The sequence below is a fragment of the Boseongicola aestuarii genome, from assembly GCF_900184815.1.
Lineage (GTDB): Bacteria > Pseudomonadota > Alphaproteobacteria > Rhodobacterales > Rhodobacteraceae > Boseongicola > Boseongicola aestuarii.
The window spans coordinates 1-456,605 of sequence record NZ_FXXQ01000001.1 but is presented as its reverse complement, the minus strand read 5'-3'; the positions used below and the strand labels follow the sequence as shown (position 1 = coordinate 456,605).

At 58.6% G+C, this 456,605-nt stretch carries 437 protein-coding genes, 5 tRNA genes and 3 pseudogenes (1 of these 445 running past the window's edge); 204 read left to right on the top strand and 241 right to left on the bottom strand.

The window, feature by feature from the left end; translation table 11 throughout:
• Window positions 1-911, bottom strand: partial view of a M20/M25/M40 family metallo-hydrolase gene (locus BOA8489_RS02220; protein ID WP_093972325.1) — the 5' portion only. It extends 466 nt beyond the left edge of the window; 911 of the gene's 1,377 nt are visible here — the first part of the coding sequence; the start codon lies at window positions 909-911; its stop codon lies off the left edge, out of view.
• 117 nt (window positions 912-1,028) lie between these two features.
• Here BOA8489_RS02220 and BOA8489_RS02215 point away from each other — a divergent pair, with 117 nt between their 5' ends.
• The 4 genes from BOA8489_RS02215 (at window position 1,029) to ispG (ending at window position 5,530) form a co-directional block, all read left to right on the top strand.
• Window positions 1,029-1,619, top strand: a complete 591-nt coding sequence (locus tag BOA8489_RS02215) for a hypothetical protein (RefSeq protein ID WP_093972324.1) — start codon at window positions 1,029-1,031, stop codon at window positions 1,617-1,619.
• An 81-nt stretch (window positions 1,620-1,700) separates the two neighbouring features.
• Entirely contained in the window at window positions 1,701-2,924 is a 1,224-nt protein-coding gene (gene hemA / locus BOA8489_RS02210) for a 5-aminolevulinate synthase (RefSeq protein WP_093972323.1), read from the top strand.
• A 117-nt stretch (window positions 2,925-3,041) separates the two neighbouring features.
• Complete coding sequence (locus BOA8489_RS02205) at window positions 3,042-4,331, top strand: helix-turn-helix domain-containing protein (RefSeq protein ID WP_093972322.1); 1,290 nt, start codon at window positions 3,042-3,044, stop codon at window positions 4,329-4,331.
• Window positions 4,332-4,402: 71 nt separating this feature from the next.
• On the top strand, window positions 4,403-5,530 hold the full coding sequence (ispG, locus tag BOA8489_RS02200; RefSeq protein WP_093972321.1) for a flavodoxin-dependent (E)-4-hydroxy-3-methylbut-2-enyl-diphosphate synthase: 1,128 nt from the start codon (window positions 4,403-4,405) through the stop codon (window positions 5,528-5,530).
• Window positions 5,531-5,578: 48 nt separating this feature from the next.
• On the opposite strand, the gene BOA8489_RS02195 is transcribed toward ispG, so the two are convergent.
• Window positions 5,579-6,334, bottom strand: a complete 756-nt coding sequence (locus BOA8489_RS02195) for a DsbA family protein (protein ID WP_093972320.1) — start codon at window positions 6,332-6,334, stop codon at window positions 5,579-5,581.
• Window positions 6,335-6,486: 152 nt separating this feature from the next.
• On the opposite strand from BOA8489_RS02195, the gene BOA8489_RS02190 reads away from it, so the two are divergent.
• Entirely contained in the window at window positions 6,487-7,638 is a 1,152-nt protein-coding gene (locus BOA8489_RS02190; protein ID WP_093972319.1) for a pyridoxal phosphate-dependent aminotransferase, read from the top strand.
• Window positions 7,639-7,759: 121 nt separating this feature from the next.
• Window positions 7,760-8,920 (top strand): N-acetylmuramoyl-L-alanine amidase, encoded by a 1,161-nt coding sequence (locus BOA8489_RS02185; RefSeq protein WP_176440177.1) that lies wholly within the window; start codon window positions 7,760-7,762, stop codon window positions 8,918-8,920.
• Here the strand turns inward: BOA8489_RS02185 and BOA8489_RS02180 are convergent.
• A complete protein-coding gene (locus BOA8489_RS02180) occupies window positions 8,910-9,512 on the bottom strand; it encodes a class I SAM-dependent methyltransferase (protein WP_306345741.1) in 603 nt (200 codons plus the stop codon). The genes BOA8489_RS02185 and BOA8489_RS02180 overlap by 11 nt on opposite strands.
• 145 nt (window positions 9,513-9,657) lie before the next feature.
• Between BOA8489_RS02180 and BOA8489_RS02175 the strand changes: the two genes are divergently transcribed.
• From BOA8489_RS02175 to BOA8489_RS02150, 6 genes are all read left to right on the top strand, one after another.
• Window positions 9,658-12,192, top strand: a complete 2,535-nt coding sequence (locus tag BOA8489_RS02175) for a penicillin-binding protein 1A (RefSeq protein ID WP_093972317.1) — start codon at window positions 9,658-9,660, stop codon at window positions 12,190-12,192.
• A 64-nt stretch (window positions 12,193-12,256) separates the two neighbouring features.
• Entirely contained in the window at window positions 12,257-12,676 is a 420-nt protein-coding gene (locus BOA8489_RS02170; protein ID WP_141138212.1) for a thiol-disulfide oxidoreductase DCC family protein, read from the top strand.
• Between the two features lie 59 nt (window positions 12,677-12,735).
• Window positions 12,736-13,863: a peptide chain release factor 2 gene (gene prfB / locus BOA8489_RS02165; RefSeq protein ID WP_093972315.1), complete on the top strand. Its 1,128-nt coding sequence runs from the start codon at window positions 12,736-12,738 to the stop codon at window positions 13,861-13,863.
• A 236-nt stretch (window positions 13,864-14,099) separates the two neighbouring features.
• A complete protein-coding gene (locus BOA8489_RS02160) occupies window positions 14,100-14,906 on the top strand; it encodes a GNAT family N-acetyltransferase (protein ID WP_093972314.1) in 807 nt (268 codons plus the stop codon).
• 42 nt (window positions 14,907-14,948) lie between these two features.
• On the top strand, window positions 14,949-15,734 hold the full coding sequence (locus tag BOA8489_RS02155) for a DUF2189 domain-containing protein (RefSeq protein ID WP_093972313.1): 786 nt from the start codon (window positions 14,949-14,951) through the stop codon (window positions 15,732-15,734).
• A gap of 139 nt (window positions 15,735-15,873) precedes the next feature.
• On the top strand, window positions 15,874-16,752 hold the full coding sequence (locus tag BOA8489_RS02150) for an NAD(P)-dependent oxidoreductase (RefSeq protein ID WP_093972312.1): 879 nt from the start codon (window positions 15,874-15,876) through the stop codon (window positions 16,750-16,752).
• A gap of 126 nt (window positions 16,753-16,878) precedes the next feature.
• On the opposite strand, the gene BOA8489_RS02145 is transcribed toward BOA8489_RS02150, so the two are convergent.
• The 4 genes from BOA8489_RS02145 to BOA8489_RS02130 form a co-directional block, all read right to left on the bottom strand.
• Window positions 16,879-17,397 carry a bactofilin family protein gene (locus BOA8489_RS02145; protein ID WP_093972311.1) on the bottom strand — a complete coding sequence of 173 codons (519 nt, stop codon included), beginning with the start codon at window positions 17,395-17,397 and terminating at the stop codon, window positions 16,879-16,881.
• Window positions 17,387-18,709, bottom strand: coding sequence for a M23 family metallopeptidase (locus tag BOA8489_RS02140; protein WP_245813626.1), 1,323 nt, complete (start codon window positions 18,707-18,709; stop codon window positions 17,387-17,389). The genes BOA8489_RS02145 and BOA8489_RS02140 overlap by 11 nt, the downstream gene beginning before the upstream one ends.
• 163 nt (window positions 18,710-18,872) lie before the next feature.
• Window positions 18,873-19,664, bottom strand: a complete 792-nt coding sequence (locus BOA8489_RS02135; RefSeq protein ID WP_093972497.1) for a ferritin-like domain-containing protein — start codon at window positions 19,662-19,664, stop codon at window positions 18,873-18,875.
• Between the two features lie 32 nt (window positions 19,665-19,696).
• The gene (locus tag BOA8489_RS02130; RefSeq protein ID WP_093972309.1) at window positions 19,697-20,158 is read right to left on the bottom strand and encodes a peroxiredoxin; all 462 of its coding nucleotides are present in this window, start codon (window positions 20,156-20,158) and stop codon (window positions 19,697-19,699) included.
• A gap of 115 nt (window positions 20,159-20,273) precedes the next feature.
• On the opposite strand from BOA8489_RS02130, the gene BOA8489_RS02125 reads away from it, so the two are divergent.
• The 8 genes from BOA8489_RS02125 to uvrA all read left to right on the top strand — a co-directional run bounded on the left by BOA8489_RS02125 (window position 20,274) and on the right by uvrA (window position 32,638).
• Window positions 20,274-23,621 (top strand): YhdP family protein, encoded by a 3,348-nt coding sequence (locus BOA8489_RS02125; RefSeq protein ID WP_093972308.1) that lies wholly within the window; start codon window positions 20,274-20,276, stop codon window positions 23,619-23,621.
• Between the two features lie 6 nt (window positions 23,622-23,627).
• Window positions 23,628-24,683, top strand: a complete 1,056-nt coding sequence (queA, locus tag BOA8489_RS02120) for a tRNA preQ1(34) S-adenosylmethionine ribosyltransferase-isomerase QueA (protein ID WP_093972307.1) — start codon at window positions 23,628-23,630, stop codon at window positions 24,681-24,683.
• An 85-nt stretch (window positions 24,684-24,768) separates the two neighbouring features.
• Window positions 24,769-26,070: an MFS transporter gene (locus tag BOA8489_RS02115; RefSeq protein WP_093972306.1), complete on the top strand. Its 1,302-nt coding sequence runs from the start codon at window positions 24,769-24,771 to the stop codon at window positions 26,068-26,070.
• Window positions 26,071-26,129: 59 nt separating this feature from the next.
• The gene (locus tag BOA8489_RS02110) at window positions 26,130-26,714 is read left to right on the top strand and encodes a DUF924 family protein (RefSeq protein ID WP_093972496.1); all 585 of its coding nucleotides are present in this window, start codon (window positions 26,130-26,132) and stop codon (window positions 26,712-26,714) included.
• Window positions 26,715-26,842: 128 nt separating this feature from the next.
• Window positions 26,843-28,240: a dihydrolipoyl dehydrogenase gene (gene lpdA, locus BOA8489_RS02105; protein WP_093972305.1), complete on the top strand. Its 1,398-nt coding sequence runs from the start codon at window positions 26,843-26,845 to the stop codon at window positions 28,238-28,240.
• 40 nt (window positions 28,241-28,280) lie between these two features.
• The gene (locus BOA8489_RS02100) at window positions 28,281-28,538 is read left to right on the top strand and encodes a hypothetical protein (RefSeq protein WP_093972304.1); all 258 of its coding nucleotides are present in this window, start codon (window positions 28,281-28,283) and stop codon (window positions 28,536-28,538) included.
• A 30-nt stretch (window positions 28,539-28,568) separates the two neighbouring features.
• Window positions 28,569-29,687 carry an MFS transporter gene (locus BOA8489_RS02095; RefSeq protein WP_093972303.1) on the top strand — a complete coding sequence of 373 codons (1,119 nt, stop codon included), beginning with the start codon at window positions 28,569-28,571 and terminating at the stop codon, window positions 29,685-29,687.
• 89 nt (window positions 29,688-29,776) lie between these two features.
• Window positions 29,777-32,638, top strand: a complete 2,862-nt coding sequence (gene uvrA / locus BOA8489_RS02090; RefSeq protein WP_093972302.1) for an excinuclease ABC subunit UvrA — start codon at window positions 29,777-29,779, stop codon at window positions 32,636-32,638.
• A gap of 72 nt (window positions 32,639-32,710) precedes the next feature.
• Here the strand turns inward: uvrA and BOA8489_RS02085 are convergent, their stop codons facing one another.
• From BOA8489_RS02085 to BOA8489_RS02075, 3 genes are all read right to left on the bottom strand, one after another.
• The gene (locus tag BOA8489_RS02085; protein ID WP_245813625.1) at window positions 32,711-33,139 is read right to left on the bottom strand and encodes a hypothetical protein; all 429 of its coding nucleotides are present in this window, start codon (window positions 33,137-33,139) and stop codon (window positions 32,711-32,713) included.
• A gap of 61 nt (window positions 33,140-33,200) precedes the next feature.
• On the bottom strand, window positions 33,201-33,983 hold the full coding sequence (gene xth / locus BOA8489_RS02080; RefSeq protein WP_093972301.1) for an exodeoxyribonuclease III: 783 nt from the start codon (window positions 33,981-33,983) through the stop codon (window positions 33,201-33,203).
• 338 nt (window positions 33,984-34,321) lie between these two features.
• On the bottom strand, window positions 34,322-35,137 hold the full coding sequence (locus BOA8489_RS02075) for a DUF2189 domain-containing protein (RefSeq protein WP_093972300.1): 816 nt from the start codon (window positions 35,135-35,137) through the stop codon (window positions 34,322-34,324).
• A gap of 264 nt (window positions 35,138-35,401) precedes the next feature.
• Between BOA8489_RS02075 and BOA8489_RS02070 the strand changes: the two genes are divergently transcribed.
• Window positions 35,402-36,031 carry a GNAT family N-acetyltransferase gene (locus tag BOA8489_RS02070; RefSeq protein WP_093972299.1) on the top strand — a complete coding sequence of 210 codons (630 nt, stop codon included), beginning with the start codon at window positions 35,402-35,404 and terminating at the stop codon, window positions 36,029-36,031.
• Window positions 36,032-36,137: 106 nt separating this feature from the next.
• On the opposite strand, the gene BOA8489_RS02065 is transcribed toward BOA8489_RS02070, so the two are convergent.
• A complete protein-coding gene (locus BOA8489_RS02065; protein ID WP_093972298.1) occupies window positions 36,138-36,509 on the bottom strand; it encodes a SpoIIAA family protein in 372 nt (123 codons plus the stop codon).
• 42 nt (window positions 36,510-36,551) lie between these two features.
• Window positions 36,552-36,878 (bottom strand): HesB/IscA family protein, encoded by a 327-nt coding sequence (locus BOA8489_RS02060; protein ID WP_093972495.1) that lies wholly within the window; start codon window positions 36,876-36,878, stop codon window positions 36,552-36,554.
• 78 nt (window positions 36,879-36,956) lie between these two features.
• Here BOA8489_RS02060 and BOA8489_RS02055 point away from each other — a divergent pair, with 78 nt between their 5' ends.
• Window positions 36,957-38,096, top strand: coding sequence for a deoxyguanosinetriphosphate triphosphohydrolase (locus BOA8489_RS02055; protein WP_093972297.1), 1,140 nt, complete (start codon window positions 36,957-36,959; stop codon window positions 38,094-38,096).
• Window positions 38,097-38,107: 11 nt separating this feature from the next.
• On the opposite strand, the gene BOA8489_RS02050 is transcribed toward BOA8489_RS02055, so the two are convergent.
• Window positions 38,108-38,611, bottom strand: coding sequence for a GNAT family N-acetyltransferase (locus BOA8489_RS02050; RefSeq protein WP_141138211.1), 504 nt, complete (start codon window positions 38,609-38,611; stop codon window positions 38,108-38,110).
• A 103-nt stretch (window positions 38,612-38,714) separates the two neighbouring features.
• Between BOA8489_RS02050 and argS the strand changes: the two genes are divergently transcribed.
• The 6 genes from argS (at window position 38,715) to BOA8489_RS20320 (ending at window position 44,038) form a co-directional block, all read left to right on the top strand.
• Window positions 38,715-40,439 carry an arginine--tRNA ligase gene (gene argS / locus BOA8489_RS02045; RefSeq protein ID WP_093972295.1) on the top strand — a complete coding sequence of 575 codons (1,725 nt, stop codon included), beginning with the start codon at window positions 38,715-38,717 and terminating at the stop codon, window positions 40,437-40,439.
• Between the two features lie 81 nt (window positions 40,440-40,520).
• Window positions 40,521-41,432, top strand: coding sequence for an SPOR domain-containing protein (locus tag BOA8489_RS02040; RefSeq protein ID WP_093972294.1), 912 nt, complete (start codon window positions 40,521-40,523; stop codon window positions 41,430-41,432).
• A 1-nt stretch (window position 41,433) separates the two neighbouring features.
• Window positions 41,434-42,438 (top strand): beta-N-acetylhexosaminidase, encoded by a 1,005-nt coding sequence (nagZ, locus tag BOA8489_RS02035; protein WP_093972293.1) that lies wholly within the window; start codon window positions 41,434-41,436, stop codon window positions 42,436-42,438.
• 1 nt (window position 42,439) lies between these two features.
• Window positions 42,440-43,222 (top strand): segregation and condensation protein A, encoded by a 783-nt coding sequence (locus BOA8489_RS02030; RefSeq protein ID WP_093972292.1) that lies wholly within the window; start codon window positions 42,440-42,442, stop codon window positions 43,220-43,222.
• The gene (gene scpB / locus BOA8489_RS02025; protein ID WP_245813624.1) at window positions 43,215-43,868 is read left to right on the top strand and encodes an SMC-Scp complex subunit ScpB; all 654 of its coding nucleotides are present in this window, start codon (window positions 43,215-43,217) and stop codon (window positions 43,866-43,868) included. The genes BOA8489_RS02030 and scpB overlap by 8 nt, the downstream gene beginning before the upstream one ends.
• Before the next feature lie 5 nt (window positions 43,869-43,873).
• A complete protein-coding gene (locus BOA8489_RS20320; protein ID WP_176440176.1) occupies window positions 43,874-44,038 on the top strand; it encodes a hypothetical protein in 165 nt (54 codons plus the stop codon).
• A gap of 409 nt (window positions 44,039-44,447) precedes the next feature.
• On the opposite strand, the gene BOA8489_RS02015 is transcribed toward BOA8489_RS20320, so the two are convergent.
• The 8 genes from BOA8489_RS02015 to BOA8489_RS01980 form a co-directional block, all read right to left on the bottom strand.
• The gene (locus BOA8489_RS02015; protein ID WP_093972290.1) at window positions 44,448-45,524 is read right to left on the bottom strand and encodes a 2'-deoxycytidine 5'-triphosphate deaminase; all 1,077 of its coding nucleotides are present in this window, start codon (window positions 45,522-45,524) and stop codon (window positions 44,448-44,450) included.
• A gap of 49 nt (window positions 45,525-45,573) precedes the next feature.
• Window positions 45,574-45,650 (bottom strand) — tRNA-Pro (locus tag BOA8489_RS02010).
• A gap of 78 nt (window positions 45,651-45,728) precedes the next feature.
• Window positions 45,729-46,490: a MerR family transcriptional regulator gene (locus BOA8489_RS02005; protein ID WP_093972289.1), complete on the bottom strand. Its 762-nt coding sequence runs from the start codon at window positions 46,488-46,490 to the stop codon at window positions 45,729-45,731.
• A gap of 9 nt (window positions 46,491-46,499) precedes the next feature.
• Window positions 46,500-46,802, bottom strand: coding sequence for an integration host factor subunit alpha (gene ihfA, locus BOA8489_RS02000; protein ID WP_093972288.1), 303 nt, complete (start codon window positions 46,800-46,802; stop codon window positions 46,500-46,502).
• A gap of 90 nt (window positions 46,803-46,892) precedes the next feature.
• Window positions 46,893-47,864, bottom strand: coding sequence for a beta-ketoacyl-ACP synthase III (locus BOA8489_RS01995; protein ID WP_093972287.1), 972 nt, complete (start codon window positions 47,862-47,864; stop codon window positions 46,893-46,895).
• The gene (gene plsX, locus BOA8489_RS01990) at window positions 47,861-48,967 is read right to left on the bottom strand and encodes a phosphate acyltransferase PlsX (RefSeq protein WP_093972286.1); all 1,107 of its coding nucleotides are present in this window, start codon (window positions 48,965-48,967) and stop codon (window positions 47,861-47,863) included. Before plsX ends, BOA8489_RS01995 begins: the two co-directional genes overlap by 4 nt.
• A 27-nt stretch (window positions 48,968-48,994) precedes the next feature.
• Window positions 48,995-49,201: a 50S ribosomal protein L32 gene (gene rpmF, locus BOA8489_RS01985; RefSeq protein ID WP_093972285.1), complete on the bottom strand. Its 207-nt coding sequence runs from the start codon at window positions 49,199-49,201 to the stop codon at window positions 48,995-48,997.
• Window positions 49,202-49,346: 145 nt separating this feature from the next.
• Window positions 49,347-49,889 (bottom strand): YceD family protein, encoded by a 543-nt coding sequence (locus BOA8489_RS01980; protein ID WP_093972284.1) that lies wholly within the window; start codon window positions 49,887-49,889, stop codon window positions 49,347-49,349.
• A 78-nt stretch (window positions 49,890-49,967) separates the two neighbouring features.
• Here BOA8489_RS01980 and BOA8489_RS01975 point away from each other — a divergent pair, with 78 nt between their 5' ends.
• Window positions 49,968-50,423 (top strand): outer membrane protein assembly factor BamE, encoded by a 456-nt coding sequence (locus BOA8489_RS01975; RefSeq protein ID WP_093972283.1) that lies wholly within the window; start codon window positions 49,968-49,970, stop codon window positions 50,421-50,423.
• On the opposite strand, the gene msrB is transcribed toward BOA8489_RS01975, so the two are convergent.
• Window positions 50,420-50,824 (bottom strand): peptide-methionine (R)-S-oxide reductase MsrB, encoded by a 405-nt coding sequence (msrB, locus tag BOA8489_RS01970; RefSeq protein ID WP_093972282.1) that lies wholly within the window; start codon window positions 50,822-50,824, stop codon window positions 50,420-50,422. The two genes, BOA8489_RS01975 and msrB, sit on opposite strands and share 4 nt — an antisense overlap.
• Before the next feature lie 81 nt (window positions 50,825-50,905).
• On the opposite strand from msrB, the gene BOA8489_RS01965 reads away from it, so the two are divergent.
• The 5 genes from BOA8489_RS01965 to BOA8489_RS01945 all read left to right on the top strand — a co-directional run bounded on the left by BOA8489_RS01965 (window position 50,906) and on the right by BOA8489_RS01945 (window position 56,972).
• Window positions 50,906-51,682 (top strand): GNAT family N-acetyltransferase, encoded by a 777-nt coding sequence (locus tag BOA8489_RS01965; RefSeq protein ID WP_245813623.1) that lies wholly within the window; start codon window positions 50,906-50,908, stop codon window positions 51,680-51,682.
• Between the two features lie 134 nt (window positions 51,683-51,816).
• On the top strand, window positions 51,817-53,622 hold the full coding sequence (locus BOA8489_RS01960) for an ABC-F family ATP-binding cassette domain-containing protein (protein ID WP_093972281.1): 1,806 nt from the start codon (window positions 51,817-51,819) through the stop codon (window positions 53,620-53,622).
• Window positions 53,623-53,965: 343 nt separating this feature from the next.
• Window positions 53,966-54,424: a 50S ribosomal protein L13 gene (gene rplM, locus BOA8489_RS01955; protein ID WP_093972280.1), complete on the top strand. Its 459-nt coding sequence runs from the start codon at window positions 53,966-53,968 to the stop codon at window positions 54,422-54,424.
• 4 nt (window positions 54,425-54,428) lie between these two features.
• Entirely contained in the window at window positions 54,429-54,932 is a 504-nt protein-coding gene (rpsI, locus tag BOA8489_RS01950) for a 30S ribosomal protein S9 (protein ID WP_093972279.1), read from the top strand.
• A gap of 192 nt (window positions 54,933-55,124) precedes the next feature.
• Window positions 55,125-56,972, top strand: a complete 1,848-nt coding sequence (locus BOA8489_RS01945) for a PhoX family protein (RefSeq protein WP_093972278.1) — start codon at window positions 55,125-55,127, stop codon at window positions 56,970-56,972.
• Window positions 56,973-57,370: 398 nt separating this feature from the next.
• On the opposite strand, the gene BOA8489_RS01935 is transcribed toward BOA8489_RS01945, so the two are convergent.
• The 10 genes from BOA8489_RS01935 to guaA all read right to left on the bottom strand — a co-directional run bounded on the left by BOA8489_RS01935 (window position 57,371) and on the right by guaA (window position 67,804).
• Window positions 57,371-57,988 carry a TetR/AcrR family transcriptional regulator gene (locus BOA8489_RS01935; RefSeq protein WP_093972276.1) on the bottom strand — a complete coding sequence of 206 codons (618 nt, stop codon included), beginning with the start codon at window positions 57,986-57,988 and terminating at the stop codon, window positions 57,371-57,373.
• Window positions 57,981-58,844 (bottom strand): polyphosphate kinase 2, encoded by an 864-nt coding sequence (gene ppk2, locus BOA8489_RS01930; RefSeq protein WP_093972275.1) that lies wholly within the window; start codon window positions 58,842-58,844, stop codon window positions 57,981-57,983. The genes BOA8489_RS01935 and ppk2 overlap by 8 nt, the downstream gene beginning before the upstream one ends.
• A gap of 44 nt (window positions 58,845-58,888) precedes the next feature.
• Window positions 58,889-59,854: an alpha/beta fold hydrolase gene (locus tag BOA8489_RS01925; protein WP_176440175.1), complete on the bottom strand. Its 966-nt coding sequence runs from the start codon at window positions 59,852-59,854 to the stop codon at window positions 58,889-58,891.
• A gap of 79 nt (window positions 59,855-59,933) precedes the next feature.
• The gene (gene metA, locus BOA8489_RS01920; RefSeq protein WP_093972273.1) at window positions 59,934-60,872 is read right to left on the bottom strand and encodes a homoserine O-acetyltransferase MetA; all 939 of its coding nucleotides are present in this window, start codon (window positions 60,870-60,872) and stop codon (window positions 59,934-59,936) included.
• A gap of 123 nt (window positions 60,873-60,995) precedes the next feature.
• Window positions 60,996-61,850: a DEAD/DEAH box helicase family protein gene (locus tag BOA8489_RS01915; RefSeq protein WP_093972272.1), complete on the bottom strand. Its 855-nt coding sequence runs from the start codon at window positions 61,848-61,850 to the stop codon at window positions 60,996-60,998.
• Window positions 61,851-61,909: 59 nt separating this feature from the next.
• Window positions 61,910-62,875 carry a DMT family transporter gene (locus BOA8489_RS01910; protein ID WP_306345740.1) on the bottom strand — a complete coding sequence of 322 codons (966 nt, stop codon included), beginning with the start codon at window positions 62,873-62,875 and terminating at the stop codon, window positions 61,910-61,912.
• A 58-nt stretch (window positions 62,876-62,933) separates the two neighbouring features.
• Complete coding sequence (locus tag BOA8489_RS01905) at window positions 62,934-64,010, bottom strand: OmpP1/FadL family transporter (protein WP_093972271.1); 1,077 nt, start codon at window positions 64,008-64,010, stop codon at window positions 62,934-62,936.
• Window positions 64,011-64,128: 118 nt separating this feature from the next.
• Complete coding sequence (locus BOA8489_RS01900) at window positions 64,129-65,007, bottom strand: DMT family transporter (RefSeq protein ID WP_093972270.1); 879 nt, start codon at window positions 65,005-65,007, stop codon at window positions 64,129-64,131.
• Window positions 65,004-65,639 (bottom strand): YdcF family protein, encoded by a 636-nt coding sequence (locus BOA8489_RS01895; protein WP_093972269.1) that lies wholly within the window; start codon window positions 65,637-65,639, stop codon window positions 65,004-65,006. The genes BOA8489_RS01900 and BOA8489_RS01895 overlap by 4 nt, the downstream gene beginning before the upstream one ends.
• Before the next feature lie 590 nt (window positions 65,640-66,229).
• On the bottom strand, window positions 66,230-67,804 hold the full coding sequence (gene guaA / locus BOA8489_RS01890; protein WP_093972268.1) for a glutamine-hydrolyzing GMP synthase: 1,575 nt from the start codon (window positions 67,802-67,804) through the stop codon (window positions 66,230-66,232).
• A gap of 230 nt (window positions 67,805-68,034) precedes the next feature.
• Between guaA and BOA8489_RS01885 the strand changes: the two genes are divergently transcribed.
• Window positions 68,035-69,579, top strand: coding sequence for a trimethylamine methyltransferase family protein (locus tag BOA8489_RS01885; protein ID WP_093972267.1), 1,545 nt, complete (start codon window positions 68,035-68,037; stop codon window positions 69,577-69,579).
• A 6-nt stretch (window positions 69,580-69,585) separates the two neighbouring features.
• On the opposite strand, the gene BOA8489_RS01880 is transcribed toward BOA8489_RS01885, so the two are convergent.
• Entirely contained in the window at window positions 69,586-69,885 is a 300-nt protein-coding gene (locus tag BOA8489_RS01880) for a DUF6477 family protein (protein ID WP_093972266.1), read from the bottom strand.
• Window positions 69,886-70,185: 300 nt separating this feature from the next.
• On the opposite strand from BOA8489_RS01880, the gene BOA8489_RS01875 reads away from it, so the two are divergent.
• The gene (locus BOA8489_RS01875; protein WP_306345739.1) at window positions 70,186-71,259 is read left to right on the top strand and encodes a DUF6456 domain-containing protein; all 1,074 of its coding nucleotides are present in this window, start codon (window positions 70,186-70,188) and stop codon (window positions 71,257-71,259) included.
• A 101-nt stretch (window positions 71,260-71,360) separates the two neighbouring features.
• Entirely contained in the window at window positions 71,361-72,320 is a 960-nt protein-coding gene (gene lipA, locus BOA8489_RS01870; RefSeq protein WP_093972264.1) for a lipoyl synthase, read from the top strand.
• A gap of 4 nt (window positions 72,321-72,324) precedes the next feature.
• On the opposite strand, the gene BOA8489_RS01865 is transcribed toward lipA, so the two are convergent.
• From BOA8489_RS01865 to hpt, 4 genes are all read right to left on the bottom strand, one after another.
• A complete protein-coding gene (locus tag BOA8489_RS01865; protein ID WP_093972263.1) occupies window positions 72,325-73,197 on the bottom strand; it encodes a c-type cytochrome in 873 nt (290 codons plus the stop codon).
• Between the two features lie 62 nt (window positions 73,198-73,259).
• Window positions 73,260-73,727, bottom strand: coding sequence for a c-type cytochrome (locus BOA8489_RS01860; protein ID WP_093972262.1), 468 nt, complete (start codon window positions 73,725-73,727; stop codon window positions 73,260-73,262).
• Window positions 73,728-73,874: 147 nt separating this feature from the next.
• A complete protein-coding gene (locus BOA8489_RS01855; protein WP_141138210.1) occupies window positions 73,875-74,732 on the bottom strand; it encodes a hypothetical protein in 858 nt (285 codons plus the stop codon).
• Window positions 74,733-74,873: 141 nt separating this feature from the next.
• Window positions 74,874-75,380: a hypoxanthine phosphoribosyltransferase gene (hpt, locus tag BOA8489_RS01850; protein WP_093972492.1), complete on the bottom strand. Its 507-nt coding sequence runs from the start codon at window positions 75,378-75,380 to the stop codon at window positions 74,874-74,876.
• Between the two features lie 127 nt (window positions 75,381-75,507).
• Here hpt and BOA8489_RS01845 point away from each other — a divergent pair, with 127 nt between their 5' ends.
• Window positions 75,508-75,951, top strand: a complete 444-nt coding sequence (locus BOA8489_RS01845; protein WP_093972260.1) for a type II toxin-antitoxin system RatA family toxin — start codon at window positions 75,508-75,510, stop codon at window positions 75,949-75,951.
• A 231-nt stretch (window positions 75,952-76,182) separates the two neighbouring features.
• Here BOA8489_RS01845 and BOA8489_RS01840 read toward each other — a convergent pair whose 3' ends face one another.
• From BOA8489_RS01840 to BOA8489_RS01825, 4 genes are all read right to left on the bottom strand, one after another.
• Entirely contained in the window at window positions 76,183-77,364 is a 1,182-nt protein-coding gene (locus BOA8489_RS01840) for an ammonium transporter (protein ID WP_093972259.1), read from the bottom strand.
• A gap of 154 nt (window positions 77,365-77,518) precedes the next feature.
• Window positions 77,519-77,986 carry a CinA family protein gene (locus tag BOA8489_RS01835; protein WP_093972258.1) on the bottom strand — a complete coding sequence of 156 codons (468 nt, stop codon included), beginning with the start codon at window positions 77,984-77,986 and terminating at the stop codon, window positions 77,519-77,521.
• Window positions 77,983-78,492 carry a phosphatidylglycerophosphatase A family protein gene (locus BOA8489_RS01830; protein ID WP_093972257.1) on the bottom strand — a complete coding sequence of 170 codons (510 nt, stop codon included), beginning with the start codon at window positions 78,490-78,492 and terminating at the stop codon, window positions 77,983-77,985. Before BOA8489_RS01830 ends, BOA8489_RS01835 begins: the two co-directional genes overlap by 4 nt.
• Window positions 78,489-79,649, bottom strand: a complete 1,161-nt coding sequence (locus BOA8489_RS01825; RefSeq protein ID WP_093972256.1) for a bifunctional 2-C-methyl-D-erythritol 4-phosphate cytidylyltransferase/2-C-methyl-D-erythritol 2,4-cyclodiphosphate synthase — start codon at window positions 79,647-79,649, stop codon at window positions 78,489-78,491. Before BOA8489_RS01825 ends, BOA8489_RS01830 begins: the two co-directional genes overlap by 4 nt.
• A gap of 164 nt (window positions 79,650-79,813) precedes the next feature.
• Between BOA8489_RS01825 and dusB the strand changes: the two genes are divergently transcribed.
• The 9 genes from dusB to hflX all read left to right on the top strand — a co-directional run bounded on the left by dusB (window position 79,814) and on the right by hflX (window position 91,690).
• Window positions 79,814-80,788: a tRNA dihydrouridine synthase DusB gene (dusB, locus tag BOA8489_RS01820; protein ID WP_093972255.1), complete on the top strand. Its 975-nt coding sequence runs from the start codon at window positions 79,814-79,816 to the stop codon at window positions 80,786-80,788.
• On the top strand, window positions 80,785-81,849 hold the full coding sequence (locus tag BOA8489_RS01815) for a two-component system sensor histidine kinase NtrB (protein WP_245813622.1): 1,065 nt from the start codon (window positions 80,785-80,787) through the stop codon (window positions 81,847-81,849). The genes dusB and BOA8489_RS01815 overlap by 4 nt, the downstream gene beginning before the upstream one ends.
• A 37-nt stretch (window positions 81,850-81,886) precedes the next feature.
• On the top strand, window positions 81,887-83,257 hold the full coding sequence (locus BOA8489_RS01810; protein WP_093972254.1) for a response regulator: 1,371 nt from the start codon (window positions 81,887-81,889) through the stop codon (window positions 83,255-83,257).
• A 98-nt stretch (window positions 83,258-83,355) separates the two neighbouring features.
• A complete protein-coding gene (locus BOA8489_RS01805) occupies window positions 83,356-85,614 on the top strand; it encodes a sensor histidine kinase NtrY-like (RefSeq protein WP_093972253.1) in 2,259 nt (752 codons plus the stop codon).
• A gap of 19 nt (window positions 85,615-85,633) precedes the next feature.
• Window positions 85,634-87,052 carry a nitrogen assimilation response regulator NtrX gene (ntrX, locus tag BOA8489_RS01800; RefSeq protein WP_093972490.1) on the top strand — a complete coding sequence of 473 codons (1,419 nt, stop codon included), beginning with the start codon at window positions 85,634-85,636 and terminating at the stop codon, window positions 87,050-87,052.
• Between the two features lie 99 nt (window positions 87,053-87,151).
• The gene (gene trkA, locus BOA8489_RS01795) at window positions 87,152-88,528 is read left to right on the top strand and encodes a Trk system potassium transporter TrkA (RefSeq protein ID WP_093972252.1); all 1,377 of its coding nucleotides are present in this window, start codon (window positions 87,152-87,154) and stop codon (window positions 88,526-88,528) included.
• Window positions 88,528-90,045, top strand: a complete 1,518-nt coding sequence (locus tag BOA8489_RS01790; protein ID WP_093972251.1) for a TrkH family potassium uptake protein — start codon at window positions 88,528-88,530, stop codon at window positions 90,043-90,045. Before trkA ends, BOA8489_RS01790 begins: the two co-directional genes overlap by 1 nt.
• Window positions 90,046-90,179: 134 nt before the next feature.
• Window positions 90,180-90,413 carry an RNA chaperone Hfq gene (hfq, locus tag BOA8489_RS01785; RefSeq protein ID WP_093972250.1) on the top strand — a complete coding sequence of 78 codons (234 nt, stop codon included), beginning with the start codon at window positions 90,180-90,182 and terminating at the stop codon, window positions 90,411-90,413.
• Between the two features lie 2 nt (window positions 90,414-90,415).
• A complete protein-coding gene (gene hflX / locus BOA8489_RS01780; protein WP_093972249.1) occupies window positions 90,416-91,690 on the top strand; it encodes a GTPase HflX in 1,275 nt (424 codons plus the stop codon).
• On the opposite strand, the gene BOA8489_RS01775 is transcribed toward hflX, so the two are convergent.
• Together BOA8489_RS01775 and BOA8489_RS01770 are read right to left on the bottom strand one after the other, a co-directional pair.
• Window positions 91,663-92,733 (bottom strand): Hint domain-containing protein, encoded by a 1,071-nt coding sequence (locus BOA8489_RS01775; protein ID WP_093972248.1) that lies wholly within the window; start codon window positions 92,731-92,733, stop codon window positions 91,663-91,665. The genes hflX and BOA8489_RS01775 overlap by 28 nt on opposite strands.
• A gap of 66 nt (window positions 92,734-92,799) precedes the next feature.
• On the bottom strand, window positions 92,800-95,265 hold the full coding sequence (locus BOA8489_RS01770; RefSeq protein WP_093972247.1) for a penicillin acylase family protein: 2,466 nt from the start codon (window positions 95,263-95,265) through the stop codon (window positions 92,800-92,802).
• 56 nt (window positions 95,266-95,321) lie between these two features.
• Here BOA8489_RS01770 and BOA8489_RS01765 point away from each other — a divergent pair, with 56 nt between their 5' ends.
• Window positions 95,322-96,209, top strand: a complete 888-nt coding sequence (locus tag BOA8489_RS01765; protein WP_281256159.1) for an NAD(P)-dependent oxidoreductase — start codon at window positions 95,322-95,324, stop codon at window positions 96,207-96,209.
• Window positions 96,210-96,266: 57 nt separating this feature from the next.
• On the opposite strand, the gene BOA8489_RS01760 is transcribed toward BOA8489_RS01765, so the two are convergent.
• Together BOA8489_RS01760 and hemB are read right to left on the bottom strand one after the other, a co-directional pair.
• The gene (locus BOA8489_RS01760; protein WP_093972245.1) at window positions 96,267-96,827 is read right to left on the bottom strand and encodes a lipid-binding SYLF domain-containing protein; all 561 of its coding nucleotides are present in this window, start codon (window positions 96,825-96,827) and stop codon (window positions 96,267-96,269) included.
• A gap of 146 nt (window positions 96,828-96,973) precedes the next feature.
• Complete coding sequence (gene hemB / locus BOA8489_RS01755) at window positions 96,974-97,966, bottom strand: porphobilinogen synthase (RefSeq protein WP_093972244.1); 993 nt, start codon at window positions 97,964-97,966, stop codon at window positions 96,974-96,976.
• A gap of 116 nt (window positions 97,967-98,082) precedes the next feature.
• Between hemB and BOA8489_RS01750 the strand changes: the two genes are divergently transcribed.
• Window positions 98,083-98,613: a component of SufBCD complex gene (locus BOA8489_RS01750; RefSeq protein WP_093972243.1), complete on the top strand. Its 531-nt coding sequence runs from the start codon at window positions 98,083-98,085 to the stop codon at window positions 98,611-98,613.
• Window positions 98,614-98,660: 47 nt separating this feature from the next.
• Window positions 98,661-102,119 (top strand): transcription-repair coupling factor, encoded by a 3,459-nt coding sequence (gene mfd, locus BOA8489_RS01745; RefSeq protein ID WP_093972242.1) that lies wholly within the window; start codon window positions 98,661-98,663, stop codon window positions 102,117-102,119.
• A gap of 9 nt (window positions 102,120-102,128) precedes the next feature.
• On the opposite strand, the gene BOA8489_RS01740 is transcribed toward mfd, so the two are convergent.
• Together BOA8489_RS01740 and BOA8489_RS01735 are read right to left on the bottom strand one after the other, a co-directional pair.
• Window positions 102,129-103,346 (bottom strand): multidrug effflux MFS transporter, encoded by a 1,218-nt coding sequence (locus BOA8489_RS01740; RefSeq protein WP_093972241.1) that lies wholly within the window; start codon window positions 103,344-103,346, stop codon window positions 102,129-102,131.
• On the bottom strand, window positions 103,347-103,994 hold the full coding sequence (locus tag BOA8489_RS01735) for a DsbA family oxidoreductase (protein ID WP_093972240.1): 648 nt from the start codon (window positions 103,992-103,994) through the stop codon (window positions 103,347-103,349). It abuts the gene before it with no gap.
• A 97-nt stretch (window positions 103,995-104,091) separates the two neighbouring features.
• Between BOA8489_RS01735 and BOA8489_RS01730 the strand changes: the two genes are divergently transcribed.
• The gene (locus BOA8489_RS01730) at window positions 104,092-104,730 is read left to right on the top strand and encodes a helix-turn-helix domain-containing protein (RefSeq protein WP_093972239.1); all 639 of its coding nucleotides are present in this window, start codon (window positions 104,092-104,094) and stop codon (window positions 104,728-104,730) included.
• Here BOA8489_RS01730 and BOA8489_RS01725 read toward each other — a convergent pair.
• The 8 genes from BOA8489_RS01725 to miaA all read right to left on the bottom strand — a co-directional run bounded on the left by BOA8489_RS01725 (window position 104,727) and on the right by miaA (window position 111,787).
• Window positions 104,727-104,957: a hypothetical protein gene (locus BOA8489_RS01725; protein WP_093972238.1), complete on the bottom strand. Its 231-nt coding sequence runs from the start codon at window positions 104,955-104,957 to the stop codon at window positions 104,727-104,729. The two genes, BOA8489_RS01730 and BOA8489_RS01725, sit on opposite strands and share 4 nt — an antisense overlap.
• Window positions 104,958-105,026: 69 nt before the next feature.
• Window positions 105,027-106,277 (bottom strand): organoarsenical effux MFS transporter ArsJ, encoded by a 1,251-nt coding sequence (gene arsJ, locus BOA8489_RS01720; protein ID WP_141138209.1) that lies wholly within the window; start codon window positions 106,275-106,277, stop codon window positions 105,027-105,029.
• Entirely contained in the window at window positions 106,274-107,284 is a 1,011-nt protein-coding gene (locus BOA8489_RS01715) for an ArsJ-associated glyceraldehyde-3-phosphate dehydrogenase (protein ID WP_093972237.1), read from the bottom strand. Before BOA8489_RS01715 ends, arsJ begins: the two co-directional genes overlap by 4 nt.
• A gap of 142 nt (window positions 107,285-107,426) precedes the next feature.
• Entirely contained in the window at window positions 107,427-107,543 is a 117-nt protein-coding gene (locus BOA8489_RS01710) for an entericidin A/B family lipoprotein (protein ID WP_141138208.1), read from the bottom strand.
• 7 nt (window positions 107,544-107,550) lie between these two features.
• On the bottom strand, window positions 107,551-109,347 hold the full coding sequence (locus BOA8489_RS01705) for an extracellular solute-binding protein (protein WP_245813641.1): 1,797 nt from the start codon (window positions 109,345-109,347) through the stop codon (window positions 107,551-107,553).
• 287 nt (window positions 109,348-109,634) lie between these two features.
• Complete coding sequence (gene gap, locus BOA8489_RS01700) at window positions 109,635-110,636, bottom strand: type I glyceraldehyde-3-phosphate dehydrogenase (protein WP_093972236.1); 1,002 nt, start codon at window positions 110,634-110,636, stop codon at window positions 109,635-109,637.
• A 30-nt stretch (window positions 110,637-110,666) separates the two neighbouring features.
• Entirely contained in the window at window positions 110,667-110,807 is a 141-nt protein-coding gene (locus BOA8489_RS20315) for a hypothetical protein (RefSeq protein ID WP_176440173.1), read from the bottom strand.
• A gap of 89 nt (window positions 110,808-110,896) precedes the next feature.
• Complete coding sequence (gene miaA / locus BOA8489_RS01695) at window positions 110,897-111,787, bottom strand: tRNA (adenosine(37)-N6)-dimethylallyltransferase MiaA (protein WP_093972235.1); 891 nt, start codon at window positions 111,785-111,787, stop codon at window positions 110,897-110,899.
• Between the two features lie 99 nt (window positions 111,788-111,886).
• Between miaA and pyrH the strand changes: the two genes are divergently transcribed.
• From pyrH to lpxB, 13 genes are all read left to right on the top strand, one after another.
• Window positions 111,887-112,618, top strand: a complete 732-nt coding sequence (pyrH, locus tag BOA8489_RS01690; RefSeq protein WP_093972486.1) for a UMP kinase — start codon at window positions 111,887-111,889, stop codon at window positions 112,616-112,618.
• 143 nt (window positions 112,619-112,761) lie between these two features.
• A complete protein-coding gene (gene frr, locus BOA8489_RS01685; protein WP_093972234.1) occupies window positions 112,762-113,325 on the top strand; it encodes a ribosome recycling factor in 564 nt (187 codons plus the stop codon).
• Window positions 113,326-113,364: 39 nt separating this feature from the next.
• Window positions 113,365-114,084 carry a polyprenyl diphosphate synthase gene (uppS, locus tag BOA8489_RS01680; protein WP_093972233.1) on the top strand — a complete coding sequence of 240 codons (720 nt, stop codon included), beginning with the start codon at window positions 113,365-113,367 and terminating at the stop codon, window positions 114,082-114,084.
• Window positions 114,081-114,878, top strand: a complete 798-nt coding sequence (locus tag BOA8489_RS01675; RefSeq protein WP_093972232.1) for a phosphatidate cytidylyltransferase — start codon at window positions 114,081-114,083, stop codon at window positions 114,876-114,878. The genes uppS and BOA8489_RS01675 overlap by 4 nt, the downstream gene beginning before the upstream one ends.
• Window positions 114,878-116,047, top strand: a complete 1,170-nt coding sequence (gene dxr, locus BOA8489_RS01670) for a 1-deoxy-D-xylulose-5-phosphate reductoisomerase (protein WP_093972485.1) — start codon at window positions 114,878-114,880, stop codon at window positions 116,045-116,047. Before BOA8489_RS01675 ends, dxr begins: the two co-directional genes overlap by 1 nt.
• 7 nt (window positions 116,048-116,054) lie before the next feature.
• Complete coding sequence (gene rseP / locus BOA8489_RS01665) at window positions 116,055-117,392, top strand: RIP metalloprotease RseP (protein ID WP_093972231.1); 1,338 nt, start codon at window positions 116,055-116,057, stop codon at window positions 117,390-117,392.
• A gap of 87 nt (window positions 117,393-117,479) precedes the next feature.
• On the top strand, window positions 117,480-117,608 hold the full coding sequence (locus BOA8489_RS20900; protein WP_281256158.1) for a hypothetical protein: 129 nt from the start codon (window positions 117,480-117,482) through the stop codon (window positions 117,606-117,608).
• A gap of 119 nt (window positions 117,609-117,727) precedes the next feature.
• Window positions 117,728-120,025, top strand: a complete 2,298-nt coding sequence (gene bamA, locus BOA8489_RS01660) for an outer membrane protein assembly factor BamA (protein ID WP_093972230.1) — start codon at window positions 117,728-117,730, stop codon at window positions 120,023-120,025.
• A gap of 3 nt (window positions 120,026-120,028) precedes the next feature.
• Window positions 120,029-120,565, top strand: coding sequence for an OmpH/Skp family outer membrane protein (locus BOA8489_RS01655; protein WP_093972229.1), 537 nt, complete (start codon window positions 120,029-120,031; stop codon window positions 120,563-120,565).
• 62 nt (window positions 120,566-120,627) lie between these two features.
• Window positions 120,628-121,083 carry a 3-hydroxyacyl-ACP dehydratase FabZ gene (fabZ, locus tag BOA8489_RS01650; RefSeq protein WP_093972228.1) on the top strand — a complete coding sequence of 152 codons (456 nt, stop codon included), beginning with the start codon at window positions 120,628-120,630 and terminating at the stop codon, window positions 121,081-121,083.
• The gene (gene lpxA, locus BOA8489_RS01645) at window positions 121,080-121,880 is read left to right on the top strand and encodes an acyl-ACP--UDP-N-acetylglucosamine O-acyltransferase (RefSeq protein ID WP_093972227.1); all 801 of its coding nucleotides are present in this window, start codon (window positions 121,080-121,082) and stop codon (window positions 121,878-121,880) included. Before fabZ ends, lpxA begins: the two co-directional genes overlap by 4 nt.
• A 4-nt stretch (window positions 121,881-121,884) precedes the next feature.
• A complete protein-coding gene (locus BOA8489_RS01640; protein ID WP_093972226.1) occupies window positions 121,885-122,673 on the top strand; it encodes an LpxI family protein in 789 nt (262 codons plus the stop codon).
• Window positions 122,674-122,710: 37 nt separating this feature from the next.
• Window positions 122,711-123,883, top strand: coding sequence for a lipid-A-disaccharide synthase (lpxB, locus tag BOA8489_RS01635; RefSeq protein ID WP_093972484.1), 1,173 nt, complete (start codon window positions 122,711-122,713; stop codon window positions 123,881-123,883).
• Here lpxB and mnmA read toward each other — a convergent pair.
• Complete coding sequence (gene mnmA / locus BOA8489_RS01630) at window positions 123,877-125,022, bottom strand: tRNA 2-thiouridine(34) synthase MnmA (protein WP_093972225.1); 1,146 nt, start codon at window positions 125,020-125,022, stop codon at window positions 123,877-123,879. The genes lpxB and mnmA overlap by 7 nt on opposite strands.
• 130 nt (window positions 125,023-125,152) lie before the next feature.
• On the opposite strand from mnmA, the gene sciP reads away from it, so the two are divergent.
• The 4 genes from sciP (at window position 125,153) to recG (ending at window position 130,526) form a co-directional block, all read left to right on the top strand.
• Entirely contained in the window at window positions 125,153-125,431 is a 279-nt protein-coding gene (gene sciP / locus BOA8489_RS01625) for a CtrA inhibitor SciP (protein WP_093972224.1), read from the top strand.
• Window positions 125,432-125,522: 91 nt separating this feature from the next.
• Complete coding sequence (ctrA, locus tag BOA8489_RS01620; protein ID WP_093972223.1) at window positions 125,523-126,239, top strand: response regulator transcription factor CtrA; 717 nt, start codon at window positions 125,523-125,525, stop codon at window positions 126,237-126,239.
• Window positions 126,240-126,312: 73 nt separating this feature from the next.
• Window positions 126,313-128,439: an NAD-dependent DNA ligase LigA gene (gene ligA / locus BOA8489_RS01615; protein WP_093972222.1), complete on the top strand. Its 2,127-nt coding sequence runs from the start codon at window positions 126,313-126,315 to the stop codon at window positions 128,437-128,439.
• A complete protein-coding gene (recG, locus tag BOA8489_RS01610; RefSeq protein ID WP_093972221.1) occupies window positions 128,436-130,526 on the top strand; it encodes an ATP-dependent DNA helicase RecG in 2,091 nt (696 codons plus the stop codon). Before ligA ends, recG begins: the two co-directional genes overlap by 4 nt.
• A gap of 441 nt (window positions 130,527-130,967) precedes the next feature.
• Here the strand turns inward: recG and BOA8489_RS01605 are convergent, their stop codons facing one another.
• Window positions 130,968-131,417: an iron-sulfur cluster assembly scaffold protein gene (locus tag BOA8489_RS01605; RefSeq protein ID WP_093972220.1), complete on the bottom strand. Its 450-nt coding sequence runs from the start codon at window positions 131,415-131,417 to the stop codon at window positions 130,968-130,970.
• 66 nt (window positions 131,418-131,483) lie between these two features.
• On the opposite strand from BOA8489_RS01605, the gene hisI reads away from it, so the two are divergent.
• Window positions 131,484-131,846 carry a phosphoribosyl-AMP cyclohydrolase gene (hisI, locus tag BOA8489_RS01600; RefSeq protein ID WP_093972219.1) on the top strand — a complete coding sequence of 121 codons (363 nt, stop codon included), beginning with the start codon at window positions 131,484-131,486 and terminating at the stop codon, window positions 131,844-131,846.
• Here the strand turns inward: hisI and gluQRS are convergent.
• The 6 genes from gluQRS to gyrA form a co-directional block, all read right to left on the bottom strand.
• Window positions 131,843-132,715 carry a tRNA glutamyl-Q(34) synthetase GluQRS gene (gene gluQRS / locus BOA8489_RS01595; RefSeq protein ID WP_093972218.1) on the bottom strand — a complete coding sequence of 291 codons (873 nt, stop codon included), beginning with the start codon at window positions 132,713-132,715 and terminating at the stop codon, window positions 131,843-131,845. The two genes, hisI and gluQRS, sit on opposite strands and share 4 nt — an antisense overlap.
• A gap of 3 nt (window positions 132,716-132,718) precedes the next feature.
• Window positions 132,719-133,336: a class I SAM-dependent DNA methyltransferase gene (locus BOA8489_RS01590; protein ID WP_093972217.1), complete on the bottom strand. Its 618-nt coding sequence runs from the start codon at window positions 133,334-133,336 to the stop codon at window positions 132,719-132,721.
• 74 nt (window positions 133,337-133,410) lie between these two features.
• Complete coding sequence (gene trmFO, locus BOA8489_RS01585; RefSeq protein ID WP_093972216.1) at window positions 133,411-134,772, bottom strand: methylenetetrahydrofolate--tRNA-(uracil(54)-C(5))-methyltransferase (FADH(2)-oxidizing) TrmFO; 1,362 nt, start codon at window positions 134,770-134,772, stop codon at window positions 133,411-133,413.
• 40 nt (window positions 134,773-134,812) lie between these two features.
• A complete protein-coding gene (locus BOA8489_RS01580; RefSeq protein WP_141138207.1) occupies window positions 134,813-135,400 on the bottom strand; it encodes a hypothetical protein in 588 nt (195 codons plus the stop codon).
• Between the two features lie 115 nt (window positions 135,401-135,515).
• Window positions 135,516-136,268, bottom strand: a complete 753-nt coding sequence (locus tag BOA8489_RS01575; protein WP_093972214.1) for a hypothetical protein — start codon at window positions 136,266-136,268, stop codon at window positions 135,516-135,518.
• A 195-nt stretch (window positions 136,269-136,463) separates the two neighbouring features.
• Window positions 136,464-139,229 carry a DNA gyrase subunit A gene (gyrA, locus tag BOA8489_RS01570; RefSeq protein WP_093972213.1) on the bottom strand — a complete coding sequence of 922 codons (2,766 nt, stop codon included), beginning with the start codon at window positions 139,227-139,229 and terminating at the stop codon, window positions 136,464-136,466.
• A gap of 192 nt (window positions 139,230-139,421) precedes the next feature.
• On the opposite strand from gyrA, the gene BOA8489_RS01565 reads away from it, so the two are divergent.
• The gene (locus tag BOA8489_RS01565; protein ID WP_093972212.1) at window positions 139,422-139,691 is read left to right on the top strand and encodes an usg protein; all 270 of its coding nucleotides are present in this window, start codon (window positions 139,422-139,424) and stop codon (window positions 139,689-139,691) included.
• A gap of 419 nt (window positions 139,692-140,110) precedes the next feature.
• Here BOA8489_RS01565 and BOA8489_RS01560 read toward each other — a convergent pair whose 3' ends face one another.
• The 3 genes from BOA8489_RS01560 to BOA8489_RS01550 form a co-directional block, all read right to left on the bottom strand.
• Entirely contained in the window at window positions 140,111-141,355 is a 1,245-nt protein-coding gene (locus tag BOA8489_RS01560) for a serine/threonine-protein kinase (RefSeq protein WP_093972211.1), read from the bottom strand.
• A gap of 183 nt (window positions 141,356-141,538) precedes the next feature.
• On the bottom strand, window positions 141,539-142,006 hold the full coding sequence (locus BOA8489_RS01555; protein WP_093972210.1) for a disulfide bond formation protein B: 468 nt from the start codon (window positions 142,004-142,006) through the stop codon (window positions 141,539-141,541).
• Window positions 142,003-142,617: an exopolysaccharide biosynthesis protein gene (locus BOA8489_RS01550; protein WP_093972209.1), complete on the bottom strand. Its 615-nt coding sequence runs from the start codon at window positions 142,615-142,617 to the stop codon at window positions 142,003-142,005. Before BOA8489_RS01550 ends, BOA8489_RS01555 begins: the two co-directional genes overlap by 4 nt.
• A gap of 180 nt (window positions 142,618-142,797) precedes the next feature.
• Here BOA8489_RS01550 and ypfJ point away from each other — a divergent pair, with 180 nt between their 5' ends.
• From ypfJ to BOA8489_RS01520, 6 genes are all read left to right on the top strand, one after another.
• Window positions 142,798-143,646, top strand: coding sequence for a KPN_02809 family neutral zinc metallopeptidase (gene ypfJ, locus BOA8489_RS01545; protein WP_093972208.1), 849 nt, complete (start codon window positions 142,798-142,800; stop codon window positions 143,644-143,646).
• A gap of 43 nt (window positions 143,647-143,689) precedes the next feature.
• Window positions 143,690-143,774, top strand: a tRNA-Leu gene (locus BOA8489_RS01540).
• A gap of 361 nt (window positions 143,775-144,135) precedes the next feature.
• The gene (modA, locus tag BOA8489_RS01535; protein WP_093972207.1) at window positions 144,136-144,858 is read left to right on the top strand and encodes a molybdate ABC transporter substrate-binding protein; all 723 of its coding nucleotides are present in this window, start codon (window positions 144,136-144,138) and stop codon (window positions 144,856-144,858) included.
• Window positions 144,855-145,526: a molybdate ABC transporter permease subunit gene (gene modB, locus BOA8489_RS01530; protein WP_093972206.1), complete on the top strand. Its 672-nt coding sequence runs from the start codon at window positions 144,855-144,857 to the stop codon at window positions 145,524-145,526. The genes modA and modB overlap by 4 nt, the downstream gene beginning before the upstream one ends.
• Window positions 145,519-146,544, top strand: coding sequence for an ATP-binding cassette domain-containing protein (locus BOA8489_RS01525; RefSeq protein WP_176440172.1), 1,026 nt, complete (start codon window positions 145,519-145,521; stop codon window positions 146,542-146,544). The genes modB and BOA8489_RS01525 overlap by 8 nt, the downstream gene beginning before the upstream one ends.
• A 592-nt stretch (window positions 146,545-147,136) precedes the next feature.
• A complete protein-coding gene (locus tag BOA8489_RS01520) occupies window positions 147,137-147,721 on the top strand; it encodes a Hint domain-containing protein (RefSeq protein ID WP_093972204.1) in 585 nt (194 codons plus the stop codon).
• Window positions 147,722-147,830: 109 nt separating this feature from the next.
• Here the strand turns inward: BOA8489_RS01520 and BOA8489_RS01515 are convergent, their stop codons facing one another.
• From BOA8489_RS01515 to BOA8489_RS01485, 7 genes are all read right to left on the bottom strand, one after another.
• Window positions 147,831-149,135, bottom strand: a complete 1,305-nt coding sequence (locus tag BOA8489_RS01515) for a branched-chain amino acid ABC transporter permease (RefSeq protein ID WP_093972203.1) — start codon at window positions 149,133-149,135, stop codon at window positions 147,831-147,833.
• Window positions 149,132-150,142, bottom strand: coding sequence for a branched-chain amino acid ABC transporter permease (locus BOA8489_RS01510; RefSeq protein ID WP_093972483.1), 1,011 nt, complete (start codon window positions 150,140-150,142; stop codon window positions 149,132-149,134). Before BOA8489_RS01510 ends, BOA8489_RS01515 begins: the two co-directional genes overlap by 4 nt.
• 58 nt (window positions 150,143-150,200) lie before the next feature.
• Window positions 150,201-150,611, bottom strand: a complete 411-nt coding sequence (locus tag BOA8489_RS01505) for a hypothetical protein (protein WP_093972202.1) — start codon at window positions 150,609-150,611, stop codon at window positions 150,201-150,203.
• A 160-nt stretch (window positions 150,612-150,771) separates the two neighbouring features.
• Window positions 150,772-151,605 (bottom strand): ABC transporter ATP-binding protein, encoded by an 834-nt coding sequence (locus tag BOA8489_RS01500; protein ID WP_093972201.1) that lies wholly within the window; start codon window positions 151,603-151,605, stop codon window positions 150,772-150,774.
• Window positions 151,602-152,183: a hypothetical protein gene (locus BOA8489_RS01495; RefSeq protein WP_093972200.1), complete on the bottom strand. Its 582-nt coding sequence runs from the start codon at window positions 152,181-152,183 to the stop codon at window positions 151,602-151,604. Before BOA8489_RS01495 ends, BOA8489_RS01500 begins: the two co-directional genes overlap by 4 nt.
• The gene (locus BOA8489_RS01490; protein WP_093972199.1) at window positions 152,180-152,968 is read right to left on the bottom strand and encodes an ABC transporter ATP-binding protein; all 789 of its coding nucleotides are present in this window, start codon (window positions 152,966-152,968) and stop codon (window positions 152,180-152,182) included. The genes BOA8489_RS01495 and BOA8489_RS01490 overlap by 4 nt, the downstream gene beginning before the upstream one ends.
• 81 nt (window positions 152,969-153,049) lie before the next feature.
• Complete coding sequence (locus BOA8489_RS01485; protein WP_093972198.1) at window positions 153,050-154,243, bottom strand: ABC transporter substrate-binding protein; 1,194 nt, start codon at window positions 154,241-154,243, stop codon at window positions 153,050-153,052.
• 167 nt (window positions 154,244-154,410) lie between these two features.
• Between BOA8489_RS01485 and BOA8489_RS01480 the strand changes: the two genes are divergently transcribed.
• Window positions 154,411-155,496, top strand: a complete 1,086-nt coding sequence (locus BOA8489_RS01480) for a PQQ-dependent sugar dehydrogenase (protein WP_093972197.1) — start codon at window positions 154,411-154,413, stop codon at window positions 155,494-155,496.
• Between the two features lie 79 nt (window positions 155,497-155,575).
• Here the strand turns inward: BOA8489_RS01480 and BOA8489_RS01475 are convergent, their stop codons facing one another.
• Entirely contained in the window at window positions 155,576-156,583 is a 1,008-nt protein-coding gene (locus BOA8489_RS01475; protein WP_093972196.1) for a GlxA family transcriptional regulator, read from the bottom strand.
• A gap of 196 nt (window positions 156,584-156,779) precedes the next feature.
• Here BOA8489_RS01475 and BOA8489_RS01470 point away from each other — a divergent pair, with 196 nt between their 5' ends.
• Window positions 156,780-158,150 (top strand): class II 3-deoxy-7-phosphoheptulonate synthase, encoded by a 1,371-nt coding sequence (locus BOA8489_RS01470; RefSeq protein ID WP_093972195.1) that lies wholly within the window; start codon window positions 156,780-156,782, stop codon window positions 158,148-158,150.
• Window positions 158,151-158,219: 69 nt separating this feature from the next.
• On the opposite strand, the gene BOA8489_RS01465 is transcribed toward BOA8489_RS01470, so the two are convergent.
• Entirely contained in the window at window positions 158,220-158,954 is a 735-nt protein-coding gene (locus BOA8489_RS01465; RefSeq protein ID WP_176440171.1) for a PAS domain-containing protein, read from the bottom strand.
• A gap of 117 nt (window positions 158,955-159,071) precedes the next feature.
• Between BOA8489_RS01465 and BOA8489_RS01460 the strand changes: the two genes are divergently transcribed.
• Genes BOA8489_RS01460 through BOA8489_RS01445 form a run of 4 tightly spaced genes read left to right on the top strand, consistent with a single transcriptional unit; the run spans window position 159,072 to window position 162,401 of the window.
• The gene (locus tag BOA8489_RS01460; RefSeq protein ID WP_245813621.1) at window positions 159,072-159,998 is read left to right on the top strand and encodes a YicC/YloC family endoribonuclease; all 927 of its coding nucleotides are present in this window, start codon (window positions 159,072-159,074) and stop codon (window positions 159,996-159,998) included.
• A gap of 28 nt (window positions 159,999-160,026) precedes the next feature.
• Window positions 160,027-160,668 (top strand): guanylate kinase, encoded by a 642-nt coding sequence (gmk, locus tag BOA8489_RS01455; RefSeq protein WP_093972481.1) that lies wholly within the window; start codon window positions 160,027-160,029, stop codon window positions 160,666-160,668.
• Entirely contained in the window at window positions 160,665-161,195 is a 531-nt protein-coding gene (locus tag BOA8489_RS01450) for a gamma carbonic anhydrase family protein (RefSeq protein ID WP_093972193.1), read from the top strand. Before gmk ends, BOA8489_RS01450 begins: the two co-directional genes overlap by 4 nt.
• 24 nt (window positions 161,196-161,219) lie before the next feature.
• The gene (locus BOA8489_RS01445; protein ID WP_093972192.1) at window positions 161,220-162,401 is read left to right on the top strand and encodes a trans-sulfuration enzyme family protein; all 1,182 of its coding nucleotides are present in this window, start codon (window positions 161,220-161,222) and stop codon (window positions 162,399-162,401) included.
• 4 nt (window positions 162,402-162,405) lie between these two features.
• Here BOA8489_RS01445 and BOA8489_RS01440 read toward each other — a convergent pair whose 3' ends face one another.
• Window positions 162,406-162,792, bottom strand: a complete 387-nt coding sequence (locus BOA8489_RS01440; RefSeq protein ID WP_093972191.1) for a hypothetical protein — start codon at window positions 162,790-162,792, stop codon at window positions 162,406-162,408.
• Between the two features lie 251 nt (window positions 162,793-163,043).
• Here BOA8489_RS01440 and BOA8489_RS01435 point away from each other — a divergent pair, with 251 nt between their 5' ends.
• The 9 genes from BOA8489_RS01435 (at window position 163,044) to BOA8489_RS01390 (ending at window position 172,139) form a co-directional block, all read left to right on the top strand.
• Window positions 163,044-164,072 carry an ATP-binding protein gene (locus BOA8489_RS01435; RefSeq protein ID WP_306345737.1) on the top strand — a complete coding sequence of 343 codons (1,029 nt, stop codon included), beginning with the start codon at window positions 163,044-163,046 and terminating at the stop codon, window positions 164,070-164,072.
• Between the two features lie 154 nt (window positions 164,073-164,226).
• Window positions 164,227-165,267 (top strand): substrate-binding domain-containing protein, encoded by a 1,041-nt coding sequence (locus BOA8489_RS01430; protein WP_093972189.1) that lies wholly within the window; start codon window positions 164,227-164,229, stop codon window positions 165,265-165,267.
• Between the two features lie 79 nt (window positions 165,268-165,346).
• Complete coding sequence (gene pstC, locus BOA8489_RS01425) at window positions 165,347-166,822, top strand: phosphate ABC transporter permease subunit PstC (RefSeq protein ID WP_093972188.1); 1,476 nt, start codon at window positions 165,347-165,349, stop codon at window positions 166,820-166,822.
• Complete coding sequence (gene pstA, locus BOA8489_RS01420; RefSeq protein ID WP_093972187.1) at window positions 166,819-168,165, top strand: phosphate ABC transporter permease PstA; 1,347 nt, start codon at window positions 166,819-166,821, stop codon at window positions 168,163-168,165. The genes pstC and pstA overlap by 4 nt, the downstream gene beginning before the upstream one ends.
• A 48-nt stretch (window positions 168,166-168,213) precedes the next feature.
• The gene (gene pstB, locus BOA8489_RS01415; RefSeq protein WP_245813620.1) at window positions 168,214-168,975 is read left to right on the top strand and encodes a phosphate ABC transporter ATP-binding protein PstB; all 762 of its coding nucleotides are present in this window, start codon (window positions 168,214-168,216) and stop codon (window positions 168,973-168,975) included.
• A gap of 15 nt (window positions 168,976-168,990) precedes the next feature.
• On the top strand, window positions 168,991-169,701 hold the full coding sequence (gene phoU / locus BOA8489_RS01410; RefSeq protein ID WP_093972185.1) for a phosphate signaling complex protein PhoU: 711 nt from the start codon (window positions 168,991-168,993) through the stop codon (window positions 169,699-169,701).
• Between the two features lie 3 nt (window positions 169,702-169,704).
• The gene (gene phoB, locus BOA8489_RS01405; protein ID WP_093972184.1) at window positions 169,705-170,394 is read left to right on the top strand and encodes a phosphate regulon transcriptional regulator PhoB; all 690 of its coding nucleotides are present in this window, start codon (window positions 169,705-169,707) and stop codon (window positions 170,392-170,394) included.
• 558 nt (window positions 170,395-170,952) lie between these two features.
• A complete protein-coding gene (gene aroQ / locus BOA8489_RS01395) occupies window positions 170,953-171,393 on the top strand; it encodes a type II 3-dehydroquinate dehydratase (protein ID WP_093972182.1) in 441 nt (146 codons plus the stop codon).
• A gap of 14 nt (window positions 171,394-171,407) precedes the next feature.
• A complete protein-coding gene (locus BOA8489_RS01390) occupies window positions 171,408-172,139 on the top strand; it encodes a LuxR family transcriptional regulator (RefSeq protein ID WP_245813619.1) in 732 nt (243 codons plus the stop codon).
• A gap of 345 nt (window positions 172,140-172,484) precedes the next feature.
• On the opposite strand, the gene tsf is transcribed toward BOA8489_RS01390, so the two are convergent.
• Together tsf and rpsB are read right to left on the bottom strand one after the other, a co-directional pair.
• Window positions 172,485-173,366 carry a translation elongation factor Ts gene (gene tsf, locus BOA8489_RS01385; protein ID WP_093972181.1) on the bottom strand — a complete coding sequence of 294 codons (882 nt, stop codon included), beginning with the start codon at window positions 173,364-173,366 and terminating at the stop codon, window positions 172,485-172,487.
• Between the two features lie 78 nt (window positions 173,367-173,444).
• The gene (gene rpsB / locus BOA8489_RS01380) at window positions 173,445-174,257 is read right to left on the bottom strand and encodes a 30S ribosomal protein S2 (protein WP_093972180.1); all 813 of its coding nucleotides are present in this window, start codon (window positions 174,255-174,257) and stop codon (window positions 173,445-173,447) included.
• A 294-nt stretch (window positions 174,258-174,551) separates the two neighbouring features.
• Here rpsB and metG point away from each other — a divergent pair, with 294 nt between their 5' ends.
• The 7 genes from metG (at window position 174,552) to BOA8489_RS01345 (ending at window position 182,419) form a co-directional block, all read left to right on the top strand.
• The gene (metG, locus tag BOA8489_RS01375; protein WP_093972179.1) at window positions 174,552-176,270 is read left to right on the top strand and encodes a methionine--tRNA ligase; all 1,719 of its coding nucleotides are present in this window, start codon (window positions 174,552-174,554) and stop codon (window positions 176,268-176,270) included.
• A gap of 111 nt (window positions 176,271-176,381) precedes the next feature.
• Window positions 176,382-178,808 carry a GcvT family protein gene (locus tag BOA8489_RS01370; protein ID WP_093972178.1) on the top strand — a complete coding sequence of 809 codons (2,427 nt, stop codon included), beginning with the start codon at window positions 176,382-176,384 and terminating at the stop codon, window positions 178,806-178,808.
• Between the two features lie 44 nt (window positions 178,809-178,852).
• Complete coding sequence (locus BOA8489_RS01365; RefSeq protein ID WP_093972177.1) at window positions 178,853-179,737, top strand: PfkB family carbohydrate kinase; 885 nt, start codon at window positions 178,853-178,855, stop codon at window positions 179,735-179,737.
• Complete coding sequence (locus BOA8489_RS01360) at window positions 179,734-180,669, top strand: pseudouridine-5'-phosphate glycosidase (protein ID WP_093972176.1); 936 nt, start codon at window positions 179,734-179,736, stop codon at window positions 180,667-180,669. Before BOA8489_RS01365 ends, BOA8489_RS01360 begins: the two co-directional genes overlap by 4 nt.
• A 71-nt stretch (window positions 180,670-180,740) precedes the next feature.
• A complete protein-coding gene (locus tag BOA8489_RS01355; RefSeq protein ID WP_093972175.1) occupies window positions 180,741-181,460 on the top strand; it encodes a DUF502 domain-containing protein in 720 nt (239 codons plus the stop codon).
• A gap of 56 nt (window positions 181,461-181,516) precedes the next feature.
• Window positions 181,517-182,155, top strand: a complete 639-nt coding sequence (locus BOA8489_RS01350; protein ID WP_093972174.1) for a 2OG-Fe(II) oxygenase — start codon at window positions 181,517-181,519, stop codon at window positions 182,153-182,155.
• 42 nt (window positions 182,156-182,197) lie between these two features.
• Entirely contained in the window at window positions 182,198-182,419 is a 222-nt protein-coding gene (locus tag BOA8489_RS01345) for a hypothetical protein (protein ID WP_093972173.1), read from the top strand.
• Between the two features lie 11 nt (window positions 182,420-182,430).
• Here BOA8489_RS01345 and BOA8489_RS01340 read toward each other — a convergent pair whose 3' ends face one another.
• The 4 genes from BOA8489_RS01340 to BOA8489_RS01325 all read right to left on the bottom strand — a co-directional run bounded on the left by BOA8489_RS01340 (window position 182,431) and on the right by BOA8489_RS01325 (window position 186,968).
• Window positions 182,431-183,447: a patatin-like phospholipase family protein gene (locus BOA8489_RS01340; protein ID WP_093972172.1), complete on the bottom strand. Its 1,017-nt coding sequence runs from the start codon at window positions 183,445-183,447 to the stop codon at window positions 182,431-182,433.
• 9 nt (window positions 183,448-183,456) lie between these two features.
• The gene (locus tag BOA8489_RS01335; RefSeq protein ID WP_093972171.1) at window positions 183,457-184,230 is read right to left on the bottom strand and encodes a 3-hydroxybutyrate dehydrogenase; all 774 of its coding nucleotides are present in this window, start codon (window positions 184,228-184,230) and stop codon (window positions 183,457-183,459) included.
• Window positions 184,231-184,306: 76 nt separating this feature from the next.
• On the bottom strand, window positions 184,307-185,728 hold the full coding sequence (locus BOA8489_RS01330) for a cryptochrome/photolyase family protein (protein WP_093972170.1): 1,422 nt from the start codon (window positions 185,726-185,728) through the stop codon (window positions 184,307-184,309).
• 16 nt (window positions 185,729-185,744) lie between these two features.
• A complete protein-coding gene (locus BOA8489_RS01325) occupies window positions 185,745-186,968 on the bottom strand; it encodes an aminotransferase class V-fold PLP-dependent enzyme (RefSeq protein ID WP_093972169.1) in 1,224 nt (407 codons plus the stop codon).
• A gap of 278 nt (window positions 186,969-187,246) precedes the next feature.
• On the opposite strand from BOA8489_RS01325, the gene BOA8489_RS01320 reads away from it, so the two are divergent.
• Entirely contained in the window at window positions 187,247-189,106 is a 1,860-nt protein-coding gene (locus tag BOA8489_RS01320) for a BCCT family transporter (protein ID WP_217897923.1), read from the top strand.
• A 98-nt stretch (window positions 189,107-189,204) separates the two neighbouring features.
• Here BOA8489_RS01320 and BOA8489_RS01315 read toward each other — a convergent pair whose 3' ends face one another.
• Window positions 189,205-189,828 carry a hypothetical protein gene (locus BOA8489_RS01315; protein WP_093972168.1) on the bottom strand — a complete coding sequence of 208 codons (624 nt, stop codon included), beginning with the start codon at window positions 189,826-189,828 and terminating at the stop codon, window positions 189,205-189,207.
• Window positions 189,829-190,035: 207 nt separating this feature from the next.
• Between BOA8489_RS01315 and rpsF the strand changes: the two genes are divergently transcribed.
• Genes rpsF through rplI form a run of 3 tightly spaced genes read left to right on the top strand, consistent with a single transcriptional unit; the run spans window position 190,036 to window position 191,293 of the window.
• Window positions 190,036-190,389 carry a 30S ribosomal protein S6 gene (gene rpsF, locus BOA8489_RS01310; protein WP_093972167.1) on the top strand — a complete coding sequence of 118 codons (354 nt, stop codon included), beginning with the start codon at window positions 190,036-190,038 and terminating at the stop codon, window positions 190,387-190,389.
• Window positions 190,390-190,407: 18 nt separating this feature from the next.
• Window positions 190,408-190,635 (top strand): 30S ribosomal protein S18, encoded by a 228-nt coding sequence (gene rpsR, locus BOA8489_RS01305; protein WP_093972166.1) that lies wholly within the window; start codon window positions 190,408-190,410, stop codon window positions 190,633-190,635.
• Between the two features lie 13 nt (window positions 190,636-190,648).
• Window positions 190,649-191,293, top strand: coding sequence for a 50S ribosomal protein L9 (gene rplI, locus BOA8489_RS01300; RefSeq protein WP_093972165.1), 645 nt, complete (start codon window positions 190,649-190,651; stop codon window positions 191,291-191,293).
• A gap of 81 nt (window positions 191,294-191,374) precedes the next feature.
• Here the strand turns inward: rplI and grxD are convergent, their stop codons facing one another.
• From grxD to BOA8489_RS01265, 7 genes are all read right to left on the bottom strand, one after another.
• Window positions 191,375-191,734, bottom strand: coding sequence for a Grx4 family monothiol glutaredoxin (gene grxD, locus BOA8489_RS01295; protein ID WP_093972164.1), 360 nt, complete (start codon window positions 191,732-191,734; stop codon window positions 191,375-191,377).
• Window positions 191,735-191,761: 27 nt separating this feature from the next.
• Window positions 191,762-191,998, bottom strand: coding sequence for a BolA/IbaG family iron-sulfur metabolism protein (locus BOA8489_RS01290; protein ID WP_093972163.1), 237 nt, complete (start codon window positions 191,996-191,998; stop codon window positions 191,762-191,764).
• A 166-nt stretch (window positions 191,999-192,164) separates the two neighbouring features.
• Window positions 192,165-194,324 carry a phosphoribosylformylglycinamidine synthase subunit PurL gene (gene purL / locus BOA8489_RS01285; RefSeq protein WP_093972162.1) on the bottom strand — a complete coding sequence of 720 codons (2,160 nt, stop codon included), beginning with the start codon at window positions 194,322-194,324 and terminating at the stop codon, window positions 192,165-192,167.
• 108 nt (window positions 194,325-194,432) lie between these two features.
• Window positions 194,433-194,864, bottom strand: a complete 432-nt coding sequence (locus tag BOA8489_RS01280; protein WP_093972161.1) for an ACT domain-containing protein — start codon at window positions 194,862-194,864, stop codon at window positions 194,433-194,435.
• Window positions 194,865-194,967: 103 nt separating this feature from the next.
• Window positions 194,968-197,766 carry a DNA polymerase I gene (gene polA / locus BOA8489_RS01275; protein WP_093972160.1) on the bottom strand — a complete coding sequence of 933 codons (2,799 nt, stop codon included), beginning with the start codon at window positions 197,764-197,766 and terminating at the stop codon, window positions 194,968-194,970.
• A 102-nt stretch (window positions 197,767-197,868) separates the two neighbouring features.
• On the bottom strand, window positions 197,869-198,462 hold the full coding sequence (locus BOA8489_RS01270) for a hypothetical protein (protein WP_093972478.1): 594 nt from the start codon (window positions 198,460-198,462) through the stop codon (window positions 197,869-197,871).
• A 61-nt stretch (window positions 198,463-198,523) separates the two neighbouring features.
• Entirely contained in the window at window positions 198,524-200,050 is a 1,527-nt protein-coding gene (locus tag BOA8489_RS01265) for a helicase HerA-like domain-containing protein (RefSeq protein WP_370807046.1), read from the bottom strand.
• Window positions 200,051-200,529: 479 nt separating this feature from the next.
• Between BOA8489_RS01265 and BOA8489_RS01260 the strand changes: the two genes are divergently transcribed.
• Window positions 200,530-201,126 (top strand): invasion associated locus B family protein, encoded by a 597-nt coding sequence (locus BOA8489_RS01260; RefSeq protein WP_176440170.1) that lies wholly within the window; start codon window positions 200,530-200,532, stop codon window positions 201,124-201,126.
• A gap of 24 nt (window positions 201,127-201,150) precedes the next feature.
• Here BOA8489_RS01260 and pgi read toward each other — a convergent pair whose 3' ends face one another.
• The 3 genes from pgi to zwf are packed head-to-tail and all read right to left on the bottom strand — an operon-like array spanning window position 201,151 to window position 204,931.
• Window positions 201,151-202,758, bottom strand: coding sequence for a glucose-6-phosphate isomerase (gene pgi, locus BOA8489_RS01255; RefSeq protein ID WP_093972157.1), 1,608 nt, complete (start codon window positions 202,756-202,758; stop codon window positions 201,151-201,153).
• 19 nt (window positions 202,759-202,777) lie between these two features.
• The gene (pgl, locus tag BOA8489_RS01250; RefSeq protein ID WP_093972156.1) at window positions 202,778-203,443 is read right to left on the bottom strand and encodes a 6-phosphogluconolactonase; all 666 of its coding nucleotides are present in this window, start codon (window positions 203,441-203,443) and stop codon (window positions 202,778-202,780) included.
• Window positions 203,444-203,470: 27 nt separating this feature from the next.
• On the bottom strand, window positions 203,471-204,931 hold the full coding sequence (gene zwf, locus BOA8489_RS01245) for a glucose-6-phosphate dehydrogenase (protein WP_093972155.1): 1,461 nt from the start codon (window positions 204,929-204,931) through the stop codon (window positions 203,471-203,473).
• 190 nt (window positions 204,932-205,121) lie between these two features.
• On the opposite strand from zwf, the gene BOA8489_RS01240 reads away from it, so the two are divergent.
• Complete coding sequence (locus BOA8489_RS01240; protein WP_093972477.1) at window positions 205,122-206,075, top strand: radical SAM protein; 954 nt, start codon at window positions 205,122-205,124, stop codon at window positions 206,073-206,075.
• 7 nt (window positions 206,076-206,082) lie between these two features.
• Here the strand turns inward: BOA8489_RS01240 and BOA8489_RS01235 are convergent, their stop codons facing one another.
• From BOA8489_RS01235 to cobK, 5 genes are all read right to left on the bottom strand, one after another.
• Window positions 206,083-206,667: an HNH endonuclease gene (locus BOA8489_RS01235; protein WP_093972154.1), complete on the bottom strand. Its 585-nt coding sequence runs from the start codon at window positions 206,665-206,667 to the stop codon at window positions 206,083-206,085.
• 187 nt (window positions 206,668-206,854) lie between these two features.
• Window positions 206,855-207,583 (bottom strand): GGDEF domain-containing protein, encoded by a 729-nt coding sequence (locus BOA8489_RS01230; RefSeq protein ID WP_176440169.1) that lies wholly within the window; start codon window positions 207,581-207,583, stop codon window positions 206,855-206,857.
• 131 nt (window positions 207,584-207,714) lie between these two features.
• Window positions 207,715-208,380: an alpha/beta hydrolase gene (locus tag BOA8489_RS01225; protein WP_093972152.1), complete on the bottom strand. Its 666-nt coding sequence runs from the start codon at window positions 208,378-208,380 to the stop codon at window positions 207,715-207,717.
• The gene (locus BOA8489_RS01220) at window positions 208,377-209,018 is read right to left on the bottom strand and encodes a DNA-3-methyladenine glycosylase family protein (protein ID WP_093972476.1); all 642 of its coding nucleotides are present in this window, start codon (window positions 209,016-209,018) and stop codon (window positions 208,377-208,379) included. Before BOA8489_RS01220 ends, BOA8489_RS01225 begins: the two co-directional genes overlap by 4 nt.
• Window positions 209,015-209,824: a precorrin-6A reductase gene (gene cobK / locus BOA8489_RS01215; RefSeq protein ID WP_141138206.1), complete on the bottom strand. Its 810-nt coding sequence runs from the start codon at window positions 209,822-209,824 to the stop codon at window positions 209,015-209,017. The genes BOA8489_RS01220 and cobK overlap by 4 nt, the downstream gene beginning before the upstream one ends.
• Window positions 209,825-209,980: 156 nt before the next feature.
• On the opposite strand from cobK, the gene BOA8489_RS01210 reads away from it, so the two are divergent.
• Window positions 209,981-211,195 carry an MFS transporter gene (locus BOA8489_RS01210; protein ID WP_093972150.1) on the top strand — a complete coding sequence of 405 codons (1,215 nt, stop codon included), beginning with the start codon at window positions 209,981-209,983 and terminating at the stop codon, window positions 211,193-211,195.
• A gap of 71 nt (window positions 211,196-211,266) precedes the next feature.
• Here the strand turns inward: BOA8489_RS01210 and BOA8489_RS01205 are convergent, their stop codons facing one another.
• From BOA8489_RS01205 to cysS, 3 genes are read right to left on the bottom strand one after another with little or no spacing between them, the layout of a single operon-like run.
• Window positions 211,267-212,025, bottom strand: coding sequence for a squalene/phytoene synthase family protein (locus BOA8489_RS01205; RefSeq protein ID WP_093972149.1), 759 nt, complete (start codon window positions 212,023-212,025; stop codon window positions 211,267-211,269).
• 49 nt (window positions 212,026-212,074) lie between these two features.
• Entirely contained in the window at window positions 212,075-213,700 is a 1,626-nt protein-coding gene (cimA, locus tag BOA8489_RS01200) for a citramalate synthase (RefSeq protein WP_093972148.1), read from the bottom strand.
• Window positions 213,697-215,052 carry a cysteine--tRNA ligase gene (gene cysS / locus BOA8489_RS01195; protein WP_093972147.1) on the bottom strand — a complete coding sequence of 452 codons (1,356 nt, stop codon included), beginning with the start codon at window positions 215,050-215,052 and terminating at the stop codon, window positions 213,697-213,699. Before cysS ends, cimA begins: the two co-directional genes overlap by 4 nt.
• A gap of 338 nt (window positions 215,053-215,390) precedes the next feature.
• Between cysS and BOA8489_RS01190 the strand changes: the two genes are divergently transcribed.
• The 6 genes from BOA8489_RS01190 to BOA8489_RS01165 all read left to right on the top strand — a co-directional run bounded on the left by BOA8489_RS01190 (window position 215,391) and on the right by BOA8489_RS01165 (window position 222,741).
• Window positions 215,391-216,569, top strand: coding sequence for a pyridoxal phosphate-dependent aminotransferase (locus tag BOA8489_RS01190; RefSeq protein ID WP_093972475.1), 1,179 nt, complete (start codon window positions 215,391-215,393; stop codon window positions 216,567-216,569).
• 33 nt (window positions 216,570-216,602) lie between these two features.
• Entirely contained in the window at window positions 216,603-217,229 is a 627-nt protein-coding gene (locus tag BOA8489_RS01185; protein WP_245813618.1) for a YitT family protein, read from the top strand.
• A gap of 69 nt (window positions 217,230-217,298) precedes the next feature.
• Entirely contained in the window at window positions 217,299-219,122 is a 1,824-nt protein-coding gene (gene typA / locus BOA8489_RS01180; RefSeq protein ID WP_093972146.1) for a translational GTPase TypA, read from the top strand.
• 185 nt (window positions 219,123-219,307) lie between these two features.
• Window positions 219,308-221,974, top strand: a complete 2,667-nt coding sequence (alaS, locus tag BOA8489_RS01175) for an alanine--tRNA ligase (protein ID WP_093972145.1) — start codon at window positions 219,308-219,310, stop codon at window positions 221,972-221,974.
• Complete coding sequence (locus BOA8489_RS01170; RefSeq protein ID WP_093972144.1) at window positions 221,975-222,262, top strand: DUF1330 domain-containing protein; 288 nt, start codon at window positions 221,975-221,977, stop codon at window positions 222,260-222,262.
• A complete protein-coding gene (locus BOA8489_RS01165) occupies window positions 222,259-222,741 on the top strand; it encodes an MOSC domain-containing protein (protein WP_306345736.1) in 483 nt (160 codons plus the stop codon). Before BOA8489_RS01170 ends, BOA8489_RS01165 begins: the two co-directional genes overlap by 4 nt.
• A 259-nt stretch (window positions 222,742-223,000) precedes the next feature.
• Here BOA8489_RS01165 and recA read toward each other — a convergent pair whose 3' ends face one another.
• The 12 genes and pseudogenes from recA to BOA8489_RS01105 form a co-directional block, all read right to left on the bottom strand.
• On the bottom strand, window positions 223,001-224,104 hold the full coding sequence (gene recA, locus BOA8489_RS01160) for a recombinase RecA (RefSeq protein ID WP_093972143.1): 1,104 nt from the start codon (window positions 224,102-224,104) through the stop codon (window positions 223,001-223,003).
• 173 nt (window positions 224,105-224,277) lie between these two features.
• Window positions 224,278-225,750, bottom strand: a pseudogene (locus tag BOA8489_RS01155) (ATP-binding protein); the annotation flags it as partial.
• A gap of 751 nt (window positions 225,751-226,501) precedes the next feature.
• Entirely contained in the window at window positions 226,502-227,665 is a 1,164-nt protein-coding gene (locus BOA8489_RS01150) for an RsmB/NOP family class I SAM-dependent RNA methyltransferase (RefSeq protein ID WP_093972142.1), read from the bottom strand.
• 66 nt (window positions 227,666-227,731) lie between these two features.
• Entirely contained in the window at window positions 227,732-228,886 is a 1,155-nt protein-coding gene (locus BOA8489_RS01145) for a hypothetical protein (RefSeq protein ID WP_093972141.1), read from the bottom strand.
• Window positions 228,887-228,959: 73 nt separating this feature from the next.
• Entirely contained in the window at window positions 228,960-230,411 is a 1,452-nt protein-coding gene (guaB, locus tag BOA8489_RS01140; protein WP_093972140.1) for an IMP dehydrogenase, read from the bottom strand.
• 109 nt (window positions 230,412-230,520) lie between these two features.
• The gene (locus BOA8489_RS01135) at window positions 230,521-231,300 is read right to left on the bottom strand and encodes an HpcH/HpaI aldolase family protein (RefSeq protein ID WP_093972139.1); all 780 of its coding nucleotides are present in this window, start codon (window positions 231,298-231,300) and stop codon (window positions 230,521-230,523) included.
• Between the two features lie 72 nt (window positions 231,301-231,372).
• Window positions 231,373-232,047 carry a hypothetical protein gene (locus tag BOA8489_RS01130; RefSeq protein WP_093972138.1) on the bottom strand — a complete coding sequence of 225 codons (675 nt, stop codon included), beginning with the start codon at window positions 232,045-232,047 and terminating at the stop codon, window positions 231,373-231,375.
• 150 nt (window positions 232,048-232,197) lie between these two features.
• A complete protein-coding gene (locus BOA8489_RS01125; protein ID WP_093972137.1) occupies window positions 232,198-233,325 on the bottom strand; it encodes an ABC transporter ATP-binding protein in 1,128 nt (375 codons plus the stop codon).
• Window positions 233,326-233,347: 22 nt separating this feature from the next.
• The gene (locus BOA8489_RS01120; protein WP_093972136.1) at window positions 233,348-235,006 is read right to left on the bottom strand and encodes an alpha-amylase family glycosyl hydrolase; all 1,659 of its coding nucleotides are present in this window, start codon (window positions 235,004-235,006) and stop codon (window positions 233,348-233,350) included.
• 11 nt (window positions 235,007-235,017) lie between these two features.
• Window positions 235,018-236,178, bottom strand: coding sequence for a carbohydrate ABC transporter permease (locus BOA8489_RS01115; RefSeq protein ID WP_093972135.1), 1,161 nt, complete (start codon window positions 236,176-236,178; stop codon window positions 235,018-235,020).
• A 15-nt stretch (window positions 236,179-236,193) separates the two neighbouring features.
• Complete coding sequence (locus BOA8489_RS01110; RefSeq protein ID WP_093972134.1) at window positions 236,194-237,429, bottom strand: carbohydrate ABC transporter permease; 1,236 nt, start codon at window positions 237,427-237,429, stop codon at window positions 236,194-236,196.
• A 108-nt stretch (window positions 237,430-237,537) separates the two neighbouring features.
• A complete protein-coding gene (locus BOA8489_RS01105) occupies window positions 237,538-238,896 on the bottom strand; it encodes an ABC transporter substrate-binding protein (RefSeq protein WP_093972133.1) in 1,359 nt (452 codons plus the stop codon).
• 252 nt (window positions 238,897-239,148) lie between these two features.
• On the opposite strand from BOA8489_RS01105, the gene BOA8489_RS01100 reads away from it, so the two are divergent.
• The 4 genes from BOA8489_RS01100 to BOA8489_RS01085 all read left to right on the top strand — a co-directional run bounded on the left by BOA8489_RS01100 (window position 239,149) and on the right by BOA8489_RS01085 (window position 241,924).
• Window positions 239,149-240,210: a LacI family DNA-binding transcriptional regulator gene (locus BOA8489_RS01100; protein ID WP_093972132.1), complete on the top strand. Its 1,062-nt coding sequence runs from the start codon at window positions 239,149-239,151 to the stop codon at window positions 240,208-240,210.
• Window positions 240,211-240,282: 72 nt separating this feature from the next.
• Window positions 240,283-241,248, top strand: coding sequence for a glucokinase (locus BOA8489_RS01095; protein ID WP_093972131.1), 966 nt, complete (start codon window positions 240,283-240,285; stop codon window positions 241,246-241,248).
• A gap of 83 nt (window positions 241,249-241,331) precedes the next feature.
• A complete protein-coding gene (locus BOA8489_RS01090) occupies window positions 241,332-241,643 on the top strand; it encodes an STAS domain-containing protein (protein ID WP_093972130.1) in 312 nt (103 codons plus the stop codon).
• Window positions 241,640-241,924 carry a response regulator gene (locus BOA8489_RS01085; RefSeq protein ID WP_093972129.1) on the top strand — a complete coding sequence of 95 codons (285 nt, stop codon included), beginning with the start codon at window positions 241,640-241,642 and terminating at the stop codon, window positions 241,922-241,924. Before BOA8489_RS01090 ends, BOA8489_RS01085 begins: the two co-directional genes overlap by 4 nt.
• A 111-nt stretch (window positions 241,925-242,035) precedes the next feature.
• On the opposite strand, the gene BOA8489_RS01080 is transcribed toward BOA8489_RS01085, so the two are convergent.
• On the bottom strand, window positions 242,036-242,638 hold the full coding sequence (locus BOA8489_RS01080) for a Hint domain-containing protein (protein ID WP_093972128.1): 603 nt from the start codon (window positions 242,636-242,638) through the stop codon (window positions 242,036-242,038).
• 849 nt (window positions 242,639-243,487) lie between these two features.
• Window positions 243,488-243,817: a hypothetical protein gene (locus tag BOA8489_RS01075; protein ID WP_093972127.1), complete on the bottom strand. Its 330-nt coding sequence runs from the start codon at window positions 243,815-243,817 to the stop codon at window positions 243,488-243,490.
• A gap of 107 nt (window positions 243,818-243,924) precedes the next feature.
• Between BOA8489_RS01075 and BOA8489_RS01070 the strand changes: the two genes are divergently transcribed.
• Entirely contained in the window at window positions 243,925-245,532 is a 1,608-nt protein-coding gene (locus tag BOA8489_RS01070; RefSeq protein WP_093972126.1) for an ABC transporter substrate-binding protein, read from the top strand.
• A gap of 84 nt (window positions 245,533-245,616) precedes the next feature.
• On the opposite strand, the gene BOA8489_RS01065 is transcribed toward BOA8489_RS01070, so the two are convergent.
• Together BOA8489_RS01065 and BOA8489_RS01060 are read right to left on the bottom strand one after the other, a co-directional pair.
• Window positions 245,617-247,650, bottom strand: a complete 2,034-nt coding sequence (locus BOA8489_RS01065; protein WP_176440168.1) for a molybdopterin-containing oxidoreductase family protein — start codon at window positions 247,648-247,650, stop codon at window positions 245,617-245,619.
• A 191-nt stretch (window positions 247,651-247,841) separates the two neighbouring features.
• Complete coding sequence (locus tag BOA8489_RS01060) at window positions 247,842-249,272, bottom strand: uracil-xanthine permease family protein (RefSeq protein ID WP_093972472.1); 1,431 nt, start codon at window positions 249,270-249,272, stop codon at window positions 247,842-247,844.
• Window positions 249,273-249,727: 455 nt separating this feature from the next.
• On the opposite strand from BOA8489_RS01060, the gene BOA8489_RS01055 reads away from it, so the two are divergent.
• On the top strand, window positions 249,728-250,762 hold the full coding sequence (locus BOA8489_RS01055) for a fatty acid desaturase (protein WP_093972124.1): 1,035 nt from the start codon (window positions 249,728-249,730) through the stop codon (window positions 250,760-250,762).
• Between the two features lie 122 nt (window positions 250,763-250,884).
• Here BOA8489_RS01055 and BOA8489_RS01050 read toward each other — a convergent pair whose 3' ends face one another.
• From BOA8489_RS01050 to BOA8489_RS01040, 3 genes are all read right to left on the bottom strand, one after another.
• Window positions 250,885-251,343 (bottom strand): GFA family protein, encoded by a 459-nt coding sequence (locus BOA8489_RS01050; RefSeq protein ID WP_093972123.1) that lies wholly within the window; start codon window positions 251,341-251,343, stop codon window positions 250,885-250,887.
• Window positions 251,344-251,383: 40 nt separating this feature from the next.
• Window positions 251,384-251,677, bottom strand: a complete 294-nt coding sequence (locus BOA8489_RS01045) for an antibiotic biosynthesis monooxygenase family protein (RefSeq protein WP_093972122.1) — start codon at window positions 251,675-251,677, stop codon at window positions 251,384-251,386.
• A 185-nt stretch (window positions 251,678-251,862) separates the two neighbouring features.
• Window positions 251,863-253,410 carry a divergent polysaccharide deacetylase family protein gene (locus BOA8489_RS01040; protein ID WP_176440167.1) on the bottom strand — a complete coding sequence of 516 codons (1,548 nt, stop codon included), beginning with the start codon at window positions 253,408-253,410 and terminating at the stop codon, window positions 251,863-251,865.
• A gap of 130 nt (window positions 253,411-253,540) precedes the next feature.
• Here BOA8489_RS01040 and BOA8489_RS01035 point away from each other — a divergent pair, with 130 nt between their 5' ends.
• The 8 genes and pseudogenes from BOA8489_RS01035 to lexA all read left to right on the top strand — a co-directional run bounded on the left by BOA8489_RS01035 (window position 253,541) and on the right by lexA (window position 260,470).
• Window positions 253,541-254,134 (top strand): anthranilate synthase component II, encoded by a 594-nt coding sequence (locus BOA8489_RS01035; protein WP_093972120.1) that lies wholly within the window; start codon window positions 253,541-253,543, stop codon window positions 254,132-254,134.
• Window positions 254,131-255,147, top strand: a complete 1,017-nt coding sequence (trpD, locus tag BOA8489_RS01030; protein ID WP_093972119.1) for an anthranilate phosphoribosyltransferase — start codon at window positions 254,131-254,133, stop codon at window positions 255,145-255,147. The genes BOA8489_RS01035 and trpD overlap by 4 nt, the downstream gene beginning before the upstream one ends.
• A 229-nt stretch (window positions 255,148-255,376) precedes the next feature.
• A pseudogene (locus tag BOA8489_RS20695) lies at window positions 255,377-256,306 on the top strand (PLP-dependent cysteine synthase family protein).
• A gap of 159 nt (window positions 256,307-256,465) precedes the next feature.
• Window positions 256,466-257,122, top strand: a complete 657-nt coding sequence (locus BOA8489_RS01015) for a uracil-DNA glycosylase (RefSeq protein ID WP_093972116.1) — start codon at window positions 256,466-256,468, stop codon at window positions 257,120-257,122.
• 106 nt (window positions 257,123-257,228) lie between these two features.
• Window positions 257,229-258,044 carry an indole-3-glycerol phosphate synthase TrpC gene (trpC, locus tag BOA8489_RS01010; protein WP_093972115.1) on the top strand — a complete coding sequence of 272 codons (816 nt, stop codon included), beginning with the start codon at window positions 257,229-257,231 and terminating at the stop codon, window positions 258,042-258,044.
• Window positions 258,044-258,523 carry a cyclic pyranopterin monophosphate synthase MoaC gene (gene moaC / locus BOA8489_RS01005; RefSeq protein WP_093972114.1) on the top strand — a complete coding sequence of 160 codons (480 nt, stop codon included), beginning with the start codon at window positions 258,044-258,046 and terminating at the stop codon, window positions 258,521-258,523. The genes trpC and moaC overlap by 1 nt, the downstream gene beginning before the upstream one ends.
• Complete coding sequence (locus BOA8489_RS01000) at window positions 258,520-259,692, top strand: molybdopterin molybdotransferase MoeA (protein ID WP_093972113.1); 1,173 nt, start codon at window positions 258,520-258,522, stop codon at window positions 259,690-259,692. Before moaC ends, BOA8489_RS01000 begins: the two co-directional genes overlap by 4 nt.
• A gap of 85 nt (window positions 259,693-259,777) precedes the next feature.
• Entirely contained in the window at window positions 259,778-260,470 is a 693-nt protein-coding gene (gene lexA / locus BOA8489_RS00995) for a transcriptional repressor LexA (RefSeq protein WP_093972112.1), read from the top strand.
• Here lexA and BOA8489_RS00990 read toward each other — a convergent pair.
• Window positions 260,464-262,506, bottom strand: coding sequence for a ComEC/Rec2 family competence protein (locus BOA8489_RS00990; protein ID WP_093972111.1), 2,043 nt, complete (start codon window positions 262,504-262,506; stop codon window positions 260,464-260,466). The two genes, lexA and BOA8489_RS00990, sit on opposite strands and share 7 nt — an antisense overlap.
• Window positions 262,507-262,603: 97 nt before the next feature.
• On the opposite strand from BOA8489_RS00990, the gene gltX reads away from it, so the two are divergent.
• The 3 genes from gltX (at window position 262,604) to BOA8489_RS00975 (ending at window position 266,166) form a co-directional block, all read left to right on the top strand.
• Window positions 262,604-264,007 carry a glutamate--tRNA ligase gene (gene gltX, locus BOA8489_RS00985; protein ID WP_093972110.1) on the top strand — a complete coding sequence of 468 codons (1,404 nt, stop codon included), beginning with the start codon at window positions 262,604-262,606 and terminating at the stop codon, window positions 264,005-264,007.
• A 109-nt stretch (window positions 264,008-264,116) separates the two neighbouring features.
• A complete protein-coding gene (gene gltA / locus BOA8489_RS00980) occupies window positions 264,117-265,412 on the top strand; it encodes a citrate synthase (RefSeq protein WP_093972109.1) in 1,296 nt (431 codons plus the stop codon).
• Between the two features lie 106 nt (window positions 265,413-265,518).
• Window positions 265,519-266,166 (top strand): alternative oxidase, encoded by a 648-nt coding sequence (locus BOA8489_RS00975; protein WP_217897922.1) that lies wholly within the window; start codon window positions 265,519-265,521, stop codon window positions 266,164-266,166.
• A gap of 233 nt (window positions 266,167-266,399) precedes the next feature.
• On the opposite strand, the gene BOA8489_RS00970 is transcribed toward BOA8489_RS00975, so the two are convergent.
• From BOA8489_RS00970 to BOA8489_RS00915, 13 genes are all read right to left on the bottom strand, one after another.
• Entirely contained in the window at window positions 266,400-267,176 is a 777-nt protein-coding gene (locus BOA8489_RS00970; RefSeq protein WP_093972107.1) for an enoyl-CoA hydratase-related protein, read from the bottom strand.
• Window positions 267,177-267,247: 71 nt separating this feature from the next.
• Window positions 267,248-267,697: a cytochrome c-type biogenesis protein gene (locus BOA8489_RS00965; protein WP_370807044.1), complete on the bottom strand. Its 450-nt coding sequence runs from the start codon at window positions 267,695-267,697 to the stop codon at window positions 267,248-267,250.
• A complete protein-coding gene (locus BOA8489_RS00960; protein ID WP_093972105.1) occupies window positions 267,697-269,676 on the bottom strand; it encodes a heme lyase CcmF/NrfE family subunit in 1,980 nt (659 codons plus the stop codon). Before BOA8489_RS00960 ends, BOA8489_RS00965 begins: the two co-directional genes overlap by 1 nt.
• Before the next feature lie 99 nt (window positions 269,677-269,775).
• Window positions 269,776-270,120 carry a hypothetical protein gene (locus BOA8489_RS00955; RefSeq protein WP_093972104.1) on the bottom strand — a complete coding sequence of 115 codons (345 nt, stop codon included), beginning with the start codon at window positions 270,118-270,120 and terminating at the stop codon, window positions 269,776-269,778.
• Window positions 270,117-270,254, bottom strand: coding sequence for a hypothetical protein (locus BOA8489_RS20310; RefSeq protein WP_176440166.1), 138 nt, complete (start codon window positions 270,252-270,254; stop codon window positions 270,117-270,119). Before BOA8489_RS20310 ends, BOA8489_RS00955 begins: the two co-directional genes overlap by 4 nt.
• On the bottom strand, window positions 270,251-270,430 hold the full coding sequence (locus BOA8489_RS00950) for a hypothetical protein (RefSeq protein ID WP_093972103.1): 180 nt from the start codon (window positions 270,428-270,430) through the stop codon (window positions 270,251-270,253). Before BOA8489_RS00950 ends, BOA8489_RS20310 begins: the two co-directional genes overlap by 4 nt.
• Window positions 270,420-270,953, bottom strand: a complete 534-nt coding sequence (locus tag BOA8489_RS00945) for a holin family protein (RefSeq protein ID WP_093972102.1) — start codon at window positions 270,951-270,953, stop codon at window positions 270,420-270,422. Before BOA8489_RS00945 ends, BOA8489_RS00950 begins: the two co-directional genes overlap by 11 nt.
• Complete coding sequence (locus BOA8489_RS00940; RefSeq protein ID WP_093972101.1) at window positions 270,944-271,555, bottom strand: holin-associated N-acetylmuramidase; 612 nt, start codon at window positions 271,553-271,555, stop codon at window positions 270,944-270,946. The genes BOA8489_RS00945 and BOA8489_RS00940 overlap by 10 nt, the downstream gene beginning before the upstream one ends.
• A 68-nt stretch (window positions 271,556-271,623) precedes the next feature.
• A complete protein-coding gene (ccmE, locus tag BOA8489_RS00935) occupies window positions 271,624-272,067 on the bottom strand; it encodes a cytochrome c maturation protein CcmE (RefSeq protein WP_093972100.1) in 444 nt (147 codons plus the stop codon).
• Window positions 272,068-272,138: 71 nt separating this feature from the next.
• Window positions 272,139-273,167, bottom strand: a complete 1,029-nt coding sequence (gene argC, locus BOA8489_RS00930; protein ID WP_093972099.1) for an N-acetyl-gamma-glutamyl-phosphate reductase — start codon at window positions 273,165-273,167, stop codon at window positions 272,139-272,141.
• A gap of 58 nt (window positions 273,168-273,225) precedes the next feature.
• Window positions 273,226-274,038 carry a glutamate racemase gene (locus BOA8489_RS00925; protein WP_093972098.1) on the bottom strand — a complete coding sequence of 271 codons (813 nt, stop codon included), beginning with the start codon at window positions 274,036-274,038 and terminating at the stop codon, window positions 273,226-273,228.
• Window positions 274,019-274,930 (bottom strand): lysophospholipid acyltransferase family protein, encoded by a 912-nt coding sequence (locus BOA8489_RS00920; protein WP_093972097.1) that lies wholly within the window; start codon window positions 274,928-274,930, stop codon window positions 274,019-274,021. The genes BOA8489_RS00925 and BOA8489_RS00920 overlap by 20 nt, the downstream gene beginning before the upstream one ends.
• A gap of 54 nt (window positions 274,931-274,984) precedes the next feature.
• A complete protein-coding gene (locus tag BOA8489_RS00915; protein WP_281256157.1) occupies window positions 274,985-278,437 on the bottom strand; it encodes an indolepyruvate ferredoxin oxidoreductase family protein in 3,453 nt (1,150 codons plus the stop codon).
• 108 nt (window positions 278,438-278,545) lie between these two features.
• Between BOA8489_RS00915 and BOA8489_RS00910 the strand changes: the two genes are divergently transcribed.
• The 6 genes from BOA8489_RS00910 to BOA8489_RS00885 all read left to right on the top strand — a co-directional run bounded on the left by BOA8489_RS00910 (window position 278,546) and on the right by BOA8489_RS00885 (window position 283,844).
• The gene (locus BOA8489_RS00910) at window positions 278,546-279,457 is read left to right on the top strand and encodes a LysR family transcriptional regulator (protein ID WP_093972471.1); all 912 of its coding nucleotides are present in this window, start codon (window positions 278,546-278,548) and stop codon (window positions 279,455-279,457) included.
• Window positions 279,458-279,684: 227 nt separating this feature from the next.
• Window positions 279,685-280,614, top strand: coding sequence for an AEC family transporter (locus tag BOA8489_RS00905; protein ID WP_093972095.1), 930 nt, complete (start codon window positions 279,685-279,687; stop codon window positions 280,612-280,614).
• 15 nt (window positions 280,615-280,629) lie between these two features.
• Window positions 280,630-281,460 carry an S-formylglutathione hydrolase gene (gene fghA / locus BOA8489_RS00900; protein WP_093972470.1) on the top strand — a complete coding sequence of 277 codons (831 nt, stop codon included), beginning with the start codon at window positions 280,630-280,632 and terminating at the stop codon, window positions 281,458-281,460.
• Window positions 281,451-281,888 (top strand): YaiI/YqxD family protein, encoded by a 438-nt coding sequence (locus BOA8489_RS00895; protein ID WP_093972094.1) that lies wholly within the window; start codon window positions 281,451-281,453, stop codon window positions 281,886-281,888. The genes fghA and BOA8489_RS00895 overlap by 10 nt, the downstream gene beginning before the upstream one ends.
• A 31-nt stretch (window positions 281,889-281,919) precedes the next feature.
• A complete protein-coding gene (locus BOA8489_RS00890) occupies window positions 281,920-282,885 on the top strand; it encodes a DMT family transporter (protein ID WP_093972093.1) in 966 nt (321 codons plus the stop codon).
• A complete protein-coding gene (locus BOA8489_RS00885; protein ID WP_093972092.1) occupies window positions 282,882-283,844 on the top strand; it encodes an alpha/beta fold hydrolase in 963 nt (320 codons plus the stop codon). The genes BOA8489_RS00890 and BOA8489_RS00885 overlap by 4 nt, the downstream gene beginning before the upstream one ends.
• Here BOA8489_RS00885 and BOA8489_RS00880 read toward each other — a convergent pair.
• Window positions 283,825-284,469, bottom strand: a complete 645-nt coding sequence (locus BOA8489_RS00880; RefSeq protein WP_093972091.1) for a GntR family transcriptional regulator — start codon at window positions 284,467-284,469, stop codon at window positions 283,825-283,827. The two genes, BOA8489_RS00885 and BOA8489_RS00880, sit on opposite strands and share 20 nt — an antisense overlap.
• Window positions 284,470-284,516: 47 nt before the next feature.
• Entirely contained in the window at window positions 284,517-285,191 is a 675-nt protein-coding gene (locus BOA8489_RS00875) for a M48 family metallopeptidase (RefSeq protein WP_093972090.1), read from the bottom strand.
• Window positions 285,192-285,351: 160 nt separating this feature from the next.
• Here BOA8489_RS00875 and BOA8489_RS00870 point away from each other — a divergent pair, with 160 nt between their 5' ends.
• From BOA8489_RS00870 to bmt, 3 genes are all read left to right on the top strand, one after another.
• The gene (locus BOA8489_RS00870; RefSeq protein ID WP_093972469.1) at window positions 285,352-285,675 is read left to right on the top strand and encodes a TIGR02300 family protein; all 324 of its coding nucleotides are present in this window, start codon (window positions 285,352-285,354) and stop codon (window positions 285,673-285,675) included.
• Window positions 285,676-285,751: 76 nt separating this feature from the next.
• Window positions 285,752-285,827: transfer RNA gene (locus BOA8489_RS00865), tRNA-Ala, on the top strand.
• 232 nt (window positions 285,828-286,059) lie between these two features.
• Window positions 286,060-287,079: a betaine--homocysteine S-methyltransferase gene (gene bmt, locus BOA8489_RS00860; RefSeq protein WP_093972468.1), complete on the top strand. Its 1,020-nt coding sequence runs from the start codon at window positions 286,060-286,062 to the stop codon at window positions 287,077-287,079.
• On the opposite strand, the gene recN is transcribed toward bmt, so the two are convergent.
• The 8 genes from recN to murB all read right to left on the bottom strand — a co-directional run bounded on the left by recN (window position 287,076) and on the right by murB (window position 297,010).
• The gene (recN, locus tag BOA8489_RS00855) at window positions 287,076-288,725 is read right to left on the bottom strand and encodes a DNA repair protein RecN (protein ID WP_093972089.1); all 1,650 of its coding nucleotides are present in this window, start codon (window positions 288,723-288,725) and stop codon (window positions 287,076-287,078) included. The genes bmt and recN overlap by 4 nt on opposite strands.
• 4 nt (window positions 288,726-288,729) lie before the next feature.
• Window positions 288,730-289,548, bottom strand: coding sequence for an outer membrane protein assembly factor BamD (locus BOA8489_RS00850; protein WP_281256156.1), 819 nt, complete (start codon window positions 289,546-289,548; stop codon window positions 288,730-288,732).
• A 118-nt stretch (window positions 289,549-289,666) separates the two neighbouring features.
• Entirely contained in the window at window positions 289,667-290,590 is a 924-nt protein-coding gene (gene lpxC / locus BOA8489_RS00845) for a UDP-3-O-acyl-N-acetylglucosamine deacetylase (protein WP_093972088.1), read from the bottom strand.
• A gap of 237 nt (window positions 290,591-290,827) precedes the next feature.
• Complete coding sequence (gene ftsZ, locus BOA8489_RS00840; RefSeq protein WP_093972087.1) at window positions 290,828-292,405, bottom strand: cell division protein FtsZ; 1,578 nt, start codon at window positions 292,403-292,405, stop codon at window positions 290,828-290,830.
• 498 nt (window positions 292,406-292,903) lie between these two features.
• Window positions 292,904-294,238, bottom strand: a complete 1,335-nt coding sequence (gene ftsA / locus BOA8489_RS00835; RefSeq protein ID WP_093972086.1) for a cell division protein FtsA — start codon at window positions 294,236-294,238, stop codon at window positions 292,904-292,906.
• Window positions 294,235-295,101, bottom strand: coding sequence for a cell division protein FtsQ/DivIB (locus tag BOA8489_RS00830; RefSeq protein WP_093972085.1), 867 nt, complete (start codon window positions 295,099-295,101; stop codon window positions 294,235-294,237). Before BOA8489_RS00830 ends, ftsA begins: the two co-directional genes overlap by 4 nt.
• Window positions 295,089-296,003, bottom strand: coding sequence for a D-alanine--D-alanine ligase (locus BOA8489_RS00825; protein WP_093972084.1), 915 nt, complete (start codon window positions 296,001-296,003; stop codon window positions 295,089-295,091). Before BOA8489_RS00825 ends, BOA8489_RS00830 begins: the two co-directional genes overlap by 13 nt.
• Window positions 296,004-296,047: 44 nt before the next feature.
• Window positions 296,048-297,010: a UDP-N-acetylmuramate dehydrogenase gene (gene murB / locus BOA8489_RS00820; RefSeq protein WP_093972083.1), complete on the bottom strand. Its 963-nt coding sequence runs from the start codon at window positions 297,008-297,010 to the stop codon at window positions 296,048-296,050.
• Window positions 297,011-297,424: 414 nt separating this feature from the next.
• Here murB and acs point away from each other — a divergent pair, with 414 nt between their 5' ends.
• From acs to BOA8489_RS00785, 7 genes are all read left to right on the top strand, one after another.
• Entirely contained in the window at window positions 297,425-299,377 is a 1,953-nt protein-coding gene (acs, locus tag BOA8489_RS00815; protein ID WP_093972466.1) for an acetate--CoA ligase, read from the top strand.
• Window positions 299,377-300,063, top strand: coding sequence for an adenylate kinase (locus BOA8489_RS00810; RefSeq protein ID WP_176440165.1), 687 nt, complete (start codon window positions 299,377-299,379; stop codon window positions 300,061-300,063). Before acs ends, BOA8489_RS00810 begins: the two co-directional genes overlap by 1 nt.
• A 58-nt stretch (window positions 300,064-300,121) precedes the next feature.
• Window positions 300,122-300,382 (top strand): DUF4212 domain-containing protein, encoded by a 261-nt coding sequence (locus tag BOA8489_RS00805; protein ID WP_093972082.1) that lies wholly within the window; start codon window positions 300,122-300,124, stop codon window positions 300,380-300,382.
• 4 nt (window positions 300,383-300,386) lie between these two features.
• Window positions 300,387-302,174 carry a sodium:solute symporter family protein gene (locus tag BOA8489_RS00800; protein ID WP_093972081.1) on the top strand — a complete coding sequence of 596 codons (1,788 nt, stop codon included), beginning with the start codon at window positions 300,387-300,389 and terminating at the stop codon, window positions 302,172-302,174.
• A gap of 106 nt (window positions 302,175-302,280) precedes the next feature.
• Window positions 302,281-304,101: a DUF294 nucleotidyltransferase-like domain-containing protein gene (locus BOA8489_RS00795; protein WP_093972080.1), complete on the top strand. Its 1,821-nt coding sequence runs from the start codon at window positions 302,281-302,283 to the stop codon at window positions 304,099-304,101.
• 4 nt (window positions 304,102-304,105) lie between these two features.
• Complete coding sequence (locus BOA8489_RS00790; protein WP_093972079.1) at window positions 304,106-304,624, top strand: hypothetical protein; 519 nt, start codon at window positions 304,106-304,108, stop codon at window positions 304,622-304,624.
• Window positions 304,625-304,627: 3 nt separating this feature from the next.
• Window positions 304,628-306,040, top strand: a complete 1,413-nt coding sequence (locus tag BOA8489_RS00785) for a 3'-5' exonuclease (protein ID WP_093972078.1) — start codon at window positions 304,628-304,630, stop codon at window positions 306,038-306,040.
• A 1-nt stretch (window position 306,041) separates the two neighbouring features.
• Here the strand turns inward: BOA8489_RS00785 and BOA8489_RS00780 are convergent, their stop codons facing one another.
• The 3 genes from BOA8489_RS00780 to BOA8489_RS00770 all read right to left on the bottom strand — a co-directional run bounded on the left by BOA8489_RS00780 (window position 306,042) and on the right by BOA8489_RS00770 (window position 307,829).
• Window positions 306,042-306,302: a DUF2484 family protein gene (locus BOA8489_RS00780; protein WP_093972077.1), complete on the bottom strand. Its 261-nt coding sequence runs from the start codon at window positions 306,300-306,302 to the stop codon at window positions 306,042-306,044.
• Window positions 306,299-306,550 carry a DUF2484 family protein gene (locus tag BOA8489_RS00775; protein ID WP_093972076.1) on the bottom strand — a complete coding sequence of 84 codons (252 nt, stop codon included), beginning with the start codon at window positions 306,548-306,550 and terminating at the stop codon, window positions 306,299-306,301. Before BOA8489_RS00775 ends, BOA8489_RS00780 begins: the two co-directional genes overlap by 4 nt.
• A gap of 196 nt (window positions 306,551-306,746) precedes the next feature.
• On the bottom strand, window positions 306,747-307,829 hold the full coding sequence (locus BOA8489_RS00770; RefSeq protein ID WP_093972464.1) for a PA0069 family radical SAM protein: 1,083 nt from the start codon (window positions 307,827-307,829) through the stop codon (window positions 306,747-306,749).
• 125 nt (window positions 307,830-307,954) lie between these two features.
• Here BOA8489_RS00770 and BOA8489_RS20690 point away from each other — a divergent pair.
• The 3 genes and pseudogenes from BOA8489_RS20690 (at window position 307,955) to BOA8489_RS00750 (ending at window position 310,431) form a co-directional block, all read left to right on the top strand.
• Window positions 307,955-308,962: pseudogene (locus BOA8489_RS20690) on the top strand (SGNH/GDSL hydrolase family protein).
• A 77-nt stretch (window positions 308,963-309,039) separates the two neighbouring features.
• Complete coding sequence (locus tag BOA8489_RS00755; RefSeq protein ID WP_093972073.1) at window positions 309,040-309,744, top strand: cobalamin B12-binding domain-containing protein; 705 nt, start codon at window positions 309,040-309,042, stop codon at window positions 309,742-309,744.
• A gap of 36 nt (window positions 309,745-309,780) precedes the next feature.
• A complete protein-coding gene (locus tag BOA8489_RS00750) occupies window positions 309,781-310,431 on the top strand; it encodes a DUF1638 domain-containing protein (protein WP_093972072.1) in 651 nt (216 codons plus the stop codon).
• Between the two features lie 143 nt (window positions 310,432-310,574).
• Here BOA8489_RS00750 and BOA8489_RS20895 read toward each other — a convergent pair whose 3' ends face one another.
• Together BOA8489_RS20895 and BOA8489_RS00745 are read right to left on the bottom strand one after the other, a co-directional pair.
• Complete coding sequence (locus BOA8489_RS20895) at window positions 310,575-310,709, bottom strand: hypothetical protein (protein ID WP_281256155.1); 135 nt, start codon at window positions 310,707-310,709, stop codon at window positions 310,575-310,577.
• 59 nt (window positions 310,710-310,768) lie between these two features.
• On the bottom strand, window positions 310,769-311,200 hold the full coding sequence (locus BOA8489_RS00745; RefSeq protein ID WP_093972071.1) for a SufE family protein: 432 nt from the start codon (window positions 311,198-311,200) through the stop codon (window positions 310,769-310,771).
• A gap of 124 nt (window positions 311,201-311,324) precedes the next feature.
• Here BOA8489_RS00745 and BOA8489_RS00740 point away from each other — a divergent pair, with 124 nt between their 5' ends.
• Window positions 311,325-311,792, top strand: a complete 468-nt coding sequence (locus BOA8489_RS00740; protein ID WP_093972070.1) for a hypothetical protein — start codon at window positions 311,325-311,327, stop codon at window positions 311,790-311,792.
• A 71-nt stretch (window positions 311,793-311,863) separates the two neighbouring features.
• Window positions 311,864-312,844 carry an AbrB family transcriptional regulator gene (locus BOA8489_RS00735; RefSeq protein WP_245813616.1) on the top strand — a complete coding sequence of 327 codons (981 nt, stop codon included), beginning with the start codon at window positions 311,864-311,866 and terminating at the stop codon, window positions 312,842-312,844.
• On the opposite strand, the gene rnd is transcribed toward BOA8489_RS00735, so the two are convergent.
• From rnd to purM, 3 genes are read right to left on the bottom strand one after another with little or no spacing between them, the layout of a single operon-like run.
• Window positions 312,841-313,998, bottom strand: a complete 1,158-nt coding sequence (gene rnd, locus BOA8489_RS00730; RefSeq protein WP_093972069.1) for a ribonuclease D — start codon at window positions 313,996-313,998, stop codon at window positions 312,841-312,843. The genes BOA8489_RS00735 and rnd overlap by 4 nt on opposite strands.
• A 32-nt stretch (window positions 313,999-314,030) precedes the next feature.
• Complete coding sequence (purN, locus tag BOA8489_RS00725) at window positions 314,031-314,645, bottom strand: phosphoribosylglycinamide formyltransferase (RefSeq protein ID WP_093972068.1); 615 nt, start codon at window positions 314,643-314,645, stop codon at window positions 314,031-314,033.
• Complete coding sequence (purM, locus tag BOA8489_RS00720) at window positions 314,642-315,691, bottom strand: phosphoribosylformylglycinamidine cyclo-ligase (protein WP_093972462.1); 1,050 nt, start codon at window positions 315,689-315,691, stop codon at window positions 314,642-314,644. The genes purN and purM overlap by 4 nt, the downstream gene beginning before the upstream one ends.
• 107 nt (window positions 315,692-315,798) lie before the next feature.
• Here purM and BOA8489_RS00715 point away from each other — a divergent pair.
• Window positions 315,799-315,875, top strand: a tRNA-Ile gene (locus BOA8489_RS00715).
• 55 nt (window positions 315,876-315,930) lie between these two features.
• Here the strand turns inward: BOA8489_RS00715 and BOA8489_RS00710 are convergent.
• Window positions 315,931-317,244: an ATP-binding protein gene (locus BOA8489_RS00710; protein WP_093972067.1), complete on the bottom strand. Its 1,314-nt coding sequence runs from the start codon at window positions 317,242-317,244 to the stop codon at window positions 315,931-315,933.
• Window positions 317,245-317,259: 15 nt separating this feature from the next.
• On the opposite strand from BOA8489_RS00710, the gene BOA8489_RS00705 reads away from it, so the two are divergent.
• The 3 genes from BOA8489_RS00705 (at window position 317,260) to BOA8489_RS00695 (ending at window position 320,026) form a co-directional block, all read left to right on the top strand.
• Window positions 317,260-318,180 (top strand): MBL fold metallo-hydrolase, encoded by a 921-nt coding sequence (locus tag BOA8489_RS00705; RefSeq protein WP_093972066.1) that lies wholly within the window; start codon window positions 317,260-317,262, stop codon window positions 318,178-318,180.
• A gap of 78 nt (window positions 318,181-318,258) precedes the next feature.
• Window positions 318,259-318,333: transfer RNA gene (locus BOA8489_RS00700), tRNA-Asn, on the top strand.
• Between the two features lie 79 nt (window positions 318,334-318,412).
• Window positions 318,413-320,026, top strand: coding sequence for a hypothetical protein (locus BOA8489_RS00695; protein ID WP_093972065.1), 1,614 nt, complete (start codon window positions 318,413-318,415; stop codon window positions 320,024-320,026).
• A gap of 247 nt (window positions 320,027-320,273) precedes the next feature.
• Here the strand turns inward: BOA8489_RS00695 and BOA8489_RS21020 are convergent, their stop codons facing one another.
• Entirely contained in the window at window positions 320,274-320,651 is a 378-nt protein-coding gene (locus BOA8489_RS21020) for a hypothetical protein (protein WP_093972064.1), read from the bottom strand.
• A gap of 61 nt (window positions 320,652-320,712) precedes the next feature.
• Window positions 320,713-321,771 (bottom strand): sterol desaturase family protein, encoded by a 1,059-nt coding sequence (locus BOA8489_RS00685; RefSeq protein WP_093972063.1) that lies wholly within the window; start codon window positions 321,769-321,771, stop codon window positions 320,713-320,715.
• A gap of 328 nt (window positions 321,772-322,099) precedes the next feature.
• Here BOA8489_RS00685 and BOA8489_RS00680 point away from each other — a divergent pair, with 328 nt between their 5' ends.
• Together BOA8489_RS00680 and BOA8489_RS00675 are read left to right on the top strand one after the other, a co-directional pair.
• Window positions 322,100-323,629: a hypothetical protein gene (locus BOA8489_RS00680; RefSeq protein WP_141138204.1), complete on the top strand. Its 1,530-nt coding sequence runs from the start codon at window positions 322,100-322,102 to the stop codon at window positions 323,627-323,629.
• 46 nt (window positions 323,630-323,675) lie between these two features.
• The gene (locus BOA8489_RS00675) at window positions 323,676-324,611 is read left to right on the top strand and encodes a phosphatase PAP2 family protein (protein WP_176440162.1); all 936 of its coding nucleotides are present in this window, start codon (window positions 323,676-323,678) and stop codon (window positions 324,609-324,611) included.
• A 38-nt stretch (window positions 324,612-324,649) separates the two neighbouring features.
• Here BOA8489_RS00675 and BOA8489_RS00670 read toward each other — a convergent pair whose 3' ends face one another.
• The 13 genes from BOA8489_RS00670 to BOA8489_RS00620 all read right to left on the bottom strand — a co-directional run bounded on the left by BOA8489_RS00670 (window position 324,650) and on the right by BOA8489_RS00620 (window position 335,585).
• On the bottom strand, window positions 324,650-325,273 hold the full coding sequence (locus BOA8489_RS00670) for a helix-turn-helix transcriptional regulator (protein WP_176440161.1): 624 nt from the start codon (window positions 325,271-325,273) through the stop codon (window positions 324,650-324,652).
• A gap of 510 nt (window positions 325,274-325,783) precedes the next feature.
• On the bottom strand, window positions 325,784-326,779 hold the full coding sequence (locus BOA8489_RS00665) for a type II secretion system F family protein (protein WP_093972059.1): 996 nt from the start codon (window positions 326,777-326,779) through the stop codon (window positions 325,784-325,786).
• 11 nt (window positions 326,780-326,790) lie between these two features.
• On the bottom strand, window positions 326,791-327,771 hold the full coding sequence (locus tag BOA8489_RS00660; RefSeq protein WP_093972058.1) for a type II secretion system F family protein: 981 nt from the start codon (window positions 327,769-327,771) through the stop codon (window positions 326,791-326,793).
• 3 nt (window positions 327,772-327,774) lie between these two features.
• Window positions 327,775-329,172, bottom strand: a complete 1,398-nt coding sequence (locus tag BOA8489_RS00655; RefSeq protein WP_176440160.1) for a TadA family conjugal transfer-associated ATPase — start codon at window positions 329,170-329,172, stop codon at window positions 327,775-327,777.
• A gap of 12 nt (window positions 329,173-329,184) precedes the next feature.
• Window positions 329,185-330,393, bottom strand: a complete 1,209-nt coding sequence (locus BOA8489_RS00650; protein WP_093972056.1) for a CpaE/TadZ family protein — start codon at window positions 330,391-330,393, stop codon at window positions 329,185-329,187.
• Between the two features lie 34 nt (window positions 330,394-330,427).
• On the bottom strand, window positions 330,428-331,051 hold the full coding sequence (locus BOA8489_RS00645) for a TadE family protein (protein WP_176440159.1): 624 nt from the start codon (window positions 331,049-331,051) through the stop codon (window positions 330,428-330,430).
• Window positions 331,052-331,119: 68 nt separating this feature from the next.
• Window positions 331,120-331,674, bottom strand: coding sequence for a TadE/TadG family type IV pilus assembly protein (locus BOA8489_RS00640; protein ID WP_093972054.1), 555 nt, complete (start codon window positions 331,672-331,674; stop codon window positions 331,120-331,122).
• Between the two features lie 5 nt (window positions 331,675-331,679).
• Window positions 331,680-333,596 (bottom strand): pilus assembly protein TadG-related protein, encoded by a 1,917-nt coding sequence (locus BOA8489_RS00635; protein WP_176440158.1) that lies wholly within the window; start codon window positions 333,594-333,596, stop codon window positions 331,680-331,682.
• A 113-nt stretch (window positions 333,597-333,709) separates the two neighbouring features.
• On the bottom strand, window positions 333,710-334,543 hold the full coding sequence (gene cpaB, locus BOA8489_RS00630; protein WP_093972052.1) for a Flp pilus assembly protein CpaB: 834 nt from the start codon (window positions 334,541-334,543) through the stop codon (window positions 333,710-333,712).
• Between the two features lie 59 nt (window positions 334,544-334,602).
• Window positions 334,603-334,782, bottom strand: coding sequence for a Flp family type IVb pilin (locus BOA8489_RS00625; RefSeq protein WP_217897921.1), 180 nt, complete (start codon window positions 334,780-334,782; stop codon window positions 334,603-334,605).
• 24 nt (window positions 334,783-334,806) lie between these two features.
• Window positions 334,807-334,992 (bottom strand): Flp family type IVb pilin, encoded by a 186-nt coding sequence (locus BOA8489_RS20095; protein WP_141138203.1) that lies wholly within the window; start codon window positions 334,990-334,992, stop codon window positions 334,807-334,809.
• A gap of 167 nt (window positions 334,993-335,159) precedes the next feature.
• Window positions 335,160-335,330, bottom strand: coding sequence for a Flp family type IVb pilin (locus BOA8489_RS20090; RefSeq protein ID WP_141138202.1), 171 nt, complete (start codon window positions 335,328-335,330; stop codon window positions 335,160-335,162).
• Window positions 335,331-335,378: 48 nt separating this feature from the next.
• Window positions 335,379-335,585 (bottom strand): Flp family type IVb pilin, encoded by a 207-nt coding sequence (locus BOA8489_RS00620; RefSeq protein WP_093972050.1) that lies wholly within the window; start codon window positions 335,583-335,585, stop codon window positions 335,379-335,381.
• Window positions 335,586-336,226: 641 nt separating this feature from the next.
• Here BOA8489_RS00620 and BOA8489_RS20305 point away from each other — a divergent pair.
• Both BOA8489_RS20305 and BOA8489_RS00615 read left to right on the top strand, forming a co-directional pair.
• Entirely contained in the window at window positions 336,227-336,376 is a 150-nt protein-coding gene (locus tag BOA8489_RS20305) for a hypothetical protein (RefSeq protein WP_176440157.1), read from the top strand.
• A gap of 39 nt (window positions 336,377-336,415) precedes the next feature.
• On the top strand, window positions 336,416-336,754 hold the full coding sequence (locus BOA8489_RS00615) for a TfoX/Sxy family protein (protein ID WP_093972049.1): 339 nt from the start codon (window positions 336,416-336,418) through the stop codon (window positions 336,752-336,754).
• A gap of 60 nt (window positions 336,755-336,814) precedes the next feature.
• Here the strand turns inward: BOA8489_RS00615 and ndk are convergent, their stop codons facing one another.
• The gene (gene ndk, locus BOA8489_RS00610; RefSeq protein ID WP_093972048.1) at window positions 336,815-337,237 is read right to left on the bottom strand and encodes a nucleoside-diphosphate kinase; all 423 of its coding nucleotides are present in this window, start codon (window positions 337,235-337,237) and stop codon (window positions 336,815-336,817) included.
• 187 nt (window positions 337,238-337,424) lie between these two features.
• Here ndk and BOA8489_RS00605 point away from each other — a divergent pair, with 187 nt between their 5' ends.
• The 3 genes from BOA8489_RS00605 to BOA8489_RS00595 all read left to right on the top strand — a co-directional run bounded on the left by BOA8489_RS00605 (window position 337,425) and on the right by BOA8489_RS00595 (window position 340,815).
• Window positions 337,425-339,278, top strand: coding sequence for an ABC-F family ATP-binding cassette domain-containing protein (locus tag BOA8489_RS00605; protein ID WP_093972461.1), 1,854 nt, complete (start codon window positions 337,425-337,427; stop codon window positions 339,276-339,278).
• Window positions 339,279-339,571: 293 nt separating this feature from the next.
• Window positions 339,572-340,195, top strand: a complete 624-nt coding sequence (locus BOA8489_RS00600; RefSeq protein WP_093972047.1) for a MarC family protein — start codon at window positions 339,572-339,574, stop codon at window positions 340,193-340,195.
• Between the two features lie 38 nt (window positions 340,196-340,233).
• Window positions 340,234-340,815 carry a retropepsin-like aspartic protease family protein gene (locus BOA8489_RS00595; protein ID WP_093972046.1) on the top strand — a complete coding sequence of 194 codons (582 nt, stop codon included), beginning with the start codon at window positions 340,234-340,236 and terminating at the stop codon, window positions 340,813-340,815.
• On the opposite strand, the gene BOA8489_RS00590 is transcribed toward BOA8489_RS00595, so the two are convergent.
• A complete protein-coding gene (locus BOA8489_RS00590; RefSeq protein WP_093972045.1) occupies window positions 340,812-341,264 on the bottom strand; it encodes a DNA polymerase III subunit chi in 453 nt (150 codons plus the stop codon). The two genes, BOA8489_RS00595 and BOA8489_RS00590, sit on opposite strands and share 4 nt — an antisense overlap.
• 4 nt (window positions 341,265-341,268) lie before the next feature.
• Window positions 341,269-342,741, bottom strand: a complete 1,473-nt coding sequence (locus BOA8489_RS00585; protein ID WP_093972044.1) for a leucyl aminopeptidase — start codon at window positions 342,739-342,741, stop codon at window positions 341,269-341,271.
• Window positions 342,742-342,887: 146 nt separating this feature from the next.
• On the opposite strand from BOA8489_RS00585, the gene lptF reads away from it, so the two are divergent.
• From lptF to rsmA, 6 genes are read left to right on the top strand one after another with little or no spacing between them, the layout of a single operon-like run.
• Window positions 342,888-344,033 carry an LPS export ABC transporter permease LptF gene (lptF, locus tag BOA8489_RS00580; RefSeq protein ID WP_306345735.1) on the top strand — a complete coding sequence of 382 codons (1,146 nt, stop codon included), beginning with the start codon at window positions 342,888-342,890 and terminating at the stop codon, window positions 344,031-344,033.
• Window positions 344,030-345,130 (top strand): LPS export ABC transporter permease LptG, encoded by a 1,101-nt coding sequence (gene lptG, locus BOA8489_RS00575; RefSeq protein WP_093972043.1) that lies wholly within the window; start codon window positions 344,030-344,032, stop codon window positions 345,128-345,130. The genes lptF and lptG overlap by 4 nt, the downstream gene beginning before the upstream one ends.
• Window positions 345,127-347,241, top strand: a complete 2,115-nt coding sequence (locus BOA8489_RS00570) for an LPS-assembly protein LptD (RefSeq protein ID WP_093972042.1) — start codon at window positions 345,127-345,129, stop codon at window positions 347,239-347,241. The genes lptG and BOA8489_RS00570 overlap by 4 nt, the downstream gene beginning before the upstream one ends.
• Window positions 347,242-347,299: 58 nt before the next feature.
• Entirely contained in the window at window positions 347,300-348,460 is a 1,161-nt protein-coding gene (locus BOA8489_RS00565; RefSeq protein ID WP_176440156.1) for a peptidylprolyl isomerase, read from the top strand.
• Window positions 348,460-349,452, top strand: coding sequence for a 4-hydroxythreonine-4-phosphate dehydrogenase PdxA (pdxA, locus tag BOA8489_RS00560; RefSeq protein ID WP_093972040.1), 993 nt, complete (start codon window positions 348,460-348,462; stop codon window positions 349,450-349,452). Before BOA8489_RS00565 ends, pdxA begins: the two co-directional genes overlap by 1 nt.
• Entirely contained in the window at window positions 349,449-350,291 is an 843-nt protein-coding gene (gene rsmA / locus BOA8489_RS00555) for a 16S rRNA (adenine(1518)-N(6)/adenine(1519)-N(6))-dimethyltransferase RsmA (protein WP_093972039.1), read from the top strand. Before pdxA ends, rsmA begins: the two co-directional genes overlap by 4 nt.
• Before the next feature lies 1 nt (window position 350,292).
• On the opposite strand, the gene BOA8489_RS00550 is transcribed toward rsmA, so the two are convergent.
• From BOA8489_RS00550 to speB, 5 genes are all read right to left on the bottom strand, one after another.
• Window positions 350,293-350,889 (bottom strand): DUF4167 domain-containing protein, encoded by a 597-nt coding sequence (locus BOA8489_RS00550; RefSeq protein WP_093972038.1) that lies wholly within the window; start codon window positions 350,887-350,889, stop codon window positions 350,293-350,295.
• A 194-nt stretch (window positions 350,890-351,083) separates the two neighbouring features.
• On the bottom strand, window positions 351,084-351,953 hold the full coding sequence (gene prmC / locus BOA8489_RS00545) for a peptide chain release factor N(5)-glutamine methyltransferase (protein ID WP_245813614.1): 870 nt from the start codon (window positions 351,951-351,953) through the stop codon (window positions 351,084-351,086).
• Window positions 351,950-353,005, bottom strand: a complete 1,056-nt coding sequence (gene prfA, locus BOA8489_RS00540; RefSeq protein WP_093972037.1) for a peptide chain release factor 1 — start codon at window positions 353,003-353,005, stop codon at window positions 351,950-351,952. The genes prmC and prfA overlap by 4 nt, the downstream gene beginning before the upstream one ends.
• A gap of 308 nt (window positions 353,006-353,313) precedes the next feature.
• Entirely contained in the window at window positions 353,314-353,766 is a 453-nt protein-coding gene (locus tag BOA8489_RS00530) for a DUF1499 domain-containing protein (protein WP_093972035.1), read from the bottom strand.
• A 52-nt stretch (window positions 353,767-353,818) separates the two neighbouring features.
• Window positions 353,819-354,790 carry an agmatinase gene (speB, locus tag BOA8489_RS00525; protein ID WP_093972034.1) on the bottom strand — a complete coding sequence of 324 codons (972 nt, stop codon included), beginning with the start codon at window positions 354,788-354,790 and terminating at the stop codon, window positions 353,819-353,821.
• Between the two features lie 155 nt (window positions 354,791-354,945).
• On the opposite strand from speB, the gene mazG reads away from it, so the two are divergent.
• The 7 genes from mazG to BOA8489_RS00490 all read left to right on the top strand — a co-directional run bounded on the left by mazG (window position 354,946) and on the right by BOA8489_RS00490 (window position 360,835).
• Window positions 354,946-355,767: a nucleoside triphosphate pyrophosphohydrolase gene (gene mazG / locus BOA8489_RS00520; RefSeq protein WP_093972033.1), complete on the top strand. Its 822-nt coding sequence runs from the start codon at window positions 354,946-354,948 to the stop codon at window positions 355,765-355,767.
• A 103-nt stretch (window positions 355,768-355,870) separates the two neighbouring features.
• Window positions 355,871-356,893, top strand: a complete 1,023-nt coding sequence (locus BOA8489_RS00515; protein WP_093972032.1) for a Fe(3+) ABC transporter substrate-binding protein — start codon at window positions 355,871-355,873, stop codon at window positions 356,891-356,893.
• A gap of 81 nt (window positions 356,894-356,974) precedes the next feature.
• Window positions 356,975-357,919 carry a nucleoside hydrolase gene (locus tag BOA8489_RS00510; protein ID WP_093972458.1) on the top strand — a complete coding sequence of 315 codons (945 nt, stop codon included), beginning with the start codon at window positions 356,975-356,977 and terminating at the stop codon, window positions 357,917-357,919.
• A complete protein-coding gene (locus BOA8489_RS00505) occupies window positions 357,916-358,437 on the top strand; it encodes a GrpB family protein (protein ID WP_093972031.1) in 522 nt (173 codons plus the stop codon). Before BOA8489_RS00510 ends, BOA8489_RS00505 begins: the two co-directional genes overlap by 4 nt.
• Entirely contained in the window at window positions 358,434-358,880 is a 447-nt protein-coding gene (locus BOA8489_RS00500) for a GNAT family N-acetyltransferase (RefSeq protein WP_093972030.1), read from the top strand. The genes BOA8489_RS00505 and BOA8489_RS00500 overlap by 4 nt, the downstream gene beginning before the upstream one ends.
• Window positions 358,881-358,897: 17 nt before the next feature.
• Window positions 358,898-360,322, top strand: coding sequence for a protein adenylyltransferase SelO (locus tag BOA8489_RS00495; protein ID WP_093972029.1), 1,425 nt, complete (start codon window positions 358,898-358,900; stop codon window positions 360,320-360,322).
• Between the two features lie 99 nt (window positions 360,323-360,421).
• Window positions 360,422-360,835 carry a Fur family transcriptional regulator gene (locus tag BOA8489_RS00490; RefSeq protein WP_093972457.1) on the top strand — a complete coding sequence of 138 codons (414 nt, stop codon included), beginning with the start codon at window positions 360,422-360,424 and terminating at the stop codon, window positions 360,833-360,835.
• On the opposite strand, the gene BOA8489_RS00485 is transcribed toward BOA8489_RS00490, so the two are convergent.
• From BOA8489_RS00485 to BOA8489_RS00460, 6 genes are all read right to left on the bottom strand, one after another.
• Window positions 360,832-362,076 (bottom strand): RNA polymerase sigma factor, encoded by a 1,245-nt coding sequence (locus BOA8489_RS00485; protein WP_217897920.1) that lies wholly within the window; start codon window positions 362,074-362,076, stop codon window positions 360,832-360,834. The genes BOA8489_RS00490 and BOA8489_RS00485 overlap by 4 nt on opposite strands.
• A complete protein-coding gene (locus BOA8489_RS00480) occupies window positions 362,069-362,422 on the bottom strand; it encodes a YciI family protein (RefSeq protein ID WP_093972027.1) in 354 nt (117 codons plus the stop codon). Before BOA8489_RS00480 ends, BOA8489_RS00485 begins: the two co-directional genes overlap by 8 nt.
• A 197-nt stretch (window positions 362,423-362,619) precedes the next feature.
• The gene (locus BOA8489_RS00475; protein WP_093972026.1) at window positions 362,620-363,828 is read right to left on the bottom strand and encodes a beta-ketoacyl-[acyl-carrier-protein] synthase family protein; all 1,209 of its coding nucleotides are present in this window, start codon (window positions 363,826-363,828) and stop codon (window positions 362,620-362,622) included.
• On the bottom strand, window positions 363,829-364,095 hold the full coding sequence (locus BOA8489_RS00470) for an acyl carrier protein (RefSeq protein ID WP_093972025.1): 267 nt from the start codon (window positions 364,093-364,095) through the stop codon (window positions 363,829-363,831).
• Between the two features lie 32 nt (window positions 364,096-364,127).
• Entirely contained in the window at window positions 364,128-365,219 is a 1,092-nt protein-coding gene (gene lpxD / locus BOA8489_RS00465; protein WP_093972024.1) for a UDP-3-O-(3-hydroxymyristoyl)glucosamine N-acyltransferase, read from the bottom strand.
• Between the two features lie 25 nt (window positions 365,220-365,244).
• Window positions 365,245-366,846: a L,D-transpeptidase family protein gene (locus BOA8489_RS00460; protein ID WP_093972023.1), complete on the bottom strand. Its 1,602-nt coding sequence runs from the start codon at window positions 366,844-366,846 to the stop codon at window positions 365,245-365,247.
• A 309-nt stretch (window positions 366,847-367,155) separates the two neighbouring features.
• Between BOA8489_RS00460 and mepK the strand changes: the two genes are divergently transcribed.
• Window positions 367,156-367,725 carry a peptidoglycan L,D-endopeptidase MepK gene (gene mepK, locus BOA8489_RS00455; protein WP_093972022.1) on the top strand — a complete coding sequence of 190 codons (570 nt, stop codon included), beginning with the start codon at window positions 367,156-367,158 and terminating at the stop codon, window positions 367,723-367,725.
• A gap of 150 nt (window positions 367,726-367,875) precedes the next feature.
• Window positions 367,876-369,117, top strand: a complete 1,242-nt coding sequence (locus BOA8489_RS00450; protein WP_281256154.1) for an NAD(P)/FAD-dependent oxidoreductase — start codon at window positions 367,876-367,878, stop codon at window positions 369,115-369,117.
• A gap of 32 nt (window positions 369,118-369,149) precedes the next feature.
• On the opposite strand, the gene BOA8489_RS00445 is transcribed toward BOA8489_RS00450, so the two are convergent.
• Entirely contained in the window at window positions 369,150-369,890 is a 741-nt protein-coding gene (locus BOA8489_RS00445; protein ID WP_093972020.1) for a sulfite exporter TauE/SafE family protein, read from the bottom strand.
• A 127-nt stretch (window positions 369,891-370,017) separates the two neighbouring features.
• On the opposite strand from BOA8489_RS00445, the gene BOA8489_RS00440 reads away from it, so the two are divergent.
• Both BOA8489_RS00440 and BOA8489_RS00435 read left to right on the top strand, forming a co-directional pair.
• Window positions 370,018-372,111, top strand: coding sequence for a hydantoinase/oxoprolinase family protein (locus tag BOA8489_RS00440; RefSeq protein WP_093972019.1), 2,094 nt, complete (start codon window positions 370,018-370,020; stop codon window positions 372,109-372,111).
• A complete protein-coding gene (locus BOA8489_RS00435) occupies window positions 372,065-373,810 on the top strand; it encodes a hydantoinase B/oxoprolinase family protein (RefSeq protein ID WP_093972018.1) in 1,746 nt (581 codons plus the stop codon). Before BOA8489_RS00440 ends, BOA8489_RS00435 begins: the two co-directional genes overlap by 47 nt.
• Before the next feature lie 645 nt (window positions 373,811-374,455).
• Here the strand turns inward: BOA8489_RS00435 and BOA8489_RS00425 are convergent.
• The 5 genes from BOA8489_RS00425 to BOA8489_RS00405 all read right to left on the bottom strand — a co-directional run bounded on the left by BOA8489_RS00425 (window position 374,456) and on the right by BOA8489_RS00405 (window position 379,146).
• Window positions 374,456-376,078, bottom strand: coding sequence for an AMP-binding protein (locus tag BOA8489_RS00425; RefSeq protein WP_093972017.1), 1,623 nt, complete (start codon window positions 376,076-376,078; stop codon window positions 374,456-374,458).
• Complete coding sequence (locus BOA8489_RS00420) at window positions 376,075-376,881, bottom strand: enoyl-CoA hydratase (protein ID WP_093972456.1); 807 nt, start codon at window positions 376,879-376,881, stop codon at window positions 376,075-376,077. The genes BOA8489_RS00425 and BOA8489_RS00420 overlap by 4 nt, the downstream gene beginning before the upstream one ends.
• Before the next feature lie 74 nt (window positions 376,882-376,955).
• Window positions 376,956-377,420 carry a CoA-binding protein gene (locus BOA8489_RS00415; protein ID WP_093972016.1) on the bottom strand — a complete coding sequence of 155 codons (465 nt, stop codon included), beginning with the start codon at window positions 377,418-377,420 and terminating at the stop codon, window positions 376,956-376,958.
• A 2-nt stretch (window positions 377,421-377,422) separates the two neighbouring features.
• Window positions 377,423-377,791: a 2Fe-2S iron-sulfur cluster-binding protein gene (locus BOA8489_RS00410; protein ID WP_093972015.1), complete on the bottom strand. Its 369-nt coding sequence runs from the start codon at window positions 377,789-377,791 to the stop codon at window positions 377,423-377,425.
• Window positions 377,788-379,146: a selenium-binding family protein gene (locus BOA8489_RS00405; RefSeq protein ID WP_093972014.1), complete on the bottom strand. Its 1,359-nt coding sequence runs from the start codon at window positions 379,144-379,146 to the stop codon at window positions 377,788-377,790. The genes BOA8489_RS00410 and BOA8489_RS00405 overlap by 4 nt, the downstream gene beginning before the upstream one ends.
• Before the next feature lie 69 nt (window positions 379,147-379,215).
• Here BOA8489_RS00405 and BOA8489_RS00400 point away from each other — a divergent pair, with 69 nt between their 5' ends.
• On the top strand, window positions 379,216-379,983 hold the full coding sequence (locus BOA8489_RS00400) for an IclR family transcriptional regulator (RefSeq protein ID WP_093972013.1): 768 nt from the start codon (window positions 379,216-379,218) through the stop codon (window positions 379,981-379,983).
• A gap of 164 nt (window positions 379,984-380,147) precedes the next feature.
• Here the strand turns inward: BOA8489_RS00400 and BOA8489_RS00395 are convergent, their stop codons facing one another.
• The 10 genes from BOA8489_RS00395 to BOA8489_RS00350 form a co-directional block, all read right to left on the bottom strand.
• Window positions 380,148-380,396 (bottom strand): hypothetical protein, encoded by a 249-nt coding sequence (locus tag BOA8489_RS00395; protein WP_093972012.1) that lies wholly within the window; start codon window positions 380,394-380,396, stop codon window positions 380,148-380,150.
• 44 nt (window positions 380,397-380,440) lie between these two features.
• Window positions 380,441-382,291, bottom strand: coding sequence for a Na/Pi cotransporter family protein (locus BOA8489_RS00390; protein WP_093972455.1), 1,851 nt, complete (start codon window positions 382,289-382,291; stop codon window positions 380,441-380,443).
• Window positions 382,292-382,580: 289 nt separating this feature from the next.
• Window positions 382,581-382,979 (bottom strand): CBS domain-containing protein, encoded by a 399-nt coding sequence (locus BOA8489_RS00385; RefSeq protein ID WP_093972011.1) that lies wholly within the window; start codon window positions 382,977-382,979, stop codon window positions 382,581-382,583.
• A 176-nt stretch (window positions 382,980-383,155) separates the two neighbouring features.
• The gene (locus BOA8489_RS00380; protein WP_093972010.1) at window positions 383,156-384,118 is read right to left on the bottom strand and encodes an FAD:protein FMN transferase; all 963 of its coding nucleotides are present in this window, start codon (window positions 384,116-384,118) and stop codon (window positions 383,156-383,158) included.
• 3 nt (window positions 384,119-384,121) lie between these two features.
• Complete coding sequence (nqrF, locus tag BOA8489_RS00375; protein WP_093972009.1) at window positions 384,122-385,342, bottom strand: NADH:ubiquinone reductase (Na(+)-transporting) subunit F; 1,221 nt, start codon at window positions 385,340-385,342, stop codon at window positions 384,122-384,124.
• The gene (nqrE, locus tag BOA8489_RS00370) at window positions 385,339-385,938 is read right to left on the bottom strand and encodes an NADH:ubiquinone reductase (Na(+)-transporting) subunit E (RefSeq protein WP_093972008.1); all 600 of its coding nucleotides are present in this window, start codon (window positions 385,936-385,938) and stop codon (window positions 385,339-385,341) included. The genes nqrF and nqrE overlap by 4 nt, the downstream gene beginning before the upstream one ends.
• Window positions 385,935-386,588, bottom strand: coding sequence for an NADH:ubiquinone reductase (Na(+)-transporting) subunit D (locus BOA8489_RS00365; RefSeq protein WP_093972007.1), 654 nt, complete (start codon window positions 386,586-386,588; stop codon window positions 385,935-385,937). The genes nqrE and BOA8489_RS00365 overlap by 4 nt, the downstream gene beginning before the upstream one ends.
• Window positions 386,589-387,389 carry an NADH:ubiquinone reductase (Na(+)-transporting) subunit C gene (gene nqrC, locus BOA8489_RS00360; protein WP_093972454.1) on the bottom strand — a complete coding sequence of 267 codons (801 nt, stop codon included), beginning with the start codon at window positions 387,387-387,389 and terminating at the stop codon, window positions 386,589-386,591.
• Window positions 387,382-388,173 carry an RnfABCDGE type electron transport complex subunit D gene (locus BOA8489_RS00355; protein WP_093972006.1) on the bottom strand — a complete coding sequence of 264 codons (792 nt, stop codon included), beginning with the start codon at window positions 388,171-388,173 and terminating at the stop codon, window positions 387,382-387,384. Before BOA8489_RS00355 ends, nqrC begins: the two co-directional genes overlap by 8 nt.
• Entirely contained in the window at window positions 388,170-389,408 is a 1,239-nt protein-coding gene (locus tag BOA8489_RS00350; protein ID WP_281256153.1) for a hypothetical protein, read from the bottom strand. The genes BOA8489_RS00355 and BOA8489_RS00350 overlap by 4 nt, the downstream gene beginning before the upstream one ends.
• 211 nt (window positions 389,409-389,619) lie before the next feature.
• Between BOA8489_RS00350 and BOA8489_RS00345 the strand changes: the two genes are divergently transcribed.
• A complete protein-coding gene (locus BOA8489_RS00345) occupies window positions 389,620-390,696 on the top strand; it encodes a polyheme membrane-associated cytochrome C (RefSeq protein WP_245813613.1) in 1,077 nt (358 codons plus the stop codon).
• A gap of 20 nt (window positions 390,697-390,716) precedes the next feature.
• Here the strand turns inward: BOA8489_RS00345 and BOA8489_RS00340 are convergent, their stop codons facing one another.
• The 7 genes from BOA8489_RS00340 to BOA8489_RS00310 all read right to left on the bottom strand — a co-directional run bounded on the left by BOA8489_RS00340 (window position 390,717) and on the right by BOA8489_RS00310 (window position 395,680).
• Entirely contained in the window at window positions 390,717-391,151 is a 435-nt protein-coding gene (locus BOA8489_RS00340) for a thioredoxin domain-containing protein (RefSeq protein ID WP_093972004.1), read from the bottom strand.
• 57 nt (window positions 391,152-391,208) lie between these two features.
• Window positions 391,209-392,420, bottom strand: a complete 1,212-nt coding sequence (locus BOA8489_RS00335) for an ABC transporter permease (protein ID WP_093972003.1) — start codon at window positions 392,418-392,420, stop codon at window positions 391,209-391,211.
• A 1-nt stretch (window position 392,421) separates the two neighbouring features.
• Complete coding sequence (locus BOA8489_RS00330; RefSeq protein ID WP_093972002.1) at window positions 392,422-393,138, bottom strand: ABC transporter ATP-binding protein; 717 nt, start codon at window positions 393,136-393,138, stop codon at window positions 392,422-392,424.
• Entirely contained in the window at window positions 393,131-394,378 is a 1,248-nt protein-coding gene (locus tag BOA8489_RS00325; protein WP_093972001.1) for an efflux RND transporter periplasmic adaptor subunit, read from the bottom strand. The genes BOA8489_RS00330 and BOA8489_RS00325 overlap by 8 nt, the downstream gene beginning before the upstream one ends.
• Before the next feature lie 127 nt (window positions 394,379-394,505).
• On the bottom strand, window positions 394,506-394,754 hold the full coding sequence (locus BOA8489_RS00320; RefSeq protein WP_141138201.1) for a hypothetical protein: 249 nt from the start codon (window positions 394,752-394,754) through the stop codon (window positions 394,506-394,508).
• Window positions 394,751-395,311 (bottom strand): DUF2953 domain-containing protein, encoded by a 561-nt coding sequence (locus BOA8489_RS00315; RefSeq protein WP_093971999.1) that lies wholly within the window; start codon window positions 395,309-395,311, stop codon window positions 394,751-394,753. The genes BOA8489_RS00320 and BOA8489_RS00315 overlap by 4 nt, the downstream gene beginning before the upstream one ends.
• Before the next feature lie 9 nt (window positions 395,312-395,320).
• Window positions 395,321-395,680: a GerW family sporulation protein gene (locus BOA8489_RS00310; RefSeq protein WP_093971998.1), complete on the bottom strand. Its 360-nt coding sequence runs from the start codon at window positions 395,678-395,680 to the stop codon at window positions 395,321-395,323.
• 173 nt (window positions 395,681-395,853) lie between these two features.
• On the opposite strand from BOA8489_RS00310, the gene ppsA reads away from it, so the two are divergent.
• On the top strand, window positions 395,854-398,232 hold the full coding sequence (ppsA, locus tag BOA8489_RS00305; protein ID WP_093971997.1) for a phosphoenolpyruvate synthase: 2,379 nt from the start codon (window positions 395,854-395,856) through the stop codon (window positions 398,230-398,232).
• A 22-nt stretch (window positions 398,233-398,254) separates the two neighbouring features.
• Here ppsA and BOA8489_RS00300 read toward each other — a convergent pair whose 3' ends face one another.
• From BOA8489_RS00300 to BOA8489_RS00275, 6 genes are all read right to left on the bottom strand, one after another.
• Window positions 398,255-399,496 (bottom strand): ABC transporter permease, encoded by a 1,242-nt coding sequence (locus tag BOA8489_RS00300; protein ID WP_093971996.1) that lies wholly within the window; start codon window positions 399,494-399,496, stop codon window positions 398,255-398,257.
• Window positions 399,493-400,617, bottom strand: coding sequence for an ABC transporter permease (locus BOA8489_RS00295; protein ID WP_093971995.1), 1,125 nt, complete (start codon window positions 400,615-400,617; stop codon window positions 399,493-399,495). The genes BOA8489_RS00300 and BOA8489_RS00295 overlap by 4 nt, the downstream gene beginning before the upstream one ends.
• Complete coding sequence (locus BOA8489_RS00290; RefSeq protein ID WP_093971994.1) at window positions 400,614-402,125, bottom strand: ABC transporter ATP-binding protein; 1,512 nt, start codon at window positions 402,123-402,125, stop codon at window positions 400,614-400,616. The genes BOA8489_RS00295 and BOA8489_RS00290 overlap by 4 nt, the downstream gene beginning before the upstream one ends.
• Before the next feature lie 10 nt (window positions 402,126-402,135).
• On the bottom strand, window positions 402,136-403,164 hold the full coding sequence (locus tag BOA8489_RS00285) for a BMP family lipoprotein (protein WP_093971993.1): 1,029 nt from the start codon (window positions 403,162-403,164) through the stop codon (window positions 402,136-402,138).
• A gap of 89 nt (window positions 403,165-403,253) precedes the next feature.
• Window positions 403,254-403,619 carry a hypothetical protein gene (locus tag BOA8489_RS00280; protein ID WP_093971992.1) on the bottom strand — a complete coding sequence of 122 codons (366 nt, stop codon included), beginning with the start codon at window positions 403,617-403,619 and terminating at the stop codon, window positions 403,254-403,256.
• A gap of 33 nt (window positions 403,620-403,652) precedes the next feature.
• A complete protein-coding gene (locus tag BOA8489_RS00275; protein ID WP_093972452.1) occupies window positions 403,653-404,159 on the bottom strand; it encodes a hydrolase in 507 nt (168 codons plus the stop codon).
• 169 nt (window positions 404,160-404,328) lie between these two features.
• Here BOA8489_RS00275 and BOA8489_RS00270 point away from each other — a divergent pair, with 169 nt between their 5' ends.
• Entirely contained in the window at window positions 404,329-405,477 is a 1,149-nt protein-coding gene (locus tag BOA8489_RS00270) for a cation:proton antiporter (protein WP_093971991.1), read from the top strand.
• Between the two features lie 128 nt (window positions 405,478-405,605).
• Here the strand turns inward: BOA8489_RS00270 and BOA8489_RS00265 are convergent, their stop codons facing one another.
• Window positions 405,606-405,941 (bottom strand): phasin family protein, encoded by a 336-nt coding sequence (locus BOA8489_RS00265; RefSeq protein ID WP_176440154.1) that lies wholly within the window; start codon window positions 405,939-405,941, stop codon window positions 405,606-405,608.
• A gap of 133 nt (window positions 405,942-406,074) precedes the next feature.
• On the opposite strand from BOA8489_RS00265, the gene BOA8489_RS00260 reads away from it, so the two are divergent.
• Window positions 406,075-408,651, top strand: coding sequence for a cation-translocating P-type ATPase (locus BOA8489_RS00260; protein WP_093971989.1), 2,577 nt, complete (start codon window positions 406,075-406,077; stop codon window positions 408,649-408,651).
• Here BOA8489_RS00260 and BOA8489_RS00255 read toward each other — a convergent pair.
• On the bottom strand, window positions 408,636-409,673 hold the full coding sequence (locus BOA8489_RS00255) for a sodium:calcium antiporter (RefSeq protein ID WP_176440153.1): 1,038 nt from the start codon (window positions 409,671-409,673) through the stop codon (window positions 408,636-408,638). The genes BOA8489_RS00260 and BOA8489_RS00255 overlap by 16 nt on opposite strands.
• Here BOA8489_RS00255 and BOA8489_RS00250 point away from each other — a divergent pair.
• On the top strand, window positions 409,672-410,469 hold the full coding sequence (locus tag BOA8489_RS00250; RefSeq protein WP_306345734.1) for a VIT1/CCC1 transporter family protein: 798 nt from the start codon (window positions 409,672-409,674) through the stop codon (window positions 410,467-410,469). The two genes, BOA8489_RS00255 and BOA8489_RS00250, sit on opposite strands and share 2 nt — an antisense overlap.
• A gap of 307 nt (window positions 410,470-410,776) precedes the next feature.
• Window positions 410,777-412,324 carry a PAS domain S-box protein gene (locus BOA8489_RS00245; protein WP_093971986.1) on the top strand — a complete coding sequence of 516 codons (1,548 nt, stop codon included), beginning with the start codon at window positions 410,777-410,779 and terminating at the stop codon, window positions 412,322-412,324.
• On the opposite strand, the gene BOA8489_RS00240 is transcribed toward BOA8489_RS00245, so the two are convergent.
• Entirely contained in the window at window positions 412,270-413,070 is an 801-nt protein-coding gene (locus tag BOA8489_RS00240) for a response regulator (RefSeq protein ID WP_093971985.1), read from the bottom strand. The two genes, BOA8489_RS00245 and BOA8489_RS00240, sit on opposite strands and share 55 nt — an antisense overlap.
• 171 nt (window positions 413,071-413,241) lie before the next feature.
• Between BOA8489_RS00240 and BOA8489_RS00235 the strand changes: the two genes are divergently transcribed.
• Window positions 413,242-413,916, top strand: a complete 675-nt coding sequence (locus tag BOA8489_RS00235; protein WP_093971984.1) for a helix-turn-helix domain-containing protein — start codon at window positions 413,242-413,244, stop codon at window positions 413,914-413,916.
• A 62-nt stretch (window positions 413,917-413,978) separates the two neighbouring features.
• On the opposite strand, the gene BOA8489_RS00230 is transcribed toward BOA8489_RS00235, so the two are convergent.
• Together BOA8489_RS00230 and BOA8489_RS00225 are read right to left on the bottom strand one after the other, a co-directional pair.
• Window positions 413,979-414,410: a DUF2267 domain-containing protein gene (locus tag BOA8489_RS00230; RefSeq protein WP_093971983.1), complete on the bottom strand. Its 432-nt coding sequence runs from the start codon at window positions 414,408-414,410 to the stop codon at window positions 413,979-413,981.
• Between the two features lie 24 nt (window positions 414,411-414,434).
• Window positions 414,435-415,619 carry a DUF8173 domain-containing protein gene (locus BOA8489_RS00225; RefSeq protein WP_093971982.1) on the bottom strand — a complete coding sequence of 395 codons (1,185 nt, stop codon included), beginning with the start codon at window positions 415,617-415,619 and terminating at the stop codon, window positions 414,435-414,437.
• A gap of 140 nt (window positions 415,620-415,759) precedes the next feature.
• Between BOA8489_RS00225 and BOA8489_RS00220 the strand changes: the two genes are divergently transcribed.
• From BOA8489_RS00220 to BOA8489_RS00205, 4 genes are all read left to right on the top strand, one after another.
• Window positions 415,760-416,242 carry an Hsp20/alpha crystallin family protein gene (locus tag BOA8489_RS00220; protein WP_093971981.1) on the top strand — a complete coding sequence of 161 codons (483 nt, stop codon included), beginning with the start codon at window positions 415,760-415,762 and terminating at the stop codon, window positions 416,240-416,242.
• A 44-nt stretch (window positions 416,243-416,286) separates the two neighbouring features.
• A complete protein-coding gene (locus BOA8489_RS00215) occupies window positions 416,287-417,126 on the top strand; it encodes a universal stress protein (RefSeq protein WP_093971980.1) in 840 nt (279 codons plus the stop codon).
• Window positions 417,127-417,269: 143 nt separating this feature from the next.
• Window positions 417,270-418,175, top strand: a complete 906-nt coding sequence (locus BOA8489_RS00210; protein WP_245813612.1) for an MBL fold metallo-hydrolase — start codon at window positions 417,270-417,272, stop codon at window positions 418,173-418,175.
• Entirely contained in the window at window positions 418,172-419,122 is a 951-nt protein-coding gene (locus BOA8489_RS00205; RefSeq protein WP_093971979.1) for an MBL fold metallo-hydrolase, read from the top strand. Before BOA8489_RS00210 ends, BOA8489_RS00205 begins: the two co-directional genes overlap by 4 nt.
• 13 nt (window positions 419,123-419,135) lie before the next feature.
• Here the strand turns inward: BOA8489_RS00205 and BOA8489_RS20300 are convergent, their stop codons facing one another.
• From BOA8489_RS20300 to BOA8489_RS00135, 15 genes are all read right to left on the bottom strand, one after another.
• Window positions 419,136-419,300, bottom strand: coding sequence for a hypothetical protein (locus tag BOA8489_RS20300; RefSeq protein ID WP_176440152.1), 165 nt, complete (start codon window positions 419,298-419,300; stop codon window positions 419,136-419,138).
• Window positions 419,293-419,736, bottom strand: a complete 444-nt coding sequence (locus BOA8489_RS00200) for a YeeE/YedE thiosulfate transporter family protein (RefSeq protein ID WP_176440151.1) — start codon at window positions 419,734-419,736, stop codon at window positions 419,293-419,295. Before BOA8489_RS00200 ends, BOA8489_RS20300 begins: the two co-directional genes overlap by 8 nt.
• A 246-nt stretch (window positions 419,737-419,982) precedes the next feature.
• The gene (gene hemA, locus BOA8489_RS00195; RefSeq protein ID WP_093971977.1) at window positions 419,983-421,200 is read right to left on the bottom strand and encodes a 5-aminolevulinate synthase; all 1,218 of its coding nucleotides are present in this window, start codon (window positions 421,198-421,200) and stop codon (window positions 419,983-419,985) included.
• Window positions 421,201-421,206: 6 nt separating this feature from the next.
• Window positions 421,207-421,638, bottom strand: a complete 432-nt coding sequence (locus tag BOA8489_RS00190; RefSeq protein ID WP_093971976.1) for a DUF302 domain-containing protein — start codon at window positions 421,636-421,638, stop codon at window positions 421,207-421,209.
• Window positions 421,639-421,728: 90 nt separating this feature from the next.
• On the bottom strand, window positions 421,729-422,988 hold the full coding sequence (locus tag BOA8489_RS00185; RefSeq protein WP_093971975.1) for an NAD(P)/FAD-dependent oxidoreductase: 1,260 nt from the start codon (window positions 422,986-422,988) through the stop codon (window positions 421,729-421,731).
• A gap of 25 nt (window positions 422,989-423,013) precedes the next feature.
• A complete protein-coding gene (locus tag BOA8489_RS00180; protein ID WP_093971974.1) occupies window positions 423,014-423,724 on the bottom strand; it encodes a c-type cytochrome in 711 nt (236 codons plus the stop codon).
• Window positions 423,721-425,202 (bottom strand): c-type cytochrome, encoded by a 1,482-nt coding sequence (locus BOA8489_RS00175; protein WP_093971973.1) that lies wholly within the window; start codon window positions 425,200-425,202, stop codon window positions 423,721-423,723. The genes BOA8489_RS00180 and BOA8489_RS00175 overlap by 4 nt, the downstream gene beginning before the upstream one ends.
• Window positions 425,186-426,457 (bottom strand): sulfite dehydrogenase, encoded by a 1,272-nt coding sequence (soxC, locus tag BOA8489_RS00170; protein WP_093971972.1) that lies wholly within the window; start codon window positions 426,455-426,457, stop codon window positions 425,186-425,188. The genes BOA8489_RS00175 and soxC overlap by 17 nt, the downstream gene beginning before the upstream one ends.
• A gap of 12 nt (window positions 426,458-426,469) precedes the next feature.
• Complete coding sequence (gene soxB, locus BOA8489_RS00165) at window positions 426,470-428,164, bottom strand: thiosulfohydrolase SoxB (RefSeq protein ID WP_093971971.1); 1,695 nt, start codon at window positions 428,162-428,164, stop codon at window positions 426,470-426,472.
• A gap of 88 nt (window positions 428,165-428,252) precedes the next feature.
• A complete protein-coding gene (soxA, locus tag BOA8489_RS00160) occupies window positions 428,253-429,104 on the bottom strand; it encodes a sulfur oxidation c-type cytochrome SoxA (RefSeq protein WP_093971970.1) in 852 nt (283 codons plus the stop codon).
• A 23-nt stretch (window positions 429,105-429,127) separates the two neighbouring features.
• A complete protein-coding gene (gene soxZ / locus BOA8489_RS00155) occupies window positions 429,128-429,457 on the bottom strand; it encodes a thiosulfate oxidation carrier complex protein SoxZ (protein ID WP_093971969.1) in 330 nt (109 codons plus the stop codon).
• Between the two features lie 24 nt (window positions 429,458-429,481).
• Entirely contained in the window at window positions 429,482-429,898 is a 417-nt protein-coding gene (gene soxY, locus BOA8489_RS00150) for a thiosulfate oxidation carrier protein SoxY (RefSeq protein WP_093971968.1), read from the bottom strand.
• Between the two features lie 34 nt (window positions 429,899-429,932).
• Window positions 429,933-430,403 (bottom strand): sulfur oxidation c-type cytochrome SoxX, encoded by a 471-nt coding sequence (gene soxX, locus BOA8489_RS00145; RefSeq protein WP_093971967.1) that lies wholly within the window; start codon window positions 430,401-430,403, stop codon window positions 429,933-429,935.
• A gap of 88 nt (window positions 430,404-430,491) precedes the next feature.
• Window positions 430,492-431,070, bottom strand: coding sequence for a thioredoxin family protein (locus tag BOA8489_RS00140; protein WP_093971966.1), 579 nt, complete (start codon window positions 431,068-431,070; stop codon window positions 430,492-430,494).
• Window positions 431,071-431,085: 15 nt separating this feature from the next.
• Complete coding sequence (locus BOA8489_RS00135; protein WP_093971965.1) at window positions 431,086-431,826, bottom strand: cytochrome c biogenesis CcdA family protein; 741 nt, start codon at window positions 431,824-431,826, stop codon at window positions 431,086-431,088.
• Window positions 431,827-431,910: 84 nt separating this feature from the next.
• On the opposite strand from BOA8489_RS00135, the gene BOA8489_RS00130 reads away from it, so the two are divergent.
• The 3 genes from BOA8489_RS00130 to BOA8489_RS00120 are packed head-to-tail and all read left to right on the top strand — an operon-like array spanning window position 431,911 to window position 433,747.
• Window positions 431,911-432,276: a hypothetical protein gene (locus BOA8489_RS00130; RefSeq protein ID WP_176440150.1), complete on the top strand. Its 366-nt coding sequence runs from the start codon at window positions 431,911-431,913 to the stop codon at window positions 432,274-432,276.
• A gap of 5 nt (window positions 432,277-432,281) precedes the next feature.
• Entirely contained in the window at window positions 432,282-432,656 is a 375-nt protein-coding gene (locus BOA8489_RS00125) for an ArsR/SmtB family transcription factor (protein ID WP_093971963.1), read from the top strand.
• A gap of 35 nt (window positions 432,657-432,691) precedes the next feature.
• Window positions 432,692-433,747 (top strand): YeeE/YedE family protein, encoded by a 1,056-nt coding sequence (locus tag BOA8489_RS00120; RefSeq protein ID WP_093971962.1) that lies wholly within the window; start codon window positions 432,692-432,694, stop codon window positions 433,745-433,747.
• Between the two features lie 20 nt (window positions 433,748-433,767).
• Here the strand turns inward: BOA8489_RS00120 and BOA8489_RS00115 are convergent, their stop codons facing one another.
• Entirely contained in the window at window positions 433,768-434,067 is a 300-nt protein-coding gene (locus tag BOA8489_RS00115) for a chaperone modulator CbpM (protein ID WP_093971961.1), read from the bottom strand.
• Entirely contained in the window at window positions 434,064-435,059 is a 996-nt protein-coding gene (locus tag BOA8489_RS00110; RefSeq protein WP_245813611.1) for a DnaJ C-terminal domain-containing protein, read from the bottom strand. The genes BOA8489_RS00115 and BOA8489_RS00110 overlap by 4 nt, the downstream gene beginning before the upstream one ends.
• Before the next feature lie 81 nt (window positions 435,060-435,140).
• On the opposite strand from BOA8489_RS00110, the gene BOA8489_RS00105 reads away from it, so the two are divergent.
• The 5 genes from BOA8489_RS00105 to BOA8489_RS00085 all read left to right on the top strand — a co-directional run bounded on the left by BOA8489_RS00105 (window position 435,141) and on the right by BOA8489_RS00085 (window position 441,289).
• The gene (locus BOA8489_RS00105) at window positions 435,141-435,989 is read left to right on the top strand and encodes a universal stress protein (protein ID WP_093971960.1); all 849 of its coding nucleotides are present in this window, start codon (window positions 435,141-435,143) and stop codon (window positions 435,987-435,989) included.
• 113 nt (window positions 435,990-436,102) lie between these two features.
• Complete coding sequence (acsA, locus tag BOA8489_RS00100) at window positions 436,103-437,848, top strand: acetate--CoA ligase (protein WP_093971959.1); 1,746 nt, start codon at window positions 436,103-436,105, stop codon at window positions 437,846-437,848.
• Window positions 437,849-437,850: 2 nt separating this feature from the next.
• A complete protein-coding gene (gene pdhA / locus BOA8489_RS00095; RefSeq protein ID WP_093972449.1) occupies window positions 437,851-439,848 on the top strand; it encodes a pyruvate dehydrogenase (acetyl-transferring) E1 component subunit alpha in 1,998 nt (665 codons plus the stop codon).
• On the top strand, window positions 439,845-441,044 hold the full coding sequence (locus BOA8489_RS00090) for a dihydrolipoamide acetyltransferase family protein (protein WP_093971958.1): 1,200 nt from the start codon (window positions 439,845-439,847) through the stop codon (window positions 441,042-441,044). Before pdhA ends, BOA8489_RS00090 begins: the two co-directional genes overlap by 4 nt.
• Window positions 441,041-441,289 carry an acyl carrier protein gene (locus tag BOA8489_RS00085; RefSeq protein WP_093971957.1) on the top strand — a complete coding sequence of 83 codons (249 nt, stop codon included), beginning with the start codon at window positions 441,041-441,043 and terminating at the stop codon, window positions 441,287-441,289. The genes BOA8489_RS00090 and BOA8489_RS00085 overlap by 4 nt, the downstream gene beginning before the upstream one ends.
• Window positions 441,290-441,326: 37 nt before the next feature.
• Here the strand turns inward: BOA8489_RS00085 and BOA8489_RS00080 are convergent, their stop codons facing one another.
• From BOA8489_RS00080 to BOA8489_RS00070, 3 genes are read right to left on the bottom strand one after another with little or no spacing between them, the layout of a single operon-like run.
• Window positions 441,327-443,072: a SulP family inorganic anion transporter gene (locus BOA8489_RS00080; protein ID WP_093971956.1), complete on the bottom strand. Its 1,746-nt coding sequence runs from the start codon at window positions 443,070-443,072 to the stop codon at window positions 441,327-441,329.
• Between the two features lie 11 nt (window positions 443,073-443,083).
• A complete protein-coding gene (locus BOA8489_RS00075) occupies window positions 443,084-443,635 on the bottom strand; it encodes a rhodanese-like domain-containing protein (RefSeq protein ID WP_217897919.1) in 552 nt (183 codons plus the stop codon).
• Window positions 443,616-443,939, bottom strand: a complete 324-nt coding sequence (locus BOA8489_RS00070) for an ArsR/SmtB family transcription factor (protein ID WP_217897918.1) — start codon at window positions 443,937-443,939, stop codon at window positions 443,616-443,618. Before BOA8489_RS00070 ends, BOA8489_RS00075 begins: the two co-directional genes overlap by 20 nt.
• 167 nt (window positions 443,940-444,106) lie before the next feature.
• Between BOA8489_RS00070 and BOA8489_RS00065 the strand changes: the two genes are divergently transcribed.
• Together BOA8489_RS00065 and BOA8489_RS00060 are read left to right on the top strand one after the other, a co-directional pair.
• Window positions 444,107-444,970 carry an MBL fold metallo-hydrolase gene (locus tag BOA8489_RS00065; RefSeq protein WP_093971953.1) on the top strand — a complete coding sequence of 288 codons (864 nt, stop codon included), beginning with the start codon at window positions 444,107-444,109 and terminating at the stop codon, window positions 444,968-444,970.
• Window positions 444,971-445,024: 54 nt separating this feature from the next.
• Window positions 445,025-445,492, top strand: coding sequence for a carbonic anhydrase (locus BOA8489_RS00060; RefSeq protein ID WP_141138200.1), 468 nt, complete (start codon window positions 445,025-445,027; stop codon window positions 445,490-445,492).
• Between the two features lie 78 nt (window positions 445,493-445,570).
• Here BOA8489_RS00060 and BOA8489_RS00055 read toward each other — a convergent pair whose 3' ends face one another.
• From BOA8489_RS00055 to BOA8489_RS00030, 5 genes are all read right to left on the bottom strand, one after another.
• Window positions 445,571-446,491: a cation diffusion facilitator family transporter gene (locus BOA8489_RS00055; RefSeq protein ID WP_093971951.1), complete on the bottom strand. Its 921-nt coding sequence runs from the start codon at window positions 446,489-446,491 to the stop codon at window positions 445,571-445,573.
• A gap of 288 nt (window positions 446,492-446,779) precedes the next feature.
• Entirely contained in the window at window positions 446,780-447,394 is a 615-nt protein-coding gene (locus BOA8489_RS00050; protein ID WP_176440148.1) for an exopolysaccharide biosynthesis protein, read from the bottom strand.
• An 11-nt stretch (window positions 447,395-447,405) separates the two neighbouring features.
• Window positions 447,406-447,612, bottom strand: a complete 207-nt coding sequence (locus tag BOA8489_RS00045; protein ID WP_442319933.1) for a pentapeptide repeat-containing protein — start codon at window positions 447,610-447,612, stop codon at window positions 447,406-447,408.
• Window positions 447,613-447,891: 279 nt separating this feature from the next.
• A complete protein-coding gene (locus BOA8489_RS00035; RefSeq protein WP_093972448.1) occupies window positions 447,892-448,836 on the bottom strand; it encodes a calcium/sodium antiporter in 945 nt (314 codons plus the stop codon).
• A 183-nt stretch (window positions 448,837-449,019) separates the two neighbouring features.
• On the bottom strand, window positions 449,020-450,321 hold the full coding sequence (locus BOA8489_RS00030; protein WP_093972447.1) for an MFS transporter: 1,302 nt from the start codon (window positions 450,319-450,321) through the stop codon (window positions 449,020-449,022).
• A gap of 493 nt (window positions 450,322-450,814) precedes the next feature.
• Here BOA8489_RS00030 and BOA8489_RS00025 point away from each other — a divergent pair, with 493 nt between their 5' ends.
• From BOA8489_RS00025 to BOA8489_RS00005, 5 genes are all read left to right on the top strand, one after another.
• A complete protein-coding gene (locus BOA8489_RS00025; RefSeq protein WP_093971947.1) occupies window positions 450,815-451,258 on the top strand; it encodes a PepSY domain-containing protein in 444 nt (147 codons plus the stop codon).
• Between the two features lie 90 nt (window positions 451,259-451,348).
• The gene (locus BOA8489_RS00020; protein ID WP_093971946.1) at window positions 451,349-452,092 is read left to right on the top strand and encodes an ABC transporter ATP-binding protein; all 744 of its coding nucleotides are present in this window, start codon (window positions 451,349-451,351) and stop codon (window positions 452,090-452,092) included.
• A gap of 4 nt (window positions 452,093-452,096) precedes the next feature.
• A complete protein-coding gene (locus BOA8489_RS00015; protein ID WP_093971945.1) occupies window positions 452,097-454,457 on the top strand; it encodes an ABC transporter permease in 2,361 nt (786 codons plus the stop codon).
• A 5-nt stretch (window positions 454,458-454,462) separates the two neighbouring features.
• Window positions 454,463-455,668, top strand: coding sequence for an efflux RND transporter periplasmic adaptor subunit (locus BOA8489_RS00010; RefSeq protein WP_093971944.1), 1,206 nt, complete (start codon window positions 454,463-454,465; stop codon window positions 455,666-455,668).
• A gap of 147 nt (window positions 455,669-455,815) precedes the next feature.
• Window positions 455,816-456,481, top strand: a complete 666-nt coding sequence (locus BOA8489_RS00005; RefSeq protein WP_141138199.1) for an efflux RND transporter periplasmic adaptor subunit — start codon at window positions 455,816-455,818, stop codon at window positions 456,479-456,481.
• The last annotated feature ends 124 nt before the right edge of the window (window positions 456,482-456,605 follow it).

The window sequence follows — 456,605 nt, the reverse complement described above, 5'->3', positions numbered from 1 at the left end:
TCGCAGGTCGGGCGGGACCAGATCATTTCAAGCACACTTCGGCCTTTTTCGCCTGCCGGAACCGAAAGACCGACATCGCCAAGGAAGCCTTCGGCGTCAAAGCCGAGCGCCTCCCATTGCGCCATGATATTCGGTTTGATCTCGGGGACGCCGTCGTAAAAGCCGGGAACGGTGACGCGGCCAGTGTCGTCGTGCAGGCTTGCGATGGTTTTCGCCAGAACGCGCGCCGGGTTCATCGCGGCACCGCCGTAGGCACCGGAATGGAGATCGCGGTCGGGGCCAGTGATGATCAGTTCCTCCCCGAGAAGACCACGCAGCATGGTGGTGATGCCAGGTGTTTCGCGGTCGAAAAGGCTGGTGTCGCTGATCAGCGCGATATCGGGTTTTGACAGTTCGTCGGCGTTTTCTTTCAGAAACGGCACAAGCGAAGGCGAGCCACATTCTTCTTCGCCTTCGAAGAAAAAGGTGACCTTGCAAGGCCAGGTGCCGGTGACGGCTTTCCAGGCGCGGCAGGCCTCGACGAAGGTCATGAACTGGCCTTTGTCATCGTTCGCACCGCGACCGCGGATTACTTTACCGTTTGGCGTGTCTTCGATCGCCGGATCAAAGGGATCGCGCTTCCAAAGGTTCAGCGGATCCACGGGCTGCACGTCGTAGTGGCCGTAAAACAAGAGGTGCGGCGCGCCTTCACCGACATGGCCGACAACCATCGGGTGACCTGTGGTCGGGCGGACTTCGGCGTCGACACCGATCGAAGCAAGGTCAGCCACCACCCATTCAGCAGCGCTGAGGCAGTCTTTCTTGTAGGCCGGGTCGGTCGAGATCGACGGGATGCGCAGCAACGTCATCAGACGTTCCAGCGCTTCTGGCAGGTCGTCATCGATACGGGCGAGAATGGTGTCGAGGCTCATGGGGCGGTCTCCGGTCTTTTGGGCTTGGCAGACGTTAGCAGGCCAGCGCTTGGCGTCCAGTCTGGTCTGACGCGGCCGCGGGCTATATGGTCGCAGGGAGTGCAAAAGGAGTGAGTGATGCGCGCGATCCTTTCGGTATTGGTGGTTTTGGGTTTGGCGAGTGGAGCAAGTGTGGCCGAGCCGATAGGCGGGCAGAGGGCGAGTCTTGAATTGTTCGACACGTCGGGAATTGGTTTGCAGCTATCGCAAAGCCTGTCTGAAAAAGAGCGCGCGACGATCACGACATTGATCCCGCTGATCGAGCAACAAACCGGGATGAAGGCCAAGTTTTACGGCGCATTGGCCTATGCGCCTGACGAAGGCCTGGTGAGCGAAGCCCTGCAGGGCGCGTTCAACTTCCACACTATCGAGGCCGCGGACCAAGCGGCGATTGCGGCCTGCATGACCGCAAAGCGCGCCACATCGGGCGAATGCCGTCTTGCGGCACGGATATTGCCGCCGGGATACCAAAAGCGTGCGGTCAGCCTGTCTCATGATGCAACACGGGTCTTTTTTGACCGCTATATCTTTCTGCGGGGGGCGAAGTTTTTTGCGGTTTCTCGTGCAACGGGCGCATGGGCCATGGCGCCGACTGAAAGTGCGGCGCTGGCGGCTTGCGCTCAGGACGCCAAGGGAGCGAACGATTGTGCTGTAATCGTCGAGGATTGATCTATGTCATCGCGGCAATTTGGACCTTGCCCTCAGACTGGCGGGTAACTTAGACCTGTTCCAAGTACGGAGACTGAAGACGTGGATTACAACAACCAGCTGGATGCGGCCCTGAACAAGCTGCACGAAGAAGGTCGCTATCGGACTTTCATCGACATCGAACGCACGCGCGGACAGTTTCCGCACGCCGTTCGGGTGCGCAAAGATGGAAGCAAGCAGCCCGTAACTGTCTGGTGTGGCAACGATTATCTTGGAATGGGTCAACACCCCGAAGTTCTGGCCGCAATGCACGAAGCGCTGGATGCGACCGGCGCGGGTTCTGGAGGCACACGCAATATTTCCGGTACGACAGTGTATCACAAGGCTCTGGAGGCCGAGCTTTCCGACCTTCACGGCAAGGAATCAGCTTTGCTGTTTACCTCGGCCTACATTGCCAATGACGCAACGTTATCCACACTGCCGAAACTGTTCCCCGGGCTGATAATTTACTCGGATGCCCTGAACCATGCCTCAATGATCGAAGGCATCCGCCGCAACGGTGGCGAGAAACGGATTTTCCGGCACAACGACCTCGCGCATCTGCGCCAGTTGCTTGAGGCGGATGATCCGGCGGCCCCCAAGCTGATCGCGTTCGAGTCGATCTATTCGATGGATGGCGATTTCGGCCCGATCAGGGAACTGTGCGATCTTGCCGATGAGTTCAACGCACTGACCTATCTCGATGAGGTTCATGCAGTCGGCATGTATGGTCCGCGCGGTGCCGGTGTTGCCGAGCGCGACGGGCTGATGCACCGCATCGACATCATCAACGGCACCCTCGGCAAAGCCTATGGCGTGCATGGTGGCTATATAGCGGCAAGTGAGAAAATGTGTGATGCTGTAAGGTCTTACGCGCCGGGCTTCATCTTCACGACCTCGTTGCCGCCTGCTGTGGCAGCAGGCGCAGCGGCCAGTATCCGGATCTTGAAGACGGATAAGAAGCGGCGCGAAGACCACCAGAGACAAGCCAGCATTCTGAAGCTGAGACTGAAGGGTTTGGGTCTGCCGATCATCGATCACGGCAGCCACATTGTGCCTGTCATCGTCGGAGATCCAGTGCATACGAAAATCCTCAGCGACATGCTTTTGGACAAGTTCGGCATTTACGTGCAGCCGATCAATTTTCCGACGGTTCCGCGCGGAACCGAGCGTTTGAGGTTCACGCCGTCACCGGTTCACGGGCCGCGTGAAATGGATGCAGTCGTCAATGCCATGGACGAACTTTGGTCGCATTGTGCGCTCAATCGCGCCGAACTCTCTGCGTAAGACTTATCCACAAGTGACCAGGTGCGAGGGGTGTGTTAACATTTTCGCATTATTCTCGTGACCGATTCTGCGGGTTACGGGGTGTGGACAGCGGTGAGATCAAATGGGGCAGGAAACATGAGCAGGCGTCCCGAGACGTCACAGGACGAAGAGCCGGCGAAACTGAGGGGTTTCGACGACTTTGACCTGTTGCTCGGCGATATCATGCGGGGCGAGCGCGCCACGCTTGGTAAGTCCCTGCTGGATGTTCAGCGCGAGTTGAAGATCAAGGCAAACTATATTTCGGCGATTGAAAACACAGACGCTTCGGCGTTCGAGACTCCCGGCTTCATTGCCGGATATGTGCGCTCTTACGCGCGCTACCTCGGCCTTGACCCTGAATGGGCGTTCAAGACCTTCTGCGAAGAAGGCAATTTCTCGGTTGCTCATGGCATGTCCGCGGACGCTTCGGTGCGGCGCAAGTCAAAGCCAGTCGCGAAAATCGGAGCTGCCAAGGGTGAAAAGAAGCCCGCGCATTTGCGTGATCCCTTTATTGAACCCAGCGTCAGTTACATGCCCAAGGGCGAGGCCGTATTTGCGGGTGTCGAACCGCGGGCCGTCGGTTCGGTCATGGTATTGATGGTGCTGATCGCAGGTATCGGTTTCGGTGGCTGGTCGGTCTTGCAGGAAGTGCAGAAAGTGCGGTTTACGCCGGTTGAGCAGACGCCCGAGGTCCTCGCCGAACTTGATCCGATGTCGCAGGTCGTGGCTTCTGCGGACACCGAGGGCGCGAGCCCTGATGTGACGGCCGGGCTTGTCACGGGAGCCGATAGCATTGACCGCTTGTCACGTCCTGAAGCGCTTGATGTGCCAGTGATGGTTGCGCGCGATGGTCCGATTGCGGCGATTGACCCGAACTCCTTCGGTGTGTTCGCACCGACACTTGATGCGCGTTTGGCAGCGAACGAGCCACCGCGTCCTGACAATCTGCCGTTTGCCGTTCCCGGCGATACCAACGCCCTGGCCGCGAACCTGGCCGCCGGTCTTGAGACAGATGATTTGCTGCCATCGGTGCAGGTCGTCCAGATCGCTTCGCCGACACTGTCCCTGTTCGCTGTGCGCCCGTCCTGGGTGCGGGTGACAGGCGCCGACGGCACGGTGATTTTCGAGAAGATCCTCGACGCGGGCGAACAGTTTGAATTGCCGACAACAGAAGAACCCGCAACCTTGCGTGCCGGCAACGCGGGGTCGCTCTATTTCGCGGTGAACGGCGCGACCTATGGTCCCGCAGGGTCCGGGCCTCAGGTCGTCAAGAACGTTTCTCTTGCGCGGGATGCAATCCTTTCGACGTATCAAGTGGCTGATATTGAGGGCGATTCCGACTTGGCGCGTTTCGTTTCCGTCGCCGCAGCGGCGGCGTCGAACTGACACCGGAATGATTGCCAGCGCCGCGCGCTTTGCCTATCTATAGTGGAACCTACCCATCAAGAGGCAGCCTCATGTCGCTGAACCACGTGCGCCCATGGCGTAACATCTATCGCCGCAAGTCCCGCCAGATTCATGTGGGCAACGTGCCTGTGGGTGGTGATGCGCCGATCACGGTGCAAACCATGACGAACACGGCGACGACCGATATCAAGGCCACAATCGAACAAATTCAGCGCGCAGTTGATGTGGGTGTCGATATTGTGCGCGTGTCGACGCCCGACGCTGCCTCGACGGCGGCGTTGAAGGAGATCGTGCGCGAAAGCCCCGTACCGATCGTGGCGGATATTCATTTTCATTACAAACGTGCGATCGAAGCGGCAGAGGCAGGGGCGGCGTGTTTGCGGATCAATCCGGGCAACATCGGCGACGAAAGCCGTGTGAAGGAAGTGATCAAGGCGGCGAAGGATCATGGCTGTTCCATCCGGATCGGTGTGAATGCCGGATCGCTTGAAAAGCATCTTCTGGATAAATATGCCGAGCCGTGTCCCGAAGCCATGGTGGAAAGCGGTCTGGATCACATCAAGATCCTGGAAGACAACGATTTTCACGAATTCAAAATCAGTTGCAAGGCGTCGGATGTGTTCCTGGCGGCGGCGGCGTATCAGGCCTTGGCGGATGCCACGGATGCCCCGATCCATCTTGGGATTACCGAGGCGGGCGGTCTGATGTCGGGGACGATCAAATCCGCGATCGGCCTGGGCAATCTCTTGTGGATGGGAATCGGGGACACGATCCGGGTGAGCCTTTCGGCGGATCCGGTCGAGGAAGTGAAGGTCGGTTATGAAATCCTGAAGTCACTGGGTTTGCGGCATCGCGGTGTGAATATCATTTCATGCCCGTCCTGCGCGCGGCAGGGGTTCGATGTGATCAAGACCGTAGAGACTTTGGAGAAACGACTGGAGCACATCAAGACCCCGATGAGCCTGTCGATCATAGGGTGCGTGGTGAACGGACCGGGCGAAGCCTTGATGACGGATGTCGGGTTTACCGGCGGTGGGGCCGGCTCGGGGATGGTGTATCTGGCCGGCAAGCAAAGCCACAAGCTTTCCAACGAAGCGATGGTCGATCACATCGTCGAGCAGGTTGAAAAGAAGGCAGCTGAAATCGAGGCGTCACAAGCCGTTGAGGCCGCCGAGTAACACCGCCCGTGTCTACGGGTATTTGAAAAAGGGTGAAGGCCGCGGCGGTCAGCCCTGATTTTGCCGTTCGCTTGCGATGACCTGGCGCATCTGGTTCAGTTCAAGAAAGCCGCGCACGAAGGTAACGCCCATGATGAAGCTAGGCGTTCCCTGGATTTGGAGGCGTGCCGCCAGATCGCGGTTTGCGTCGATGATCCGGGTGATGTCTTCGTTGTCCATTTCGGCGCGGATGTCATCGTGGTCGAAGTTCTGATCCTCCGAAAGACGCACCAGCGTCTGCGGCGTCAGGCCACCGCGCAGGAGCATCAGTTCGTCGTGGATGATCTTGTAAGCGTCGTCGCCGTAGAGGTTCTTTACGGCAATGGCATAGCGGGAGCCAAGCACCGATGCGTCGCCCAGGATGGGGAATTCCTTTACAATGAAGCGGATATTGCCGTCGCCGGCGATGAGCTCCTCGACGGCGGGGAAGGCGCGTTTGCAGAAGCTGCATTGATAATCGAGGAATTCAACAACAGTGATATCGCCGTCCGGATTGCCTCCGACATAGCTGAAACCGTCGTTAAAAATCTCTTCTCCGTAGTTTTCGAGCAAAGCAACGTCGGCTTGTGCGGCGTCCTGCGCGCGGCGTTCTTCCAAGACGGCGATGGCTTCCATCAGCACTTCTGGATTGTCGAGGAGGTAGGCCCGGACTTCGGCGCGAAACGCGTCGCGCTCGCCGTCGGTCATTGCGTCGATGTCCGTGGCAGACGCGGGCAGGGCGGTGGCAAGGCAAAGGGCGCTTGTCATCAGGAAAGTGCGAAACATGAGATCTCCTCGGAAAAATGTTGCGGCACAAGACCATGCAGCACCCGGCAATGGCAAGGTGTTCACTAAGATTTGTACCAGCTTCGGGCATTGACGCCACGTTGCGGAGGCGGCAGTCACGAGGTTCAGCAGATCTGAAAGGAACGGGTACGATGCGCTTGTCACGTCGCTCGAATGTGGACCCTTTTATTGTGATGGATGTGATGGAGGCCGCTTCGCAAGCCGAGGCTTCCGGGCGTCATATCATTCACATGGAAGTCGGTCAGCCCGGCACTGCGGCCCCGGCGGGGGCGCGGGCGGCCCTGGCCAAAGCGATGGAAGAGGGTCCACTTGGGTATACCGTGGCGCTTGGGCTGCCCGCTTTGCGCGCGAGGATCGCGCATCTCTACGCAGAGCGTCACGGGGTTAAGCTTGATCCGGCGCGGGTCATTGTGACGTCCGGGTCATCGGCGGGGTTCTTGCTGGCCTTTACGGCCTTGTTCGACGCGGGCGAACGCGTGGCTCTTGGGGCGCCGGGGTATCCGTCGTATCGCCAGATTTTGCGCGCCTTGAGTCTTGAGCCGGTCGATATCCAGACACGCGTCGAGGACCGCTATCAGCCGGTGGCGGCCGATTTGCCCGGTGATATTGCCGGATTGATCGTAGCGTCTCCGGCAAATCCATCCGGCACCATGCTGGATCGCGCGGCGATGACGGCGCTGATTGAGGCCTGTACTGCGCGGGGGGCTGCGTTCGTTTCGGACGAGATTTACCACGGGATCGAGTATGAGCGGCAGGCGGTGTCCGCACTTGAGATCACGGATGAGGCTTATGTGATAAACTCGTTTTCGAAATACTATTCGATGACCGGGTGGCGTGTTGGCTGGATGGTCGTTCCTGAAGCGCATGTGCGCACAGTCGAGCGGTTGGCTCAGAACATGTTTATTTGTCCGCCCCATGCATCGCAGATCGCGGCGTTGGCGGCGATGGAATGCGGGGACGAGTTGGAGGCCAATCTGAACGTCTATGCGAGGAACCGCGCGATGATGCTTGAGCGGTTGCCGCGGGCAGGCTTTGATCGGATCGCGCCGCCGGATGGGGCGTTTTACGTTTATGCCGACGTGAGCGCGATCACGGATGACGCGCTTGGGCTGGCACGCGATATTCTGGACAAGGCGGGGGTGTCGGTTACGCCGGGTCTGGATTTCGACAAGGTGCGGGGCGCGCAGACACTTCGGTTTTCCTATGCGCGCTCGACGTCGGACATTGACGAAGGGCTGTCGCGGCTGGAGGCCTATATGCGCGCGGCGGGCCACGTGAGTTGAAAAGCCTTTGGCGGTTCGCGGCTGTTGGGCTAGAGTCGATCCAATCATAAAGAAACTCGAAAAGATCGAGGCGATGAGCAGGCAGAACTTTTTTAGACGCGCGTTAAGTGCGTCCATTTTCATGTGTTTGGCACATGTCACCTGGGCCGAAACGCCGGGCGCGGGCTTGGCGCGGCTGGCGGGGGAAGGCGCTGTGATTTCGGACACGGGCGGCCGGGTCGAGATGCGAGTAGAGATGTCGCAACCAGTGCCATGGCGGGTTCATACGCTTGATGCTCCGCCGCGTCTGATCGTGGATTTCTCCGAATTGATCTGGGACGCCGATCCCGTGATTCAGACCGGCAGCGTGGTGCAGGTCAACAGCGGGGCTTATCGTCCCGGATGGTCGCGTGCGGTTGTGGTGTTGCGCGAACCACTCGCGGTGGACGCTGCCGAGATGCAGGTGATGGCGGATGGCTCGGCGGTCATGTCCTTGCAATTGCTTCCTACCACGGCGGAGGCTTTTCGCGAGGCGGCTGGCATTGATCCGGTCGAGATAAGCCGTGTGATCGTTGCGCCTCCACCGCCTTCGGGCGTCTTGCGGGTGGTGCTTGATCCGGGGCACGGCGGAATCGATCCGGGGGCGGAAGACGGTGATCTTCACGAGGCCGATCTGATGCTGGCCTTTGCACGCGAGTTGAAAGAAGTGCTCTTGCGGACCGGTCGGTTCGAGGTCGCATTGACGCGGGACGATGATGTGTTCGTCCCGCTCGCCGAGCGGATGACGTTGGCGCGGGCGGCGGGGGCGGATGTTTTCCTGTCGCTTCATGCTGATTCGCTGGCTGAAGATGATGGCGTCGCTTCCGGCATGACGGTGTACACGCTTGCCGAGACGGTCACGGATGCAGCGGCTTTGCGTCTGGCCGAGCGTCACGCGCAGAACGATATTCTTGCGGGCGTTGATCTGGCAGGGGTCGAGGATGAGATTTCGGTGGTTCTGATGGATTTGGCCCGTCGCGAAACGATGCCGAGGTCGGATGCGCTGGCGGCCCGGATCGTGGCGGGGTTTCGCAGTCATGAACTGGTCGTGAACTCCAATCCGCACCGTTCGGGAGGCTTCACCGTTCTGAAAGCCGCGGAAGTACCTTCGGTATTGATCGAGCTTGGGTTCTTGTCGAGCAAGCGGGACCGCGCTTTGCTGATGTCAGACGCATGGAGCAATAGTGCAGCCGAGGCCGTTCGAGATGCGCTGATGCAATGGGCGGACGAGGATTATCTGATGCGGCAGGGCCTTAGGCGGTGAACTCTGCAAGCCATATCGTGTGACCGGCACATTCGGGGTCTTCAGGACGGAAGTGTTTAACCCGAAAGCCGTTTGCGTTGAGCAGGCTTTCGTATTCCGACGGATCAAGCGACGCGTGGTAGACGCTTTGGCCAGCGACCTGTCCGATTCTTTCGCTTTTTCGCGGCCCGGAGGTGAACATCAGGGCCGCGCTGGGGTTTGCGTGGCGGGCGAAAACGGCAAACATCGCGCCCTGCTCGTCTGCGGACAGATGGAAGAATGAATTCCATGCCAGCAGCGCGTCGAAGGTCTCACCCAGATCGACACCGCGCATGTCGGCGAGAATAACGCGCGCATCGGGCAGGTTGGACTGGAACAGGTTGAGCATTGCGGGCGCACCATCAAGACCGGTGACAGTCGCGCCTTTTTCCAGAAGATAGCGCGCAATAGGGCGACCGGCGCCACAACCGATGTCCAGAACTGATTTTCCGGGAGCCAAATTCAACATGCGATCCAGCCACTTACGCTCGAAAAGGGCTTGTGATCTCTGAGTGTCCCACTCGACTGCGAGAGCGTTGTAGGTTGGTAGAATGTCTTCGGGTCTCATGCGCATGAGATTGCCGTTTCACGCGCGCTGCACAAGGGCTCACGAAACGTTTATGCTTTTAGGGCGTTTACTGGCCTATGTGACGTTCCGGCCCTTTTGACGCTGGCGGGGCGGAGCGGTATAGAAAAGTCCTGTCTATGAGGTTGGCTGAGTGATCCGGTTCGTTTTTTCCTTTTTTGGCGCGATATTCAGCATGGTCACCCTTGGCCTTGTCATGGGTGCGCTTACCGTGGGCGCCGTATTCTGGGTCTATGGCCGCGATTTGCCGGACCATGAAAGCCTTGCCAATTACCTGCCGCCGACAATTAGCCGGATTTATTCGACCGAGGGGCGCATTATCGACGAATTCGCCGAGGAACGGCGGATTTACGCGGCGGCCGACGAGATTCCTGACCTCGTGAAACACGCGTTCATTTCGGCGGAAGACAAGAATTTCTATCTGCACGCAGGATTCGATCTGCGCAGTATCGCGGCGGCGGCCTATGAAGCGGTGGAGAGCCGTGGTCAGTCTGTACGCGGGGCGTCGACCATTCCGCAGCAGGTTGCCAAAATTTCCTTTCTAAGCGGTGAACGCACCGTTGATCGCAAATTGAAGGAGATCATTCTGGCCAACCGGATGGTGAATTCGCTGGATCGCGACAAGATCCTCGAAATTTACCTTAACGAGATCGATCTTGGTTTCCGCTCGTTCGGGGTGGCGGCAGCGGCGCAGACGTATTTCAACAAGACGCTGGCCGATCTGACCCCTCAGGACGCAGCCTATTTGGCGGCCTTGCCGAAGGCGCCTTACGACTATCACCCGGTCTTGCAGGTCCAACGCGCCACCGAGCGACGGAATTTCGTGCTGCGCGAGATGTTTCAGAACGGCTATCTGACGTCGGTTGAGTTCGAGGCCGCGCGCGCTGCACCGCTGGCGACAGTGCAGAATGGCGACTATGAGGGTTTTCGCAAGCAACTGCCGCCGCGCGATTATTTCACCGACGAAATTCGGCGTCAGCTTAGTCGTGATTTCGGCGATCAGGGTTTCAAGTCCGCCGGTCTGACTGTGCGGGCGACGGTTGATCCCGAGATGCAGGACGTGGCGGCTTTGGCGCTGCGCGAGGCACTAGAGAAATACGACCGTTCTCGGGGCGAATGGCGTGGACCGGCGGCGGTGATCGAGCCGGACGCGCTAAGTGGTGTTGGCGAAGACGGAACCGCGGCTTGGCGGCAGGCCCTCGCGGGCACGGCGGTGGCGCGGGACATTCCGGGCTGGTATCCGGCGGTTGTTCTTGAACTGCGTGACACGGTTGCCAGAATCGGGATCGAAGGCTGGGATAATGGCGTTGACGGGCACTTTATCAAACCGGCGGATTTGAACTGGATCCGTGGGGCCTCTAACCCACGCGATATTCTGAACGTCGGCGATGTGATCCATGTGCGACACGAGGGCGGAACCGAGGACGATCCGGTCTTTTCGCTGCGCCAGATTCCGGGCGTTCAAGGCGGTTTCATGGCGATGGACGTCAACAACGGACGGGTGATCGCGATGCAGGGCGGGTTCTCGTATCAGCATTCGGTGTTCAACCGTGCGACGCAAGCGACGCGGCAACCCGGTTCTTCATTCAAGCCGTTTGTCTATGCGGCTGCTTTGGACAGTGGTTTCACTCCCGCGACCATTTTGATTGATGCGCCCATCGAGGTGGACGTGGGCGGAGGTCAGGTGTGGCGACCCAAGAACGCCTCGAACGAATTTTACGGCCCGACGCCGCTGCGCACCGGCATTGAACGCTCGCGCAACCTGATGACGGTGCGGCTAGCCGAAGAGGTGGGGATGCGCACGGTCGCCGCCTATGCCGAACGGTTTGGCGTTTATGATGCGATGGACCCGTTTCTGGCCAATGCTCTGGGAAGTCAGGAAACGACGCTGTTCAAGATGGTTTCGGCTTATGCAATGTTCGCCAACGGTGGCGAGCGGGTTGAGCCGACGCTTGTCGACCGGGTGCAAGATCGCTGGGGGACAACGATCTATCGCCATGATGACCGGGTCTGCGAAGAATGTTCAGTCTATGATTTGCCGACGGGAGAGCTGCCAAGGATCAAGACCGATCGCTGGCAGGTGATCGATCCGGTGACGGCGTATCAGTTGACCTCGATGATGCGGGGCGTGGTTGAGCGCGGCACGGCATCGGGGACGGTCAATCTCGGGGTGCCGACGGCGGGCAAGACCGGCACGACGAACGACGCGCGTGATGTGTGGTTTGTGGGCTTTACCTCGAATATCGCGGCAGGGTGCTACATTGGGTATGACTTGCCGGAGCCTTTGGGGTCGGGCGCATCGGGTGGCGGCATGTGCGGTCCGGTGTTTCAGTCGTTCATGATGAAGGCGCTGGAAAAATACGGTGCCGGGCGCTTTGAGGTGCCGCCGGGTGGCCGGTTCATCAAGATCGACCGCTTCACGGGTGCGCGTCTGCCGGATACTGCGACGGGCGACAGTGTGGTTGCCGAGTATTTCCGTGAAGGTGAAGAGCCGGTTTTCGGGATCACTTTCGACGGTGGATTCGCGATGGGGGCCAATTTGCCCTTGGTCACGGGCGGGTCCGTGGCGCAGGTCGGGCAGGGGCAATCCGGGACAGACGAAAACACGAGCCCCGTGGCGCCCGGGCAGACCTCGACGGGTGAGATATCGTCCGGCGGTCTGTACTGACGACCAACGCCCGGGGCGCTGCCCCGGACCCCGTGGAATTTTCAAAAGGGTGAAGAAGGGCGGATTGTCGCGTTTCGCTTGGCGCGGTCGACGGGTGACTTATGTTCGGATCATGAATGAGGAATGCACAGTCATCTACAATGGGAGTTGCCCGATTTGCTCGCGCGAGATCCATATGTATCGCGAGCGCGTCGTGGCGTCTGGCGGCGCGCTGGGGTTTGCGGACCTCAATGAGGTCGATCTTGGGGCCTATGGTTTGACGCCCGAAATGGCGGCGCGGCGTCTCTATGTTCTGCGCGGCGGAGAATTGATTTCGGGTGTCGATGCTTTCCTGCATTTGTGGAGAGAAACGCCTGGGTTTGGCGGGCTTGCGCGGGTCGTGGGTTTGCCGGGGATCAGGCAGGTTGCGGGCGTGGTGTATGAGGGGGTTTTGGCCCCTGTGCTTTTCGCCCTGCACAAACGGCGGCAGGCGCGCGGCGCTTGAAGGCTGCTTGCGGCGTTGATAGAGGTGCGTCAACTCGGACCCCTCGGAGAGATACCCTCATGCGCGCTGACGCCGAAAACACGGTTGCTGCGATCGAAAAATCGCTGAAGCTTCTGGCTCAGCGTCTGGACTGGGAGACTGCGGGGCACCGTCTTGAAGAGTTCAATGCGATGACCGAGGATCCGAAGCTTTGGGACGATCCGGATCGCGCGCAAAAACTGATGCGCGAGCGGCAGATGCTGGTCGACGCGATGGACCGTTATTCGAAGATGAAGCAGGAGTTGTCCGACAATATCGAGCTTATCGAGATGGGCGAGATGGAGAACGATCAGGACATCGTGTCGGAAGCGGAAGCCGCTTTGAAATCCTTGAAGGAACGCGCGGCACAGGCCGAGATCGAGGCCTTGCTGGATGGCGAAGCGGATGGCAACGATACCTTCCTAGAGATCAACTCGGGTGCCGGTGGCACCGAGAGTTGCGACTGGGCGTCGATGCTGGCGCGGATGTATGTCCGCTGGGCCGAAGCACATGGGTATAAGGTCGAGTTGCAATCGGAAACTCCGGGGGAAGAAGCCGGCATCAAATCAGTGGCTTACAAGATTTCGGGACCGAACGCCTATGGTTGGCTGAAATCTGAATCGGGCGTGCATCGGTTGGTGCGAATTTCGCCCTATGACAGTGCGGCGCGGCGGCATACGTCGTTCTCGTCCGTCTGGGTCTATCCGGTTGTCGACGACAATATCGAGATCGAGGTCAATCCGGCGGATATTCGCATTGATACCTACCGGTCGTCCGGGGCCGGTGGGCAGCACGTGAACACGACGGACTCGGCGGTGCGGATCACCCATATTCCGACGAATATTGTCGTGACCAGTTCGGAAAAATCCCAGCACCAGAACCGCGATATCGCAATGAAGGCCTTGAAATCACGGCTTTATCAAATGGAGCTGGAGCGGCGGACAGCTTCTATTCAAGAAGCCCATGACAACAAGGGCGATGCGGGCTGGGGCAACCAGATCCGGTCATACGTCTTGCAGCCCTATCAGATGGTAAAAGACCTGCGCACCGGATATGAGACCAGTGATTCCTCGGGGGTTCTGGACGGGGATCTGGATGGTTTGATGGCCGCCACACTTGCAATGGGTGTGTCGGGGATGGGCCGCGCAGAAGCGCAGGGCGACGACTAGTCTTTTCTGAAGGTTGCGTGCGCCGGGTGGGGCATCTTCCTCAGCGCCGCGACTTAGTGTCTCGCGTTAACCTTTCTGAAGATCAATGACTTACGAGGCGTTCTTAAGCGTCCGTATTGCGTCGGTGCGACCGTTCGGTGGAAACCCGCGGCGCGCAACCGTTAACAGGGCTCGCGGGCGCGCAGCTTGATTTCGGGCCGGATTGCTGTGCAGCCTGAACATCGGGAGGGGGCCGGATGCAGGGTAAATTCTATGGACCGCCCGACGTGCAACGGATGACACGCCGCGCGATGGCGCTTTTTCGCGTCGTGCAGGATGATCCGGATTTCGCGTGGTACGGCCGATTTGTTGCGCTTGCAGATTTCGAGACGGGAGGGGTTCAGAGGTTTCTCGATCTGATTGAAGTACAGGGCGCGAGCCCGGCCTATTGGATTGCGAACGCTGCGGCGGATACGGTGAAGGCGTCTGTGTTGCGCGCGGGATATCGGGCGGATCGCTTTGAGTATGTCGTGTCCGAGGGTGACTCGGTTTCACGCGCGCGGGGCAATCTGTCTAAATACGCGATTGGTGACGATGTGTTGGTGTCGCGCCTCGGGCCGGACAGCCCCGAGGCGGATTTGGATGATTTTGCCGAGGTCGCAGGCGCGGGGGGTGTTCTGCCTCCGCCGGAGGCAGTGTTGCGCGGCGCTGCGCGGAAAGGCGTCTTTCTTCTGGCGCGGGAGAGGGCAACCGGGCGTGCGATATCCTGTGCGGCCTCTATCGAGACCTTTCATGTCGGCTCGCGGCGCGCCGACAGCGCGTTCTGGGGGATGCTGTCAACCTTGCCTGATTGGCAGGGTCGCAAACTCGCCTTGGCCCTGGGCGCGCGCGCGATGGTTGCGATGCACGAGGATAACGGATTCTCGAAGTTCATCACGGGCGTTCGTGCCGAGAATGAGGGGTCTATGGCGCTTTGTGCGAAGCTGGATATGGTGCCGGGGAAGTGGTGTAGTTACTATGGAATGGATCCGGCGCAGTTTTCGAGTGCGCGCGTGACCAAGTAGGATGACTTTTGGCGTCCTTCCGAGCGTGAAGGGGAGGTGCGGATGACGGACACGAATATGGAGCGTTTGGAGGCCTCACCGGTCCCGGAGATCGGGCGCGTGACTTTTGTCGAGCTTTGGGTGTCGCTGAAGGCGGGGCTTTACGATTTTCGTGCCGCGCCGGGGTTCGGGCTGGCCTTTAGTGCGTTTTATGTGGCCACGGGGTTGGGGCTGTTCTGGCTTGGGGCTGGGACGTTCATCTGGACGCTTGCTTTTGCGCTTGGCTTTCCGCTGGTCGCGCCTTTTGCGGCTGTTGGGCTTTACGAGGTCAGCCGCCGGATCGAGGCGGGTGAGCCTTTGGATCGGCACGAGATCTTGACCGTGGTCTGGCGCGAGCGCACCCGGCAGCTGCCGTGGATCGGGGTGATTTTGACACTGATCTTTCTGTTCTGGAGCTTTTTCGCCCATATGACGTTTGCTATGTTCTTTGGCATGTCGGCTTTGACGAACGTCAGCACGTCGTACGAGATCTATTTCACGGCGAACGGGTTGGCGATGATTGCTATGCAAACGGTCGTCGGGGCTGCGGTGGCGTTTCTGGTCTATGGGGTTTCGGTGATGTCTTTGCCGCTTTTGGTGGACAAGGAGATCGATTTCGTCACGGCGATGCTGGTGAGCCTCAGGACGGTTTCAAGGAACAAGGCCGTGCTGGGGGCCTGGGCATTTGTGATTGCGGGACTGTTATTTGTGGCAATGCTGCCGTTGTTTTTGGGGTTGTTCGTGGTGCTGCCGGTGCTGGGGCACGCGACCTGGCACCTGTATCGGCGGGCGTTGTATCATCCTGTCTGAGCGGCTGGGTGGCTGCTTTGCGGACGAAATTGCCGTTCGAAGTTCGATGAAGAATGGATCGAGAGCTCATTTTCAACTTCGATAGGCGATTGTCTTGATTTGCGGCAGGCCAGTAAGCTGCCTTTCGAGGAGAACGAAAATGGTAGTAGGCAATGTCTCGGTTCTTGGGCTTGGTCTGATGGGCTCGGCGCTCGCAAGGGCGACGGTGTCCGCAGGGTTGGACACAACTGTTTGGAACAGAAATCCCTCAAGAGCGCAGGCTTTCAACGACAGCCCCGCGAAAGTGGCGTCGTCCGTTGAGGACGCAGTGGACGCCAGCGACGTGATCGTCGTCTGCCTCAACGATTACGCAGCCATGAATGAGGTGCTGAAAACGACAACGATCGAGAAACGGATTGCCGGAAAAACCCTCGTGCAACTTTCGACGGGGACGCCGACGCAGGCACGAGACGCGTCCAGCTGGGCGTCGGGTGTCGGTGCGCGCTACCTTGATGGCGCTATCATGGGGTTTCCCAAGGATATCGGCACGGATGGTCTGCTCGTCCTGTTCGGTGGGGACGAAGCGACGTTTGAGCGCTGCGATCCGATTGCGAAGGCCATTGGAGGGTCTGCCATTCGGGTGGGTGATGACCCCGGAACTGCCGCCGCCCTGAATACTGCGCTTATCTCGCTTTATTTCAGCTTCCTTTTCGGTGTTCTGAACGGCGCGGCGATATGCGATGCGGAAGGAATCCCTCTCGAAAAATTTAGCGCCATTGGCACATCTTTGATGCCGGTTTTGAGCGGTGTCATGGAGCGATCCGTGAAGATGATTGCGAGCGGTTCCTACGAGACCGAGCTCAATACGCTTGAGACGAGCGCGGGATCGATGAAACAGCTTGCCGCGGTGATGCGGGATGCGGAAATTGACGCACGCTTTGTAGAAATCATGGGCACGTACGCCACCGAGGCTATCGAGGCCGGCAAGGGCGGGCTCAGCAATGCTGTCTTGTTCGAACGTCTCCGAGGGCGGGCCTGAGATTTTCGCAGATATCTTTGGCGGTGGTTGCTTGGCGAGCGGAGATCATTCCGCCTTGAGCATTTGTTCCAACAAAAAAGCCCGCCGCGATTTGCGACGGGCTTTTGGGCCGAAGTCTATTCGGGCTTAGCTTTTGCTGTCAGACGACGACGGAGCCGCTGCTGGCTTGGGGGCGGACATGCCACCCTTGGCGCCGCTCAGGGGGTCTTCCTGACGCTGGACGGAGCCTTCGAAGTGGGCACCGCTTTCGATCGCGATTGTCTTGTGAATGATGTCGCCTTCGACGCGGGCGGTCGATGTGAGGCGGACTTTCAGGCCACGGACCTTACCGATGACACGGCCATTGACCACGACGTCATCGGCAATGCACTCGCCATTGACGGTGGCGCCTTCGCCAACGGTCAGAAGGTGCGCGCGGATGTCTCCTTCGACTTTGCCTTCGATCTGGATGTCGCCGGTGGTCTTGATGTCACCGGTGATGTTCAGATCAGCCGAAAGCACGGATGCAGGGGGCTTCGCCTTGGGGGTCGACGAGGTGAAGTCTGTACCGGGTTTTGGTTGATTCATGTCGGGGGCCTTTTTTTCAGTGTCTGCCGGAGTGTCCGCTTTGGGGCCCGGCTCGTTTATCTTGCTTTTAGAAAACATCTCTTGCTGCCTTGATGTATTTCAATGGGTTGGTGGCTGTGCCGCCGACGCGCACCTCGTAGTGAAGGTGTGTGCCCGTCGACCGTCCGGTATTGCCCATATCACCGATGCGCTCTCCGCGCGAGACCCTTTGGCCAACTTCGACGCGGATTTTCGACAAATGGGCGTATCGCGTCTCGAATCCGAAGTCGTGCCTGATCTTGATCAGGTTGCCGTAGGCGCCCTGACGACCTGCGTGGGTCACCGTGCCATCGGCTGTAGCGTGGATCGGCGTACCGCGCGAGCCGGCCCAGTCGTGACCCTCGTGCATCCGTCCCCAACGCGGCCCGAAGCCGCTGGTGCTGCGGTAGGAGCCGCGCACGGGAAAGCCGAAAGGCAGTTTCTCGGCTGCGATGCGGTAGAGGTTGAGTTCGTCGAGGCGTGCGAGGACGTCGTTGGCGCGCTCGGTCGTGGAATCGACTTCAGTGTCGCCGGACGTGGTGAAGCGGATCGGCGTCAGGGGGCCGCCCTGACCGGAGTAGCTGCGGCGCACCTGATCGAGAATGCTGTCGGTCGGCAGGCCGACGGACGAGAACATGGTGTCGATGGGCTTGAGCGAGGTTTCGACGGCCTCTTCGATCTGGCTGAAGATACGTTCGTTGCGCTCGTCGGCGAGGCGGATATCCATCGCCACACGGTCCAGCGCGGTTTCGGCTTCGGCGACATACATCTGCATTTCGTCACGTTCGACCGCGATATCGCCAAGGGCTGCGCTGAGGAAATCGAGCGTGGTTTCGAGATCGCTCATGCGGGTGACTTCGGGGCTGGCGGCTTCGGTTTCGGCGATGCGTTCGACCAGAGCTTCGTTCTTGGCGCGTTCGGCGTCGCGTTCCTGCATGATCGTGCGCAGGGTGGTCTGAATGACGTCGATGCCGGTGGCCAGTTCCTTGGCGCGGTCTTCGGTGCGCAAGAGCCGTGACTGCATGGCCGAGACTTCAGACAGGGCAACCGCAAAGCGCGCCTGCGCCTCGGAGGCTTCGGTGGCGCGGGCGTCGCGTTCGGCGGCCAGTGTGTTCAGCCGGCCTTCGTAGATCGCCTGTTCGCGCAGCGCCTGTTCGCGCAGATCACCGGCGCCGAGGCTTTGCATCAACAAGATGGCCGACGAAATGATTGTCCAGCCCACCAGAAGCGCAGAGCCGGTCAGGCCGACAAATTGCGTAAAAGGAGAGAGGCGTATGAAGCGGGTTTCGGTATCTGAGCGCAAGAACAGTCGTTGTTCGGGAATTGCACGCTCGAGCAAAAGGTGCATTTTGTGTGCAAAGCTGTTGATCACTCTGGCCGTCCTGTCGTCGTTGCCCCGTCCCGGCGTCGTTTTCGCCAAAACGCTGGCCAGTGGGACGGTGTTAACGGCTGTGGAAAACTCTGGCAAGCGCGCAGGCGAGTGACCCGGCGGCGCGCCGGGATCGGGGTCACGTTCGGCAGGATACCGCCGAGAATCACGAAGATTCCGTTAAGGGCCAGTAAAAATCCGGCGGGATCCCGGCTTCGGCGCGTTTCTCTTCGTTGAACGGCGGCTTCAGGGTGGCATGGAAATAGCGCCTGACCAGTCCGTGAAAGGTCGGTTTCGGATCGAGGCCGTCGCGGCCACACAGGAAATGGAACCATTTGGAACCATAGGCGACATGGGCGACTTCCTCGCCGTAGATGGTCTGAAGGGCGGCCACGGCATCGTCGGCCTTTGCCTTGCGAAACACCTCGATCATGCCCGGCGTCACATCGAGGCCGCGGGCTTCCAGCACCATGGGCACGACGGCGAGACGGCCCATGATGTCATCACGAGTGTCGGTCGCGGCGCGCCACATCCCGGCATGGGCGGATAGCGCGCCGTAATGGCTGCCCATCGCTTCAAGGCTGTCCGATACGAGGTTGAAATGTTTTGATTCTTCGTCCGCTGCCTTGACCCAGTCGTCATAAAAGCCGGGCGGCATCGGCACATGGGTAAACCGCGCGATCAGATCCCAGTGCAGGTCGACGGCGTTGAGTTCGATATGCGCGACCGCATGCAAAAGGGCGATCCGCCCCTCGGGGGTGCCGGGTTTGCGGCGTGGCACGTCGCGAGGCGACAGTAGTTCGGGCTTGTCGGGGCGCGCGGGCATGTCAGGCGGAGTGGCCTGACCGACGGCGATATCCTTGCCATCGGCGCGCGCCTGCGCCCAGCGCGCTGCGTGGGCGCGGCTGATCGCGGTCTTGGCGCGGCCGTCGGCGGTGTTCAGAACCTCGACGGCCATGTTGGCCAGTGTGGTGGCTTCCGACACCGGCCTTACGTGTCCTGCACCGCGGCGAGGACCTCATCGACGTGGCCGGGGACTTTGACCTTGCGCCATTCACGGATCACTTTGCCCTGGCCATCAATGAGGAATGTCGCGCGTTCGATACCGAAGTACTTTTTGCCGTACATCTGTTTTTCGACCCATGTCCCGTAGGTTTCGCAGACGTCGCTTTCGGCGTCGGACACGAGGATCACGTCGAGCTCGTGCTTGGCGATGAACTTGTCGTGCTTGGTGGCGGTGTCTTTCGAGATACCGACCACGACTGCGCCTGCGGCCTCAAACGCGGCTTTAACTTCGGTGAAGCCAAGCGCTTCTTTGGTGCATCCGCCGGTGTCGTCCTTGGGGTAGAAGTAGAGCACGACCTTGGAGGGGCGCAGCGAGGAGAGGGTAAGCTCACCGCCGCCGTCGCGCGGAAGGGTGAAGTCGGGGGCGGTTTTTCCTTCAATCGACATGGGGCTGTTCCTTTTTCGATATTTTGACCGGATTTCTGCACGAATGCCTGTTGGGTTTTAGCGCGGTTCGGCAGAGAATACAGAGGATCAGGTACGAAAAGACCGAAAACCTCGAATGAGCACCGACACCGAGCCGGAAACTTTGCCCGAAAGCGGGGACGCGGCGTCCAATGCGGATCGCCGAGCGCGACGCACGCGCGCCGAACGCCGCATTGCGCGGTCCCATCGGCATGGCCGTCCGGGCAAGGGGCTGGTGTCGACGGTGATCCTTGCCAGCATCGTGCTGTTTCTGCTGGGGCTTGTCCTGTCGGATCGCGCGGTACCGGTTCCCAAGACATTGCGCGAGGAAATCGCGGCCTCGTTGTCGGAGCGACTGCCCAATGCGTCGGTCAGGATCGGGGACGTGGCCGTGACACTTGGGCGCGATCTTGCACCGAGGGTGCAAATGACGAACGTGTCGGTCGGGGACACGGGCGGTGGTGGCGTGGCGGTGCTGAACCGAGTCTCGGCCAGTTTGTCGATGGGTGCGTTGTTGCGGGGGCGGCTTGCAGCCGAGGAGCTTGATCTGGTCGGTGCGCAAGTGACGGTGCGTCGCGCGACGGACGGCACCTTTGCGTTTCGCGCCGCGGGAGGTGCCAGTGGCGAGACATTGAGCCTGCCCGATATCGTGTCAGCGCTTGATGCGACCCTGAACGCAGGGCCGTTGGGGTTGATCCAGAGCGTGTCGGCCGAGCGCGTGGTGCTTACGCTGGAAGATGCGCGCAGTGGGCGGATCTGGCAGGCCACGAATGCTTCATTGCGGTTGCGCCGTCTTGAGAGCGGTCTGACGCTTTCGGTGTCCTCGGACGTCTTTAATGGCACCGACGATGTGGCGGGCGTGCAATTGTCGTTCTCGTTCGACGATCCCAGCCGGGATATCGGGGTCGGGATGCGCCTTGTTGATGTTCCGGCCGCAGACATTGCCGATCAGTCGCCGATCCTGTCCTGGCTCGGGATTCTGGATGCGCCGATTTCGGGGGCCGTGCGGGCGGAATATGACGGGACCGATGGTTTGGCGCGGTTGTCGGGGGCCTTGGAGATTGCCGGTGGATCGCTCAGTCCCGAGGGGGGCACCGAGCCGATCGGCTTTGAGACGGCGCGCGCGTATTTCGACTTTGACCCGACCCGCCAGCGGATCGAATTCAACGAGATCGCGGTCTCGTCCGAGACATTGGCTGCGAAGGCGACGGGGCACGCCTATCTGACCGAGATCGCCGGGGGCTGGCCCGAGGCTTTTGTCGGGCAGTTTCTTGTCTCGGACGTAGCAATGAACCGCCCGGATGTCTTTGAGGCGCCAGTTTCGCTTCCGGATGCGAAGGTGGATTTGCGGCTTCGGCTGGAGCCGTTCGCTGTTGACCTTGCGCAGATCGCATTGGCGGGCGACGCGGCAACGATCCGGGCGCGCGGTTTCGTTGCGGCGGGTGAGGCGGGGTGGTCGGTTTCGCTTGATGCCAGAACCGAAAGCATCGCGACGGCGACGGTGCTGGAGTTCTGGCCTGTCATCGAGGCGCCTGTCACGCGCAGCTGGCTGAAGTCCAATGTCAAAGCCGGGCTTTTGAACGATGTCACGGCGGCGGTGCGAAAGGCACCCGGCGAGAAACTGGAACTGGGGCTGACCTTTGACTTCACTGGAGGCGAAGTTCAGTTCTTGCGCGATATGCCCCGGATCGAAAACGCGTCCGGGCGGGGCGTGCTTCAGGGCAAGGTATTCGATCTTTTGATGACCGGCGGTGGAGTGACGGCGCGCACGGGTGATTTCGTCGACATCGCGGGGTCGGCGTTCCGGGTGCCCGATATCGAGCAACGCCCGGCGATGGGTGAGATCGAAATCCGTGCGCGCGGTCGGGTTCCGGCGCTTTTGTCGGTGACCAACAACCGCCCTTTGCGGCTGATGGAGCGCGCGGGGCGCGGCATCGATCTGGCCGACGGGTTTGGCGATGTGACGGCGCGGGTGACGCTGCCGCTGAAGGACGGAATTGACGCCGACGAGGTGGCTTACGGTGTAACTGGGCAGTTCAGCGACGTGGCATCCGACGTGATCGTGCCGGGGCGCAGATTGACATCGCGCGCGCTGGCGCTGTTGGCCTCGGAAGATGAGGTTCGCCTGACGGGGCCTGTCGCGCTTGACGGCGTCGGGCTTACGGCGGATTGGCGCCAGCCTTTGGGCGAAGGCGCGCGCGCGGCGGGCAGTCGTATCACCGGGCGTGTCGCACTTGGACCGGAGACGGCGGAGGCGTTCGGTCTGGCATTGCCCGACGGGCTATTGCGCGGGCAGACGCGCGCCGATTATGTGCTTGAGGTCAAGCCCGATGCACCGCTGGTCCTGTCGCTGACCTCGGATTTGCAGGGGTTGGGGATGCGCATTGATGCACTGAACTGGGAAAAGGCGCCAGGTGCGCCGGGTGGGTTTGAAATGCTGGCCCGGCTTGGCGACACACCGGAGGTCGAAAGTCTTGCTCTATCAGCGCCGGGACTGGCCATGGACGGACGGTTGTCGCTTGCGGCGGATGGACGTCTGACGGCGGCGATTTTCGATCAGGTCCGGGTCGGCGGATGGCTGGACGCGCGGGCTCGGCTTACGCCGCGAGGGCCGGGGCAGGCTCCGGCGATTTCGATCGAGGGTGGAACGCTGGATTTCCGTGCCTTCCCGCGTGGTGCGATCTCGGATGGAGGTGGAGAGCGTGCGCCGATGTCGGTCGCGCTTGACAGTTTTGTGCTGTCGGACACGGTCTCATTCGCCCCCATGGAAGGCCAGATCGATTCAGGGCGGGCCGGTCTTTCGGGGCAATTCGAGGCGCGCGTGAATGGCCGCACGCCGGTGCGCGGCACGCTTGCGCCCGCAAACGGCGGTACCGCGATACGTCTTCAGGCGAGCGATGCGGGCGGGGTCATCAGCGCGATGGGGCTGACGGACAACGCGGCGGGCGGCACGCTTGATATTGTCCTGACGCCGGATGTGACCGCCGCTGCGGGGTCTTATCGCGGCGAATTTCTGATCGAGGATATCCGTATTCAGAACGCGCCCGTGATGGCGGCTTTGCTGGACACGATCAGCGGTGTCGGGTTGATCGATCAGCTTTCGGGGAAGGGCATCCGGTTTGCGACGGTGGATGGTCGTTTCAGGCTGACGCCGAATGCTTTGGTTTTGGAGGAATCGGCGGCCGTCGGTGGCTCGCTTGGGATCTCGGCGGCGGGGCTTTATGACTTTGGTGCAAAGGAGATCGACATGCAGGGCGTTGTGTCTCCTTTCTTTTTTCTGAATTCCGTGGGCGCGATCGTCAGTCGGCGGGGTGAGGGGTTGTTTGGCTTCAATTATCGTGTCACGGGGCCCGCCAATGGGCCGACGGTGGGCGTCAATCCCCTGTCCATTCTGACGCCCGGACTGTTCCGCGAGATTTTCCGCCGCCCGCCGCCGACGAATTGAGTGACCATGAAACTTTCCGATTTCGATTTCGACCTGCCCGAGGGGCTGATTGCAACGCGACCCGCGCGCCCGAGGTCCGCGTCGCGCCTTCTGGTGGCGCGCGCAGATGCAATCGACGAGGCCCATGCGATTGACCTGCCGTCGTTTCTGAACCCCGGTGATCGTCTGGTTCTGAATGACACCAAAGTCATTCCGGCGCGGCTGTCGGGTGTGCGGACGCGCAGCGGCGAGGCCGGTGTGACCGAGGCGCGGATCGAGGCGACCTTGTTGGACCCTTTGCCGGACGGAAACTGGATGGCGTTGCTGAAACCGTTGCGCAAGGTGCGCGACGGCGAGGTCATCCGGTTTTCGGATGCGTTGTCGGCGGAAGTCGTGGGCCGCGCGGAAGGGACCGCCGCGCTGAAGTTCAATCTAACCGGAGACGACTTCGACGCGGCGCTGAATGCCAGCGGGGCCATGCCTTTGCCGCCCTATATCGAGGCGCTGCGCAAATCGGACGATCAGGACAGGGTGGACTATCAGACGATCTGGGCGAAAAGGACCGGCGCGGTGGCGGCTCCGACGGCGTCTTTGCATTTCGACGCGGCGCTGATGGAGGCGCTGGCATCGCGCGGCATTGAGGTCAGTTATGTGACGTTGCATGTGGGCGCAGGCACGTTCCTGCCAGTGAAGGTGGACGATATCGCCGATCACAAGATGCATTCCGAGCGCGGTTCGATCAATGCAAAGGCTGCCAGCGAAATCAACGCAACGCGCGCGCATGGCGGGCGGATCGTGCCTGTCGGCACAACGGCGATGCGTCTGATCGAAACGGCGGCGGGCGAAGACGGAACATTGTCGGCGTGGGAGGGGGCCACGGATATCTTCATCACGCCGGGGTATCGCTTCAAGATCGCGGATGGGTTGATGACCAATTTTCACCTGCCCAAGTCCACGCTGATGATGCTGGTTTCGGCGTTCATGGGATCCGACCGCATTCGCAGCATTTACGCCTATGCGATTTCGCGTGAATTTCGGTTCTTTTCCTATGGCGACGCGTCGCTTTTGCTGCCAAAGGGGTGAAATTGACCCGTAAGAGGTCGCAGGGAAGCGCGTATGGGCGTCGTATCGGGCGCATTTGAGCACTACGCGCGTTTGGAGTCTCGTAATGCTTAAAGTTCTCGGCAGCACCTGGGCCCTGCTTTTGGGTATCCTTCTGTTGATGGTCGGCAACGGTCTTCAGGGATCGCTGATCGGTATACGCGGCGCAATCGAGAACTTTTCGACGACCGAGTTGTCGGTCATCACCTCGGCCTATTTCGCGGGCTTCCTGATCGGATCGCGCATGGCGCCTGAAATGATACGACGCGTCGGTCATGTTCGGGTCTTTGCGGCGCTGGGTTCGTTCATTTCGGCGGTGTTGATCCTTTATCCGACGATCACCGACCCTTGGGCATGGATCGTGCTTCGGGTGATCTTCGGGTTTTCGTTTTCGGGCGTTTACGTGACGGCGGAAAGCTGGCTCAACAACGCCTCGACGAACGAGACACGCGGGCAGTCGTTGTCGCTTTATGTGATGGCGCAGATGGTCGGGATTGTTTCGAGCCAGGCGCTTTTGAACGTTGCAGATCCGGCCGGATTCATCCTTTTCGTCATTCCGTCGGTTCTGGTTTCGCTGTCGTTCGCGCCGATCCTTTTGTCGGCAGCGGAATCGCCGAAATTCGACACGACGAAGCCCATGACGCTGAAGCAGATTTATACAATTTCGCCTCTGGGCTGCGTCGGCATGTTCCTGATGGGGGCTGTCTTTGCTGCGCAGTTCGGCATGGCTTCGATCTATGGCACGCGCGCGGGCTTCAGCGTGGCCGAGATCTCGATTTTCGTGTCTGCGATCTTTATCGGCGGGATGTTATTTCAATACCCGTTTGGCTGGGTTTCCGACCGGATGGACCGGCGTCTGGTCATTCTGGCAGCGGCTGTCGTCGGCGGGATTGCAGGGTTGTTGGGTCTGGCCTTCGGAGGATCGTTCGAGGTGGCGGTGTTTGCGGCCTTCATCATGGGCGGCATGTCCAACCCGCTTTATGCGCTGCTGATCGCCTATACGAACGACTATCTTCAGGTCGAGGACATGGCGGCGGCCTCGGGAGGGCTGCTGTTCATCAACGGGCTTGGAGCTGTTTTGGGCCCGGTTATCACCGGCTGGATGCTGACGGCGATGGGGCCGGAAGGCTTTTGGGCTTATCTGGCGTTCTTCATGTTCATTCTGGCGGCCTTCGTCGGATGGCGGATGACCCAGCGACCTTCGGTCTACAGCGAGGAAGCGGAAGACTATGATGCGGTGAGCTATGCACCGATGATGCCGACCGGAACCATCGTGGCGGTGGAAGCGGCGCAGGGTTACTATGCCGAAAATGTCGAAAGTATTGACGAAGGCAAGGCAAATGAACCTGCCCCCCTTGATTCGAAATGATCTTTCGGTAACGGTTTCATGACGGGGGACTTTTTTTGGGTGGAACGAGGCGTGTGATGATGACCAATCCTGAAGACATTCTTGCCTTTTGGCTGGACGAAAAAGGCCCCGAAGGCTGGTATATGGGCGGCGACGCTCTTGATCAGGAAATCCGGGACGAGTTCGAAGACCTTTACAATCGTGCCTGCGAGGGCGCTTTGTCGCTTTGGCTTACATATCCGACCGGGACTTTGGCCTATATCATCCTGCTGGATCAGTTCTCGCGGAATATGTTCCGCGATACGCCAAAGGCGTTTGCGACCGATGGTCTGGCGCGCGCGGCTGCGAAGGCGGCGATTTCGCGTGGTTGGGACCTGAAGATCGACGAACCTGCGCGGCAGTTCTTTTACATGCCACTGGTTCATTCCGAGTGTCTGAGCGATCAGGACCGTGCCGTGCGTTTGATCATGACCCGCATGCCCCAAACCGGCGATGGCACCTTGCTACATGCCAAGGCCCACCGCGAAGTCGTGCGCAAGTTCGGGCGTTTTCCAAACCGCAATGCCGCGTTGGCGCGTGAAACGCCCGCGGCCGAAGCGGTGTTTCTTGAGGAAGGCGGTTACGGCGCGACGGTCGAGGCCATGAAGGCCGCCGAGGCCGCCTAAAACGCAGCATGAGCATTGCACGGACTGGGTAGCGGGACTTCCGCTGCGGCATCGCCTCGCGGGTGACAACGCCTTCGGTTTGTGGCAGATAGTTTAACGTAGAACAATCTCGCCGCAGGAGGAAACCAATGGCTGCTAAGACTTTTGACGTGGTGGTGATCGGGGCCGGTCCCGGTGGGTATGTCGCTGCGATTCGCGCCAGCCAATTGGGCCTGAAGGTCGCGATCGTGGAACGCGAGCATATGGGCGGCATTTGCCTGAACTGGGGCTGTATTCCGACCAAGGCGATGCTGCGCTCGTCCGAGGTTTTCCATCTGATGCACCGCGCAAAGGAGTTTGGTCTAAAGGCGGATGGGATCGGCTATGATCTCGATGCCGTCGTCAAACGCTCGCGCGCTGTCGCCAAGCAGCTGAACGGTGGCGTCGGGCATCTGATGAAGAAGAACAAGGTCGAGGTCTTCATGGGCGCGGCGACCTTGCCTGCCAAGGGCAAGGTGTCGGTCAAGACCGACAAGGGCACTGAGGAGCTTGAGGCCAAGAACATCATTCTGGCGACGGGCGCGCGGGCGCGCGAATTGCCGGGCCTAGAGGCCGACGGCGATCTGGTTTGGACGTACAAACACGCGTTGCAGCCGCCGCGGATGCCGAAGAAATTGCTGGTCATCGGCTCGGGTGCGATCGGCATCGAATTCGCGAGTTTCTACAACACGCTTGGGGCCGATACGACCGTGGTCGAGGTGATGGACCGTGTCTTGCCGGTGGAAGACGCAGAGATTTCCGCTTTCGCCAAGAAGTCCTTCACTAAGCAAGGTATGAAAATCATGGAGAAATCCATGGTCAAGCAACTTGATCGCGGCAAGGGCAAGGTCGTGGCGCACATCGAAGCGGGCGGCAAGGTCGAGAAGATGGAGTTCGATACCGTGATCTCGGCTGTGGGGATTGTCGGTAATGTCGAAGGGCTTGGGCTGGAAGAGCTGGGTGTGAAGATCGACCGAACACATGTTGTGACGGATGAGTATTGCCGCACAGGTGTCGACGGGCTTTACGCCATTGGTGACATCGCGGGAGCGCCCTGGCTGGCGCACAAGGCAAGCCACGAAGGCACGATGGTTGCCGAGCTGATTGCGGGCAAGAACAAGGTCCATCCGGTCAAGCCCGAAGCGATTGCCGGCTGTACATATTGTCATCCGCAGGTTGCGAGCGTGGGTTATACCGAAGCCAAGGCGAAAGAGCTTGGCTACAAGATCAAAGTGGGTCGTTTCCCGTTCATCGGCAACGGCAAGGCGATCGCCTTGGGAGAGGCCGAGGGCATGGTGAAAACCGTGTTCGACGAGAAAACCGGCGAGCTTTTGGGCGCCCATATGATTGGCGCGGAAGTAACCGAGTTGATCCAGGGCTATGTGGTGGGGCGCCAGTTGGAGACGACGGAAGAAGACCTGATGCATACGGTCTTCCCGCATCCGACCTTGTCGGAAATGATGCACGAGAGTGTGCTGGATGCTTATGACCGTGTGATCCACATCTAAGTGGTGCGTCATTTCAGCAGTTGGATACGCCGGTTCCTTTTTGGGATCGGCGTTTTTCATTTATCTGGCCGCTTTGGTTTTTGCTCATGCCGGTGCGGAGGATCTTTTCGGTATGAACCCCGAGCCCTTTGCGGCATTGCCATTGATCTTCGTCGACTTGCCATTGAGCTTCCGAGCCGTGGGAGCCGCCCTTCTGAACTTGCCGGTTTGGGTCGGGCAGATTGTTGTCGCTCTGCGTCCTTTGACGAACTTCTTTTCTCTGTCGCACCCGTGTTTCGGACTGCGCGATAAGGCTTGACCCGGTTTTGTGGTCTGCGACAAGCGGCCCATGCGCACAGACTGGCGATTGATCGGACTACTTTTTTTGGCGGGGCTTTTTGCCGCTGCGCAGTTTGCGAAAATCGCGCTGACCTTGCAGGATTTGGGCGCGATCTATGACGGCGCGGCTTTGCCGTTTGCCGTGTCGGCCGTGTCGGTGGCCGGGATCGTTTTTGGTGTGACGGCAGGGATGATCGTCGCGCAGTTCGGGCCGCGAAATGTGCTTTTGAGTGCGCTTCTGGTGGCGTCGATCCTGTCGATATCGCAGGCATTTTTACCTTCGTTTCAGCTGTTTATGGCATTGCGACTGGTCGAAGGGTTCAGTCACCTGGCCATCGTCGTGGCCGCGCCGACGCTGATGGCGGCCCTTTCCAGCCCACGAGACGTGTCGGTTTCGATGGGGCTGTGGGGCACGTTTTTCGGCGTGGGTTTTGCCGGGTCGGCTGCGGTGATCCCGCTTCTTGACGGGCCTTCGCAGGTCTATGTCGCACACGGAGCCTTTGGCTTGGCATTGTTTGCAGCCCTTTGGTCGTTGCTGCCGCGTGGTGCAGTGCGAGGCCATTGGCAGGGAGATATCATCGCACGACATGTGGCGATCTACACCAATTCACGTCTGCTTGCGCCGGCCCTCGGGTTCTTGTGGCATACGATCATATTTCTGGGATTGCTCACTTTTCTGCCGGGCGTCTTGGGGGAATGGACAGGGCCGCTGTTGCCACTCTTGGCTTTGGCCGGCACGTTCGGCGCGGGCTGGCTGGCACGGTGGATTGCGCCGAAAACCGTGCTGCTTGTTGGGTATACCCTGACGGTCGCCGGGTTGGCCATTGCGCTGATCGCTTCGGCGTCCTTTCAGGTTTGGGTGGTGATGGCGGTGTTTGTCGCCATTGGTCTGGTGCCGGGCGCGTCCTTTGCCAATGTGCCTGCGTTGAACGCGGACCCGGCGGATCAGGCGCGGGCGAACGGGGCGATCGCGCAACTTGGCAACATCGGAACCGCAGCATCGACACCGTTGTTCGCTGCCGCAGTCGTCTTTGGATTTAAGGGACTGGCAGCGGTCGCAATCGCGGTTTCGTTGATCGGTTTCGCGTTCGTTTGGTTTATCCACAGAAAGATTGCGAAATCCGCGTGACGCATTGTTAATGTTCCTGTAATGTTCCGATTGCGCCATTGAGGTTTGCGGGTGGACCGCTATCTGTCGTTGTGGCGAGAGGTGAGCGAATGGCCGAATTGAAGAATATCGAAGTGCGGGGCGCGCGCGAACACAATCTGAAGAATATCGACGTGGATATTCCGCGCGACAAGCTGGTGGTGATCACCGGACTGTCGGGGTCGGGCAAGTCGTCCTTGGCCTTTGACACGATTTATGCCGAAGGACAGCGGCGGTACGTTGAAAGCCTTTCGGCTTATGCGCGGCAATTCCTTGATATGATGGAAAAACCGGACGTTGATCATATCTCGGGGCTTTCACCGGCTATTTCGATCGAGCAGAAAACCACGTCGAAGAATCCACGATCGACCGTTGGAACGGTGACCGAGATATACGATTACATGCGCCTTTTATTTGCGCGGGCGGGCACTCCTTATTCTCCGGCCACGGGTCTGCCGATTGAAGCGCAGCAGGTCCAGGACATGGTGGATCGCGTGATGGCGATGGAGGAGGGAACCCGCGCGTTTCTTCTGGCCCCCATCGTGCGCGACCGTAAAGGGGAGTATCGCAAGGAGTTCTTAGAACTTCGTAAACAAGGCTTTCAGCGGGTAAAGGCAGACGGACAATTCTATGAATTGGACGAGCCGCCGACCTTGGACAAGAAGTTTCGCCACGACATCGATGTGGTTGTGGATCGCATCGTGGTGCGCGAAGGGCTTGAGACACGGCTGGCGGATTCGTTCCGCACGGCGCTGGACCTTGCGGATGGGATTGCGATCCTTGAGACGGCAGTGAAAGAGGATGAAGAGGCCGAGCGTTTCACGTTTTCGGAGAAATTTGCCTGTCCTGTCAGTGGGTTCACCATCCCCGAGATCGAGCCGCGCCTGTTTTCGTTCAATGCGCCATTTGGGGCCTGTCCGTCATGTGATGGGCTTGGGGTCGAGCTGTTTTTTGACGAACGCCTTGTGGTGCCGGACCAGAATTTGAAGATCTATGATGGGGCCCTTGCGCCGTGGCGGAAAGGCAAGTCCCCGTATTTCCTGCAAACAATTGAATCAATTTCGAAGCATTATGATTTCGACAAAAACACCAAATGGAAAGATTTGCCTGAGAAAGTGCAACAGGTGTTCTTGTACGGATCGGGCGAGGAGGAGATCAAGTTCCGTTATGATGAAGGCGGGCGGGTATATCAGGTGTCGCGCCCGTTTGAAGGTGTCATTCCGAATATGGAACGGCGCTATCGCGAGACGGATTCGAACTGGATCAGAGAGGAGTTTGAACGGTTTCAGAACAATCGCTCTTGCGGGACATGTGGCGGTTTCCGTCTGAGGCCGGAGGCGTTGGCGGTTAAGATCGGTGGGCTGCATGTGGGCGAGGTCGTGCAGATGTCGATTCGCGAGGCGCTGACGTGGATCGAAGCCGCACCCGAGGTGCTGAGCAAGCAGAAGAACGAGATCGCTCGCGCGATCTTGAAGGAGATTCGCGAACGGCTTGGGTTCCTCAACAACGTCGGTCTGGAGTATCTGACGCTGGCGCGCAATGCCGGGACTTTGTCTGGCGGAGAAAGCCAGCGCATCCGGCTGGCCAGTCAGATTGGATCCGGGCTGACGGGGGTGCTCTACGTGCTGGACGAACCATCGATCGGTCTGCACCAGCGGGACAATGATCGGCTGCTGCTGACGCTGAAAAACCTGCGTGATCAGGGCAATACGGTGATTGTGGTCGAGCATGACGAAGAGGCCATACGCGAGGCCGACTACGTGTTCGACATTGGACCAGGTGCGGGTGTCCACGGCGGCGAAGTCGTCGCACATGGCACGCCTGCGAAGATCATCACGAACAAGAAAAGCGTGACGGGTGACTATCTTGCGGGGCGTCGAAAAATCGCGGTTCCGACCGAGCGGCGCGCGGGGAACAAGAAATCGGTAACGGTTGTGAAGGCGACGGGGAACAACCTCAAGGACGTGACGGCAGAGTTTCCACTGGCCAAGTTCGTTTGCGTGACTGGCGTGTCCGGCGGCGGCAAGTCGACGCTGACAATTGAAACGCTGTTCAAGACGGCTTCGATGCGCTTGAACGGTGCGCGCCAGACGCCGGCGCCTTGTGAGACGATCAAGGGCTTGGAATTCCTCGATAAAGTCATCGATATCGATCAACGACCCATTGGCCGCACGCCGCGGTCGAACCCCGCGACCTATACGGGCGCATTCACGCCGATTCGGGACTGGTTCGCAGGCCTGCCAGAGTCCAAAGCGCGAGGGTACAAGCCCGGGCGGTTCTCGTTCAACGTGAAGGGTGGGCGCTGCGAGGCGTGTCAGGGGGATGGTGTCATCAAGATCGAGATGCACTTTTTGCCGGATGTTTACGTGACCTGCGAGACCTGCAAGGGCGCGCGATACAACCGCGAGACGCTGGAAATCCGGTTCAAGGGCAAGTCCATCGCAGACGTTCTGGATATGACGGTCGAGGATGCTCAGACGTTTTTCAAAGCGGTACCCTCGATCCGCGAAAAGATGGATGCGCTGATGCGCGTGGGGCTTGGCTATATCAAGGTCGGGCAGCAGGCGACGACGCTTTCGGGCGGTGAGGCGCAGCGGGTGAAGCTGTCAAAGGAGCTGGCGAAGCGCTCGACTGGTCGGACTCTGTACATTCTGGATGAGCCGACGACGGGTCTGCATTTTGAAGATGTGCGCAAGCTATTGGAAGTGCTGCATGAGTTGGTGGAACAGGGGAATTCGGTGGTGGTCATCGAGCATAATCTGGATGTGATCAAGACCGCCGACTGGATCATCGATATCGGGCCTGAAGGCGGCGATGGCGGCGGTGAGATCGTGGCGGTCGGAACGCCCGAAGAGGTGGCCTTGGTCAAGGCTTCGCACACCGGGCATTATCTTGCGCAGATGCTGGGTGTGGCGCGGGTGGCGGCCGAGTGACGTGATATTCCGGCCGGATGGGGACGCGTTTCCCAAACCACTTCGGATATTTATGCCGGAAATAACAGTAAGTTAGCCGAGGATCAGGTCGGCGAGGCGGATGAGGTCGATGATCTCTTTCGTCTCGCGGTTGACCTTGATGAAGTTGTCGCCGATGCGGACATAGTCCGAGCGAGCATCGCGTGGAAGCCGATAGATATCATCGCCGCGCCGCAGGATGGTGTCGTTTGATGTGCTGACGACAATGTATTCGCGCCCGTCGAAAATGACGCGGTCGCCGGTTTGCAGGATGATGTAGTCAGGATCAACGATCCGGTCGCCGATCTCGTAGCCACGATCCTCGGCGGTGACGCCTTTTTTGGCGAGGCCGGGCGGAACGCAGGCCGGGGTTTTCTTGGCGAGGCCGGGCGGGCAGTTTTTGTCGTTTTTTCCGGCAGCGAGTGCTTGTGTCGGGGCAGCGAGAAGCGCGAGAGCGTTAAGGGCGGTGATGATGCGTTTCATTTTGCGTCTCCGAGGTTTTCAAATGGTTATCATTGGGTCCGGGCGAAAATGTGGCAGGGCATCAAGCGTCGAGTTCGAGCCAGACGGGGACGTGGTCGGAGGGTTTCTCCCGGCCCCGGACGGCGCTTTCGATCCAGCAATTTTCAAGCAGATCAGCGGCTTGGGGGGTGAGGAGGTGGTGGTCGATGCGGATGCCGTCGTTGCGGTTCCAGGCCCCTGCCTGGTAGTCCCAGAATGAGTAGTGATCGGGGCCTTGGGTGCGAGCGCGGAAGGCTTCGGTAAAGCCAAGATTGAGGATTTCGCGGTAGGCGGCGCGGGTTTCGGGGCGGGCGAGGGCATCTTCGCGCCAGGCGTCGGGGCGGGCGGCGTCTTCGTCTTGGGGGATGACGTTGTAGTCGCCGCACATGATGCCGGGTTCTTCTGTGTTAAGAAGGGCTTGGGCGCGGATCTTCATGCGGCTCATCCAGGCGAGCTTGTAATCGTATTTCGGGCCAGGTGCGGGGTTGCCGTTCGGCAGGTAGAGGCCGCAGATGCGCACGGGTTTCTTTTCGCCGATCACCGTGGCTTCAATCCAGCGGGCCTGATCGTCGGTGTCGTCTCCCGGCAGGCCCCGGGTGATATCTTCCAGCGGCAGGCGCGAGAGGATGGCGACGCCGTTGAAAGATTTTTGTCCATGCGTTTCAACGGTATAGCCGAGATCTTCGAAATGCTCGCGGGGAAAATTTTCATCGATGGATTTGATTTCCTGCAAGAAGGCGACATCGGGTTTTTGCTCGTTCAGCCAGTCTGTAAGCGCGCCGATGCGGGCCTTGATGCCGTTGATGTTGAAGGTCGCGATGCGCATGGAATTCCCCCGGGTTCCTTTGGTTTTGAGGGAGTTTTCAGAGCGGTTCAAGGGCGTATCGGTATGACGTCGGTATTACGTCGGTATTGCGTCGGTGCGACCGTGCGCAGGGTTAGGACGATGTTGGGAGGGAGGTTGGCGCGCCAGACTCTTTGAGGGAAGGAAAAGAGACCGGCGCGCACCGAGGGAAATCGGTTATCTTGTCTATCTTATCGGGCGGTGGTTCAGGCCGTTGGTCCCGATTGAGAAACAGTATGGCTTATTCTATGCCATTGAACATGGCGGGAATGGGGCAGGGGTGGGATTATTTCGTGCCGGTCTGCCGCGGCGTGGCGCGATCAGGCTGGCTCTGGGGGCACGGCGCGTTGGTAGAGGTGCCATGTGGTGTGACCGAGGATGGGCAGGGTGAATATCAGGCCAAGAAAGGCGGGGACCAGCGATAAAAGCATGGTGACCGAGATGATGGCGGCCCAGATCAGCATGACGCGCGGGTTTTCTGTGACGACTCGCACGGAGGTGACCATGGCGGTGACGAAGTTTGTCTCGCGTTCAAGCAGCATGGGCATGGCGACGACCGTGAGGGAGAACAGGATGGCAGATAGGACAGCGCCGGCGATTGTGCCGATGGCGAGGAAGGTCCAGCCTTCGGGGGTGAAGAAGACGATGGAGAGAAAGCCACCGAAGTCCGAGAAAGACGTATCTTGCAGGATGATCGCGAGCCAGAGCCGGACCTGATAGCTCCAGACCCAGAAGACGAAGAGGGTGACAAAGGCCATCCAGCCCATTTCGCGCTTTCGTTGGTTGGCCATGACCGTGAGGATGTCGGACCATGTGAAAGCCTCGTCTTTTTGCAGGCGGCGCGACATTTCGTAGAGCCCGGCGGCGGCAAAGGGGGCGACGAGGGGAAAGCCGACGATGGCGGGGATGATCATCCAAAGCTGGCCGAGCGAGACGAGGATCCAGACGAAAAGGATCCCGAACCCTGCGTAAAAGAGGCCGAAAAACCCGCTCAAGACGGGGCGTGCGAGGAAGTCGGCGAAGCCCGCCTTGAGGGCGGCTTTGATATCCTCGGCGGTGACGGTGTTGATCTTGACCGCGGGTTCTGGCGGCGTCGGGATATTTGGGGGTGGGGAGCCGGTGGTGTTGGATGTCATGACACGATCCTTCAAGGTGCATGGGGTTTGCGCCGATGGCAGGATTTGTGCGGTGCGGCGAAGGGACGGATGTCCTGCATGCGGGTTCGAATTTGGCGCAAGCGGGCGTTTGGGGCAAGGGGGGTGTGTCGTGATGCGTGGGGTTTGGGTGACGCGGTGCTTTGTCGAGCGTTGCCGGGCAAGGTGCGGCGAATGGCTGGTTTGAGCCCATTTGTGCGTTTGGATCGCAGAACAATCGCTTGAGTATTCAGGGCAACAAGTATCATGATCGTATATCGTTCTTTGGAGGTCACTTTGGAAGAAACGACGATCAGACAAGGGGGATGGGAGGATGAGGAACTTCTCGGCGCATTGCTGTCAGTCTCATTCTCAGCCGACCCGTTCGTTCGTTGGTTGATGCCAAAGTCAGTGGACTTCCTGCAGGACAGCCCAAAGCATCCAAGGCGCGCGTATTCCCAGGCTTTTAATGCGGGCACGATCTATGTAATTGGTGATTTTGCGGGGGCTGCGGTTTGGCTTCCGCCCGGCACAAAAAAGACCGACCGTTCTGAAGAGATTGCGCTGGCAGCACCTCCGTCCGAAGGTTCCGGTCACAGTTTTCCTGCCGAATTCCCAGCCCTGATCTCTCAAAGCGCAGCCTATTGTCCAAGCGAGCCGCACTGGTACCTTGGACTGATAGCAGTGGACCCCGCATATCGGGGACGCGGGCTTGGAGCAAAGCTCATGGAGCACTGTCTGACTTTCGTCGATCGTGATGGGATGCCAGCCTACTTGGAATCGACGAATTCTGCGAACATGTCTCTTTATGAACGTTTCGGTTTCAAACTGTTGGCAGAGGTTCGGGTTGGCTCCGCACCGCCCCGGTTCCCGATGTTACGCCCGGCGCAAAAGTAAGCGGCACTTGAGATCGCCACGCGGTCCGAATTAAGAATGGTGAGTTCGTTTGAACGGCTGCTTCGTCCGGCAGGCCAGCCATCTGTGTTTAGAATCGGCGGCCGCCTCAGGCGGTCCCGGTAAGCCACGCTTTCGCGTCATCTTCGGCGTCGGGTGGAAAGGTCTCGATGGTGAGGCCGGGGATCAGCATGCCTTCGATATCGGCGGCTTTGCGCAGCCACACCTGATCGGCGACGACGGCGACTTTGCCGATTTTGGGCAGGCTTGCGAAAAGGCGGGGGAGGTAGCCGAATTCGACTGCGATGGCTTGCAGGGCGGGAAATTCGAAATCCTTGATGGTGTAGAGGAAGTCCGTCTTGTCGGCGGCTTGGACGATTTTAAGGAATTCCTCGAGGCCAGCTTTCATTTCGGCTTCGTCGATTTTGCCGCCAATGTTGAGGCGCACGAAGCCGCCTGCGTCGCAGTCGAGGGTAAACATGGGCTTTCCTTTCGCTTCGGGAGAGGTGCGCCGGGTCGTGTTTTACATCGAGAAGCTGATCCCGCAGCCGCAAGAGCTGGAAGCATTGGGGTTTTCGATGGTGAAGCGCGCACCGATGAGTTCTTCGGAGAAATCTATCACCGCGTTGGCGAGGAAGGGCAGCGAGACCTCGTCGACGACGACCTTTTGGCCGTTGGCTTCGAGAATGGTGTCGCCTTCGGCCGGTGTGTCGAGGTCGATGTTGTATTGAAAACCGGAGCATCCGCCGCCTTCGACGGCGATGCGCAGGGCTTTGGGGGCCTCGGCGTTCGCGTTGATCTCGGCGAGGCGTTCAAAGGCGCGGGGTGTCACGCGGGGTGGGATGTTCAGATCCATGTGCCGGTTTCTTTCTGTGCTTCAACATGAATATAAGGGGGACAACAGAGGCGGACAAGACGCAGGCAGAATATGCGAGCGCCCTATGCATCAAACCCCGAGGACAGTCGGGGGCGGCTTTTCGTGGAAGAGGAAAGCGCATTCCGGTCGTGTTTTCAGCGCGACCGGGACCGGATCATCCATGCCAGCGCGTTTCGGCGGCTGAAGCACAAGACCCAGGTGTTCATTGAGCATGAGGGGGATTATTTCCGCACGCGGCTGACGCATTCGATCGAGGTGGCGCAGGTGGCGCGCACAATCGCGGGGGCTTTGGGGCTGAACGCGGAGCTGACCGAGGCTGTGGCTTTGGCGCATGATCTGGGGCACACGCCTTTCGGGCATACGGGCGAGGATGCGTTGGGGGCCTTGATGGCGCCTTATGGCGGGTTTGATCACAATGCGCAGGCCATTCGGATCATCACGCATCTGGAGCGGCATTATGCGGATTTCGATGGGCTGAACCTGACGTGGGAGACGCTTGAGGGGATTGCCAAGCACAACGGGCCGGTCGAGGGGGACATACCCTGGGCTTTGGCGGCCTGTCAGGCGAATTGGGATTTGGAGTTGGGCACTTATGCCAGTGCCGAGGCGCAGGTGGCGGCGATTTCGGACGATGTGGCCTATAACCATCATGATTTGCATGACGGTTTGCGCGCGGAGTTGTTTTCGACGGATGAGTTGGCGGAGTTGCCGATTTTGGACCGGTGTTTTGCCGTGGTGGATGCGGCCTATCCGGGGTTGAATTATTACAGGCGGCGGCATGAGGCCCTGCGGCGGTTTTTCGGGATTTTGGTGGAAGATGTGATCGCGGTGGCGCGGCAATCTTTGTTGGAGATCGGGCCGAAGTCGGCGGAAGATATCCGGCGGGCGGGGTTTCAGATTATTCGGTTTTCGCCGGAGATTTTCGAGGATCTAAAGGTAATCAGGGCGTTTCTGTTTGAGCGGATGTATCGCGCGCCGTCTGTGGTGGCGATGCGGGTGGAGGTGACGAAGGTCGTGGAGGAGTTGTTTCCGTTTTTCATGGCGCACCCTGACAAGTTGCCGAAGCAGTGGCGCAAGGACGTCGAGGAGGCACGGGGCGAGGTGGAGTTGGCGCGGCTGGTTTCAGACTACATCGCCGGCATGACGGACCGTTTCGCGATCCAGTGCCATGAGCGGTTTGTCGGGAAATAGGGTCGGGCGTCTTAAAGCGCGCAGCGCAGGAAAACGAGGTGCGGCGCAAACTCGGGTGGGTTGGCGTTTTCGGGGTAGCGGTCGATGTAGTCGAAACCTGCCTTTTCATAGAGATTGATCATGGGCCGGTTGCCTTTGACCGTGTCCGCGTAGAGCCATTTGAGGCCCATGCGGCGGGCTTCGGCGATGCGTTCTTCGAATATGGCGCGGCCAAGGCCGGTGCCGCGTGCGGACGCTGCTACGAACATGCGCTTCATTTCGCCCGCGTCCGGGCGGATGCGCCTTAGGCTGCCGCAGCCGACCAGTGTGTCGGTGTCGTCGTAGGCGACGAGCAGGCGGTTTGCGGGTGGCAGGAGATAGGACGGGTTCGCGAGAGTTTCGTCCGCCATCTTGACCGCGTCGATTTTGATACCGCTTACGGCTTCGAATGTAGGCAGAATCGCGGTCAGATAGGCGATCAGAATGTCGCGGTAACCGTCGGGGATGGCTTCGACAAATTCGAGGCGGTGTGTCATGGTGAGATCGTGGCGATTGCGCCGGGCCAAGTCAAACAATTGCGCAGCGTTGACGCGCCTTTTCTAGGTGGTAAACCGCAAAGCGTATTCCAAAGGCAAGCACATGAACATTTTCGCTGAAATCCGCACGTCTGTGATCGAAACACTGGATGCCATGGTGGCTGACGGAGACCTTCCGTCGGGCTTGTCATGGGGGAACGTGGCAGTGGAGCCTCCGCGCGATGCTTCGCACGGAGATATGGCGACGAATGCGGCGATGGTTCTGGCCAAAGGAGCGGGGAAGCCGCCGCGCGCGATTGCCGAAATCCTGGCTGAGCGGCTGACGACGGATGGGCGGATTGCGGTAGCCGAAGTGGCGGGGCCGGGGTTTCTGAACCTGCGGCTGCACCCGGATGTCTGGCATGACGTTGTGGCCGAAGCGATCGATTCCGGAAAGGTGTTCGGTCATTCGGGCATGGGCGCGGGTGTGAAGGTGAACGTCGAATACGTGAGCGCCAACCCAACGGGGCCTTTGCATGTGGGTCATACGCGGGGGGCGGTGTTTGGGGATGCTTTGGCGTCTCTGCTGGATTTCGCGGGCTATGATGTGACGCGCGAGTATTACATCAACGATGGTGGTGCGCAGGTCGATGTCTTGGCGCGCTCGGCTTATGAGCGGTATCGCGAGGCGCATGGGCTGAGCCCCGAGATCGCCGAGGGTTTATATCCGGGCGACTATCTGGTGCCGGTGGGCGAAGCGTTGAAGGCCGAGTTTGGGGATCAGTTTCTGGACAAGCCGGAAGAGGTCTGGCTGGAGAAAGTGCGCGATTTCGCGACCGATGCGATGATGGATTTGATCCGCACGGATTTGGCGTCATTGGGCGTCAAGATGGACCATTTCTTCAGTGAAAAGTCGCTTTACGGTTCGGGGCTGATTGAAAAGGCGATCAACGATCTGAAAAGCAAGGGTCTGATTTACAGGGGCGTGCTGGAGCCGCCGAAGGGCAAGATGCCCGAGGATTGGGAGCCGCGCGAGCAGACGTTGTTCCGTTCGACCGCGCATGGGGATGATGTGGATCGCCCGATCATGAAGTCGGATGGCGCGTGGACGTATTTTGCGCCGGACATTGCGTATCACTGGGACAAGATACACCGCGGGTTCGATGAGCTTATAGACATTTTCGGCGCGGATCATGGTGGTTACGTGAAGCGGATGAACGCAGCGGTTTCGGCTTTGTCGGACGGTCGGGTGCCTTTGGACGTGAAGCTGACGCAGTTGGTGAAGCTGTATAAAGATGGCGAGCCGTTCAAGATGTCCAAGCGCGCGGGTACGTTCGTGACGTTGCGCGATGTGGTCGAGCAGGTCGGCCCGGATGTGGCGCGGTTCGTGATGCTGACGCGCAAGAATGACGCGCCTCTGGATTTCGATTTCGCCAAGGCCGTTGAGCAGTCGAAAGAGAACCCGGTGTTTTATGTGCAGTACGCACATGCGCGGATCCGGTCGGTGATGCGTAAAGCGGAAGAAATGGGTTTGGAGTACTCCGACAACGCCAAGTTGGAGGACGAGGCCGAGTTCCGCGTGGCGATGAAGATCGCCGAATGGCCGCGTCTGGTGGAAATTGCGGCGCGCAATCACGAACCACACAGGGTGGCGTTTTACCTTTATGAACTGGCGCAGGATTTCCATGCGCTTTGGAACCTGGGCAATGATAAACCCCAGCTTCGCTTCCTTCACGAGGGCGACAGTGCGGCCACGGCGGCGAAAATCGCCCTACCACGTGCCGTAGCCGTTGTTATTTCAACAGGATTGGGTATTCTGGGTGTAACTCCTGTCGAAGAGATGCGCTGATAAAGGCGCGCCGCGGCTGCGAGTTTCGAGAGCAGTTTGAAGCACGTCGGACCAACCGGCGGCTACAGTGAGGCATAGAGAATGGCGGCTATCAATTTCAATGAGATAAGCGACCGCGATGGCGGCTCGCTTACAGCGATCATCAATTGGGCGGGCGCTTTCCTGTCGATTTTGCTGATTGTGGGGCTTGCAACCTGGGGCTGGAAGCTTTGGCAGCGCGACGTGACGGGGATACCTGTGGTGCGCGCACTGGAAGGGCCGATGCGGATCACACCGGCCGAGCCGGGCGGATTGGCGAATGATTTCCAAGGCTTGGCAGTCAATCGGATTGCAGAGGAGCGCGTGTCGGAGGTGACCGACCGTGTGGTTCTGGCACCTGCGCCGGCGACGTTTGACGAAGATGAAGACCTGGCGATGGCGGAGTTGGCTCCGGCGGTCGAGGAGGTCTTATCGGTGGTCGAGGTTGCGCCTGCGGCGGATTTCGATGACGGAGTGCAGGCCGAAACTCTGGCCGAGACGGTACCCGTTATGAACGAACCCTCGGCGACGGACATGGCCGTTGCCGCGGCTTTGGCGGATGCCGGGGCGTTGTTTGAGGCGCAACCGGTCAGTCTTGTGGGCGCGGGATCGGGGGCTCCGGCTGCGACGCCGCGACCATTGGAGCGGCCGGAAGGGCGTCGGGTGGCATCGCTGAACGTGATGAACGACGTGACGGGTGCAATCGATCCGGCGACAATTCCGCCGGGGACGCGGCTGGTGCAGCTTGGTGCCTATGGCAGTGAGGACGTGGCAAAGGCCGAATGGGCCAATGCGTTGGCGAATTTCGGCGACTACATGGTCGGCAAAGAGCGCGTCGTGCAGCAGGCGGAAACAGGTGGACGGATCTTCTGGCGCCTGCGTGCGCTGGGGTTCGAAGACCTGTCGGACGCGCGTAGGTTCTGTGCCGTGCTGGTGTCTGACGGGGCGAATTGCATCCCTGTCGTACAGGAATGACGTGAGCCGGGGCGCGTTTACTTTCGCGCCCCTCGGGCCTTTTCTGACCCCGGACGAGGCGACCTTTTTTCGTGAGGGCGACCCCTGGGGGTTCATCCTTTTTCAACGCAATTGTGAGACACCGGAGCAACTTCGTCGTCTGACGGGGGACTTGCGGGAGGCCGTGGGCTGGCACGCGCCGATCCTGATCGATCAGGAAGGCGGGCGTGTGCAGCGGATGCGCGGGCCTCATTGGCGGGAATGGATGCCGCCTTTGGATCAGGTCGAGGCGTTTGAGGATCCGGGCCGGGGCGTGCGTGCGATGTATTTGCGCGGAGCGTTGATAGGCGCCGAGTTGGTGGCGCATGGGGTCGATGTGAATTGTGCGCCGTCCGGGGATATTGCGTATCCGCAGACGCACGCCTTTTTGCGGAACCGCTGCTACGGGCGGGATGCGCAGACGGTGATCGTGATGGCGCGGGCGTGTGCGGAGGGGCTGATGGACGCCGGCTGTTTGACCGTGTTGAAGCACGCGCCAGGGCATGGGCGGGCGCAGGTGGACAGTCACAAGGATTTGCCGACGATCGAGGTGCCGTTGGCGGAACTGAAGGCGACGGATTTCGCGCCCTTCCGCGCTTTGGCGGACACGGGCATGGCGATGACAGCGCATATCGTGGTACCTGAGATTGACGGGACCGCGCCGATTACGCAGTCGGCGGCGGGGATTTCGTATTTGCGGCAGCAACTTGGGATGACAGGGCTGTTGATGAGCGATGACGTGTCGATGAACGCTCTTGCCGGGGACGTGGTGACGCGTGGGCAGGCGGCTTTGGCGGCGGGCTGCGATCTGGTGCTGCATTGCAATGGTGAAGCCGGTGAGATGGAGGCGATTGCCGCGGGCTTGGGGCGGATGGGGCCGGAGGCGGCAAAACGCGCAGATATAGCGTTGGCGGCGCGTCGAACCACAAGGGATATTGACATTCCGGCCCTTGAGGCTGAGTTTGAGGCCCTGATGCAAGGAGCCTGATATGCCGGACGGCGACACCGATTTTGACGACGTCGAAGCCCGCCTTGCGGCAGAGGCTTTGATCGTCGACGTCGATGGCTATGAAGGCCCGCTGGACCTTTTGTTGATGCTGAGTCGCACGCAAAAGGTTGATCTGCGTAAAATTTCGGTTCTGGCATTGGCCGAGCAATATCTGGCGTTTATCGATCAGGCGAAGTCGCTGCGGATTGAACTGGCGGCAGATTATCTGGTGATGGCGGCCTGGCTGGCGTTTTTGAAGTCGCGCCTGTTGTTGCCACCTGACCCTGCCGATGAGGGACCTTCGGGCGAGGAACTGGCCGCGCATCTGGCGTTTCAGCTGGAGCGTTTGTCGGCGATGCGCGAGGCGGCGGCCAAGCTGATGGCGCGGGATCAGAAGGGGCGCGATTTCTTTGTGCGCGGCGTGCCGGAGGATGTGACACGGGTTCGCAAGGTGCGTTATACGGCGACGCTGTTGGACCTGATGCAGGGCTATGCGCGAATCCGCACGAAGGATGAGTTTCGCCCCTACGCGATGGACCGTGCCAACGTGATGACGCTGGAACAGGCGCTGGATCGCATGCGCGGGCTAATCGGGTTTGCGGGCGAGTGGACGGATTTGCTGTCGTGGTTGCCTGAAGGATGGGAGACGGATCCGGTGCGGCGGCGCTCGGCGACGGCATCGCATTTTGCGGCATCGCTGGAACTGGCGAAAGCGGGGGCCATTCAGATCCGGCAGTCGGAGACATTTGCCCCTATTCAGATCAAGGCGATGGCGCGTGTCTGACGAGATCGAAGTTGACGCGGGCGAGAGCCTGTTTGAAGCGCCGCCATTGGCCGAGCAGGAGCGGATGGTCGAAGCGATCTTGTTTGCAACGGCCGAGCCTGTGACGATCTCGGAAATGAACGCGCGAATGCCGCATGGGGCGGACGGGGCGCAAGCCGTTGAAATGCTGAAGAAACGCTATGAGGGGCGCGGGGTTCAGGTGGTAAAGGTGGGTGATGCCTTTGCGATGCGCACGGCGCCGGACCTTGGGTTCCTGATGCGCAAGGAGACGGTCGAGACGCGCAAACTGAGCCGTGCTGCTATCGAGACTTTGGCGATCATCGCCTATCACCAGCCTGTCACGCGGGCCGAGATCGAGGAAATCCGCGGTGTTTCGGTGTCTCGGGGGACGGTGGATCAGTTGTTGGAGTTGGAGTGGATCCGGTTCGGACGTCGGCGGATGACGCCGGGGCGTCCGGTGACTTATGTGGTGACGCAGGATTTTCTGGATCATTTCGGGCTGGAAAGTGCGCGCGATCTGCCGGGTGTGAAGGAACTCAGAGCCGCCGGATTGTTGGAGAGCCGACCGCCGCCGGGTGAGCCTTTGCCGGGCGAGGATGAAGAGCACGATGAGAATCAGGCCGAGATGTTTGAGGACGAGGATTGAAGCCGATGAATATTGAAAGACTTATTCGAATGGTGCTGCAGCGGTTTGTGATGCAGGGCGCGCGCAAGGCTATGAAAGACAAGGGTATGGCGCCGACACCGGGGGCGAAGAAAGCGGGGCAAACGATGAAGCTTGCCCGGCGATTTGGTCGGATGGCGGGCCGGTTCTGAGGCGCTCCGGGCGTGGCGTTTATTCCAGATACTTGGCTGGCTGATCGAGAATGTCGCTGCCAGCGATGATGTCTGCGACATAGCCCCTAGGGGCGTCGCGACAGGAAAGATGTGCCCGGACCCTTTGCGCAAAAAGCTCCGATACCAGAGACGGGGGGAAACGGTTCAAACCTTCGGCCGGGATGTCTGTAACCATGTCGGATGCGCGTCCGAACGGGAGGCGCGATGCCCCGCTGAGGGACATGATTTACATGGCGCAGGCGACGTATTCGGCTCCGACTTTGCACGGATCGAAGAGGCAGGCCGTGATCGACGGAAGTGGCTGTTGCTGGAGGTCAATTGTCAGGGGAGCGCGTTTTGGGGACTCTGCTGCCGCTGGCGCTCTCCGGGGATTTTTTGGACCCAAAAATCAGCTTTTGAAGTGTTTTGAGAGTTTGAGGCCCTGGCCCTGGTAGTTGGATTTGATCTCGCGGCCGTAAAGCGTCTTGGGGGCTTCGGTCATTTTTTCGTAGACGAGACGACCGACGATTTGGCCGTGTTCAAGGACGAAAGGCGCTTCGTGGCAGCGGACCTCAAGCACGCCGCGCGAGCCGGTGCCGCCTGCTTCCGCCCATCCGAAGCCGGGGTCGAAGAAGCCCGCGTAGTGGACGCGGAATTCACCGACCATGGCAATGTAGGGGGCCATTTCGGCAGCGTGGTCGGGGGGGATGACAATGGCTTCGCGGCTGACGAGGATATAAAAGGCGCCGGGGTCGAGAATGATCCAGCCGGTGTCGGTACGCACTTCTTCCCAGTAGTCGGACGCATCATAGTGGTTGAGTTTTTCGAGGTCGATAACGCCTGCGTGGGGTTTGGCGCGGTATCCGACAAGGGTGCCGTTTTCGGGTTTGAGGTCGACAGAGAAGCCGAGGCCCCCTGAGATCACCGCATCACCCGAGACAATGGGGGATTTGGCGTGGAGGTCGCTCAAGTCCTTGTCACTTATGACGGTTTGTCCGCGACGGAAGATGATCTGGTTCAGCATCTGGCCGGTCTTGGCGATGACCGAGAAGCTTTGGGGGCAAATTTCGACGTAGAGCGGACCGGTGTAGCCGTCGGGGACGCGGTCGAATTCATGGCCGTGGTCGGTGATGATGCGGGTGAGGAGATCGAGGCGGCCAATGGAGGATTTGGCGGAGGCCGCACCGGATGTGCCGTCTGGCAGCGCGAGGCTTTCGAGGAGGGGCACGACGTAGACGCAACCCTTTTCCAGCACGGCGCCTGACGAAAGGTCGATCTTGTGCATTGTGAAATCGGAGAGCCGGTCGGCGACGGTGCGGTCTTTGCCGGTGAGGAAAGACGCGCGGACGCGATAGGCTCGCGCGCCGAGGCGCAGATCGAGCGAGGCTGGCTGGATTTGTCCGGGCTGGAAGGGGCGGTCGGCGGCGATATTACCGCTTTCGATCATTCCGGCGATTTCGGTGTCGGTGAGAACGCCCTGTTTCATCGTGCCTCGGGTCGTTTTGTGCCGCCGGAGGGGGCGAGCTGTGGTGTGTTGGTCGGGCTAGCAGGACTTGAACCTGCGACCTTCCGTCCCCCAGACGGACGCGCTACCAGGCTGCGCCATAGCCCGACTGGGGGGGGTTTGACCGAAAAGGCGGGCGTCTGCAAGGGTGGTTTTGGTTTCCGGGTCAGGGTGTGCGGTGGGACGTCAGGAGCCGGCGTCGCGCAGTGCGCGCAGTCGGTCTCGGGCGGCTTTCAGGGTGTCTTTTTGTGCGGCGAGTTGTGCGGTGGGCAGGGTTGCCAGGCGCGCCGCGATGCCGGGGTTGGCCGGGAATGACGGATCGTCATCGGCGGGGTCGGTGTCGGAGACATCCGGAGTGGCCGGGATCCGCGGCTTGGCGGGCTCGGGTGGTGCCGCGGCTGCGGGTGCGTCTGGTTCGGGCTTCGGTTCGGGGGTGGGCGCGGACCGCGTGCGCGACGGCACGAAGCTGGGCATGGGGACAGGGTCGTCGTGGTCGTCCGCGGACGGGAACATGTCGGGTTGGATCTGGTCGTTTTCTTCCTCGTCCGCCTCTTCCGGCACTGGGTCCGGGGCGGGTTCGGCGGCGTAGGTTTCGCGCGCGGCGGGTGCCGGCTGAGACGACGTCGGGGCGTGGTCGATGATCGTCTCATCCACGGTGTCTTCAAGTTCTGTATCGAGCGACTGCGAAAATGAAGAAACGTGCTTAACGCCATGTTCCCGAAGAATTTTTTGCACACCACGGATGGTCATGCCCCGATCGTGCAGCAGCGTTTTCACGCCGCCGATCAGGCGCATGTCCGAGGGGCGATAGTAGCGACGGCCACCCGCGCGTTTGACCGGTTTGATTTGCGCAAACCGGCTTTCCCAAAAGCGCAAGACGTGGGTCGGGATATCGAGCCACTCGGCCACTTCCGAGATGGTGCGGAAGGCGTCAGGCGATTTTTCCATGGAGCTGGGTTAGCTCTTGTTGCCGGCTGCGACGCGATCTTTCATCAGGTGCGACGGACGGAATGTCAGGACGCGGCGCGGATGGATCGGGACTTCCTGGCCGGTTTTGGGGTTACGACCGACGCGGGCTGCTTTGTCGCGGACCGAGAAGGTGCCAAAAGAGGAGATTTTCACCTGATCGCCAGCGGCAAGTGCGTCAGACATATGGGCGAGAACGCCTTCTACCAATTGGGCAGATTCGTTACGGCTGAGACCAACTTCGCGGAACACCGCTTCGCTGAGATCCATGCGTGTCACAGTCTTTTCGCTCATACTTTTCCCCTCGTTTCGTTCCGCACGAGAATGGTCCGGGGGAATTTCCGAGTCAATATCAAGGCCTTGAGAAAAGGCGTTAAAGAGCGATTACCAGCGCAGAACCACTGCTCCCCACGCCAATCCGCCGCCGATGGCCTCGGTGACGATGAGATTGCCGGGTTTAATCTGACCGCGCTCGACGCTGACGGAGAGCGCAAGGGGAATCGATGCCGCCGAGGTGTTGCCGTGGTCCTGCACGGTCAGAACGACGCGATCAAGCTCCACGCCCATCTTTTGCGCTGTGGATTTGATGATGCGCAGGTTGGCCTGGTGCGGGACGATCCAGTCGATGTCATCGCTGCCAAGCCCGACCTTTTCTAGTGCGGTATGGGCGGTGGAGGCGAGCTTTTCGACGGCGTGGCGGAAGACCTCTTTGCCCTGCATGCGCAAATGGCCGGTGGATTGCGTGGACACGCCGCCGTCGACATAGAGGATGTCCTTGTGGCGTCCGTCGGAGTTCAGGTCCGTGGACAGGATGCCGCGATCTTTGGTCGTGCCGTCGCCGGTGGCGGCTTCGAGGATCAGTGCGCCTGCGCCGTCGCCGAAGAGAACGCTTGTGGTGCGGTCGGACCAGTCCATGATGCGGCTGAAGGTTTCGGCCCCGATGACGATGACGCGCTTTGCCTGACCCGAGATGATCAGTGCGTTGGCGTTGGCCATTGCGAAGACGAAGCCTGCGCAGACGGCTTGCACGTCGAAGGCGAAGCCCTTGGTCATGCCGAGTTTGGCCTGAACCATGGTGGCGACGGACGGGAATGTAAGGTCGGGCGTCGAAGTTGCGACGATGATCGCGTCGATGTCGTCCGCTGTCAGACCAGCCATGTCGAGCGCGCGCGTGGCAGCGGCGGTGGCCATGTCGGAGGTGGTTTCGTCGTCGGCAGCGAAGTGGCGGCGTTCGATACCCGAGCGCGAGCGAATCCACTCATCCGAAGTATCGACGGTCGTTTCGAATTCGCTATTTGGCACCACCCGTTTGGGCAGATAGTGCCCGACGCCGCGGACCTGGGCGCGTATTGTCATGCGTTCTGCTCGTTTTTATTTGTTACGCTTGCGTCATCCTGAACCGCAATCCCGGAGGATGCAACCCGCGCGGCAAGCCGTTCGGTGAAGCCGCTTTCGGCGAGGCGGAACGCGAGTTTGATCGCGGAGGAGACGCCGGTGGCGTCGGCAGAGCCGTGGGATTTGACGACGGTGCCGTTCAGGCCGAGGAACACGCCGCCGTTGACGCGGCGCGGATCAATGCGTTTGGTCAGGCGTTTGAGGCTGCCAAGCGCGAGAAGGGCGGCGAATTTCGACAGCGGCGTGGCGTTGAAGGCTTCGCGCAGGAGTTCACGGATGAGGCTTGCGGTGCCTTCGCCGGTTTTCAGCGCGACATTGCCGGTGAAGCCGTCGGTGACGATGACGTCGACGCGGTTCGACGGGATGTCGCCGCCTTCGACGAAGCCGACGAAGTCTAGTTCGGCAGCAGGGGCGGCCTGTGCGATGAGGTCGTGCGCTGCCTTGATTTCGGCGCGACCTTTGTGTTCTTCCGTGCCGACGTTCAAAAGGCCGATGCGCGGGCGTTTGATATCGAGGCCGTTGCGCGCGTAAGAACCGCCCATGAGTGCGTATTGCAGCAAGTCTTTTTCGTCAGCGCGGATGTCTGCGCCGACGTCCAGCATGATGTTGAAGCCGCCCTTGTTGCGCGACGGCCAGAGGCAAGCGATAGCGGGGCGGTCGACGCCGGGGATTTTGCGCAGGCGCAGCATCGATACCGCCATGAGCGCGCCGGTATTGCCGCAGGAGACGACCGCTCCGGCTTCGCCGTTCTTTACGGCGTCTACGGCCGACCACATCGACGTGTTCTTGCCATTGCGCATGACGATCGAGGGCTTGGCATCCATCGTCACGACTTCGGGCATGTCGCGGATTTCGCAACGCCCGGCGAGGCCCGCTTTTTGGATCAGGGGTTCGATTTCGGAGGCGCGGCCATGCACGATGAACCCGATATCGGGGTTCTTTTCGGCACTCTTGGCGATGCCGGAAACGACAGCGGGCGGCCCTTGGTCGCCGCCCATTGCATCCACAGAGATGATTGTGCGCTTACGCGCGCCGGAATTGCTTTGATCGGAACCAGCCGTCATCGCGAAGGGCGCGCGCGCACGGGGCGCTTACGCCGCGTCGTCGTCCAGGTCGATTTCGTCGGCCTGAGCAACAACTTCGCGGTCGGCATAGTGGCCACATGCACCACAGACGTGGTGAGGGCGCTTCAGCTCTCCGCAGTTTGGACACTCGGCAGGGTTGCCGGGTACGAGTGAGTCGTGTGCACGGCGCATGTTCCGGCGCGACTTGGTGATCTTATTCTGAGGGACAGCCATGTCACATCCTCAAGTTAGCAGGGCGCAAGGCCCACGGGTTTCAACGGTTTGGGTGGTCATACGCAACTGCGTCTGCCCTGTCCAACGTAAATCTACGAGCGAGGCCGGGAACATACTGTGATTCCGTTGGAACGCAAGGGAGTTTTCATGCGCTGTCCGGGTCGTCGTTATTGAGCTTTTGCTGCAACGATTTGAGGGCCGCGAAGGGTTTGGCATCGTCGTCGGTCATCGGGGTCTGACCGGGTTCTGTGACAGCGATTTCCACGGGTTCAATACCGGGTGCGCGCGGCCATGCGGGCAGCGCAAGAGCAAGCGCTTCTTCCATGACCGCCGCAAGATCGAGAGTTTCGGGCAGGGCTTCGGCGGTGTCGTCTTCGGGCATTTCGAATTCGGCGGCATCGGGGGCTTCGGGCATGTCGGCGAGGTAGCGGCGGCTGGTGTCTTCGTCGATGCGGGTGGTCACGGGGTCAAGCGTGACGACGCAGGGCTGCACCACGGTCGCCCCGAGACGCGCGTGAAGTTCCCAGTCCGATTTGCCCAAGGGCGACAAGCTGCCTGTGAAGGTCAGTTTCTTCACCCCGGTGATTCCCAGCCGTTTGGCGATTGCATCACGTTCGGTGGCATTTGGTTTGAGGTCGAACTCGGTTTTGCGTTTCAAATCGCCGAGGCGTAGGGTTTGAGCCGTCATCGGGTCGCTCCTTGATCCGGTGTCGATAGGTGGTTATGCCGATTAGGCGGCGCGAGGCCGGTTGACAAGAGGTGGGACGTGGGTCGGTTTATTGCAAAAGCAGTCATTCTTGGTGCGTTGGTTCTGACGACGACGGCCTGCGCGCGGCTTGAAAGCGGGCATGGTTATGTGCCGGAGCCGTCGGCGCTGGAAGGTGTCGTGGTCGGGCGCGACACCAAGGACATCATCGGTTTGACTTTGGGCCAGCCCGGAACGCGCGGGATCGTTGATGATCTGGGCTGGTATTATGTGCGCTCGGATTACGAACGGTTTCTGTGGCGCGCGCCGGTTGAGGTCGACCGTCAGGTTGTGGCGATCACATTCGACGAGGCGGGTGTGGTGCGCAACATCGAGCGGTTCGGTCTGGAAGAGGGCCGGGTCGTGGCCCTCAACCGTCGTGTGACCGACGCCAATACGCAAGGGATCAGTTTCCTGCGGCAGTTGTTCGGTAACCTTGGGAATTTCGATCCGGCGACATTGATCAACGAAAACTAGGTATCGGACGCCTCGTCCGGCTGAAAGTCGAGCGACACTCCATTGATGCAGTAGCGCAAGCCAGTCGGTGCCGGGCCATCGGGGAAGACGTGGCCGAGGTGGCCGTCGCAGCGGTTGCAGTGGACTTCGGTGCGGCGCATGAAAAATCCGTTGTCTTCGCTTTCACCGACCATTTCGTCATCCATGGGCTGATAAAACGAAGGCCAGCCCGTGCCGCTGTCAAACTTGTGGGCCTGATCGAAAAGCGGCGCGCCACAGCCCTTGCAGGTGTAGGTGCCGGGGTCTTTGGGGAAGTCGTCGTTGGAGAACGCCCGTTCGGTGCCGTGCTTCCTGAGGACCTTGAATTCGAGATCGTCGAGTTGGTTCCGCCATTCTGCGTCCGATTTGATGACTTTTTCCATGTCTTTTGCCCTTCGTGTCGTTTCACCGTCACGCATTCTGTGCCAGTGTTGTCTGGATCATTATCTAGGGGCGATGGGCGGTTGAACCAACTGGTGGCACATGAGAGCGTCTCGCCTTTGCGCACACAAGCGCGTTACCCGACGCGCTACAAGGTTCGATTTGTCGACAGCGAGGACGATTTCGAGGCGGCCTTGGCGCTTCGGGGGCGGGTGTTTCGCGGCGGCGGGTCGGACCGGGACGCCTTTGACGTGCTTTGCCGGCATATGGTGATCGTGCGCCTTGCGGACGGAGAAGTCGTTGCGACTTTTCGACTTTTGTCGCTGGGTTCGGGGGCCGAGATCGCGCGGAGTTATGCCGCGCAGTCCTATGACCTTGCGGCATTGCAGGCCTATCCTTTTGCGATGATGGAGTTGGGGCGGTTCTGCATTTCGCCGGATGTGAGTGATCCGGACATTTTGCGCGCGGCGTGGGGCGGGATGGCGCGTCTGGTCGATGAGGATGACGTGCAGATGTTGTTCGGGTGCGCGTCGTTTTCGGGGACAGAGCCTGCGCAGTATTTCGATGCTCTGGCGTTGCTGCGGGCGCAGTTTCTGGCGCCGGTCGACTGGGCGCCGGGCAGGCGGGCGCCGGATATCGTCCGGTTCGACAGGGATGTGCCGGATGGGCTGGATCGGGTGCGGGCCCTGAAGGTCATGCCGCCGTTGTTGCGGTCGTATCTGACGATGGGCGGCTGGGTCAGCGATCATGCGGTAGTGGACCCCGATCTGGGCACGATGCATGTGTTTACCGGGCTGGAGATCGCGGCGATACCGGAAGCACGGGCGCGGGCGATCAGGGCGGCGGCCGGCGCGGTTTGAGGCGGTGGTTCGCGTTCCTGTGCGGGGGCGGCTGGCGTATTTGGGGCTCTGCCCCTCGCTGCGCTCACCCCGTGGTATTTGGGAAAGGGTGAAGGGGCGTTGACGGCGCTTACGATCGTGGATAGCGGAGGCGCATGGCGCGCGCACCTCTTTTACAGCTTTCCGAGATTTCGCTGACCTTCGGCGGCGATCCGGTTTTCGACGACATGTCCCTGACGGTTCATGCTGGCGATCGTCTGGCTTTGGTGGGTCGGAATGGCTCGGGCAAGTCGACCTTGATGAAGGTCATGGCCGGGTTGGTTGAGCCGGACAGCGGCACGCGAGTCGTGGCTCCGGGCAATTCGGTTGGCTATATGGCGCAGGAGCCCGAGATGCGGGGCTGTGCGACGCTTGGGGATTATGCGTTGCGCGATATGGATCCGTCGGATTTGTGGCGTGTGGAAGCGGTGGCCGAGAAGTTGAAGTTCGATCCCGACACGAAAGTCGAGGCGGCTTCGGGCGGCGAGCGGCGGCGGGCGGCTTTGGCGAAGTTGATCGCGGAAGCGCCGGACCTGATGTGTCTGGACGAGCCGACGAACCATCTCGATATCGAGGCGATTTCCTGGTTGGAGAGCCATTTGGCGTCGACCAAGTCCGCCTTCATTGTCATTTCGCACGACCGGGCGTTTTTGCGCGCGTTGACGCGGGCGACCTTGTGGATCGATCGCGGCGAGGTGCGTCGGCAGGAGCAGGGGTTCGATGCCTTTGAAGCCTGGCGTGACAAGACCTGGGAAGAAGAAGACATTGCGCGCCACAAGCTGAACCGCAAGATCAAGGCGGAAGCGCGATGGGCGGTTGAGGGGATTTCAGCGCGCAGGAAGCGTAATCAGGGACGCGTGCGCGCATTGCAGGAATTGCGCGAGGAGCGGGCGTCTCAGATCCGGCGGCAGGGCACGGCGGCGATGGAGATTGAGGCCGGGGCGAAGTCGGGAAAGCGGGTCATCGAGGCGAAGGGCGTGTCGCTGGAGTTGGGCGGTAAGACCATCGTGAAAGACTTCTCGCTGCGGGTGGCGCGGGGGGATCGGGTAGCATTTGTGGGACCGAACGGGGTCGGCAAGACCTCGTTGATCAATGTGCTGACCGGGCAGGCCCAGCCGGATGTGGGGACCGTGACCCTGGGAACGAATATCGAGATGGCGGTGTTCGATCAGCGCCGCGAGGCCTTGGACCCGGATGCGACGCTTTGGGAGAGTCTTATCGGTGATCGCGAGATGCGGGTTTCGGGGCGCGCCGATCAGGTGATGGTGCGCGGCACGCCGAAGCATGTGGTGGGATATCTGAAGGAATTCCTGTTCGATGAGGCGCAGGCGCGGGCACCCGTGCGGTCTTTGTCGGGTGGCGAGAAGGCGCGGTTGTTGCTGGCGCGGATCATGGCGAAGCCGTCAAATGTTCTGGTTCTGGACGAGCCGACAAATGATCTGGATATCGAGACGCTGGATTTGCTTCAGGAAATTCTGGGCGACTATGACGGCACGGTTTTGCTGGTCAGCCACGACCGGGATTTTCTGGATCGGGTCGCGACGACGACTGTCGCGATGGAAGGCAACGGGCGTGTCGTCGTGCATGCGGGGGGCTGGTCAGATTATGCGCCCAAGCGGGAACTGGCCGAGGTGTCGGTGACGGCGGGGCCTGTAAAGGCGGGCAAGACGGGCGCGCGCTCGAAGGGGTCGTCGGGGGGGTTGAGCTTCACCGAGCGGCACCGTCTGGACGAACTGCCGGGTGTCATCGAACGGCTTCAGGCAGAGATTGCCAAGCTGGAAGGGCTTTTGTCGGACGCGGATTTGTTCACGCGCGAGCCTGCGAAATTCGCCAAGGCCAGCGATGCCCTGGTCGAGCGGCATGAGAAGTTATCGCAAGCCGAGGACGAATGGCTGATGCTGGAAGAAAAGGCGGGCGGGTAGGCCTGCCGGGGTGCTCAGGTCAGCGCATAGGCTCCGAGACACATTCCGAGGGCGACGGTGAAGAGAAAGATGTACTGGGTCATCGGGTACTCCGGATACTTATCAAACAAACAATTCCTTTAAAATGCGTGTCGAAAGTGGCCAAAGCAAGGAAGCGGGGATCAGTTTGTGGGAACGGAGCGTTTCCGATATGGAAACTTGGCGGCTCAAATCATGGGGTATTATTATACCTAATTTGTAAGCAACTGTTTTTGATTGATTTATTAGAATATATCGGTGTTGACTGTGGGTGGAAAACCTTTAGATACCGCTCATCCAATTCAACCCCCGAAGGGTAGACACGATGAAGACATTCACAGCAACACCGGCTGATATCGAGAAAAGCTGGATCCTGATCGACGCCGAGGGCGTTGTTCTGGGCCGTCTTGCCTCGATTATCGCCATGCGCCTGCGTGGTAAACACAAGGCGACGTTCACACCGCACATGGATATGGGCGACAACGTGATCGTGATCAATGCCGACAAGATTCAGCTGACGGGCAACAAGCGCGACAAGCCGAACTATTGGCACACTGGTTTTCCGGGCGGCATCAAGTCCCGCACCACCGGTCAAATCCTCGAAGGCGCGCATCCTGAGCGTGTTGTCATGCAGGCCGTCAAGCGGATGCTGCCCGGCAACAAGCTGAGCCGCAGCGTCATGACCAACCTTCGCGTTTATGCAGGTGCCGAGCATCCGCATGAAGCACAGTCACCTGAAGTTCTGGATGTGAAGTCCATGAACAGCAAGAACACCCGGAGCTAAGTCCATGGCAGAAGATATCAAAACGCTGGACGACCTGAAGGACGTCGTGGCTGAAGGCGCTGCAGAGGCTCCCAAGGCTGTCACCGAAACGCAGATCACATACGAGCCAGTTCGCGACGAACTTGGCCGGTCCTATGCAACAGGCAAGCGCAAGGACGCGGTCGCACGCGTCTGGATCAAGCCGGGTTCGGGCAAGGTCGTGGTCAATGGACGTGAAATGGCCGTGTATTTCGCACGCCCCGTTTTGCAGATGATCCTGCGCCAGCCGTTCACGATTGCTGGCGTCGAGGGCCAGTTCGACGTGATGGCGACGGTCAAGGGCGGTGGTCTTTCCGGTCAGGCCGGTGCGGTGAAGCACGGGATTTCGAAGGCACTTCAGCTTTATGATCCATCGCTTCGCGGGGCCTTGAAAGCTGCTGGCTTCCTGACACGCGACAGCCGTGTGGTTGAGCGTAAGAAGTACGGTAAAGCGAAAGCGCGTAAGAGCTTCCAGTTCTCGAAGCGCTAAGTTTTTCGACACGAAAGTTTGGAAAGGGCCGCTCCGGTTGGGGCGGCCTTTTTCGTTGCGGGCCTCGCGTGTCACGAAAGGTCTACACAACCGTCACACCGATTTAATACTGCCAAATTAGCGTCTCCTTCATGTGATGCGCGCCCCTGACTGCCGGGGCGATGCATTGGGTTCAACATCAGGGATACGAACATGGTTGATAAGACATTAAGCGATTTGTCCTGGGACGATTTCGATGAGGCGCGTGATCCGCGTTCGCCGGCGAATGATTTTGACGCCGTTGTGGATGCTGCGATCTCTCGGCGCGGGTTTTTGGGGGGCGTTCTGGCGTTCGGCTCGGGGGCGACGGTTTTTGGTTCGGGACTTTTTGGCTCGGCGGGGACGGCTTCGGCTGCCGCACACGCGTTTCCATTCACGCCGATCGGGATTGCCACGGATTTCGAGGTGCATGTGCCAGAGGGATATTCATGGAAGCCACTGGTGCGCTGGGGGGATCCGTTGTTTTCCGAAGCCAAAGGCGCGTACTCGGCGGAAAACGGTGTCTCGGTTGAAATGTCGGACAAGGTGTTCGGAGAGAATACCGACGGCATGGAGTTGTTCAACATCGACGGGCGCGAGATTCTGGCGATCAACTCGGAATATGTGAACCCGAAGATAAACCTGCCAGCGGCGTCGGACGGTGTGCCGCAATCAGCGGACGAGGTCACCTTGCTGAAGAACCTTCAGGGTGTGACGGTGCTGGAAGTGGCGGATCAGGGCAATGGGTACGAGGTTGTCGTCGACAGCCCGTATAACCGGCGGATCACCCATGAAACGCAGATGACGATGGACGGTCCGGCGGGCATGTCGCCCCTGGGCACGATGAACAACTGCGGGTCGGGGACCACGCTTTGGGGCACGTATCTGACCTGCGAGGAAAATTTCAACGGCTATTTCGGGGCCACGGGTGCGACCGAAGCATCGCTTGAGGCAGGATATACGCGGTATGGGATCGGCGGCGAGGGGCGGTATGCCTATGAGAAGTTCGATCCGCGGTATGACATTTCTGCCGAACCGAACGAGCCGCATCGTCATGGTTGGGTGACCGAGATTGACCCGTCCGACCCGACGTCTGCGCCGGTGAAGCACACCGCTTTGGGGCGATTCAAACATGAAAACGCCGAGATGGTTCAGGCCGCGGACGGTCGGATCGTGGTCTATATGGGCGACGACGAGCGCGGCGAGTTCATCTACAAGTACGTTTCGGATGCAAGCTGGTCAGAGGGGCAACGGACCAATGGGTTGCTCTCGAACGGCACGCTGTATGTCGCCAAGTTCTATGAGAACATGACCGGCGAGTGGTTGGCTTTGACGCCGCAAACCACGGGTATGTCGATCGAGGACATCCTGATCTTCTCGCGGATGGCGGGTAGCCGGGTCTGGGCGACGACGATGGACCGGCCAGAGTGGATTGCCTGCAATCCTCTGAAGGCCGAGGGCTATTGCGCGCTGACCAACAACCGCAACCGAGGGGTGAAGCCCAATGCGGGCGGCGATGATACCTCTGTAAACGGGCCGAACCCGCGCGAGACGAACCATTATGGTCAGATTGTTCGCTGGACGCCTGCCGGCGGCGATCATGGCGCGACGGATTTCCAGTGGGATCTTTATGTCATGGCTGGCAACCCCGAGGTCTACACCAACGAATACGGTGGTTCGGCAAACATCAACGCAGGCAACATGTTCAATTCGCCCGACGGGATGGCGTTCGACAGCAAGGGCATGCTTTGGATCCAGACCGACGGTGATGACGACAATGCCGAATACTTTGCCGGTATGGGCAACAACCAGATGCTTGTCGGCAATGCCGAAACGGGCGAGATCGTCCGGTTCATGACGGCGCCGAATGGTTCGGAAGTGACAGGTCTGACATGGTCGTCAGATCGCAAAGTGGCCTTTGTCGGTGTGCAGCATCCGGGCGGAAGCTGGCCGGACGGCGCGGGCAAGCCGCGTTCGGCTGTGATTTCGGTCTGGAGGGATGACGGTCAGACTGTCGGGTGAGAAGCTTGTGAGTAGGGGGTTATTGGGGCGTGATCGGGTCACCGGTTGCGCCCCCTGTTTCGTGCTCGGTCGGGCAAAGGGAGGGCGCGGCGGAGACAACGCCATAAAATCGCCACATTTATACCTCATAAGCGCCTTCTAGTTTGTTGTGTAGACGAGGAATGCGACTTGGATATCTCATTTTTCCGCCAGAAATTGTCTGGCTCCTTCAAGAAAAACAACGGTTCGAACGCGATTTTCGGGGATTCCGGAGCGTCGCGGGTTTTTGATCCGGCTGATTTGGAAATGCTGAAGGAGCGGCAGCCTCGTGACAAGAAGAGCACCACCAAGAGCGAGTTCGTGAATTTGTTTCGCTCACAGTTGCATCAGGTTCACAGACAGAACTGAGAGCCTGATCTCTAGGAATCCGGTGGGATAAGGCCAAGCCCGCGCAGATAGATGCCGATGCCGCTTTCGAGGAGGTCTTCGGGCGGGAAGGGCGATTTGGTGCCGGGCGAGCCGCGGGCGAACAGTTCGACGACGCCGTGGCTCATGGCCCATATGTGGGCCGATACCATCTGTTTTGGCGGGCGTTTGTCTTCGGGGATGTGTTCGGCGAGTTTGTCGGCCGCTTTTTCGAGGACCGCGAATGCGCGGCGCGCGACATGGGCCAGTTCCGGCGTGCGGTTGATGGAAATGCCGCTTTCGAACATCGAAACGTAGTGGCCCGGATGACGACGGGCGAAGGCGAGATAGGCGCGACCCGTCGCCTCGAACGAGGCGAGGTCCGAGGGCTGGCCGGTGTCGTAGGCGTATTCCATGAGATCGGCGAAAATTTCGTAGCCCTGCTGGGCGCATTCGGCGATGAGGTCTTCGCGCCCTTCGAAGTGGCGGTAGACGGCGGCGGGGGTGACGCCGGCCTGTTTGGCGGCTTCGGACAGGGTGAAGCCGGTCGGGCCTTTTTCCTCGATCAGTTCGAGGGCGGCATCGACAAGGGCCTGGCGCAGATTGCCGTGGTGGTAGCCGCGTTTAGGCATCCCAGACGTCCGGTCCGCCGCAGATTTTAGCATCCGGCGCGGCGATCAGGCCTTTGCCGGTATAGTCGAGGTCGTGCAGGACGGCGCGGATGGCGGCGAGGCGGGCGCGCTTCTTGTCGTCCGAGCGCACGATGGTCCAGGGGGCGTGGTCGGTGTGCGAGCGGTCGAAGGTTTCCTGTATGGCGTTCGTGTAGGCATCCCAGCGTTTCAGTCCTTCGACGTCGATCCAGCTGAGTTTCCACTGTTTCAGAGGGTCTTTTTCGCGCTTGAGGAAGCGGCGGAGTTGTTCGGCGCGACCGACGTTGAGCCAGAGTTTGCGTAAGGTGATACCCTCGTCGACCAGCATTTTCTCGAAGTCGGTGACCTGGGCGAAGAATTTTTCGCGCTGCGCGGGGGTGCAGAATTCAAAGACATGCTCGACGACGGCGCGGTTATACCATGAGCGGTCAAAAAGCACGATTTCGCCTGCAGTGGGCAGGTGGTCGATGTAGCGTTGGAAATACCACTCGCCGGCTTCGCGGTCAGACGGTTTGGAGAGCGCCACGGTTCGCGCGACACGGGGATTGAGGTTTTCGCGGAAGCGTTTGATCGTGCCGCCTTTTCCGGCGGCGTCGCGGCCTTCGAAAACGACGACGACGCGTTTGCCGGTTGCCTTGACGTCGTTCTGGAAGCGGACGAGTTCAAGCTGCAGGGCTTCGATTTCAGCCTCGTAGGCGTCCTTGTCCATGGCTTTTTCGTAAGGGTAGCTTTCCGAGAGCACGTCTTTCTTGCCACCGTTTTCGATGGCCTTCTGGATGGCACCCGGGGCTTGGCTTTCAAAGAACGCGCTGATCGCGCCGTCGAAGGGAAGTGACATGTTATCCGCCTTTACTTTGATCTGAACGTAAGCAGGCGAAGCGCTTAGCGCAATCCGGCACGTGCGGCGGCGCGATCTATTGCGGCGGTGACGCCATCAGGCACCACGTAGTGCGGCATGTGGCCGAGGCCGGGAAGGGGCGTGAAATGGACGTTGTCCATCCTTGCGGCAAGGGGTTCGGCGTGAATCGAGGCGAAGACGGTGGTGTCGTTGGTGCCGTGCACGATCTCAATGGGTGTGGTGATGGTGTCGTAGCGCTTGGATTGTTCGACGATATAGGGCCGCAGGGTGTTCACCTGCTGATTGTTCGCGCGCAGCGAGGCGGTGCGGATGGCCAGTGGGATGCCGGCGGTTTCGTAATAGGTTTCGGGTGCGGATTGGGGAGTGAATGTGCCATTGGCGGCGGATCGGACGTAGTCTTTTGTGATGAAAGCCGTTGCGACGGGCGCGATAATGGCGCTGCCGACGGAGGAGCCGAGCAGTCTGTAGGTGACATTCACTTCCCCCGGCCAGGGCAGAGTCACGCCGGAGATGATGACGGTCGCCGCATGGGGGTGGTCGAGCGCCCAGGCCATGGCCACCGCGCCGCCGAAGGAGTGGCCCGCGACGATGGGGTTTGTGGCGCCGAGTTGCTTAACCGCAGCGGCAAGCAGCGCGGCCTGGTCGGCGGGGCTTTCGGCCTGCGTGTTGAAAGCGCCTTTCAGAGCGGGTTCGCGGTCGGTCCAGCCGTGGCCGGGGCGGTCGGGGATGAAGAGGCGATATCGGTCTTCGAGGCAGTCCGCGAGGGCAAGGGCCATGTCGCGGGCGTTGGAACCGGCCCCGTGGATTAGCACGAGGTCGGGGCCGGCGCCGCGCACGATAACGTGGACCATGCGGCCATCGACCTTGACCATCTGGCCGGTCGGCGGGTAACGGGCCTCGATCTCGGCCTCGCGCAGGTCGGCGCGCCGGTCGGTGCAAATGGCGAAAGCGATAATGATCGCCGACGCTATGAGAAAGCCGGTCAGCACGGGGCGTGGCATTGGCGGGTCTGTGCGGCATGCTTCATAGGTGCTAACCTAGAAGTTACGTCGCCTTCGACCAGTGGCGTCATTTGCGCAAGTCCGTGATTGATCGCCCGATCTGTTCCATATCGTAGGGCGTGGTCAGGTACATTTCGCTGATCCAGTTGCCATAGAGCAGGTGCGCGTGGCTGCGCCAGCGGTTTTGCGGCTGTTTTGCGGGATCGTCGCCGGGGTAGTAGTTCATCGGGACATTGATCGGCGTTCCGGCCTCGACGTCGCGGTCATATTCCTCTTTGAGGGTGCCGCTGTCATACTCGAAATGGTTGAAGATATAGAGCGCGCGGTGGTCGGGATCTTCGACCAGGCAAGGGCCGGCCTCGGTCGAGCCGAGGAGGGTCTTGAGCCCCGGTGCGGCGTCGATTTCGGCTTGTTTCATCTCGGTCCAGCGGCTGACGGGGATCACGAATTCGTCGGAAAACCCTCTGAGATATGGGCTTTGCGGGGCGAGGTTCATGTGCCGAAAGCAGCCGAAGGCCTTGGCGTCGAGAATGTGTTTGTTCACGCCGTGGAAGTGATTGATCATCGCCATGCCGCCCCAGCAGACGCCGAAGGTCATGTGGACGTTGGTTTGTGTCCAGTCCATGACTTCTTTCAGTTCGTCCCAATAGGTGACGTCCTCGAAGGGCATGTGTTCGATGGGTGCGCCGGTGATGATGAGGCCGTCGAACTTCTGGTCCTTCACCTCCTGAAAGGGCAGATAGAATTCTTCCATGTGTTCGGCGGCGGTGTTTCTGGTCTGGTGTTCGGACATGCGGATCAATTGCAGTTCGATCTGCAGCGGTGTCGCGCCGATCAGGCGGGCGAACTGGTTTTCGGTCTGAATTTTTTTCGGCATCAGGTTCAACAGACCGATTTTCATCGGGCGGATGTCCTGCTTTTCGGCCGCATCGGCTGGCATGACCATCACACCCTCGCGTGTCAGCACGTCATAGGCGGGGAGGTTGGATGGCAGTTTGATCGGCATTTTTTCGGTCGTTTCTGTGGTCTGTGGACGTTGGGCAGATAGTCGTTTGGGTTTTTGAGAACAAGGGGGCTCTGCCCCCGGCCTTGCGGCCTCCCCCGTGGTATTTGAGAAAGGGTGAAGGGGTCAGGGGAGTGCCTTTGCGACGAGGTCGGTGAAGTCGGTTTCGGTTTTGACGCGGGCGATGTCGTCAGCCTTGAGGGTGATGCCCCAGTTTTCGGCCATGGCGCGGTAGCGCGGTTGGCGGTGGGCGAGTGCGCGTGCGTAGGTCCAGCGCACGAAGGCGTCGGGGTCGACCTTGTCTTCGGGAAGGTCGGTTTCTAAGAGGTAGCTGGCCCATGCGTCTGTGAGGAAGCCAGCGTTGTAACACATGGGTTTCGGGGCGCGGTCGAAGCGGCGGACGAGTTCGCTTGTGTGGGCGTCGGAGCCTTCGATCCAGATCATCAGCACGTTTTCGGCGAGGGACGACAGGACCGGGTCGGTTTTATCGGATGGGTCGACGATTTCGCAGATCGAACCGGAGGTATCGCAGACGAAGTTGTCATAGCCGTACAAGGACTGGGCGCGGTCGATGAAATGCGCGGTGTCGAGCATGGCGGCGGCTTCGGCGGCGCGGTGGAGCTCCTGGCGGTGCAGGTATTCGCCAAAGGGCAGGCCGCCTTTGGCGGGGTCACCCGGCTTGCCGAGGTAGGTCGACAGCGGGGCGAGGTTGTCGAAGGTGATGTTCGACGCGATATAGACGCTGTCAGAGCGCAGGAGTTCGGCCAGGAGCGGGACTTTCATCGCTTCGCGTTTGAAGTTGTCGGCGATGTGTTCGCCCATGTAGCGGGTGCCGATGCGGTAGTCGACCGAGTAGTGGAACCAGCCGCCGCCTTCGCGCAGGAGATTGGAGACATAGGTTTTGCCCAAGCCCGACATGCCGAAAAGCATGATCCTCTTTTCGGGGGCATCTCGCCAGTCGGTGGCGCTTTTGTAGAGCATTGTCGGCCTCGTTTCAGGTCTTTGAAACCGTCGATAGGCGCGGGGCGGTGTGCGGTCAATCAGCGCATGAGGCTTTTTGCGAACGCGTGGCCTGCGCGCCCGTCAAGGATGATGAGGCCGAGGGCGAGAAGGGCGAAGCCGGCGTAGGCGGACGGGCCGAGCGCTTCACCCCGGATTGTGGCTCCGAGGGCGATGGCGACGGGTGCCACAAGGAGCGTGACGAGGAGGAGGTTGCCGGCCCCGGCGCGTGCGAGAATGCGGTAGTAGAGAAGGTAGGCCAGCGCCGTGGACAGGAGCGAGACATAGGCGATGGCGGCCCAGGTGCGCGGTTCGAGGTCGAGCGGGATGGCGCCGTCGATTGCGTATGTCAGCGGGAGCATGATGAGGGTCGAGCCTGTGAGCATTCCGGCCGAGGAGACGAGCGGGCTGACTCCGTTTAAAGTTGCGCGCGCCCAGCTGCCGGCGCAACCGTAGCTGACGGTTGCGGCGATAATGGCGAGTTGCGCTATGGAGCGTGGATCGAAGGTGAGGACGGAGGTCAGGCCGATGGCCGTGGCGACCCCGAAAAAGCCGATGGTGACGCCTGCGATGCGTCGGGGTGTGTGCCGCTCGTCTTTGAACACGAGAGCGGCGATCAGCACACCCCAGATGGCTGTTGCGGCATTCAGGATACCTGTGAGGCCGGTTTCGACGGTGAGTTGGCCAAAGCTGAGCAGGGAGAAGGGAATGACATTGTTGAGGAGGCCCATGACGAGGAGCGCGGCCAGGTTTTTGGGTCGCGGGGCAAGTTTGGACGGCGAATGGCGATGACGATCCAGAGCGCCGCGGCACCCCAGAAGACGCGGTGAACGACGGTTTGAAAGACGGTGATTTCGTCCAGCATGATGCGCATACCAAGGAAGGAAGCGCCCCAGATGGTGCCGAGGGTGATGAGCAGGCCCCAGGTGGAGGCGGACATGGTGGTGGTGTTCATGCGGCTGGTTTAGGAGGGTCGTGCGGCACTGGCGACCCGAAAGTTGCGACAAAAGAAAAGCCCCGCGCTTGGGCGGGGCTTTTCAAACCGTGAGTGGTTCATTGGTTTTTTTAGAAGGACCAGCCAACGCGGACGCCCGCCGCAATTGCCGAGTTGTCTTGGAAATCTGCGCCTGAGAAAGACATAGCGTCGCCGATATCCACGTAACGCAGACCGCCCGTGATCTTCATATTGTCTTTTGTGTAGACTGCGCCGAGCGAGACCGACGTGAAGCCGTCGGTAGGACCGAGGTTTCCTGTGGCGCTGCCTGTCGTTTCTTCGTGGCTGAGCGAGCCAAGGATCGACCATGTCTCGTTTAGGCGACGGCCAACGCCAAGCGTGTAGGTGATCCGGTCGTCTGTGAAAAACACGATTGGCGGGAAGCCAGGAAAACGCGTGTTGTAAAGACTTGGATCGATTTCGGTTTCAGACCATTCAGCCCATCTAACTGAACCAAAAACCAGTGTGTCTTCTGCCACGCCGCTTTGGAATTCGAGGTTAAGCGCCTGTGGCAGGTTGACCGGTTCCGAGTTCGTCTGTGTTGCGTCGAGGTTGGAGGCTTCGGTCAAGCTGAGATCGTGGCTTGTCTCGGAATGATAGGTCAGGGCGACACGCAATGCGATTTCCGGACGCTCATAAGCGGCACCGACAAGATATCCGAGTTCATAATCTGTGTCGCTGTTGATCGTGTAGTTGAGCGTTGCAGGCAGAAGGACGGCTTCGGCCTGCAGGGATTGTGCGCGCAAACCGCCATAGACACTGGCTCCGTTGCCCATATTGTACTGCAGGACGCCCGAGAGTGCATTGCTTCTCACTCTTGCGGTCGATCCCGCGAAGGGGTTTCCCGTGCCGGTTGGGTATGCCGTGTCGGCTCCGTATGGCTGATCGAAAATGATCGCATAGGAAAGAGTGTCATTCAGGTCGGCTTTGTAGGCGAGGCCAAGGTTTGAGAAGCTTGCAAGCATGTCGCCGGAATCAGCGCCGAGCGTTCCGCTGACGTCGGGCGAGACATAGCCAAAGCTCAACTCGAAAGTGCGACCTTCCTCGAAAAGGATCGCCATCGATTGTGGTGTGCGCTCAAGTCCGCCTGCATTGACGGCTGTTGCGCCCACTCCAAGTGCGGCTGCCGCCATAATTGTTCTTCTCATGACCCAGAATCCCCCCGGTCGTTTTTTCATCTGACGCGCCGTTTAGAAACTGCCTGCTTTTTGGTCAATTAGGACGCCACGTCACATTGTCGCGCATGGTCCCTGCGTCACAAAAGCATCACACAAAGCGGGATCGTTTCGATTCGTACCAGATGTTGAGGTAGTTGCCGGCGAAAATCAGGGCGGCTCCGAGAAAGACGAGGGGATCGAGTGCCTCGCCATAAAAAACCATGCCGACGACGGCGATGGCGGGCAGGCGGATGAAATCCATCGGCGTGACCACCGTGGCGGGCGCGACGGAGAGCGCGTTGGTCAGGCAGGTGTGCGCCAGAAGGCCCGCGATGGCGATCATTCCGACCCAGGGCCAGGTTTCGGCGGAGGGCCACACGACGTCTCCATCATAGCCTGCGGCGATAATGCCGAACACGGCCTGCATGGCAGTGAGCCAGAACAGGATGCCGAGGATGGTTTCTGTGCGCGTGAGCATCTTGGTGCAAACGATCGAGCCCGCAAAGCCGACCGCGGCAAGAGCGGCGATCATGAGGCCCGTGGGGTCTCCGCCTGCGCCCGGGCGCGCGACGATCAGCGCGCCGGCAAAGCCAAACGCCAGCGCGAAGAGGCGGGGTCGGGTGAGGCGTTCGCCCAAAAGGAAGGTGGCCAGGATCATAATCCAGATCGGCGAAGTGAATTCGAGCGCAAAGACCTGTGCCAGAGAGATCACTCCAAGCGCGTAGAACCATAGGTTCTGGCCAGCAAAATGCGACAGGTTGCGTATCAGGTGGAGGCCGAGGCGGTCGGTGCGGACTTCGCGGATCTTGCCGGTGGAAAACCCGATTGCAAGCACGATGGCGAGGCCGATGAACGACCGGTACATCATCATCTCGAAGGTATCGAGTTCGTGGTTTATGGCCCGGCCTGCGACGGCCATGGACGAAAAGCTGAAGATGGCCCCTGTCATCCAGGCCGCGGCCAGCAAAGGCCGCGACCCTTCGGTCATTCGAGGTACTTGATGTAGTCTTCGCGTGGCACGTTACCGGCCTGAGCGGCACTTGCGGCGGCGGCGCGCAGGATGTTCAGCGGCCATTTCACACTTTCCCAGAGCAAGCTCGGCGTGATTTGCAGGCCGGCGTCGGGGTCGGCTGCGACGTTGGTGATATCGCTGAAGCCTGCCCACCGGAACGAGGCGTTGGCGCGGGGAAGGTGGTATCGATGGGTTACCAGAAGGATCGGTGCGGCTTTGTTGATGTCTTCGATGTCTGCGATGAAGAGCGCGTTTTGCAGTGTGGAAAGCGCATTGCTTTCGACGGTGATCGCGCTTTCGGGAACACCTGCCGCGATGGCGGCGGCTTTCATGGTTTCGGCCACGGCTTCGCCCGTCGACGAGCCGCCGGACACGACGAGGCGTGGCGCGAGCCCCGCATCATAGAGCGCCACAGCGCGGTCCATCCGTAACTGCGTTTCGCCCAACAGGCTGCCATCCTGCCCTGCGTTGCCGGAGATGACGACGATCGCTTCGGCTTCGGGGAGATCCTCTTTTGCTTCGTACATGGCGACGTAAAGACCTGTTCCGATCAATGCGCACCAGATCGACAAAACGGCGATCGCAAATATCCAGCGAATGAGTGTCATGATTATACCTGTTTGTTTTCACCCGAATAATGGCCGTTCCTGTGCCATTTGGGAAGTGTTAACTGATGCACGCTTATTGCCCAAGCTCGCGGCCAAATTCGGGTTAAAGCGGACCGATACTGTGGCGAAAAGGCGGGTAATGTGGCGCAAGTTGCTAAATTGTTTCGCTTAACGGAAAATTTGCTGCGTTTTATTTTCCGCCAAATCGAAGCAAGGACGTCGCCATATTTGATTTTGGGCAATATTTTTTGCGCTCTTTACGCTTGCCTTATTTATTCGGCCCTTTGGCCAAAAAGTCCTCTTGGTCCGCATTGGAATGATCTGAATGGGCTGCGACGACTTCAATACGCCCCATTTTTCGTCACTGATTGTCGTTTGAGCAAGTGCTGAGCTTGTCCAAGATCTTCTCATCAGACACTGCGATCGCTCCTGACTCCGCCCATTCACGTCGTGTCTGGAATGTCGCTGCGGCCCAACGCATCTCTCTGACGATCTGAACCAATCGCAGTGTGCAACAGCAAGACGGGTTCAGAGGCTTCGTCGCGATCTGGAAATATTTATCTAAGCTTCAGAAAGTCAGAACGCGCAGATTATTCCATTTCAATCGTGCCCGGAGGCTTGGAAGTGACGTCGTAAAAGACGCGGTTGATGCCCGGGACTTCATTGATGATGCGGGTAACGGTTTCGCCTATGAAGTCATGATCGAAGGGGTAATAATCCGCCGTCATACCATCGACGGAGGTCACTGCGCGCAGGGCGCAGGCGTAATCGTAGGTGCGCCCGTCGCCCATCACGCCGACGGTGCGCACCGGTAGAATGGCGGCGAAGGCTTGCCAGATTTCATCGTAAAGACCGTGTTTGCGGATCTGGTCGATGTAGACGGCATCGGCGCGGCGCAGGATTTCGAGTTTTTCGCGGGTGATCTCGCCGGGGCAGCGGATGGCGAGGCCTGGCCCCGGAAAGGGGTGACGGCCGATGAAGCTGGCGGGCAGGCCCAGTTCGCGGCCCAGCGCCCGCACTTCGTCTTTGAAAAGTTCGCGCAGTGGTTCGACGAGTTTCAGGCCCATCTTCTCGGGCAGACCGCCGACGTTATGGTGGCTTTTGATCGTCACGGAAGGTCCGCCAGAGAAGCTGACGCTTTCGATGACATCCGGGTAGAGCGTGCCCTGGGCGAGGAATTCGGCGCCTTCGATCTGGTTGGCGTATTTCTGGAAGACGTCAATGAACAGGCGGCCGATGATCTTGCGTTTGGTTTCGGGGTCGGACTGACCGTCGAGTTCTCCGAGGAACAGCTCGCTTTCGTCTGCGTGGATCAGCGGGATGTTGTAGTTGTCGCGGAACATCTTGACGACTTCGTCGGCCTCGTTGAGGCGCAGCAGACCGTGGTCAACGAAAACGCAAGTGAGTTGGTCTCCGATGGCCTCGTGGATGAGGACGGCAGCTACGGAGGAATCGACGCCGCCCGAGAGGCCGCAGATGACCTTTTTGTCGCCCACGGTTTCGCGGATTTTGCGGATCGCTTCTTCGCGGTAGGCGCCCATCGTCCAGTCACCCGTGAAGCCCGCAAGACGGACGAAATTCTCGTAGAGTTTCGCACCTTTGGGTGTGTGGTGGACTTCGGGGTGGAATTGCACGGCGAAGAAGTTGCGACTTGGGTCGGCGGTAATGGCGAAGGGTGCGTTCGGCGAGGTGCCGTAGACTTCGAAGCCGGGTGCGAGTTCGGCGACGTGGTCGCCGTGGCTCATCCAGACCTGTTCGCGGCCTGTGTCGAACCAGCCGTCAAGAAGCGGGGTCTGGCTTGTCGGCATGACATAGGCGCGGCCGAATTCTGCTGTGCCGCCGCCGCCGGAGATTTTGCCCCCTTCGACGCGGCCGCCGAGCATCTGCATCATGACTTGCTGGCCATAGCAGATGCCAAGGACCGGCACACCGCGCGTGAAGACGCTGGCGGGTGGGCGGGGCGAGCCGTCATGGACAACGCTGGCCGGGCCGCCGGAGAGGATCACGGCTTTGGGCGCGAAGTCGTCGAGAAAGGCGTCCGTCACGGTCTGGAACGGATGGATTTCGCAATAGACGTTCAACTCGCGCAGGCGGCGCGCGATGAGCTGGGTCACCTGGCTGCCGAAGTCGATGATGAGGAGGCGGTCGTGGGCTTGATCTGTCATGGGCGTTGATTAGGCGGGAGGGGCGTTTTGTGCAAGGTGGTTTCGGGATCCGCGCGGCTTTGGGGGTGCGATCATGCCGGGCGCGCGGGTGGGGCGTCACGGGTCGGATTGTGGATATTTTTGAACAGAAGAAGGCGGTATGTCGTTTTCGCAATCGAGAGGGCGCAAACTGGCGCTGAGGGGCGCGGGGCTGGTGTATCAGAAGCTAACCTGAAGTTTGGAGCTTGAACATGTCAGAAGATGGTGGCCGGCGCAGAGCGCGTGGTGGTGGCGGAGCAGCCCGACGGGCGGAACGCACGGCGGTTCGGATCGAAGTTGCCAGATTTATCGAGCGCAACATTCCGAATTTCGAGGTTCTGAACGAGGAGGCTTTGCAGATCATCGAGGCCAATGCCGAGACGGTGCTGGAGGAGATTGGCGTCGCGTTTGTGGACAATCCGGCGGCATTGAAGCTTTGGAAGGACGCGGGCGCGGATGTGCAGGGCGAGCGGGTGCGTTTGCCCAAGGGACTGGCGCGCAAGCTGTGCGCCACCGCGCCGTCGTCTTATGTGCAGCACGCGAGGAACCCGGCACGCAATGTCGAGATCGGTGGGCGGACTCTGGTATTGGCGCCGGTCTATGGCCCGCCGTTCGTGCGCGATGCCGCGGGCGGACGGCGCTATGCGACGATCGCGGATTTCCAGAAGTTCGTGAAGCTGACGTATATGTCGAAGTGGTTGCATCATTCGGGTGGCACGGTGTGCGAGCCGACCGATGTGGCGGTAAACAAGCGGCATCTGGATATGCTGTTGGCCCACATGACGCTGTCGGACAAACCCTTCATGGGGTCGGTGACGGAGCCGCGCCGGGCGCAGGATTCGGTGGACATGTGCAAGATCCTGTTCGGAGCGGAGTTCGTCGCCGAGAACACGGTGATGACCTCGCTGATCAACATCAACTCTCCGCTGACGTTTGATTCGACGATGATGGGCGCGCTGGAAGTCTTTGCGGCCAACAATCAGGCGTCGATTATTTCGCCCTTTATCGTCGGGGGGGCGATGGCACCGGTCAGTGTCGCAGGCACCTTGACGCAGGTGACAGCCGAGATTCTGGCGGGCGTGGCCTATTCGCAGTTGGTGCGCCCTGGTGCTCCGGTGATTGCGGGGGCGTTCGTGACGTCGATCGACATGAATTCGGGCGCGCCGACGTTCGGCACGCCGGAGGCGGCGCATATCACTTATGGCATGGGGCAAATCGTGCGTCGGCTGGGTTTGCCGTATCGCTCGGCGGGGTCGTTTTGTGGCTCGAAGCTGCCGGATGCGCAAGCCGCGTATGAGACATCGAATTCGCTGAATGTCGGGTTGTTGTCTGGTGTGAATTTCATGCTTCATGCCGCGGGCTGGCTGGAGGGCGGGCTTGTGGCGAGTTTCGAGAAGTTCGTAATGGATGCCGATCAGCTTGGGACGTTGCATCATATTGCGCGTGGGGTCGATGTGACGGTAGGCGCGCAGGCAATGGATGCTTTGCGCGAGGTCGGACCGGGCGGTCATTTCCTTGGGTGCGCCCATACACAGGCGAATTTCAAAGAGGCCTTCTGGCGGACGGATTTGTTTGATTACAAGCCGTTCGAGACATGGGCCGAAGAAGGCGAGCGCGACACCGTCGCCCTGGCCGGCGCACGTGTCGAGAAGCTGTTGCGGGACTATCAGGCGCCGCCGATGGAGCCGGCGACGCGCGAGGCCCTGATGGCGTATGTAGACAACAAGAAAGCGTCGGAGCCCGACGCGTTCGGTTAAGGCGCGTCAGATGCCTTCTGGCGTGCGGTTGCGCTGAAGCATCAGCGCGGCTTCGCCCATCAGGGCTATGAGCACTTCGATATGGCGTGCGACCGAGTAGGCGATGTCACCGTTGGTGCGGGTTGCTTCGATCCGGGCTTCAGTCTGCATGAGGTCGTTCAAAACATCATCGGCGGAGGTCTGTGGCTGTGTCAGAACGCGGGCGAGGGTGCGCTCGCGGCTGTAGTTTGCCTGCCCGTGGCGGGCGGCTCGGATCAAAAGGCGCGGGCGGCGCAGTGTTGCGATGTGGGTCATTGGATCGGCCATAATGTGATTCCTTTGCTTCATCTGAAATCGGCATAATACAACCTACGCGTGTGTTGCCGTATTGACGGAAATACCGTTCGGCTGAGTTTACAGTTGTTTAGAATCGGCTGTTCAGGCGGTCCATATCGGTTTTGTTAACGATCTGGAAGCAATTGCAACTAAGGGTTGTTTCTTGTTAAGGTGGTCGGGCGTCTTGTTCCGGACGCTTCGTTTTCGAGAATCCGATGATTTGGAGGCTGTCATGCAACGTCTGAACGAGAGAGAAACACGGTCTGTGTCCCCGCATGGGTGCCACAGGAGGTGAGGCATTATCTCGCGCATACCGAGCAGGGTCAGTCGATCCGGTCACTGGCGCGGGAAGCGGGGTGTCATGCTTCGACCATCCTGCGGCAGGTGCGCCGGTATGAAACCCGCCGCGATGATTTTCTTGTAGACCGTGCGCTGACCCGATTGGGCGCGGCGCAGTCGACGGATCTTGCGGCCTTTTGTGATGTCGAGGACGAAGATACGATGACCTTATCTGTAGAGATCAATGAAGTTGTGATGCCCGATGAGGCTGAAATCCGCACTGAGGCGCCGCGCGTGCTGCGCCGTCTCAATGAGCCGGGGGCGTGTCTGGCAATTGCCGAGGACATGGAAAAGGCGGTGATCGTGCGCGAGGACGCCAGCGGTCAAACGTTGCGGACCGCGGTGATCGAACGGCCTTTGGCCGAGGCTTTGGCGTTGAAAGACTGGGTGGCGCTGCACAGCGACGGGCGGATCAAGCGATACCGCATTACGACGGCGGGCCGCCATGCGCTGAAGCGGTTTCTGGCAGAAGGCGAGGCTGCGCGCGCGGGGCTGACTGACGAGACGAACCCGTTCTCCGCGCAGCACGGCGAGCACGGCATGCGCATGGACCGCGACGCGCGCGGCAAGCGGCGTCGGGTGCGTTATAATGCGACCGAAGGCCCGCTTTTGTCGCTGGCCCGGCGTCGCGACAAGTCCGGCGAGCCGTTCCTGGCACCCGAACTGGTGGCGGCGGGCGAGCGGCTACGGGAGGATTTCGAACTGGCGCAGCTAGGGCCTCGGGTGGCGCAAAACTGGGACCGGTTCCTGACCGCCAGCGGCAAGCCCGATTTTGCGACGTCCGGCGGTGCGGCTGGAGGTTCGGAGGCTGCGCGTAAGCGTGTAGCGAATGCTTTGAGCGATCTGGGGCCGGGACTTGGCGATGTCGTCTTGCGTTGTTGCTGCTTTCTGGAGGGGATTGAGGCGACGGAACAGCGAATGGGATGGTCCGCGCGCTCGGGTAAGATCGTTTTGCGTATCGCATTGGTCCGGCTGAAGAAGCACTATAGCGAGGCGTCGGGGAACTGGTCGCCGCTGATTGGTTAAAGGGGACTTTGTTGCATGTGGCGCATAGCCGCCATGTGCGACCTTTCGAGAGTTGGACTTGGGCGTGCAGGGGCGTTACATCGGTGACAAGAGGAGCCGAGATGACCCAAAAAGATCTGAAAATTCCCGCGCTGCGCCATCCTGAGAAACAGCGCCGTCCCGATAGCGCTCAGCCCAAGAAGCCTGACTGGATCCGTGTGAAGGCTCCGGTCAGCGAAGGCTACAAACAGACGCGCGATATCATGCGCGAGCACAAGCTGGTGACGGTGTGTGAAGAGGCCGGGTGTCCGAACGTCGGTGAATGCTGGAGCCAGGGTCACGCGACCATGATGATCATGGGCGAGGTTTGCACGCGGGCCTGCACGTTCTGCAATATCGCGACCGGAAAGCCGCCCGAGGATCTTGATGTGTTCGAGCCGGGCCGGGTTGCGGATGCGGTGAAGAAGCTGGGGTTGAACCATGTGGTTGTGACCTCGGTGGACCGTGACGATGTCGAGGACGGCGGTGCTGAGCATTTCGCGCAGACGATCCGCGCGATTCGTCGTCAGAGCCCGTCGACCACGATCGAAATCCTGACGCCGGATTTCATCCGCTGCGATCCCGCGGTTCTTGAAGTGGTTGTTGCTGCGAAGCCGGACGTTTTTAACCACAACCTTGAAACGGTTCCTGGCCTTTACCCGGAAGTGCGGCCCGGTGCGCGATACTTCCATTCGCTGCGGCTTTTGCAGCGGGTGAAAGAGCTTGATCCGACGATGTTCACCAAGTCGGGCATCATGGTGGGTCTGGGTGAGGATAAGCAGGCGGTTCATGCGGTGATGGACGACATGCGCGCGGCCAACATCGATTTCCTGACGATCGGTCAGTATCTCCAGCCGACGCCCAAGCACCATGCGGTTGACCGTTTTGTGACGCCCGAGGAATTCGCAGCCTATGAAAAGGCGGCCTATGGCAAAGGATTCCTGATGGTATCGGCGACGCCTTTGACGCGGTCGTCCTATCACGCGGGCGATGATTTCGCGCGTCTGCGCGAGGCGCGGCTGAAAAAGCTCGGCGCTGTATAAAGGCTTATTGGGCTGGAGGCAGGGCTTTGACGTAGGCGGCGATTGCGGCGCGGTCTTCGGGTGCCAACAGTGACGTTCCTTCGATCACGGCGACCATCCCGCCGCCCGCGCTGTCGAAGTCTGGTGTGAAGCCGGTTTCGAGGTAATAGGCGATATCCGCTTCTGACCAATCAAGTTGTGCCGGGGTTATGCCCGGCACTTTGCCTTTGCCGCTGGGGTCCGGTGCGCCTGCCATCCATCGGTTATTTTGCAGACCGCCCAGCACTGTGCGGGGCGTGTGGCATTCGCCGCAGTGGCCGATGGCTTCGACAAGGTAACGGCCGCGTTCGGTGTCTCCGCCGGGTCCGACGAAAGCCGTGCGCAGATAAAGCGCCTTCCAGACGCCGACGGTGGCGCGCAGGTTGAAGGGGAAGGTCAGTCGGTGCGGTTCAGAGGGTCTGTCCGAGGCGGGCAGGGTGGCCATATAGGCCCAGAGGTTCGCGATGTCGGTGTCGCTCATGCGGGCGTAGGAGGCGTAGGGGAAGGCCGGGAAATAGTGCGTGCCGTTTAGCGAAGTGCCTTGGCGCAAGGCGTTGAAGAAGTCGGCTTGCGACCATGTGCCGATGCCGTGGTCTCTGCTGGATGAAATGTTGGGAGCCACGAAGGTGCCGAACCCAGTGGTGAATTCGCGACCGCCTGCCAGAACGGTTTTGTCGCCGCCGGGGGTGGCGTGGCAGGACGCGCAGGCCCCGAGGTGAAAAACCCATTCGCCGTCTTCGGCGCTGCCCGAGAGACTGGCGACCTGTGCGACGTCCACGCTGAGGGGGCGGGTGATCCAAAGGCCCGCCGCAAGGGCTGCGATGGTTCCAAAGGCGAAGATGATCAAAAGTCGTTTCATGCTCGCCACCCTAGCAGGGACCAAGACGCACTGTCATGCGCGCCTTGGGTCGAAAGGTCGGATTAGTTGTTTGAAACGCGATAGGCGCGGTGGCAGGCCGTGCAGGACGCGCCGACCGGACCGAGGGCCGAACCAACGGCTTCGGAGCCAGTGCCCGCAACCGCTGCAAGTGCCGCGACGGCTTCTACAAGTTCCCCGCCGATCTGACGGGCTTTTGAGTCGGCCTCGAACACAGCCGGAAGCAGGCGGGTTTCATCACCAAGTTCGGCGTTGGTTGTGCCCGGAACCCAGTAGCCGGCCTGGCTCAGGGTTGTCAGCGCGACCAGGTTGTCGGCAGCGGCCTGAGCTGCGGCCGCGTCATAGTCGACGTTGCCACGTGCCATGTTGCCGAGAATGTTAAGGTTGTGCTGATAGAGATTCATGTGCGCCTGACGGGCCTTGACGGCCGGATTACCTTCGTGACCACCTGCCACAACGGATGTGGCCGTTGCGACGATGGCTGAGAGAGTGAGAACGAGAAACAGCTTCATTGAAATCTCCGTACGGTAAGGGTGCGACAAAATGGTAGCGCGCTGCGACAAAATGGCAAAGCCGGTAAAAGTGCGGAAGGCTTGCGCATTGGCGCACAGTGAGTTCGCTGGATGCCTTGTTCAGAGGTAGTTGACCGGGGCGCGGGGCTAGAATTCGAAACCGACCGACAAACCGAAGGCCGGATCATCGCTTGTGAAGCCATCGACGCCGCCGCGAATGAAGGCCCCGCCGACAGTTGCAATCGACGCCCCGAGGCCGAAGCGGGTGTCGGTGGTATCTGAGGCGTCAAGCGTGTCGCGAAGGCCCGACACCCCAAGCGAGACGCTGGATGTGAGGGCAAGCCCGAGGTATACTTGGCTGAGGGTGCGACCTTGGTCTTCGTTGCTGCGCAGGACATCGACGCCGGCGGTGGTAATGCCGCGGGTCATTTCGGTTCCAAGCCGGAATCGTTGTTCATCCCCGTCCGATTCCGCACCGCCATAGACCGCGATCTTGTCGATCACCGGAACCCTGTCCACGTCATACCGCCCCGCAAACCCAAGCACCGAGATGTTAGATTGTTCAATACTGTGCAACGAAGTACCGAAACTGACCGGGCCGGATTTCGCGGAAACCCGCAGTCCGGCTCCGAGCCTTTCGTCAAGCGCGGCTTCGGCGGCAAGCGGGCGCAGCGTTTGCGGAACGCCGGGCGCACCATCGGGCAGGGGGCCATTGTCGAGGATCGAGCGCGGCCTGCCGATGCCCACCTCGCCGAAGCTGGCGTCAAACCCGGCACTTGCATAGGTCGCCCGGCGATCATCGTTGGCACTGAGGCCAAGCTTGACGCGCGGCTCGACCGCAGCGCCGCCGAAGCGAAAGCTGGTTTCGGGCGCATCCGTTGCAAGACGGCTGACGGACGCGAAATCGAGGCTGATGGATGCATCATCGATCACGAGGGATTGCTCTTCAGCGTGGCCAGAGCCAGCAACGCAAATCAAAATGAAGGCAGCAAGAGGGTATCGCACTTAAGCGTCCTTGATCGATAGCGCGCCCCCGAGGACAGACCTTAAGGTGAGTCGCTTTGCGAGGTCAGACCTATCGCCGGAGATTCCGCGAACGTCGTTAATATTGTGTCAAATGCGCCGCAAAAAGGGGCGACTTCTTGCCTAATTGAAGCGAACTTTGCCGATATACGGCAGGTTCCGGTTTCGCTGCGCGTAGTCGATACCGTAGCCGACGACGAATTCGTCCGGGATTTCGAAACCCGTCCAGGTTGCGCGAATGTTGGTTTCGCGGCGCGAGGGCTTGTCGAGCAACGCGATGGTTTCGAGCCGTTTGGGTTCGCGCGATGACAAAAGCTGGATGACGTGGCTGAGCGTGAAGCCTGTGTCGACGATGTCTTCCACCACCAGAACGTCGCGGCCACCGATTTCGCCGCGCAGGTCCTTGAGGATACGCACTTCGCGGCTGCTTTCCATGGCGTCGCCGTAGGACGAGGCTTCGAGAAAATCGACTTCGACGTTGAGGTCCAGTTCGCGCACGAGGTCGGCGATAAAGACGAACGAGCCGCGCAGCAGTCCGACGACGACGAGCTTGTCGGTGTCGGCGAAAGTGGTTGAGATCTCGGCGGCAAGGGCTTCGATCCGTGCTGCGATTGACTTGGCAGAGATCATTTCATCGATCACATAGGCTTGCGTCACCTTGGCATCCCCTCTTGACTGTCGCTACCGTCTCTACACTTAAGGGGCGGGCGTAAGCCAGCCCGAAGCCCGATGACGACAAGAATAAAAGAATAACGCTATGCCAACTCACGACGAAACCCGCCGCCTGCCGTATTCGGCGCAACAGATGTACGACCTGGTGGCGGATGTCGCGCGCTATCCCGAGTTTCTGCCCTGGACGGCGGCGGCCCGGATCCGGTCGGTGGAGGATCAGGGCGACAAGCGCGTGATGCTGGCGGACCTGGTGATTTCATTCAAGGTCTTCCGCGAGCGGTTTGGCAGTCGGGTGGTGCTTTGGCCGGAGGCGCGCGAAATTGAGACCGAGTATCTAGACGGGCCGTTTGAATACATGATCTCGAATTGGTCGTTCAGCGATGCAGAAGGCGGATGCGACGTGCATTTCCACGTGGATTTTGCATTTCGCAGCAAGATTCTGCAGTCCACGGCGACGTTCTTTTTCAACGATGCGATGCAGCGGATCGTGCGGGCGTTCGAGCGGCGTGCTCAGGAGCTTTACGGCTAGACTTGGGGCTTATGTGCCCATTCAGCTCCGATGCTCGGCCGACGTCTGGTGATAATCCGTTTGTCGCAGGTTTTTCGGGTTCGACCTTTTGCGAGGTCGCCCATGCAGCATTTGATGCAATGACGTTTGAGATGAAATCCAGATTTGCCCCGAGGCGGACAAGGTTCTGAGGTTTGAACGAAAAAAAGGGCGGCTTGCAGAGCCGCCCTTTTGGTTCTTGATGGATTTGCCTTACGAGGACATGTCGTAGGCGCGTTCGCCGTGCTGGGCGAGGTCGAGGCCGGTGGTTTCGGTTTCTTCATCGACGCGCAGGGCGAAGATGGATTTGACCACGAAGACGAGGGCGACTGTCACGACGACAGTGAAGACACCGACGATGGCGATGCTGCCGAGTTGGGCCGCAAAGGTGCCTTGGCCGAAGACGGCGATCATGATCGTGCCGAAGATACCGCCGACGCCGTGGACGGCGAAGACATCAAGCGTGTCGTCGATCTTCAAGAGGTTGCGGATGACCTTGACGGCTTCCTGGCAGAGGATGCCGGCGACTGCGCCGATCAGGAGGGCTTCGACCGGGCCGACAAAGCCGCTGGCCGGTGTGATCGAAGCGAGGCCCGCGATGGTGCCGGTGACGAGGCCCACGAGCGAGGATTTACCATATTTGATCCGTTCCCAGAGCGCCCAGGAGAGGGAGGCCGTGGCGGCCGAGATGTGAGTAACGGTCAGAGCCATCGCGGCGCCACCGTCGGCGGCGAGTTGGGAGCCGCCGTTGAATCCGAACCAGCCTACCCAGAGCATAGCCGCGCCAATCATCACGTAGCCGGGGTTATGGGGTGGTGTCTTCTGGTTGCGGCGTGCGCCAAGCATGACGGCGATGACGAGGGCTGCGAGGCCAGCGGTTTCGTGGACAACGATGCCGCCTGCGAAATCACGCGCGCCGGTTTCACCGAAGATGCCGCCATCCGCGAGGATCCCGCCACCCCAGATCCAGTGGACGACAGGCGCGTAGCACAAGAGCATCCAAAGGGTCGAGAAGGTCAGCACGAAAGCAAAGTTCGCGCGTTCGACGTAGGCTCCGACAATGAGGGCCGGGGTGATGATGGCGAAGGTCATCTGGAAGGCGAAGAACAGCACTTCGGGGAGTGTTCCGGACAGGCTGTCGGCGGTGACGCCAGAGAGGAACATCTTGTCGAGGCCACCCCAGAGGCCGCTGCCGCCTGAGCCGAAGGCGATCGAATAGCCGAACGCGAGCCATGCGACGGACATCGCGCAGGCTATGGCATAGCAGTGCATGAAGACGCTGAGAACGTTTCTGGCCCGTACAAGGCCGCCGTAAAACAGGGCAAGGCCCGGCAGTGTCATGAACAGCACAAGTGCTGTGGCGACGATGATCCAGGCGGTGTCTGCGCCATTCATGGTGTGTCCCTCCGATTTGGTTTTCGTCAGGAACCGTGTGGTGGATGCGAGGAAAAGCGGCAACTGGCATTTGGGCGGCTTATTTCTTGTGCGAAACGCAAATCGGCGCGAAGTTGTGCGTATTTCGGAGCGGTGTGATTAAAAAGTAGGCGCGTTATGAAAGCGCGTTGGCGATCAATGAAAGCGCGTGTGCCACGGTGGCGCGACGGACGTCCGCGCGGCCTATAGCGCCGAATTCCAGGGTTTGCGTGAGGGTGTCGTGACCGTTCTGCGCCAGTCCGAAACAGACACGACCTTCGGGTTTATGTTCGGAAGCGCCGGGGCCGGCGATGCCGGTGACGGACACGGCAATGCTGGCCGCGGATCGCTTGAGGGCACCGTTTGCCATGGCGCGGGCGACCTCTTCGCTGACGGCTCCGAAGGTTTCGATAGTGGAGGGGGCGACGCCGAGCATGTCGGATTTGGCTGCGTTGGAATAGGTGACGAAGCCCCGGTCGAAGACGTCCGAAGATCCGGGAATGTCGGTAATCGCGCCCGCGATCAGGCCGCCGGTGCAGCTTTCGGCGGTGGCGATCATCGCACCTTTTTTGCGGGCGAGGTCGATAAGCTCGGCGGGGGTCATTGCTGGTCCGGTATTTCGCCGATGATACCGCTGTGGGCGAGGGCGGCCAGAGCGATGACGACCATTGCGGAGAAGACCCCTGCAAGGACGTCATCAAGCATCACGCCGGTGGCGTCTCCGCGCGCATCAACTTTGCCGATGATCCAGGGTTTCCAAATATCGAAGAGGCGGAAAAAGGCGAAGGCGGCGATGATGCCGGGCCAGAGCAGCAGCGGGTTGACGCCGGCGCTGTAAGCACCGAAGGCAATAGGAAGAAGCGCGATCCACTGGCCGACGACTTCGTCGATGACCACCCACGAGGGGTCGTGGTCGTCGGTATCTTTGAGTTCGACATTGAGGGCATAGATACCCAAGGCATAGAGGATCGCCGCTCCGATCAGGATCGCGAAGGGGCCTGCAGCCACATAGACCACCCAAGCAGCGGGCAGGGCAGCGAGTGATCCCCATGTGCCGGGAGCGGGGCGGATGTAGCCTGACCCGAGAAAGCTGAGAATAAGGCGGTTCATTGGGCAATCAGGGTGACGGTGGCCATGCAGGCGATCCCTTCTCCGCGTCCGGTGAAGCCGAGTTTCTCGGACGTTGTGGCTTTGACGCTGACGCGGGCTGCGTCGGTTCTGGTGATGCGGGCGACCTCTGATTGCATGGCGACGGCGTGGGGGCCGATCTTTGGGAATTCGCAGATCAGCGTGCAGTCGATGTTGGATATCCTGAAGCCGCGGGAGGCGGAGAGGTCGGCGGCATGGGCGAGAAAGATCTCGGAGGCCGCGCCCTTCCATTTCGGGTCGCTTGGCGGGAAGTGGCGGCCGATGTCGCCTTCGCTGAGCGCGCCATAGATCGCGTCGGTGATGGTGTGCAGGCCGACATCCGCGTCCGAATGGCCTTGCAGGCCGCGGGTGTGGGGGATTTGAACTCCGCAGAGGACCACGTGATCTCCGGGGCCGAAGCGGTGGACGTCAAATCCGTTGCCGACGCGAATATCCGTCAACTGACGCTCCTTCAGAATGCGTTCCGCCCGGATGAAGTCCTCGGGCGTGGTGATCTTGATGTTGTCGGGGTGGCCGGGACCGATCCTGACGGCCATTCCTGCGGCGCGTGCGACTTCTACATCATCGAGTGCTGCCCCCTCGTATGCGCGGTGCGCGTTCAGAATGGCGAAAAAGCGAAACGCTTGAGGAGTTTGTGCGCGGTACAGATTTGCGCGATCGACCGTGGCGTTTACCTGGCGAAACCCATGGCCTTCGGAAGACCAGAGGGCGTCGCTGATTGCCAGACCGGGCGCGACGGCGTCGAATTGTTCGACCATCCGCGTCATGTCCGTGATGATGCGATCCGGCACGCAAGCGCGCGCGCCGTCGTGGATCAAGACGACATCAGGTGCTTTGTCGACCAGCGCCTCAAGCCCAGCACGCACCGATGCGGAGCGGCTGTCGCCGCCTGCCACGACCGTCACATCGTCGTATCCGAGCCTGTCGCATTCGTCGGGGTGCAGCACGACCACGATGTCCCCAATATGGGGAGAGGCGCGGAACGCGGCGAGCGTCCAGTCGATGACGCGTCGACCGGCAAGTGGTTGCCATTGCTTGGCAATATCGCCGCCAGCGCGGGTGCCGCGCCCTGCTGCAACAATTACGGCCGCCGCCAGATTTTCGTGCGCATCGCTCATGTGCCACGTCTAGGCAATGCCGATGTAAGTGACAATGCTCACATTTATCGAGATTTCTGATTAAAATTTAGGCATATGCTGTATGTAGAGGCTTTTATTGCGCAGTAAGTTTGAGGTTACGCCTCAAAGAGCCTAAGTACGCTGGCAACGCCCAAGGATTAAGCATGACGATTGCTGTTGGTTCCCTTTTGCTCGACCCACCTGTTTTTCTGGCTCCTATGGCCGGAATCACGGACTTGCCGTTTCGCCGTCTGGTCGCGTCCTTTGGGGCGGGGCTGGTCGTGAGCGAGATGGTGGCCAGCCAGGAGATGGTGCAGGCAAAGCCGGGTGTTCGCGAAAAGGCGGAGCTTGGATTTGGGGAGCAGGCGACGTCGGTGCAGCTTGCCGGACGCGATGCCTATTGGATCGCCGAGGCGGCGCGACTGGTCGAGGGCAATGGTGCGAAGATCATCGATATCAATATGGGATGTCCGGCCAAGAAGGTGACGGGCGGATTGTCGGGGTCGGCCTTGATGAAGACGCCCGATCACGCTTTGTCGCTGATCGAGGCTGTCGTGGGGGCCGTGTCAGTGCCGGTGACACTGAAGATGCGGCTTGGCTGGGACGAGGACTGTTTGAATGCGCCTGATATTGCGCGGCGGGCCGAGGCGGCGGGTGTTCAGATGCTGACCATTCACGGGCGCACGCGGTGCCAGTTCTACAAAGGGCGCGCGAATTGGGCAGCGATCCGCGAGGTGAAGGACGCAGTTACGATCCCGGTGATTGCGAACGGAGATATCATTGATGTGGCATCGGCGAGGATAGCGCTTTCGCAGTCCGGGGCGGATGGTATGATGGTCGGGCGCGGGTCGCAGGGTGCGCCGTGGCGCTTGGCCGAGATTGCCCATGCGCTTGGGTGGGGGACTGCGCCGGTAGTTCCTCGAGGGCGGGCCTTTGTCGATATGGTGCGGGCGCATTTCGAGGAAACGATTGCCTTCTACGGCGTTGAGCTTGGCGGGCGTGTCGTGCGCAAGCATCTGGGATGGTACATGGATCACGCTGGTACTGAAGCGCGATTGCGCAAGGCGGTTTTGACGTCTGACGTGGATAAGGTGCGCCGTTTGCTGCCTGAAGCGATGGGCGCCGAGGTGGTCGCATGAATACGTTCCATGACATGCTTTGGCTTTCGCTGCCGATCCCTGCGTTTCTGATCGATCCGGGTGATGTCGTGGCCGAAGTGAACCCGGCCGCCGAGAGTTTTCTCAATGCAAGCGTGCGCTCGGTGCGTGGGGTGCCGGTGTTCGACATGCTGGCGATCGACTCTCCGATTGACGATGCGTTTCGCCGGGTGCGCGTGGATCAGTCCTCGTTGTTCATGAACAACGTGGATGTGGGGTCGGGCAACAGTGCGCCTGTGCGCGCGAACGTGCAGATTGCGCCCATGACCGGTATGCCGGGGTTTGTGCTGGTGCTGATGGAGCCGCGCGGCTTGGCGGACCGGTTAGGGCGGTCATTGTCGGTGAAATCGGCGGCGAAGTCGGCGATCGGCATGGCCGAGATGCTGGCCCACGAGATCAAGAACCCGCTGGCAGGTATCACGGGCGCGGCGCAGCTTTTGAGCATGGGGCTTTCGGGGGATGATCTTGAACTGACCGACCTGATTGTCAGCGAGAGCCGCCGGATCGTGAAACTTCTTGAACAGGTCGAGCAGTTCGGCAACCTGCGACCGCCGGAACGCAAGGCAGTGAATGTGCATGACCTTCTGGATCGCGCACGCAAATCGGCGATGATCGGTTTTGCCGCGCATATGTCGATCCTTGAGGAATACGATCCGTCCTTGCCGTCGACATTTGTTGATGGCGATCAGATGCTTCAGGTGTTCCTGAACCTGTTGAAGAACGCGGCCGAGGCCGCTGGCGATACCAAGGGCACCATTCGCATCCGGACGTTTTACGACATGTCGCTGCGCCTGCGCCGCAAGGACGGAACGGGGTCATTGCCGCTTCAGGTCGAGATCATTGATGACGGCCCCGGACTGCCCCCTGAGATTGCTCAGGACGTATTTGATCCCTTCATTTCGGGGCGCGAGAACGGCACCGGGCTTGGACTGGCCTTGGTCAGCAAGATCGTTTCGGACCACGACGGCTGGATCAGCGTCGACAGTGTTCCGGGGCGAACTGTTTTTAGAATTTCTTTGCCTGTTGCGCCGAAAGACGACTGACGCGTAGCCGGGAAACATAACGAGGAGGCATTATTTCATGGACGGCACCATTCTTGTCGCGGACGACGACAGAACCATCCGAACCGTTCTGACGCAGGCACTGACGCGCGCAGGCTGCAAGGTTCATGCGACATCGTCCTTGGTGACGCTGATGCGTTGGGTCGAAGAGGGCAAGGGTGACCTTGTGATCTCGGATGTGATGATGCCGGACGGCAATGGCTTGGACCAATTGCCTTTAATCGCCGAGCAGCGGCCTGGTTTGCCGGTGATCGTGATTTCGGCGCAAAACACGATCATGACTGCCATTCAGGCGACCGAAGCGGACGCCTATGACTATTTGCCGAAGCCGTTTGATTTGCCGGACCTGATGAAACGTGCGGCGCGTGCGCTGGAAGTGAAGCGTCGCGCGCCTGCGCCGCGAACCGAAGCTGCGGACAGCGATACAGGAGAGGATTTGCCTCTGGTCGGGCGTACGGCCGGAATGCAAGCGATTTACCGGCTGGTTGCGCGGGTGATGAACGCGGATTTGCCGGTTCTGATCACCGGAGAGAGCGGCACAGGAAAGTCGCTGATTGCGCGCGCCATTCACGATCTGTCGGATCGCCGGACTTTACCTTTTGTTGTCGCGACGGGAAGCGATCTTGCGCAGATGGAGGGGCCTTCAGCGCTTATTTCGCGTGTGCGCAACGGAACGCTGTTGTTTGACGAGGTCGGCGATCTGGACGAGGACGCGCAGGCACGCATTGTTCGGATGCTGGACAGTTTCACCGATAACGCGCCGCGCATCATGGCGACCAGTCAGGCCGATCTGGCGCTGAAGCTGGATCAGGGCAAATTCCGGTCGGATCTTTACTATCGGCTTGGCGGGGTGACGCTGGCGGTGCCGTCGTTGCGGGAACGCGTCGAGGACATTCCGCTGCTTGCCACGCATTTCTTCGCGCGCTCGGAGCGTGACGGTCTGCCGATGCGTCGGTTTGCTCAGCAGGCTCTTGAGCTTGTGCGGGCTTATTCCTGGCCGGGCAACGTGCGTCAGTTGGAAAACACGATCCGTCGGTTGTCGATCACCGGCGGAGAAGAAGAGATCAGCCGGGCTGAAGTCGAGTTGGTGCTGGGCAACCAGCCAGCGATCGAGCCTTTGACCGGGGGCAGCGACCGCGAGAAATTGTCGACCTCGATCGAAAAGCACCTGCGCCGGTATTTCGACCTGCATGGTGGCCAGCTTCCGCCGCCGGGGCTGTATCAGCGTATCTTGCGCGAGGTTGAGCTGCCGTTGATCGAGATCGCACTGGATGCGACGGGCGGAAATCAGGCGAAATGCGCCGATTTGCTTGGGATAAACCGCAATACGCTCAGAAAGAAGATCACCGATCTCGATATCCGCGTGACACGGAGGCGTAAATTGATGTAAAACCGCAACAGAGAGTGGCCAATCCGTAACTGTGGATAAAGTGTCGCCAATATAGAGCGGTCGCCACCTCTTGGTGGCACATCATATGGAGGGTCCGGGTGGCGGGGCGCGCGCGGGCATTAACTTGGCAAAAACTGAACCGTCTGAGGCGGGTACGCCGTGTACAGAACGCGGCAACGCTGGGTGTGGTGCTGCTGGGGCCGGTTCTGGCACTGGCGACTTTCCTAGCGCTGGGGCCATTGGACCGGACGTCTTCCGCGCTTTCCCTGCGACTCGTTTTGCTGGCGGATCTTGTCTATGTGCTGGTCGTCGCAGCCTTGGTATTTGCGCGCATCGCCTCGATGATCGCCGCGCGGCGCGCGAAATCGGCAGGTTCCCGCCTGCACCTCAGATTGACCGGGGTCTTTGCGGTCATCGCGCTTATTCCGACGGTCACGGTGGCGATCTTTGCGGGTCTGACGATCAATATCGGCCTTGAGGGCTGGTTTTCGGAGCGGGTGCGCGGGGTTGTCGGTGCGTCCTTGTCGGCCGCCGAAGCCTATCAGGAAGACCAGCGCCGTGATCTCAGCGAAGACGCGAATACGCTGGCGCGTTTCCTGAACACGGCGCGCACGCGGTCGGTCTTTGTGTCCGATGCCGAGTTGCGCCAGCTTTTGGGACAGGGTCAGGGTCAAATTCAGCGCGGTCTGCGCGAAGCCTTCGTGATCGACGGGACCGGAGACATCCGCACGCGCGGCGAGCGATCATATCTTTTTGATTTCGAAGAACCCGCCGAGGCCGATATTGCCGCGGCGCTGGAGGGTCAGACGGTTATCATCGAAGACCTCACCACCAACGAGTTTCGCGCGCTCTTGCGCCTGACCGCGTTTCCGGACCGGTTCTTGTACGTCAGCCGGGTCGTGGACGGTCGGATTCTGGGATTGCTGGACGAGGCTGAAGAGACGGCGCAGCTCTACACGCAGCTTGAGGCGGAGCGAGGGCGGGTCGTGTTCGAGTTTGGTCTTTTGTATCTGGGTTTTGCGGTCATTCTGATCCTGGCGGCAATCTGGCTGGGCCTGTGGTTTGCCGAGCGATTGTCGCAGCCGGTCGGGCGATTGGCGGGGGCCGCGCAGCGCGTCGGTGCAGGGGATCTCGATGTTCAGATCCCCGAGGAAAAGGGTGAAGACGAGATCGCCATGGTGGGACGTTTGTTCAATCAGATGACCCGGCAACTGAAAGGCCAGCGCGATGCGTTGCTAAGCACCAACCAGCAGATCGAGGAACGGCGACGGCTGTTTGACTCGGTGCTGTCGTCGGTGACGGCGGGTGTGATCGGGCTGGATGGTGAGGGGCGTGTCAGTTTCATCAACCGTTCGGCCGAGCGCATCTTGCGGGCAGAAGGACCGACTGACATCGGCGCGCCGTTGCAGGTGGTCGTGCCCGAATTCGTGGCGTTGCTTGAGATGCTCAAAGAGAGCGGCGGCGAGACGGCTCAGGACGAGGTGCGGCTGTCGCGCAAGGGAGTGGCGGAGACATTGCTGGTGCGCATCGCGGAACGCAGCGGTGAGGTTGGTGAGAAGGGGTATGTGATTGCCTTCGACGATGTAACGGACCTTGTGACCGCGCAACGCATGGCGGCTTGGGGCGATGTGGCGCGGCGGATTGCGCATGAGATCAAGAACCCGCTGACGCCGATTCAGTTGTCCGCCGAGCGTATCCGTCGGAAATTCGTACCCAGCGTTGGCGAAGACGGGCCGTTGTTGGAGAGCCTCACCGATGTGATCGTGCGTCAGACCAACGATCTGCGTCGGATCGTGAATGAATTTTCCAAGTTCGCCCGTATGCCCGAGCCAGAAACGGCGATGAATGATCTGGCGAAACTGGTGGCGGATGCGGTCTTGTTGCAGGAAGGCGCGATGCAGGGTGTGTCGCTGACGTCCGACCTGCCTGAAGAGGCCGTCCTGGCGGACGTGGATTCGACGATGATCGGGCAGGCGCTGACGAATTTGATCAAGAACGCCAAGGAAGCCATTGATTCGCTGGAAGAAAAGAAAGGCTTTCCCGAGGGTTTCGAGGGGCGGGTGCATGTCGCGATGGAGGTTCTGAACAGCCAAGTGCACATCACCATCAGTGACAACGGTATCGGATTGCCGGAGGACCGCTCGCGGCTGTTTGAGCCATATGTGACCACGCGCGAGTCCGGCACCGGACTCGGGTTGCCGATCGTCAAGAAGATTATCGAAGAGCACGGAGGCACGTTGGCGTTGGTCGATGCGGCTCCTTTGGATCAGTCGGGCCAAATCGGCGCGGCTGCAGTGATCGTGTTGCCGCTTTCGGCGACGCAAAGGAAATCCGGTGATCTGGCGGTCGCCGAATGACAAAAACATGGAGGCATTGATGGGTGATATTCTCATAGTGGACGACGAGCGTGATATTCGTGAGTTGATTTCCGATATTTTGAAGGACGAAGGCTTTACGACGCGCCTTGCGGGCACATCCGACGAGGCGATGGCGCAGATGAACAAGGAGGCGCCGTCACTGATGGTGCTCGATATCTGGCTGAAAGACAGCGATATGGACGGGATCGACATTCTGAAGGCGGTCCGGCGCGACAACCCGGATGTGCCGGTGATCATTATCTCGGGGCACGGCAACATCGAGATCGCGGTGGCAGCGATCAAGCAGGGTGCTTATGACTTCATCGAAAAGCCCTTCAATATCGATCAGTTGATGGTGGTGATCACGCGCGCAATGGAAACATCGCGGTTGCGTCGCGAGAACTCGGATTTGCGGCGCAAGGATGTAACCACGACAGATATGGTTGGATCGAGCCAAGCGTATCGCACCTTGCGCGCACAGCTCGACAAGGTGACCAAGTCGAATGGTCGCGTGATGCTGACCGGGCCGGCTGGGTCGGGCAAGGAAATTGCCGCGCGGTTCGTTCATGCGCATTCAAACCGTGCCGAGGGGCCTTTCGTGACAGTGAATTCGGCTTCGATCGAGCCCGATCGGATGGAAGAGGTCCTGTTTGGCCGCGAAGGCACTGGGCGCGGCATCGAGCCGGGGCTTCTGGAGCAGGCGCATGGCGGGATCATTTTCTTTGACGAGATCGCTGACATGCCGCTTGGGACGCAGTCTAAGATCCTGCGCGTCTTGACCGAGCAGCAGTTTCAGCGTGTCGGCGGTGGTGACATGGTGCGGGTTGACCTGCGGGTGATTTCGTCGACCACGCGCAATCTTGAAGAGGAAGTGAAGAATGGCACCTTCCGGCAAGAGTTGTTTCATCGTCTGAACGTCGTACCGATCGACGTGCCGTCGCTGAGCGAACGGCGCGAAGACATTCCGGAACTGGCGGAGTTCTTCATTTCGAGCTTCAACAAGTCGCAAGGCATGCCGCTTCGCGCCTTGTCGGATGATGCCATTGCGATGTTGCAAACGATGTCTTGGCCCGGAAACGTGCGTCAGTTGAAGAATGTGATCGAGCGTGTGCTGATCCTCGGGGCCGACAAGGGCGATATTTCGGCGTCTGAAATTCCCGGTACATCGAATGAAGTTGAGGAAACCGATGATAACCGCGTGGTGCTTTCGGGCAGTTTGGCGACCTTGCCTCTGCGCGAGGCGCGCGAGATGTTCGAGCGTGAATATCTTCTGACGCAGATCAATCGGTTTGGCGGAAACATCAGCCGGACGGCGGGATTTGTGGGGATGGAACGCTCGGCGCTGCACCGCAAGCTGAAGTCGCTGAACGTTGTGACCTCGAACCGTGCGGGTGCTAGGTTTGCCGCAGTTGTTGAAGAGGCGGAAGAAGACGCGTGAGGCGGGTGCCATGCGTCATGATCTGACGTTGCGGCGTCTCTTGATTGCCGGGCGGAGCCGTGTCACGAAGAACGCCGTAGCGTCGGCCGAGGGGCAGATATGAAGGTTATCATCTGCGGAGCGGGTCAGGTTGGCTGGCAAATTGCGCGTCACCTGTCGGGTGAACGCAACGACGTGACCGTTGTGGACTATAACGCCGATCTGGTGCGCCGTGTGACAGACGCGCTGGATGTGCAGGGTATCGCGGGCCATGCGAGCTATCCGGATGTGCTGGAGCGGGCCGGTGCGCGAGATGCGGACATGATCATCGCCGCGACCCATTCGGACGAGGTCAATATGGTGACCTGTCAGGTCGCGCATTCGGTTTTCAACGTTCCGCGCAAAATCGCGCGACTTCGGGCGCAAAGCTATCTGACGGCGATTTATTCCGACCTGTACCGGCGCGATCACCTGCCGATTGACGTCGTGATCAGCCCCGAGCGAGAGGTGGCCGAAGCGGCTTTGCGGCGTCTGTCCGCGCCGGCGGCGTTCGATACGGAAATGTTCCTTGACGACAAGGTGCAACTGCTCGGGATCGCGCTGGACGACGATTGCCCTGTTCTCGATACGCCATTGCGGCAGTTAACGGATTTGTTCTCGACGTTGCGGGCCATCGTGGTGGGGGTTCGTCGAAACGGACGTTTGTTTGCACCCGAACCGGGTGACCAGTTGTTTGCTCACGACCAGATCTACGTGATGAGCCATGTCGATGACGTCACCCGGACATTCGAGATTTTCGGCAAGGTCGTGCGGCGCCAGGAACGCGTCGTGATTATCGGTGGCGGAAATGTGGGCCTTGCCGTGGCCAAGGCTCTTGAGGGGCGCACCGAGCGCCTGCGTGCCAAGATCATCGAGCGTGACCGTTCCTGCGCGGAACGCGCGGCAGATGCGCTGGAACGCACGATTGTTCTGAACGGCGATGGTCTGAATTCGGAACTGCTGGAAGAGGCCGGTGTCGGGCGCGCGGACGCGGTGCTGGCGGTGACGGACGACGACAAGACAAACCTTTTGGTGTCGGTTCGTGCGAAACAGGCGGGCTGTCCCTTGACGATTGCCTTGGTCAACGATCCCACGCTTTTGCCGTTGATGGATCCGTTGCATATCGACGCCTACATCAACCCGCGCGGCACGACGGTTTCCTCGATCTTGCGTCACATCCGACACGGGCGGGTCCGGGGCGTTTACTCGATCGGAGACGCGGAAGCCGAGATCATCGAAGCGCAAATCCTTTCCACTTCGCCTTTGTCCGGCAAGCTCATACGTGAGATCGAATTTCCCGAGGGCGTTCTGGTTGGGGCCGTGATGAAGGGTGAGAAAGTCATCAAGCCGACAGGTACGACGAGGATCGAGGAAGGCGATGTCATCGTGGTCTTCACGATGGCGTCGGATGTGCCGGAGGTCGAGCGGCTGTTTCAGGTCTCGATCGACTTCTTTTGATGCTTTGGGCCACACGACTGCCGCTTATCGTCCTGCTTGTCGGGCTGGGCGCGCTGGCGATGCTGGTGCCTGCGATCCATGCCTATGCCACCCGCGATCTCGAAACGGCTCGGGCCTTTCTGTATTCCAGTGTCATGTTTCTGTTCCTGTTCGCGATGATTTCCGTTGCGACGTCTAACTACAGGATCCGGCGGCAGGGGCGCAGTCATCTGATTTCGCTGTTCGCGCTGTTTGCGATCCTGCCTGCGATGCTGGCGCTTCCATTTGCCGAGATCGTGACGGACACAAGTTTTGGCAATGCCTACCTTGAAATGGTGTCCAGCCTGACGACAACCGGTCTGACCCTGTTCGAGGCCGAGCGTTTGCCGCCAAGCGTCCATCTTTGGCGCGCGCTTGTCGGGTGGCTTGGCGGCTTTTTCATGTGGGTTGCGGCCATCGCGATTTTTGCGCCGTTGAACCTGGGTGGTTTCGAGGTTGTGGCGGCCACCGAGTCAGCTCGCGACCAAAGGGGCGGTGTCGCGCGGCTGGATCATATCGGCGAGCCTTCTGAAAGGCTAACGCGCTTTGCGTTCCGGCTGGCGCCGATCTATGGCGGGCTTACGCTTTTGCTTTGGATCGTTTTGATGATGGCGGGAGACAGGCCTTTGGTCGCGATTTGCCATGCGATGGCAACGCTTTCGACCTCGGGTATTTCGCTAATTGATGGCGGCGTTGCGGGGGCGTCTTCCGGGTATGGCGGCGAGGTCTTGATCCTGATTTTTCTGCTGTTCGCATTGTCGCGCCTGACGTTCACCTCGGACGGTCGTCAATATGGCTGGATTGCGTTGCTGCGCGACCCCGAGCTCCGTCTTGGTTTGTCGCTGATTGCGGTTCTGCCGATGCTCCTGTTCCTGCGGCACTGGATTGCGACCATCGATGAAGGCGCAGAAGTCAGTTTGTTCGAAGGCATCATCGGTCTTTGGGGCGCGATTTTCACCGTGGCCTCGTTTCTGACGACCACCGGTTTCGAAAGCGCGGCGTGGGGAGAGGCGCAGGTCTGGTCTGGATTGGATGCGGCCGGGCTGGTTCTGATGGGGCTGGCCGTCTTCGGAGGTGGCGTTGCGACGACGGCTGGCGGCGTGAAGTTGTTGCGGGTCTATGCACTGGTGAAACACGGCCAGCGCGAGATGGAAAAGCTGGTCTCGCCTTCGTCGGTTGGGGGGTCGGGGCAGGTTGCGCGGCGCTTTCGCCGACAGGGGGCGTACGTGGCCTGGGTGTTCTTCATGCTGTTCGCGCTGTCTATTGCGACGGTCTCGACGACGCTGGCCTTCTTCGGCCTTTCTTTCGAGGAGTCGCTTGTGCTGACGATCGCGAGCCTGTCCACGACGGGCCCGCTCGTAAGTGTCGCAGCCGAGACTCCGATTGATCTGCTTGCTTTGGCGCCTGGGGCGAAGGCCATACTGGCTGCGGCTATGGTATTGGGAAGATTAGAGACTTTGGCAATTATCGCTTTGCTGAATCCGGAATTCTGGCGCTAAGTATGCTCAAAATTTAGGCTGTTTGAAATTTTATTTTGGGGTGGCAAGTCTTTTAGATGCGCTTCATAGTGTTCTCATAAGAAAAGCGTCGCGATGGCGTTCGTACGCTTGCAAGAAAAAAGGCAATAATACTCATGGCTTCGGATAGACAGAATTTGCAGGATGCATTTCTGAACCATGTCAGAAAGACCAAGGTTCCGGTGACCATCTTTCTCATCAATGGCGTCAAGCTTCAGGGCGTGATTACATGGTTTGACAACTTTTGCGTTTTATTGCGCAGGGATGGCCAGTCTCAACTCGTTTACAAACATGCGATTTCCACGATCATGCCCGCGCAGCCGATCAATCTTTATGACGGCGAAGAATAAGCGTGGGTGACACAGATACGGGGGCGACGCGTGCTCTCGTTCTGCACCCGGACGTAACAAGCGACGGCGCGCGGCGTGATGCGTCATACGCGCTGGATGAAGCGGTGTCGCTTGCGGTTGCATTACCCGGACTTCAAGTTGTGGGCGCGAACACTGTGCGGCTTCCGAAGCGGACGCCGGCGACGCTGTTTGGGTCAGGCAAAGTGGAAGAACTGGGACAGCGGATCAAGGCCGAAGAGATCGGGTTGGTTCTGATCGACGGGTCAGTGACTCCGGTGCAGCAGCGCAATCTCGAGCGGGCCTGGAAAACCAAACTACTTGATCGCACGGGCCTGATCCTTGAAATATTCTCGGACCGCGCGGCGACGCGTGAAGGTGTATTGCAGGTCGAAATGGCGGCGCTGACCTATCAGCGCACGCGGCTTGTGCGGGCCTGGACGCACCTTGAACGCCAGCGCGGCGGACTTGGTTTTGTGGGCGGTCCCGGTGAAACGCAGATCGAAGCCGACCGGCGCGCGATCGATGAACAACTGACGCGCCTGCGGCGGCAGCTGGAAAAGGTTGTAAAGACACGCACTCTTCACCGCGCCGCGCGCGCCAAGGTGCCGTTCCCGGTTGTCGCTCTCGTGGGCTATACGAACGCCGGCAAGTCGACGCTGTTCAACCGATTGACCGGCGCGGATGTGGTGGCCAAGGACATGCTTTTTGCCACACTCGATCCGACGATGCGGGCGATCAAGTTGTCAACCGGGCGTGAGGTTATTCTCTCGGACACGGTGGGGTTCATCTCGGACTTGCCGACCCAGCTTGTCGCCGCGTTCCGCGCGACGCTGGAAGAAGTGTTGGAGGCGGATCTGATCTTGCATGTGCGCGATATCTCGCATCCCGAAACCGAAGCGCAGTCTGCCAATGTGCTGGGCATTCTCGGCGATCTTGGCGTCAAGGAAAGCACGCCTCAGATTGAGATCTGGAACAAGATCGATGCTTTGGGCAACGAAGCACGCGCCGCGCGCGAGGCCGAAGCCGCGCGAAAGGAGAATATTCAAGCGATCTCGGCTCTGACGGGCGATGGCGTCGAGGCGCTTGTGCAAAGCGTGACGGAAATGCTGGATAGCGACCGCCAGCTTGCGACGCTGAAGATCGACCATTCGGACGGAAAAAAGCGCGCCTGGGTTTACGATCAGGGGATCGTCATTTCTGAAAAGAGGACCGAGGATGGCATCGAGCTGACGGTGAACTGGACGCCAATTCAGGCGGAGCGTTTCTCGCGGCTGTAAATGGCTTCGCGTAGCACGGCGGCTTCCCGCGAAGTGAGGCAGGGATAGGCCGTTTTCTGGGCTATCCCTAACCCGAGTATCGCACGGATATCGCCGGCGTCTTCGGGTGATAAGGAGGCAAGTGCAGTGTCTCCGGGGTATAGGCTTTCGCTGGCGCAGCCATTGGCTTCGATCACGCTGTGGGTCCGACAGAGGATATGGACATAGGTCGTGTCCTCGATGGGCCCGGGACGCGCGAACGGCGTGTCGCGCGCGGCGACGAATGCCGCGTCGACGCCAAAGAGCGTTTGAAGTTCCGGCGCACGTAGAAGAATTCGGTGCTGCGGCGAGACGAGAAGATCTGCGCTGGGTTCGCCGGGGGCAATCGCGCCTTCCGGGATCATTATCGGGCGCAGCTTGTCGAAGGCGCGAATTGAAGGGGCTTGGAAGGACAGGCTGCCGATGAAAAGGACCGGGACGGGCAGATTTCCCTCGGCGACGATCTGATCGCCAGCTTTCAGGGTTTCGATGGCAACCGGGCCGGTTGGTGTCTTGATCCGGGTGCCGGCCACATAGCAGACGAACAGGTCCTGCAGGTTGTGCGCACCGTTCGGGAAATCGTTCATGATATCGAATGTATCTTGGGAATCTGTAATAGCGTTCGGGCCATCCGGATCGAACAGAAAGCTGCGCAGGAAGAACAGTCTCTTGCCAGTATCGAGCGTCAGAATGACGACTTCTTCGCCGCGCAGATCGGTATTGTTGGGGCCCACGCCATTGAGCTTGTTGGTAAACGGCAGTGTGCCGCCAAACTCCATCATGAAAGATATGGGGCCTGAATCAAGTGTACCGTCGCCGTTGGTGTCGAGGTAAATGACCGTGTTCGGATCGACCGATCCATCAAGCGTGAAATTGAGCTTGAGATCCCCGTCATCAATTCCGTCGTTGTTGGTATCGGCACTGAAGGTAAGCAAAGTGGCTGGCTGTTTTTTGACATTGGAGGCGTTCAGCGATGCGTTCGCCGCAGTGCTGCTGTCGCCTCGGACCCAGACTGAAAGCGGCATCTTTGCTCTCCTAATTCTTGCACCACTTTAGCCGGTTCCGCGCGTCACAAGAAGCGCAAAGGGAGTCTAATTGGCGGGGGTCAGCGTAGTGATGCCAACCGCCCCGGCGCGTGCGAGATCCGGGTTAAGGGTCATGGGGATATACTCGCCGCGCCGCCAAAGCTCGCCGAGGTCGTCGTAGTGACGGCTGAGCGGGTGTCCCGATTGCCCGGTTGAAATGATGAAGACCGAGCTGTCAGGGTCCGCGAAATCGTAGACGCCGCGGTACCCTGCTCCGTGCACGTTCTGGAACGGATCAGGGCCGTTGCCGCGGGTCATTGCCCGTTGCAGGGTCTGGTCTCCACCGCTGGTGGATTGGCGGATGTTCACAAGCCAGGAAATCCAGCCGACATCGCCGAGTACGGTGTGGTCATGGGTTGCTTCGTGGGCGTCGCCCCAGCGCAGGCTTTCAAGCGCAGGACCATAGCGTTCCTCGATCCAGAGAATGGCATCGTCAAGCGCAAGGCGCGAGAGGTCGGAGCAGGTCTCGACCGGGGCGCTTTGAATGACGTCGCACCAGGCGGAGGCCCCGTCAATATCGCGAAATACGCGTTCGAGGAAAACCGGTTCGGGGCGTTGGAAATCTGCGCTGAAGGGGCCGATTTCGTCGCGGATCAGGCGATCCTGCAAGGCGCGCATCCAGGCCGCGTAGATCAGGGGCTCGGGAAGATGCTCGTTCATCTCGCCGTTCCATTCCGCCAGCAGATCAAGCGCGCGGCGGCGTTGGCGTTCGATCGTGCCTTCGGCGGCGGCTTCTCCGGTGAACCAGAGGTCGCGTGCGACGAGGGGCAAGAGCGTGCGCGCGGTCACCGATACGGTGTCCAGTTGCGCTTCGATGAAGCTTTCGCGCGTGTGGACTTCGCGGGTTTGCATCAGCCGTTGCCAACGTTGCACGCGCTGGGTGTCGCCCCATTCGAAGCTGACGTGCAGCGGGAAGGGACGGTCGATGATCTTGTTGTTCGTGTTGCCGACGATGCCTCCGTCGGTCGGCCGAATTTCGGGGTTCGCGGCGTAGGACATCATGCCTTGCCAGTGGTTTTCAGGCAGCCAGCCCGGCGAAGGCATCCGGCCTTGGGTCTGGTGGCGTGCCGCGCGGCGCGGCAGGGCGCCGATAACCTTCATGGCTACGTTTTCGCGGTCGACGACGGTCAGGTTTTGCGACGTGGCCACGAAATCCTCGCCGGCCACGAGGGCCTCGTCGATGTTTTGGGCACGCATGATCTTCAGAAGCGATTGCAGCGAAGTATCGGTGTCACTGAGGGCCGTCCATGCAACGGACGCGACATGGCCGGCGGGTGTGATCGCGGAAAGTCCGAACTGCTTGCCTTCTAGGATGGGTCCGTTGTCGGACCAACGCAGAGTGAGGCGGATCGGGTCTGCATCGTTAATGTTTATGATGGATTGCCGTGATCGCAGGGTTTTCCAGCCGTCGGGTGCCAGAACCTGCTCGGAATTGTCGGGGTTCACTTTTTCGATATAGACGTCCTGATCGTCTGCGTAGGAGTTGGTAAGGCCCCAGCCCAAGGCATCTGATCGGCCCACGAGCACAACGGGGGCTCCGGGGAAAGTGCCGCCGATAACGCCGCCGGTTTCAAGTTCGAGCCGTGCAAGATACCAGATCGAAGGCGCGGTGAGTTCAAGGTGCGGATCATTTGCCAGCAGCGTGCTGCCAGCAGCGGAACGCGCGGGCGTGGCAGCCCAGGCGTTGGAGGCCCCTGCAAGTCCTCTTGCCTTGACGGGAGAAAGGGGATCGTGGGGCGCGGGTTCCAGATTGGCGAAAGCCGGAAGTGGCGCGTCAAAGAGCGAGGCATATTCCGGCAGGGCTGCCACGGCGGCACCGGGGGTGTCAGGCAGGATATCGGCGAGACGCGCGTCTGGCAGGATGCGGGACATGTTGGCGCGCAGCACCTCGCGCTGGATGTTTTCGGTCAGGTTGAGCGCCATCAGCTTGCCGATTGCCAGGCTGTCGGCGGGTTGCCAAAGAGCGATATTCGGCTCGAACAACCAGAATTCGGGTGCACCGCGACCGCGAGCGCCTTCGTTCACTTCTCGCAGCCAGGCGTTGACACCGGCGGCGTAGGATCGAAGCGCGGACATGGTGTAGTCGTCCTGTGCGGCGACGGATCTGACCGCAAGCGGGTAGAGATCGAGGCGACGCAAGAGCCGGTCTGTGCTGACGGTGCGTTGGCCGAAAAGCTCGCTCAGGCGGCCCTGTGCGGTGCGGCGCAAGAGCAGGATCTGCCATAAGCGATCCTGCGCGTGCGCAAGGCCAAGTCCGTAATAGACGTCACTGTCGGTTTCTCCGAAGATATGCGGAACATTGGCATTGTCGCGCACGATCTGGACCGGTGCAGAGAGGCCTGTAACGCGCAAATCCTCGTTGTAATCGGGAACCGATCTGGAAAAGAACCAATACAGCAGAAATGTTGCCGCAATCGCGAGCATCACCAATCCGGTCGTTATTCTTGTGAGCCAGCGAAAGAGACGGAGCATGAATGCCTTGTTGACTGCGTTTGCCTGTCCTTTAGGTAAAGCCCGCAAGGCAATGGATGACAAGGGAGGAAGCTATGGCGAAATGTGCATTTTTGGGGCTTGGCGTAATGGGGTATCCCATGGCCGGGCATCTGGCAGCTGCGGGCCACGATGTGACGGTGTTTAATCGCACGTTCTCAAAGGCCGAGGCATGGGAGAAGGAACACGGCGGTGCCGCCGCGGCGACGCCTTCCAAAGCCGCTGAAGGGGCTGATTTCGTTATGGCTTGTGTGGGCAACGACGATGATTTGCGGTCGGTTTGTCTTGGCGAGAACGGTGCTTTCGCGTCGATGAAGGCGGGTTCTGTCTTTGTCGATCACACGACGGTGTCGGCTGCCGTAACGCGCGAGTTATATGCAGCGGCGGACAGTGTGAATGTCTCTTTCGTGGACGCTCCGATTTCGGGCGGGCAGGCGGGGGCCGAAAACGGCCAGCTTTCGATCATGTGCGGTGGTGATCAGGGTGCTTTTGATCGTGCCGAACCAATCATGCAGTCCTATTCCAAGATTTGCCGTCGGATTGGTGAGAGCGGTGCGGGGCAGATGACCAAGATGTGCAATCAGATCGCGATTGCCGGACTTGTGCAGGGGCTGAGCGAGGCGTTGCACTTTGCGAACAAGGCGGGTCTCGATGGGCGCGCGGTTGTCGAGGTTATCTCGCAGGGGGCGGCCGGGTCGTGGCAAATGGCGAACCGGTATGAGACCATGCTGGACGACAAGTTCGAGCACGGATTCGCCGTGGATTGGATGCGCAAGGATCTGGGGATTTGTCTGGCGTCGGCGGATGAGATCGCGGCAAGCCTGCCGGTGACCGCGCTGGTTGATCAGTTCTACAAGGACGTCCAGAAAATGGGTGGTGGACGCTGGGACACGTCCAGCCTGTTCAAGCGCCTTCAGTCGATTTGAACTGAGGAATACAGATGGTTGAGGAATGTCCCTCAACCATCTGATATCTATCCATATTTACGGAATAATCCGCGAGTATTTCGTGCCTTCGACTGATGCGCCAGCAAGCAGTCCAGCCTGACCGAACACAACCGCGATGACCGGCGAAAGCGCGGTCGTGGTTTCCGCCGACAGGTTCGCGCCGCGGTCGTTCACGGCATATTCGACGTCTGCGCCAGCAGCCCAGCCCGAGGATGCCCGGAATTCGGCAAGTGCCTCTTCCGTCATGAAATACAGGACGTGGGCGTATTGCTGTGCGCCAACCTGAAGGCCAAAGCTGGCCTGTGCTGCGGAATAATAGTCAACGGTAATGCCATTCACGCGCAAAGCGCCGCGACCATAAGATCCGCCAAATCCAAAGCCCGCTTCGGTGATCAGCGGCATGACCAGCATACCTACCGATTTTTGCTGCAGATCACGCGTACCAGGGAAATTGACGTCAAGATAGTTCAGCGCTGCATCAACGCGCGCGTCGAGTTTTGCAGCACCCTCGCTGCCAACGCCATTCCCACAGGCGGCCAGCGCCAGGGTTGTGGCCGCAACTCCGCCCAAAAGGGCGCGACGGGACATAGGTTTCATTGGGAAGACCCTCTCATGCTCAATAGTAGCCTCGTTAAGCGACGGCCTTATTTGGCCGCTCGACGCAAATTATAGGGGAGGCCAGCCGGAGAGTCACCCTCTATAGTGGTGGCCACCCCGTGAGGCCGTTGTTTGCTGCTGAGGCCTCAGGCCTTGAGGGCGCGGGCCACGTCCATCGCGAAATAAGTCAGAATCCCATCGCATCCGGCGCGCTTGAAGGCGAGAAGGCTTTCGAACATGGTGCGTTCTTCGTCGAGCCAGCCGTTTTGGGCCGCCGCCTTGATCATCGCGTATTCGCCGGACACCTGGTAGGCGAACGTCGGTGCGCCGAAAGCGTCTTTGACCTGCCGACAGATATCGAGATAGGGCATGCCGGGTTTGACCATCACCATGTCGGCGCCTTCGGAGAGGTCGCGTTCGACAAGGCGCAAGGCCTCGTCGGAATTGCCGGGATCCATCTGGTAGGTTTTCTTGTCGCCGACAAGGAGTCCCGTTGCGCCGACCGCGTCGCGGAACGGGCCATAAAAGGCCGAGGCATATTTGGCGGCATAGCTGAGGATTGCCGTGTCGGTGTGTCCGACGACTTCCAGAGCGTTGCGCATCGCACCGATGCGGCCGTCCATCATGTCGGAGGGACCCAGAATATCCGCACCGGCGTCGGCTTGCGCCACAGCCATTTTCACAAGGGCTTCGACGCTTTCGTCGTTGAGGATGATGCCGTCGCGGACGATGCCGTCGTGGCCGTTGATATTGTAGGGGTCAAGCGCGACATCCGTCATGACCGCAATGTCGGGCACGGCGGCCTTGATGGCGCGTGTGGCGCGGTTCGAAAGGTTGTCGGGGTTCCAGGCTTCGTCGCAGGTTTCGTTCTTGAATTCGGTTTCGATGAAGGGAAAGAGGCAGATGGCGGGAATACCGAGGCGGGCCGCTTCTTCGGCAGATTTGACCACGCGGTCGATGGTCTGGCGCGCAACGCCCGGCATGGACGGCACCGGCGTTTCGGCGTTTTCGCCTTCGCGCACGAAGACCGGCCAGATCAGATCGTCTACACTAAGCGTGTTCTGACGCACAAGGCGACGACGTGCATCCGAAGACTTGGTTCGACGGAACCGCGTTGCGGGATACGGGGCAATGGTCATGACTGCGGTCTTTCGTGCACGGTTTTTGTTCCTTTTGCGGTAGCGAGACGTTGAAGACTGGTCAACCCTCACCGCATTACCTAGTGTCCGGAAAAACATGAAGATCGAGGCGTTTTGTGAACTGGTACGACACTGTTTTTGAAGTCATCGACATGCGGTCTTTTTCCAATCTCTGGTATTGGATTGCGCTGGCTGTCTTATGGTCGTCGGTTAGTCACTGGGTGCTTGGTGTGCCATTTGATATGATCCTGCGCGCACGCCGCGAAAAGGAAGGCGAAGCGATGGACGATCTGCAGGATCTTGTGCGGATCAACGTCAACCGGATTCTCTATATCGCTGAGGTTTCGGGGAGCTGGGCGTTCTTGTTCGGATCAGCGGCGGTGACTGCGCTTGGGCTTATGGCGGTGGTCTATGATGTGGAAATCGCGCAGGCCGTGCTTTTGCTTCTCGGACCCTTGGGCATTCTCGGGCTTTTGTCCTACCGCACGTCGCGGATCATTCGCTCCAGCGGCGTGGAGGGGGCTGAGTTGATCCGAAGACTGATGCGCCATCGGTTCGCAACCCAGATGATCGGCGTTTTGGCGATCTTTGTGACGGCGATGTTCGGCATGTATCAGAACCTATATGTCGGAACCGTCGGTTTTTAAGCCTTCATCTGTTGACACGGGAGCGCTAAAGGGTACCTCCCACCAAGATGTCGAAGCCCCATCATATAACCGTAAGCGGCGCGCCCGAGGGCTTTGATGCGACGCTGGTCCTTGCCGAACTTGAAAAGGCGGATGGCGGGGTCGTGTGTCATGTGGCGCGGGACGACAAGCGCATGGTTGCGATGCGCGAAGCGCTGGCCTTTTTCGCGCCTGATGTTGCTGTCGTGACCTTTCCCGGCTGGGACTGCCTGCCGTATGATCGCGTGTCGCCAAACGCCGATATATCGGCGGCCCGGATGGCGACATTGGCAGCATTGGTTCATGATATGCCAAAGCGGTTCGTTCTGCTGACGACGCTGAATGCGGCGACGCAGCGGGTGCCGGCGCGGTCGCTTTTGAAGGAAGCGGCGTTTACCGCAAGCGTTGGTTCACGCGTCGATGAAGAGGCGCTGCGCAATTTTCTGGTGCGCATGGGCTTCGTTCAGGCGCCGACAGTGACCGAGCCCGGGGACTATGCCATTCGGGGCGGCATAATTGACATTTATCCACCGGGGGATGGCGGTCCGGTCCGGCTCGATTTCTTCGGCGATACTCTGGATGGCGCGCGTCGGTTCGATCCGGCCACGCAGCGCACCACGGAAAAGCTGGACTTCATCGAGCTGGCACCGGTCAGCGAGATCATTCTGGACGAGGCGGCGATCACACGGTTTCGGCAGAATTATCGGTTGGAATTCGGCGCGGCGGGCACGGATGATCCGCTTTATGAGGCGGTCAGTGCCGGACGCAAGCACGCCGGTGTCGAGCATTGGCTATCGTTCTTTCACGAACGTCTTGAGACACTCTTCGACTATCTGCCACATGCCACCATCGCTTTGGACGACCAGTCAACGGCGATGCGTCTGTCGCGTTGGGAAGCGATCGAGGATCAGTATGACACGCGCCGCGAAGCGTTGACGGCGAAAGGGCGGATTGACAGCGTTTACAAGCCCACGCCCCCGTCCGGTTTGTACCTTGACGAAGCGGCATGGGATGCAGCGGTCGGCGGCCACCGGGTTCTGCAGTTTTCAGCCTTGCCGCAGCCAAACGGCCCCGGCGTGATCGATGCGTCAGGACGCATCGGGCGCGATTTCGCCCCCGAGCGGCAACAGGAATCCATAAGTCTTTTCGGTGCTTTGGCGGCACATGTGCAGGAGCGCCGCAAGACGGCCCAGGTTGTGATTGCCTCCTATTCGGAGGGCGCGCGCGAGCGTCTTCAGGGGTTGATGGAAGATCAGGATATCACTGGGGCGACGCTGATTAACGACTGGCGCGATGTGCCGGACGGTAAGGGTGGCGTCTTTCTGGCGGTCTGGGCTTTGGATCACGGGTTTGACCAGCGGGACAGGCTTTGTGTGATCTCGGAGCAGGATGTTCTGGGCGACCGGTTAGTGCGTGCGCCGAAGAAAAAACGCCGGGCCGAGAACTTTCTGACCGAGCATCAGACGCTTAGTCCGAACGATCTGATCGTCCACGTTGATCACGGCGTGGGCCGCTATATGGGTCTGGAAGTGGTCACCGCCCTTGGAGCGCCGCACGAGTGTATTCATCTTGAATACGCAGGGGGCGACCGGCTGTACCTTCCGGTCGAGAACATCGAACTTTTAAGCCGCTATGGACACGAGGAAGGACTGCTCGACAAGCTGGGCGGCGGCGCTTGGCAGGCCAAGAAGGCCAAGCTGAAAGAGCGTATCCGCGAGGTTGCCGACAAGCTGATCCGCGTCGCCGCCGAGCGCCTGCTGCGCACGGCACCGGTTCTGGTGCCGCCCGACGGGATGTGGGACGCGTTTTCGGCGCGCTTTCCATATCAGGAGACTGACGATCAACTGAAGGCGATCAACGAGACGCTGGACGATCTTGCCAGCGGAAGGCCGATGGATCGTCTTGTTTGCGGTGATGTTGGGTTTGGTAAGACCGAAGTGGCGATGCGCGCGGCGTTTGCGGCGGCCATGTCGGGTGTGCAGGTCGCAATCATTGCGCCGACCACGCTTTTGGCACGACAGCACGCCAAGGGGTTCAAGGAGCGGTTCCGGGGTTTTCCGATCGAGGTGCGGCAGTTGTCGCGGTTCGTTTCGACCAAGCGCGCCAACGAAACGCGCGACGGTCTGGCGTGCGGCACCGTTGATATCGTCATCGGCACACATGCCTTGCTTGCCAAGGGTGTACGTTTTCAGAACCTTGGCCTTTTGATCATCGACGAAGAGCAGCACTTTGGCGTGAGCCATAAAGAGCGGCTGAAACAGATGCGAACCGATATTCACGTGCTGACGCTGACGGCGACGCCGATCCCGCGCACATTACAGCTTTCCCTGACCGGGGTGCGGGACTTGTCGATTATCGGCACTCCGCCGGTCGACCGCCTTGCTATCCGCACCTATGTCAGCGAATTCGACACGATTACGCTGCGCGAGGCGCTGTTGCGCGAACACTACCGTGGGGGGCAGTCGTTCTTTGTTGTGCCTCGCATTTCGGATCTTCCAGAGATGGAGGACTGGCTGAAAACCCAGGTTCCCGAAGTGTCTTACGTCATCGCGCACGGGCAGATGGCCGCGGGCGAACTGGATGACCGGATGAACGCCTTTTATGACGGCAAGTATGACGTCTTGCTGGCGACGACGATTGTGGAATCGGGGTTGGACATTCCGACCGCGAACACGATGGTCGTGCACCGCGCGGATATGTTCGGGCTGGCGCAGCTTTACCAAATTCGCGGCCGCGTGGGGCGTTCAAAGACGCGTGCCTATGCGTATCTGACCACGAAACCCCGTCAGCGCCTGACGCTTCAGGCCGAGAAACGACTGCGTGTTCTGGGCTCGCTCGACAGTCTTGGTGCGGGATTTACACTGGCCAGTCAGGATCTCGATATTCGGGGCGCCGGCAATCTGTTGGGCGAGGAGCAATCCGGGCATGTGCGCGAGGTGGGCTACGAGCTTTATCAGTCGATGCTTGAAGAGGCGATCGCCAAGATCAAGGCAGGCGAACTGGAAGGTCTGAGCGAGGCCGACGATCAATGGGCGCCACAGATCAACCTTGGTGTGCCGGTACTAATCCCCGAAGATTATGTGCCGGATCTGGATGTGCGGCTTGGTCTTTACCGCAGACTTTCGGGGCTTCAGTCGAAGGTCGAGCTTGAGGGCTTTGCGGCTGAGTTGATTGACCGTTTCGGCAAGTTGCCAAAAGAAGTGAATACGCTGCTTTTGGTGGTTCGCATCAAGGCCGAGTGCAAGAAGGCAGGGATTGCGCGTCTGGATACGGGTCCAAAAGGTGCGACGATCCAGTTTCACCGCGACAAGTTCGCGGACCCTGCCGGGCTGGTTGATTTCATCAAAGACCAGCGCGGGCTGGCGAAGGTCAAGGACAACAAGATCGTGGTGCGACGCGATTGGGCAAAGTCGAGTGACAAGATCAAAGGCGCTTTTGCCATCGCACGCGATCTTGCGTCAAAGGTGCAGGCTTCCAAGGCGAAGTGACCCGCTGGATCAGGCCGCGATTTCGGCGTTGCTAATGCGGATTACGATTATCCACGAGACAATCGCAGCCCCCAGCACGCCAATGGCGATAGGCAGGGGCGTGCCGTCAAACGACAGGCTGATTGGCGCGGCGATCAGAACGGAGGCGATCGTTGCCGTGGCCGAGATGATCGAGGCGGCAAGCCCGGCCATATGCCCCATAGGATCCATCGCAACCGCGTTCAGATTTCCGATCCCAAGCCCTGCCATGTAAAAGACCGACACGAGCCAGAAGAAGAAACAGGCGAAGGCAACGTCCCAAGGTAGCGTCACTAGGGTCAGCGAACCGATAAACGCTACAGAGATCAGAATTTGAACGGCGAGCGACCACGCGACGACCCTTTGCATGCCGATGCGCAGGACGATTGTCGCGTTCAAAAGGCTGGCGGATGCGGAAATGGCGGCGCAGAGCCCGAACCAGAGCGGATAACTTGCCCCGAGGTCGAAACTTTGATTGAAAATTTGCTGCGACGACATGAGCGCGGTGAAGAGCATCGCGTAGATGAGGGTCTGTGAAAAGATGGCCAGACGAACCTGGCGGTTGGCAAACACTTCCTTGATACCATTCCAGATTTCCTTGGCGCGAAAGGGTCGACGGGCGTCTGGCGGCAGGGTCTCGGGTTGCCTCAGGACCAGCCAGCACACCGAGATGAGAGCGAAGACTGCGAACGAGTAGTAAATCGTGCGCCATCCGAAGGCCCATGCTATGGCCGCGCCCATGGTGGGGGCGATGACGGGAACCAGCGTGAAGACGATCATCACAAAGCTGACGATCCGGGCCATTTGCCTGCCGGAAAAGAGATCGCGGGTTATAGCGACAGCCACAACGCGGGGGCCTGCGGCTCCGACGCCTTGGAGTGTGCGCGCCACCAGCATCGTCTCGAGGTTGGGCGCCAGCGCGCCCAAAAGTGCCCCGATGATGTAGAGGAACGCACCCCAGATCGCGATTTTGTGGCGTCCGTAGGTGTCACTCAGAGGGCCGGCGAAAAGGGTTCCCAATCCCATTCCGACAATGAAAGCCGCAATGACAAGTTGCACCTGATTGGGGTCCTCGGGTGCCAGTGCTTCGGCAAGGTCCGGCAAGACCGGCAGCATCGCGTCGATCGAAAACGCGACTGTCGCTGTCAGCATCGCCAACAGCGCAACCAACTCGGCGCGGGAAATCGGCGTTGCCGGGGACGTGGGCATTTACTCTTTCGGCGCGTTCAGAATCTCGGTCATTTCGTCGATGACCTGCATCCATAGTTCGGGTGGTTGCGCGCCGGGAACAACGTGCTGATTGGCAATCACGAAGGTCGGAACACCTGTAACGCCGCGTTCGCGGGCGTGGGCGTCGCGGGTACGAATGTCGTCGAAGTCGGCATCCGAGTCCAGAAGGCGCTGGGTCACGGCGCGGTCCATTTCGATGCCTTCGGCGATATCGAGGAGAACGTCGTGGTTTCCGATATCGCGGCCTTCTTCGAAATAGGCCTTGAACAGGCGTGTGACAGCAGCGGTCTGGCGCCCTTCAAGTCCAGCCCAATGGATCAGCCGGTGCCCGTTGATCGTGTTCGGGGTGCGGTCGATTCCGGCGAAGTCGATCTTCAGACCCGCAGCCAGTGCGGCTTCCTCGATCCTTGCGTATACACTTACGGCCTGTGCGCGACCGCCGAATTTTGTCTCGAGGTATTCCCGTCGGTCCATGCCAGCCTCGGGCATGTCCGGGTTGAGCTGAAACGGATGCCACTCGATCGCAAAACGATGGTCGGGGCGCGCTTCGAGGGCCCGGTCAAGGTGCGCTTTGCCGATGTAGCACCACGGGCAAATCGGGTCGGAAAGAATGTCGAGTTTTATCATAATGCGTCGTCTGTCGCAGTCCGGGCGGCGGGGTGCAAGGTTTTTTGACCCGGTCCACGAGATTGCAAGATGATCGGGGCAAAGCTATATCGCGCGGATGGCAGCGAAAGTGACTCCAAGCGTATTGAAACTGGCCCGGGGTGCGCAAAACGACCCGAGTGTCGAGGCCACGCCGTTGGATTTGGGGCAGCGTGTCCGCGATCTGCGCAAGTCCCGTGGCTGGACGCTTGAGCAGGCGGCGTCGCAGGCGGGGCTTGCGCGATCGACGCTGTCGAAGATCGAGAACGGTCAGATGTCGCCAACTTATGCCGCTTTGAAAAAGCTGGCCGTTGGTCTTGAAATTTCGGTGCCGCAACTTTTCACGCCGCCGGAAACCAATCAGGTCATGGGGCGGATGGCGGTGACAAAGGTCGGCGAAGGGCAGGCGCATCCGACAGTCACATACGAGCATGAGATGTTGGCGGGTGCGCTGAGCACGAAGTCGATGCTGCCGTACCGGGCGCGCATCAGGGCGCGTTCCATGGAGGAGTTCGATGGGTGGGTGCGCCATGACGGCGAGGAATTCCTGTTGGTTCTGACAGGAACGATCCGGCTTTATACCGAGTTTTACGAGCCGACCGACATGCGGCGCGGTGACAGTGCCTATTATGACGCCGCGATGGGCCACAACGTCATTTCGACCAGTCAGGAAGATGCAACGATCCTGTGGGTCACGGCTTTGGGGCGGTCTGCTTAGGCGACTTCGGCTTGTGGCGTTTGCGGTGCATGAATACCGAAGAAAGCTTCGACCGTTTCCGTTGTTTCCGCGATTGTCAGGTCATGGATTTGTGCAAGATAGCGCATGAGCGCCTTTGCATGGCCGGATAGGGCGGCGACCACTTGCGGGTCGGCATGTGCGAAGATGCCCGCCAACAGGTCCGGGTCGGTGTTTGTTGGTTTGAAAGCGATTGAGCCGATCATCATAGGTCCTTCCTTTGGTCGCGCCTTCAAACTTAGAAGGCGAGATCCTAAGGAAAAGCTAAACCTCGAATTTTATGAATTCTGCGCGGGCGCAAGGCCGCGGGTTACAATCCATCCCAGGATAGCAAGCAGGGCCGCGGATCCGAGACATGCGGCCAGCCCTCCGGCCTGATAGCTTAGGCCAGACAAAAGCGTTCCGATCAAACGCCCGGCGGCATTCGCCATGTAGTAGAACCCGATATCCATCGTGACGCGTTCGGTATTCGTGAAGGCAAGGATGAGATAGGAATGCACCGCCGAGTTCAGCGCGAAGACCAGCCCGAATGCAAGCAAACCAACTACCACAATCGGGACAAGGCCTGGTAATTCGACCCAGGCGGCAAGTGCCAGAACTGCGGGAATGATAGACAGCACTCCGACCAGAAGGGTCGCGGCCCGGATGGTCGCGTCGACGGTTCCTGTGCGGTTCTTCAGAAGTCTTGGTGCCGATGCTTGGATTGCACCGTAGCCGATGATCCAGAGCGCCATGAAGCTTCCGATCATGAAAAAGGCTTGTCGGTTGCCCGCTTCGGTTCCGTCGGACAGGACCGAGTAAAAGAAGATCGGGATGCCGACGACGAACCAGGTATCGCGTGTGCCGAAAAGGAACATGCGGGCCAGCGACAGCTGGTTGATCGCGCGGTTCTTTGAGAGAACGGCGCTGAACCTGATGCCCTTGATACCGCCCGGAAGACCCGGAGGCATGAGGAGAAACGTGGAAAGGAGCGTGGCGCTGAGAACAAGCGCCATCGTCCAGAGCGAAGTTTGGAAGCCGAAGAGAGCAAGAAGGCTTGCGCCCAAGAGAAATCCAAGACCCTTTACCGCGTTTTTCGAGCCAGTGAGGATCGCCACCCAGCGGAACAGTGCGCCGTCTTCGTCGGGCGCAAGCAGCTTCACCGCGCTTTTGGACGACATTTTCGAAAGATCCTTGGCTATACCGGACAACCCTTGCACGATCATCACGAAGGCAACCGAAGCGGTGATGCTCCAGCTTGGGGAAAGCTGCGTCAGGGCGACAAGGGCGAGGATCTGGAGGGCGAGGCCCGCATAGAGCGTGGACTTCAGGCCAAATCGCGCAGCCAGCCAACCGGCCGAGAGGTTGGTGACGATCCCCATGATTTCGTAAAGCACAAACAGATAGGCCAGTTGCACCGGCGAGAATCCAAGCGTGTGAAAGTGCAGCAGCACCAGCATCCGAAGCGCGCCGTCCGTCAGCATGAACGCCCAATAGGCGGCCGTGACAGCGATGTAGGCTTTCAGCCCGTTGTTCGGCGTCTGGCTCACATGGACCCCGTAACCATGCGGACAATATCGGCCAGCCGGCAGGCATAGCCCCACTCGTTGTCATACCAGGCATAGATCTTCACTTGCGTGCCATTGATGACCATTGTGGATTGCGCATCGACGATGCTGGACCTTGGGTCGTTGACATAATCCGCAGAGACAAGCGGGCGGTCTTCGTATCCGAGGATGCCCTTCAGCGGGCCATCGGCCCATTTCTTGAAGAACGCGTTCACTTCTTCGGCGGAGGTGGAGCGTTCGACCTCGAACACGCAGTCGGTAAGGGAGGCATTCAGAAGCGGTACGCGCACCGCAAGGCCGTTCAGGCGGCCCTTCAACTCCGGATAGATCAGCGTGATCGCCGTGGCGGATCCAGTGGATGTTGGGATCAGCGAATTCAGAGCAGATCGCGCGCGTCTGGGATCTTTGTGTGGTTTGTCGACGATGGTCTGGGTGTTGGTCACATCATGGATTGTGGTGATCGAACCGTGGCGGATGCCAAGCTCGGTGTGGACGACCTTAACCACGGGGGCGAGGCAGTTCGTCGTGCAGGAGGCGGCTGTGACAAGGTGGTGATTGTCGGGATCGTAGAGGTTGTGGTTCACGCCATAGACGAGGTTCAGCGCGTTGCCGTCCTTGACGGGGGCGGAAACGATGACTTTTTGAACTCCGGCAGCGTAGTAGGGTGCCAGTGCCGCCTCCGTTTTGAAAACCCCGGTGCAGTCGATGACGACGTCGATCCCCATCTCTTTCAGGGGGAGGTTTTCCAGCGACTTTTCGCGAGTCAGCCTGATATCGCGCCCGTTGATCGTGAGGGTGTCCGTGTTGGCAGAGATATCTGCGTCCCAGCGACCGTGCACGCTGTCGAACTCAAGAAGCAGGGCGTGCTGGTCGGCGTCGCCTGCGAGGTCGTTCAAAAGCACGATCTCGCCGCCGGCACCACTGTCGCAGAGATCGCGCAACGCAAGTTTGCCGATCCGGCCCAGTCCGTTCAGAGCAATACGTTTCATCTTGTGTATCCCGTTCTCGTCAACTGCGGTTTAAGCGTTGGAGTGCGACGGGCAAGTGAAGGTTTTATGACAGTGGCGACGAGGCTGTCCGCAGCCGGGCAAAATGTCAGGCGAAGGGCCTGACATTTACCTTTGATCGCTATCAGATCGCGCGGTCTACCGCGCGCGCACCGGCGGAAACGTCCTGTCCAAGACCTTCAATCGTGTTGCAAGCGGCGAGGCCCAGCAGGACCGCAGTCATCAAAACAAGCTTCTTCATCTTTTCCTCACTCTTCATACCACCAGACATCCGGCTGGAACCCGATCCAGTCTCCATACATCGGCAGGACCGACGGATAGCGAAGCTCTTTGGCGTGAGCAAGTCGCGCGATGGGCTGATGCCAGATCGGCACCACGTAGCGCCCCGAGATCAAGGCCCGATCCAGCGCCTTGACTGCGGCGATATAGTCGTCGGTCGTCTCGGACACGAGCAACTGATTGATGATCGCATCGACGGCCGGGCTGCGGATGCCCGCCCAGTTGCGGCTGCCTTCCACGTCGGCGGCTTCGCTCCCCCAATAGAGCGTTTGCTCGTTCCCCGGAGAGAGCGACGGCACGCCGCGTTGATACCAGGTCATGTCGAAATCGAAGGCGTTCGAGCGCTCGGTGTATTCCGCGCTGTCGATGGTCGTGACGGTGGGGTTGATGCCGATGCGCTGCAGGGCCGATACATAAAGATCGACGATCTGCTGCGGCTCGGTCGCGCCAGAGCGCAAAAGAATATCGAAGGTGAACGCGTCGCCCGCGTCGTTTACCAGTGTGCCGTCCCGAAGTGTCCATCCCGCTTCTTCCATGATGGAAAGCGCCTTGCGGATGTTGGCGCGGTTGCGTTCGGTGCCGTCACCAACGGGCAGCGTATAACCTTCCATTGCGCCGGGCAGGAGCGAGGCCGCGTAGGGTTCGAGAAGTTCGCGGACTTTGCCCGTGGCGGGTCCCGGGTCCATCGCAAACACCGAGTTGCCAAAGGGCGAGGTGATGCGCGGTTGTGCTTCGCCGTTGATCGTCACGTTGATGAATTCGAAGTTGAAGGCCGTGATGAGAGCTTCGCGCACGCGCCAGTCCTGAAACTGCGGGCGCCGGGTGTTGAAGGCCAGACCCTGAATGCCGGTCGGGCGCTGGTGCGGAATGATGGACTTGACGATGTCACCGGATTGGACAGCAGGGAAGTCGTACTGGGTGTCCCACTTCTGCACGTTGGTTTCGCGCATCGTGTTGAGGATGCCGCCCTTGAAGGCCTCGAACATTGCGGTGCCATCCGCGAAGAACTCCATTCGGATCTGGTCGAGGTTGTCGGTACCGCGCCGGAATGGCAGGTCTGCCCCCCAATAGTCCGGGTTGCGTTCCAGAAGAACGAAACGTCCGGCTTCGAAATCGGTGATGACGTAGGGGGCGCTGGAGATCGGGATGTCGTCGAGCCCGCTTTCGGCGAAGTCCTTGCCCTCCCATTGCGCTTTTTTCAGGATCGGGCGCAGACCCATAATGAGCGGCAATTCATCGTCACGTGTGTTGAAGGTGAAACGGACTGTGCGCTCACCCACGACTTCGGCACTTTCGACCTTTTCCCATGTGCTTGCGTAGCGCGGGTGGCCGATGGTGCCGAGGGTCTCAAACGACCAGAGCACGTCTTCGACGGTCACCGGCGAACCATCCGAGAATCGGGCGGCCGGATTTAGAGTGAATTCAACCCAGGAGCGGTCCTCGGGGGTCTCAATCGATTCGGCCAGAAGTCCGTAAAGCGAGAATGGTTCGGCGTAACTGCGACCCATAAGGCTCTCATATGCCAAAAAACGCAATTGCCAGGGTGTGCGGCCTTTACGGATGTGGGGATTGAGCGAATCAAAGCCGCCGACTTCGCCCTGAATGATCGCTCCGCCTTTGGGCGCATCCGGGTTCACATGGGGCTGAGACACAAAATCAGGTGGAAGGGCCGGGTCACCATACATAGCTATGCCATGTTTTGGTTCTGCCTGTGCGGCGCTTGAGAAAACCAACGCGGCGATGCCGGCAAGCGCGAAATAGTTCATACCCATTTTGGCAACAATCCTTCTAATGCCCAATACCCCTTACTTTTGGACAGTAAGCGCCTCGCAAAACCTTTACAAACTTTTAGCTTGGCCACCGGCAAATCGTTGCGTATAAAGGACTTACTGCTCGATAGGTTTCTTGCCTGTATGAAACCTGCCTCAATAACTTAGCGCCCGCCTTGTGCGGGCGTTTTTTTCGCCCGGATTTCGTGCGCAATTGAATCCGGTCCGAAAACGAAAAAGCCCCGCTTGCGCAGGGCCCTTCCAGTCTCAGATCAGTTGTCGCTTCAGATCAGCTTGGCCATCGCGACAGCTGTATCGCTCATCCGGTTCGAGAAGCCCCACTCGTTATCGTACCATGTCAGGATGCGCACCATGGTGCCGTCCATGACCTTGGTCTGATCCATGTGGAAGATCGACGAATGCGGATTGTGGTTGATGTCGATCGAAACCAGAGGCTCATCCGTGTAGCCAAGGATGCCCTTGAGCGGCCCGTCGGCAGCGGCGCGAATGGCGTTGTTCACTTCTTCGACACTTGTCGTGCGGCTGGCCTCGAAGGTCAGGTCGACGACCGAAACGTTTGGTGTCGGCACACGGATCGCAACGCCGTCCAGTTTGCCGTTCAACTCCGGCAGGACAAGGCCAACCGCCTTTGCGGCACCGGTGGACGTCGGGATCATCGACAACGCCGCCGCTCGGGCTCGGTAGAGGTCCTTGTGCATCGTATCCAGAGTCGGCTGATCGCCGGTGTAGCTGTGGATCGTTGTCATGAAGCCCTTGTTGATGCCGATGGCGTCGTTGAGAACTTTTGCGACAGGTGCGAGGCAGTTTGTCGTGCAAGAGGCATTCGACACAACGATATCGTCAGATGTCAGCGCTTCGTGGTTCACACCGTAAACGATGGTCTTGTCCGCATCCGAGCCAGGCGCCGAGATCAGCACACGGCTAGAACCGTTTTCGAGGTGAGCCTGACATTTTTCCTTGGATGTGAAAATGCCGGTGCATTCCATGACGATATCCACGTCCGCCCAAGGCAGATCGGCCGGGTTGCGGATCGCCGTTACCTGCATCGGGCCGCGTCCGATGTCGATTGTTGTATCCGTGGTCGTGACAGTGGCAGGGAAGCGGCCATGCACGCTGTCATAGCGCAGCAGGTGGGCGTTCGTTTCCACCGGGCCGAGATCGTTGATGGCAACGACTTCGATATCGGTGCGACCACTTTCGATGATTGCACGCAGGACGTTTCGTCCGATCCGTCCAAATCCGTTGATTGCGACTTTGACTGCCAAGGGTCTTCTCCTGTTTCGGGCGGATTGCTCTTAGCGCCAGAAGGCGATCAATCTGATCAGATCCATGAACTTGCGACCCATGTAAATGTGCCAATCAAGGCCGAGGGCGAAGCTCAGCGCGAAAAACGCGCAAATGAACAGACCAATTCCAAGAGCGATCCTGTTTGTCATCGCGCGACTTATGGCAAACGTAAGGGAAAGGTTAAAGCTGAAAAGAAGTCTGAGGCGCTTTCCAGTACAAAAATGTCAGCGCTAACAATTCAGAGGTCGGCGGCGTCAATCCAGCGCCAGGCCGACATTCGTGCGCGGAACCAGCTGCGTTGGCGTTTGGCGTATTGGCGTGTTTGGATCACGACCGCTTCCTTTGCGGCAGCGAAGTCGCTTTCGCCCTTCATGTGAGCGATGACTTCGGCGGCTCCGATTGCTTTTGCTGAGGGAAGGGCGGTGTGGAACGCATCGGCATTCGTGCGGGCTTCGTCCAGAAGGCCGGCTTTCATCATCATATCAAAACGTTGAGCGATCCGAGGGGTCAGCCAGGGCTTGGGCGCGGACAACACTAGTGCCTGAGCGTCGCTAAGCGGAAGCAAGGGCGCGCCGGTTTCGTCCTGCCATGCGGCCAGTCCTTTCCCGGTGGTCTGCAAGACCTCCCATGCCCGCTGGACACGTCGCTTGTTCGAAACGTCGATACGCGCGCGGGTTTCGCTGTCGATGGCCACCAACAGGGCGTTCAGTCCATGCTCGGCCAAGAGGGCATCCCCTTGCGCGCGGATTTCATCAGGCGTGGACGGGATATCGGCGAGGCCTTCGGTCAGGGCCGAGAAATACAACCCCGTGCCACCCACTATGACCGGGGGTGGTCCTGCAAGGAGCGGGGTCAGCTCTCGAAGCCAGTCACCCACGGAATAGACCTGCGTGCCGGGGATATGCCCATAGAGCCGGTGGTCGACAAAAGCCTCGTCCTCGGTCGAGGGGCGCGCCGTCAGGATTCGCCAGTCCGCGTAAACCTGAAGGGCGTCGGCATTGACGACGGGTGCGCCAAAGTGCGCTGCGATTTCCATAGCCAGACGGGATTTGCCACTGGCTGTCGGGCCCGCAATAAGGACCGAACGTTCGCCACTGAGCGAGGCGATCAGGTTCTTGATCGAATTCATTTCGCCTGTCGCTCCTTCCTGCGTTGAACCTTGCGCCGTTTTCGGACATTTTCACGCCGGGCGCAAAGACGCGATGACATGATGCGAGGGACCGGGCTTATGACAGACAATTCAGGCAAATCATCTTACAATCGGGTCCTTTTGAAGATTTCAGGCGAGGCGTTGATGGGGGATCAGGGGTACGGACTGCATCCTCCGACAGTGGCGCGAATCGCCTCCGAAGTGCAATCCGTGCATGAATTGGGCGTCGAAGTCTGCATGGTCATCGGCGGCGGCAACATCTTTCGCGGGCTGCAAGGGTCGGCGCAGGGCATGGAGCGCACGACGGCGGACTATATGGGCATGTTGGCGACCGTGATGAACGCGCTGGCCATGCAATCCGCTTTGGAAGCCTTGAAAATCCATACGCGGGTGATCACGGCCATTCGCATGGACGAGGTCGCGGAGCCCTATATCCGGCGCCGCGCGGTGCGCCACCTTGAGAAAAAACGTGTTATCATCTTCGCAGCAGGGACAGGAAACCCCTATTTCACCACCGATACGGCCGCGACGCTGCGGGCCAGCGAAATGTCCTGCGAGGCGATCTTCAAGGGCACTAAGGTGGATGGTGTCTACGACATGGATCCTGCAAAACATCCCGAGGCCAAGCGTTATGACAAGGTCACATATGACGAGGTGCTCGCCAAGCATCTTGGCGTGATGGATGCCTCTGCGATCGCTCTGGCACGTGACAACGGCTTGCCGATCATCGTGTTCTCGCTGGATGAGCCGGGAGGTTTCAGAGGCATCCTTGCAGGCGAAGGCACCTATACAATCGTACAGGAAAAGTAAGCGAAGGCAGTATTGGCGCGCGCCAAGATGCACAAACCCTGCACGCTCGTTTGGGCGCGAAAGGCTATACAAAGCTGTCGAAAGCCGGGTATAGGAAAATAAATCCGGCAATAAGCCCGCGATATTGGATAAGTGACACAGGCATGGCAGACGACATCGACATCGATCTTGACGACATTGAGCGCCGTATGGATGGAGCTTTAACGGCTCTACGGCAGGAATTTCTTACGCTTCGCACGGGACGTGCGTCTGCTTCGATGCTTGAGCCGGTGATGGTCGATGCTTACGGTGCGCTGACGCCGATCAATCAGGTCGGCACCGTGAACGTCCCCGAGCCGCGGATGATCACGATCAACGTCTGGGACAAGGCGCTGACCAGCAAGGTCGAAAAAGCGATCCGCGAAAGCGGGCTGGGCATCAACCCTGTTGTCGATGGCACGATCATCCGGCTGCCGATCCCCGAACTGAACGAAGAGCGTCGCCGCGAGTTGACGAAAGTGGCTGGGACTTATGCCGAAAACGCGCGGATTGCCGTGCGAAACGTGCGCAAGGACGGCATGGATCAGATCAAGAAGGCGAAGGCCGGCGGCATGAGCGAAGACGACCAGAAGTTTTGGGAAGCTGCCGTACAGGAGCTGACCGATAAGGGGATCGCAAAAATCGATGCCTCGCTGGAAAGTAAGCAAGAAGAAATAATGCAGGTGTAAAAGCACCGCGGGGTGGGGCTACAATCGAGGAGACCCCTTTTGGGAAAATCTGAAAAGACCACACCTGAGCATGTGGCGATCATTATGGACGGAAATGGTCGTTGGGCTCAGGCCCGCGGCAAGCCGCGTCTGTTCGGGCATCATGCCGGAGCCTTGCGGGTTCGCGAGATCGTCGAAGCCTGTCCCGACCTTGGGGTCCGGTATCTGACAATTTTTGCCTTCTCGACCGAAAACTGGAAGCGGACCCAGACCGAGGTTTCGGGTTTGATGAAGCTCTTCAAGCGCTATTTGATCAGCGAAACCAAACAGTTGATCGAGGCAGGCGTGCGCGTGCGTTTCATTGGCGATCGCATGAAGCTCGACGACACGCTTGTTGCCTTGATGGACGAGTTGGAGCTTTTGACCAGCGACAATGATCTGGTGCATTTGACCGTTGCGCTGAATTATGGTGGCCGCGATGAAGTGGCGCGGGCAACGAAACGCCTGTGTCGCGAAGTGGCCGAAGGCAAGCTTGATCCGGAGTCCGTGGACGCGGAAACTCTGGCGAGGCGCCTCGATACCTACGTCCTTCCCGATCCCGATCTGGTGATTCGCACAAGTGGCGAAGCCCGGATTTCAAACTTCCTTTTGTGGCAGTCAGCGTATTCGGAGTACGAATTCATCGATACACTTTGGCCGGATTTCACGCGCGACGAATTCGCGCGCGTTCTGTCGGGCTATAACAGCCGCGAACGCCGATATGGAGCCGTGCCCGGATGAGCAAAGCTGATGGGGGGCAGTGGAGCGATCTGGGCCAGCGCCTTCTGTCGGGGGGTATCGCGGCCGGTGTCGGCTTGTGGGTCATGTGGGTTGGTGGGTTTTCGTTCCATCTTCTGATCGCGCTCGTTTGCGGCATCATGATGTGGGAACTCTTGCGGATGATCGGCGCGGGCACGCGTGCTGTTCCGATGGCGGCCATTACCGCAATCGTCTTGTTGGCTGCGATGGAGTTGCCCGCCGGTTTCGCTTTGCCGTTGCTTTTGTTGCCGGCGATGATCGGCGTTAGCCAGATCGAGCAGCATCGCTTTACCTTCGCAATCTATTGCGCGGTCATCCTCGTGGCGGGCTATGGTCTGACGGCGCTTCGGGATGACTTCGGGTTCTGGTGGATGGCGTGGCTGGCGCTTGTCGTCATTGTCACCGACATCCTTGGATACTTTGCCGGCAGGTTCATCGGGGGGCCGAAATTCTGGCCCAAGATCAGTCCGAAAAAGACGTGGTCCGGCACGATTGCCGGATGGATCGGTGCGGCCCTGGTGGGCGTGTTTTACGTTTATCAAGACTTGGCCGGACTTGAGTTGATCGGAATTTCCATTGCAATTTCAATGGCCTCCCAGATGGGTGACGTGTCGGAAAGTGCGTTGAAACGCCGTATGGGTATCAAGGACAGTTCCAACATCATGCCAGGTCATGGCGGTATGTTCGATCGCTTTGACGGAATGCTTGGTGCGTCCATTTTCTTGTTGGTCATCGAGGCTCTGGTCGAATTCCCTCCGGTGACGGTGGTCCAGTGATCCGCAAGGTCTCGATTTTCGGGTCCACCGGGTCGATTGGGTGCAACACAGTCGATCTGGTCAAGCGGAAACCCGAGGCGTATCGCGTCGTCGCTATGACCGGTGGCCGGAATGTTGCGAAACTTGCAAGTCAGGCGAAAGCCTTGAAGGCCGAAGTCGCGGTGACGGCCTATGAGGACTGCCTGGAGCCATTGCGCGAGGCCCTGTCGGGAAGTGGCATCGAAGTTGCTGCTGGCGAAGCGGCACTTTGCGAGGCTGCCGAGCGTCCCGCCGACTGGATTATGTCAGCTATCGTTGGCGCTGCGGGCCTTCCGCCGGGATTGAAAGCACTTGAGCAGGGCACAACGCTGGCGCTTGCCAACAAGGAAAGTCTAGTCACTGCGGGGGCGTTGCTGAAGTCCACGGCCGCCGCGAGCGGCGCGCGGATTTTGCCGGTCGACAGCGAGCATTCCGCGGTTTTTCAGGGTCTCGTGGGTGAAAACATCGCGGACGTCGAGCGAGTGATCATCACGGCGTCCGGTGGGGCGTTCCGCGATTGGCCGCTTGAGAAACTGGCGGCTGCGACACCGGCGGAGGCGTCATCGCATCCGAACTGGGACATGGGCCAGCGCATCACCATCGACAGCGCGACTATGTTTAACAAGGCTCTTGAACTTATTGAAACACATGAGTTTTTTGATATTTCGCCTGACAGGATCGAGGCCATTGTCCACCCTGAAAGCCTTGTTCACGCGCTGGTGGGATTTCGCGATGGAGCCCTTATGGCGCATGTCGGACCACCCGATATGCGCCATGCAATCGGGTATGCGCTGAACTGGCCCTTGCGGGATCATCTGCCGGTTGAGCGACTGAATCTTGCCGAGATCGGGCAGTTGACCTTTCGCGAACCCGACGCTGCGCGCTATCCTGCCTTGGCACAGGCGCGATGGGTCATGGAAGAAGGCGGTTTGGCCGGCGCTGTGTTCAACGCTGCAAAGGAACGCGCACTTGACGGCTTCATCGAAGGTCGCATCGGATTCCTCGATATGGCCAGCGTTGTTGCAGATGTGATCGAAATAATGTCAGGCGAGGGTCTAGGTTTGGCCGCGATTACATTAGATAGCGTTCAACAAGCGGACCAGGAGGCGCGCATGCGCGCCGACGCGGTCATCGCAGTACGACAGAGATAGGGTTTTCATGGATTTGGCTGGGCTGCTTCCGAGTTTCGGGAATTTTGCATTCACCATCATCGCTTTCGTCATTGCGCTTTCGGTGATCGTGGCGATTCACGAATACGGGCATTACATCGTCGGACGCTGGACGGGTATCAAGGCGGATGTCTTTTCGGTTGGATTTGGGCCGGTGATTTACAGCCGCACCGACCGGCACGGGACGGCCTGGCAGATCGCAGCCTTGCCCTTTGGTGGATTCGTGAAGTTCCGTGGAGACGAAAACGCAGCTTCGGGCAAAGATGCCGACGCAATGGTCGGTCTGAGCGCGGAAGAGCGGCGCGCCACCATGCATGGTGCGCCGTTGTGGGCCAGAACTCTTACCGTTCTTGCCGGCCCTGTTTTCAATTTTATTTTATCATTTCTGATATTTGCAGCTCTCTTGATGGCGCGCGGCGTGGCAAGCGACCCGATCACAATCGAGGAATTGCGGACCTTGCCAGGGACTACGCAGGGGCTTGAGCCTGGCGATGTAGTGCTAAAAATCAATGGGACCCCAGTGCCGCCGACGGAAGAATTCACTGAATTGCGCGAAAGCCTCGTGCCGGTTGAAAACTCGACCTTTACGGTGCTGCGAGATGGGAATGAAGCGGTCGTGGACGGCCCCTGGCTGTTTCCGGCACTCGTTGGGGGCGTCACACCAGGATCAGCTGCGGAAGAGGCCCTGCTTGAAGATGGAGACGTGATAACAGCCGTCGATGGCGACCCGATTTACGACTTCGAACAACTGCGCGACAAGGTCGTGGCATCGGAAGGCGATTCCATTGCATTGACGGTATGGCGGGATGGAGACGTCAGCGATTTCGTCATGACGCCCCGACGGATGGATTTGCCTTTGGCGGACGGCTCGTTCGAAACCCGCTACATTATCGGTGTGTCTCCGGGCATGTCGTTCGAGCCTGCTTCGGAGACTCCGTCGTTGGGCGAGGCGATGAGCTATGGCGTCAATCAGATCATATTTATCACGAAATCAAGCCTGTCGGGCCTTTATCACATGATCGCGGGTAAGATCTCGACCTGCAATATCTCTGGTCCGATCGGTATCGCCGAAACCTCTGGTCAGGCGGCGAGCCAAGGGTGGATTTCCTTCATCTGGTTCATCGCGGTGCTGTCGACTGCCGTCGGTATGCTCAATCTGTTTCCCATTCCCGTCCTGGATGGCGGACACTTGGTTTTCTATTTCTGGGAAGCGGTGACGGGACGACCACCAAGTGATCAGGCCTTGAAATACCTGATGGCCGGCGGGCTGACGGTGATGCTTGGGTTGATGGTCTTTGCGGTCACAAATGACCTGTTTTGCCCTTGAAGAACGCCAATTAACCGACACTTCGAAGCCAAATTTCAGCCACATTCCGCCGATATTTCTGAACCATAGATATTCGGGAATGGCATCATGCAGGCAATTCAGCGCGGTTTCAAAGGACTTGAACTTTTGGTGGAGCTTAACCTCGACCGAATGATTTCTCTTTTGGCGCTTGGCGGCGCACTTTTTCTGGCCGCATATATCGGGGCTCAGTTTTAGGTCAGCAACAGAACCTGACGTCAAGAAAAGGCCGTCCTTTCGGGGCGGCCTTGGTTTTTGACAGCCCCTCAGAATCTGTTTAATCACACGCTATAAATATCAAAAGGGCGGGTGATTTCATGAGGCGGGCGAAATGGGCTTTCAAGCTTTCACACTGTTTGTTTGCGGGTGTCCTTGCGATAGGATTTGGCATTGGTGACGCGGCAGCGCAGACGCGCGTTTCGTCGATCATCGTGGAAGGGACGCAGCGCATACCCGACGCAACCGTCATCGACCTTGCCGCGATTACGCCCGGCTCGGTTCTCAGCGACGGCGAAATCAACGACGTTCTTCAGCGGATCAACGCATCGGGATTGTTTCAATCGGTCGTGATAGTGCCCGTGGGCAGCGGCCTGCGTATTGAAGTCGTCGAACGACCAACGATCAATCGGATAAATATCGAAGGCAACGACCGCCTTTCGGATGAAACTCTCTTGGGGGTTGTGACGTCCGAGCCGCGCCGGGTCTATTCACCGACGCAGGCAGAAAGCGATGCACGCTCCATCGTAGAGGCTTATGTCGAGTCCGGTCGACTGGCCGCGCGGGTCGAGCCGCGGATCATCCGGCGCACGGACAACCGGGTCGATCTGGTGTTCGAAGTGAGCGAGGGGCGCGTCGTCGAAAACGAGCGCATCAGTTTCGTGGGAAACCGTGCTTTTTCAGATCGCAGGCTGCGGCGCGTGATCGGCACGAAACAGGCGGGCTTTTTGCGCAGCATTATCCGGGCGGATTCGTTTGTTCCCGAACGTATCGCGTTTGATCGTCAGGCTTTGAGCGACTTTTATCAGTCCCGCGGCTATGTCGATTTTCGCGTGCTCGATGTCACGTCCGAATTCTCGCGCGAGCGCGATTCAAGTTTCGTGACTTTCACCGTCCGCGAAGGGCAGCAGTTCTCGGTAGGGGCCGTGTCGGTCACGTCTGAGTTCCCGGATGCAAATATCGATTCCTATCGAGATGCGCTGCGGGTGCGCAGTGGTGAAACGTGGAATCCATCGCGTATCGACGAGCAGATCGAGCGACTTGAACGACTTGCCTTGCAGCAGGGCTTTGATTTCCTGCGGGTCGAGCCGCGCGTGACCCGGAATGCGCGCGACCTGACGCTGGACGTGGAATTCGCGCTGGTGCGGGGCCAGCGTGTCTTTATCGAGCGGATCGATGTCGAAGGAAACACGACCACGCTTGACCGCGTTATTCGCCGCCAGTTCGATCCGGTTGAGGGCGATCCCTTCAATCCGCGCGAAATCCGCAATTCCGCTGAACGCATTCGTGCGTTGGGGTATTTTGCGGACGTCGACGTACAGACGCGGCAAGGCTCGGCGGCGGATCAGATTATCGTGGATGTCGACGTCGAAGAGCAGGCGACCGGCAGTCTGACCTTTGGCGGCACCTTTTCGACGGATACAGGATTCGGATTGGTTGTTGAGTTTTCCGAAAGAAACTTTCTTGGCCGGGGGCAGTTCGTCGGAGTGCAGATCCAGACCGGCGCGGAGGATAGGGACATCAGTCTCAATTTCCGGGAACCAGCTTTGTTTGACCGCGATTTGTCGTTCGGGTTGTCGATCACCGATCGGACGACCGATTTCAGCAACGCGGCCTATGAAACTCAAATCACCTCGATATCGCCGTCGCTTGGTTTTCCGATCAGCGAAAACGGGCGTCTTTCGTTGAAGTATACCTTGGCAAACGAAGATATCTTCAACGTGACGGGTGACGCATCTCAAATCATCGCAGCGGAAGCCGGCGATCTAATCCGCAGTTCGTTTGGTTACGACTATACGCTCGATCTTCTGCGCGGCGGTCTCAATCCGAACCGCGGCGTGCTGTTCAGCTTCGGGCAGGAGGTCGCGGGCCTTGGCGGGGATACGGAATACCTGAAGTCAACCGCCCGCATCGTAGCGCAGCGCGACATTTGGAACGAAGAAGTGACGCTGCGTGCGATTCTGGAAGGTGGTGTGGTCGCAGCCCCATCCGGTGGAACGACGCGCATAACCGATCGCTTCTTCTTGTCCTCGCGTCAGGTCAGAGGCTTTTCGTCTCGCGGGATCGGGCCGCGCGACGTCGGATCGATGGAATCGGATGTTCTTGGCGGCAACAAGTACGTGGCTGCCCGATTTGAAGCGGATTTCCCACTGGGGCTGCCCGAGGAATTCGGGATAACGGGCGGCGTGTTCTTCGACATGGGCTCGCTCTGGGGCCTCGACAACACGGATGGGGACTTGACGGTCGACGATGATTTCGAGCTTCGCTCTGCGATCGGATTTTCGCTACTTTGGGACACGCCGGTCGGTCCATTGCGCATGAATTTCTCGAACCCCATCAAATCCAATCCGCTGGACGACGAACGCAGCTTTGATTTCACGATTTCGACGGCGTTCTGACCCATGTGGCGGGGTATATGCCTTTGGCTGGCGATTGGTTTCTGCCTGACGCCGCCCGCCCTGAACGCGCAGGAAATAGGACTTAATCTACCTCCACCAATCCTGACGATAGATCAGGATCGCCTATTTCAGGAGACCCGCCTTGGGGCAAGGTCTGCCGGGGCGATCGAGTCCGAAGTCGAGGCCCTCGCTGCCGAGAATGCTCGGATCGAAGGCGAGCTTATCGCGCGCGAGCAAGAGCTGACCGAACGCCGAGCGACGTTGCTCCCTGACGAATTCCGCGCGTTGGCGGATGCGTTTGATGCGGACGTTCAGAGAATTCGCAAGGCGCAGGATGAAAAGGCGCGCGAGGTGAACAGGCTTCGGGACGCGGCGCGACAGGACTTTTTCAACGATGTGGCGGGGATCATTTCGGATATCGTGCGCGAACGTGGCGCGCTGGTCGTTTTGGACCGACGCGATGTCTTTTTGTCGGCGGATCGGATCGATATAACGGACGAAGCGATTACTCGCGTCAATGCGGCTGCCGCGATCGAGTGACCTGCTTGCGGCAACGCGGCGCGCTTGATACCACCTAAAAAAACGGGGAGAGGACGCTCCAAATGACCGAGACGCTCGCACGCGCTGATATCGACCTGATCCAACGCATCCTTCCGCACAGATACCCCTTTTTGCTGGTCGACAGGGTGATTGACATCGACGGCACGAAGTCCGGTGTCGGCATCAAGAACGTGACCATGAACGAGCCTCAGTTTACCGGTCATTTTCCGGGTATGCCCGTGTTCCCGGGTGTCTTGATGGTCGAGGCCTTGGCGCAAACGGCGGCCGTGATTGCGGGTGTCGGTTTGGATTTGGCCGGCAAGAATTTCGGTGTTTATTTCATGGCGATGGAAAGCGTGAAATTCCGCCGCAAAGTCATTCCCGGCGACACGCTTCGCATGGAGGTCGAAACGCTTCGAGGCGGTGGCAAGGTCTGGAAGTTCAAGGGCCGCGCGACTGTTGAGGGGGAAGTCGCTTGTGAGTGTGAATTCACCGCGATGATGGATTTGCCAAAGTGAGCGTTGATCCAGCCGCCCAGGTGCATCCCTCTGCGGTGATCGAGCAGGGTGCGACCATCAAGGCCGGTGCCAGGGTTGGTCCGTTTTCGCTCATTGGTGCGGATGTGGTCCTTGATGAGGGCGTTGAGGTAAAGTCCCATGCGGTGGTGACCGGCATTACAAAGGTTGGTGCGCAGACGGTAATTTTCCCCGGCGCCGTTATCGGCGAGATACCTCAGGACCTGAAATTCAAGGGCGAGGCGACCCGGTTGATCGTCGGCAAGCGGAACCGAATTCGCGAAGGTGTGACGATGAATACCGGCACCGAAGGCGGCGGTGGCGAAACGCGGGTCGGGGATGACTGCCTGTTCATGACAGGGTCCCATGTGGCGCACGACGCGATTGTCGGCGACCGTGTGATTGTCGCCAATCAGGGCGCGATTGCCGGTCACTGTGTCATCGGGGACGATGTGATCATCGGCGGGCTTTCCGGTGTGCATCAGTGGGTGCGGATTGGCAAGGGTGCCATCATTGGAGCCGTCACGATGGTGACCAATGATGTCATTCCATATGGTCTTGTGCAGGGGCCGCGTGGATCGCTTGACGGGCTGAACCTTGTCGGGCTGAAGCGTCGCGGCGTGGACCGGGCCGAGATCTCGGCACTTCGGGCGGCGTTTCAGGCGCTGGCTAGCGGAGAGGGTGCGTTTCTCGAACGGGCGCGGGCGCTTAAGGAAACGGAAGACAGTGCCTATGTGAATGAGATCCTTGAGTTCATTCTCGGGTCTTCAGATCGTTCGTTTCTGACGCCGGAGCACTAGGGCGATGCTGGCCTTGATTGCCGGGCAGGGGCGGTTGCCGCGTATTCTGGTCGATTGGTTGTCGACGCCGCCGCATATAGCCTCGCTGGAGGGATTTGATCCCGAAGGTCTGACGCCGGATCGACGATTTCGCCTGGAGACGCTGGGCACATTGATCAGCGATCTGAAAGCCGCAGGCATCACTGAGGTGTGTTTTGCCGGTGCAATCGCGCGACCCGAGGTCGATCCATCCGCGCTTGATGCGGCCACCATGCCGCTGGTGCCACGCATTCTGGCGGCACTGCAAATGGGCGATGACGCGGCGCTGCGTGTTGTCCTGTCGATTTTCGAAGAGGCCGGACTGCAGATCAGGGCGGCCAGCGCGATTGCTCCCGATCTTTTGCCCGCTGAAGGCGTCGTCAGCAAACGTCAGATCGAGGATCACCACCGCCTTGACGCAAAAAGGGCTGCCGAAATTGCAGCCGCTCTGGGTGATCTAGATCTTGGGCAGTCCTGCGTGGTGCGAAAAGGGCAGGCTCTAGCGCTCGAAGCCTTGCCAGGCACGGATTTCATGCTGGAAACTCTGGTTGGCACGGCCTTCGGTCCGGGTGGCTTGTTCTTCAAGGCCAAGAAGCCGGCGCAGGACGCAAGAATTGATCTTCCTGTCGTGGGTGTTGAAACCGTGCAGCGCGTCGCGAAGGCCGGTCTGGACGGCCTTGTCATAGAGGCCGGTGGTGTTATGGTACTTGATCTGGCTGATGTTGTTGCGGCGGCAGACGGGGCGGGTGTCTTTCTTTGGGTCCGGAGCGGGTAAGGATGGTTTCGGTCTTCCACTTGCAGGCGATGCCAGAATGAAGGTTTTCGTTCTGGCAGGCGAGCTTTCCGGCGACAAGCTTGGCGGCGCATTGCTGGCCGGTTTGCGCAGTCTGGTGCCAGAGCTTGAATTACGCGGTGTCGGTGGGCCGCTTATGCAGGCCGAAGGTGTCGAAAGCCTTTTTCCCATGGACGAGTTGTCGGTCATGGGCATTTCCGAAGTGCTGCCGAGGTATCTTGATCTGAGGAAACGCCTCAATGAGACCGCCAAGGCTGTCCTTGAGTGGGCGCCGGATGTGCTTATCACCATCGACAGCCCCGATTTTTCGCTGCGTTTGGCCAAGCTGGTGAAGGCACGGTCCTCGATCAGGACCATTCACTATGTCGCGCCATCGGTTTGGGCGTGGCGCCCAAAGCGGGCGGACAAAATGGCGGCGCATATCGATCATGTGCTTGCACTTTTGCCGTTCGAGCCGCCCTTGATGGAAGCGGCTGGGATGGGATGCGATTTCGTCGGGCATCCCGTCGTTGCCGAGCCCGTCGCAAGTGACCAAGACGTGCGCGCATTTCGCCAGGACGAGGGGATAGCGGACGCGCCCTTGCTGCTTGTTCTTCCGGGATCGCGCAAGAGCGAAGTGGCGCGCCTTACGTCTGTCTTTGGGGCTGCCATTGAGCCAGTCCTTGCGGCGCACCCAACGGCACGGATCGTCGTGCCTGCGGCGTCAGCCGTTGTTGGCCTCGTGAAGCAGGCCGTCGCAAGTTGGCCCGGCAACCCGATTGTTCTGGACCCCCGCGAAGGAAGCGACGCTGCCGGCAGAAAGCGGGCGGCCTTTCGGGCAGCGGATGTGGCTTTGGCGGCGTCCGGGACAGTCTCGCTGGAACTGGCCGCAAGTGGCACGCCGATGGTGGTCGCCTACGACATGAGTTGGCTTAGTTGGCAGATCATGTCGCGTCTTGCGGTGATCGACACGGTCACATTGGTCAATCTGGTGAGCGGGGAAAAGGTCATCCCGGAGTTTCTCGGGCCAGCGTGCCGCGCGCCGGCTATCGCAGACGCGTTACTGCCACTTCTGACGGACAAGGCCGCCCGTGACAGACAGGTCGCCGCGATGGACCTCACCATGGAGCGTCTGGGACGCGGGGGCGAGGCTCCCGGATTACGGGCTGCAAAGGCCGTCGTTCGGGTTGTGAATGCCGAACGGCCTCAGTAGCTGCGCCAAATCCAGCCGCCCCCAAGCACGCGGCTTGCGCCGGTCTGATAGAAAACGCATGCCTGCCCCGGCGAAACACCTTCTTCGGGCGTGAAAAGCTCGACTTCGGCTTCTGTTTCGGACAGCGGGCGGATCAGGGCTTCCGTCGGAGGGCGGGTGGAACGGACCTTGACCGAGACAGACCACTCGTCTTGAGAGGCCATTGGCGCATCGCCAAGCCAGTTGATTTCGCGCACGGGAATGATCCGTGTTGAAAGCATTTCTTTCGGACCGACCACGACCTTGCGCGCGTCCACATCGAGCTTAACCACATAAAGCGGCTCTTCCAGCCCGCCGATGCCAAGCCCGCGCCTTTGCCCGATCGTATAGTGTATGACGCCTTTGTGGCTGCCAACGACGCGTCCATCCGCGTGCACGATGTCACCGGGTTCAGCCGCGCCGGGCCGAAGTTTCTCTATGACACTTGCATAATCCCCGTTTGGAACAAAGCAGATGTCCTGGCTGTCGGGTTTATCGGCCACGCCAAGCCCATGCCTCGCCGCAAGCACACGTGTTTCGTCCTTGGACTTCAGGTGACCAAGGGGGAAACGCAGGAACGATAATTGCTCCGGTGTTGTCGAGAACAGGAAATAGCTCTGATCGCGTGTCGTGTCCGCGGCCATGTGTAGTTCGGGACCGTCTTTGCCGACTTTGCGCTGGATGTAGTGGCCTGTGGCCATGCAATCGGCATCCAGATCCTTGGCGGTTTCCAGAAGGTCCTTGAATTTCACCCGCTCATTGCAGCGGATGCAGGGAACGGGCGTGGCGCCGGCAAGATAGCTATCGGCGAATTCATCGATGACCGCATCCCGGAAGATATTTTCGTAGTCGAGCACATAGTGCGGAAAGCCCATGTCCTCGGCGACCCGGCGCGCGTCATGAATGTCGATCCCAGCACAGCAGGCCCCCTTTTTCGACAAAGCGGCCCCGTGATCATAAAGCTGAAGCGTGACGCCAACGACGTCATAGCCTTCGCGCGCAAGTTCAGCCGCGACCACGGAACTGTCCACGCCGCCGGACATGGCGACGACCACGCGAGTGTCAGCCGGGGCTTTGGGAAAGCCGAGGGAATTTAATGCGTCGCGATCATCGAGCGCCATAGCCGTCACCGTTCATGGATGGGTTCGAGAGAGATATAGGAAAATGCTAACTAGTCGCAAGAGCGGCCTTCACTCTGAGTTAAGGCCTATGATGCAGTGTTGCGGCCAATCTTGTCGAAGGATGGCCGGAATGTATTTGAAAAAAGTTGATGGACCACGTGCGGTTACGCTGCCTGTCGGAAGTTCAATGACGCGCGCTGACTTGCCAGAGCCCAATACCGGAAGGTGGGTGGCCAGTAGCAAAGCAGCAGTTGTGCGCGCGGTCGAAGCGGGGTTGATCAAGCGTGATGATGCCTTGGAAATGTATGAGATTTCGGATGAGGAATTCGGAGGGTGGCAATCCTTGGTTGTGCGGCATGGTGAGTCCGCCCTGAAAGCGACGGGAATTCAGCGCTATAGACAATCATAGGTTGTTATGCAAAAGTAATTTCTTGATAACCCCCAGTTAACCATTGGACGGCTATTAAAGACGGGTGACGGGATAGCTGCGGAGAAGCGACGTGCGCGTACTTTTGGTAGAAGACGATCCGACGACTTCGCGGAGCATCGAAATGATGCTGACCCACGCGAATCTGAATGTCTATGCGACGGATCTTGGCGAAGAGGGAATCGATCTCGCCAAATTATATGACTACGATCTCATACTTCTCGATCTGAATTTGCCCGATATGGAAGGTCATGAGGTCTTGCGCCAGTTGCGAATGGCGCGGGTCGACACTCCGATCCTTATTCTCACGGGATCGGACGATACCGAAAACAAGATTAAGAGCTTCGGATTCGGCACGGACGACTATTTGACCAAGCCTTTTCACCGCGAGGAATTAGTTGCGCGAATCCATGCGATCATTCGACGCTCGAAGGGTCATGCGCAGTCGGTCATCAAGACCGGCAAAGTTGAAGTCAATCTTGACGCGAAAACGGTGGATGCCGCTGGTCGCGCTGTTCATCTGACGGGCAAGGAATACCAGATGCTTGAGCTTCTGTCGTTGCGCAAGGGCACAACGCTGACGAAGGAGATGTTCCTCAACCATCTCTATGGCGGCATGGACGAACCCGAATTGAAAATCATTGACGTCTTCATCTGCAAACTGCGCAAGAAACTCGCGGAAGCAACCGAAGGCGACAACTACATCGAGACCGTATGGGACCGTGGATATGTCCTGCGCGATCCAGATCCGATCGCTGCTGAGCCGGAACCAATCGCTGCGACTGCCTGACAGACTCCACGCAAAGGCTGGACCTTGGGAATTCGCGAACCTATCCATATGAAAATGGGTTTGGGATGGTCCGATGTCAGATGAAACGCCTGTTGAGGATCTGAGCGAAGATCAGGCACGCGCCGAGTTGCAACAATTGGCGGCGGTACTGAATGCTGCGAATGAGGCCTACCATCAAAATGACGCCCCTGAGATATCGGACGCGCAATACGATGCGCTGAAGCGTCGAAATCTCGCAATCGAGACGCGGTTTCCCGGACTGACCCGGTCTGACTCGCCAACCCATCAGGTTGGCGCTCCTGCGGCGGATGGGTTTCGCAAGATCGAGCATAGCCTTCCGATGTTGTCGCTAGGCAATGCTTTCGATGACAAGGATGTGAGGGATTTCGACACATCCATCCGCAAGTATCTTGGTTTGAAGGCCGATGCGACACTGGACTATACGGCGGAACCCAAGATCGATGGCCTGTCGTTGTCGCTGCGATTTGAGCGAGGCGCTTTGGTTCATGCGTCCACACGTGGCGACGGGCGGGTTGGCGAAGATGTCACCGCGAATGCCCGAACAATAGCAGACATTCCGGAAGAACTTGAAAACGCCCCCGATGTCCTTGAAGTCCGGGGCGAGGTCTATATGAGCCACGCCGACTTCGAGGCGTTGAACGTGGCGCAGGCCAAATCCGAAAAGAAGGTCTTTGCGAACCCCCGCAATGCCGCCGCCGGATCCTTGCGTCAGCTTGATGCCAAAGTCACTGCGTTGCGTCCGCTGCGGTTTTTCGCCTATGCATGGGGACAGGTCAGCGAACCCCTGGCAGAGTTGCAAAGTAATGCGATCGCTCGGCTGTCCGAGCTGGGATTCTCGACGAACCCTTTGATGAGAGTGTGCAAGAGTCCGGACGAAATGATCGCGCATTACCGCGAGATCGAAGCGCAACGGGCGACGCTCGGATACGATATTGATGGCGTCGTCTACAAGGTAAACGACCTTGCATTGCAGGCGCGGCTTGGTTTCCGCTCGACCACTCCGCGATGGGCCATTGCACATAAGTTTCCGGCCGAACTGGCCTGGACGCGTCTGGAAGCCGTCGACATTCAGGTCGGACGCACCGGCGCACTCAGCCCGGTCGCAAGACTTCAACCGGTCACGGTTGGCGGTGTCGTCGTCTCGAACGCAACGCTGCACAATGAAGACTACATTGCAGGTCGCGATTCCACGGGCGGCGAAATCCGAGGCGGGAAGGATATCCGGGTCGGCGATTGGGTTCAGGTCTATCGCGCCGGCGATGTTATTCCGAAAGTCGCCGATGTCGATTTGAGCAAACGCCCGGGTGACGCAAAGCCATACGTGTTTCCCAAGACCTGTCCGCAGTGCCAGTCGGATGCGATCCGAGAGCCCGGCGATGCGGTCCGCCGCTGCTCGGGCGGTCTGATTTGTCCGGCTCAAAGTGTCGAGCGTCTGAAGCACTTTGTTTCGCGTGCGGCGTTCGATATTGACGGTTTGGGCGCAAAGCAGGTTGAGCAATTCTTTAAGGATGGCTGGGTGAATGAGCCTGCGGATATCTTCACTCTTCGCGAACGCTTTGGGTCGGGGCTTCAGCAGTTGAAGAACCGAGAGGGTTGGGGCGAACGGTCGGCAAACAAGCTTTTTGATGCGATTGACGCAAAACGCCAGATTTCGCTCGATCGTTTGATTTTTGCGCTTGGCATCAGGCATGTCGGTGAAGGGGCCGCAGCTTTGCTTGCCCGCCATTACGGCAGTTGGTCGAAATTCGAGACCGCGGTTTCCGGCGCGAATATCGACGATCCCGAAGACGAAGCCTGGTCCGATCTGATGGCAATCGATGGCGTCGGGCCGGTGATGGCGACGTCGCTTGTGACAGCGTTTCATCAAACGGCGGAGCGTGCTTCCATTGATCGACTGGTCGCGATGCTGGAGGTTCAGGATGTCTCTCGCCCGAACACCGAAGGCAGCCCGGTTGCGGGGAAGACGGTGGTCTTCACTGGAACGCTGGAAAAGATGACGCGCGCAGAAGCAAAAGCGCGCGCAGAAGCTCTGGGCGCCAAGGTGTCCGGGTCAGTGTCCAGCAAGACCGACTTATTGGTGGCGGGCCCCGGTGCCGGTTCCAAGGCCACAAAGGCCGCTGAGCTTGGCGTTGAGACCATCGATGAAGACGGCTGGCTTGCCATGATCGAGGGTCTATGAGCACCCGGCCAGAGGCTCTTTTCCCGCTGTTTTCAGCGCTTGAAACCTTGCCGGGCGTGGGCGACAAAACCTCCAAGGCCTTTGCGAACATGAACGTGCACAATCCAAAGGATCTTGTGCTTACGCTTCCGGTAGCGGGCATTGACCGGCGCATCCGATCGGGTATCGCAGGGTTTGCAGCACCGGGAGTCGTGACTGTCAAAGTCCGGGTCGAGCGTCATATCCCAGCGCGCGCCAAGGGCCGACCTTACCGCGTCGATGTCAGCGACGGCGACTCCGCGTTCCAGCTTGTCTTTTTCCATGCGCGAACGGACTGGCTGCAAAAACAGCTGCCGGTTGGCGAAGAGAGACTTATTTCCGGAAAGCTGGAGATTTTCGATGGTCTCGCACAGATGGTGCACCCCGATCATATCCTTCAACCCAAACAGTCAGGTGATTTGCCGGAATTCGAGCCGGTGTATCCCCTGACTCATGGTATCACGCAAAAAATCATGGCGCGCGCCGTAGCTGCAGCAGTTGGATTATGTCCTGTTTTGCCCGAATGGATCGACACAGACCTTAAGGCAAAAGAGGGCTGGCCGAACTGGATGGAAGCCCTTGTTAAAGCGCATGCGCCGGATGGCAGCGTTGATATTCTGCCCACATCACGTGAAAGAACACGGCTGGCGTATGACGAGTTGTTCGCACATCAGCTGACACTGGCGCTTGCCAGGGGGCAAAACCGCCGCCGGAAGGGTCGTCCAAGCAAGTCCAACGGCAAGCTGCAAACGCGTGTTCTGAACGCTTTACCTTATGTGCCGACCGGGGCGCAGATGCGAGCCGTTTCAGAAATCCAAGACGATATGGCGTCGCCGCATCGCATGAACCGGTTGCTGCAGGGGGACGTTGGATCGGGGAAAACCTTTGTCGCCTTGATGGCATTACTGACCGCAGTAGAGGCCGGAGGGCAGGGCGCGATGATGGCGCCGACGGAGATTCTTGCACGCCAGCACCTTCAGGGCTTGCGTCCCTTGGTGGAAGAGGCCGGTGTGGTTATTGAAATTCTCACCGGTCGCGACAGTGGTTCAGAGCGGAAGGCCAAACTGGCCGCTCTTGCTGCCGGAGATATCGCTATTCTGGTCGGCACTCATGCCCTGTTTCAAAAAGATGTGGTGTTTCGCGACCTGAAGCTAGCCGTCGTCGATGAACAGCATCGCTTTGGGGTCTCGCAACGGTTGGAGTTGGGACGGAAATCCGTAGCGGCAGATGTTCTTGTGATGACCGCAACCCCCATTCCCCGCTCGCTCAGTCTGGCGCAATACGGCGATATGGATGTGTCGGTCCTTGATGAAAAACCGCCCGGGCGCACGCCTGTCACGACCGCTTTGGTGTCATCGGGGCGACTGAATGAGGTGATTGACCGGCTGAAGGCTTCGCTTGAGCAAGGTCGCCAGGCCTATTGGGTGTGTCCGCTCGTCGAGGAAAGCGAAACGCTGGATCTGGCGGCAGCCGAGGATCGCTTCAAGCATCTCAGAGCCATCTTCGGTGAAGGCCGGGTCGGGCTTGTGCATGGTCAGATGCCCTCGGCGCAGAAAGACGCGGCAATGGCGGCCTTTGTGGCAGGCGAGACGAAATGCCTAGTGGCGACGACTGTGATCGAAGTCGGTGTGGATGTCCCGAACGCGTCGATCATGGTTATAGAGCGGGCCGAGACCTTCGGGCTTGCCCAATTGCATCAGTTGCGCGGACGCGTGGGACGTGGCGCAACGGCTTCCACCTGCCTTTTGATGTATCAGGCGCCATTGACCGAAGGCGGTCGTCGCCGTCTGGAAACTTTGCGTGACAGTGACGACGGGTTTCGTATCGCCGAAGAAGACCTTGCGATGCGTGGCGCGGGCGATGTTCTTGGAACGGCCCAGTCAGGATTGCCGCGCTTCAGGATTGCCGATCTTGAGCGTCAAAGCGGACTTATGGCGATGGCACAAAAGGATGCACGGCGGTTGATTGTAATGGATCCGACGCTGACAAGCGACCGTGGAAAAGCGGCGCGAACCCTGCTTTGGCTCTTGGAGCAGGACCGGGCGATTGAGATGATTTCAGTAGGTTAGCCGCGCGACAATCACTTTGTTCGCAAATGTTCTTAAAAAGTTCTTTACAATGCGCCTCAGATTTGAGAACAAAGAGACAACAAAGCGCAGCCGCCCGCTGCCTGCCTGAAAATCAAAGGACGCTGACATGGTTGAGATCAGAGAAACGATTGCGCGTTGTCGCAGCACGATTGCTCAAGACTTCGCGGGGGCTGTTGCCCTTGTTGCGATCTTCGTTGTCATGCTGAATTTGCCTTCATTATTCTAACACCGCTATCTGCCTGCGGTCTGGTCGATCGGTCCTGCATCCTGTCCCCAAATTCGATGCAATGACGCTGTCCTGTCATCTTGGCTCCTGTCCCGGAGTTCGCACCGATCACATCGCCAGACACGCTTACTCACGCCGCGGCCCTGTTAAGGGTGCGCGGCGTTTTTTTTTGCATTTCGTGCAAATGCCACGCTTCACGCGCAGTCGGAGTGTTCCAGCGTTTTCATCGCCTCAGCCGTTGCGTCCAGCGCAAGGAGGATCGATGCATGGCGGTTCTTGAAGTCGCGTGCGGGAATGAGAACTTCGAATCCGTCAAACGGCGCTTGCGGCACCGGACCGTTGTTCTTCAGCATTTCAATCAATTGGGCGCGGGCCTCTGTGATTTCAGATGTTGTCCGTCCAATGACTTGCGACGCAAGAATCGAGGCCGACGCCTGACCCAGCGCGCAGGCTTTCACGTCTTGTCCGAATTCCGAAACCCGCCCGTCGCGCATCGAAATGCCAACTGTCACGGTTGAACCGCACTGTGGTGAGCGTTTCTTGACGGACGCCTGCGGTGCCTCAAGCGCGTCGGTCAGCGGAATATCCGCCGCCAATTCCAGAATACGTCCCGAGTAGAGTTTGATCAGATCGGTATCGGCCATGACTTTCCTTTGCGCCTTCTGACCTCTAGATAGGAGGTCTTCGTGCGTGACGCAAAGGTTTGATCTATGTCTTTCGATCCATCAAGTCTGGTTTACAACGATCAGGGATTGATCCCGGCTATAGCGCAGTCACAAGGCGGTGAGGTCTTGATGATGGCGTGGATGAACCGCGAGGCCGTCGCCAAAACGCTTGCAACGGGACGGGTTACCTACTGGTCGCGGTCGCGACAGGCGTTCTGGATAAAGGGCGAGACCTCTGGTCACACGCAGCAGCTTATCGATTTTCGCGTTGATTGTGACCGAGACTGTCTGTTGTTGATCGTCGATCAGAACGGTCCTGCATGTCATACCAACCGTCGCACATGTTTTTTTACGTCAGTGCGTTCCGGAGACGAAATCGAGTTGATGGCCCCGGAAAAAGCCACCTAGCGCGACAAGCCGACCATCCGTCGGATGTCGTTTGGGCTTGCGCCGTCCTCGCGGAATTTACTGATGGCCCTTGCGTCGTCCCGTTTGGCCAGTCGTTTTCCGTTGGCGTCACGGATCAAATGGTGATGGTGGTAGCGCGGTGTCGGAAGGCCAATAAGTTTCTGAAGAAAAACGTGAATTTGCGTCGCGTCGAATAGATCCTGGCCGCGGACGACGTCGGTAATCCCTTGCGCAGCGTCGTCCAGGACGACCGCCAGATGATAGCTTGTTCCCATATCCTTTCGCGCAAGAACAACATCGCCGACCGCTGATTCCAGCGCGCTGGGGTCGATGCGGGTGATGTGACGTCCACCGTACAGGTTCTCGTGAAAGCTCAGCTCGCTGTCATCCACCAGGGCCTCGATTGCGCGCGACATGAACAGCCTCAGTGCAACACCTTCCGGCAGCGGAATGTTCGGGTCGATCGGTGCATAATTGCGGCAAGTTCCGGGATAAACCGGCCCATCAGGGCCAACCGCGTTCACCGTTTCCTGAGGCGCCGACAAAGCTTCCGCAATGTCGCGGCGTGAACAAGTGCAGGGATAAAGCAGGCCACGGTGCCAGAGCGCGTCCAGTGCGGATCTGTAGTCTGTCAGCCGGTCCGACTGACGCATGATACCCACGTCCCATGTCAGACCGAGCCAGGTCAGATCATCGTAGATTTGTGTTTCCCAGGAAGGGCGTGAGCGGCTTTGGTCTATGTCTTCGATCCGAAGGAGAAAAGCACCGTTATTTGCACGGGCCATGTCGTGCGCCAGAAGTGCAGAATAGGCATGGCCGAGGTGCAACGGACCGGTGGGTGATGGCGCAAAGCGGGTCCGAAAGCTCATGTTTCAAGTGCGTTGAAGCACATAGATCGTCGATCCCATGTTCTTGGCGGGCAGGTGCGGCCCGTGTTCTTCGAATACAAGTTCGATGTCGGGCGCCAGTACGGCAATATCCAGTCGATCCGTATAGGCGCGTTCGGCCAATGTGGCATCATTGAAACTGAACGCTAGTGTGCCGCCCGGACCAATCGCATTCACCAGCATATCAAGCGTCTCGGGCGGCGCAGCCCCAAGGCTCACGACGCCCGTCGCGGCAATCGTCGCGTAATCGCCGCGTCTGATATGCCCCATCGAACCGGCTTCGCCTTTCCAGACCTGCCGATAGGCAGGCTTGCTCTCGGCCTTGCTGAGCATCTCGGGCGAGATATCTGTGCCATCGATAACCTGAAATCCAACTGCCTTCAGCGCCATCCCGGACAGACCGGTGCCACATCCGAAATCAAGGATCGGCTTTTCGATGTTGGCGCCAGAGCGACGCAGGGCCAGCGCCAGTCGGGTAGGGGTCACATAGCCCCATTCGGCGACGTCATCCTCATAGCTGTCGGCCCAACTTGCGTAGATCTCTTTGATTTCGGCATCGCTGTGCGGCGTCCACAGGGCTTGGTCTTTATCGTCTTGGCTCATGGCGCCACGCTAGAACATGCGCGCGAAGCAAGCGACGAAAAAATATTCCTGAATGTCATATTTGGGTATTAGGCTTATTGGGCGGCGATTTCAGGTGTGTCCACACTTTCCAGCCAGCCCTGCCAATCCGATTTAGCGCGATCCGTATACGCTTTGTAGCGATCGCGACGCCCGCGACGGCCGCCCTTGGCATCCACGGGGGGGAAAAGCCCGAAATTGACGTTCATTGGCTGGAAGGTTTTCGCATCCGCACCACCGGTGATATGCGTCACCAAAGCGCCAATCGCGGTCGTGTCGGGTACGGACGGCAGACGTCGCCCGTTTGACTCGGCAGCCGCCATGCGTCCTGCCAAAAGCCCCATCGCTGCGCTCTCCACATAGCCTTCGACCCCGGTAATCTGTCCTGCAAACCGGATGTTCGGACGCGATTTCAGGCGCATTTCTGCGTCGAGAAAACGAGGGCTGTTCAGAAACGTGTTGCGATGAATGCCGCCAAGGCGCGCGAAAGAAGCTTCCTCCAGCCCTGGTATGGTACGAAATACTTCGGTCTGAGCGCCGTATTTCATCTTCGTTTGAAAGCCGACAATGTTGTAAAGCGTGCCAAGTGCGTTGTCGCGGCGTAGCTGGACCACGGCGTAGGCTTTGGTCTCGGGGTTATGCGGATTGGTCAGTCCGATCGGCTTCATCGGGCCGAAGCGCAGGGTTTCGCGACCCCGTTCGGCCATAACTTCAATCGGCAGGCAGCCATCGAAATAACCTGCGGTTTCGCCTTCCTTAAATTCGGTCTTGTCCGCCGCAAGCAAGGCATCGATGAACGCCTCGTACTGGTCTTTGGTCATTGGACAGTTCAGATATGCAGTGCGTTCGTCTTCCGTTTCGCCTTTGTCGTAGCGCGATTGACGCCATGCGACGTCCATGTTGATGCTCTCTGCGTAGACAATAGGCGCAATCGCATCGAAAAAGGCCAGTGCATCTTCGCCGGTTTCGCGGCGGATCGCTTCGGCGAGTGTGCCACTGGTCAATGGTCCGGTCGCTATAATCCAGAAACCATCGGTTGGAAGTTCGGTGATCTCGCCATATTCCACAGACACATTTGGATGCGCGGTCAGACGTTGCGTGACGCCTTGCGCAAAAGCATCACGGTCCACGGCCAAGGCGCCTCCGGCTGGCAAGCGGTGGCGGTCGCCCATTTCCATGATCAGCCCGCCGGCCTGGCGCATTTCCCAGTGTAAAAGCCCAACCGCATTTTGCTCGCTGTCGTCCGAGCGAAACGAGTTCGAGCAGACCATTTCCGCAAGATGACCTGTCTTGTGGGCGAAAGTCTCGACCTTGGGGCGCATTTCGTGGATCACGACTTTGATCCCGAGGTTTGCGGCCTGCCAGGCGGCCTCGCTTCCGGCAAGCCCGCCGCCGATGATGTGAAGTGTTTTGTCCATGTGAGGCGATGTAGCGTCACATGTGGTGTTTGAAAAGGGATCAGGTTGCGCGAACGATATCGAAATCTTCTCGGAACAGGGCTTTTGGGGGCGCGTCAACGGGCCGTTGTGACGCGGGCATTTCAGCCTGAGCGGATATCTCGCATTCCCGACCTGTCGCAATCTGCCCACCTTGTGGCAGTGTCCCATAGGCTGGGGCTTGTTTGTCGCCCTCGGCGTCCGCGTATGTCAAAAGCAACGCACCAATCAGAGCCAGATCGCGCCAAAAGCTGCCGATGTCCTCCAGACCCAATGGGCTGAGAGAGGCGAGGTAACTGCACCAAAACAGAACGATCGCCAGCAGAAGTGCAGCCAGACGTCGGTGATACCCGAACAAGATCATCGCCGACAGACCAACCACGCCAAGCCCGGAGACGATCTTGGCGAAGGTCGTGGGCATGAAAGGTGCCGCCAGTACCGCGAGGTCGACGCCTTTGATAAGACCCAGAGCAAGCGCAATGAAATACGAGACGATCAGCAGCCTGACAGCGAAATGGCCGCTGAAAATCTGTGAACTGCGAAATGCTGCAATATTGCCCATGGTGGAATACCCCGTTTCCTCAAGTCGCACGTTTGAACTCGCACTCATGTCACCCAGCCGCAGTTAATTCTGCCACAGGTCGGGTTTTGCGGGGAATGTAGACAAAACCGCGACGAGAATATGGCAAATCTGAGAATGCGGCGACCGCGCCACAGTCTGGCACCTACCACAAATCACGCCGGACCAAGGGGGCGACGGGGTCAACGCTGCGGTACGGGCGCGATTGCGGGGCCACGCCGCCGGCTTGGCCAAAGGACATTGTCACGCCGAAACCAAAGCGCGTTTCACCCGGTTGACCACCTCTGCCGCTTAGCCCGCTTTGCGAAACCGAAGCAAATGCACCCCAGGGCGCGCCATCCGCACTGTAGCGTACCGTCAGCGAAATATCGTAGGAGATGGCGCGAAAAGCCGCCTCATCAAATTCAGCAAACGTCGCAGCTGCTTCGACATCAATATTGTCGGAAAGCGCATAGGCGACTGCGATATCTCCGAAGATGTAATCGAGGCTATCGACGTCCAAAATCCCCATGCCAGCCCGCGCTTCCATTGTCGTCGTTTCGGAAAGTGCCAGCATGCCCTCCGCTCCAATCGACCCCCAGGTCATCGTTCTGCCGTCGACATCCGAAAGCGAAGCGAACACCCCGTACTTCTGCCCACTTCGGGGAGTCATATAGAGATGGGCCCCCAATTGGCCGATGAGGCCGTTTTCAGTGTCAGCAAACGCAACGTCGCCCTGAAATCCGTGGACCTCGGTGATGGCGACGTCCAGTCGCGACTGCAGTTCCGCCTGCGCTGTTCCGGCTTCGTCCTGCATCTTCCCAAATCGAAGGTCGAGCCCTTGGATCCCGAGGCTGCTTTGTGCTGCAACCGGAGTGGCCACCATAGCCACACAAATCGATACAATGAATTTCCGCATAATCCCTCACAAACGTGCTGCCTTCAGCGCCACCACCCGGGATCAATTTCGCAAACATGATACTTTGTTTAAAGTTCAATCTTAATAGATGGTTAACGGACGAAGCTGTTAAGAAAGATTAACAAGGGCGCTGTGGTGAGGTAGCGTTGAGGGGGCATCACTTAAGATACCCCCTCAACACCTTGAAGCCGCCGCTTATTCCGCGTTGTCAACACGCGCTTCGGGTGTGCCTGTGCCTTCATCTTCGCCGCACTCTTCTGCGGATTCTTCATCCTGATCGGCGATCCTGGCGACTGAAACCACGAATTCTCCGTCGGATGTATTGAAGACTTTGACACCTCCAGCACCGCGGGAGCGGAACGAAATACCCTCGACCGGGACTCGGATCGACTGGCCTTTGGATGTGGCAAGCATGATCTGGTCGGACAGATCGACCGGGAAACTTGCCAGGAGAGGACCGCCGCGCATGGCCGCATCCATGGCTCTTACGCCTTGGCCACCGCGCCCGCGAACGGGGTAGTCGTGGCTGGAGCTAAGCTTGCCCGCGCCGTTTGCGGTTATTGTCAGGATCAGATCTTCCAGTTCGGCCATCTCGTCGTAGCGTTCCTGGCTGATTGCGCCTTCGGTTGCTTCGTCGTCGTCGCTGCTTTCGGCGTCGTCGCCAAGCCCGGCTGCAGCGCGGCGCATTTTCAGATAGCCCGCGCGTTCTTCAGGCGTCGCTTCGAAATGCCGGATGACGGACATGGAAACAACCTTGTCGTTTTTCGAAAGCTTGATCCCGCGGACACCCGTGCTGTCGCGGCCCTTGAAGACCCGCACGGCCGTTGTCGAAAAGCGAATGGCGCGTCCCTCGGCGGTTATCAGCATCACGTCATCATCTTCGGAGGCGATGCGCGCGTTGACCAGACTAACGTCCTCTGGCAGCTTCATCGCGATCTTGCCGTTCGATTTCACATTGGTGAAATCGGAGAGTGCATTGCGCCGCACATCACCGGTCGAGGTGGCAAACACGATCTGAAGCTGATCCCAGTCCTCTTCATCGCGGTCCACGGGCATCATTGCGGCAATCGAAATGCCGGTCGGAATTGGAAGAATGTTGACAATTGCCTTGCCTTTGGAGGTCCGCCCACCCAGAGGCAGACGCCAAGTCTTCAGCTTGTAAGCCATTCCATCTGTTGTGAAAAACAACAGCTGGGTATGTGTGTTTGCGACAAAAAGCGAGGTGACTACGTCATCGTCCTTCAATGTTCCGCCGGACACGCCTTTGCCCCCGCGCTTTTGAGCCCGGAAATCGGCAAGCGGCGTACGTTTGATGTAGCCGGACTGCGTGACCGTCACGACCATATCTTCGCGCTCGATCAGATCTTCGTCTTCCATGTCCCCGGACCAGTCGACGATCTCGGTTCGACGCGGGACCGCGAACTGTTCCTTCACTTCGCGAAGCTCGTCGGAAATGATCGACATGATCCGCTCGCGCGATCCAAGAATATCGAGATAGTCCTTGATCTTGGCGGCCAGTTCTTCCAGCTCGTCCGTGACTTCCTTGACGCCGATCTGCGTGAGACGCTGTAAGCGCAACTCAAGGATCGCGCGGGCCTGAGTCTCCGACAGATTATACGTCCCGTCGTCGTTCATCGTATGGCCGGGGTCGTCGATCAGCTGAATGTATGGAGCGATGTCGGCCGCCGGCCAGCGCCGCTCCATCAACCGTTGCCGCGCCTCGGGGGCATCGGCACTTGAGCGTATGGTCGCGACAACCTCGTCGACGTTGGATACGGCAACGGCGAGGCCGCACAGGACATGGCTGCGTTCGCGCGCCTTTCTCAGGTCAAAAGCCGTCCGGCGTGCAACAACCTCTTCGCGGAAGCCTATGAAATAAGTCAGGAAATCGCGAAGCATCAAAGTCTCGGGGCGACCGCCATTCAGGGCCAGCATGTTGCATCCGAAGGACGTCTGCATCTGGCTGAAACGGAACAGTTGATTGATGACCACATCGGGCGTCGCGTCGCGTTTCAACTCGATAACGACACGGACGCCGACACGGTCGCTCTCGTCCTGGATTCCGCTGATGCCTTCAAGCTTTTTGTCACGCACAAGCTCGGCAATCTTTTCGATCATCGACGCCTTGTTGACCTGATAGGGAATTTCATCGAGGACAATTGCATAGCGGTCCTTGCGGATTTCCTCGACGCGGGTCTTGGCGCGGATGATGACGCTTCCGCGCCCCTCCATATAGGCTTTGCGCGCGCCTGCACGGCCGAGGATGATGCCGCCTGTCGGGAAATCCGGCGCCGGGATGTACTCCATCAACTGTTCGGAGGACAAATCCGGATCCTCGATAAGCGCAAGCGTGCCTTCGATGACCTCGCCGAGGTTATGGGGCGGGATATTCGTCGCCATGCCGACCGCAATGCCGCCGGCACCGTTGACCAGCATGTTCGGATATCTTGCAGGCAAAACAGAAGGTTCTCTGTCTTTGCCGTCATAGTTATCCTGGAAGTTGACCGTATCCTTCTCGATGTCGGCCAACAGAAAAGCGGCCGGTTTATCCATCCGGACTTCGGTGTATCGCATCGCGGCGGCGTTGTCGCCGTCCATGGAACCGAAGTTGCCCTGACCATCCAGAAGCGGCAGAGACATTGAAAACGGCTGCGCCATGCGGACCAAAGCATCGTAAATCGCGCTGTCGCCGTGGGGGTGGTACTTGCCCATTGTGTCGCCCACGGGACGGGCCGATTTGCGATAGGACTTATCGTGCGTGTTTCCACTTTCGTGCATGGCGTAAAGGATGCGCCTGTGCACGGGCTTGAGGCCGTCGCGGAGGTCGGGGATGGCTCTGGAAACGATGACGGACATGGCGTAGTCGAGATACGACGTCCGCATCTCGTCGGCGATGGAAATCGTCGGACCCGCAGGCCGTTTTTCTTCTTCGTTTTCAGGAGTTTCCGGGGTGTCGCTCACGTTAGTCTCGCTTCGGTGTTGGAACCGCTAGATTTGGTTGGTTATACTCTAACAGACCCCAATACCTAGGTGCAATGGTCCATTCCCTTCCGTCTTGGCAGCCACCGCGGTCAACTGCCAACACACTGTTTTTATTGAAAAGTAACTCATTGTGTGGATGACTTCAGGTGTGGGAGCAGAAATGAGGTCTGAATGAGTGTCTCCGAGACGGAATTGCTGTTGAAAGGCTATGGGCTGACGACAGCGGAGTTTTATTATCGCATCCCGGATTTTCAGAACGTTCTGAACAGCTTTGTCTGGCAGGACTACGATATCGCGCCGGATCATCCTAACCTGTTTAAATTCATAGAGTTTTGGCAGAATGAGCTGGATGGACCGCTGCACTCGGTGCGCTTTGTGCATCGCCGGGAACTGGCCCCCGGCGAGTGGCGAAACGTGACCGGAGAGTTCACTTTGCACTGACGACAGCCAAACGTCGGTACAACGTCGGTTTCGCGTCGGTGCGACCGTGCGCAGAGTTCGTCTGTCGTTAAGGCAATGAGTCGGATCATCATCGCCGTGAGATGGCGTTATTTCGACAAAACACCCACTAGATATTGATCCACAGCGCAATCGAGGCCTTGCGCACCATTGGACAGGTCGTTTGTCGGTCCCGTTAGTTTCCCTGAAACCGCTGAACCGCTCCAACTCCATAAGACGCGAACGCCGGAACGAGGCTCTGGCCGGGCTTCCTTGCGAGTGCGGGTGTTTTGCCAAGGGCGGTTTTCACACTGCCGGGACCGGGGCATTCGGATGGGTTTGGCGGACAGTCCGCTTCGCGCGGACGTCGAGTGTGTCCATCGTTTGGATGAGAGGGCGGGCCCGCCGCGAGCGTCTGGTTTTCAAGGCACCGAAAAGAAGAACACCAGACCAAAACACATCAAAAGTCCGGCGACCAGACGCATGGATCTTTGGGTACGCGCCGCTGTGACGGCGGCTTCTTGTTTCTTCAATTCATCGGCGGTCTGGAACGTGAAGCGCCCCGATTGAACGGTGGGCGGTGTTTCCGGCTGCTCGGGCAGGGTGACAACGTTCTTGGGCGGTTCGGGCAGTTGACTGATGCGCCGCACTTCGTCGTTGGTTTCTTCGACGAGGCGCGTCAGCGAGCGTTCAAGATCAAGACTGACGTCCTTGCTGGAGACGCGCAGCTGACCGGTGGGCGATGTGTCGGCCTTGCCTTGAGCGATCAGGCTTTTCCACCTGGCGGCAGTCTGAAGCCGGTCGCCGGGATGGATTTGCATGGCGGTGTCGATGGCTTGCAGGAACGTCTGGTCGTAGCCTTTGATCCGACCGGCGAGGGGCACGCAGGGATCAGGGCGGCGACCGGCTATTTCAACCATGCGCGCCTGACTGTTGGGCGGGGCTTGCCCGGTCAGCACGTGGTAGAAGGTGGCTGCCAGCGCATAGAGGTCGCTGCTGGGGGTCTGGTCGCTGCCGGTGACGTAGAATTCGTGGGGCGAGTAGCCGTCTTTCACGACTAGCAGAGACGAGATTGCGCGGGTGTGGCGGCTGGCTTCGGCGCGCGCGGCGCCAAAGTCGATCAGGACCGGGGTGCCGGTCTTTTCGATCAGGATATTGTCAGGCGAGATATCGCGGTGGAGGAGGTCGAGGTCGTGGACCTTTTCGATGGCGTCCAGAAGTTGTGTGAGGATGTCCTGAACGCGGGCCGGCGAGACGGGGTTGGCGATGATGTCGAAGAGGTCGGGGCCTTCGATCAGGTCGAGGACCATGTAGGCGGTGTCGTTTTCCTCGAAGGAGCGGTGGACGCCGACGATGTTGGGGTGGCGGATCTTGGCGAGGCTTTGGGCTTCGCGCATGAACATCTTGACGATCGAGCGGATCGGTTTGGCGTAGGACTGGCTGCGGGCGACGACGCTTTTGCCGCTGCGGGTGCAGAAGTCTTCGTAGTAACATTCCTTGATGACGACGGTGCGCCCCAGAACGTTGTCGCGGGCGCGGTAGGTTATGCCGAATCCGCCGGCCCCGAGGTGTTCGGTGATGGTGAACTGCTCACCCGACAGGGTCGTGCCGATCGGAAGTGACGGCACGGTTTCGGTTGGTTCGGGGTCTGGTCTTGCATGCGTCATCGGCGCCAAATGGTTGTCTTCAATGACTTAATTTATCTTTCTGTTTCGTCTGGCGCTGAAATGTGTCGGTTTTGAGATGATTGTGGGGCAAAGATTGGAATGCGCGTGCAAGGTGTCGCGGCGGGCCGCGGTTATTTAAGTGTTTAAATTCAATTTCTTGAGGGTTGGATATTTCGGCGTGGCTCAGGCGTCTTTTGTGAGCGATTTGAACCAAATCTGCGCGATGATCAGCGAGGCAATCACATTCCAGCTGGCCATGGAGAGGCCGAAGAGTGACCAGGCGACCTCGTCGCACATGACGATCTCAACAGGGGCATCAAGAGACAGAAGGTCTGCGCCCGACATGCTTGCAAGATCGTTTCCGCTTCCGCTGCACGACGTCGGACCTTCCCACCAGCCACGCTCGACGCCGGTGTGATAGGCGCCGATGCCTGCTGTCGCCAATGCAGACAGTGCGCCTGCAAGGCCGAGGAGGAGGTAGGGGCCGGCGATCAGGACTGCAACGCCGATGCCAATGGCTGCATAGTGGGGCCAGCGCTGCCAGAGGCAGAGTTTGCAAGGTGCGAAGCCAAGCATCTGAAAGCCCCATGCGCCTACGATGAGCAGAAGGGAGCCGGCGGCGGCGAGAAGCATGAGATTTTTGCGTGTCATAGTCCGATCCAGCCTTTGAGCAGGGCGGCGAGTGTTGCGCCCGCGATGATAAGTGTTGCGATCCATATGGTGCCGATGAGCGTGCCCGCCAGAGCGAGGAGCCCGTCGCGTTGCAAAAGCCCCATGGCGATGATGACGACGGCAAAGCCGGGTACCGTGTTGGTTCCCGGCAGCGGCACGAGGATGGAGGCGCTGAAGATCACCAGCGCGATCCCGATAAGTCGGTCGAGGGGCGGGCGTGTGAGTGCTGTCAGTCTGGGGCGGCTGAGGGCTTCGATCTTTTCAAGCCATGGGCGGGCGCGCTCGGCGAGTTTTGCGAGGCTGTCTTGTGTGACAGTGCGTGCGCCCAGCCGTGCGGGCAGCCATGGTGAGGTGCGTCCGGCGACGATCTGGGTGGCGACGAACATCAGCGGCAGGGCCACGATCTGGGGGATGCCGTAGAGAAACGGAATGCAGCAGGGCAGTGCGAGCACGAGGAGGAAAAGTCCGAAGGCGCGTTCGTGGAGGCGGCCAAGGATCCAGTCCAGCGTCACCGTCGCGCCCTCGGCATCCTGGGCCAGGGTCGTGAGCCGGTGTGAGATCGGCTGGTCTTGCTCTGCTCGCGCGTCCACGCTTTCGTCTCCTGTTCACGATGTGCCTGCGGCTTTTGACCAAACGCCTGCGGTGCGGACCGCCGTCGTCGTGGCTTTTGCCTTTTGGTTGGGGAACCTAGGCCATGGTTCTGGAGTTGTCGTCAAGGCCAACGAATGCCAAACTCTCAAGTGTGTGATGGTCAAGCGAGGGCATGTGCGATGAAATGGCGGGGGCGGCGGGGCAGCCGAAACATCGAGGATCGTCGTCGCATGGGGGGCGGTGGCGGGCGGCAGTTGTCTTTGGTGGGCGTTCTGCTGGTGCTGGGGGTCGGGTATTTCCTTGGCGTGGATGTGACGCCGCTATTGCAGGGCACGGGCGTCGGTGTGCAGGAGCAGGTCGAGACCGAGATCACGCCTGCGGATGAACGCGCGGGTCAGTTCGTGTCGGTCACTTTGGCCGATACCGAGGAGGTTTGGGCGAAGCTTTTCCGCGAGCAGGTGCAACAGGCGTATCAGCCGGTGACGCTTGTTCTGTTCAAGGGTGTGACGCAGTCGCCTTGTGGCGGGGCCTCGGGCGCGACGGGCCCCTTTTACTGTCCCGGCGACAAGAAGGCCTATCTCGATACGGCGTTTTTCACCACGATGGAGACACGCTTGGGTGCGGGTGGGGACTTTGCGGCGGCTTATGTTGTGGCGCATGAGGTGGCACATCACGTGCAGAATGAGCTTGGGATTCTGGGGCAGGCCAACCGTGTCCGTGCGCAGTCGTCGGAAGCGGAGGCCAACGCGATTTCGGTACGCATTGAGCTTCAGGCGGATTGCTTTTCGGGGATTTGGGCACGCGAGGCGCAGGCTCAGTTCGGATCATTGGAGCGAGGCGACATAGCCGAGGCGATGAATGCGGCGCGTCAGATCGGGGATGACACGTTGCAAAGGAATGCGGGGCGCGTGCCGCAGCCGCATACGTTTACCCACGGCACATCCGAACAGCGCGAGCGCTGGTTCGCGCCTGGATTTGAAACGGGTGATATGCGCCAGTGCGATACCTTTGGCGCGGCGCGTCTTTAGGCTTTTCCAGCCGGAAAACTCGCGCTATGAAGCGCCATGGTGCGCCCGAGTGGCGGAATGGTAGACGCAGCGGATTCAAAATCCGCCGCCCAAAAGGCGTGGGGGTTCGACTCCCCCCTCGGGCACCAACGTTGCTTTTGCGAAGAAAAAGCGACGGAAATCTATAGCAACGTTTGAAAAGTGATAGTCGTTTCGCAAGAAACGTAGAGAGCTTTTTGGCGCCTAAGAGCACACACGATTATCTGACATTCGCTTGCCGATTTATTTACCATTTGACGGTCTTGTGGGCATCACCCTCACGAAAGGACATCATCATGGTCTAATCCTTGCAAATGCGCTCGCCAGCTGAGCACCTTGGCGTTTCAGGTGCTGTTCAGGCGGTCATATTGGGGTGGGATCTTCGGATTTTGCGACATCGGGCCACATTCGACGGGATGTGTGCGTCTCTGCCTCTTGCAAAGCTCACCGCTTCGTGGCCTGAAAGGGCGCATGAAAATTCTAGCCTCCCTATTGGTCGTTTTGGCCGCATTGCCACGCCCGGCTTTGGCTGAGGAGGTTCTTTTGGCGGTCGCTTCCAATTTTTTGACGGCGGCCGAGAACCTGGCCGAAGTATTCGAAGCGACAAGCGATCATTCGGTCGTTGTGGCGCATGGTTCGACGGGCGCGCTTTATGCGCAGATCGTGTCGGGCGCGCCTTATGACGTGTTCCTGTCCGCGGATGCCGAAAGACCACGCTTGCTGGCCGCCTCCGGGCTTGCGGCGGATGTGAGGACCTATGCGCTCGGGCGTTTGGTTCTGGTGTCGAAGGCGGCGTTGGATCCGGGCGCTGTCGCCGAGGCTTTTGCGGGTCGACGCGTGGCTTTGGCCGATCCGTTGGTAGCGCCTTACGGCGCAGCAGCGATTTCGGCGATGGAGAGCCTTCGGTTGGATACAGCGACGTTTCAGCCCTTGCTGGTGACCAACGTTGGGCAGGTGGCCACGCTTTTTGTGACCGGCAACACCGATTTCGCGTTTCTTGCCGAGGCGCAACTGCCGCTCTTGGGTGCCGCTGAGGTCACCGCACTGGACGGGCGATATCCTGCGATCCGGCAGGATGCGGCCTTGTTGGCGCGCAGCCAAGCGAACCCGGCCGCAGCAGCGTTCTGGGCGTTTCTGAGTTCGGAAGCGGCAGCAGAGATCATCGCCGCTAAAGGCTATGATCTTGCGGAATGACGGTCTGGCCCGCCATATGGCTGACGCTGAAACTAGCGTTCGTGACGACGGCGATCCTGCTGGCGGTGGCCTTGCCTTTGGCGTGGTGGCTGACGACGACACGCTCAAAGTTGCGACCGGTTGTCGAGGCGATCACCACCTTGCCGCTGGTCCTGCCGCCAACGGTTCTGGGCTTCTACCTGTTGATCCTGATGAGCCCGACGGCACCGTTCGGTGCGTTGTGGTTGAGGGTGACCGGTGACACGCTGACGTTTTCGTTCACGGGTTTGGTGATCGCGTCGCTGGTCTATTCGCTGCCCTTTGCAGTGCAACCCCTTCAGACGGCATTTGCCAGTGTGCCGCAGCCGACCATGGATGCCGCACGAACCTTGGGCGCCACGCCGCGCGATGCGTTTCTGACGGTGGCCTTGCCTCTGGCGCGGCGCGGGTTCCTTACGGCAGGGGTTTTGACTTTCGCGCATACCGTGGGCGAATTCGGCGTCGTCCTGATGGTGGGCGGCAACATTCCGGGCCGCACACGCGTGATTTCGATCGAGATTTTCACTGCCGTCGAGACGCTGGATTATGCGACGGCGCACGTTCTGTCGCTGGGCCTGCTGGCGTTTTCGTTCTGCGTTTTGTTGCTGGTTTATGTGTTTAACCGGCGCGGAGGCGTGCGCGTTGCCTGACCGGTTGCACTTTCGCCTGAAGTTGCGGCGCGGGCCGTTGTTCACGCTTGAAGCGCAGGAAAGCCTGCCCATGCAGGGGGTAACGGCGATTGTCGGTCCCTCGGGCAGCGGCAAGACATCACTTTTGCGCGCGCTGGCAGGTCTGGACATGGGCGTGGCTGGTGAGCGGCGCATCACGTTTTGCAACAAGGAATGGGACGGCCCCGGAGGGCATGTTCCGGCGCACGAGCGCCGCATCGGCTTTGTGTTTCAGGACCCACATCTGTTTCCGCATCTGAGCGTGGCGGGCAACATCGGGTATGGTGCGAAACGATGCGAGGTTACTTCGTTTGATGCGATCGTCGAGGCTCTGGAGCTGGGACCCTTGCTGGACCGCGGGATCGACGGTCTTTCGGGCGGTGAAGCGCGGCGAGTGGCTTTGGCGCGTGCGCTGGCGTCGAACCCGGCGGTGTTGTTTCTGGACGAACCGATGACGGGTCTGGACAGCCAGCGCAAGTCCGAGTTTCTGCCCTATATCGCGCGAGCGGTGTCTCAGGCGCGGGTACCGGCGCTTTATGTCAGCCATTCCAGCGACGAAGTCGTCACACTGGCGGACCGGGTTCTGGAGTTGGGGCAGGGCCATGTCACCGGGTGGCGCACGCCTCCGATGCGCCTGACGGCACATGTGGTCGCCGAGACGGGACCGGGTGTCGAGGTGCGGCTGGATGGTGCCGAGGACGACGGGCCGGGCGCTTCGATTGCCTTGCCTCTGCGCGCCTTGCCGGGCGAGGCGGTTGGGATTGGTCTGCCGGTCGAGAGCGTTCACTTCAGCGTCCATCATCCGGGCGCCGGGTCGGCGATCATGGTGCTGCCGGTGACGGTCACACGTCCGGCGGGGGCCGAGGGGCAGGCGGTTCTGGACGTTTTGGGGCAGTCGGTGAGGGTGCCGGGCGTAATGCGCGTGCCAAGCGCCCGCACGCTCTGGATGTCGGTTTTGCGTGTGCTGCCGCGACCGATGGTTGTTGATTCGACGAAGTAAGCGGAATCCCGCTCACCAATCCGGTGCTTTGCTTTCCATTGATGCGAACGCGAAAACACTGTGCCGAGAAAGTTTGTGACAAATTTCTGCCGAATTGTAGGCATAACGAAAATGTCAGTGTTTCCGGTACGGCGACGGATCAGACCAACTCATCGCCGCGCAACTCCGACCCTTTGATCCTTAAGTCTATCGGATAAATGGGCTTTCATATCTTGGCTGCTGTTTCCGGATTGGCATCAATAGGGGGAAATGCGGCCCTAAGCGTGTGCCGCAATTGGGATTTCACCCCAAGCAACTTGTTACAGATTGCCTCAAAGTCGCCGTTTTCCCTTTGGCGACACGGGGGGAGCGGTTACCTTTTCTTTACCTCGCTGGGGGGTAGTGATGCGGCATGGGGGTGCCGCGCATGGCCTGCAGGCCGTTTCTGCAGGTTGGGTATCGAGTGCTGCCGGTTGGCGGCGGGGATCGGTGCTCCTCGTGTGTATTATTTGCCCTGTTGCCGGGCACCACGGGGATCCGCATCGGTTCCCGCCATTTATCCCAAGCGGCTTTAACGAGGACCTGAACTCACCCCTCAGCGGGGCTTTGTTCTATGATCGTTTCACCCATTACACCTTGTTTCACACCGGGCACGATGATCGGTACCGAGCGCGGAGAAGTGCCTGTCGAAACCTTGCGGCGCGGCGACCGGTTGGTGACGCGCGACAACGGGCTGCAACGTGTCCACTGGATCGGACGCCGGGATGTGGACTATAGCGAATTGTTGGTCGAACCGTCGCTTGCGCCGATCCTTCTGCGCGCCGGCGCCCTGGGGGAGGGGCGGCCCTACCGGGACATCCTGGTAAGCCCGTCGCATCGGTTTCTGATTGCGCCCGAACAGTCCTTTCTGACCATTGAAGGTGACGAGGCACTGGTCGCGGCGCGCCATCTGATCGACGGGCGGACGGTGCGCCGCGCGAAGACGCTTGGCGTGAGCTATCTTCATCTGTTGTGCGCGTCACACGAGGTGATCCTGGCGGACGGCGCCTGGACCGAAAGCTTTCATCCGGACGACCGGATCATGCGTGGTCTGGGGAATTCGCAACGCCGCGAGATTCTGGAGTTGTTTCCGGAAGTGGAAACGATGGGCGCGGCCGTTCGGTTCAAGCCGGCGCGTGACATCGTCGAGCGGCAGTAGGGGGCTTTGCCCCCGCGCCTCAAGAGCCGCTCCCCCAGGATTTTCTGGACCCGAAAAGAGAGGGAGGCTTAGCTGGCTTCTTCTGTTCTTGAATATCCAAAAGTCCGCGTTATCTTTCCGGGATCAGACCTCGGGGGCTGAAGCGCAGCACCAGAAGCAGGATCAGCCCCATGGTCAGAAGGCGCATATGAGCGGCACTTTCAAGGAGGTGCTCTTTCAGCCAGGTGCCGTCCGCCATGCCCGACGTCACGAAGCCGATCAGGCTGGCGCCGAAGGGTTCTACCATGACCCAGAGGTACCAGATCAGAAAGCCGCCGAGGACCGCGCCGAAGTTGTTGCCCGATCCGCCGACGATGACCATGACCCAGACGAGAAAGGTAAAGCGCAGTGGTTGGTAGGTGCCGGGTGTCAGTTGGCCGTCCAGCGTTGTCATCATCGCGCCCGCGAGGCCGCAGACGGCCGATCCGAGGATGAAGATCTGCAAATGGCGGGCCGTGACGTCCTTGCCCATGGCTTCGGCCGCGTCTTCGTTGTCGCGGATCGCGCGCATCATACGGCCCCAGGGCGAAGCGAGGGCCGCCTGCGCCATCCACAGCAGGATGATCAGGACGACAAGGAACAGGCCGGTGTAGGCGAGTTTCACGGTGATCGAGGAGGCCGTGACCGGGTCAAAGCCCCAGGAGGTCATGCGCTCGACGAAGGAGGGGTCGTTCTGGAGGTCGATTTCATAAGGGACGGGGCGCGGGATGCCGATAACGTTTTTCACGCCGCGGCTCAGCCAGTCTTCGTTTTTCATCATCGCGATGACGATTTCGGCGATGCCGAGGGTTGCGATGGCGAGGTAGTCCGAGCGCAGGCCGAGAGCGGTCTTGCCGATGGCCCAGGCGGCTCCTGCGGCGAGGAGGCCGCCGACGGGCCAGGACAGAAGAACTGGCAGGCCGAGGCCGCCGAGGTAGCCGGTGGCGGCCGGATTCACGCCTTCGATCGCGGCTGTCGCAGGGTCGAGCACCGCGCGGTAGATGAAGAAGCCGACAATCAGGATGCCGATGACGCCGAGGATATTCACCCGTCCCTTGGGCAGGCGTTTCATGCCTTGCAGGGCGGCGACGATCGTCGCCACGCCGATAGCGATGGCGGCGATGACGCGAAGGCCGCCGGCGGCCCAGGCTTCATTGACGGGGGGCATCGACACGAGGACGGCACCGAGGCCTCCCAGTGCCACAAATCCCATGACACCGATGTTGAAGAGGCCCGCATAGCCCCATTGCATGTTCACACCCAGCGCCATGATAGCCGAGATCAGCCCCATGTTGAGGATGCCAAGCGCGACGTTCCAACTTTGGAAGAAGCCGGTTGCGGCGATGAGGCCGAAAACCACGAAGAACAGGATGATATCGCGGGGGTGTAGGGTCATAATGCTTTCCCCGAAAAGAGGCCGGTCGGCTTGAACAAGAGGACGATAACCAGGATCGCAAAGCTGACGGCGAATTTGTAGTCGGTGGACAGAAGTTGGACGAGACTGTCGGGTTCCCAGGCTTCGGGCAGGAGATATCCGGCGACTTTCTTGAAGGCGTAGGTGACGGTGACTTCGGAAAACGCGATGACGAAGCCGCCTGCGATGGCACCGAGCGGGTTGCCGAGGCCTCCGACGATGGCGGAGGCGAAGATCGGCAGCAGAAGCTGGAAATAGGTGAAGGGTTTGAAGGATTTGTCGAGGCCGTAGAGGACCCCCGCGGTGGTGGCCAGCGCGGCGACGATGATCCATGTGATCATCACCACGCGTTCGGGGTTGATGCCGGAGAGCAGAGCGAGGTCCTCGTTGTCGGAAAACGCGCGCATGGATTTGCCGGTGCGCGTGTTGTTGAGGAACCAGAACAGCAGCATCACGACGATGATCGCCACAACCACGGTCAGGGCGGCGGTGGACTTGATCGCAAGGCCTTCTTCCAGCCCGGTCAATTCCTTGAAGTCACGCGCTGTGATGATGAAGCGCGCGCCGTCTGCGAAGCGCTGATCGTCGGGGCCGATGATGAAACGGACGAGGCCGTTCATGATAAACATCACACCCATGGACACGATCACAAGGATTACCGGGGCGGCTTTTTGTTCGCGGTAGAATTGATAGACCATTTTATCCGTGGCCAGCACCAGAAGCGCTGTGCCGGCGATGCCGATGGGCAGCGCAAGAAGGGCCGTGGGGAAGATGCCGAGGTTGACCCCGAGCGATTGCAGACCCCATGTGGCGAGAATGGTGACCATGGCGCCAAAGGCCATGGTGTCGCCGTGGGCAAAGTTCGAGAACCGCAGGATACCGTAGATCAGCGTCACACCGAGGGCACCGAGCGCAAGCTGGCTGCCATAGGCGATGGCGGGCACGATGACGAAGTTGGCAAGCGCCACGATGGCGTTCAGCAGGTCAATCATAGGTCTTCCGTTCCAGTCCCGAAAGGTGCGGGCGTGTTGAGGGCATTCAGCGGCGTCATGAGGACAGCCAACGATTGAAGTAGTGGTCGGCACCGCGACAGGCGCCGATCCGGGTGGATTGTTCGCCCGGTGTTTCGGCCCCCGGCGCTGACATTGTAAGAGCGGCCATGCCATCATCGCGCATCCCGAGGGTCACGGTGGCCTGACGCGGACTCTTGGCGCGGATCAGCACGGCGCGCTCATCGATTGCATGCATCGGCTGCGCGGCGGCCTTGAGCGTCAGCTTGCCCTCGATCTCCATCATGACGCGATAGAGGCCGGGCTGGTCTTTCAGCGATGGCATGGGGTCCAGCACCACGCGCACGGGCTTGCCACCCGTATCGGCAGCGGGGAATTCGCAACGGATTCCCTTTGGCAGACCTTCAACACTTTGCAGCATGGCGATTACAAAAATTGTCTCCAACATTCAGCACACCTCTTGGTTCCCTGTTTTGGCGCGACATTTTTTTGCCGCGCTGTAACGAACCAAAGGGTGCCATTTTCGGTCTATTCCCAGTGGCCCGGTCGTCTTGCATCCTTGCGGAAGCGGTTGATCCCCGGGTGGCAGGCGACGTGGCGTGTCATCGCTATCCTCCCAGGAAAGAGCGGCGGACTTCCGGGTCGTCGAGAAGGGCCTTACCGGTGTCGGTGAACGCATTGCGCCCCTGCACCAGCACATAGCCCTTGTCGGCGATCTCGAGCGCCTGCCGCGCGTTTTGTTCGACCATAAGGATCGAGATGCCTGTGCGCGCAACTTCGATAATCCGGTCAAAGAGTTCATCCATGACGATCGGGCTGACGCCCGCCGTCGGTTCGTCCAGCATCAAGAGCCGTGGTTTGGTCATCAGTGCACGGCCCACCGCAACCTGCTGGCGCTGTCCGCCGGACAGTTCGCCTGCGGGCTGAAGGCGTTTGTCACGCAGGATCGGGAATAGTTCGTAGACCTGTTCCATCGTCTTGGTGATGTCGTCACGGCGCAGGAATGCGCCCATTTCGAGGTTCTCTTCCACGGTCATCGACGTGAAGATGTTCGAGGTTTGCGGCACGAAGGCCATGCCCTTGGCGACGCGCGCCTGCGGCGTGAGATTGGTGATGTCTTCACCGTCCAGACGAACCGCACCGGTGCGCACGTTCAGCATTCCGAAGACGGCCTTCATCGCGGTCGATTTGCCCGCGCCGTTGGGGCCGACGATTACAGCGATCTCGCCTTCGTTCACCGAAATGGTGCAGTCGTGCAGGATATCTGCGCCGGTGCCATAGCCGCCGGTCATCTTATCGCCGATGAGATACGGCTGGCCGTCCCGTGGCCCGGGCTTGCCTTGGCTTTGGGAGCCATAGGACTTCAGCGTGCCGCCTGCCTTTGGATTGGTGATCGACGCGTCCTTGTTGCCACGGGCGTCCTGATAGGGGGATTTGCTCATGGGATGAGCTCCATGTCGGCGATGGGCGAAAGGGAGGCGAGCGGGTGACCAGCAAGTTCGATGCGATAGCGCTGCGCGCTGCGCACCTTGGTCCAGTCAAGTTGCCGACCGTCAAACTCGGGCGAGTTGTCCACGACAGTGAAAGACGCGATGCTGGTGGGCGAAATAACATAGACAAAGAAGGCGTTGAGGTCTTCATTCGATCCGGCGATTTCGACCACCGCGAGGTCATTGACATGCATGAGTGCGCGGGCCGTTACCGGCGGGTTGACCCCGGCGATGCCTTTGGCGATGGCGGTTTCCGAGAAGGCGGTGTCGATGTCCTGAGGTACGGGGAGGTCGGCTCTGCGACCGTCGAATTCCACGACATAGCTGACGAGCCCGTCTTCGTAGCCTGCCCAAAGCGTTTTCTCGGTCACTTCGAAATTGACCAACTCGGCCAGTGGTGGCGCGCAGTATCGCGCGGTTTTCTCAAAGAAGTCGAAACAGGCGCCATTGCGTGCTGCGCTGCTGGCCGCCGCAGAAAGCGGTGTCGCGCCTAGGACTAGAAGCGTGAGGCCAATTGCGGATGGGGTCACGCGCCGGCCTCTTCTTTGACTTTGTTTTTCAGGCCCGTGCCGAGGTAGGCTTCGATCACCTGTTCGTTGGCCTTGATTTCGGCCATGGTGCCTTCCGCGAGGACCTTGCCTTCAGCCATGACGATGACCGGATCGCAGAGGCGGCCAATGAACTCCATGTCGTGTTCGATGACACAGAAGGTATAGCCGCGTTCTTCGTTGAGGCGTTTGATCGCGTCGGCGATGGTGTTCAGGAGCGTGCGGTTCACGCCAGCGCCGACTTCGTCGAGGAAGACGATCCGTGCGTCGACCATCATGGTGCGGCCAAGCTCCAGAAGCTTTTTCTGGCCACCGGAAAGGTTGCCTGCCTTTTCGTCTTTCAAGTGATCAATTGTAAGGAATTCAAGGACTTCGTCGGCCTTCTTCAACAAAGCGCGCTCGTCTTCGATGATTTTTTTGCGGCCGAACCAAGTGTTCCATATGGCTTCGCCGGACTGGTCGCCCGGAACCATCATCAGGTTCTCGCGGACGGTCATCGAGCCGAATTCATGGGCGATCTGGAAGGTTCGCAGCAGGCCTTTGTGGAACAGATCGTGAGGTGGCAGGCCGGTAATGTCTTCGCCCATCATCGTGACTGTGCCGCTGGTGGGCGGCAGGCGGCCTGCGATGACATTGAAAAGGGTGGTTTTGCCGGCACCGTTCGGGCCAACCAATCCCGTGATCGAGCCTTCGGCGATTTCAAGCGTGGCACCATCTACGGCGTGAAAGCCACCGAAGTGCTTGTGCAGATCCTGGACCTTGATCATTTCGTCGATGTGCCCCGCGTCAGTCTGATAAAGTGAGGGTGGCCCAGAGCTTGCGCCCGGGCCACCCTCATTTAAGTGAGATCAGCGGTAACCGACCGTCGAGATCGCGCCGTCTTTGACTTCGATCTGACGGTAGTTGCCGGCACTTTCACCGGGTCCGATCAGTTCGACAGCGGTTGCGCCGACATAGTCGATCTCGCCGCCTTCAGCGAGGATCTTCAGCGCTTTTTCAAGCTCGCCGGGGAAGATTTGCTCGCCCGGTGCGTTGGCCACGTTCATCACTTCGTTCTTGAACTCAGCCGAGTCAGACGAACCAGCGGCCTGCATGGCCAGCATGATGAGCGCTGCCGCGTCGTAGCTTTCCGGTGCGAACGGTGATGTCGCATCAAACGCGTCGCCAACCATTTCGACGAACATTGCAGCGCCTTCGCTGTCGGTGCCGGGGTGCTGACCGGACGAGCCGTCAATCTCGGAACCGAAGTTCGCTTCCAGAGCGGCGGAGATCATGCCGTCCGGGAAGTGGAACGTGTCGAATGCGCCAGAATCAAGAGCTGCGCGCACGATGCCCGAGCCACCCTGATCGACGTATCCGGCCACGACCAGACGCTGACCGCCCGCAGACGCCAGAGCGCCGACTTCAGCAGAATAGTCCGCCTTGCCGTCTTCGTGGGCTGCGTTGATCGTCACGGTGCCACCGGCTTCTTCGTAAGCCGCCTGGAATGCGTCGGCCAGACCCTTGCCGTAGTCGTTGTTCGTGTAGGTCACAGCAACTTCGGTGATGCCCTGCTCAAGCAGAACTTCGGTCATCACGACACCCTGACGGGCATCCGATGGCGATGTGCGGAAGAACAGGCCGTTGTCTTCGGCTGTCGACAGGCCGGGCGATGTTGCGGATGGTGAAATCATCACGATGCCGTTCGGAACGGCCACGTTCTGCAGGATCGCGCCCGTAACGCCCGAACAATCCGCGCCCATGATCGCGTTCACGCCATCACCGGTGATCTGCTGTTCCGCGACCGAAGTGGCGGCCGCGGCGTCGATGCAGGTCGAGTCACCGCGGATGCCTGTGACGGTTGCGCCGCCAAGCAATGCACCACTGGCGTTCACTTCGGCGATCGCCACTTCCGCGCCGCCAGCCATCTGCTGTGTCAGCGATTCAAGTGGGCCGGTGAAGCCGAGGATGATACCGATCTTGATTTCTTCAGCATGACTGGCGGCAAAGGCAGTGCTTGTGCACAACGCAGTTGCGGCGGTTGCCAAAAGTAGTTTTTTCATTCTTTCACTCCCTGATATGAACTTTCGTTCTGATCACGACAATACTCCTGAAAATCAGAATGAAAAGGGGGCTTTGGCAAGGTTCCGTAGGGTAAAAAGCGCGTGAAAATTGTGGCCTGACGCGCTTTGGTGATTATCTCAGAGCAAACGGTACAAAGGGGAGCGACATGCTCAGACTTCTTGCGGTTCTTGCACTGTGCCTCGCTGGACAGACGGCGGTGGCCCTTCAGGCATTATCCGGCACGATTCGGGTCGATCCCATTGTGAACGGGCTCGATCAGCCTTGGGCCTTCGGCTTTCTTCCGGATGGACGGGTGCTGATCACCGAACGTGAGGGCAAACTCTTGCTGGTGGGTGATGCAGTGACCGAGATAACTGGTTTGCCCGAGATCGCGGACGTTGGGCAGGGCGGGCTGCTCGATCTTCTGGTGCCCCGTGATTTCGCCCGCTCGCGCGAGATCTTCATGAGTTACGCCAAACCGCAGGGGCGCGGCGCCGGGACGGCTCTGATGCGCGCACGCCTTTCGCCGGACGGACGCAGCCTCAGCGACGTGACGACAATTTTCGAAATGGAGCCCGGAACCTCTGGTGGTCAACACTTCGGATCGCGCATCGTCGAAGCCCCAGACGGCACGTTGTTTCTGACGATCGGGGATCGCGGCGATCGCGATTCTGCGCAGGATCTCGGCATCGAAACCGGAACAGTGGTGCGAATCGCTCGCGACGGCAGCGTGCCCAACACCAATCCCTACGTCACCAGCCCCTCGGCGCAGCCCGAAATCTGGAGCTACGGCCATCGCAACCCGCAGGGCGCGGCGCTTGATCTGGACGGAGGGCTTCTGGTTGTCGAACACGGCGCACGCGGCGGTGACGAGATCAACCGCATCAAGAAAGGCGCCAACTACGGCTGGCCGGTCATTTCCTATGGCAAGCATTATTCGGGCCGCTCGATCGGAGAAGGCACGGCCAAGGCGGGAATGGAACAACCCGCCTTCTATTGGGATCCGTCCATGGCGCCCTCCGGCATGATGGTCTATTCCGGTGCGCTCTGGCCCGAATGGCGCGGGGACATACTGGTCGGATCACTGAAATTCGACTACATCGCGCGCCTTGCAGGCTCCCCCCTCGATGAAGTCGAACAACTCAGCTCCGACGAAACCCTGCGCGTGCGGGATCTGCGCGAAGGTCCGGACGGCGCGATCTGGTTTCTCAGCGTCGGCAACGGCACACTGTATCGAATGACCCCGAACTGACCGGCTTTCTTTTTGGTTCAAATATCCCCGCCGGAGGCGGCCAAAACATCGTGTCGCGCCGAAAGGCGCGGCTTCTGGATCAGATCGACAGGCGCGCGGCTTGTGCGCCGCGCTCGCGGTAGGGGGTGGTGTTGTATTGCGCGCGATAGCATTTCGAGAAATGCGATGGCGAGGCGAACCCACAGGCCAGTGCAACGTTGATCACGCTCATATCGGTCTGCATCAGCAGATTGCGTGCTTTTTGCAATCGCAGTTCCATATAGTACCGCTTGGGGCTGCGGTTCAGATACCGGCGAAACAACCGCTCAAGCTGGCGCGTCGACATGCCCACATCTTTGGCAAGGATTGATGGGCTGATCGGCTCTTCGATATTAGCTTCCATCATCTGGATCACCGCGGACAGCTTCGGGTGACGCACGCCGATGCGCGTAGGCACGGACAAGCGCTGGGTGTCCTGGTCGGTGCGGATGGTCGTATAGATCAGCTGATCGGCAACCGCGCTGGCCAAAGCCTCGCCATGGTCATCGGCGATAAATTTCAGCATCAGGTCGATCGAGGCAGTGCCGCCGGCGGTCGTAAAGGTCGAGCCATCAACAACGAAAACGGATTTCGTCAGGGTGACGTCTTCGAATTCCTCGATGAAGCTGTCTTGGTTCTCCCAGTGGATCGTCGCGCGTTTGCCGTCCAGTAGCCCGGCCTTGGCAAGCGAATACCCCGCCGTGCAAAGTCCGCCCATGCTGACGCCGCGCCGCGATTCCCGGCGCACCCAGTTGAGCAACCGCTTCGTCGTCGCTTTGGCCACGTCAATGCCGCCGCACAGAACAACCGTATCTTCGCGCCCCACCTCTTCAAGGTCGCTGTCGAGCTTGAAAGCCGTCCCCGACGAACTTGCCGCCGTATCGCCTCCTTCGCCGACAATCGTCCATTCATAGAGCTTCTGACCCGACATGCGGTTCGCGATACGCAAGCTTTCGATCGCACAGGCAAAGCACAGCAGAGTGAACTGATCGAGCAATACAAATACAAAGCGGCGCGGCTTGCGCCCTTTGGTATCGATTTCGATTGTCTGGACTGTTGCGTCGTCCATTGGATGCTTCCCATCGCATTTGTCTTAACAGCGAAACACCATTTCGACATGCGCGGCAAGGGAGCGGGCATTCAAAATCCGACCGATTTTGTCGTAAACGGGGCGGCTTGGCCGCGAAATCCCGGTTTTCAAGCTTGGCGCGCTGCCCTATAAGCCTCTCTCGCAATGTGGATATTGTTGTTTCGAGGACGAACAGATGAGCGATTGGCAGAAAACCGGATGGCGTGCAAAACCACGGGTGCAAATGCCCGAGTATGTGGATGCGGCCGCATTGGCCGAGGTCGAGGCGCGGCTGGCGTCTTATCCGCCCTTGGTTTTTGCCGGTGAAGCGCGTCGTCTGAAGCGCGAACTGGGCGCGGCAGCGCGCGGAGAAGCGTTTCTCTTGCAGGGCGGCGACTGCGCCGAGAGCTTTGCGGAGTTTTCGGCCGACAACATTCGCGACACGTTCAAGGTAATGTTGCAAATGGCGATGGTCCTGACCTATGGCGCGAAAGTGCCGGTGGTGAAAGTCGGCCGTATGGCGGGTCAGTTCGCCAAGCCGCGCTCGGCCCCGACCGAAGTGAAGAACGGTGTGGAATTGCCGTCTTACCGCGGCGACATCGTGAACGAACTGGACTTCACGCCTGAGGCCCGCATTCCCAACCCCGACAAGATGTTGCGCGCCTATACGCAGGCGGCGGCGACGCTGAACCTTTTGCGCGCCTTCTCGAAGGGTGGTTTTGCGGATGTGCATCGTGTGCACAGCTGGACGCTTGGATTTGCCGAAGGCGCCGATGCCGAGCGGTATCTCGATATGGCGAACCGTATTCAGGACACGATCGACTTCATGGCCGCAGCCGGCATGACAGGCGAGACGAACCACGAATTGAGCCAGGTCGATTTCTACACCAGCCATGAAGCCTTGCTTCTAGAGTATGAAGAGGCGCTGACCCGCATCGACTCGACGTCCGGTCAGTGGCTTGCGGGCTCGGGGCATATGATCTGGATCGGGGATCGTACGCGTCAGCCGGACGGTGCGCATGTGGAATTTGCCAGCGGTGTGCAAAACCCGATTGGTCTGAAGTGTGGTCCGACGACTACGGCCGAGGATCTGAAGGTTCTTATGTCCAAGCTGAATCCGAAGAACGAAGCCGGGCGGTTGACGCTGATTGCGCGTTTTGGCGCAGGCAGCGTCGGCGATCACCTGCCGCGACTGGTGAAAACGGTGAAGGAAGAAGGCGCGAATGTGCTTTGGTCTTGTGACCCTATGCACGGCAACACGATCAAGTCCTCGACCGGGTACAAGACGCGACCTTTCGAAAGCGTGTTGCGCGAAGTGCGCGAGTTCTTTCAGGTGCATAGCGCAGAGGGCACCGTGCCGGGTGGCGTGCATTTCGAGATGACAGGTCAGGATGTGACCGAATGCACCGGCGGTGTTCGGGCGGTCAGCGACGAGGATTTGTCGGATCGATATCATACCGCGTGCGATCCGCGTCTGAACGCCTCGCAGGCTTTGGAGTTGGCGTTCCTGGTGGCCGAAGAACTGAGCGCGCGTCGCGCCGAGGCGGCGGCCGCAGCAGTCGGTTAAGATCCTAACTCGAAAATAAAAGAAGGCCCGTTGTCACAAGCGGGCCTTTTTTGATGCACCCCGGTCGGATCAGGAGTGTTCGCGGGTGTTGCCTGCGACCAGTCTCAGATGCGGGGCCTTTGCACGTGCGCCCGACTGCACTGGTGACTGGAGAGGGGCAAGCGGCCTGCGCTGGGGCCGGAATTGTTCGTCGGTTTCGGATTTGCCGCGCAATTGCGTGATGTCTTCACCCGAATAGCCGACAAGGCCGCGGCGCGCCTGACGGAGGATTTCAAGTTTGCGCGGCGTGCGACCCACGTTGCCGGACATGACCACCACGCCGAGGGCGCGGCTGATTTCGCCCAGATCGCTTCTGAGCGGCATCAGCATCATGTCGCCCGAAAGTTCGGCCCGGCCAAACCCTTTTGCGGCACAAAGTTCAAGGCGCACGACCGAGGGGTCGTCAAAGACCGCCTGCATCGCATCCGCCAGTTTTTCGCGGGATCCCGGCTCGAAAATGGCGGAAACGGGCAGGCCGCGCACTTCGGTGCCCATGAGGTTGTTCAGATGTGAGCCCGCAATGCGAAACCGCCCTAAACCTGTCGAAATACGTTCAAGAACAAATACATGTGCAAGTGTGCCTTGCAATGCGCGCGGCTCGACTTCGCTGCGGGCCGGCACGAGACGCCGCCCGCGGATGTCTTCCCAATGCGCTTCGACCTGTGCCAGAATCGGGCGCAGCTGGCGGCCCCGAAAGGCCGTCAGTTCAACAATCGGGTCGCCGTCACCGGCAGGTCCGCTGCCGTCGTTTTCGCGATATGTCATCTGCCACGCTTTCCCGGAGCGCGTATTGTTCGCTCCGACCCTCTCTGTTACCCACATTTCGACTATGCCAGAAAGCGCGGGGCGTTTCCGCTTCTTTCTTACCAAAAGGTTAATACGATGACGGAAACACAAGGCAACGACCCTCAGGCCGGTTTGCGGTCGATGACGGGGTACGGGGCGTTGAGCGGAAGCTCGGGCGACTGGGCCTTCAGCGGGGACATTCGGGCGGTGAACGGGCGCGGGCTGGATATGCGGTTTCGCGCACCCGACTGGATCGAGGGGCTGGAGCCGGTGTTGCGCAAAGCGGTGCAGGGGCATGTGTCGCGCGGCAGCGTCACGGTCTCTATCCGCGTGACGCGCGATGAGGCCGCACCCGCGCTGGCGCTGAACGCTGCGCAGTTTCAGGCGACGTTGGAGTTGCTCAGTGAGATCGAAGCGGGCGCATCGGCACATGGGCTTGCCCTGGTGCCGACACGAGCCTGCGACATCGCCGCGATGCGCGGTGTGGTCGAGCAGCGCGAGGCGGGTACGGGCGATACAGCAGCCTTGCGCGACGCGATTGTCGAAGCTTTCAAGGCGGCATTGCTGGCCTTTGACGAGGATCGCGCCCGCGAAGGGGCGGCTTTGAGCGCAGTTCTGGTGCAGCAGTTGGACGAGGTTGCGCGGCTGCAGGCTTTGGCAGCCGAGGCGGCGGGCGAACGCGCGGACGCCGCGCGGGCGGGTATGGAGCGCAATCTGGCGCGGCTTCTGGAGGCGACGGACGTGCCGGACGAGGCGCGCCTGTTGCAGGAACTGGCGTTGATTGCCGTCAAGACGGATGTGACCGAGGAGTTGGACCGTCTGACCGCGCATGTCGCAGCGGCGCGCGCGTTGCTGGAGGCGGAAGGCCCGGTGGGGCGCAAGCTGGATTTCCTGATGCAGGAGTTCAATCGTGAAGCCAATACACTGTGTTCGAAGGCGCAATCGAGCGCGTTGACGGCGGTTGGTCTTGACCTCAAAGCGGTGATCGACCAGATGCGCGAACAGGTTCAGAATATCGAATGAGGGGGCAGGGATGAGCGACACCAGGAGCATGGCGCGGCGCGGGCTTTTGATCATTCTGTCATCGCCTTCGGGGGCGGGAAAATCGACTTTGGCTGGGCGTTTGCGCGACTGGGACAGCGATATCCGGTTTTCCGTTTCGGCCACGACGCGCAGTGCGCGCGAGGGGGAAGCGGACGGGCGCGAGTACCATTTCGTCGAAGAGGCCGCGTTCAAGACGATGGTGCGGGATGGCGAGATGTTGGAGCATGCCTTTGTGTTCGGCAACTTTTACGGCTCGCCGCACCGTCCTGTGCAGGATGCGATCGAGGCGGGTGCGGATGTGCTGTTCGATATCGACTGGCAGGGTGCCCAACAGATCGCGAATTCGCCGCTGGCGCCGCATGTGTTGTCAATCTTCTTGCTGCCACCGTCGATTCACGAGTTGCGGCGGCGTCTGGAATCCCGGGGACAGGATTCCGCCGAGGTGATCGCCAAGCGCATGACCCGCAGTTGGGATGAGATAAGCCATTGGGATAGTTACGATTATGTGCTGGTGAACGATGATCTGGACACGACCGAGGACCGGTTGCGCACGATCATCACCGCCGAACGTTTGCGGCGCACACAGCAGCCCGGCCTGATGGCCCATGTGCGCAAGTTGCAGGATGAATTCGAGGACGGTGGCTTATGACTTTGTATGCGCTGGATGGCGTGTCGCCCGTGGTGCCCGAGGATGGTGATTTCTGGGTCGCGCCGGATGCGAATGTGGTCGGCGATGTGGTCCTTGAGGCGGGTGTGTCGATCTGGTTTGGCTGCACGCTTCGCGGCGATACCGAGCGGCTGACGATCGGGGCAGGCAGCAACGTGCAGGAGAACACGGTGATCCATGCGGATCCGGGGTTTGCGGTGGTGATCGGGGCCAATTGCACGATCGGGCACAAGGCGATGATCCACGGCTGCGAGATCGGAGATGGCTCGTTGATCGGGATGGGCGCGACGGTGCTGAATGGCGCGAAGATTGGCAAAGGGTGTCTGATCGGCGCGGGTGCGTTGGTGACCGAGGGCAAGGTCATCCCGGATGGCAGTCTGGTGATGGGGATGCCGGGCAAGGTGGTGCGCGAACTGGATGAAGGTGCGCAGGCCAACTTATTGGTATCGGCGGAAAATTACCGGGCGCGGATGCGTCAGTATCGGGCCGGACTGGCCCCGTTAACCTAAACCAATTCTCAAGGAGACGCGGCCATGTCCGACACGCCGTCAAAGCCCTTTCGCACACCCTGGCCGGGCAGCGTCAGTCGTCCGGTGGTGAACCCGTTACAGCCCTCGGTGGTCTATGCCTCGGACGATCCCGACGCGTTGGACGCGCAGTATGAGGGCGGGGCCAAGGGCTTTACCTATGCGCGCGAAGGCCACCCTAACGCCGAGGTGCTGGGGCAGATGGTCGATGCCATGGAAGGCGCAAAGGGCGGCGTGGTGACGGGCTCGGGCATGGGGGCCGTGACGGTCGCGCTTTTGGGTACGGTCAGGGCCGGGGATCACGTGCTGGGGGCGGATCAGCTTTACGGGCGGTCCTTGCGGTTGATGAATGAGGAATTGCCACGACTGGGGATCGCGACGTCACTGGCGGATCCGACGGATGTCGCGGCGTTCGAGGCCGCGATCCGGCCCGAAACACGCCTGATCCTGATCGAGACCGTGTCGAACCCGACGCTGCGCGTGGCGGATGTTGACGGAATCATCGCGATGGCGCTGGCGCGGGGGGTTTTGGTGGCGGTCGACAACACATTTCCGACACCGCGCGGCTGCCAGCCTCTGGCGCGGGGAGCGGATATCGTAATCCATTCGGTGACGAAGCTGATGGCGGGACATTCGGACGCGACGCTGGGCTATGTGGCGGCGAGGGACCCTGATTTAGCCGCGCGGTTCTTGACGCTGGCCGTCAGCATGGGGTTCACGGCGTCACCGTTTGATTGCTGGCTGGCCGAGCGGGGGCTCTATTCGTTCGATCTGCGGTATGAACGCTGCACGGCAACAGCGGCGCGGCTTGGGGATGCACTCGCGGATATGCCGGGCGTGGAGCGGGTCTTGTATCCAGCGCGCAGCGATCACCCCGATCACAATCGTAGCATTTCGCTGCTGGGCGGTGAGGGCGGGCATATGGTGAGCTTCGAGATCGCAGGTGGTCGTGCGGGGGCGAATGCTTTTGTGCGCGCGGCGGAGGGGTTGAATTTTGCGCCCACGCTAGGGGATATCGCGACGACTATCAGTCATCCGGCGACGTCCTCTCACCGGGCTTTGACGCCCGAGGCACGCGCCGCTCTTGGCATATCCGAGGGGTTCTTTCGGATTTCGGTAGGCTGCGAACCGGCGGACGCGCTGATTGCAACGTTCGATACAGCGGTTCGCGCCGCGTGCGAGGTCTGACGGACTATCGATCTACGAGGATGGCGAAGTCGAGTCCGGGACAGAGGTTGCGAATCTCGCGTCCGACCATGGTCGGATTCGGTAGTTCGCGCGATACAGCCCGGTAACGGCCTTTGTACTTATGACTGCAAAGGATCTGCGCAAGATCGATGCAATCAAATCGTCGCGACAAGGCAGGCGAGATGACAACCGTCGGACACAGATGCTCAAGCAGCGACTCGCTCACTTCATCTATCGAGACGAAGCGAACATTGCCGGCGCGCGGTGCTTTCTGGCCGCTTTGCAACCATTCCTCGGGTTCCCCAACCGCGAGAACCGCGACTGTCTGGTCCTCGAGTCCACTGATCGAGGCGACGTCCAGTCTGCTTAGTTTCGTTTGTTCCCAGTTCATTTTCTTTGACTTCCCGTCTTCTTGAAAACGTATTTTGGCGGCAAGGTCAGGATGAATACTGACTCCACAGGTCTTTAAGATTAAGGGAAGCTCCGGAAATTAAAATACCCTTGGTGGAAAAAAACGTGAAAAACACACGCCAAGGTTGCAAATTTTCTAGATGATCCAGCTTTACAAACGGAAGCGCGCCCCCGAAAAGCCTCTTTCATAGGCACGTTAACCATAAACCAGCATTTCCGAGGAAACCGATCGTGCAACACTTCGTCGATGCCATGCCTCTGCCCGCTGTGGTCATCGGTACGGACGAGCGGGTTTCTGCGGTCAACCGCCAAGCGGCGCAGCTTTTCGGATCGGGGATTTTGGGACGCCATTACATCACCTCGTTTCGCCAGCCGACCCTGCTCGATGCAATCGATCAGATCATGACCGACGGCGCGGCAAGGCGCGCGCGATATCTGTCGACGGAAGCACGGCGCGACAAGACATGGCTTGTTCATCTGGCGCGGATCGAGACGGATGGATCGGTCCTTATGACGTTCGAGGATTTGACGGCAACCGAAGAGGCCGGCGCGATGCGGCGTGACTTCGTAGCCAACGTCAGCCACGAGTTGCGCACGCCTCTGACGGCGCTGATCGGCTTTATCGAAACGTTGCGCGGTGCGGCGAAGAACGACCCGGCTGCACAGGCGCGCTTTCTGGAAATCATGGAATGCGAGGCGGCGCGGATGAACCGACTGGTCGAGGATCTGATGTCGCTTAACCGGGTCGAGGCGACGGAGCGCATGCGTCCGTCCGAAATCGTTGATCTGGCCGGTGTGGTGCGATCGGTCGCGAATGCGCTTGAGCCTTTGGCAAAAGAGCGCGGCATGACCGTGGTGCGCGACACTTTTGATGAGGCGGTCAAGATACCGGGTGATGCGGATCAACTGGCACAGGTGTTCACCAACTTGATCGAAAACGCGCTGAAATATTCGGGGCAGGGCCAAACGGTTTCGCTGCGGCTGGAGAGGGTGGACAACCACCCCATGACTCGCGGTCCGGCGGCAGTTGTGTCGGTGTCGGACACGGGGGCCGGCTTTGATCCGGCACTGATTCCACGCCTGACCGAGCGATTCTACCGAGTCGATAGTCACAGATCGCGCGAACTTGGCGGAACGGGGCTTGGGCTGGCGATTGTGAAGCATATCGTCAACCGCCATCGCGGTCGGTTGCGCATTGAAAGCACGCCCGGACAAGGCGCTGTTTTTACGGTGATTTTACCGGCGGAAATTGCGCAGTAGCGCAGTCATCGCGGGACGGTTTCCCTTTATTTTTCGAATTATTCCACTGTCATGAAACTGTTACACAACTGTCGCAAAAGCTTCAGCAGCACACCATAGGACCGGGGCGAAGACCGCGTGGGGCGGTCGGAAACCTGACTTAGGAGAAAAACCAATGATGAAAGCGAAGCATACCGTTTCGACCATCGCCGTTCTTGCCATTTCCACAACCGCTGCTGCCGCCCGTGATCAGGTGCAGGTCGCCGGTTCCTCGACCGTACTTCCTTACGCATCCATCGTCGCCGAAGCATTCGGTGAGAACTTCGATTTCCCGACCCCGGTTGTTGAATCCGGTGGGTCGTCGGCCGGCCTCAAGCGGTTCTGCGAAGGCGTGGGCGAGAACACCATCGATATCGCGAACGCGTCGCGCAAAATTCGCGAAGGCGAAGTTGCTGCCTGTGCAGATGCAGGCGTCACCGACATCATCGAAGTGCGTATCGGCTATGACGGCATCGTGTTCGCCAGCCAGATCGACGGCCCGGCCTTTACCTCGTTCACCGAAGATCACTGGTACATGGCGCTGGCCGAGCAGGTCTTCATGGACGGCGAAATGAAAGATAACCCGTTCACGATGTGGAACGAGGTCGACTCGAGCCTGCCTGCCGCTGAAATTCAGGCGTTCATTCCCGGCACCAAGCACGGCACACGTGAAGTGTTTGAAGAAAAAGTACTTTTGGTTGGTTGCGAAGCTTCCGGCGCTGTGGAAGGCATGATGAGCGCGGGTCTGAGCGAAGACGACGCGGAAGACGCTTGCATGAGCGTGCGCACCGATGGCCGTTCGGTTGATATCGATGGCGACTATACCGAGACGCTGGCGCGTATCGACGCGAACTCGAACGGTGTCGGCGTCTTCGGCCTGGCGTTTTACGAAAACAATACCGACAAGTTGAAAGTGGCGACGATGTCGGGTGTTGCACCTTCGACCGAGACGATCTCGACCGGCGAATACCCCGTGTCGCGTCCGCTCTATTTCTACATCAAGGCAGCACACATCGGCGTTATTCCTGGCCTGAAGGAATTCGCACAGTTCTTCGTCGCGGATGAGATCGCCGGTCCTGACGGCCCGCTGGCCCAATATGGTCTGGTGTCCGATCCGGTTCTGTCCGAAACTCAGATGATGATCGAAGCCGAAGAGACAATGAGCTCGGGCAGCTGATCTGAACCGCTGATAATCACGGGAGAGGGCGCAGTCGGCGCCCTTTCTCATCTTCACCACTTAAGACCTTGAGGGCGACATGCCGCTGATCTGGCTCATTGCGATCATTCTGGTTCTGGCGGCAGTTGGCTTTGTCATGGGCCGCAGCCGAGCAGTGGCGTCGGCGGGCGGTGACGCGCGCGTGTTGCATTCGCTACCATCATATTATGGCTGGAACGTCGCGCTGACGGTGATCACGCCCGCGTTTGGATTGCTGGTGCTTTGGTTGCTGGTGCAGCCATTGTGGATCGAAAGTCGCGTGTCGTCGCAATTGCCGGACAGCGCGATTTCCGACACATCGACGCGCGGGCTGGTCATGAGCGACGTGCGGCGGGTTTCGGAGGGGCTTGAGGCGCTGGACGCGCCGCTTCTGGCAAGCGAACGCGCGGTGGACGAGGCCTTTCTGAGCGATCTTCGCAATCGTTTGGGCGCGGCAGGTGTGGCGCTTGGCTCGGATATCTCGCCGGAGGTTTTCGTAGCGGCACGGTCCTATCGGAGCCTGTCGTCCTGGGGCGAAACGTTGATGAGCGTGGCGGTTCTGCTGGCGGCACTGGGCGGGTTCGGGGTGTCCTATCTTGTGACGAACAAGGATTTTCGCGCACGCAACACGGTGGAACGTGGCATCCTGACGGTTCTGATCCTGGCGGCGTCGATTGCGATTTTGACGACCGTCGGACTGGTGTTTTCGATGCTTTTCGAGGCTCGAAACTTTTTCGCCGCACATTCGTGGCAGGACTTTTTCTTCGGCACGAAATGGGCGCCGGATTTTCGGGGCAATTCGGAGTTGGCGATCCTGCCCTTGTTGTGGGGAACGCTCTATATTTCGTTCATAGCGCTTTTGGTAGCAGTCCCTGTAGGGTTGTTCGCAGCGATCTACCTTTCGGAATACGCGACCAGCCGCGTGCGGTCTGTCGCCAAGCCTGCGATCGAGGTTCTGGCCGGTATTCCGACGATTGTTTACGGTCTGTTTGCGCTGATTACGGTCGGGCCGATGTTGCGGGATTACTTTGCGCTGCCTTTGGGGCTTGGGCAAAGCTCGTCGTCGGTGCTGACGGCGGGCGTGGTGATGGGGATCATGCTGATTCCTTTCGTCTCGTCTCTGTCTGATGACATCATCAACGCGGTTCCGCAGGCGATGCGCGACGGCTCCTATGGTCTGGGCGCGACGCAATCCGAAACGATCCGGCAAGTCGTCGTGCCTGCGGCCTTGCCGGGGATCGTCGGTGCAATCCTGCTGGCGGCGTCGCGCGCGATTGGCGAAACGATGATCGTCGTGCTGGGGGCAGGGGCGGCGGCGGCGCAGTTCGACCGGGGTCTGGGCGAGTTGGTGAACCCGTTTGAGGCGATGACGACGGTGACGGTCAAGATCGTCAGTCAGTTGACCGGGGACACGGACTTCTCGTCGCCTGAAACGCTTGTGGCCTTCGCGTTGGGCCTGTCGTTGTTCACAATCACACTTGGTTTGAATGTCCTCGCGCTTTGGATTGTGCGCAGATATCGGGAGCAATACGAATGAGCGATATCACGGCAAACTCAGCATCCGGCGCGCCAAGAAAGGGCTCGTTGCTGGTGCAGGACGGGCGCACCCAAAGGCGCAACGCGGCCGAGCGGCGGTTCCAGATCTACGGCATGATTGCGGTCAGCGTGGCTGTGCTGGCGTTGATCTTTCTGCTGACGTCGATTGTCCGCAATGGCATCGGCGCGTTCAGCCAGACCTTCATCACGTTGGACGTGGTTTTGGCGGAAGACAAGCTGGACAAGACCGGCAATCGCGACCGCGACGAGATGGCCAAGGTATCGACCTTTGGCTATGCGCCGTTGATCACCGCCGCCATCGAGGACCGGATCGCGGCCGAGGGAATAGAGATCGAGGGGTTGAGCAAGCCGGTCGATCTGATCTCGAAACAGGCTGCGGCGGATTTGCGTGATTTCGTTCTGGCAAACACGGATCGGGTTGGCGAAACGGTTGAATTCCAGTTTCTCGCATCGGGCCGGATAGACGGATACTACAAGGGCCGCGTGACCATGGCGAGCGCCGAGCTGGACAGCAACGTTACGCCCCAGCAGCTTATGCTGGCCGATGCGCTGAAAGACACGGGCGCGCTGGAGCGGACCTTCAACTGGGGCTTTATCACCTCGCCGGATGCTTCGGAAAACCGACCCGAGGCTTCGGGGCTGGGCGTGGCCATTCTGGGCTCGCTATACATGATGATTGTTGTCCTGGTTCTGGCCTTGCCGATTGGGGTCGCGGCGTCGATCTATCTTGAGGAATTCGCGCCAAAAAATCGGCTGACGGACCTGATCGAGGTGAATATCTCGAACCTTGCCGCCGTGCCGTCGATTGTCTTCGGCATTCTGGGTCTGGCGATCTTCATCAACTTCGCAGGCTTGCCGCAGTCCGCGCCGATTGTTGGTGGTCTGGTGCTGACGCTGATGACATTGCCGACCATCATCATTGCAACGCGTGCTTCCCTGAAGTCTGTGCCGCCGTCAATCCGCGAAGCGGCATTGGGGGTAGGGGCGTCGAAAATGCAGACGGTGTTTCACCATGTTCTGCCGCTGGCCGCCCCTGGTATTCTGACGGGAACCATCATCGGACTGGCGCAGGCTTTGGGGGAAACCGCGCCTCTCTTGCTGATCGGGATGGTCGCCTTTGTGCGCGAATATCCCGGCGCACCGCCCGAAGGCTTTTTCGATCCGGCCTCGGCCTTGCCGGTGCAGATCTATAACTGGACGACCAGATCCGACCCGGCCTTTGTGGAACGGGCCTCAGGCGCTATCATCGTGCTGCTGGTCTTTTTGCTGTTGATGAACCTCATCGCTATCATCCTTCGTCGTCGCTTTGAACGTCGCTGGTAAAGGGGACGGACCGTGAACGACATGCGCATAACAAATCGGACGACGCAAATGAACGATATCAAGATCTCAGCCAGCGGTGTGGACGTCTTTTACGGCGACACGCATGCGATCAAGAATGTCTCGGTCGAGATCGAGGGCAATACCGTGACGGCGTTCATCGGACCGTCGGGGTGCGGGAAATCGACGTTTCTGCGGTGCCTTAACCGAATGAACGACACCATCGATATCGCAAGGGTGACCGGTTCGATCCTGCTGGATGGCGAGGATATTTACGACGCCAAGGTTGATCCGGTGCAGCTTCGCGCCAAGGTCGGTATGGTGTTTCAAAAGCCGAACCCGTTCCCGAAGTCGATCTATGACAATATCGCCTATGGCCCGCGCATACACGGGCTGGCGCGCAACAAGGCCGAGTTGGACGAGATCGTCGAGAAGTCATTGCGGCGCGGTGCGATCTGGGAGGAAGTGAAGGATCGTCTGGACCAGCCCGGCACCGGGCTTTCAGGTGGCCAGCAGCAGCGACTTTGCATTGCGCGCGCGATTGCGACCGAGCCTGAAGTTCTTTTGATGGACGAGCCGTGTTCGGCGCTCGATCCTATTGCCACCGCACAGGTCGAGGAGCTTATCGACGAGTTGAGGCAGCAGTATTCCGTTGTTATCGTTACACATTCCATGCAGCAGGCGGCGCGTGTCAGCCAGAAAACTGCGTTTTTTCACTTGGGCGATCTCGTTGAATATGGCGAGACCGGGCATATTTTCACCAACCCCGAAGACAGCCGAACCGAGAGTTATATCACCGGACGGATCGGGTAGGGGAGCGAGCAGGACATGAACGAAGCACATATCGCATCGGCATTTGACAGAGATCTGGAAGCCCTTCAGGCGACCTTGATGAAGATGGGCGGGATGGTCGAAACCGCCATTCTTGAATCTGCGCGGTCGCTGGAAGATCGCGACATTGAACTGGCCGAGCAGGTCCGCAAGGCCGACAAGGCCATCGACGCGCTGGAAGAACAGGTGAACGAGGAAGCCGCGCGGGTGATTGCCCTGCGTGCGCCGACGGCAGGTGATCTTCGCACGGTTCTGACTGTGATCAAGATCAGCGCGAACCTCGAGCGGTGCGGCGATTACGCCAAGAATTTGGCCAAACGCACGCTGATCCTGGCGGAAACGCCGGACGTGGATGGCACCTCTGCTTCGGTGCGGCGCATGTCACGGGAGGTGCAGTTGATGCTGAACGATGCGCTGGACGCCTATATTCAGCGCGACGAGAAACTGGCGCAGCAGGTCATTCTGCGCGACGAGGACGTGGACCAGATGTACACGGCTTTGTTCCGCGAATTGCTGACCCATATGATGGAAGATCCGCGCAATATCACCGCCTGTATGCACCTGCATTTCATCGGCAAGAACATCGAGCGGATGGGCGATCATGTGACGTCGATCGCTGAACAAGTGGTCTATCTTGTGACCGGCAGCATGCCCGATGATACGCGCCCGAAACAGGACAGGACCGCTTACGTTGCAGAGGGGCTGTGATCCATGTCGACGGGCACGCCCAGCGTTCTGGTTGTTGAAGACGAGGCCGCCCAGCTTGAGGTTCTGACGTATAACCTTGAGGCCGAAGGGTTCGAGGTCACCAAGACCGACAATGGTGACGATGCGATGGTGCTGGTCGATGAAGCGCAACCCGATATCATTCTGCTGGACTGGATGTTGCCGGGGATTTCCGGGATCGAGATTTGTCGGCGTCTGAAAGCAAATAACCGGACGCGGAATGTACCAGTTATTATGTTAAGTGCGCGCAGCGAAGAGGTGGACAAGGTCAGGGGCCTTGAGACGGGTGCGGATGACTACATGGTCAAGCCGTACTCGGTGGTCGAGTTGATGGCGCGGGTGCGCACTCAGTTGCGGCGCACGCGTCCCGGTGCGATTGGCGAGCGTCTGGAGTACGGTGACATCGTGCTGGATGCCGAAACCCATCGTGTGACGCGCAAAGGGGATGCGATTAAGCTGGGGCCGACCGAGTTTCGGCTGCTGAGCACATTCATGGAAAAGCCCGGACGGGTCTGGTCACGCGAGCAATTGCTGGATCGGGTCTGGGGGCGCGACATCTATGTCGATACGCGCACCGTGGATGTCCACATCGGCCGATTGCGCAAGGCGCTGTGCAGCCAAGGTGGGGACGATCCTTTGCGCACGGTGCGCGGTGCCGGGTATGCCTTGGGCTAGTCTTGGCGTGGGAAAAGCGTTTTCGGTTCAAGTGGACTTCGCGCGCGCTGGCATACGATTTGTTCGGACGTGTTATTGCCCAAGCAGAGTTCTGAAAATGCTCAAGTATGATTACCCGGTCGGAAGTCATTGCTGTCGTGCAATTCATACCTCGCACGCGGGTTTCACCAGTGAAGCAGGCAAGCTGATTGCGCGGGCGGAAAAGCGGGATCGTTCGGGGATGTATGAATTCGAGATCACTGGGTTTGAGATTCTTCAGCCGGGTGTGATTTACAGCCAAAGGGGGTGTGCCCAATCCGCCATCTGCAATTCGCATAACCAATATTATGTTAACTACTGGCTATCCTTAAAGTGGCGTGTGCTCAATTCTACATTGATAACGGTTACTTATCCTGCACTCTTCATGCATCGATTTCCGGCCCTTCCGAAGCGCTGGACTTGTTCCTTCTTTGGCACAGCCTTGAGTTAGTCGCTGCTACAAGTAGACTTTTCGTTCTTTTCCCTTGTTTGGCTTTGGTTAACACATCAAGGAATGACTAATGCGCAAAGGAATATACTATGGCTTCGCTTCTGATATTGAATGGTCCCAACCTGAACCTTCTCGGAACGCGCCAGCCCGATGTCTATGGCACGGCGACGCTGGCGGATGTCGAGGTGCTGTGTCGTGATACCGCGGCAGAGTTTGCGCTGGAGATCGACTGTCTGCAATCGAACCACGAAGGTGTTCTGGTCGATGCCATCCACGCTGCGCGCGGTGTCCACAACGGGATCGTGCTGAACGCCGGTGCTTATTCGCATACGTCGATTGCGCTGCATGACGCCATTGTCGGAACCGAAATGGCCGTGGTCGAGGTTCATATCTCGAACATTCACGCTCGCGAGCCGTTTCGCCATCACAGCTTTATCACGCCTGCGGCGGTGGGCATCATATCCGGCGTCGGGATTCAGGGATATGCCTTGGCAATCAGGGCCCTGGCCGAACATCTGAGCGTGCTGTAGCAGTGAATTCCGTATTGCTGAGACTACTTTGCGCGAAATCAGTTGAGGCAACCTGGGCAATCCTTGTCGAGGAGATGGCGCGATACGGGTTTGACCGTCTTCTATATGGAATGACGCGGTTTCGCACGCAGGCATCGCTGGGAAATCCGGCGGACATGCTGATATTGTCCAACCATCCGGATGATTACGTGCGCGCCTTTGTGTCGGAACGGATGTTCGTTTATGCGCCCATGGCGGTCTGGGCTGTCGAAAATGAGGGCGGAATGCCCTGGTCCTATGTCTCCCGGATCGCGGATACTCTGACGAAAGACAATTTCAAAGTGTTGGAGTTGAACAAGGAGTTCGATGTGTTGGCGGGCCTGACAGTGTCGTTTCCGGACCCCTCCCCTCGCCAGAAAGCCGCCATCGGTCTGACGGCGATGTCGGGTCTGAACCAGGGGGATGTCGATGGGATTTGGAAGGACAAGGGCGAGGAAATCGAAATCCTGGCGCATGTTGCGCATCTGAAGCTGGCCTCCCTGCCCGTTCCTGCCGCCCAGCAGCGACTGTCAAAGCGCCAGCGCGAGGCTTTGGAGTGGGTAAGCGAAGGGAAAACGACGCAGGACGCGGCGACAATCATGGGGTTGACGCCCGCGACGGTTGAAAAGCACCTGCGCAAGGCGCGTGAAGCCCTTGAGGTCGAGACCACAGCTCAGGCAATCATGAAAGCGTCGCTTCAGCGGCAGTTCTTTATGTTCGAGGGCTGACGAACAAGGCGTTTCGCGGTCGCTTCACCGGTCTGTCGCGAAAAGAGCTGGCGGTATGGAAAACCATACTTCCCTGACGTCAATTTGGTGGGCATACTACAAGCGTTCCGTGAGTGGAGGCTTTGTCCTTTGGAACGTCCCTCTGTCAACGCTCGTGATATCGGGTGGAACCGTGGGGGGTCGGGTAACCGACGCCGGCCTGCTGGCGTATATTCCGTCAAATGGCCGGCAATTCAACAAGACGAGTGAAGCCTGCGCCAGTTCCTCATCCCCATTGGTCGCGCGCAGGGTGGGTAAGTGTATCAGGCGGAGCAGCGTCCCGGCGGCTCCGCCTTTTTCTTTGGATCAGCCTTTGGCGGCTTTCGCGACTTCTGCGGCGAAGTCTTCTTCCACTTTTTCAATGCCTTCGCCGACTTCGAGCCGGACGAAACCAGTGATCGTTACGCCAGCGGCTTCGGCGGCTTTGCCGACGGTTGTCTTGCCGTCTTCGCTTTTGACGTAGGGCTGATTCAACAACGTGACCTCGGAGAGCCATTTCTGCATCCGTCCACCGATCATCTTTTCGATGACAGCTTCCGGCTTGCCACTCTCGCGGGCGATATCCATCTGGATTTGCTTCTCTTTTTCGACCGTGTCCGCGTCAAGGTCGGCTTCGGACAGGGCTGCCGGGTTGATGGCTGCGATGTGCATGCCAACACCGCGCGCGAATTCGGCATCGTCGCCCGTATAGGCCACGAGAACGCCGATCTTGCCCATGCCTTCGGCGGCGGCATTGTGGATGTAGGTCGCTACATTGTCGCCGGAGAGTTTGGCCATGCGGCGCACGCCCATGTTTTCGCCGATCTTAGCAACCGCGTCGGTCACGACGTCGGCGACGGGCTTGCCGTCGATCTTGGCGGTTTTCAGCGCCTCGATGTCATCAACGGTAGCAGCGACGGATGCGATGCTTGCGACCATCGCCTGGAATTCGGCGTTTTTGGCGACGAAGTCGGTTTCCGAGTTGATCTCGACCGCAACGGCCGTGCCGCCCGATGCGGAAACGCCGACGAGGCCTTCTGCCGCGGTGCGACCAGATTTCTTTTCAGCCTTTGCAAGGCCTTTGGTGCGCAACCAGTCCTGAGCGGCTTCCATGTCGCCGTCGGTTTCGGTCAGCGCCTTTTTGGCGTCCATCATGCCTGCGCCGGATTTCTCGCGCAGCTCTTTCACAAGTGCAGCTGTGATTGCCATTTCGGCTCTCCTCAAATGTAACGGGTGCGGACGCGACTTTCGTCGCGCCCTGATCTGTCTTTGCGGTCTATGCCAGCCTTATTCGGCTTTGGCGTCTGCCGCTGCGTCTTCTGCAGGAGCTTCAGCAGCCGGGGCTGCTTCTGGCTCGATGGCTTCTTCGACGGCTTCTTCCAGCGCGCCGAGGTCAACGCCGGCGGCGCCGAGCTGTGCGCTCATGCCGTCGAGGGCTGCGCGGCTGGCCAGATCGCAGTAAAGCGCAATGGCGCGGGCTGCGTCGTCGTTGCCGGGGATGATGTAATCCACACCATCGGGCGAGCAGTTCGTGTCGACCACAGCCACAACCGGGATGCCGAGCTTTTTGGCTTCGGCGATGGCGAGGTCTTCCTTGTTCACGTCGATGACGAAAATCAGGTCGGGTACGCCGCCCATTTCGCGAATGCCACCAAGCGAGGCCTGCAGTTTGGCCTGCTCGCGCTCCATGCCGAGACGTTCTTTCTTGGTGAGGCCTTCGGCGCCACCTTCCATCTGCTCGTCAATGGCTTTCAGGCGTTTGATCGACTGGGAAACGGTTTTCCAGTTGGTCAGCGTGCCGCCAAGCCAGCGATGGTTCATGTAATACTGTGCGCAACGCTCTGCGGCATCGGCGACGGGCTTTTGTGCCTGACGCTTGGTGCCGACGAACAGAATGCGGCCGTTCTTTGCAACGGTTTCACGGATCACGTTCAGCGCGGCGTCCAGCATTGGGACGGTCTGTGTGAGATCCATGATGTGGATGCCGTTGCGGTCGCCGTAGATGAACTCACCCATCTTGGGGTTCCATCGCTGGGTCTGGTGACCAAAGTGAACGCCAGCTTCCAAAAGCTGACGCATAGTGAATTCAGGGAGCGCCATGTCCAAGGTTCCTTTCCGGTTTCGCGCCTCGGCAGAGCCATCAAGGGATTTCTCCCAACCGGCGGATTGTTCGGGGATTTCTCCCCCGGACGACCCAAGCTCTGCCTGTGAAGTGAGCGCGACTTAGACGGGTTTGGGATGGTTTGCAAGGGGTGTTGTCGACGCCTTCGGCGCCGAGGTGTGCGAAGGGCTTTGCCCCTCGCGCTCCCCAGGATATTTTCCAACAGAAGAAGGGGTGACGCGCGCGGCGGGCTGGGGTAAGTGCTTGGCGCTGAAATTAGGGGACTTCCTGGCATGGCGCGCATTCTGATCACTTCCGCGATACCGTATATCAACGGGATCAAGCATTTGGGCAATCTGGTGGGTTCGCAACTGCCGGCGGACCTTTATGCGCGGTATATGCGCAGCCGCGGGAACGAGGTTTTGTTCCTTTGCGCCACGGATGAGCATGGCACGCCTGCGGAACTGGCGGCGGCGAAGGCCGGCAAGCCCGTGGAGCAGTATTGTGCGGAGATGTGGGCGGTTCAGAAGGACTTGTCGGATGGGTTCGGGTTGTCGTTCGACAAGTTCGGGCGGTCGTCTTCCGAGCAGAACCGTCGCCTGACGCAGCATTTTGCGGGCAGGCTGGCGGATGCGGGTTTGATCGAGGAAGTCGTTGAGTCGCAGGTTTATTCTCATGCGGACGGGCGGTTCTTGCCGGATCGTTATATCGAGGGCACCTGCCCCAACTGCGGCTATGACAAGGCGCGGGGCGATCAGTGTGAGAATTGCACCAAGCAACTGGACCCGACAGACCTTATCGAGCCGAGGTCGGCAATTTCGGGCTCGACCGATCTTGAGGTGCGCGAGACGAAGCATCTCTACCTGAAGCAGCGGTCCTTGCGCGGCGAGTTGCAGGCCTGGATCGACAGCAAGACGGACTGGCCGATCCTGACGACTTCGATTGCCAAGAAGTGGCTGAATGATGGGGACGGTTTGCAGGACCGGGGGATCACACGGGATCTGGACTGGGGCGTGCCGGTGAAGCGCGGTGATCAGCCGTGGCCGGGAATGGAAGACAAAGTGTTTTACGTCTGGTTCGATGCGCCCATTGAATACATTGCCTGTGCGAAGGAATGGACAGATGCACTGGGCCGTCCTGACGACGACTGGGAGCGCTGGTGGCGTACCGACAGGGGCGCGGACGACGTGAAATACGTCCAGTTCATGGGCAAGGACAATGTGCCCTTCCACACGCTGTCCTTCCCGGCAACGATCATCGGCTCGGGTGAGCCATGGAAGCTGGTCGATTACATCAAGTCGTTCAATTACCTGAATTATGATGGCGGGCAGTTTTCGACCTCGCAGGGGCGTGGTGTGTTCATGGATCAGGCGTTGGAGATCCTGCCTGCCGATTATTGGCGCTGGTGGCTTCTCAGCCATGCGCCGGAAAGCTCGGACAGTGAGTTTACCTGGGAGAATTTCCAGGCTTCCGTAAACAAGGATCTGGCAGATGTGCTGGGCAATTTCGTCAGCCGGATCACGAAGTTCTGCCGGTCGAAGTTTGGCGAGGGCGTGCCTTCTGGCGGGGAATGGGGGCCGGATGAAGAGGCGCTGATTGCGCGGCTTGAAGACGGTTTGGCGAAGTATTCGGCGCAGATGGAAGCGATGGAAGTGCGGAAGTCGGCGGCTGAGTTGCGCGCGCTTTGGGTGCTGGGCAATGAGTATTTGCAGTCGGCGGCGCCTTGGGTTGTGTTCAAGGAGGATCCGGACCGCGCGGCGGCGATTGTGCGCTTGGCGTTAAACCTTGTGCGTCTTTATGCGGTGATTTCAGCGCCGTTCATTCCGGATGCGGCGGCGCGGATGCTGAGTTCGATGAACACGCTGGACACGTCTTGGCCCGATGATGTGCGGGCAGCCTTGGGCGCCCTGCCCGCTGGTCACGCCTTTGCCGTGCCGGATGTCTTGTTCCGCAAGATCACCGACGAAGAAGTGGAAGACTGGAAAGCGAAGTTCTCGGGGCGGCGCACTTAAACTACCGCTTGAACCAAATCCGCCGCAAACTTGGCAGGAAATGGCGCTTTTCGCTCAGACCGCCGAGCGTGAGGCTTCTTAGCTGCCCAGGAAGCAGCAATAGGATACCTCATGCGCACCCATGCTCAGGCCGTCGTCATCGGAGGCGGCGTTATCGGATGCTCGATACTCTATCATCTTGCAAAGCTGGGGTGGTCGGATGTGGTCCTGTTGGAGCGATCCGAGTTGACAAGTGGGTCGACGTGGCACGCGGCGGCCAACATCCACGGGCTGCATGACAGCACGAATATCTCGCGGCTTCAGCATTATACGATGAACCTCTATGCCGAGTTGGAGGCTGAAACCGGGCAAAGCTGCGGGGTGTTTCAGCCCGGATCCCTGTATCTGGCGCAAACCGAGGCACGCGAGCATCAACTGCGGCTACAAGAAGCAAAAGCGCGGCGGTATGGGATGAATTTCCATGAGGTGAGCCGGGATGAGGCCGAGCGGTTGCATCCTCTGGTCGATTTCGACGGTATTCGCTGCATCATGTTTGAGCCCGACGGGGGCAACGTGGATCCGTCCGGGGTGACCAATGCTTACGCTGTTGGGGCGCGGCAGCGGGGGGCGGAAATTCATCGCTTTACGCCGGTTATTGCGACGGAGCAGCAGCCGGATGGCAGTTGGATCGTGCGGACCGAAAAGGGCGATATTCGCACGCCTTGGGTGGTGAATGCCGCCGGACTTTGGGCACGCGAAGTCGGCGCGATGGCGGGCGTGGATTTACCACTGTTACCGACCGAGCATCAGTATTTCGTGACCGAGACGATTGCAGAGATCGCCGCGATGGACCGGCGATTGCCGTCTGTGGCGGATCGCGATGGCGAGTATTATCTCCGGCAAGAGGGTCAGGGTCTTTTGGTTGGGGCTTATGAGAAGGACGTCCGGTTCTGGGCGGAAGACGGCACGCCGCAGGGCTTTGGCCATGAGCTGTTTGCCGACGATCTGGAGCGCATCGAAGACAATATGATGCGGGCGATCGACCGGGTGCCTGCCGTGGGCGAGGCCGGGATCAAGCGGGTGATCAACGGGCCGATGATCTGGTCGCCCGATAGCGCGGCCCTGTTCGGGCCGGTGCCCGAGTTGGACGGGTATTTCTGTTGTTGCGGGATTATTCCGGGCTTTTCCCAGAACGGCGGTCTGGGGAGGCTTTCGGCGGAGTGGATGGTGGAAGGCGAGCCGACGCTGGACATGTTTGGGTGGGACATGGCGCGGTACGGCGCATGGGCTGGCAAGGCCTTCACCAAGGCGCGGGTTGGGGATCAGTATGCGAACCGTTTCAAGATCCATTTCCCGAACGAGGAACGCGTGGCCGGGCGACCTGCGCGGGTGCGCCCCGTTTACCAGATGCAAAAGGACATGGGCGCGCATTTCGGGCTGAATTTTGGTTGGGAGCATCCTTTGTGGTTTACAGCTGAAGGGGAACCTGACGCGGAAACCTATGGCTTTACGCGACAGAACTGGTGGGAGCCGGTGGGGCGTGAGGTGAAGATGCTGCGCACGAACGCCGGGATCCTCGATATCTCGAACTTCGCCAAGTATCGCGTGAAGGGTCCGGGGGCCGAGGACTGGCTGAATGCGCTGTTCGCCAACCGGATGCCCCACGAGGTGGGGCGGTCCTGTCTGACGCCTTTGATCGGCAAACGTGGTGGCGTGGCCGGGGATTTCACTGTGACGCGTTTGGACAAGGATGAATTCTGGGTTGTCGGATCCGGCATGGCCGAGCGGTTTCATCTGCGGTTCTTCCGCGCGATCCCCCTGCCCGACGGCACGACGTTCGAAAGTCTCACCGAGAGCATTGCGGGGTTCAATGTCGCGGGGCCGCGGTCGCGCGAGTTGCTTGGGCGCCTGACCAACACGGATTTGGCGAACGAAGGGTTCCCGTTCATGCGCTCGCGGCGGATCAGTGTGGCGGGGGTTGATTGCGTGGCGATCCGGGTATCATTTACTGGCGATCTGGGTTGGGAATTGCATTGCGCCGAGGGCGATCAGGTGGTGCTCTACCGGGCTTTGCTGGACGCCGGAAAAGAGCTTGGAGCGGGGCCCGTTGGCGGGCGCGCCCTGATGTCGATGCGGCTGGAAAAGGGCTATGGGTCCTGGGGGCGCGATTACAGTCCCGAGTATTGGCCGCATGAAAGCGGATTGGGCGGCTTGATCAAACGGGACAAGGATTTCCTCAATAAGGCGGCCTGGGAAGCCATTGCCGACAAGCCCGCGCGCGAAACGATGGTCCTGCTGGAGATTGATGCGCTTGAGGCGGATGCCTCTGGCAGCGAGCCGATTTTTGCAACCGATGGTACGCCGATTGGGCAGGTGTCGTCCGGTGCTTACGGCTATTTCGTCGGGAAATCTCTGGCGCTCGCCTATCTGAAGGCGGGAAGCGCGGCACCTGGAGATACGGTGCATGTGGCGATCCTCGGGCAACCGCACAAGGCGCGGGTGCTGGAAAGACCGCCGTTTGACCCGGATGGGGTGCGGCTTCGCGATAAGGCAGGCTAATCGCGGGCTTGCCAAGCGCGGCTTTGGCGTTCAAACCCACGCCCATGAAAGACGTACTTTGCATCGGGTCGGTCCTTTGGGACGTGATCGGACGGGCCAGCGCGGTGATGCGGGTCGGCTCGGATGTGCCGGGGCGGATTACGCGCATTCCGGGCGGTGTGGCGATGAATATCGCGATGACGTTGCGGCGGTTCGGCGTGCGCCCTGTCTTGCTGACCGCCATCGGTCGCGACGAAGAAGGCGACGAGCTGATCACGGCGGCCGCGCGGTTGGGTATGGAAACCGGGTATGTTTATCGATCGGAGGATTTGCCGACGGACGTCTACATGGCGATCGAGGGCGCGAACGGGTTGATTGCGGCGATTGCGGACGCCCATTCGTTGGAAGCGGCGGATGCGAAAATCCTGACGCCGCTGCGCGATGGCCGTCTGGGCAGCGCGGCCGCGCCTTACGCCGGACAGATCGCGCTTGATGGCAATCTGACCGAAGAACTGCTGCGCGATATCGCCCAAAGCCCCCTGTTTGCAAACGCAGATTTACGGGTGGCTCCGGCGTCGCCGGGAAAGGCCAAGCGTCTGATGCCCCTGCTCGACAGCGCCAATGCGACGATCTACGTCAACCTCGAAGAAGCCGGGCTGCTTTGTAATGCGATGTTCGAAACCGCGCCGGAAGCGGCCGCTGCCTTGCTGCAACGCGGTGCGGCGAGCATTCTGGTCACCGATGGCGGGCGCGCGGCGGCCCATGCGGGTGCGAGTGGCGTTTTGACTGCCACGCCGCCGGAAGTTCTGGTCACGCGTGTGACTGGCGCGGGCGATACGTTCATGGCCGCGCATATGGCGGCCGAAGCGCGCGGGGATGCGCCGGATGTCGCGCTGAACGCGGCTTTGCGCGCCGCTGCCGTATATGTTTCAGGAGATGTTCCATCATGAGTTTGCCACTCGATTTTTCGCCCGAGGTGGCCGAGGCGCGCGCCAGCGGCGCGCCGCTTGTCGCGCTTGAATCGACGATTATCAGTCACGGGATGCCTTATCCGCGCAACATCGAAACCGCGCGCGCCGTCGAACAGATCGTGCGGGACGCTGGTGCGACACCCGCCACGATCGCGGTGATCGACGGTCACTTGAAGATCGGGCTTTCGGACGCCGATCTGGAGCGTCTCGGGGCCAAGGGCAGCCGAGAAGTGATGAAGCTGTCGCGGCGCAATCTGGCCGGGTGCATGGCATCCGGCTCTACTGGGGCGACGACCGTGGCCGCGACGATGATCGCTGCACATCTTGCGGGGATCGAGGTCTTTGCGACGGGCGGCATCGGCGGCGTGCATCGCGGGGCTGAGACGAGTTTCGACATCTCGGCGGATTTGCAGGAATTGGCGCGCACGCCGGTGATCGTCGTGTCCGCAGGTGCGAAGGCGATCCTGGACGTGCCGAAAACGATGGAAGTTCTGGAAACGCTTGGGGTGCCTGTTTCGACGGTGGGTCAAACCCCCTTCCCGGCCTTCTGGTCGCGCTGGCATGGCCAGAAGATCGAAGGCGGTGTCGGGCACGCAACGGCCGAAGGGATCGCGCAGGATTTTGCCATGTCGCGCGCACTTGGCCAGACAACGGGGCATCTTGTGGGCAATCCGATCCCTGAAGCGGACGAGATCCCGCTGGACGTCATAAACCCCGTTATTGACCGGGCGATTGCGGATGCGGAACGAAACGGAATGTCCGGGGCGCTGAACACGCCTTATGTGCTGCAACGGATTTTCGAGCTGACCGAGGGTCGCTCGCTTGAGGCGAATATCGCGCTTGTGCTCAATAATGCACGTCTTGCCAGTGAAATCGCCGATTACCTTGCCAAGCAGGACAGAAACGGTTGATTTGCGTCCTGCCCCATTGATGCGCCTGAATTGCGCGCTTAGGTTACGATGAGAAACGTGGAAAACGTCCTATGAGCACACCTTTCGACGATAATTCCGAACCGACGCGTCCCAAGCGGGGGATGTTCTCGAACTTTCGGTCGTCATTTCTGACCGGACTTGTTGTGGTCGCGCCAATAGCGCTGACCCTTTGGCTGATCTGGACCGTCGCGGGTTGGGTCGATGGCTGGGTACTGCCGTTCGTGCCGCTTTGGCTGCGCCCCGACCAATACATCGGCCTCAATATCCGCGGCGTGGGTGTGGTGGTCTTTCTGATTTTCACCGTGCTTGTCGGATGGGTTGCCAAGGGGTTGATCGGACGGTCGCTGCTCAATTGGGCCGAGGGGCTGGTGCAGGGACTTCCCGTGGTAAGATCGATCTATAATGGATTGAAACAAATAGCAGAAACGGTTTTCGCGCAGTCCGAAACCAGCTTTGATACAGCCTGTCTGGTGGAGTATCCGCGCAAGGGCATCTGGGCGATTGCCTTTATTTCGACCTCGGCCAAAGGTGAAATCGACGGCAAGATCGAGGGCGACGATGCCAAGACGGCGGTGTTCCTGCCGACCACGCCCAACCCGACCTCGGGTTTCTTGCTGTTCCTGCCGAAGAAGGACGTTATCAAGCTGGATATGTCGGTCGAAGATGCGGCGAAACTGGTGATTTCGGCGGGTCTTGTTTACCCCAACGACAAAAGCGAAGCACCGACCCCGATCGGAGAAGTGCGCCAGCCACCCGCGCGGGCCTCTTGAACTTGCAGGGCGCGATTGTATCGTGATCGCGAGTTGAAATTCGGGGCAAGATCGACATGCAAAGCCGTATTCTGAATGTGAACCCCTTGGTGGCGGTGTTTGACGGCGTGTTCGGTCAGGACGTGGCCGACGCGGCAATTGCGGCGGGCAAGGACCGCCTTGCTCGACCGACCTATGGTACTGAGCAGGGCCGCGTTGTCGGCGAAAAGCGCACGCATCAGGCGGCCATCGTCGATCAGTGGAGCGATCCCTTGCTGACCGATCTGATGACGCGCATTTCCGCTATCGTGCGCCTGCCACCTGAACACGCCGAGACGTCAAAACTGATCCGGTATGAGGGCGAGCAATTGTTCGACGTTCATTTCGATGGCTACGACGAACACGGCGCCACGCGCGAGGATTTCATGAAGGGCGGACAGCGGCTGTTCACAAGCATCTGTTATCTCAACGATATCGAGGACGAAGGCCAGACGGCATTTCCGAACCTGAAGATTGCTGTGCGGCCAAAGCTTGGGCGGGTTTTGTTGTTTGCAAACAATCTCTTGGGTTCGAACGAGGTGCATCCCGACAGCGCGCATGTCGGGTTTGGTCCCACGTCCGGCATGAAGTGGGTTCTGACAGTGTGGTGGCGCGAGCACCATTTCCATATTCCTCGCAGCTACCCCCCTGCGGACGGCGATTTTTTGGTGTATTAGGCCTTAACGCTTGGGACGTCCCAGTTCCGATAGGGAAAACAGATGAACTACCTGAAACCAGCCGCCGTTGCCGTCGCCAGCATTTCGATGTCAACCGCGCCCTTGCACGCGGGCGGTGTCGCGCAGCCGTTGATGGAGCCCGAAGTGATCGTCGCCGAGTCCGCCGCCGCGTCGTCGGGCGGATTTGTCGTGCCGTTGCTGTTGCTTGTGATCCTTGCCGCGGCGGCCAGTTCGTCCGGTGGAAGCAGTGTTCCGCGCGAATAGGCGGCGCGACTTTATTCGTACATTTCAGCGAGATCGACGCTTGAGGCGACACCGATTTTGTCTCGGTGCTGATCCAGAAAGGCGTCGGCTGCGGTGCGACCTGCGTCTCTGAGTTCGAAAATGACGCCCGGTGTCGGCAGCATCTTTGACGCAACGCCGAGGTCGGTCATCAACACATCATCCGCGATCATGTGAACATGCACACGTTTCAACGCATCTGGCGCGACGTTTCCTTCTGCCAGAAGGCGTTGGGCGAAATTGATGGCGCGCAATTCGCGCAGCAGCGATGAATTGAAGCTGATTTCGTTGATGCGGTTCAGGATTTCGCGTGGTTCTTTCGGGGTGCCGGGGCGTACGAGCGGGTTGATATTGACCACGACGATGTCGCTTGGCAGGTCTTTTGCAAACAGCGGGAACAGCGCCGGGTTGCCGGTATATCCACCGTCCCAGTAGGGTACGCCTTCGATCTCGACGGCCTGAAAAAGCGTCGGCAAACAGGCCGAGGCGAGAATGGATTTGGTGTTGATCTCGTCGCCGGAAAACACCTTCACCTTACCGGTTTCCACATTTGTCGCACAGACGAAGAAGGCAGGACCCGCATCCGCGCAGACGGCTTCATAGCGAAACCGCGAGGCGATTTTTTCGAGCGGATTGCGATAGAACGGACCATAGAGATAGGGCGAAAACACCCGGCTGGCCGCGTCGGCCATGTTGAATGGCACCGAGTATTCAAGGGCCTGGCTGATCGTACCCGCGGACGGCCCCATCCCGGCCATCCAGCCGGAGAGACGCAAATCTCCAAGTGAGCCGATACGCCCCCATAGCCAGCTGAGATTTTCGCGCGCGCCTTCACGCCCGCCCGTCAACAGACCGGCTTTCAGGGCGGCGCCGTTCAAAGCACCTGCCGAGGTGCCCGAAATGCCGGCGATTTCGATCTCGTCGTCTTCCAGAATGCGGTCCAAGACACCCCAGGTGAACGCCCCGTGTGCGCCGCCGCCCTGAAGCGCGAGATTGATCTTTCTGGTCAAGACCGCGCCTTACTGCGAGGTCCAGCCGCCGTCGGCAGCGATGCTGGTTCCTGTGATCTGTGCGGCGGCGTCCGAGCAGAGAAACGTCACGATCCCGGCCAGTTGCTCGACCGTGACGAATTCCTTGGACGGCTGTTTGGCAAGGATGACCTTCTCGATCGCTTCATCTTCCGAGATGTTGTATTCCTTCGCGGTGCTTGGGATTTGCTTTTCGACCATCGGGGTCAGGACGTAGCCCGGGCAGATGGCGTTTGCGGTGATTGGCTCCTTGGCGGTTTCAAGAGCGACGACCTTGGTCATGCCGACCACGCCGTGTTTCGCTGTGACATAGGCCGATTTGAACGGGCTGGCGCGCAAGCCGTGGGCCGAGGCGATATTGATCACCCTGCCCCATCCCGCCTTACGCATCATTGGTAAGGCAGCGGCTGAGGTGTGGAAGGCCGAGGACATGTTAATCGCTATGATCGCGTCCCATTTGTCGGTCGGGAAATCCTGGATCGGCGCGACGTGCTGGATGCCGGCGTTGTTGATCAGGATATCGCACGCGCCGGCCTTTTCGATCAGCGCGCGGCAGTCGTCGCCTTTGGACATGTCGGCGCTGATATAGCGGGCTTCGACCCCATGTTCGGCAGCGATATCCGCTGCCAGTTTGTGATCGGCGTCGTCATCAGTGAAGGAGTTCAGCACGACATTCACGCCGATCTTGGCAAGTTCCTGCGCGATGCCCAGGCCGATGCCTGAGTTTGACCCGGTGATGACGGCGGTTTTTCCTTTAAGGGACATGACGTGGCTCCTCTATTTCGCTCGCGCGGCATATGTTTTGCAGCGCAGCATAGGCCTGCGGGCCGCAATACACCACTTAGAAATCGCGGTTGGAATAGGCATCGAGCGCGCGGGCGCGGCCGTCTTCGAGCGAGACAACTGGCTTGGGGTAATCCGCTTCGGGCGACATATCCCAGCTTTCCGGGATAGCATCGAAGTAGGACAGCGCGGTGTCCGAAGGTTTGGCCTTGCCCTCGGCGATCCAGGCTTTCTCGTAAGCACGGTTTTCGTCGAATTTGTCGAGTTGGGTGACCGGGTTGAAGACGCGAAAATAGGGTGCCGCGTCCGGGCCGGATCCTGCGGTCCATTGCCAGCCCATCGCGTTCGACGCCGGATCCCAGTCGGTCAGACAGTCTTCGAACCACCGCTGGCCGATCTTCCAGTGGGTCATCAGGTGTTTCGTCAGGTAGCTGGCCACGATCATGCGGGCGCGGTTGTGCATTTGCCCCGTCACATACATCTCGCGCATGGCAGCGTCGACGAAGCGGATGCCCGTGCGGCCTTGTTTCCAAGCTTGAACTTCGGGTGTGCCTTCGTCCTCGTTCCAGGGAAACCCGTCCCAGCCTTCGCGCCAGTTGTCGTTAACGATGTGCGGTGTGTGCCAGATCAGGTGATAGGCAAATTCGCGCCAGACGACTTCCTTGACGAAGTGTTCGGCGCCCTTCTTGCCTTCGTCCATCGCGCGATGGCCCGCGTGCCACAGGGTGCGCGCGCTGATCTCGCCCCATGCGAGGTTTTCGCTGAGGCCCGAGGTGGCGTCTTCGCCGGGGAAGTCGCGGCGGGCTTTGTAGGCGTCGATTTTTTCGTCGACGAACAGGTGCAGACGGTCAAGAGCAGCCTGTTCCCCGAGGCGGAGATGTTTGACAGTGACGTCAGCGCCGCGGTTCATGGCGGCAGCGAGGTTCCAGTCGGCGGGGTCGTCTGATGCGGGCCATGCGTCGGGTGCGGGAATTGATTTCGGGGCCTTCAGCGGTTCGCTGATCTGGGTGTCTTTGACCGCGCGCCAGAACGGCGAATAGACGCGATAAAACCCGCCGGTCTTGGTTTCAACCTTCCAGGGTTCGAACAGCAGATGCGCCGAGACGCTTGCCGCGTCGATGCCGTTGTCGCTGAGGGCGGCTTTTACGTCCTTGTCGCGGGCAATCTGATCGGGGTCATAGGCCCTGCCCCAGCGGATCGCCTTCGCGCCTGTCTCTTCGATCAGATCGCGCAACACATCGAGCGCCTTGCCGCGCCGGAAGATCAGTTTCGAGCCCAGACTTTCCAGCGTTTCGGCAAATGTCCCGGCGCCCAGCCCGAACCGCCAGAGCGGACAGGCACCATAAGTTTCAAATACCTCGTCCAGAATAAATACGGGGATAATCGGGCGATCCATGTCGATACAGGCCTGAAGCACGGGATTGTCGTGCAGGCGCAATTCGCGTCGCACCCACCAGATGACCGGGGTTTTGTCTGCCATGAAGTCCTCGTTCAGATCACAAGACGTGATCTAGGGCCGATATCAGCCGGTCAAGTTCGCTGTCCGAAGTGTAGTGCGTGAATGAGACCCGCAACAGGCCGTGCGCGGGGTCGATGCCCATGGCTTTCAAGGGCCGCGGGGAATAGAAATCCCCTCCGCCTGCGTTGATATTGTGGGTTGCCAGATCGTTGGCGATGTTCTCGCCGGGGCGATTGGCCAGAATTCCGACAGTGGGGGCGCGTTTTCCAGCATCTTTTGGGCCTATCACCTTTAGGGAATTTTTTGATCCCAAAAAGTCAAGCAGTGGCTCCAAGAGTTCGATCTCTCGGGCGCGCATCGCGTCATGAACCGCCGATGCGCGTCCGGCCGCGTTGGTTTGCGGACCATCGAGAGCAGCATAAAGTGTATCGACATAGTCGGCCATTCCGGCGCAGGCCGCGACTTGTGCGTGGTCGTCACCGGCAGGCGCAAAACGTTTGTAGAGAGCGCCTTTGTTGAAGTCGTGACATTGTGGCGGAAGCACCTCGCCGAGTTCGCGGCGCATGACCATAATACCCTGATGCGGACCGTAGGTTTTGTAGGCCGAAAACATATAGATGTCGCAGCCAAGCTCGGTCACGTTCGGAAAACCATGCGGTGCATAGCTGACACCGTCGACGCAAGTTGCAACGCCTTCGGCCTTGGACTGTCGGACGATGGCGGCGACGTCGTTGATCTCGCCGATGACATTCGAGCAATGCGGAAAACACAAAAGCCGCGCGCCCTTCAGCAGTGGTGCGAGGCTTTCAGGGTCAAGATGTCCGGTGTCAGCGTCAATCTGCCATTCGCGCACCTCAATTCCTGATTGCGCCAGTCGCCGCCAAGCGCCGGTGTTGGCCTCGTGGTCCTGATTGGTCACGATAATTGCGTCACCCGGTTCGAGCCATTCCCGAAACGCCTGCGCAAGAACGTAAACGTTCTGCGTTGTTGAGGGGCCAAACGCGATTTCGTCGGGGTCGACACCCAGCATGCCCGACAAACGTTTACGTGCTTCGTCCATTTCTTCGCCTCCGACGCGACTTGCGGGGAAGGCCCAAAAAGGCTGGACTTTGCGTTCGCGGTAGAAGCGTTCAAGGCGTTCGGTCACGAATTTGCACGGGTACGACCCACCGGCGCTTTCAAAAAACGCCTGGTCCGCAAGAGAAGGGTCTTGGAATGCGGGAAATAGGGAGCGAACGAGGTCCGAGTCGAGGTTTTTCAACGGTCAGGCTTTCAGTTGGGCGATCTTGAAAGGTCACAATGGCGGCTGCGGCCGGCGAGCGCAACGCAGAGCCGGAATGACGTTGCGCCGTCCATTGGCCCGGCACCTTTCGGACCTATTGACGCGAAAAAAGGAAATAGAGTCGCTTGTGAGGTCTGAGTGATCCGCTTTCGCCGACTACGCTTTTCGTCTATAGAGATTTTACAACAACATCTTTCAGCATCGACTTTTTCGCTATTCGCGCGTCGATGAAATGAAATCATGGGAGGGACAACAAAGTGCCAGTAAAACCACCGGTAACCGATCTGCCGATACGCGTCGCAGAATCCGGTTTCTATAAAGGCTTCACCAAGGATGTGACCATCACCGCAAAGCTTGCGGTTGGGGGGTTGATCCTGTGGGCCATCGCGTTTCCTGATCAGGCGGCGAGCGTACTTGGCGCGCTCAACTCCACCATTCTTGCGACCTTCAGCTTTTGGTATGTCTATGTGATGGCCTTCTTCGTCATCCTGTGTTTTGCGCTGGCGCTTTGGCCGACGGCGGGACGCCTGAAACTGGGTCTGGACTCCGACAAACCCGAGTTCTCGAATTTCTCGTGGTTCTCCATGATGTTCGGGGCCGGTATTGGTATCGGCATGCTGACATTTGCGACGGCCGAGCCGATCTACCACTTCGGTACAAACCCAAGCACAATTCAGGGCCTGACCGAAGGCAGCACGGCCGGAAACGTCCGTGACGCCTATATTTGGTCGTTCACGCACTGGGGACTGGCGGCATGGGCGTCTTATGCCATCGTAGGACTGGCTTTAGCCTATTTCTCATATCGCCGCGGCCTGCCTTTGACGATCCGTTCGGCCTTGACGCCGATCTTTGGAAAGAAGCTGTCGGGTCCGGTTGGACACACGGTGGACGTGGTTGCGGTTGTAGCCACAGTACTGGGTGTGTCACAGACTCTCGGCTTCGGTGTCGAGCAGTTCGTCTCTGGTCTGGTGCGCATCGGATTTGGAGACTGGTTGCAGTCAACGGCAGCGGATGGGTCTGTAAGTTCGTCCACGGCGGGTATCATCGTGGCCCTCCTCGTGATCATGGGCGCTTCGACATTGTCTGCGCTTTCGGGCGTAGGCAAAGGCATCAAGTGGCTGTCAAACATCAACATGGGACTGAGTTTCTTCGTGCTGATTTTCTTTCTGTTGTTTGGTTCGACGTTCTTCGGTCTGACGGCATTGTTCGTCGGCATCTGGGACTATCTCGTTTCAATTCCAGGCAACATCTTTACTGTTTGGGCCCCTGTCGCGGCTGATACCTTCGCGGCGACTGCGCCGGCATCGATCCAGGCCTTGCCTGCCGATGAACTGGCCAGCGTCTACGATGCGGCCAAGAGCCCATGGGGAACACTTCAGTCCTTTACGGAAGGCTTGCCTGCGTCTGCAGCAGCCCTGCCACCCGCCGATATCGCAGCAGCCTATGCCGCTGCGACAGAAGGACGTCTGTCCGGATGGCAAGGGGCCTGGACGATCTTCTACTGGGCCTGGTGGATTGCTTTTGCTCCGTTCGTTGGCGTGTTTCTTGCACGTATCTCAAAGGGCCGCACAATCCGCGAGTACGTCCTTGGTGCAATGATCATCCCGGCGCTGATGTGCTTTGTGTGGTTCGCACTTGTGGGCGGCACAGCGATCGATCTGGAACTCAACGGTGGCGCGGATGGCGCGATCACAGGTGTAGGTCAGGCGGATCAGCTCTTTGCGATGCTGGCCGTCATGCTGAGCGAGGGTCTGGCTTACGCCATGTCGGTTCTGGTGGTGATCCTGCTGCTGACATACCTTGTGACGTCGGCGGACAGCGCGGTTCTGATCATCAACACGATCAATGCCGCTGGTGACGAAGGCCCGAAGGCGCGTCCTCATATCCTGTTTTGGGGCGCGGCTCTGGCACTGGTCGTGGGTGGTTTGATCATCGCAGGTGGTCTGGGTGCAATCCAGACAGCCATGGTCATCGGAGCCCTGCCGTTCAGCCTTGTGATGGTCCTGATGGGGATCGCGCTGATCAAGGCGATCTGGCGTGACGGGATGCGTCAAAAGCACGGTCTGGCGACGACCCACGTGGACGATGCGCCGACAGAAGGTGTGCCGGCCGAATAACGTCCAACGGACACAACACACAGGGACCCTGCCGCGTCTGCGGTGGGGTCCTTTTTCATTTGACTGACGGGTGTCGCAGGACTGACGTGATGTGGGTTTTAAACGGCGACAGCAACATCGTCGCCGTGTTGGCGCGCGGCTTTGCTGGCCATTTTCGCCGCAAGACGTTCCTGGGCCGGCGTGACGTAATCGTCCATGATCTTGCGGATTGCGATGATCTCTTTTTCGGTGCCCGAGGCAAGCCGCAGGGGCTTTTCACCGTTGATGAGGTAAATCAGGCAGTGACAGTCAGGACCGTCGATCGACTTGGTGACGCCGACGCCGATGACCTGATCGATATCGACCGTGGCCAGAACCTCGCCCCGGCCACGCGGGTTGCGCGACACAAAGCGGATTTCGCGGCGCTGGCGGTCGACCTGAACTTCGGGGCGAAAGCCGCGCGCTGAAATCGAGATTATCAGGCCCCCGGCCACCCCAAGAACAGCCGTCAGCATCAGTTTCATGGCGATCATATCGCCACCATAAAGACTGCCGGGCAGCACCCACTGGCCAAAAGCGCTGAGCAAAAGCACCCCCCCGAGGAAGGTCAGCGCCCATTCTGTCAGCGTCTCGCCCTTGTCTTCCCTCATGTCGGCGGGTCGGAGACGAAAACCCCAAGGCATGTTGATGAATTCAAGCCCCGGCTTGTCAGGGTCCACGTTTCCTGTGCTGCGCAATGCCATAAGGCGAAAGTCCCTTTTGGTTCCAGTCTGTGAAATTGTGATAGCCGGAAAAAAGGGCAACTTTTGGACGGGGTTGCATCATGAATGTGGACGTGTATAAGCCGCTGATCCGCCGCAATATTGATTGACCGGCGCAACCTCTCGTGGACGAGAGCGGCGGATGAGCCCTAGTCCTTTGAAGTGCGCCCTGAAAATGATGGAGATCGCATGCCCCTTTACGAGCATGTCATGATTGCGCGTCAGGACTTGTCCAACACGCAAGCCGAAGGCCTTATCGAACATTTTGGCACAGTCCTGTCCGACAATGGCGGAAGCCTTGTCGAGAACGAGTACTGGGGCGTCAAGACGATGGCCTACAAGATTAACAAAAACCGCAAGGGCCACTATGCCTTCATGAAGTCGGATGCACCTGCTGAAGCCGTTCAGGAGATGGAGCGTCTGATGCGTCTGCACGAAGACGTCATGCGCGTGTTGACCATCAAGGTCGACGCGCACGAAGAAGGCCCCTCGGTTCAAATGCGTAAATCAGACGAACGTGGCGAACGCCGCGAACGCCGCTAATCAGGAAGGACAATCAATATGGCTGGTAAACCATTTTTCCGCCGTCGTAAGGTCTGCCCTTTCTCGGGCGATAACGCACCTAAGATCGACTACAAGGACTCGAAACTGCTTCAGCGCTATATCTCTGAGCGCGGCAAGATCGTTCCGTCCCGTATCACCGCCGTTTCGGCCAAGAAGCAGCGTGAGCTGGCCCGTGCAATCAAACGCGCCCGCTTCCTCGCCCTTCTGCCATACGCCGTGAAATAAGGAGATTTGAGCAATGCAAGTTATCCTTTTGGAACGCGTGGCCAAGCTGGGTCAAATGGGCGACGTCGTGTCGGTCAAAGACGGCTATGCCCGCAACTATCTGTTGCCGCAGAAGAAAGCCCTTTGGGCGTCTGCAGCCAACATCAGCCAGTTCGAAGCGCAAAAAGCGCAGCTGGAAGCGCGTAATCTGGAGACCAAGAAAGAAGCTGAAGCGCTTGCCGCCAAGCTGGATGGTCAGCAGTTCGTCGTGATCCGGTCCGCATCGGATGGCGGTTCGCTCTATGGCTCTGTCACGACACGTGACGCTGCGGATGCCGCAACGGCAGAAGGCTTTTCGGTCGATCGCAAGCAGATTGTTCTGTCGGCACCGATCAAAGACCTTGGACTGCATGCTGTGACGGTCGTATTGCACCCTGAGGTGAACGCATCCATCGAGCTGAACGTCGCACGTTCCGTCGAAGAGGCCGAGCTTCAGGCGTCGGGCATCAACGTGGCAGATCAGGCAGCGGAAGAAGAAGCCGCAGCCGAGCTTGAGATCGCCGAGTTGTTCGAGGACATCGGTGCGGCTGAGCTTGATGAGCTGGCCTCCGCGGACGACGTTGCACCACGCAGCGAAGCTGTGGACGAGGCCGAAGAGTCGGACGAAGACAAAGCCTGACGTTTCGCAAGACAAAACATAAAAAGGCCGCTCACCCGAGCGGCCTTTTTTGTTTCTGCACAATGACTTGGAGCGGGACGTTTAACTGTTATGCGCCCGAATTTGTTCAGCCGCGTCCTTGTCGAATGTCACGCCTTTCGCTTCGAGAAGCGTGTCCAGCTCGCCCGACAGCGTCATCTCGGTGAAGATGTCGCAGCCGCCGACAAATTCGCCTTTCACGTAAAGTTGCGGGATTGTCGGCCAGTCGGAATATTCCTTGATGCCCTGACGGATTTCCTCGTCGGCGAGTACATTCACATCGGCGTAATCAACGCCCATGTAGTTCAGCACACCGGCCACTTTGCTTGAAAAACCGCATTGCGGCATTGTCTTCGTGCCTTTCATGAAAAGCACGACGTCATTGGTGGTCACTTTGTCTTTGATCTGATCCTGAGCGGACATTTATTTCTTCCTATCTCTTGTCGAGCGTTAATCGGGGGCTCTTGTGGTCAAAGCGAGGGCGTGAAGTTCGCCGTTTGCTCCGTCCATCTTGCCTTTCAATGCGGCATAGACTGCGCGTTGCTGTTGCACTCTGTTTTGGCCGCGAAAACTCTCATCAATCACGACAGCGGACATATGTACGCCGTCGTCGCCGTCGACCTTGATCTGCGCATTCGGAAAGGATTTGCGCAGTAAAGCTTCGATTTCATGGGCCTGCATGGGCATTTCGAAAGGGTCTCCTGTTCCTTGAACCAGATGTAGAGCCGAGGTGCGGGCCTTGCAAGGTTTGCCGGGCGTTTCCTGGAGGGAAGCGTTTGCCTCTCAGAGTTTGAGCGTGCTCTGCAAGGGGCTGGCGGGTTCCTATTGGTATCTAAGAAAGGGTGAACTGGGATCAGGCGAGTTTTTCAGCGAATGCAGAGCGATAGATTTGCGACAAGGTCGAAAGCGGTGCGCTTTCCGCGCCGAGGGTGATCTTGTCACCGCCGAATGTGCCGGCATTGGTGGCGGGCACACCAGCCACCTTGGCCTGCGACAGGAAGGTTTCCAGATTATCGGGATGTACTGCGACAAGGTAGCGGGCCTGATCTTCGCCGAAGAGCTGGCCGATCTCTTCAGAGACCAGTCTCAGGCCAACATTGGCCGCATCGGCCATTTCGAAGCCCGCCAGCGCAAGGCCGCCGTCCGAGAGATCGGTGGCCGCGCTTACAAGCGCTCCGTTTTCGCGCAGGAACGTGCCGTTGCGGCGTTCGGCGACAAGATCAACCACGGGAGCATCTCCGTCCTCACGCCCGAAAGCCTCGGCTAGAAGCGCGGATTGCCCAAGGTGACCCTGGGTGGCCCCGAGGACGACCGCGAAATCACCCGCCGACGGAAGGCCGCTGATAAGCGCATCCGGGGTGGTGATAAGCCCGACTGCGCCGATGGTTGGCGTCGGCAGGATGCCCTGCCCGTCGGTTTCGTTGTAAAGTGAAACGTTGCCGGACACGATAGGAGTATCGAGGGCAAGACAGGCTTCGCCGATGCCTTTGATTGCTCCGACGAACTGGCCCATGATCTCGGGCTTTTCTGGATTGCCGAAATTCAGATTGTCGGTTGTCGCCAGCGGTCTGGCGCCGACGGCACAGAGGTTGCGATAGGCTTCGGCGACGGCTTGTTTCCCACCTTCAAACGGATTTGCTTTGACATAGCGGGGCGTTACGTCGGACGTGAAGGCCAGCATCTTATCGGTGCCATGGACGCGGACAATCCCTGCCCCAAGGCCAGGGGCCTGCACCGTGTCGGCCATGACCTGACTGTCGTATTGCTCCCAGACCCAGTGCTTGCGCGCGTAATTCGGCGATGAGATCAGCGACTTCAGCGCGTCGATAGCCGCAATTTTCGGCACGTCGCCAAGAGGTGCCGCGGCAGGTGTTTCGACCCAGGGGCGATCGTATTCCGGCGCCGTCGAGGCCAGTTTCGAGAGCGGCAGATCGGCCATGATTGTGTCGTTGTGTACGATCAGGAAGCGGTCCTCGGCGATGGTTTCACCGACGATGGCAAAATCGAGATCCCATTTGTCGAAGATCGCTTTTGCTTCGGCTTCCTTCTCGGGCTTCAGCACCATGAGCATCCGCTCCTGGCTTTCCGAAAGCATCATTTCGTAGGCCGTCATGGCCTTTTCGCGCACCGGCACGAGGTTCAGGTTCAGCTTGATGCCCAAGCCGCCCTTGTCGCCCATTTCGACCGCCGAACAGGTCAGACCGGCCGCGCCCATGTCCTGAATGGAGATCACCGAACCCGAAGCCATAAGCTCGAGCGTGGCTTCCAGAAGCCGCTTTTCGGTGAAAGGATCGCCGACCTGAACCGTGGGGCGTTTTTCCTCGATCGTGTCGTCGAATTCGGCCGAGGCCATCGTCGCGCCACCTACCCCGTCGCGCCCGGTCTTGGCCCCCAGATAGACGACCGGCATTCCGATCCCCGAGGCGGCCGAGTAGAAAATCTTGTCGGCATCCGCCAGACCGGCGGCAAAGGCGTTGACCAGACAATTGCCGTTGTAGGCCGCATGAAAGCGGACTTCGCCGCCGATGGTCGGAACGCCGAACGGGTTTCCATAGCCGCCGACGCCTTCGACGACGCCCGCCACAAGCCGCTTGGTCTTTGGGTGCGTCACTTCCCCGAAGGACAGCGCATTCATCGCCGCGATCGGGCGCGCGCCCATGGTGAAGACGTCCCGAAGGATACCGCCAACGCCGGTGGCCGCACCTTGATAGGGTTCGATATAGCTGGGGTGATTATGGCTTTCCATTTTAAAAACAACGGCTTGTCCGTCGCCGATATCGACAACGCCTGCGTTCTCGCCGGGTCCACAAATGACCTGAGGCCCTTCAGTCGGAAGCGTTCTCAGCCACTTTTTCGAGGACTTATACGAGCAGTGCTCGTTCCACATGGCCGAGAAAATCCCAAGTTCGGTAAAGCTGGGCGCGCGATTGAGAATGCGCAGGATGTTGGCGTATTCCTGCGGCGTGAGGCCATGCGCCGCGATGACGTCTTCGGTGATGGTTGGCTCGGTCATGGGGCAGCCTCGATGGTCACTGGAGATTTCGCCAATGTCTTAAAAGACGCGGGCCGAATGCGAAAGTCCGAAAGCGCGCCCCGCGATGGTTTGCCGGGGCCTCGGGCTCTATTTGAGGCTTTTTTCCGCGCGCTGCTGAAGTTGCCGCAGGGCTTCAACGGCTTCGTCTGCGCGGCGTGTCGGCACGAACAGGTGGTCACTGTGCGCGGCTGAGACAACGTTGGCCGGGATATCGCGTTTTTCCAGCGTGCGCAGTGCTGCGCGCGTCACGCCGATCACATCGGGCGGCACATTGGCGAACAGCGTGATCTGGCGCAGCGTGAGGTCGAAAATGAGGCCAAGACGCACAGCTTCGGTGCGTGGGATAATCAGCGAAACCCCCTGATCCTCGACGAAGTAGGCCCTCGCGACGGACATGGCCTCGCGCGAGTCGGAATTATGCAGCATCGAGCAGTAAACAAATGTTCCGGGCTGCAGGATAGGCGCCAGACTGGCCACGCTTTCCTGAAGGGCACGCTCGGGGGAGTAATCGTCTGTCATGAATACCACTTTGAATTATTTGATATATTACGCCGATGTCGCGGCGATGACGCAAGAAAAAACGGTCGTTGTAATGAAATGATCCGCCAATACGAGCGGGTGCCTAGTGTGCTTTCGCCCAGTTGGCCCCCTTTCCGGCATCGACCGTCAGCGGTACCGTCAGATCGACGGCAGGCATCGAAGCGCCCTCCATCACGTCTTTTGCGACGGCGATCAGATCATCCGCCGCGCTCTCTTCAACCTCGAAAAGCAGTTCGTCATGCACCTGCAGCAGCATTTTTGCCGGAAGTTTGGCAATGGCGTCGGGCATACGGATCATCGCCCGCCGGATGACATCGGCGGCGGTGCCCTGAATGGGCGCGTTGATCGCAGCGCGCTTGGCGAAGCCTGCATGTGGTCCGCGATTGTTGATCTCAGGCGTGTTGATTTTGCGCCCGAACAAGGTTTGCACATAGCCGTGTTCTTTAGCGAAGGTGACGGTGTTGTCCATATAAGCCCGGATGCCGGGGAAGCGTTCGAAGTACCGGTCGATAAAGCCCTGGGCTTCGTCGCGCGGGATCCGCAAGTTGCGCGCCAGTCCGAACCCGGAAATACCGTAGATCACGCCGAAATTGATCGCTTTGGCCTGTCGGCGCACATCGGCCGTCATCTCGTCGAGTGGGACGTTGAACATCTCCGAGGCCGTCGCGGCATGGATGTCCTGACCTTCGAGAAATGCTTCTTTCAGCGCATCGATCCCGGCAATATGAGCAAGGATGCGCAGTTCGATCTGGCTATAGTCGAGGCTGACCAGCGTATGCCCCGGCGTTGCGATAAAGGCTTCACGGATGCGCCGCCCTTCTTCACTGCGCACGGGGATGTTCTGGAGGTTCGGGTCGGTCGAGGCCAGCCGCCCTGTGCTTGCCCCCGCAATCGAATAGGACGTGTGAACCCGGCCAGTGTCGGTGTTGATGTGGTCTTGAAGCGCGTCCGTGTAGGTCGACTTAAGCTTCTGGATCTGGCGCCAGTCCAGAACACGGCCCGGTAACTCATGCTCGGTCGCCAGATCTTCCAGCACATCCGCGGGTGTCGAATACTTGCCGTTCTTGCCCTTTTTACCGCCGGACAAGCCCATGGTTTCAAAGAGTATCTCGCCGACTTGAGCGGGGCTGCCGACATTGAAGCTGTGCCCGGCAAGCGCGTGGATTTCGTCTTCTAACTGTGCCATTTTCTGCGCAAAGGCGTTGGACATCTTCGAAAGGACCTCTCGGTCGACCTTGATGCCTGTCATTTCCATGTCCGCAAGCACGCCAACCAGGGGGCGTTCCAGCGTTTCATAGACGGTCGTCACGTGCTTCTTGTGCAGTTCAGGCTTGAACGCCTGCCAAAGCCGCAGCGTGATATCCGCGTCCTCGGCGGCGTACTTTACCGCGTCGTCCACGGCGACCCGGTCAAAGGTGATCTGGGCCTTGCCGCTGCCCAGAAGAGATTTGATTTCAATGGGATGGTGCCCGAGGTAGCGCTCGGAAAGAAGGTCCATCCCGTGATTATGAAGGCCCGCATGCATCGCATAGGACATTAACATCGTGTCGTCGATCGGAGCGACACTGACGCCGTAGCGAGCGAAAATCTTGGCGTCGTACTTCATGTTCTGACCGATTTTCAGAACCGAAGGATCTTCCAGCATCGGCCGCAACAGCGCCAACACGTCCTCCAAATCCAATTGGTCGTCCGCAAGCTCGTTTGATCCGAACAGATCGTCGGCCGCAGAGGCCTTGTGGGTCAGCGGGATGTAACACGCCTGCCCCGGCTCGATGCACATCGATATACCGACAAGCTCGGCCGTCATCTCGTTCAAAGCGGTGGTTTCGGTGTCGACCGCCACATAGCCCCGCGCATGAGCGCGCGCTATCCATTCCTCCAAGGCCTTGATATCGTTTACCTTGGTGTACCCGGTTGCATCGAACGGAATGGCTTCTGGCGGATCACTCGGTGATGTGGCGGAGCTTTCCTCTTCAGGAATGACCGGCACCTCGACATTCAGGGCTTCGGCGATGCGACGCGTGACGGTGCGAAACTCCATCTCGGTCAGAAACCCCAGAAGCTCGTCGGCAATCGGTTCCTTCACCTCAAGCGAGTCCAGCGCATAATCGAGGTCCATGTCGCAATCGAGCGTCACAAGTTTCTTGGAAAGCATAATTTGGTCGGCATTGTCGATCAGCGTCTGACGCCGCTTTGGCTGCTTTATCTCGTCGGCGCGCTCAAGAAGGTCTTCCAGAGAACCGTATTCATTGATCAAAAGGGCAGCGGTCTTTACGCCGATGCCGGGCGCGCCTGGCACGTTATCAACACTGTCGCCCGCCAACGCCTGCACATCGACGACTTTGTCCGGCGTCACGCCGAACTTGGCAACCACGCCGTCGCTGTCGATGCGCAGGTTTTTCATGGCGTCGAACATATCCACGCCGTCGCCGACCAATTGCATCAGGTCCTTGTCGGAGGACACGATCGTCACGCGCGCGCCGGCGTCGCGTGCGCGGCACGCCAATGTTGCGATGATGTCGTCGGCCTCAAAGCCTTCCTGTTCAAGACACGCGATATTGAAGGCCCGCGTGGCGTCGCGTGTCAGCGGTATCTGCGGTCGCAGGTCTTCCGGCATCGCCTCGCGATTGGCCTTGTACTGGTCGTAAAGATCGTTGCGGAAGGTGTGGCTGCCCTTGTCGAAAACGACCGCTGCGTGGGTCGGCGCGTCCGGCCCCCTGTTATCCTCAACGGTCTTCCAAAGCATGTTCACGAAACCCGATACGGCACCCACAGGCAATCCGTCGGACTTCCGCGTCAGCGGTGGCAGCGCATGATAGGCGCGGAAAATGAACGCTGACCCGTCAATCAGATGCAGATGATGACCCTTGCCAAATGCCATGTCGCGCGCCTTTTCCTGTTGTGCGACAAGTGATGCCCCAACGCGCGGGTCGGCGCAACGGCTGCGACCGCCTCAGAGTACAAAACTGATCGCCCGTTTAGGCTATTTCAGCGTCGCCCCAACCGGAGGCGCTTCGCGCTTTCCCGCCGCGATCTCCGCCCGCCAGCGGGCATGTACGACCTCTTGCGGCACCCAGTCATATCGCGTGTCTTCCGGCACCGGCGCCCAAGCCAGCCGCCCTCCATAACGCCAGGGGTCAAGCACCATCGCATCGCGAAGCCCGCCGCCACGCGGCGCCAGCAGGGCCGTCGAATGGTCTATCAGCCAGTCGCTTTCAGCATTCGCGATCGCGCGCAATACATCGAGCGTCTGAAAGTTTTCCTTCAGCAGCCGGTTCTCCATATCCTCGGCCCAATGCCAGCACAGCCCCCGCGGTTTCAGACCCATATTTACCTTGGTATTATGGACAAGCGGCGCATCCGCGATTTCATACTCGCGCGCCAGAATGGCCGTATATTCATAGGCAATGCGCGCCGCGCGCGCGGCTTCGTCCGGATCGACCTCTGGCCCCAGCGCCAACAGCCCCGCTTCCAGCTTGGCCACGTCGTGCGACGAAACATCCGTTGGTCCGTAACTCCCGCAAGCCGCCAGCACGCCCAATGCAAGGCCCAGAAACACGCTTCGAATTAACGACACTTTCAACCTTTCTTTTTGGCAAAAATATCCAATTCTGCCAGGTGCCTTTGCAAGTCGCACCTCAACGGCCCTTGAATAGACCACCAAGAATGCCGCGCACAATGCGTCGTCCGGTCGTGCCCTTCAATTCCTTGACAACCATCTTCGTCAAAGCGTCGCCAAATCCGCCCGTCGAGCGCGTGCTGGAGCGCGACGTCGACCTGCCCACGCGTTCGCCTTCATAGCGCCGCCCGGTCTTGTAGGCGCTCTCCGCCTCCTTTGCTTCGGCTTCCTGCCGTTCGGCCTCTTCTGCGGCTTTCGCAGCTTCTTCGGCGCGTCCGCGCAACAGCTCATAGGCACTTTCGCGATCCTTCTTCGCCTCGTACTTTCCGGCGATGGGCGAGGCATTGATGACCTCGCGTCGCTCGGCGGAGGTGATCGGCCCAAGCTGCGAGGACGGCGGGCGGATCAAGGTGCGTTCCACCACGCCGGGTGCGCCCTTTGCTTCCAGAAACGACGTCACGGCCTCGCCGACGCCGACTTCGCGGATCGCGTCCTCGGTCGAAAAGCGCGGGTTGTCGCGATAGGTTTGCGCCGCCATCTTCAACTGTTTGCGATCCCGCGCGGTAAACGCACGCAACGCGTGCTGGATCCGGTTGCCAAGCTGGCCCAAAATGTCTTCCGGCACATCCGAAGGGTTCTGGGTCACAAAGTAGACACCCACCCCCTTCGAGCGGATCAGCCGCGCCACCTGCTCTACCTTGTCGACCAGTGCTTTCGGGGCATCATCGAACAGCAAATGCGCTTCGTCGAAAAAGAACACCAGACGCGGTTTGTCGGGATCACCGACCTCGGGGAGCTCCTCGAACAGTTCCGACAACAGCCAAAGAAGTGACGTCGCATAAAGCCGTGGCGAGCCCATTAACTTGTCGGCGGCCAGAATATTGATGCGCCCGCGTCCGTCGATATCGGTGCGCATGATATCGGTCAGCTCAAGCGCGGGCTCACCGAAGAAATTTGTGCCCCCCTGATTCTCCAGCACCAGAAGCTGGCGCTGGATGGCCCCGATCGAAGCGGTCGAGATATTGCCATAGCGCAAGGATAATTCCCCGCGATTCTCGCCAAGCCAGACCAGCATCGCCTGCAGATCTTTCAGGTCAAGAAGCGGCATCCCCTCTTCGTCAGCGACCCTAACGGCGATGTTCAGTACACCTTCCTGGGCGTCAGTCAGTTCCAGCAAACGTGACAGCAAGAGCGGCCCCATTTCGCTGACCGTCGTGCGAATTGGATGACCCTGTTCGCCAAAGAGATCCCAGAAGGTGACCGGAAACGCGCCGTAGCTGTAATCGTCGAAACCGATGATGCCCGCGCGTTTGGTGAAGGCGTCATGCAGCTTGAATGTCTCGCTGCCCGAGCGCGCCAACCCGGAGAGGTCGCCCTTCACGTCCGACAGGAACACCGGAACGCCCTCGGATGCAAAGCTCTCGGCCATGATCTGAAGCGTCACCGTTTTGCCCGTTCCCGTCGCGCCCGCGACCAATCCGTGCCGGTTGGCATATTTCAGCAAGAGGCCCTGATATGTCGCGTAATCTTCGCCGCCGCCGCCCATGAAAATCGTGTCTGACACCTGTTGCCCTCGCTTTGATCCCTGCGTTCGCAGGCAGAATAACTTGTTAACCTTTATGTGCCAAAGTGAACCGGTTCTGAAAGCGCAATCGCGCGATTTTGGACACTTCCTCCCTGTCGACTGGCCGCGCCGTCAAAAGCACGGTCTCTTTTTGCCGTCTTGCAAGGCCTCGCAGTAGACGTCGAAAAAAAGTGATAAGTTGACAGTTGACGGGGCCACTCTGCTGCAATAGCTTTCGCTCAATAAATAAGTCGGCCAGTCCGGCAGGGAGAAAAGAAAAGCAGGGCCTGAGCTTCAGGTCCTGCTTTTTTATGTATCGCGGCGCGTGCGGAAATCCCGACAGAACCGGTCCTGACAAGAACGTGACGGCGAAGCTTTGCCGCCGCAGACCTCGGGCGCTGACATGGTGGAACGTCCGTGATAAGCCTCGCTGGAAAAGCGGTTTCCGCATGGGAGAAAACATGACGAACCTATTGAAATTGATGTGCTTTGTTTTGGCGGCTGGTCTTTATGGCACGGCGTACGCTCAGACGGCCGAGACGGGTGAAACCGAAACCGCCGAGGCCGAGGCGCCCGGCTCCGACACCGGCGAACCCGCGCCCGGAGCGACTTTTGTCGCCGGCACATATTCGGATTGGGAGTTGCGTTGCCTGCGTCTTGAAAATGGTCGCGACCGTTGCCAGATGTACCAGCTTTTGCTCGATAGCACCGGACAGGCAGTGGCCGAAGTGAACCTTTTCGCGATACCTCCCGGCAGCCCGGCCGAAGCGGGCGCCACCATCATCACGCCTCTGGAAACCCTGTTGACCGCCGACCTGCGTCTTGTGGTGGATGAAGGCGAGGCGCGGCGCTATCCCTACAGTTTCTGTTCCACCGAGGGCTGCATCGCCCGGCTTGGTTTCACGCCCGAAGAAGTGGCCGAATTCAAGCGCGGCGCGAAAGGCACGATCACAATCGTCCCTGCTTTGGCACCGGACCAGACGGTTAACCTGACGATGTCGCTTTCGGGGTTCACGGCGTCCTTTGAAGAAATGATGACCCGCGCAGGTCTGCGCTAGCCGCTGCGAGATCGGGGGCGTGCATTACTCCCCCGACATCCGCTGGACGGCTTGCACAAGTTGCGCGGTTGAGCCGTCTTTTCCGTCGGTTCCGACCTCGCCTGCGACCACGGGTTCCAACGCCTTGGCCAGTTCCTTACCAAGCTCGACACCCCACTGGTCATAGGAGTTGATGCCGAGGATCGCGCCTTCGACGAACACGCGGTGTTCGTAAAGTGCAATGATTTGGCCCAGCACGAAGGGCGTCAGCTTTGGATAGACAAGGGTCGTGGAGGGGCGGTTTCCAGGGAAAACGCGGTGCGCCGCCTGGCGTTCCAGTTCGGCGCCTTCGAACTTGTCCGCAACGATGGCGCGTGCTTCGTCCAGCGTACGCCCCCGCATGAGGGCCTCGGATTGTGCCAGACAATTGGCGACAAGAAGTCTGTGCTGATGCGCCAGATCCGCCTCGAAACCCTGTGCTGCGACCATGAATTCACACGGCACCACTCGCGTGCCCTGATGGATCAGCTGATAGAACGCATGTTGACCATTGGTCCCCGGCTCGCCCCAGACAATGGGGCCGGAATTGTCCGTGAGGGTCGTGCCGCCCATCGCCGTGCTCTTGCCGTTGCTCTCCATTTCAAGCTGCTGGAGATAGGCCGGGAGGCGCGATAAGCGCTGCTCATAGGGCAGCACCGCGCGGGTGGCGTGGTCCAGACCCTGATTGTGCCAGATACCGGTGAGCGCCAGCATCACCGGGAGGTTTTCCTGCGGCGCCGCTACTTGGAAATGCTGATCCATCCATGCGCCACCCTTCAGGAACGCGCGGAAGCTTTCTGGGCCCGTGGCAATCATCAGAGCCAAGCCAATCGGGCCCCACATGGAATAGCGCCCGCCGACCCAATCCTCGAATCCGAAGACGCGCTCGGGGTCGATCCCGAAGGCGCCGGTCTTGTCGGCCGCAGTCGAAAGTGCAGCGAACTGTGCCGCCGGATGCGCGACGCTCTCGCTCATCCAGGCTTTTGCCGTCGCGGCGTTGGTCATGGTTTCAATCGTTGTGAAGGTCTTGGAGGCGACGACGACCAGCGTGGTGCGCGCATCCAGACTCCGAAGCGTGTCGGCAATATGCGCGGCATCGACGTTCGATACATAATGGCATCTGGGTCCGTCGTGATAAGGCGCAAGAGCTAGCGTCGCCATGGCAGGTCCAAGGTCAGAGCCCCCGATACCGATATTGACCACATCCGTGATCTGACCGCCCTCGCCCTTGAAGCGCCCTTCGCGCACGTCATTGGCAAAGGTTTCCATGCGCTTGAGAGTCGCCAGAACGCCGGGCATCACATCGACACCGCCAACCATCACCGGACCGCCATCGAGATTGCGCAAGGCGGTGTGAAGCACGGCCCGGCCTTCGGTTTCGTTGATGGCTTCACCGCTGAACATCGCGTCCCGGCGGGAGGCGACGTCGGCGCGTTCAAACAGATCGATCAGAGCCTGCCGACCCGTCGAGTCAATGGACGTCTTTGAGTAATCGAATAGCAGATCGCCCGCCGACACCGAGAAGGCGCGTGCGCGGTCTGGGTCGTCGAAACGGTTCAGAATAGGCGTTTTCGCGGCAGACTTGGCCGCCGATTTCAGGTTCGTGAAGTCCATCTCGTCCTCTTGCGGGCGGTTACGGGGCCCAATGCACGGTTGCGCTGCCAAGAACAGCCGCGATCGGAGCCTCTTTTGGGGAAAGTTTGCGGGCACGCTCGACACTGGCGCGTTTCTCGTCGCCTGTGATCAAGACATGCGTGGTCATTGCGCCCTTCAGAACGCGGGCACTCAGCGTCAGACGCGGTTCAAGATCGCCGTCCGGCGGTGTGATCGCCATCAAGGACGGCGCGTTCTGCGCGAGGGCGTCGCCCAACTCGGGCGCGCCGGGAAAGAGCGAGGCCGTGTGCATGTCCGCGCCCATCCCGAGCAGCAGAACCGAGATCGGCAGTTCTGCGTCCAGTCGCGCGCGGACATTTGCCCAATCGGCATCGGTTTCGGGTACAAGGCGTACGAATTTCGCCGCCGATGCCCGACCCGTCAACAACCGCTCTCGCACAAGACGTTCGTTCGAGCGGGGGTGATCGGCCGGCACACGACGCTCGTCGGACAGCAAGACATGCACACGTGACCAGTCCAGATCGGCAGCCGACAACGCGTCGAACATCGGTCCCGGCGTCGTGCCACCCGGAACCACAAGTGAGACCCAGGGATGCTCGAAGAGGCTGTTTTTGAGCTCCCCTGCGATCCGGTTCGCAAGGTCCATCATCATCATTTCAGAGTCAGGGTATGTTTCCAGATGCATAACGCGCCTTTCCGGCCTGCGGTTCTGTCAGGCCTTGATATCCAGCCAGCGACGCCCCTCGCGGTGCATCAGCACAGCGGCGTCTTCCGGGCCGGTTGTTCCCACATCATAAGGTTTCGGTCGCTCGCCCCGCCTTGTCCAGTCCTCAATGATCGGGTCCGTCCAGCTCCAGGCCGCTTCCACCTCGTCGCCGCGCATGAACAACGTCTGGTTTCCGCGGATCACATCCATGATCAACCGCTCATAAGCGTCCGGGACACCTTCGGCTTCTGGGCCAAGCGCGTCCGCAAAGGTCATATCCAGCGGCACATCAACAAGCCGCATGCCCCCCGGTCCCGGCTCCTTGATCGTCACACCAAGCGTGATGCCCTCGTTTGGCTGCAACCGGATCGACAGAATGTTGCGATGACGCCCGCTGTCCTTGTCGAAGATCGAGTGCGGAGTCTCTTTGAACACGATCGAGATCTCGGAAGTCCGTGCTTTCATCCGCTTGCCCGTGCGCAGATAAAACGGCACGCCTGCCCATCTCCAGTTCGAAATGGCCAGTTTCATCGCAATGAAACTTTCAGTGATGCTGTCGTTGCTCTCGACCTCTTCCAGATAGCCTTTGCCATCGGTGGCTGATTCGTATTGACCGCGGACGATATCATCGCGCTTGGGCGGATCCAGAGCGCGGATCACCTTGAGCTTTTCGTCACGCACCGCGTCGGGATCGAAATGTGAAGGCGGTTCCATCGCAATCAGACACAACAACTGCATCAGATGGTTTTGCACCATATCGCGCATCGCGCCGGATTTGTCGTAATAGGCTCCCCTGCCCCCGACACCCACGGTTTCGGCCACGGTGATCTGAACATGATCGACGTATTGCGCGTTCCATAGCGGTTCGAACAGCATGTTGCCGAACCTCACAGCCATGAGGTTCTGAACGGTTTCTTTACCGAGATAATGATCGATCCGGTAAATCTGGCTTTCGTCGAAATGATCGCGCAGCGTCGAGTTCAGTTTCTTGGCGCTTCCAAGGTCGCGTCCAAACGGTTTTTCTACGACGATACGCGCGCCGGGCCCTGCGATCTTGTTTGTGTGAAGGCGTTCAGCAAGATCTCCGAACAGGCTTGGCGCGACCGAGAAATAGAACGCCTGGATCGTGTCTTTGTCGTTGCGCACAAGCTTTTTCAGCGCGCCCCAGCCTTCGGTTCCCGTTGCGTCGATCCGCACGTAATGCAACTGGTCGAGAAACGCTTTGACCTCTTTCGCCGAAAAGCTGTCCTTGGGCAGGAATTCTTCGAGTGCCGCCTTGATGTCCCGGCGAAACGCGGCGTCTGACAATTCAGACCGCGCAGCCCCGATAATGCGCGATTGCGCGGGCATCTGACCTGAACAAAAACGACGAAACAGGCCGGGCAGGATCTTGCGGCGCGCCAGATCGCCCGTGCCTCCGAAAATCACGAGGTCGAAGTCGTCGACCGGAATGACGCGCGATACCATGAGATTCTCCTTCCCGGATTCGCGAAGCGTTGTTACCGCTAACGGCAACAGTTGTCCCGCGATACTCCGAACGCGCGGCCAAGTCCAGATGCACACGAAATCATCACAAGTCCATCACGTTATGAACAGCACGCTTTATGAGCGAAGAAATTCCGAATAGGTAGTCCTCAGCCTCAAACCGATGGATGACATGAAAGATCAAATTGCCTCCACGAGCCCTGTTGCGAAATTCAGTGACCCGTTCACCACCGCCAAGGGCGAGGAACGTGCAGTTGTCGCCTTTTCGAACCCTGAAACGCTCTGGTTCAACACGGGCACGCTTTGCAATATCGAATGCGTGAACTGCTATATCCAGTCGTCACCCTCCAATGACCGTCTGGTTTACATTACCGCAGACGAGGTCACGGACTATCTGGACCAGCTTGAGGATCGCCGCTGGAAACTGCGCGAGATCGCGTTTACTGGCGGCGAGCCGTTCATGAACCCCGAAATGATCGAAATCACCCGGCGGTCGCTTGAACGGGGCTACGACGTGCTGATCCTGACCAATGCGATGCGTCCGATGATGCGCAAGTCAATGCAAAACGGGCTGATCGCGCTGTCTCAGGCGTATCCGGGCAAGCTGACGTTGCGCATTTCGGTCGATCACTCGTCCGCAAAACATCACGACACCGAGCGTGGCGAGGGGGCGTTTGAAAAGACCCTGACGGGTATGCGCTGGTTGCGCGATGCCGGAATACGCATGGCGGTTGCCGGTCGCACGGTCTGGGGCGAGAGCGAGGCGGAATCACGTGCCGGGTATGCCGCCCTTTTCAAGCGCGAGGGCTTCGAGATCTCGGCTGCCGATCCCGGTCAGACCGTGTTGTTTCCCGAGATGGACGAAAACGCGGATGTTCCCGAGATTACAACGGCTTGTTGGGATATCCTCGACATTTCATCAACCAGTGTGATGTGCGCGTCGTCGCGGATGGTGGTCAAGCGGCGCGGAGCAGAAAAACCGGCGGTAGTTGCTTGCACGTTGTTGCCCTACGACGCCGAGTTCGAGCTGGGAGCAACGCTGGAAGAGGCCGAGACATCCGTCCGGCTGAACCATCCCCATTGTACGAAATTCTGCGTTCTGGGTGGGGCGAGTTGCTCCGCGTGATCTTTCGTCAGGCTTCCAGTTCGGCGTCCCAGTAAAGGAAATCCAGCCATGTGTCGTGCAGGTGGTTCGGCGGGAATTTGCGTCCCTGATTGCGCAATTCTTCCGCTGCGGGCCGTCTTGGCGGTTTGCGCAAGGCCATCCCGACCTGCCGGATCGATTTCGAGCCCTTTTTCAGGTTGCACCGCGAACAGGCCGCCACGACGTTTTCCCAGCTTGTGACGCCGCCGCGGGCGCGTGGCACCACGTGATCGAACGTCAGATCGCCGCGCGCGCCGCAATACTGGCAACAGAATTCGTCCCTCAAGAAAAGATTAAAGCGCGTGAAGGCCACGCGCTTTTGGGGTTGGATATAGTCTTTCAGAACAACGACCGACGGGATTTTGATCTCGACCGACGGACTTCGCACGACGTCTTCGTATTCCGCGACGATCTGTACCCGATCGAGATACACCGCCTTTATCGCCTCCTGCCAGGGCCAGAGCGACAACGGATAATATGACAGGGGTCGATAATCCGCGTTCAGTACCAAAGCGGGCTTGTGACGCAGGCACCCAGGTTCTCGCACAAAACTCGTTCTGAAGTCTCCGTCCATTCTTCCGCTCACCTCTGACCCATGTCCGGTTTCACCCAAAGCGCATATGATCCGCCTCGGGCCTCAACTTCGACTATATATAGGGGCCGCAATCACGCAAGCCCCACAATAGCACGGCATGGTGAAAGCGTTGGTGAGGAAATATGACAGGAGGATGAACCGCCGCGTCAGCCAGCGGCCCAGGGTCTCAAACGCATTCAGCCTGCGCCCGTGCCGTGACCCCCTTTTCCCAAAACACAAGACACCCGCGGCCCGCGTTCTTTGCCTGGTACATCGCCATATCGGCAAGCGTCAGCATTGCTTCGATGTCTTCGAATTGCGGCATCTCGACCGCTCCGATCGAGGCCGTAACCTTTACGTCACGGTCCGCTTGCGAAAGGGTCAGAGACGCGCCGGCACAGATCCGCTCTCCGATTTGTTGGGCCGCTTCCATCGGGGCATCCACCAGAAACACGCCAAATTCCTCGCCGCCAAGCCTGCCGACCACATCGTTGGTTCGAACCTGTTCGCGCAAGACATCCGCCATGGCGCGCAAACAGTCATCGCCGACCGTGTGGCCGTAAGTATCGTTGATCTGCTTGAAATGGTCGAGATCGATCATCATCATGATGCCGCGCGACTGGGAAGTGGCGTTTTCCGACGCTGACATGAACGCACGGCGGTTTGACAAGCCGGTCAGCAAATCAGTCGCCGCCAGCTTTGCAAGATCCCTTCGCAATGTGTTGAGATACCAGATCGCGGCCAACGCAATCAGGCTGAACGGAACAGAAAGGATCAAGGTCGCCAAAACATGTTCTGCCGCATGGTGCGTGTCCGCGTCATGCACCAGGATTTCGATCTGGAAGAAGGCCAACACCACCGCAGCGTTGACCAGCACGGCTTTGGAAAGGAAGTTGATGCCGTCTTTCGGGGTCACAAATGTGAGTATTCGGTCCAGGTATTTTTCAGGTCGCATAAGCCACGAATTAGGCGACGAAAGGTTTGCAGCCGGTTAATGAACCCCGGCTGCGATACATTTCAATGCATAGGATTTTATCGAAAAACGACCTAAGCGATTTGCAGGAAGTTCCTCATGAAAGTCAGCGCAACGCTCAGACCATCTGGCGCGATCCCATGTCCGGTGCCCTGCATTACATGGCCATAGACGTCGAATTCGGCCTCCTGCAACGCATTGGCCGCGGCCTGCATCTCGCCAAAGGGCACCACGTCATCGGCGTCGCCGTGAATCAACAAGACCGGCGGGCGGCTTAGTGTTTCGTGCGCCAGAGCATCCGCCATCATAAGACGCCCCGAAAACCCTACGATGCCGGCAACCGGATCCGCGCGCCTTGGGGCGACGTGAAGGCTCATCATCGTGCCCTGGCTGAATCCGAACAGGATCAGACGGTCCGGGCCAAGACCTTCATCTGCCAGCACTTTATCAATGAACGCATCAAGCCGGCGGGCGGCCTGCAACAAACCTTCGCCTGCCGCAGCTTCGCTGGATCCGTCGATCCAGGGGATCGGAAACCACTGAAATCCCATTGGGTTCGCCATCGAGCGATCCGGCGCGTTGGGCGCAATGAAGACCGTGTCCGGCATATGTGGGGCCAGTGGTTCGGCCAGCCCCAAAAGGTCATTGCCGTCGGCGCCATAGCCGTGGAGAAACATCACCACCGAACTGTCATCGCCAGAGGTCGAGCCGCGCCGTTTGAAATCGAGATCTTCGCTCATCTTATGCCTTCACGTTCCTTTTCAACGTGGTAGTAGGCCCAAAGCAGGCGGGCTGCAACGCCACGCCAGGGTGACCAGTCCTGCGACATGCCTCGCAGCTCTTTTTCGGTGGGGCGCGCGTCCAGATCGAACAGACTGCGCGCGGCTTCCTGAAGCGCCAGATCACCGGGGGCAAAGACGTCCGCGCGTCCAAGCGAGAACATCGCATAAATCTCGGCCGTCCAGCGCCCGATACCAGGCACCACGATCAGGGTTTCGATAACCTTTTCGGTGGGTTGATCGCGCAACGCGCCAAACCGGATCCCTGCCGCCGCCAGTTCGCGCGCGTAGCGGATTTTCTGCCGCGACATGCCGCAGGCGCGCAGCTCGTCGTTGCTGGCGCGCATGATCTTGCGCGGCCCGGTCAGCCTGGCGTCCGCGAGACGGGACCAGATCGCCCTAGCCGACGCGACCGAGACCTGCTGGCTGACGATGGCCCCCAAGAGAGCGGCGAACCCGTCCTTGCGCAGCCGCAGCGGCAAGGGCCCGGTGCGCTTCAGGGCCTGCGCGAAACGCGCGTCCTGCGTCGCAAGCCATGCCGCGCCTTCGTCGACACAGGCGCGCGAGGTGATGACACGTCCGATTTCAGGTGTGCTCATCGCCGCCTCCTGACCCATTGGAGCAGTTCTGCCACGGTGGAGATCTTGACCATTTCGACGGGCGGCGGGCGGCGCAGCACCGCAACCGGAAGCCCCAAGGCGCGCGCGGCCTCGAGCTTGGGCCAGCCACCGTGCCCGCCGGAATTGCGCGTGACGATCCAGTCGACTTTCAATTCGTCGAAGTGGTCGATCTCGTCGTTCACGGTGACCGGGCCGCGTGTAACGACGAACTGGCCGTTTTGAAACGGGATCGTGCTTTGTGGCGTGTCGCGCACCCGACACAGGATGCGGCGTTGATCGAGGTTTGCAAACCGGTCCAGATCACGGCGCCCGGTCGCAAGAAAGACGGTCGCGTTCTCAGGAATGTGCGCGGCGGCTTCCTCGGGTACGTTCAGGAACGTCCAGTTGTCGTTCTTGGTCGGCAACCACGCCGGGCGCATGAAGCGTACCGCAGAGATACCAAGCTCGGGCGCGATCTTCGCGGTGCGCTGGCTCATCTCGGTGGCGAAGGGATGGGTGGCGTCGATCACCGCGTCTATCCCTTCGCGGATCAGCCAGTGGCGGTAGGCCTCGGAGCCGCCCCAACCCCCGATGCGGACCGGCCAGCCGAACTGATGGGGGACGCGCTCGGGGCGGGCAAGCGAAACGGTCATCACGATGTAAGGCTCGCGACTGAGCGCGGAGGCGATATTGCGCGCCTCGGCCGTTCCCGCCAGTAACAGTACACGTGTCTTGCGTTGGCGCGACACGTTTTCCACATAGGGCAAGGACGTTTTGGCAGCAAACGCGTGGAATTCGCCGGTCATGTGCAGGCTCAATTCGAGATAACAACGCAAAAGATAGTCCGGTGTTTTCGTTTTTCCACTTTAATTTGACGCGCGCCGCCGGAGTTCGAAATGGAAAGTGATGATTGCTCTCTTGTGGGGCCGCGACGGGCCGCGTAATCCGAACCCATGACGAGTATGACAGATGATAGACGCGCCCGGCGCAATGTGACGGTGCTCGTTGCGGCACAGGCCATTCTGGGCGCGCAACTTCCGATGATCTTCATTATCGGTGGTCTGGCCGGCACCACGCTGGCGCCGAATATCTGTCTGGCGACGCTGCCTATCTCGATGATCGTGCTGGGGTCGATGCTGACGGCAACGCCCATATCGACTTTCATGCAGCGCTATGGTCGCACAGCCGGGTTTTTCGTCGGCGCCTTCGGCGGCGCACTTGGCGCGGTGATCGGTGCCATCGGTCTGTTTTACGCGAACTTCTGGCTGTTTCTGGGCGGGTCCATCCTGACGGGCGTCTATATGTCGGCGCAGGGCTTTTACCGCTTTGCGGCCACGGATGTGGCGTCTGACGCCTACCGCCCCAAGGCGATCAGCTATGTGATGGCGGGCGGGTTGTTTTCGGCCGTTATCGGCCCGCAACTGGTGAAATTCACCTCCGATGCCATGGTGGTGCCGTTCCTTGGAACCTACATCGCGATCATCGTGCTGAACCTTATCGGCGCGGTGCTTTTCTTGTTTCTGGACGTGCCGGCGCCCGTCAGACAGGCGGCGGACGAAGTTTTGGGGCGCACCAGACGGCAGTTGCTCCGCGATCCGCGCATCGCGGTATCGATCACCTGCGCAATGGTGGCCTATGCCTTGATGAACCTGGTGATGACCTCGACGCCGCTGGCGGTTGTCGGCTGCGGCTTCACGACCAACGACGCTGCTGATATTGTTTCGGGGCATGTGCTGGCGATGTTTGCGCCGTCGTTTTTCACCGGACATCTGGTTGCGCGCTTCGGTGCGGAAAGAATCGTCGCGGTCGGGTTGCTGATCCTGACTGGCGCCGGAGCGGTGGCCTTGTCGGGCACGGAGTTGTCGAATTTCTATGTGGCGCTGATCCTGCTTGGACTTGGGTGGAATTTCGGGTTCATCGGAGCGACGACCATGTTGTCCCATGCGCATTCGGTCGCCGAGCGAGGTCGGGTGCAGGGAATGAACGACATGATCGTCATGGGCTGTGTGACGCTGGCCTCGTTGTCGTCGGGCGGATTGACGAATTGCCTTGGCGGAGATGCAGTGGAAGGCTGGCGCGCCGTCAATATCGCCATGGCGCCGTTTCTGGTGCTGGCGGGTGGATCGTTGATCTGGCTGGTCATGCGCCCCAAGCCCAGATCGGCGCCGGCGGAGTGACCTTTGGTTTGCGCAGACTACGTCTGCGCGGTGCCTCCGGCGGGGATATTTTCAAACAGAAGAAGAAGCGGTCAGAGTGCCCAGCGGGCCAGGCGGGCACGTTTTCTGAATTCTGAGAGGCCTATTGCCCCGGCGGCCACACGAGAGGGGTTGCGGGCGATTTGGTGGAGCAGAGCTTGGGTTTCCCATGCCTCGATAAGGGCGCCGCGGGCAGGTTTTGGAACGGCGGCCTTGAGATGCTGCATGTTCGGAAGGTTTTCGAGCGCGGTTGTGGCGAGGGCCGCGATTTTTTCGGGGCGACCATCGACCAGGGGGATGCGCCCGCGTTTTTCCAGCGCCGGGACAGCTTTGAGGAACCGCACGAGTGCTGTGGCCTTGCCCAGAGCGAATATCCGGTCGGTTGTATTGATCCCAGCACCCAACACATGTGCGCATGTCCACATGAGCAGGCCGCCGGTCATTTTCAAATAGTGATCAAAGTGGTCCGTGTCGTCGAAAGCGTCGCGGTAGATATCCCAGCGCCTTGCCTGAACAAGCCGATCGAGAGTCTCGGCAAGTGGCGCGTGTAGCACGTCGGCGAGTGGGGTGGTTACCTCATGTTTGCGTACCTTTTTGCCTTTCGCGATTTCCTCCAGCGCGTCGCGCCACCATTGCAGTCGCATTTCGGCGATCATCGGTTCTTCGGTGACCCAGGGGGCACGGGCTACCTCGACGTTGAAGGCGTAGAGCGGGAACAGGACACGGCGCGCGTCGACGGGTGCAACCATTGCGGCAGCGAAACGGTCCGGATCGCCGCGCTGGACGATGTCAGCGCAGGCTTGCAGGGTCATGACCGCACCGCGACGCGCAGTGGCGTTTCCTTCTGGTCGGGAGCGGCGCTCATTTCACGGTCGCATCGTCGCGCAGAAGCTTCCAGTTGATCGCATCGACCAAGGCCTCAAACGCGGCATCGACAATGTTTGCAGACACGCCCACTGTCGCCCATGCGCGCCCCTGATTGTCCGCGAAATCGATGATCACGCGAGTCACGGCTTCGGTGCCGCCCTGGGTGATCCGCACGCGGAAGTCAGTCAGGCGCATGTCCTCGATCTTGCTCTGGTGCGGGCCGAGATCGCTTTTCAGCGCTTGCCACAGCGCGTTCACCGGGCCGTCGTCCTGAATGTCCTGAGCGTGTTCGTTCTTGAAGAAACTCGTGCGCGAACCGTCCCGGGTCGACACCGTGACCACGGCCTCGGATTCCACCACGATTTCACCGCGTGCATTGCGGCGGCGCTCGGAGATGACGCGATAACGTTCGACTTCGAAATAGTCGGGCGCGACGTCCAGTTCGCGGCGCGCCAGAAGCTCGAAGCTGGCCTGCGCGCTGTCATAGGCATAGCCATCGGTTTCGCGCTGCTTCACCGCATCCAGAATGCGCGAGAGCGCCGGGTCGCCCTTTTCCGCCTCGATCCCCATATCGGACAAACGCTGCATGAGGTTCGACTGTCCGGCCTGATTTGACATCGGCACGATGCGCGTGTTGCCCACGGCTTCGGGGGCGATGTGTTCGTAAGTGGTGGGGTCTTTCACGATGGCACTGGCGTGCAGGCCCGCCTTGTGAGCAAAAGCCGACGCGCCCACATAGGGGGCCGCGCGTTGTGGCACGCGGTTCAGGATATCGTCCAGCATCCTGGACGTGCGCGTGAGCGTCTTCAGCGCCGTTTCAGGCACGCCGGTTTCGAATGTGCTGGCGTAAGGTTCCTTCAACAACAGCGTCGGGACCAGAGTCACTAGGTTTGCGTTGCCGCAGCGTTCGCCAAGACCGTTCAGAGTGCCCTGGATCTGGCGCGCGCCTGCATCCACGGCTGCCAGTGTGCCTGCCACGGCGTTTCCGGTGTCGTCATGCGTGTGGATCCCCAGATGATCCCCGGGGATGCCGCTTTCGATCACGCGGGCTGTGATTGCGCCGATTTCAGAAGGCAGCGTGCCGCCGTTGGTGTCGCAAAGCACGACCCAGCGCGCCCCCGCCTTGTAGGCGGCCTGCAGGCACGCAAGCGCATACGTGGGGTTGGCCTTGTAGCCGTCGAAGAAGTGCTCGGCGTCAAACAGGGCCTCGCGACCTTCGGCGACGAGATGGGCGATACTCTCGGAGATATTGGTAAGGTTTTCTTCAAGAGTGATCCCGAGGGCTGTGTCGACGTGGAAGTCGTGGGTCTTGCCGACGATACAGACCGCTGGCGTGTTGGCGTTCAGGACTCCGGCAAGGACTTCGTCGTTCGCCGCAGACCGTCCCGCACGCTTGGTCATGCCAAAGGCAGTGAAGGTGGCGCGCGTCTGTGGACGCGTTTCGAAGAACGCGCTGTCGGTCGGGTTCGCACCGGGCCAGCCGCCTTCGATGTAGTCCACACCAAGGGCATCAAGCGCTTTTGCGATCTGGGTTTTTTCATCCGCCGAGAACTGGACGCCCTGGGTTTGCTGCCCGTCGCGCAGCGTGGTGTCGAAAAGGGAGAGACGGATCCGGGTCATTTCAGAGCCTCCAGTTTGGTGGGATCGAAGCCTTCGGCTGGCAAAAGGTCAACGCCGGACTTGGACATGCGCACTTCGACGCCTGCGGCCGCAAGGGCCGCCTTCAGGCGGTCGACTTCGGAGAAGTCCTTGGTTTTCATCGCGGCGGTGCGCGTGTTTTCCAACAGGCGCGCAAGATCGGCCAAGTCGTCATGCCCTTCGATCGCCCAGGCAGGGACGGTGTCGCCCATCAGGCCCAGAAACTGTAACCCGGATTTCAAACCTGCACCGTCCTCATCGGACGCTGCGCGGTGGAGTACCGCCAGTGCGCCGTGCGTATTCAGATCGTCGCCAAGAGCAGAAATGATGTCTTCCGACACCGTGCCGCCGTCCTTGACCATCCGATACCACTTGCGAAGCGTGGCTTCGCCCTCCTCCCGCTTCTTTTCCGTCCAGTCCATCGGCTTGCGGTAATGCGTCGACAGGAACACGAAGCGGATCACCTCGCCCGGAACACCCCGGTCCAGCAGATCACGTACCGTGAAGAAGTTGCCCAGAGACTTGGACATCTTTTTGCCCTCGACCTGCAACATCTCGTTGTGCAGCCAGACGCGGGCAAAGCCATGCCCCATGCAGCGCGATTGCGCGATCTCGTTTTCGTGGTGCGGGAATTGAAGGTCGTTGCCGCCGCCGTGGATGTCGAAAGTCTCGCCCAACAGCTCATACGACATGGCCGAGCATTCGATGTGCCAGCCGGGCCGACCCCTGCCCCATGGGCTGTCCCAGCCCGGTGTCTCGGCATTGGACGGCTTCCACAGGACGAAATCCATCGGGTCTTCCTTGTAGGGCGCGACTTCGACCCGTGCGCCCGCGATCATGTCATCCACCGACCGGCCCGACAGCGCGCCATAGTTCTTGTAGGACCGTACACGAAACAGGACATGGCCCTCGGTCTCATAAGCATGGCCGCGTGCGATCAGCCCTTCGATCATCGCCACCATCTGCGCGATCCATTCGGTTGCGCGCGGCATATGGGTGGGTTCCAGCGTGCCAAGTGCTGCCATATCGTCAAGATACCACTGGCTGGTCTCGTCTGTGATCTGGCGGATCGACCGGCCACTCTCGGCGGCGCGGGCGTTTATCTTGTCGTCCACATCCGTGAAATTGCGCACATAAGTAACGTGGTCGGCACCGTAGACGTGGCGCAAGAGCCGGAACAGCATGTCAAACACCACGACGGGACGCGCATTGCCCAGATGCGCCCGGTCATAGACCGTGGGGCCACAGACATACATCCGCACATTGTCCGGATCGATCGGCTGAAACGGCTCTTTTTGGCGGTTGGCTGTGTTGTAGAGCGTGATCTTGGTCATGGGCAGAAGTCCTTCGGGGCGTGGAGCGATCCCGCGCGGGCTTTACCAAGGTCAAGATGAAGAGAAAAGAGGACCGGGCCGCGCGACGAATGTCAGGCGATAATAATACAGCCGTTTATGATGCGGGTCCGGGTCATGCTGCCTTCTTAGGGGGCAAGGGGTCGCTTTGCAAAGGTTTTTCACGTGCGAGGAGTCTTCAGGGGCTCTGCCCCTCGGCCCTGTGGGCCTCACCCCGTGGTATTTTCGAAAGGGTGAAGCGGGATGCATCACTGAAATTGAAGACCGCGATGACAAGCTTTTATTTGACATTCTTGGTGACCGAAGGCCCTTTGCCCGGCATGGAAGTTTCGAAGCGAATAGCAGGCCTGACGGGCGGCGGATCTGATGGATGGGATATCTTGCGCAAATCGCGTGAGATGATCGCCGCTGGCGTGGATGTGGTTGAATTGACCATTGGGGAGCACGACCGGCGCACCGAGCCTGAAATTCTGGACGAAATGGCACGGTCGGCGCGCTTGGGTCACACAGGGTATGCGGCGCTGCCCGGTACGGACACCCTGCGCGACGCGATTGCGGCCCGCGTGAGCGAGCGCACGGGTGTCGCGACGGCGCGCGAGAACGTCGTGGTCACCCCCGGCGCACAATCGGCCTTGTTTGCCGCGCATGTGGCCGCCTGTGATCCCGGTGACGTAGCTCTGTTCATCGACCCCTATTATGCTACCTACCCCGGTACGATTCGTGGCGTTGGCGCGGTGGCGCGCGCGGTCAGCGCTCGCGCCGAAGCCGGGTTCCAGCCCGATGCACGCGACCTCGACGCCGCGGCCAAGGGCGCGCGCTCTCTTCTGATCAACTCGCCCAACAATCCGACGGGCGTCGTCTACACACGCGAAACGATGGACGGCATCGCGGATGTTGCCAAAGCGCACGACCTCTGGATCATTTCGGACGAGGTCTATGACACGCAGCTTTGGACGGGCGCGCATGTATCACCTCGCCAGTTGCCGGGGATGGCCGAGCGCTGCCTCGTGGCGGGATCCCTGTCCAAGAGCCATGCGATGACCGGCAGTCGTCTTGGCTGGATTGTCGGTCCCGCCGAGGCGATGGAGCACGTCGAGAACCTTTCGACGCATACCACATACGGTGTTCCTGGCTTTATCCAGGACGCCGGCCTGTTCGCCTTGCAGCAGGGTCCGGCCTTCGAGGAGCGCATCGGGGCCCCGTTTCGTCGCAGACATGCGGCGGTTCTCGCCTATTTGACCGAGCGCGGCTTGCCCGTCGTGCCCTCGTCGGCGTCGATGTATCTGATGGTCGATGTCCGCCGCACGGGTCTGAGCGGAGAGGCCTTTGCGGAGCGTCTTCTGGGCGAACACCATATCGCCGTCATGCCGGGCGAAAGTTTTGGCCACGCTGCGGCGGGGCACTTGCGTGTCGCGCTTACGGTTGAGGACAGCCGCCTGATGGACGCGATCCGGACGCTTGCCAATGTCGTCGAAAGCCTCAGTGCGGACGCGGCCTGACCGAAGGGCTGGACAGCGCAGGGTTTCAGTTGCATGACCACGCCCATGGGCGAGCCGCATAAACCGAAAATCAACCACAGTCTTTATGAAGATGCGCAGGCGTTTCTGCTGGGCACGGCGCTTTGCGCGCTGGGCCTTCAGTTCGTCACGCACCTTGGCCTGATTACCGGCCAGACCGCGGGTCTGGCGGTTCTCTTGTCTTACGTGTCCGGCTATGGCCTCGGGCTTGTGTTTTTCGCGGTGAACCTGCCCTTCTGGGCGCTGGCTTGGTTTCGTATGGGACCCCGGTTCACCTTCAAGAGCATCATTGCCGTTGCCATCCTGTCGGTCATGACCGAACTTTTGCCGCAGGCGGTCGTCATTTCGCATCTGTCCGCACCGGTCGGTGCCGCGCTTGCAGGTGCCTTGATCGGCATGGGGCTGATCGTGCTGTTTCGACATGGCGCATCGCTTGGCGGTGTCGGCGTGCTGGCGCTGTTCTTGCAGGAGCGTCTGAAGATACAAGCGGGCTGGACGCAACTGACGTTTGACGCATTGCTCTTTGTCGCAGCGTTTTTTGTCCTGCAATGGGAAATGGTGATCTGGTCCCTTCTCGGCGCGGTGATCGTTAATCTGATTGTCGCTGTCAATCACCGCGGCGACCGCTATATCGCACGGTAACCACGATTGACGCTGGCCTTTGCTGCAATGCCGCGATAAGGCCGCCCGAAGTCACTTCCGAGAGAGATCATGGACCTTAGAAATATCGCAATCATCGCGCACGTCGACCACGGCAAAACCACGCTTGTCGACGAACTGCTGAAGCAATCCGGTGCCTTCCGCAAAGGTCAGGATGTCGCCGAGCGCGCGATGGACAGCAATGATCTGGAACGCGAGCGCGGGATCACCATTCTGGCCAAGGCGACTTCGGTCGAATGGAAGGGCACGCGCATCAATATCGTCGACACCCCCGGTCACGCCGATTTTGGCGGCGAAGTCGAGCGAATCCTGTCGATGGTGGACGGCGTTGTGCTGCTGGTGGACGCCGCCGAAGGTCCGATGCCGCAGACTAAATTCGTGACCTCCAAGGCGCTTGCGCTGGGCCTGCGTCCGATTGTCGTGCTGAACAAGGTCGATAAGCCCGACGCCGAACCGGACCGCGCGCTGGACGAAGTATTCGATCTGTTCGCGGCGTTGGACGCCAACGAGGATCAGTTGGACTTTCCGCATCTTTATGCCTCGGGTCGCTCGGGCTGGGCTGACGCCTCGATCAATGGACCACGCACCGATCTGTCGGCCTTGTTCGATCTTGTCGTGCGCCATGTGCCACGGCCCCGCCAGCAGGCGGCGAAAGACAAGGACTTCAGCATGTTGGCAACGACGCTGAGCGCCGACCCCTATCTGGGCCGCCTTTTGACGGGACGGATCGAAAGCGGCACGCTGAAAACCGGTGCGACGGTTCAGGCGATGAGCCGCATGGGGCAGAAAATCGAGCAGTTTCGTGTCTCGAAGATCCTCGCCTTCCGCGGTCTTGCCCAGCAGCCCATCGACGTGGCTTCGGCCGGAGACATCGTGTCGATCGCCGGAATGACCAAAGCAACCGTGGCCGACACCATTGCAGCCCTTGCGGTGGAAAAGGCCCTCCCCGCGCAACCGATTGATCCACCGACGATTTCGGTGACGTTCGGTATCAATGACAGCCCGCTTGCGGGGCGTGACGGCAAAAAGGTCCAGTCGCGTGTCATCCGTGACCGGTTGATGAAGGAGGCCGAAACCAACGTCGCGATCAAGGTCACAGACACTCCGGGCGGCGAAGCCTTTGAAGTGGCCGGACGGGGCGAATTGCAGATGGGTGTTCTGATCGAGAACATGCGTCGCGAGGGTTTTGAGCTGTCAATCTCGCGCCCGCAGGTTCTGATGCGCGACATCGACGGTGTGCAGCACGAACCGATCGAAGAAGTGACGATCGATGTGGATGATGACTATACCGGCGCAGTGATCGAAAAGCTGACCGGTCCGCGGCGCGGCGATTTGTCGGAAATGAAGCCGGCGGGTGCCGGAAAGACGCGCATCATTGCGCAAATCCCGTCGCGGGGACTGATCGGCTATCACGGCGAATTCATGACTGACACGCGCGGCACGGGCGTTCTGAACCGGGTCTTTCACGGCTGGGCGCCGTACAAGGGAGCCATTCCGGGTCGACGCGCAGGCGTGCTGATCTCTATGGAAGATGGCGTTTCGGTGGCTTATGCGCTGTTCAATCTAGAAGATCGCGGACAGATGTTCATCGGTGCACAGGAACAATTATACCAGGGCATGATCATCGGCGAGCACAGCCGCGAGAATGATTTGGAAGTGAACCCTTTGAAGGGCAAGAAACTGACCAACGTGCGCGCTTCGGGAACGGATGAAGCGGTGCGCCTGACCACGCCGATTACCATGTCTCTGGAGCAGGCGATTGCCTATATCGACGACGACGAATTGGTCGAGGTCACGCCGAACGCCATTCGTCTGCGCAAGCGTCATCTTGATCCGCATGAGCGCAAGCGCGCCGCACGCGGTGTGACCGCCTAAGGGTTGCGCCGGGCTGTCGCCCGTCGCGGAGGGCCGCCGCTGACGCGGCGGCTGCGCCTCCGGCGGGGATATTTGTGCCAAAAAGAAAGTACGGCGACGATTTAGGGTCTGGTGGCTTTCGGAGCTTTACGGCTTTGGGAGATCGCGGTATTCCGGCGAACGCCTGACATCACCGAGGTCAACTTATGTCCAGCCTGAACGATATCCGCTCAACCTTTTTGAATTCGTTTGAGAAAAACGGGCATAAGGTCGTTGACAGTTCGCCGCTTGTGCCGCGCAACGATCCGACGCTGATGTTCGTGAATTCCGGCATGGTGCAGTTCAAGAACCTGTTCACCGGGGTCGAGCATCGCGATTATACGCGTGCCACCACGTCCCAACGGTGTGTGCGCGCCGGTGGCAAGCACAACGATCTCGACAATGTCGGCTATACGGCGCGTCATCACACGTTCTTTGAAATGCTCGGCAATTTCTCATTCGGCGATTATTTCAAGGAAGAGGCCATTCCTTATGCGTGGGACTTGCTCACGAAGGATTTCGGCATCGACAAATCCAAGTTGTTGGTTACCGTTTACCACAACGATGATGAAGCGGCGTCGATCTGGAAGAAATATGCGGGCCTGTCCGATGACCGCATCATTCGCATCGCCACAGACGACAACTTCTGGATGATGGGGCCAACCGGCCCGTGTGGACCGTCCTCCGAGATTTTCTACGACCATGGGGATCACATCTGGGGCGGGCCTCCGGGCAGCGCGGATGAGGATGGTGACCGGTTCATCGAGATATGGAATCTCGTCTTTATGCAGTTCGAGCAGTTCGAAGATGGCTCGCGCAAGGAATTGGCGGCGCAATCGATCGATACCGGGATGGGACTGGAACGCGTCGGTGCGTTGTTGCAGGGCAAGCACGACAATTACGACACCGATCTCATGCGCTCATTGATCGAGGCGACGGCCAACGCCATTTCGACCGACCCCGACGGTCCAGGCAAAGTGCATCACCGCGTGATTGCCGACCACTTGCGGTCGACGTCGTTCCTGATTGCGGATGGTGTCATGCCGTCGAACGAAGGCCGCGGCTATGTTCTGCGTCGCATCATGCGCCGCGCCATGCGCCATGCCCATTTGCTGGGTGCGTCCGACCCGGTGATGCATCGCCTTGTGAGCGCGCTGGTGCGTGAAATGGGTCAGGCCTATCCCGAACTTGGACGCGCCCAGTCGATGATCGAGGAAACGCTGAAGCTTGAGGAGACCCGCTTTCTGGAAACACTTGACCGGGGTTTGCGGCTTTTGGATGAAGAGTTGGCGACCCTGCCCGAAGGCGCCGAGTTGCCTGGGGCGTCTGCGTTCAAACTCTATGACACTTACGGCTTTCCGCTGGATCTGACGCAGGACGCTTTGCGGGAGAAAGGCATCTCGGTCGACACGGATGGGTTTGATGCCGCGATGGCCGAACAAAAGGCCAAGGCGCGAGCCGCCTGGTCCGGCTCGGGCGAAACAAAGGACGCAACGATCTGGTTCGACCTGGCCGACAAGCACGGCGCGACGGAATTCCTCGGTTACGACACGGAACTGGCCGAAGGTGTGGTTCTGGCAATTGTTGACGGCACCGAGGCGGTCAAAGAACTCGCGCCCGGCGCAAGCGGCTGGGTCGTGGTCAACCAGACACCGTTTTATGGCGAAAGCGGCGGACAGGTCGGCGATCAGGGATATTTGCGCAACCTTGAACAGCACGATGACGGCGGGGCGATAACAGATACGCAGCGCTTCGCTGGCGGTGCGATTTTCGGTCATTATTTCAAGGCTGAAAACGGCGCTCTTCATGTTGGAGACGCGGTGCAGCTTGAAGTGAACCACGCCCGCCGCAGCGCCATCCGGGCCAACCACTCGGGCACCCATCTGCTGCACGAAGCGTTGCGTCAGGCGCTTGGCGACCACGTAGCTCAACGTGGCTCGCTGAACGCGCCCGACCGTTTGCGGTTCGACTTTAGTCACAACAAGGCCCTGAGCCTCGGCGAACTGAAGCAGGTCGAAGCCGACGTGAACGCCTTTATCCGACAAAACGCCCCGGTGGAAACCCGCATCATGACCCCCGACGAGGCGCGCGGAATCGGCGCGCAGGCCCTGTTCGGCGAGAAATACGGCGATGAAGTGCGGGTCGTCTCAATGGGTCAAGCCGACACGGGCAAAGGCGCTGACGGCAACACCTATTCGATCGAGCTTTGTGGAGGAACACACGTCCGGCGCACGGGCGACATCGGTGTTTTCGTCACCTTGGGCGACAGCGCCTCTGCGGCCGGTGTGCGGCGCATCGAGGCGCTGACAGGCGAAGCGGCGTTTCGCTATCTCAGCGACCAGGATCATCGCCTTGCAGAAGTAGCAAGCACGTTGAAAGCGCAGCCTGCGGACGTCATCGAGCGCGTGAAAGCGCTTCAGGACGAACGCAAGGCCCTTGCAGCCGAAGTGGCCGATCTGCGCAGGCAGGTTGCCATGGGTGGCAACGCATCCTCGCCTGAGGCAGACGCCGTCAACGGTATCAAAGTGATTGCGCAGGTCCTGCAAGGTGTTTCCGGCAAGGACCTGCCCAGCCTGATCGATGACCACAAGTCACGTCTTGGCTCCGGCGTGGTCGTCTTGATTGCGGATACGGGCGGGAAAGCGGCAGTTGCAGCCGGGGTTACGTCTGACCTTGTGGGCAGAGTTTCGGCCATTGATCTGGTTCGCGTCGCGGTCGCCCAGCTTGGCGGCAAGGGCGGAGGCGGGCGCCCGGATATGGCGCAAGGCGGTGGTGCATCGGCCGAAAACGCCGATGCCGCGCTGAATGCCGCGAAAAAACTGTTGGAGGGATAAATGGGTGCACTCTGGATCGCGCACGTCGACGTGACGGACGCAGAAAAATACGCGGAATATGTCGAAATCGCTTCGATCGTCATCCCTGAACACGGCGGGACATTCATTGCGCGCGGAGGCAAGTTCGTCCAATTCGAAGGACGCGAACGTGCGCGCAACGTGGTCGCACGTTTTCCAAGCGTCGAAGCGGCTGAAGCGGCCTACAACGACCCCAGATATCAGGACGCCGTGAAGATCGCCAAAATGGCATCCGAACGGGAACTTATGGTGATAGAGACGACCGATTGATTGGCGGTGACCTCGGCGCCATGATGGCGCGACACGCACGACCCGGTCGCGTGGACGCCATCTTCATTCGCCCTGCCCGGCGCGGCCCGATCCAGGCACTGACGTCAGTACGCATAGCTTCGGATGGCTTGAACGGCGACCACGCACGTGCGGGAAAACGCGCCGTTACCCTTATCCAATCCGAACATCTACCAGTCATATCTGCTTTGCTTGCAAACCAAGAAATAGACCCCGGCATGCTGCGTCGGAATATCGTTGTCTCGGGCATCAATTTGCTGGCGCTGCGAGCAATTCGGATCCAGATCGACGACTGCATTCTTCATATCCATGGCCCCTGCCCGCCGTGCTCAAGAATGGAGGAATCCTTTGGGCCCGGAGGATATTCGGCCGTCAGAGGTCACGGTGGCGTTTACGCGGAAGTGCTGGTGCCCGGTCAGATTTCAATCGGCTCGACGATTGCAAGGTGCATGACAGAGTGATTTGTGCCTCCGGCGGGGATATTTTTACCAAAAAGAAAGACATATGAGCGCAATGTGAGGGCGCGGTACAGGCTGGGAAGCCGATGGCCGTCCAAGAAGAAGGTTCATCCCTTCAGGCCGGCGTCTCATGTCTTGGGGTGTCGGCTTCTTTTTGGCGAAAATATCCCTGCCAGAGGCACCCTTCCGACGTTCCAGGCGCAACTTGGAATCGCAAAGGGCTGCCAGAGTTCCCGCAGCCCTTCTTTGAGATGATTATCGGTCAGGCTTCGATCAGGCCGTCGTCATCGTCTGCGACATCATCCTTTTGACCGACCTTAACGGTCTTAGGTTCATCGAAATCAAGGCCGTGCGACGCGCGGATTTGGTCTTCGATGGCCCAGGCGATATCGGGGTTCTCCTTGAGAAAGACCTTCGCGTTTTCGCGTCCCTGGCCGATCCGCTCGTCTCCATAGCTGAACCACGAGCCCGACTTCTCGACCACACCGGCCTTGACGCCCAGATCCAGCAGCTCACCGGTTTTGGAAATGCCTTCGCCGTACATGATGTCGAATTCGACCTGCTTGAACGGCGGCGCCACCTTATTCTTTACGACCTTTACACGGGTCGCATTGCCGACGACCTCGTCGCGGTCCTTGATCGCTCCGATGCGGCGGATATCGAGACGCACGGATGAGTAGAACTTCAGAGCATTGCCGCCCGTGGTGGTTTCGGGCGAGCCGAACATGACACCAATTTTCATCCGAATCTGGTTGATGAAGATAACCATGCAATTCGAGCGCGAGATCGACCCTGTCAATTTGCGCATGGCCTGGCTCATCAGACGCGCGTGCACGCCGACCGAGCTATCGCCCATGTCGCCCTCAAGTTCGGACTTGGGTGTCAGTGCCGCAACCGAGTCGATCACCACCATGCTGACAGCGCCCGAACGCACCAGAGTGTCCACGATTTCAAGCGCTTGCTCGCCCGTGTCGGGTTGCGAAATCAGAAGTTCATCAAGGTTGACGCCGAGCTTTTTCGCGTATTGTGGATCCAGCGCGTGTTCGGCATCCACAAAAGCGCAGACGCCGCCTTTTTTCTGTTCTTCGGCGACGGTGTGCAGCGTCAATGTCGTTTTGCCCGACGATTCCGGGCCATAGATTTCAACAATCCGGCCTTTCGGCAATCCGCCGATCCCCAGCGCGATATCCAGGCCAAGTGACCCGGTTGACGTCGATTCGATTTCCGGCAGCACGTTCTCGCCGCCAAGTTTCATGATCGAGCCCTTGCCAAACTGCCGTTCGATCTGTGCCAGAGCCGATTCCAGCGCCTTGGCCTTGTCGCTTGCTTTTTTGTCCGTCATTTTAAGAAGTTCTGCCGCTGCCATTTGTCCTGTATCCTTATTTCACAGCCGCGCACGCGCGGCAACGATGCTCATGTTCTCTTCTTGTTCTTATCGATCTGTATGGGACCAAAAAGAGAACATTTCAACTACTTTATTCAAACTGTATCGAAGCTGGGAGTTAAGGAGGCGTTACCGGCAGAGGGTGTTTTGAGGATTCAATGCAGTTGCTCGTGGACAATGTTGGTTAACTGATTGAGCGAAAACGGTTTTGGGAGGAAAACCGAGTTTGGCACGCGCATCTGGTTCTCGGCCAGGCTCTCTTCGGCATATCCCGAAACAAACACAACACGCGTATCAGGCCTGGTTTCGAGTGCCTGTTTTACCCATGTCGGGCCGTCCATCCCCGGCATGATGACGTCCGTGACGAAAATATCGACCGTCAGGTCGGGATTCGACAGGGTCTCCAGCGCGATCTCGGCGCTTTCCGCCTCAAGCACCGTATATCCCCGCATGCGCAGCGCGCGTGATGCAAACGCGCGCACGGGTGCCTCGTCTTCCACCAAAAGGATCACACCGCCGCTTTGGATTGAAGCCGCCCTTTCGCCTTTCGGTTTGACTTGAACTTCGGGATCGCTTGGACGGAGGTGGGCCGGGAAGAACAGGGAGAACTTCGTCTCCTTCCCGAGGGTGCTTTCGGCGAAAATGAAGCCGCCCGTCTGCTTCACGATGCCGTAGGCCGTCGACAGTCCAAGCCCGGTGCCTTCGCCGGTTTTCTTGGTCGTGAAGAAGGGCTCGAAAATCTTGGGGAGTTTGTCCGCCGGAATTCCTGTACCATTGTCTCGGACGGTGATCACCACATAGTCGCCGGGCGGCAAGTCGGCGCGTTCCCGCAGCAAGGGCTCGGCCAGTCTGCGCGGCTCGACATCGATCCTGATGATACCGCCGTTCGGCATCGCGTCGCGGGCGTTAACTACCAAATTCATGATCACCTGTTCGAACTGGCGTCGATCGGCGCGAATGACCTTGTCCGTGTGGGCGATGTTCAGTTCAAGCGTGATTTATTCCCCGACAAGGCGGTTCAGAAGATGCGTCAGATCCGACATCGTATCGCGCAAATCCAATGGCTGAGGCTTGAGATTTTGCTTGCGCGAAAATGCAAGAAGCTGCCCGACCAGACTGGCGGCGCGGTTCGCGTTTTGGGCAATCTGCATCAGATCCATGAATTCGGGATCACCCTCATTGTGGCGTAAAAGCAGCAAGTCACAATGTCCGCTTATGGCCGTCAGAAGATTGTTGAAATCATGCGCGACACCTCCTGCAAGTTGCCCAATCGCCTGCATTTTCTGGCTTTGGACAAACTGCGCCTCAAGGGACTTCAACTCGGTTGCATCGTTCAGAACGCCGATCAGTTGCACGTCGTCGCCGACCTCGCGGCGCCCCAGTGCGATTTGCAGGAAAAGTTCTTGTCCGGGCCGCACAGCGCGCACGAATTCGGTCTTCATCAGTCCTCGCCCATTGGCCGCGTCGGTTAGCCATTCCGCGATCGGACGCCCCATCCCTTCGACCAGATCATACAATGGCGGCAGGTCATCGGCGCCGAGGGTCAGCAGCTTTCGCGCCGATAAATTCGCCGACGGAATGGCCCCATCCGTCGCGATGTTGAGAATCGGAACCGGCAACCCTTCGAATACATCCGGCGTCAGCGTCGGAAGATGCGAATGGCCCTTGTCGACACTGGTGTATCCTTTGGGGCCTTGATCCTGCGCAGGTTTTTCAGCACCCCTGCCGACGTCTTTCTTATCGGTAACGGGGATCGCTTCGATGCGCCAGACGCCCTCGGTAGGTCCCATATTACGCGCCCGAAGCCGCAACTGGGTCTGCGCGGTTCGGATGTCTTCTTGTGCGTGTCCATGATGTTCGGTCTGGTGCAGGATGCGGCCAGTGACGCTGTCCGGATCCGCAAGAAGAGCGCCCAGTGCATCTGACACCGTGCGCGGGGGAGTCGGGCCAAGGTGGAGGGCTTCCAGCGCCGCGGCATTGGCAAAGGTTATCCGCCCCGAAATATCTCCCAGCAAAACCGGTGCCGGGTCGGAACGCGCCTCACCAAGCAGATTGCGTCCGCGCTTTCGACCCGTCAAACCATCGCGAATAGCCAGAACCCAAAGGATCACCGCCGCTGCGATCAGACCCGCACCGGCCCCAAGTGCGCCGATCATCGCAGCGCCCGGTGGTCCCGCCAGCGCCAGCATCAGCGTCAAAGCCGACAAGACGATCAGAGGAAAAGGCCGAACGGCCTGAACCGACAGAAATGGCGCGTCTGCGTCTGGTGTCGTTGTCTCTGCCACACTGCTTCTCGCTCGCGAATCCGTTGCGCCGAGAATGGTTAGAATTGGTTAACCAATTCTGAACGCCGATCGGAATTCCTTAAGAAAAGGGAGTTCAGCCGCGCTTCAAGACATTGAGGTAAAATCCGTCGCCACCGTCCAACGGTGTCAGGCACATCCGGTCAACACTGTGCCAGTCCGGATGCGCCAAGAGAAATCTTTCGACAATCTTATCGTTTTCGGTGTCCAGAAGCGAACAGGTCGCATACGCCAGACACCCGTCCGGACGCACGAGGCCTTGCGCGGTGCTCAGGATGCCGAACTGCACATCATTGAGGGACTTCAGCCGCTCGGCGCTTAGATCCCATTTCGACGAGGGCTGGCGTCGCCAGGCACCACTTCCCGAACAGGGCGCGTCACACAAGACAAGATCAAACTGCCCCGCAACCCGCGAAACCACCTCAATTGCAACCCCTGCCCGCCCGGCCCGCTCGGGCAGATGCGACATCCGCTCGGGTGCGCCGTCATGGGCCACCAGTCCCTTTGGCGCGTAAGCGGCCATCGCCAGCGATTTTCCCCCGCCTCCGGCACAGAAATCCAGAACCTCGGCGCCCTTCACATGGTCCGAAAGCCGGTCAACGACGGCCTGCGACGCGCCGTCCTGCAGTTCGAACCACCCCGCTTCAAAGCAAGGCAACGATACCAGTCCTCTCGGAGACCCCGCGACTTCCACACCGGTCGGCGTCATGGCCAGGGCATGCGCATCATGCCCGTGCCGGTGAAGCTCGGCCAACAGAGCGTCGCGATCCGTCACGCGGGTATTGACCCTCAGATGAACCGGCGCGCGTTGGCGCAACAGAGTCAGCACGCTTTCGGTCTGCTGTCCCAGACTTCGCTGAAGGTCCGGCCAAAGCCAATCCGGCACATCCAGTCGCACCGGATCCGTCGCATCCTGCAAAGCCGCGCCTGCCAAGGCCTCGTCGTCGCTCAAAACTTCCGGCCCATGCGCAACCCCGTCAAACAGGATGCGCGGGTCCGTCCCCGCATCCCGGAGCGCGCCCAGCATCAAGGACCGTCCATTGTCTCCACCGCCAAGCCATCCGAATGAGCGTTTGCACCGCAACACGCCAAACACATTATCGCGCACCGCCGCCCGGTCTTTTGAGCCCGCAAACCGGCTGCGACGTCCCCAGCCCGTCAGGGCCTTCTCGACGGGTGTGCCCGACAGGATGTCGTCAAGAATTACTATCGCCGCCTGAACGCGCGCTGCCGGGGTCATGACGCTTGCCTTTTCATAGGGTTACCGCGCCACGGGTGTGTCAAATGACAGGCTCGGGTGCAAGCGTCAGGGACGCGGTTCGGGTGTCAGGCTGCTGGCGGCGACGGGTGCAAGCACGCCAGGCAGGCGTCCGGCAGTCGCGCGGGGCACAACCTGCGTTTCCAGCATCGCTTGCGTGACCGCCAGCGGCGTGACAGCGCCGCGCGCGAACAGCGTCAGGTCGGCGTCCAACGTCCCCGACACCTGTGGCATGACGAAAACCTCTGTCGACGGAGTAGCGGCAATGGATGGAATTGCGCGCGAAAACGTGGGTGGACGCGGATCGCGCAAAGCCAACGGCCCGCCGGGCGCCACCGCACTTAGCGGAACGAACTCGCCCGATTGGGTCGGGGTCGGAAATTCGACCATTGCAGCGGTAATCCCGAATGCCGGCTGCAATCCAAAGACTGGATCGGCAGGCGCTTGCGGCCCGCGCACCATCGGCGGCAACAAATGAAAGAACGGCATCGCGACAAGCGCGACCAGTCCGATACCCAAGAGAAACGGCATCCCTTCCGATCGGGCTTTCGGCTTGGCAATCGCAACGTCCGACTGAACCGCAGCTTCGGTGTCTGACGTGTCGTCCTCTGCGATGGCATCCAGCCAGGGCCGCGATGGCGGTTCCGGGCGCGAGCGGGGCAGCGGGTCCACCAGCGCCACAAGCGGCACGTATTCCGGCTCGTCCAGGTCTGCGGTCTCAGGCTCGGGCGCGCCGAACGCCGGGTCGTTGAACAGCGTATCAACCGGCGGTGCAGCCTTTTCTGCGCTTGGTGCGCGTGGCGCGCTTGGCTCTGAAGCGACAGGCTTGTCGGCACCTCTTTCCAGCGGAGTCGCCTCGGCTTCGGGCGACCAGTTGCGCATCGACTCTTGGCACTCGGACGTCGGCGCTGTTTCAGGGCGTTTGTCCTTCAACACCTTTTGCAAGGCGTTCATACGGTCATGAAAATCAAGCCCCTCGTGATCCAGCGCACGTTGATGTTTTTCAGCCTCCAGCGCGGTATCCGCCTCGTCTTCCCAGGGTTTCCGAGGAGCGCGTTTGGGCTTGTCGTCCAGACCTTTGAGCTTCAAGGCCTCGGCGCGACGCGCGCGCGCTTCTTCGAGACGCGCCTGCCAGCGCGCATCATTATTCAAATTGACTACTTCGCTATGACCGGTATCCGGTTCCGCCGCCCGTTTCGCCATGACCCCTCGCAACACTCGCACAAAAACAGCGCCCTCCACCCCGGAGAACGCCTGCCCAATGTTGCCTCAGACCCTATTGACCAAACCGGTAATTCGGGCTCTCGCGCGTGATCTGGACGTCATGAACATGGCTCTCTCTGAGGCCTGCGCCAGTTATTCGCACGAATGAGCAATTTTTTCGCATACTTTCAACGGTTTCGCAACCTGTGTAACCCATTGCGGCGCGCAATCCTCCAATCAACTGGTGGATGACGGCGGATGCAGACCCCTTGTAAGGCACCTGCCCCTCGATCCCTTCCGGAACCAGTTTGTCGCTTGCGGCGTCTTTCTGGAAATAGCGGTCCGCGGACCCCCGCGCCATCGCTCCGAGCGAACCCATTCCACGATAACTCTTGAAGCTACGGCCTTGATATAGAATGACTTCTCCTGGACTCTCGTCGGTACCCGCTATCATCGAGCCAACCATCGCACAGGACGCTCCGGCGGCGATTGCCTTGGCGAAATCGCCGGAATACTTGATGCCGCCATCGGCGATGATCGGCACGTCTCCGGCCCCCGAAACGGCGTCCATGATCGCCGTCAACTGTGGCACACCTACACCAGCGACCATGCGCGTCGTGCAGATGGATCCGGGGCCAATCCCGACTTTCACCGCATCCGCACCAGCATCGATCAGGGCTTTGGCACCGTCGGCTGTCGCAACATTACCCGCAATGATCTGAACTTCGTTCGAAATCGACTTGGCGCGCGCCACCGCGCGCGCGACCCCTTCCGAGTGCCCATGCGCGGTATCGATGACGATGATGTCGACACCGCTGTCGACCAACGCCTCCGAGCGTTCGAATCCTGCATCGCCAACTGTCGTTGCCGCCGCAACCCGCAAACGACCCAGACGATCCTTGCACGCCTGTGGGTTCAAGACCGCCTGCTCGCTGTCCTTCAGCGTCAACAGACCCGTCAAAACGCCCTTCCCGTCCGTCACCAGCAGCTTTTCGATCCGGCGTGCCTGCATCAGGCTGCGGGCCTCTTCAAGGTCGGCAGGCTCGGTCAGGATCGCCAGATCCCGGGATGTCATCATCACTGAAACGGGTGTCTTGTCATCCTGCGCGAACCGCATATCACGGTTCGTCACGATTCCGACGACCCGGCCCCCCGCATCGACAACCGGAAAACCTGTGACGTTATAGCGGTCTTGAAGCGCTTTGGCATCTGCCAGCGTCTGCTCGGGTGTCAGGGTAATCGGGTTGTAGACAATCCCGCTTTCAAACCGCTTCACGCGCCGAACTTCGCGGGCCTGTTCTTCGATGTCGAGATTGCGGTGAATAACGCCGATGCCACCGGCCTGCGCCATGGCGATCGCCATGCGTGCTTCGGTCACGGTGTCCATTGCGGAACTCAAGAGCGGGATGTTCATCGCAATGGATTTCGTTACCATCGTGCGGGTATCCGCCGTCGATGGCAGCACGCTGGACGCGCCGGGAACAAGCAAAACATCGTCGAAGGTCAGAGCCTCGCGAATCTCCATGGGGTCACTCCTCGGGAGGGTTCGTTTGGCGGTTTCCTATCGCATGGGTTTGGCCGTTCGGAAAGGCCTATTTGGGCCACTGCGACAAAAACGATTTATATTTTGCGCCTCAGAGGTCGCGCAACTCGCCCGCAAAGGCCGCAGCCCCCCGGATCGCCTTGCCCAAAAGCGCAGTATCTCCGCCCACAGCCACGAAATCCGCGCCATTGTCGACATAGGCGCGTACCTGCGCCTCATCGAAAGCGATGATCCCCACTTTCTTGCCCGCCGCATGAATACGCTCGAAGCAATGCTTTACGGCGGCCTGAACATCCGGGTGCTCTGTCTGGCCCGGCAGCCCCATGTCGGCTGCCAGATCGGCGGGACCAATGAACACGCCATCCAAACCGTCGACCGCTGCGATTGCGTCGATATTGCCGACCGAAGCCTTGCTTTCGGTCTGCACAAAAAGACAGATTTCGGCATTTGCCGTCGTCGTCACATCTGCGATCTCGCCAAAGTTGGACGCCCGCGCCATCGCCGCGCCAACGCCGCGATTGCCTTCCGGCGGATAGCGTGTGGCCCGCACCGTCTCGCGCGCCTGTTCGGGCGAGTCAATCATCGGCACCACAAGCGTCTGAATGCCAAGATCCAGATATTGCTTGATAATCCACGTCTCGCCCACCGGCACCCGTGCCGCCGCCGCCGCTGTACCGCAGCCAATGGCACGTACCTGATCCAACACCAGAGGAATATCGTTCGGCGCGTGCTCGCCGTCGATCAGGCAGAAATCAAACCCCGCCTTCGATGCGATCTCGGCCGAGGTCGGATGTCCAAGCGCGATCCAAAGTCCCATCTGACGATTTCCGGCCTTCAGACCGGCTTTTATCGGGTTCGACGAGACTGGCATGGTTGCGCTCCTTTTTTGCTTCACCGCAGGTCACCCGATCCTGCGTGGCGATGCAATGGCAGAAATGCCCGATTAGAACAGCAGCGAAAGCCGGATGTCGCCCCAGATCACGTGCCAGAACAAATAGAACGCGATCCGAAGGCCGAACATCGCCGCAAACCCGTATCGCCGGAAAAGCCAAAGCTGGACCGCGCTGATCAGGCTGACATTTACGAACACCAGTGTCATCTGAAGCACCGGCCCCGCCCCAAGCACTACCTGAGCGGCCGGTTCAACGAACACCACAGGCAGCAGCACCCAGATCGCAGGAACGCGCTTAGGTGCCAGCGTCGCCAGAACCGCCAGCGGAAGCAGATGAAACAACACTTCCGCCACAAGTGCGATGGCGGTGTAAAAGTACATGGCTTCGGGCATTGCCACGTTGATATCGCGCGGAAACCGCGTCAACAGATCGATCGCAATCGGTGGCATCGCAAGAATGGCACCCGTGCCAATAAGAATCGCCATCCCGCGAAGCGTGAAAGGCACAGTTTTCAGCGCCCCAATCCCCCTGCCATACAACATGCTCAAAAGCGGAGGTGCCGCAAAACCTGCAACCGCCGTCATCGGCAACAACGGCAAAAGACCGATCGCCGGTAAAGCACGGGTATCGAAAAACAGGGCGAGAACGCTGGCGCTTGCAATCGAAACCAACACAATTGACAAAGTTCCGACCTGCCCGCCAAGGCCGCTGAATACGCGAAACATATCTCTTGGTAGCGCGAGCGGCGTTCGCGGTTTTGACAAATCTCAACTTCCGCGACGCGCAGCATGAGCCATGTTTGAAAATCACACTACGCCGAACAAAAAGACCCCGCCGAACCGGCGAGGTCTCAGAGCGCGTCATCCGTGAGATTCTTAATGCGCTTTCGTGGCGATCTCTTTGATCTCTTTGTCACGGTAGAGCAGCGATTGGGTGTTCATGAAGACATGCACCTTCGCCGGATCGGCTGTCAGCTCAACTTCGTTGCCGCGCAGCTCCTTGTGTATACCGCCCAGTTTGCCGATTACCGGATCCGCGTCTCCTTGTGGCTCGAAATAGAGTAGCGTCACTTCTCCAAGCGCTTCGGTGATGTTCACCTTGCCCTTGAAAATGCGCTGTTGACCGTCCTTGATCGCCACGAAGTCCTCGGGCCGGACGCCGATGTTCACATCCTTGCCCATATCCTCGGGCAGCGACGGATAATTCGAAACAGCAATACCACCGCCGGCGACTTCAACGGTTGTCTGTTCGCCCGTGCCCGTGATCTTGCCCGGCAAAAGATTCATCGCGGGCGAGCCGATGAATTGTGCGACGAACTCGTTCTCGGGACGCTCGTAAAGCTCCAGCGGGCTACCGACCTGAGCGATACCGCCCCCTGCCAAAACCACGATGCGGCTGGCCAGAGTCATCGCTTCGACCTGATCGTGCGTGACGTAAACCATCGTCGAGTCCGGCATGGCCTCTTTCAGTTGCGCAATCTCGATACGCGTCGCAACCCGCAGGGCCGCGTCGAGGTTCGAAAGGGGTTCGTCAAACAGATAGACCTTCGGGTCCCGCACGATCGACCGGCCAATTGCAACCCGCTGACGCTGACCACCCGACAATTCCTTCGGTAGACGATCCAGAAGGTTGTGAAGCTGCAATATCTTCGCCGACTTCTCGACCCGCTCAGCGATCTCGGCCGGGCTTTTCTTGGCGATCTTCAGCGCGAACTGCATGTTTTCGCGCACCGTCATATGCGGATAAAGCGCATAGGACTGGAATACCATCGCGATGCCGCGCTCGCTTGGCGGCACGTTGTTCACAACCTGCCCGTCGATCTGAAGCTCACCCCCGGTGATGCTCTCAAGACCCGCAATCATACGCAGCAACGTCGACTTGCCACAGCCTGACGGTCCGACAAAGACGATCAACTCGCCCTTCTTGATGTCGAGGTTGATATGCTTCAGCACATCAACGCTTCCGTAAGACTTGGCGATATCCGTCAGCAGAAGATCAGCCATAGTACCCTCCCTCTTTTATCTTTTAGGCCGTGGCGAAAAGTGCCTGCCAGGCCGGTAATTTCGTATCCCCATCCGCGACCGTTTCGGCAGCGGTGAATGGCGCATCATGTTCGATTGTCCAGGTCCCCTCGGGCAGCGTCACGCCACAGGGTTCGTCGGACAGGTTGAAGGCGCAGAACAGACGGACATTGCCGTGTCGCCGCTCAAACGAGATGTAATCGTCACGCGCTTCAAAAACTTTGAATTCGCCCTTCAGCAAGGCCGGATGACCTTTGCGGAAGGAAATCATGTCCCGATAGAAGTTCAGCATCGAACCGTCCGAGGCATCCTGCGTGTCTGCTGCCTGAGCCACATGCTCCATCGCCACCGGCAACCAGGGATGCCCATCTGAAAAACCGCCATTGATCCGGTCAGAATTCCACGGGATCGGCGTGCGACATCCGTCGCGGCCCTTGAATTTCGGCCAGAAGCGCTTGCCATACGGGTCCTGAAGATCCTCGAACGGCACATAGGCCTCGGTCAGACCAAGCTCTTCACCCTGATAAAGACAGGCCGTCCCCCGCAAGGATAACAATAGTGCCGTGTAGACGCGATGCGCCTCGGGGCTGAGATTCCAGCGCGAGGTATGGCGCACCACATCGTGGTTCGAATAGGCCCAGCAAGGCCAGCTATCACTTGCGCCTTTCTCGGCAGTTTCCATGACCTGCGCTACATGCGTTCCAGTCGGAAAGGTGTTCGACAAAAGGTCGAAATCATAGGCCATATGGATCTTGTCACCGCCGGATGTATAGGCAGCCTGAATTTCACTGCCGCGCTGACCGTCGCCAACCTCGCCCACCGAAGTCGCCGCGCCATATTCGTCCAACACCGCCCGAAACGCTTTGAGAAACTCAAGATTCTCGGGGCGCGACTTGTCGTAGAGATGGTCCTGAAAGTTGTAAGGATTGACCGACGGGGCCGTCTTGTCGTTGACCTCCTCGGGCCGCAATGCAGGATTGTCCCGCAACTTTTCGTCACAATAGTAGAAGTTGACCGTATCAAGCCGAAAGCCGTCCACGCCACGATCCAGCCAGAACCGTGTCACATCCAGCAATTCACGCCGCACATCGGCGTTGTGGAAGTTCAAGTCAGGTTGCTGGGTCAGAAAGTTATGCATGTAATATTGCATGCGCTGCCCGTCCCATTCCCAGGCGGACCCGCCAAAGATCGACAGCCAGTTGTTGGGCGGCGTTCCATCCGGTTTTGCATCCGCCCAGACGTACCAATCCGCCTTTGGATTGTCCCGGCTTGAACGGCTTTCCTGAAACCACGGGTGCTGGTCAGACGTATGACTGAGCACAAGGTCGATCATCACCTTGATGCCCAATTCGTGCGCGCGACTCACCAACGCATCGAAATCACCAAGTGATCCGAACATCGGATCCACGTCGCGGTAATTTGACACGTCATAGCCGAAATCCAGCATCGGAGAGGTAAAGAACGGCGAAATCCAGATCGCGTCGACCCCAAGCGATGCCACATGCGGCAAACGGTGGATAATGCCTGACAAATCGCCGATGCCGTCGCCGTTGCTGTCCTGATAGGACCGCGGATAGATCTGATAGATCACCGCTCCGCGCCACCAGTCCGGATCCGCCGCGGTCGCCTTATCATCCGCAACATAAGGGTCGATAAAAGCCATGTCTCTTTACCTTACTTAACCGAACCGGCCAGCAGGCCGCGCACCAGATACCGCTGCATCGCGAAGAACACGACCAGAGGCACCGAGATCGACACGAAAGCCGCCGTCGCCAGAATTTCCCAGTTGCCGCCTCGTGTTCCCAGCAATTCGACGATCTGGTTGGTCATCACCGTTGTGGAACCGGTTGCGTCGATCAGGAACACTTTCGCCACCAGAAGGTCATTCCACGTCCACAGGAACTGGAAGATCGCAAAGGATGCGAGTGCGGGGAAAGACAGCGGCAGAATGATCTTCGTAAAGATCTGAAAATCCGTCGCTCCGTCCACCTTGGCGTTCTCGATAATGTCGCGCGGCAACCCGACCATGTAGTTGCGCAAAAGGTATATCGCTAACGGTAAGCCAAAGGCCGTATGTGCCAGCCAGACACCCAGATAACCCTTTCCGATGCCGATCCCCAAATGGAGCCGCAGAAGCGGAATAAGAGCCAGTTGCAAAGGCACGACCAGCAAGGCCACCACAAGAGCGATCAACAGCGCACGTCCTGGAAAATCCATCCAGGCCAGCGCGTAAGCGGCAAAAGCTGCGATGACGATCGGGATGATCGTCGCCGGAACGGTCACTGTCAGCGTGTTGAAAAACGCCTTGGCCATATTGTCCTGACCCGAGCCGCTGAACAGGATTGTCTTGTAGTTGTCCAGTGTGGCCTGCGCCGGCGTCACCGCCGTCAGGAAGACCCGCTGCCCGCGTCGTCCGGGTTCTTCCACGCTGGTATAGCGATACGCCCCGTCCTCGGCGATTGTCAGTGTTTCGTCGCCGTCCGAATAGACAGCCGTCTCTCCGATTTCATAGGCTCCGATCTCACGCGACGACACGCCGAACGCCACCGGTTTCGACCCCATGCCCGGACCACCTTCGTCCGTCAGAAGGTTGCCCTCGACCACATAAAGCCCATCCTGCTGCACCGCCTCTGCCGTGCCGCCTGTCCGCAACTGAATGGTCTGCTCGGTCGGGAACATGGCTTTCCACCACCCGCTCGATGAAATCTGGTCCGTCGTGCGAAATGACGACACCAAAAGCCCCAGCGTTGGGAACAGCCAAAGCGCCACCAGAAACGCCACCGAAATATGCACCGCCCAGGTGAGGCCAGACTTGCTTCCTGCAATATTGTCCATCGTTCCGATCCTCCCTCAGCGCATTTCTTTGCGCGCGTTGTAGACGTTCCAGACAAGGATCGGCGACACGAGCAGCATGATGATGATGGCACTGGCCGAGCCAACGCCCCAGTCGTTCGCGCGGAACAACTTGTCGAACATGTAGTTGGCAAGAACCTGCGTCTCCCACTGGCCGTTGGTCATCGCGAATACGATGTCAAAGACCTTGAGAACCGTCAGCGTGATCGTCGTCCAGACTACCACAATCGTCGGCATGATCTGCGGCACCTTGATCTTGAAGAAGATCTGGAACGGGTTCGCGCCGTCAATGACTGCCGCCTCGATCGTCTCTTCCGGAATACCACGTAAAGCGGCGGACAGGATCACCATTGCGAAACCTGTCTGGATCCAGATCAACACGACCATCAGGAAGAAGTTGTTGTAAAACGGAATGGTCAGCCATGTCTGTGGCTCGCCATATGGCAGGTCCGTGGCCACGATCCCGAAGAGCGAACCGATCGACGTAATGACCAGCCAGGCCGCAACCGCGATCCCGATGATCCGCACGGCGATGATCCCAAGACCGCCCGGCTTTTCGTCCGCCGTGATGAACGGCTTTATCAAAAGATAGCCAACGTAAGCCACGATTACGCCGAACGCCAACACCATGATCAGCGGCAGCACCTTCAGGAAGATGACCGACCCCGCGCCGCCTTCGAACTGCAGCCAAATGGCATTCAGAACACCGATCTGGTTCTGGTCTTCGGGGCGTGTGTCGTAAATCAGCTTGAAGATAACCGATGCACCCACGAACGAGATTGCCATCGGCATGAAGATCAGCGACTTGGCCGCAGCGCCCCAGGAAATCCGGTCGGTCAGCTGGGCGACCAGCAGGCCAAACGCCGTCGAAGCGGCGGGCACCACAATCAGCCACAACATATTGTTGCGCATCGCTTCCCAGAACTTCGATTCACCGAACATTTGTTGGTAGTTGGCAAGGCCCACAAAAGCATCATTCTGCGTGCGATCCGTCATCGACAGGCGAAGCGTCTCAAACACCGGATACGCCAGATAAAGCCCAAGCGCGAAAATGGCAGGGAAGAGAAACAGCCAGGGTCGGACCTGATTGGCACGGTTGATGTTGACCCCGGCGTTCGGTCCCTTCGCAGGGAAAATGAACTTATCGAGGATCAGATTGGAAAAGTAGAAATACCCAAGACAACCGCCGACACCGACGATGATTGTCACGAGACCCAGTAATGCCGGATTCATCGCAACCCCTCCCTAGCGCTGTTTCAGCAAAGCTTTGTTTTTTGGTAGTTTTTTGGGGAAGACCCCGGCGCACAGGCCGGAGTCTCCCTTATCTTTTCAAGGCGCGAATTACTTCAGCGCGTCCCAGCTTGACTGGATCTCGGCAGCGACTTCTGCGGCAGGCTTGCCGCCTGTGAAGTCCACCATGCCTGTCCAGAACGAGCCAGCACCCACACCGCCCGGCATCAGGTCGGAACCGTCAAACCGGAAGGTTGTTGCGTTGATCAGGATCTCGCCCTGACCGCGCAGCGCATCGTTGAGGTACGCTCCAAGGTTCACACCCTTGTGCGGTGTCAGGAAGCCCGACTGCGCCATGAACACTTCGTGTGCCAGTGGCAGTTGCAGGAATTCCATCAGCGCATCAGCCGCAGGCGACGGATCCGTGATCGACAACAGCGTGCCACCACCAAGAACCGGATTGCCGAGGTCCTTGCTGTCGTAGGATGGGAAGTAGAAGAAGTCTACGTCTTCGCCGAATTCGATACCTTCAGGGAAGAAGGCCGGAACGAAGGACGCCTGGCGGTGCATGTAGCACTGAGCCGGAGCCGAGAAGAGACCTTTCGGGCTGTCGCGGAAGTCAGTCGAAGCAACGGCACCGGCACCACCGGCAACCTTGGCGTCGTCACCGACAAACCAACCGAACTCCTCGATCGCCGCTACAACGCGCTCGTCGTTGAACGGAATCTCGTTTGTGGTCCATGCGTCGTAAACTTCAGGCGGCTGTGTGCGCAGCATGATGTCTTCGACCCAGTCGGTCGCTGGCCAGCCGGTCGCAGCACCGGAACCCAGACCAATACACCAGGGTGTCTCGCCATCAGCAACGATCTGCTCAGTCAGCGCGCGAAGCTCTTCCATTGACTCCGGCACATCGTAACCAGCGTCTTCGAAGTTCTCCGGCACATACCAGACAAGCGACTTCACGTTGACGTTGTAAAAGAAGCCGAACAATTCGTCGTTGCCGTCGGCGCCCGCGAATGTGCCCAGATCGACCCAGGACTGACCCGCACCGTAGTTCTCACGCACGAAATCGCCCATGCTGTCAGGCATTGGGCTTAGAAGGCCACGCGCCGCCATGTCGGCCGCCAGACCCGGCTGCGGGAACACGGCGATGTTTGGAGCCGCACCGGCTTCGGCGTCGACAACGATCTGCTGCTCAAACGAATCCGAGCCCGTGTAAATCGCTTCTGCACCTGTGGCTTCGGCGAAATACGCAATCACGCTGCGGAACACGCCATCTTCAGGCTGGAGCCATGGGCCCGAAACCGTCACGGTCTGACCGGACAGGTCAGGCGCGCTGTCGGCCCATGCCTTGTAGCTATCCCATGAGAAGCGAGCATCGTCTTCACCGAAAGGCAGATGCCCGCCAGCAAATGCCGATCCCGCTGACAGCGCAGCAAGAGCTACACCGGTATACAGTGTCTTTTTCATTGGTTTCCTCCCAGAAAGCACACTTGAATTTGCGCTCTGGTTTGAACGGTTTCAAAAACCTCCAAAGCGCTTTGACTGTCGCGACCCTCGCTGATCATATTTCGATTGTCAATGAATCGCTCAAGAATCTTGCGATTCTTTCAAGGAAAACAAACTTTACGCGCGAAAACTAATGCTCCGTAACCAAACAAAATCAGGGGTTCCAACCGCTAACTGTTGAATTTTCAAAGCGCTTTGATATTCATCACTGCGATGAATTTAAAAGAACTCGCACATAAACTCGGTATTTCCCAAACCACGGTCAGCCGCGCTCTGAACGGCTATCCCGAGGTCAGCGAAGCCACGCGCCGCAAGGTCCGCGAGGCCGCCGAAGTGCACAACTACCGCCCCAGCCTGCGCGCCAAAAGCCTTGCCACAGGGCGTTCCATGGCCATTGCGCATGTCGTGCCAGTTTCAAGCAAGCATGAAATGGTGAACCCGATCTTCGCCGATTTCATCGCGGGCGCCGGCGAGGAATACGCTCGCGCCGGATATGAGCTGCTCTTGTCGGTGGTTGCTGATTCGGATCATGACCGCATGTATCGCGATCTGGTTACCCGAAAGGCCGTCGATGGCCTCGTTGTGCAGGCCCCTACCCTGACCGACAACCGCATCCCGCTTCTGGCCGACCTTGGCATTCCCTTCGTCGTACACGGACGCTCCAGCGGTGTGGTGTCCGCCTACAACTGGCTCGATGTAAACAACCGCCGCGCCTTTGAACGCGCTACCGGCCTTCTGCTGGACCTAGGTCACCGTCGCATCGCGCTGCTGAACGGTCTGGCGACACTCGATTTCGCGCATCGACGCAGCGACGGCTACAAACGTGCGCTGCTCGAACGCAGCATCACGATCGACCCCGAGCTTATCGCCCACGATGAAATGACCGAGAACTACGGCTATGAAGTCGCGCGCCGGATGCTGGCCCAGCCCAATCCGCCAACAGCGTTCCTCGTGTCGTCGATCATACCGGCCATCGGCGTACGCCGCGCGATCACCGACGCAGGACTCGAGTTCGGTCGCGAAGTTTCGATCGTGATCCACGACGACGACCTCTCTTATTTCCGCAACGCAGGCGACGTGCCGCTGTTCACTGCTGTGCGGTCCTCAGTGCGCGAAGCGGGCCAGCGCGCAGCGGCGATGCTGCTTGAAATCATCCGGCGTCGCGAAGAGGGCATTGCCGACGAAGCGCCCATGCAAATCCTCATGGAAGCCGAGCTGACAATTGGGCAATCCACCGGCCCGCGCGCCCTGTCGCGGGCCCGCGCTCAGAACTGACCCCTTGCCGCGCGCCCCTAAAGCGTCCTAACACATATAGCGCCCCGCGCCTGACATATCGGATCCCCGCCCATGACCCAAACGCCCGCCTCCCGCACACTTCTTGTCGCTGACGTCGGCGGAACCAATACCCGCGTCGCGCTGGCGTCGGGCGGCGGTCTGCGCACCGACACCATTCACCGATACAAAAACGCCAGCTATCCGGGGCTCGAAACCGTGCTGCGCGCCTACATGGAGGAGCAAAAAGTCTCCGACATTGACGGCGTGTCCGTCGCCGTCGCAGGTCCGGTGCGCGATGGGCGGGGTGTCATGACGAACCTCGACTGGTCCATTGACCGCGAAGCGCTGATGCGCGCAACCGGCGCCGCGCAGGCGGCTGTACTGAACGATCTTCAGGCGCAGGGCCACGCCCTTGGGCACATCGACGAAGCCAATCTGCGCAACGTCGTGACCGGCCCCGCGACGCTGCCCAACAGCAGCCGCCTCGTGATCGGGGTCGGCACGGGTTTCAACGCGGCCCCCGTCCATGACACGCTTCAGGGTCGCTTCGTGCCGCCCTCCGAAGCTGGGCACGCAAACCTGCCGATCCGCACACAGGATGATCTCGAACTCTGCCACTTCGTCGAAACCGCACATGGATTTCCTGCCATTGAAGACGTGCTTTCGGGACGCGGCCTTGAGCGTGTCTATCGCTGGCACGCCACCAAGGCCGGCGCTCACACCGAACGCGCCGCCGCCGATATCATGGCCGCTTGCAACACCGGCGATGACGACATCGCGGCTGCGGCGGTCGGATCTTTCGTGCGCATCCTTGGCACGGTGTGCGGAAATCTCTCGCTTGTGCATCTGCCCTTCGGCGGCGTCTACCTGGTCGGAGGCGTTGCCCGCGCCATGGCTCCGCACATGCAGGCCTTTGAATTCACAGAAGCTTTCCGCGACAAGGGCCGATTTGCGGGCTTCATGCAGAACTTCGCCGTTCATATCGTCGAAGACGACTTTGCCGCCCTGACCGGCCTGATCGCACATCTGGAAAATTGAACACAAAAAGCCGGACCGCGTAACGAGGCCTTAATAAACCCTGCGCTAGACCTGTCGTCATTACCGACGAAGGAAAAGGCTTTATGGCGGACACCGACATTCTGCAGGCTGGCGACGGCGCGACGCAAATCGCGTTGCCCGACCGGCTCGATACTGCAGCGGCACCCAAACTTCTGGCGGACCTTGCACCCCATCGCGGTCGCGACATCTGTCTCGACTTCGCGAATGTTACGATGCTGGGTACCCTGTGCCTTCAGGTCTTGCTGAACGCGCGTCACCATTGGGACGCGGACGGTCAAGCGGTATCGATCGAGAACCTGATTCCCCCGGTCGAAAAGGCCCTCGCCGATTTCGGCGCGACCCCCCAAAGTCTGATCTCGGCAGGTGCGTCATGACCATTTCCGTTCTGGCGGTGGATGACAGCCGCACGATGCGTGACATGATCACGCTTGCCCTCAAAGAAGAAGAATTCGACCTGCATCTGGCCGAAGACGGCGTGCATGGACTTGAGGTTCTGGAACAAACCGCGCCGGACGTCATCATCACGGACATGACCATGCCCCGTCTCGATGGGTTCGGCTTTATCGATGCCATTTGCGACCGTGCCGCCTCGCGACATACACCGATCCTCGTGCTCACCACCGAAAGCGCGGACGAATTGAAAACGCGCGCCTGAAACGCCGGGGCCACTGGCATGGGACAAAGGCGCATGATCATTTCCCAAAAGACCAACCCCCTGAAAGCGGGGATTGGTCCTTGTCGTAAAAGGTCGGCCTGAAGATTTGGTTTATGCAGACGCGTTGTGCCCACGAAGTGGCTCAAACAAGAGATAAATGCCGTCGCAATAGACCTCTTCGACGTCACCGAGGTGGAACATCGTATAGCTCAGACCCGTTTCGCGTTGGCGCTTGACGCCGGGGCGCTCGACCAGATCACCCGCCTCGCGGCGCTGGCTGGCACCGGGCTTGGCTGCGCCGCACACGATCTGGCGCGGCGACACCATGACATCGCAGGCCGGAGTTGCGGTGCCAACGGCCCCCGCCTGAATGCGAACAGGGTTGGAATCCTGCTTTTCGTTCAGGAACTGCGCGTCCAGCAAGACACGGTTCAACCAGACGATCGGCTTGAACTCTCCGCTGCGCGTCTGCACCAGATCGCCCTTGCGCAAGGCAACCGCGTGCACATCTCCAAACGAGGTGCGCACCCGCGTCATCGGAGCAAGACCGGGCAATGGCCAGCGATCCGCCGCATCAACTGCATTTGGTGTCTGTGTGTGAACCGATGCCGAGGGCTTTGCCATCGGCTTGACCGCTCCATCGCGAATTCGGCTGAAAGCGCGCATCATCCCCGAAACCGAGGTGTCAGTCCGACCTGCTTCTGCATTACTCATGACATAATCTACCTTTTACTCGCCCGAAAAACCGGGCCTACTCTTCCAGATTGGGACGTGCCGTGTTCCACACCCTGTCGACACGCCCCCTACCCTGGGTTCCGGCAACATGCCGGTGTAACTCACTACGCGGTTCGGGCCGATGGATGTGGCAAGGCCGTTCCGCTTACCGAAACCTTTATGCTGGAGAGCGTTGGCGAAAGTTTGACGCAGTGCAGGCCATTTCGCATCGAAATGGGACAGCATGCGCGCATTTGACGAAGTACAGATAGCTTTGCGCTTCTAATGCGGAAACAAAACCCGCGAAATTTCCAGCGAAAAACCGATTTTATTGCGAATTTAAGGCCTCGCGTTTCCAAATGTCTGACAATCAGGCCACCCATAGACGTCGCAAGACAGCCCCATTTGCCCGACAATCCCGTACAAACATCCGGCTCGACCGTCCGTTTTGAGACCTCTGACGCTACGTTAACCATGAATTTCGTGCAGCCCCACGCATCATCGGTCGCGGTTTCAATCCCACTTCGAGCGACAATCCCAAAAACACCCCCGCCACTGGTGCCAAATACGAAACGAGATGCCACAGATATGGACCAGCCTCACTTCGGGTGCTTCTAGCGTTCCGACGTGATTCCCCACCGGACTGTCTATGGCACCCTCACCCGCAAGATCGGAACGTCCATAACGCTGGCAGTTCGATCAAGGCCTCAAGGCCTCAACCGCAAGGCCGCGCCAGGCAGCCTCGGCCAGCGCACAGTCCCTTCGTGCGCAGCGCCAATGAACAGGATGATTTTCGCGGGACAGGCAGATGGATAAATGCCGCGCGATATAGGTATCGTCACGCGTCTCTCAATCGACCCGGCCTCCGCGCCGTTTCGTTCCCGGTCCAGCCACTTCGCCAAAACATGATCGCGGTCGCTGTTCGCCCAGAACTTCTTTTGCAGCCATAACCGTCCAAGACTGCCCGTTTCGCTTGTCGCGATCATAGCGATCAGCTCCTGCGCCTTCGTGCCTGTCTTTCTGGGTGCGCCCAAAGGCAAACCACCCCCGAAACCGGCCCCGAAACCGCAGCACCGGGCCGCCCTCGCCCTCGCGCAATTCCGCCGCAAGACCCACCGCACACCCCCAAAGCGCGACGCAGCCGCCAAAATCCCAACCCGCATGTCGCGCAATCGTCATTATTTTGGGGCTATTAACGCATGATATCCACGGTTAAGGTCAGGCCATCAATGAAAAAACGCCCGCGACACATGCCGGGCGATGAAAACTCAAACGGGAGAACTTCAATGAGAAAAGAGAGCTACATCAAGCTTCAGGCGCAGCGTCTGACCACGGGTCAGATCAATCGCCGTCGCTTTATCATGTCCGCACTGGCCACCGGCGTGACCCTGCCGACAGCCATCTCGCTTGCGGGACGCGCCGAAGCCATGACCCCAAAACAGGGCGGTGTGTTTCGTATGGCAGTCGGCCATGGCTCGACAACGGACTCGATCGATCCGGCAACGGCCGAGAACGATTTTTCGACGCACGTGGTCTACAGCCGAGGCAACAACCTGACCGAAGTCTCCAAGAGTGGCGAACTGGTCGGCGAACTGGCCGAAAGCTTCGAGCCCGGCGACACCGCATCGACCTGGGTATTCAACCTGCGACCTGGTGTCGAATTCCACAACGGCAAGTCGCTCACCGCGGAAGATGTTATCGCCACGATGAACTACCACCGCGGTGAAGATTCCAAATCCGCCGCCAAGGGCCTCGTGTCGCAGATCTCGTCAATGCGTGCCGACGGCGCGAACCGGGTGATCTTCGAGTTGCAAAGCGCCAACGCCGACTTCCCGTTCATCGTGTCGGATTACCACCTGATCATCCTTCCATCCGAAGATGGCGTCGTGGATGCCCTCAGCGGCATCGGCACCGGCGGCTATGTCGTCGAGACCTATGAACCGGGCGTACGCGCCAACTTCAACCGCAACCCGAACTACTGGAAAGAGGGCGCCGCCCATTTCGACCGCTACGAGCTTTTGTCGATCCTCGATGCGACAGCACGCCAAAACGCCGTGATGAACGGCGACGTTGATTTTGCGGGCGATATTCCTCCGAACACCGTGGCCCTGATGAGCCGTGTACCGACCATCGACATCCTCAAGACGACCGGCACACAGCACTATACTTTCCCGATGCGCCTCAACGTCGAACCCTTCGACAACTACGATCTGCGCATGGCGCTGAAGTATTCGATCAAGCGTCAGGAACTTGTCGACAAGATCCTTCTCGGACACGGCGAAGCGGGCAACGACGTTCCCGTCAACGCCTCGATGCCGTTCTTCAACCCCGATCTGCCAAGCCACGAATTCAATCCTGAACTCGCCGCCGAGCATTACGCGAAATCCGGCCACTCTGGCCCGATCCAGCTTTCGGCTGCCGACGCCGCCTTTGCAGGTGCTGTCGATGCCGCACAGCTTATCGCAGCCTCCGCAAAGGAAGCCGGGATCGACATCGAAGTCGTGCGCGAACCATCGGATGGCTACTGGTCGAACGTCTGGAACAAAAAAGGCTGGTGCGCCTGTTACTGGTCGGGTCGTCCGACACAGGACTGGATGTATTCCTCGGCCTACACCAACGACACAGAATGGAACGACACGGCGTGGAAAGGCACCGAAAGCTCGGCGCGTTTCAACGAACTTGTCGTTCAGGCCCGTGCCGAAACCGACGAAGCCGCACGCCGCGCGCAATACTACGAAGCGCAAAGCCTGCTGCAAAACGACGGTGGCGCGATTGTGTCGATGTTCGCAAGCTACCTTGCCGCTCATTCCAAGGCGCTGGCCCACGACGAAGCCGTGGCCGCGAACTGGGCGAACGACGGCAACAAGGCACAGGAACGCTGGTGGTTCGCCTGATCCGCTAGGCTTTCAGACCAAACCCAAAGGGCGGCGCCACAAGCGCCGCCCTTTTTCGTGGCAACCCAAGGCGCGCCTAAGTCCTCACGCACCCACCGTCGCAGACCGTATCTCCACACGCGCGGCAAAGGTGTTCTGACCGACCGAAAACGGAAATTCCGACAAAGCGGCCAGCGGAAGAACCGACGCGCCGTCGGTCAACGCATTCAGTCCGGGCCAGCCATCCCGGATCCAGACCGTACCCGCCGGTATGCGCGGCGTGACCTTGGCGCGCGCCACGAACGAGCCGCGCGCGTTCCATATCTCGATACTGTCCCCATCGGCGATGTCGCGGGCCTCTGCATCCGCCGGAGCAACCCAGAGGTCCGGCTCGCCTTCACGACCCGCAAGCGTCGGCAAGGCGCGGGCATGATCGTAAAACGAATGAAAATGCGCAAACGTCCGACCATGCGCCAGGATCAATCCATCCTCGGTCCCATCTGGCGCAGCGGTCGTCGGCAAAGCCGGCAGTCCCATCGACATGGCACGCTCGGAATAGAACTCGATCTTGCCTGAAGGCGTGGCGAATTTCAGTGTCGGATAGGCAACATGAGACACGTTCAACGCAACGCGCCCTCCATTGGCGCGCAGCGTTTCGACGGTGGCATGGTTCGTGGCCGGATGATCGAGTGCCGCGTCCATCGCCGCCTCCTGATCTACCCATGGATAGACGTCTTCGACGCCTAGACGCGCCGCCAAACCCTTGTAAAGCTCATACACCGGACGCGTCTCACCGGCGGGCGGCATAACGCGGTCCGACAGGTGAACGTGGGTGTTCGTGGACTTCGCGCCGATCTCTTCCAGCCATATCGTACCCGGCAACACGATATCCGCCGCCTCGCGGATCATCTGGTTGGCAAAGATGTCATATGAAACAACCAGATCGGCCTTCGCCAAGGCCGCGCGGAAACGGTTGGTGTCGGCGAACGAGGACAAAGCGTTGGACCCGATCGAGATGAACACCTTGACGGCCCCGCTTTCCAACGCCTCGACGATGGCCTCCATCTGGTTGGGGATGTAAGTGCCGGGCGGCCTGCGGTCCGCCGCCGAAACATCGTTGAAACCGACCCCATGACTGCGCCCGCCGTGGCGCGGCCCGATACCGCCGCCGGGGAGACCGAAGTTCCCCGTCAGCGCCGGTAAACAGGCAATGGCCCGCGCCGCCTGCCAGGTGTTGGTCCCCTTGTGCAGAGATGACCCGCCAATCACGATCATCGCCGGACGCGTGGCGGCATAGCTGCGCGCCAGTGCGACGATCTGCGCGGCAGGAACCCCCGTCTGTGCTTCAGCCCAGGCCGGCGTCATGTCACCAACGTTCGCCGCAAGCATTTCAAAACCAATGGTATTTTCAGCAACAAATGCCGCGTCCCACGCCCGATCGGCGATAATCACCTGCATCATCCCAAGTGCAAGGGCCGCATCCGTGCCCGGCCTGACAAGCACAACCTCGTCCGCCAAAGCCGACGCCTCGGTACGCCGCACATCGATCACCACAACACGCGCGCCCCGCCGTTTCGCAATCTCGACATGCCGCAGCGTGTTGGCCTGACTGACTGTATTTGCGCCCCAAAGGATCACCATTTCCGAGTTCTCACCCAGATCTTCCTTGGTCGATGTCTCGATGGCGCCGGTGATCCCGACACCAAACGCACCAAGCCCCCAGCAGATCATCGCCGGGTTCCAGACCTGACAGCCGTAAAGATTTGCAAACCGGTCCATCTGAGCGCGCTTCAGACCAAATGCATAATCGTTGGCCCAATTCCCATGCCCCTGCCAGAATCCGACGCGCTGACGCCCAACGCGGCGCATATGCGCCGCGATCTGGTCAAGGGCTGCGCCCCATGTGACTGAGCTCCATGCGTCGGTGCCACGCGCCGCACGGACCTGCGGGGTCAACAGCCGTTTCTGACTGCCGACGTTCTCGTGCGCAGCCTTGCCGCGCATACAAAGAAACCCCTTGCTGTCGGGGTTTGTTTCATCCCCCGAGATTGTTACCCCGGCGTCGTCATGCAGGGTCACCGTCATACCGCACAAGGTCGGATGACAGTTCATCGGGCACATGGTCTTGAAGGTTGTCACGTGGCGGGGGTCCATTCCTCTGGCTGCGGCCCGTTGCGCGAAGCCTAGTCCAGAACCCTGGGACCGCGAAGCCCTTAATTGGCCCTAAGGCACCTCGCCTCGCGCATCCAAGTCAGGAAACGCAGCAGCGGCACCGCCCTCGCCCATGTCGCCGTATCGGCAACATGGGCAAGCGCAGTCGTTGTCGCGTCCTAGCCCTTCAGCGAGCCTTTGCCATGACCAGCCATGCCACCGGACACCTCTTCCGTTGCTTCCCCTGCCAGGTCTTGCGGCAGGATCAGGTTCAGAGTGATCGCGATCACCGCAGCGGGCAGCAGCCCCGAGGTCATCAGGATGCGCATCGTATCCGGCAGGTATTGAACGGCCTTGGGATCAAGCTGCAATCCAAGCCCGACCGACAGGGCAATCGCGAAGATCACCATGTTGCGGCGGTTCCACGTCACGTCCGACAGCATCGAAATACCGGCAGCGACAACCATCCCGAACATCACGATCACACCGCCGCCCAGAACTTCGATCGGGATCGTGCGGATCACGGCGCCAACCTTTGGCACCAGACCACAGACGATCAGGAAAAGCGCACCGATCGTCACCACATGACGCGACATGACGCCCGTCATTGCGATCAATCCGACGTTCTGGCTGAACGAGGTGTTCGGAAAGCCGCCGAACAGACCCGCAGCCGCCGTTCCGAAACCATCGGCATAGGTCGCGCCCTGGATTTCCTTGTCGGTGGCTTCGCGTCCCGCGCCGCCCTTGGTGATACCCGAAACGTCGCCTACGGTTTCAACCGCCGAAACGAAGGCCATCAGGCAAAAGCCGACAATCGCCGCGATGCTCATTTCAAAGCCGTACTTAAAGGGTATTGGTGCCTGGAAAACCGCCGCACGGCTCCAGCTTGTCGCGATCCCTTCAAGTGTGACCATGCCCATCAACATCGCATAGAAATACCCGACCAGAATGCCGATAACGACCGCCGAAACCGCAAGCATCCCCTTTGCATAGAACTTCAGACCCAATGTCACGAAGATAACAACCAAAGCTGCAGACCAGTTCAGCAGGCTTCCATACTCCGGCGCATCGATTGCCGGCACCCCGCCTGCGGCATACTGAATGCCCACCTTGACCAGTGCCAGACCTATCATCGTCACAACCAGACCCGTTACGAGGGGCGGTAGGGCAAATCGAATTTTTCCGATGAATGTCGCGATGAAGGCGTGAAACAGGCCGCCGATGACAACGCCGCCGAACAAGGCGGGCAAGGCTTCGACGCCCTTGCCGGCAACCAGCGGTATCATGATCGGAATAAAGGCAAACGAAGTGCCTTGAACGATTGGCAAACGCGCGCCCACTGGGCCGAACCCGATGGTTTGAAACAGCGTCGCGATGCCCGCAAACAACATCGACATCTGAATGAGATAGGTCATGTCGGGGAAACCCTGCGCCCCGGCGTCCGACCCGAACCCGAATCCGGCAGCGCCCGCGATGATGATGGCGGGCGTGACGTTTGAGACAAACATCGCCAGCACATGCTGAATGCCCAGCGGTATGGCGCGGTGCAGCGCCGGCGTATAGTTCGGGTCCCGAAGCTGTTCCGGTGTCCCGATAGATGTGTCGGCCATGGTAGGTTTCCTCCCTGAGATATCTTTGCCAGCGTTCCGCCAGCCTTGTTTTTTGTCCGTTTCCGGCAATCCGTGAGCTTGCGAGATGAAAATGACCGGCCCGGTTGCGCCCTCCATGCGCAGCACCCGTTTTTGCGGATCGTCCCCGTGATTGGGCGATCCTTAAAGCAAAAGAATGAAATCTATTTTCAAATATTATGCGAAAGAGTATGCGCCGATCGAAGGCCACCCTGCCTCCACGGCCCACGAGCGGGCAAAATCGAGGAAAGCGCCAACGCGCCTTCGCCCATGCAAAGTCATTAAAACTGGAAGCAGATGCAGGGACCGCGGTGTCACTTCTTTAACCCCAAATGTGGATAAACTGTCGCGCCAGAGCCCTTGGGGGACGATATTCATTGCGGTAACGGCGCTTTTGTTTATCAAGAATTACGTAACGACAATAAAAAAGCAGGCACATGTTCGACACCTCCGAGACTACGGCCGTCAAGCCTGACCCGTCCGACGCACGTCAATGGGTCAAACACCTCGCGGCGTACCGCGACCCGTCCACCGCCCGCTCACTCTTTGAGCTGGGCGTCACCGTCGGCCCCTTCGTCGCGCTCTGGGCGCTGGCATGGTGGTCACTCTCGGTGTCATACTGGCTGACCCTCGCCATTTCGATCGCGAACGGTGCGTTCCTGTTGCGCCTCTTCACCATCCAGCACGATTGCGGCCACGGTTCATTCTTCAGGAACCGCACCGCCAGCGACTGGACCGGTCGCGCGCTTGGTGTACTGACCCTGACACCCTATGACGTCTGGCGGCACAGCCATTCAATCCATCATTCGGCCTCCGGCAACCTCAGCCACCGTGGCATTGGCGATATCAATACGCTCACGGTCGACGAATACAACGACCGCAGTGCCTTCGGCCGCCTTGTCTATCGCCTCTATCGCAACCCGATCGTGCTGTTCGGCCTTGGCCCCGGCTATCTGTTCCTTGTGCAAAACCGGCTGCCCCTCGGCTTTATGAACCAGGCGCGCTTCTGGATCAGCGCCATGGGCACCAACGCCGCGATCCTCGTCGCGCTCGGCGTGATCATCTTTTTCGGCGGCCTGATGCCGCTGCTTCTGATTTTCCTGCCATCCACCCTTCTTGCCGCAACCGCCGGCATGTGGCTGTTCTACGTCCAGCACCAGTTCGAGGACGCGCACTGGGAAGAAGACGACGACTGGCAACTCCACGACGCCGCCCTCCACGGCAGCTCGCATTACATCATGCCCGCCCCGCTTCAGTGGCTCTCGGCCAACATCGGCATCCACCACGTCCATCACCTCTATAGTCGAATACCGTTTTATCGACTGCCCGAAGTGCTGAGGGACCACCAGGTACTGGCCGAAAGCAACCGCATGACGATCCGCGAAAGCCTCCGATCAGCGCGGCTGCACCTGTGGGACACAAGGCAAAAGAGGCTTTTGTCCTTCGCAGAAGCGCGCGCACTGTCGCACTAAGGCGCCATCCCGCAAACACCAACATCAAGCGCCCGAAGATTTTTCGGGTGCTTTTGCGTTGCAATGCCAATATCCACACTGCGCGAAGACGCGACCGTTCTCGTGCCGTAAGTGCGCTGCGGCTAGGCCAGTGCTAGCTTCAGACGTTCAAGCGCCGCCGGGGGCCACAGGTCATCAAATTTGTAGAACCCGTCAAAGCTGGGAATGTCATCGCTGAGAGGCACCCAAGCCTGCTTGCTGCCTGTAAAGATCTGCACATCCGGGCGACACAGATCGGGATCATCCAACGTGCCGACGCGCACATACCTCAGCTTTCCAAGACGGATCATATAGCTACTGAAAATGGCGACGCCGCATGCCGCACACCGGGTAACGATTTGTCCCTTGCCGCTTGGCGTCGCAAGCGCGTTCTCTGTGGTGGGTCCCTCGAAAATGACCCGGTCTGCCTCAATAATGGCGTTCAGGACATAAGCCGATCCAGTCTGTCGCTGACACTCGCTGCAATGACAGCAATGCACGAACATCGGATTGGTTTTCATTTGATAAGTGACGGCACCGCAACCGCATTTGCCTTTGAGCATTTTTACCTCCCAAGCGTTGGCTGTTTCCCTGCGCCAAAACCTATTCGACCAGGTCGTAGTGTTTGATGGTCCGGAACTCGACCAGCTCAGCCTCGGACGGGTCGATGTGAGGGCTTTTGTAATCGTCGCCAACAAAAGCCTTGAGCGATTCCAAACTGTCCCAGATCATGACAAAGCTGAACTCTCTGGGAGAGTCCGCTCGCGGAGCGCCGGGCAAAACCTGAACAATTCCCTTCGTCCCTTTCATCAGGGGAATTGCGGTTTCGTGGAAGAATTTGCTAAATTCTTCCTCTTTACCGTGTCGTGTGATGACCTGAAATATCCGCATAATCATGTGACCGTCCTCCCAAAAGAGCGGTTTCTACATGTATGCTTGCCTCGCTAAGGGGGCTTATAGCACGAATACGCTTGAAAGTCGCCTGCGGGCTCAAACCTGCGCTTCGCAGCCTTCGCAAATCCCCGTGCTCACCGGAACGCCCGAATATCCAAGTTCGCTCAACGCGTGCCGCGCCTCGCTCCTCAATCCGCCATCAACGCTGCTGAAATCGGCGCCAGCGTCACACTTGCTGCCCGGTTCCCAAGCACCCATTCGGCCAGTGCCTCCAGCGTCGTCGCCTCAGTGCGCCCGACCAGAATCACCGCCTCGTTCTGACGCGCGCGGAACGCGGCGCGATCCATGGCACGGCGGATTTGCTCGTTCGTCTCATCCGCCCCGTCAATATCGCGGAAGATCAGACCCGTCGGCACACCGGCGCGCTCGGCCCGCTGATGGGCCGTGTTCAGACCGCGCGGGAAGGTAATCAACCCGTGTCCCGAGGCCGTCACGACATCGACCACCTGCGCCACAGCCGAGCGGTTCGACTGGAAACTATCGCCGGAATTGTCCATCACCGCGACCGCTTCCGGGATCGTCTCGAAATTCACGCGCAAGGCCACTTCCACATCCTGTGGCGTTGCCTCGAATGGCAAGGACGGGATCATCACGACCTCGCGTCCCATATCGCGATACGCGCGCGCAATCGTCGCCGCGCCCGGCGATCCCGCATTGACACCAAACGACACCGCCGCAGGCAGGCCGTCCACAACGTCCTGCGCCAAAGCCGCATCGCCTTCATGCACCAGAACGATGGACATCAGCGGTTTGTCGTCTGGCGCTTCAAAAGCCGTCGCCCACCGCGTCAGAGCATCGCCCGTATCCAGTCGAAGGGTCTCTTGTGGCGTGGTGTCAGTCGCATCCTGCGAAGCGTCATCACTCGGCAAGACCGGCGCCACCTCGACCGGATCACTTCCGATCCGCGGCAGACGGTCAGTCTCGACGTTCTGCGCCATATTACCAATCTCATCGACGGGGCGGAAAAACTCGCTTTCGCCACCATCCACGCGAATTATCGCATTAGGCGCCTCATCGGCAACCGGCGCTTCGACAGCCTCGGGGGCAGCGGGCGCGCTTGGCACAAGCGCCGAATCCGTTTCGATGATGCGTGGCGTGACCTTTTCCGGGCTCTCGGAAACGTCAGGGGCGGGCGTCACGGGGGCTGGCTCATCGACAACCTCGGGTGCGACGACCGCGACGTCGTCCGCGTCAGGGGCCTGCCCTTCGACCGGCGCATCCGTCGCCGTTTCTGGCGCGGTGCCCGGAACATCCGGAGCGACCAACTCAGGTCCCGCAGCCGGCACGTCTGCGCTGGACCCCGCAGGCCCGGTCACGGTGATGTCGATCTCTTCTGCAACGTCTGGCGTTTGTGCTAACCCGCCGGGACCGTCCACGCTTGGCTGCGGCACTTCCAGAGAAGAAGTATCGAACGAAGGCGGAGTTTCGACCGCGTCCTCTGGAGCCACGACACCCGAGACCTGTTCGGCGTCCGGGCGCGTCTCGGCTTCGGGCACCACGGGATCCGTCTCAGGCCGTGCCTGATCGAATTCCGTTCCGGCCGGCACCTCGACAGGTACGGCCTCCGGGCGCGGCAAGCTAAGCTCCTGCCGTCCGAATACAAAACTGGAAACAGCCAGCATCGCGAAACCCACGATACCGCCCCAAAATATGCCTGCGAGAAAGCCGCGTGCCAACGCCCTCTCCTTTGTTCTGCTCAAATGCTCTTGGGTGCCTTGACGAACGGCGACACCTCTGACCAAGTATACCGGCGCTTTCGGCGCCTGACACCCCATATCTGCACGCATAGGCGCGAAGACACCCAAAATGTTACTTCTTATCGATAATTACGACAGTTTCACCTTCAACCTGGTCCATTTTCTGGGCGAGCTTGGCGCGGAATGTGTGGTTCACCGCAACGATGCGCTGAATGTGCAAGAGGCCATGGCGCTGAAACCCCAAGCCATTATCCTCTCTCCCGGCCCCTGCGATCCCGACAAGGCAGGTATATGCCTCGCCCTTACCGAAGCGGCAGCGGAAACCAATACGCCGCTGCTGGGCGTCTGCCTCGGCCACCAGACCATCGGTCAGGTCTTTGGCGGCAAGGTTGTGCGTGCCAAAGACATCGTCCACGGCAAACTGGGCCAGATGCACCATGGCGGCACGTCCCTGTTCAAAGGCCTGCCCTCACCACTTGCCGCCACGCGATATCACTCGCTGATCGTCGAACGCGAAACCCTGCCGGACTCGCTGGAGGTCACGGCATGGCTCGAAGACGGCACGATCATGGGCCTGCAACACAAGACCAAACCGATCCACGGGCTGCAATTCCACCCGGAATCGATCCGCTCGGAACACGGCCACGCCATGCTGAAAAACTTCCTCGACATCGTCCCCGCCCTGACCGGTGAGCCCGCATGAAATCCGACATCAAAGCCCTCATTGCCGCCGCCGTTGATCGCCCGCTGACCCGCGCGGAAGCCGAAGCAGCGTTCCGTATCCTGTTCAACGGCGAAGCGACGCCCTCACAGATCGGCGGCCTCCTGATGACCCTGCGCACGCGGGGCGAAACGGTCGAAGAATACGCCGCCGCCGCCAGCGTCATGCGCGCCAAGTGCAAAGCCGTCAAAGCCCCAGAGGGTGCGATGGACATCGTCGGCACCGGTGGCGACGGCAAAGGCACGCTCAACATCTCGACCGCCACCGCTTTCGTTGTCGCCGGCGCCGGCGTGACGGTCGCCAAACACGGCAACCGCAACCTCTCGTCCAAATCGGGTGCGGCGGACGCGCTCACCCAGATGGGCATTAACGTCATGGTCGGCCCAGACGTTGTGGAACGTGCCATAAACGAGGTCGGAATCGGCTTCATGATGGCCCCGATGCACCACCCCGCCATCGCCCACGTCATGCCGACCCGCGCCGAACTTGGCACCCGCACGATCTTCAACATCCTCGGTCCCCTCACAAACCCCGCAGGCGCCAAACGCCAGCTGACCGGCGCTTTCTCTGAGGATATGCTGCGCCCCATGACCGAAACCCTCAAAGCCCTTGGAAGCGAGGCCGCATGGCTCGTCCACGGCTCGGACGGCACCGACGAGATCACCATTACAGGCCCGACCGCCGTCGTTGCCCTGAAGGATGGCGAGATCACTGAAATGTCTGTCCACCCCGAAGACGCCCACCTGCCCGTCCACCCATTCGAGGCCATCGTCGGCGGCACGCCCGAAGACAACGCCCGTGCGTTCCAGGCGCTTCTCGCCGGTGAAACCTCCGCCTACCGCGACGCGGTGCTCCTAAATGCCGCCGCCGCTCTTGTTATCGCAGGCGTGGCCCACGGCTTGCCGGAAGGTGTTGATATGGCAGCCCAATCCATCGACAGCGGCGCCGCGCGTGCGAAGATCGATGGTCTGGCAAAAATCACCCAAGGCGGCTGAGCGCAGGCTCGCGCTCTGATCAGGGCCGTCATCGGTATACGCCAATGTGACGTCCGCAACCGGCACGCCGTTTCAAGATCCGACAACGCACAGACGCCGGCCTCCAGCCGAAAGCAGCCATACTTTCCGTACCTCGGGAAGTATGATTGATGCAGCTCGCAAGTCTTCTGATTTTCTTTGTCCTTCCCCTCCTGCCTTTTTCGGCTGACAGTGTTTCAGGAGGATTTCCATGGAAAATGCTGGGGGTGGATTGTCAGCCATCGGTAACACGCCGCTTGTCCGGCTCGGCAAGGTTGTTCCCGAAGGCGCGGCCGAAGTCTGGGTTAAACTCGAAGGAAGCAATCCGACAGGCTCGTACAAAGACCGAATGGCAATCTCGCTTCTGTCAGCGGCCCTTGCCCGAGGTGACGTGACTTCTGGCGATACCGTCGTCGAATTCACAGGAGGCAGTACGGGAACAGCACTTGCATTTGTTTCCGCGGTGCTGGGATTGAAGTTCATCGCGGTATATTCGGATGCGTTCTCTCACTCCAAACAGCAAGCGATGGAGGCGTTCGGCGCATAGGTTCTGGTCGAAAAGAGTATCGATGGCAAGATCACACACGAACTTGCCGAGCGCATGAAGCAGCGGGCCTACGCGTTGGCAGAGCAACCATCGCATTACTATGCAGATCAATTTGGTTCTCCGGACGTGCGTCGGGGCTACGTGCCGCTGGGGCAGGAAATCGCTCGGTCGCTTGATGGGGACTTTGACGTTTTTTGTGCCGCTGTCGGAACAGGTGCGGCCATGATGGGGACGCTTGATGGAATGCATGAGTTTGGAGTCAAACCAAAAGTCATTGCTCTTGAGCCCGCGCAGTCTCCACTTTTGACCACTGGGAAGTCGGGGGCACACAACGTGGAAGGCATTGCCGTGTTTCCCGAACCTCCGTTTCTCGACAGATCCATCTTGAGTGACGTGCGAACAGTGGATCAGGACAAGGGCTTTGAGATGTGCCGTCGCCTTGCCCGTGAAGAGGGTATCTTCGCTGGGGGCTCGACAGGCTTGAACGTATGCGCAGCGATCGACCTCGCCATCGATCTGGGAGCGGGAAAGCGTGTTGTCACTTTTGGTTGCGATGACGGTATGAAATACCTTGGAGGACATATTTACCGCTAACCTCGCATGAAGAAATGCGCGGGCCGGGATCGCGTCGAAAGCTCACACTCGTCCCTTGCCCGCATAGATGTCCCTGCCCCTTGTCCACGCCGTCCAACCTCGCCATGCTCGCCCTTTAAGCCACCCAAACCCCAGAGCCATCCATGCCCGAAAAACCCCATGCCTGACCCTTTGACCCGTCTTGGTGCATGGGCTGACCTGCCGTTCTTTGCCGCCCACTGGCCCGCCATCCGCGCGCAGCTTGCCAGCGAAACACGCACCCTGCTGCCGCCCGACGACCTGCGCTTTGCAGCGCTCGAACGCACCCAGCCAGACGACACCCGCATTGTCATTCTCGGGCAGGATCCCTACCCGACGCGCGGCCACGCCAACGGCCTCGCTTTTTCCGTCGCCCCCGATGTCGCCCTGCCGCGCTCCTTGAAAAACATCTACCGCGAAATGGCCGACGACCTCGGCGCGCAGCCGGACACGGGCGACCTCAGCCATTGGGCCGCCCAAGGGGTTCTTCTCCTCAATACCGCGCTTTCGGTTCCCGAAGGGGCGGCGGGCGCGCATGCCAAACTCGGATGGTCACACCTCACCCGCGACGTCCTCGCCAAAGTCTCGGGCCGGGATTGCGCGTTTCTCCTTTGGGGCAATCACGCGCAATCGTTCCGCGCTGACATTCGACCCGGCAATCACCTTGTCATCGAGACCGCCCATCCCTCGCCGCTGTCCGCCCGCCGGGGGTTTTTCGGCGCACGCCCGTTTTCGCGCGTCAACGCATGGCTCCAGGCACGCGGCGAAGCCCCGATCGACTGGGTTGGCGCACCCTAACAAGGCCCTAATGGTGCGAACGGTCGCACCGACGCGAAACCGACGTTATACCGACGTCAGACAGACGTGCCTTTTCAGACCGCCCAAGACGCGCTATCTCACCTTCATGAGCACTGCATTAGACCGTATCAAAGCCTATAAACTCGACGAGATCGCCGAGGCCAAAGCCGCGCGCCCCTTGTCCGAAGTCACCGCCCGCGCCCGCGACGCCGAACCGACACGCGGCTTCGCCAAGGCGCTCTCCGCAGCGTCGAAAGACGGCTACGCGCTGATCGCCGAGATCAAAAAAGCCAGCCCTTCCAAAGGTTTGATCCGCGCCGACTTCGACCCGCCCGCTCTGGCGAAAGCCTATGAAGCAGGCGGTGCCACCTGTCTTTCCGTGCTCACGGACACCCCCAGCTTTCAGGGCGCGCCCGAGTTCCTCGTCGCCGCCCGCAACGCGGTCGCCTTGCCCTGTCTGCGCAAGGATTTCATGTATGACACATACCAGATCGCCGAAGCCCGCGCTTGGGGTGCCGATTGCATCCTCATCATCATGGCTAGCGTCACAGATGACCAGGCAAAAGAGCTTGAAGACTGCGCCGTAAACGATTGGAATATGGACGTTCTGCTCGAAGTTCATGACGAAGAAGAACTCGCCCGCGCGACCCAGTTGCGCTCACCGCTCTTGGGCATCAACAACCGCAATCTCAAGACCTTCGAGACCGATCTCGGCACCACCGAACGCCTCGCAAAGGATGTACCCGAAGGCCGCATAATGGTCGCCGAAAGCGGGTTGTTCACTCCGCAAGATCTTGATCGCATGGCGAAAATCGGAACACGCAGTTTTCTCATCGGCGAAAGCCTGATGCGCCAGAGCGACGTCGAAGCCGCCACCCGTGCCATTCTCGCCAACCCAATCCCCGTACGCGGGGTCGCCTGATGTCTGGCCTCACTCATTTCGATCCCCAAGGCCAGGCCCACATGGTCGACGTCTCCGAAAAAGAGCACACGGACCGGATCGCCATTGCCGAGGGATACGTGCATATGAGCGCGCAAACCCTTGAAATAATAACAGAAGGTCGAGCCAAGAAAGGCGATGTCCTGTCCGTCGCACGGCTTGCCGGGATCATGGCGGCGAAGAAAACGTCAGATCTCATTCCACTGTGCCACCCGTTGCCCATCACAAAAGTTTCGCTCGACCTAACGGCGGATCCCGCCCTTCCCGGTATCCGCGTCGAAGCGACCGTCAAGACCTCCGGCCAGACGGGCGTCGAAATGGAAGCCCTCACAGCCGTATCAACGTCTTGTTTGACGATCTACGACATGGTGAAAGCCATCGAGAAATCCATGACTATCGACGGAATACGTCTCATCTTGAAAGATGGCGGGAAATCAGGTCGTTACGAGGCAGAGAAGTGATCTCGGTCCGCGAGGCGCTGGATCACGTCTTCGCCCTTGCCCGCCCCGTCGGCACACAAACCGTCGCCCTGCGTCATGCCGCCGGCCGCATATTGGCCCAACCCGTTGCCGCCACGCGCGGGCAGCCGCCCTTTGCGACGTCGACTATGGATGGCTATGCAGTCACCACGGAAACGGTCGGGCCCGGAGATACCTTCACGGTCGTCGGAGAAGCCGCCGCCGGGCATCGCTTCAAGGGTTCGCTGAAGGCGGGACAGGCCGTCCGAATATTTACCGGCGCACCCATTCCCGATGGCGGAAAGCGTGTGTTGATTCAAGAAGATGTCGAGCGCAATGGCGCGTCTGTTTTGGTGTTATCAAACCCTGATTCCTCATTATATATCAGACCAGAAGGCACTGACTTTAAAGTGGGCGACACCCTTGACGCCCCCCGCATTCTGACCCCGTCCGATGTGGCTTTGATCGCCGCGATGAATGTGCCCGAGGTTGTCGTTTCGCGAAAGCCAGTCGTTGCGTTGATCGCAACCGGCGACGAGTTGGTCTTGCCCGGAGAAGCGCCGGGACCAGACCAGATCATCGCGTCGAACGCGATCGCTCTTGCGGCGATGGTCGAGGCTTCCGGCGGTATCGCGCGCATCCTTCCAATCGCCCGCGACCGGGTGGAGTCGCTGCAGGGGGTCTTTGATCTGGCGGCGGGTGCCGATCTGGTGATGACCATCGGCGGGGCGTCGGTCGGCGATCACGATCTGGTCGGGCAAGTCGCCGAAATGCGCGGTTTCGAGCGCTCTTTCTACAAGATCGCCATGCGTCCCGGCAAGCCGCTGATGGCCGGGCGGATGGGAGATTCAGTTCTGCTTAGTCTGCCGGGAAACCCTGTCTCGTCAATTGTTTGCGGGCGTATATTCATGCAACCAATGCTGGACGTGATGCGCGGACTTCCTGCCCATACACCCGCCACAAGGGCCGCGACGCTGGCCAATGATATCCCAGCCAATGGCCCGCGCGAGCACTACATGCGGGCGCATGACATCGCTGGTCAAATCACCGTTGCCGAGCGACAGGACAGTGGTCTTCTGTCGGTTCTGGCGAAGGCGAACGTGCTGGTCGTCCGCCCGCCGCATGATCCGGCGAAATGCATCGGCGACACCGTGCAAATCCTTGATTTCTGAGGATTGACACAAAACAAGAACGCGAATAGAACATTCCTTGAACACGAGGCCGAAAAAACTCGGCGAGCAGAGGAGGTTTGCGTTTATGTTGACCCGTAAGCAATTGGATTTATTGGAGTTCATTCACAAGCGCGTTCAGCGCGACGGCGTTCCGCCTTCGTTCGACGAAATGAAGGAAGCACTGGACCTGCGTTCGAAGTCGGGCATTCATCGGTTGATCACCGCCTTGGAAGAACGTGGTTTCATCCGTCGTCTTGCACATCGTGCGCGTGCGATTGAAATCGTGAAGCTGCCAGATGCTCTGGACACGTCGAAAGGCTTTGTTCCGAAAGTCATCGAGGGCGATCGTCCCGCCGCCGCCCCACCTGCCAGGTCGTTGCCTGTCGAGGCGCATGCGATGGAACTGCCCGTCATGGGTCGGATCGCTGCCGGTGTTCCAATTGCGGCGATCAGCGAAGAGAGCCACAAAGTCGCCGTTCCGGGGCAAATGCTTTCGGGCAAGGGCCACCACTATGCGCTGGAGGTCAAGGGCGACTCGATGATCGACGTCGGCATCAATGATGGTGACATTGTTGTCATTCGCGAGACCAACACCGCTGACAATGGCGACATCGTCGTGGCCCTTGTCGAAGATCAGGAAGCGACGTTGAAGCGGTTTCGCCAACAGGGCAACACCATTGCACTGGAAGCCGCAAATCCGGCCTATGAGACGCGCCTGTTCCACGACGATCAGGTGAAAGTTCAGGGCTGCCTCGTCGGTCTGATCCGCAGCTATTGAGACCAAGGCCGCGCGCCCTGTCTGGCGCGCGCGGTTTCCCATCTCAGCACGTCGCCCTGCCGATATAGCGCCAGCGCACCACTTCGGCGCAGACTGACCAGATCGAAGACCGTGCAGCCTGCCTGCGTGGACTGATCGGCCTTGATATTCACCACGACGAACTCGGCTTTTCCGCAATCGGCGATGGCCTGCGCGCCTGCGATTTTGCCCGTCGCGTGGAATATCGTCGTGTCGTTCAACTGAATCACATGTCGTCTTTCGTGCGTCTGAAATCCGTTGCGCCCGAACGCCAGCGCCTGCTTGACGGGATCACCATCGTTCTCCAGCCAGCTCATGGCCGCGAAACTGTCACCCCGCGATTTTGACACATGGCGCCCCTCGGACGTCATTACACCGATGAGGCTTCCTGTTTCATTAACGATGAGATCGGGGCGCGGCGTGCTGTGCCATAGAACGCCTGCCAGAAGAACGGAAAGACCACCCAGACCGCGAGCACGCCCCTGCCACAACACGATCCATAGAAACCCCAGCGCCAGAAGCGGCAAGACGGCGGGTGACGGACTCCAGATATGACTGAGAGCACCCGGAAGATGGGCGACCAAGTCGGCGACCTTCAGGATCCAGACGATCGCCGGTTCCATCAGTTTCAGACCAATCCAGTGAAGACCGATTGGCCACAGCACGGCCGCAAGAACGGCAGCAGGCATGACGATGGCGCCCATAACCGGCACCGACACGATATTGGCCAGAAGTCCGTAGTGCGGGATTTGGTTGAAGTGTGCTGCGGCGATCGGGGCTGTGGCAATACCCGCAACCGCCGATGACGCCGCCACGCCGAAGACGACGCGCAGCAGCCAGGGCCAGCGGCTGTTCGACCAATCGGTGTCGCGCATCCAGCCAAAAACTGCGACAAGGGCGATGGTTGCTGCGAAAGACATCTGAAACCCCGGCCCCATCAGGGTTTCCGGGCGCAGGGTCAGAGCGATCAGCGCGGCCAGTGCAACGGCGCGCAATGTGATGGCGCGGCGGTCCGCCAGAACGGCCAGAAGCATGGTCGAGACCATGACGAAGGCGCGTTCGGTCGCGACGTTGCCGCCCGACAGCGCCAGATAGGCCGCACCCGCGATCAGCGCGCCGGCGGCGCCGATTTTCTTCACTGGGGCGCGCAGCGCGATGGACGGGATCAACACCAGACCATACCGGATCGCCGCAAAGACAAAGCCTGTCAGAAGCCCCATATGGAGGCCTGAAATTGCCAGCAGATGCGCAAGGTTGGATGCGCGCAGATCCTCAAGCGTGGCAGTGTCCATGCCCGAGCGGTCCCCGGTCGTGATTGCGGCCGCGAAGGCTCCGGCGCTTCCGGGCAGGATGGCTTGGACCTCCTTCGAGATATCGAGCCGCAGCCTGGTGATGGCCAGGCCGATACCGCCCGTGGTCTCGCTTTTCCAGAGCAAAACCGGCGTGCGGGTATATCCGACCGCGCCGATTCCCTTGAACCAGGCCATGCGCTGAAAATCGAAGCCGCCGGGCTCGACAGGGCCGGAAGGCGGCGACAGATGTCCCGTCATAATGACGATCTGGCCGACCTCGGGGGTGTGGTGGCCTTGCGTGCCGTGCAGAGAAACGCGGACTTTGGAGGGCGTGCGCGCGGGGCGTATATTGTCAAGAACGACCCTGTCGAGGGTCAGGCGCACCGCATCCGACTGCGAGCGGTCGATGTCCACGATACGCCCTTCGACAGGCCCGTAGTAGCGAAACGACAGGGTTGGCGCAGCGACCACCTGCGCACGCCATGCAGCAAGCGTGAAGCCAAGCGCGATCAGGACAAGCCCCGCCACACAAACCTGCGCCGCAGGCGGCAGGCGGCGCGCGACAAGGCCAACAACCAGAGCCACCAATAGAAGGCTGATGAGCGTCGCACCAGTGGGTTCGCTCTTGACCGTGAAATACACGCCAATGCCGATCCCGAGCAGCACCGGGGACCAAGGGAACAGATGGCCGCGCTGGCGATCGATCAGGTTGGAAAGGTGGAACATGGGGGCCGCCCTTGTCTCCTGATGGCGGGTTGACTACACATCCGCCACGCTACCCCCATCATGGTTTCCAAATCGCTAATTCCAAAGGCTTGCCCGCATGAATGATCGTCCCGTCGTGACCCGTTTCGCTCCGTCTCCGACGGGATATCTGCATATCGGCGGCGCGCGCACCGCATTGTTCAACTGGCTTTTCGCACGCCATCACGGTGGCAGATTTCTTTTGCGGGTTGAGGACACGGATCGCGCCCGTTCGACTCCCGAGGCGACCGAAGCGATCTTTCGCGGCTTGCGCTGGCTGGGGCTGGACTGGGATGGCGAGGCCGTAAGCCAGTTCGAGGGCGCCGAACGCCATGCCGAAGTGGCGCGCGAGATGCTGGCGTCGGGGGCGGCCTACAAGTGTTTTTCAACGCAAGACGAGATCGCCGCCTTTCGCGAGGCCGCAAAGGCCGAGGGGCGATCGACCCTGTTCCACTCGCCCTGGCGTGATGCGCCTGAGGCCGACCACCCGGATGCGCCCTATGCGATCCGCGTGAAAGCCCCGCGAGAAGGTGTCACTGTCATCAAAGATGCCGTGCAAGGCGATGTGACGATCCGGAACGACACGCTGGACGATATGATCGTGCTGCGCTCGGACGGCACGCCGGTCTACATGCTGGCCGTGGTGGTTGATGATCACGACATGGAGGTGACCCACGTCATCCGTGGCGACGATCACCTGAACAACGCCGCACGTCAGATGCTGGTCTACAACGCAATGGGTTGGGATATCCCGGTATGGGCGCATATTCCGCTGATCCACGGCGAAGACGGCAAGAAACTGTCAAAGCGCCACGGAGCGCTCGGGGTCGAGGAATGGCAGGCCGACGGCTATCCGGCGGCGGGGATGCGCAACTATCTGGCTCGGCTTGGCTGGAGCCACGGCGACGATGAATTCTTTACCACCGAGCAGGCTATCGAGTGGTTCGGGCTGGACGGGATCGGCAAATCTCCAGCGCGGTTCGATACCAAGAAACTGGCAAATTTGTCCGGCCAGCACATCGCGATCATGGACGATGCTGCACTCGTAGCGGAAATCGAAGCCTATTTGACGGTTTCGGGACAGGAGACATTGACACAGACGCAGAAGGCCGATTTGCTGCGTGCGATGTATTGTCTCAAGGACCGGGCAAGGACATACCCGGAACTTCTTGAAAAAGCGTCATTTATTCTGAATTCCAGCCCTATCGAACCGGACGAAAAGTCCGCCAAGTCGCTGGACACGGTATCCCGTGGTATACTGAATGAATTGACGCCGCACCTGCAAAATGCTAGCTGGAACCGCGACGCTCTGGAGGGCGTTGTGCAGTCTCTTGCAGAGGCACACGGGACCAAGTTGGGCAAGTTGGCGGGACCGCTTCGTGCGGCATTGTCTGGCCGGGCCGTCAGCCCTAGTGTGTTTGACATGATGCTGGTCCTTGGCCGCGAAAAAACAGTGCAAAGACTGCGCGACGTAGCCATCTAATCCGGGCTTTCCCCACCTCTTCGGGGTCTGTCCCAACTTCAGATCCTGCGCACGCTCGCGACGGACAAACCGACCGGCCACTTCGCCGGACCAAAAAACGGGGATAACAATGGCAGACAATACTAAAACAGCCAAACTTTCGTTCGATGGCAAGGAGCTGGAGTTGCCAATCCTGTCCCCGACCGCCGGCCCGGATGTTCTGGACATCCGCAAGCTTTACGCACAGGGCGACGTCTTCACATATGATCCTGGCTTCACATCGACCGCAGCCTGCGACAGCACGATCACTTTTATTGACGGCGATCTGGGCGAGCTTCTGCACCGCGGCTATCCAATTGATCAACTGGCCGAAAAATCCCACTTCCTCGAAGTTTGTTACCTGCTCCTTTATGGCGAGCTTCCGTCCGCTGTGCAGCTGGAAGACTTCGAAGGGCGCGTAACGCAGCACACAATGCTGCACGAACAGATGGTCTATTTCTATCGTGGCTTCCGCCGTGATGCGCACCCGATGGCGATCATGACCGGTGTCGTTGGTGCGATGTCCGCGTTTTATCACGACAGCACCGACATCACCGACCCCTGGCAGCGCGAAGTCGCGACGATCCGCCTGATCGCCAAAATGCCGACGATTGCCGCTTGGGCGTACAAATTCTCGATCGGGCAGCCTTTCGTCTATCCGCGCAATGATCTGGATTATGCGTCGAACTTCCTGCGCATGTGTTTTTCGGTGCCTGCCGAAGAATACGAAGTGAACCCGATCCTGAGCCGCGCAATGGACCGGATATTCACGCTACACGCCGATCATGAACAAAACGCTTCCACATCGACCGTGCGGCTTGCCTCGTCTTCGGGCGCGAACCCGTTTGCCTGTATCGCTGCCGGTATCGCCTGTCTCTGGGGCCCCGCACATGGTGGTGCGAACCAGGCCTGTCTTGAGATGCTCCGCGAGATCGGAAGCGTCGAACGCATTCCCGAATACATCGCCCGTGCCAAGGACAAGGACGATCCGTTCCGCCTGATGGGCTTTGGCCACCGGGTCTACAAGAACTTCGATCCGCGTGCCAAGGTGATGAAGCAGTCCGCGGACGAGGTTCTGGAACTGCTCGGGGTCGAGAACAACCCGACGCTTCAGGTCGCCAAGGAACTTGAGCGCATCGCGCTTGAGGATCCTTACTTCAAAGACAAGAAGCTTTACCCGAACGTCGACTTCTATTCCGGCATCATTCTGGATGCGATGGGCTTTCCGACCTCGATGTTCACGCCGATCTTCGCATTGGCGCGCACCGTTGGGTGGATCAGCCAGTGGAAAGAGATGATCGCCGATCCACAGATGAAAATCGGCCGTCCGCGTCAGCTCTATGTGGGCGCGACCAGACGGGATTACGTGGACGTCGAAAACCGCTAAAATTCAATGAATACAATCCTGCGGCACGTGAAAATGCCGCAGGTGCAAAAGCAGCAATCCGGCGACGTCAGCCTATATCTCGTTCATGCGAACAGGAGATATCGAGATGACTATGGTTCCGGACAGGATCGTCAATATTGACCTTGCAGCGCATCATGCGCCCGTCGACTTCAATGACCGTATGGCTCTGCGGATCGTGAAGTTCATGCGGATATTCGCCGACAGATTCTTCGCCAAGCGTTACAGCCACCGCGCCGTGGTTCTTGAAACCGTCGCCGCCGTGCCCGGCATGGTTGGCGGGTTGCTTCAACACCTGAAAGCGATCCGGCACATCCGCGACGATCAGGGCTGGATCAAGGAGCTGCTGGAAGAAGCCGACAACGAGCGGATGCACCTGATGACCTTTATCGAAATCGCCCAGCCCTCGCGGCTCGAGCGCTGGCTGATCATGATCGGTCAGGCCGTGTTTTATAACCTTTATTTCTGGACCTATCTGTTCCTTCCTAAGATGGCGCATCGGATTGTGGGCTATCTCGAAGAAGAAGCGGTAGTGAGCTACACGCAGTTTCTCGAAGAGATTGACGCAGGAAAGGTCGAGAACGTTCCGGCCCCCGAGATCGCCAAGGAATACTGGGGGTTGCCCGAGGATGCGCGTCTGCGCGACGTGGTGATCGTGATCCGCGCGGACGAGGCGGAACATCGCGATACGAACCACGACTTTGCCAACCGGATTGCGTCAGGGGATCATCCCTGAGAGGTCTCTCAAGGTCTGAATGAACGGTAAACGCGGCGCGCGGCGGGCAAGATCCGTCGCGCGCGAATTATTTCCGTAAGTCATTATTATTCAACGCAGATCGCGCAAAATGTAACGTCGCTGCCACGTCGGTATGACGTCGGTATTACGTCGGTGCGCCCGCGCGCAGGCTTAGGGACTGGTTAACTTTCCCAACGGCGACTGTCGCGCGAAGGGGTTGAGGACTGCTTAACTCAGCGTCCCTCGTATTCCGCAGGGCGCTTGTCCAGAAACGCCATCACGCCTTCGCGGAAATCACGGGTCTTGCCACACCGCCCCTGCAGTTTCGCTTCAAGCAAAAGCTGTTCTTCCAGCGTATTGCCGGCGCTGGCCCGGATCGCTTCCTTGATCCCGGCGTAAGATGTCGTCGGACCGGACGCCAGTTTCGCCGCGCGGTCACGCCACCGGGCCTCGAAGGAGGCATCCGGCACCGCTTCCCAGATCATGCCCCAGTCCATGGCCTGTTTGGCTGTCACTGGTTCGGCGAACAAGGCCGCGCCCATGGCGCGCGCCGTGCCGACCTGCGCAGGCAGGAAATGTGTCACACCGGCATCTGGCACAAGGCCGATGCGCGCAAACGCCTGAAGGAAAATCGCGCTTTCGGTGGCAATGACCACGTCGGCGGCCAGCGCGAGCGCGGTCCCTGCCCCGGCGGCAGCACCGTTGACGGCAGCGATCACCGGGATCGGTGCGTCGACGATGGCACGGATCATTGGCATGTATTCGTCCCGCAACGTCCGTTCCAGGTCGGTATTGGCCACCGTCGCGCGGTCGCCCAGGTCCTGCCCCGAACAAAAGGCGTCGCCCGTGCCAGTGATGACCAGAGCGCGCATCTTCAGGCTTAACGCCTTGACGGCATGAAGGATTTCCGCACGCATCTGCGTGTTGAACGCGTTCTTCACCTGGGGCCGGTTCAGCGCGATGACGCCGTAGCCGTCAGTTTCCGTGACGCTGATGGTTTGATAGTCCATGGGAAATCCTTTTCAGTCCGTTGTCATTCTCATAAGTGAACTGAACGGTTCGGAAAAGATGAAACGCGGCGTCAGTCGTCAAGAAGTTGGCTGAGGCGCGCTTTTTCCGCCTCTGACAGGCCCGTTGCGGCGACCTCGGGGCGTCTGCGGCGGATGTAGACGGCGGCAATGCCCAAAGCGGCCAGCAACATGGCCGGCCCTGCGATCCACAGGATCAGTGTCGAGCCGGTGGCGCGGGGCGTCAGCAGTACGTATTCGCCGTAACGCGCCACGATAAAGTCCAGCGCCTCGTCATTGGTGTCGCCTTCAACCAGCCGTTCGCGCACCAAGAGCCGCAGATCGCGCGCCAGTTCGGCATTGCTTTCGTCGATGCTTTCGTTGCGGCAGACAAGACAGCGCAGGTTCTTGGACAAGTCGCGCGCGCGTTCTTCAAGCACCGGATCGTCAAGGATTTCATCCGGCTGCACAGCCAGCGCGGGCGCAGCAACCAGAAGGGCGAACGCAAGACAAAGCGCGCGGATCATTCCGCAGGCACCCCGGCGTTGGTTTTCGGCGTCTTACGCGCGCCCGCCGCCACCCGGAAGCGACGGTCGGTCAGAGACAGCAAACCGCCAAGCGACATGATGATCGCCCCCGCCCAGATCCAGTTGGCATAGGGCTTGATGAAGGTGCGGACCGACCAGCCGCCATTGCCTTGCGGATCACCGATCACAAGGTAGAGGTCGCGGAACACACCATTGTCGATGGCCGCTTCCGTGGTGGGCATATTCGCGACCGGATAGATACGCTTTTCGGGAAATAGCGTGGCGACATTGCTGCCGTTCCGATCCACCCGCATCTCGGCCATGGTGGATATGTAGTTCGGTCCTTCGAGCTGCCTCACATCCACCAGCGTCACATCATAAGACCCGACGCGGAAGCTTTCGCCGGGGGTCGCGACGCGGATATCCTCAATTTGCCAGGCCGTCAGAGCGGCAATGCCGATAAAGGTCACACCAAGCCCGGCATGCGTCGTGACCCGGCCCATATCCGCTCGAGGCAGGCGCAGGATGCGGCCCAAGCGATGGGTGAACGTGCCGCGCCCCGTGCGCTGCCAGATATCAACCGCAGCCCCGGCGATCAGCCAGACACCAAGCGCGATCCCGACGGGCGCGATCAACGACCGTTCGCTCTGAATGGTCCAGATCAGAGCCGCCACGACAAAGGTGGCGATCAGAACGAACCAAAGCGGCCGCAGGGTGGTCATTATCTTCGCGCGTTTCCAGGGCAGCATCGAGCCGATGGGCAGGATCACCGCAAGCGCGACCATGAAGGGCGTGAAGGCCGCATCGAAAAACGGCGGTCCGACCGAAAGCTTGCGGTCCCAGATCAGCTCGGCCACCAAAGGCCAGATCGTGCCGAGGAACACCACGAATGTCGCCACGGCCAGCAGGACATTGTTCGCCACCAGCGCGCTTTCACGGCTGACCATGCTGAACACGCCCTTGGCCTGCATCTGACCTGCACGCGCGGCGTAAAGCGTCAGCGCGCCGCCCATGAAGATACCAGTGATGATCAGCAGATAGACGCCTCGCTCGGGGTCATTGGCAAAGGCATGAACCGAGGTCAGCACGCCCGACCGCACGATGAATGCGCCGATCAGCGAGAACCCGAAGGCAAGGATCGCCAGCAGGATTGTCCAGCTTTTCAGGGCTTCGCGTTTTTCCACAACGATGGCCGAATGGAGAAGCGCCGCCGCGATCAGCCACGGCATGAATGAGGCGTTTTCCACTGGATCCCAGAACCAGAACCCGCCCCAGCCCAATTCGTAATAGGCCCACCAGGAGCCAAGCGCGATTCCGATGGTCAGGTTCAGCCAGGCCAACAGCGTCCAGGGACGAACCCAACGGCCCCACGCGGCGTCAACGCGTCCTTCGATCAGGGCGGCGACGGCAAAGGAAAAGCTCATCGAAAGGCCGACATAGCCGATGTAAAGAAACGGCGGATGGAATGCGAGCCCCGGATCCTGCAAGAGCGGGTTCAGATCCTGACCGTTCAAGGGTGGAAATTCCAGACGCAGGAACGGGTTCGATGTGAAGATGAGAAACGTCAAAAATGCAACGCCAACAGAGGCTTGCACGCCAAGCACTCGCGCGCGCAGACGATCGGGCAAGTTCGCACCGAACCATGCGGCCAGGGCTCCGAAGAAGGCCAGGATTACGCACCAAAGCAGCATCGAGCCTTCGTGATTGCCCCAGACGCCAGTCACTTTATACAGCATCGGCTTGGCCGTGTGGCTGTTCGCCGCCACCAGCCTCAGCGAGAAATCCGACGTCACAAACGCATAGGTCAGCGCGGCAAAGGAAAACGCCAGCAGGAAGAACTGCACGGTCGCGGCGGGTTCGGCCACGGCCATCCAGCCGCGCCAGCCCTTGTGGGCGCCGACCAGCGGCATGATGGTTTGCACGACTGCCACGAGCAGCGCAAGAATCAGGGTGAAATGGCCAATCTCTACTATCATTGCGACAGTCTAGTGGGCCTTCTGCACAAGGCCAAGGCCGCGAGACGCTTGGTCGCGGCTATTTGAGCGCGACACCGCCCCAATGCGGCTCGGACATCCTCAAGAGAACAGCAGCGCCCCAAGCGGCAAAAGCGTGATGCCGCCAAGAATAATTCGGTCTTCCTGCAGGTTTGACTGACGCTCGACCACGATCCGCGCGATAAGACCAAACGCAAGCGACACCGCCAAAAGCATCAGCCGTGCGTTTGCAACCTCCGCCATCAAAGCGCCCATCCATCCCCAGCCAAGGATCGCAACCACGCCAAGCCAGGTTTCGTCCGGCAGATGATCCGCGCGGGGCCGCCAGTCACGCGTTTGCGTCAGGACGGACAGGCTGAACAGGGCCGCGCATCCGCAAAACAGGACGGCAATCACCCCGGACACATGGTCGAGCGCGCCACTCATCGCTGCAACGTTTCGCAAATGGCCCGGTCAAGGTTTTCGCGCGCCGTGTCATTGCGCGTCAGCGCATTGTAAAGGGCGCGCCCCAGAAACGCCCGCCACAGACGCAGGCGAACGCGCGAGATCAAGACCGTCATGACCGCGGCATCCGCTCGCGGATCACCGTGGCGATCTCGGTCAGCACATGGGCGTTCTTGTCCAGAACCGACCGCGTGGCCTGTTCCTTCTGAAGGTCGCGCCACAGCAGGAAAAACACCAGCACGACCCAGGGACCATGCTCGGCGACAAGGGAAAAGATCTGATTATCGGCCATTCTGCGCTCTCCAGTCCGAAAGCGCGCGATTGGGTTCCTCCCACTCGTCGGGCACCTCCAGGAGGGTCGACAATTCCTTGATATTGGCCGCCACCTGCGGCGCGCGCGCCAGTGTTGCCGCCAGTCCCGACTGAAACTCCTGCGATTTCGTCTGATGACGCGCCCCGAAGTAAAACGACACGATCGCCCCCATCAGCCACCACAAAGGCTCGGGCACCAGAGCGATCCCTTGCATCCGCTGTGAAAACCAGATCGGCTCAATCATAGCAGAGACGAACAACCCCAAAGTTCCAAGCGCCAGAAACGGTCGCGGCAATCGGTTCAAAGCGTCGATAACGCGGTCGAAAAGCCCGCGCCGGGGCTGCGCAAACTCGGCGGCAAACTGCGCGAGAGACGCCGCATACCGCGTGGCGTCACGTTCGGCATCGGCCTCAGCATTTGGACGAAAAACTTCCACGGTGTCGCGCACCAGATTGCGCTCGCCACCGAAAAGGACGCTGAAAAGGCTTGCAATCAATCCCATGCGCCTGTCCTTTCAGCGTGTTCGGCATCGCTCAGGTGATAGCGCGGCGCAATGAATTCCTCGGCGCGCGTGATCCACCCGCCCTTGCCGCCATCGCGACGGCGCGCATACTTGCGGCTCGCAGGGCGGCGGTCCGCGAGCCGATAGTAATAGTTGCGCCGCATGATCCCATAAGCATCGGCCATATGCTCAGGTGCCGCCGCAAAGGCCTCGGCGACCTGCGCGCGGGTCTTTGGTCCGATCCGGCCATCCTCAACCGTGCGAAACCCCATCTGGGAAGAAAGCCGCTGCAACAGCCGGATCGACCAAAGCCCGGCATTGACGTTCATGTCGAACACACTCGCCTGAAGCGCGACCGGCAACCAGCCAATGCGCGGCTCGGTAAAATAGTGATCGATGAAAATGCGCCGCGCCTGCGCCCGGCTCAAAACCCGCACATCCGCAACATTGATCCGGCCGTCGCCGGTCAGATCGAGCCCGAGGCGGCGCAACGTATGGATCGTCACCCCGAATTTCGTGGCACCACCCGGATCCGCCGGGTCATTCACAAACCCACCCTCACGGGTCAGGATCGCATCCGCGATAGAGTGTACTGTTGGCATGATCCGCTGATCCCACGCTTCGATCTGATGCGTCAGACCTTCCGCGAAAAGGATTAACGGCTCAGTAACTAACCGTTCGGTTCCTGATAGACACCCTGTGCTTTCAAGGCGTCTATGACCTCGGACGGCATATAGGTCTCGTCATGTCGCGCCAGTATTTCCGAAGCCTGAAACACCCCGTCAATATAACGCCCTGTGCCGACCATACCTTCGCCTTCACCGAAAAGATCCGGCAAGACCCCGGTGTAACTGACCGGAATGATCGCGCCGCCATCGGTCACCGAAAACGTAATCGTTTCGCCCTGCCCGCGCACCAAAGTGCCATCGGCAACCAGACCGCCAATCCGAAACACCTCGTCGGGCGGCGGCGGCGTCTCGGCCACTTCAGATGGCGAACGAAAGAACTGCAATGCATCCGGCGCCGCGATGTAGAACATCCCGAACGACGCAACCAACGCGGCAAACGCCACAACGATCACCTGTATCCGCCGCTGTTTCTTCAGACCCTTCATATGCACTTCTTCTGTTTCAAAATATCCTGGGGAGTTTGAGGGGCAACGCCCCTCATCCCGTCAAACTTTACTCAAGGATAAACCGGAGCCGCCATGAGACCAAGCGTCTCATCCTCGCCCAGCATCAGGTTCGCGTTCTGGATCGCCTGCCCGGACGATCCCTTCGTAAGATTGTCCAGTGTAGCGATCACCGTCACCCGGCCCGGAATACGGTCGCCCGCCACGCCGATATGACAGAAATTCGACGCCCGAACGTCCTTCATCTGAGGTATCTCCCCCATCGGCAGAACCTCGATGAACGGCTCGTCCGCATAAGCCCGGGACAAAACACCAAACACCGTGCCCGCATCACCGTGCAGATAGCAAGTCATCACGATGCCCCGCGTGGCCGGGATCAGATGCGGCGTCAGTTGTACCCGCAGGTCACGTCCCGCAATTGCCGAGAACTCCTGATCGAACTCGCCCAGATGACGGTGCGTGCCGCCGACCGAATAGCCTTTGATGTTTTCGCTCAGTTCCGCGGACAACAGATGCTCCTTCAAAGACCGCCCTGCCCCCGATGATGCCGCTTTCAGATCCATGATGATGTGATCGAGATCAATCACGCCCGCTGAAATCAAAGGCCTCAAGGCGAACTGCCCTGTGGCCGCGTTGCATCCTGTTCCGGCGACAAGCCGCGCGGCCCGGATCTCGTCCCGGTAGAACTCGGTCAGCCCGTAAACCGCCTCGCGCTGCAGTTCGAGAGCGGCATGCGCCTTGCCGTACCACTTGGCATAGGCTTCGGCGTCTCTCAACCGAAAGTCAGCCGACAGATCCACAACCTTCAAAGTGTCGGGCAACTCGGCGATCACCGCCTGCGAAGTCGCATGCGGCAAGGCGCAGAACGCCAAGTCGATCTGCGAGAAATCAATATCCTCGATCCGCGCCAGGTCCGGCAAATCCATATGCCGCAAGTGCGGGAAGACTGACGACATTGGCTGACCGGCCTTGCGATCCCCGGTCAGGGCCTTGATCCGGAACGTGGGATGGGTGGCAATCAGCCGGACAAGCTCTGCGCCAGTGTATCCGCTGGCGCCCAAGATAGCGATATTATGGGGCATGTGGCCCGCTCCTTTGAAACTTAGGTTTCGATTTAACCATCCGGTAGCCGCGCTGCAATCAGGCGGCGTGGAAATCGCATCGCCGGCGCATGAAACGCGTGGCCTGATCCGAAACGCGTTGCGGATCCCCGGTGGTCAGGAACATCGACACTTTACCCGGCCCCAGCATCTCCGGGCGGCGGGAAAGATAGTCCGAAAGGCTTTCCGCCACGAGGTCCGCCTGACTGAACACCCGCACTTTCGCGCCAAGTGCGTCCTGAAAGATGCTTTCGACGATCGGATAATGCGTGCAGCCCAAAACCGCCGCATCCGGGTTCGGCATCTTGCGCTTCAACGCGTCCACATGGCTGCGCACCAGAGCCTCTGCCAAAATCATGTCGCCGTCCTCGATAGCGTCGACCACACCGCCGCAGGCCTGTGCTTCGACGTCCACACCGATCGCGCGAAATGCCAGTTCGCGCTGGAATGCGCGGCTCGACACCGTGGCGGGGGTTGCAAACAAGGCGACATGCTTCACGGCTACTTCGCGCGGGGGCGAGTTGTCCCCCCAGTGCCGCTCGGTCAAAGCCTCGATCAAGGGCACGAACACACCGAGGACGCGTTTGCCCTTGGGCACCCAGCTTTCCTGCATCCGCCGCAGCGCCGCTGCCGAAGCCGTGTTGCAGGCCAGAATCACCAGATCGCAGCCCGCATCAAAAAGCCGCTGGGTGCCTGCTGTGGTAAGGTTGAAAATATCGTCCGCGTCGCGCGTGCCATAGGGCGTGTGCGCGTTGTCTCCGTAATAGACGACGGGCAGATCGGGCATACGCTCGGTGACCGCCTTGTAAACAGTCAGCCCGCCAAGCCCGCTATCAAGTATGCCGACCGCCATCTTGCCGCACCCTTTTGTGTTTCGCCTCGAACTCGAATCCATAGTCATCCGAGCGATGAGTCTCTGGCGCAAGGGCATAGGTCGACGCGCGCAAAAAGTCCATCATCGCGCGAGGATCGCGTGCACGTGCTGCGATTTCATCGGACGCAATGGCTTTTCCGATCACAACCTTCACGGGCTCATCGGTCCGGCGTTTGAATTCCTTGATCAAAAGCGCCACCCGCAGCGTCGCGTGCAGATGGCTTGCCACCTGAAAGAGACGGGAATTCGCGCCTTCGAAATAGACCGGAACGACTGTTGCGCCGGATTTGGCGATCATCTTGGCCGTAAACGAACGCCACGCCGGATCCAGCGGCCTCGAGAACGGTTTGGCCGAGGTCGACACCGTACCACCGGGAAAAATTCCGATCGCCCCACCCCCGGCCAGATAGTCCAGCGCGGTCTTGCGCGTCTCAAGATTCAAGGCCAGCGCTTCTCGGGTTTCGTCGAACGAGATCGGAAGAATCACCCGGTTCAGATCCTCGGCCTTGCGAAAGACCCGGTGCGCAAGAATGCGAAAATCGCCCTGACGCGCCACACTCAAGATATGCCCCATCATCAGACCATCCAGAATGCCGTACGGATGGTTCGCAGCCATCACGAGCGGGCCCTCCTCGGGGATATTGGCCAGCGACCCGCCCATGATATCAAGGCTCAGGCCGTATCGCCGCACCATCACGTCCCAAAAGTCAGCGCCGCTGGATACGTCATCCTGATAGCCCGCCGCGCGCCGGATCAATGACAAACGCCCCGTGGCGTTCTCAAGCGCACGGATCACAACGCGGCCGCCTCGGCTTTGCGCGGCATGGGCATAGCTGATGTCGCGGGCGATATCGCGGTCAAGCAGTGTCATGGGCAAGATATGGCGGGTGGATGTGACGGTTTCATGTCGAACCGCACGAAATCATCACGCCGCGCTCCGGGTGTCTGGCGCCACATTCAAAGCGGCTTTCAGCGCCTCGCGAGTCTCTGCTGCAGCCAGTGCATTTTTCTGTTTCACAGGCCCGAACCCTTTGATCTTCATGGGCAGCTCCGCCAAAGCAAGTGCTGCATCCCGGTTCAGGGGCGGCGACTTGATCAACTCTCGTATGTCGTGTTCGTACTCTTTTATCAACCGACGCTCCATTCGCCGTTCCGCCGTATACCCAAAGGGATCAAACGGCGACCCGCGCAGGCGCTTCAGTCTTGCCAGATGCGGCCAGAGCCGCTCGATCCACGTCCCGAAGGCACGCTTCAGTGGCCGTCCGTCCGGCCCATTTCGCGACAAGAGCGGCGGCGCCAGATTGTAGGTCAGCTTCAGATCGCCCTCGAAGACGGCCTCGGCCTTGGCGCGGGTCGTGCTCAACAATCGCGCGACTTCGTATTCGTCCTTGTAACTCAATAGTTTATGATAGCCCTTGGCGACGGCTTCCTTCAGATCATCGTCTTTGATCCTGTCCAGCATCTTGCGATACTTCCCCGCCAGCCGCGCCGACTGATACTCGGTCAGATGTGCAGCGCGAAAGTCGATCTTTTCCTGCAAGGTCTTTGGCTTGGCCACCATGTCCGAGGCGATCAGCCGCTCTGCAACCTCGATATTCCCGGCCAGCCAGCGTCCGACCTGAAACGCCCGAAGATTGTCCTCGACCGAGGTGCCGTTCAACGCAATCGCCTCCTCAATCGCGGCGCGGCCCAAAGGCAGATGCCCCTTCTGCCATGACGCGCCAAGCAGGATCATATTGGCGTAAATCGCGTCGCCGATCACATCCTGGGCTAGTTTCGTGACATCAAACAGCGTCAGATCATCCTGCACACGCGCCCGCAACGAAATCGCCAAATCCTCGCTCGGGATGCGGAATTCGGTGTTTCGAGTAAACTCGCCTGTGACGATTTCATGTGCGTTTACAAAAGCTTTCGTGCGCCCGGTGGTCATCAGACCAATCGTCTTGGCGCCTGCGGAAACAACCAGATCCCCGCCGATCAGCGTGTCACACTCTCCAACGGCCACGCGAATGGCACTGATGTCGCCAGGAGACTTCGCAAGACGGCAATGCACATGCACTGCACCGCCCTTTTGCGCCAGTCCCGCCATCTCCATCATGCTGGCGCCCTTGCCCTCAAGGTGGGCTGCCATGGCCAGAACCGCGCCGATGGTGATGACCCCTGCGCCCCCGACACCTGCGATCACCACATTATGGGTCGGCCCCTCAATATCGGGCACGACCGGCTCGCCCAACTCACCGATATCCAGCGACACGCTGGCGTTCTTTCGCAGTTTGGCGCCTTCGACCGTCACGAAGGATGGACAGAACCCTTTCAGACAGGAGTAATCCTTGTTGCACGAGGACTGATCGATTGCCCGCTTGCGACCCAACTCTGTCTCGAATGGCACAATCGAAACGCAGTTCGACTGCACGCCGCAATCGCCGCAGCCCTCGCAGACGTCCGGGTCAATGAACACGCGCTTGTCAGGGTCCGGCCATGCGCCCCGTTTGCGCTTGCGTCGTTTCTCGGCAGCGCAGGTCTGAACATAAAGAATGACCGACACACCACTGATATTGCGATACTTCTCCTGAACATGGGGCAGCTCCGCGCGCGCAAACCACTCGACCGATGCCGGGAAGTCCTTGCGTCTTGGCTCTTCCTTTTCGTCAAAGACCACCGCAACGTTTTCAACTCCCATCGCCACCAGTTCATGCGCCACCCGGTGGGCAGTCAGTCCGCCCTCAACGTCCTGCCCGCCCGTCAGTGCGACCGCGCCGTTATAGAGGATCTTGAAGGTGATATTCGCCTCCGAATCCAGCGCCCCCCGGATCGCCAGAAGGCCCGAATGGTTGTATGTCCCGTCGCCCATGTTCTGAAACACATGCCCGGTCGTCGAAAACGGCGCTTCGCCAACCCAGTTCATCCCTTCGGCGCCCATATGGGTGTAACCGGTGGTTTCGCGGTCCATCCACAGAACCATCGTGTGACAGCCGATGCCCGCATAAGCGCGGCTGCCCGCGGGCACCTTGGTCGACGTGTTGTGCGGACAGCCCGAACAGTAATAGGGCAATCGCGCGGCGATCTCTGTGGCATTATTCGCCGCCAGCGCCTGCGAGATACGGGTCATGGCGGACTTCAGCGCATCGTTCTCACGTCCTTCCTCAATCAGGATCTTCCCGATTTTTTCGGCAATCGCCACCGGATCCAGAGAGTAATGGCTCTGAAACAACTCCTCGCGGCCCGACCCGTCGGCCTTTGGTTTGAACCAGCCGTACACCCGTCGCCCGCCCGCAGTATCAAACAGCGCCTCCTTGATCTGCCCTTCGATCAGCTTGCGCTTTTCTTCAACGACGACAATCAGATCCAGCCCGTCCGCCCATTCGCGAAACGACACAGAATCAATGGGATAGACCTGCCCCAACTTGTAGGTCGTGATTCCAAGCCGGTCGATCGCCGCCTCATCCAGCGCCAAAAGACTGAGCGCATGGATCAGATCGAGCCAGTTCTTGCCGGCCGCAACAAATCCGATCTTTGCGCCCGCTTGCCCATGCATCCTTGCATCGGGGCGGTTGGCGCGCGCGAAAGCCTCGGCGGCAAAACGTTTATGGTCGACAAGGCGCGATTCCTGCGGAACCCAGTGATCCCCAAGTCGGATATTCAACCCGCCTTCGGGCATATCGAAATCCGGGATCACAAAAGATTTCCGGTCGATGCGGGCGTCCACGACGGACGTCACTTCGACGGTATCCTTCATCAACTTCAAAGACGTCCAAAGCCCGGAAAACCGGCTGAGCGCATAGCCATAAAGCCCGAAATCCAGAATTTCCTGCACGCCAGCGGGCGACAGGATCGGCACTTGCGCATCGACCATCGCGAACTCGGATTGGTGACAGGTCGTCGAGCTTTCTCCGACATGGTCGTCACCCAGAGCCAGAACAACGCCCCCGTGGCGCGAGGATCCTGCAAGGTTGCCGTGGCGGATCGCATCGCCCGAACGGTCCACACCCGGCCCTTTGCCGTACCAAAGCGCAAAAACGCCGTCGTGCTTGCCTTCGCCGCGTATTTCGGCTGTTTGCGTGCCCCATACGGCGGTTGCGGCCAAATCCTCGTTCAGTCCGGCGTGAAACAGCACGTTTGCCGCTTCCAGATCGGCCTTTGCGCGTTTCATCTGCGTATCCACCGCGCCAAGCGGCGACCCGCGATAACCCGACACATACCCTGCGGTGTCCAAACCCGCCGCCGCGTCGCGCGCCTTTTGCATCAGCATAAGTCGCACCAGCGCCTGACTCCCGTTCAAAAGCACGGTGTCTTTGGAAAGGTCGTATTTATCGTGAAGGCTTACGGTGTGCCGACTCATATTGTCCTCTCTTACACAGGGCCATTGTAGGTCAAACACGCTGACCTACAAAATGAAACCTTTGTCATGTCCGTGTTTGCATTTGGCAGTATGGAGCGGGTAAGCAGTGACAATCCGTTACCGCCAACACCGACCGAAAGCCTTGATATGGACTGGGACAAGCTAAGAATATTTCACGCGGTGGCGGATGTCGGCAGCCTCACCCATGCGGGCGACGTGCTGCACCTCAGCCAATCGGCCGTCTCGCGCCAGATTCGCGCGCTGGAAGAGAGCCTGAACACCACATTGTTCCACCGCCACGCACGCGGCCTGATTTTGACCGAACAGGGCGAGTTGCTGTTTGATGCGACCTCGGCCATGGCGCGCCGTCTGGATACCGCCGAAGCGCGCATCCGCGACAGCGAAGAAGAAGTGTTTGGCGAGTTGCGCGTGACCACGACTATCGGCTTTGGCTCGCTTTGGCTCGCGCCCCGGCTGTCCAAACTCTACGAGAAGTTTCCGGAACTGAATATCGACCTGATGCTGGACGAGCGCGTGCTCGACCTGCCGATGCGCGAAGCAGACGTGGCGATCCGCATGAAGGAACCAAGCCAGGCCGACCTGATCCGCCGCCGCCTGATGACGGTGCACATGCGCCTTTACGCAACGCCCGAGTATCTGGCGAAACGCGGTACGCCTGAAAGCCTTGAGGATTTGAAAGATCACCGCCTGATTTACCTCAATACCCAGGCAACCCAAGTCAGCGCCGGCGCCAGCCTTGTGCGTGAGTTGTTGACCTATGACGTCACATCAAGACTGACAGTGAACAACTATTTCGGCGTGTTGCAGGCCATGCGCTCGAATTTGGGGATCGGTGTTCTGCCCGATTACGTCGTCGAAGATCTGAAAGACATCCAGCGTGTTCTGCCCGACGTCGAAAGCAACGAAATTCCGGTGTTTCTGGCCTATCCCGAAGAGCTGCGCCAGTCCCGGCGCATCGCCGCATTTCGCGACTTCGTGACCGAGGAAATCATCGAACAACGCAAGCGTCTGAAAGCAGAAGCCCTGCAAAAAGACTGAGGTAAGTTTGCTATGCGCCTAAGGCATAGCCGCTTTGCTTACCAAATAGTCAGAAAATCCTTGATCAGCGGTGTCGTCGCCCCTAAATGAACCCTGAACGAGGTGGCTTGGCCACCGTAGTTTACCTCCCTGTTAGACTGGCCGGGCCTTGTGCCCGGTCTTTTTTTGTCCAGGCTCGGGCGTTTGCCTTTGAGACGTCTTTGCAGACGTGTTAGTCGGCAAACAACATGTGGGACATCTTTCTAAAAACATTGCCGTTTTTCGCGATCATCGCGCTTGGCTACGGGAGCGGCCGACGCGGCTTTTTCACCGAAGAGGCCACGGCCTATCTCACCAAATTCGTCTTCTATTTCGCCCTGTCTGCGATGCTGTTCGGCTTTACCGCGAACCTGTCGATCGCCGAGATCATCGACTGGACTTTCGTCAAAGCTTATCTGGCGGCTTCGCTGCTGGTTTATGTTCTGGTCACAATCGTCGCCGTCCTGCGCAAACGCCCCATCACCGAAGCCGCCTTTGAGGCGCAATGCGGCGTCATCGGCAATGTCGGCTTCCTCGGCGTGCCGATGCTGACGCTGCTTCTTGGCCCCGAAGCCATCGGCCCGGTCATTCTGGTTCTCGCGGTCGATCTCATCTTCTTCGGAAGTCTTATCGTCATCCTCGTCACCGGTTCGCGCGACGGGCAGATGTCCCTTGGGGTCTTTCGCACGGTCGGCATTGGTTTGATGAAAAATCCGATGATCGTGTCGATCACACTTGGCCTTTTGTGGTCGGCCTACAGCATCCCCATTCCCGCGCCCGTGGGCGAGTTCCTGACTCTCCTAGGAGCCGCCGCCACACCCGGCGCACTGTTTGCCATTGGTGCGAGCCTTGCCAGCAAATCCGCCGAGCGTCTGTCGGTCGCAGGCTGGTTGTCGTTTTCTAAACTGGTGCTGCACCCCGGTGCCGTGGCCATTGCAGCTCTCGTCATCTGGCCCGTGGAACCTTACGCCGCCGGGGTGATGATCGCGGCTGCCGCCCTTCCCGTCGCGGGCAATGTCTATATTCTGGCGCAACACTACGGCGTTGCTCCAACCCGCGTGTCGGCCTCGATCCTGATTTCGACGGCTGCGTCGATCGTCACGGTTTCGGCTGTGATCGCTTGGGTTTCAGGTCTGTGAAGAAAGGAATGGATGATGGAAACCGTCTCGGAAAATCGGTGCTTCGGCGGCACACAAGGCGTCTATACCCACGCATCTGACGCCACCGGCGGTGATATGACCTTCGGGCTGTTCCTGCCCGACGAGGCTTCGGATGGCCCGGTCCCGCTCTTGTGGTATCTCTCGGGCCTCACCTGCACCCATGAAAACGCCATGGTCAAAGCCGGCGCTCAGGCCTGGGCCGCTGAACAGGGAATTGCGGTTGTCTTTCCCGACACATCGCCACGCGGCGAAGGCGTTGCCAATCACGACGACTATGATCTCGGTCAGGGCGCAGGCTTTTACATCGACGCCACCCAGCCGCCCTGGTCGCCGCATTTCAAAATGCAGACCTATATCCTCGAAGACCTCACCCGCCTGTTGTTCAACGCCTTCCCGCTTGACGAGGAACGCCAGTCGATCACCGGACATTCAATGGGCGGCCACGGCGCACTGACACTTGCGGCCAAGATGCCGGACAGGTTCAGATCCGCCTCGGCCTTCTCGCCGATCTGCAATCCGACCCAAAGCGATTGGGGCAAAAAGCAATTTGCCGCCTACCTTGGTACCATCGACGCCGGAAAGGCGCATGACGCGACCGAGCTGGCAAAAACCGGCGCACTCGATACCATCCCGCTTTTGATCGACACCGGCACCGACGACCAGTTCGCCGATCTTCTGTGCACCGAAGCCCTTGCCCAGACCCTGATCGCGCGGCGCGCCGATGCGACGATCCGCCTTCAAAAAGGTTACGATCACAGCTACTTCTTCGTCTCTACCTTCATCGAAGACCACATCGCCTTTCACGCCGAGGCCCTATGGCGGTGATCTATGTCGATGCCGACGCCTGTCCGGTCAAGGCCGAAGTCGAAACCGTCGCAACGCGCCGCAAGACGCCGGTGAAAATGGTTGCCAATGGCGGTCTGCGCCCCTCGCCCAACCCGCTGATCGAGATGGTCTATGTGGATGACGGCCCCGATGTCGCCGACATCTGGATTGCCGAACGTGCCGGCCCCGGTGACATCGTCATAACCAGCGATATCCCCCTTGCCGCCCGCGCGGTTGAGGCGGGCGCGCTTGTGTTGAAACCTAACGGCGAACGCCTGACGGCCACCAACGTCGGCAACGCCTTGGCCATGCGCGACCTCGCCGCCGACCTGCGCGCGGCGGATCCCTTCCGACAAGGCGGCGGCAAAGGCTTTACAAAGGCCGACCGCTCGCGTTTTCTCGACGCGTTGGAGCGCGCCCTTCGATAACGGCGCGGGCGCTTCGTATTCCAGGTGAGATATGTCTCTGACTGACGCAGAACGGACGAGCTTTTCCGGTGCCTATTGGGCACTGGCGGCTGTTGTTGCTTTTTCGGTCAACGATGTGGTCATCAAATTCCTATCCGGAGACTATCCGCTTTATCAGGTGATGTTCGTGCGCTCGCTGGTCGGGCTGCTGTTCGTCATTGCCATCGTGGTCCCGCTCACAGGCACGCTTCACATGCTGGCAACCAAACGGCTGAAAATCCACATTCTGCGCGGGGCTTGCGTGGTCTTCGCCAACTTCTGCTTTTTTCTTGCGCTGGCGGCGCTCCCTCTTGCGGACGCGGTGGCGATCTTTTTCATCAGCCCGCTGATGATCTCGGTTTTCTCGGTTATCTTCCTTGGCGAATATGTCGGTCCGCGCCGATGGGCCGCGATCCTTGTGGGCCTCGTCGGTGTGCTGATCGTCGTGCGCCCCGGCACCAGCGCCTTTCAGATCGCCTCGCTTCTGCCACTGCTGGCCGCGATCGGATACGCGTTTCTGCACATCCTCACGCGACGCATCGGCGGCACCGAAAACGCGACAGCAATGGTGTTCTACATCCAAGCCACCTTTCTGGCCGTCGCCACCGTCGCCGGACTGGCGCTGGGGCACGGCGGCTTTGACACTTTTGACCACCCCTCGGCACAATTTCTGTTTCGCGCATGGGTCTGGCCGACCCTGTTCGACCTTGGCCTGATGATCTTTTCCGGCATCGTCATCGCGATCGGCGGATACATGATCTCCCAGGCCTACAGCCGCTCGGAAGCCGCTCTCATCGCGCCATTCGAATACATTGCGCTGCCGCTCTCGGTGGCTTTCGGGCTGATCCTCTTTGCGGAACTGCCCGACGCTTTCGCCATGAGCGGCATCGCCCTGATCCTAGTTTCCGGGCTTGTGCTGATCTGGCGCGAAGCCGCCGCCCGCAGACGCGCCGTCCTTGAAGGACCAAACCGCCTATGAGCGTTGTTGCATGGACCGGACTTGGCCTCGCTCTTGGCGCACCCGTGATCGCCGAAGCCCTGCGCCGCCCCATGTCGGCGGCCAGACAAAAGAAAGCGCCCGGCACCATCGCCGAGTTGCCATCGGGGCGCACCCATTACCGCTGGACCGGCCCCAAGCGTGGCCCCATCGCGGTTTGCATACACGGGCTGTCCTCGCCGCAGTACATCTTCGCAGGCACCGCGCGCGCGCTGGCAGCGCTTGGATTCCGGGTGCTGACCTACGACCTTTACGGGCGCGGTTGGTCATCGCGCCCGCGTGGCAATCAGGACATCGACTATTTCCTGCGCCAGTTGCGCGATCTGCTGGACTATTTCGGCATCGACCAACCGATTACAGTCGTCGGCTATTCCATGGGCGGCACCCTTGCGACGGCCTTTGCCGCCGAAGAGGGCCTCAACATCAAAGCCCTTGTCCTCATGGCGCCCGCCGGCCTCGAGCCGGTCTACCAGTCGTCGAAAGACCGCCTTTGGACGCTGCCCGTGATCGGCGACTGGCTGATGCCGGTCTTCGGAGGGCTGGTCTTGCGCCGGGAACTGGCGCGCGAGGACACGGCCCCCACGGTGATCCCCAACCTGTCCGAGCGCCTCGCGTCCGAAACCCGCAAACGCGGCTACCTGCCGTCGCTCCTGTCATCGCGCCGACATGTGCTGAGCCAGACCTGCGACGAAGACCACCGTGCGATCCGCGACTACAAGACCCCGGTTCTGGCGATCTGGGGCCGCAAGGACGGTGTGATCCCCATCACTGCCATGGGCAAACTGGCCGCCCTCAATCCCAATGCCCACCACATCGAGCTGGCGACAGGCACACATAACTTTCCCCAGACAAATCCGGGCCGCGTTGCGGAAATACTGAAAGATTTTCTTGGCGTCCACAGCGTCGTCGGCTCGCGTCGGCCTAGCTTACCAACATCCTAAGGCCCTGCGTGACGTCGCTTCTGACGGCCAGCCGCAAGCCGGGCTCGTCGCCCGCGCGCAAAGCGGCAAGGATCAGGCGGTGATCCTTGGGAACTTCCGTCCGGTTCAGCCGCCCGTAAAGCGCCCGCATCGTCGGCCCCATCTGAAGCCAGACCGTCTCGGCCATCGCCAGCATCGCAGGTGCCTGCGCGCGCAGATAGAGCGTGCGGTGAAATTCAAGGTTCGTGCGGATATAGGCCACCGCATCCCCCTTCACGATGGCTTCGGACACCGAGTTGTTGATCGTTCCAAGACGATCGATCAACGCAAGATGAGCGCGCGGCAGGGCGCGGCTGGCAAGTTCCGTCTCGATCAACGCTCGCAGGGCAGCCAATTCCTCGATCCTGTCATTGGACAATTCCGGCGTCGATACGCGCCCCGAAGCCGACAACGTCAACGCCCCTTCGGCCACAAGCCGGCGCACCGATTCCCGCGCCGGGGTCATGGACACCCCGAATTCCTTGCCGATCCCGCGCAATGTCAAAGCGGCGCCCGGATCGATTTCTCCGTGCATGATGCGCGCGCGCAAGACGCGGTAGACCCTGTCGTGGGCGGCGGGAAGCGGATCAGCGGCTCGGTTCAGCATGGATCGTATGTGATCACAAAATACGCCAAGCGGTCAATCGACATGGATCACTCGAACCGAAAGCGATGCAACGCGGGGCCTTCGGCCTTCAACCAGCGTTTCGCATCCCGAAAATCGGGGCGCAGGCCCTCGACCACCGACCAGAACGCCGCCGAATGGTTCATCTCGACCAGATGCGCGACCTCATGGGCGATCACGTAATCAAACACCTCGGGCGGCGCCATTACCAGCCGCCAGGACAGCATCACGCGCCCCTCCGAAGTGCACGACCCCCACCGGGACCGCGTATCGCGAAAACTGACCCCCGAGACCGCACGATCCACACGCGACGCATAATGATCGATCCGTGGCAATGCCCGGTCCCGCGCCAGATGCTTCAACGCCGTCTCCAAGGCGCGCGGTCCGGGCATTTCGATGCGATCCTCGAAAATACGCGCTTGCCGTCCCTGCCCCGGTTCGATCCGCCGCAAACGTCCTTCGACCGGCAAACGCGCGCCCACCTCGATGCGTGTCTCGGGGGCGGTCTTTTCGCGCGCATTGGCGATCCAGCCCGCATGGTCCTGGAGGAAATTCCGCGCCGCCCGGTCCGAGGTCCGCGGTGGCAACGTCAGTGTCACCCGCCCATCCAGCCTCGAAACCCTGAGCGTCATGCGCCGTGCGCGCGCGCTGCGCCGGATGGTCACGCCTTCTGCGACGTTTTCAAGTGGCGTTCCCCACCCCATGTTCCAGCCTCAATTGTTGCGATTTCGCTTTTGGCGACCCTAGCTTTGCCAACGGTACCTCGACAAGAGGCGAAGCAGTGTCAAAAGCCTTTGACAGCCGCCGACACATATGGCAATTGGCCCAACAATCCAAACGCACCCTCGAGACGAAGGACCACCCATGCCGAAGGAAGAATGGGGCACAAAACGCCTATGCCCGACGACGGGTAAACGGTTTTATGACCTGAATAAGACGCCCGTTGTCAGCCCATACACGGGCGAAGTCGTGAACATCGAGACCGGCAAGACCAGCCGCACAATGGTCGCCGACAAACCCGACGCAAGCGCCAAGCCGGAAACAGCGATCGATGACGATGATGTCGTACTCGACGATGATGACGACGCAGATGTCGATCTGGACGACGACGTGCTTGAAGATGACGACGACGATGATGATGTTTCTCTGGAAGACATTGCAGACGTTGCAACGGATGACGACGATTGATCTGCCGATTTTTCGCTTGATTTGAACAGGCGGAATAAGTAGGTCACGCGGGCGGTCAGGGATTGCCCGCAAAAGTGGGGCCATAGCTCAGTTGGGAGAGCGCTTGCATGGCATGCAAGAGGTCAGGGGTTCGACTCCCCTTGGCTCCACCATTAACAATCCGCAAGAAAGTGCGCGATATCTCAGTCGATTTAATGAAACGATGAGAACATCCGAAACGTCGCAAATCAAAGCCCGATAACGGTGTGCGTTCCGAGGCGTAAGAAAGCGCCGCATTCAGAACTCAGTCGCATCGCTTTCGTGAAAGAATTGAAAACAATTGATTTGCAGCCCGCGCGCCTGCGTGGCAGATCGGCACAACTTCACGGTGGAGACCCAAAACCGATGACAAACCGACTTTCCCGGCTTCTTGAAACCCGCGACTGGCTTTTGGCCGATGGCGCAACGGGCACGAACCTGTTCAACATGGGGCTGATGGCCGGCGACGCGCCCGAGTTCTGGAACGTCAATGAGACCGCCAAGATCAAGGCGCTCTACAAGGGCGCGGTCGATGCCGGGTCGGATATCTTCCTCACCAATACCTTCGGTGGAAACGCCGCGCGGCTGAAACTTCACGATGGTCAGGACCGCGTGTTCGAGTTGAACAAGGCGGGTGCCGAAATCGCGCGCGAGGTTGCCGATGCATCCGGACGCAGCGTCGTTGTTGCCGGATCCGTCGGGCCGACCGGCGAAATCATGGAACCGATGGGCACGCTCACCTATTCCAGCGCGGTCGAAATGTTCCACGCCCAAGCCGAAGGTCTGAAGGCGGGTGGCGCGGATGTGCTCTGGGTCGAAACCATCAGTGCGCCGGAAGAATACAAAGCCGCCGCCGAAGCTGCGCTGCTGGCGGGTATGGCGTGGTGTGGCACGATGAGTTTCGATACGGCGGGGCGCACAATGATGGGCCTGACCAGTCAGGGCATGTCTGACATGGTGGAAAAACTGGACCATGGGCCGCTGGCTTATGGCGCCAACTGCGGCGTCGGTGCGTCGGATCTGTTGCGCACCATTCTGGGATTTGCCGCACAAGGGGCTGAAACACCTTTGATCGCAAAGGGAAATGCTGGGATTCCGAAATACGTCGATGGTCATATCCACTATGATGGCACGCCCGAGCTTATGGCGAATTATGCCGTTCTGGCGCGCAATTCAGGCGCCACAATCATCGGCGGATGCTGCGGTACGACGCCCGATCACCTTGTGAAAATGCGTGCGGCTTTGGAAGAAACGCCCAAAGGACCGCGCCCGACACTGGACCAGATCACCAGCGCGCTCGGTGGATTTTCCTCGGCGACCGATGGCACAAGCGACGACGAACCCGTTTCGACACGACGCGGCAATCGCCGGCGCCGTCCGACCTAGATTTCCAACAAAGTCCGTGCCGCGGCGCGCGCGGCGTCGGTGATCTTGTCACCCGACAACATGCGCGCCACTTCGTCGACTCGCTCGGCTGCGTCCAGCGGCACAACGGTCGACAAGGTCGCGCCGTCCTCGACACGCTTTTCAACCCGCCAGTGATGCGCGCCGCGCGCGGCAACCTGCGGGGAATGCGTGACCACCAACACCTGAGACCCGCCCGACAAATCCGCCAGCCGCCGCCCGACCGCGTCCGCCGTCGCTCCACCGACGCCACGGTCGATCTCGTCGAAAATCAGCGTCAGACCATCCACACCTGAGGTCAGACAGACCTTCAATGCCAGCAAGAACCGGCTCAACTCGCCGCCCGACGCGATCTTGTTCAAAGGTCCCGAGGGTGCGCCCGGATTGGTCGCGATCGTGAATGCCACTGTGTCACGGCCATCAGGGCCGGCGTCTGCTTCGGTGATTTCCGTGGCGAAAACAGCGCGTTCCAGTTTCAGCGGCGCCAGTTCCTTCGCCATAGCCGCATCCAGTTCTTCGGCCGCTTCCGCCCGCGCGGCCCCAAGCGCATCCGCCGCGCTGTCGTATACTTCTTCAGCGTCGGCAACCTCGGCCCTCAGCGCCAAAAGCTCCTCCGCCCCGCCATCCAAAGCCGACAGTTTGGCCGAAAGCGTCTCGGTCAGTGCCGCCAAATCGTCCGGCAATACCGCGTGCTTGCGCGCCAAAGCCCGGATCGCGAACAACCGCTCCTCGACCCGTTCCAACTCGTTTGCATCGTATTCCAATACATCCAGCGCCTGAGCGACGCCCTCTTCGGCTTCGCCCAGCTCGACCATTGCGCGCTCCAAGGCCGCCATCGCCGCATCAAGTGCGCCTTCCGCCTTTTCGGCCGCCTTGTCCAACCACCGAGAAGCATCCCGCAACAAACCCTCGGCACCCTCAGAACCAAGTGCCGTGTAGGCCCTTGTCACGTCTTCACGGATCTTCTCGGCGCCCTGCATCATGCGGCGACGGCTATCAAGGCTGGCGTCTTCACCGGCTTCGGGTGCCAGGTCGGTCAACTCGCGCACCGCGTGACGCAGGAAATCCTCTTCCTCGGCCAGTGCCGCCGCCACGTCCTCGGCCTCGCGCAAAGCCCTGCGTGCGCCCTGCAAATCCCGCCAGGCCGCACGACACCGCGCAACATCGTCATCCAGATCGCCGAACGCATCCAGCAACTTGCGATGCCCGCCGGGGTTCAAAAGCCCGCGATCGTCGTTCTGTCCATGCAATTCGACCAGCGTATCCGATAACGCCCGGAGTACCTCGCCCGAGGCGCGCCGATCGTTGACCCAAGCCGTCTTGCGTCCGTCGCGTGCATTGACACGCCGCAAGATCAAAGTGTCGTCCACCGGCAATCCGGCCTCGGCAAGCACCTCGCGCGCGGGATGATCCGGCGTCAGATCAAACTCGGCGGTGACCTCGCCCTGCTCGGCACCATCGCGCACAAGCTCGGCACGACCCCGCCATCCCAGAACAAATCCAAGCGAATCCAGCAGGATGGACTTGCCCGCCCCGGTCTCGCCGGTCAGCACGTTCAATCCGGGCTGAAGCGATAACTCCAACCGGTCAATGATCAGCATGTCCCGGATGTCGAGACTTCTCAGCATCAGATCAGAGCCACTCGCCGCGGACTACCTGACGATAAATCGTCGCAAGCCAGTTGCTGCCCGTTGCATCCGGACGCAGGCCCTGCCCGGTCAACAGCACGAAACTGTCCTGATACCATGGCGTCGACTGGAAATTGAAACCAAGGATCGCGCCCGCCGTCTGCGCCTCATCCGTCAGGCCAAGCGCCAAATAGGCCTCAACCAGACGATGCAGGGCCTCGGGCGTATGCGTCGTGGTCTGGAAATCCTCGACCACCACGCGGAACCGGTTCACCGCCGCAATGTAATGACCGCGCTTCAGATAATACCGCCCGATCTCCATTTCCTTGCCGCCAAGGTGGTCGAACGCCAGATCGAACTTCAGGATGGACGAACGCGCATATTCACTGTCGGGGTACCGCTCGATCACTTCGCGAAACGACTGCAATGCCTGAAAGGTCAAACCCTGATCGCGGCCCACGTCGTCGATCTGATCGTAATAGGACAAAGCCAGCAGATACTGCGCCCAAGGCGCATCCTGATCCGCCGGATAGGTCGTCAGGAACCGCTGCGCGGAACCGCGACTTGCCTCGTAATCCGTTGCGCGATGATAGGAAAACGCCTGCATCACAAGCGCGCGACGCGCCCATTCGGAATAGGGGTAAAGCCGCTCGACTTCGCCGAAAAAGCGCGCTGCGCTTTCCGGGTCGCCCTCGCTCTCAAGCTCGAACTCGGCGCGTTTGTAAAGCTCCTCAGCCGAGAAGCTCTCCAACGGACGCTCCTCTTCGCTCCCGCCGAACATGCCGCAGGCCGACAAGGTCAACGCAGCTAAGGTCACGATCATAAAACTGCGTAGCTTAGACCCACCCAAATTCATCGAAATCGCTTTCCCTTCCACACTTAAAGGGTTCGTAGCACAGAACTTTCAGGGGCAAAATGGGCAAAGGGCCCAGGACGCCCAGTCAGGCCGCAATCAGCGAATAGTCCGCGTCACTCAAACCAGAGCCGGGAAGCTGCGCAACCCGCGACGGATCACATTCTACCAGGCGATAGGCCGTTGGGTCTGCAAACAGGGCGCGCAACAACAGGTTGGTCATCGCGTGACCCGCCTTGTCACCAGTATAGCGACCAAGGATCGGACCGCCCGCCAACGTCAGATCGCCAAGCGCGTCCAGCATCTTGTGGCGCACAGGCTCGTCCCGGTGGCGCATACCGCCGGGTGTCACGATTGCGTCGCCGTCCACCACGACTGCCGACATCACGTCACCGCCGATAATTTTGCCCGCCGCGCGCATCATGTCGATGTCAGCTTTGCGGCAGAAGGTGCGGCTGTCGCACAATTCACGGACGAAGGCACCGTTCGCCATGTCCAGAGATTTCTCCTGATGCCCGATCGCACCGTCGACAAAGTCGATTTCGAAATTGATGGTGAAACGGTCGCTGGGTTCGATTGTCGCCGTCGCGTCGCCGCGCGAAACCGACACCGGCTTCAGAACTTCGATCACGCGTACGGGCGCGTCCAACGTCACAAGACCGCGCGCCAGAATACCGGATACGAACTCAGCCGATGAGCCGTCCATCAGCGGGACTTCCGGACCGTCGATCTCGACCAATGCGTTATGGACGCCACAGCCTGCGAGGGCCGCCATGACGTGCTCGATCGTCGAAACCGAAACGCCGTCTTCGTTCGCAATCCGCGTGCAAAGCCGTGTGTCGTCGACCGCATCCCAGCGCGCTGGAATCAGGGCGTCAACGCCTTCGACGTCGGTGCGGTGGAACCAGATGCCGTATTCTGCGGAAGCAGGTCGGATCGTCATGCGGACGATACGTCCCGTATGCAGACCCGAGCCCGTGAAGGTCACATATGATTTCAGAGTTGTTTGCACGATAGAACCTGCTCTTTTTGGTCGGGCGTTGCCTCGGGTGCCGACAAGTCTGATCTAGGCGGCGGTCTGCGTCACCTCAACACAATCATTGCAACAGACTGAAATATGCGCGTTACATTTGGGCGACTTGTCGCCATACCCCTGCGCCGGGCGACTTAACTGCCTCAAATAAAAGGGAAAAAGGCCGGCGCAAGCCGACCTTCTTCAAACAATTTTGTGACGTCACTTCGCGGCGTATCAGTTCGCCTGACGCCGCAGGAAGGCAGGAATCTCGATCCGTTCCTGCTCTTGCGAGACCTCTTGCTGCGGCTCGGGCCGGGCAACATTAGGCTGCTGACGGGTCATCTGAGGCTGTCTTTCGCCGCCCTGAGCACCCGACATCCGGTTGATCAGGTTGTTGATCCCAAAGCGCGGACGCTCTTCTGCGGGCGCGACGGGCGCCGGTGCCGAGGTCGAGGGACGACGCGCTTCTCCGGGAATATGACCGGCCATCGATCCGGCTGGTCGACCGGTGACACGCTCAAGTCGCGCCAAAGCTTCGGGCGACGGAGTGCCGGGCGCGTGGCGCTGAGGCGCTGCCGGTGCAACTGGCTGATGCGAGAATGTCGGCGCTGGCTCTGCTTCCGCTGCGGGCTGCGGTTGCGGCTGATAGGCTGGCGGCGGCAGATCGTCTTGCGCAGCAGCGGGTGCGGGAATGTCCTCGAACAAGGAGGGTTCGGCCTGTGGCCGCGCCTGCTCGGCCGCGACCTGGGCGACATGCTCGACCGGCTCTTCAACCTGAGCGGCGGGCTGCTGCGACAAAGGCTCGGACAATTTGCGGCGCTGAATGGGCGCGTCCATCGTGTTGGCGTTGGCATCGATCCCCGTGGCGACAACGCTGACACGCATCCGACCTTCCATGGCCGTGTCCAAAGTCGAACCGACGATGATATTGGCGTCCGCATCGACTTCTTCGCGGATGCGGTTGGCCGCTTCGTCCAGTTCGAACAGTGTCAGATCGTGGCTGCCGGTGATGTTGATGAGAACACCCTTGGCACCCTTGAGGCTGATTTCGTCCAGAAGCGGGTTCGCGATGGCCTTCTCGGCGGCCTGAACCGCGCGATCTTCGCCCTCGGCTTCGCCGGTGCCCATCATTGCCTTGCCCATCTCGTCCATCACGGCGCGCACGTCCGCGAAGTCGAGGTTGATCAAACCCGGACGGACCATCAGATCGGTCACACCCTTGACGCCCTGATAAAGAACGTCGTCGGCCATCGAAAATGCCTCGGTGAAGGTCGTCTTTTCGTTGGCCAGACGGAACAGGTTCTGGTTCGGGATGATGATCAGCGTGTCGACCATCTTTTGAAGCGCTTCGATGCCCTCTTCGGCCTGACGCATGCGCTTGGCACCCTCGAACTGGAACGGCTTGGTCACAACACCGACGGTGAGAACCCCAAGCTCACGCGCGGCCTGCGCGATGATCGGAGCAGCGCCCGTGCCCGTTCCACCGCCCATGCCAGCGGTAATGAAGCACATATGCGCGCCCGCCAGGTGATCGACGATTTCCTCGATGGTTTCTTCCGCGGCGGCGGCTCCTACGGAAGGCCGTGCCCCGGCACCCAGACCTTCGGTAACGCGCAGCCCCATCTGCACCTTGGTGGAAGCCACCGACTGCTGCAAAGCCTGCGCATCCGTGTTGGCAACGACGAATTCGACGCCCTCCAGCTGCTTATCAATCATGTTGTTCACAGCATTACCGCCAGCACCGCCGACACCGAACACGGTGATGCGGGGTTTCAGCTCTTCGTGGGTGGGCATGGTCAAATTCAAAGTCATTACTCAATCCGCCTGTTGTTCTTGCGCCCCCGGGCCGGGACGCCCTTTGTTTCGGCCAATAGCCGCTCTTTGGGTTCCCGGACATTACCGTGTGACGCCTCTCAGGTCACCCCGATTCGCGTCAAAAGACACCAAATATGGCAATTTTTTGTTCGCCACACTCAGCATCTCGGTCGAACGGCAAGATCATGCGGATTTCAACAACATAGCCACTAAAGCTCACATGATCGGCCTTTAAAACGCGCGTAGAAGCACGTTCAAAAGATGCGTTCCGATGATGGAGGGACCTGCTCCGCCTCTCTCCCGGTTCTTTGAGAACCTTGTGGATAACTTAACAGATTCGGAGTCCGGCGTCGCGGATAAAGGTGCTGCTTGGGGCGAAAAAAGGCGGGGCTTTGCCGATCGAACAGAGTTGGGGGCTCTTCCCCCGGCCCTTCTGGCCTCCACCGGGATTTTTTGGACCCAAAGAAGGCGCAGGTTTCAATCAAATTGTTCGGATCACCAGTTGTCGCGGAACCAGCGCACGGCCTTCTTGAACGAGCGGTGGGCGTTGCGGTCGGTCGGCATTTCAAAGTCCCACCATTCGTCCTGCGGGTGCGAGGCGAAAAGGCTGAGGCCGACGGCACTGGCGAAGGCTGATCCTGTGACCGCCTGGGGCAGGCCCTGGACGCGGAGAGGACGCCCGATGCGGATGCTTTGACCGAGGATTTTCGGGGCGAGCCGGTCAAGGCCCGGAATCTGGCTGCCACCACCTGTCAGAACGATCTGCTGAGACGGCAGGTGTTCGAAGCCGGCCGCATCCAGACGTTCGCGCACTTCTTCGAGGATTTCTTCGACGCGAGGGCGCATGATCCCGATCAGCTCGGCGCGGCTGACGGTCCGTCGGTCGTGTTCCCAGTCGCCGGTTTCGCCGCCGATTTCGATCAGTTCGCGATCGTCCATGCCTGTCGCCACGACGCCACCGTGTAAGGTCTTCATTCTTTCGGCAACGGAGGCCGACACCTGAAGGCCCTTTGAAATATCCTGCGTAATATGTTCTCCGCCAAGACGGATGCTGTCGGCATAGATCATGTGTTTCTTGATGAAGATCGACAGGCCCGTCGTGCCGCCGCCAAGGTCAATACAGGCGCTGCCGAGTTCCTGTTCGTCTTCGACGAGCGCCGACATGCCCGACATATAGGCCGAAGACGCCAGCCCCGCGAGTTCGAGATCACAGCGCTTGAGGCAATAGATCAGGTTCTGCAAAACCGAGGTATCGACGGTCAGCATGTGCATGTCACAGGCCAGTCTTTGTCCGATCTGGCCGCGAGGATCCAACAGACCCGACCGGTGGTCCAGCGCGAAGTTCACCGGCTGGGCGTGGAGAATATCGCGGTCCCCGCCATAGTCCGGCACATCGCAGGAGGCCAGCGCGCGAGCGACGTCCTGTTCGTTGACCACATCGCCCTGAACCAGAACCGTGCCCGCCAGTCCGTAAGAGCGAGGCTGACCGCCCGACAAACAGGCGATCACATGGTCCACCCGCACATTGGCCATCTTTTGCGCGGCCTGCACAGCGGTGCGGATGGCGCGCTCGGTTTCCTGTATCGCGCAGCTTTCGCCCAGTTCGACGCCGCGCGAGCGGGTCGTGGCCGCGCCGATAACGCGGAACCGGCTTTGCCCGGCCATCGCGCCGATCCCTTCCGCTTCTGGCAGCCCGGTGTCACTGTCGAACCGCAAGATCAGGCAAGCAATTTTCGACGTGCCCACATCCAGAAGCGCAATGACGCCCCGGTGTATGGCGGCGCGGCGCATGGCGCGCATGGCGCGTTGGCTTTCGTACAGATCTGTCATCTCGATGCGTCCGTGGTCTGTGTGATGTCAATGTCATTCATCGCGTCGATAGCACCCGAGGTCAGGCGCAGTACCGGGCGGCGGGGATTGCGAAAATCGATGGCCGCGATGTCGCGCGCCAGTAGGTCCTGTGCACCGTCCAGAGCAATCACCTTTCTCAGGGCGCTCAATGCGTCCTTTTCGGGCAACTGAATGCGCTGATCGCGGTCCAGCACGATATCCCAGCGGCGCTCGCCAACACGCAGCAATCCACGAATCCGCGGCGCAATCGGCGCCGCAAGTCCAAGGATCTGCAAGGCTTCCTGTACCGCCTCGTGTGCACCCTGCCCGGCAAGAAGCGGCAGATCCGCACGATCGGCACGAGCCGCCAGCGACGAAACCCGATTGCCTTCATGGTCCAGAAGCGTCAGCCCCTCGGACGTTCTCCAGATAATTGCCGGAACGCGTTCGGTCACAGCGATGCTCAATACACCACCGCCGCGGATTTGCACTGTCGCGCTTGCCACCGCATCAAGCGTTTCGACCTCGGACCGGATCGCATCGAGGTCCAGATCGAACGACGATTGCGGGAAATCCAGCGCCAGAAGGCTGCGGATATCGGCCGCGACCGTGTCCGAGACATCTTCCACGGCCATCATATGCACCATGAATTCAGGGCGTTCCTGAATTTGGCGACGCACCTCGGCGATGCGGTCCGCAGCGTCCTGCCGGCGGTCCGCATCCGAAGCCCAGAACGCGCCGATGCTGGCCACGATCAATACCGGCAAACCGTATCGCAGGAACGTCCTGAACCGGGGCGTCAGCATTAGCCGGTTCAAGCGATAGGCCAGGCGCGATGGGGCGGGATCTCTCAGCGATCGCATGAGGCATCCTTTACGATCCAGTCGCACAACTCGGGAAAAGAAATACCCATGTGCTGCGCCTGTTCGGGTACCAGTGACGTCGGTGTCATGCCCGGCTGCGTGTTCGTCTCCAGCGTGATCAGGCCGTCCAGTCCTCTGGCCTCATCCCAACGGAAATCCGAGCGCGACACGCCGCGACAGCCCAAGGCCTCATGCGCTGTCACTGCATGAGTCATACAGGCCTCTGCAATCTGCGACGGAACATCGGCAGGCAAGACATGGCGCGACCCGCCCGGCGCATACTTGGCATGATAGTCGTACCAGCCATCCGTCACGATCTCGGTCACGCAAAGCGCGTGGTCGCGCATGACTGACACCGTCAACTCGCGGCCCGGTACATAGGCCTCGACCATCAACATGTCGGGCATCGTGTCGGCGATCACCGGCGGGGCATTCGCTCCTTCCGGCACGATATATATGCCGACGGACGAACCTTCGTTGTTCGGCTTAATCACATAAGGTGGCGTCATGACATGAGAGGCGGCGATCTCGTCGCGGCGGAATAAGTGGCTTTCGGCCACCGGAACGCCGGCGCGACGATAAACGGACTTGGTGCGCTCCTTGTCCATCGCAAGGGCCGAAGCCAGAACGCCCGAGTGTGTATACGGAATGCGCAACCACTCCAGAATGCCCTGCACACAGCCATCCTCACCCCAACGGCCATGCAAAGCGTTGAACACAACCTCCGGTGCAATTTCGCTCAGCCGCGCGGCCACATCAGGCCCCGCGTCCAACTCAATCACGTCGTAATTCTTCTCCCGCAGCGCGGCCGCACATTCCTTACCGGACGACAAGGACACCTCGCGCTCAGCAGAGGGGCCACCCAGTAGAACCACAACTTTGGGGGATGTCCTGCTCGACATTCCCGAAACTCACTTGTTTTCGGACCGTTTTCGGTCTCGTTTGCCTAGTCTTGTCCAATATCGGACGTGTCGTCTGCCTCAGGGGCCGGTTTGCCGACCCTCATGATTTCCCATTCTAATCTGATTCCCGACGTCTCGAACACCCTCTCAATGACCTCTTCGCCAAGTCCTTCCAGATCGGCTGCCGTCGCGCCCTCTGCGTTGACCAGAAAGTTCGGATGCTTGGGCGACATCTGCGCCCCGCCACGCGTCGCACCGCGCAGGCCCGCGTCGTCGATGACCTTCCAAGCTTTCAACTCGTGACTGTCATCCGCCGCCCCGGTAGATGAATACCCCGCAGGATTGCGAAACGTCGAACCCGCCGTGCGATCTTTTGTCGGCTGGGTCGCGTCGCGCTTGGCCAGTTGCGCCGCCATCTGCGCCTCCAGATCCGCAGGTGCGCCGGTTTCGGCCTCGAACACCGCCGACAGGATCACCGCGCCTTCGGGCAAATCCGACTGACGATAGCGAAAGTTCAACTCGTTGGGCCCCAACGTCACCACTTCGCCGGACCGCAACATGACGTCAGCGCTGACGAAATAATCCGCAACGTAAGCGCCGTAACACCCGGCGTTCATTCGCACCGCACCGCCGATGGCACCGGGGATCGTGCGCAGAAACGTCAGGTCCAGACCGGCTTCGGCCGCACGTTTCGCCACATGCGCATCCAGCGCTGCCGCCCCCGCGGTCACGCGATTGCCGTCTGTCTCGATCCCGCCAAACGCGCGTCCAAGCCGCACCACAACGCCATCAAGCCCACCATCGCGCACGATCAGGTTCGACCCGACCCCCATTGCGAACAGCGGTACATCAAGCGGAAGCGCCTTCAGGAACGCCGCCAAATCCGCGACATCCGCAGGCATGAACAACCACTCCGCCGGACCGCCCACACGCAACCAGGTCAGCGCCGACAGATCATAACCCGCCGTCAGCCGTCCGCGCACCGCTATATCGTTGATCGCCACCATGGGCGACCGCTACCAAAGAGCCGCGCGCGAGACAATCCGATTTGAAGCCACCCGACAAGGCGGTCGGCCCTAGCGGTTGAGTCGCCGCTTTCAAGCGCGCACCTTGCGTCACTGGACAATCTGCCGCACGTGGCAACCAACGGCGACAACGGCAATTCGGCATACAATTGTATGCAAATTGCGCGGCGCCGGCCCGAAAGCCGTTTCGCTAGAACACGGAAAAGACTACACAAATTCGTGATTAGTAAAGTACTTCACAACCAAAAAAGGAATTATCGAAATTCATTTACAAGAAAATTTAATCAACTCAGCCGAGATATTTCTGAATTTTACAAATTTCATTAACGTCTGAAACCAGGCGCTCTCCGCTTCAAGTCCCTGCGGATCAAGTTGGCGCCGACGGAGGAGGACATCATGACGACCCAAACACCATCCACGCAAGACGTGCAGAAATCACCGCATGTGACCGCTGACGACTACGCCCGGCTCTATGCCGCGTCGGTCAACGATCCCGACACGTTCTGGGCCGAACACGGCCAGCGTATCGACTGGATCAAACCCTTCACGAAGGTCAAAAACACCTCCTTCACTCCCGGCAACATCGACATCCGCTGGTTCGAAGACGGCGCCCTGAACGTCTCGGCCAACTGCATCGATCGCCATCTCGCGGAACGCGGCAACCAGACCGCGATCATCTGGGAGCCCGACGATCCGACCAAGGAAGACGCCCAACACATCACTTACGCCGATCTTCACCGCTCGGTCAGCAAGATGGCCAACGTCCTGAAAGACCTCGGCGTAGCACGCGGCGATCGCGTCATCATCTACCTCCCGATGATCCCCGAAGCCGCCTACGCCATGCTGGCCTGCACGCGCATTGGTGCGATCCACTCTATTGTTTTTGCTGGTTTCTCCCCGGACGCGCTTGGGGCGCGCATCAATGGCTGTGACGCCAAAGTCGTCATCACCGCAGATTACGCGCCCCGAGGCGGACGAGAAACGCCTCTTAAATCCAACACCGACACCGCCCTTCTGCACTGCAAGGAAGGCTTGAAATGTCTTGTGGTCAAGCGCACTGGCGGCCAGACCACATGGACCGACCGCGACTACGACTGCAACGCGCTGATGGCGGAAGCCTCCGACGACTGCCCTCCGCAGGAAATGAACGCCGAAGACCCGCTGTTCATCCTCTACACCTCCGGCTCGACCGGTCAGCCCAAAGGCGTCGTCCACACTACAGGCGGCTACCTCGTCTATGCGGCCATGACCCACGAGATCGTTTTTGACTATCACGAGGGCGATGTCTTCTGGTGCACCGCAGACGTCGGCTGGGTCACGGGACACAGCTATATCGTCTATGGCCCGCTCGCCAACGGCGCGACGACGATCATGTTCGAAGGCGTGCCGACCTTCCCCGACGCGGGCCGCTTCTGGGAAGTTTGCGCCAAGCACAAGGTAAACCAGTTCTACACCGCCCCGACCGCCATTCGCGCTCTTATGGGGGCTGGCAAGGAATGGGTCGAAAAGCACGATCTGTCCGACCTGCGCGTTCTCGGATCCGTGGGAGAGCCGATCAACCCGGAAGCCTGGAACTGGTACAACGAGGTCGTCGGCAAGGGAAACTGCCCCATCGTCGACACCTTCTGGCAGACCGAAACCGGCGGTCACATGCTGACCCCCTTGCCCGGCGCCACCAAGCTGAAACCGGGCGCTGCGCAACAGCCCTTCTTCGGCGTCCATCCCGTTGTTCTGGAACCCACCAGCGGCGAGGTCGTCGAAGGTAATGGCGTTGAAGGTGTGCTTTGTATCGCCGACAGCTGGCCCGGCCAGATGCGCACTGTCTGGGGCGATCACGAGCGTTTCGAGAAAACCTATTTCGGCGACTACAAAGGCTATTACTTCTCGGGCGACGGCTGTCGGCGCGACGAAGACGGCGACTACTGGATCACGGGGCGCGTCGATGACGTGATCAACGTCTCTGGTCACCGCATGGGCACTGCCGAGGTTGAAAGTGCGCTTGTCGCCCACGCCAAGGTCGCCGAAAGCGCCGTGGTGGGCTATCCGCACGATGTCAAAGGTCAAGGCATCTATGCCTACGTCACGCTGATGAACGGCGAGGAACCTTCCGACGCGCTGCGCAAGGAACTCGAAGTCTGGGTCCGCACCGAAATCGGCCCAATCGCCAAACCAGACCTGATCCAGTGGGCTCCGGGCCTGCCGAAAACCCGCTCGGGTAAGATCATGCGCCGCATCCTGCGCAAGATCGCCGAGGACGACTTCGGCGCACTCGGGGATACCTCGACACTGGCCGATCCATCCGTGGTGGACGATCTGATCGCCAATCGCATGAACCGGGCGGACGCGTGATGGACGGGACCATGGTAGAAAACACAAGTCCCATTCTCATCCTGCTTGGCCCCCCCGGGGCCGGCAAAGGCACTCAGGCCAGAATGCTGGAAGAGAAATTCGGCTTCATCCAGCTCTCCACCGGAGACCTTCTGCGCGCCGCCGTCGCCGCGGGCACCAAGGCGGGCAAAGCCGCCAAAGCGGTGATGGAAGCCGGTGATCTGGTCTCAGACGAGATCGTCACAGCCATCCTTGCTGACCGCCTGGGCGAACCGGACTGCGGCGCAGGCGTTATCCTCGATGGCTTCCCGCGTACTCTGGCGCAGGCCGAGGCGCTGGACGCAATCCTTCAAGTCAGCGGCCAGAAGATCAACGCCGCAATCAGCCTTGAAGTCGACGACAGCGCAATGGTCGAACGCATCTCGGGCCGTTTCACCTGCGGTGACTGCGGCGAAGGCTATCACGACAACTTCAAACCCACGGCGAAAACCGGCACCTGCGACAAGTGCGGAGGCACCGACATGAAACGCCGCGCCGACGACAACGCGGAAACCGTCGCGCAGCGTTTGCAAGCCTATCATGCGGAAACCGCTCCGCTGATCACCTACTACGACAACGCAGGCGTCCTTGCCCGCGTCACCGCCATCGGAGCGATCGACCAGATCGCCTCTGACCTGAGTTTCGTTGTGTCCAAAGCCACGGCGTAAGGCTCGAAGAAGATGGTCCTTTCGGGCCGCTGGGAACTACATAGAGGGAGGTTCACTCATGTCCCAAGACGATGAAAACAACGCCTATTGGAGTGCCAATGTGCGTCTTATTATGATCAACCTCGCGATCTGGGCGCTGGTCTCTTTCGGGTTTGGGATCGTCCTGCGCCCGCTGCTGTCCGGCATTTCCGTCGGCGGTACCGATCTTGGCTTCTGGTTCGCCCAGCAAGGCTCGATCCTGGTCTTCCTGGCGCTGATTTTCTTTTACGCCTGGCGGATGAACAAGCTCGACCAAGAGCACGGCGTGGACGAGGAATAAGAAAATGGATCAGTTTACTCTCAACCTGCTGTTTGTCGGCGCATCCTTCGCGCTCTACATCGGCATCGCGGTCTGGGCCCGGGCAGGGTCGACGGCCGAATTCTACGCTGCGGGTCGCGGCGTTCACCCGGTCACCAACGGTATGGCGACAGCGGCTGACTGGATGTCGGCAGCCTCGTTCATCTCGATGGCGGGCCTCATCGCCTTCACCGGCTATGACAACTCATCCTTCCTGATGGGCTGGACAGGCGGTTATGTGCTTCTGGCACTGCTTCTGGCACCTTACCTACGCAAGTTTGGCAAGTTCACAGTCTCCGAGTTCATCGGCGACCGGTTCTATTCGAAATCCGCGCGCATGGTGGCTGTGATCTGCCTTCTGGTGGCCTCCATCACCTATGTGATCGGTCAGATGCAGGGCGTGGGCATTGCCTTTGGTCGCTTCCTTGAGATCGACGCCTTCTGGGGTCTTCTCATCGGCTCCTGCGTTGTGTTCGCCTACGCCGTTTTCGGCGGCATGAAAGGCGTGACATACACACAGGTCGCGCAATATTGCGTGCTGATCACCGCCTACACGATCCCGGCGGTCTTCATCTCGCTGCAACTGACGGGCAACCCGATCCCGGCACTTGGCCTTTTTGGCGAGCATACGGCCTCCGGTGAACCACTTCTGGCGAAACTCGACCAGATCGTCACCGACCTTGGCTTTGCCGAATATACAGCCGCGCACGGCTCGACCATCAACATGGTGCTCTTCACCCTGTCCCTGATGATCGGCACCGCAGGTTTGCCCCACGTCATCATGCGCTTCTTTACGGTGCCAAAAGTGTCTGACGCCCGCTGGTCGGCTGGCTGGACGCTGGTGTTCATCGCCCTTCTTTACCTCACAGCCCCGGCTGTTGGTGCGATGGCGCGTCTGAACATCTCGGAACTGATGTGGCCAAACGGCACGGACGGCGAAGCGGTCAGCGTTCAGCAGATCGAAACCGATCCTGAATACGCCTGGATGGAAACCTGGCAGAAAACAGGTCTTCTCGGTTGGGAAGACAAGAACGGCGACGGCAAAATCCAGTACTACAACGATGCCAACGCCGATCTGCAAGCCAAGGCAGAAGCAAACGGTTGGGCCGGTAACGAGCTGACCAACTTCAACCGCGACATCCTCGTATTGGCCAACCCCGAAATCGCAAGCCTTCCCGGCTGGGTCATCGGTCTGGTCGCAGCGGGTGGTCTGGCAGCAGCGCTGTCCACAGCGGCTGGTCTGTTGCTGGCGATCTCGTCGGCGGTGAGCCATGACTTGCTGAAGGGTCAGCTGACCCCGAACATGTCAGAGAAATCGGAACTGCTCGCAGCCCGTATCTCGATGGCAGCCGCGATTGTGGTGGCCGTGATCCTGGGCCTCAACCCACCGGGCTTTGCAGCCCAGACGGTTGCTCTGGCCTTTGGTCTGGCGGCGGCTTCGATCTTCCCCGCACTGATGATGGGTATCTTCTCGACACGCATCAACAACTACGGTGCGGTGGCTGGTATGCTTGCAGGCCTCGTCGTGACGCTTCTGTATATCTTCCTGCACAAGGGCTGGTTCTTCATTCCGGACACCAATTCGTTCACGGATGCTGACCCGCTCCTTGGACCGATCAAGTCAACCTCGTTTGGTGCAATTGGTGCCGCGGTGAACTTCCTTGTGGCCTATGTCGTCGCCGGCATGACCAAGGAAACACCGCAGGAGATCAAGGACCTCGTCCAAAGCGTGCGCATCCCGCGTGGCTCTGGCGCCGCGGTCGAAGGTCACTAAGACCCCGCGCGGAGACCGCAGCCCCCCGGCTACGGTCTCCCGCCTTCAAATTCCGTCCTGCCCGCAGCATTGTGGGCAGGACTACTTCAACACAAAGGCCGACCTCATGCCCCTTCCGGGACCGCTGACCCAGTTTCTCGCCTCTGTGCACCCCTACGACAACCTGCCCGACACGGCGCTGGCCGCTTTGGCAGATAAGATTGACGCACGAACCTTTCCCACAGGTGAAACGGTTTTCACTATCGGCGATACCGTCACAAACCTCTATGTGATCGTCGAAGGCGAGGTCGAAATCACCGACGAAACCGGCGTCCAGCTTTCCCTCCTCGGCCCACGCAATTCCTTTGGTGAACGCGCACTTCTGCGCGGCGGAGAGGCCACCCGCACAGCCACCATTTCAAACAACGCCACGATGATCGTCGTGCCTTCGACGACGCTGTTCAAGTTGATCGGCACCCACGCCCCCGTCGCCCGCTTCTTCAATCGCCGCCACGACAAACGCGCCGACGGCAAAGACCTTACGACCATGCCGGTCGAAAAACTGATGAGCCGCGATCCCGTCACCTGTACTCCCGATACACCCATCCGCGAGGCGGCCAGGGAAATGCGCGATCGCCGGATTTCGTCCGTCTGCATCGCGGACGACGCCGCCTTTCGCGGCATCGTCACCCTGCGCGACATGAATGGCCGCGTGGTCGTCGAAGGCCACGACCCCGAGGCAGCCATTTCGACAATCATGACCGCCGCCCCCCTGACGCTTGGCCCCAAAGCGCTCGTGACGGACGTTTTGCACCTCATGGTCGAACGCGGCATCGGTCATATCCCCATCGTGGATGGCGCAAACCTCGTCGGCATCGTGACGCAAACCGACCTCACCCGCGCGCAAGCCATGTCCTCTGCCGATCTCGTGGGCCGCGTCGCGAAAGCGGCCAATGCGGAAGAAATGGCCCGCGCCACCGCTGATATCCCGCAACTGCTGGTGCAACTGGTCGAAACCGGCAACCGCCACGAGGTCGTCACCCGCCTCATCACCGACATCGCCGACGCCGCGACACGCCGCCTGCTGAAACTGGCCGAAGCCGAACTGGGGGCGCCTCCCGTGCCTTACCTCTGGCTGGCCTGCGGCAGTCAGGGGCGACAGGAACAAACCGGCGTCTCCGATCAGGACAACTGCCTGATCCTTTCCGATGACGTCAAAGACACCGACCTGCCCTACTTCGCGGAGCTCGCCAAATTCGTCAGCGAAGGCCTCGACACCTGCGGATATTTTTTCTGCCCCGGCGACATGATGGCAACCAACCCGCGCTGGTGCCAACCGCTCAAAGTCTGGCGCGACTACTTCCGCGGCTGGATCGCCAACCCCGACCCCGAAGCGCAAATGCTGGCCTCGGTCATGTTCGATCTGCGCCCTATCGGCGGCGACGAAACCCTGTTTGAAGACCTGCAATCAGACACGCTGAACCGCGCGACGAAGAACTCGATCTTCACCGCACACATGATCTCGAACTCTCTTAAACACCAACCGCCCCTTGGCCTTCTGCGCGGCCTCGCCACGATCCGTTCGGGCGATCACCGCAACCAGCTTGACCTCAAACACAACGGCGTCGTGCCGGTTGTCGACTTGGGGCGCGTCTACGCTCTCCAAGGCCAGCTTCGCGCCGTGAACACCCGCGCACGCCTCACCGCTGCTATTGACAAGGGCGTCGTCTCAAAATCCGGCGGCGCCGACCTTCTCGACGCCTACGACCTCATCGCCACCATGCGCCTTGAACACCAGACCGCCGAAATCAAAACCGGTCAGAAGCCAACGAACTACCTCGACCCGTCCGCACTTTCCGACTTCGAACGCAGTCACCTGCGCGATGCCTTCGTCGTGGTCAAAACCATGCAATCCGCAGTAGGTTCAGGCAAAGGAGCCTTAGGATAACCCCATGTTCATAGAACTGATCGCCACCGTCTTTGCCGGACTCGCCTGCGCCGGGATCGCCATGTTTCTCAACACGATCACTGGCAAACGCCTGCCCAAATGGATCTTGCCCGTCGCCGCGGGCCTCGGTATGCTCGGCATGACAATCTCCAATGAATACACATGGTTCGATCGCACCGCCGAGACGCTCCCGGAAGGCATCACCATCGCCATGACCGTCGACGAACAAAGCTGGGGCCGCCCCTGGACGCAACTTTGGCCCTACACGAAACGCTTTGTCGCCGTTGATACCGCCACCGCGCAAACCAACGAGAACCTGCCCGACCAACGCCTCGCCGACCTCTACTTCTTCGGTCGCTGGTCCCCGGTCAATCTCGCCGCGATGCTGTTTGACTGCACCGGCGGACGCTCGGCCCTCCTGATTGACGGAGCGACCTTTGCGACCGACGGCACCGTCACCGACGCCGACTGGCAACAAATGCCTGCGGGTGATCCGATCCTGAAACTGGTGTGCGAGACCTGAGCCATGCTAACCCGCCTGCCCCTGCGCCTGCGCATCTTCCTGTTTTTCTGCCTTCTGGCAGCAGGCGGGGCCGCGCTGGCGGCGGCGGCACTGGCCTTCGGATGGTCGCGCGCCAACGACACCCTGCCCCAAGCGCCGTTCATCACCACCTTCGTCATCTTCGTCTTCCTCAACACCGGACTCGCGCTGGCGGTGTGGCTACTGTTTGACGAAAACGTCGCCAAGCCCATCAACCGTCTCTCCGCCCACCTGCGCCTCTCCGCACATTCTGACGTCGAAACCCCCGTCGACGAAGACACCGCCCGCTACCTCGGGGACCTCGCCCCTGCCGCCGCCGCCCTGACCCAATCGGTCAGCACTTCCGTCATGGATACAGCGTCAAAAGTCGCCCGCGAAACCCAACGCCTGCGCAGCGAAAGCGAACGCCTGACCAAGCTTCTGACCGAAATCCCCATCGCCACCCTGCTCCTAAATCCGTCGGACGAAATCGTGCTCTACGACGGCCAGGCCGCAGGCGTCCTGTCCCAGATAGCACCGCCACGCCTCAAAGCGCCCCTCTCGGACTACTTCGACCTGACAGGCTACCTGGCAGCCAAAAACACTCTCACCAAAACTTCCGGCGAGGTTCCCTTCAAACTGACTGACACCGACGGCAAAAACACCTTCGCCGCCCGCCTCAAAGCCCTTGGAACCGACGGCCACATGGTCTTCATCGAACCCACGCCCGACCAAATCCAGCCTCATGCCCCACGTCCGCTTGTCTTCGACTTCGACCTGATGAACACCGCGGAAACCCGCGAGATCAAGGACACGCCCCTGTCGGACCTCTGCTTTGTCCCCTTCGACACCGAAACCACCGGACTTTCCGTTGAAACCGATGCCATCGTTCAAATCGGCGCGGTCCGCGTGCTGAACGGGCGGATCGTCGAAGGCGAACGCCTCGACACCTACATCAATCCCGGCCGCCCGATCCCACCGGCCTCAACCCGGATCCACAAAGTCACCGACGACCACGTCAAAGGCGCTCCCGACATCGCCACGGCGGGCCGCGCCCTGCATCACTTCGCCCGAAATGCCGTCCTCGTCGCGCACAATGCTCCCTTTGACATCGGCCTACTGCGTCGGTTCCAAGCGGAAATGGACGTGGACTGGACACACCCGGTTCTGGACACGGTGCTTTTGTCCGCCGTCGTCTTCGGCACAAACGACGACCACTCGCTTGACGCACTGGCGAACCGCCTGAACATCGCCATCTCTGAAGACGATCGCCATACTGCCATAGGTGACGCAAAGGCGACCGCCGAAGTGCTGGTGAAACTGCTGCCGCTTCTTCAGGGCAAAGGCATTCTGACCTTCGGTGCGCTGATCGAACAAACCCAGAAGCATGGGCGCCTGCTGCACGATCTGAATTCCTGACCTAAGCCCCGACCTGGCCGCGCCCCAGACCTTTCAGCCAGCGTAGAAAGAATACAACCGGCCAGCGCAGGATCGACATCGCGGCCAAGAGCACCAAAAAACCGATCCAGATGCCGTTTTCCCAGAAAACAAACCCCAAAAGCGGCACGCCAAAGGTCATCAGCACATAGGCCGCGGGCCAATGCTTTTTCTTGGACGGAAACATCGCGATTACATTCGCCAGAATGCACCACAAACAGGCCAGCATCAGGGATGACGTCATTGTGCAACTTCCTTGGGCGCGCGCACCTTGTGCCAGATATGCCAAAGCGGTCGGCGAAACATCGACACGAAGGCAAAGGTGCCCAATGCCACCCAGAGCCAGCCATGCTCGACCCCGATCCAGCCGATCAGCACGGGTGCTGAAATTAGCAGAACGATGCCTGGCGGAAATTGGCGGCGCATCGGAAGTGTTGCGACGAGTGTCGCCAAAATCACCCAAACCGCGCCTGCAATCAGTGAAAATCTCATGTTTCTCTCCTGTTACGCGCGTCAATTAATGGATGAACAAGGCATGAATTGGGCGAACGGGCGCACCGACGCGAAACCGACGTCAAACCGACGTTATACCGACACGGCCTTTTCGAGTGATTTCAAACTGTTAACCATCGCGCGCTGTCTTTGGTGTGGACGTCGGTGTCCCGCCCAGGCAAAATAACGACTTGCGTCAAAACAACGACAGTTGATCCCCGGCCTGCGGTGGCGGTCGAAACAGGTCCGTTCGCAATGGCGCGACGTCGCCGAACAGCCCCAACCTCCTGCAGGCAAGCGCAAAACGGTGCGCGATCAACTCGGCATATGTGCCCGTCCCGCGCATCCGCTTGCCCCATTCGGCGTCATATTCGCGCCCGTCATGCGCTTCGCGCACCCGCGCCATTACTTTCGCAGCCTTGTTCGGAAACGCCGCCTGAAGCCACTCCTTGAACAGGGGCGCGACCTCCAGAGGCAGGCGCAGCATCACCCAGTTTGCCGCATAGGCCCCGGCCTCACTCCCCGCTTCCAACAGCGATTCCAACTCATGATCCGTCAGTCCCGGAATGATCGGAGCGCATTGAATTCGCACGGGAATTCCCGCGTCCGCCAAACGTCGGATCGTTTCCAGCCGACGCTTTGGAGACGGCACGCGCGGCTCCATGGCCCTTGAGACCTGCGCGTCCAAAGTCGTCACCGAAATGCCAACCCGCACCAGATTGCGCGACGCCATTTCGCTCAGAATATCGATATCCCGCTCGATCAGCGTGCCCTTGGTGACAATGCCCACGGGATGATTGAAATCGCGCAGCACTTCCAGACAGCGCCGCATGATTTGCTGTTCTTTTTCAATTGGTTGATAAGGATCAGTGTTCGTCCCGATCGCCATAACGGCAACGTTGTAGGACTTTGCTCGAAGCTCTCTGGCCAGCAAGTCCGGCGCATCAGGCCGCGCAATCAGGCGCGTTTCGAAATCCAAACCCGGGGACAGCCCAAGATAGGCATGCGTCGGGCGCGCAAAGCAGTAAATGCACCCGTGTTCGCACCCGCGATATGGATTGATCGAGCGATCGAACGGCACGTCCGGCGACGTGTTGCGTGTAATGATTTTCCTTGGAATTTCGAGACTTACGTCGGTGCGAACCGTTGGCAGGTCCTCGTCGATATCCCAACCATCATCTACCCGATCCCGGTCCAGCCGTTCGAATCGGCTGACGCGGTTGCTTAAGGCAGCGCGACCACGCGCATCGGGGTCAGGTGTATGGGCGTTTCTAGGCATGTCCGCATATAGGAACAAATGAAGAACTTTATCAATCTCGAAAACATGCCGCCACGTCACACTTGCGTGCCCCTACGTCCCCTAATGCCTAGATTTCGCCAAATCCTGGGGAGGAGAAATTAACAATGAAATCAGTTCTTTCGGCACTCGCCGTTGCAATTGCGCTGCCTGCGTCCGCAGACACGCTCGGCCCATATACGGATCTTTTAGTATTTGGCGATAGCCTTAGTGATGGCGGAAATATCGCCGCGGCCACCGGCGGCATAACGCCTGTTCCGCTGTTTTATCCAAACGGCCAGTTCACAAACGGCGATACCTGGGCCACCACATTGGGCGCAGCACCATCGCTCAGCACATTCGGTGGGACGAATTTTGCCTTTGGCGGAGCCACAGCCGCTACGTCGGGTCCGAACCAAGACGGGTTCGATATTCCGGATTTCGCAGACCAACGTGCGCTGTATCGGGCCGCCATTGACGGCTCGGCACTCTAGCTTGGGGACAATACTTTGGCGACAATATGGTTTGGTGGCAATGACTTGCGCGTCCTTCTTGATCCTGAAAATGCCGCACTTGATCCTGTTGCAATGATCTCGAATGTGATCACGCAGATCGTGGTCGGGGTTAATGATCTTGCGACAACCGGATTGAGCGAATTCCTTGTTTTTGGCCTGCCCGATCTCGGCCTGATCCCAAGCGTCGTGAACAGTCCCGAAGCCTCGTTCGGGGCAACATTCCTATCCTCGACGTTCAACCAGAACCTCGGGGCGACGCTTGAGTCGCTCTATGGAAACGACCTCACTCCAAACGTGCAATTCTTTGATACCCAAGGCTTTTTGGCCGAACTTCTGGAGGATACCGATAAACTTGGGATCACCAACCTCACTGACGCATGCATCGTGGCCGACAATGAGGAAACGGTAGACGTCAACGAGTTCTTCTTTTGTGGCCCCGATCAGGACAGCTACGCGTTCTTCGATGGCCTGCATCCCACGCAAAAGATCCATCTGGCGCTTGCAAATGCTGTCACCGACTTCGTGACCCCGGTTCCGCTTCCGGGCGGCCTCAGTCTCGCTTTGGGCGGTCTGGTCGTGCTCGGAGGCCTCGCCAGACGACGCAAAGTCGCGAGCGCCTAAGTTTTCGTCGTAATTCGGCGTTTATTGTTTGCTGGTATTGTCTTAAGTCTGGCGCATACGGGCGAGGAGTAACGTTCATGTCGGACCAAGAAGACGAAATCGTACTGAGCGAACTGGATGACAGCGAACTTGTGCTGCAAATGTTCGACGACCTTTATGACGGCCTCAGAGAAGAGATCGAAGAAGGCGTGAACATCCTCCTGGAACGCGGCTGGGAACCCTACCGCGTTCTGACCGAGGCCCTCGTCGGCGGCATGACAATCGTCGGAAATGACTTCCGGGATGGCATCCTCTTTGTTCCAGAAGTTCTTCTGGCTGCCAATGCCATGAAGGGCGGAATGGCGATCCTGAAACCGCTTTTGGCCGAAACCGGCGCGCCTCGCATGGGCAAGATGGTGATCGGCACGGTAAAGGGCGATATCCACGACATCGGCAAAAACCTTGTGTCGATGATGATGGAAGGCGCCGGTTTCGAGGTTGTGGATCTTGGCATCAACAACGCCGTCGAATCTTACCTTGAAGCGATGGAAGCCGAAGGGCCCGATATTCTTGGCATGTCGGCACTTTTGACCACGACCATGCCTTACATGAAGGTCGTGATCGATACGATGGTCGCGCAGGGCATTCGCGACGACTACATCGTTCTGGTCGGGGGCGCCCCGCTGAACGAAGAGTTCGGCAAGGCCATCGGTGCGGATGCCTATTGCCGCGACGCAGCCGTCGCAGTTGAGACAGCAAAGGCCTATATGGCACGCAAACACAACCAAATGGCGGCCGGCTAACGCGCCGTTTTCCTGCAATTGTGTTAGGCTGCGGACATGACCGATTTGCCTGATGATAACACGCTCACCCACAAGGGTCTGGATCCGGCTCAGAAAGGCCGCGTGCTGGTGCTTGCCTGTGGAGCACTTGCGCGTGAAATCCTTGCCATTACAAAGGGTAACGGGTTCGATCATATCGATCTTCAATGCCTGCCCGCGATCCTGCACAATCACCCCGAACGCATTGTCCCCGCCGTGACCAAGGCTGTGGACCAACACCGCGATCACTACGACACGATCTTCCTCGCCTATGCGGATTGCGGCACCGGCGGACAGCTTCAAGCCGCCGCCGAACAGCTTGGGATCACAATGCTTGCCGGTCCGCACTGTTATGCGTTCTTTGAAGGCACCGATGGCTTCGTTGCCCGCGCAGGCGAGGAATTCACCGCCTTCTACCTGACCGACTTTCTGGTGCGCCAATTCGATGCTTTCGTGTGGGAACCCCTGGGCCTGGATCGCCACCCGCAACTCCGAGACACCTACTTCGGGCATTACGAAAAGCTCGTCTATCAGGCGCAAACCGACGACCCTTCACTGACCGCATTGGCCATGGATGCCGCCGCCCGGCTTGGCTTGCCGTTTGAACGCCGCTTCACTGGCTATGGCGACCTTCATACGGCTTTGAGCGAATTTCGATCCGGCCCCTAACCCATTGTTAACCCTGACCATGGCAAGGAATGCACATGGTTCAGGCGATCCGATATTTCATTCTTGCAGCAGTTGTTTTCATGCTTGTCGCGGCCAATGCGGCGCATGTCTCGGCGGGAACGGTCGATCCCTGGTTTGACACCTCACAGGCGCGTCCTGTCATCCTGCACGACGTCAATTCCCCCGCCTATGACGAACTGCTTGGTATACTGAGCAGTCACTTCATCAGCAGCGGCAGCTTCGGGGCGTTTCCGCGCGCTGTGGACCTGCTGTTTCAAGGCGTCCTGCTGCTGGGTGGTTTGCTTGTCTGCCTGCGCCGTCGGGCCGTCAGCAGGCCTTACGCGCCGCTTGCAGCATGGCTGGCGAGCGCGCGAATTCTCTCGATCATCGCGCGTAACCCGTTTGAGCGTTGGGCCGACAAATGGTCGTTCAGCCCCAGACGGCCAAGTTCGGCAGCGGCATCGACCTTAAGGACATCGGACACCGTCAATCCACTGAAAAGGGCGTGCAGGACGGCAATGAGGCCTCGTACGATCATTGCATCGCTTTCGCCGCGAAACCGGAATACGGCGTTCGAACCGGTGCCTTCGATCTCGGGCAGCAACCACACCTGACTAGCGCATCCATCCACCTTGGTGGCAGGCACCCGAAACGCCTCTTCCAGTGGTGGCATCGCTTTGCCCATGTCGATCACATGGCGATAGCGATCCTCCCAGTCCTCTAGAAACTCAAAAGTCTCGGCGATGTCTTCAAATGCTTCGGTGGCCATGATGTCCTCGTGGATTGCCTCTCCGATCTAGGTTGCGAAAGTGTAAAGGTCCAGTCAGTCGGACTTTTCTTGTGCGTTCGTTTCCGGTAGCACAAGGCATCCGGGCTGGAACGGGACGCGCCGCATGACATTTTCGAAAAGCACTGCACTGATCGCATCACTCCTCGCGCTTGCCGCCTGCGGCGGAGGCGATAGTGGTTCCGGTCTCTTTGGCTGGCTGACGCAGGAAGAGCCCGTGGAAATGCTCAACGAAGTCGAATTCGCTGTGGTCAGGGATCAGCGCCCTCTGGTCGCAAGCGTCGAATCGCTGGTGATTGAACGTCTGCCAGGTGGCATTATCGTGCGTGCGACCGGCTTGCCGCCGATGCAGGGTTGGTACGACGCGCAACTGGTGCGTGAAGCCAATGCCGCCGCCGGCCCTGGCGTCCTTGTCTATTCGTTCCGCGCCCGCCCACCCGAGACGCCGACCCGCGTCTCGACCCAGCAGTCACGCGAACTGATCGTGGGCACTTATCTGTCGGACCTTGAACTGGCCGGTATCACGAGCATACGTGTCCTCGCCGCTGGTAATGCAAGGACAGTTGGCCGCTGATCACTTTCCCGCCAGAGGCAGCCCCGCTGCGCCAAATCGCCGGTCTTGTGATCGGACTGGTCGGTGCAATTGTGGCCAGCCAACTGGGAATACCGCTCCCCTGGATGCTTGGACCCATTCTTTTGGTAACGCTTGCGGCCGTTCTTGGAGCCAACCTTCAGGCTCCCATACTGCTGCGCAAACTATTGCTGCCCATCCTGGGTGTTATGCTTGGGTCCGGCTTTTCACCGGCTCTGTTCGGGCAGGCCACAAGCTGGCTGTTCACCATCGCGATCCTGCCGGTTTATATCGCCTGCGCCTTTGGACTGGCATTCATGGTTTACCGCAGGGTTGGCCGCTATGATGTTGTCACGGCTTATTTTTCATCCGCTCCGGGCGGCTTGAACGATATGATGATGATCGGCGCAGAAGCCGGCGGGATCGAGCGGCGGATCGCTCTGGCCCATGCCAGCCGCATTTTGGTGATCGTCGGATTTGTGTCGTTCTTCTTCGCGGTTGTGCTGGATGTCAGAGCCACCGGCGATGCGCGGATTTACGTGACCTTTGCCGACGTCGCTTTGAGCGATCTGGCGCTGCTGGCTGCCTGCGCTGTCATCGGCGCATGGATCGGCCCGAGCTTAAGACTCCCCGCACCGCAAATCCTCGGCCCCATGCTGTTGTCCGCAATTGTACACCTTGTCGACCTGACCTCCGCGCCCCCACCAACGATTGCCGTCAACACCGCACAATTGGTGATGGGAACGGTCGTCGGATGCCGCTTTCTCGGCGTGCCGGCGCGCGAGATTGCCAGGGATATCGCTTTGGCTGCATTGGCATCGGGCCTGATGCTGGTCGTGGCGTTTTCGACCGCGGTGATTGTGGTCAGAGTGACAGGCGCAGGTTTTGGCCAGTCGTTCCTGACCTTTGCGCCCGGAGGGTTGCCCGAGATGAGCCTTCTGTCACTCGCAATGGGGGCGGACGTGGCTTATGTCGTGACGGTCCATATCCTCAGGATCACGCTGGTGATTGCCGTCGCGCCCCTTGTTTTCAAAGCCCTGCGCGCACGCGTCTAGAGTTCGAAAACTTCGACGGACTGACCATTGGCTCGCAGGGCCAACCGACCTTCGCACAGCAACAAGGCGTCCTTGCCAAAAGCCTTGTGACGCCAACCGTTCAGGGATTTTGCTTCGCGACGCCCGGCAGCGATCTCATCAAGATCAGCAGAGGTTGCGATCAGCTTTTGCGCGACCCCCAGTTGCTCGGACTTTGCCTTCAGCAAGACACGCAACAGATCCGCCAAAGCCGGATTGACCTGCATCTTGTCGCGCGAGCGGTCAGGTTTCGGTTGATTTTCCGCCGGCGTCTGCATTCCGATCTTCACGGCGTTCAGGATGCCGTCGGCGATCTCGCCTTTGCGCGCTTCGCGTAGCAGCAAACGGGACCTGTTCAGATCCTCGTAGGATGCAGGCTTGGTCGAGGCAAGTTCAAGCAGAGCATCGTCTTTGATGACCCGGCTGCGCGGGATGTTCCTCGTTTGCGCGTAAACCTCGCGAAACTTCGCCAACTCACGAACCACTGACAAAAAGCGACCCGAATTGGTGCGTGTCTTGACCCGCTTCCAGGCCTCGTCCGGATCGACAACATAGGTCGCCGGGTCTGCAAGGACGCCCAGCTCTTCCTCGACCCAGTCTAGCCGCCCGGACTTGTCCAACTCAGCCGCCAGAAACTCGTAGATCACACGCAGATGCGTGACATCCGCCAAGGCATATGTCTTTTGAGCATCGGTTAAGGGGCGACGTGACCAATCCGTGAAACGCGAGGATTTGTCCAATGGCGCATGGGCGATCTTGCGGACCAGAGTTTCATAACCGACCTGTTCGCCAAAACCTGCAACCATCGCTGCAACCTGGGTATCAAACAATGGCTTGGGAATAACCCCGCCTTCAATGAAGAATATTTCAAGGTCCTGTCTTGCTGCGTGGAATACTTTGACGACAGCCTCGTTGCGAAAAAGCTCATAAAGAGGGTCGAAGCTCATGCCACTGACCAGCGGATCGACCAGCACGGCGTCTTCCTCAGCTTCTCCGGGTATGGCCAACTGGATCAGGCAAAGTTTCGAATAATATGTGCGTTCGCGGAGGAACTCGGTATCGACAGTCACATATGGGGCGGATGCGGCGCGCTTGCAGAATGTCGCGAGCTCTTCGGTCGTTGTGAGGGTGAGCATTTAGCTGAGTTTGTCCTTTGTGCGGGCCGTTTTCAGTTGATAGGGCTTTCGGCGGCGGTGGACAAGACGATCGGCCTGCGGTCCCCTTCGGCGAAACGGCGCAGGACAGCCGGATAGAGGCGATGCTCCTCGATCAGCACCCGCGCTGCCAGCGTTTCAGACGTATCCCCCTCAAGGATGGGCACACGCGCCTGTCCAAGGATCGGCCCTCCGTCAAGAACATCGGTGACTTCATGCACGCTGCAACCGGCTTCCTTGTCCCCGGCTTGGATCGCGCGGGCATGGGTATTCAGGCCCGGATATTTAGGCAGTAATGACGGGTGAATGTTCAGGATCCGTCCGGCCCAGCGATCTACGAAAACCGGAGTGAGAACACGCATGAAGCCTGCAAGGCAAATGATGTCCGGGTCCCCGCGCTCCAAAACCGCGTTAAGCTCCGCTTCAAAGGCCTCGCGGTCCTTTGGGAAATCACGATGATCGACGACAGCCGTCGGAATGCCGAGTGCTGCGGCCTTTGCAAGTCCGCCCGCGTCAGGCCGATTGGACAGAACCAACACCGGACGCGCCGGGTGGTCGCCGGTCATGTCGCCCACCAACGTCATCATATTCGATCCGCCGCCCGAAATCAGGACAGCGCAGCGTTTCATGACAGTTCGCCCCGATAAGTCACGCCCTCGCCGTCGACGACACGCCCGATGACCATCATGTCGTGACCATCCTGAGCGAAAGCTGAGGTGGCGACATCAAGCTTGTCTTCCGGCACGGCCGCGACCATCCCGATCCCGCAGTTGAAGGTCTTTAAAAGTTCAGGCATCGCAATACCGCCCTGACCGGCCAGCCATTGAAAGACCGGAGGCAAATTCCAGGCGGATAAGTCAACTTCCGCGCCCAGACCTTCAGGCAGCATCCGCGGCAGGTTCTCGGTCAAACCGCCCCCTGTGATGTGCGCAAGTCCGTGCAGCACGCCACCCTCGGCAATTGCTGTAACAGCGCCTTTGACATAAATCCGTGTGGGTCTCAGAAGATCTTCGCCTAGGCTGGTATCGGAATATGGGCTTGGCGAGTCCCAACCCAGTCCGCTTTGCTCGACAACACGGCGCACCAGCGAATACCCATTGGAATGCACGCCGTCGCTGGCCAAGCCCAAAAGAACATCGCCTTTCGCCACACCGGCAGGCAACGTATGCCCGCGCTCCATTGCACCGACGGCAAAGCCCGCCAGATCAAAGTCGCCACCTGAGTACATTCCGGGCATTTCCGCCGTTTCACCACCGATCAACGCGCAACCTGCACGCGTGCAGCCCGACGCGATACCTTCGATGACACGCGTGGCATGATCCACGTCCAGTTTCCCGGTCGCAAAATAATCAAGGAAGAACAGAGGTTCAGCCCCCTGACAGACCAGATCGTTCACACACATCGCGACCAGATCAATTCCGACACCGTCCACGATCCCGGTATCAATCGCGATCTTCAGTTTCGTGCCCACTCCGTCTGTTGCGGCGACGAGGACCGGATCGGTGAAACCGGCAGCTTTGAGATCAAATAAAGCTCCAAAGCCGCCCAGCCCTGACATCGTGCCCGCACGCGCGGTGCGCTTGGCCGCGGGCTTGATGCGCTCCACCAAAGTGTTTCCGGCATCAATATCGACACCCGCTTCAGCATAGGTCAGCCCGTTCTTGGTCATTGCGATCTTTTCCTTCAACGTTCGAGGTGCGATACCGGATCACGAGGCAGCTGTCCACGGCCCTGCCAAGCCTTCTTGACCGGGCCGTGACGTCTGATATTGCCACAGATGGCGGGCCTGTAGCTCAATTGGTTAGAGCAGAGCGCTCATAACGCTTTGGTTGGGGGTTCGAGTCCCTCCGGGCCTACCATCCGCCAAACCAGCTATGTAGAGATAAGACCGGCTTTGCGCTTTTCAGAAATACACTAACGCGGCAAAACGATTGCGGCGCGCAGACCACCAAGTTCCGGACTTTGAGATAACTCAATGGTGCCGCCATGCTGACGCGCGATATCACCGGCAATGGCCAACCCCAACCCGACACCCGAGCCGGCGTCCTGATTGCGCGATTGGTCAAGCCGCGTAAAGGGCTTCAACGCCGCTTCGCGTAGTTCAGGCGGGATTCCCGGACCATCGTCGTCCACGGTCACCGAAACCGCGTGCTCTGATGCACTCAAACCGACACGCGCGGTCTTGCCATAGCGCACAGCATTTCCGATCAGGTTTCCAATTGCGCGATCGAATGCGGGCGCGCGCAACGTGATTGGTTCGGTTTTCTCGATGACTCCCACTTCCACGTTCCCGCCACCGCGAACCGCTTTTTCAACAGCCGCATGAATGAGAGGCGTCGGATCGATGCGCTCGGGCTCCCCAAGCGACTCGCTGCGTGCGAAATCCAGAAAAGCATCGAGCATCGCCTGCATTTCATCGACGTCTCGGACCATTTCGTCCCGTTCGGGGCCATCATACATGCCTAGCGCAAGGCGCATACGCGTGAGCGGCGTGCGCAGGTCATGGCTGACGCCCGACACAAGCAGCGTGCGCTGTTCAATCTGACGTTCTATCCTGTCGCGCATCTGAATGAAGGCTTGCCCTGCCTGCCGAACTTCTGCGGCACCGGCAGGCCTGTAAGGTACCGATCGCCCTTTCCCGAAAGCCGAGGCCGCAGCCGCAAGTCGTCTGATTGGTCGGACTTGGCCGCGCAAATACAAAAGCGCGATGAAAATCATCAACATCGATGTAATGCCGATCAAAACGAGGAACTGATGCGGGTTTCGTGCAGACACCCTCGTGCGCGGAACCTCCAGCAAAAGAGCGCCATGGATCGACGTCAGCGCGACCAGCGCCGAGCCCTCTTGAGACAAAAAGTCGATCGCACCAACATCTTCGTTTCGCGCGCGCAGCGTCGCGACCACAACGCGCCCCGACAGATCGAAGCTGGCCCTTTGATCCACTAATTCCTCGTCAAGGAAAGACACGCTCAGAGCAAGTGGAACCGCAATCGCACGCGCGGCGGATATCGCTTCGTCGGGTGTGGCGGCCTCGTTTGCTTGCGACAGCAAAAGAGTAATCTCGTTTGCGACGCTTTCGGTCATTTGCCGTGTGACGTTCTCGTAGAGTCGCTGAATAAAGACGATAGACATGACCAGCAGGATGGTCCCCACTGGCACCAGCAAAATCAACGTCGCGCGTCCGAACAGCGAGCGCGGCATAAACCGCTTGAGAAACGTTCCAATCATTCTGAAAGCCTAAGCATGCATAGCAATGAAGCGAAAGTGCCGATGAGCCGTCCCGATGTTGGAATTCCGGTTTATGTGGCAGCGGGCGTTCAAGTCATTTTGGCTCCAAATCCAGGTGCGATGACCCATTGGGGCACGAACAGCTATATTGTTGGCAACAAATCCGTCGCAGTCGTCGACCCTGGCCCAGCTGATGCAAGTCATCTTGCAGCCTTGATGAAGGCCATTGGAGCCCGCGAGGTTTCCCACATTCTTGTCACCCACGCACACGCGGACCACAGCGCCGGCGCCGCGGCGCTTTCGAACAAGACAGGGGCGCCGGTTGTCGGATTTGGATTGCCGGACGAAGGCCGACGGAAAGTAATGCAGCATTTGGCAGAAGCCGGTGACCTTGGCGGCGGAGAAGGTCTGGATGCCGGATTTTCACCGGACCAACTTGTCCGGGACGGTGACCTCATAGACGGCGCGGACTGGAGCATCGAAGTGCTTCACTTGCCCGGGCACTTCGCAGGTCATCTTGGTTTTCAGTTCGGCGAGACTTTGTTCTCGGGTGATCACGTGATGGATTGGTCTTCCTCGATTGTCTCTCCTCCCGACGGGCATATCGGTGATTTTCTGGCTAGCTGTCACAAGGTCATTAGGCGCAATCCCTCGCGTTGCCTAACCGGACACGGAGCGCCGTTGCCCGCACCGCGCGGGCGCCTTGAATGGCTTGTCGAACACAGACTTGCGCGGGAAGCTCAGATACTGGACGCCCTCGCGGAGACAGGCCTGACCGCCCAGCAGATCGTATCGCGGGTGTATTCAGACATTCCGGAAACCGTTCGCCCCGCAGCCGCACGCAATGTCCTAGCCCACTTGATTGACCTTTGGGAGCGTTCGCTGATTGAGGCGATACCGCACATCCACCAGAACGCGGTATTTCGGCTGATATAGCTTCGAAGGAGCCCATTGAAGTTTCTGCCATTCACCCACTGGACGCGCACGAATTGCATTGCTATATCGCGCCAGTGTTCCGGCGTAGCTCAGCGGTAGAGCAGTTGACTGTTAATCAATTGGTCGTAGGTTCGATCCCTACCGCCGGAGCCAAAGAATTCAAGGGCTTGGCATCTAGAATGCTGAGCCCAATTTTCTTTGGACGCATATTAGGCACATACCGCCGGGAACTATGGCCGATGCGATGACTTCACGTATCTCTTTTATCTTTTCAGCCGCAATTGTTGGCTTCTTCTTGTTGTTTCGGGTCGCAAGCCCCATTTCGATAGATACCGCGTATATGATCGATACGACGTTTCTCGCAAATCTTGGATGGAGAGGTGTCAACGGATTATCGCCCGTCTTGGACTATTGGCATTTTTACGGCGGGTTTACCGAAGCAAATCTGACACTTGCTTTTCAACTTTTCGGCGTTTCGATGAAATCTGTCGACTTCGCCTTTGCATTAATTTTCTCGGAAGCGGCCGCCCTACTCGCACTTCTCAGCGTGAAGCGCTTGTCCTGCACGAGCTTTTGGCTTCTTCTCGCGATATCGGCGACGATAATTCTGGGCCCGATCAGTATCGAGGACGGCTATCTTCCCTATACGAACCATAGCTTTGTTTACAATCACTTCGCGATGATAGTGATAATTGCAGTCTCGATCTTCGCAATCAATTCAAGATCAGAATACGCATCTCTGGATATTCTATCGAGTTTGATTGTCGGTATGACACTGCTAATTCTGGCTCTCACGAAACCCACATTTCTTGTTGTTGCACCCTTCGCGGTGGCCGCGTGTGCCATTCGGAAGGACCTTCGTGCGGCCGCACTGATTGTGCTCGGCTTCGTCTTAGCACTAGTGTTTCTCGACCCATGGGCAGTTCGCTTTAGAGGTTCTCTCAACGAAATCATGCTTATGGGGCAAATCGAGCGAGCTGGCGGGTTGCACGGCCGCATGCAACACACGCTGCTGACGTTAATCGCACACGCTGGATACTTAGTTGTTCTTGGCTATTTCCTCTGGTTGTTTGCCAAAGGCAAAACAATGCGGACTGCATCGTTCTTCGCATCCATATTTCTGTGTGCGGCTGCCTTCGGCGCAGCGACACTCAGTATGAATGGGCGACCCGACCTCATGATGCTTCCGATGATCATCCTTCTTTTGACCATTCTATCCGATCGTCTCAAGAACCAAACCCATAGGTCACTTGGATATTTTTCTGCTACCGTGATGGGTGCGGTATTGATCCTGCCGGCGGCATACCACTCCGGAAAGACGTGGCTACGCATGAATGAAGCGAAATTGAGCCAACTGATTACAGAAGGGCCTCTTGCGAACTACGTTGTTTTAGAGCCCGCAACGCCCTCGGAGCTTCCGTCACATGTCGTATTCGAGGTGCGGTTGGAGACCGCCGTTTCTGAGGCTGCGAAAAGACTGAAATCCGGAGGGCAAATTCGAGCCAGAGATCCTTATGTAGTGCTGGCTGACGGTGTCCACCTTCTCAACCAGATATCCGACGTTTCGAACTATGGCATAATCACTCGGGGAAGCACATTTGATTTTACGGTTCCCATGACATCGAGACCGGTGCCTAGCTTCCCTGTTTGGCCGCTTCAGAGATCGACAAGCCTTCTGGACGTCTCAGAAGTGGATATCATTATGTCCGTAAGATACTACACGGCTCCAGATCACTTGTCTCCAGAGGCAACTGCAATTATCGCGCAAGAATTCCGCACCTGTAGGGAGTCCACGTTCTTCATACTCTCTGTGCGACGCTCAAATATGGACGTACCCTGCAACTGAATAGATTTGCTAGAGTTAAATGCTCTAGCGATATTATGCTTAATCAATTAAAATTCTCGGAACTGCTAGCGACCCGCGGCTCTAAAACTCCTCCATTTTTGTGTAGAGTCCGCTCAACAAAAAGACGGACAATTGCACGCAAGATTTTACAGGTAATTACATGATATTGATGGTCAAGTAACAGATGACTGGCTAGAAGACTGATGATGTTGTCATGCTCCCAATTGAGCGGGCCAGATTAGGTAGTTTAATTCAGGTTTTGGCCTCCCTTGACCTGTCTGGCCTTAAATTTCTGGACCATCTCTGACCGGTTAGCATATTCCGCTGACGGCTTGCCAGCGAGGCTGAAATCTGGGGGTTTTTGGTTGAAGCTGATTTGTGACGGCGCAACCAGATTAAGGGCATCGCGCAGGCAATCAATCAGCTTTTCATTGGGACATGTTTCTTTTTTGCACCGCTTTGCTGCACTGCTATCCTGACGAAGCGGCCAGCGACAATGGTCGCGAGTTGACATCGAACGCGACGCTAAAGCTCCCAAAACACCGAAGAACCGAATGGCAGTACATTGTGCCGAAAAACCCACGGATAACGGTTTCGTCGAGATCTTCGCAGAAGCCTCCTTCATAATCTATCTACTTCGTCGGAGAACAGTATCCCGCCTAAAGCGGGGCTTTCAGGGAGGCAGGTCAGTTGGCGAAGGCAAATAACACCAAGCAAATCCCGACTATCGCTGACGCTGCAATTGCGACGACCGAACGTATCCTAACCTCACTCGAATTCAATTCAACCCATGCGCGCTTAAAGGGCAAAATGTAAATCTCGCTAAGAGTTTCATACGGATTGGGTTCTTCTCTGCAAATGCCGAATTCCAGCTTTTCAAAGCCGCGCGGCACGTAAAGCGTTCCAAATAGCCAGTCCCAGAAAGCAAAAATGAAACCAAAATTGCGATCGAAATGCTTTGGATCGACTGAATGGTGAGTTTGATGCTGGGCAGGACTAATAAGAATATGCGACACAATCGCCGGGTAGGCTAACCATATATGTGAGTGTCGCAGATTATAACCAAACAGGAAGAATCCGAAGAGAACAACGTTCACATTAAGAATTAGGATTTCGGTTGGCTTTACCATTGTCATATAGGTAAATCCTGCAAAAGCTAATTGCGACAGCACTACGATAAACGTGCCTGTAAAAAACAAGTCGACCGGATGCTGGCGGAATACTGTGATCACATTAAGAACTTCCGCCGAGTGATGCACAGAATGAAAATGCCACAATGGAGGGAATTTGTGCTGGATGTAGTGTGTCAAGTAGATTGCGAAATCCACGGCGAGAATTACCGCAGTTGTGTACGCAATCGTGGTTGCAAGTGATGGCTCAAAGAATGGTTGGGTTCGAACGCCGAAAAAGAAAACAAGCCCATTATCGATTGCGCCGAATGCAACATGACCTGAAATCAAAAAATGAGCCAATATCCCATGGTAGATCAGTGCATTGACAACAAAGAAAATGTAATCTTGGCGAGCTGATCTATGGAGCCAGACATCTTTGTCAAAAATATATCCCCAAAGACCTTTCGAAATGCCGTCAGGGCGATTTGCCTCCTCGCGATACGAAAACCAAATATATGTAAGGGTCGAGATTAGAAGTGCGGAACCAAGGTAGAGGTAAAAAAGGCTCTTGGAGGGCAAGAAAGGAGCAACGAATTGTTCGATAAACCCGTTTTGGATGCTGTCTAATATCATTGGATACTCGCGGTAATATCTTTATTCATACTCTCGAAAATTTTGGCAACTTGAGAGACCGGTCAAGCACGATACAATTTTCTTTCCATTTCATACCAAAAATTTGCCTACTTACAAATCCTCGGCCGACAAGGGCAAAAACGATGAATCTGCGGATCTTCTTTCAAACATTGAAAGTCAGAGCGTCGTATCGATTACCTGCGTAGGCATACAGTTGTAGTGTTGCAAAGATTCACCTGTTTTGAGCCTCCAAACGCCCTTATTGAAAGTCTCGGTAGAAGAAGAGCTCGTTGGCCTCAAACTGATGACACCAAACGGATTTCCCCGTATGTCTAAGCAAGATAATTTGAATGGATTTTCCGCCCGGAGAATGTTTGCATTTACGGTACTTCTGGCCTTCATTCTCATATTGGCATTTGGCGTTTTCGCCCATGTAGCCGTCGACGGCGATATCTATTGGCATACTCTAGATGACCATATGATCACGCAGCGCGTCGCGAGAAATTTTTACGAAACAGGTTTTCCTTACTATAATGCCGAGGAGGCTATAGCAGCAAATACGAGCCTATTTTGGCCAATTATACTAAGTTCCTTGTATGTTTTGCCGGAGTGGTGCGTGATGCCGGCGTTGATCGGCCTGAGCAGTGCTTTTACGGCAATAACCATATCCCTGGCATCATCCGTCTTGCAAACCGCAATACTGAGACTAACGGGCGTTGTGTTTATCTCACTCAGCCCAGCGATACAGTTCTACGGCACATCCGGATGGGAACATATTCCACAAATGCTCTTGCTGACGCTTGCGGCGGTGCTGTCGGTCAGAGCATCCGACCGGCGCGGTTATCTTACGGTTCCCACTTCGGCGCTGGTCCTAACTTCACTTTCATTCATCGCTAGAGTCGATAGCGCTCCAACCATCGCCATTTATGTGATCGTTTGGCTGTTAACGGAAGGGCGGCATCGCCTTTTCAGCACATACATTATCCTATTTGTGCTACTTTTTATTCCGATTACCTATTTGGTAGGTATGCAGGTGTATTACGGCGATATCTGGCCAAATACTTACTATTTGAAGATTGGTGAACTGAGTGAAAGGCTTGCGAACGGAATTAACTACATTCTATCTGTTCCCAACGCGGGCATTACACCGATCCTCTTGGCATTTGTCGCTGTAACGCTCCCGAAAAATGGGATTAGACGTTTACTAGTGTTATCCGCGCTGCTGCACACTGCCTATGTCATTTACGTCGGGGGTGACATATACTCCGACGGTCGCTTCTTTCTGATTTATTTCCCAATTATTGCGATTCTGGCAATCGAAAGGCTAGATCAACTAAGAATTCAGTTCACGGCATCAAGGGGGTTTGTGACCCCACTGCTGGTAACATCATTTGCCATCGCGGTTGGACAATACACCTTGGATGTCAGCGATCATAATCACAGTGACCGGTTTGATCTGCAACAAATTAAAGTAGTTGTTAGCGCGTCAAGAAAAGTGGACCCAACTGAAGGCTCAATAGGACTTTTCTGGCTAGGTGTGGGTTACCATGCGCCTAGACATCATATAGTAGACTTTCTTGGAAAAGCTGACCCCATTATTGCTCGGTTGCCCCAGAAATCGGCGATAATTGGTCACAACAAATGGGATTTCGCTCATTCATTCAGGAGTAAAAAAATCTCTCTCGTTCCGCTTCCGCATCCCACATCATATCCAGAGGATTTCTTAGTTGCCGAACTGGGTTCAAAATTACTGTCGGATGGCTATGTATTCATTAAGCCCGAAGTCTTCAAAAACCCGGAAAACGGGTTCGGGCTATTTGTTTTGGAGTATCTTGCGCCGCGATTTGGACTTCCCTAAACACTTACAGAAAGATGTTCCACTTCTGGAGCTAGGCCAATCAAGAATGAGAATATACGAGACGGGTAAATTTCTGAACCGATCAGAGGTCGCGTTCGGAGCAATAGCTGGGCTGCTATCCCTGTTATGGCCCGCTGTAGCCATCAGCAAAAGCGTTAATATTGAACATGGCCTAACTGCATTAGCATTTGCCTTACAGGTCGGGTTAATCTTGCTTGGCATTTATATGCGAATTCGCCACCAATCGGAACTTTTTGCGAGATTTCTTATTGCTCTGGGCCTGTACTTGATTTTTGTGACAAGTGTCGCAAACCTAATCGAAATGCGATTTCCCGTTGATGCCTTGCGGCTTGATCCAATTTTACAGGCATCTGATGATTTTCTCAGTTATAATTGGTCCAATTCAATAGTTTGGTTGGCTGCTTGGCCTGACGTTGGGAATACACTCGCTATTGTTTACAGCACCTCTCTTTATCAACTAGTAATCGTGATGGCTGTGCTTGCGTTCTCAGGTGCTGGTATTCCTCTTTACCGGTATCTTGCGACGGCGGCTGTGTCTTTGTTCATAACAGTCACAATATGGATGATCTGGCCCAGTTTTGGCCCGGCAATCAGTCAGACAATTCCAAACGAGTCCAATATCGAAATGACGATAGTTGTTGATTCCAGCTATCAAAAAGAAATGCTACGTCGCATTTCTGAGGGGCCAAGCTCTGTTCCTCCTACAACGACACTCGGCTTGATCGCTTTTCCAAGCTACCATACTGTGATGATGCTTTTGGTTATAGTCTACGCATGGCGCACCGTTGCGGGCTGGCCACTGTTTTTATTCAACATTCCGATGTTGCCAGCAATTCTACTACAGGGAGCTCATTATATCGCCGATGTGGTCGCTGGATTAATTGTCTTTTTGTTCAGCGCTTGGCTTGCTAAGAAAATCGTTGTTAAACCAGCTAGGGTTAAGTCCCCAGAGCGCTTGTAGAAATTTTCTTTATCTCAGATTCTTGTGGAACAGCATTTTCAAATGCTCCGGTGGCTCGCGGGTCGGTCGTCTGCTGTATTTGAGACCAGTCGATAGACCAGTTCGGCCACCCCTGTTACCGCGGTCTTTGAATAGATCGATCGAAGATGGCTTCGGATTGTCGACTCAGACAGCCCAAGCTCATCGGTTACACCCTTTATCGAAAGCCCGCGCGACATCAGCAAACATACACGGAATTCGGCACGGCTCAGACGAGCCGGGTTGGATATTCCAAGAATTGCCTCGTCAGGCTTTATCCTTCTGGCTTCCGCATTGGCCCGCGCAACAATAATGCGATCGTCTATCTGGGCCTGCGTCACAAGACCTGATTTGCGCCTCGCCCATGCCCGTACGAGAGTAGGAAACAACGAGTCCAGCAACTCTTTGGCTTCGCGGTTCAACGGTTTGACAAAGTGCAGCTCTAAGAAATCGTGCTGAACTCCCGTGGCATCCAGCACGACAACTACAATATCTATAATACCTCGCGATAATCTCCATGAAGACAGGTCACTAGTCTTCTTGAAATTCCGATCATCCTGCAATTCGCTCAGCAACCACGACGTGCCTTTACGCGCATTATTGTGATACAAGCCAAGGACGTCTCGCGCGTAAGCGCGCTTCACAGTCTCAGCCCCCCGCACGGCGCGTGTCCCGTCAAAGGAAGCAACAACCCGAGCCTGGTCCATTGACATTGAGTCCCGGGATAACACTCCGACCTCGGCGTCAACGGCCTGAACTATTGCGCCTACAGCATCTGAAAGATGCATTGAACCGTGCAATGCACCACACCAGCTAGCTATGCTGTCCAAGACCCGAAGTCTTTTCCCTAGAAAAGGCCCGTTATCATTACCACTACTCAACATACTTAGTTTCTACGCTCCAAAGCATTTAACTATCCAAACAACAAGTAACGAACACGATATCACTCACACATCACATTCTTTTCGAATAAGCCTTGATAACGATCAATTAAATCACCTCATAAGGACCGATTTGTAAAGCAAACCGCAATCTGGGATGAATTTTTAAGTGTGAAGTGTATGATTTTTGCCCCAACAGAAACAACGCCGCCCTTTTGGGAGGCATTGCTTAGTTTGAGAAAGCCAAGGAATTTGAAACGCGCTGAACGACCTTTATGAAAAGGTATTCATCCAGCGAATTGCGATCGGGCCCAGTATCAGTAGGAACAGTGCGGGAAGCATGAGAGACGCCATGATACCGGACATCTTCACAGGCATCTTGTTCGCCATTTCCTGTGCCTTGAGCTCGCGGCTGATCCGCATCTCGGTTGCATAGGTTGTAAGTGCCTCGGAGACGCTTGTTCCGAATTGGATCGACTGCAGGATGACGCTGGCGAAGGACCCGACCTCATCGACATTCGTACGCTTGGCCATATCCAGAAGCGCTTTCTCGCGGTCACCACCCGCCGATATTTCAAGCTGAACCAATCTGAATTCCTGAGCAATCGCCGGAGCAGAGGTTTCCATTTCGTTGGATACTCGGGTCATGGCCGCATCAAAGCCAAGTCCTGATTCAACCGATACTTGCATGAGATCCAGGGCATTCGGGAAACTTTCGGAAATCTCAAGTTGCCGTAAATCGACTTTGGAGCGCAGCCACAGTGCGGGCCCGAAAAAGCCGAACGCAACCAAGGCGGTCAGGACGTAATACGTCATCAATTGGCTCTGACCATCGACGAAGTCCGTGAAGAACTCGGGGAGCGGAACAAACGTGTTTTGGCGCAGCACCATCAAACCGAGATAAGTGGCTGGCAACGCAATCGCCAGAATGATGCGAACTGTATAGTATTTTGCCACCGCATTTCGGCCGACAATGCCGGCGTTCATCAGTTGGCGCCGTACTTGTGTACGCTTTTCGCGGCTTTGTGGAAGCAGCGCTTTCATCAGGCCCTTGGGGTCGACGTCAGCGCTATTCAAAAGGCCAGCGTCAAAGTTTGACCGACGTTTGACCGGCCGACCCGCATGGTAACGACGTCCAACGGGGTCGGCGGACACAAGTCCCCCGAAGAAACCGTAAACGATCATGATCGTTCCGATAAATATCCCCATGATGATCAGACCGCCAGACGATCCAATATTTGCGAAGAAGGCCGTGATTTGCTCAAACATAACTGTCTCCTTCAGAACCTAAAGTTCACGAGTTTACGCATCGCCAGGGCATTGAGAATTGTCAATGTGACGATTGCGAATCCCAATGGCACCGCTTCCGGCTCACTCGCGATCGAACCATAGTAGCTTGGCGTCAATATCTGCATAACAACAAAAATCAGGACAGGAATGAAGCTCAGGAAGGCGGCTGTTAGACGTCCTTCTGCAGACAGCGCCTTGATCCTTTTACGCATCGTAATGCGGTCACGAATTGTGCGCGACAAGACTTTCAGGACCCGCGCCAGGTCACCACCTGTACCATGCTGGATGGCAATCGCTGTTGCGAGATAGTGCACGTCTTCCTGATCGATCCGTTCGGCGAAATCGCGGAAAGCTTCCGTGAGTTCGTCACCAAACGCCACCTGATCAACTACCACTCCAAACTCGGAGCCAACCGGGTCCGGCATCTCATTTGCGACCGCGTTCAGCGATGTGTTCAGAGGATGGCCGACGAGCAGCCCTCGTGCCATGAGATCAAGTGCATCCGGCATCTGATGGACCAATTTTCCGAGGCGTTCGTTCCGCTTCAATCTGACCTGCATGATTGGCAGGAAAAGACCAACGATAAAGCCAAGTACAACCGCATTGAGCGCGTTCATAAACTGGAAGGCAATGATTGTGATCGCGACCGCGGCTGCGAAACAAGTCGCGAGAAATGCCCCAGGCGCCATTGTGATGCCCGCTTGACGCAGCACCGTCGGGAGATCGCCGACAAACGGCAGCCGCTCAACGAAACTGCGCTTTTCCGTTGGTTTCAGGACTTTGAGGATCTGCTCGGTCGTCGCGCCCTTCGCGATCATCTGCATCCGTTTACTCTTGGCTTCTTCTGCGCCCGCACTTCGGGAGAAGAGCTGGCGAAGCCCCTCAAGCACAAGGAGACCGCCGATCACGGCGCCAAGATATACAACGAATTGAGCATCAATCTGAGCGATAAACTCTCGTATCTGTTCCATAATTTATGCCCCCCGCGTCAGGAAATTTGTCTGTCCAAGGTCGACACCCGCAGCCAGTAGTTGCTCGGCGCACTTCGGTCGCATGCCCGTGGCCATGAACTTGCCGAGCACTTCACCGTTCTCGCCTTTGCCTTCTTTCTTGAAGACGAAGATGTCCTGCATGGTGATCGTGGTACCTTCCATCCCAGTGATTTCGCTTACGCTCATGACCTTGCGGTTACCGTCGGAAAGGCGATTAAGCTGGACAATGACGTGAATGCCTGACGCTATCTGGCTTCGAATCGCGGACAGCGGCAAATCAAGGCCCAGCATCGAAACCATCTGCTCGATACGAGACAGCGCATCGCGGGCTGTGTTGGCGTGGACTGTGGTCATCGAACCGTCATGGCCAGTGTTCATCGCCTGAAGCATGTCAAATGTTTCGGCGCCACGAACCTCGCCCACGATAATGCGGTCAGGGCGCATGCGCAAAGCGTTCTTGACCAGATCACGCTGGAAGATCGCGCCGGTGCCATTCGGGCTTGGTGGACGTGTCTCCAGGCGAACAACGTGCTCTTGCTGAAGTTGAAGTTCGGCAGCGTCTTCAATCGTTACGATCCGCTCGGATTCATTTATCGAGCGTGACATGGCGTTGAGCAGTGTCGTCTTGCCCGAACCGGTACCGCCAGAAATCAGAATGTTCATTCTGGCTTCCACAAGCGCACGCAAGAGTGCAGCAGCCTCTTCAGAGATCGAGTTCAGCTCGATCATTTTCTCAAGCAGGAGCGGTTTCTTGGAGAACTTACGAATGGACAGTGACGGCCCGTCAATCGCACAGGGTCGAATGATGGCGTTTACCCGGCTTCCGTCTGGAAGGCGCGCGTCGACCCAAGGCTGGCTTTCATCAACCCGTCGACCGATCTGGGAAACAATTTTGTCAATAATACGAAGGAGATGGCGCTCGTCTCTAAAGCGAACGTTTGTCCGCTCGAGAACACCGAACCGTTCGACATAAACGTTCGCATGGCTGTTCACCAGGATGTCGTTGACGGTCGGGTCGGCCAGAAGTGGCTCAAGTGGACCATAACCCAGAACTTCATCCATCAGTTCATCAACGATCAGCTTAAAGTCCTCGGTGCGCATCGGGCGTTTTTCTTCCGCCAGCACGGTCTGAACCAGGCTTGCGACTTCACGACGCAGCTCCTCGGTTGCAACCTTGTCGATGACACTGAGGTTCAAACGTTCGAGAAGCGCTTCGTGAAGCCGGCTTTTCAGATCAAGGCGATCCGACAATTCCTTGTCTGTCGTCGCCAAGGAACGCAGCGCGTTCGAGGTCACTTTCGATGCAGCCGAAGCCGCATCCATTCCAACCACATTTGCGGCTGGCTTGGAGGTGTCAGATTTACCAAATTGTTTAAACATAGACTTTACTCCTTAAACTCGAACTTCAGCGCGTTCTTTCGGGAACGCTGTGAGGATTGATTTTGCCATCAAGGCAATGCCTTTTGCGATGTCGGACCGGGCGGAGACCTCGGACAAAGGCTTTCCATAATCGACCGCTTCGCGCGCCGCTTTGGGATCGTGAGCAATCCAGTAATGGAAAGTCACGTCCAATGCCTTTGCAGCCTCTCTGTGATGCTCGCGCAGGATCATTGGCTTCTTTTCGTGATTGATAACGACTTCAATTGGCAATTGGGCATTGTCGGCCAGCACAAACTCCATCAGGCGGCGGGTTGCTCGCACTGCGGGGACTGTCATGTCGGTGACAATCAACAGTTGGTCAGTCTCGGCCAACACCGGCTCGATCCAATTCACAAGTGCACGCGGCAAGTCGACGACGACATAGTCAAACATCGTTTTCAGGGTCTTTATCAACCCTTCGATCTGAGCGGGCTGCATTGCTTCGAGAGGTACAAAGCTTGAAGGCGCAGCCAAAACCGCAAGACCCGACGGCAGACGGGTCATGGATTGCTCGATCCACATCGCATCAGGGATGAAGTTTTCCGAAGCAAGCTGCAAGAGCCCCTCTTGCTGATCAACATCCAGGAAGTCACCAACGGTGCCGAATTGAAGATCGAAATCGACGATGACGACCTTGTTCCCGGCTTCTTTCTTGAACGCCCCCTTCCTATTCAAAAGTTGGTCCGCAAGATTGACGGCAATAGTGGTAGCGCCTACCCCACCACGCGCCTGCTGCACGGCAAAGAGATGCCCGTTGCGAGCGCCGGCACCACTGAAGGATTCAGTGAACTCCGCACGCTTTTTAGCAAGCATTTCATTGACTTGCATAACCAACTCATCATTGGAGAGTGGGTAAGGCAAAACATCGTCGACACCGGCGCGGCTTAGCGCGCGCGCCTTGGAAAGCGGCAGATCGCCGTCGGTCAACGCCAGATAGATCGTTCCGGGCTTGCGCTGATCAGTGAGCAACTCAATCGCAGTAAGGTCGGCCGCATTGGATGGGTCTGTCGCGAAAATCACAACATCATGATCTGCAGCCATTGCCACAGCGGCGCCGTTCAATTGGGAAACCGACGAACTTTCGCGGCTAACACGGGCCTTTTCGATTTTCTCCAGCGCCGAGGTGACATTCGTCGCAACCTCGTCGTCTGCAGAAATCAGAAGAATGGAACTATCACTCATTGCTTTGCTCGCTTCTTTTGCCCCAGTCCACGCGTTAACCGCGTGACCCCAAATTCATATCTTCGGCCGGTAGTGAGACCGAAATCCCCGGGAACGGAATGGTTCCTGGAATGTCTGAAACATCGTTGTCGCCCGCGTTTGCCGCCAATGCCGACAGCGGTGTGACGAAGGTGAACAATAAGTCATTGAATCCATCGCTTCCGTCACTTGGTCCAACCAGCTCGGCCGTAATCAATGGGACATAGGGCCCACCCAGAAAGCCGAGGCGCTGATCGTACTCGTAGCGGATTAACACATTTGCCCGTGTCGAGCCTTGCGGCAGAAGATTTTCAACGGCGGCCCAGATTTCGTTGGCCGCGGTGGCAGCCTCGGGACGGCTTCCATCGGGAGCATTCAAAGTACATTGACGGTTCACGACCTCACAGAGGCCACCAACACTACGGCACAAGGTGCCCGCAGGGTAGAAGCTCTCGTTTGGATTTGCGCGACGGTGAAACAGCGGCACGTCTGGGCAGATCGGCGGTCGCACTGCAGCGATCCGTACGGCCCGCTGCATGCCTTTTTCAGCTACAACCCAGTTATAACCGAGGCGACCAAAATCGATAATCGCGAAAAGGATCAGCAAGAACAATGAGATGCAGATTGCAAACTCGACCATTGTCGTTCCTGCCTGGTCTTTCGCAAAACGACGTGTGAATTGAGGGATGCTATTCAATCTGATCATTTTCACACCCCATAAATCCGAGACTCGTCTGCAATTCTGCCGGTAATTTTTGGCAGAAGTGGCAGGCCATTCAGCTCGAGGATACCGCCCAATGGGAGAGTAATCTCGACAACCGCGAAAACCCGCGCGATCGGCACTTCTGCCTGGCGGAATGTACCCTCAGTGGCAGGAGTCACACAGCGGTATGACGTCGAAACCGATACAACTCTAACCAGTGAAGGAAAGGCGTTGTTCTCATTGTGCATGTTACGCTTGATGATCTGGAATGCGATATCACTGTTTGTATCGGCCGGGTTCGTGACAACGTTCGTCACAACGCTACTTCCGTCGGCAGCCCCAGCGCATATCTCTGCAGGGTATACACGAGCCATATATCGCGCTGCATCTCGGACACCCGTCATAGCCCCTTGATATGAGAAAAACACACGGGAGAATTCGACGATCACGAAGAAGGACAGCACAAAAATCGGAAGGAATATCGCGAACTCTACAAGCGCAACGCCACCCTCGTCCTTGTAAAAGCGAACCGCTTTGGATTTCAAAGTCGAAAGCATCATGCCACTCACCGATACAGCTGAACAAGTGTGCGGAAGATACCTGGCTTGGTAGAGTCATTGCCGCCGCCAGCCTTAACATCATCGAGGAGCTCAACATACATCGTCATGTCGCCGTTCGTGGTCGTACCGCCGACCACGCTCTGGATGAACATTTCGACATAAGACTCGGCAAAGCCAGTATCGCGACCATTGATCGTGCCGTTCGGACCATCCAGCGAGCAATCCACCGCGGCCGCGACAATCGTACGGCGACCTGGATCCAGCGAGATATTGTCGCTGCAGGTTGGAACCGTAGAGCCTTGGCGATTGACGAATGAACCGTCGTCTCTTTCGAGTTTAGGAAGCAGGTTCACGCCTGTTGCCGACGGCTCGAGATTGACCCTTCCGGAACCCGGGGTGCCATCATACAAGAAGGTAGCCGTGTTCGTTTTATCGCCATAGGAAAGCGCCATTTCGGCCTGATAGTAATCAAAACGCCAGGCGTCGCTTGGAAGTTGCAGGTGTTCTGGATTTGGAGCCGGCAGCGGAGTAATTCCATTGGCTTCGTATACGTCAGGGCGGAACGGATCGTCTCTGTGATAGGCAGAGCCGTCGTTACCGGGGAGGCTGTACAACACTTCAACCTCAGCCTCCGAAATAGTCACACCATTGATAACGCTATCTATGTCGGAAATTTCGATTGGCCTTCCAAGACTTTCGAAATCAAGTGAATAATTGATGTCAACGTACTTGAGACGACCGTCGGTCCACACACCGTCACCAAAGCGCGCTTCTGTTCCACCGGAAACTGGATTTGTGAAGTCTTGGCATCCAGCGGATCCGGCTACGAAAAAGCAATCATCCGGCAGGAAATCCGTTGCATCGAGAATGTCATCTTCGGACTGACTAGCACATGTCGAGCCTTCGGCGTATTTCTTGGTCGTAACGGCGGCCGTTGGGAAGCGCGAGTCGTCCTGATAGATCTTTGCCGTTGCGTTGAACATATCGAAACGTGAGTTCAAGATCGCCGGCGTGATGCCGTTACGCTGACCCGGCAAAAACGCGATGTCGCCGTTTGGAAAACACGTCGTCACACTGCCTTCTGCACCGATGAGGCAGTTATAAAGAGGCGATCCGGTCAGTGGCTTTCCGTCTGAATCCACGCACGGGTTATTACCGTTCGTGTCAACAAGAGCTTCTGCCGGAATCATCTCGCGGACATCAAGCCAACCAAAGTTGCCAGGTACCCAAGAGCCACCGCCACCGTTGTTACCGTTACCACCGCCATTGCCGCCACCGCCGGTCCGCAACATAAGAGTGTGACCGTAGTTTGCTTCGATCCAGTCCTCAGCATCAGCCTCACCTTCACCAAAATCTTCGGGCAAACAAAACCAGACCGGAGAAACGTCGCAGGTAAGCGTTGTCGCGCCTGCGGTTGCCTCTGCGTCAACAGCCTCGTCTGGCAGCCCGTCAGACGTGAAGATCGTCAAAAGACGTGCGAACACCCAATCGACATCTACGGAGTTGACTTGAACGCGTGCAAAACGAGCCACACGGCTTGAAATCTCGGGTACAGGATCAAGCGCCGTTGGCCAAAGGCGGTCCAGTGGATCATCTTCCGGATCGGGAAGAGAGTCATAGAATGTGAGGACGTAGTCATCGGAAGTCGCCAGCGTTCGATCGCCGTTACCGAATGTGAAGTTGTCGCGGATGAGATCGTTTGCGGCCTTTATGGCGCGCGGGATCGCATCGGGCTGGCCGTTCAGCTCGCCAGCGGCAGCAAGTGCGACGTTATCGGCAAAGGACTGAAGTTCGGTTTGTGTTGACGCGCGGCGGCCAAGGTCAAACGACAGCGAGGCTATCAGAAAGATGGCTGCGACACACAGAGCGAAGAACACAAGCAGCGCGCCGCTCTCGTCATTCTTGAACTTCGAATTGTTCATACCAGGTACTCGATTCAACATAACCACAATCCACCCCCAGATTAATATTCGAAGTTTTCGTTAAAATTGAGGCGACGCCCGGGCGAGCAGGTGCCGGGCGTCGCCTCTTTTCACTAGTTAACGATCTGCAACTCGTCTTCACGTTCAGCGACTTCGACTTCTTCCATCGCTGTCGCGCCGCGGCGTACCTTGACGGTCATCTTCGGACCTTCCTCGGTTGGCGACTTGTCACGAATGATGTCGGAAAGCCGGATCGATTCCATTGGCTCGTCGACGACCGAGTCCAGTGTGCGCAGGGTCAGGCTGAGACGTCCCGCCTGCTGAGCAAGAGCCAGCTTTTGCCCTTCTTCCGGCGTCACTTCGACCGTCACGGTCTTGGCAACGTTGGCTTGTTCGTTCATTTCGTCCGCCTGTTGGTCAACACCAACAACGCGAATGTTCTGAAGAATGGTGACCGCGCGCAGGCTATCACCGCCACCTTGCGTCAACAGAATGTCGACCGTGTCACCTGGTGTCACGAAACCACCGACCGAGGTTTGAGCGTTCACACTGATCGCCATGGCGCGTGTGTTTTTGCCGAGCGTCTGCGTGATCGTCACTTTTTCACCAAAGTCAGACACTTTGTTTGCAAGGACGAGTTCACCTTGCGCCATTGCACGCTTGGCACGTCTCGGGTCGTCTCCGTTCTGCGGAAGAAGCGTCGAGAAATTTTCGAACGTGCCAGGTGGTACAGCTTCGGCAGGCCACATGATCGTCGTCAACTTATGACCTTCGATCGTTGTGCCAAAACCAATGTCTTGACCTGCAACGACAACACTCACGAGGCCAGGGTTTTGTTCAATCGAAGCTGTGGCCGGTTGGACCTGAAGGAATTCCTTGGAGGCATAAACCGACGCACCCGCAACGGCGACACCTACCATAGTAATCATTAGTGAACGGATACGCATTTGAATGCTCCTTTGATTTTTACCCAGCACGCAGCTCATCAAGCCAGTGCTTTTGAATTTTAAAACGCTTCTGCGCTCGAGCTGATCTCATTTCCAACTGCCGTGCCAAGGGCGCTGATAGCCGTTGCGCCCACTATGATGACGACCAGCAGGGCGACGCCGTATTCAACGAGCGTTGCGCCCGAGGCATCCACAACAAACTTCTTCGCAGTCACATATTTTTTGAACTTTTTCATCATAAATGTCTCCTGATGGTCGCTCAATTAACGGTAGTTCAATGCGGTGGATGTTTCAGACATATTGTCCTTCGTTTCAGAAGCTAGAGCGCTTAAACCAGTACCACCGACGATAATTGCCAAGATTAGAGCAATTCCATATTCGACAAGCGTGGCACCGCTTGTTTCCTCAAAAAAATTCATTCGTTGTTTACGTGATTTGATCGCGAACATTATGCCATCCTTTCTACACTACTGGTATTCAACTTACTAATCATACGATGGCCTCAACCTATCAGCTTAAAAGACCCAGGGCTCACATGCAGTATATGGTGAACCGCAAATATTTTTTTCTGTTCGCGGACGCATTCCAACGGATCTGCGTCCGCGAACTTATTAATTCAGCGTTCGTTCAGAGAATTCACAGTCGCATTCATGTTGTTGGATGTCTGATCTGCCAAAGTTACCAAAGCCGTGCCACCAACAATAATGGCCAAGATAAGCGCAACGCCATACTCAACCAGAGTGGCGCCCGATTCACTTTTCCGAAACATTTTGAAAATCTGGAACATTACTTCTCACCTTCTACTTTTAAATTGTCTGTTTATCGGAAACGCTGCTCAGCAGCCAGTTTCCACTGTAATTAAGGTACCAGCCTCAACTGGTGTCATTGCGCCACATGCATCTACGAGGTTTTCGCTCGTTTCTCCTGCAAGATTTGAAAGCGCGACGCCTCCAACAATGATCGCCAAGATTAGTGCGACACCATATTCAACGAGGGTCGCACCTGACTCGTTATTGTAAAAGTATTTCATAAAGATGCGCATTTCAGTTCTCCTTACATACGCTTTTCAACATTTCCGCTTTAACGCGGTTTACGAACTGAACCGGCGTCTTTTCCCCCGGCCCTGGAATCAATGATAGAACCTTACTATCGCTTCGCGCACCGTCCGGAGTAATGAAATTTACCACCAAAAGTTGTATTTTCGAGCAAGTTGGGCCGAAATGTGGCCATAAGCGGCCAAGAGCGCCTCAAATGGGGCGCACGCCACCGGCAAAAAACCGCCTATCGACCCCGAATCGACGACTTCACGATTCGCCCGACTGCCAAATGCGAAACAACCGGATGATATTCGAAGGATTGTTGATTTATTAACGATAAACAGTCACTTACGGCATCGGGATTTTCGAAAAAATGCCGAGAATCGTCCTGCTCACACCTGTGCGGCAAGCAAGACTCCGCCGTCTTTCTGTGGATAAGACGCCGCCCGCCCTCTGGAACACCCCGCAACGGCAGGAATTCGCCGCCAACGTTTTGCCACATTTCCGCCTCATTTCGGCAAATGGGGCATCCTGACCTCGAAATCACCTTACAGACGTCCCCTGCCCGACCACGTGCAGCCATCTGGCGTGGGCAGTATATTTTAAGCGGCACATCTGTGCGTTGCCGTGTATGGACCGGGGCTTGATGATTGGATCGGCTATGTTTGGCGATGACCAGAAGACACCACCCCCTCCTCAGCAACCACCCGCAAAGGCGGAAGACACGCCCCCTGCGAAACCGAACGAGGACGCAGAGAAAGACGCTTATCAGTTCACGGACTGGGCGCTGATCTAAATACTGTCACGCGGGCTCTGCGGACGATATAACCACGGCATGACTGATCCCGTGTCCTCTATCCGAAATCTTGGCCCCGCATCAGATGCGGCCTTTGCCAAGGCCGGCATCGCGACGGCAGAGCAGCTTCGGGAACTTGGCGCGGACGCGGCCTATGCCAGACTGATCGCATCGGGCGCGCGGCCCCACTTTATCGGATTTTACGCTTTGGTCATGGGATTGCAGGGCCGCCCGTGGAACGATTGCCAGGGCAACGAGAAGACCGAGCTTCGTCGCAGGTTCGACGAAATCAAATCAAGAGCAGAAATAACGGCGCCGAATGACGGCTCGCTTCCAGCAAGCCTTGAAGATGCATTGAACCGCATTGGCGTTCGATAAAGCGCGAAACGAAAATGGCCGCCCAAAAGGACGGCCATTGTACGGTGGGTCGTGTAAAGATCAGCCGACCAGTTCGAGACCGGAAAAGAAGTAGGCGATTTCTTCCGCTGCTGTCTCGGGGGCATCAGAGCCGTGCACAGAGTTCTCGCCGACGCTTTCGGCGAATTCGGCGCGGATCGTGCCAGGTGCGGCGTCTGCCGGGTTCGTAGCGCCCATGACTTCGCGGTTCTTCAGAATGGCGCCTTCGCCTTCCAGGACCTGAACCACGACAGGCTCGGAGGCCATGAATTCGCAAAGCTCGTCATAGAAAGGACGCTCGGCGTGGACCTTGTAGAACTCGCCGGCTTGAGCCTTGGTCATATGGATCCGCTTTTGGGCGATGATCCGCAGACCCGCTTCCTCGAATTTGGCGTTGATCTTGCCGGTCAGGTTCCGCTTTGTCGCGTCTGGTTTGATGATGGAAAACGTGCGTTCGAGCGCCATGTCTCTGCCTCTTTTGGTGGATCGGTGGAACGCCCGATGCATTCCCCTGAAAAATCGCCGACCGACTAGCACGCATGCACCTGAATGGAAAGACATTGCAGCGCGAATGACATCAATCGACCGGTCGGTTCGTGATTTCTCAAACAGGGCTTTCGGTCCCCCCGATGCCTCTGCTAAGTGCCGCCTCGTGCTTACAATAGACTCCATACGTTTCGCCATCGAAGGGCGACCCTTGTTCGAGGATGCCTCGGCCAATATCCCGACCGGTCACAAGATCGGATTTGTCGGGCGCAACGGAACGGGGAAGACGACCTTGTTCAAGCTGATCCGGGGCGAGTACGCTTTGGAGGGCGGCAGCATTCACATCCCGAAGGGCGCGCGTATCGGTGGCGTGGCTCAGGAAGTGCCCGGGTCTGAGGTCTCGCTGCTGGATACGGTTCTGGAAGCCGACACGGAGCGCGCAAGTCTGTTGGCAGAGGCGGATACGGCAACCGACGCAACCCGCATCAGCGAAATTCAAACGCGACTTGCCGATATCGATGCATGGTCCGCCGAGGCGCGCGCCAGCACGATCTTGCGCGGTCTCGGGTTCACACAAGAAGAACAAGCGATGCCCTGCTCTGCGTTCTCCGGTGGATGGCGCATGCGCGTGGCGCTGGCCGGGGTGTTGTTTTCCGCTCCTGATCTCCTTCTTTTGGATGAGCCGACGAACTACCTCGACCTTGAAGGCGCGCTGTGGCTGGAAAGTTACCTCGCGAAGTACCCGCACACGGTCATCACCATCAGCCACGACCGCGGTTTGCTGAACCGAGCGGTCACGTCGATCCTTCACCTTGAGGACAGGAAGTTGACGCTGTATCGGGGCAACTACGATACTTTCGCAGCCACGCGCACCGCGCGTCTGGCCGTCGCCGAATCCGAAGCTCGCAAACAGGACGCGCGCCGTGCACATCTGCAAAGCTTCGTCGACCGGTTCCGCTCCAAGGCGTCTAAGGCCGTGCAGGCACAATCGCGGCTGAAGATGATCGCCAAGATGACGCCAATCACGACACCACAGGAAGCAGCGTTGAAGCGCTTTAGTTTTCCCGAACCGGAGGAACTGTCCCCGCCGATCATCAATATCGACCGGGCCTCGGTCGGGTATGATGGCAAGGCGGTGCTGTCGAGGCTGGCATTGCGGATCGATCAAGACGACCGCATCGCGCTCTTGGGCCGCAATGGCGAGGGCAAATCGACGCTCTCGAAGCTTCTGGCTGGCAAACTTGAACCACTTGCCGGGCAGTTGACACAGGCGCGCAAGCTGAGGGTCGGCTACTTCGCGCAGCATCAATTGGATGAACTGCACGCAGATGAAACGCCTATTGATCATTTGCGGCGGTTGCGCCCGAACGACGGTCCCGGCAAATGGCGCGCGCGCCTCGGCGGGTTCGGAATCGGAGCGGAGCAAGCGGAAACTCTGGTTGGCCGCCTGTCAGGTGGCCAGAAAGCCCGCCTGTCGCTGTTGATCGCAACTCTGGACGCCCCGCATCTCTTGATTTTGGACGAACCGACCAACCACCTCGATATGGAGAGCCGCGAAGCTTTGGTGGAAGCCCTGACAGCCTATACCGGGGCCGTTGTACTGGTCAGTCATGACATGCATCTTCTGAGCCTTGTCGCCGACAGGCTTTGGCTTGTGAAGGACGGCGCCGTCGGTCCATATGATCACGATCTGGAGGCCTATCGCCGGATGCTGTTGGATCAACCTGCGACGAAACAGGACAAGCCGAAATCCAAGCCTGTGCGGGCAAGTCGCGCGGATATCGCGGAGCTTCGTCAAGCAGCGTCGACTGCAGAGGCACGTGTGACAAAGCTTTCCGAGATCCACGAGAAGATCTCACAGAAGCTATCCGATCCCAAGATATACGCACCCGAGCGTCAGGTCGAATACACGACGTGGCAGAAGAAGTTTGCCGAAGTCGAAGATGGTTTGGCACGAGCGGAAGACCTCTGGATGAAGGCTGTCGAGCGCTTGGAGCGAGTGGCAGGCCAGGAGTCGTAGTCGCCATACGGCGGGATTGGACTAGCACGCGCAGCAGGTCCTCGATGCTTCGACAGTTTCGGTAGCCGCCTTTTCAAAGCCGGTAAGCCTAGAAAACCGTGGCAAGAGAGGCGCGACAACACTCTGCTTCCGGCTTGTCTCCGAATGCCAGACTTCCCTGATTGTCGACGACGCAAAATGGTACTTCGCCCCCTGACCTTGAACCGATGGCCAACCTGAAAATGGTGGACGAGCGCATCAGACGGTCTTGACGTCATCCTTGCCCAGCCCGGCAAAACCTGCTCAATGCAGATATGCCTTATGACTTCGCCCTGATCTTGACGGTCTTCATAACCCTGTTCGTGATCATCGATCCGATTGGTCTTGCACCCTTGTTTGTGGCCTTGACCCAAGGGCGGACCACGGCCTACCGGCGCCGGATCGCCGTGACAGCTTGCCTTGTCGGTGCCGGGCTCTTGACAGCATTTGGATTGCTTGGAGACGCTGTTTTGGGATTTGCCGGGATTTCCATGCCGGCATTCCGCATTGCCGGGGGCTTTCTGTTGTTCCTGACGGCGCTGGATATGCTGTTTGAGCGCCGCACCAAGCGACGTGAAGACCAGAGTCACGCGAATGAGGACGATCCATCGGTCTTTCCACTGGCGATCCCACTGATTGCCGGACCCGGTGCGATTGCAACGATGATCCTGTTGACCAATCAAAACGACGGGGAATGGGCCTGGGTCATGACGGTTCACGCCGTGATGTTCGGCGTCATGCTGTTGACGTTCTGCTTTTTTCTGCTGGCCAATCCGATCGAGCGCGCCTTGGGGCCCGTGGGCATCAATGTTGTTACACGCTTGCTGGGAATGTTGCTCGCGGCTTTGTCGGTTCAATTTGTGCTGGATGGATTGCGCGCCGTTGGATTTGGCGGCTAGCCCTACCCAAGGTCGCGACCCGCACCTATTTATTATCCATGAGCAGTCTTAACCTCGACAGCCTTATCTATCTGACGATCTTAGGTGCAGCCATCATCGGTTGGTTCATAGCCGAGAACCGTCAAGGGCTTGGAAAAATCGCCCGCATGTTGATTGCATGGGTGCTGATTTTTGTGGGTGTTGTCGGGGCCTATGGAATTTGGGAAGACATCGAATCCGAGCTTTTGCCGCGACAAGCAGTGGTCGAGGACGGAGCAGCGATCTCAATAGGACGGAGTTTCGATGGACATTTTCATTTGACGCTTCGCATCAATGATGTGCCCGTTGATTTTCTTGTGGATACTGGCGCGACCGATATCGTTCTTACATTGGAAGACGCCACCCGCATAGGGCTTGATCCCGAAAGTCTGGCATTCATAGGACGGGCGCGCACGGCGAATGGCGACGTGCGGACGGCTTTCGTCACACTCGATACCATCGTCCTTGGGCCGTTTTCGCATCGCGGCATTCCGGCATCCGTGAATGAAGGTGAAATGCCCGGTTCTCTTTTGGGAATGCGCTATCTCAGTCTGTTTGACCGTATCGAAATCAGCGGCGACCAGATGACATTGCAGCCTTAGGCGTTTTCGGCCTTTTTCTGCCAGCGCCCGCCTTCGTCGGCCCAATACTGGGCTGCAAGTCCGGCATCCGTCATGACACGCCACAGCCCCCTTGCATGATCGACCGCCTGCGGATCGGCGCCATCAAACAAAATGCACACGCGTTCGGAAGCCTTCGCTTCTTCGACATCAATCGAAGCCTGTCCGACAGCCATCAGACAATGTGGGGCATTCTTCGCCTCGTCTTTCGTCAAGAGGACCGGTTGGTCAGCATCGTGCGGACCACCAGCGATCCCGTGTGGCAAAAAGCCTTCGCCTAGCCAGAGCGATGCATCCAGTCGCCTGATCAAGTCCACGTCACCAGACCGAACGGCAACGCGCCATCCGGCGGCCAAGGACTTCTGCAGAAGCATCGGCAAAGTCGCTTCCAGCGGATTCTCGGTCAGGTGGTAGAAATAGACACTTCCCATGCCCCTAGCCCTCGAATCGATCCGAAACGAGACGATCCAGCGCTCGCACACCCCACCCCGTCGCTCCTTTCGGGGCAAGTTCGGACGCCGCACCAAGACTGGCAACACCCGCGATATCGAGGTGTATCCAAGGCATGTCTTCGTTCACGAAACGCTGCAGGAATTCGGCCGCGATGATCGCCCCTCCGGGGCGCCCACCAACATTCTTCACATCCGCGACGCGGCTCTTCAATGTCTGCGCATAACCGGTACCCAAAGGCATGCGCCAAGCGCCTTCGCCTTCGGTCTTTGCAGCCGCAAGGAACGAGGTGACGAGTGCATCGTCGTTTGAAAATGCGCCTGCGTTTTCGTGACCGAGAGCGACGACAATTGCGCCTGTCAGGGTCGCAAGGTCAATCATGGCCCTTGGAGCAAAACGGTCTTGCGCGTACCACATGATATCGCACAGGACGAGGCGGCCTTCGGCATCAGTATTGATCACTTCGACAGTGTCACCCTTCATTGACCGCACCACATCACCGGGTCGCTGAGCGCGACCGTCAGGCATGTTTTCCACCAGCCCCACCACGCCGACGACATTCGCCGCTGCATTGCGCAGCGCGAGGGCCTTCATGACGCCAGCAACCGTTCCGGCCCCTCCCATATCCATGGTCATCTCCTCCATGCCGCCCGCCGGCTTCAAGGAAATACCGCCCGTATCAAAGACCACGCCCTTGCCAATGAGAGCCAGGGGCGCTTCCGTGCCACTTCCGGTCCATTCCATCACAACGACTTTTGAAGGAGTCTCGCTTCCATGACCAACGGCTAAAAGCGCACGCATTCCAAGCGACTGCAGTTGGTCTTCGTCCAGCACCTCGACCTTCAGGCCTATATCGCGAAGGGCTTCAAGTCGCTCGGCAAAGGCCGTCGTGGTCAATACGTTGGCTGGCTCGTTGACCAGATCGCGGGCGAAGTAAATGCCATCGGCAACGGCCTGAACACGCTTAAGGTCCGCACGTACTGCATGCGGCTTCGAGACCATGAAAGTGATCTCGCGAGGCACGCGATTTTCCTCGTTGGATGTCTTGTGATGAACGAAGCCGTATGACTTCAAAAGACAGCCCATCGCAATGTTCTCAAGTTTTTGACGACCTCCTGCCAGAACAAGGACCGGTCCTTCACCTGCCGCGCCACCGATTGACGCGCCCGCCCGACGCTCGGCTTCAGGATTAATGCGCCGGTCGAGTCGGATCACCTGAACCGCGTCCACATGAAGCCCCGTGGGAAAAGCCAGATCAGCGGCTTGGCCTTCTGCCAGTTTGGAGAATGCCTTGCTCTCGACAAAACGCTCAAGTGCTCCGCGCATCAGTCGGTTCAATCGACGCGCATATTGATCGAGCTTGCCGCTTTCCGGGACGAAAACCACGACCCGACCTGGTGCTTGCGAAATATGCTCAAGGCTCGTTTCAATTATCTTGAGTTTCGCAAGTTCAGTCATGGACGCTCCGGTTTTTCTATTTGCCGAGAGCCTAATGCTCCGACTTGGCCAAGACCAGCCGATAAACTCACACCAGATGCGTCCATGCCTGTTCTCTGCTGCCGGGCTATGATTTAAGGATCGCAGTTTATCCAAGTCAGTCAGTGATGATCGGACGATTCGACAGATACCTCATGGCACAGCTCTTGATGCTGTTTGGCTTTTTTGCGCTGGTGCTTGTGCTTGTGTATTGGGTCAATCGCGCCGTCGTCCTGTTCGACCAGTTGATTGCGAACGGTCAGTCCGCAACGGTTTTTCTGGAATTCTCAGTTCTGTCCTTGCCCAACGTCATTCGTATCGTTCTTCCGATCGCTGCATTTGCGGGCACGCTTTACGTGACGAACAGATTGACGACAGAAAGCGAGTTGATTGTGGTTCAGGCCACCGGTTTTTCCCCATGGAGACTTGCCCGTCCGGTCATTTGTTTTGGTCTGATTGTTGCTGTACTGGCTTCTATCCTCGGTCATTATCTGGTGCCTGCGAGCCTGCGTCAGCTTGCGGTGCGCTCAGACGAGATATCCCAGAACATGACCGCGCGGCTCTTGACCGAAGGAAGATTCATCCACCCGGCGGACAAGGTAACGTTCTATATTCGCGAGATTTCGCCTCAAGGCGAGTTGATGAACATCTTTTTATCCGACGCACGAGATAAAGAAACGAGGGTAACCTATACGGCGCGCGAAGCCTTACTGATCCGCGGGTCGGTGGCACCGACCCTAATCATGCTTGATGGTATGGCACAGTCTTTGGACACTGAAACACGGCTCTTGTCCGTGATCCGGTTTGAGAATCTTGCCTTTGACCTCAGTGGCTTGGTGGAGCTTGGCGGCGTTGGGCGCATACGACCTCAAGAACTGAGCACCAGAGTTCTGCTTCAGGCCAGCGAGACAACCCAGGCATTGACGGGCGCCTCTCGCAATACTTTGCTGTCCGAAGCCCATGAGCGCTTTGGAAATGCCTTGAACGGACTGTTCGCGCCACTGGTTGGATTTGCGGCACTCTTGTTGGGTGGTTTTTCCAGGTTTGGGATTTGGCGACAGATCCTCGGGGCAATTGCAGCCCTAATCGCTATACAAATGATCACCCGGGTCGGACAGGACATCGTTCAATCGAATGCCAGCCTTTGGCCGGCCGCATATCTGGGGCCAATCGTCGGACTCTTGCTGGCTGCGGCCCTTCTTGAACTGGCGTGCCGCCCGGCGCTCTTTCGCCGAAAACCGCGCCGCACAGAAATGGAGGGCGATGCCGCATGACGCTTCACCTTTATTTCGCGCGGCGGTTCTTTAAGACTTTGATGTCCACGATCTTCGTGTTTTTCATCATTCTGTTCCTATTGGACATGGTCGAACAAATACGGAAATTCGGTTCGACCGATGCGACTTTCGGCACGCTCTTGTCGTTGAGCGCGCTCAACGTTCCCGAGACGCTCTACCGCATCCTGCCGTTAATCATGATCTTGGCGACGCTGGCGCTTTTCCTTGGGCTGGCGCGGTCCTCGGAATTAGTGGTGACGCGCGCGTCGGGGCGATCGGCACTAAAAAGCCTTCTGGCCCCGCTGGCTGTCACCTTCTTGATCGGCATTTTTGCAGTTGCGGTGATCAATCCGATCGTTGCAGCAACCTCGAAGCAATATGAAACAGTCGCAGGTCGACTGACAAGTGAAGGGGCGTCGACGGTTTCGGTTTCACGCGAAGGTCTGTGGTTGCGTCAGGGCACGCAATCCGGGCAAACCGTGATCCGGGCCGAACGGGCGAATTTGGATGGGACGGTCCTGTTCGGAGCAACATTTCTGGGCTTTGACTCAAATGGCCGGCCAAGTTACCGGATAGAAGCCGACGTCGCGCGACTTGTCACCGGAGCCTGGGAGATTGAAGGAGCTAAGGAATGGCGCTTTGATCCCAACGAGATAATTCCCGAACAAAACGCGTTTGTCGCTGACCGAATGAGCCTTGCGTCCAATCTGACGCGTGACCAGATACTTGACAGTTTCGGGACACCCTCAGCCATTCCGATCTGGGAACTACCCGCCTTTATCAGGCAACTTGAGGACGCCGGGTTTTCCGCAAGAAACCACCGAACTTTCTTTCACATGGAGTTGGCGTTGCCGATCCTGCTTATTTCAATGGTTCTTGTGGGCGCCGGGTTCACCATGCGACATACCCGAATGGGACGGACCGGCCTAATGGTGATGCTTGCGCTAGCGCTCGGCTTCAGCCTCTATTTCATCCGCAACTTTGCCGCCATTCTGGGCGAGAATGGGCAGATCCCGATCCTGCTTGCGGCTTGGGGCCCACCGGTCGCCGCAGTCCTTCTGCCGCTTGGATTACTCTTGCATCTGGAAGACGGATGAAGCGCTGGTTTTTCTCTCTGATGGTCTGCGCCATATTTCTTCCGGCCATGTTGCACGCGCAAGCGCTTGCGTCCCTTGTCGCGGATAGTGTGGTGATCGATCCGGTCGGCAGTATCACTGCCGAGGGTAACGTCATCATCTATTACGACGGCAACCGACTTGTGGCCGACCGCATTGTTTATGACCGCAATAGTGACACGCTTTCGATCCAGGGCGACGTCACCTTGACCAGCGAAACCGGGGATATATTCACCGCAGATGCGGCAACTCTGGACAGTGATCTGCGCGACGGCGTGCTGACATCGGCACGACTTGTTCTCGACCAACAATTTCAACTCGCCGCGGCACAAATCTCGCGCGTAGAAGACCGCTATACCACTTTGCGCCGCGTGGTCGCATCCTCCTGCGAAGTCTGTGCATCTAATCCAACGCCGCTTTGGGAGATACGCGCGTCTCGGGTTATCCATGACACTGAGGGCCAACAACTCTATTTCGAAAACGCCCAGTTTCGAATGGCAGGCGTTCCACTTATCTATCTGCCGAGACTACGACTGCCCGACCCGACGCTAGATCGCGCAAACGGCCTTTTGATCCCTGAACTTCGGACATCTTCCGACCTGGGCACTGGCATTCTGCTTCCTTATTTCATTGCAATCGGGCGCCACGCCGATGCAACGCTCACGCCGTATCTGTCGGCAAGGACCGCAACACTCGAGTTCTCGTATCGTCAGGAGATCCGCAACGGCCAGCTTTCTTTCGACGGGGCGGTGACAAACGACGATGATCTCGGCGGCCGGGGGTATCTTTTTGCCAACGGGACCTACCTTTTACCACAAGGCTTTGTTGCGACAGGACAGCTCGAGTTCGTCTCGGACCCCGGGTATCTCTTTCAATACGATTATTCCTCGAAGGACCGACTCACGAACGAATTCGCGCTGGGGCGCGTCCGCGAAAAAGACCTGTTTCGCGCCAGCATCACAGAGTTTCGAACACTTCGGGACCAAGAAATTCCGATCCGGGACACCCTGCCCGACCGCTTTATCGAAACCTCTTATCAGCGCGAACTTGACGGACTGCATTTTGGCGGCAGAACCTCGGTCCGGGTCGATACTGCCGCTCTGAACCGTCCGTCTTCCGCGGATATTCTTGGGCGCGACGTATCACGTATCGGATTTGGCGCAGACTGGTCGCGCCGCGACCAGCTCCAATCCGGACTTGTTCTCGACACCGAAGCCGCCCTTCGCATCGAAGCCTACAACGTCAGCCAGGACTCGCGGTTTGAGCGCAACGCGCTGCGGGTCGCCCCCCGCGTTGCAACAGAGTTGCGCTGGCCGCTTGCGAGGACGACGGCAGATGGCGCGACCGAAATACTTGAGCCGATCCTGAGATTTGATTTTGCCAATGTCAGCGGAAGTGCCGTTCCTCTCGAAGACAGCCGTATCGTGGAATTCGACGAAGCCAATCTCTTTGCACCCTCCCGGTTTCCGGGCATCGACGGCATAGAAGACGGACCTCGCGCTGCCTTGGGGTTCAACTGGCACCGGGTCCAGAAAAACGGCTGGGGAGCAAATCTTGCAATCGGTCGCGTTGCAAGCCTGGATGGGGCTTTGCAATTTTCGGACACCGGCGGCCAGGATGCAGATCAATCCGAGTGGCTGCTGGCTGGACGTCTGTCATATGGCGATCGCCTTTGGCTGTCGTCACGCTCGCTCTTTGATGACAACGTGGCTTTCACCTTGAATGAGACCCGCGTTGACTGGCAAGGCGACAAAGCCGCCCTGTCGTCCAGTTTTTTATTCGCGCAACCCGAACCTTCCGAAGGGCGAACAGACAAGTTGTCTGAATTGGCGTTTGGAGGATTTCTTGACCTCAACGAAAACTGGACAGCCAGCACAGACTGGCGCTACGACTTCAACGAAGGTCGCGCTGCGCGCGCGGGCCTCGGGCTTGAATTCGAGACTGATTGCATTCGGATAGACCTTTCCGTGACGCGCCGTTATGCAACATCTACAAGCGTCACACCTACCACGGACTTCGGTTTCCGCGTGTCATTGCTTGGTGTTGGGAACGGACAAAAGCAGGGGGCAAGCCGGTCGGTTTGCAGAGGGTAACAAAGTGAAGAATTCCAGTTGCGTTGTCATATTCTTGTCACTTGTAATGGTGGTTGCCATGTCGTCGCTGCCGGCCGAGGCGCAAAACCGGTTCCGGCCAGCAATCCAGGCCAATGACAACATCATAACGGAATACCAGATCACGCAACGCACACGCTTCCTGGCTCTTTTGCGTGCGCCCGGCGATCCGCGTGCACTTGCACGCGAACAGTTAATCAATGAAACCATTCAATTCGAAGCCGCCCGGCTTAGCGGCGATATGCCCGGTGAAGACCAGATTGCGGCCGGCCTTGAAGAATTTGCTGCGCGTGCGAATTTGACCGCCGAGGAGTTCATCACCGCGCTTGGTCAAGAAGGTGTCGATGCACAGACCTTTCGCGACTTTGTGACGGCCGGGATCGCGTGGCGGGCCCATGTTCAGGCGAGGTTCCGTTCCGAAGCCCGCAACATCCCGCAGGAAGTTATAGACCGTAACTTGGCGCGCACGGGCACTGAAGGCGGCTTGCGTGTATTGATCTCGGAAATTCTTCTGCCAAAGACAGGTGCTGATACGACACGCGCCTCGCGCGCGCGCGCTGCGGAAATCGCGACAATGCGCAGCGAAGAGGAATTCTCGACGGCCGCGCGCCTTTACTCCGTTGCCGCCTCGCGATCGCGTGCAGGGCAATTGAACTGGGTCGCAATTGAAACTCTGCCTGAAAACATTCAGGCACCGATCCGCGCGCTATCTCCCGGCCAGATCAGTCAACCGATCGAACTGGATAACGTCATCGGTATCTTCTTGCTACGAGACGTTGAACGTGTCGCCGTCGGCCGGCCCGAGACGCTTTCGATCGACTATGCGCTTCTTCGCGTCGCCGCAGGGCCAAGTGAAGCTGACCGTATCGCATCGCGCATCGATACCTGCGACGACCTCTACGGCATCGCAAAAGACCTGCCCGAAGATATGCTGATCCGCGAAAGCAGGCCATTGACCGCTTTGCCAGCAGATATCCGCGCTCAGATCGACTTTCTTGATGTTAATGAAGCGACCACCGCCCTCGTTCGAGGCTCGCAAAGCACCGTGCTTATGCTGTGCGGTCGCCAACAGGCCTTTGAAAGCACCGTCGATTTTGAACTTGTCGGAACGCGCCTTCTGAATACGCGTCTCACGTCGATTGCCGCTGACTATCTGGCTGATCTTCGCGCCGATACCTTTGTTGCCGATCTTGCGAATTGATGACTGAAACGTCGCGCCGACCTGTAGCCCTGACCTGCGGCGATCCTGCAGGCGTTGGGCCCGAGATAGCGGTCAAAGCGTGGGAAACACTTTCGTCCTCCGCTCCTTTTTTCTGGATTGGCGACCCGAGACATCTGCCAGTACGCGCGAAGGTTTCGCTCATTCAATCTTCAGCAGAAGCGACAAAAGCCTCAAACCATGGCCTGCCCGTGCTGGCGCATGAATTCCCCGAGATCGCCCAGCCAGGAGTTCCAAGCCCTGCAAACGCGCAATCCGTTGTTGATGTCATCGAAAGAGCCGTCCATCTCGTGCAATCCGGAGATGCGGCGGCCGTTTGCACCGCACCGATTTCAAAGAAGATCCTGGTCGACCACGCCAAGTTTGCCTACCCCGGCCACACCGAGTTCCTCGCCGCATTGGGCGGCGTTGAGACCAGTGTCATGATGCTTGCCTCTGAAGAACTGAAGGTCGTTCCGGTGACGATTCATATGCCTCTTGGCGAAGTGCCCAACGCCTTAACGCAGGAGCTTCTAAGAAAAACGCTGACAATCGTACACAAGTCGATGGTCCGCGATTTTGGCATAGCGACTCCCCGCATTGCGGTGGCCGGGCTTAATCCACATGCGGGTGAGGGCGGCATGCTTGGCGCAGAAGAGGCAGCGATTATTCGGCCCGTTTGTGAAGACCTGCGGGCAGACGGGATGAAAATCACGGATCCCCTGCCCGCCGACACGATGTTCCACGCTAAGGCCCGCAAGACTTATGATGTAGCGGTCGCGATGTATCATGATCAGGCCCTTATCCCCATAAAGACGCTTGCCTTCGATCGCGGCGTCAACGTGACACTCGGGCTTCCGTTTGTGCGCACATCACCCGATCATGGGACGGCCTTCGATATCGCGGGCAAGGGATTGGCGGACGCCACTTCACTTGTGGAAGCCATCAGACTGGCCCACCGCATGGCCTCCGCGCGCATAACGGCTTTTGAATGAGCGCTATCGACGATCTCCCACCGCTGCGCGAAGTCATTTCAAGGCACGGTCTTTCCGCCCGTAAGTCGCTTGGGCAAAACTTCCTGTTGGACTTGAATCTGACAGCGAAAATCGCGCGCTGCGCCGGCGATTTGCATGGATCGGACGTCCTTGAAGTGGGACCTGGCCCCGGAGGCCTGACGCGAGGGCTTTTGGCGGAGGGCGCGCGCAAAGTGGTCGCTGTAGAGAAGGACCGGCGCTGCATTCCCGCGCTTGAGGAAATCGCGCGGGCCTATGAAGGTCGGCTTGAAATACTCGAAGGGGATGCACTTGAACTTGACCTTTCGCAGCATCTCAATCCACCGATCCGCATTGTCTCCAATCTTCCGTACAACGTCGGAACAGAGTTATTGACGCGTTGGCTTGATCCGCCCGAGTGGCCGCCATTCTGGACGTCGCTCACGCTGATGTTTCAACTTGAGGTCGCACAACGCATAACCGCCAAAGCGGGCGAAAAGCACTATGGACGGTTGGCGGTTTTGGCAGGCTGGCGCACCGATGCGCGCATCGTGATGAAGTTATCGCCCGAGGCTTTCACACCAGCCCCCAAGGTTCGATCCGCAGTTGTAACTCTGAATTGCCTTCCCGAACCACGCTATCCGGCCAATCCAAAAATCCTGCGCGATCTGGTTGCGCGGGCCTTCAATCAGCGCAGAAAAATGCTGCGCGCAAGCCTCAAAGGTCTGAGGCCTGACATTGAAGACAGACTGGTTTCAGCCGGAATAAAGCCGACCGACCGGGCTGAAACAGTTGACATTGAACGGTTTTGCGCTTTGGCGCGCAGCCTCGAAAAACCCTAGCTTATTCTGCTGCGTCAGGTGTGGGCGCCTTAGGCTGTTCGGACGCTTCGCCCGCGTCTGCCGTTGGTGCTTTGCGACGGGTCCGACGTGGATGGGCCGTACGTTCTTCTGGTGTTTCCACCAGACCAGAGGACTCGTTGTCCTGATCCATGTCAATCACGTCGTTGTTCGGCTTAGGTTTAGGTCTGGGTCTGGATCTTGGCTGCTCGGATGCAATCTCCTCGTGTTGAGGCTTCTTTTGCTCCTGCACGTCCTGACCACCTGCGTCATCACTACGACGCGGTTGGTTCTGCTGGTTCTGCTGGTTCTGCTGGTTTTGCTGCTGGCGTTCCTGACGCTCTTGCTGCTCCCGCATGGCCTCGGCCAACATTCGAGTGTAATGCTCGGCGTGTTGCTGGAAATTCTCTGCCGCGACGCGGTCATTGGATAACTGCGCGTCTCGGGTGAGTTGATTGTACTTGTCGATGATCTGCTGAGGCGTGCCACGCACTTTCCCCTCAGGACCGGAACTGTCGAACACACGGTTGACGACATTGCCGACATTACGACTGTTGTTGCGATTCCCTTTGGAACGCGAACGTGACTTTTGTGATCTCATAAGGTACTTGTCCAGCCTTTGATCTGGTCTTGCGCGGTAGTTTCAAACCTGACCCCACTTGGGCCGATCGTCCGTGCAAGGATTGAAGTAGCGCCGCGGGAACACATTTCCCTGCGTTGCGCACCCAAACGTTTATCCAGTGGTGCACGACAGGGCAAGCTTATTCTGACTGATCTTCCTGCAATTGACCGGATTCAGCCAATTTTTGATGGTTTCGTCGAAAATGCTTCGACCACACGATCGCGGCGGTCAAAGTCTTGATACACCGTGCAATTCGTCAAACCAGCGTCCGTGAACAACTGAACGACTTCCTGTGCCTCGTCCGGGCCAATTTCGACCAAGACCCGCCCACCCGGCACCAGATGCTTTTCGGCATGTGCGGCGATCTGTCGATACCCGGTCAAACCATCCACGAAATCCGTCAAGGCAATGTGCGGATCACCCTTCAGAACTTCGGGCTCCAGTGTTTCCATTTCGCTGGGTCGAATATAAGGCGGGTTCGAAACAATAAGATCGAACTGCCCGACAACGTCGCTGAACCAATCGCTAGTGGCGAAGCGCGCGCGCTCGGATACGGAATGCGCCAAGGCGTTTTCTTCCGCAATCTTCAGTGCCCTTTCGGAAATGTCGGTTACAAACGCATTGGCGCGGGCACGTTCAGCCAGAAGCGTGACGGCAATGCAGCCGGAGCCCGTTCCGATGTCCAGAAAGCTGCCGAACTGAAATCTCAGCGCCTGGTCAATAAGAACTTCAGTTTCCGGTCTTGGATCAAGGACTTCTGGAGTGACCTTAAACCATCGTCCGAAGAATAGCCGACCTTCGACGATCCGTGAGACTGGCTCACGCGCGGCGCGCCTTTCGCAAAACGCTGTGAAAACACCGGCCGCTTCGGCGGGCAAGGGTTCGCGCAAGAAAAGCGTCAGGCGATCGGATGCGATACCTAGCGCATGGGTCATGAGGCGCCTTGCATCCCGCATTGCATAGCCCACCCCCCGCGCCTCAAGATCCCGCGCCGCACGATATAAGGCGTCTTGCACGGTTTCCCGTGGATTCAGATCACTCACAGCCCTTGCTCGGCCAACTTCGCAGCCTGATCTTCCGAAATCAGCGCGTCGATCACCTCGTCCAGATCACCGGCCATGATATCTGTCAGCCGGTAAAGCGTGAGACCAATTCTGTGATCCGTCAAACGTCCTTGTGGGAAGTTGTACGTGCGAATGCGCTCGGATCGATCACCGGACCCAACCTGTGACTTCCTGTCCGCGGCACGTTCCTGATCCACGCGCTGACGCTCCAGATCAAACAATTTCGCCCGCAGCACCTGCATGGCGATCGCACGGTTCTGGTGCTGAGATTTCTCGGACGAAGTTACGACAACCCCGGTTGGAATATGAGTGATGCGTACGGCGGAATCAGTCGTGTTGACGTGCTGGCCACCGGCGCCGCTGGCGCGCATTGTGTCGACCCGAATATCTGTGGCGGGAATGTCGATATCCACGTCTTCGGCTTCCGGAAGAACCGCAACTGTCGCCGCCGACGTATGAATGCGCCCGCCGGATTCCGTTTCAGGGACCCGTTGAACACGATGGACTCCGCTCTCGTATTTCAGGCGGGCAAAAACCCCTTCACCCGAGACGTTGGCTACCACTTCCTTGATCCCACCCAACTCGGTTTCGGCAAATTCGACGATTGTAAAACGCCATCCTTTTGCTTCGGCATACCGTTGATACATGCGCAATAGATCGCCCGCAAACAGAGCGGCCTCTTCGCCCCCGGTGCCTGGTCGAATTTCGATAATTGCAGGCCGGGAGTCGGCAGCATCCTTCGGCAGCAGTGCAATCCGCAAGGCCTGTTCAACGTCAGGTAACCGCGCCTTCAGAACTGACAGCTCTTCTTCGGCGAGTGCGCGCATTTCGGGATCATCCAGCATCAGTCTGGCTTCTGCCTCGGCCGACACAAGCTCTTGATAATGATAAATTTCTTCAACGACGGGCTTCAAATCGGAGTATTCGCGCGCGAGGGCGGCAATCTCGTTTCCATCCGCACCACCAGCCATCTTCGCTTCCAGAAACTGAAAACGCCCGATGATCTGTTGAAGAGTGTCCGCTGGGATCATCTGTTTCGTCTCTCCGATCCTTCAGACAAGGTCAAGAGAGCGTGACTTGAAATGTCGATCGCCATTGTTAAGCTTGGCGCATGTGGAAAATGGCGTTCATCATAAGCCTCGCAGCCTCGCCGGCATTCGCCGACATCACTGGCCCTGACGGCCGTGTAATCGAATGCTATTGCACCGACACCCAAGGTGATCGGATCGATCTGGGACAGGAAACTTGCCTCGTGGTTAACGGTCGTTCGTTCATGGCCCTTTGCGAGATGTCGCTCAATGTTCCGATTTGGCGCGACACGGGCGTGGGTTGCGTTTCTTCATCCCTCGGCCAGGACATCCTCGATTTCAGCAAACCAGCGCTCCAATCTTTCCCGGTTAACTCCCCAGTCTGAACCAATTTCATAACGAGACCTGGAAATCGCGGCGAGTTTGGTTTGCGACCCCTCGGACACAGCCTTAAAAGTGATATAATCCCGAAAGCCGATCCACTTGGAGCGGGCCACGAAGGTTATCATCCCCTCGTCCACGCTACCGTCCAACCGTCGCACGCGCGGTTCCGACCGTGCGACGCGTATAAGCGCTTCAAGGACCGTATCAGGGTCACCCTGAAAATGAGGTGCGGCCAATCCAATCACTTTGTGACCGCGTGGTCCCGGATCGTTCGCAATCGCCGGATCGACGTGAAAAGCATCGATGTCCGTCGGAGAAAAACGGATCCAACCAAGTCCCAGAATAACAATCACAACAATAGCGATGAGCGTCGTTTGCATTTCACCTAAGCCTCGTTTTCGGCTCTCTACTCTTCAATTATGTCAAAAGTTGTTAATCAGAAGTCGATCGGCGGTTCCATGCCCAAAGGCAGATCAGTTCATGCACCACATGCGCACCAGCCACAGCCGTCATATTCGCGTGATCAAACGGCGGCGAAACTTCAACGACGTCTCCTCCAATCAGATTGATTCCCGCAATGTCTCTGAGAATAACAGCGGTTTGCGCTGTCGACAGCCCCCCCCACACAGGCGTTCCGGTGCCGGGCGCGAAAGCCGGATCCAGCCCGTCGATGTCAAAGGTCAGATAAGTTGCGGCATCACCGACGATGTCTTTCACCGCTCGCGCCGTCGCCGCCGCCCCATTTTCGTGAATGGCCCGCGCATCAATGCGTGTGATCCCAAGCGGCGTGTCATTGGCAACGCGTATCCCGATCTGAACGGACTTCTGAACGTCGATAAGCCCTTCTTTTACGGCCTTGTAGACAAAAGTGCCGTGGTCGACACGCGCCGGATCATCATCCACCCAAGTGTCGGAGTGCGCGTCGAACTGGATAAAGGCCAAAGGCCCATGCTGCGCAAAATGCGCGCGCAAAAGCGGCAGCGTGATCGAATGATCCCCCCCCAGCGTCAGACATGCCGCACCTTGATCAAGGATGCCGCGCGCGTGTTTTTCGATAAGTCCGGGAACTTCGGCGACTTTGGCATAGTCGAAGGCCATGTCTCCATAATCTGCGATGGCGAGTTCATCCAAGGGGTCAAAACCCCAACCGTAGGGCGGATCGCCCGCTTGCAGCGTTGATGCTTCGCGAAGCGCTCGCGGACCAAACCGCGTTCCCGGGCGATGGGTCACGGACTGATCAAAAGGAACTCCGGTAATGGCCAGATCTATGCCAGACAGGTCTTTCGTCAGCTTGCGCCGCAAGAAGGACGGAACCCCCGAAAATACGTTTTCAAAGGCAAGTCCGCGAGGCTCTTTGCGTGTGAAGGCAACATCGACTTCGTTGGCGGCGTCTTCAAGTCCCATAACCATCTCCAATTGGTTCGCCGCTAAAGGCCCGATTGCGGCTGCGACGTCAAGTATTGTTGCGCCGTGCGCACTATGGACAAGTCAACTCTGGACTTCACCGACGTAGCTGCAACAACTGCGGTTCAGCTTTCAAAAACCAAAGCGACAAAGTAATGACCGACGATCCCATCTTTAATATTCCGAACGGTATGCCGCGTCTGGCCGAGATCATGCGCCGTCTCAGAGACCCAAACACAGGGTGTCCTTGGGACATCGAGCAGAATTTCCGCACAATCGCACCCTACACCATAGAGGAGGCGTACGAGGTTGCGGATGCAATAGACCGCGAAGACTGGCCGGAACTGGAAGGTGAGCTGGGCGACCTGCTGCTTCAAGTCGTCTACCACGGTCAAATGGGCGCGGAGGTCGGGCATTTTGATGTCGAAAGCATCCTGCGACGCGTCAGCGATAAGATGATCGCGCGTCATCCGCATGTATTTGGCAATGAGACAAGAGACAAAACAGCAGAAGACCAGAAACGCGACTGGGAAGCGTCGAAAGCAAGGGAGCGCGCCTCCAAAGGTGCCGAGGGCGCGCTTGCAGACGTTGCCCTTGGCCTCCCGGCCCTCATGCGAGCGGTGAAGTTACAAAAACGGGCCGCGCGCGTGGGATTCGACTGGCCGAATGCCGGACAGGTGCTGGACAAGATTGCTGAAGAGTCACGCGAACTGGTCGAAGCCCGCAACCGTGCGGATCCAGACCAAACGCACGAGGAGTTCGGAGACTTGCTGTTTGTTATGGCGAACTTGGCGCGACACCTCGGCGTAGACCCCGAACATGCTTTGCGTGATGCAAATGCGAAATTCACCCGTCGGTTCACACAGATTGAACGAGAACTTGCGAACGACGGTCGGCGCCCCGAGGAGAGCAATCTCGAAGAAATGGATGCATTGTGGGACGCAGCTAAGGCCAAAGAGCGGGGACAACGACCTTGAGGAACGCCCAAAGATTATCCCGACAAAAATACTCAGAGATATTGACCTGACAAAAACACTAGGATTAATTCGGCGCAATGATTCTGACACCACGGAGAGTAAAATGCGCCTTCCAGTCTTTGCCCTTGCCGCGACAGCGATGGCTGTTCCCGCCTATGCTGAAGAACTGAACGTCTATTCCTATCGCCAGCCCGAACTGATCCAGCCCTTGCTGGATGCCTTCACGGAAGAAACGGGCATCACGACAAACGTTGCTTATGTCGACAAGGGCCTGGTCGAGCGACTGAAAGCCGAAGGTCGGCGCTCGCCCGCCGACATTATTCTGACCGTAGATATCAGCCGCCTCACCGAAGCAAAGGACGCAGGTGTGACGCAAGCGGTCGAAAGCGAGACATTGAACGGAAGGATCCCGGTATCGATACGCGATCCCGAAGGCCACTGGTTCGGACTGACGACCCGTGCGCGGATCATTTACGCTTCGAAAGAACGTGTGGCAGAGGGTGAGATCACCACCTACGAAGATCTGGCCGATCCAAAATGGGCGGGCCGCATCTGTACCCGTTCGGGAACCCATGTCTACACACTCGGCCTTCTGAGCGCCGTGATCGAGCATAACGGCGCCGAGGCGGCCGAAACCTGGCTCAAGGGTGTAAAGGCCAATCTGGCTAAGGATCCCGAGGGCAATGACCGCGCGCAGGTCAAATCCATCTGGGCTGGTGAATGCGACATCTCGCTTGGAAATACCTATTATATGGGCGCAATGCTGGAGGATGACGAACAAACCGAATGGGCGAACTCCGTCCGCATCGAATTCCCGACATTCGCTGACAATGGCATGACCCATATCAACATCTCGGGCGTGGCCATGACAGCAAGTGCTCCGAACCGCGACAATGCCGTAGCCTTTATGGAATATCTCGCCTCACCCGAGGCGCAGAATATCTACGCGTCGGTGGTGTATGAATACCCGGCCTCGCCCGCCGCGGCGCCATCCGAGTTGGTGGCAAGCTGGGGGAAATTCACCCCGGATGACACTAACCTCGCGGCAATTGCAGATCATCGGGCGGAGGCCCTCAAGATGGTCGAACGTGTCGACTTTGATGGCGGCAACGGCTCCGGCGGTTAACGCCCCCGGCATCGTTCGAGGACTTGGTCTGGACATCGCAAAGGGGCGCCGCCAATGTGGACTTCTCAATCGGAGGTCTTCATGGCTGCGCCCCGCAAAATAATCATCGACACTGATCCCGGACAGGACGATGCGGTCGCCATCCTTCTTGCGCTTGCGTCTCCGGACGAAATCGACGTCTTGGGAATTGTAGCGGTCGCAGGCAATGTGCCTCTCGCGTTGACCGAGAAAAACACTCGGATCATTTGCGAACTGGCCGGGCGGCGAGACATGCATGTCTATGCAGGCTGTGACAAACCCCTGAAGCGCAAGCTTGTTACCGCCGAACACGTGCACGGAAAAACCGGACTGGATGGACCTCAGCTTCCCGTGCCAACGATGCCGCTGCAAACCATCCACGGTGTTGATTTCATAATCGAAACACTCCGTTCGGAACCTGCAGGCACCGTTACTCTGGTGCCAATCGGTCCCCTCACGAATATAGCGGCCGCCTTTGAGAAAGCCCCGGATATCAAAGAGCGGGTCGAAGAGATCGTTCTCATGGGGGGCGCTTATTTTGAGGTTGGCAATATAACACCAGCCGCCGAATTCAACATTTATGTCGACCCGGAAGCCGCTGATATTGTTTTCAATTCTGGCGTGCAGATCACGGTAATGCCACTTGACGTCACCCACAAAGCACTCACAAGTGCCAAGTGGATCGCTGATATCAAGGCGCTGGACACAGACGTTGGACACATGGTTGCAAGTTGGACCGATTTCTTCGAGCGTTTCGACACGGAAAAATACGGCTCGCAGGGCGCGCCGCTTCACGACCCCTGCACGATCGCGTATTTGATCAACCCTTCACTTTTTCAGGGTCGGTTCATCAACGTCGAGATCGAGACACAGTCCGAACTGACCTTGGGCATGACCGTTGCAGACTGGTGGGGCGTCACCGACAGGCCCGCGAACGCGATGTTCATGGGATCCGTCGACGATGCGGGTTTCTTCAACCTTTTGACTGAGCGCCTGGCGCGTTTATGACGCTTCTCGATGCGCCGGACCCAAGATGGCATGAATTTGCGCAACGCGAAATCGACAGCCTGATCCAACGCATCGATGGCCTTGTCGCGGTTCACCATGTGGGATCAACGTCCGTTCCCGGCCTGCCGGCAAAACCCATTCTGGACCTCTTGCCTGTCTTTCGTGATGCGGAAACTAAAGCGGTCGCCAAAACTCAATTCGAGGCGCTCGGCTACGAATGGCTGGGCGAGCACGGGCTTTCCGGCCGGGATTATGCGCGCAAATTCGATCCGAAAAACGGCAAGCGAGTTGTACATGCGCATTGCTATGTTTCAGATCATCCCGACATCACCAGACACCTTGCTTTTCGAGATGCCTTGCGCAACAAAGCAACACTCAGGGCGGCCTATACTTCCGTCAAAGCGGCCTGTGCGTCCCGCCACCCGGAAGGCGGCGCCGCTTACGGGCTGTGCAAATCCGAGTGGATCGACAAAGCCGAAGCTCGAGCGCTCGCCCGCATTCAAGAGACATCAAAATGACCCAGATACTTCATCTCGCAACGCCTGATGACACAGAAAAGCTGCTGCCGATGATTACGGCCTACCACGCGCTTGAAGGCATAAACACCGACGACGACCACCGTCGCACCGCCATTGCGCCTCTGCTCGATGGCTCTCCACATGGCGCGATCTGGCTGATAGGTCCGAAAATGTCACCCGTTGGCTATGTGGCGGTCACGTTCGGTTGGTCCATCGAAATGGGTGGCCTGGATGGGTTCATTGACGAGCTTTGGATACGCGAAAAGGTCCGGGGGCGTGGCATGGGAAGCGAAGCCGTTGCCACGCTCATCAAGTCACTAAGAGCTGCCGGCCTGATGGCTTTGCATCTTGAGGTCGCGCAACGCAACGCGCGGGCGGAAAAGATGTATGGACGACTTGGATTCGCGCGCCGGCCTCACAATCTGATGACTTGGACCGCTTGAGGACCTATCTAACACCCATGAGCCTGCATATCCCCTTCGATAACAGCTATGCCCGACTTGATGGGCGGTTCTTCACAAAGCTAAATCCCACAGCAGTGAAGAACCCATCGCTCATTGCGCTAAACGCGTCGCTGGCGGGTGACCTTGGTCTTGACGCAAGGGCTCTGGCCTCGCCTGACGGGATCGCTGCCCTCGCTGGAAACATGATTCCCGAGGGTGCCGCGCCGCTCGCTCAAGTCTATGCCGGGCATCAATTTGGCGGTTGGTCACCTCGTCTGGGCGATGGTCGGGCAATCCTGCTCGGAGAGATCGTGTCCCCAAATGGTCAACGCTTCGACATCCAACTGAAAGGATCAGGACCGACCCCCTATTCTCGCATGGGGGACGGTCGCGCCTGGCTTGGGCCAGTCTTGCGGGAATACATCGTTTCTGAGGCGATGCATGCATTGGGCGTGCCGACAACGCGTGCGCTAGCCGCCGTCGCGACAGGCGACGTCGTTCTGCGCGAAGCACCGCTGCCCGGCGCTATCCTTACCCGCGTCGCTGCCAGCCACATCCGCGTTGGTACTTTCCAGTATTTCGCCTCGCAAAAAGACGTCGAGGCACTTACCGCACTTACTGAACACGCCATCCAGCGACACGATGCGAATGCTGAGGGCGCTTTGGGATTGCTCGACGGAGTCATAGCCCGACAGGCGAAGCTGATTGCGCAATGGATGGGGCTAGGGTTCGTGCACGGCGTCATGAACACCGACAATATGACAATTTCCGGGGAAACCATCGACTATGGCCCATGCGCCTTCATGGACCAGTATCATCCGATGCAGGTCTTTTCCTCAATTGATCAGAACGGTCGATACGCCTACGGACGCCAAGCTGATATGGCGATGTGGAACCTCGCTCAGCTGGCGACGTCGTTGTTGCCGCTCATCGGGGAGGTCGAGGCCGCACAAGCCAGCATCGATCGGTTTCCGGAATTGTTCCGGACCGCGTGGCTTGAAGTGTTTCGTGCAAAAACTGGCCTCAAGACGCAACTCAAAGGCGATGATCAGCTCATTCAGGATCTCATGAACAGAATGGTCAATGGTCAAGCCGATTTCACCAACACGTTCCGCGCCCTCGGCACTGAAAGTGCGAGGGACGAGTTTGTCGATCCTGCGACCTTTGATGACTGGGAGCGTAAATGGCGCGACCGCCTGAGTATGGAGAACGCCACGCCAGAGGGACGGCTTTCGGACTTGCACTGTGCGAATCCCGCACTGATCGCGCGTACACATCGGATCGAACAAGCCATTCAAGCAGCGGTAGCCGGCGATTTTGCGGCGTTCGAACGACTTTGCAGCGCTCTTGCAACGCCATTCGCCGAACCCGGTGAGAATACTGATCTGGCCCGCCCCCCGCAGACGGAAGAAATTGTCGCTCAGACCTTCTGCGGCACCTGAGTTCACCGTTTGGGAAAGCCGAGGACTTGCCCGCAGACGGGGTTTTCCTTGTCGCGTCCTTCGCCTAAAAGGAAAATTCGACAGGGGATGCGCAACACCATGACCGATACAATTATTGATCGCTGCGAAGCAAAGGGCCTGCGCCTCACCGAACAGCGTCGGACAATTGCTGGTGTGCTGGAGGAAGCCGACGATCATCCGGATGTTGAAGAGCTCTATGCACGTGCCAGCGCGGTCGATCCGAACATCTCGCTGGCCACGGTCTACCGGACGGTTAAATTGTTCGAAGAAGCCGGCATTCTTGAACGGTTGGATTTTCGTGACGGACGGGCGCGCTATGAAGACGCCGACCGGGACCATCACGACCATCTGATCGACTTGCATACAGGCGAAGTTATCGAATTCGTCGACGAGGATATCGAAGCCCTTCAGGAACGTATCGCGACGAAACTCGGGTATGATCTGAAAGGACATCGCCTCGAGCTGTACGCCGTCCCGCACAAGAAAGCCTAGTACAGAGCCGCTTGCCGGTCGGCCAACCACCGTTGCTCATCTGGGCTTCGGGACAAGTCGATCGCTCGTTCAAGGGCGGCTAGCGCCTCTTTGCGATGGCCTGATCGCCGCAAAATCTCGGCGCGGGCCGCGTGAAAGGGCTGGTACCCTTCCATCCCCTCCGCCAATTCATCTACACTTGCCAATGCCTCCGGCAGCGCGCCTGTTTCCGCCAAAGCAACTGCGCGGTTGAGCCGAACGACATCCGTCGGATGAAAAGTCAGAAGACGATCATACAGCAACAAGATTTGCGCCCAATCGGTCTCGTCCGGTTTCGTAGCTACAACGTGAAGCGCCTGAATAGCTGCTTGGCACTGAAAAGGCCCGGGCCGACCACGTGCAACAGCCATATCCAAGAGCGAAAGCCCTTCGTCAAGATGATCGCCGTTCCACAATGACCGGTCCTGTTCATCCAAACCGACCAACCCTGTTCCAGGACTATGCCGCGCGTTTCGACGCGCCCAGTTCAACATCATCAGCGAGAGCAGAGCTTCGATTTCAGGTTCCGCTGGAGCCAATTTGGACATCAACCTGGCAAGAAACATCGCCTCGCTGCAAAGCGTATCCCGGATCGGAGCATCGCCACCACTGGCCGTCCAACCTTCGTTGAATATCAGATAGATAACGATTAACACTGATTGAAGCCGGGTGTCCCATTGATCGCGCGAAGGCACCGCATAAGGAATGCCGGCCGCGCCGATCTTCGCCTTGGCGCGAGATAGCCTTTGACCCATTGCCGCTTCGCTATCCAGAAACGACCGGGCAATTTCACGCGTCGAAAGTCCGCCGACTGTCCGCAACGTCAAAGCCACTCGAGATTTTTCTTCAAGCGCTGGGTGACAGCATGTGAATATAAGCTTCAGTCGTTCGTCGGGGATCGCATCAGCATCAGCACTACGCGCCGCTTCGTCTTCCTCCATCATACGCGTGATATCCGATGCTCTGGCGCGAAATCTTTTGGCTTTACGGAGCCGGTCGATTGCGCGTCTCCGTCCAACCTGCAAAAGCCAGGCTTTCGGATTGTCGGGCACTCCCGACCGTCCCCAATGCACCAAAGCCGCCTCGAGTGCATCGCTGAGCGCTTCTTCCGCAATATCAAAGTCTCCGACCGCATGGATCAAAGCGGCGAGCAGCCGACCACGGTCCTGACGAAGAACCTCCGAGACCTCCGCCCGGGCCGCGCTGGCTAACCTCTTATCCACCAAACTCAAGAACCGGACGCACTTCGATTGTCCCGATTTCAGCTGTTGGGATAAGCGCCGCCATTTCGATGGCTTCGTCGAGGTCCCTGCAATCCAAAAGATAGAACCCGCCTAGCCGCTCTTTTGTCTCTGCGAACGGGCCATCCATCGTCTCGGTCTTGCCGCCACGCACCCGAACCGAAGTTGCGGTACTGGTGTGCTGTAATGCTTCGCCCGCACGAAATACTCCGCGCTCATTGAACGTCTTTCCAGCCTCGGCGTAGGCCGCCATGAATGCGCCCCACTCTGGGCTTCCATACTCCGGCGAAGTTCCGTCTGCGGAATAAATCAAAGCCATATATCTCATCTAAATGTCTCCTTGCGGTTCAAGTGTTGTAGTTCAAGGGTGATCTGACAAGCGTTTGTAGTGCGCTTGCCCTCCCCTTTTCTTGAGTCACTTGCGCTGTAGGTTTGAAATTCTACACCTCGTCGCTGCCTCCAGTCGCTTATGACGACCTTAAGACGCGCGAGGTTCGGCGATTTCGACACGCTAGGGAGAAATACTTAGATTTTCTTCAAGGCCAGAACCGCATTCAGTCCCCCGAAGGCGAAGGCGTTCGAAAGTGCATATGAGATATCCGCCTCCCGCGCTTCATTCGGGACCACGTCCAAAGCACATTCCGGATCTGGATCTTCATAACCAATCGTCGGAGCGATTATTCCATCCTTGAGCGCCATGACAACGGCAAGAAGTTCGACGGCGCCCGTTCCTCCGATGAGATGACCGTGCATCGACTTTGTCGACGAAATCATGACCTTGTCGGCGTGAGATCCAAGAACGTTCGCAACGGCCGCACATTCCGTCTTGTCGTTCGCAGTTGTCCCCGTGCCGTGGGCATTGATGTAGCCGACGTCGCTTGGGGAAATGCGCGCATCCCGCAGCGCGCCCGCGATTGCCCGCGCAGCACCTTGTTGAGACGGCATGACAATGTCCGCGGCATCAGAGGTCATGGAAAACCCGGCGACTTCGCAAAGGATATCTGCCCCACGAGCATTTGCGTGTTCGTAATCCTCGAAAACGAAAACGCCTGCGCCTTCGCCCTGAACCATTCCGTTGCGGTTGGCCGAGAACGGGCGGCACGCGTCGCGCGACATGACACGCAGCCCTTCCCAGGCTTTCACGCCGCCGAAGCATAGCATGGACTCTGATCCGCCTGTCACCATTGCGCGCGCAGCACCGTTGCGCACAAGCCAGAACGCTTGTCCCATCGCGTGGTTGGACGATGCGCAAGCAGTTGCAACCGTAAAGGACGGTCCCTTCAAATTCCACGTCATCGACACATGGCTGGCTGCCGCATTGTTCATGAGCTTGGGCACAATAAATGGATGTACCCGGTTCTTACCCTCTTCGTATACGGCTCTGTAATTCTCGTCTTGCGTGGTCAAACCACCGCCGCTGGTGCCCAGAACAACACCGGCTTCAGCCGCCAAAGAGCCAGCGAATTCTAGCCCGGATTGCTCAATTGCCTCCTTGGCAGCAATCATCGTAAATTGCGTGAACCGATCATAAAGAGCCTGTTGCTGACGATTGAAGCGATCGTCGGGCGTATAGTCCTTGACCTGTCCACCAATCTTGATCGACAGGCGGTCCACGTCCCGGATGTCCAACGGCCCGATGCCACAGCGCCCTTCGCGCATCGCCTCAAACGTCGCAGCAACCGAGTGCCCTAGCGGGTTGATCGTGCCCGCTCCGGTAATGACCACACGCCGCATTCAGCCTGACTGCTCTTTGACCAACGTCTCAACAGCCGCGACAATCGTTGCGACCGACGAGATATCGAACGAGGATTTCTCCGGTTCGTTTGCGTTGAACGGAACCGAAATATCGAATTCCTCTTCAATGGCAAAGATCGCCTCGACAAGCGCCATACTATCGATGCTGAGTTCTTCTAGTGTTTGATCCATTGAGATATCTGCTGGCTCAAGCAAAGCCTGCTCAGCCACGATCCGCACAACCCGGTCTTTGACACTTTCAACCATAGCCGTCCTGTCCTTCTTGACGTGGCGATTATCTAGTCGTACTTGTCATCGCTTAAAACAGCTTTCTTCAAAGCCTTTATGTCTTCCATCATCCGCGGCAACCGTCGCCAGTTGCGCCCAGCTTCCAGATATTGCTCCATTTTCATCGCGGGATAGCCCAACATCACACGCCCCGCCGGTACTTTCGACATGATTTTCGTGGCGCCACCGGCAACAACGTCGTCGCCGACAAAAATATTGTCCGAAACACCCACCTGCCCACCAAGCACGACACGGTTCCCGATCTTGGTCGAGCCCGCGATGCCTACCTGACCACACAAGAGCGTATCTTCCCCGACAGAAACGTTATGTCCAAGGTGCACGAGGTTATCGAGCTTCGTGCGATGCCCGATAGACGTCGCGCGGATCGTTCCGCGATCGATTGTGGAATTTGCGCCGATCTCGACATCGTCACCAATATGAACCGAACCGATGGAGTGAATTCGCGTCCAGCTTGCGTTGACCGCGCTGGTCTCCGCACCAAGCGACGCCCGCGCCTCCTCCACCCGGCTTTTTTCCGGCGTCACGAAGCTGAAACCGTCCGCGCCGATCACTGCGCCCGGCTGGCAAATAAAACGAGCCCCGATCACAACACGCGCACCAATACGGACGCCGGCGTGGAGCAGCGCTTGCTCACCTATCATGCTTTCTGATGCTATCGAGACGTGTGACGCAATCCGGGCATCTTTCCCAATGCGAACTCCAGATCCGATGACGACAAACGGCCCAATTGCCGCGCCCTCGCCTATCTGGGCGCTTGGATCAATCACCGCCGAGGCATGCACACCCGGAGCGATTTCCGGTCCGGGATCCAACAGCGATGTCAAACCAGACATGGCAAAGCGCGGTCGCGGCACCACTATCGCCGCCTCCAGTCCGAAAGACTGCCAGTCCGCGCCATCCCATAGGATGGCTGCGCGGGCAGACCCGGTTGTCAGACCTTCTGCGTATTTCGGGTCCATTGCCAAGGCGAGATCGTCCGCACCAGCCAAAGCTGGCTCGGACGCACCTGTTATCGTGACGCTGCCGTCGCCGAAAACTTCGGCGTTCAACGCAGCTGCGACTTCAAAAATCGTAAAGCGCATGTGCCGCCCCTTTCAGGGCGTAGACCTAGCCGCGTTGCGCGGTCAACACCACCCCGGCATTGTTCAAAGCACGCCAGATCTTGCCGTCACGACCATAGACGTCGCCGCGGAACTGGATGTTGCCTTTGGCTTTCGTGAAGGCCGTGCGATAGACAAGATGCACCTGTACCGGCTCTCTCAATGAGACGACGGTCTCTTTGCGCGTTGCCAGTGTCGACTGAAAGAAGCCTTCCGGATTGCGCTCTTGCTTGGCTAGGAGTGTATAGGCGAAGTCAAACGGGTCTTTCAATCGGATGCAACCGTGGCTGAAGGCTCGTTTTTCCCTTCCAAAGAGGCTTTTTGCCGGAGTGTCATGCAGATAGATGTTGTAGCGGTTCGGGAACATGAACTTCACCAGACCCAGTGCGTTGCCACGGCTGGGTGGCTCTTTCAAATCATACGGAAAATTCGTCTCGTCATATCCGGAAAAATCCATTTCCGCGCGTGACACGATCTGACCGCGCACATTGATGATGTCGAGATTGGACACTGCGAAGGGATTTTCCTTCAGCAAAGGCAGGTATTCCTTCGTCGCAATCGAACGGGGGACGTTCCATGTTGGGTTGATCACCATATGGTCCATCACGTCCGAGAATTCCGGTGTACGACGCTCTGGGTCGTTTGCTCCCACGACCGAGCGAGTCTGGAACGTGACCTTGCCGTCATCGACAATCCGCGCGTGGAAGTCCGTCAGATTCACCCAGATGTGACGCTTGCCAAGCGGCATGTTGATCCAACGCTCGCGCTCCATGGCCACAACGATCTGGCTCAGGCGAGTCGCGGCCGAGGTATTGATCTCTTCCATCGTGCGCGGACCTACCACACCGTCATCGTTCAAACCGTGATCAACCTGAAACGCTTTGACAGCAGAAATAATCGCATTGTCGTAGGTGCTGGTCGGAGTGCGATCGAGGTAACCCATTGCAATCAGACGATTGCGCAATTGCAGAACCGAATTATTGGATTCGCCCGGCTTAAGCGAAGTCGCGACCACCTCCGCGCCCCAGCCACCGCGACCAACGATCCGCTCAAAGCGCATTTTTTCTTTCATAAGACGCGCGTACTCCGCACTCTTCGGAGGCAAAGCATTCAGGAAACCTTTAGCCGACGACTTCGAAAAGGCGGCCAATGTCGCCTTGCGTGGGCGCAGCGGCACCTCGCGAACAAGGCCGTCATCCACTCGACTTGGCACCAAAATCCCGGTCTGGATGTCACGAGCGTAATCAAGGAAAATGCGACTGAGCGTCACTTCCAGCGCACCAAGCTGGCGGTCCGAGCGCGCCGAACGCATCAGTCCCGAGATCTCGTCCGCGCGATATGAGGCGACAGGCAGACCATGAGCCGATGCATTGGAAAGCGCGTCCAGCAACGCTTGCCGGCGCAACCTGTCGGCGCGCGAAGCACTCGTCCAGATCGGCTGAAAACCGTTTTCCTTGTAAAACGCAGCGATATCACGATCGCTTGCCGAGGCTTCTGCCACGGCTTGTTTGAAAGCAAGGCTCTGTGCGCTGGCAGGATTTGCCGCAAAAAGAGGCAGGATCAAAAAAGCAAGAAAAGCCGAGAAAGTAAGTCGCTTGATAATCGTCATGGCAGCCTTCTGTTCACCTTAGAAATAACAAATCCCCTAGCCTGTCTGTGAAAACAGCACCCATATGTCCAATCACAAAGCCGAAGTTTCCAGTGTTTTTCGTGTTTTCCCTTGTCGAAAGCGACAATTGCGCCACGCCTAATCGATCAAAATGTAAGCAGATTTCCGCCGATTTTCGCGAATTGTTTCAGAATGCAACCCAACTGTATTTCCACAGCGATTCCATCATGCCATACAGCTTTTGCCTGGGGATGGGCATTTACCGTCGGCTAGATCGATGGAACGAAAAACGGGACATAGTAGGCAGCAATGACAAAGTCTCCTTCGAACGGGTTAACTCGACGCGGCCTGTTGGGCGCGTTCGCAGCAACAGCAGTGGCAGCGGCCCCTACATATGCAAACGCTTTCGGCTTCTTGCGCGGCGCAGGCGATATCCGCCGCATCCGGCTGCATTCGGGGCGCACCGGTGAAAGCGTTGACACGATCTACTGGATTGAAGGCGAGTATATCCCCGCGGCTTTGGCGGAGGTGAATTACTTCATGCGCGACTGGCGCACGAATGGCACAATCGATATCGACACCCGCACCGTCGATATCATCGCTGCGTCGCACCGTATGCTTGATGCGGATACACCTTTCTTGATGCTCTCCGGATATCGTTCACCGAAAACAAATGCGATGCTGCGCTCGCGGTCTGGGGCGGTTGCGCGCAATTCTCTTCACATGCAGGGTCAGGCCGCCGACCTACGGCTCAATGGTCGCTCGGTGGCTCAGATATCGCGCGCCGCGATCGCTTGTTCGGCAGGTGGCGTGGGCAAGTATTCACGCTCGAATTTCGTTCATATGGATTGTGGTCCGGTCCGGGTCTGGGGTCGTTAAACACTACCGCAGTTGGATCGAACGGGCCCGCCTTGTCGGGCCTTTTTCTTTGATAACATTAGATATACCGAACTCAAATCGCCGAGGAATATTGCAGGCGTTTGAAAGCTGTGCTTACGCTGGATGACGGCTACTCCGGAGCTTTGCAAATTGTCAGAAAACGGCGTTACACCAAAGACAGGCTATCCGAAAACTCCCAAACAGACATCTTACGATGTCGTGATCATTGGTGGCGCGATCATGGGGTCGTCGGTTGCATGGTGGCTCACCAAGAACCCCGACTTCGACGGGTCAGTCCTGGTTGTCGAGCGCGATCCGAGCATTGAGAAAGCCTCAACAGCACATACCAACTCCTGTATTCGGCAGCAGTTCTCGACTGAGCTGAACGTGCGCATCTCTCAATTCGGCGCAGACTTCATCAATAATGTCCGCGAATTCATGGGCGGTGACGAGCGTGTTCCGAACTTAAAGATACATTCATTCGGGTATCTATATCTGGCGGATACACCCGCCTTCGCTGACACCCTCCGGGCGAATTTGAAAGTGCAACACACTTGTGGCGCCGCAACCGAACTGCTTGATCCGGACGAGATCAAAACGCGTTATCCGTTCTACAATGTCGATGACATCATTCTCGGCTCAATCAATCGCGTCAACGAAGGCTACTGGGACGGTGCAACCGTCTTCGCGTGGTGGCGTCGACAAGCCATCGAACGCGGCGTGAACTACATCGATAACGAGGTCGTCGCGATCAACAAGTCCGGGCGCGGCGACCGTATCGAAAGCGTCACTCTTGCAACGGGTGAAGTCATCAGCTGTGGCCAGCTCGTCAACGCTTCCGGCCCGCGAGCCGCGCGAACAGCGGCGATGGCGGGGGTCGACATGCCGGTCGAGCCGAGAAAACGATACTCTTGGGTCTTCAAAGCGGAAAAACCTCTCGATCAGGATCTACCTTTGACCATTGACCCCTCCGGCGTCCATGTCCGCGAGAATGGCGGAGGCACGTACCAATGTGGCGGGCACTCGGACATAGACCCAGCCGTTGATTTCGATGACTTCCACATGGACCACGCGCTCTGGCAGGATCATATCTGGCCCACCGTCGCGGCGCGCATCCCGCAATTTGAGGCCGTCAAAGTGATTTCAGAATGGGCTGGCCACTACGCGATGAACGTTTTTGATCACAACGCAATCACGGGCCCGCACCCAGAAATTGGTAACTTTTTGTTCCTGAACGGCTTTTCAGGCCATGGCCTGCAGCAATCTCCTGCCATGGGCCGTGCTGCGGCCGAATGGCTGACCTACGGTGATTACAAGACGCTTGATATGCGACCTTTCCATTTCGATCGCGTTCTGGCCGGCGAACCCTATTTGGAAAGAGCGGTGATCTAGCGCGTAATCTTTTGGACCAAGAACGGAGATGGTCACCCGAAAGCATCCCAGGTCAGCTTGATCGCTATGGCCGCCAGCAAAACCAGAACCGCCTGATCGAATGCCTTTTTGGAGATGCGTCTGGCAATCCAGGTGCCAAGCGACATGCCCATGAACAGAGGTATGGCGGCCAAAACCGCCAGGCCCGCGCGCTCCCAGGACAAAATTCCAAGGGCGATCAACGTGGGGATCTGAAACGCCGCCATGGCAAGAAAGAACACGGAAATCGTTCCGATGAAATCAAGTCGACCGAGCCTCAATGCGCTCAGAAACGAGACAGAAACAGGGGCCGAAACACCCCCCGCCCCTTGCAGAAGCCCGCCGATAAATCCAAGCGACGGACCAAGTCGCTGTCCCTGTACGCGTGTCAGCCTCCAGTCGGGTCGAGTCAAACGTAACCCGATATAAAGGAAAACCACAGCTGCCATGGCCACTGTCAAAACCTCTTTAGGCAGGGTGGCAAGCAGGATCGAACCCGGAACAACTCCGATGGCCGCCGCCAGCGCATGGCTCCAGGCAAGACGCAGATCGACAATTTCACTGTAGAACGTCGTCATTTGCCACGTGTTTGAAATAACGTTCAAAACAGCAAAAATTGCCACCGCCATCGGCACGTCAAACACAACTGCCAGAACTGGCACGCCAATGACCGGCGCCCCCGCCCCGGTCGCGCCCTTCAAGACACCGCCCATCGCAATGCCAAGGAAGGCAAAAAGGATCAAACTCGGCTCCATGCTTTCCTATCCGACGCCGCACAGCCAAGATCCAGTGGAAACGACAATTGCGGTGCGAACCGATAAACCGTTGGAAGTTGCCTGAGAAATCCAGCACCCTAGCTAGCGGAAATAAGAGGCGACTCGCATGCACTCACGATCCGTTCGACTGGGCGTTGATATTGGTGGAACATTTACCGACATTGTTCTCGAAGTGGACAAGTCGGCATATTCAACGAAGGTTCTAACCACGTATGCCGCTCCCGAAAACGCCATTATTGACGGTTTGCATCAGGTCTGCGCCAAGGCCAAGATCGTCCCCGGAGAAATCAACCAGATCATCCACGGAACGACACTTGCCACCAATGCCCTGATTGAACGCCGCGGAGCCAAGACCGCTCTCATTACGACAGAGGGCTTTCGTGACGTAATTGAGATGCGCACGGAGTCACGCTTTGAGCAATACGACCTCAACCTCACTCTGCCGGAACCGCTTTTGCCGCGCCAAAGACGCTACACTGTTCCCGGACGTATTGATGCCAGAGGCGCCGAACTACGACCGCTGAGCCGAGCCGACGTCGAAGCGGTGGTCGATACTATGGCTCAAGCCGGCTATGAAAGCATCGCCGTGGGGCTGATCCACTCATATCTCAATGACAAGCACGAGGTGCTGGTGCGCGAGGTACTGGCTGACAAGATGCCGGATGCCATGGTATCGCTTTCCTGCGAAGTCTCGCCCCAGATGCGCGAATACGAACGCTTCAATACCGTTGTAGCAAACGCCTATATCAAGCCGCTGATGAAGTCCTATCTTGGCCGCCTTGAGGGGAAGCTGCGCGCTGAGGGCGTGGACTGCAAGATCTTCCTGATGCATTCCGGGGGTGGCATAATCTCGATCGAGAACGCGGCTGAGTTTCCGGTCCGGCTGGTCGAAAGCGGTCCTGCCGGCGGAGCCGTTTTCGCGGCCGATATCGCCGCGCGTCACGGTCTGGATAAGGTGCTGTCGTTTGACATGGGCGGCACGACTGCCAAGATTTGCTTGATCAAAAACCAGTCACCCAAGACTTCACGGGTCTTTGAGGTTGCCCGCACCTACCGTTTCAAGAAAGGCTCGGGCATGCCGATCTCGATACCTGTGATCGATATGGTCGAGATCGGCGCGGGCGGCGGCTCTCTGGCCCATGTCGACAGTATGCACCAAATCCGCGTTGGGCCCGAAAGTGCCGGGTCTGAACCCGGCCCCGCCTGCTACGGGCGCGGCGGTCGAAAGCCCGCAGTGACCGACGCTGACCTTGTTCTCGGCCGCCTTGATCCCGAGAATTTTGCAGGTGGTTCCATCAAGCTGGACGCCCCTGCATCTTCAACTGCTCTCATTAAAACTATTGGCGGTATCCTGGACATGGACTCCGTTACTGCGGCGTTCGGATTGGCAGAGGTCGTGGATGAGAACATGGCCAATGCCGCGCGCGTCCACGCGGTCGAGAACGGCGAGGATCTCTCAGATTACACGATGATCGCATTTGGCGGTGCAGCGCCGCTTCACGCAGGTCGCCTTTGTGAGAAACTGGGCATCGAGCGCCTTCTTGTCCCCCCCGGTGCGGGTGTCGGCTCGGCTATTGGTTTCCTGCGCGCACCCTTCAGCTTCGAAGCGAACCGTTCGGTCTATATGACGCTTGCCGATTTCGACGCGCCCAAGATCACGACCCTCTTGAAGGACCTCAAATCCGAAGCCACCGCGTTCGTGCGAAATTGTGATCCCATCGGTCCTATTCTGTCTGAATTCAAGGTCTACATGCGCTACGCGGGTCAGGGTTGGGAAATCCCCATCACCCTGAGCGAGGATCAAGCCCTGCATCCCGACAAGTCGACCTTTGAAGCGCGTTTCATCGAAGATTACACCAAGCTGTTCGGGCGCTCGGTCACCGGTATGGATATCGAAATCACCGTCTGGTCGGTTAACGCGACAACCCCGGCCGAGCCAGTCGATACGACCTCCGACATACCAGTAACAGCGCCCGCGCAATCGTGCGGGACAAGACCGCTCTTCGACCCGGCGCTGGCGGCCTTTGCCGACGCCAAAATTTATTTCCGGCACGACATGCAACAAGGCGAAACCGCGATCGGCCCGGCCATCATTGCCGAAGAAGAAACGACGATCATCGTACCTTCAAGCCGCCTCGCAAAACGACAAGCCGATGGCTGCATGGATTTACGTACGAAAGGTGCATCTGTTGGCAAATGATCCGAAAAGCGTGGCCTATCAAGTTATGTGGAACCGTTTGATCTCAGTCGTCGAGGAACAGGCCCAAGCCCTTGTGCGCACGGCGTTTTCGACGTCGGTTCGCGAAGCGGGCGACCTGTCCGCCGGAGTCTATGACGTCGAAGGTCAGATGCTCGCCCAAGCCGTCACCGGAACCCCCGGACATGTGAACGCAATGGCAGATGCCGTCGCACACTTTATAAGGCGCATCGGGCGCGACAACATCTCGCAAGGAGATGTCTATATCACTAATGACCCGTGGGAGGGCACCGGCCACCTTCATGACATCACGATGGTCAGCCCGTCCTTTCATAAAGGTAATCTCGTCGGTTTTTTTGCCTGTACTGCGCATATCGTCGATATCGGAGGCCGCGGCTTCGGTGCAGATGCAGCCAGCGTTTATGAGGAAGGTCTTTACATTCCCGTCATGAAATTCGCAGACGCGGGAGTCGTGGACGAAACGCTTATTCGCATCGTGCGCGGAAACGTGCGCGAACCCGACCAGTTGATTGGGGACATGTATGCCCTTGCGACGTGCAACGAAATCGGACACCGGCGACTGATCGACATGATGACCGAGTTCGAACTCTCGGATTTGTCCGACATCGCTCATTTCATTCTCGAAAACTCTCGGCGCGCCACCCTGGATCGTATCGCAGCCCTTCCTCGCAAATCCGCGACCGCGGAAATGACCATTGACGGCTTTGACACGCCGATCACGCTGAGGGTCAACGTCACGATTCACGAAGACCGTATTGTTTCGAACTTTGAAGGAACCTCAGGAGTCGACAAGAAAGGCATCAATTGCCCTCTCGTCTATGCGAAAGCATATGCTTGTTATGCATTGAAGGTCGCTATCGCGCCCGAGATCCCAAACAACGCGGCCTCGCTTGCGCCCTTTGAAATCAAGGCGCCCGTGGACACTATCGTAAACGCCGTGCACCCCGCGCCCGTCGCCTTGCGCCATATTGTCGGCCATTTCGTACCGGACACTGTTTTTGCGGCATTTGATCAAATCGTTCCCGGTGTTGTGCCCGCCGAAGGGGCGGGATGTCTTTGTAATTTTCAGGTGTCCTTGCGTCCTCGTACCGACGCCCCTGCCCCAAACGACGCGCGCCGCGCAGAGGTCTTGACCTTCAATTCAGGTGGCTCCGGAGCACGCCCCGCCTACGACGGGCTTAACGCCACCGCCTTCCCGTCCGGCGTCATGACAATGCCAGTAGAAGCGACCGAACACGCGGGTCCGGTCATTATCTGGCGCAAGGAATTGCGCCCCGACAGCGGTGGTGCGGGCAAGCATCGCGGAGGTCTGGGGCAATTCATGGAAGTCGGTGCGCGCGAAGGTCACGAGTTCGATATTCAAGCGATGTTCGATCGCGTCGACCACCCTGCTCGCGGTCGGCGTGGCGGCAACTTCGGCGCAGCCACCACCATACGAAGGGACGACGGCGTAGCGATGAAGGGAAAGGGCAAACAGTTCGTTCCACACAGCCGCAGTGTGTTGATGGCATTTCCCGGTGGTGCCGGGTATGGCCCCGTCGAAGAACGCGCCAAGAGTGCAATCAAAAGAGACTTGGCGCGTGGCTATATCTCCCGGGAAGTCGCCGCGTCAGAATATGGTTTAGCTGAGGATGAGATCAGCGCCGTCTTGGAAGCGGTGCTGAAAGGCGAAGACCTCTAAGGTATTTCGTTGAAACGCTTTTCCCTTCCCAGCGTCAACCCAAAGCTATCGCCTAGAAAGTGTCCTGTGGGCGATTTCCAGTTGCTACCGCACGGGACTTCGTCGGATCGTGAAAGGGCTTTGGAAGGATGGAGCAATACAGCGCTCCGTCGTCGGCCTCGACAGCCAATGAGTGCCCACTTTCGAAAGGTCCGCGCCAGACCTTTGGTCCACAGCAGAACATCGCTGTCGGCTATGGAGAGCCTGAAGTGGTTTTCGTCCAGTCACAGCATGATCGGCTCCTTGATGATCCCGCCCACCTGATCGGTGAGTAAGACGCGCTTGCATTGCCCTGTCTTCATTTTGGACAGATCCCGGCAGCAAATATTCTGAGCAGACTTCGCAGAATCTGGTTCAGTAATCTGCACGTGACGCTCTAGCGAAACACCGCAGAGAACAGCCTCTTCACGAGATTCCAGAAATTCTGTTCAGGATCGCCGAAGTCTCGCGGTCTATACATATGGTAATAGACGGAAACCCATGTGCGCTCCAACGCATCGCCACATCGGAAAACGGAGACTTACGGCCCTGAGTGCCGAAGCTGACATCGGAAAATGACAGCGCATCGTTCACGTTGGTTGCTCTCTGGGGATGTTGCAAAAAAGGTCATTGGCTTTCGCGGAAGAGATCGCGAAGCTCGTTCTTTCGAATTTTACCAGTCGTTGTCTTTGGCAGCTCGAGAAACACCACCTTCTTAGGCCTTTGAAAGCCTGCCAGCCTGGATTTCGCGTGCGCTAGCAGTTCGTCTTCGCTGACCGTCGCTCCGACCACAAGCTCCACAAAGGCACACGGTACTTCGCCCCACTTTTCGTCCGGCATGGCCACCACAGCGACAAGGCTCACATCGGGATGGGAGTAAATTGCTTTCTCAACCTCGATTGACGAAATGTTTTCACCGCCCGAAATGATGATATCCTTCGCGCGGTCGCGGATTTCGACATATCCATCCGGGTGTTGCACAGCGATGTCGCCAGACCAGAACCAACCATCCTTGAACGCGTTCGCCGTCTCTTCTGGTTGCTTGAAGTAACCTTTCATGACGATGTTGCCCCGAAAAACGATCTCGCCAAGCGTCTCACCATCCCAAGGCACGGGCAGACCGGAAACGGGGTCCAAGACGAGCACATCCTCTTCAAGCTCATAGGCTACGCCTTGACGCGCATTCAGTCGCGCCTGCTCGTCGGGCGGCAAATCTTGCCATCTCGGCTTTTTCGCACAGACCACCGCAGGGCCATAGACCTCTGTCAGTCCGTAGACGTGGGTGATCGAAATCCCCATCGCTTCCATGCCCGCAATCACCGAAGCAGGTGGCGGCGCCGCGGCCGTCATCATCTTGATCTTTTGAGAAAAATCGCGACGGTCCGAGGCCGCGGCCCCCGAAATCATCGACATGATGATCGGAGCCCCGCACAAGTGCGTCACGCCGTGATCGGCAAAGGCAGCATAGATCGCGTCGGCCCGCGGCGCTCGAAGGAACACATGTGTTCCGGCCAACATCGTGATGGTCCAGGGAAAGCACCAGCCATTGCAATGAAACAGCGGCAGCGTCCAGAGAAAGACCGGAAAGTGTGGCATTTCCCAGGTCACGGTATTGTTCACGGCATTCGCCCAGGCTCCTCGATGGGAGTAAACGACGCCTTTCGGGCGCCCCGTCGTACCGGACGTATAGTTCAGTGCAAGTGCGTCCCACTCATCATCGGGTAAGACGTATGCAAAGTCCGGGTCCCCTTCGGCAAGCAACTCATCATAGGTCAACGCACCAATCCGCGTTCCACCCGGACCCTCCGTGTCCTCGATGTCAACGATCAGCAAATCACGACCTGATTGCCGAATGGCTTCGGCGGCCATCGCAGAAAACTCGGTGTCGACCAACAGAACCTTTGCTTCGCCGTGATCCAGAATATAGCCGATTGTGTCCGCATCAAGACGCACATTGTTGGCATTCAGCACCGCGCCCAAAAGCGGCATGGCAAGCGCACATTCCAAGGCCTCCGGGATGTTGGGCGCGATCAAAGCAACCGTATCGCCCTTGCCGATCCCCCGTGCTTTCAGCGCCGAGGCAAGCCGCTTGCAACGCTCTGCGACTTCTCCCCAGTTCCGGCGGATCGAGCCGTGGATTTGCGCCGGTAACTCCGGATGTACACGTTCAACACGCTTCAATACAGAAACTGGCGATAGCGCCGTATGGTTGGCCGCACACTTTTTCAGTTCCGGCCCGTCGAAGATCATTCGCCAGTCCAGTCAGGCTTAGGCTCTTTACGGGTGAACGCACCGATTCCGGCTTCAGCGTCCCGCGCCATCATGTTCTCGGCCATCACACGCCCGGCAAATGCGTAGGCATCTTCAAGAGTCATCTCGACTTGTTCATAAAAAGCGCGCTTGCCGATCTTGATCGCCGCCGCCGGCTTGTCTGCAATGACGCGCGCTATCTCCATCGTAGTGTCTTCCAACGCATCGCGAGGGACACATCGGTTGATCAGACCGAACTCGGCGACTTGCGCGGCCGGGAGAAACTCACCCAAGAGCAACATCTCCATCGCTTGCTTACGCGGGACATTGCGGCTCAGCGCGACCATCGGCGTCGAACAGAACAGCCCGATATTCACCCCCGAAGTTGCAAAACGCGCGTCTTCCGAGGCCACCGCCAGATCGCAAGCAGCAACAAGCTGACATCCGGCCGCAGTCGCAATTCCCTTCACTTCCGCGACTACCGGTTGCGGCAGACGAACGATCCGCATCATCATGGAAGAACAGGTCGCAAAAAGGTCCTGAAAGTACTGAAACCCTCCATCCGCATCCTGACGGTGTTCGGTCATTTCCTTCAAGTTGTGCCCGGCGCAAAAATGGTTTCCAGCGGTCCGCAAGATCACGACCTTGACCGATCGATCTTCCGCGATTTCATCAAAGGCGGACGAGAGTTCCGCAAGCATTTTTTCAGAGAGGGCATTAATCGACTTCGGCGCATTCAAAGTCAGAATGGCGACGCCCGTGTCATCTTCGCGCAAGAGGATCGTATCCTCGCTTTGGGTCATATCGTTCATCTCATCCCTCGCTTTCGCGCAAAACACAGGCACCAATTTGCTCAAACAAGCTCATAATTCAGCCCTCAGATCTTCAAATCAAGGCGAGGTTTCCAGAAAGGCCTAAACAACTCGATCTTCGGACACCGGTTCATCACGACCTGCAATCCCGCTGCCTCAGCAAGCGCTGCGGCTTTGTCATCATAAACACCGATCTGCCCCCAAAGCACCTTGGCCCCAATCGCAATCGCCTTCTCAGCTATCGCATAGAACTCCTCCTTGGGGCGAAACACTTCAACCATATCGACCGGCCGATCGATTTCCTCCAACGAATGAAAGACCTTTATCCCACGGATTTCGCCCAACTTTGGGTTGGGGTTTACCGGGATCATATCATAACCCGTCTCGTGCAGAACGCGCAAAACACCATAGCTGAACTTGGTTTTATCCGCGCTCGCTCCGACCATCGCAATGGTCTTGGTCGATTTCAGGATATCCGCCAGATAAGTCGGATCGTAATCATAAACGGGCGGATCAACGACGTCAGCCATGCTCATACTTCCTTTGGCGTGGCGATATCCGCCTTTAATTCATGGGGTTGCAAGGGGTCCTTAAACGGATTGCGATACAGCCTATCGTGACTTTCGACACCGATCTCGATGGTGCAATCAGTTATAGGCCGCGCGACGCAAAGCACGATATAGCGGTCATTCATTTGTCGATTATTCAACGCCACTTGACGCCGCTGATCGACCTCGCCCTCAGTCAACTTGGCGGCGCAAGTGATGCAACCGCCGTACCTGCAACCATAAGGCAGATCAACGCCTTGCTCTCGCAAGCTGTCCAACAGCGGACGACGCCCATCAACCTTGAATGTCGCACCATCGCGGTTCGCGATGGTTATGGTGCGGGTCTGCGTCACAGCCAGATATCACTCGTGCAATCGCCGCCCGGATAGCGGGTTTCGTGGCAACGGCTGGGACCGTTCGGCTCCTTGCCGAAGTCAACGATGAAGTCTTCGTTGATCTTCATGCCACCGTTTTCCACATCGCAGTCAATCATCACCATAACGCCGCCTTGGGTGCGGATGTCGGGGTAGAACTGATTATCCCATGTCGAAAACAGCGAGGTCGTCACGTATAGCCGTTTGCCGTCCAGAGAAAGCTGGAACATTTGCGGCCCACCGGCGACCGGCACGCCATTCACTTGGGGCGCCTTTTTCAACAATCCCCCCATCCACACCTGTCCGGTCAGCTTGGGATTGTGTGGGTCCGTGATGTCGTATTGGCGCATGTCCCCATGCAGCCAGTTGTTCAGGTAGAGATACTTATCATCCATCGACACAAGGATCGCCGACATTACACCGGGGATCGGAATGGGCCATTCCGGATGCGGTTCATTCTCGACGTCGATGATCTTCTCCCACCTCCAATCGCCAGTCTCGGACTTCCAGAAGTGAATAACGTTTGCACTCAAGGCCGCGCCGCAAAAACCATGAGTGCTGTCAGGGTCGTGATGGAATTTCACCTCAAGCGGGATCAAGCCATCTTCGCCCAGATACATGGTCTCAATCGGCTCGCGTTTCTCGAAATCCCAGATGTGAAGGCGCCGCCCGTACTTCAAATGTCCGACTTCTTCGAGGTCAAACCCTGGCATGAATGTATTTGGCGCCGCCCATTCCGACGACACCATCACGTTGTGGCGTGGCTGGTACCAGAAATCATACCCGAACGGGATGTCTCCCATGGAGTTTTCCCAACGTCCGATGATCTCGAAATTCTTATCCATGTGCAGATAACCGCCGGGTGCCTCACCCTTGGCATCCCCCAGAAACGAAATGATAATTTCCGAGCCGAGACAATGGACCGTATGCGGCCCCGAGAGGTTCGTCTTTGATTTGATCTCCGCGCCCTCTATCACCTTGTGCAAGCGCGGTGCGCGAGGATCGGTCGCGGTGTCGACGACATGGATGTTGTTCGACCGAACTCCTGGCACAAGAAGATACTTGCGCGACATTGAGCTGTCGTCGTGACAAGATGAACAGGCGTTCCACCCCATGTGGTGCAGTTCATCCCCGATGCCGGGCATTTCAAGACGGTGGATGACCTGGCTATAGGTCGGGCTGTCCGGATCCGCATCGACTGTAGCAAGATAATCGGGCTTTTGGATGCCGGTACCAGTATAGATCGCGATGGTATAAAGTAGCTTTTCGCGCGGCGCCTGAATGGCTTCTGCAGGACTGGCATAGCCCGGACCGCAACATGCTCCATCCATCATCACGATCCTCCCTTGCGATGCGCGCAGTAATCTCATAAATCGGGAATACGATTATCACAAGAGTATAAAATGCATCTCGAACGCCTGACGATGATCCTCGAAATTATTGGCCACAAAGGCGAAGCGACGGTCGCCGACATCGTCGTTCAGTCGGGCCTTCCCACGCCTTCGGCTTACCGGTTGGTCAAGGACCTTGTCGGTGTTGGGCTGATTGATCCGACTTCGAAAGGACGGTTTTCTGTCGGAACACGGTTGAAGCAGATTACGGCAACGGACCGGTCTGACGTCGCTCTGGTCGACTTGATAGCACCCACCCTCAAGCAGGCCGCAAACGAGTATCGGGTAGCTTTCTTTTTATCGAGACTAAAGGCGCAAGCTGTTGAAATTATTCATGTTGAGACGCCCGAGATCGGCGTGTCCTATCTTCATCCAGGCCTTGGAAAACGTCCGCTGCACGCCTGCTCCTGCTCTAAAGCTGTTCTGGCCTTCAATACTGGCCTTGAATTGCCCAAGGACCTCGAAGGGCGCCTGAAAGCCTACACCGATTTCACATTGACCAACGTGAGTGACCTTGAGGCCGAACTCGAAATGATCCGCCAACGTGGCTTTGCCGAATGCGTCGAAGAGATGGAACGGGGCATGTGCTCGGTCGCATCTCCGCTTGGCAAGACCGGCTTTGGCGCGACACTCTCAGTTGGAGCAACCGGATCGATGCGCGTCTTTACAAAGGAATTCCGAGCAAGGATTGGAGCACAACTCACTGAACTTGCAGAAAAACTTTCGACCTCCTTTGACACCGAAAAGCCGCGCGAAGCACATGAAAAGTCCGGAACTTAGGCTTGCGCCTCGACCCTCCGAGTTCAGCTCTAACCCCGCTGAATGGGATCTTACCACTAGGTTTGTCGGCTTCATCCGCCCAGTCCTGACCAAAGGTCGTTAGAAGACATTCCGCAATCTCGGCAAGCGATCGATACGACCGAAGGGCGCTGATCTAGTTTCGACTAAGCAAGGTCTTTTAACAACCACTCCGCGCGCTCGATATGCGTCCGCGCAATTTCAAGCTTGCCCTCCAGCCGAACTTTCTTGTCGCTGGATTTCGCCGCCGCTATCTCTTCCTCCAGCTCCGTCTCCTTTGCGCGCAGCTTATGCAAAACCTCTTCAACGTGGTGCGGCTTGATCTTGCTGGCCTTCCCGCTTTCGAGGCGCTCGTTATAGTCTTCGACCTTGGCGGCAAGCTTTTTGAGACCCATCTACTATTCTCCATTCCTGATTTCAGGCATATCCTGAGCTTGTTTCATGACGATCTTGTGACGCTGTTTCCGGGTGAACTATCTCCTGGCTTTGCCGCAGATCCGCCCCTCGCCTCGTTGATCTCTTCATCATCGAGCGCCAGGAGCCGCTCGACCTCTGCGCGTCCGCCTTCTCGTTCGATGTAATAGCTGCGTGCCGCTTCAATCAGCATGCGCATTGCGCCGTAGGCGTAACTTGAATCATTCATGAAAGACGTGGCAGCGACAGAACTGAGACTGCCATTGCGGATCAGCGTTTCCACCCGCTTCGACGTCATACGGGCGTCTTCCTCGATCTGGGCGCGCTCCTGATCAAGCCAAAGCGCACTCCGGCTTTCAGGATCCGCAAGTCCAAGCTTCCTGATCTCCAAAGCGATACGCGCAATTTCTGTCCTCAACTCGTCATAAAGCTCGGTCGTCGCGCCCTGCGGTTTGACAGTGTACCGCAGGACATTCTTACGCAGATGCTTGATGGATTTCACCGCCTGCACGATGTCGGTTGCGACGTCGCGCAAAGCGTAGATCCGGTCCGCGATCTCGGGTGCAAAGCCCTTGTCGCCGACGCGCGTGCTGAATTCCACGATACCTGCGTAAAGCGACTTCACCCGGTGCTCATACCGCTCATCGATGTCCACTTCGAGCGGGCTGCGACTGCGCCGCACCAGCTTTTCAATGTCGTCCGAAGCAAAAACCTGATCCCTGTGCAAATTCAGGCCGTGCAGGATCAACTCCGCCGCGTTTTCGTAGAGATGGTTTACTTCCTTTCGAAGCGCGACCTCGAAAGTCTGCGGGAATTCATCCACTGCCTCGTTCAAGAAACGGGGCGTGCTGATATCCGGGACAGGTTCGAGGATTCGGGCTTGGAGAAACGCAATAAGCCGCGTCAGCAACGGCAACATGATGAGAACACCGATGACATTGAAAATCGTGTGAAACACGGCAAGTTTCATCGCGAAATCGTTGGGTGCGATGCCGATCAAATCGCTGATCCAGTCCACGGACATGCGCAAAGGTGATATGAAGATAATCGCCACCGCCGCTGTGGTCACATTGAAGATCAAATGCGCCAACGCCAGTCGCTTGCCCTGAAAATTCGCGCCAAGCGCGCCAATAATGGCTGTGATCGTCGTCCCGATATTCGCACCGATCGCGAGGGCCAGCGCGTTTTCATAACTGATCTGCCCGGCCGCTAGCGCAGTCAAGATCAGGACCATGGTTGCGTGGCTTGACTGCATGACGACCGTCGCAACCGTCCCTATCAGCGAATAAACGAACAGCCCGAGCAGTCCCGAAAGCGCGAAACGTGTCAGATCAATCTGATCCTTGAACGCCTCGAAACCCTCCTTCATGTAGTGAATTCCAAGAAACAGAAACCCAAGCCCCGCCAGAGCATATCCCAGACCGCGCAGGGGTTTCGACTTCTGAAAGACCATGACCACGCTGATCGCAATCATCGGCATCGCGAAGGCGGCGATATCGACCTTCAATCCCAGTCCCGCAACCAGCCAGGCACCCGTTGTCGTACCGATGTTCGCTCCGAAAATGATGCCCACACCGCCGACAAGCGAGATCAACCCAGCACTCAGGAACGAAATCGTTATCACCGAGACCAGCGAACTGGATTGCAGGACCGTGGTCGAGAGAATGCCAAATGTAACTGCGCGAGTAGTCGAGTTTGTTGCCTGCTTTAGAACCTTCTCCAAAGCCCCTCCACCAAACAGTTTGAACCCATCTTCCAGCATCATCATGCCGAATAGAAAGATCGCGACCCCGGCGGCTATCTCCTGCGCGTCGGGACTAAACCAGAAGGCCAACAAAAGCGCGGCAATCGCGACCGGAAAGTAAAAACGCGTCATGGCGCGGACGCCGAACATGAAGCGGTCAAAAATGCCGGTGAAGGCAGCGTCGCAAGAGAACGGGCCACTTGAACTCGGACGTTCCGGGCAGTCACTTGTCGCGCTCCTTTGATATTGTCACACTTGGCGATCGTAAGGCGCTCCAAGCATGTTCTCCAGTCTTTTGAGGGTGCGCCTACGATGCATTGCAAAAGCCGATCTATCCATTTCGACCCTCCTAAGAGATTTGGACGACACTGCCCGGGATCACGCGCAACCTCGGCGAAAAAGTCGTATTCAAACGGCCTGTTTAATCCCAGTTATCGCTCATCGCGCGCAAGGCATCCGCGCGGCTTATCTGTCCGACCAACCGTCCGTCTTTCATAACCGGAAAACGCCTGAATGAACTTTCAAGAAAGGCATTCGTCGCCGCGAAGATGTCCATGCCGGCATCTAGGGTTTGAACCGTACGTGACATATGCTCCTCAACAGTGCCGCCCCACGATCGGTAATAACTCGCCTCAATAGCTGCCTTTAGGCAGTCTTTCTTGGACAGAATCCCAACGAGCGTTCCGTCTGCATCCAACACCGGCGCACCAGAAATCCGATTGTCCAGAAGCAGGTTCATAGCACGGTTAATCTCGGTTTGCGGCGTGAGCGTTATGAGATCTCGTGTCATGTAGTCGGACACTAATGCAACGCGCTTCATTCTGTGTCCTTCCCACGCCGAGCCTTGCAAACGCCACAACTGATGCCCTTGTGACAGGCCAGGCCGCCGCAACTCCCCTTGATCGGGGCTCGACCTGCAATCACGCCAACGCCAAGACCTGCAATGGCCAGTAACAAGATCAAGAATGTAAGTATGATCGTCGCCATGAACTCTCCTCAGACCAAAACGTGCTCGTCAAACCGGCCAGTCATCAGGTCGGTCGTTTCGCCCCCGCTCCGCAGAACGAACAGAGCCGAAATATCGAGACGCTGTGCCAGAGATATGCCCCTGCCAGGCCCGGCCGCACATAAAGCCGTGGCAAGCGCGTCGGCTTCCATCGCCGTTGGCGCAAGAACCGAAACAGAGGCCAGTTCCGTGTCCGCCGGTCGCCGCGAAAATGGGTCGATGATGTGACTGGTACTGATCGGGGCCACCAGGCCGTTCGCCGCATGACCCGAGGTCGCTAAAGCGTCCCTACCAAGTGCAACCAATCGATAAGCCTGAAACTCTGTCGAAACTGGGTCAGCAATCGCGGCAATCCACTGGCGTCCTTCGGGATGACGCCCGAGAACCTTGATCTCGCCCCCGACTTCGATCATTGCGTCTCGCAGGCCAAGTTGCTGCAAGGCCTCAGCGATCCGGTCCAGCGCATACCCCTTGGCGATGCCACAAAGATCCAGCGTCAGTTCGGGGGTGGTCTTGCGAAGAGAGTTGGCAGCGACCTCAATACTTGAGTACGAACCAGTTCCACCTCGGATTGGCCCGAAGCCAAACCGAGAGACAATAGGCCCGACCGTCGGGTCAAAGGCTCCGTCCGTTAGTCTGGCGATCCGCAAAGCTTGGGCTGCGACACGGCAAAGCTCTGGCGGCATGACCTGAGCCTCGGTTCCACGCGATTCATTGAAAAGTGTGAGGTCCGATGCGTCCAAGTATGGCGACATCTGTTCATCGACTTGCCGGATGATCGCGTCCACAGCCGGACGAACAGCCGAAAGGTCAACAGACCTATCCACGCTGATCCGCCAAGTTGAACCAAAGGCGGAACCGCTCTCAACATGCAAGCCACCTGCAGATGCGACCTTTGCGGACAGACCCGCACCAGCCAATCCGAAGAGTATTGCACGTCGTGTCAAATCCATGCCCTAAACTCCAAAATCATCGTTGTGAATATTGTCCTCGTCGACCCCAAGTTCGTCGAGCATCGACAAGACGGCGCGGATCATCAGCGGCGGCCCACAGAGATAATACTCGCAATCTTCGGGTGCGGGATGCTGACCAAGATAGTTCTGCAAGGCGACAGTATGCACGAATCCCACGGCTCCCGTCCAATTGTCGTCAGGCGCAGGATCAGACAACGCCACTGTCCAGTCAAAATTTTGATGGGCCGCGGCCAATGCGTCGAATTCCTCAACATAAAACAAATCCGCGACACTTCGCGCCCCATACCAAAAGGTCATCTTGCGCGTGGCGGCCCGGCCTTCCAACTGGTCGAATATCATGGCGCGCAACGGCGCCATGCCAACGCCTCCTCCGATGAAAACCATCTCGCGATCCGTATCCATAGCGCGGAAGGTTCCAAACGGCCCGGACACCTTGACCGGGTCACCCTCACAAAGTGAAAAGAGCCAGGAAGACACCACGCCCGGAGGCGCATCCTTCACCGATGGTGGTGGCAGTGCCAGGCGAATATTCAGAACCAAACGTCCGGCCTCTGTATCTGTTGGTCGGTTGGAAATCGAGTAGGCGCGGGTTACCTCACTGTCCGTCATAACGCGCAGACCACGTAGCGGAGCCCAGGCATCCTGAAATGCGTCGCGAACGGGAATATCGGCATATTCCAGCGTGAAGGGCGGCGCGGTGACCTGAATGAATGCGCCAGCGCGAATGTCCGGCCTCTCGTCCTCGGGAAGTTGCAAGACAACCTCACGGATAAGCGGCGTAAGTTGCCGTGTCGAGGCGACGGGAAGTACGAACGCCTCCGCCCCAAGCAGGTCTTCTGCAACATCAACGGCCATGTCATCGCGCATCGTGACCTGACAGGCCAAGTGGGTGCCCTCGCGCAGCTCGGCGCGGGTCAAACGTGCGGTTTCTATTGGCAATGCGTCAGGCGCACCCTCCGCGATCTTCACACGGCACAACCCGCAGGTCCCCGCCCCGGCGCAAGCGGACGGGACAAGAACACCATTGTCGTTCAAGGCCGTCAGCAGCTTTTGTCCGGTCCGTGCCTCGATCGTCTTTTGGCCGTTTACAGATATCAGAACCAGCCTGTCCGGCATCAAAAACGCTCTTGCCAAGATGACCAGAGCAGTCAGGACACAAACAAGTACAATGAGAAACACACTGCCCGATAGGATGTTGATCACAGACTGATCCTCCCCAGCGCCGTAAAGCCCAAAGACATCAAGCCCGTCACCAGAAAAGCGCCTCCAAGCCCCTGCAATCCTTGTGGAATATCGCTGTACCGCAGACGCTCACGAATGGCGGCAAAGGCCACGATCGCCAACGCCCACCCTGCTCCACTCCCAAAGCCGTAAACGATGGATTCCCCAAAGTCGTAGCGACGCTCGACCATGAAAAGGCTTCCACCCAAGACAGCGCAGTTCACTGTGATAAGCGGAAGAAAGATACCCAAGGCCCGATAAAGGGCGGGCGCAAATCGGTCGAGCATAAGCTCGAGGATCTGCACTTGCGCGGCGATCACTCCGATGAACGTGATCAGTTTGAGATAGCTCAGATCAACCTCCGGCAAGCCCGCCCACGTCCATGCACCCTCCACCAGGAAGGCATTGAAGATGAGGTTGTTCACGGGAACCGAAATCGACTGAACGGCAATAATGGCCAATCCAAGCCCGAACGCGGTCTCGATACGTTCGGAGACGGCCAAAAACGTACAAATGCCCAAAAACGACGTCAGAGCTATGTTTTGATGAAAGATCGATGCAATCAGGAGCTCGGTCATCGCGGCGCCTCAACGTCCACAAGTACCAGCTTTGGTTTTTCGGCCTGCGCACTCCAGCGCGCCCTGATACCCCAGATCAAGGCTCCGATAATGAAGAACGCACTCGGGGCCAACTGCATCAATCCAAGGGGTTCAAACCAGCCCCCTTCCGATTTCGGAACCAACAAGGTGTAGCCCAGCAGAGTTCCCGTCCCGAACAGCTCGCGAATGACCCCGACCAGAACAAGGATCAGGCTGTAGCCAAGTCCATTGCCTAACGCATCAAGGAAAGACGGCCACGCAGGGTTGCGCATGGCAAAAGCCTCGGCGCGTCCCATGACAAGGCAGTTCGTCACGATCAGTCCTACGAAAACGGACAATTGACGACTGATACCAAACGCATAAGCCTGAAGAACCTCGTCAATCACGACCACCATCGACGCGATAATGACGATTTGCACGATCAGCCGAATTACGCCGGGAATATGATGACGGATCAGACTGATGACGACCGATGACAGACACAGCACCGCCGTCAGCGCCGCCGCCATGACAAGCGCGGTCGAAAGTGATGTCGTCACCGCAAGCGCCGAGCAGATACCAAGAATCTGCAAGGTGATCGGATTCTTGTCGATCAGCGGAGCTGTCAGGTATGTCAGTTTCGACGCCACTTACAGGCCCTCCTCGCGCAACCGCTCAAGAAAACTGCCGAAGCCATGGGGGCCGAGCCAGTATCGAAGCATATTGCCGACGCCATTGCTGGTAACGGTAGCACCGCTAATTCCATCGACTTCGTAAGGGCTCGTGGCCTGTCCACGCACGACCGATATGACAATTTCACCGCTCTCGTCGGCAATCTGTTTGCCCGGCCACAAAGCTTGCCATTCCGGCGTTTCGACCCTTGCGCCAAGGCCGGGTGTTTCGCCCTGTTCAGTGATCGTCAACGCCGCCACGGTCTTCAGGTCGGCCTCAAGGGCAAGCATGGCGCGCAACGTCGACTGATACCCCGAGCCGACGACGGGCAGCACCACCAAGAGCAGTTCTTCGTCACGCTCCAGCAAGTAAATCGGAGCAAGTCTTGCGCGGCCACCAAGCCGAGCCACGTCCAATTCGTCGGGGATTGCCACGCTCCTCTCGGGGTCTGTCGCTGCTGCCTGTATGTCGTAACTGGTCGGATCGATCCCTTCGACGAAGGCGCCAGTCTCCAGATCGACAAGCCGTGATTGCAGCGCGTCGATGCCCATCTCCTCCATGATTGAGCGTAAACCCGGTAGCGTATCGATCATCCGGGCCATGCGCTCGGCCCGCTCGGCTTCAAGATGCGCATCCTGCATGGGCTTGAGAACAACCGAGGCCGTGGAAACAAGCACAGCACTGAAAAACGCGACAAGGATCGCCACGCCAAACACTTTGATGCGATCGTCATTGGGGCGCGCCAAAAAGCCACTCCAAGCAGAAAGCGGATTAAGCATGACGCCTTGCCCTCCGACGCGCATGTATCACCGTCACCAAATGGTCGATCAAAGGTGCAAAAACACTTGCGATAAGCCCAGCCAGAACAATCGCGTCCATCGTCGGGACCTCGCCGGCGGAAAACACAACAACGACGCCACCCGCCAGGCCTCCAAAAACCCATCGTCCGGGGTTGGTCGAAGCCGCGGAAACCGGATCACCAATCACGAAAACAAGTCCGAACGCCATCGCCGTCGCGACCGCCATCGCTTCGTGGCCTCCCTCTGCTCCGACAAAGAACACTGCAACCGTAACGGACGCTGCGAAAAGGACGCGCCACGAAACAAACCCCAGGACAAGAAGCATCATTGCCCCCGGCAAGGTCGCCAACGCCAGCATTTGGCTCGGCTGCCGTAGCTGGATTTCGGGAAACGAAATCAAGAGCAGCGAAAGGGCAACCGTCGCGGGTTGAAGAAACCCGAACCCGCGACCGCCGAAAACCAACTCGCCCAAAATCGCTCCTAACGACACCGCAAGCACGACTTGCCAGATCTGGACGTCCGCCGGAATTGCGATCGTGAAAATGAGAGCCGTCGTCACGCCATGAAAACTGAAAGAGTGCTTGCGAATGACTGCAAATATCGCCTCCCAAACAATGGCCGCAAGCAGAGACGAGACGAAGTGAACCGCAACACTCCCGGGAGTTTCCAAGGCAACAACACCAAGCGGCAAGACAAGTGCGACGCTCTGGCCAAACGTGATACCGGTCACTCCACGTTCAGAGAACAAGCCGCCCAACGTCACGCTGTCTCCGCCATCAGCTCATTCAAAACGAGGCGCAAAAGAGCTTCATACGGCGCACCACTGGTGCAAACCCGGGACAGCGCCGCAACGTCCTCTTCGACAAGCGCAAGACACCCCAGCCGCTTCGCCGTCTCGCTATCACCGATACTCAGAGCTCGCAAAAGCGGCACAGGCAGGATGTCCGGAGCCAGTGCGTTGTCCAATGCACGCGTCGCAATAAGCGCGCTAGGTCCGCTGCCGTGGGACCGCCTCTCAACACTCGTTGTCGCAATCACATTGCTGCCAACAGAGATCTGCAGGTCAAAGCGCCCCAAATAGGTCGCCGGATGTCCCGTCAGAGTATCACCTGCCAGTGCGCACGGGCTTTCTTGCTCGCTACAGATGTCGCTGATCTTGGCTCCGAGGCACGACCGAACAATGCGTGCAGGCGCGGATCCACCTCCCGAAACCGAAAAAAAGCGCTCGCCCAAATACTGACCGGTTGCGAAAAGATGACCTATAGCGATCACGTCCTGATAGCCAATCGTCCAGACTTCTATTCCGGCACGGATCGGGTACAGGCAGTCGATGTGTGTTCCAGACAACCCTGCCGCCAAGGTTCCACCAAAACTCACAACTTCAACACGGTCGTCTTGCGCACAAAGCGCCTCGCCGGGCGATTGGCACACAAAAACCTTGCCCTCCGTCATTTGCTTCAGATGCGAAATGCCAAGCCGGAACAGATCCTCGCGACCTTGAAGAACGACCGATGGATCCGGGGCCCGCATCGAAGCCTGACAGGCATTGACAAAGATTGCCAAAGTCTTGGCGTCCGCGTCGGGAATGCGTCCGAAAGGACGCGTTCGAAACGCGCTCCACATGCCGCGCGACCGCAGCACGTCGCGGATTGACTGGTGGTCGGTCGCCTCAATCGGGGACGTCGCGTGATCTGGCGATGCGTCCTCGGTGGCTGTCACGATGCAGGACGACAGAGTTTTGCGCGCGCCAAAGGAAATCCCCGTGACGCGCCCGGCCAATGGGGAAACGAAGGCCACCCGCGGATCTTTGCGGTCAGTGAACAGTACTTGCCCCTTCTCCACCAGATCGCCTTCCTCGACTTCGAAATGCGGGCGAAGCCCCGGCAGGTCGCTTCCCAAAAGCCCGACCGATGTCACTGTCCTGTCGTCTACGGCATGTTGGACAGGCACTCCTGCGCTTGGTAGCCGCTGCCCGCGCCTGATTTGGAAATGTCTCAATATATATTGGCCCTTTGAACCGCGATGCCAATGATCCGACCCGCAGACGCGCTCGTGGCATCCACTATGTTCGACCCAAAACGCTCTGCAATTGATCTACCTCAAGTCATCTGATCTACCTCAAGTCATCGACCGGAAAAAGCAGCGAGAGTGAACGCGTTCAATTTTGGATAAGGACTTTGATTTGATCAGCCCAAGTACAGGCTCGCTCTTGGCCCGAATAGTACTCTTGTTTTCCATTCTCTGTACGCCGGCACTCGCACAAGACGAACCGTCCGAAAGCGAGCGTCTTGTCTCGATAATCGAAGCCTGGCTCGCGTCGCCGCACCGCGACAACACATCCGAGGCCTTCACCCATTGGAACGAAGAAGGCGAAGTTCCGGGAACCTGCGCGGTTTGCCATTCCAGCTACGGCGCCATCGACTGGATGCGTACCCTCGCACCGGCACCGGGCGTCATCGACCACCCTGTGGCAACAGGCACGACTGTTGATTGTGCAGTGTGCCACAACGCCTCCGCCGCAAGCCTGATATCGATACCATTCAAATCCGGAGCGTCGATTGACAGCTTTGGGTCCTCGGCGGTCTGCGCTGTATGCCACCAGGGACGCGCGTCTTCCCAGACAGTGAACGCCGCGACCGATGGCCTTGAAGACGATGTTGTCAGCGGAGACCTTGGCTTCATCAACGCCCACTATGCCCCGTCTGCCGCGACGCAAATGGGTAGTCTGGTACAGATCGGCTTTGAATACCCCGGCAAGGTTTACAAGGGTCAGTTCACACATGTCCCCAACCTCAATACATGCACGGATTGTCACAACCCGCACTCGCTTGAGGTCCAGCTAGACACCTGCACAACCTGCCACCAGGGCGTCGCCAGCTTCAAAGACATCAGATTGTCCCCAATGGATTTCGATGGCGACGGCGTGACAAACGCTGGGATCGCAACGCCAATTGCGGCACTGCATGAACGGCTTGAACAAGCCATCCAGCTCTACGCCAAAGAGATTGCTCAGGCCCCGATTGCCTACTCCTCGCATGCCTACCCTTACTTCTTCACAGACATCAACTCCGACGGCGAAGCAACTGAAGATGAGGCAATATTTCCGAACCGCTATCAGAACTGGACGCCTCGCCTCCTGAAAGCGGCATATAATTATCAGCTGGTCGCGAAGGACGGCGCGATATACACGCACAACCCGCACTATGCCTTGCAGCTGCTCTACGACAGCCTGGAAAGCCTGTCCGAAAGCGTCGATCTCGACATGACGGGACTGATGCGACCCTGATACGCGAAAAGCGCGGCGGACTAACTCCTCTGCCGCGCGAAATCCTCAATATCCTTGGCAGGTCGCGCGCCCGGTAGGCGCGCGACTTCGCGTCCATTGGAATACCGTATCAAAAGCGGAATACCCCGAATTCCCAGACGCTGAGAAACCTTTGGAAACTGCTCCGTATTGATTTTCGCAAATCGCGCTTCGAAACGAACAGCGCCCGCCGCCCTTGCGAACTCGGGCGCCATCATTTTGCACGGGCCGCACCAGTGCGCCCAATAGTCGATGATCAACGGCAAAGTATCCGTCTTGGTGGCTTTGTCATGGACCTTGAAATCAATCTCGGCGACTTTTCCATCCAACAGAGCCTGCCCGCAGGTCGCGCATTTTGGCTTGGCTGCGAATTTATCTGTCGCAACACGGTTCACCTGCCCGCACACCAGACAGGTCAGTTTGGCGGATTCCGGCATGTCGACGTTCCTTTCTTCTCAAGTCTGAGGACGCTGAGAACGCGGCCCCAGCAATGACTATTCGTGACGCAATGCCTCAATCGGATCCATACGAGCGGCGCGCCGCGCGGGGAAATACCCGAAGATCACGCCAACAGCGGCGGAAAAAGCAAACGCAATCAGAATGATGGAAATATCCGGCGTAAAAGGCACCGACAGGGCGCGCGCACCTGCATATCCAAGGGTCAGTCCGAAGATCACACCGATAAGACCTCCGACCAGAGACAACACGATCGCTTCGACCAGAAACTGAAGCAAAACCTGACTGGCCTGCGCACCGATTGCCAGCCTGATGCCGATCTCCCGCGTCCGTTCCGTGACCGACACCAGCATGATGTTCATGATCCCGATGCCGCCGACCAAAAGGCTGACCATCGCAACTGCGGCCAGTAGCCCCGTCAGGATATCCGTGATGCCCGACAGCATCGTGGCCAGTTGCTTCATGTCGACCACGTCGAAGTCATCTTCTTCATTCGAAGTGATCCGCCGTCTTTGGCGCATCAACGCCTCGATATCCTCGGTCGCACGATCGGTTGAAACCCCTTCTTTTACCGCAACATAAAGTACCGACACGTCCGTATTGCCAGCAATCCGACGTTGAAACGTCCGCAGCGGCATTATGACGAAATCATCCTGATCCGTCCCAAACGTAGAAGCCCCCTTGGACTTCAGCATCCCAATCACCTCACAGGACAAGGACTTGATCCGGATCGTTTCACCAATGGGATCACGACTGGAAAACAGGGTATTGCGCACCGTCTCTCCAATCACACAAACCGCGCGTCCGGACTGAATCTCGGCGGCACTGAAGGACCTGCCAAGCGCAAACTCCCACTGTGCCGCCTCAAAGTACCGATTGTCGGTGCCGACGACATCGGTCTGGCGGTTTTCATTGCCAAACACCACCCGCGATCGGATCTGACTGATCGGCGCCGACACGGAAACACTGGAAATTTGTTCGTGAACCGCATCATTGTCACGCAATGTGAACATCGGCACTGCGGTGCCGGGAGGGCCGCCTCCCATCGGGTCCTCTCCTGGCAGAACCATAAGCGTATTCGCCCCGAGTTTCTCGACGTCCGCCGTCACCTGGTCTGCGGACCCCTGCCCGACCGTTACCATGGAAATCACCGCACCGACGCCGATCACGATTCCAAGCACCGTCAAAAAAGACCGCAAAGCATTGCGAAATATCGCCTGAAGCGCCAGTCGAAGAGTCTCGAACAGCATATCAGGCCGCCTTCCGTGTGGGTTCGTCACGCTCGATCTTGCCATCAACCATCCAGATCAGCCTGTTGGCGAACTCGGCCATATCAGCCTCATGAGTCACCATGACGATCGTCAATCCGGCGTCGCGATTGAGTTTCTGAAGAACTTCCATGATTTCGACCGAACGTTTGGTATCAAGGTTGCCCGTCGGCTCGTCCGCCAACATGACACGCGGACTTCCCGCCAAGGCGCGCGCAATGGCGACCCGCTGTTGTTGACCGCCCGAAAGCTGAGAGGGATCATGGTTCGCGCGATGTTCAAGCCCCACGGACGTCAGCGCGGCAATCGCCTCTTTTCTGCGCTCAGTGCGCGACATTCCTTTGTAAATCAACGGCAACTCGACGTTGTGAAGGGCACTTGTGCGCGACAGAAGATTATACCCCTGAAAGACGAACCCCAGATAATGCCGTCGCAGAAGCGCCCTTTGATCCCGCGTCAGGTTCGCAACTTCCGTTCCGCTAAAAAGGTAATGCCCTGACGTTGGGCTATCGAGACAACCGATCACGTTCAAAGCGGTTGATTTCCCCGACCCGCTCGGCCCCATAATGGCCACGAACTCCCCCTCTTGGATCGTCAAATCGATACCATCCAACGCACGGACTTCTGTTTCACCCTGTCCATAAATGCGACAGATCTGCGAAAGCGCGATCAGAGGTGACCGTGAGCCAGCGTCATTCATCGATCTGCTCTGTGATAAGAGCAACATCGGCGGCGATATCACCCGAAAGGACTTCCGTGACCCTGCCGTCGCTTGCCCCCGTTTCGACCGCCACTTCGCGCGGCCCGTCACTCCCGAGAACCCAAACCGTCCCGCTATCCGCACGCGAAAGCCCCGCACCGGGGCCATCAGGGATCAGAATCCCCAGTAAGCCACTACGCTCCTTGGATGCAGCATCCTCCTTGATGAGAACCGGAGGCGCATAGCGCAAAGCCGCATTCGGGACCACCAGAGCATTTCTGATTTCCTTAACCGTAATGTCGGCAGTGGCCGTCATGCCGGGACGCAAAAGCAAATCTGAATTGTCTATTTCGAGGATGCCCTTGTAGGTCACAATCCCATCGACGGTCTCGGGCGCAAAACGCATTTGCACGATCGTTGCCGGAAAAGTGCGGTCATCATAAGCGTCCACAGTGAAAAGCGCAGATTGGCCGACCTCAATCTGGCCGATATCCGCCTCGTCGATGTCCAGCCGCAACTCCATCTGCGACAGGTCCTCAGCCACGGTAAACAAGACCGGCGCCGACAGAGCTGACGCAACGATTTGGCCCGGATCGACAGCCCGGTTCAAAACAACGCCATCAACCGGAGAGCAAATACAGGCCTTGGCTAATTCCGCCTGCTGTAAATCAAGGTTGGCCTCAGCCAAAGCGCGGTCCGCAATTGCCGACTGCACTTCGGCCTGCGACCGCAAGAACCGCGCCTCGCGCTCGATGAAGACCAGATGTGGTGTCACGCCGCGTTCTTCCAGATCAAGCGTAGTTTGATAAATCTCGCGCGCTTCGTGCAAAGACGCTTCGGCCATGGAGACCCGTGCAATTGCTGCATCCAGCGATGCTTTGCTGACCGCCAGCTGTGCCTCCAGCTTGGTGGTATCAAGTGAGGCAAGCACCGTCCCGACGCTCACGCGATCATTATAATCGACATGAACCTCCGCCAATGTCCCCGAAAGCTCGCTTGAAATTTCAACAAGGTTGGTGGGTTCGACCGTCCCCGTCCCCGTCACGATCACATCGAAATCCGCAATCGCGGCGGTTTCAGTCACATAGATCGGCCCACTGGAACGCCCGAATGCTCCCATCGTGTAAGCAGCCACAATAACGAAAAAAAATAGCCCTCCAAGCAGGAATAACCATTTGCGAAAAACGTGCTTTGATCCGCCGAGGGCTAGCGTCTTGGCGACATCGTCTTTGCTGTCCATGCTGGTTTCTCTAACTGATATACGCCTCCTGGTGGACTCTAGAAGTCTTTGGTGACATCGGAATTGATCCTGATCATTCAACTCGGGAAACGATCAGACGGAAGCAGACTACAGATCACGCCCGTCCTCAAACAAGCGCGCTCAGTTGCGCAATGGCACCGGGGTATCGCACGTCCACGTCACCAGCTTCCAATACGCGCCCTTTGAGGTCGATCGCCTTAATCCGGTGCTCCCACGCAATCAAAACGACACGCGGGCGCTTTTGGCCGGCAAATCTGAGGTATGAAAATGTGTTCCGGGCAGAGATCTCGGTCTCGACAATTGCCGCAAACGTTGTTGACCCAACCCGGATCGGGCGTTCAAGACTCCAGGTCATCTGACTGGCCCAAAAGCCGACCATGCAAATCGAAACAGAGGTCCCAGCAGAGTTGCGGGAACAACGGACAAATCCAATTCCGCCTCCCCCTGCAACACGGCCCGATCGAATACCGGCTCGACCTCCAAACAGATCGCCTGACCCGGCGCGGTTCCGTAGATCAATGGTGACAGATATCCGAAGACCTGGCCCGTTTCAGCAGGATCCCCCAGACCAAACCGCATCTGAAGCCTCGCCGTATCGATACATATCCTCTGAAGAATGTCGCCGATCAGCCGGATCACGGCGCTCGCCAGCCCCTTGGTCCGAAGCTTGCGCTTCTTGGGTTTGGGCCGGGCATCAAGTGGCTTTTCTTCGGGACGGTCCGGCTTCGGCTTACGACCCGACAAGGGAATGCGTGGCCCATATCGTCCAAAGGGGCGCACGCCAGCACGAAAGCACCAAGCCTCGCTCTTGTGGACCTCAAGCTCAAGTCGCAGCGGCATCGCAGCAAAAAGCACCAGCACACTCAGTAAGATGCACAGCACCAAAACCACGATTGCCACCGCAAGGCTCACAACGCGCCCCTAGCTTTTATCGACGGTCTTTGGTTTTCGACCGGCCGAAGCTTCGATGGCCTTGCCGACCGTGTTGCCAAACACCTCCGCAAAAGTCGTCATCGCGCCTTGGATCGATTCCACCCGAGCGCCTTCATCGTCAATGATAATTGCCCCGAGCGGTTTGATACCCCCGCCGGCTCCCGTGCCTGCACCTTCGCCCGACTTTGCATCTCCGCCTCCGCCAGCTCCAAAACCGAAGCCATAACTGACAATCGGAATGACCGTCGCGGATCCTTTCTCAATCGGATCGCCAAGTACGTTTTTCGCATTCAAAAGCCGATCCAGCTCCTCGACAGTCCCTTTCAGTAGGCTCTCTACCTTCTCCATTTCAAATTCCTTTCGGTAATCCAGAACTCTAATGCAGAGACCATCACAGAGCTCTGCACACCTCCGGTTGATATTGCTCAATCCTCCGTCGGCGCGGTTCCAAATGATCTTTGTCAATCGCCAGATCGAACACCGCGCCAAAGTCGCGTTGAAGACAGACAAAGGGATACAACATGGCCGAGACGCGCAAACTTGTGATCAATTTCGCGGAAGTAAAACGAGGAGACGTCGGTACGGTCGGCGGCAAAAACGCCTCATTGGGCGAAATGATCAGCACCCTTGCACCAAAAGGCATCCTTGTCCCGGCAGGTTTTGCGACAACAGCAGACGCATTTCGCGCCTATCTCACCCACAATAATCTGAACGCTGAGATGGCCAAGCATCTCGACGCACTTGCGACAGGCAAGATCACCCTGAATAGCGCTGGCGAGCGTGTCCGCGACCTCATCCTCGGCGGCGACTGGCCAAAGGACACTGCGGACGCCATCCTGTCCGAATACCGCGCTTTGGGAGATACGACAGGCGAAAAGAATGTCCCCGTCGCCGTCCGCTCCAGCGCGACCGCCGAAGACCTCCCCGATGCAAGCTTCGCCGGTCAACAAGAGACATTTCTCAACGTCATCGGCGAGGCAGCACTTCTTGATGCGTGCAAGCGTTGCTATGCCTCGCTCTACACCGACCGCGCGATTTCATACCGCACAATACAGGGTTTTGCGCACGATCAGGTTGCGCTGTCTGTGGGCGTTCAGCGAATGGTCCGCGCCGACACTGGTGGCTCTGGTGTGATGTTTTCAATCGACACGGAATCCGGTTTTCCCGATGCCGTGCTGATCAATGCCGCCTGGGGGTTGGGCGAAAACGTGGTTCAGGGCGCCGTTGACCCTGACGAGTATCAGGTTTTCAAACCGTTTCTAAAGAACCCCAAACTCACACCAATCCTCGAGAAGCGTCTCGGAGCCAAAGAGATCAAGATGATCCATGGCCGCGACGGAACACCCCGCAACGTTCCCACGTCGAAAGCAGAGCGTAAGCAGTTCGTGCTGAACGACGGCGAGATCCTGTCACTTGCGCGCCAAGCCGCGATCATCGAAGACCACTACGGCCAGCCAATGGACATGGAGTGGGCGCGCGATGGCGTGACCGGCACACTCTATATCGTGCAGGCGCGTCCCGAAACGGTGCAATCCCGCCTCGATATGGGAACGCTGAAAAGCTATGCCGTCGAAAACCCCGGCCGTGAACTGCTCACCGGCCTCAGCGTCGGCAGTGCAGCCGTGGCGGGCCGTGTCTCCATCATCGAAAGTGCCGGAGACATCGACCGCTTTGTCGACGGCTCGGTCCTTGTCACCGGAACCACCGACCCAGATTGGGTTCCGATCATGAAACGCGCCGCCGCCATCGTAACGGACCACGGCGGGCGCACATCACACGCCGCCATCGTCAGCCGTGAACTTGGCCTGCCCGCCATTGTCGGCTGTGGAAACGCCACGCATATTCTGCACGATGAACAGGATGTGACTGTCTCCTGTGCGGGTGGCGAAGAAGGCGTTGTGACCGAAGGCTTGTCCGAGATAAAGGTTACCGAAGAGGCTTTGGAAAAACTTCCCGACACACGCACAAAAGTCATGCTTAACCTTGCCAACCCAAGCGCTGCCTTGCGTTGGTGGCGCTTACCCGTCGAAGGTGTCGGCCTTGCACGTATGGAATTCGTCGTGAATGGCGCAGTCCGTGTGCATCCGATGGCCCTTGCCCACCTTGATCGCGTTACCGACCCTGCCGCGCGCGAAGAAATCGAAAAGTTGACGGCGGGCTACGACAGCAAGCCCGAGTATTTCGTCGACAAGCTCTCGCGCGGCCTCTCTCGGATCGCCGCCTTCTGCTATCCAAAGCCCGTGATCGTGCGGATGAGCGACTTCAAAACCAACGAATACGCCGACCTTCTTGGCGGTCGGGACTTCGAACCCAAAGAAGAAAACCCGATGCTCGGCTTTCGCGGCGCGTCCCGGTATTACTCCGACAACTACCGAGACGGTTTCGCGCTCGAGTGTCAGGCAATTGCCCGGCTGCGCAACCAAATGGGCTTTGACAACGTCGTCATGATGATCCCCTTCTGCCGCACCCCGGAGGAAGCCGACAAGGTCCTCGCGGTCATGGCCGAACACGGGTTGAAACGCGGGCAAGACGGGTTGGAAGTCTATGTCATGTGCGAAATACCCGCCAACGTCATACGGGCTGCGGAATTCGCTGAACGCTTCGATGGCTTTTCAATAGGCTCAAACGATCTGACACAGCTCACGCTCGGGATTGACCGCGATTCAGACGAGCTCGCGCCGCTGTTTCGCGAAGACGATCCAGCCGTCCTGTGGATGATCGAAACCGTCATCCGAGAAGCGCACAAAGCTGGCTCGAAGGTTGGCTTCTGCGGGCAGGCCCCCAGCAATGATCCGGCATACGCCAAGTATCTGGTGGAGTACGGGATAGACTCGATTTCGGTTACGCCCGATAGTTTTGTTCAGGTCCTCAGAAACGTGGAAACAGCCGAATCCGACTAGACACCTCGCGATACCGCAAGCCCTACTCTTTGACGTAAGGCTTGCCATCCGCTGCCGGGGCGCGTGCCCTTCCCACAACCCCTGCCACAACTATGATCGTTGCAATATAGGGTGCCATCGCCAAGAACTCGGAAGGTATTGGCGTGCGCAACAAAGCCAGTTTCTGCTGAAGCGAGTCTGCAAATCCAAAGACCAAAGCCGCCAGAAGCGCGCCCACCGGATGCCAACGCCCGAATATCATTGCAGCCAGCCCGATAAAACCGCGTCCACCCGTCATGCCCTCATCAAACCGCCCCACCGAGCCAAGCGTGAACCAGGCGCCCCCAAACCCCGCAACCATGCCCGCCACGGTCACATTGACGAACCGCGTTCGATATACATTGATGCCCAACGTGTCCGCCGCGCGGGGATGCTCCCCGACGGCGCGCGCTCTCAGCCCAAGACGCGTGTGAAACAGGTAGTACGTCGCAAGTCCGGCCAGAATGAACGCGCCGTACACGAAAAGGTTTTGATTGAAAAATACCGGCCCGATCACTGGAATATCGCTCAGAAACGGAATTTCAATTGCCCGGAATACCGGCGCATTGTTGAGCGCCCGATACTCCTGAAAGACTTGGCTTGAGATGTAACTCGTCAATCCAAGCACAAAGAGATTGATGAACACGCCCGCGATAATCTGGTCCATCCGATACGTCACGACCAAAGCAGCCAGCACAAACCCAAAAACACCACCCACAGCAACGGCCGCCAACAAACCCGCCACCCCCCCAGCCAGAGAACCAACCAACGCGCCGGTAAACGCGCCCGCCAAAAGCATCCCTTCGATGCCGATGTTCACGACCGCGACACGCTCCGACAACACGCCCGCCAACCCGCCAAGCGCGATTGGCACGGCGCGCACAAGGCTCGCCTGAAGCATCCCGGACAGCGAAAACGATTTCCCAACCGTCGCCCAGACCAAAAACGCCGCCACGGCGATGGCCAAACCGACCCCAAGCGACAAGGAACTCCACCGCGCCGCACCTCGCGCGAACTGCCGCGCGCCAAGGAACACCAGCAACGCCGACACCACATAAATGAACGCACCTCCCGGCACGACAAGATTGGGCACCGGCCAGACATCGTTCGGACGTGACAAACGAAAGGTCGCAGACCCGGCAGCATCGGGCGCGAAAAACACCGCGATCAAAACGCCCAAAGCGATCAGGACGGCGCCCGTGATGCGCGTTTGTCGCTGTCGCGCCTTATCTAGAAGTACGCTCATGACCCCTCCTTTTTCGAAGGACCACGCCGAAATCCCCAAGGGAAAAGTGCGCGTACCAAAAGTGGCGCCGCAATGAACACGATAATGAGCGCCTGAATGATCCCGATAAGGTCAATGCTCACACCCGCATCCACTTGCATCTGCCGACCACCGGCCTCCAATGCCCCGAACAAGAGACCAGCAAACAACACACCAACCGGGTGCGACCGACCCAAAAGCGCGACGGCAATCGCATCAAACCCGATCCCGGCCGAAAATCCCGGCGTCGCCCTATCAAGCACACCTAGCACCTGATTTGCCCCCGCAAGTCCCGCAAGCGCCCCTGCCACACACATCGCCAGAACAATCGTCATTCCAGCGTTGATTCCGGCAAAACGTGCAGCAATTGCGTTCTCGCCACTGGCCCGAAACTCGAATCCCAACTTGCTGCGAAACAGCAACCAATAGGCAACTGCAACCATCGCGAGCATCAGGAAAATGCCCGCATGAACGCGGAGATTCACGTCAATGAACGTCAAAAGGCGCGGCAATTCGGCTACTTCCGGGATTGACTTCGATATCGGATCGTCCCGCCCTTCCTTCTGGATCAAGGGCGTGCGCAACAAGTAATCCAACAGGCGATAAGAAATCAGGTTGAGCATGATCGTCGAAATGACCTCGTGCGCACCGGTCGCGGCCCGCAACCAACCTGCAATTCCAGCATAAAGCGCACCCGCCAGCGCACCCGCAAGGATCGACAGCGGCAGCGCGACGATGGCAGGCATCCCACCAAGAGCCACACCAGCGACCACCGCCGCAAGACCGCCCATGATCACCTGTCCCTCCGCCCCGATATTGAACAACCCGGCGCGAAACCCAAGCGCAAGGCCCAGGCCGGCCAAGACCAGTGGTGCCGCGGCCGTCAACGTCTCGGACACTGCATTGAGGGACCCGACCGACCCTCGAACCAACGCGACAAATGACTGACCAATCGTCGCAAGATCGACGCCCGTCGCAAACATCACCACAGCACCAAGCACCAACGCCGCCACAAACGCGTACAGCGGGACAAGCACCAGATCCTCGAACTGCGTGCGCCCTATCACTCTGCCGCTCACAGCCTTTTCCATGACCGTACTCATGTCGCAGCCCCGGCCATTGCAAGACCTATCGTACCCTTGTCGACAGGCGTCTTGCCCGGCTCGTATTCCGCAACGATCCGACCTTTGAACATCACAAGAATGCGGTCCGACACCGACAGGATTTCATCCAACTCGGACGAGACGATCAATATCCCGTCCCCCTCGTCACGCGCCGCCATCAGACGCGCATGAATGTAAGCGATTGACCCCACATCCAGACCACGCGTCGGCTGTCCGGCAATCAAGAGCCGCGTGTCGCGAGACAACTCGCGCGCCACGATGAGCTTTTGTTGATTGCCACCTGAAAGATGCGCCGCGTCGCTGTGGATCGAAGGCGTGCGCACGTCGTAGTCCCTTGCCGCCGATTCAGCCACCGCATTCACACGTGCCCAGTCAATGCTGCCGCCTCGTGAAAACCGCGCATCGTAATAGGTATCCAGCACCATATTCTCGGCAACGGTGAAACTGCCGATCAGCCCGGCAGCTTGCCGGTCCTCGGGGATATGAGCAATCCCCATCCGGTGCCGCGCGCGCGGGGAAGCTGCGGTGATATCCGTGCCATCAAAAAGTACTATCCCGCCCGCAGGCATACGTAATCCGGCAAGAGCTTCGATCAGGGCCGACTGACCGTTGCCCTGCACGCCCGCGATCCCGACGACCTCGCCGCTTCTGACCTGAAGAGAAAGACGGTTCACCGCAATTGCACCGTCGTCATGCAAGACCGTCAGATCGGAAACATTCAGAATAACCTCTCCTGGATCAAACGGGGCACGTTCGACATTGAAATCCACAGGATGCCCGACCATCATCTCAGCCAAATCCGGGCGGGTCAGTTGCTTTGGATCCCCGCTACCAACGATTTCGCCGCGCCGAATGACACTGATGCGGTCCGAAATCTCAAGGATCTCATTCAGCTTGTGCGTTATGAACACAATCGCCTTACCGGTATCGCAAAGCGACCGGACAATCTGAAAAAACTCGTCGACCTCTTGTGGCGTCAAGACGGCCGTCGGTTCATCAAGGATCAACACATCCGCTTCACGAAACAGCACTTTGATGATCTCGACACGCTGCTGCACACCAACCGGCAAAGTTTCGACAATGGCGTCGGGATCCACCGAAAGGCCATATTCCTCGCTCAGTCGCCGTACCTGCGTTCGAGCGGTCTCAAGATCGAGATGATCGAAGCGCCCGACTGGCTCAATCCCGAGAACGACATTCTCGGCCACGCTGAAAACCGGGATCAACATGAAGTGCTGATGCACCATGCCAATTCCCGCGCGGATCGCATCGCCCGGACCCTCGAACCGAACCGGGGTGCCGTTGATGATGATCTCGCCTTCCGTCGGACTGTAAAGCCCGCAAAGCACATTCATCAGAGTAGACTTCCCGGCACCATTCTCACCCAGAAGCCCCAGCACTTCACCGGGTCTGATCGTCAGGTCGACCCCATTGTTCGCAACAACGGAGCCGAACCTTTTGGTGATGCCTTTCAGCTCGACTTGCATCGTACCGAACCTAGTCCGAAACCGAGATGCTGCCGTCTATGATCCCGACCCGCAGAGCCTCCAATTCGGCCTTCAAATCGTCCGGAACCAACCCGTCCATGTCATGAAATGGCGCAAGACCAACGCCACCGTTTTCCAGCGTCCCGACCAGAAGGCCACCTTCAAATTCACCTTTCATCGTTGCCTCGATCACCGCACGAACCGTGGCATCCATGCGCTTGGTAATCGAGGTCAGATAGACGTGCTGACGTTCGGTATCGGTGAAATAGAGATCAGCATCGACCCCGATGATCTTCAACTGATCGATACCCAATTCATCGGCCAGCGTTGCCGAACCCAGACCAACAGGTCCCGCCACAGGAAGCACGATGTCAGCCCCCTCATCATAAAGGTTCTGTGCAAACGCACGGCCGTCGTCCAGATTGTCGAAGTTGTTGGTGAAAAGACCCTCACGATCCTCCAGGTTCCACCCAAGAACCTCGACAGCGTCGTCTTTCGCGGCATTCCAGTGTTCGACGCCCTTCACGAACCCATCCATGAAAATCGTCACCGGAGGAATGTTGATACCGCCGAACGTGCCGACAATTTTGGTCTCGGTCATCCCGGCTGCAAGATAACCTGCCAGAAAAGCGGCCTGATCTGTCGCATAGACCTGTCCGAGAACGTTGGGAATTTCGGGATCATAGGCGAAGTCCACGATCGAGAACGGCTGATCGGGATTGGCAAGTGCCGCGTCGCGTGTTGCATCGCCAAGCAGGAAACCCACCGTCACGATGATGTCGCACGCACCGTCGATCAACGAGTTGATGTTCGCCTCGTAGTCGGTTTCAGCCGTTGACTCGAGAAACCGACCCTCTATGCCAAAATCCTCGATCGCGTCCTGCACACCCTTCCAGGCGGTCTGGTTGAAACTGTTGTCGTCAATCCCTCCGGTGTCAGTGACCTGGCACGCGGTGAAGGCAAAAGCGGGACCGCCGACGACCAGCGCGGTCGCCACGGCAATCGCCGAAAACACTCGGTTTGATCTAATAGCTTTCATGGTTTGGGCCCTCCTCAGCACCGCATCTCGGCACCAGCTTAGACACGACCGCGCAGGCGCACTTGAGGAAGATCAAGCCAGCGCGAACCTCACTTCATGGCTTTTGCAAGTCGCATGACAGCTGCCAGTATGGCTTGGGAAAGCTTGGGCGAGCGCCCGGACCCGATGACCCTGTCACTGTCGCGGACATCACTTTCCCGAAGCGTGCAACGCCAGTGCCCGTCTTTGTCATTGGCGCGACCATGAATATGGACCGTCCAGTTCGGATAGGCGACGTCGGCGACATGCATTGCACCGTCTGTCGTGCTGATATGCAATGGCGCCATGACTTCATCCGGCACGGCATCAGGCAAAAGATAGGCAAGAGCATGTGCGATACCGTCATATTCGGCAATACTGATGTCCCTCTCGGACTCAAGCTCGTTGATCAGGATATCCAGTTCAGGGTCTTCCATCTTTTTTGCTCCGTTTTTGCATTGGTTCTGGGATCAAATCTCGGCAACTCCAACGACGTAGTTCTTGCCATAGGCACGCGCGCATCTCGGACAAGTGGTGTAGAACATGAAAACACGTTTTGCTCTATGACCGTCGGCTGTGGCTGCTGTTTCCATGTCATGCACCCAGTTCTTTGCATGGCGGTACGGCCCTTCGAAAACGCGTGTTATGAAATCACCGCTCACTGTCGTCATCTCTTCATTGGGGACAGGTCCGGTGACAGCAAAGAGATGCTCGCCCTCGCTCGATGAAAGGTCACGACTGAGAACCAGATAGCCCTCGGGGTCTTGGGCGGCGGCATCCTCGATATGCGTCTGAACGCGGGTAAAGACAGATCCCATGTTGATCGGAATATGCATGACGGCGCGCGTCGTTGCGCGGACAAAAGGCTTGTCTTCAAAATGCAGATGACGCCCGTCCCACCCTTCGGGGTTGAACTTGGGACAACAACCCGTCGGATTGTCGGACATATCCATTTTTGGCAAAACATTCGTTTCCATCGCAGCCTCCCTCATCGGCACGCCACCCACACAATATGCCTTTCCTCACGGCGCAAGTTGATCTCGCTCAATCCAAGCAGGGTTGGTTTGCGTTCTAACTGGCCTTCAAGGCTGCGCACCATTTGACCAAAAGCCAGCAGAGCCCGGCCAGCCGACCTTTGGAGCCCTCATGGAAACCGAAATTCTTTTTCTCACGCTGGGTGCAATGTTCATTGTTGGTCTTGGTGCAGACCAATTGGGTCACCGAACCCGCATTCCTCGGGTGACGCTTCTACTGCTTTGCGGATTGCTCGCGGGCTATCTGGGGATCATCCCCGCGCCCGTGACGGGGGCATATGAATTCCTGTCGGTTACCGCCCTGACGTTTGTCGCCTTCCTTCTCGGGGGTGCCCTTCGCATCAGAGACCTGCGCATAACCGGCCGACGGATTATCGTCATTTCATTGACAATCGTTCTGGCGACGTTGCTGGTTGTGGCGGCCGGGCTGATCCTCTTGGGGGTCGATCCCAAACTGGCAATCGTCTTGTCGGCAATCGCTTCCGCAACCGCACCTGCCGCAACGACAGACGTCATTCGCCAATCCGGCATCGCGAACGAATTCACGCGCACTCTTGAAGGGATCGTCGCCGTCGATGACGCATGGGGCCTTATCGCGTTCAGCCTTTGCCTCAGTTTCGCGGCAGCCGGAAACGGTCATGTCAACGAAATATCTGTTCTCACCGAGATCGGCGGCGCATTGCTTCTGGGTGCCGCCGTCGGCCTGCCCGGAGCCTTTCTGACTGGACGTATCTCAGGCGGTCAACCCCTTGAGATCGAGGCCCTTTCACTTGTCTTCCTGACGGCCGGCCTCGCGCTTTGGGCCGAGGTGTCCTTCCTGATCGCAGGCATGACAGCCGGCGCCATTATCGTGAACATGGCATCCCATCACGAGCGCGCCTTCCACGAAATCGAACATATCCAGTGGCCGTTCATGATCCTATTCTTTTTACTCGCTGGCGCCTCGCTTGATATCGCCGCCCTTGCCGACGTCGGTCTGATCGGCCTTGTCTACATTGGTTTGCGGATCACGGCGCGCATTGTCGGAGGATGGCTTGGAGCAATTCTGAGCGGTGCGCCAACTCAAAGCCGACCTCTCTACGGAATTGCCCTTTTGCCTCAGGCAGGTGTTGCAGTCGGAATGGCCCTCGTCGCAGCTCGCGCCCTGCCCGAACACGCCGGTCAGATCATCGCCCTGACGATCGGCACCACGATTGCGTTCGAGCTTTTCGGCCCCGTCCTGACGCTCTGGGCCGTCCGTCACGCACACTCGCCCGACTAGTTCTCCAGAAAAAGCCACGCCGCCAACCTATAAAAAAAGGGGCGAGGCTCCTGGGAAGCCTCGCCATTCACCCACTACGATACTCACCAACAAACCGGATCAAACACATCCGGATCTCTACCCGCACCTTAGTCGTGCGAAACCTTAAGCGCATTGAGGCTCATGCTTGTAAGTTTGCCAGTCTCGGCCTGGTACTGATTGACGGCTTTCCGGATAAACGCGCTTTGAAGACTGCGCGCCTCATCCAAGTCCTCGCACTCCAGAATCTCGCGCTGAAACTTCACGTCTTCCTTGATGCGGTCGGTCACGAACTCCGCGACTTCCGCGCCAATGTCGCCGAGGCTTTCCAACCAGGCGATTTGCGCGCCGACGATGCCGCCGAAACCGGCACGTTGCATTTTCAGGACCGCCTCAAGAGCGCCATTCGGATATGCCGTTTGCGCAGTAGATCCTTTCTTTCCCATGCGAACCTTCCTCCGTATCATCCCTTCTCGGTCATTCTGGCACAGCTCAACAGTCCGCCTTTTGATCATTATCAAGTCGGCGCATGACACAACGCACTAATCGTCAAAGTCACAATCGAAGACGGAGGCTCATGTGCCCCAAGGCCTGCGACGCGGACTGACGCTAGACCAAGTGGAAGACATCCGCGCCCGCTCTGGTTGGAACAGCTTGCCCGACACTACCAGTTCCGGCCCATTCGCGATCCTGATCCGACAATTCTCGAGTTTTCTGATTTTCATTCTGTTCGTTGCAGCCGGCGTCGCGATTGTGCTTGGTAACTGGACCGATGCCATGGCAATCGGGTTGGTGATCGCGCTCAACGCCGCATTGGGTTTCATTCAGGAATGGCGCGCGGAAACTGCACTGGCTGCCCTCAAGACGATGCTTTCACCAAAGGCAATGGTCATCCGGGACGGCCAAGAAATGGTGATTGCGTCGCGCGAACTTGTGCCCGGAGACCTTCTTGTGCTTCAGGCGGGCGATACGATTCCAGCCGACGCGACCGTATCCGACTGTGTGGGACTATCCGTCGACGAAAGTGTGCTGACGGGTGAATCCGTCGCCGTCGGCAAAAACATCAAGAGCCCGAAGCTCTTTACCGGCACGGCCATCGTCGCAGGGCACGCCGAAGCCTTCGTCACAGCAATCGGCTCAGAAACGGAATTCGGCCATATCGCTGAATTGACCGGCAGCATCGACACCAAAAAAACGCATCTCCAGAAACATCTGGGCAGGCTCGCGTCTCAGCTTGGTATGACGGCGCTTGTGATTGCGGGCGCGATATCGGTTCTCGGTATTTCGCTGGGTCGCGACCTGAGCGAAATGCTGATGACCGGCCTATCTCTTGCCGTGGCGATCGTGCCCGAAGGCCTGCCAGCGGTCGTGACCATCACGCTTGCCCTCGGTGCCGCGGCCATGGTGCGACAAAACGCGCTGGCGCGTCGTCTGCAGGCAATCGAAACCCTTGGTGCGGCGTCGGTCATCTGCACCGACAAGACGGGCACTCTGACCGAAAACAAGATGACCGCCACCCGCATCTGGACGCCGGAACAGACATATTCCGTCACCGGAACAGGCTATGATCCGGCAGGCCACGTCGAAGACAGCGATAAAAGGCGCGTGCGATCGCGCGATGACGTCTATCTCGGCGAAATCCTGAAGATCGCCGCGACCTGCACCCATGCCAATTTGCGGCGGGGAACGGACGGCTGGACCATGACCGGCTCTCCGACCGAAGGTGCCTTGCTGACCCTCGCTTTCAAGGGCTGGCACCCCCCTGCGGGCGAGAACACCGTCGTTTCCGAAATACCCTTTGACAGTGACCGCAAAAGAATGAGCGTGCTGGTCCGCACCGACGAGGACTCCGAAATACTGATGAAGGGCGCACCGGAGGCAGTTCTTTCGGTTTCGACGCAGCTTCGCACGCCCACTGGCACCAAACGTCTCAGCGCCGAAGACCTCGCGTCCATCCGGCAAGCCTACGAGGCAATGGCTGGCGATGGGCTGCGCGTCATGGCCTTTGCCGAACGCCAGACGTCGGACCAGACCATCATGGAAACCGACATGACCTTTCTGGGCCTCGTCGGTCTCATCGACCCGCCACGCCCGGAAGTGCGCGACGCGATCAGCTCTGCGCGATCGGCCAGCATCCGCGTGATGATGATCACCGGCGACAGCCCGGTCACCGCGCGCGCGATCGCGGGCCAGGTCGGGCTTTCAGTAAAAACCATCCTGACCGGCAAGGATCTCGATCAGATCGACGATACGGCTCTGGCAGAACGTCTCCACGAGGACATAATCCTCGCTCGCACCCGCCCGGCCGACAAAATGCGCGTGGTATCGGTCTTGCAGGCCAAAAATCATATCGTCGCCATGACGGGCGACGGGGTAAACGATGCCCCTGCCCTGAAACAGGCCGATATTGGCATCGCCATGGGAATCCGCGGCACGGACGTCGCGCGCGAAGCCGCCGACCTTGTTCTTTTGGACGACAATTTCGCGACCATCGTCGCCGCTATCGGCGAAGGCCGGCGGCAATTCTCGAATATCCGAAAATTCGTACGCTACCTTCTGTCATCGAATGCCGGCGAAATCGTCGCGCTTGTCGTCAACATCGCGATCGGTGGACCACTGATCTTTCTGGCAACGCAAATCCTGTGGATGAACCTTGTCACTGACGGCGTTACGGCCGTGGCGCTCGGGCTGGAGAAATCCGAACCCGACCAAATGGAAAACCCGCCACGCAAAAAGGACCAAGCCATTCTCGGCATCGGCGGAGTGACTCTGATCTGCCTTTTCGGACTTTACACCGGCACGGCAAGCTACTGGATATTCAGCACGCTTCTTGACAGCGGTGTCGAGATTGCACGCACAACCGCATTTACTGCCATGGTGACATTCGAAAAAGTCAGCGTCTTTGCGTTCCGCTCGCTTCACTTGCCGTGCTGGCGTATCGGCTGGCTCTCCAATCCTCTGCTCCTGGTTGCCTTTGTCGTAACAATGGCCGCGCAGGTCCTCGCAATCTACTGGCCGCCGCTGCAGCAACTGCTCCATACGGTCGCGATCGGATGGGATCAATGGGCCATGATTGCGGTCCTTGGCTTGCCGCTCCTTATCGTTCCGGAACTTGTCAAGACGCTCGGCTATTTCATGTCTCAGCGCGCCAGATAATAGACCCAGAGGCTGGTCGCAAAGCAAATCAGCACAAGCACTGAATCCAGCCCGACCCGCCCGACGCGTGGCTTGCGGCGAACAATCAATCCAATGAGGTATATCGTCGTAACCAGAATTCCGAAGGTAAGCGACAGATCGACCGTCAGCGACGCATCATTCAATATCGGAGACTTTCGATACAACAGATCGGCCGGAAAAATCAGCACGACCATTATGAGGTTGCTGCCGAAAATATTGGAAATTGCCATTGTATAGGCACCGATCCGCACCGCCGTCAGGCTCGTTGTCAGCTCAGGCAATGACGTTGCCCCCGCCAAAAGCGTGACGCCGACAAAGCTGGTCCCAAGCCCCGATTGCTCCGCTATCCGGTCGGCAAGAAGAACCAGCGCAAGACCAAAGACCAGAATCAGCAGAACTGCCAAAGCCGTATGCCAGAACAAAGCGCGCAGACTTTCCTCGCGCAGACCCGTCGGCGCTGGAAACGGCAAAGGATCGGGATCCGGCAGATCAACGGGCACCCAGTCGCTGGCATCGTCATACCAGCGCAACAGCGCAATGGCACCGCCATAAACAGCCGCCACAATCACACTTCCAAGCCCAACCTCAGCCAGTGAGATCCGCTCTCCAAGCTGCGTGAAAATCAGCACAATCGACAGCAGCAAAACCACAAGCATCGCCTCAAGAGCATGATTGGCCTTTCGCGGATAACTCGTGATCGAACGCGTTGCCCAAAAATCGGACATCGCCAGAATTGCCGTCTGAAGCGCGATCCCTCCAAACAGATTGTTGAGCACCAGATCGCTGTTTTGCTGAACCGCCCCCGTCAGCGTCGTCGCAACTTCGGGAAGCGACGTCGCAAGCGACAGAAACAGCAGTCCGACAAGCGATTTCGCAAGATGCAACCGATCAGACAATGCGTCCGATAGGTATGCTAGCCGCGACCCGGCATACCAGACCACCGCCGCCGAGACGGCAAACGCGCCAAGATTGGCCGCAAGCGTTGCTTCGGAACCTTCCATGAGAACACAGCTAAAATGCCGGAACAAAAAGCGTTTGATCTTGCTCAAAGCCAAACGCCGCCATCTGCGCCACTTAAGAAACATGCCAGAAGACCACGATCACAGTCCCGAAGACATCAAGGCCCGCCTCGCCCCCGGCAAAGCCGCGGGTTTTCTGCGAGACGCGGTCTACGGAGGCATTGACGGAGCGGTCACGACTCTAGCCATTGTTGCCGGCGTCGCGGGTGCGGGGTTGCCGAACTCGGTGATCGTGGTGCTTGGATGCGCAAATATACTTGCCGACGGATTCTCCATGGCCGCTGGCAATTTCGCTGGCACAAAAGCCGATATTGATGACAGAAAACGCATCATCGCGGTCGAGGAACGCCACATTCGCAAATTCCCTGACGGCGAAAAGGCCGAGCTTCGTGAAATCCTGCTTCAGCGTGGATTGACCGGCACGATCCTTGAAAGCGCGGTCGCGGAAATAGCCAGCCAAAAACAGAAGTGGATCGATATCATGCTGACCGAGGAATACGGTCTGCCTCGCGATCCCCCTAACCCTTGGCGTCTGGCTTTCGTAACCTTCTTTGCCTTTATCCTTGCCGGAAGCGTGCCACTCGCGCCGTTTCTCCTCAGCCTCCAGCAACCCTTCGAGATATCCGTCGGAGCAACGCTCGCGACGTTTTTCGCCATCGGTGCGATCAAAAGCCGTTGGTCACTGTCACCGTGGTGGCGCTCGGGTCTCGAAACCCTGCTGATCGGCTCGATCGCCGCCCTTGTCGCCTACGTCGTTGGTCTCGCGTTCCAGATCTGAAAAACCGAATTGAGGTTTGTCAATTTTGAACAGGTAATTCCACGTAAAGTCGAAATCAGCAATAAGGGAGGGGTCTGATGTTCCTTCAAAATCTGAGCGCGCATCGATGCGGGGTTCGACTACCTATAAGCCCGAAAAGGTTTCCAGAAATACGGTTACTGCAGATGACCAACACTCAACGCATCGCCGCGAATTGCTCCGTCGACTGGCGTACCACCAAACAAGCAAGCCCGTCGCAGGACTTCGACAAAACCTTGCATGAGCAACTGCAACGTTGTCAGATCGGCAGGGATGAAACGGAGCCGCCATGTCGAAAGACACGACAGACAGCGACTTGCTGAACGCAATAATGAGTGCCGCAGTAGATGCAATTGTGGTTTCGGATGACGTTGGGAACATCGTGCAAGCGAACCACGCCGCGCACAGCATGTTCGGGTATGAAGAAGGCGGCCTACTGGGTCACAACGTCGGTGATCTGATGCCGAACGCGATTGCTGCCGAACACGACGCGTTCATGACACGCTACCTCAAAGGCGGTGAGGCAAAAATCATCGGAACCGGGCGTGACGTCGAAGGAATGCACCGCTCCGGGCGAACCTTTCCACTCCACCTGTCAATCGGTGAAGCCAAGTCCGGCAACAGTGCCCTTTTCGTAGCCATCTTGCACGATCTGACCCGCCGCACCGCCAGCGAAGAGGCTCTCTCACGCACCATGAGACTTGACGCAATCGGCCATATGACGGGCGGCATCTCACATGATTTCAATAACATACTGACTGTTGTCATTGGCAACCTCGAGCTGGCAGGCCTGAGGGAACTCGACGAAAATACCGCGGAATACCTGAAAAACGCGATTGCAGCCGCCGAAATGGGTTCGGAACTGACCTCGCGCCTTATGATCTTTGCGCGCAAGGGAACCCTAAACCCCGAGCCTGCCGATTTGGGTCACATCTGCCGCCACACGCTTGATCTTTTGCGTCGAACGCTGGGTGAAAACTATTCCATCAAGAGCGACTTTCTCGATGACACAAGCCGAGTTCTGATCGATCCCATCCAGTTTGGCTCGGCACTGGTCAATCTCGCGGTAAATGCGCGCGACGCCATGCCGGACGGCGGAAGGCTCCTGTTTCAGATCGACGAGATCGAAATCGATGACGCCTACATGGCGCAAGAAACAGACGTCAAACCCGGTCGCTATGTCCGACTCATGGTGAGCGACGATGGTGAAGGCATGACACCCGAGAGCCAGCGTCGCGCTTTCGAGCCCTTCTTCACAACCAAAGCCGACAAGAGCGGAACCGGACTTGGTCTGGCTATGGTTTACGGCTTCGTTCGCCAATCCGGCGGCCATATCACACTTTACAGCGAAGTCGGTCACGGCACCAGTTTCGGCCTCTACTTCCCGGCCCTCACTGAACCATCAGGGGCAAGTGATTTGTCGCGCCCGCTTAAACCCGAAAACGTCATTGACAAGGGCAACGGCGAGACCGTTCTTCTGGTCGAAGACAACCCCAAAGTTCGACAGATTTCCGAAGAACGGCTCCGTGCCCTAGGCTATGAAATCATAGTCGCAAACGACGGCGACAGTGCCTGGCGCATCCTCAATGAAACGGAAAACGTCGATCTGGTCTTCTCCGACATCGTCATGCCTGGATCCCTGAACGGTCATGATCTGGCATCAAAAATTCGGGTGAAGTTTCCCAAAATTGCCATACTGCTTACGTCAGGTTACGCCAGCGACGTCATCACCAGCAAGATGCGATCATCCCAACAATTCGAGATCCTGCACAAGCCTTATCATCAAAAGGAATTAGCGCGCAGATTGGCTGCCTTGCTTCGACTGTCATCGGACTGAACCGGAAGGATATCCGCGGTAAAACTGTATCCCGCGCCACGAATTGTCTTGATGATCCTCGGCTCCGCCGGGTTACGCTCGATCTTCTTTCTCAGCCGAGCTACTTGATTATCAATCGTGCGATCAAGCGGACTCCAGGACGTACCGCCAATCAAATCCATAAGCCGATCCCGCGACAAAACACGCTTGGGATTGTCCAGAAATATGCTCAACAGCTTGAAATCACCGCTGGTTGTATTGCAAAGCTCGCCACTGCGATCAAAAAGCTCAAATCGCTTCGGCACCGCCACCAATCCGTCAAAGTGGATCTCGTCGGCTTCGCTTTTCCTGGTCTCGGTGGGTTTCACCTCGTGCGGCGTGCGCGGCTCTTGCTCAAGACCGGTGCGCCGCAAGACCGCCCGCACCCTCGCCAGCACTTCACGGACGTGAAACGGCTTCACGATATAGTCGTCGGCACCAAGTTCCAGCCCGACAACGCGGTCAACAACGTCGTCGCTTCCCGTAACCATGATGATGGCAACTTGCGAAGTCTCACGGATACGACGCGCAATATCCAATCCGTTATCCGGGCCCAGTTTTAGGTCCAAAGTCACAAGATCGATTTTCTCATTCTGCAGGAAAACCTTGGCCTCGCCCCACGTCGCTGCCGCACAAACATCATAGCCCCCGGCCTTGAAGACGTCAGCCAAAAGCGTGCGCACTCCACTCTCGTCTTCGATGATCAGTATGCGATGCTGCAAAACCATTCCTCTTGAAGAACGTCGGACCCTCTTGGATCTATCACTGAATTGGGATGCGGAAACGACGATAATAACCTTGGCGCTACAAAACGATACAAATTATTACACGACCACCCGGACGCATGCAACATACCGAATATAATCTCACCCCACATTCACTTCGGGGGGCTCGATTTCATGTACATCACCATTTCAGATCAGGATTCGGAATATAATTGCCCAAGACAGCTTTCCGAACGTGCGAAAGACCTGCCCGAAACACGTCTGAAGCCGAACGCGCATCTTTTCCACGAAGGCGACCGGGTTGAACGCATCTACCAGGTGATTTCAGGCGCGGTCAGCCTGACCAGATTGCTTGAAGACGGACGAAGGCAAATCATCGCCTTCGGATTTCCCGGCGACATCGTCGGATTTCCCTGCGACGGGCGTCACCATACGGATTGCGTGGCCCTGAACGACGTCAGGCTGCAGCCCTATCGTCTGTCTCAACTCGCATCCGGGCGCGTGCACTCCAAGCTTGGCGCGGGATTGCTGCAAGCGGCCCTGCACGAGATCGCCGCAATGCAAGATCATTTCATGATGCTTGGTCGCAAGTCCGCGACCGAGAAAGTCGCGGCGTTCCTTACGGTTCTAAAACGGCGAACGGGCACACCTGCGGGCCAGTACACCCAAATCAGCTTGCCCATGAGCCGAGCGGACATCGCCGATTTTCTCGGGCTCACGACGGAAACAGTAAGCCGGACAATAAGCCAGTTTCGCAAAAGCCGCCTCATAGCACTGGACGGGGCGCAGACCGTCATTATCCTGCGCGAAGACGCGCTGAAGGCGCTTGCCGAAGAAGGCACGCCCTAAGCCGTCAAATCGCCAGGCGCCGTCACTCACGTCCCGGAGTGACGGTGTCAAAACTCAACCCGTCAGGGTGATCGCCAAAGCTCCCGGAGTGCTTCAGGCAGATTCGCGCGAACGTCTTCCACTTCGCCACGACTTATCCGATTGTTCAAAAGGTCAAAGACGTACCGAACATCATCGATCCCACGGTACTCCGCATCTTCCTTGAACGACTCCGCAATTTCCGAAGTGATCGCTTCCATATTGCGGCCCGTGCGCGGCGGATTGGCGGGCGTCCAGCCCTCAAACATCATCCCCCTGACCAAGATCGGCAACTGCGCCGAGAAATGCGCCAGTTCCTCATGCGACAACCGATCCCGGATCAGATGCAGCACCGAGCGCATCAGATGCAGGGCGCTCCGCTTTGAGGTCCAGCCAAGCCGCTCGGTCAGTTCGTTGATCCATTCATGAGTGAGTTGAACGGTGTGGTCGATGACTTGAAGTCCTTGCGAAGACATATCTCTGCTTCCTTTCGTTTTCGTTCAATTTCTCGAGGGTTTGGAGTCCATCGCAGGCGGCAGGTCCACGTCTTCTATGAAAAAGCCGAACACCATGCGGGTGATGGCGCCGATCCCGAGCAGTACCAATGTGAAATTCGCCACCCAACCGATGAAGGGAATGAAATTCAACAAGGCGATTACCGTCACCGCTCCTCCCAGCAGCAACACCCGGACAATTTTCCCTGGCTCTGCTTCCTCCCCAAGCGAACGCCAGACAAACAGGGCCACCGCATAGCCCCCAAGTGCATAGCCCAAGGTCCAGATGACAATGATCGCAAGGACCGCGATGGGAATGAACGGAATTCCGACAACGGTTAGCGCGGATACCGGCACGATCCCGATGAGCAACGACAATCCAAGTGCGCCTGATACCATTGACCAACCCGGGGCCGTTGAAATGCCCTGCCGCAACCGCTCAAGCTTGTTGGGCATGAACCCAAGCGCAAGTGCACCGAGTATCATGAAGAACAACAACGAAACGACAAAGGCTCCGAACACGGAGGCCGCCTTGGGAAAAACCGGCATTTCTCCGATGGGAAGGACCCCTCCGAAATCATCCCAGTCACCGTCAAATTCAATCGCCGAAAAGACAACCCGTTCCGGAGCGGCCACGCTTGCTGGCACCGAAATGCGGCTTTGCGAACTATAATAAAGCGTACCCGTCACGACCGCGTCGTCTCCAAAGGCCAGGGTCTTCGCCGTCACACGCACATCCCCTTCGACAGGCGCGTTCAAGACGACAGTGCGTCCGACAGCGGAAAGGGCCCCAGCAATCGGCCCCTCGATCGTGACCGTATTACCTCCAAGCCGCGCATTCCCGGCGGTCTCGGCAGTTGGCGTCGTTCTCAAGGTGAATCCGGCAGCGGTCATGTCGCCTCCCACGTCGCCGCGAATTTCAACCGAAGCGCCCGCCGCATAAAGATCTTCAGAAACGTCCGTTGCGACCATGACGTCGAAACCCGCAACATGCAGATCGCCCAGAACCGCGCCATCCACCGTCGTCGTTTCGCTCGCGACAAAGACGTCACCCTGATTCTCGATCTCCGTCAGAACCGTGTCTCCAGAGATGAAAAGGTCGGTGCCTGTGCGGACAGTAACTTCCTCGGCAAATGCCGGCGCAATCGTCACTCCCATCGCGATAGCCAGGCTAAAAAGTCGTGCACGCATCTTCCGTTCCTTTCGTTGGATTGCCGAAAGCGTATCGCTGCGATTTTTGCGCCGCTTGATTCTTGTCAATCCGGGCCGGCATACGTCTGCTAGCCATTCATCATCAGACATTTCGACCAACCAGAATCGGAGGACAAAGAATGGCCGAAGATCAGACAAAGCCCGTCAAGAAAACGCAGCCCACACCTTTCTTTCAATCCATGCAGCGCGAAATGAACCAGTTCATCGACAGGTTCAGGGGTCACCCTATGTCGTCCCCCGGCGACTTCTTTGAAGCCCTTGGCGCCCCCGCCTTCCCGGCCATCGACGTTGTTGAAACCGATGACGCGTTGGAAATCACAGCCGAGATTCCCGGCGTCGATGAAGACGATCTCGACATTTCGATTGCAAACAATGCACTTGTTCTGAAAGGCGAAAAATCCAGCGAACACGAGGACAAAGAACAGGACTTCCACCTCGTCGAACGCCGCTACGGCAGCTTCCGCCGGCAACTGCCTCTTGGGTTCACGCCCGAAGGCGGCGCGGTCAATGCCACTTTCAAGAACGGTGTTCTGAAGCTCAAGATCGCCAAACCCGAAGGATCAAGCGAGCCTGTTCAGAAAATCAAGATTTCAAAGTCCTGATCCAGTCCGAGGCGCCTTATCGACATCTGCAAAGGATCCAGCCCATGGCCATGAAAACTCTGCTCGCCTGCCTGATGAACCGCGAAAACGCGGATGCGGTTCTGGCCGCAGCCGTCCCGCTTGCACGCGCGCATCAGGCGCACCTCATCGGCCTTCATACAATCGAAGCTCTGCTGGTTTATCCCGGCATCGCCATCCACGTCCCCGATTCGACTTTCCGCAATTTCAACGAAAGTCAGGCGAAAGAGGCTAAAGCCATAGAGGCCATCTTCAAAAAACACACCGCCAACGAGGACTTCCCTTGCGAGTGGCGGCTAGTAAAGGCCGAGTCCAGCACGGCAGCGACGCGGATGATCGAAAGTGCGCATGGTGCCGACGTGGTGATCATGCCGAAAGAGGAAAACACCTTTGCACGCGCCGATCAGAATCATGCACAGGAACGCGTTATTCGCGAAAGCGGGCGTCCTGTGATCATTGTTCCAAACGACTATGACGGCCCCGAGCTTGGTCATAACATCCTGCTTGGATGGAGCGACACGCGCGAAGCCGCCCGCGCAGCACATGACGCGCTTCTGGTCGCTCAAGATGGTTGCAATATCAACATTTTGCGCGGCACCAGCCGCAAGACCGACGAACTCGCGGATTTTGGTGCGATTGAAATTGCTGCCATGTTCGGACGCCACGGCTTTTCTGCGCAAACCGCGATCAAGGAGCGCGGCAGCGCGGACGTCGCCGAAGTCTTGATGAAACAGGCGTTCGAACAGGGTGCCGACATGATCGTGACCGGCGCTTTTGGTCACAACCGCGTTTACGATTTCGTTATCGGCGCAGTCACCCAATCGCTGCTTGAGGACTCCCAACTGCCCGTGCTTTTCAGCGCCTAACCCTTTGAAGGACGCGCGCTGCCAAGTTCCGCAGCGGACTGTCAGGCATCGCTCCTTTTCGAACGCAGACGGCGCAGCTTCGCTTGCATACCCGAGCACAATCACACATATTCAAATAATAGAATTCGAAAAGGAGTGTCGATTTGAAACGCCGCGATTTCATAGCCCGATCTCTTGGTATTGGCCTGACCGGGCTACCACTCCACGCCATTGCAAAGACCAGTATCGGTACCGCCGAGCTTACAACCGTCAGCGATGGCAATCTGGTCCTTCCGGCGGGTTTCATTTTCGACCCCATGCCTCAAGACGAGCTCCAAGCAATCCGCCAAGCTTATGGCCTCGAAGGCGATCAGCTCACGCCCGAATGCAATCTCGCACTCTATCAGGATGGACAGAACACCGTTCTGTTCGACGTCGGCTCCGGCCCCGATTTCGCCGCAACCGCTGGCACGATCGCTGATAGTCTGGACCAGATCGGGCTGACACCGCAGGACATCACCCATGTCCTGTTCACACATGCCCACCCTGACCATATCTGGGGTCTGCTCGATGACTTCGACGAGCCACTCTTCTCCGAAGCGTCCTACTACATGGGGCGCGAAGAATGGGACTATTGGTGGAACCCCGCGACCGTCGATGAAATCGGCGCCGCCCGGCAAGCCTTTGCCGTTGGCGCCAAGCGCCGTATGGAAGTCATCGAAGACACTGTGAACTTCTTTGACGACGGCGACGAGGTTCTGCCCGGAATTTTGGCGATCGGAAGCTTCGGCCATACGCCGGGCCACATGTCGTTCGAAATCCGACAGGGCAACGACGCCGCGTTGGTCGTCGGCGATGCAATCGGCAACCATCACGTCGCATTCGAGCGCCCCGAATGGCCATCCGGCTCGGATCAGGACGCCGAAGCGGCGATCCTGTCGCGCACACGCCTTCTGGATCGGCTGGCTGCCGAGAAACTCAATCTCGTTGGCTTCCACCTGCCCGACGGCGGAATGGGGCGGGTTGAAAAGGCCGAAGTCGGATACCGTTTCATAGGAGACCGGGCATGAAAACCGCATTCGCCGTCGCCGCGTCCCTCATCGCCATAAACCCCGCACTTGCAAGCGAAGACATCACCGACCAATACCCGGGATCACCACTCTATCAAAAACCCGTCGAGTTCATTCCAAACGTCTGGTCCGCCATTGGGGCCACCGCCCCGCCAACCTATGAAAACAACGGGCATAACAACAACCTCAGCTTCATTGTCACGGGCGACGGTGTGATCGTCATCAATGGCGGTGCAGCCTATGTTCTCGCCAAAGCGCTTCATGACGAAATCAAGATTATCACGGATCAGCCCGTCAAACTCGTGATCAACGAGAACGGACAAGGTCATGCAATGCTCGGAAATTCCTATTGGGCCGAACAGGGTGTGCCGATCCTCGCTCACGTAGACGCCGCCGAGGCTTTCGAGGACGACGGCGCACAATCGCTGCAGCAACACCAGCGCGTCCTGCAGGAAAAAGCCGAAGGCACCACGCTAGTCGGCCCGACCGAGACGTTCGAGGGCGCGCGTACAATCGAGATGGGCGACTACGTGATCGAAGTCCTCCATCTTGGCCCCGCCCACAGTCCCGGCGACATTTCGGTCTGGCTGCCAAAGCAAAGCCTTGTAATCACAGGCGATATGGCCTTCCACGAGCGGCTCTTGCCAATTTTCGAAGACGCTATCACCGCCGACTGGCTTGAAACCTGGGACACAGAATTCGAAGCCCTCGGGGCCACATACGTTATTCCGGGCCACGGACATCCAACGAATATGGACCAAGTCCGCCGCTACACACGCGACTACCTTGTGTATATCCGCGGCAAGATCGGCGAACACATCGACGCGGGCGGTGACCTCACGGATGCCTACTATGTCGACCAATCGCCCTATGCGCATCTCGACACTTTCGAAGAACTGGCAACCAAGAATGCCGGGCGCGTTTTCGAACAGATGGAATGGGAATAGCTTAGCTTGCGACCTAGGGTGTCATGACCAGGAACACCTGGTGCGTGATCATGGCAGCCACCCACATCGAAAAGACGGCCAGCCAGGCCGTCGCCGGGCCCGTGAATGTGATCGAGGCAACCGGCACGATCTCGAACGAGTTCTGCGCAATCGAATAGGTCGCGAGCCACCTAAGCATCACTGCAATGCCGACAAACGCGGCGGCCGCGGTCTGCCAAAGCCCACACTCTAGGCACTGGCAAACACAACAGACGCCGCAAACAATCCAACCGCGACAAGTGCAACAGTGCCGTGATCAGCCCGAAAAACGCGCCGAGATTCCGGCTTTCGCCGCCTGGGATTGTCCATAGCGCGGAAAGCTCCTCGCGCAACGGGCTCAAAGCGCCGCGATAAGACGCCTGCGCCACCAGTGTCACTACCAAACCGGCGACCAAAGCCCGCAGGTTTCCCGACGCTGCAAGAACCAACAGGCGCGACGCACAGCCCCGTGCCAAATTCATGCCAATGCCAAAAAGCGCACGGCCCAGAATAGCCCCCGAAACACTACCGGTCGCCAACAAGGCGCGCGTCGCATCCAACTCCAGCAAACCAAACGCGGCAGCCCCCTCCTGCACCCCGGCAAGTGCGGCTGCAAAGGCGACCAGTCAAACCGCCAGTCGTGCCCCGAAGTCGGCTTCTGCAACCTCAACGGTTGCTGCCCTCAAACAGAAATGCGACCTCTACGCGGCCACACCAAAGCCAATTCCCACAGCCAGACCCGCAGCCCCAAGCGTCCGGTCATCTCCCAGAATATCAATCAACGACTCGATCTTGCGCGCGCATTATGCAGACGTGCAAAGGACCACACCTTCATGGATCAACTACTGTGCCGCTATCGGCTGTCTGGCAAGCTGGCATTCGGTCCAAAGCGCCTCAAGTGCTGAAATCAGACGCTTCACATCGGCCTTTGAATGGACCGGGGACGGCGTGATCCTGAGGCGCTCCGTTCCCTTTGGCACGGTAGGATACCCAATCGGCTGGATATATATCCCGTGATCTTCCAGCAATCGATCTGATATATAGCGACACTTCACCGGATCCCCGACCATCACCGGAATGATATGGCTGGGATTATCGATATGAGGCAAGCCGATCTCATCAAGCTTCCGGCGCACCTCTTCAACTTTTTTCTGATGCTCGGTTCTTTCAAGTGAACTGTCTTTCAGATGACGCACCGAAGCTGCGGCTCCAGCTGCAACCGCCGGAGGTAGCGCGGTGGTAAAGATGAAACCACTGGCGAAAGAACGCACAAAATCACACAGCGCTGCTGACGCCGCGATGTAGCCCCCGACCACACCGAACGCTTTGCCAAGCGTCCCTTCAATGACCGTCAACCGGTCCATCAGCCCTTCGCGCTCGGCAATCCCGCCGCCGCGGGGTCCATAAAGACCAACGCCGTGCACTTCATCCAGATAGGTCATGGCCCCATACTGATCCGCAAGATCGCAAATCTCCGCAATTGGGGCGATATCACCGTCCATCGAATAGACGCTCTCGAAAACGATCAACTTGGGTACCTCGGCAGGCAATGCGCGCAGCTTTTCTTCAAGGTCGCCCACGTCATTATGCTTCCAGATCACCTTACGGGCACGTGAATAACGAATACCCTCAATGAGCGAGGCGTGATTCAACGCGTCCGACAATACGACCAGATCAGGAATGCGTGCACACAATGTCCCCAAGGCCGCCCAGTTGGAGACATAGCCCGACGTGAACAAAAGCGCCGCCTCTTTGCCGTGGAGATCCGCCAACTCTGCTTCCAGCAACACATGATCGTGTGTCGTTCCGGAAATATTGCGCGTTCCTCCGGCACCGGCGCCGGTGCGATCAAGCGCTTCGTGCATCGCATCAAGCACCTTCGGGTTCTGACCCATCCCGAGGTAGTCGTTCGAACACCAGATCGTCACCTCGCCCGGCCCATTATGACAGGTCGCACTTGGAAATGTCCCGCGATGGCGTTCAAGCTCCGCGAAATGGCGATAGTTGCCCTCGTCTTTCAGAGTGACCAAAGCACTGGCAAAGAATTCCTCAAAATTCATGCCCGATCAGCCTTCGGCCGCTTCAGTGATGATTGCGTCCAAGAGTTCTTCGACCTTGTCCATCGCGCCCTCCGGATAGTCACGACGACCGATCATCACACCGTCGTCATTCTCGGCCACGAAAATCCCATACGGACAATGCGCGATATTCATCGGGTCCGCTTCCATGACCTCGCGACTTACGACGGCCGAACAGAACACAAAGATATCGGCCTGCTTGAAGAGCATCTGCTCGCTTCCGACATCGGCTCCGGTACGGTTCAACATCTCGCCGACATGACTGACATAATCGATGACCAATCCCTGCCCGACGATCGCACTTTCAACAGCGAACGCCGCATCGTCGAAAGATCCGTCATACGTAACGGCCATCGTTTCACCCGCCATGACGGGATGCGTCGCAAGCAATGCAAGTGCAGCGGCAATCCTGAGTTTCATGGTAATCCCCCTCTGATGTGTGATCTGCCCAAACATTAGGCCAAAAACTATGGGCCGCGATTGACGTAAGTCATAACGCGGCCCGTACGCTTAACCGAACATGTCTGCCGTTATTCCGGCATACCAACCTTCGGATTCCTCATATGTTGCTTTTCGCAAGGCAGCGTCTTCACCCTTCTGGCTGACGAAACCGCCCGTGCTCGAGATCTTACCATCGGCCGGCTCATAATTCGCCCCAACCTTCACGCCGTCATTTTCGGAAATGAGCGACCAGCAGGTGTTCGAGAACTTTGCCGGGAACACGCGACTGTCCGTCAATGCCCCGCGAATGGCATTGGCGCAAACCTTGGCCTGACTGTTGGCGGAAAAGCCCGATTTCGGCATGTCACCCTGCTCCGAGGCATCCCCCAAGACGTAGATATCTGGATCGACCTTGCTCGACATATCGTCCGGATTGACCGGCGCCCAGTTACCATCCGTCACACCCGCAAGCTCGGCAATACGACCGGCTTTCATCGCTGGGATGACGTTGCACACATCGACGTTTTCTACCGAACCGTCGATATCGATGGTCATCGCAGCCACATCGACCGAAGTGTTTTCTGCGCCGAAATCAGGCCCAATACGCTCGATCATGCCGCCATAGTATTTCTGCCAACCCTCCTCGAAAAGTCCTTGTTTCGAGAACTTGTCCTTGGGATCAGAAACTAGAATCTTCGCCGTCGGATTGTTCTGACTGAGCCAATAAGCGACCATCGAGATACGCTCATAGGGGCCAGGAGGACAGCGATACGGGTTGGGCGGGGCGATCATCGCAAAAGTGCCTCCTTCGGGCATCGCCATGACCTGAGCTTTCAAAAGCTCGGTCTGTGACCCGCCCTTGTACGCATGTGGCATGGCGTTTTGAGACGACAAATCCCATCCAGGTACCGACCCGTCGACAAAATCGATGCCGGGGCTGAGGATCAGCTTGTCGTAAGGAACGCGCCCGCCCCCGGCCAGCGCAACAGTCTTTGCATCCCGGTCAACGCCAATAGCCCAATCGTGGACGACATTCACACCATAGTCGCTCGCCAGCGTGCCGTAAGTATGCCCCAGATCATCGATCTCCTTGAACCCGCCAAGATAGAGGTTCGAGAAGAAACAGGTGAAATAGGTTCTCGTGGGCTCGATCAGAGTGACATCGATGGCGCCGTCACTGTCCTTTGCGATATAACGCGCGGCCGTCGCACCACCGGCACCACCGCCGACGACAACAACACGGGGCATGCCATGTCCCGCAGCCCGCACCATCGGTGCCGCCAACATCGCCGCTCCCGTCCCGATAAAGAGCCTTCTATTAATAGTCATTTCATTTCCTCCAATGGATGACTTATCAATTTTCCAAATTCGAGAAATACGCAGCAAGCGCTGCAATCTCTTCTTCGTTCAATCGCCCGGCAATCATGTTCATCACCGGATGCTCCCGGCGCTTGTTCTTGTAAGCGTGCATAGCAACGACGAAATCCGTCTCCGGCCAGAAAACAATCGAAGGAATACCTGCATCTGCACCGTCAATTTGATGGCACGTGGTGCATTCACTGGAAAGGTATTCCCCGTATTCCGCGTCCCCTTCAAGTGCGAGGATCTCCGGCGCCAGATCGTGATCCGTGGCCGTCGCGGTCGCGTCAGCTTCAGGAAGATCAGACGGCGAGTCCGAATACTGCCGCAGGTAAGCGATCACATCGGCGCGCTGGACCGGGTCTTTGAACCCGCGAAAACTCATGCGGGTACCGGGCACAAGCTGCTTTGGGTTCTCAAGAAAGACATCAAGTTCCTCAGCATGCCACTCAAGCCCTTTCGCGCCTGCGCGCTCAAAGGCATTGGAGTATCTGAAGCCTTCAATAGTCCCTGCCGTCCGCCCGAATATTCCGTTCAGTTGCGGACCAACCCTGTTGCGCGCACCTTCGCCAACCTCGTGACAGCCAGCGCATTGGCGAAAGAGCGATTCCCCGTTTTCGATGTTCCCAAGCGCATGCGCCCAGGACGCCTGCACCACAAGCGCCAGACCAATCGTGCTGGCCCTTATACAGGCGCCCCTCGTCATTCCTGAAAGGACGCCAGATAGGCGATGATCGCCGCCAGATCCGCTTCATCCTTCACGCCACGGAACGACATTCGCGTGCCGTTCAGATAGCCCTTCGGATCCGCCAGAAAGCCTGAGAGCGTCTCTTCGTCCCACACTACGCCCTCGCTGCTGGCGTCCTTGATGGCATTGGAATACCGAAAGCCCTCGACGCTGCCGACAACGCGGCCAAAAACCCCGTTCAGCTGTGGTCCCGAGCGGTTCTTTGCGCCTTCGCCAATCTGATGACAGCTTGCGCACTGACGAAACGCGGATTCCCCCGCAGCCACCAATGACGGATCAGGCCCCTCGGCTGCCGCCGTGGCATCGGTTGTGCTCTCAGCGCTTGCGACCTGTTCCGCCGGAGCCTCTTCTGCCGCGGCCTCCTCTTCCGGCTCGGCGTTGGGGTCCATGAAGACACTGCCCGCCACACGCTCTTTGCCCCACTCGACACCGCCAAGTGACGCCAATTCCTTTTCCATTTGGCTTTCCGCCATTGAGCCATCATCCGCCGGCGTCACGCCGACATCGGTTGCCCGGCGTGTGATCTCTGCCGGGGCGCTCTTGCAGTCAGACATGCACGGCTCACCCGTCCAGATCGGGTATTCCGTTACCGGACGATCATCGACGATAAAGCCATCGGCATTATACATGACGACATCCCCAAAGGTCTCCCGCGACAAGACAAAATCCTCATCGACCAGATCATTTGAGTAAAGAATATACGCGGTTATCGCATAAACTTCATCGTCGGTCAGCGTCCCCGCCGCACCAAACGGCATCGACCTGTGAACATAATCCCAAACCGTCGAAAGATAGGGCCAATACGATCCAACCGTCTTGACCGGGTCGCGGTCGTCCAACGTGTCAAAGCCACCCGCCAAGACAGGCCAGGCATCCCGTCCTTCGGCAAAGTCACCGTGGCAAGCGGCGCAATACTCGGCAAAAACCTCATCGCCGGTCCAAACATCGCCAGACCCTTCGGGCAATCCGCGCCCGTCGGGCAGAACTTTCACGTCCCAGGCTGCGATCTCCTCATCGAAAGCAGGCCGTCCCAGACCCAAAGCCGCCCCAGACGCGGGAACGCCTTGCGAGTGAACCGTCGCCGTACCCGAACTGGACGCCAAAGCTACATCACCCCTTTGACCGGCGGTCTCCACCTGCATACGCAGTGTGGCGACTTCCTGCTCCAGGGCCTGCACCCGTGACGCCGTCGTTTCCTCAATCGCCTGAAGCTGCTCCGCCGCGCTTGACTGCACTTCAGACAACGACGCCTCAAGCTCGCTTACACGCAGCGCCTGCGCCTGCGCCGTCGCCCGCTCGCGTTCAAAACTCTGCTGAAGCGTTTCGATCCGGTCATTTCCGTATCCGACGCTGGCGGCCGCAAACGCCCCACCGATCAGAAGCGCCGCGCCCCCGACTGCCGGAAACAAGATGTTTGAATTAGGAGACTTCGACATTCTCGGCCCTCCCGTCCGACGCGAGTGCCCACGTCTGGATGCAGTTGTTGTGATAGATTGAGTTCTCGCCACGCACTTCGCGCAACTGATCCTTTGTCGGCTGGACGTATCCCGTTTCGTCCATTGCCCGCGCCTGCAAGAGCCACGGCTCGCCATTCCATTCAGTATCCAGATAGAACCGCGTCAGCGCCTTGGTGTCTCCCTGACGACCAAGCCGCGCCGTTTCCCAGGTCATCCCACCGTCCTTTGAGACATCGACACGCGTGATCTTACCGCGCCCGGACCATGCCAGACCCGTGATCACAAGCGGCCCGTTGCCATGCGTGATCGGCTGCTGGGGACTGGGCGAAGTAATGACCGATTTCGCATCCATCACCCAGGTCCATTTCCGCGCAGTGCCATCCGCCAGAACATCAGTGTATTTGGACGTTTCTTCGCGGCTCTCGACAGCCACGTCGGTGACCTCGATCCGGCGCAGCCACTTGACCCAAAGGTTGCCTTCCCAGCCCGGCACCACCAATCGCACAGGATACCCGTGCTCCTTGCGCAGCGCCTCGCCGTTGGCCTTGAACGCGACGATCACATCGTCCAGCGCCTTTTCCATCGGAATCGAGCGACCATTCGACGATGCGTCCGCCCCTTCGACATAAACCCATTTGTCCGCAAGATCGCCAGCCGCCCCAAGACCTGCCTCATTCAGAAGCGTGCGGAGCGGAATGCCGGTGTATTCCATGTTGTGAATCATGCCGTGTGTGAACTGAACACCATTCAACTGAGCTCCGGCCCATTCCATTCCGGTGTTGGCCGCACATTCACAGAAATACACATGGTTCTCGCGCGGGAAACGCTCAAGATCCTCGTAGGTAAAGATCAACGGCTGATCGACCAGACCGTTGAGCATCAACCGATAGTCTTCCTTCGCCAGTTCGATCGCGCCCGAGTGATGGCGCTCAAAAGCACATCCCTGCGGCGTGATCGTCCCGTCCAAAGCATGGATCGGCGTAAAGTTGATCGAACTGATCGGATCCGCCGTCAGCCACGGCACATTGCGGCGAATGACATCCGCCTCGAACCGAATCGGCATCCCGTAGGGTGTCGCATCAACGGCGTCGCCGGTGAACATCGCCCAGTCTTGGGTCTCGATGATCAGCGGGTCTGGGCCGTCTTGAGCAGCCACAGTTCCGGCCGCTACAAGCGATGCCCCACTTGCTATGCCCGAACGGAGGAGCGCTCGGCGGGTTAGGTATGATTTCATCTTAGGCTTCCTCTAGAGTACGACTTCCACGGAGTTATTCGGTTGAAGCGATACGGTGCCTTGCGCCTTGATATGCGCCTCGACCACGTCCCAGATCGGTGGGCCCTCCGTACCCTCATTCACGCTGGCCCAGCCTGCGACGACATAATTGCGCGCCGGATCAATCGGCTCACCGCTGGACAACAGTGTCATGTTGCTGATGCGCTCGCCCTGAGGCTTGTCAATTTCAATCCGATATCCAAGCCCGCCAGTGCGCACCATGTCTCCGCCTTGCTGAAAGAACGGATCGGGATTAAAGATATTATCCGCAACGTCTTCCAAAACGATCTTCAGAAACTCGCCTGTCATTTCAGTGCGATATGCCTCCGGGTAAGTCATGGACGTGACGTTCCAGAGGTCCTCACGGGTAATGTCCTGGCCGGGGATCATCGATGGCCCCCACCGCACACCCGGGCTTAGTGCAATTTCGGCATCACGTTCCGAAAGCAGCGCATCACAAATCAAATCATCCCAAGTACCGTTGAAATTCCCGCGCCGGTACAAAAGCTCGTCCGTCTGGCCGATGACCTCTGAAAGCTGATCCTTGTAGGGAGCCCGTTCAGCCTCAATGACCGCCGCCACGTCTTTGTCCGGCTCGATCACATCCGCGAAGATCGGGATCAACTTGTGACGGAAACCCATCATCCGACCATCCCGAATATCCAGATCCACACGGCTGACGAACTTGCCGTTCGACCCCGACGGCACGATAATCGTCTCGCCGGACAGCACCGGCTCGGGCAAAGCATCATGCGTGTGGCCCGACAGGATCACATCGATCCCCGACACGATCGTTGCCATCTTCTTGTCCACGTCAAAGCCGTTGTGGCTCAGACAAACGACGCACTCCGCTCCTTGCGCCCGAACCTCATCGACGATCTCCTGCATGTTTTCATCGCGAATACCGAACGAATATTCGGGAAACATCCAACCGGGATTGGCAATCGGCATGTAAGGAAACGCCTGCCCGATCACGGCGATCTTTACGCCACCACGCTCGAAGAACTGATAGGGCGGGAACAACTCCGCCGGTTCGTCCCATTCCGCATCGAAGATATTCTGACCCAAGGCCGCAAAAGGCAGCCCCTGAACCAACTCATGCACGCGATCTGAACCAAGCGTAAATTCCCAATGGAAGGTCATCGCATCGGGACGCAGCGCGTTCATGACATTCACCATGTCCTGACCGGCAGTGTGGTAACAAGTATAAGACCCGTGCCATGTGTCCCCACCGTCCAACAACAAAGCATCGGGGCGATCCGCACGGATGGAATTGATGACGGTCGCCACACGGTCCAATCCGCCCATGCGGCCATAGCTTTGCGCCAGAGCGGAAAAGTCGCCAGCAGACAAAGCGTAATGCGACGGACTGCCGTCCTCAATCCCATAAGCGCGCCGGAAATCGGCCCCGGTGATATGAGGCACGACACCCGCATTGCCACCCACTCCGATATTTACCGATGGTTCACGGAAATAGATTGGCACCATCTGCGCGTGAATATCCGTGATGTGGATCAGCGAGACATTCCCGAACGTATCGAACTGAAGAAGCTGGTCCTGAGTAAGTCGTTGCTGAGCAGCCAGTCGCGCCCAGTTCCCGAAACCAGACCCTCCGACAATTGCCGAAGCCGCCATTGAAGCCTGCAAAAAATCGCGCCGCGAGATCATTGCGCCACCCCTTCAAATTCGCATTCTTGAATGCGTTATTTCAAAAAAAGGCCCACCCCCCACTATGGGGGATGGGCCATAATCGAATTTACTGACGAACCGCGGGAGTCTCTACCGAAAGCCCGTTACCACGCGACTGAACATAAAGCTCCAGCGCCCGGAATTCGTCGGAGCCTTCGGCAAATGTCTCAGCGCGTGTGTCCCGAATACAGCCGCGGAAACGGTTGTGACGAGAGATCAACTTCGCCTGCTTCAGACGATACACAGGAAAGCCATTTGTCTGTCCCTGGCTCAGATGGTCGGCGCGGATCATGTTGCCATAGTTGTCTTCGTGGCAATTCGCACAGCTCAGCTCAAGCTGACCAAAGCGCGTGTAGTACATGTCCTTGCCCTGCTGCCAGAATGGCTCGGCAGGACCGTCAATGGCCACGTTCACCGGCATGCCCCGCGACTGAAGACCGATGTGGGCGACCATGCCCTGCATGTCCTGACCCGACCAGGTCCATGCGTCGGCCTGCATACGCTCGGTTCGGCACTCGTTAATCAGGTCTTCCATGACCACAAGCTTGCCGGTTTCCTCGTCAACCTTCGGCATCGTCGCGCCCAGACCTGCAAAGCTTTCGACATCGCCGTGACAAGACGCGCAGCTTTCGCCTGCGTCACCCTCGACCGTCGAGTAAGCGTCGGCAGCCTTGTCGACCGTCAGCATCGCCGGATTGTCGAAGTCGTCCATCTGAAACGCCTGAGTGTCATCGGTCCGAAAACGCCAGCCTGAATAGATCGTACTGATATACTCAAGATGATCGGGCGCATCGGCCTCGGTGATCATTTCAAGGTCTCCGTTGATCACCAACTGATCCTCGTCCGGCTCTGCAAGAGCCGGAGTGACCAATAGGCAAAGCGCCATGGCGCCAGAAGAAATCGCAATTGTTTTTCTCATTATATCCCTCCCTTTTCGCGCGCTCAACTAACGTCGACTGTTTGTTTGTCCTCGTAGACCGAACCGTCGTCGTCGTACCAAGTAAATGTGAACTCGCCGCTTTCCGGCACGATTGCTTCGAACTCGAAGTACGGGTTCGTGGAAATCGCAGGCTCAAGCGTCACGTCAATGACGTTCTGGCCATTAAAGTCCACCACGAAGCGATTGATGATCGAACGCGGAATGACGTTGCCGTCACCGTCTTTGCGTTGCCCGGATTCCATCTGGTGACTGATCAACGTCTTGATTGTGACGGCCTCACCAGCGGAAGCCGTTTTTGGTACCTTGACGCGGGGTTTTACACCTTCTGCCATGATTTGGGTTCCTTCTATCTTGAGTTAGCCGCCGCAGCCGCCGATTGTTACTTTTACTTCGTTGGACGCACGCATGAACGTGCCGTCCGCCATTTTGGCAATCGCGATCACGTCCTGCGTTCCGGCAAGACGGATGCGAGTCGAGGCTTTCTGAGACGCGGCGAGCGGCCCGAAGTTGAACGTGCCTACGTCCGGGTTCGGGTTCCCCGCAGCCAACAGCATGATCGACACTGCGCCGGGCGCCGATACTTCGACTGGCACGGTATTGCCGTTCTCTGCGATCTCGGGCGTTGAAAGCGTGATGCCTCCTGAACCTGTTTCCGCCCCACCAGTGAAGGCCGCAATTGCGTCCTCGACAGAAGCGAGCGCCGGCACTGGCAAAGCCGCCATTGCGACCGCCCCCATGCCGACAAACAGTGTTTCACGACGTGTAAAATTCATGTTCTGATCTCCATCTCTTCCCGGCCTCGGCCGATCATTCCTTGAGCGTCAGCAAATATGCGACGACGTCTTCAACCTGTTGTGCCGTCAGCAATGGCTCCAACTCTCCCTGAGCGGCCTTGCCGGTGAATGCATTTCCTGGCCGGACGTAGCCGGTCGTTCTATAAAACGACGGCATCATCGTCTCAGGGAACATTTCTTTCGCATTCGCGATGATTCCCCGAAGCTCGGCTTCGCTCCAACGGTCGCCGACACCATCAAGGTTCGGGCCGATCTCTCCGTGAAACGGCAGGTCATTTAAGTCACTGACTGCGTGACATGCAATGCAGTTTCCGGACCCCTTGTTCATCAGGACCCGGCCTTCAGCGGGGTTTCCTGCAACGCCGGTAAGCGATCCGCTGACCGCGCCGTCACTAAAAGCGACATTCGTCGGTGCAACTGTTTCTGCACTGATTGGAAGCGCAACCAAAGTGGCTGTTGCCGCAACTGTAAGTAGTTTTTTCATAGGCCCTCCCTTAGGTCTTTTTCGTACACTAAGGCACACAATCCGATTCAAGCAACAACAAATTCAATTTTTTGAATTATTTAATTTGTTAGTCCGTAGACCCGTTGTCCCGCTCCAGGATCCGGCGGGCATGATAACGTTGGAAATCTTCATCTCCGTCAAGGAGATACCTTTTCTCTGCCACCCAAGTCAGCAAATCGAGCGTCGTACCCCGCGAAAATGCGCCCGGCATCATGGCGACCGCCGCTTGAGGAGCGGACAGATCAGGGCCTACTTCTTCGGGCAGGAACATTATGGTCGGCGTAAAGAGAATCCCCCACTTTCGCGCCATCCGCTTTTCGCTCAAGGTCTCTCCGTCGAAGTCGGTTACTTCGATATCGCCGTGAAGGTTTAGTTGCACCACAAAGTAGGTGTCGGAGATGACCTTCGCGATCTCCGGATCCGGAAATACCTCGGCATGCATCTTTTTGCAGTAAACGCAGCCTCGTTGCTCAAAGATCAGCATCAACCGCTTATTCTCGGCATTCGCGTCGGCAAGGTCCTCTTGCAGGTCCTTGAAGGTATCGCGCATCCAGTCGGTCTTATGAAGACCGTCGTCTCCAAGCTCCGCGGCCTGGACATTGCCCGCCAGCGTAAGCGCAAACAGTGCCACAAGTATCTTCTTCATGATAGCCTCCTGACGTCACCCGACGGCGCTGAAAACCGGAAAGGTATCAAGCATCCATTGAGCGATTATATTGATGGTTTCAGTTGCGATAAGAATTCCGAAAAGCACGAGAAACGCCCCCATGAGCTTTTCCACCAGTCCCAGGTGTTTTCGAAAACGCGCCATCCATGACATGAACGGCCCGATGAAGAGCGCCGCTACAATGAACGGCAGCGTCATGCCTAAGCCATAGAAAAACAACAACATTGCGCCCTGCCACGCCGTTTCCTGACCCGCCGCAGTAAACAGGATCGCCGCCAGAACCGGCCCGACACATGGCGTCCAGCCAAAGGCAAACGCCAGACCGATGACATATGACCCCACATACCCGAGGTTCGATGTTTCACCTACATCCGCTCGCAATTGGCGATAGAGAAACCCGATCCGGACCACTCCGAGAAAATGCAACCCCATGGCGATGATCAGCGCCGCCGCAAGATATCGCAGAACATCGAAGTACTCCCGGACAAGCTGCCCGAAAGCCGTCGCCGTCGCTCCAAGTCCGATAAAGACTGTGATGACCCCCAGCGCAAAAAGCACCGACCCGATCAATGCGCGTCGACGCACTTCGGGCGTGACGCGCGCCTCGGCGGAAATCTGATTCATCCCGACGCCTGCGAGATATGACAGATAAAATGGCACAATTGGCAGAATGCAGGGCGATAGAAATGACAGCAAACCTGCCAGAAGTGCGCCCAGAATAGTGATATCGAACATGCAATTCTGCCATAAAGATTGAAGAATTCAAATATTAGATTATGATCGAACAAATGCCGCGTCAAACGAAGCGATATGAAATCCATGCTCCGCACCCTTCTTATTTTGGTTTTGACGTGGCTCCCGATACAGCTTTCGGCCGAAACCCTGCTGTTGATGGCCGAAGAAGACGGCTGCATGTGGTGCGCGCGCTGGAATGCGGAGATCTCTGAAATCTACCCCAAAACCCCAGAAGGCCGCGCCGCACCGCTGGTGCGCTTTGACATGCACGGCGCCCCGCCCGACGGCATCTCGCTAGTCTCCAAGGTCCGCTTCAGCCCGACTTTCATTCTCGTGCGCGATGGCATAGAATCCGGCCGCATTGAAGGATATCCGGGCGAAGATTTCTTCTGGGGGTTGCTGGGAATGATGCTTGAACGCTCCGATCCTTCGATCAAAGGAGCGGGGTGACGCGAATGAGCCTAGATAACCAGTCCGAAACGGGCCACTCCAAACTGCCGGTGTTTGACGAGAACACGCGCCCTGAAGACATGGACCGCATGGCAAAGAATGCGATGAACGCGTCCAACTTCCTCAAGGCGATCAGTCACGAGGGGCGGCTGATGATCCTGTGCCACCTCGCATCCGGTGAAAAATCCGTAACCGAGCTGGAGGATTTGCTCTCCGCCCGACAGGCTGCCGTCTCGCAGCAGTTGTCCCGTCTGCGCCTCGAAGGACTGGTGACACCACGGCGGGAAGGCAAGATCATCTTCTACAGATTGACAGACGATCGTCCAAAGCAAATCATGGAAGTCGTCTATGACCTGTTTTGCAGGTCGGACGCGCAGTAAAGTCCAAAGAAGCCTGCTGCGCCAGGGAGGGCCACATGTTGGAACTAGTGACAGAGGCACAAGCCGCTGCGTTGCTTGGATTGATTGGAGGACTTGCGCTCGGTCTTGCGGCGCGCATTGGCAGGTTCTGCACGCTTGGTGCCATCGAGGACCTTTTGTATTCATCAGATGATCGGCGCCTGCGCATGTGGGCGATTGCACTGGGCGTCGCGATCATGGGAACCCATATAGCACTGTCCACGGGTCACATGGATGCAGCCGAAAGTACCTATCTCGATCGCGTCTGGAACCCGTTTGCGACGGTCATCGGAGGGTTGCTTTTCGGATACGGAATGGCGCTTAGCGGAAACTGTGGCTATGGCGCGCTTGCCCGCCTCGGAGGCGGGGATCTGCGCTCGCTGATCATCGTGGTCGTCATGGGTCTTTCAGCTTACATCGTGATGTCTGGCCCCCTCGCCCATGCGCGCGTCTGGCTGTTTCCTGTGGAAGAAGGCGCGGCCAATCTGCAAGGCTTCTCGCACCTGTTCCAAAATGTATTTGGGGTTTCCGCGTCCGTCACAGGCATCGTCATCGGTGCGATACTCTTCGTCATCGGCCTTTCAAGCCACGAAATGCGTCACTCCTATTCCTATATCTTCTGGGGAAGCGTCGTGGGCCTCGCGGTCATCTCGGGTTGGGTTGGAACCTATTGGATTTCTCAAAACGGTTTTGCGACGGAACCCATCGAAACCCACACCTTCGCCGCCCCCATTGGTGACACGATCTACTACGCCATGACCGCTTCCGGCAATTCCGTATCCTTCAGCGTCGGATCGGTCCTCGGTGTGATCATCGGCGCCACGCTTGGCTCCTATTCCAAAGGGCATTTCCGCTGGGAAGCCTGCGATGACCCCCGCGAACTTGGCCGACAGATCGCAGGCGCGGCCATGATGGGAGCCGGCACGATCCTCGCTGTCGGATGCAGCATCGGCCAGGGCATTTCCGCCTTTTCCATGCTGGCCTACAGTGCCCCGATTGCATCCGCTGCGATCTTTGCAGGCGCAGCCCTTGGACTGCGACAGCTTATCGTTGGGCACCTGCCCGCAGAATAACGGTGCGACAGACCGGCCCCCTAACGCTCGTCAAACCAGGCCAACCTGCGCCGCAGCGCATCGCGCTCGTCCAACAAGTCAAGGATCACCGCGACTCCGGCAGGATTGATCCCAAGATCGCGATTGAGCCGCCGCGCTTTTTTTGCCCGCGCGATCTGTACGCTGTGAAACGTCCACTCCTGACCAGTGCGCGCCTGTGGTTCAAGCACGCCGTGCTGCACAAGCTCAACCACCCAATCCTCATCCGTCCGACAGAATCGACCAAGCTCCGAAAGGGTCATAACATCAACAATTTCCACGTCTTGCTTTGCTATCTTCATGTAGCCCTCCTTGCTAGATTGCGGCGGGGGTCAAATGAGATCTCACTTGCCATCTGCTCAAAGAGCCGCCGCGCCTCATCATTGGTAACATCCGGGTTCACGATCACCAGAGACGCCAAAAGATTGCCCGCAGGCTGACCCGGCAGCCCCTTGCCCTTCAACCTCAACGTCTGCCCCGCACGGGCGTTCTTCGGAATTGTCAGATCAACCTTGCCTCCGGGTGTCGGCAAGACGACCTTGCCCCCCAACGCCGCCTCCCAAGGTGAAACTGGCAGGTCCATATAGATATCCTTGCCCTCGACGCGATAGATCGGATGAGGCGCAAAACTCACCTCAAGATAGACGTCCCCCGTCGGCTCCCCCGGTCCACCTCCGACACCTTTGCCGGACAAGCGAATGGTCTGGCCTTCGGTAATTCCCTTTGGAATACGCACCGACATCTCGCGCTGTTCAATCGTGATTCGTCCGTCGACACCGATCTTCTGGATCGGGACCGTCAGCAGCCGGGTCGGGCTGCGAAAACTGTCCTCAATGTTCAGGACGATCCGCGCGTGAATATCACTCGGAATTGGTCCGCCGCGCCCGAAAGGATCACCGCGCCCGAAGGTCGAATGAAAGAAATCGCTAAACCGTGCCGCGGCCTCTGGGTCTTCGCCACTGAACGAAAAGCCACCCTGCCAATCGCGCCCGCCACCCGGTTTCCGCCCACCACCTCTGCGCATTGCGTCATACTCGGCCCGCGACTCCGCACTTTTCAAGACCTCATAGGCCTCGCTTATGTTCTTGAACGTCTCTTCCGCCTCCGGACCAGGGTTCAGGTCCGGGTGGTTTTTGCGCGCCAGCTTGCGATAGGCCCGTTTGATCTCTTCGTCTGTGGCTTCGGGTGAAACCTCAAGAATCGCGTAGTAATCCTTGAATTCCATTTGCGTGGTTGCTCCGTTGGTTGCGGCCAATATCGCAAAAACACGAACGACGGATTTGACGTATGTCATGACCAATCATGTTTAGAATGCGCAAAGTGATCTCAGCTCGCTGCCAAAAACAGCCCGCACCACCACTGCAAAGGAAACCCAATGGAAAACCAAACTCTGCTCTTACTGACAATTGAAGCAACAGCGGACGAAGAGGTGCGCGCCTTTGCTGAAATGGCGGCAGCAAAGAACGCAAGACTGATCTGCCTGATGCTGTGCTTTCCCCCGGCCTATCCTGTCAGCGCATTCGGCGCGCTCCCCTACTCTACGCCAGAGGTCTCGGCGGAATGGATTGATGAACTGAACACCTCCCGCGAGCGGATGAAAGAACGCGCCGATGCGCTCGAAGCGATCCTTCAGGCGGAAGGTACCTCCGGGGATGTACAGGTTGTCCAATGCAATCCCATTGATGTGCGCGCCGCCGTCGCCCGCCGCGCTTTGGTCTGCGATCTGGTGTTTGTGGCCGACAGCATGCGGTCGGGCGACGCCGATATCTTCCACTCCGCCTGCTACGGTGTGCTCTTCAATTCCCCAACACCTCTGGTGATCAATTCATCGCGCATTCCCACGCCGGGGCGCGTCTTCGTCGCCTGGGATACCGAGCTTCCGGCCTCCCGCGCCGTTCACGCCGCCTTGCCGATCCTGAAAGCGGCCGAAGACGTCTTCGTCTGCACATTCGACGCAGAAGCAAACGAGGCAAACAACGGTGAAGATCCCGGCACTGACGTGGCTAAATGGCTCAGCCACCACGGCTGCCAGGTCACGGTCAACCAATACGCCAGCGGTGGCGCCGACATTGCCGCCAGTATCGAACGCCGCGCTCAGGAAATCGGCGCAGATTTGGTTGTCATGGGTGCATTCGGGCGATCCCGCCTCAGACAACTGGTGCTTGGCGGCACGACACGCTCAATGCTGCATCAGACCGAGACCGCCGTGTTCATGACGCACTAGACCGACAAGGGCGCGACCCGAACTAAAGGCCGAATTGATATTCGTCATTTCGACCTTCGATCCCGCCCCTACTCTCACCGCCAAATCGCTGGAACCAAGGGAGAGAGCGGTCGATGGAATACGAGGTCATAAAGAAACCCCGAAGCGCGGGTCAAACCGCCAACATGCCGGACTACCGCAAAGTGCATGAAACTTTTGCCTGGGCGGATGCGCACAAACTGATTGATGGCTTGCCAGGCGGAAAACTGAACATCGCATTTGAGGCCGTCGACCGCCACGTCGCTGCAGGTCACGGCGCACAGATCGCGCTGCGCTGGATCGCCAAATCGGGCGAGCGCACCGATTTCACCTTTAAGGATCTTCAGGATCGAACTAACCGTTTCGCAAATATCCTGCGCAGTCGCGGTATCAAAAAAGGTGACAAGGTCTATTCGCTGCTCGGACGCGTCCCCGAGCTTTACATCGCCGCGCTCGGGACACTGAAAGCCGGAGCCGTGTTTTGCCCGCTCTTTTCAGCTTTCGGCCCGGAACCGATCCAGTCTCGCATGGAGATCGGCGGAGCAAACGCGATAATTACGTCGTCGCGGCTCTACAAACGCAAACTGAAAAACCTGCGTGACCACCTCCCCGACCTGCGCGAGGTCATTCTGATCGACGCTGAAGAAATGGACACAACGGCTCTCGCCCCCCTGATGCAGAAGGCTTCCGACGCTTTCGACATTGAACCGATGGACCCCGAAGACACCGCGCTTTTGCACTTCACCTCAGGGACCACCGGCAAACCCAAAGGCGTCGTCCATGTGCACGAAGCCGTGGTCGCCCACCACACAACCGGCCGCCTCGCCCTCGACCTTCGGCCCGGCGATATCTATTGGTGCACCGCCGATCCCGGATGGGTCACCGGAACCTCTTACGGGATCATCGCTCCGCTAACGAACCGCGTCACAATGATCATCGACGAAGCCGAGTTCGACACCAATCGATGGTATGACATTCTCGAAAAAGAAGCTGTCAACGTTTGGTACACCGCCCCTACGGCCATTCGAATGCTCATGAAGGCTGGCAAGGAAGCTACCCAGGTTCGTACCTTCAAGGCGCTGCGCTTCATGGCCAGCGTCGGCGAGCCTCTGAACCCCGAAGCAGTCGTCTGGGGACAGGAGACCTTCGGAATACCCTTCCACGACAACTGGTGGCAGACAGAAACCGGCGGCATCATGATCGCCAACTACGCCTCGATGGACGTCAAACCCGGCTCGATGGGCAAACCCATGCCGGGTATCGAGGCAGGCATCGTCGAGGTCACGGAAGATGGCGCGAAGGAACTGACTGAACCGCTGGCCATGGGCGAACTTGCCCTCAGGCCGGGGTGGCCCTCGATGATGCGCGGCTATCTGCATGAACAGGCGCGCTACGACAAATGCTTCAGCAATGGCTGGTATCTCAGCGGGGATCTCGCGATGCGCGACAGCGACGGATATTTCTGGTTCGTCGGGCGCGGCAATGACCTGATCAAAAGTGCCGGCCACCTCATCGGACCCTTCGAGGTGGAAAGCGCACTGATGGAACACGATGCCGTCGCTGAAGTCGGTGTGATCGGCGTACCCGACGAAACTGCGGGCGAAATGGTCAAGGCTTATGTCGCACTGAAGCCCGGCCACACACCGTCCGACGAACTGATGCTTGACCTGATGGGCCACGCCCGCAAACGCCTCGGCCCTGCCGTCGCCCCAAAGGAAATCGCCTTCCGCGAAAACCTACCCAAAACCCGCAGCGGCAAGATCATGCGCCGGCTGTTGAAAGCCCGCGAACTGGGACTGCCCGAAGGCGACATCTCAACACTGGAAAGCGATGAGAAATGACGATGACAGACCTCAAACCCCACCTCGACCATGCCCATGTCCGCGATCTGCTCAAGTCCATGATCCGCATTCGCCACTTCGAGGATAAATGCGCCGAGCTTTACACACAGCAGAAAATTCGTGGCTTCCTGCACCTCTACGACGGAGAAGAAGCCATCGCCTCCGGGATCATTCCGCTTCTCGATAACAAAGACCGCGTCGTCGCCACCTATCGCGAACACGGCCACGCGCTTGCCCGCGGCGTGCCAATGGGCGCCGTACTGGCCGAAATGTATGGCAAGAGCGAAGGCTGCGCAGGTGGACGCGGCGGTTCCATGCACCTCTTCAGCCGCGACCAGAACTTCTATGGCGGCAACGCCATTGTCGGCGGTGGCCTGCCCATGGCCGTCGGACTAGGGCTTGCAGACCATCTCGAACAGACCAAGGCTGTTACCGCGTGCTTTTTCGGTGAGGGCGCCGTTGCCGAAGGTGAGTTTCACGAAAGCCTTAACCTCGCCACTCTTTGGAAACTACCGGTGTTGTTTGTCTGCGAAAACAACGGCTACGCGATGGGGAGCGCCCTTAACCTGACTGAATCCGAAACGGATATCAGCATTAAGGCGGCCAGCTACGGGCTAAACGCCGAGACAGTCGATGGAATGGACATCGTCGCGGTCGAAGCTGCCGCGCGACGCGCCTTGAAACACATCCGGGACACGGGCGAACCTTGTTTCCTCGAATGCAAGACCTACCGCTTCCGCGCACACTCGATGTTCGATGCACAGCTCTACCGTTCGAAGGACGAGATCGCGGAATGGCGCAGGAAGGGTCCGATTGTCCGGTTCCAGACATGGCTTGAAAAAACCGGCCTTCTGCACGCCAAAGAAGTCTCCGAGATCATCGCAGAGGTCGACGCCGAAATCGCCGAAGCCGTCGCTTTCGCAGAAGCCGGAACCGACGAGCCGCTTGAAAACCTGACCAATCACGTCATGTCCGGCATCCGTCCCCCCGCGCCGTCACCGGTTACCCCCGGTGCATCGACGAACACAACCTATCGCGAAGCCATCAAGGCCGGGATAGTGGACGCTCTCACCCGCGATGACCGTGTGTTCCTGATGGGTGAAGACGTGGGGCACTACGGCGGTTGCTACGCAGTCAGCAAAGGGCTGCTCGATCAGTTCGGAGCCGACCGCATCCGCGACACACCACTTTCGGAATCCGGCTTCACCGGTGCCGGGATCGGAGCTGCCATCGCGGGAATGCGCCCGATCGTCGAATTGATGACCGTCAACTTCTCGCTCCTTGCGCTCGATCAAATCCTTAACACCGCCGCTACGCTTAGGCATATGTCTAACAACCAGTTCGGCGTGCCCGTGGTCATCCGCATGGCCACCGGCGCGGGAAAACAACTGGCGGCACAACACTCGCACAGCCTCGAAGGTTGGTATGCCCACATCCCCGGCCTGCGCGTCCTAACGCCCGCCACGATGGAAGACGCCCGCGGGATGCTCTGGACAGCTCTAGAAGATCCCGACCCGGTGCTGATCTTCGAGAACGTCATGCTCTACAACCGGGAAGGCGATCTAGCTGAAAACGCCGGTCCGGTGGACATTGACAAGGCCGCTGTGCGCCGGACGGGTACCGACATCACCCTGATCACCTACGGCGGTTCGCTTTTCAAGACACTCGACGCCGCCGAAGTGCTTTCGAACGAGGGTATCTCAACCGAAGTCATCGATCTGCGCACGCTACGCCCGCTCGACATGGACACGATTATCGCCTCTATCGCCAAGACCCACCGCGCCCTTATCGTTGATGAAGGCTGGAAAACCGGCAGCATCGCGGCTGAAATCGGAATGCGACTTGCGGAAGAGGCCTTCTTCGAACTTGATGCCCCCCTCGCTCGCGTCTGCAGCGAGGAAGTTCCGATCCCCTACCCTCAACACCTTGAACAGGCGGCCATTCCACAGACAGCCAAAATCATCGACACCGCCCGAAACCTGATGACGGTCCAACCATGAGCAAGTTCCTGATGCCATCCCTTGGTGCCGACATGGAGGCCGGCACCCTCGTGGAACAACTCGTTCAGCCCGGCGAACCGGTCAAACGCGGCGATGTCATCGCCGCCGTTGAGACACAAAAAGGAACGATCGAGATCGAGGTCTTCCAAGACGGCACCCTGCAGGAATGGCTTGTGGATCTTGGCACTAAAGTCGACGTCGGCGCCCCTCTTGCCACGATTCTCGCCGAGGGTGAGGCAACAACCGAACCCGCGCCCGAACCGACGCCCAATCCCAATCCCACGCCCGCGCCAAAACCCGAACATGTCGCCCAAGAGCCGGAACCAAAACCAATCGAACCCACACCCCCGCAACCACAACAACAGCGATCAAGCCCCAAACCCGACAGCCGTCCCCGCATCACACCTGCCGCCCGCAGACGCGCCGCGCAACAAGGTATCGACCTGTCCAGTATCGCGTCCAAAGGCACAATAACGCTGGCCGACCTAGAAAGTCCCACGCCCAAAGCCGCAGCCACGCCCAAGCCTGCGCCCGTTTCCTCGATGCGCAGCGCCATCGCATCCGCCATGTCGCGCTCGAACCGCGAAATCCCGCACTACTACCTCTCTCACGCGGTCGACCTGACAGCCGCCGACGACTTCGTCACCAGATTCAACGCCGACCGCGCGCCCCAAGACCGGCTCTTGCTGGGTGCTGTCTATGCCAGAGCCTTGGCAAAAGCGCTTTCCAAGTACACGGAATTCAACGGCCACTACATCGACGATGCGTTCCACCAGAGTGGCGCCGTTCACCTCGGCTTCGCCGTCAACATCCGCGGCGGCGGCCTGATCGCGCCAGCCCTCTTTGACGCCGAAGCCAAACCCATAGAAGATCTGATGACCGACCTGCGCGACCTCGTTGAACGCGCTCGAACCGGGCGTCTGCGAGCGCGCGAACTTTCGGAGGCAACCATAACCCTCACCAGTCTGGGCGACCGCGGCGTCGACCAACTTTACGGTGTCATCTACCCGCCGCAGGTCGCCATCGTCGGGCTGGGCACACCACGCCTTCAGCCTGCCGTCCACGACGGTGAAGTCGCGCCAAGGCTAACCTCGTCCCTGACGCTTTCCGCCGACCACCGCGTCAGTGACGGCCACCGGGGCGCACTTTTCCTGAAAGCCATCGACAAAAACCTTCAAAGGCCGGAACAGCTATGAACAAACAGGACATCGAGACCGCCGTCAAAGCCGAGCTTAACCGCATCGCGCCGGATATCGACGCTGACGACATCGATCGCAGCGAAAATCTGCGAGACGAATTCGACATTGATTCCATGGACTTCCTGAACCTCGTCACTGCCCTGAGCAAGCTTCTGGGCCTCAACATTCCCGAAGCCGACTATGACCAGATGGAAAGCTTCGACGATCTTGTCGGTTATTTGTCGAAAAAGGCCCCGGCTTGACCGAGACCTCGTTCAGTCGCCGCAACTGCAGCTCAAATCAAGCCGCTTTCGGCTCTGATTTGGCAGTCAGGTTCTGCATGGCGTTATGCGTGCTGAGGTAAATCTTTCCCGCCCCCATTTCATCGCGGAAACTGACCAGTTCCAGACGGTCCATCACCGGCCCCTTCACCTCGGCCATGTTCATGGTGACGCCGGCATCGCGCAAACGCTCCGACAAAGTCTGAAGCGTCTCAAGTGCGCTGGCATCAATGAAGTTCACGGCACTCATGATCAGCAAGAGGTGCTTGATCTCCGGATGATCGGCCACGCGCGCCAAAACGTCATCCTCCAGAAAGGCGGTATTGGCAAAATAGAGACTTTCATCCACTCGAATGGCCAGAACCTCGGGATGCGTCTGAACCTTGTGGCGCAATACGTTGCGGAAATGCTCGGTGTTGCCCACGCGTCCGACCTCGGCCATATGCGGCCGGCTCGTCCGCCAGAGGTATAGCGCGATGGACAACAGCGCACCCGCGACAATCCCCATCTCGATACCAAGTGTCAGCGCCACCAGAAATGTGGCGACCAACGAGGCGGCATCAGCTTTGTTGTAAACCCAAGCCTCGCGAAATGTCTTCACATCGATCAGGTTGGCAACCGCCACCATAATGATGGCCGCAAGTGTCGCATTGGGCAAAAAGTAAAGCAGCGGCGTCAGCAAGGCGACCGTCAGCGCTACCAGTCCCGCCGTGATGATCGACGCCATCGGCGTAACCGCCCCGGCGGTAAAATTCACCAAGGACCGGCTGAATCCACCTGTGACCGGATAGCCGCCTGTAAACGAGGCGCCAATATTCGCCGCCCCCAGCGCAATCAATTCCTGATTGGCATCGAGCTTCTGGCGACGTTTACTGGCCAGTGACTTGGCGACCGAAACACTCTCCAGAAAGCCGACCAGCGAAATCAACAAAGCTGACGGCAACAATTGCCGGACCAGCGCAAAGTCCAGATCAGGAACACTCAGCGGCGGCAACCCTGCCGGAATATCAGCAACAACCTTAACCCCACTCGATTGGTTCAGACCCAACAGCCAAACAAGAAGCGTCGTCACCAGAACAGCGACCAAGGGACCGGTCTTCGCCAAAGCGTCCGCAACTCCACCCGCGACGCCCGCAGACGCCAACCAGGCCGCAAGCCGCCCCTTGAAAAAGAACAAAATACTAATTGAAATCAATGCAATAACAAAAGTCGCAACGTTCAAATCAGAGATATGCGTTACTGCATGGGCGATCGTTTCCGTAATCAAATGACTGCGCGGTATATCAAAGCCCAACAAATGCTTAAGCTGAGAGAAACCGATCACCAGGGCCGCCGCACTGGAAAACCCCGAGATCACGGGATGGCTTAGGAAATTCACCAGAAACCCCAGCCGTGCCAGACCCATTCCAAGTAGGATAGCACCGCTCAAAAACGCAAGCAGAACTGCACCGCTCACATATCCCACGCTACCGCTTTCGGCGATCTCACCCAGCGTTGTGGCAACCATCAGCGAGACAATCGCCACCGGTCCCACCGCCAGAGCACGGCTGGAACCAAGCAAACCATAAAACACCAAAGGGACGATGCTCGCGTAAAGCCCAACCTCCGGCGGCAGACCGGCAAGCAGGGCATACGCCATACCCTGCGGCACCAGCATGATCGCCACGATCAGTCCCGCAATGCTGTCATTTGTCATGGCCTGCCGGTCGTAACCGGGAAGCCAGGCAAGGATCGGCAGAAAAGATGTGAGCGTTCGGCGTCTCATGGTTGTGCCTCTCAAGCTGAAGTGGGCAGGCCTTGCTGACCCGAAATGACGCGGTTCCATGGCATGTGCTTAAGAACTCTGGCCATCGCACAGCTTCCGGTGATCCCGGACTGGGCCAGTCCTGCGCCAACAAGCGCGCTCATCGCTACAAACCAAAGATTGACAACCACGCCAAGAACAACACCGAGAACGACAAGACTTCCGGCAGTGATCTGAACCTGGCGCATAATGCTGATCGGTGCCTTGGCATTTTCGTTCACCGGCAGACCAGCCTCGCGCCAGCTTTGGATGCCACCTTCAAGCTGATAGATCTCGCGAAAACCCGTCCGCAATATCTGCGGCGCCGCAGCTTCGGTCCGTCCGCCACTCCTGCAGTGGAAAACGGCGATCTTGTCGTGTTCCTTTGGGAAATCATCCGGATTGAAGCCCGACAACGGCACCAGATGAGCTTCCGGCACGTGTTCCTTGATCCATTCGTCGGGCTCGCGCACGTCGATCAGAACGGCCCGACCGTCCTTCATCCATTCGAACGTTGTTCTTGCGTCAACTTTTCTCAGAGTCATTTTCGATCTCCTTAGTGATTGCGGCACCGCCGCAGTAGATTTCATAAAGATGATCCAGCAGTTTCCCGACATCCTCGCGGACGATGCGATAGAACATCGTCTGTCCATCGCGTCGGGGTTTCACGATGCGTTCGCGCCGCAAAACAGCCAGTTGTTGCGAGACCACCGTGTCGCGCGCGCCGATTGCTTCGGCCAACTCGCCCACGGATTTCTCGCCTTCTGTCAACAGACACAGGATCATGAGCCTGCGCTTGTTCGACAAAAGCGTCATCATTTCACAGACGCCGTCAGCAGCGGTGTTCATTTCATTTATCTTCATACTTGCGCAGATAGGAAGTTATTCCTATATCGTCAAGAGCAAGACGGCAGATCAACGCTGAAAAAGATCAGACCAACACCCGTTTGAGAATGATCAAACCAGCTCGATCCCCTGCCGTTACTAGAATTCTGACCAACTCAAAGGAGTCTGACATGACACCCAAAGTGAAAGCCTTTTTCGACGAAGCCACCTTTACCGTGTCCTACGTCGTTCAGGATCCGGACAGCAAAAGCTGTGCGATCATCGATTCAGTTCTCGACTTCGACCCGAAATCAGGTCGCACCAACACCGAGAGCGCCGATGCGATCATTTCTTATGTTCAGGACAATGACCTTGAGGTCGAGTGGTTGCTGGAAACCCACGCCCATGCCGATCATCTGAGCGCCGCGCCCTATATTAAAGGCAAAGTCGGCGGAACCACCGCAGTCGGCGCCCATATAAAAGAGGTGCAGGACGTCTTCGCCAAGCTCTTCAACGTCGAAAAAGGCTTCCAGACCGATGGAAGCCAGTTTGAGCACCTGTTCGAGGATGGCGAGGAATTCGAAATTGGCGGCGTCACCGTCAAGGCGATGCACACACCGGGGCATACTCCGGCCTGTATGACCTATGTGGCCGACAAAGCCGCCTTTGTGGGTGACACCCTGTTCATGCCGGATTTCGGTACCGCGCGCGCCGACTTCCCCGGCGGCGATGCCCGAACCCTCTATCGGTCTATACAGAAAGTGCTCACGCTGCCCGACGACACGACGCTCTACATGTGCCACGACTACAAGGCACCGGGTCGTGACGAATACAAATGGGAAACCACCGTGGCCGAGGAAAAAGCCGCCAACGTCCATGTCGGGGCAGGCAAATCGGAAGACGAATTTGTCGCAATGCGCGAAGCCCGCGACGCGACGCTCGATATGCCCACGCTGATCCTGCCCTCCGTACAGGTCAACATTCGCGCCGGTGAACTGCCACCTGCTGAAGACAACGGCGTGCGCTATCTCAAAGTGCCGCTGAACCAAATCTAAGCGAAAAAGGGCCGCGTGCATTCAGCGCGCGGCCTTGATTTCGGAGGCACCCTCATGAACGTGAACGTATCAAGACCCGCCCCCCAAGCGTCGGCGCAACAGGTTCCACAGACAGAAGCCCTGGTGCTCAACTGCATGGATTACCGTCTTGTCGCGGCTGTCGCAGACTATCTCGATGGCCGCGGCCTTCGTGGCAAATACGATCAGATCACTCTCGCCGGCGGCGCGATCGGCGTGATGTCCGATCAGACCACTGCCTGGGCAAAAACCTTTTGGCAACACGTTGCGCTGGCGCGCAAACTGCATGGCATACGTAAGGTCATCATCATCGACCACCGCGATTGCGGAGCTTGCAAGGCCTTTGTCAGCACCGATTGCGCTGATATCCGCGAGGTCGAAACAGTGACGCATATGAAATGGATGGAGGCGCTGGCCGACGAGATCGCAAAACGCGAACCGGGCCTCGAAGTTGAAACCCTGCTGATGGATCTTGACGGCAGCGTCGAGGCATTCTTTCTCTGACAATCCCCGCGCCAGTGACGTCCTCGCAACGGTCACAACCGACCTGAAATTCGCAATCGAACCGGTTCGCCCGATCGTTCATTCCGCCCCTGCAACATGCCCCACGTCCCGAGGCGCTTCACAGGCATGGACGTGGCATTCAAGCTCCAGGGTGATGTGCGTCAGCCCGAACTCATGTCGAAGGACGTTTTTCACCGCGCCTTTCACTTGGTCCGCCTCGCCCCACATGCCTTCCTCGATGACGACATGTGCATCCAGCGCCGGTTCATGCTCTTGCATTTGCCACAGATGCAGATGATGCACGCCCTCCACCCCGGCCACGCCGCGCATCGACGCCAGAACGGAGCGGGTGTCCAGTTCGGGTGGGCTCCCAAGCATCAGAATGCGGATCGTGCGGCCGACTTCGCTTGCCGACTGCCAAAAAATATAGCCCGCAATCAACATCGTGATCAGCGGATCGATCAATCGCCAGTCATAAAGAATGATCACAGTCCCCGCGACGATGACGGCCACGGACCCCAGCGCGTCCGCTAGGTTGTGCAGAAAAGCCGCGCGGATGTTCATACTGTCCTTTGACAGCGTATAGGTCAGCAAAGCGGTGGCAGAATCCACCAGAAGCGCAAAAACCGCGATGATCACTACAGACCAGCCCTCGACTTCGGTTGGATCAAAGATGCGTCTTGCAGCTTCGTACGTCAGGAAAAAGGCAAGAAGGATCAGGGTGGTATAGTTGATCAACGCCGCGACAACTTCGGCACGACCATATCCGAACGTCATTGTATCGTCAGCAGGTCGCTGGGCAACCTTGCGCGCAAGGAAGGCAAGAACCAGAGCCATTGCATCTGACAGATTGTGGATGGCGTCCGCAATCAGGGCCAAACTGCCTGACACCAGACCGCCCACAATCTGCACGACACTCAGCAAAGTGTTGATTGCGATTGCCCAGAAAACCCGCCGGTTCCCGGCTTCGGCGTCCAGATGATGCGTATGTCCGGCCAAAGTCCGGCTCCTTCTCGTTTCGAATGTCTCCAAACCGCTCAAACACGTGCCCGGATTCCAAATTCAGGAAAGGGCTACGTTAACCACACTCACCCATATCCTCGCCTCCCGCTTTGCGAGGGATCAATCCGGATAGGTTCTCCAGCACCATCTCGGTTTTCACACTCCGTTAAGCCCGACAGGTCGATCATCGCAATGACAAAGGGAAACGCGCCCGAAAGCACGTTTTGCAGAGCGGGCAGCACGCGCCTTTATCTCAAAGGCAGTATCGCCTCCAAGAAACCAGTCTCAGAAAATCTGCATCATCGCAGAAGCACCGGCTGCGAAAAGACCCGCCACGACGGCGAATGACGCAAGGCTCAAGGCAAACCCGCCAAGCAGCCACAAGCCATCGCGTTCACTCAGGCTCAGAGCGATCACGATGACCGACAAGGCAGGCAGTGTGTTGCCGAACGGATTGGGCAAGAACATGAAGACCGACATCACAAGACAGGCGACACCGACGGTCAGTTCGGCCGCGCGGTGTGACAAAATCCAAAATCGCGGATGGACCAGCCGCTCCATCCGCTCAATCCACGGAATGGCGCGAACAATGATCTTCGAAAACATCTGATGCTCTATGGATCGCTCGCCCAAAAAAGCCGGCAGCCACACCGCAGGACGGCCAAGGACCAACTGCGCCGCCACGAATATCAGAGGCGGTCCGGTGATCACGGACGATCCGGGAACAAAGAAAAACAGGTTCGGAAGCGCGAAAATGATCAGCAAAGGCACGAAACTGCGATTTCCCAGCGATGTGATCAGCAGGTTGAGCGAAATGCTTTCAACCGCGCTGCGCTGCAGGTCACGCAGAGCAACCGACAGCCTTCTGTTTGGCGCTTTCTCATCAACGAAAGGTTCCACGGCCAAAGCCCTCATTCGCAATCGGACCGATCCATCAGATCGCCAGGCAACTGCGTATTGCAAAGCAGCGCCGACTGCAGGTCGGTACGGTCCATGAAGGCACCTTCAAATACCGCACCCGACAGGATCGCGCCATCAAAGCTTACATTCTCAAGGCGCGCACCGACAAAACTAGCGCCGCGCAGGTTCGTTCCAACGAAACTGACATTGCGCAAAATTGCCTTTCGAAAAGCGAAATATTCAATTCCGAATTATCAAACACGACGTTGTCGAGCGCCGCATTGGACAGGTTTATTCCGATAAGTTTCCTGCCCGAAAAATCCTGATCTTCAAAGGCGCAGTTCTCGCAATCCCCAAGGGCCCGGAGCTCACTCAACCGCTCCACGTCTTCGGCCGCGACGGCAATGCCGTAAGTCAGCATCAGCGCAACCAGACCCATGCGCGCGGCACTTAGACCTTGCGGCAAAGCTTCCGACAAACCGTGCGAAGAAAGATATCTAAGCACCGGATACCAACCACGCCGTATAGGCGACATAAGCGCCGAGAAAGCCAATCCCGACCCCTCGCCCGATCCGCTGCCAAGCCATGACAACGATAATCAAGGCGACCGCTGCCGCCAGCATGACCCAGACATCAAGCTGCGCGATTTCCGGGGGAATGGGAATTGGCTGAACAAGCGCCGTGACGCCCAGAATACCCAGGATATTATAGATGTTCGATCCGATCACATTGCCGAAGGCGATGCCGGACTGCCGCCGCAGAGCCGCCATGACAGATGTCACAAGCTCTGGCAGCGACGTGCCGACGGCAACCACCGTCAGCCCCACGACTGTCTCGCTCATCCCCCAGATCAGCGCCAGTGTGACGGCGGCTTTAACGGTCAGATGCGCACCCAAGATCGTCAGGATAGTCCCGCCAGCCGCCAGTCCAAGTGCGATCCATAAAGACCCCGTTGTCGGTGCGCTGATCGGCGCTTCATCACCAATCGCGGACGCAACGGCACGCCTGTCGGTTCTGTAAGCCAGCCAGATATAACCCAGCAATAGGGCGATCAGAACGCCACCCATCCAGCGCTCCAGCGTGCCAACCAAAACCACTCCAACTGCCAGCGCGGTTGCGACCCCAAGCACCGCACCATCGCGTCGGAACGCACCGGAATCAACGACCATCGGCATGATTACCGCAGCGACACCCACAATCAGCAGGATGTTGGCCACATTGGAGCCGATCACATTTCCGACCGCTATGCCCGGGAATCCCCCCAGCGCGGCCTGCAGACTGGTGACCAGTTCGGGTGTCGAAGTTCCAAAGCCGACAAGCGTCAGGCCGATCAGAAGAGGCGAAACCCCAAACCGGGACGCGACCGCAACGGCTCCGCGCACCAAAGCCTCGCCGCCGGCAACCAGCAAAGCGAACCCGAGAATTAGTTGAAGATAGTCCATGTGCTGTTCGTCCGAAAAGACAAGCTCGGCGAGCGCACGGGATATGCAATTCGTTGGCCTGTCCATCGCAGATAAGAAGCGGCGAGATCTGATTTCAAGTGTGGGGCAAAAACATTCAAAACCACTTAATTACGTAGCGCGAAACCGCGTGGAACGGTTACCACCAACACAAGAACCAAAGACCTACTCTCGCGGATCCTTTTGCGACTGCGGGGGCCCCTCAAGCGCCTCGGACGGCTGATCCGCATCCAGTTCCGCCTGATCAGCGCCAAGAGCCGCCGTTTCCGGTGTGGAAAAGCGCGCCAAAGGCTTGGCTTTGAACATGACCTTCTTCTCGCTCTTTACCGAAGGAGCGGTGCGCAAGCGGTATATGGCAAACGTCAGCAGACATATATGCGCGGTTCCCGTCACGGCGAACAGACTTGCAGGACCAAAAGATGTCATTGCAAAACCGGCGACCGTAGGACCCCCGATCGAGCCAAGACCAAACACCAGCAACAAACCGCCACTGACCTGAATATAGGTTCCCGGTTCGGCATGGTCGTTCGCGTGCGCCACGATCACCGGATACATGGCGTATACCGTTGCCCCAAACAGAGCCGCCAACCCCAGAACCATCGACGGACTGGTCACCCCGACCAAAAGGAACAGCGCATCCGCGGCTAAGGCAAAGCACGTTATCCCGATAAGAACCTTCCGCCGGTCCAGCCGGTCCGACGCGATCCCGACCGGTATCTGCATCGCGGCCCCAGCGAGAATTGGAATACTCGCAAACAAGGCTATATCTCCCAGCGAAAGTCCGATCCGCGCGCCAAAAACGGCCGCAAGCGTGCCGAACGAGGCATTCGAGACCCCCACCATTAGAACCGCAAAGAAGGCGATGGGCGAGTTTCTCCACAATGCCCGCAAATCAAGTGAAACCTTAGTGAGCGGACGAGGCGTGGTCGTCGCGCTGATGGCCGTCGGCAAAAGTGCAAGGCAGTACACCATCGCTGCGAGGACAAAAAAGAAATATCCGTTGGTATCCCCAAGTGTCAGCACCATCTGGCCGGCTGTCGTCGCGGCCAGATTCACCATTGTATAGATGCCGAAGACACGACCGCGCGAAGATGCCTCGGTTCTTTCGTTCAGCCAGCTTTCAACGATCATCGCGGCCCCGGCAAAACAAAAGCCGGAAAGGGCGCGCACAGGTATCCATACCGCGGGCGTGATCAGGACAAGCGATATCAAGACGGCAATTGCGGCAATCGCGCACATGGCCCCGAACGCCCGTATATGACCGACGCGCGCCACCATAGCGGGCGTGCGCAGGCAACCCGCGACATAGCCGATCGCCCAGCCCGTTCCAAGAAGGCCAAGCGACGTCGCCGTAAACCCTTCCGCTTCCCCACGGATCGGCAGGATCAAGGCGTTCACGCCGCCCGCAAACAACAAAAACGCCGAGCCAAGCAGCAACGCGCCAAGTGAGAGAATGCTTTTGAACAAGGTTCCGGCCAGCCCCATCGTCGTCAACGGTGAAATTCAGCCGCCAAACAAGGCCAACGTCGCTAAATTCAGTTTAGGAATACTGAAGATACCTAGAAAACACAATTTCATCCAGATCGTTCTCGTGACTTGGCAACCTCGCGGCCCGCTCAGAGCGGTTATGGCTGTCTTAACCTCTGCAAAAGTCAGACCGCATCACCTGATCGCAATCAGGACAAAACATTGATCTTTCCCGCGCTTCAGCCCTCGCGAAGGTCGCGTCACAAATATCGCTGTGTCCTTACCTCCGCGCTTGGATTTCGCGGCTCGACTGCCTGCGATACGCTTCAGTACAACTCCACGCGAACTGGGCCACCGGCAACGCCGAAAACCCGCGCTCGGCCCCGCTTCGGTTTGATCTTCCTCAACTTCAACCCCCGAGTCTGACTTATCACGTCAAATATGCCGCGCACTTCGGTCGCGACGACATTGCTTTCTCTTTGGGAGTCAAACGATGCGGAATATCAGGGCCATTGCCGTTGCTGTTACCTGCCTTTTTGCCGGAACCGTCGGCGCGCAGACTGGAGCCGTCTGCGCAACCTGCGCAGATAGTATTGAAAGATATTTCCCAAATCTGCCGCATATGGGCGGTGCTGTGCATTTGTACCCCACAGAACATCTCGCGCAGGTCTCGTTGGAATGCCGCACCGCCTTCGAAAGCACGGGGCCGGGCAACAGACGCATGGGTTGGGGTGGAACCTCGCCGCGCCCCGATTACATGGGCCTGCGGCAGATCGTGGCGACGATCGAAGCCCTTGGGTATACAAATGTCCGCGAGATCGAATTCGAAGGCAGTCACTACGAGATCGAGGCCACCAACAGCGACGGAGTCCAGGTCGAGATCTACGTCGACGCCGTGACCGGCAAAGTCCTGAAATCGAAACGAAACGACAGCTAGCGCTGCGCCACGGACGCCAATTGGCGCGACACATCGGGATTGCAAACGCACCCCAGGACTGCAAAACAACTTGCAACGGGAACTACAGCAATGAGCGACCCAGCAACGCAACAGCAGACCCATTCGGGCTCACAGACAATCCTGCAGGCCATCGGCCTGACCAAAGTCTATGGCGAAGGTCCCTCGGCTGTGCATGCGTTGCGGGGGGTCGACCTCACTCTCGGACGAGGCGAACTCGTGGTCCTGCTCGGGCCCTCAGGCAGCGGCAAGTCGACCTTGCTCAACATACTCGGCGGCCTCGACACAGCGACCGGGGGCCAGGTCATTCTCGACGGGATCGATCTGGGCAAAATGGATATTGCCGCCCTGACGCGTTATCGACGCGACCGCGTGGGCTTCGTCTTTCAGTTCTATAATCTGATCGCCTCGCTCACCGCCGAAGAGAACGTCGCGCTGGTCACGGAAATCGCGCGCGATCCGCTATCCCCAAACGACGCGCTGAAGATCGTCGGGCTTGGCCCGCGGGCGCATCACTTCCCGGCCGAACTGTCGGGCGGCGAACAGCAACGCGTCGCCATCGCGCGCGCCATAGCCAAACGACCCGAGCTTTTGCTTTGCGACGAACCGACCGGTGCGCTTGACAGCGAAACTGGTGTGATCGTGCTGGAGGCTATCAAGACAGTGAACCGCGAGGTCGGGTCCTCGACCGTTCTGATCACTCACAACGCCGCCATCGCGGACATGGCGGATCGCGTGATTTCGATGCGGGACGGGCAGATCGCGGACGAATACACAAACAAAACCCGCGTGGCCCCACGCGATATCAATTGGTAGCGCCATGCACCCATTGAACCGGAAACTCCTGCGCGATCTGTTGCGCCTTCGCGGACAAGTCTTCGCGGTGGCTCTTGTGGTCGCCTCGGGTGTTGCTCTGCTTGTGATGTCTCTCAGCACCCTGACCTCGCTCCAAGCCACGACAGACGCCTATTACGAACGCTACAGCTTTGCCGAAGTCTTTGCGGGCGTGCGCCGTGCGCCAATGCGCCTGACCGACCGCATCGCAAGAATTCCCGGCGTCCAGACCGTCGAAACCCGCATCAGCGCGCTCACGACCGTTGAAATCGCGAGCATGAGCGAACCCGTCATGGCCCACCTCCTTTCGGTCCCGGATGACCGCGAGCCTTTGCTCAACAGGTTTGCTCTTCTGACGGGCCGATCCCCGCTGGCGGATCGCGACGACGAGGCGGTCCTTCACGCGCCTTTCGCACAAGCTCACGGACTGGTGCCGGGTGACTCCATTCGCGTGCTGCTCAATGGCACCCAGCGCAAGGTCCGTGTCGTCGGGATCGCACTTTCACCCGAGTTTGTCTACGCAATCGCGCCCGGCGGACTGATGCCGGACGACCGGCGATACGGCATCGTCTGGATGGGACGCGAGACTCTTGCGGCTGCTTATGACATGCAAGGCGCGTTCAACGACGTCACCCTCTCGCTCTTGCGTGACGTCGACCCGAAACCCGTCATCACCGACCTTGACGACCTGCTTGAAGACCACGGCGGAAGTGGCGCAATCGCGCGGGCCGATCAGATTTCGAACTGGTTTTTGATGAATGAATTCGACCAGTTGCGCACCATGGCGACAATCCTGCCGGGGATCTTTCTGTCAGTGGCCGCATTCCTGACAAACGCCATACTTGCCCGGATCATCACCGTGGAACGACGCGAGATCGCCTTGATGAAAGCCTTCGGATACACAGACCTTCAAGTTGGCTGGCACTATACGATGCTTGCCCTTGCCATGACGGCCGTCGGCGTTCTCCTCGGATGGGGCGCAGGAGCGGCACTTGGACGATACAACACTGAAATCTACACTCAGTTCTTCCGGTTTCCCTTCCTCTTCTATCGTCCAAGCGGAACGGAATTCGCACTCTCGGCCATCGTGGCCTTTGGCGCGGGCCTGCTTGGTGCGATCGGCGCGGTCCGACAGGTTCTACGCCTTGTTCCGGCACAAGCGATGCGCCCGCCCGCCCCAGAACGGTTTCGCGAAGTCGCTTTGCCACATGCGGTCGTCGAGGCCCTAGACAGCCCGACCCGGATCATCCTGCGCCACATTATCCGCAACCCGCTGCGCGCTGGCGTGACAGTGGTCGGCGTCGCCCTGTCGGTCGCCGTTCTAGTCATGGCCATGCAATGGAATGATGCGATCTACCTCCTTGTGCGAAATCATTTCCAACAAAGCCAGCATCAGGACATGGTGGTCGGCTTCAGAGGGACACGCGCAGATTCCGCCCGCCACGCGCTGCTGAGCCTGCCCGGCGTTTTGGCGGTCGAACCCATGCGTCTTGTCGCGGCCGATATCACAAATGGCAGAACCCGGCACCGCGGCGGCCTGACCGCGCTTCCCGAAGACAGCCGCCTCCAGCTCATCCATGATGTGCGCGGCTGGAAAGTCCCTGTGCCGACAGGCGGCGTGGTACTCGGTCGACTGCTTGCCGAGAAGCTTGACGTGAAGCCTGGAGACACAGTCGAGGTCGAAATTCTGGAACGTGACCACCGCCGCTTCGAACTGACAGTGGCAGGCATTCACGAAACCTGGATCGCAATGCCGGCCTATGTCTCGCTCGCGCAACTCAACCGCCTGCTGGGCGACCCCCCTTCGTTCGAATATGCAAGTCTGCTGGTCGACGCCGCCGACGAAGGCCCGCTTTATGACGCCTTGCGCGCGCTCCCCGGGCTTGCCACCGTCACCGTCAAGCATAACGCCATCCAGACCATGTTCGAAACCATCGGCGAGACGATCCTGATTTTCAGTGGCTTTTTCGTCCTGTTCTCCAGCGCATTAGCATATGGCGTGGTCTACAACGCCGCACGGGTGGCCTTGTCCGAACGCGGCCGCGAACTTGCGACCTTGCGGGTACTCGGCTTCACCCGCGCCGAGGTCTCCTACATCCTGATCGGCGAAACCGCGCTTCTCGTCATGATCGCGCTGCCACTGGGATGCTTGGCGGGCTATGGCCTTGTCGCGATCATCGTTCAGGCTTTCGAAACCGAACTCTTCCGGTTGCCGTTCGTTATTCCTCCGACTGCATTTGGAAAAGCTGTGCTTGTCATCATCATCGCCAGCGCGGTCTCTGCCGCTGTCGTAAGACGACGGCTTGACCGCCTTGATCTCATAAGTGTCTTGAAAACAAGGGAGTGAGCCAAATGGCAATCATCACTGGCCGTAGAGTGTTCTGGGCGATCCCGGTCGGAGCCGTGGCCGCTGGCCTCGTCTTCGCCTTCTGGCCGCGCCCGATCGACGTGGATCTCGCAACCGTCACACGCGGTCCCCTCGTCACAACCGTCGCGCAAGAAGGCCAAACCCGGATCCGCGACACGTTCGTCGTCTCCGCGCCGGTGCACGGAAGAGCCCTTCGGATCGAAATTGAAGAAGGGGACGAGGTTGTCGCCAACGAAACGGTGGTGGCCGAGATCGAACCGATGGACCCCGAATTCCTTGACGTTCGCTCAGAGGCCACAGCCCGCGCCGACGCGGACGCCGCGCGCGCCGCCTTGAAACTGGCCCAAGCAGAACTGACGCAGGCCCAGGCAGAACTCGATTTCGCCAAAACCGAAGTTGAGCGCATGCGCGAGCTTTGGACCAATGAAACCGTGTCCCTGCGCGTCGTGCAGGAAGCCGAGCGGACGTTCCGCATCCGCACGGCAGCGCTCGCCACGGCCGCAGCCGCCGTCGAGATGCGCGAGAACCTTCTGCGCGCCGCAGAGGTCCGCCTTGTGCCACCCGGCGAGACGTCCCAACGCCTTGGAAACTGCCCCTGCATCCCGATCCGTGCCCCGATCGACGGTCAGGTCCTACGGGTTCTGCACGAAAGCGAGGGCGTCGTCGCACCCGGACAACCCCTCCTCGAGGTTGGAAACCCGGAAGACCTGGAAATCGTCGCCGACTTCCGCTCCTCCGACGCGGTGCGAATCGAACCCGGACAAAGAGCCATCATCGACAATTGGGGTGGCGACAGGGCCTTGTCGGGAACTGTGCGCAGGATCGACCCCTTCGGATACACCAAGGTCTCAGCGCTGGGCATAGAAGAACAGCGCGTCAGTGTGGTGATCGACATTTCCGATCCCCCCGCGGTCTGGACACGCCTTGGCCATGGCTTTGAGGTCGAAGTCGATATCGTGCTTTGGGAAGCCTCCGATGTTCCCAAAGTGCCAGCGACGGCTCTGTTTCGCAATGGCGAAGTCTGGCAGGTGTTTCAGGTCGTCGATGGACGCGCCCGAACAGCGACTGTCGAGGTGGGCGAACGAACGGACCGGGAAGCCAGGATTCTCTCAGGCCTAGACGATGGCGACGAGATTGTACGTTTCCCGGACGATCGCATTGAAGACGGGGTCAGACTTCAACAACGCTAGCAGGATACCAGCGGCCCCGCGCCCGGCCACGAAATGCGCGGCACGCCTGCCACGCTGCAACCCGAGACACCCTTGCGCCAGATCAATACCGGCGCCGATTGCCCCGCTATAGTGACGCCAGATGTTCACGACAAACGGGTGCGCGGAATGCCACGACTCCTCCTGATGCTGACGGCTCTGATCCTTGCCGCACCGACTTTCGGCCAGACCATGGACGTCACACTTCAAAGCGTCACGGAATGGAAGATGGTCTTCGGGCAAGTCGAAACCCGCAACAGGTTGCCCGCGCGCGCGCGGATCGGTGGCACGGTCGTGGACCTCTTCGTGACGGAGGGCGATCTGGTCGCGGCAGGCGCTCGCGTCGCCCGGATCGAAGACGGCAAACTCGATTTCCAGATCGACGCTCTGGATGCACGTCTCACCGCGCTGGAGTCACGCCTGTCGACAGCGCGCTCGGAACTCGCCCGGGGCGAGGCGTTGATGGAGCGCGAAGTGATCACCAGCCGACGGCTTGAAGAACTGCAAACCGCTGTCAGCGTGATCGAAGGCGAGATATCGAACATCCAAGCCGAGCGCCTGATCGTCGAACAGCAAATAACCGAAGGGGCAGTCCTCGCACCGGATGCGGGCATCGTGCTGGCCGTCCATATTTCGCGCGGATCTGTCGTTACACCCGGTGAGGCGATTGCAGTCATTGCAAGCGGCGGCGTCTTTCTGCGACTTGCGGTGCCCGAAAGACATGCCACGGATCTCGCACAAGGCGACCGGATCGAGATCGGCACCGACCGCGCCGTGCGTGACGGAACACTTTGAGCCTCCCCATCTGAATTGGTCCACCGTTATGTTTAGGAAACGGAGGACAGAGAATGGCAAACAAACGACACAAGCCAGAGGAAATAGTTCAGAAATTGCGGCAGGTTGATGTGCTTGTCGGCCA

Excerpts from the sequence above, each read along its gene's own strand:
- BOA8489_RS02215 (WP_093972324.1), top strand. The coding sequence starts at position 1,029 with ATGCGCGCGATCCTTTCGGTATTGGTGGTTTTGGGTTTGGCGAGTGGA.
- BOA8489_RS02205 (WP_093972322.1), top strand. The coding sequence starts at position 3,042 with ATGAGCAGGCGTCCCGAGACGTCACAGGACGAAGAGCCGGCGAAACTG.
- ispG (WP_093972321.1), top strand. The coding sequence starts at position 4,403 with ATGTCGCTGAACCACGTGCGCCCATGGCGTAACATCTATCGCCGCAAG.
- BOA8489_RS02195 (WP_093972320.1), bottom strand. The coding sequence starts at position 6,334 with ATGTTTCGCACTTTCCTGATGACAAGCGCCCTTTGCCTTGCCACCGCC.
- BOA8489_RS02190 (WP_093972319.1), top strand. The coding sequence starts at position 6,487 with ATGCGCTTGTCACGTCGCTCGAATGTGGACCCTTTTATTGTGATGGAT.
- BOA8489_RS02185 (WP_176440177.1), top strand. The coding sequence starts at position 7,760 with ATGTGTTTGGCACATGTCACCTGGGCCGAAACGCCGGGCGCGGGCTTG.
- BOA8489_RS02180 (WP_306345741.1), bottom strand. The coding sequence starts at position 9,512 with ATGCGCATGAGACCCGAAGACATTCTACCAACCTACAACGCTCTCGCA.
- prfB (WP_093972315.1), top strand. The coding sequence starts at position 12,736 with ATGCGCGCTGACGCCGAAAACACGGTTGCTGCGATCGAAAAATCGCTG.
- BOA8489_RS02160 (WP_093972314.1), top strand. The coding sequence starts at position 14,100 with ATGCAGGGTAAATTCTATGGACCGCCCGACGTGCAACGGATGACACGC.
- BOA8489_RS02155 (WP_093972313.1), top strand. The coding sequence starts at position 14,949 with ATGACGGACACGAATATGGAGCGTTTGGAGGCCTCACCGGTCCCGGAG.
- BOA8489_RS02150 (WP_093972312.1), top strand. The coding sequence starts at position 15,874 with ATGGTAGTAGGCAATGTCTCGGTTCTTGGGCTTGGTCTGATGGGCTCG.
- BOA8489_RS02145 (WP_093972311.1), bottom strand. The coding sequence starts at position 17,397 with ATGTTTTCTAAAAGCAAGATAAACGAGCCGGGCCCCAAAGCGGACACT.
- BOA8489_RS02135 (WP_093972497.1), bottom strand. The coding sequence starts at position 19,664 with ATGGCCGTCGAGGTTCTGAACACCGCCGACGGCCGCGCCAAGACCGCG.
- BOA8489_RS02130 (WP_093972309.1), bottom strand. The coding sequence starts at position 20,158 with ATGTCGATTGAAGGAAAAACCGCCCCCGACTTCACCCTTCCGCGCGAC.
- BOA8489_RS02125 (WP_093972308.1), top strand. The coding sequence starts at position 20,274 with ATGAGCACCGACACCGAGCCGGAAACTTTGCCCGAAAGCGGGGACGCG.
- queA (WP_093972307.1), top strand. The coding sequence starts at position 23,628 with ATGAAACTTTCCGATTTCGATTTCGACCTGCCCGAGGGGCTGATTGCA.
- BOA8489_RS02115 (WP_093972306.1), top strand. The coding sequence starts at position 24,769 with ATGCTTAAAGTTCTCGGCAGCACCTGGGCCCTGCTTTTGGGTATCCTT.
- BOA8489_RS02110 (WP_093972496.1), top strand. The coding sequence starts at position 26,130 with ATGACCAATCCTGAAGACATTCTTGCCTTTTGGCTGGACGAAAAAGGC.
- lpdA (WP_093972305.1), top strand. The coding sequence starts at position 26,843 with ATGGCTGCTAAGACTTTTGACGTGGTGGTGATCGGGGCCGGTCCCGGT.
- BOA8489_RS02095 (WP_093972303.1), top strand. The coding sequence starts at position 28,569 with ATGCGCACAGACTGGCGATTGATCGGACTACTTTTTTTGGCGGGGCTT.
- uvrA (WP_093972302.1), top strand. The coding sequence starts at position 29,777 with ATGGCCGAATTGAAGAATATCGAAGTGCGGGGCGCGCGCGAACACAAT.
- BOA8489_RS02085 (WP_245813625.1), bottom strand. The coding sequence starts at position 33,139 with ATGAAACGCATCATCACCGCCCTTAACGCTCTCGCGCTTCTCGCTGCC.
- xth (WP_093972301.1), bottom strand. The coding sequence starts at position 33,983 with ATGCGCATCGCGACCTTCAACATCAACGGCATCAAGGCCCGCATCGGC.
- BOA8489_RS02075 (WP_093972300.1), bottom strand. The coding sequence starts at position 35,137 with ATGACATCCAACACCACCGGCTCCCCACCCCCAAATATCCCGACGCCG.
- BOA8489_RS02070 (WP_093972299.1), top strand. The coding sequence starts at position 35,402 with ATGATCGTATATCGTTCTTTGGAGGTCACTTTGGAAGAAACGACGATC.
- BOA8489_RS02065 (WP_093972298.1), bottom strand. The coding sequence starts at position 36,509 with ATGTTTACCCTCGACTGCGACGCAGGCGGCTTCGTGCGCCTCAACATT.
- BOA8489_RS02055 (WP_093972297.1), top strand. The coding sequence starts at position 36,957 with ATGCGAGCGCCCTATGCATCAAACCCCGAGGACAGTCGGGGGCGGCTT.
- BOA8489_RS02050 (WP_141138211.1), bottom strand. The coding sequence starts at position 38,611 with ATGACACACCGCCTCGAATTTGTCGAAGCCATCCCCGACGGTTACCGC.
- argS (WP_093972295.1), top strand. The coding sequence starts at position 38,715 with ATGAACATTTTCGCTGAAATCCGCACGTCTGTGATCGAAACACTGGAT.
- BOA8489_RS02040 (WP_093972294.1), top strand. The coding sequence starts at position 40,521 with ATGGCGGCTATCAATTTCAATGAGATAAGCGACCGCGATGGCGGCTCG.
- BOA8489_RS02030 (WP_093972292.1), top strand. The coding sequence starts at position 42,440 with ATGCCGGACGGCGACACCGATTTTGACGACGTCGAAGCCCGCCTTGCG.
- BOA8489_RS20320 (WP_176440176.1), top strand. The coding sequence starts at position 43,874 with ATGAATATTGAAAGACTTATTCGAATGGTGCTGCAGCGGTTTGTGATG.
- BOA8489_RS02015 (WP_093972290.1), bottom strand. The coding sequence starts at position 45,524 with ATGAAACAGGGCGTTCTCACCGACACCGAAATCGCCGGAATGATCGAA.
- BOA8489_RS02005 (WP_093972289.1), bottom strand. The coding sequence starts at position 46,490 with ATGGAAAAATCGCCTGACGCCTTCCGCACCATCTCGGAAGTGGCCGAG.
- ihfA (WP_093972288.1), bottom strand. The coding sequence starts at position 46,802 with ATGAGCGAAAAGACTGTGACACGCATGGATCTCAGCGAAGCGGTGTTC.
- BOA8489_RS01995 (WP_093972287.1), bottom strand. The coding sequence starts at position 47,864 with ATGACAATACGCGCCCAGGTCCGCGGCGTCGGGCACTATCTGCCCAAA.
- plsX (WP_093972286.1), bottom strand. The coding sequence starts at position 48,967 with ATGACGGCTGGTTCCGATCAAAGCAATTCCGGCGCGCGTAAGCGCACA.
- rpmF (WP_093972285.1), bottom strand. The coding sequence starts at position 49,201 with ATGGCTGTCCCTCAGAATAAGATCACCAAGTCGCGCCGGAACATGCGC.
- BOA8489_RS01980 (WP_093972284.1), bottom strand. The coding sequence starts at position 49,889 with ATGACGGCTCAAACCCTACGCCTCGGCGATTTGAAACGCAAAACCGAG.
- msrB (WP_093972282.1), bottom strand. The coding sequence starts at position 50,824 with ATGGAAAAAGTCATCAAATCGGACGCAGAATGGCGGAACCAACTCGAC.
- BOA8489_RS01960 (WP_093972281.1), top strand. The coding sequence starts at position 51,817 with ATGGCGCGCGCACCTCTTTTACAGCTTTCCGAGATTTCGCTGACCTTC.
- rplM (WP_093972280.1), top strand. The coding sequence starts at position 53,966 with ATGAAGACATTCACAGCAACACCGGCTGATATCGAGAAAAGCTGGATC.
- rpsI (WP_093972279.1), top strand. The coding sequence starts at position 54,429 with ATGGCAGAAGATATCAAAACGCTGGACGACCTGAAGGACGTCGTGGCT.
- BOA8489_RS01945 (WP_093972278.1), top strand. The coding sequence starts at position 55,125 with ATGGTTGATAAGACATTAAGCGATTTGTCCTGGGACGATTTCGATGAG.
- BOA8489_RS01935 (WP_093972276.1), bottom strand. The coding sequence starts at position 57,988 with ATGCCTAAACGCGGCTACCACCACGGCAATCTGCGCCAGGCCCTTGTC.
- ppk2 (WP_093972275.1), bottom strand. The coding sequence starts at position 58,844 with ATGTCACTTCCCTTCGACGGCGCGATCAGCGCGTTCTTTGAAAGCCAA.
- metA (WP_093972273.1), bottom strand. The coding sequence starts at position 60,872 with ATGCCGATCAAACTGCCATCCAACCTCCCCGCCTATGACGTGCTGACA.
- BOA8489_RS01915 (WP_093972272.1), bottom strand. The coding sequence starts at position 61,850 with ATGCTCTACAAAAGCGCCACCGACTGGCGAGATGCCCCCGAAAAGAGG.
- BOA8489_RS01905 (WP_093972271.1), bottom strand. The coding sequence starts at position 64,010 with ATGAGAAGAACAATTATGGCGGCAGCCGCACTTGGAGTGGGCGCAACA.
- BOA8489_RS01900 (WP_093972270.1), bottom strand. The coding sequence starts at position 65,007 with ATGACCGAAGGGTCGCGGCCTTTGCTGGCCGCGGCCTGGATGACAGGG.
- BOA8489_RS01895 (WP_093972269.1), bottom strand. The coding sequence starts at position 65,639 with ATGACACTCATTCGCTGGATATTTGCGATCGCCGTTTTGTCGATCTGG.
- guaA (WP_093972268.1), bottom strand. The coding sequence starts at position 67,804 with ATGACAGATCAAGCCCACGACCGCCTCCTCATCATCGACTTCGGCAGC.
- BOA8489_RS01885 (WP_093972267.1), top strand. The coding sequence starts at position 68,035 with ATGTCAGAAGATGGTGGCCGGCGCAGAGCGCGTGGTGGTGGCGGAGCA.
- BOA8489_RS01880 (WP_093972266.1), bottom strand. The coding sequence starts at position 69,885 with ATGGCCGATCCAATGACCCACATCGCAACACTGCGCCGCCCGCGCCTT.
- lipA (WP_093972264.1), top strand. The coding sequence starts at position 71,361 with ATGACCCAAAAAGATCTGAAAATTCCCGCGCTGCGCCATCCTGAGAAA.
- BOA8489_RS01865 (WP_093972263.1), bottom strand. The coding sequence starts at position 73,197 with ATGAAACGACTTTTGATCATCTTCGCCTTTGGAACCATCGCAGCCCTT.
- BOA8489_RS01860 (WP_093972262.1), bottom strand. The coding sequence starts at position 73,727 with ATGAAGCTGTTTCTCGTTCTCACTCTCTCAGCCATCGTCGCAACGGCC.
- hpt (WP_093972492.1), bottom strand. The coding sequence starts at position 75,380 with ATGATCTCTGCCAAGTCAATCGCAGCACGGATCGAAGCCCTTGCCGCC.
- BOA8489_RS01845 (WP_093972260.1), top strand. The coding sequence starts at position 75,508 with ATGCCAACTCACGACGAAACCCGCCGCCTGCCGTATTCGGCGCAACAG.
- BOA8489_RS01840 (WP_093972259.1), bottom strand. The coding sequence starts at position 77,364 with ATGAATGGCGCAGACACCGCCTGGATCATCGTCGCCACAGCACTTGTG.
- BOA8489_RS01835 (WP_093972258.1), bottom strand. The coding sequence starts at position 77,986 with ATGACCCCCGCCGAGCTTATCGACCTCGCCCGCAAAAAAGGTGCGATG.
- BOA8489_RS01830 (WP_093972257.1), bottom strand. The coding sequence starts at position 78,492 with ATGAACCGCCTTATTCTCAGCTTTCTCGGGTCAGGCTACATCCGCCCC.
- BOA8489_RS01825 (WP_093972256.1), bottom strand. The coding sequence starts at position 79,649 with ATGAGCGATGCGCACGAAAATCTGGCGGCGGCCGTAATTGTTGCAGCA.
- dusB (WP_093972255.1), top strand. The coding sequence starts at position 79,814 with ATGACGATTGCTGTTGGTTCCCTTTTGCTCGACCCACCTGTTTTTCTG.
- BOA8489_RS01815 (WP_245813622.1), top strand. The coding sequence starts at position 80,785 with ATGAATACGTTCCATGACATGCTTTGGCTTTCGCTGCCGATCCCTGCG.
- BOA8489_RS01810 (WP_093972254.1), top strand. The coding sequence starts at position 81,887 with ATGGACGGCACCATTCTTGTCGCGGACGACGACAGAACCATCCGAACC.
- ntrX (WP_093972490.1), top strand. The coding sequence starts at position 85,634 with ATGGGTGATATTCTCATAGTGGACGACGAGCGTGATATTCGTGAGTTG.
- trkA (WP_093972252.1), top strand. The coding sequence starts at position 87,152 with ATGAAGGTTATCATCTGCGGAGCGGGTCAGGTTGGCTGGCAAATTGCG.
- BOA8489_RS01790 (WP_093972251.1), top strand. The coding sequence starts at position 88,528 with ATGCTTTGGGCCACACGACTGCCGCTTATCGTCCTGCTTGTCGGGCTG.
- hfq (WP_093972250.1), top strand. The coding sequence starts at position 90,180 with ATGGCTTCGGATAGACAGAATTTGCAGGATGCATTTCTGAACCATGTC.
- BOA8489_RS01775 (WP_093972248.1), bottom strand. The coding sequence starts at position 92,733 with ATGCCGCTTTCAGTCTGGGTCCGAGGCGACAGCAGCACTGCGGCGAAC.
- BOA8489_RS01770 (WP_093972247.1), bottom strand. The coding sequence starts at position 95,265 with ATGCTCCGTCTCTTTCGCTGGCTCACAAGAATAACGACCGGATTGGTG.
- BOA8489_RS01765 (WP_281256159.1), top strand. The coding sequence starts at position 95,322 with ATGACAAGGGAGGAAGCTATGGCGAAATGTGCATTTTTGGGGCTTGGC.
- BOA8489_RS01760 (WP_093972245.1), bottom strand. The coding sequence starts at position 96,827 with ATGAAACCTATGTCCCGTCGCGCCCTTTTGGGCGGAGTTGCGGCCACA.
- hemB (WP_093972244.1), bottom strand. The coding sequence starts at position 97,966 with ATGACCATTGCCCCGTATCCCGCAACGCGGTTCCGTCGAACCAAGTCT.
- mfd (WP_093972242.1), top strand. The coding sequence starts at position 98,661 with ATGTCGAAGCCCCATCATATAACCGTAAGCGGCGCGCCCGAGGGCTTT.
- BOA8489_RS01740 (WP_093972241.1), bottom strand. The coding sequence starts at position 103,346 with ATGCCCACGTCCCCGGCAACGCCGATTTCCCGCGCCGAGTTGGTTGCG.
- BOA8489_RS01735 (WP_093972240.1), bottom strand. The coding sequence starts at position 103,994 with ATGATAAAACTCGACATTCTTTCCGACCCGATTTGCCCGTGGTGCTAC.
- BOA8489_RS01730 (WP_093972239.1), top strand. The coding sequence starts at position 104,092 with ATGGCAGCGAAAGTGACTCCAAGCGTATTGAAACTGGCCCGGGGTGCG.
- BOA8489_RS01725 (WP_093972238.1), bottom strand. The coding sequence starts at position 104,957 with ATGATGATCGGCTCAATCGCTTTCAAACCAACAAACACCGACCCGGAC.
- BOA8489_RS01715 (WP_093972237.1), bottom strand. The coding sequence starts at position 107,284 with ATGAAACGTATTGCTCTGAACGGACTGGGCCGGATCGGCAAACTTGCG.
- BOA8489_RS01710 (WP_141138208.1), bottom strand. The coding sequence starts at position 107,543 with ATGAAGAAGCTTGTTTTGATGACTGCGGTCCTGCTGGGCCTCGCCGCT.
- BOA8489_RS01705 (WP_245813641.1), bottom strand. The coding sequence starts at position 109,347 with ATGAACTATTTCGCGCTTGCCGGCATCGCCGCGTTGGTTTTCTCAAGC.
- BOA8489_RS20315 (WP_176440173.1), bottom strand. The coding sequence starts at position 110,807 with ATGACAAACAGGATCGCTCTTGGAATTGGTCTGTTCATTTGCGCGTTT.
- miaA (WP_093972235.1), bottom strand. The coding sequence starts at position 111,787 with ATGAATTCGATCAAGAACCTGATCGCCTCGCTCAGTGGCGAACGTTCG.
- pyrH (WP_093972486.1), top strand. The coding sequence starts at position 111,887 with ATGACAGACAATTCAGGCAAATCATCTTACAATCGGGTCCTTTTGAAG.
- frr (WP_093972234.1), top strand. The coding sequence starts at position 112,762 with ATGGCAGACGACATCGACATCGATCTTGACGACATTGAGCGCCGTATG.
- BOA8489_RS01675 (WP_093972232.1), top strand. The coding sequence starts at position 114,081 with ATGAGCAAAGCTGATGGGGGGCAGTGGAGCGATCTGGGCCAGCGCCTT.
- rseP (WP_093972231.1), top strand. The coding sequence starts at position 116,055 with ATGGATTTGGCTGGGCTGCTTCCGAGTTTCGGGAATTTTGCATTCACC.
- BOA8489_RS20900 (WP_281256158.1), top strand. The coding sequence starts at position 117,480 with ATGCAGGCAATTCAGCGCGGTTTCAAAGGACTTGAACTTTTGGTGGAG.
- bamA (WP_093972230.1), top strand. The coding sequence starts at position 117,728 with ATGAGGCGGGCGAAATGGGCTTTCAAGCTTTCACACTGTTTGTTTGCG.
- BOA8489_RS01655 (WP_093972229.1), top strand. The coding sequence starts at position 120,029 with ATGTGGCGGGGTATATGCCTTTGGCTGGCGATTGGTTTCTGCCTGACG.
- fabZ (WP_093972228.1), top strand. The coding sequence starts at position 120,628 with ATGACCGAGACGCTCGCACGCGCTGATATCGACCTGATCCAACGCATC.
- BOA8489_RS01640 (WP_093972226.1), top strand. The coding sequence starts at position 121,885 with ATGCTGGCCTTGATTGCCGGGCAGGGGCGGTTGCCGCGTATTCTGGTC.
- lpxB (WP_093972484.1), top strand. The coding sequence starts at position 122,711 with ATGAAGGTTTTCGTTCTGGCAGGCGAGCTTTCCGGCGACAAGCTTGGC.
- mnmA (WP_093972225.1), bottom strand. The coding sequence starts at position 125,022 with ATGGCGCTCGATGATCGCGACGCATTAAATTCCCTCGGCTTTCCCAAA.
- sciP (WP_093972224.1), top strand. The coding sequence starts at position 125,153 with ATGTATTTGAAAAAAGTTGATGGACCACGTGCGGTTACGCTGCCTGTC.
- ligA (WP_093972222.1), top strand. The coding sequence starts at position 126,313 with ATGTCAGATGAAACGCCTGTTGAGGATCTGAGCGAAGATCAGGCACGC.
- recG (WP_093972221.1), top strand. The coding sequence starts at position 128,436 with ATGAGCACCCGGCCAGAGGCTCTTTTCCCGCTGTTTTCAGCGCTTGAA.
- BOA8489_RS01605 (WP_093972220.1), bottom strand. The coding sequence starts at position 131,417 with ATGGCCGATACCGATCTGATCAAACTCTACTCGGGACGTATTCTGGAA.
- hisI (WP_093972219.1), top strand. The coding sequence starts at position 131,484 with ATGTCTTTCGATCCATCAAGTCTGGTTTACAACGATCAGGGATTGATC.
- gluQRS (WP_093972218.1), bottom strand. The coding sequence starts at position 132,715 with ATGAGCTTTCGGACCCGCTTTGCGCCATCACCCACCGGTCCGTTGCAC.
- BOA8489_RS01590 (WP_093972217.1), bottom strand. The coding sequence starts at position 133,336 with ATGAGCCAAGACGATAAAGACCAAGCCCTGTGGACGCCGCACAGCGAT.
- trmFO (WP_093972216.1), bottom strand. The coding sequence starts at position 134,772 with ATGGACAAAACACTTCACATCATCGGCGGCGGGCTTGCCGGAAGCGAG.
- BOA8489_RS01580 (WP_141138207.1), bottom strand. The coding sequence starts at position 135,400 with ATGAGTGCGAGTTCAAACGTGCGACTTGAGGAAACGGGGTATTCCACC.
- BOA8489_RS01575 (WP_093972214.1), bottom strand. The coding sequence starts at position 136,268 with ATGCGGAAATTCATTGTATCGATTTGTGTGGCTATGGTGGCCACTCCG.
- BOA8489_RS01565 (WP_093972212.1), top strand. The coding sequence starts at position 139,422 with ATGAGTGTCTCCGAGACGGAATTGCTGTTGAAAGGCTATGGGCTGACG.
- BOA8489_RS01560 (WP_093972211.1), bottom strand. The coding sequence starts at position 141,355 with ATGACGCATGCAAGACCAGACCCCGAACCAACCGAAACCGTGCCGTCA.
- BOA8489_RS01555 (WP_093972210.1), bottom strand. The coding sequence starts at position 142,006 with ATGACACGCAAAAATCTCATGCTTCTCGCCGCCGCCGGCTCCCTTCTG.
- ypfJ (WP_093972208.1), top strand. The coding sequence starts at position 142,798 with ATGAAATGGCGGGGGCGGCGGGGCAGCCGAAACATCGAGGATCGTCGT.
- modA (WP_093972207.1), top strand. The coding sequence starts at position 144,136 with ATGAAAATTCTAGCCTCCCTATTGGTCGTTTTGGCCGCATTGCCACGC.
- modB (WP_093972206.1), top strand. The coding sequence starts at position 144,855 with ATGACGGTCTGGCCCGCCATATGGCTGACGCTGAAACTAGCGTTCGTG.
- BOA8489_RS01520 (WP_093972204.1), top strand. The coding sequence starts at position 147,137 with ATGATCGTTTCACCCATTACACCTTGTTTCACACCGGGCACGATGATC.
- BOA8489_RS01515 (WP_093972203.1), bottom strand. The coding sequence starts at position 149,135 with ATGACCCTACACCCCCGCGATATCATCCTGTTCTTCGTGGTTTTCGGC.
- BOA8489_RS01505 (WP_093972202.1), bottom strand. The coding sequence starts at position 150,611 with ATGTTGGAGACAATTTTTGTAATCGCCATGCTGCAAAGTGTTGAAGGT.
- BOA8489_RS01500 (WP_093972201.1), bottom strand. The coding sequence starts at position 151,605 with ATGAGCAAATCCCCCTATCAGGACGCCCGTGGCAACAAGGACGCGTCG.
- BOA8489_RS01490 (WP_093972199.1), bottom strand. The coding sequence starts at position 152,968 with ATGATCAAGGTCCAGGATCTGCACAAGCACTTCGGTGGCTTTCACGCC.
- BOA8489_RS01485 (WP_093972198.1), bottom strand. The coding sequence starts at position 154,243 with ATGAAAAAACTACTTTTGGCAACCGCCGCAACTGCGTTGTGCACAAGC.
- BOA8489_RS01480 (WP_093972197.1), top strand. The coding sequence starts at position 154,411 with ATGCTCAGACTTCTTGCGGTTCTTGCACTGTGCCTCGCTGGACAGACG.
- BOA8489_RS01475 (WP_093972196.1), bottom strand. The coding sequence starts at position 156,583 with ATGGACGACGCAACAGTCCAGACAATCGAAATCGATACCAAAGGGCGC.
- BOA8489_RS01470 (WP_093972195.1), top strand. The coding sequence starts at position 156,780 with ATGAGCGATTGGCAGAAAACCGGATGGCGTGCAAAACCACGGGTGCAA.
- BOA8489_RS01465 (WP_176440171.1), bottom strand. The coding sequence starts at position 158,954 with ATGACATATCGCGAAAACGACGGCAGCGGACCTGCCGGTGACGGCGAC.
- BOA8489_RS01460 (WP_245813621.1), top strand. The coding sequence starts at position 159,072 with ATGACGGAAACACAAGGCAACGACCCTCAGGCCGGTTTGCGGTCGATG.
- gmk (WP_093972481.1), top strand. The coding sequence starts at position 160,027 with ATGGCGCGGCGCGGGCTTTTGATCATTCTGTCATCGCCTTCGGGGGCG.
- BOA8489_RS01450 (WP_093972193.1), top strand. The coding sequence starts at position 160,665 with ATGACTTTGTATGCGCTGGATGGCGTGTCGCCCGTGGTGCCCGAGGAT.
- BOA8489_RS01445 (WP_093972192.1), top strand. The coding sequence starts at position 161,220 with ATGTCCGACACGCCGTCAAAGCCCTTTCGCACACCCTGGCCGGGCAGC.
- BOA8489_RS01440 (WP_093972191.1), bottom strand. The coding sequence starts at position 162,792 with ATGAACTGGGAACAAACGAAACTAAGCAGACTGGACGTCGCCTCGATC.
- BOA8489_RS01430 (WP_093972189.1), top strand. The coding sequence starts at position 164,227 with ATGATGAAAGCGAAGCATACCGTTTCGACCATCGCCGTTCTTGCCATT.
- pstC (WP_093972188.1), top strand. The coding sequence starts at position 165,347 with ATGCCGCTGATCTGGCTCATTGCGATCATTCTGGTTCTGGCGGCAGTT.
- pstA (WP_093972187.1), top strand. The coding sequence starts at position 166,819 with ATGAGCGATATCACGGCAAACTCAGCATCCGGCGCGCCAAGAAAGGGC.
- pstB (WP_245813620.1), top strand. The coding sequence starts at position 168,214 with ATGAACGATATCAAGATCTCAGCCAGCGGTGTGGACGTCTTTTACGGC.
- phoU (WP_093972185.1), top strand. The coding sequence starts at position 168,991 with ATGAACGAAGCACATATCGCATCGGCATTTGACAGAGATCTGGAAGCC.
- phoB (WP_093972184.1), top strand. The coding sequence starts at position 169,705 with ATGTCGACGGGCACGCCCAGCGTTCTGGTTGTTGAAGACGAGGCCGCC.
- aroQ (WP_093972182.1), top strand. The coding sequence starts at position 170,953 with ATGGCTTCGCTTCTGATATTGAATGGTCCCAACCTGAACCTTCTCGGA.
- tsf (WP_093972181.1), bottom strand. The coding sequence starts at position 173,366 with ATGGCAATCACAGCTGCACTTGTGAAAGAGCTGCGCGAGAAATCCGGC.
- rpsB (WP_093972180.1), bottom strand. The coding sequence starts at position 174,257 with ATGGCGCTCCCTGAATTCACTATGCGTCAGCTTTTGGAAGCTGGCGTT.
- metG (WP_093972179.1), top strand. The coding sequence starts at position 174,552 with ATGGCGCGCATTCTGATCACTTCCGCGATACCGTATATCAACGGGATC.
- BOA8489_RS01370 (WP_093972178.1), top strand. The coding sequence starts at position 176,382 with ATGCGCACCCATGCTCAGGCCGTCGTCATCGGAGGCGGCGTTATCGGA.
- BOA8489_RS01365 (WP_093972177.1), top strand. The coding sequence starts at position 178,853 with ATGAAAGACGTACTTTGCATCGGGTCGGTCCTTTGGGACGTGATCGGA.
- BOA8489_RS01360 (WP_093972176.1), top strand. The coding sequence starts at position 179,734 with ATGAGTTTGCCACTCGATTTTTCGCCCGAGGTGGCCGAGGCGCGCGCC.
- BOA8489_RS01355 (WP_093972175.1), top strand. The coding sequence starts at position 180,741 with ATGAGCACACCTTTCGACGATAATTCCGAACCGACGCGTCCCAAGCGG.
- BOA8489_RS01350 (WP_093972174.1), top strand. The coding sequence starts at position 181,517 with ATGCAAAGCCGTATTCTGAATGTGAACCCCTTGGTGGCGGTGTTTGAC.
- BOA8489_RS01345 (WP_093972173.1), top strand. The coding sequence starts at position 182,198 with ATGAACTACCTGAAACCAGCCGCCGTTGCCGTCGCCAGCATTTCGATG.
- BOA8489_RS01335 (WP_093972171.1), bottom strand. The coding sequence starts at position 184,230 with ATGTCCCTTAAAGGAAAAACCGCCGTCATCACCGGGTCAAACTCAGGC.
- BOA8489_RS01330 (WP_093972170.1), bottom strand. The coding sequence starts at position 185,728 with ATGGCAGACAAAACCCCGGTCATCTGGTGGGTGCGACGCGAATTGCGC.
- BOA8489_RS01315 (WP_093972168.1), bottom strand. The coding sequence starts at position 189,828 with ATGGCATTGCGCAGCACAGGAAACGTGGACCCTGACAAGCCGGGGCTT.
- rpsF (WP_093972167.1), top strand. The coding sequence starts at position 190,036 with ATGCCCCTTTACGAGCATGTCATGATTGCGCGTCAGGACTTGTCCAAC.
- rpsR (WP_093972166.1), top strand. The coding sequence starts at position 190,408 with ATGGCTGGTAAACCATTTTTCCGCCGTCGTAAGGTCTGCCCTTTCTCG.
- rplI (WP_093972165.1), top strand. The coding sequence starts at position 190,649 with ATGCAAGTTATCCTTTTGGAACGCGTGGCCAAGCTGGGTCAAATGGGC.
- grxD (WP_093972164.1), bottom strand. The coding sequence starts at position 191,734 with ATGTCCGCTCAGGATCAGATCAAAGACAAAGTGACCACCAATGACGTC.
- BOA8489_RS01290 (WP_093972163.1), bottom strand. The coding sequence starts at position 191,998 with ATGCCCATGCAGGCCCATGAAATCGAAGCTTTACTGCGCAAATCCTTT.
- purL (WP_093972162.1), bottom strand. The coding sequence starts at position 194,324 with ATGACCGAGCCAACCATCACCGAAGACGTCATCGCGGCGCATGGCCTC.
- BOA8489_RS01280 (WP_093972161.1), bottom strand. The coding sequence starts at position 194,864 with ATGACAGACGATTACTCCCCCGAGCGTGCCCTTCAGGAAAGCGTGGCC.
- polA (WP_093972160.1), bottom strand. The coding sequence starts at position 197,766 with ATGGCATTTGGCAAGGGTCATCATCTGCATCTGATTGACGGGTCAGCG.
- BOA8489_RS01265 (WP_370807046.1), bottom strand. The coding sequence starts at position 200,050 with ATGGGCGGCGGCGGCGAAGATTACGCGACATATCAGGGCCTCTTGCTG.
- BOA8489_RS01260 (WP_176440170.1), top strand. The coding sequence starts at position 200,530 with ATGACGAACCTATTGAAATTGATGTGCTTTGTTTTGGCGGCTGGTCTT.
- pgi (WP_093972157.1), bottom strand. The coding sequence starts at position 202,758 with ATGGACTTCACGAACCTGAAATCGGCGGCCAAGTCTGCCGCGAAAACG.
- pgl (WP_093972156.1), bottom strand. The coding sequence starts at position 203,443 with ATGCATCTGGAAACATACCCTGACTCTGAAATGATGATGATGGACCTT.
- zwf (WP_093972155.1), bottom strand. The coding sequence starts at position 204,931 with ATGGTATCGCGCGTCATTCCGGTCGACGACTTCGACCTCGTGATTTTC.
- BOA8489_RS01240 (WP_093972477.1), top strand. The coding sequence starts at position 205,122 with ATGAAAGATCAAATTGCCTCCACGAGCCCTGTTGCGAAATTCAGTGAC.
- BOA8489_RS01235 (WP_093972154.1), bottom strand. The coding sequence starts at position 206,667 with ATGGACGGAGACTTCAGAACGAGTTTTGTGCGAGAACCTGGGTGCCTG.
- BOA8489_RS01225 (WP_093972152.1), bottom strand. The coding sequence starts at position 208,380 with ATGAGCGAAGATCTCGATTTCAAACGGCGCGGCTCGACCTCTGGCGAT.
- BOA8489_RS01220 (WP_093972476.1), bottom strand. The coding sequence starts at position 209,018 with ATGAGCACACCTGAAATCGGACGTGTCATCACCTCGCGCGCCTGTGTC.
- cobK (WP_141138206.1), bottom strand. The coding sequence starts at position 209,824 with ATGACCGGCGAATTCCACGCGTTTGCTGCCAAAACGTCCTTGCCCTAT.
- BOA8489_RS01210 (WP_093972150.1), top strand. The coding sequence starts at position 209,981 with ATGACAGATGATAGACGCGCCCGGCGCAATGTGACGGTGCTCGTTGCG.
- BOA8489_RS01205 (WP_093972149.1), bottom strand. The coding sequence starts at position 212,025 with ATGACCCTGCAAGCCTGCGCTGACATCGTCCAGCGCGGCGATCCGGAC.
- cimA (WP_093972148.1), bottom strand. The coding sequence starts at position 213,700 with ATGACCCGGATCCGTCTCTCCCTTTTCGACACCACGCTGCGCGACGGG.
- cysS (WP_093972147.1), bottom strand. The coding sequence starts at position 215,052 with ATGACCAAGATCACGCTCTACAACACAGCCAACCGCCAAAAAGAGCCG.
- BOA8489_RS01190 (WP_093972475.1), top strand. The coding sequence starts at position 215,391 with ATGGAAGTTTCGAAGCGAATAGCAGGCCTGACGGGCGGCGGATCTGAT.
- BOA8489_RS01185 (WP_245813618.1), top strand. The coding sequence starts at position 216,603 with ATGACCACGCCCATGGGCGAGCCGCATAAACCGAAAATCAACCACAGT.
- typA (WP_093972146.1), top strand. The coding sequence starts at position 217,299 with ATGGACCTTAGAAATATCGCAATCATCGCGCACGTCGACCACGGCAAA.
- alaS (WP_093972145.1), top strand. The coding sequence starts at position 219,308 with ATGTCCAGCCTGAACGATATCCGCTCAACCTTTTTGAATTCGTTTGAG.
- BOA8489_RS01170 (WP_093972144.1), top strand. The coding sequence starts at position 221,975 with ATGGGTGCACTCTGGATCGCGCACGTCGACGTGACGGACGCAGAAAAA.
- recA (WP_093972143.1), bottom strand. The coding sequence starts at position 224,104 with ATGGCAGCGGCAGAACTTCTTAAAATGACGGACAAAAAAGCAAGCGAC.
- BOA8489_RS01150 (WP_093972142.1), bottom strand. The coding sequence starts at position 227,665 with ATGACCCCGGCAGCGCGCGTTCAGGCGGCGATAGTAATTCTTGACGAC.
- BOA8489_RS01145 (WP_093972141.1), bottom strand. The coding sequence starts at position 228,886 with ATGGCGAAACGGGCGGCGGAACCGGATACCGGTCATAGCGAAGTAGTC.
- guaB (WP_093972140.1), bottom strand. The coding sequence starts at position 230,411 with ATGGAGATTCGCGAGGCTCTGACCTTCGACGATGTTTTGCTTGTTCCC.
- BOA8489_RS01135 (WP_093972139.1), bottom strand. The coding sequence starts at position 231,300 with ATGCCAGTCTCGTCGAACCCGATAAAAGCCGGTCTGAAGGCCGGAAAT.
- BOA8489_RS01130 (WP_093972138.1), bottom strand. The coding sequence starts at position 232,047 with ATGTTTCGCGTATTCAGCGGCCTTGGCGGGCAGGTCGGAACTTTGTCA.
- BOA8489_RS01125 (WP_093972137.1), bottom strand. The coding sequence starts at position 233,325 with ATGGCTGATCTTCTGCTGACGGATATCGCCAAGTCTTACGGAAGCGTT.
- BOA8489_RS01120 (WP_093972136.1), bottom strand. The coding sequence starts at position 235,006 with ATGGCTTTTATCGACCCTTATGTTGCGGATGATAAGGCGACCGCGGCG.
- BOA8489_RS01115 (WP_093972135.1), bottom strand. The coding sequence starts at position 236,178 with ATGGACAATATTGCAGGAAGCAAGTCTGGCCTCACCTGGGCGGTGCAT.
- BOA8489_RS01110 (WP_093972134.1), bottom strand. The coding sequence starts at position 237,429 with ATGAATCCGGCATTACTGGGTCTCGTGACAATCATCGTCGGTGTCGGC.
- BOA8489_RS01105 (WP_093972133.1), bottom strand. The coding sequence starts at position 238,896 with ATGAAAAAGACACTGTATACCGGTGTAGCTCTTGCTGCGCTGTCAGCG.
- BOA8489_RS01100 (WP_093972132.1), top strand. The coding sequence starts at position 239,149 with ATGAATTTAAAAGAACTCGCACATAAACTCGGTATTTCCCAAACCACG.
- BOA8489_RS01095 (WP_093972131.1), top strand. The coding sequence starts at position 240,283 with ATGACCCAAACGCCCGCCTCCCGCACACTTCTTGTCGCTGACGTCGGC.
- BOA8489_RS01090 (WP_093972130.1), top strand. The coding sequence starts at position 241,332 with ATGGCGGACACCGACATTCTGCAGGCTGGCGACGGCGCGACGCAAATC.
- BOA8489_RS01085 (WP_093972129.1), top strand. The coding sequence starts at position 241,640 with ATGACCATTTCCGTTCTGGCGGTGGATGACAGCCGCACGATGCGTGAC.
- BOA8489_RS01080 (WP_093972128.1), bottom strand. The coding sequence starts at position 242,638 with ATGAGTAATGCAGAAGCAGGTCGGACTGACACCTCGGTTTCGGGGATG.
- BOA8489_RS01075 (WP_093972127.1), bottom strand. The coding sequence starts at position 243,817 with ATGACGATTGCGCGACATGCGGGTTGGGATTTTGGCGGCTGCGTCGCG.
- BOA8489_RS01070 (WP_093972126.1), top strand. The coding sequence starts at position 243,925 with ATGAGAAAAGAGAGCTACATCAAGCTTCAGGCGCAGCGTCTGACCACG.
- BOA8489_RS01060 (WP_093972472.1), bottom strand. The coding sequence starts at position 249,272 with ATGGCCGACACATCTATCGGGACACCGGAACAGCTTCGGGACCCGAAC.
- BOA8489_RS01055 (WP_093972124.1), top strand. The coding sequence starts at position 249,728 with ATGTTCGACACCTCCGAGACTACGGCCGTCAAGCCTGACCCGTCCGAC.
- BOA8489_RS01050 (WP_093972123.1), bottom strand. The coding sequence starts at position 251,343 with ATGCTCAAAGGCAAATGCGGTTGCGGTGCCGTCACTTATCAAATGAAA.
- BOA8489_RS01045 (WP_093972122.1), bottom strand. The coding sequence starts at position 251,677 with ATGATTATGCGGATATTTCAGGTCATCACACGACACGGTAAAGAGGAA.
- BOA8489_RS01035 (WP_093972120.1), top strand. The coding sequence starts at position 253,541 with ATGTTACTTCTTATCGATAATTACGACAGTTTCACCTTCAACCTGGTC.
- trpD (WP_093972119.1), top strand. The coding sequence starts at position 254,131 with ATGAAATCCGACATCAAAGCCCTCATTGCCGCCGCCGTTGATCGCCCG.
- BOA8489_RS01015 (WP_093972116.1), top strand. The coding sequence starts at position 256,466 with ATGCCTGACCCTTTGACCCGTCTTGGTGCATGGGCTGACCTGCCGTTC.
- trpC (WP_093972115.1), top strand. The coding sequence starts at position 257,229 with ATGAGCACTGCATTAGACCGTATCAAAGCCTATAAACTCGACGAGATC.
- moaC (WP_093972114.1), top strand. The coding sequence starts at position 258,044 with ATGTCTGGCCTCACTCATTTCGATCCCCAAGGCCAGGCCCACATGGTC.
- lexA (WP_093972112.1), top strand. The coding sequence starts at position 259,778 with ATGTTGACCCGTAAGCAATTGGATTTATTGGAGTTCATTCACAAGCGC.
- BOA8489_RS00990 (WP_093972111.1), bottom strand. The coding sequence starts at position 262,506 with ATGTTCCACCTTTCCAACCTGATCGATCGCCAGCGCGGCCATCTGTTC.
- gltX (WP_093972110.1), top strand. The coding sequence starts at position 262,604 with ATGAATGATCGTCCCGTCGTGACCCGTTTCGCTCCGTCTCCGACGGGA.
- gltA (WP_093972109.1), top strand. The coding sequence starts at position 264,117 with ATGGCAGACAATACTAAAACAGCCAAACTTTCGTTCGATGGCAAGGAG.
- BOA8489_RS00975 (WP_217897922.1), top strand. The coding sequence starts at position 265,519 with ATGACTATGGTTCCGGACAGGATCGTCAATATTGACCTTGCAGCGCAT.
- BOA8489_RS00970 (WP_093972107.1), bottom strand. The coding sequence starts at position 267,176 with ATGGACTATCAAACCATCAGCGTCACGGAAACTGACGGCTACGGCGTC.
- BOA8489_RS00960 (WP_093972105.1), bottom strand. The coding sequence starts at position 269,676 with ATGATAGTAGAGATTGGCCATTTCACCCTGATTCTTGCGCTGCTCGTG.
- BOA8489_RS00955 (WP_093972104.1), bottom strand. The coding sequence starts at position 270,120 with ATGAGTGGCGCGCTCGACCATGTGTCCGGGGTGATTGCCGTCCTGTTT.
- BOA8489_RS20310 (WP_176440166.1), bottom strand. The coding sequence starts at position 270,254 with ATGACGGTCTTGATCTCGCGCGTTCGCCTGCGTCTGTGGCGGGCGTTT.
- BOA8489_RS00950 (WP_093972103.1), bottom strand. The coding sequence starts at position 270,430 with ATGGCCGATAATCAGATCTTTTCCCTTGTCGCCGAGCATGGTCCCTGG.
- BOA8489_RS00945 (WP_093972102.1), bottom strand. The coding sequence starts at position 270,953 with ATGGGATTGATTGCAAGCCTTTTCAGCGTCCTTTTCGGTGGCGAGCGC.
- BOA8489_RS00940 (WP_093972101.1), bottom strand. The coding sequence starts at position 271,555 with ATGCCAACAGTACACTCTATCGCGGATGCGATCCTGACCCGTGAGGGT.
- ccmE (WP_093972100.1), bottom strand. The coding sequence starts at position 272,067 with ATGAAGGGTCTGAAGAAACAGCGGCGGATACAGGTGATCGTTGTGGCG.
- argC (WP_093972099.1), bottom strand. The coding sequence starts at position 273,167 with ATGCCCCATAATATCGCTATCTTGGGCGCCAGCGGATACACTGGCGCA.
- BOA8489_RS00925 (WP_093972098.1), bottom strand. The coding sequence starts at position 274,038 with ATGGCGGTCGGCATACTTGATAGCGGGCTTGGCGGGCTGACTGTTTAC.
- BOA8489_RS00920 (WP_093972097.1), bottom strand. The coding sequence starts at position 274,930 with ATGACACTGCTTGACCGCGATATCGCCCGCGACATCAGCTATGCCCAT.
- BOA8489_RS00910 (WP_093972471.1), top strand. The coding sequence starts at position 278,546 with ATGGACTGGGACAAGCTAAGAATATTTCACGCGGTGGCGGATGTCGGC.
- BOA8489_RS00905 (WP_093972095.1), top strand. The coding sequence starts at position 279,685 with ATGTGGGACATCTTTCTAAAAACATTGCCGTTTTTCGCGATCATCGCG.
- fghA (WP_093972470.1), top strand. The coding sequence starts at position 280,630 with ATGGAAACCGTCTCGGAAAATCGGTGCTTCGGCGGCACACAAGGCGTC.
- BOA8489_RS00895 (WP_093972094.1), top strand. The coding sequence starts at position 281,451 with ATGGCGGTGATCTATGTCGATGCCGACGCCTGTCCGGTCAAGGCCGAA.
- BOA8489_RS00890 (WP_093972093.1), top strand. The coding sequence starts at position 281,920 with ATGTCTCTGACTGACGCAGAACGGACGAGCTTTTCCGGTGCCTATTGG.
- BOA8489_RS00885 (WP_093972092.1), top strand. The coding sequence starts at position 282,882 with ATGAGCGTTGTTGCATGGACCGGACTTGGCCTCGCTCTTGGCGCACCC.
- BOA8489_RS00880 (WP_093972091.1), bottom strand. The coding sequence starts at position 284,469 with ATGCTGAACCGAGCCGCTGATCCGCTTCCCGCCGCCCACGACAGGGTC.
- BOA8489_RS00875 (WP_093972090.1), bottom strand. The coding sequence starts at position 285,191 with ATGGGGTGGGGAACGCCACTTGAAAACGTCGCAGAAGGCGTGACCATC.
- BOA8489_RS00870 (WP_093972469.1), top strand. The coding sequence starts at position 285,352 with ATGCCGAAGGAAGAATGGGGCACAAAACGCCTATGCCCGACGACGGGT.
- bmt (WP_093972468.1), top strand. The coding sequence starts at position 286,060 with ATGACAAACCGACTTTCCCGGCTTCTTGAAACCCGCGACTGGCTTTTG.
- recN (WP_093972089.1), bottom strand. The coding sequence starts at position 288,725 with ATGCTGAGAAGTCTCGACATCCGGGACATGCTGATCATTGACCGGTTG.
- BOA8489_RS00850 (WP_281256156.1), bottom strand. The coding sequence starts at position 289,548 with ATGATCGTGACCTTAGCTGCGTTGACCTTGTCGGCCTGCGGCATGTTC.
- ftsZ (WP_093972087.1), bottom strand. The coding sequence starts at position 292,405 with ATGACTTTGAATTTGACCATGCCCACCCACGAAGAGCTGAAACCCCGC.
- ftsA (WP_093972086.1), bottom strand. The coding sequence starts at position 294,238 with ATGACAGATCTGTACGAAAGCCAACGCGCCATGCGCGCCATGCGCCGC.
- BOA8489_RS00830 (WP_093972085.1), bottom strand. The coding sequence starts at position 295,101 with ATGCGATCGCTGAGAGATCCCGCCCCATCGCGCCTGGCCTATCGCTTG.
- BOA8489_RS00825 (WP_093972084.1), bottom strand. The coding sequence starts at position 296,003 with ATGTCGAGCAGGACATCCCCCAAAGTTGTGGTTCTACTGGGTGGCCCC.
- murB (WP_093972083.1), bottom strand. The coding sequence starts at position 297,010 with ATGGTGGCGATCAACGATATAGCGGTGCGCGGACGGCTGACGGCGGGT.
- acs (WP_093972466.1), top strand. The coding sequence starts at position 297,425 with ATGACGACCCAAACACCATCCACGCAAGACGTGCAGAAATCACCGCAT.
- BOA8489_RS00810 (WP_176440165.1), top strand. The coding sequence starts at position 299,377 with ATGGACGGGACCATGGTAGAAAACACAAGTCCCATTCTCATCCTGCTT.
- BOA8489_RS00805 (WP_093972082.1), top strand. The coding sequence starts at position 300,122 with ATGTCCCAAGACGATGAAAACAACGCCTATTGGAGTGCCAATGTGCGT.
- BOA8489_RS00800 (WP_093972081.1), top strand. The coding sequence starts at position 300,387 with ATGGATCAGTTTACTCTCAACCTGCTGTTTGTCGGCGCATCCTTCGCG.
- BOA8489_RS00795 (WP_093972080.1), top strand. The coding sequence starts at position 302,281 with ATGCCCCTTCCGGGACCGCTGACCCAGTTTCTCGCCTCTGTGCACCCC.
- BOA8489_RS00790 (WP_093972079.1), top strand. The coding sequence starts at position 304,106 with ATGTTCATAGAACTGATCGCCACCGTCTTTGCCGGACTCGCCTGCGCC.
- BOA8489_RS00785 (WP_093972078.1), top strand. The coding sequence starts at position 304,628 with ATGCTAACCCGCCTGCCCCTGCGCCTGCGCATCTTCCTGTTTTTCTGC.
- BOA8489_RS00780 (WP_093972077.1), bottom strand. The coding sequence starts at position 306,302 with ATGACGTCATCCCTGATGCTGGCCTGTTTGTGGTGCATTCTGGCGAAT.
- BOA8489_RS00775 (WP_093972076.1), bottom strand. The coding sequence starts at position 306,550 with ATGAGATTTTCACTGATTGCAGGCGCGGTTTGGGTGATTTTGGCGACA.
- BOA8489_RS00770 (WP_093972464.1), bottom strand. The coding sequence starts at position 307,829 with ATGCCTAGAAACGCCCATACACCTGACCCCGATGCGCGTGGTCGCGCT.
- BOA8489_RS00755 (WP_093972073.1), top strand. The coding sequence starts at position 309,040 with ATGTCGGACCAAGAAGACGAAATCGTACTGAGCGAACTGGATGACAGC.
- BOA8489_RS00750 (WP_093972072.1), top strand. The coding sequence starts at position 309,781 with ATGACCGATTTGCCTGATGATAACACGCTCACCCACAAGGGTCTGGAT.
- BOA8489_RS00745 (WP_093972071.1), bottom strand. The coding sequence starts at position 311,200 with ATGGCCACCGAAGCATTTGAAGACATCGCCGAGACTTTTGAGTTTCTA.
- BOA8489_RS00740 (WP_093972070.1), top strand. The coding sequence starts at position 311,325 with ATGACATTTTCGAAAAGCACTGCACTGATCGCATCACTCCTCGCGCTT.
- rnd (WP_093972069.1), bottom strand. The coding sequence starts at position 313,998 with ATGCTCACCCTCACAACGACCGAAGAGCTCGCGACATTCTGCAAGCGC.
- purN (WP_093972068.1), bottom strand. The coding sequence starts at position 314,645 with ATGAAACGCTGCGCTGTCCTGATTTCGGGCGGCGGATCGAATATGATG.
- BOA8489_RS00710 (WP_093972067.1), bottom strand. The coding sequence starts at position 317,244 with ATGATTGGAACGTTTCTCAAGCGGTTTATGCCGCGCTCGCTGTTCGGA.
- BOA8489_RS00705 (WP_093972066.1), top strand. The coding sequence starts at position 317,260 with ATGCATAGCAATGAAGCGAAAGTGCCGATGAGCCGTCCCGATGTTGGA.
- BOA8489_RS00695 (WP_093972065.1), top strand. The coding sequence starts at position 318,413 with ATGGCCGATGCGATGACTTCACGTATCTCTTTTATCTTTTCAGCCGCA.
- BOA8489_RS21020 (WP_093972064.1), bottom strand. The coding sequence starts at position 320,651 with ATGAAGGAGGCTTCTGCGAAGATCTCGACGAAACCGTTATCCGTGGGT.
- BOA8489_RS00685 (WP_093972063.1), bottom strand. The coding sequence starts at position 321,771 with ATGATATTAGACAGCATCCAAAACGGGTTTATCGAACAATTCGTTGCT.
- BOA8489_RS00680 (WP_141138204.1), top strand. The coding sequence starts at position 322,100 with ATGTCTAAGCAAGATAATTTGAATGGATTTTCCGCCCGGAGAATGTTT.
- BOA8489_RS00675 (WP_176440162.1), top strand. The coding sequence starts at position 323,676 with ATGAGAATATACGAGACGGGTAAATTTCTGAACCGATCAGAGGTCGCG.
- BOA8489_RS00665 (WP_093972059.1), bottom strand. The coding sequence starts at position 326,779 with ATGTTTGAGCAAATCACGGCCTTCTTCGCAAATATTGGATCGTCTGGC.
- BOA8489_RS00660 (WP_093972058.1), bottom strand. The coding sequence starts at position 327,771 with ATGGAACAGATACGAGAGTTTATCGCTCAGATTGATGCTCAATTCGTT.
- BOA8489_RS00655 (WP_176440160.1), bottom strand. The coding sequence starts at position 329,172 with ATGTTTAAACAATTTGGTAAATCTGACACCTCCAAGCCAGCCGCAAAT.
- BOA8489_RS00650 (WP_093972056.1), bottom strand. The coding sequence starts at position 330,393 with ATGAGTGATAGTTCCATTCTTCTGATTTCTGCAGACGACGAGGTTGCG.
- BOA8489_RS00645 (WP_176440159.1), bottom strand. The coding sequence starts at position 331,051 with ATGGTCGAGTTTGCAATCTGCATCTCATTGTTCTTGCTGATCCTTTTC.
- BOA8489_RS00640 (WP_093972054.1), bottom strand. The coding sequence starts at position 331,674 with ATGATGCTTTCGACTTTGAAATCCAAAGCGGTTCGCTTTTACAAGGAC.
- BOA8489_RS00635 (WP_176440158.1), bottom strand. The coding sequence starts at position 333,596 with ATGAACAATTCGAAGTTCAAGAATGACGAGAGCGGCGCGCTGCTTGTG.
- cpaB (WP_093972052.1), bottom strand. The coding sequence starts at position 334,543 with ATGCGTATCCGTTCACTAATGATTACTATGGTAGGTGTCGCCGTTGCG.
- BOA8489_RS00625 (WP_217897921.1), bottom strand. The coding sequence starts at position 334,782 with ATGATGAAAAAGTTCAAAAAATATGTGACTGCGAAGAAGTTTGTTGTG.
- BOA8489_RS20095 (WP_141138203.1), bottom strand. The coding sequence starts at position 334,992 with ATGTTCGCGATCAAATCACGTAAACAACGAATGAATTTTTTTGAGGAA.
- BOA8489_RS20090 (WP_141138202.1), bottom strand. The coding sequence starts at position 335,330 with ATGTTCCAGATTTTCAAAATGTTTCGGAAAAGTGAATCGGGCGCCACT.
- BOA8489_RS00620 (WP_093972050.1), bottom strand. The coding sequence starts at position 335,585 with ATGCGCATCTTTATGAAATACTTTTACAATAACGAGTCAGGTGCGACC.
- BOA8489_RS20305 (WP_176440157.1), top strand. The coding sequence starts at position 336,227 with ATGATTGGATCGGCTATGTTTGGCGATGACCAGAAGACACCACCCCCT.
- BOA8489_RS00615 (WP_093972049.1), top strand. The coding sequence starts at position 336,416 with ATGACTGATCCCGTGTCCTCTATCCGAAATCTTGGCCCCGCATCAGAT.
- ndk (WP_093972048.1), bottom strand. The coding sequence starts at position 337,237 with ATGGCGCTCGAACGCACGTTTTCCATCATCAAACCAGACGCGACAAAG.
- BOA8489_RS00600 (WP_093972047.1), top strand. The coding sequence starts at position 339,572 with ATGCCTTATGACTTCGCCCTGATCTTGACGGTCTTCATAACCCTGTTC.
- BOA8489_RS00595 (WP_093972046.1), top strand. The coding sequence starts at position 340,234 with ATGAGCAGTCTTAACCTCGACAGCCTTATCTATCTGACGATCTTAGGT.
- BOA8489_RS00590 (WP_093972045.1), bottom strand. The coding sequence starts at position 341,264 with ATGGGAAGTGTCTATTTCTACCACCTGACCGAGAATCCGCTGGAAGCG.
- BOA8489_RS00585 (WP_093972044.1), bottom strand. The coding sequence starts at position 342,741 with ATGACTGAACTTGCGAAACTCAAGATAATTGAAACGAGCCTTGAGCAT.
- lptF (WP_306345735.1), top strand. The coding sequence starts at position 342,888 with ATGATCGGACGATTCGACAGATACCTCATGGCACAGCTCTTGATGCTG.
- lptG (WP_093972043.1), top strand. The coding sequence starts at position 344,030 with ATGACGCTTCACCTTTATTTCGCGCGGCGGTTCTTTAAGACTTTGATG.
- BOA8489_RS00570 (WP_093972042.1), top strand. The coding sequence starts at position 345,127 with ATGAAGCGCTGGTTTTTCTCTCTGATGGTCTGCGCCATATTTCTTCCG.
- BOA8489_RS00565 (WP_176440156.1), top strand. The coding sequence starts at position 347,300 with ATGTCGTCGCTGCCGGCCGAGGCGCAAAACCGGTTCCGGCCAGCAATC.
- pdxA (WP_093972040.1), top strand. The coding sequence starts at position 348,460 with ATGACTGAAACGTCGCGCCGACCTGTAGCCCTGACCTGCGGCGATCCT.
- rsmA (WP_093972039.1), top strand. The coding sequence starts at position 349,449 with ATGAGCGCTATCGACGATCTCCCACCGCTGCGCGAAGTCATTTCAAGG.
- BOA8489_RS00550 (WP_093972038.1), bottom strand. The coding sequence starts at position 350,889 with ATGAGATCACAAAAGTCACGTTCGCGTTCCAAAGGGAATCGCAACAAC.
- prfA (WP_093972037.1), bottom strand. The coding sequence starts at position 353,005 with ATGATCCCAGCGGACACTCTTCAACAGATCATCGGGCGTTTTCAGTTT.
- BOA8489_RS00530 (WP_093972035.1), bottom strand. The coding sequence starts at position 353,766 with ATGCAAACGACGCTCATCGCTATTGTTGTGATTGTTATTCTGGGACTT.
- speB (WP_093972034.1), bottom strand. The coding sequence starts at position 354,790 with ATGGGACTTGAAGACGCCGCCAACGAAGTCGATGTTGCCTTCACACGC.
- mazG (WP_093972033.1), top strand. The coding sequence starts at position 354,946 with ATGACCGACGATCCCATCTTTAATATTCCGAACGGTATGCCGCGTCTG.
- BOA8489_RS00515 (WP_093972032.1), top strand. The coding sequence starts at position 355,871 with ATGCGCCTTCCAGTCTTTGCCCTTGCCGCGACAGCGATGGCTGTTCCC.
- BOA8489_RS00510 (WP_093972458.1), top strand. The coding sequence starts at position 356,975 with ATGGCTGCGCCCCGCAAAATAATCATCGACACTGATCCCGGACAGGAC.
- BOA8489_RS00505 (WP_093972031.1), top strand. The coding sequence starts at position 357,916 with ATGACGCTTCTCGATGCGCCGGACCCAAGATGGCATGAATTTGCGCAA.
- BOA8489_RS00500 (WP_093972030.1), top strand. The coding sequence starts at position 358,434 with ATGACCCAGATACTTCATCTCGCAACGCCTGATGACACAGAAAAGCTG.
- BOA8489_RS00495 (WP_093972029.1), top strand. The coding sequence starts at position 358,898 with ATGAGCCTGCATATCCCCTTCGATAACAGCTATGCCCGACTTGATGGG.
- BOA8489_RS00490 (WP_093972457.1), top strand. The coding sequence starts at position 360,422 with ATGACCGATACAATTATTGATCGCTGCGAAGCAAAGGGCCTGCGCCTC.
- BOA8489_RS00480 (WP_093972027.1), bottom strand. The coding sequence starts at position 362,422 with ATGAGATATATGGCTTTGATTTATTCCGCAGACGGAACTTCGCCGGAG.
- BOA8489_RS00475 (WP_093972026.1), bottom strand. The coding sequence starts at position 363,828 with ATGCGGCGTGTGGTCATTACCGGAGCGGGCACGATCAACCCGCTAGGG.
- BOA8489_RS00470 (WP_093972025.1), bottom strand. The coding sequence starts at position 364,095 with ATGGTTGAAAGTGTCAAAGACCGGGTTGTGCGGATCGTGGCTGAGCAG.
- lpxD (WP_093972024.1), bottom strand. The coding sequence starts at position 365,219 with ATGCGCTTTACGATTTTTGAAGTCGCAGCTGCGTTGAACGCCGAAGTT.
- BOA8489_RS00460 (WP_093972023.1), bottom strand. The coding sequence starts at position 366,846 with ATGACGATTATCAAGCGACTTACTTTCTCGGCTTTTCTTGCTTTTTTG.
- mepK (WP_093972022.1), top strand. The coding sequence starts at position 367,156 with ATGACAAAGTCTCCTTCGAACGGGTTAACTCGACGCGGCCTGTTGGGC.
- BOA8489_RS00445 (WP_093972020.1), bottom strand. The coding sequence starts at position 369,890 with ATGGAGCCGAGTTTGATCCTTTTTGCCTTCCTTGGCATTGCGATGGGC.
- BOA8489_RS00440 (WP_093972019.1), top strand. The coding sequence starts at position 370,018 with ATGCACTCACGATCCGTTCGACTGGGCGTTGATATTGGTGGAACATTT.
- BOA8489_RS00435 (WP_093972018.1), top strand. The coding sequence starts at position 372,065 with ATGGCTGCATGGATTTACGTACGAAAGGTGCATCTGTTGGCAAATGAT.
- BOA8489_RS00425 (WP_093972017.1), bottom strand. The coding sequence starts at position 376,078 with ATGATCTTCGACGGGCCGGAACTGAAAAAGTGTGCGGCCAACCATACG.
- BOA8489_RS00420 (WP_093972456.1), bottom strand. The coding sequence starts at position 376,881 with ATGACCCAAAGCGAGGATACGATCCTCTTGCGCGAAGATGACACGGGC.
- BOA8489_RS00415 (WP_093972016.1), bottom strand. The coding sequence starts at position 377,420 with ATGGCTGACGTCGTTGATCCGCCCGTTTATGATTACGATCCGACTTAT.
- BOA8489_RS00405 (WP_093972014.1), bottom strand. The coding sequence starts at position 379,146 with ATGATGGATGGAGCATGTTGCGGTCCGGGCTATGCCAGTCCTGCAGAA.
- BOA8489_RS00400 (WP_093972013.1), top strand. The coding sequence starts at position 379,216 with ATGCATCTCGAACGCCTGACGATGATCCTCGAAATTATTGGCCACAAA.
- BOA8489_RS00395 (WP_093972012.1), bottom strand. The coding sequence starts at position 380,396 with ATGGGTCTCAAAAAGCTTGCCGCCAAGGTCGAAGACTATAACGAGCGC.
- BOA8489_RS00390 (WP_093972455.1), bottom strand. The coding sequence starts at position 382,291 with ATGACGCGTTTTTACTTTCCGGTCGCGATTGCCGCGCTTTTGTTGGCC.
- BOA8489_RS00385 (WP_093972011.1), bottom strand. The coding sequence starts at position 382,979 with ATGAAGCGCGTTGCATTAGTGTCCGACTACATGACACGAGATCTCATA.
- BOA8489_RS00380 (WP_093972010.1), bottom strand. The coding sequence starts at position 384,118 with ATGGATTTGACACGACGTGCAATACTCTTCGGATTGGCTGGTGCGGGT.
- nqrE (WP_093972008.1), bottom strand. The coding sequence starts at position 385,938 with ATGACCGAGCTCCTGATTGCATCGATCTTTCATCAAAACATAGCTCTG.
- nqrC (WP_093972454.1), bottom strand. The coding sequence starts at position 387,389 with ATGCTTAATCCGCTTTCTGCTTGGAGTGGCTTTTTGGCGCGCCCCAAT.
- BOA8489_RS00340 (WP_093972004.1), bottom strand. The coding sequence starts at position 391,151 with ATGCCGGAATCCGCCAAACTGACCTGTCTGGTGTGCGGGCAGGTGAAC.
- BOA8489_RS00335 (WP_093972003.1), bottom strand. The coding sequence starts at position 392,420 with ATGCTGTTCGAGACTCTTCGACTGGCGCTTCAGGCGATATTTCGCAAT.
- BOA8489_RS00330 (WP_093972002.1), bottom strand. The coding sequence starts at position 393,138 with ATGAATGACGCTGGCTCACGGTCACCTCTGATCGCGCTTTCGCAGATC.
- BOA8489_RS00325 (WP_093972001.1), bottom strand. The coding sequence starts at position 394,378 with ATGGACAGCAAAGACGATGTCGCCAAGACGCTAGCCCTCGGCGGATCA.
- BOA8489_RS00320 (WP_141138201.1), bottom strand. The coding sequence starts at position 394,754 with ATGACCTGGAGTCTTGAACGCCCGATCCGGGTTGGGTCAACAACGTTT.
- BOA8489_RS00310 (WP_093971998.1), bottom strand. The coding sequence starts at position 395,680 with ATGGAGAAGGTAGAGAGCCTACTGAAAGGGACTGTCGAGGAGCTGGAT.
- ppsA (WP_093971997.1), top strand. The coding sequence starts at position 395,854 with ATGGCCGAGACGCGCAAACTTGTGATCAATTTCGCGGAAGTAAAACGA.
- BOA8489_RS00300 (WP_093971996.1), bottom strand. The coding sequence starts at position 399,496 with ATGAGCGTACTTCTAGATAAGGCGCGACAGCGACAAACGCGCATCACG.
- BOA8489_RS00295 (WP_093971995.1), bottom strand. The coding sequence starts at position 400,617 with ATGAGTACGGTCATGGAAAAGGCTGTGAGCGGCAGAGTGATAGGGCGC.
- BOA8489_RS00290 (WP_093971994.1), bottom strand. The coding sequence starts at position 402,125 with ATGCAAGTCGAGCTGAAAGGCATCACCAAAAGGTTCGGCTCCGTTGTT.
- BOA8489_RS00285 (WP_093971993.1), bottom strand. The coding sequence starts at position 403,164 with ATGAAAGCTATTAGATCAAACCGAGTGTTTTCGGCGATTGCCGTGGCG.
- BOA8489_RS00280 (WP_093971992.1), bottom strand. The coding sequence starts at position 403,619 with ATGGAAGACCCTGAACTGGATATCCTGATCAACGAGCTTGAGTCCGAG.
- BOA8489_RS00275 (WP_093972452.1), bottom strand. The coding sequence starts at position 404,159 with ATGGAAACGAATGTTTTGCCAAAAATGGATATGTCCGACAATCCGACG.
- BOA8489_RS00270 (WP_093971991.1), top strand. The coding sequence starts at position 404,329 with ATGGAAACCGAAATTCTTTTTCTCACGCTGGGTGCAATGTTCATTGTT.
- BOA8489_RS00265 (WP_176440154.1), bottom strand. The coding sequence starts at position 405,941 with ATGGGAAAGAAAGGATCTACTGCGCAAACGGCATATCCGAATGGCGCT.
- BOA8489_RS00250 (WP_306345734.1), top strand. The coding sequence starts at position 409,672 with ATGAGAACACAGCTAAAATGCCGGAACAAAAAGCGTTTGATCTTGCTC.
- BOA8489_RS00255 (WP_176440153.1), bottom strand. The coding sequence starts at position 409,673 with ATGGAAGGTTCCGAAGCAACGCTTGCGGCCAATCTTGGCGCGTTTGCC.
- BOA8489_RS00245 (WP_093971986.1), top strand. The coding sequence starts at position 410,777 with ATGTCGAAAGACACGACAGACAGCGACTTGCTGAACGCAATAATGAGT.
- BOA8489_RS00240 (WP_093971985.1), bottom strand. The coding sequence starts at position 413,070 with ATGGTTTTGCAGCATCGCATACTGATCATCGAAGACGAGAGTGGAGTG.
- BOA8489_RS00235 (WP_093971984.1), top strand. The coding sequence starts at position 413,242 with ATGTACATCACCATTTCAGATCAGGATTCGGAATATAATTGCCCAAGA.
- BOA8489_RS00230 (WP_093971983.1), bottom strand. The coding sequence starts at position 414,410 with ATGTCTTCGCAAGGACTTCAAGTCATCGACCACACCGTTCAACTCACT.
- BOA8489_RS00225 (WP_093971982.1), bottom strand. The coding sequence starts at position 415,619 with ATGCGTGCACGACTTTTTAGCCTGGCTATCGCGATGGGAGTGACGATT.
- BOA8489_RS00220 (WP_093971981.1), top strand. The coding sequence starts at position 415,760 with ATGGCCGAAGATCAGACAAAGCCCGTCAAGAAAACGCAGCCCACACCT.
- BOA8489_RS00215 (WP_093971980.1), top strand. The coding sequence starts at position 416,287 with ATGGCCATGAAAACTCTGCTCGCCTGCCTGATGAACCGCGAAAACGCG.
- BOA8489_RS00205 (WP_093971979.1), top strand. The coding sequence starts at position 418,172 with ATGAAAACCGCATTCGCCGTCGCCGCGTCCCTCATCGCCATAAACCCC.
- BOA8489_RS20300 (WP_176440152.1), bottom strand. The coding sequence starts at position 419,300 with ATGCTTAGGTGGCTCGCGACCTATTCGATTGCGCAGAACTCGTTCGAG.
- hemA (WP_093971977.1), bottom strand. The coding sequence starts at position 421,200 with ATGAATTTTGAGGAATTCTTTGCCAGTGCTTTGGTCACTCTGAAAGAC.
- BOA8489_RS00190 (WP_093971976.1), bottom strand. The coding sequence starts at position 421,638 with ATGAAACTCAGGATTGCCGCTGCACTTGCATTGCTTGCGACGCATCCC.
- BOA8489_RS00185 (WP_093971975.1), bottom strand. The coding sequence starts at position 422,988 with ATGACTATTAATAGAAGGCTCTTTATCGGGACGGGAGCGGCGATGTTG.
- BOA8489_RS00180 (WP_093971974.1), bottom strand. The coding sequence starts at position 423,724 with ATGACGAGGGGCGCCTGTATAAGGGCCAGCACGATTGGTCTGGCGCTT.
- BOA8489_RS00175 (WP_093971973.1), bottom strand. The coding sequence starts at position 425,202 with ATGTCGAAGTCTCCTAATTCAAACATCTTGTTTCCGGCAGTCGGGGGC.
- soxC (WP_093971972.1), bottom strand. The coding sequence starts at position 426,457 with ATGAAATCATACCTAACCCGCCGAGCGCTCCTCCGTTCGGGCATAGCA.
- soxB (WP_093971971.1), bottom strand. The coding sequence starts at position 428,164 with ATGATCTCGCGGCGCGATTTTTTGCAGGCTTCAATGGCGGCTTCGGCA.
- soxA (WP_093971970.1), bottom strand. The coding sequence starts at position 429,104 with ATGAGAAAAACAATTGCGATTTCTTCTGGCGCCATGGCGCTTTGCCTA.
- soxZ (WP_093971969.1), bottom strand. The coding sequence starts at position 429,457 with ATGGCAGAAGGTGTAAAACCCCGCGTCAAGGTACCAAAAACGGCTTCC.
- soxY (WP_093971968.1), bottom strand. The coding sequence starts at position 429,898 with ATGAATTTTACACGTCGTGAAACACTGTTTGTCGGCATGGGGGCGGTC.
- soxX (WP_093971967.1), bottom strand. The coding sequence starts at position 430,403 with ATGAAAAAACTACTTACAGTTGCGGCAACAGCCACTTTGGTTGCGCTT.
- BOA8489_RS00140 (WP_093971966.1), bottom strand. The coding sequence starts at position 431,070 with ATGAAGAAGATACTTGTGGCACTGTTTGCGCTTACGCTGGCGGGCAAT.
- BOA8489_RS00135 (WP_093971965.1), bottom strand. The coding sequence starts at position 431,826 with ATGTTCGATATCACTATTCTGGGCGCACTTCTGGCAGGTTTGCTGTCA.
- BOA8489_RS00130 (WP_176440150.1), top strand. The coding sequence starts at position 431,911 with ATGCTCCGCACCCTTCTTATTTTGGTTTTGACGTGGCTCCCGATACAG.
- BOA8489_RS00125 (WP_093971963.1), top strand. The coding sequence starts at position 432,282 with ATGAGCCTAGATAACCAGTCCGAAACGGGCCACTCCAAACTGCCGGTG.
- BOA8489_RS00120 (WP_093971962.1), top strand. The coding sequence starts at position 432,692 with ATGTTGGAACTAGTGACAGAGGCACAAGCCGCTGCGTTGCTTGGATTG.
- BOA8489_RS00115 (WP_093971961.1), bottom strand. The coding sequence starts at position 434,067 with ATGAAGATAGCAAAGCAAGACGTGGAAATTGTTGATGTTATGACCCTT.
- BOA8489_RS00110 (WP_245813611.1), bottom strand. The coding sequence starts at position 435,059 with ATGACATACGTCAAATCCGTCGTTCGTGTTTTTGCGATATTGGCCGCA.
- BOA8489_RS00105 (WP_093971960.1), top strand. The coding sequence starts at position 435,141 with ATGGAAAACCAAACTCTGCTCTTACTGACAATTGAAGCAACAGCGGAC.
- acsA (WP_093971959.1), top strand. The coding sequence starts at position 436,103 with ATGGAATACGAGGTCATAAAGAAACCCCGAAGCGCGGGTCAAACCGCC.
- pdhA (WP_093972449.1), top strand. The coding sequence starts at position 437,851 with ATGACAGACCTCAAACCCCACCTCGACCATGCCCATGTCCGCGATCTG.
- BOA8489_RS00090 (WP_093971958.1), top strand. The coding sequence starts at position 439,845 with ATGAGCAAGTTCCTGATGCCATCCCTTGGTGCCGACATGGAGGCCGGC.
- BOA8489_RS00085 (WP_093971957.1), top strand. The coding sequence starts at position 441,041 with ATGAACAAACAGGACATCGAGACCGCCGTCAAAGCCGAGCTTAACCGC.
- BOA8489_RS00080 (WP_093971956.1), bottom strand. The coding sequence starts at position 443,072 with ATGAGACGCCGAACGCTCACATCTTTTCTGCCGATCCTTGCCTGGCTT.
- BOA8489_RS00075 (WP_217897919.1), bottom strand. The coding sequence starts at position 443,635 with ATGACTCTGAGAAAAGTTGACGCAAGAACAACGTTCGAATGGATGAAG.
- BOA8489_RS00070 (WP_217897918.1), bottom strand. The coding sequence starts at position 443,939 with ATGAACACCGCTGCTGACGGCGTCTGTGAAATGATGACGCTTTTGTCG.
- BOA8489_RS00065 (WP_093971953.1), top strand. The coding sequence starts at position 444,107 with ATGACACCCAAAGTGAAAGCCTTTTTCGACGAAGCCACCTTTACCGTG.
- BOA8489_RS00060 (WP_141138200.1), top strand. The coding sequence starts at position 445,025 with ATGAACGTGAACGTATCAAGACCCGCCCCCCAAGCGTCGGCGCAACAG.
- BOA8489_RS00035 (WP_093972448.1), bottom strand. The coding sequence starts at position 448,836 with ATGGACTATCTTCAACTAATTCTCGGGTTCGCTTTGCTGGTTGCCGGC.
- BOA8489_RS00025 (WP_093971947.1), top strand. The coding sequence starts at position 450,815 with ATGCGGAATATCAGGGCCATTGCCGTTGCTGTTACCTGCCTTTTTGCC.
- BOA8489_RS00020 (WP_093971946.1), top strand. The coding sequence starts at position 451,349 with ATGAGCGACCCAGCAACGCAACAGCAGACCCATTCGGGCTCACAGACA.
- BOA8489_RS00015 (WP_093971945.1), top strand. The coding sequence starts at position 452,097 with ATGCACCCATTGAACCGGAAACTCCTGCGCGATCTGTTGCGCCTTCGC.
- BOA8489_RS00010 (WP_093971944.1), top strand. The coding sequence starts at position 454,463 with ATGGCAATCATCACTGGCCGTAGAGTGTTCTGGGCGATCCCGGTCGGA.
- BOA8489_RS00005 (WP_141138199.1), top strand. The coding sequence starts at position 455,816 with ATGCCACGACTCCTCCTGATGCTGACGGCTCTGATCCTTGCCGCACCG.